Consider the following 461373-nt stretch of genomic DNA (forward strand, 5'->3'; position numbering starts at 1 on the left):
AAGCCAGTACTCCTTCCTTTCTCTGCAATGCCGTTTCAATTAATTTTGATACGGACAAGTTGTGATGTGCGTTGTTAGCATGCTGCTGTTGAACAGCCTTAAAGTCCAAGACCATACTGTAACTGCCTCCTTTGGTTCGCTTAAATATAGTGTACATCAATTAATGTATAGTACACAATATAAATTTATCTATTACACAATCTTTATATGTTTTTTACACAATTTCGTCAAATATAACACTCTATTCATGGTGGATTGGGAACGCAACGGCTGATATAGGATACCCTATAGAAGCAATCGGCCCGCTGCCTTCGTTCAAGTAAACAGAAAGAAGCCATTTGCCTGTCGGAGCTCTCCAGCGCTCCATCAGTCAAATGGCAACGTTAAAATCCGGTCTTTTGCATGTTTTCGGCCTTATTGCAGCCACCGGGGCGCCCACCAATTCCACCTGCCAAGCCATTTCATAAAAGAGGGGACCAGGATGAACCTGATCAGTGTCGCATCAATCCAGATTGCGGCGGCAATGCCAATCCCCAGCTGTTGGACCCCGACCACCTCCCCGAATGCAAAGGGTGCGGTAACCGCAATCATGATCGCGGCGGCCGAGGTGATGATTCTGCCGGTTGAGGTTAGTCCCGCCAGAATGGCGCGGTCGTTGTCCTGCGTTTGCCGGTACACCTCCGATATGCGCGACAGAAGAAACACCCCGTAATCCATGCTGATGCTAAAAGCCAGTCCGAAAATAAATACGGGAATCATGATGGCAATGCTGTACGGCTCCATCCCCAGGCGTCCTTCTTCAAATATCCATACCAGGATGCCGAACGATGCTCCCAGGCTTAGGAGATTCATCAGAATCGTTTTGAGCGGAATGAGAACCGAACGGAACGCGAAGAGCAGCACACCAAATTGAGTAATGAAAATAAACAGCAGTACGTGTTTGATATTGTCAAAGATTTCATCAAAAACCTCCTGCTGGTACTTTGCCTCTCCTCCCAACAGGAACCGGATTTCCCCTGACATTCCTTTCTGCTCCCAACGCCGGACCCAATCCATCGCTTCCTTCGACGACGGACCGCCCTGCAGGGTCACATGAATAAGCATTCGATGCTGTTTCACATACCGCTTCAGCACCGGCTCATATTTTTCTCTGATCATCGGTCTTTGAAACAGGGAGTATGCCTGTTCGGGCGGCATGCGCAGGCTGGAAAACACGGAATCCACCCGCAGCACGCCCGGATCGCTTTCCAAACTTTGAATCAGCGCATAGGTATTGAACCAGTCTTTTTTGGTCAGAGTATGCGTACTCCCTTGGGCTGCAATGTAAACATGCGAGGCTGACGTGAGTGCGAAGTGGGTTTGATAAGTCTCGGCGGCCGTGCGCGAATCATAGCTTTGAGGCAGCGAGGAGGCATCGGGAATGGCTAATTTCATTTGGGTTAAAGGCAGAAGACAGCCGATTAACACAAGCGAAGCCAAAAACGCCATCCGAAATGGCCTCTTCATGACAAAAAGCGATAAAGAATTCCAAAACATTATTTCCCCGGAAATGGATTTTGCCTTTTTTTCCGATCGGATGACAGGCCCCAGTATAGTTAGAAGCGCCGGAAGCAGAGTGATGGTTAACAGGACTGAAACCGCCACTACCACCATCGCTCCTAAAGCTACGGTAGTAAACATCGGGAGACGGATAAAGCATATCCCCATCAAGCCCAGAAAAACGCAGGCTGCCGAAAATAAAACGGCTCTGCCGGCGGTTTGCATGGTTGTGGCCAGCGCCTGCCCGGCAGAAGCTCTTTCCAGCTCCTCCCGGTATCGGCTGACCAGCATCAGCGCGAAATCGATGCTCAGCGCCAGACCCGCCATAGGGATGACGTTCAGCACAAAGTTGGAGAGCTCGATACGGGTCCCCAGCCAATACATGATCCCCATGGTGCCTGTAACTGCAAACATTCCTATGATAATGGGAATCATGGCGGAAACGATTCCGCCAAAAGCAAACCATAAAATCAGGAACGCCGCAGGAATTCCAATCAGCTCCGCCTTTTTCAAATCATGTTGGCTGGCCGCGTTGACGTCCGCCTGGACCACCGGTTTCCCCGTCATTTTCACCGTGACTCCGCTGTGGTCCGGCAGGCGTGCATGAATTTCCTCAAGCACCGGCTTCATTTCATAGGATTGTTGTTCAAAAACAAGCAGTGCGTAGGCAGCATTATTCTTGAGCATCCCTTCGTTCATCAGCGGGGAAATCACGCCGGTCAACCCGCGGATTCCCTGCAGCCGGTCCAGGGTATGCTGAATGAACTGGCGGAATCGCGCAGGGGATAAGGAATCCTGTTTCTCAAACACAAGCATGACGGGATCCTCAGGGATGTGGAAATCAGCGGATAGCATACGTTGAACCTTGACATAGGCTCCGTCCGGAAGCAAGCCGTGATCCTTCAAAACGGAAGGCAGCTTGGCAGCATACATTCCGAAAAAGACCGCGAACAAGAACCAAAACAGAATAACCGTTTTGGGATAACGATGAGACAGGACGGCAAGCATTCGGTACCCCATAACCAAGCTCCTCTGCGTATGGATCGGATGCTTTCTTTCTATACATCCGTTTCTTTTAACCGGGTCGCCCGAACCATCTCATACGCCAATTCCGGCGCAAGATGCGCTAACCCCAGCAGGAGGCGGGGTACTGCGGGGAACCCGAGCAGCGATTGGAGCAGACGTCCCCACCTGAGGGGACCCGTAAATTCCTTCCGGACCGATAGCATATACTCGCGTTCCCATTCAGAAAGGGACATCTCCCCGCGGAGATATCCGTCGGCAAGGGTTGCGCACAATCGGGCCGACCGTAGGCCCATCGACATGCCGTCGCCGCAAAGCGGCGGCACCATTAATGAAGCGTCCCCCACACGGGGAATCACATCCCAAGCGACCGGCCGGCGGTTGAGCTTGACCGGGGCAACGGCGGCCTGAGTGCCGGGAACCGGAACAGCTTGCGCCAGCTTGGCATCAAGCTTCGGATTTTTCCGGCCGGCGGCCTCTATGATCTCCGGTATCGATTTGCCCGTGACCCGAAAGGCTTCCCGCTTCAGGAGCGCCGCAGCATTAACGATTCCTCCTTCGACGGGGGCAAGTCCCAAGTATCCTCCGGGAAAAAAATAAAGCTCTACCGCCGCGTCCATGGCTATCCCCCGATAGTGCGATTTCACACCCATAAACGTATTTTTTGCGGATCGGTTCGAAGGATGACCCGGAAGTCCTGATCGGGGGTTGGCTCCCCACGCCGCAATCACGGCACGCGCTTCACAGACCGTTTTTTCCCCTTCCCTGCTGATTTCAATCGTATACCCTCCGCCGCTTTGGGACACGGATGTGACTGCGGCTGCAGTCTGCACATCCACGCCTGAACGGATGGCGGCGCTATGAAGCGCCTGATCCAATGCATACCGGCTTATCCCTAACGCCCGGTCAGGCAGCGGAATGTCCAGGACCGCCCCATGGCTCAGGATCAGGCGAACCCGGGTCATCATGCTTGGATGAAGCGATTCGACCAGCTCGCCCAAACCAAGAGCCTTCAACGTGCTTTGCGATTCCGGGGAAAGAAATTCTCCGCATACTTTATGACGCGGGAAGGAATGACGGTCGATCAGTACCGTATCCCAGCCCCTGTCAGCCATAGCCTTGGCCAGACTGCTGCCGGCGATTCCGGCCCCAAGCACCGCCACATCGCGGATTGTTTTCATCATCCTCAGCTCCGTCGGTTGAACTGGACCCTGTCTTTACGGATGACAGCCGCATACCGAAACAGCGGTCTCCAGGCATAATATAATTCAGATGCGCCTAACGCTTTACCGAGATGGTCCCAATCCGCCGGACGGAACCCTTTGGCCACGGACAAGGGACCATCGTTGACAATATACCGGTTGCGCGAAACAAGACGGGCCGTAATCCACACCGCCGCCCAAGGGAGCCAATGCCGGTGAATATCGTTGATGACGACTCCGATACGGGAGGCCTTCAGCATACTTCGGACAACCTCGGGCAGCTCATCCGAAGCAAAATGATGAACAAACTGCGTTCCCGTAACCAGATCCGCGCACGCTTCCGGGAGCTTGAACACATCGCCGTGCAGCACTTGAACCCGGGGTTCGCCGCGATAATACATCCTTGCTTCTTCGCAAGCTTCTTCCGTGATGTCCACTAACGTGATCTTCAGCTGGATCCGGTTCGTGTCCGCCCATCGCAGAACCTTCCGATTGATATCACCCGAGCCCGAGCCGATATCCAGGATAGACAAGCGTTCCGGCTTGTCCGCTTCCGTCCACAACCTCCGGATTCCATAGAGTGTGGGTGCCGAAGCGCCGAGGATTCGATTCAGCCTGCGCAAATGGCGCAAAGCTTCGCAAAGCTCAGGTCCCCCTTGAGAAAAGTCATCCATCAATTCCGGCTCGGTGGCCCGCTGTTTCAACCTTTTCATCAACGGGCATCACCTATGAGCTGTTCCTGCCCGACAACTGACGGCAAATAAGTGATTCGGGTCATTTCGGCCGTAAGGCCGGGACCGAACGCGACAGCCATCCCGCTTGCCAGCCCGGAGCGGCGATCCTGCAGCCGCCGCCTCATGTCGTCAAGCACGAAAAGCATCGTAGCGGAGGACAAATTGCCATAACGGCGAAGTACGGCACGGCTGGAATCGACCTGCTCATCCGTAAGCCCGTACACGTCCTGGACCGCATCGATAATCCCGCGCCCTCCAGGATGAATCGCCCACAGCTCGGGCCTGTTTTCCCCGGCGGTCAGATGTCCCGACACAGCGGGAAGCCATCTGCCAATCAGCCGGGGAATGTTAGGGGACAGGTAAAGGTGGAAGCCATAATTCCCCACCTCCCACACCATCTCATCAGCGGATTCGGGCATGAGTACGGAATAATCGCCGCCCAGCTGAAAAATGCCTTTATGGCCGGCTCCGGCGCAGCCTACAATGCAGGCGGAAGCTCCGTCACCGAAGAAAGAAGCGGCGAATAGAGCCTCCTTGTCGCCGGAGGGCTGAAAATGAAGCGTGCACAGCTCTACGCAGACGATGAGCACTTTGGCGGACGGCGTACCCGAGACGATCTGCCTCGATAGATTAATGGCCTTCAATCCGGCGGCACAGCCCAGAAATTGCAGCGGAAGCCGGTTAACCGTAGACGCCAGCCCCAGCTGTTGAACCAAAGCGGCATCCATGCCCGGCAGAAATTGACCGGTACAGCTGACCGTGATCAAATGGGTGATGCCGGACGCCGTCATACCGCTGTCCGATAGTGCTTTTCTTGCCGCCTCCAGGCCCAATGGAACAGACTCTTTCTTATACGTTGCCATACGCTCGGCAGTGGTAGGGACGCCTTCTATGGAAGCGCTGGAGAAATAACGGCACCCGGATGCGGGTTCGAGCAGGTTCGGCTCGCATGTGTAACGCGTTTCCACTCCGCACTGCCTGAATATTCTTTTGGCCCAGCGGGCGGAATGGGGTTGCTCCCTTAAGGCTTCGGCCAACCTTTGTGATACATCGGCCTGATCCATCCGGAAAGCGGGGACGGCCGTACCGATCCCCAAGATGGAAACGATTGGAGATATGTCTTCCATGGTCTGGTTCTTCCTCTCGCTTTAGTATCCAAATCGCGTAAAGGTCGGACAAGGATCATGCTTTACACATGTTTATTCGCATTTGCGTTTCAATATGACGTTCTTTCCGTGTATACCGGCGGATTGCCTTTACATAATTTTTTGTCCGCATGCACGATATCGGGGAGGAAAAAAATAGGACATGTCGAAATATTGCTAATTACAGTAAATAAGCTGATTATCGAAAATATGGAGGTAGTGTTTTTGTGGAATCGATACGTAAGATAGATTCTTCTTTTCCTATGGATTCACTTTTTATCCATTCTTTCGATGCTCTATGTATATTGGATAATAAGGGATTCGTGCTTAAAACCAATCCTTCCTTCACTAGGCTATTCGGATGGAACGAAGATGAATTGATAGGACATCCTCTGCCCTTTCAAAACCATTTGGATGTTTTGAAGGTACCTCCTGCCAACATTGTCGAGGTTGATCACTTATCGATACAGCGGAAAGACGGGAGCCTTGTCATCGTTCGGATGAAGGCTTTACCTCCTGAACATCATCATCCGGCAGTTCTCTTCATGAGAGAAGTCATCCCGCATGATTATTTGGAAAAGCTGGATTTGATTGAGCAAGAGCATAAACAAACAATACGGTATCAGCAAGGGATGAGCTTTAAATTCAAAAAAATCGATAGTCGGTTTATTCATACGCTATGCGACGGCGATCTCATTTACCGGTTGGGACTTTCTCCCGAGAAAATCGTCGGAAGGGAACTGAAAGAATTTTTGCCGCAGGAGACGGCAGTTTTCAAAGAACAATTTTACGAACGAGCCTGGCAGGGTGAAGAAAATGTCATATATGAAGGCGAGGAAAACGGCCTAACGTATCTGGCCTCCTTAAAACCGATCAAGAAAGACGGCGCCGTCATAGAAGTCATCGCCTCCTGTATCGATATCACCCAAAGAATCGATGCGGAAAAAGCCCTGCTGGAGGCCGAGGCGCTTTACCGGTGCCTGGTGGAAAACGCCTTAGTCGGTGTGTATTTGTACCAGGACGGGAAAATCGTATATGCCAACCCGGTGTTCTCCAATATTTTCGGATATACGCAGAGTGAAATGGCGACACTGGATTTGGTTGACTTATTCGTCCGTGAAGAGCGGGACTATATGATCAATAAATTAACGTATGGTCAAGAGCCTGACGCCAAGGATGTCATGAATCGGGATTATAAAGTTCGGGGGATAAGCAAGGCTGGCTCGATTGTGGAGTTGGAGGGAAATTCAACGTTAACGCTTTTTCGGGGCAAGCCCGCACTGATCGGGACGATTCTGGATATTACGGACAGAAAGGTAACGGAGCGGCAGTATCAGCGGCTGCTTAAGCTTTCTCCGGAGCCGATCATGCTTCACAAGGATGATACCATTATTTATGTGAATGATGCGGGACTCAAATTGTTCGCCACAAAGGACCCGTTGGATTTGATCGGACATTCGTTTATTGAACAGTTTCATCCGCATGACCAGGAACAAGTGCGCAGAAGACTGGATACCGTCCTGAACAACGATCACAGTACCGGATTTTTCGAATTCAAGTTAGTCCGGTTAGACGGAAATATTGTAGAAGTAGAGTCGTCGGCCATCCATATTTACAAATACATGGGGGAATCCATGATTCAAAGTGTATTTCGGGATGTCACGGAGAGAAAGAAAACGGAAGAATTCATGCGAAGATCCGAAAAGCTGTCCCTCGTAGGTCAAATGGCAGCAGGTGTAGCCCATGAAATCCGTAATCCGCTGACCTCGATTAAAGGATTCTCCCAGCTGTTAAAAGAAAAGAACGATTCTTACAAAGATTATTATGAAATTATGATCTCCGAGCTGGACCGCATCAATGAGATTGTCAACGAATTCATGTATTTAGCCAAACCGAATCCGATTGAATTCAAAAAAGTAAAATTGAGCACCATTCTCGAGCACGTCATTTCCTTAATGAATACGCAAGCCATTCTCAATAACGTTAATATCCGCGTGCTCTATGAGAATGAGCAGGTAGCCATCAATTGCGACGAAAACCAAATCAAACAGGTATTTATCAACATCTTGAAAAATGCCGTTGAATCCATGCCCCGCGGCGGGGACATCACCATAGAATGCAGCATCACTCAGGAGCAGAACGAAGTGTACATCAAATTCATCGACCAGGGAATCGGCATTTCTGAAGACCGGTTGAAAAAAATCGGGGAGCCATTTTATACTACCAAGGAGCAAGGCACAGGACTGGGTTTAATGCTCAGCTATAAAATTATCGAATCTCATAACGGAAAATTAAATATTCATAGTGAATTGAATAAAGGCACCCGAATCGACATTGTATTGCCTCATGGGTGACAACCTGGTTGGCGTTCTTTACACGATGGCTTATTTACGAACACACGTTTGTGTTTATTGGATACAAATGTGTGTTCGTATTTCGTTGTGGCGATGACAAGTTCAAACGGTAGAACGCTCAATCAATAGATACCCGAGCTCCCTGTTTTCGGGCTTTGTTCTTTTCTTCGTGATGTGATCATAAGCCATCTGAAATGCTGCACTCCCCATTTCAAACAGCTGATTATCTATCGTCGTCAGATCAAACACTTGGGCGATCGGCTGATTGTCAAATCCTATGACAGCAAGATCCTCCGGTATTCTGATCCCATTCTTTCGGGCCTCCGTAATAATCCCTGCCGCCACTTGGTCGCTTGTCACCAAAAGCGCCGTCGGCCGTTCTCTCATCCGAAGCCATTGGTGCACTACGGCCAAACCGTCTTCAATGCGTAAGCATTGATAAAACATCCATTCTTCCCGAACGGCCTCGTGAATCGCTGCCAACGCATCCTCATATGCTCTCCGGCGCTTCAGGCTGTTAGCGCTGTCGGCCCTGCCCAGGCAGAATCCGATCTGTCGGTGTCCTCTTTCTATTAAATAACGCATTCCCTGCCGGAAACAATCGTAATGATCCAGATAAACAGAGGAGATCGCTGACGTGCCCGCATCCTCACACGCTACAATGGGACCGTATTCGGTAAAGGGTTCGATTTGTTCCCACGCAAGTGTTTTCGAGCCTATAATAATGCCGTCCATCTGTTTCATTTTCAGCATGTCCAGAACTTTGCCTTCGCTGACGGGGTTATAATTGGTTTGGCAAACCATGAGCTGGTAATCTTTCATGAGGGCTTCGCTCGAGATGCCCTCCATCAATCTGGAAAAATACGCGTGATTTATACTCGGCACCATGACGCCTATAATATTCGTTGTTCCTTTGCTGAGATGAACGGCATTCAGATTGCGCGAATAGTTTAACTGCACGATCGCTTCCATGACAGCCCTGCGTTTGTCTTCGCTTACATACGCATGATGATTGATTACACGGGAAACCGTAGATACGGAAACCCCGGCGATTTTAGCAATTTGTTTAATATTCGGCATCAGCCACTTCCCTCCCCCAGATTCATTTTAACATTTTTAAAATTTTCCCCTTGACATGAAATGCGTTTCATACATTAACCTGACACTGCAAGAGCATTTCACAATGCAGCCCAAATGAAGGAGGATAACGCTATGAAAAAAGAAGAAGTGCTGAACAATATCCTTGAAATTACCATTCCATTGAATCAACGCGTGAATAACGAGCCTCTCAAAGTGCTCAGTGAAGAGGATTGGAAGTTCTGGAAAGAAAACGGTTACGTGATTGTTTCAGAAGCCGTCCCGAAAGAGCATATCGATCGTTTAGTCGATCTGATCTGGGAGTTTGAAGAAAAGGACCCTAAGGATCCTTCTACCTGGTACACCGCTCCCCGGCGGGAAATGCAAATGAAAGAACTGATGAATACCGGTATGGTGGAGCTCTATAATCATCAGTATTTGTGGGACAACCGCATGTATGAAAAAGTATACCACGCCTTTGTCGATATATGGGGTACGGAAAAATTATGGGTAAGCATTGACCGCTGCAACCTCAATCTCCCGATAAAACCGGGGCATGATTACAAAAGCTTCATTCACTGGGACGTCAACACTTCGTTGAACCCGATTCCCGTAAATGTGCAGGGGGTTCTATCCCTTGTCGACACGGACGCTGAAATGGGTGGTTTCCAGTGCATTCCCGAGCTGTACAGGGATTTTCATGAATGGGTAAAAACACAGCCTGCGGACCGGGATCCGTATAAACCGGATACAACCGGATACACCCCGACCAAAGTGGTGACCAAAGCCGGTGATCTGCTGATATTCAACAGCATGCAGCCGCATGGCATCCGTCCAAACCACTCCACCAAACCGCGTCTGGCCCAATACATTTCCATGTTCCCTGCACAGGAGCATAATGAAGCGTTGATTCAATCGAGAATCGCTTCCTGGAGCGAAAGACTGACGCCTGAAGGATATGCCTTCCCGGGAGATCCCCGCCATTGGGAGCGGATCAAATATGACCGGGCTGTACTTACACCATTAGGCGAAAAATTGCTGGGCAGCAGAAAATGGTAATCGGCAGGTAGCCTTCGAATCGCCGGATAACAACAAGAGAGCCAACTGAAAGTTACCGATCAGTGGCTCTCCAGATTTACCGGGAAAACAACATGCGATGAACGTCTATCCCATCATTGGACATCGACTACAACCTTGATATGGCCTCTTCCCGTTTCGACCTGCTCAATCGCCTTGCCGAAATCTTCAAGCTTGAACCGGTGAGTAATCAATCCGTCAGTCTTCACGATCCCGTTACGGATAAAGGCGATCGCACGGTCAAAGCAATGCGTTTGCGCAAAGGATCCGATGATTTTCAGTTCTTTCCTGAATACCTCGTAGGGACTAATCGTGATCTCATCGCTGACAGAAGCTACGCCGTAAATGACAATCTTGGCTCCCATTTTGGCGAACTTGGGCATTTGCTGAATCACTTCCTTTGCCCCTGTAGCGTCGATCACCATATCAAAGCCCTTGGGAAATTTCTCAAAAAGCTTGCTTTCATGCGCCGCATAGTCGCTGCGGTTCATCACAACCGTCTCATCAGCGCCCAGTTCCTTGACTACGGCCAATTTTCGTTCATCCGATGCCACCACAACGAGATTTGCCGCTCCCGCATGCTTTAATAGCTGCGCCAAAATGATGCCCGTCGGTCCCGTTCCGAACAGGAGGATATCATCCCCCGGTTTGACATCCATCATATCCAAACCGTGTACGGCGCATGCCGTCGGCTCGACCAGAACGCCCTGGTCATAAGACAAATCGCCTAAGTGAAATACTTTATCATGGTTGACCGCCACATACTCGGCAAACCCTCCGGGGCCGTTTACGCCTAACGAGTAAAAGTTCTCGCAGTAAAGCGGCTGGTTGCGCCTGCAGTAATAACAATGCCCGCACAGCTCCGTATTGTCCGCACAAACCCTGTCCCCGGGCTTAAAACCGGTCACATCCTTGCCCACCGCTGCAATTTCACCCACAAACTCATGACCGGGAATCAGGGGAAAGCCTGCCATAAATTCCCCATGATGGAGGTGAATATCTGTGCGGCAAACACCGCAGGAATGAACTTTAAGCAGAACCTGATGATCCTTCACCACAGGATCGGCTGTTTCACGAACGGAAAAATCCATAGCTTTATTATAATAAACGGCTTTCATCGGGCATCCCCTTTCGATATAAAACAATTATGGGCAAATGATGATCTTTAACGTGCTGTTTTTCTCTTTGATCGCTTTTTCAAAAGCCGCAGCCGTTTGCTCCAGAGTCATATAATCGGTGATGACCGGCCCCAGATCAATATCATCATCGGCCAGTAAGGCTACGCCGGTCGGATACGTATTGCAGTAACGGAAAACGCCGTAAATATCGATTTCATTATCAACAATATAAGGGATGCTCAGAGGCGTTTCGCTTTCCTGCGGAAGACCCACCAGAACGACCCGGCCGCCACGGCGGACGGAGCGCAGCGCAGCTTGTGCCGCTTTTCCGTTCCCCGCCGTTTCAATCGCCAGATCCGCTTTTTGTTCATGCGTGATCCGGTTGATCGCCTCGATCGCATCCTCTTTCCGAAGATGAACCACATCCGTCGCCCCCATCTGCAGCGCCCGTTCCAAACGAAACGGCTCCAGGTCCACGCCTATAATCCGTTTGGCGCCGGCGGCTTTGGCTGCTGCCAAAGCAAGAATGCCGATCGGTCCCATACCCATGATCACAACGGTTTCTCCGGGCTTTAAACGGCCTCTTCGTACAGCATGCAGGCCTACGGAGAAAGGCTCGATGAGGGCGGCCCTTTCATAACTCATGTGATCGGGTACCGGATACAGAAAGTCGGCACGGATCGCGATATATTCACAAAAAGCGCCGTCGTAAGGAGGTGTAGCTAAAAATTCGACCTTGGGACATAAATTATAATGGCCCGATTTGCAATGATGACAGCGTCCGCAGGTGACCCCCGGCTCTATCGTTACCCTCTGGCCTACCGTTAGATGACGGACGTCGCTGCCTAACGAAACGATTTCACCGGCCGCTTCATGTCCGAGGATCATTGGCTTTCCCACCACATAGGGACCGATTTTTCCATGTTCATAGTAATGGACATCCGACCCGCACAGGCCAACCGCTTTGATCCGAACCAGCGCCTCGTCTTTGGACGGAATGGGGATATCCCATTCCTGGATTTCAATCTTTCCGGGCTTTACCAATACAGCCGCTTTCATTTTCCCCTGCATTCTGCTCCACCCTCACTGGTTATCCCCTTATTTTTTGAATTCGCTTAAATTCTCTTTTGTCACCAATTGGAAAGGAATGTAGTTCATGTGTTCGACGGATTCGCCTTTAGCCGCCTGGATCGCCAGTTCTACCGCCTTACTGCCTTGACCGTGCGAATCCTGGAATACCGTAGCGGCCAGTTGCCCCGCTTCGACAGATTTGAGCGCATCCGGAATGGCATCGATCCCTACCACCAGAATATCGTCTGCTTTCTTGGCCGCCTCGATCGCTTTGTATGCGCCCAGAGCCATTTCGTCATTTTGTGCGACAACCGCATCGATGTCTTTATGCGTTTGCAGCCAGTTTTCCATCAGATTTAACGCTTGTGCGCGGTCCCAATTCGCTGTCTGCTCCGCAAGAACCTTAATATCCGGATATTGGGTCAGCACTTCTTTATTGCCTTCCGTCCGGCTGATCTCTGCAGAGTTGCCATTCGGTCCATGAATAATCACCACATTTCCCTTACCGCCTAATTGATCGGCGATAAACTGCATTTGAAGCTTACCTGCGACCACATCGTCCGATCCCGAAAAGGCTGTCGCTTTATCCAGATTGGATACTTGGGAGTTGACGACAATCACCGGAATTTTGGCGGCTACCGCAAGATCTACGGCAGGGGCGGCGCCATTCTTGTCATAAGGGTTAAGAATGATGGCGTCGACTTGTCTGTTGATAAAATTTTCAATTTGGGCAATCTGATTCTCGGATTTCCCCTGACCATCCGCTTCCAGAAGCTCTACTCCCTTCTCATTGGCTTTATCCCTCACTGCGTTTTGAATGTTGATGGCAAATTCGTTTTGCAGGTTTTGATAGGAAACGCCTATCGTCAATTTCTTTTCTCCGCTGTTTCCATCGGAGCCCGCTCCGCCTGATGCGGATCCGCCGCCCCCTCCGCATGCAGACAATACACCGGCCAGCAGAACCATCGGAAGGAATAAAGCTTTCATCTTGTTCATCGATATACCCCCATTATTCAGTAAAGTTTTATTTATACCGTCATGCGACGCGTATACACTTAATGGCTTTTCTTATCCAAAAGTACGGCCAGCACAATAATAACGCCCTTTACAATCTGCTGGTAATAGGAAGACACATTGAGCAGATCCAACCCATTGTTCATAATTCCGATAATCAGCACACCGATAACTGTCCCTATGATTGTTCCTCTTCCGCCGGCGAGACTGGTGCCTCCAATAACGACGGCGGCGATGGCATCCAATTCATAGCCTATTCCCAATACAGGCGAACCCGTCATGACCCTCGAGGAGAGAAGAATGCCGGCCAGCCCTGCAGCCAAACCCGAGATCGCATATACCGCAACTTGAACATAATTCACATTGACGCCGGACAATCTGGCTGCATGCTCGTTGCCCCCGGCCGCATACACATGGCGCCCGAACTTGGTAATATGCAGGATAAAAATGCCCAGCAGAATCACAAGAATAAAGATGAGTACCGGAATCGGAATCCCGGCCACATATCCTCCCCCCATCCGGTTATAGCTGTCATTAAGATTGATGATCGGTCGGCCGTCGGTATACACCATGGTCAGTCCCCTTGCAGCCGTCATCATCCCCAGGGTAACGATAAAAGGAGCGACATTCCAACGTGAAATGATGATTCCGTTAATCCCTCCAAGCAGCAGCCCGGCCAATAAACCTAAGGCAACAGGCACAATGAGAGGATAGGCATCGCCTTGTGCAAAGCTGCTGGCGACCACGGCCGAAAAGGCAAGAATCGAACCTACAGATAGATCGATCCCGCCTCGAATAATGACGAAGGTCATACCCACCGCTATAATTCCGCTAATGGATGCCTGCCTCAAAATATTGAAAATATTTTGCACGGTCAAAAAAGACGATGAAGTGATGGATAAGATGATAACCAACAATAAAAAGGCTGCATAAATACCGTATTTGGCCAGAAATCTGCCTATATACTCCCTGTTCAATACCATACCGGACTTCCCCCTAACGATAATCAAACGATGCTTCGCTCTTTTTCAAAGCCTGCGGCACAGGCCATGATCTTTTCCTGATCGAATTCCTCCCGCAGAAATTCTCCTGTTATTTTTCCTTCGTGAAGAACGATAATGCGGTCGCTCATCCCGAGCAATTCCGGCATTTCCGACGAAATCATGATAATGGCTTTTTGCTCATTGGCCAGTTGGCTGATGATTTTGTAAATCTCCGCCTTCGATCCTACATCAATTCCCCTTGTCGGTTCGTCCAGAATCAGAAGGTCCGGATTGCACAAAAGCCATTTCGCCAGCACTACTTTCTGTTGATTGCCTCCGCTTAACGTGTTGACCATGGTATTGCGATTTGAGGCTTTAATATTTAAATATTTCATCTGGTGATCAACCGTTTGCTTTTCTTCCTTGAAATTTATAATTTGCCTGAACCTTGTAAACTTTTTCAGATTCGCCAAGGTCGTGTTATCCTTGACGGAAAACTTGAGATTAAGCCCGAAAAGCTTCCGGTCCTCCGTTACCAGCGAGATACCGTTGGAGATGGCACTGCCGGGGTTAGACATATCGACTTTCTTTTGTTTGACATAAATTTCGCCTGCGTCGGCTTTATAAGCTCCAAAGATGGTTTCCACCAGTTCCGTTCTTCCCGCTCCCATTAATCCGGCGATGCCCAAGATTTCTCCCTGGCGTACATGAAGATGGATATTGCTAAACTTCCCTTTGCGGGTCAAGCCCTTCACTTCCAGGTACGTTTCGCCGATACGCGAAGACTGCTTGACATACATGTCCTTTAGATCTCTGCCGACCATCAGGGAGATCAACTGCTGCTGGTTTAATTCCTCCGTCGGGCGGGTCGCGATATACCGGCCATCCCTTAACACGGTAATCGCATCGCAAACCTTATAAATCTCGTTCATTTTATGGGAGATATAAATGATCGATTTGCCTTGGCCGGTCAGCTTCCTGATGATCTCATACAGCTTATCGACCTCGCGGTCTGTAATCGCCGATGTCGGCTCATCCATAATGATAATGTCTGCATTATATGATATCGCTTTCACAATTTCGACCATTTGCATTTCCGCTACACTCAGCTCGACCAGCTTCTTATCCGGATTGATATCCATACCCACGGACTGGAACAGCTCGCGCGTTCTGGCCTTCAGCTCTTGGGTATTGACAATGCCCAGCTTATAGCACGGTTCTCTCCCAATAAAAATATTTTCCGCTATAGTCATATCCAAAATGGAATTCAATTCCTGGTGAATCATGCTGATTCCGTGATTCATCGCATCCAACGGCCGGTTAAAAAACACTTTTCGGCCGTTCAGGATAATATCTCCGCTATCGGGCTGCTCCACGCCGGCCAGGATTTTCATCAAGGTGGATTTGCCCGCCCCGTTCTCCCCCATCAGAGCATGCACTTCGCCTTTTTTTATATGTAAAGAGACTTGGTCCAGCGCTACGATCCCCGGGAATGTCTTGCAAATATTTTTCATTTGCAGAACGTATTGATGTTCATCCATCGCTCTTCACTCCTTGTTTAAGGATATTTTGATTATATGTTCAATTCCGCGATATGGACATGTAGAAACTTCGGAAAAAACATTGAATTTTTTCGGTTGTTATATTTGGTCTGCATATTCCTTAAAGGAAAGTCCCGTCGACTTCTTGAATACGGTCGAAAAATAAACGGGATCCTTAAACCCGACCAATAAAGCCACATTCACCGCTTTCATTTTCTGTCCCGCCAGAAGCTCCTTAGCCTTATCGATCCTGACTTGAATCAAATATTTTTTGAACGAACAACCCGTCTCCTGTTTGAACAGTTCGCTAAAGTAGGTACGGTTCATATAAAATTTCTGGGCCATAAAATCGAGCGACAAATCTTCATAAAAGTAGTGATCAATATATTCCTTTGCCTGTTCAATCAGCTTTTTGGTTTGACCGTTTTTATTTTTCGGACTATCCGCATCATTCAGCAAGGCGATCAAACCGTACTTCAGATCGTCAATATTCGTATACTTAGACACCCATTCGTTAAAGGACGGATGATCCGGAGCAGCTTGGCCATGCGAACGAAGCGGCATCCGCTGCACTTTTTCCTCCATCATCCGGTAAATCCGTGCGGCCGCTTTCTTATACATCCGAAGATCGTCATTATACCGGGACTTCAATTGCAAAAAAAGATGATGAATCGCACGGATCAATCCTTTCCAATCCCTTTTCGCCATGAGTTCGTCCCATTCCAAAGCCGCTTCAGAGCTCCATAGGCTTGACTCCGCATCGGCTGCCTCCGGTTGAAGATCCTCATAAAAGAGAAGGCGCGATGCCTTACCGTCCTGTTGTTCATGCCATACGTACGAGAGTTGGTTATATATTTGATGAACCTCCGTGATTTCGCTGAACACTTGGCTGACCGAAATATGAATATGCCATTTATTGTACTTTTCAATATTCAAGATGGTATTCCGGAATATTTCCTGTACTTGATGGCGAATGTTTTCCTTTTCTTCGAATCCGAGCAGGCAAATATATTCGTTTTCTCTCAGCTCGCTCTTAAAGCCGATAAAGCGTTGAGCATATCCCGTACTTTCCGTCATCACGTTCTCCAGAGCGAAAAAAACAAGCGAAACGTCACTTCGATAATGCCGCTTGATTTGTTCGAAATCGATGATATTAATCATTGCAAGCACGTAATGAGGATATGGCAGCTTGACATGCAATAAAGCCAGTTTTTTAAGCAATTCCGAACAATCCATATAAACGCCCCGTACCAGTGTGTTTAACAAATTGCGTTTGAAATAGGGGATGCTTTGATTGAGCAGCAGATTTTGCTGCATCCTCTCCTGTTTTTTTTGCCTGTCAGCCTTGATGTTGTCCATGGCCTGGATCAGCGCTTTCTCCAGCTCTTCTTTTATGATCGGTTTTAATAAATAATCGGTTGCTCCGCACCTTAATGCCTGCTTCACATATTCGAAATCGGAATATCCGCTTAATACGATCACCTCGATCGCCGGAAACTGTCTTTTCAATATTTCCAGAAACGCCATACCGCCCATACCGGGCATCCGCATATCAAGCAGGATAATATCGGGTCTCTCCAGCTGGATGGCCTCATAGGCTTCTTCAGCATTTTGTGCCTGCCCCATCAGATTCATTCCCAAATAGCCCCATGGAATTTTACCGATTAAACTCCGTCTGACCGCAATTTCGTCCTCTACAATAAATACGTTGATATGCTGATTATTTTGTCCCGTCATCAAGTTTCCCCCCGTCATCGATGCGCTTCACCGCCGGAATGTTGATCGTGATCGTTGTTCCTTCTCCTTGTATGCTGTTAATATGAAAGGTAACCTCATCCCCAAAAACAATGCGCAGTCTCGTGTATACGTTCTTGAGTCCCAAATGTCTTGCCGAAGTAAAGTCAGCATAAGTGTTGGACGACTGGCGTTTATATTGTTCAAAATCTTTCAATTTATCGGCATCAAAACCGACGCCATTATCCGTTATTTCGATTTCGATCCGTTTCTCGTATTTTTTAGCGGACAGTTTGATAAACCCTTTTCCCAGCTTCTTCTCCACCCCGTGCTTAATCGAGTTTTCCAATAACGGCTGCAGGACCATTTTGACGATCATGTAGGAGCCTACCTCCGGATCTACATCCCAGTCCACGATCAATTGGTCTTCAAACCGGCTTTTTAAAATCAGAAAGAAATGCCGGCAATGTTCCAACTCGGCGGAAAGTTGAACATGCTCCCGATTCAAATCGATGTTATAGCGCAGCATTTTACTTAACGATTGGGTAATCTCAGAGATTTGCGTTACCCCTTCATAATCGGCAATCCCATTGATCACCTCCAACGTATTGTAGAGAAAATGGGGATTGATCTGCATCAGTAAAGCCTTAAGCTCCGCGTCCTTCTTATGAAGCTCCGTTTCGTATTGAATTTTAATCAAATGGTTGATGGTGTCTACCATGGTATGAAAGCTGTTGTTTAATTGATTGATTTCTTTACTGACGTTCACCATGTTTTCCGTACGGACATTAAAGTTTCCCCGCTCCACCCTGGACATTAAACTGTTCAGCTTCTTGATCGGTTTGATCATGTAAATGGAAAGGAAATAAGACAGGATCAGCACCAGAAGCATGGACAGACAGCTGACGATGATCGTCATATTGCGTAAATCCTTGATCGCCTCGGTCAGCGCAGAAAGCGGGACCGAACCTACCACGTACAAGCTGCCGCCCGCCGCTCTGTTAAAGGTGACGACAACATCCTGGCCCTTTATTTGTTCAATAAAGGTATCGGCGCTGATTCGATTAAAGCGTTCCAACAGGCTTCTGTCCGCCTTTTTGCCGATTAAAGCATTGTTCGAATGATACAGAAGGGTCCCATCCTTCTTGATGACCTGCGTTACGCCTCCGCTTCGGTATTCGATTTGTTTGAACATGGATGAGAAGGAGGATAACGTTTTATCATAGCTAATATAGCCGATCCTCCGGTTCGTATTGGGATCCATAATCGCCCTGGACGCGGTGAAGCTGTAGATCCCGTTAATATCCAGCTGATGCAAATCGAAAATAAGCTCATCGCTTGTGTTTTCCTTCATTCTTTGCTGCCATGCCAGCTCTGCCGGTGAACTATAGGCATGTGTGTATGTATTTTTATGGAGCGCCTTGTCAATAAGCCGGCCATTGTCCGAATAAACTCTTATACTGACATACTCATCGCCCGATGCCACGGTGGAGGTAACATACCTTCTGATCTTGAGCAGATTCTCCGGACTGAAAATATCACAGGAATTATCATATTTATCCATTAATATATAATTTTGTAATAAAGCAGAGGAAAATATCGTGGATTTATCCTCTATTTCTCTTATATAGAAGTTGATGTTTCTGTTTATCGCTTCTAATAAAAGATCGTTATTCCGTCTCGCTTCCTGAACGATCGCCAAAGAAGCAATTTGGTAAGAAAGCGCTCCCACGATAAGAAGAGGAAGCAGATTGATGCCTAAATAAGTGATGAAAAGCTGATACTGCATACTCCTCCTATGGAAAAAACGGCTCATCAAACGGCGCAATACGGTCATATATTCCCCCCTTTTCACTGCTTCAAACCGGAAACGCTAGTGCCAAAAACCATTATACCATTTTTGCCCCGCGGCGGGGACATAGGGGCGGCAAAAAGCCCCTCTTCTTGGCCTATGCCGTAAGAGGGGCTTTCCAACGGATTCATTGTACGATGCATTGGCAAATGCTTCCGGGCTATAATTCAAAGAAGCCTTCCAATCCATTATCAACTCGCGCTGCGGGTATGCTTTCATCCCAATCACATTGAACAATGTTACTGCATTTCACCCGATGTACATCCATGCCTTGCTTTTCGCTATAACAGGTTTCAAGAATACGGTACCTGATATTATACGGCGAGCACTTCGGGCAAAAGCCCTTTGCGATGGCTTGCAGTTCCTCATCCGAGTAACCGCTGGTCATTTCGGCAAGCAGAATCGTATCCAACATGACATTCACCTTTCTTTAAGATATGACATTGCTTAATACCCCGATTTTTTCAATTTCCACTTCTACCCGATCGCCCGGATTCAAAAATTTTGGCGGCTGAAAGCCAAGGCCCACGCCTTTCGGGGTTCCCGTGGCAATAATATCGCCCGGTTTTAACGTTATTCCGCTGGAGAGCGTTTTAATCATGGCAGGAATGTCAAAAATGAGATATTCGGTATTGGAATGTTGTCTTATTTCTCCGTTGACTCTGCATTGAATATCCAATTTGACGGGAGCCGGAATTTCGTCAGCGGTAACTAAATAAGGTCCCATAGGTCCGAAGGTATCGAGACTTTTTCCCAAAAACCATTGACTGTGTTTTTTTTGCAGGTCACGCGCCGTGACATCGTTAATGATCGTATAGCCGAAAATATAATCATAGGCGTCGGCTTCGGAAATATTCGTGCCCTCCTTTCCGATCACAATCGCAAGCTCGGCTTCATAGTCGATTTGTTTCGTCACATCCGAATGGCTTTTGATTGGCTTGTTCGGTCCAATGACGGTTGTCGTCGCTTTACTGAAAACAATCGGATGCTGAGGAATATGTTTCGCTTCCTCCATAGCGTCCGTATACTCAAGCGCATGCTCCCTATAATTTAGACCAAGGCAAATGATATCTCGTCTGGGGAAAGGAATAGGAGCTTCAAGCACAATGTCAGAGAGCGGTAAGGCATGGTCCCCGCCGTCTTGGAGCAGACGGTTGATTTCTTTCAGACGGGAATAGGCCTCCCCGGTTTCAATCACTTCAATTAAACTTCCGGGCAATAAAGTTTCCTCAAAAAGCCGCTTTTCCGCTTCTTGCGCATCCACGACGGATTGCCCGTTTTGCGTTAGAAAGCCATACTTTAATTGCCCGGCGTGAGTAAATGATGTTAAGTACATGCTAAATCCTCCCTGGTCTTTAATCATAGTCGAGCGGCCAATCGTACAATTGGCCTAACCAATAATGTATTCATATCTTAGAGCATTCCCCCGCTTTTAGTCAAGCGTCTTTTATATAAATTCAAATCGTTTGCTGCTTATAGCGAATTGACGATAGGATCATACTATAGATATAATTAATAATTATTTCAATAACCGGACTCATTTGAAAGCATCATTGGTAAGACCATGAGGGGAGACTATGTAATGGCGGAATTTGAACTTGCCTTTTTTCCTGTAGGTGAAAATAAAGCTTTTCTTGAAATTGCAAATCAAATCAGAGATCACATAGAAAAAGGCGCGCTAAAAGTGGGAAACCGCTTGCCTTCCGAACGGGAGCTGGCAGAGAAATTCCAAACCAGCCGGGCAACAGTCAGGGAAGCCCTGCGCGCACTTGAAATCATCGGTGTCATTGAAAGCCATGTCGGACAAGGAACCTTCGTTAAAAACGCCAATTTTTCAAGCATGGATGGCTTATTCGCCGAGATCTCGAAGCAGACGAGTCCTTCCGAGGTGTTTGAAGTCCGAATGGCCTTCGAACCCTATCTCGCACATTTGGCTGCACTTCGCGCCACGCAAGAAGATCTACAGCAATTAAAACAAAATATGGATCAGTTGAATCAAGCGATAGAAGATGCCGATATTCGCCAATTTGAACAATTGGACGGCCAATTTCATCATATGATCGCCGTCTCCTCCAAAAATTCATTTCTCCTTTACATTATGAACATCGTGAATAACGTTCGTTCGGAAAAGCTATGGGGAACATTGAAAGAAAAGAGCTTAAATCCGGAGCGAATGAAAACATACAGTGCACAGCATTTTGAAATTTATCAAGCGATAAGCGAACGTGATGCCCGCAGAGCGGAAATTGTCGCTTTGGAGCATTTAAAAACGGTAAGAAGCAATATGCTGGAACAATAGCTTTTCACTTAAACAAGCTGCCATGTCTCTGTCATGGAGCTTGTTTTTTATTTTTTTATTGACGGAAGGATAGGCGTCGTTTACTATAGGGGTAGATATTGGTTAAACCAATTTGTTGTTTTGGAATAACCAATTTTGAAAAATACGATTTCGGGGAGGTATGAGATGTTAGGCCAGGTCAATGATTTGAAAGTTAACTATGAAAGTAAAGGCGACGGTGACGTCATTGTCTTCGTCCACGGCCTGGGAGGCAGTCTCCATATCTGGAACAGCCAGACAACGGTTTGCTCCAGGTATTATAGAACGCTTTCCTACGATTTGCGCGGGTCCGGGCGAACCGGTCTTTCACAGTGCGAGTATTCGATCGAGCTGTGGGTTTCTGATCTAAAGGAATTGCTGCTGCGCGAAAACATTGAGGCGGCACATTTGGCAGGCCATTCGCTGGGAACCCTTGTTGTTCAGCATTTTGCGGTCTCCTATCCGCACATGGTCAAAAGTCTGACGCTCGTAGGAGGTTTTACCGAGCCCTCGGAGGCGGCCAGGAAAGGAATTTACGATCGCTCCGATGTGGTCCGTACCAATGGAATGGACGCTGTTGCCGATGCCATTATCGAAGGCGGTTTCTCTTCCTATTCCAAGCATACGAACAGCGCTTTAATCGGATTGGCCAAGGATCTGCTGCTGCGCAATCATCCGGAAGCGTACGCGGCTTCCTGCAGAGCGCTCGCCCAAGCGCAGGCGATCGACCACTCCAAAGTCGAGGCCCCCGTTCTGCTTATTGTCGGTGATGAGGATAAGGTGAGTCCTCTTTCGATGTCAAAGCTCATGAGCCGGCGTTTCCCCAGAGCGCAGCTGGAAATTATACCGAATTGCGGACATTGGGCTACGATCGAAATGCCGGATGCCGTCAACAAAAGCCTTCTCAATTTCCTGTCCACACTTTAATGCCGGTTTCCCTGATTGTAAGAATAAAATCTCATTCGCATGCTATTCCATTTCGTGAAAGGGGTTACAAATATGAAAGCTGTATTGCTCCGCAACGGTTTATTAATCGATGGTACGGGAAAAGATGCGCAGGCGGGAATGGATGTCCTGATTGAAGGCCATCAAATCACCTCGATAGGCACTCATCTTTCTCTTCCCGTCCATTACGATCCGGCCGATGTCGACGTGATTGAACTGGACGGCAAAACCATCATGCCCGGTATGACAGAAGCCCACACCCACTTCACATGGCAAAACTCCCTTTATATTCAAGATATCGATTTCAAACCTCTTGAGGAAACCATGCTTGGTTGTTATTTAAACGCTCAAACGATGATTAAAAGCGGTTTTACTTCTTGTGTAAGCGCTGCCGCGAGAGGACGGGTAGACATTGCCCTTCGGGATGCCATTAATCAGGGGCTGATTGTCGGGCCCCGGATGCTGGCCAATGGAGCCGAGATTTCCGCAACCGGAAGCTTTGTCGATCTGCATCCGAATCATGTCCATGTTTCCGGTCTCTCTATTTTTGCCGATGGCGAGGATGCGGTTCGGCGAACCGTAAGAAGCTTGCTCAAGGAAGGAGCCGATCTGGTTAAGCTGAATGTAAGCGGCGAGAGTCTGACTCCGCACGCCCGGAGTGAAATGACGCTCTATACGTTGAAGGAAGTACGGGCAGCGGTCGAAGAAGCGCACGCCAGAGGAAAACGGGTATATACTCATGCGCGTTCATCCGATTCCGTGAAGATTTGTGTAGAAGCCGGGGTAGACATTATCGGACATGCCGATTTCATCGATGATGAAGCGTTTGAAATGCTTGTTGAACATAAGAACCGTTTATTCGTAGTCCCCGCATTGAACTGGCTTGTCTCCACATTAGAGCATGGGGCCCAATATTTCGGCCAGGAAGCTATAGATGCAACCGGATACAAGGAAGGATTGGAAATTGCCTTGTCGAATATGAATCGCCTTTACAAAGCCGGAGTTCGAATATTGCCGGGCGGCGACTATGGATTTAAATGGTGCCCTCACGGCGGCTATGCCCGGGATCTCGAACACTTTGTCAAACTGGTCGGGATGACGCCCATGGATGCCATTGTCTCCGCCACGAAATACGGCGGCCAGGTTATGCTGATGGAGGATAAAATCGGAACGATTGAGGCGGGTAAGCTTGCCGATATTCTGGTCGTAGACGGTAACCCGCTCGATAATATCTCCATACTCCAGGATCATGACAAACTCCATGTGGTCATGAAGGACGGAGCCTATATAGTGAACAAGCTTCCAATCAGACAAGTTCAAGGCGCATAAAAAGAAAGGAAGAAGGGGCTGTCCCATAAGTCAACCTGATGGAGTAACTGGATGACCGAGGGACGGCTCTTATGTTCCATGAAAAAAACGACTATATGACAAGGGTTGGGAACCCTTGCCAAGGCCATCGCCGTCAGATCTCTGTTACGCTGATTTTCAGCGCACCGAAGGCGGCTTTTGTTTCCTGAACAAGGATGTGATCCGCTTGTGCAATCGATTATATTATTGTTACCGCAATGAAGTGAGACGGCATACAGATCAAATCAAGGCTTTACTGGAAGCAGATAAGCACGACTATAGTTTGCAAGCAACGAATTGCATGAAGCTGTGCATGATATGCGAACACCGGCATCTTCTTGCAGTAAATGATGCGTTGTGCGTTGCCAAAGATATGGACGAACTTATCGCGTGTATCCTGCAAAAAATAGAACATCCTTAAATCAGTATATCTCTTCACCGGCATGTGATGAAGAATGATAACGTTCGAATGCCCGCCGCACCTCTAGTATTTCAATAACGCGGACCCCCAGCCCAATCCTCCGCCGAAAGCGGCCATCGCCACCATATCGCCGCGTTTGATTTTGCCCGTTTTGACGGAATGATCCATAGCCAGCGGGACCGTAGCCGCCGAGTTATTTCCGTAATATCGGATCGTGCTGATCATCTTCTCGTGCGGAACGTCCAGGGTTCTTCCGACGGCGTCAATAATCCTCTGATTGGCTTGATGAGGAATCACCCAGTCCACCTGATCCAAAGTCAAGCCGCTGTGCTCCAGCGTCTCTTTAATGCTTTGGCTCATGAGTGTTACGGCAAGCCGGAAGATCCTGTTGCCGTTCATCAAAATCTTGTATTTGGTTTCCTCACTGTGCGGCTGAGGATGCCTGCTGCCCCCTCCCGGTACGATCGCCGCATCAAAATATTCTCCGTTCGAATGAATCGCGGAATGAATAATGCCATCCGGGGAGGCTTCATCACCGGCAGACAGCACAAAAGCTCCGGCGCCGTCGGAGAACAAAATACAAGTGGAGCGATCCGTGTAATCTGTAATTCTGGATAACGTATCGGCGCCGACCACCAGAGCATGCCTGCATGACCCGGATTTGATGAACTTCTCCGCAACATGCAAAGCGGCAATAAATCCGGTACAGGCGAGATGAACATCGAACGCTGCAATGCTGCGGCACCCTAACCGATGCTGAAGCTGACAAGCGACCGGCGGGAAAGGATGATCGGGAGTTTCCGTAGCCACAATGATCAGGTCGATGTCGGAGGCCTGCAGCCCGGCATCCCCGATCGCCTCCGCCGCCGCAAAAAAGGCCAGATCCGAAGTAGCCTGATCAGGCGATGCAATCCTTCTTTCGGAGATGCCGGTACGCTCCACTATCCAATCGTCTGAAGTATCTACGATCTTCTCCAGCTCACTATTCGTCAGTATGTTTTCCGGGACATAAGATCCCACTCCGCTAACCCTGGCTCTGGACATGATGGATACACCTCAATGCTTCTTGTATATTGAATTATTCACCGGTAAACCTGGGCTTTCTCTTCTCGCGGAACGCTTCCAGCGCCTCGATCCGGTCTTTGGTCGGGATGATGACCTCGTACGCTTTGGATTCCAGATCCAGACCGGTCTGCAGGTCAACGCCCAAGCCCCGGTCGATTGCATATTTAGCTTGATAAACGGCAAGAGGAGCATTGGCCAGCATTTCGTTTGCAAGCCGCTCGCACATCTCCAGAAGCTGCTCCCGATCCTCGGCGAGACCGTTTAAAATACCTAAATCCAGCGCCTCTTCGGAACTGATTTTGCGGGCGGTAAGGATGAGTTCTTTCGCTTTGGACGGTCCGATCAGCCTGGGCAAACGCTGCGTTCCTCCCGCTCCGGGAATGATCCCCAGGCTCACTTCGGTCAGTCCCATGAGCACGCCTTTGACAGCGAATCGAAAATCGCAGGCCAGCGCCAGTTCAAACCCGCCGCCGAAAGCAAAACCGTTGATGGCGGCAATGGTCGGCTGCGGCAATCGCCCCAACGCCGAAAAAACGTCGCGGATTTTTCTTACATTTCGCCGAACCTGCTGCTCATTTAAGGTTCGGCGCTCCTTCAAATCGGCTCCGGCACAGAAAGCGCGGCCCTCTCCCGAAACGATAACCGCACGTATATCCCGGGGATTTTGCTCGATTTCTTCAATGATCTCCCCCAGACTGACGAGCGCTTCATAATGAAATGTGTTTAATTCATCGGGCCTGTTCAGTTTGATGCAGCCGATATGTCCATGCTGCTCCCATACGATTGGCTTTGGGTTCATCCTTGATCCTCCTCTTTCCATATGCCGATTCCTTGGCTGTGATATTGCTTCGTCAAGTCCTTGTACACCTTCGACGCTTCCTGGACCCACCAGAGAGAAGAGCCTTCAATGTCTTTTTTCTTCCGGGCGGGATTGCCGGTAATCAATATACGCGGCGGAAATACGGTTCTAGGGGTCACAATGCTGCCCGCCGCGACAACGGATTCTTCCCCGATCTCCGCATCATCCAGGACGACCGAATTCATCCCGATAACGGATTTACGGCCAATACGGCAGTTGTGCAGTATAGCGCCGTGTCCGACGGTAACATCCTCCCCGATGAAGGTACCGCTATTGGTCATATGGATGACGCAATTATCCTGCACACTGGTTCCCGCCCCTACCACGATCGGCCCGCAATCCCCCCGGAGCACGGCGCCAAACCAGATGCTCGCTCCGTCTTCAATCGTAACATCGCCGATAATCGTTGCATTAGGAGCAATAAACGCAGTGCCCGCGATCTTCGGTTGTTTCCCGTTAAATGCCAGAATCAAAGTGGAACACCTGCCTTTAAAAAAATGGCGATATCGGCCATACGGCAGCCGATATCGCAATACAAGTTGAATTCGTTCTATGCACCAATCCAGTTGGCTTCCCGTTTTTCCAGAAAAGCACTCAAGCCTTCTTTGGCATCGTCGGAACGGAAGAGCAGATTTTGCAGCTCGCCTTCGTAACGAATCGCCACATTCAGCGGCATTTCCTTCCCATTCATGATGGAAAGCTTGATGTTGGCTGCAGCGTAGGATGCGCTGTTGACGATTTTTCCGGCATACTCAAACACTTTTTCGCGCGTTTGCTCCTGCGGGAATACGTCATTGACCAGCCCGATGTCAAGCGCCTCCTGCGGCGAGATCGTTTTGCCTGTGATATTCATGTCCAGCGCGCGGGAGAAGCCGATCAGACGCGCCAAGCGCTGCGTTCCGCCGGTTCCGGCGAGCACCCCGAGCGAGATTTCCGGCAGACCGATTTTACCTGCTTGATCCCCCATAAAGCGAAGGTCGCAGCCGAGCGCCATCTCCAGACCGCCGCCAACGGTATGCCCTTCAAGGCAAGCAATGAAAATTTGTGGAGAACGCGCCATTTTATCCAGTGTCTCGTTGCAGAATAAGCAGAACTGGGTTTTGTAACGGGGTTCAGCCGCCTTCAAGAAGTTAATATCCGCTCCCGCAGAGAAAAACTTCGGTACATCGCTCATGAGAATCGCAACTTTAATGGATGAATCGAAACGGATTTCGTCAATCGCGGCGTTCAGCTCTTTGTAGAACTCCAGGCCGTAAGAGTTCGTTTTATTGATATGAAGGTGAATTTCTGCAATTCCGTTTTCTTTTTTAAGCGTCAAATTGGACATTTGAATTCCTCCTAAAGGTTGGTTTGGATTATTGAATTCCGAATAGATTCAGCGGACGGCTTCCTACGTAAGAGACAACGCTTTTGGTTTCCGTATACAAATTCATCGTTTCGAGCGACAGCTCCCGGCCGAAGCCGGATTGTTTGTACCCGCCGAACGGAGTGCCCGGGAATGCGGAGATCGGAGAGTTGACCATGACAATGCCTGCACGCATAGCGGCGGCAACCCGATGGGCTCTTCCATGATCCTTGGTCCAAACCGCGGACCCCAGTCCGAAGATGGAATCATTCGCCTGCTTGATCACATCTTTTTCATCACTGAACTTCATCACGACGACGACCGGACCGAAGATTTCTTCCTGGGCGACTCTCATGTCATTTCGAACATTGCCTATAATCGTCGGCATATACCAATGTCCCTTGTCAAACTCGGGGCCTTCAGGGCGCTTACCGCCATAAAGCACTTCGGCTCCCTCTTCCACAGCCAGCTTCACATAGCCGTCAATGACCTTCTCATGGCTTGCGGAGATAACCGCACCCATATGCACGCCTTCGGCAAACGGGTCACCGACGCGGATTTTCTTTGCCTTTTCAATGAACTTCTCCATGAACTTGTCATAAATGGATTCATGAACGAACAACCGGGAACGGGCTTCACAGGATTGACCTGTATTGTAAAAAATCCCATACAGCGAGCCGTCCACAGCGCCGTCCATATCGCAATCTTCGAATACGATGTTCGGAGATTTGCCGCCCAATTCCAGCGTCACACGTTTCAACGTGACGGACGCGCGGGCCATAATATCTTTACCGGTCTCCGTCTCGCCTGTGAATGCGATCTTGTCGATCCCGGGATGCTCGGTCATGTAAGGCCCGATTTCCGAGCCGCTGCCGGTCAGGACATTCACGACACCCTCGGGAACTCCCGCTTCATGGCAAACCTCTGCCAGCACGTACGCGGTTATCGGAGTGAAGCTGGCCGGCTTGAGCACCACCGTACATCCTGCAGCCAGAGCAGGCGCCACTTTCCAGGCCGCCATCATGAACGGATAGTTCCACGGGATGATTTGTCCGCATACCCCGACCGGTTCTTTTACCGTATAGTTAAAAAATCCGTTAGGTACCTGGTTCACTTGACCGCTCTGCGTAATGGCGGCGGCGGCATAAAATTCAAAGTCTTCGATCGCCTGGTTAATCTGCCCTTTGGCGGCGTCTACCGTCTTGCCGCTGTTGAGCACCTCAAGCTGAACCAATTCATTAAATCTGCCGCGCAGAAGGTCGGCGATCTTATTCAGCACTCGTGCGCGTCTGGCCGCAGAAAATTTGGACCACTTGCCGTTCTCGAATGCCTCCCGGGCCGCCGCCACCGCTTTGTCCACATCGGCTTTGGTCGCTTTCGCCACTTTCGCCAGCACTTCTCCCGTCGCGGGATTATGCGTTTCAAATACCTCGCCATTGCTGCTGTCTTCCCACTTGCCGTTAATAAAGAGCGGATAGTATTCTTTCAACATCGTAATCCTCCTCAGAGTTTTTCGATCACCGTGGCGAGTCCTTGTCCTACCCCTATACACATGGTAGCCAAGCCATAGCGGCAATCGGTGCGGGTCATTTCATGCACCATGGTAGTCACGATCCGGGCGCCGCTGCATCCGAGCGGATGCCCTAGAGCGATCGCTCCCCCGTTCACATTGACTTTGCTCATGTCGAGGCCAAGCTCTTTGACACAAGCGACCGATTGGGATGCGAACGCTTCATTGATTTCGATCAGATCCAGCTGGCTCACCGTCAAATTCGCTTTTTTCAGCGCTTTGGTTACGGCGGGTATCGGGCCGATGCCCATGTAGGCCGGATCGACTCCGGATGCCGCCCAGGTCACAATTTTGGCGATTGGGGTCAGGCCCAAGCCTTCCGCGGTTTGCCTCTCCATGATCAGCAGAGCGCTTGCCCCGTCGTTGATGCCCGAAGAATTACCCGCGGTTACGCTTCCATTTACTTTAAAAGCAGGTTTGAGCTGAGCCAGCTTCTCCAGGGTCGTGTCCCCTCTGGGATGTTCATCCGTATCGAACATGACGGTTTGTTTGCCCTGCTTCACCTCGACCGGAACGATCTCGCTCTTAAACCGGCCGCTTTGGATGGCCGCCTGCGCCTTAAGCTGGCTGGATAATGCGAATTCGTCCTGTTCTTCCCGGGAAATGCCATAACGCTCGGCCACATTTTCCGCTGTCTCCCCCAGGCTGACCGGAGGATATTGTTCCGCCAGTTTAGAATTCACCATGCGCCAGCCCAGCGTGGTGTCATACATCGTCTGGTTGCCCCGTTCGCCGCTCAAATTCGGCTTCAGCATGACGTAAGGCGCACGGGACATGCTTTCCGTACCTCCCGCGATAAAGATATCGCCGATGTTCGAATGGATCGCAGCCGCCGCCTGGTTAATCGCTTCCAATCCTGAAGCACACAACCGGTTGACGGTAACGCCCGGCACGGATTCCGGCATCCCCGAGAGCAGGACGGCCATACGGGCTACGTTGCGGTTATCCTCCCCCGCCTGATTCGCACAGCCGAAGAATACATCCTCCACCAAAGAGGGGTCGAGCGGATTTCTCTTGAGCAATTCACGAATCACAATGGCGGCCAGGTCATCCGGACGCACATGTTGCAGCGAGCCGTTATATTTACCGATCGGGGTACGCAAAGCGTCAACAATGACGGCCTCCCTCATACGATCGACTCCTTTGCATCTTGATTGGCATAGACATAAAATCCTCTGCCTGTCTTTTTCCCCAGCCACCCGGCGTGAACGAGCTTACGCAGCAGGGGAGCAGGCCGGTACCGGTCTTCGCCCATATCGCGGTGGAGTCCGGACAACACGGCATAAATGTCATCCAATCCCAGTTCATCCGCCCAAGCCAGCGGCCCCATCGGATAATTCGTACCTTTACGCATTGCCGTATCAATCTCTTCTGCCGAGGAGATTTTCTCCATCAACGCAAACGCGGCTTCGTTCACAATCATCGACAATATGCGGGGGAACACTAATCCGACTTCGTCTTCCACCCACTCGGTTTCTTTACCGATGGCGGTAAAGAAGGCTTCCGCTTGTTTGGCGTACCCGGCATCCGTCTGAAGCGCCGCGCACAGCTCGATCAATTCTGTTTGTTCCAGGTTGGCAAACGCCGCAAACCCTACAAGCCGGGAAGGATGAGACAGCCATGATGCCGCTTGAGTCGCTGTAGCCCCCAGTACCGAGGACAAAATCAGCGTATCGCCGGCAATGTATTTTTCCAAGCTCTGAAGCCCGGCTTTTTTCTCCGCAAGCTCCAGGTTCGATGTTTCTATCACGATATGGAGCGGAATGGAGCGCGTCTTCGCCTCCTGAAGATCAAGGACCTCCACTCCGTTCACAGGACTAAGCTGCTTTCTCAGTGCATCGGCAAGTGAATTGGTGCCTACAACAGCGACGTACTGCCTATCTGTCATACTCGTAGTACCCTCCCCCCGACTTTCTGCCCAGCTGTCCCGACTGTACCATTCTTTGCTGGTAATAATGCGGGCGAAATCGGGCATCGCCGAAAAATCCCTGGTGTAAAGATTCCGTTGTGGCAAAATTAATATCCACGCCGATCATATCCTGCAATTCAAAAGGACCCATACGGAATTTCCCCGCTTTGGTCATAATCCGGTCGATCTGTGCCGGGGATGCCATCTGATCGCCCATAATCCGCAACGCTTCGTTATAGTAAGGGCGTGCAATCCGGTTAACAATGAATCCCGGGGTATCCTTACAGGTGACAGGGCTCTTGTTGATGCTCCGCGCAAAATCTGCAAGACGCTCCATCACGTCCTCTCCGGTCCGCAGTCCGCTGATCACCTCGACGAGCGGCATCAAGGGGGCAGGGTTGAAAAAATGCAATCCCGCAACCCGTTCCGGATGATCCGTGAACCCTGCAATTTCAGTGATGGAGAAGGATGACGTATTCGTAGCCAATATCGTTTCGTTCGGGCAGTGCCGGTCCAAATCCTGAAAAATAGTTTGTTTAATTTCCATGATTTCCGGAGCCGCTTCGATCACGATTTGGCACACCTGCAGATCGGCCAGCTGAACCGTTGTACGAATTCTTGTTTTTACATCATGTGACTCCGACTCGGTCAGCTTGCCTTTTTCGAATAATTTATCAATCTGGGAATAAATGCGTGTTAAGGACCGCGTAACAATCTCCTTGTTGATATCGTACAGCAGAACGCTAAAACCGTTTTGGCTGATGATTTGCGCAATACCGGCGCCCATCGTGCCTGAACCAACCACTCCGACCGTCTGTACCTTCATCGGGCTTTACACCTCGCGTCACCGGGCATCCTCATTTTGCCACCGGATATATTCAAAAGCGCTGCGGCAGTCGTTGCAGTAATATTGCCTGACCAGCTGCGCCGTCCCAAACCGGGATAACAGCACGACATTCGTCGAATTGCAAAAGGAACAATGGGGTTGTTTTTCATCTTTAGACGACATCGGATTCAGCCCTTTGCGCCTGCACACTCCCGATTTGCGACTGAAAGGGAGCCACAAGTCTGACTCCGGGCTTTAGATACCCCTCTTCAATCAAAGCACTGGAATCCTCCAGCCCCTTCAGCCAAGCCTGTACCTCCGGAAATACCTTTTTTATGCTTTCGTCCATTTTGCGCGGGACTGCGCCTTGATCCCTGAGAAGCTGTTCCACCCAGCCTCTGGAATACATAATATGCTCTTTTTGCTCCCTCAACAGCTTGTTGATGCGGTTAACCACATCGGTATGGCGTCCATTCAGCATGGCTTTAAGCACAAGCTCCAGCCCTACATTCACCACATATAAAGAACCGATTAAGTCAATCCAGTTGTCGACGGCAACCACGGATGTAAACGCTTTACCAGTTTGGCGTTCGATCTCCTGTTTCTTGATTCCTTTCAAATCGAACGCCCAGTTGTAAAGCAGTCTCGCATGTCCCAGCTCTCCTTGAGCCATGGCAATGGTAGATAGGGTCGCTTCAAGATCCGGGCCGCTGACTCCGATTTCGACCAACAGATCTCCCAGAATGTATTTATTATCCGCTATCGTTTCGATGGTTTCGATAAATGAGGCCAATCCGGCTGTTTTGTTACTCATATCGCACTGCTCCTTCTTTAACAAGTAGCCCCTCCGGCTGGATGACCCACTTGATGCTGTCTCTGCGAACGACGCACATCTCCACCCAGTCTTCCTCGTCGTAGATATAGCCCGCGTATACTTTGGCCAATTCATCCGTCGGAGCTTCAACCGTTCCAACATGGATCAGGTTGTCTCCTCTCTTGATCCGCGTAAACACTTCATATTCAAATCGGGTCCCTGTTTGGCTCATCGGGCGCTAACCCCCCATTTTTTCATTCTCTCGCGCGCTTCCGGGCTTAAACGGTCCACGGTCCACGGCGGATTCCACACGACATGGATTTGCACTTCCCGCACACCCGGTTCCTGCAGCAGTCTTTTTTTGATATCCGCTTCGATCCACTCCATACAGGCGCAGGAGACGGCCGTGTACGTCATGGTAACGGAGACGACCGCATCCGTTTCTTCTATTTCGTATATAAGCCCCATATCAACGACGCTAACGGGAAATTCGGGATCCATTACCTCTTTCAAAGCTTCCCAATAACGCTTGACCTCCTGCTTTACATCCTGCATGCTACCCCACCTCTTTACGGAGAGCCGCCATCTTGTGGGCGCCTTGCTGGATACGCGATACGAACTCCACATTCTGCGGGCCTCTCTTTTTAAATCGTGCGATGACGCCTTCCCATGTATCCGGTTGATCCAGCAGCCATGTTTTGTTCTCAACATCAAATTTACAGGGAAATGGCACGGTAATCTCGTACTTTTGCATTTGCTCATTCCAGCGGGCCGGTATCTTAACCCCTATCGATTCGCAAAATGGAACGGCGGTAGAAAGCCATTTTTGCCTGAGCTCATCGTTCGATCTGCCTTTGAGCCGATAATCCAGCTGAGCCGAACGGCTCTTCAATTCATCCGCTACACCGAAGAACTCCAGCCCCATCAGGAACATCCAATCCACGGCTTTCTGTACCTGCTTGGCGGTTTCCGGGTTATCCATCGCGGCTCTCATAATAATTTCCCCGTTGCGCAGATGGAACAATTCCTCTTTATCCACCTTGACCAGCGCCCGCTTCCACGGTCCATAGGATGTAAATTCGTACGCATCTCCAAGGAGCGTGTAGCCTGCGCGGTCGAACAACGCATTGAAGACTCCCAGTTCAATCCAGTTGGAAAGCTTGAAATCGAAAGCATAAGGATTCTTCCATTTATTCGCTGGCCGATCATAAAGCAGCTCGTTCACATCTACACCAAGGTCCTTTAATAAACGGTAAGCGATATGTGCGTGGCCGATTTCATCCTGCATTATAGCCAGCGCCGTAATTTTGTTATTCAGCGTAGGCGCTTGTTTGTAAACGGTTAACAAAGGAGGAACACTAAGCAGTTCCGTGTCGCCGACAATCACCAGCGTCTGCTTCAAAGCTTTGAGATATTCCTCATCCATATCTTCTATCCGTTCGACCATGAAGCCCGCATTGACCTTTTCTTTTAACAATGTAGCTTGCTGCATCGCTATCACCTCATTATGTTTTTTTATTTTTCGTTCGTTTAACGTAATAATATAATATACTCTTTTCGCTGTCAAGATCATTTTATCCCATAAAAAAACCCCTTAAATAAGGATTTATTCTTACTTAAGAGGTCTGAAGTTCATAATGCCACACGCCATTTTTCAATATCTTTTTAATACGGTCGTTCATTTCTAAATAATCCAATAAGCCAATGATTTCGGACATGACTGGAGCAAAGACGTGGATATACTTGGTTGGATAATAGCTTTGAGCAAGCTCGTAGGCCGTCGAACCGCCGCTTTGAATCATTTCCCGTATTTTCTCTGCTTTTTGCCCGATTCGCGTTAATCTTCTTTCAATCAGGTCCTTGGGATCGTCAATCAGCTCCCCATGTCCCGGAAATACGGTGTCCGCATGGAGAGACAAGCATCTGTTTAATGAACGGGTATATTCAACCAAGGTGAATTTCCGGTTTCCTTCCAGGTCCGGCTCAATGAAGGCGTTGCTGGAGATCGTCTTCAGCAGATGATCGCCGGCAAACAACCACTGCCTTTGGGCATCCCAAAAAGCAATGTGATCCGGAGCGTGTCCGGGAACTTCTATCACTTGAACATTTCCCAGATATTCTGAATCGGAAAGCGGAATGATTTCCGCATGGATTTTAAACTGTTCATTCCGCCGGACGGCCTCCTGCAGCTTGAGAATATGCTGATCTCCGGCCGCACCGCAGCCCATCGACCGATATAATTTTTCGAAAAAACGAATGCGCAGCGACAGAAATTCGGGGTCTCTCTTTAGCCGGGGAATCGATTCCCGGTGCGCGTAAACAGGGATTTCCCTCCGTGCGGTTATGCGATTGACCAATCCGATATGGTCCTGATGGTTATGGGTAATCCAAATTTGTGACAGATCGCTTAAGGAATAACCGTTTTGGGACAGCGTCAAATGGAACGCATTCCAGCATTCATCGGAATCCATACCTGCATCGATTAAGGTAAGATTACCTTTTTCTTCCATTAAATACATATTTACGTATCCCACGTCATACGGCGTTGAAACGGTGATCGGATATACTGTGCACCCGTTTTTTTCTGTTTTATCCACTGGTTACCTTCCCCCTTTACCGTGAAGCTGTGGAGAGCACAGCCCACATTAGTCGGCGGCAACAAATTCGGACAACCGGTGCAGTTTCTCGGCATGCTCCGCTAAATCGCTTGTCGTTCTGGCGATGTCTACAATTCCATCCAGCTGTTCGGATACAATCTTGTGGACCATCTGCATTCGGTCATTGATCATTTGTACGGCCGACGCAATTTCAGCAAGCATATGTGCAATCGATGTTGAAGATTCCTTCGTATCGGCGGACAGTTTGTTGATTTCTTGGGCTACTACGCCCATCGCCTTGCCCTTGTCGCCCAAGTGAGCGGTTTCAATCTTGGTATTGATGCTCAGCAGATGAGTCCGAACCGATACTTCCTTTAACAGGTTGGTGATGCTTTCAATGCCGTCAATATTTTGGCTTAAGCGTACGGTTTGGTCCGCGATTTGCGAAATAATCCGTTCCACTTCGGCAGAGGAGGCGCTGAACTGCTGCGAAGTGGCCGCTAAATGCTGCATGGACGACGACAATCGTTCAGCGGCATGAAATAACTGCTCCTGCTTTTCGCGTGTAATCGCCGTGGATATGCACCCGACAAGGCGGTCCCCGTCATAAACAGGCAGGCCGATCGCAATGGTGGGCACGCCAAACACTTCCCTGGGCACATACCCGATTTGCCGCGTCCCGCTGGTCAGGGTTCGATGGGTAATGCCTCCCGGCTTAATGGGGTCGCCGGCTTTAAGACCTAAAGTAAAGGTTCGGCCAGGAATATACTCCAGAAACTTTTCGGTATCCGATACGCCGATCGTCGTATCTTCCTGCGAAAGAGAATTCCAAAAAGGCGCTATGGCGCAGAAATGGGCTAACAGCTGATTCAAGTACATCCCTCCGATGATGGGCTAACCTATTTTATGGCTGCGGTAAAGCAGCGAAAGTCCTGATGAACACCATCTTCCCCATCGTTCCTCGTCCGGTTAACTGCTCATGCCTAAATATTTGTGCTTTACTGCGTCATTCCGCTTTAAATCATCGGGGGACCCATCGAATACGACTTCCCCTTTACACATCACATATACCCAATCGGCTACATGCAAAGCCATGGATATATTCTGCTCCACCATCAGCATGGAAAGGCCTTCCTGCTTCAAGGCGGAGATAATGTTCTCGACCTCCTGCACCATCAGCGGCGACAAGCCCTCCGACGGTTCATCCAGCAGCAATAGATCGGGATTGGTCATTAACGCACGGCCTATGGTCAGCATTTGCTGCTCGCCCCCGCTGAGGTTTCCTCCCATGGAGGACGCCCGTTCCTTCAGACGGGGAAACAGCTCATAAATCCTGTCTAATGTCCAGCCTCTTCTGGAGCTGTTCCGGGCGGCGATCGTCAGATTTTCCTTTACCGTAAGATTGGGAAACACGCCTCTTCCCTGCGGAACCAATCCGATTCCCAACTGCGCCACCCGGTACGAGGGCAGCTTCTGAATCTCGTTTCCCTGAAACCGGATTTTCCCTTGTCTTGGAGGGGTAAAACCGATAATAGAGCGGATGGTCGTCGTTTTTCCCATGCCGTTACGTCCCAGCAGCACGGAAAGCGAGCCTTTTTTCACGTTTACGGAAACGCCCTGCAGCACATGGCTGTCTCCGTAATAGGAATGAATATTATCCACCTGAAGCATCTTATGCCCCCTCCTTTCCAAAATAAATTTCATATACTCTGAGATCCGTCTTAATCATCTGAGGATCGCCTTCCAGGAAAATATTTCCGTTATATAGAACCGAAATGCGGTCAGCCAGCCCGAATACGACCTCCATATCATGCTCAATGATCAGCAGCGTCAGGTCTCTGGGCATATTTTGCAGCAGCTTCAGAATATGCTGGGTTTCCGTGTTGGACATGCCGGCGGTCGGTTCATCCAACAGCAGTACTTTGGGCTCCGTCGCAATGCCCAGCATAATCTCGACCTGCCTTTGCTCTCCGTAGGAAAGCTTTTTGACCACGGTGTCCTTCCGGTCCGCAAGCCCCCAAGTATCCAAGAGCTGCTCTGCCCGGCTGTACAGCTCCGGAAATTGTTGGGCGGTTCTTTTGCGAAACCAAACATGATGGAGCCCAAACTTCACCTGCAGCACCAGCAGCAGGTTATCCAGCACGGTCAGCTCTTGAAGCAGATTGCTTTTTTGAAAAGTCCTCACCATGCCTTTTCTGACCCGTTGATGGTTGGGTACCCGGGAAATATTCTCATTAAAATAGTAAATATCTCCGCTGGACGCCGCCAAATCTCCGGCAATCATGTTAAACAAGGTCGACTTCCCCGCTCCGTTCGGTCCGATGAAGGCTCGGCGTTCACCCGGTTGAACGGCAAAGGTAATGTCTTTTAATATCTCCAGACCGCCGAATCGCTTGCCGATCCCTTCTACACGCAGCGCATGATCCGCCACGATGGAATGCTCTTCATTTCTCATCCTGAATCACCCCGCTCATCCTGACCTTCAACTCTTTCTCGTTACCCTTCCCCTGATTAACGTTTTTCCGTTCATTCCACAATGACCCGATACTGACAATGCCTTTCGGAATAAAAATAACGAACAGGATGAACGTCATACCGACAATGAGCATCCACATATCCGTATAGGAGCTGACGAACGTTTCCAGGATGACGATAAAAGCCGCCCCCAGCACCGGACCGATCAACGTTCCGACGCCTCCGACCAGCACCATAATCAGTACTTCCCCGGACATCGTCCAATAAATATCTTTTGGAGATATAAATCCGTTGAAAAAGGCATACAGGCTGCCGGCCAACCCGCCTATTCCTCCCGCCAGAATAAAAGAAATGTTTTTATAGATCGTCGTATTGTAGCCCATGACTCTGACCCTGGTTTCGTTCTCCCGGATGCCGACGAAAATTTGGCCCAGTGGGGAATGCAGAATCACGCTCAGACCGATGAAAACGATCAAAAAGATGATCAGGATAAAGAAATAAAACGCGATCGGACTATCCAACAGCCCATTGACCCATAGCGTAGGCTTTGGAATTCCGGATAATCCGTTGTCCCCTTGGGTCAGACTGCCCCAACGATACACGAGCGCATAAAACATTTGTGAAAAAGCGAGGGTAAGCATCAGAAAATAAAATCCGTTGACCCGGTTGCAGAAAAATCCGATCATACCGGCCATCATCAGCGATAAAAGGATTCCCGCAATTAAAGTGACGAATACATTCGAGGTGTAATGGATCGCAATCAGACTGGAGGTATACGCCCCCACACCGAAAAATGCCGCATGTCCGAGCGATACCAGACCGGTATAACCTACCAGGATATTCAGGCTGAGAGCAAAAATGCCCAGAATTAAGATTTCAACCAGAATGCTGAGGAAATAATTGGACATGATAAAAGGGGCAATGCAAAGCGCAACCAAAAGGACTAAGAAGACCACCGGGTTCTTTTTCAATCCAGCCATCAATGCACCTGCTTTCCTAACATTCCGGTAGGTTTTACAACCAGAACGAGAGCCATCAGTCCGAAAATGATGAGCAAGCTCAGCTGCGGAAACAGCACCTTGCCGAAGGTTTCCACTACGCCGACAATCAAGCCGGCAAGCAATGTGCCGGTGATGGACCCCAGTCCCCCGACCACCAGGATCACCAGCGCAAGGATCAGCACTTCAAATTCCATTCCCAGATAGAGCCCCAGCACCGGACCTGCGGCCACACCGCCGAGTCCGGCCAGAAGTCCTCCGATGGCAAAGACGACGGAGAACACGATTTTGATGTTAATGCCCAGCCCGCTTACCATCTCGCGGTTGCTTAAGCCGGCACGAATAATGGCTCCCCATCTGGTTTTTTCCTGCAGGTACCACATGACGGCGGCAACCAGCAGACCAAAGCCCATAATCAGTATGCGGTATAGAGGAAAGGTTTGACCGAACAGCTCTACGGACCCGCTTAACCAAGGGGGAAGCGTCAAGGATTTGACATTGGCGCCCCAGATTAAACGAACCACATCGTGAAGAATGTAGGCTACTCCGAAGGTCAGAAGCACTTGCGACAAGTGCCCTAATTTATAAGTGGGGCGCAGCAGGCAAATTTCAAGCAGGAAACTGATAACGGCGACAAAAATGGGAGCCAGAAGCAGCGCATACATAAAGTTGGGAGCAATATGCTGAGTAATGCTAAGGGCCAGATAGGCCCCTATCATGTAAAGAGAACCATGGGCCAAATTCAAAACGCCCATTATTCCGAAGATTAACGACAAACCGATGGTTATCATAAAAAGGAGCAGACCATATGACAAACCGTTGACTAACTGTATAGCTATAATATCCAAGACCATCCCTCTCCTTCATGGTGCGGGGCTATCAAGGCCTTCCCGTCATTTCCCTGGATCTTTAATTTCCCCGATCTCTTCAACAACCTTGTTCTCTGTCTTGCCGTTTTGAATTTCTGTTTTGATCAGGTACAACTTTTGAATCACATGATGCGTCTCCGGATCGAATTGGATCGGTCCGCGAGGACTTGTAAATTGAACCTTGCCGATCGCTTGAGACAATTTTTGCTTATCGGACGTATCTCCGTTCAAGCTTTTCAAGGCTTCGACAATGACGCGTGCGGCGTCATAGCCTTCAACCGATTCGATGCTCGGACGCGCATTGTACTTCTTCTCATAGGCTGCAACGAACGCTTTGTTCTCCGGCGTATCCAGATGATAATCCCAGAACATGGTGCTGGTGATGCCTTCCGGGGAATTGCCTTGTTCAGGGCGAATGTCCTCCGCATTTAACCACCCGGAGCCGATCAGCGGAATTTGTCCTTTCAGGCCGTACTGCTCATACTGTTTGACAAATCGCACGGCGTCGGCGCCGGCGAAGAAAGCATACACGGCTTCCGGTTTTTTGCCTTTGATCTGCGTTAAGTAAGAAGCATAGTCATTCGAGCCCAGAGGCGGATACACTTCACCGACAATCTCGCCGCCGGCAGCCGTAAACGCTTCTTTGAAGGCGCCTGCCACCTCTTTGCCGAAGGCGTAGTCGGCAGCGGTTACATAAATCTTTTTGGCAATGTGATCATAGGCGTATTTCCCCATCGAGTTCCCGATTTGCCAGGAGCTGAACGATGAACGCCAAATGTAGTCGCTGCGTTTGGTTCTCGTCAAATCGTTGCCGCCGGCGTGAGATACGAGAAACGGCAGCTTTTTGCTGTCCACTTCATCGCGCAAGGCATAAGCGACAGCCGTACTTACAGGACCGGTCAAAATATCGATATTGTCTTTTTCCATCAGCTTGCGTAATTTACGAAGCGCCCCCTGAGGATCGTTCTCTTCATCTTCTTTAATGAGCGTGATTTTTCTGCCTGCAGCTTCCCAGTTCACGCTTTCAAAATAAAGCTCCATGCCTCGGGTCAAATTCTCACCCAGAGAAGCGTAGACACCGGAGTAAGGCAAAATGGCTCCTACTTTTACAGGGTCCTTACCATTTGCAGTGGGAGTTGAAGCGTCGCCTGTACCGGGACTGTTACTTGGGGTTGTTGTTCCCGCCGACTGGCCACAGGCCGTAACGAATACCAAACATAAAGCCAAAACGATCAATAAACTCCCTTTTACTCTTTTCATCCTTGATCACCCCTATATATTTTTATAACTATGGAACACGGAGGGAAAAAGATTTTTTTCGTTGGAATCCTTATAGAAACATTTCGTCGGGATTCGCTTGGGTGTAAATGTTGAGTTGACCGTCTTGACTTTTATTCAATCTTCCTTGAAACGCCAGACATTCCAGATGAGCAAGGGTCTCCGCCATAGCGAACCGCCATTGGTGCGGGGTCAGCTCCTTATGCCGGAATACATCCGAGGCCACTTCATAAGCGGTCCTCCCCTGCCTCACAAGCCCCCGCATTTGCTCTAACCGCTGCTGATGATGCTCCAATAATTGCGATACCCGTTGTGGAATGTTATCGATCAGCTTGCCGTGCGCCGGAAGCGCCAGCGAGATATCAAGCGCCGCCGTTTGCTGCAGCGATTGAACGTAGTCTTCCAGGGGATTGGACCGGCCTCCGGGCCACAAGCTGATATTCGGTGTAATTTTATCCAGAATATGATCTCCGGCGAGCAGCAACCGGTTCTCCGATTGATAGAAGCAACGATGTCCGTCGCTGTGACCCGGTGTCGGAATCACCTGCCAGAGTTCATCGCCCAGTCTTACTTCCGTCATCGTCATCGGCCTGAGCTCAGGCAGGGGAAGCACATGGTCATGGAGCTTTAGCATATGTTCAACAATTTGCTCGGCCAACGACTCGGGAACGCCATTCTCTTTGCCCATTTGCCCGACAAGCTTGGCTTGAACATCGCCGTTTCTCCATGCCCTGTCCACCATCGCCATGTCCGCTTCACTGATATAGACCAGGGCGCCGGTCCATTCCTGCATCCATCCCGACAAACCGAAATGATCCGGATGAAAATGGGTGAGGTAAATGACCTCGATATCTTTCGGCTGAATCTTCAGCTCGGTAAACGCCTGTTTCCATGCCTCTTGTGCGTCCTTATAGTTAAAACCCGCATCGATCATGACAATCCCTTGCTGTCCTATCGCCAGATAGCAATAGATGTACTTCATCGGGAACGGCACCGGAATGGGTATTCTAAATAGCCCTTTTCTAATCTGCTCCATCTTCAAGCGCGCCTCTCTATTTGTTATGCCAAACGGGCCGACGCTTCTCCAAAAACGCTTTCAAGCCTTCTTGAGCGTCTGCGGATTGAACCAGTTCCCTTAAATAGATGTTTTCCACGGGTTTGATCGCCGAAGCAAAGGATGGGGCCATGGATTCGCGGACCGTTTTTCGCGTTAAACGCAAAGCCAGGGCGCTTTTGGTGCGCAAGTGCGAGAGCAGCTGCTCCAGAGCGCCGTCCAGCTCGCTTGGAGGAACGACCCGGTTGACCAGCCCCCACTCATAAGCCTTGGCCGCACTGATGCTCTCACCCGTCAATAAAAGCTCCATCGTTCTGTTATAGCCGGTCATCCAGGGGAAGGTCACGATGGATACGGGTGGAAACAGCGCCAGATGAATCTCAGGCTGACCGAACTTCGCCCGTTCGCTGGAAAGCACGATATCGCAGAACGTAGCCAGCTCGCATCCGCCTCCAAGCGCTGCGCCGTCTACCACGGCAATCGTCGGGCAGGGAACGTCAGCAAGGCAGTGGAACATGCGGTGAAACAGATGAATCATCGGCTCCGTTTTATCACCCAGATGGTCTTCCACCGCAACCCCTGCGGAGAATACTTTTCCTTCCGCACGGATGACAAGCGCATTCAAATGTTCATTGCCATGGAGTGAACTAAATGCGTGAACCATTTCCTCCATCATTTCCATGTTCATGACATTGACTGGAGCTCTTCGTAATACAAGAGTGGCAACCTTGTCTTCGATCGAGAAGCCGATCCATTGATATTCGCTCACGGCTTACACCCTTTCTGTTTCTATCGCTGCGGCCGGTTTAATGACTCCGCCAGCCTTGACGTCATAAAGACCAAGAGGAATTAATCGAAGCCCGGGAAGGAAGTCGCATGTCAGGAACAGCAGCGTATACAGGATGTCATGGAAAGGAAATCCCCTTTTCTTCAGCTCGGATAACAGCACTTCCTGATACTCTACCGCCTTGTGAAACTCAGGGTCGGTGGTCATCATTCCGGCTAACGGAAGCGGAATCTCTACAATGATTTCTCCACGGTCTACGATGACAATACCGCCGCCCAGCTCATGGACACGCGCCGCCGCCTTCGCCATCGCCTCTGCATCCCTGCCGATGACAAGCAATTGTGTCGTCGTATTATAGGTGGAAGCCATCCCGTCTAAATCTACGGCAAAGCGTTCCATAATGCCTTTGGTAATCCATTGGCCATCCCTGTCGATCAGGTTGGCCATCACCAGCCCCGGATGCTTTGACAGGTCTGCATACCCGTTGTTTACAGGCAACTCCGTATCTTTTTTCTTTGTGATCACGTTGCTTTGAAAATAAATGACCGGTACGGGTTCGGCTGAAGAGGTATGCGGATAACGGTACAAATCCGGATGCTGCAGTAACGTCCGTTCCATGGTAAACGCCGGTTTGGCCACGTATTTCATCCAATCGATGACCGGTGGAGATACAAGCGTTTGGCCTTTCAATGCTACGATGGTACCGGCGGAAATGACCAGCTCCGGACGAAAATCAACCAGGTTCGGCAAAATCAGCACGTCGGCCCGCCGGGCGGGAGCGATTCCGCCGACTTCCTGATCCAGGCCGAGAAAGGTGGCCGGATTAATCGTCGCCATTTGAATAGCCTGCATCGGAGTCAATCCAAGCTCCACCGCTATTCTCAGCAGCCCGTCGACAGAGCCCTGTTCCTCGATAAAGGCAGGGTGAGGGCCATCGGTCGTCAGCAAAATACGATTCGTACTCACTTTATTTTCTGTGATCAGCTTCATAATCTCGGGAAAATCCGGACGCAGCGAGCTGTTGCGCAGCGTCGTCCACATGCCTAAACGCAGCCGGTCCAAAGCTTCTTGCGCGGTAATCGCTTCGTGACAGGCGCTAATGCCTGCAGCCACGATCGAATTCAGCTTTTCATAGGAGCAGCCGGCCGTATGTCCATCCGATATTTTCCCCAGACGCTTGGCATATTCGATCGTATCTATCACAAACGGATCGCCTTTATACAAGAGCGGCCAGCGGGTGATCTCCGCCGTACCGACGACCTCCTCAAGCTCAAGCAAAGAACGGACGTCCCCGGCGTTAAACTCATCCCGCTCACTCGGGTACTCCGCCTGCGAAACCAGGCGTACGAGCCATAAGTTATTTCCGGGCAATTCTCTAAGGTCCTGCAGCATGGCTTTAAACCCGCTAGCACCCATATGGAGATAAAAAAACAGATTATCGTTCACTAATGTAGTTGTTCCTGATGAAAGCGATTTCATCGTGAGGCTGACAGGGTTGTATACAACCCATGGATGTGCATGCGGTTCGATAAAGCCCGGCGAGACATACTTCCCTTCGGCATGAATCACCCGGGTATGTTCCCCTATTGCCGCTTCGCTATTCCCGATATAAGCGATGCGGTCTTTGTAGATAGCCACGTTCTGCGGCAGGAACTCGCCCGAGTACACGTTAATCACCGTACCGCCCTTGATGAACAGATCCGCGGGACGGCGACCTTGTGCAACTTCAATCAATTCAACTCTTGTTGCATGTGATTTCAAAGCAAGCTCCTCCTTACGCATTGACCTTCAAATATGGGTCAAATATATATTTCTGCGAACGGATTGATGGCCTTCTCCCTTTTGGCCTGAATTTCCCGGTCAGGGGCCTGCTCAAACAAGCTTTCAAAATATTTGACCGAAAGTGTGGAGAGAAGCTGGTGCATATTCCAAAACAAATCCCTCGCTTCGTTCCCGTTCCAATTGTGCGGCAGCAGATCCTGAGGAAAGCCGGGATCATTAAACAGGAATTTTCTATAATAATGAACAAGGTATGTTCGTTCTACAAAAGCTTCCAGACTGGTCAAGGAATCGTTCCAGACGCATTCTTTCAGCATCTCGTATTTGGGCCTGTAGGTCTCGATGAAGGTTTTGTAATCCTCTTGAATGCTTTGCAAATTCCAGCCTTTGTCAATGATGTACTGCTGGTCATGCGATAAGAGGGAACTGGAGCTGAACAGCATCGCATATTCCTTTAATTCATAGGTTTCGATCATTTCCAATATTTGTTTTTCCAAGGGGTTGGGGCTTACCCAGGTGCTGTTGGAAATCATCCCGAATCCGGTCCAGCTTAATTCCTTGCGAACCTGGTTTCTCAAGTCGCGTTTTTCCTCCGGCATGGAATACGTTAAAATTCGCCAGAAACCGTCCCACTTGTGGCTTTTGATCGAATATACCCTTCTGACGCCGTCCTCGATTCTGCGTTTTCCTTTTTCCGTCAAGCTGTAGTAGCTTTTATTCCCTACTCTTCTCACCTGCAGAAGATCCTGCTGAACCATACGGAGCGTTGCGCCGCGTACCGACGATTCGGAGATTCCGAATTCAGCCATCATTCGAATCAGACTTCCGATCCAGATTTCCCCACCGTAATATTGAATAAAGTCACCGTACAATGTAAACATCAGTGATCTGGGTTTCATTCTTGTTAAGTTCTCCTTCTTCATTGTAAATGGTAATCACTGATAATAGATTATGCCAGTTTTCAGAAAATTTCAAGATTACGGTGGCCGCGGTACGGACTCGTCCCCTAACTGATTCTCAGCTTGAAGCGTTGAATTTTACCGGAAGCCGTTTTGGGCAGTTCATCGATAAATTCAATGATTCGCGGATATTTATAGGGTGCCAGTTCCTTCTTCAAAAAGTCCTTCATATCATTCATTAAGCTATCCGACGGGGCTACCCCCTCCTTTAACACTACATAGGCCTTAGGCTGTACCAGGTTGCTGTCCAGTTTCGCGCCTACCACGGCGACTTCCAGCACGGCATCATGCCGGATTAAAGCGTTTTCAACTTCAATAGGAGAGACCCAGATGCCGCCGACTTTAATCATGTCATCGGAACGGCCGCAATACCAAAAGTAGCCTTCTTCATCCATATAATATTTATCGCCGGTTTGAAACCATTCGCCGTAAAACTTGTTTTTGTTTTCCTCATGAAGATTCCAGTAGGCGCTGGCGATGCTGTCTCCTTTAATTAACAGGTCGCCCGTTTCATTGGGAGGAAGAGCCTCTCCCATTTCATTCACGATTTTGGCCTCATAACCGGGAACAAGCTTGCCTGTGCTTCCTTCCCGTATATCTCCGACCCTGTTCGATATAAAAATGTGAAGCGCTTCCGTAGAACCGATTCCGTCCAGAATATCGACGCCGAACAGCAGCCTCCACTTCCTGATGAATTGAGCTGGCAGTGCTTCTCCTGCCGATACGCAAAGCCGGAGAGAAGAGAGATCGTACGTTTTGCCCGAACGCTCCACTAAATCAATCATCGAACCGTAAAGCGTCGGTACGCCGAAAAAGATCGTCGGCTTATATTTCTCAATGGTTTCAAGCACCGTCTCCGGTTTTGGACGCTCCCGCAATAATACGGTGGATGCTCCCGCACCTAACGGAAAATACATGCCATTGCCTAAGCCGTAGGCAAAAAAGAGCTTGGAGGCGGAAAACGTAATGTCGTCTCCCCTGATTTGCAAAATCTGTTTGGCGTAGGCGTTATAAGCCCATTCCATATCGTGCTGCAAATGGATCACGCCTTTGGGTTTGCCTGTACTTCCCGAGCTGTACAGCCAAAAGGCCGAATCGCCGGGATCCGTCAGAGCCACCTCCAACTGAGGCGAAGCCGCTTGGATCCATTCGTGATAATCAATCACGCCCGCCTCTTTGATAGCGCTATCATGAATCACTATGACATGCCTGAGATAAATAAACCGGTCACGCAAATGACGGATTTTATGCCAGATATCTTCATGGACGACAACCGCTTTCGCTCTGCTGTTATTTAAAAAATATTCATAATCGGCAGGCGCCATGATGGTATTGACCGGAATAGGAACCGCTCCGATCTTGACCGCACCATAGAATGCGGCGATCATTTCCGGTGTATCGTGGCATATCAGCAAAACGCGATTCTCCATTTCAACCGACAGTTCTTTAAGCCCATTTCCCGCTCTATTAACGAATTCTTGCAGTTGACTGTAGGTAATGCTCTGATCGTTATAATAAACAGCAGCTTTGTCGCCTAATCCATTACTCACATTGTCATCGATAAAACGGGTAGCCGCGTTATAGGAAGAACCGATTCCACGCAATTCCATCGTTATATCCACCTTCTTGTTCAGGATTACTCATTGCACGACTGCAGGAATAACGACAATATCTGCTGTAAGCTGCAGCGGATATCGTCGTTATGAGGTTTTCTTGCCTACTGTGGGTAACAACCGTTTTATTTGTTACAGACCTTTCCAGTTTGCCTGCCGTTTTTCCAGGAAAGCGCTTAAACCTTCTTTAGCATCTTCGGAACGGAAGAGCAGATTTTGCAGCTCGCCTTCGTAACGAATCGCCACATTCAGCGGCATTTCTTTGCCGTTCATGATGGAAAGCTTGATATTCGAAGCCGCATAGGATGCGCTGTTGACGATGTTTCTGGCGTATTCCAGCACTTTTTCGCGCGTTTGCTCCTGCGGGAACACATCGTTGACCAGGCCGATTTCGAGCGCCTCCTGCGGCGAGATCGTTTTGCCTGTGATATTCATGTCCAGTGCGCGGGAGAAACCGATCAAACGCGCCAACCGCTGCGTTCCGCCGGTTCCGGCGAGCACCCCGAGCGAGATTTCCGGCAGACCGATTTTACCTGCTTGATCCCCCATAAAGCGAAGGTCGCACCCGAGCGCCATCTCCAGACCGCCGCCGACCGTATGTCCCTCAAGACAGGCAATGAAAATTTGCGGGGAACGCGCCATTTTATCCAGTGTCTCGTTGCAGAACAAGCAGAATTGCGTTTTGAAACGGGGCTCAGCCGCCTTCAAGAAGTTAATATCCGCTCCGGCAGAGAAAAATTTCGGTACATCGCTCATGAGGATGGCAACTTTAATCGAGGAATCAAAGCGGATATCGTCAATCGCCGCATTCAACTCTTGATAGAAGTCCAGACTGTAGGAGTTCGTTTTGTTCACGTGCAGATGAATTTCTGCGATTCCATTTTCTTTTTTAAGTGTCAATGCGGTTTCCTTGTTCACAGATACGGATGACATGTTTAAAAACCTCCTATTACGTTTTTTTGACTTACGTATACAATACATAATTTACAAAATTGTTTGAATATTATCAAGAATAGATTTGGGTAGTTTTGGCTCAATTCCTGTGATAAATCTCACACATGCTTTAAAATGCTCGATTTTACATCCGTATTATGTTTTTTTATCGCAAGATTATATATCGTAATGTGATTGGAAAGGCAAGGGTCAATTGAAATCGCTTACATATTTTTTTATTATTCGCTTTAATTTAATCCATCTGGTGTATTTCGTATTTATGAGGACTATTAGAGCAAACTAACAAGCTATTTCGCAAATTTGTATTGCGTTTTATTAACAAACGTTATATTATCATAATATAAATTCCTTATCGGATCGATTCTGCTTTAACTTATAAGATCATCGAGAAATAGTTGAATAGTGTAATAGTTCCTCGTTCCCTCCGGTTTTCCCTCTTTTTTCAATACGGGAATTGCTGGATAAAAAAAAACCAAAGCGAATCTGATAGATGATCCTGGATTCACTTTGGCTTGGTTAGCCGGTCTTTTGATTAATAGCTTCCGACCCCTAAAGGAAAACCGTTTTTATACTCGCCTTGATCATACAGCTTTACCGGCATTTCTCCTTCATATATGATCGCTACATGACTATATCTTAATCCCTTTTTGGCCGCTTCTTCCGATGACGCAAGATCATCGAAACGGCCGATATGCAGGCATTCCGCCGATTGATTATACAGTTTCACTACAAACATGGTAACCCTCCGTCCGTTTTTATTTTTTATGCTCTTCACAATGTCAGAATACCATCTAAACATCTAAAGCAGGAAACAAAGGCACCACTTCTTCGCCCAGCTCATCTATGACTTCGGCTGCAGGACGGCTGCCGTATTTCAAATTGAATACGACATGATTCACTCCGGCAGCTTTTAAATTTTCAATGAATCGGATCAAGCGCCTGCGGCCGATTCGAAACCCCAAATGAATGGCGCTGGCCGCTTCATCCGGATCCTCCGCCAAATCGATATATAAAGACTGGGTAAAGGGCTTGAAGACCTCCAAATGAGAACGCCAGTCCCGAATCAGGCTCGTTTGATGAAAGAGATTGCGCGGGTAATACAGCCATCCGTCTGCGTTGGCCGCAATCCATTCCATCGACTGGCCGCTATGGCCGGTCACCAGAACCGGAATGTCGCGCAATTCCGGCTTCGGCACCAGATCTCCGCCGACCATGTGTACCCTGGGGGTTTGAATGACGGGAAATGATTGATTCCATACGTTTTTGATGACGGACAAGGCTTCCCGAAACCGTTCCCCTCTTTGATCAAAATCAACCGAAAAGCCGGGAAACTCCATAGGCCTATCGCCGGTAGCCACGCCAAGAATCAGCCGTCTGCCGGAAATAAGGTCGGTAGAAGCAGCCGCTTTCGCGACATGCAAAGGATGCCTTAGCGTGACTATAATACTTCCCGTACCCAGAGCGATCTTTTCCGTGTGAGCCGCTATATATCCGAGATAGACCCAGGGATCGTAGATTTGTCCGGTGTCTCCAAAGTTGGGATCGTATAATGGAACATCCCGTACAAATAAGGAAGCAAAATTCCATTGCTCCGCTTTTTTTGCCAGCTTGACTTGTTCCTCCACATTCATGACCGGAATACTTCCTTCATACGCTTCCAAAGGAAAGAACAGTCCCAGCGTCAAATGATTTTCTTTAAACATCCGTCTATAGCCTTGGTGCCGACTGAAGTCATTCATAGGCCGATCGTTTCCTTCCGCCGCAAATTGCCAAACGCAGGACAAAAGGTAAAATGCCCCGTCCTCTCTTCTTTTATGTAACCTCCTCCTTGAAAAAAGGATATCAATTCTATGATCCGAAGTAAATGGATACGGCTCCGCTGCGCCTTTTCTTATAAATTACAATATAGACATGATCTTTCATAGGGTGGGCCATGCTCATACGCTGGCCGTGGCTTGTGAATCGCCAAACCCGTATGAATCTGAAACATGCGGAAGCACGCGTCAAAACGTTTTTGGATGAGATTGTGCTTCCCCCCTTTACTCCTGCCCTATCGTCGTTTCTTTCATATAACAAGGGCCGTCCCTCAGTCAGGATGACTTATGGGACAGCCCCTTGATGTTTATGAAATACCGCAGGACTCCGCCAGCAGTTCAACGAGGTGAACCGTCCGAACCTTGGCCGACATGCCTTCTCTCTGCACGCCCAGCTTCATCTGCAGCAGACAGCCCGGGTTGGTGGTGACGATCGTCGTCGCCTGGGTCGTCTTTACCGTCTCCATCTTGACGTCGAGGATCTCCATGGATTCCTCGTAATTAACCACATTGTAAATCCCGGCCGACCCGCAGCACATATTCGGGTTGGCCATTTCCTTATACGTGATCCCCGGAATCCGCTTGATCAGCTCCAAAGGCTCCTTGACCACCTTCTGGACGTTGGTCATATGGCAGGAACGCTGGTAGGTGACGATCTCGTCGACCGGTTTGGCCAGCGGCAGCTCACATTGCGCCAGCACCTGGGTAATATCGCGGGTTTTGGCCACAAAGGCCTTCGCACGCGTTTCCCACTCCGGGTCACCATGGAACAGGTGATCGTATTCCACCAGCATCGCGCCGCAGCCGCCCGCATTGTTGATAATGAAATCGACATCCAGCCGCTCAAACGCCTCAATATTCTGCTTGGCCAGCATCACCGTATCGTCCTTGCGTCCGGCATGCGCGTGAAGCGCCCCGCAGCAGGTCTGCTCGGCGATCACCTGCACCTCGCAGCCTGCCAGCGCCAACAGCTCCATAGACAGCCGGTTGATCTTCTCGAACATCGCATCCATAATACAGCCGGTAAAAAAGGCCACTTTCCATTTGGGCCTGGTCCCCTGCGGCGGTTCGAAGAGACGCGGACGATGGCGCCGCGCTGCGGGAGAAGTCACCTGCGGCAGCACTTCCTCAAAGGCCCACAGGTTTTGGGGCAGAACCCGCGTCAGCTTTCCTTTGTGCGCCACCTTCTGCAGACCGCTCTTTTGGTACAGCCAGATCATATCGGCCGCAACCTTGAGCTTCTTCGAGTCGGGAAAGATGTTCCGGAACATGGCGTCCTGCATCTTGCGCAGCGGCTTGGAGGTGCGCCGGGCCTTATGCTCCGCCAGCACTTCCCGCGCACCTTCCAGAATTTTACCGTACTCTACGCCCGACGGACAGGCCGTTTCACAGGCGCGGCAGCCCAGACACAGATCGAGCGGCCCCTCCAGCTCATGAAGCGACAGATGTCCTTCCGCCGCCATCTTCACCAGATTGATCCGGCCGCGAGGCGAATGGGTCTCCCGTTCCATGGTCACATAGGTAGGGCAAGCTGGCAAACAGTAGCCGCACTGGACGCATTGGATCGTTTCGTCGTATGGCAATTCTTTGGTATGCTTCATCGGCCGCTACCCCTCCGTTAAGTTGAGCCGCTGCCCGGGAGCAGGAAAAATCTTTCCCGGATTCATAATATTTTTCGGATCCCAACTATCCTTGATCAGCTTCATCATCTGAAGCCCCGCTTTGCCCAGCTCCATCTCCATAAACGGCGCCTTCATGTTGCCGATGCCGTGCTCGCCGGACAGCGTGCCGCCCAACTCGATGGCCGCCTCAAAGATCTCCGTCACGGCCTGCTCGACACGCTTCATCTCTTCTTTGTCCCGCTTGTCGGCGACAATGTTCGGATGCAGATTGCCGTCTCCGGCATGGCCGAATACGACGAGGTTGACGTTGTATTTTTCGCGGATCGCCTTCAGCCGGGCAAACATCGCCGGAATCTGGCTGCGCGGAACGGTGGCATCCTCGGAAATCTTGGTCGGCTTGACCCGGGTGATCGCCGGAGACACCATTTTGCGCGCCTTCCACAAATTGGCCTCCTCCGCTGCCGTGCTGGCAATCTGTACCTTGCGGGCCCCGATGGCCTCGCAAATCCGGCCGGCTTCCCGGATTTCTTCCTCTACCGTGCGGGCATGACCGTCCACCTCAATCAGGATGATCGCCTCCGCATCGACAGGCAGTCCGCTCGGCTCGTAGTTTTCCACCGCGTGAATACAGGCCTGATCCATGATCTCCATCTTGGAGGGCAGGATGCCCGAGGTCAGCACCTTCGAGATCGCTTGCCCGGAGGTCACGATATCGTCAAAGATCGCCAGCAGCGTCGCCGTTTTCGGCGGCTTGGGAATCAGCTGCAGCGTCGCTTCCGTAATGACGCCAAGCGTACCTTCCGATCCGACAATCAGCTTGGTCAGATCGTAGCCGGTGACGTTCTTCACCGTACGGCCGCCCGTACGGATAATTTCGCCCTGCGGCGTGACGAATTCCAGCCCCAGCACATAGTCTTTGGTTACCCCGTACTTCAAGCCGCGCGGGCCCCCGGAATTCTCGGCCAGGTTGCCGCCGATGGTCGAAACGGCGGAGCTGCTCGGGTCGGGCGGGTACATCAGCCCCGCCTTTTCCGCCGCCGCATGGATACTTGAGGTCAATACGCCCGGGGAAACGACAGCGATTAAATCTTCGGGGTAAATCTCCAGCTTCTCATCCCACCGGGACAGGTCCAGCACAATGCCGCCTTCGACAGGAAGCGGTCCGCCGGAAAGCGAAGTCGACTGGCCGCGCGGATACACCGGAATGGTTTCTTCGTAGGCCAGCTTGACGATGGCCGCCACCTCGGCGGTGCTTTTGGGCTGCACGACCAGTTCCGGCATATAGGTGCCAAACGATCCGTCAAAGGAATAGCCGGCCAAATCCGGCTTTTCCGTCATCACACGCTTATGTTCAGGAATGATGGCACGTACTCTGCGTACGATGTCCGAATCTACTTTTCTGTAAGCCACAGCAATCATCCTTTTACAGGTCCAACTGGAGGGACAGGAATTTATACTCCAAATAATCTTCAATACCGTACTTGCCGCCCTCGCGTCCGACGCCGGATTCCTTGATCCCGCCGAACGGAGCCTGCGCCACGGTAGGCAGCGAGTCGTTGATGCCGACGATGCCGTACTCCAGCGCTTCGGCCACCCGGAACATGCGGGAGCCGTCTTTGGTATAAATGTAAGAGGCCAGTCCGTATTCGGTGTCGTTCGCATAGCGGATCGCTTCTTCCTCAGTTTCAAACGTGAAGATCGGCGCGACCGGACCGAACGTTTCTTCATAGGAAATCTTCATCTCATGCGTTGCATTCAGCAGTACGGTCGGCGCGAAGAAGCAGCCGTTGGCCAGTTCGCCCTCAGTCAGCTTGCTGCCGCCGATCAGGATGGTCGCACCTTTGGCTACCGCATCGTCGATATGCTCCTGCGCTTTTGCCACCGCCGCCTGGTCGATCAACGGACCGATATGGACGCCGTCGTTCAATCCGTTGCCGATGACCAGCTTCTTGACTTTCTCCGCCATGATGTTGGCAAAGGACTCGGCGACGGATTTCTGCACATAAATGCGGTTGGTGCAAACACACGTTTGGCCCGCGTTGCGGAACTTGCTGGCGATCGCGCCCTCTGCCGCTTTCTCCAGATCGGCATCCTCGAATACGAGAAGCGGAGCGTGTCCGCCAAGCTCCATCGATACCTTCTTCATCGTGTCGGCCGACTGGCGCACGAGCTCTTTACCGACTTCGGTGGAGCCGGTGAAGGTAATCTTGCGTACCACGGGGCTGGCCATCAACGTACCGACCACTTCGGAGGCGGAGCCGTTGACCAGGTTGGCCACACCCTTGGGCACACCGGCCTCATGCAGCGCTTTGAACACCTCGATGGCCGCAAGCGGCGTAGCCGATGCCGCCTTGAGAATGATCGTACAGCCTGCTGCCAGCGCCGGAGCGAGCTTGCGGGTGATCATCGCGATCGGGAAGTTCCACGGGGTGATCGCCCCGACCACACCTACCGGCTGACGCAAAACGAAGATGCGCTTGTTCGGGGCCGACGCCGGTATGGTATCTCCATAGATGCGTTTCCCTTCTTCGGCATACCAGTCCAGGTAGTCAATGGCCAGAGCGATCTCTCCTCTCGCCTCGGCCAGCGGTTTACCCATCTCGCGGGTGATCAGCTCCGCGATCGTTTCGGTACGGCTGCGAAGGATTCCCGCCGTCCGGGTCAAATACGCGTAGCGTTCCTTTGCCGTTAAACGGGACCAGGGCTGCAGTGCGGCCTGCGCTGCGTCAATAGCGGCTTGCGCGTCCTCCGCGCCCCCTTTGGCAACGCTTTCCACAATTTCACCCGTCGCCGGATTGATCACGTCAAAGGTTTGATTGGACTTGGCCTTACAAAATTCCCCATTGATATACAGCATGTCAACCGCCTCCTGTTCATTCCCTATTCGGAAGAATCATTCTTATTATATCATCTATCCCAACAGAAACATCGAAATTTTTGGAATAAAAGTAATTAAAATCAAATCGATCAATACGACAACCAATAAAGGTACGACCCTTCTTAAAATCATATTGAAACTGATATCACCCAGCGTTTTGGCCACAAATAAATTGACTCCGAGCGGCGGGGTTAACAAACCAATGGCCAGGTTTACGATCATGATTACTCCGAAATGGACGAGATTAATATCAAACTGGGCCAGTAACGGCAGCAGGATCGGAACCAGAATAATAATGGCCGCATTTAATTCCAGAAAAGTCCCAAGGATTAACAAAACAATATTAATAATAATCAGCAGCATGATGCCGTTCGTAGCATAAGGCCCTACAATTTCCGCCACTTTGTTAGGCACTTGCTCAGCCGTCAGAATCCAACTCATAATATTTGCCGCCGCCATAATCAGCAAAATCATAGCGGAAATGTAACCGGACTCTACAAATATTCCTTTTAAATCGGATAACTTTAATTCCTTATATACGAAAAAGGAAACGATCAAACCATAGACGCAAGCAATTGCTCCCGATTCCGTCGGAGTAAAGATTCCGCCGTAAATCCCGCCCAAAATAATCACCGGCATGAGAACGCCTAATATAGACACCTTCAATTGCTTGATAAATCTTGAAAAACTGGTTTTTTCTCCTCCACGGTATCCATGCTTCTTGGAATAAAAGTAACTGTAAATCATCAATGATATCCCGATCAATATTCCCGGGATGACGCCTGCGATAAACAGATCGCCAATACTGACGTTTGCCGTAATTCCATAAGTAATGAAAGGAATGCTCGGAGGAAGAATCACGCCTATGGTCCCAGCCGTCGCCATCAGCGCAATGGAAAAGCCCTTTTCATACCCTGCTTTCACCATGGCCGGAACCATAAGGCTCCCTATCGCAATCACCGTTGCCGGTGCGGACCCGGATATGGCGGCGAAAAACATACTGGCAAGAATCGCGATAATCGCCAGACCGCCTGTTGTCGAACCTACAATACTGGCCGCAAGTCCGATCAAACGTTGGGATATTCCTCCCTTTTCCATGATCTTCCCGGCGATGACAAAAAACGGGATGGCCATAATCGTAAACGAATCCAGACCTGTAAATATTCTTTGAACCGCAACAAACGAAGGTACATCCGACGCAAATAGAATAGCGATAATCGATGCAAATGCGATCACGATCGCCAGCGGAACATTTAATGCCAACAGCGTCAGCATCGAGACAAATAATGTAGCGCTCACCCTGCCAAAACCTCCTTGTCGGTTTTGACTTTTTCAACCGCCTGACGGTTGGATGTGCATTCATAAACCGTTAAGCAAAAATAACGGATGGCCATGAAGAAAATACCTACCGGAACAGAAGCATACGCAAAGTAAATCGGGATTCGCATGGCCGGAGAAAGCTGATTGGTTTCCATTAATCTCAACACGAACGGGATCCCGATGACCAACACGGTTATGCAAAAACTAAAAGAAATCAGATAGCTCAAAATGACGATGCCCCGCTGCAGTCGCGCAGGCAGAAAGTTTTTAACCGCATCGATGCTGATATGTACGGAATGCTTTACGCCCAAACTCGCGCCAATCAAGGCAGACCATATTAATAAATAACGGGAAAGCTCTTCCGCCCACGGCAATGATTCTTTAAGAATAAAACGATTCATGATCCCTGTAACCACGACGACAAGCATGGCAAGCATCAGAACAAAAATCAGATTCTCTTCAATTTTGGTCAAAATCTTATCTATCCTTGTTACCAAATTCCGCAAAAAATTCCGCCCCCAATCCGTTTCAACCATTCCAGGAAAAGCGCTCCCCGGACTGGCTTATTCCATTTACTTCGCTTCTTCGGCAGCCTGTAAGACTTTATCTATCAATCCGCTGCTCAGTTCATTACGATATTTGTCATAGACGGATTTCGTCGCATTCCGGAAGGCATCCTTCTCCGCATCCGTCAATTCAATAATGTTCATCCCTTTTTGCTTGAGGTTTTCCACTCCGGCATCCACTTGCTTTTTGTTCAAATCACGCTGTACCGTACTCCAGTTTTTGGCTGCATCCGCCAACACCTTTTGCAGATCCTGCGGAAGCATTTGATAGAAAGCGTCATTGATGATTAGCACATAAGGACTGTACACGTGACCGTTTAATGTAGCGTATTTATTCACTTCGTTAAAACGCATGCTTTCAATCAATGAGATAGGGTTCTCCTGGCCGTCGATCACTCCCTGCTGCAGCGCCGAGTACACTTCTCCAAATGCCATCGGTGTCGGGCTGGCGGCCAAAGCCTTCACCATATCCATATGAAGAGGATTTTCCTGCGTTCTGATCTTCAGGCCTTTCAAATCCTCCGGTTTTTGTACAGGTCTGATATTATTGGTAAAATGCCTGAACCCATTCTCGCCCCATGCCAGTCCGCGAATCCCCGTCTGTGCCGCCATATTTTGCAAAAGCTCCTGGCCTACCGGGCCATCCAATACGGCATAGGCCTGTTCTTCATTGTTAAACAGAAACGGCAGGTCAAACACCATGGAATCTTTAAAAATGCCAGGAAGCGGTCCTGTACTTACAGCAGCCATATGCAGCGAACCTAACTGAACGCCCTCGACCTGTTCTCTTTCTCCGCCAAGCTGACTCGCTGGAAAGGTGTTAATTTTGATGGCGCCGTTGCTTTTGGCTTCCACTTCTTTTTTAAATTCCTGCAAAGAGATTTCAAGCCGGTCATTCGTGGCGGGAGCAGCATGCGCAACCTTAATTTCATACGTTTTGCCCGAGCCGGCTCCCGTATCCCCTGAAGAACCTGCAGAAGAACATGCGGACAATGCAGCGCTTGCGGCAAGTACGAATACCATGGATAAGATCGATTTTTTCAATATCATGACCCCCTTTTTTATATAACGCCCTGATAAGCGTTTTCAATAATTTGCTTAATATCGTTATCACTGGTCAGCCTCGGATTCGCCAACACATTGCCGCTTCTCATAGAGTCCTTGATCATTTGCGGGAGGTAATCCAATGATACTCCCAAATCCTTGATATTGTTCGGAATGTTAAAGGCCTTGTTCATCTTTACGACCGCTTCAATCGCTTTCCCTCCTGCTTCCATCGCAGATAAACCATTCACATCTTCCCCTAAGGCTGCGGCAATATCCTTGAACTTCTCGGGACATGCAGGCAGGTTAAATGCGAGAACATACGGCAGCAAAGTAGCATTCGCGATACCGTGAGGAATATTAAAAACGCCTCCAAACGTATGTGAAATCGCGTGTACATTGCCGAGTCGCGAGTGCGCAAAAGCGATTCCGGCAATAAAAGAAGCCACCAGCATATTTTTCCTGCTTTCCATGTCCGTCCCTACGAAGTAAGCTTTGTGCAGGTTATCCCCGATCATTTTTACGGCGTGAATCGCAAAAGACTGACTTACAGGACTCGCTAGCTTGGAGGTATAAGATTCAATCGCGTGAGTAAGCGCATCCATTCCCGTTGCGGCAGTAATGGAAGGCGGCAGCTTTAAGGTAAGCTCAGGGTCTAATATCGCCAGCTTCGGATATAAATACGGACTTAGAATGGCCGTTTTAAATAAGGTCTGCGTGTTCGTAACCACCGTCGATGGCGTGGCCTCGCTCCCCGTTCCGGCTGTAGTAGGAATGGCAACCAACGGAAGAGAAGGATTGGGTATTTTGTTCACTCCCTCATAATCGAGAATGCTTCCACTGTTATTGGCCATTACAGCTATAGCCTTCGCCGTATCGATGCTGCTTCCTCCGCCAACGGCTAATATAAGGTCATAATTGCTCTTTTGTAAAAACGCAGTGGCTTTATCAACCACCTTGCTCGTTGGGTTCGGTTCCACTTCATCAAAAATATCATATGGGATGCTGTACTGCTTCAAAGACGCTTCGACCGGCTCCAGAATGTTCGCCTTTCTCACGCCCGGATCAGTAACAATCAAAACTTTATCTTTGGTATACGGTTTCAGAAACTCTCCTGTTTTCCTCGCAAGTCCCTGCCCACACTCCATATGCGTGGGCATAAAATATTGGTAGCTGTCCAAGTTGCGCCTGCCCCTTTCTATCTCCTTTGTGCGGTCATGCGGCGAACATGCGTCAACCCAAGCATGACCGTCTTCCATATATATAAAACGGTGTCCTTTCCAGATCGCTTGGAAAGAACCCGTAGATCAGATTTCTTCCATCGCGTTCAATTGATGCGAGATATTGCCGATATGATCCGCCATCGCTTTCCGGGCCATTTCAGGATCGGAAGCAAGAATCGCTTCGTAGACCAGTCTGTGCTCAATAAACACCTCTTCCGTTTTTCCCGGAATTTTAAGCGCATCGATCCTGGCCTGATACACCCCTCGAATAAACATATCCGAGATTAATTTAAACGTGTTGATCATCAGGGAGTTATGGCTGGCTTCAATAATGGCCGTATGAAAGGCAAAATCTTCTTCAACGGCAAGCTCGCCCCGCTTGATGGAGCTTTCCATTTGGTCAAGCGCGCTTTTGATTCGCTTCAGTTCCTCTTCGGTTCTTCGCTGGGCGGCAAAAAAGGCGGCATAGCTTTCGACACCAATACGCAATTCCAGCAATTCAAAAATATCGTGATCTCCATCGTTCAGAATGGAATCGAATAACGAAAACAAATCATCATTATGATTCAAAAAGATACCGCTTCCAGGCTTTACCGTAATAATTCCTTTCGAAGCCAGTACGCTGATCGCTTCACGAATAGGGCCTCTGGAGACGGAAAACATCGCCGCCAATTCTCTTTCTGCCGGAAGCTTGTCTCCAGGCTTCAACTTTCCCGATTCGATGGACTCTTTAATTCTGCCTATGATAATCTCATGTACTTTTTGTTTTTTTATCGGAGCATAATTCATGTTTATCACACCTTTAACTTTGATCGGGTCGTATAGTGGATAAGTGGTAGTACCACCTTACCCAAAAGTATTCTATCATTGCATTCGAGGAATTTCAACAATAATTTATTTATGTATTTATACTTTTTGCGGTCATGCGATGCATGCAGAAGCCGTTCTTTCAACAAAACAGCAAACGCCGGCTTCCTAAGACCCCGGCGTTCCCTTGCTATGCTGCTATTTCAAAACAAAACGGTTAATCGCCTTGTTCATTTCCTGCGTCGTCTCGTACAGCTGCTTAATAGAGCTGATCACCTGATCCATAGAATGGATCTGCTCGGCGGAAATGGCGGCAAACTCCTGACTCGATTGAGCGGTTTGAGAAGAGAATTGTTCGATCCCTTGAATGGATACATTGATCTGCTGACTCCCCGCTGCCAGTTCTTCAACGGAAGCCGATACATCCTGAATGTTATTGTTGATGTTAAGAATCCAGTTTTGAATTTCGGTAAAGGCAGCACCCGCTTCACCAACACTGGCTTGACCTTCGTCGATCTCACGAAGGGAGAGCTCGATCGACCGCATGGCATTCTCGCTGCTTTCCTGAATTCTGGAAATCATCGTCTGCACATGATTCGCCGCTTGGCTGCTATTGTCCGCGAGCTTTCTGACTTCATGCGCGACCACGGCAAATCCCCGTCCCGCTTCGCCGGCACGCGCCGCTTCAATAGAGGCATTCAAGGATAACAGGTTGGTCTCCTCGGCAATATTTCTGATCGTGTGCATGACCTGCCCAATCTCTTTGGACAGCTCCATTAATTCAGTCATGGTTTCAAATGAATGATGGACCTCTTTTTGCACATGGCTAATCTTTTCAACCGCTTTTTGAACGACAACGACTCCACTGGTAGACGACTGTTCCATTTCAATGGAATGAATTCCGATTTGATCGATACTGACAGCTACCTGCTGGAGACCATGGGCCATCTCTTTGATAATAACGGCATCGTTGGTGACTTGCTCGGATTGAACCCTCGACTTTTCGGCGCTTTCCTGCAAACCTTCATAGAACATGGTGGACGCTTTGCCGGTATTGTCGGCATGATCCCGAATTTCATTAAACAAGCCGGATAGTATGGCGGAGGAATGCTTCACGTTCTCAACGATCTCGATCAGATTGACTCTCATTTTTTCAAATGATCCCGCCAGTTCTCCGAATTCATCCTTCCGCTTGATGCTGATCGTCTGAGACAGATCTCCCCGGCCAATTCTCTCCGAAAGACTTAACAACTGGTTCAACGGCCTGCGGATCGAGTTCGTCATCAGATAACCCAGCAGTGCCGACAGGATAAAAGATACCACCATAAAAATCGCCGAGAACTGAATGACTCCCTGGTACACTTTATTGGATTCCACATAGGCCGTATGAGCATTTTCTTTGTTCATTTCAATGAAATTTTGGAAGCTTCTGTCTACCCCGCTCATTCGGTTTAATACTTGTCTCTGATAATGGGTTATCGCAAACTCCATCTGGTTATTGTTGATGTAACCATATACCTTGTCCACTTCAGGCAGATACTGCTTCCATAAGTTTTGAAACAAGTTCAATTCCTTGAGTTCCGCATCGGTGAGTCGGACAGTGGAGAGCCGTTGCAACGCCTCTTCGATCTGTTTGGAGCTTTCTTCAATCTTTGCTTTTTCCGCTTTACGGCTTTCCGGATCGGTGTTTAACATATAACTGCCGACACTGCTGTTGATTCTATGCAAATTTGAGGACACCGTCCCCAGTTCGGTAATGGCCACCAAACGGTTGGCATAGATATCTTCCAGATTATTATTGATCCTGTTGGCGTTAGTAATTCCGAATAACCCTATGGCTACCAAAATAAGCAGCACGATAGAGAAACTCAAAACAAACTTCATTGAAATTTTTAAATTATTAAACCAATTAAACGAATTTTTAAACCATTTCATGCGTTCTCCTCCATTATGTATAGTAACAAACCGCTCGATGCCGATGTCTTCCCCACCAAAGTAAGGATTGTTATTTTTTTATTTACACGGCTATATTTATATATCGACATGGTACTCCCTAACTTTTAGATTTTTTCAGGATTTTTTATGAAATTTCGACAAAAACAAGGACTTTTGACTCATACGGGCAATGTATGCGGTTACAACTGGATTTTTTCGGTATGGGCAAATCAGACCGTCCAAAAGCCGGACAGATCTGTTATGGAAGGAACCTGCATAAGCTTTAGTACATAGGCTGTAACATATCGGCGCACAAGCCGCTGCAATATTGGATGCAGGTTTCGCCCCCCCGACATCGAAGCTTTCCGCAGGAACAGGAAAGCATTCAGGAGAGATATAACGATGCGCAAGCCTTTCCCTTTGGTTACCTGGGTGAATCGGCAAGGCTCTGTTGTTTACGGTCCTTCCCGCTGCGCAACGCCATACACCGCATATGATTGGCGGAACCGCCATCCCGCCGTGCCGATTCAGCATGGCGGATTACGGGAGCCTGCGCCGGTGGAACCTCACATCGGGGGGCCCGAGAGACCGGAAGAACATGCCCCCCATATTGAACATCTCGATTGGTCGTCCAAATATCCGACCGAGGTCATCCTTCACGGTCCGCTGCGCAAAGAAGCGGCCTTGACGTTCGACGATGGTCCGGACGGCCTATGGACACCGATGGTTCTCGATGCGCTCGCCCGCTTTCATGTGAAGGCCACTTTTTTCGTCGTCGGCCGCCGATGCGAATCCAATCCCGATGTGCTGCGGCGTATCGCCAGAGAGGGACACGCAATCGGCAACCACAGCTGGAACCATCCCAATCTTGCGAAGCTGACAGCCGCCGAAGACGTCCGTTCCCAAATCCAACGAACAGACGAAGTGATCCGCAGACTGACGGGAATCACTCCTGTTCTCTTCCGGCCGCCTTACGGAGCGCTTAGCGATACGGTCGTAGAAGAAGCGGTCAAAGCGAAGAAAAAAGTCATTTTGTGGAATGTGGACAGCCTCGATTGGATGCAGTTGAGCGGCAGGCAGGTCGCAGCCAACATCCTCGCCCATACCCGTCCAGGATCGATTGTTCTTCAGCACAGCGCCGGTGGTGTCGGCGAAAGCCTGCAGGGATCGGTAGACGCGCTTCCCGTCGTCATCCAAACGCTGCGCGGCAGAAGCTATAAGCTGCTTACCGTTCCCCAGCTTTTGAATCTGAAGTGACGGGCTCCCGGCTCAACGCTTTGTTCATCCCAAACCAAAAGCATTGCCGCAGACGGGAGTTCCAGTATCCCATTTTCATTTATGGCCTGTTCAGGGTAAACTGAAGTTAACACTTCTATGTACACGGGGGACAACGTCATGGACGAACGCGACTGGACTATCCTGCACGTGCTCTACGAACAGAAAAACATTACAAAAACCGCCCAAATTTTATATATTACACAGCCTGCGCTAACCAAACGGCTGATGCATATCGAAGAGGAATTCGGGGTCAAAATCGTCAATCGGGGAATCCGGGGCGTCCATTTTACCCCGCAGGGAGAGTATTTGGCCAAACGGGCCGGGCAGCTGATCTCCACGTTCCGCGAAATCAAGGAAGCCGTGCTGAACATGAATCAGGACATTGCAGGAACGCTCCGCATCGGCGTCTCCCATTATTTTGGAAAATATGAGCTTCCCGCTTTATTAAAATGGTTTCGGGATCAGTATCCGCGTGTGGATTTTCAATTAGACACCGCATTCAGCAAAGATATTTTTCAGATGGCCTATCACCGTGATATTCACATCGGTTTCGTTCGCGGAGATTACAGCTGGCCGGGTGAGAAGCATCTTTTATTTGAGGAGAAGATATGGATCGTCTCCAAAGAAAAGATCGATCTGAACGATCTTCCCCAAGCGCCGAGAATCGACTATTATACCGATACCTTATTTAAATCCCTCATCGATCGTTGGTGGGCGGATCGTTATACCAGGGCGCCGCTTACCGCTATCAAGGTAGACCGGGCGGACACCTGCAAGGAAATGGTGAAAAACGGCCTCGGCTATGCCTTCCTGCCGTCGAGGTTTTTAAGGGATGTACAGGATATTTATAAAATCGAGCTGACGGATAAGGACAATATTCCTCTCAAGCGGGAAACATGGATGTTTTACTATGAGGAATCGCTGCAAAACAATGTCGTCAAAGCGTTTGTCGACTTTATTAAAACCACCGATCTGCAGGATATGAGCGAATCCGTTGATTTTGTCCATCCCTGATTCATCCCTGGTTACATCCCTACCCCTTCCTGATCCTGGTGGCCGGCTTTCGTTTTAGTCAGCAAAGCGCCTCCTATAAGAAATGCTCCGCTCACGTAAAATACGGAGACCAACCCGATCCAGCTGCCCACCAGCCCGAAGAAAAGGGGAGCAATGAGCTGCGACAGGCGGTTTGTTGCAAGCCGCAGTCCCAGCACTTCCCCCGTTTTATTTTTGGGGGACGCGCTATACGTTGTTGACATGGACAGCGGCTGTCCGCACCCTAGACCGATTCCCATGAATACACTTAACAGGAGCAGCAGGGATATATGTCCCGCATAGGGGATAAGAACAAAGGCAAAGCCGGCGATTTGTATGGAAAGAAGCAGGATACGCTCCCGGCCAAAGGCCGCAGTCAGTCTGGATAAAAATAACCGGACGGGTACCATGGACAGACCTTGAATCGCTATAATCCACCCGATACTTGAATCCGACATGCCTATCCTTTCGCCATACAGCGGGAAGTAAGCGACAAATATATCTCTGGAATACAGGACCAATGCGCTCGTCGCCAACGCATTCCGAAGGACAGGAAGCTTCAACAGACTGAGCAAAGTCGTCGAATCCGGTGCCGGGTCCGTCTCCTCTTTCTTTCTCAACATCACAGGAATGTAAAATGAAATAAGGATGGGAACCATGCCGATCAGCATGGCCGTCTGGAATACCGTCCGGTATGAATAATGCTCCGCCGTATAACCGCCCATCAGAGGTCCGACAAAATGGGCTATGGCGACCACCATGCTTAACATACTGAAATAGTGGTCCCGTTGTTCTTTGGACGCCGCCGCGTTTCCCAGCACATTTTGCAAACAAATCGCAATAAAAACATGCGATAACCCCACCAGGACCTGGGACACAAACAACGCCCACATGGCCGGAAAAACAAAAGGCAGCGCCATCCCCAGCGAACAGCCGATCCCCCCAGCCACGACCGGCAGCCGGTCACCGAACCGATCGGCTATTTTACCTGCGCGAATGGCAAACAGCAAGGGTAAGAAGGCAAAGGAAGCGGTAAGGAAGCCGATTTCGAGGGTGCTTGCACCGAGATTGGAAGCGAATAGAGTGATCACGGGTCTGGACATATTCAACATCAGCTGAGATCCCAGCATGATCAGCAGTACAATCTTAAGCACCGTGGCATTTCCGGACAATTTGTTCATCTGCACCTCCTCCACCGCAGCAGCGGATCATGCATCGCTGCGGCACAACTTCATCCCATTTGTTCATCCGGCTTGGATCTAGCGTATCACAAATGAGCAGAAGCATATCATTCATATTCCTCATTGTTTATCATAACCAAATAGAATAGCCAAACTTAAAAAAGCAGGGGAAGAACCCCCGGCTTGCACCGTTGTCGTTTCATACCGGATAACCGTTTTCACCGCTTGTTGCTTCAACCCGCACCGCCGGTTCCAACAATCCCGCTTCAATGCATGTAAGAATGGACAAGGCCTTGACGCCGGCTTGAAAGCGGATGTGGATTCGTTCCCCGTTGATTTTAATAATTTCTCCCCGGCCAAATACACGATGTTCTACGATGCTACCCAATTTCAATTCATTTTTATTTCGGATTGCCTTCGGGTTATGAGGCTTTGACGGTTCTTCTTTAGGCACTTGTGTTTGCATCGGCTTTGGAGGAGCTATAATGCTGCGGACATCCGAAACAAACAGGGACTCTTTTACCTTTTCGCCATCCCGTTTTTGGTACGTGATGAGCTTCAGTTCCATTTTCGCCCGGGTCATCCCCACATAGAATAAACGAACCGCTTCCTCCATGAACTCCTGCTTCCCTGCACCGTTTTTCTCCAAATCATCATTAGAAGGGATAATGCCGTCAATCAAATCGATCATATAAACCCGCTTAAACTCCAGGCCTTTTGCGCTGTGAAGCGTGGAGAAGGTTACCGCATTGCGGTTCTTATTGAACCTTGAGCTTTTCATCACCGATTCCAAATACTTTAACCGCTTCGCAAAATCCTCCATCGTTTCAAGACCGTCGGCAATCTCTTCCAGGGTGTTCAGGATCCCGAACACGTATTCCTTTCTGAAGCCCAGACGCTCGCTCATCTTTTCAACGGCTTTCTCGTACCCCAATTTTCTCCGAATTGAACGTATGGCGTCCAACGGCGGAATTCCTTTCATTTGTTGGAGGGTCTCTTTGCACTCCTGCAGCGGTTTACGCTGATAATCTTTGAGTTCGACGTAATTCAGCAAATTATCAAAGACCGATTCGTTATTGGTTATTTCCTTCAGTGCGGCCATTTGCCGTCTGGTAATATACCCGTTGATCTTGGTGTGAATCTCTTCCAAAATATCCGCACGCTTGTCCGTAAAGGTCATCCGCATAAAGTTTAAGATGTCCTTCACTACCCAATGGGAAAAAAATCGAATATCGCCATCCTTCATGTAAAAAGGAATCCCCGCCCGGTCAAATTCGTTCATTAATGGAATGGAAGAAGCATTGTTCCGGTACAGCACTGCCACATCACGCAGGCTTTCCACCTTTTGGATCTCCTGAACCAAGTATTTGGCCTGATCTTGATAATCGGCCAAGCTCCTGATTTTAATCGGCTGATGAGACGGGTTATGGGTAAACATGTTTTTGTCATACCGGCTTTTGTTTCGTTTAATGAACTGGTTGGCCGCACTTACAATGTCTTTGGACGACCTGTAGTTCTGCTCCATAAACAAAATAACGGCTTTCGGATACACTTGCTTGAAGTTAAGCAAATAGGAAGGCTCCGCACCTCTCCAGCCGTAGATGGATTGATCGTCGTCGGCTACGACGCAAAGATTGCCATGCCGGCGGACCAGCTTTTCTATGATGGCGTGCTGCACCAGTGAGGTGTCCTGGCTTTCATCCGTAAGCACATAATCGTATCGCTGCTGGTATTTGCGCAGCAGTACCTTATCCCGCTCCAGAATCTCATTTCCCAGAGTCAGCATATCATCGTAATCGATCAGCAGCTTATCCGAGCCCGACCGTTTAAACGCCTCATATTCCCGCAGAATCCGTTCAGCTTCCTTGACATCGCACTCCACGAGCGGCCATTCTTCCCTGGGGATCATTTTGTTTTTAATATAGCTGATATACGTAGTCAGCTCGTCCATTTGATCATCCGTGATGATTTCGCCAACGATCGTATTAAATAAATGTCTTAAAATATGCTTCTTATGCAGCGGCGGGTGCTCCGAATCAAAATCGACCCGCTCCTCCAACTCGATGTCCCCTTCAATCATTTGATAGGCTGTTCCCGTTTGACGAAAATGCTCCCGGACGATCTCAAAGGCCAGACTGTGTAGGGTAGAGAAATCGACAGGTGGAAGATCTGGGAAAAAGCGTGTGAACCGCTCCTTCATATCGGACGCCGATGCGCGGCTGAAGGTCACCGCCTTGATCCGCGACGGAGCCACTCCCTTCACTTCAATGAGATAGCCGATTCGCATAATCATCGTAGTCGTCTTCCCCGAACCCGGAGCCGCCAAAAGAAGCAAGGGCCCCTCCGTCTGCAGAACCGCCTGCTTCTGGACATGATTTAAGGCCACGCCGTGGTCTTTGTGCTTTCGATTGAAAAAATCTGAACTGGCTTCCATACCGAATTCCCTTTCCAAATCACTTCTATGCTATTATAGCACCTCCGTCAAATATTGGCTTTCTCTTGCAGTAGTACGGACTGCCCGTTCCCTAAGACATATTACAGCTTCTCGGTATGAAGCATACCTCTTACGGCTGTGACGTGCTAGCTCTGGCCGGTACTCCCAAAGATCCTCATTGGCAAGCAGAGTTGTTCCATATAATAAAAATGAAGCCCATTTATAGAGCCTCATTCAACCGCTATTCCTTACTGAATTGTTTTTCTATTTCTTTTTCTGCAAAGCCTCTTGCTTCAACTCCGCTAATTTTCGTGTCCATTCTTCCGAATCGCCGAATTTACCCTCTAATTGTTGCATCATTTTCAAAAGCTGGTCCGAAGACTGTTGGGAGGCTCCGAAACCTATCGCCGATCCCGCTTTGTTGGAAATGCTGTTCATGTTCCGCGTCACTTTATAAGGCTCGCGGTTTAATAACAAGCTTGCCACATCCGGACGGGAATAGTGTCCGGTTGCATCATGCCAATGAGCCATGTCGGCGATCATGTTCAAATCGACCTCAGCGTATAGAATTCCTTCTTCTCCTTTCAAAGGACCTGCCAGAATCGCCCCGCCGGGTGCGATGATGGCCGTCCAACCGCCGCCAGGTTTGATCCACTGCCCCTGATAATCGGTCTGCGACAATTTCTCAACGTTTTCTTTGTCGACCGTACTTTGGGAATTTAGGACAAAGCATTCTCCCACATGCGCATGATAGCGGGCGGAAAGTTCCGTGGACATGTCGAACAGGGTTTCCCATCCCGTAATGCTCGAGAATCCGACCCAAACGGCGCAATGAAGCTGAGCACGCTGGGCAATAAGAGAATGGCGCACCAAATCCATGGTATGTTCCCAACATACGAGTCCGCTCATCCGGCCCAGATCCGTATCATATACATTCAGGTAGCTTCCGTCTCCCATGCCCCAGTGTACGCGCTCCACATGGGTCGGCATCAATTTTCTGTGCTTGCCGAATATTTCCCCCCGGTTATCGATAAACAAAATCGTGTTGTAGCATGTATTCCCGTCGCGTTCGGATATGCCGATTACCACGTGGATATTATTTTTGTTAGCGCTTTCACATAAGGCATCAACGGTTTTGCTTGGAATTTCAACCGAGTTCAAAAACCATTCTTTAAACAGCCCATGGTACCACATGGGGGTTCCGAGCCAGATGTGATACGGGTACCCGGGGATGTACGATTCAGGCAACACGACCAGCTGTGCCCCTTGCTTGGCGGCTTCTTCTATAAGCGATATGGCTTTGTCCAAACACTTGTCCCGATCATACAAAATCGAAGATGCTTGCACCGCAGCTACCGTGAACTTCTCACCCGAATAGTTTTTCATACGACCCCTCCCAAAAAAATAATTATTTTGACAATTTAAATTATATCAAAGGAATAATTTTCCAGTCAATCTTTTTATTACGTTTTTAAAATGAAAATCAAATTTACATAATATTAAAATAATGCCATAAAAAAATGGCCGCTGACGTAGGCATGGCCATATTCGCGCAGCCGTTCAATTCTCCCTGCTATTGTCTTCTATCTCTTATCCTTGCCGTTAGCATCATACCGCGCTCCGTATCATCCTACCAGTCGGCCAGTATATCCCTAAGGGAAGCAAGGACATAATCCGGCTCGATCCCCGTTAACACGATGTCTTTGCGTGAATCCGCTCCTGTCAGGACGAGCGCAGAATACATGCCGTGATCATTGCCGAAGCGGATGTCGGTTTCAATCCGGTCGCCGACCATCAGGCACTCCTCCGGAGCGATATCCAGCTTCTGGAATACCTTTTCCGCATAATAAGCCGAAGGCTTGCCGATCACGGTAAACGTCTGCCGCAGGCTTGCCGTCTCCAACGCCCTTACCAACGACCACGTATCGGGTATCGCCCCGTCGTCCAGCGGACAGAACGGGTCCGGGTTGGCCGCGATGAGCAGCGCCCCGTTGCGAAGAGCCTTCATGCCTTGGGTGAGCCGGTCATACGTAAACTGCCTGTCCATTCCAACCAGTACATGCGTTGCACCGGACGCATCCTCGGTCGTTTCTACGTCAAAGCGCTCCAGCTCCCGCTTCATGGCCTGTTCACCGATCATCAGCACCCTAGCGCCCGGTTCATATTCCTGAAAATACATGCCTGCAGCACATGATGCTGTCATAATTTCAGACTCGCTGCAAGCGACCCCAAGCTGCTCCAGACGCATCCGCACCTCTTCTACCGTACGTATGGTCGTATTCGTCACGAACAGCAGCGATTTGTTTTGTTCGCGGAGACGATTCAACGTGGACAGCACACCCGGGAGTAAGGTATCACCGGAATACACGGTGCCGTCCAGATCAAACAAATAGCCATGAAATTCATTTAAACTTTTGGGACGTTTGGCATACTGCCCTTTGGTCTTTGCCTCTTCCCTTCGCCTAAAATCGTGCTTGCTTTTGCGATATGCCCAATATCCTGTCACCTTCGTGCCTCTTTTCCACAAAAAATAACCCTTGTCCGAAAATGAAAAAAGCGTCATCGAACCATCGGATAGATGCTCCGGCTTTTTTGGCATTTTACTGAACAAGGGTTTTCTCCTCTTCTCAACCCATATTCACCAGCAAATCTGTTCTACTTATAGGTAGATCATAAGATCGTTTTGTTAAGGGGCGATAAACGACATGTTGTTGTTTTGTAAATTTCTCCATGAAGGCCGCTGCCGCCACATGGACGGATCGCCGCTGGAAATAAAATCCGCACCGCTTTCCAGCGCTTCGATTATTTCCTCCTCATAACGGATCAGGCCGCCCACAATCAACGGCTGCTTAATCGTGTTCTTCAGCTCGCGAATGACCCTTGGCATCAAACCGGGCATCAGTTCGACCTCATCGGGCTGTGTGCTGGCGATCATTCGAATGGCCGTATGGACGGCCGCCGTATCAATGGCAAAGATGCGCTGAATGCTCTGGATTCCCGCTTGCCTGGCCGCAGCTACCGCATTAGACTTTGTCGTTACGATCCCGTCCACCTTAAATTGCTTCGCCAAGTAGTCCACGGTGTGCGAATCCCTGCCCAAGCCCGAGACCATCTCCAAATGGACGTAAACCTGTTTGCCGCTGTCATGGATTTGCTGAATGATCGTTTCCAGATTACCGATATGTCCTGCCATCAGATTCACCCGTTTGACGCCGCTGTCCAGCACGCTTTGTATTTGCTCCTCCTTAGTGACCGAAGCGATGATCGGATAATTTTTCATGAATTCCACCTCCACATGCCTTGTTACCACTATACCCTTCAAATGTTTGCGGAGTGTTAAATCCCCCGTTTCAAACCGGATTTTATGAAAAGTGATGAAAAACTCTGAAATTCGTTAAAATCCTGAGACCGGGTGGCATGATACCCGCTTTCATTGATTTTCATTGGAAATGATTGCCGTTTTCATAGAGGAATATCGGCTTTGTCAAAACCTGACGGAGATACGATAATAAAGCTATAGATCGGGAGGAGGTTGTTCAAATGTTAAAAAAATTGGTGGCTGCTTTGAACAAGTTTATCGATGCTCTGGAAGTCAAGGAAGACAAAACCAATTCGGTTTACAATCAGTATCGCAGCCGGATGTACGAATAAAAAAAGGGTGATTGGATGAAGCCGAATCATGAATAAGACCCTGTTCTCTCCGAAACCGGACGGAATAGGGTCTTTTTGCGCGGATGGAATCATTTAGAAATTTGGGTTTACGACATGGAGGAGATAATGGTAGTGTAATAGATATTGTCTTATTATTGTTTAAGCTGCAAGGAGGAGAACGACATCAAGATCAAAGGAGTTTTTATGGTTCTGTGCGCGGCTGTCTGCTGGGCGTTATCCGGGATCGCGGCTCAGCTGTTTTTTCAGCATTTTGCGGCAGCGCCCGGCATCCTTGTCTCTATTCGTCTGCTCTCTGCCGGTGTCATCATGATCCTGCTGCAAAGCCTGATTCAGGGAACCAAAAACGCTTTTTCCGTCTGGTCGCATAAAAAGGACCGGCTTACCTTACTTGTCTTTGGTTTAATAGGGATGTTAGGCGTTCAATACACCTTTTTTGCCGCGATTCACCATGGAAATGCGGCCACAGCCACCCTGCTGCAGTATTTGGGACCGATCTTCATCATCGTCTATGTTTCCCTGCAGTTCAGACGAATGCCCGGCAGCCGGGAGCTCATTGCGTTCCTGTTAGCTCTGACCGGCATTTTCTTCATGACGACGAGCGGCTCTGTCGATTCTTTAACGATAACATTGGAAGCGTTTATATGGGGAATCCTGTCCGCCATAGCCGCGGCATTCTATACCTTGTTCCCGGCAAAGCTGTTGAAAGCCTGGGGACCGGTTTCCGTCGTCGGCTGGAGCATGGTCATCGGCGGTGTCGGACTTAGTCTGTTTCACCCGCCATGGTTTTTCGATTGGAGCCAAGGCTCCCTGCTTCTGTTTGCCTTGCTTGCGTTTATTGTCATCGTAGGCACCATTACTCCATTCTATCTGTTCCTGGACAGCCTGCGGTTTGTCACGCCGGCCCAGGCCAGTATCCTCGGCAGCGCCGAACCGTTAACAGCCGTACTGGTTACCACCGTATTTTTACATACGCCTATGGACCCGGTCCAGCTCCTCGGCAGCCTTTGTATCATCGTGTCCGTCCTTGTCTTGGCGCTTCGATCGGCCCGCAAGGATGCCTCCGGCGCCGACAAGACCGCTTCTGGATAACCCATGGGTTAGTCCTGTAATTTTCTATGGTACGTCGGAAAAATGCATCGTAACCGGCCCCGTCAATACCTCAATGGCCTTTGAAGCCAATGCTTCGGGCAGCAGGTTTTCGGATATCCGGATTTCCTTTAATTCCAACGTATTTTTAATCCGGACGATTCTCACTTGATGAAAATCGGGCACATTACACGTTTTTATCGCCGCCTGTATCGCCAATTTTTCCGTCGGAAGAACCATGGGAACCTTGACAGGGGTTAGGACCGTGCTTGTAAAAGCATTCATATAGCCCTTTTCCCAATCCATTTCATCAAAAAGCTTACGCGTAATCACATCCGCCGAGCCGATGCCCAGCGCATTGCCCCGGGTTTTGGCCGTTAATCCGAGAACTGCAATACGGCTGATGGCGGGAGCCGTGCTTTTGACGTACGGTGTATGGAAGCGTCCGGTTATATTAGGGTCCATGCCGCTGCCGGATATATCCTTTCCGATCTCATCTACAATCAAGACATCGATAGGATCGAACAATAACCGGGGCATGAGGGACTTGGCTTCCAGCAGTAACCCGGGTTCGATGTCTTCCAGCCGTTCGGCAGGTACGGCAGCGATCCTGGCGGGCCGGTCATAAGCATTCTCAATAACAGCTACTCCAAAAATAACAGGGAGCTTGGAAAGAACGATTCGGGCCATCTCGGGGACATGCTCAGCCATGTATTTAAAACCGTAGGCATGAGCGGCATCAGCTCCCTTATGCTTCCCGAGGCCAATCGTGATCATTTTCATCAAACCGCTTTCGATCGGACCGCTGAAGGCGGTGTGCGGTTTAATCCGGTTAATCACGATAATCTTGTCGGCTTCATAAGCAATTTTATCGGTGTAGACAGGCAAACCCTTAGGTAATCTGCCCACCTCCACGACGTCCATGCTCGAATGTACGGGAGCCCCGACGGATTGTTCCGTAACCCCCAATTGCTCCAATACTTCGGCCTGGCCTTCAGCCGTCGCTCCGCCGTGGCTTCCCATAGCCGGTACAATAAAGGGATGGGCACCGGCAGACTTGACGGCGCGGACGACCTCTCTTACGATAATGGCAATATCGGCTATTCCCCGGCTGCCCACGGCTATAGCGACCCGATCTCCTTGAGAAACCCGCGGCAGAACGCCGGCTTCCTTCATCGCTTTGCGGACAGCCGATGCCGTATCGCCAATTTCGGGAGCAATGAAGTGTTGCTGTACTTTGATCATCCTGGGAATCGGAATATCGCGCAGTAATGCTATGATTTTATTCATCATCGTTCTCCTCATGTTTCAGGATCGGGCGCTGCGGCTACATTCCGTTTACGACATGCTCGGGTCTTTTTTTGTTCACAAGAACGTCCACGATATTCCGCACGCAAATCATGCCGATTTCATTGACAGCTCCGCTCGTATAACCTGCAATATGAGACGTGGCTATACAATTGGGCAAACCAAACAGCGGATGCTCCCGAACCGGTTCTTGTTCGAATACATCCAATGCGGCTCCGGCAATGGAGCCGTCTCTTAAAACCTCGTACAGGGCATCTTCGGATACAATCCCGCCCCGGGAAGCATTGATCAGATAGGCGCTTTTCTTCATCATGTCCATTTCTTTGCGCCCGATGAGATTTTCCGTTTGTTCCGTAAGCGCGATATGAAGAGTTACAAAATCGCTTTTACTCAAAAGCTCTTCAAGGGAAACGAATGTGACCTCATGCTTCTCCGCGAAGCTGTGATCGGGGTAAGGATCAAAGGCCAGAATATTCATATCAAAGCCTCTGGACCTGCGGGCTACTTCCTTGCCAATGTTGCCGAGCCCTATGATGCCAACCGTTTTCCCATAAACGTCGGAGCCAAATATTCTTGGCCACTCGCCCTTTTTGGTTAATTCGACGGCCGCCGGAATTTGACGGGCCAAGGAAAGCATTAAGGCAAAGGTAAAGTCAGCTACCGCATGCTTGTTGGTATTGGGAACGTTCGTCACCCAAACTTGACTTTTCCTGGCCGCTTCCAAATCGATGTTATCCACCCCTACGCCATGTTTGCAAATAATCTTTAAATTCGGCGTACGAGCCAGAACATTCGGCGTAATGGCATTAAAAGCAACAATGGCGGCATCCGCATCCTGGATTTCGGCAATAAATGATTCCTCTTGAATATCCGCCGGCAATTGAACCAACTGCATCCCATGTTTTTCTAGATATTTCACAGGCTCATTCGAATATTTGGCAAAGGATGGCGATGTGGATACGACTTTCATTACTGAATCTCCCCTTTAGAACCTTTTCTCGCGGTAAAGAAAACTTTCAGCTCCGCTGATAACTTAGATTTTCTTCTATCATCAAAAAACGTGCCGAGGCCGATCCACGTCCGGATCACACCCACGTTTACATTTCAACATCCGCCGAAAGACCATCCTTCTTTTTCATCAGCCCCGCAACAAAGCTTGCGATCAGAATCATAGCAGAAAGCACGAGCAATGTTGCGCTTAACGGACGCGTAAAGAAACCCATAAAATGGCCTTCGAACAAGGCAAGGGATTGCAATAATGAATTCTCCATCAGTTCCCCTAATACAAAAGTGAGCACGATGGGTGCGAGCGGAATATCCACTTTTTTGAATATATATCCCACAATGCCGAAAACGAACATAGCCGCTACATCCCACAAGCTGTTTTTGACGCTGTATGATCCGATGATCGATATAATCAATATGATTGGAAACAGTAATTTTGCCGGAACCAACGCAATTTTGGCCCAAATCCCGGCAAGCGGCAGGTTCATGATCAGAAGCAGCAGATTACCGATAAACATGCTGGCGATAATCGCCCATACAATATCCGGGTTTTTTACAAACAGTGTAGGCCCCGGGGTAAGACCATGCATGATGAACGCTCCCAACAAGACCGCAATCGTCGGCGAGCTAGGAAGTCCTAAGGTAAATAACGGAATAAGGGCTCCGCCGCAATAAGAATTGTTAGCCGTTTCGGGACCGGCCACGCCTTCAATGGCTCCTTTTCCGAATCTGGAAGGGTCTTTGGCCAATTTTTTCTCGAGCGAGTAAGACAAAATCGCCGGAATGACGGAGTTCGTCCCGGGAATTAACCCCATAAGAAAGCCGAGCAGGCTTCCTCTGCCAATGGATTTAAGCGACGGCTTCCATTCCTCCCGCTTAGGCAGAACGCCCTTCACCTTCGGAATTTTCTGCGCTTTCTCCTGATTTTCGAGTCCGCTTAAAATTTCGGATAAGCCGAATAGGCCCATCGCAATCATCACAAAATCAAGGCCGTCCATTAATTGATCCTGGCCAAAGGTAAGGCGCACCGTTCCCGTCATCGGGTCCATGCCAATCATAGCCAACACCAGTCCTATGACGGCTGCAACGAGACCGCGAATGAGGGATTTTCCCATCAAGCCAATGACCATGATCATGCCTAACACCATCAGCCCAAAAAACTCCGGCGGACCAAACTTCAGAGCATATTCGGCAACGGGAGGACCGATCAGAACAAGCCCGATAATGGAGATGGTCCCCCCGATAAACGAACCGATCCCTGCTATTCCAAGCGCGGCGCCCGCACGCCCTTGCTTGGCCAGCGGATGTCCGTCCAGGCATGTGATGACGGAAGCAGCTTCCCCGGGGGTGTTAATTAACACCGAAGTAATGGTGCCCCCATACATGGCGCCGTAATAAATCCCGGCAAGCATAATAATGGCGGATACAGGCTCCATACCGAAGCTGATCGGAAGCAGAATGGCGGTAGCGGTTGTCGGACCAAGCCCTGGCAGCACGCCCACAAGCATCCCTACGGTTACTCCGATCAAACAATACAACAAATTCCAAAAGGACAGCGCCGTTTCAAATCCGTGCAATAACATGTTGAAGGATTCCATCAGCCTCACCTACCATCCAAAAGAATTAACCGGCAACGGGATTTTTAGAAGAACCGCAAAAACGACAAAAAAGACCAGCGTGACTACCGTTGAAATGGCCATTCCCACATACCATTTGTAGGCTTGCATGAACATGAGGGAAAGCATCGCAATGCCTGCCACACAAAAACCGGTAAACGGGACAATCAGAAGAAAAAAAAGGAACGAACCAACAAAAAGCAGCACCCTTCGCAATGCTTTACCCTTGGGTAAGATGTCGCTTACCTCAACTTCTTTTTTAATAAAGGATTCGATAATATACAGCACGGACAGAAGGATCAGCAATCCGCTTAACCATAACGGGAACAATCCCGGTCCCGGCCCGATTGAACCGCGATATTCCAAAGATAAGGAGCTGAAAAACATCGTGCCTGAAAAAAGCAGCAGGACAAGGCCTACCCAAACCCCCGCATTTCTCACAAGGAAACACATCCTTTAATCATATTGCTCTTTACTGCCGTTAAAAAAGACTGCTTACCCTCCGTGAAGCACCATCTCATGATTGTTTATGGTAAGCAGCCCCAGTCGCTGCATGGAAGTATCTTATTTTCCAAAACCGATCTTATCGATCCATTCTTTGGTCACTTTCAATTCTGTACGGATTTTTTCTTCCACTTGATGCGGGCTGTCGTTATTGGCAATCAAGTTTGATTTCGTCAAAAAGTCATGAAACGCATCAGATGCGAAAGCCTTGGCGAATGCTTTGTTTAAAACCTGATATACATCCTCCGGCGTACCTTTGGGAACTGCGATAAATTTGTACACGCCCCATTTGACGTCAATGCCTTTTTCGCTCATCGTAGGCACGTCGGGCATTTCCGGTACACGCTTTTCATTGAATACGCCGATAAATCTGATTTTCCCGGACTTCACATACTCCATCAGTTCTCCCGGATGGGCTATACCGATATCCACTTGCTGGCCAAGTACGGCCGTGGCTACTTCCGCTCCCGACTTGTAAGGAACGTGCTGTCTTTTCATCCCCGCTGTTTCAAAGAAGGTTTCCGCAGCCAGATTAGATAATCCGCCGGCGCCCGATGTCGCATATTTAATCGCCTTACCGCTGCCTTTGGCATTCAGTACATCATCAAGTGTTTTATACGGGGAATCCACATGCGCTGCAAATACAAGATCTTCAAAGGTCGTAGCGTGCACGATTCTGAAATCATCAATGGAATATTCCAGTTGGTTCAGGAGCGGCTGCGTAGTGAAAGGGCTGTTCGAGCTAATGACCAAGGTATATCCGTCAGGCGCAGACTTGGAAACCTCCGTAACCGCCAAGGTTCCCCCTCCTCCGGCCTTATTGACCACCATGACCGGCTGGCCAAGCTCTTTCTCCACCTCTTTGGCCAATGTGCGGGCCATCAAATCGGTGCTTCCTCCGGCAGCCCAGGGAACGATTAAATTAATCGGTTTGGTCGGGAATTTGGCCTTTGCCGCTTCCGGCTGACCCGATTGGGCTTGCTCTCCTTGCTTAGGCGCCTGTGCGCAGCCGAACAGTAAAGTTAAAGTTAACAGCACAGCCAGCATAGTAATCACATTTTTCTTCATGTATAATGACCTCCCTAATAGAATATCAATCAACAACTTACACATATATAATAAAGCGCATTCATTTAAACCATTGCACTACCGTTCGATGCCTGGATAACGCCCTTCTGAATATAGGCATCCATAACCTTCATGAGCTGGTTGTATTTTGCCTCAGGCAGCGCGGCAACAGGAGCTCTGGCCGGCCCGACAGGCAAGCCCATGATGTTCATCGCTTCTTTTAAGACGGTTGGCAATGTCCCCAGTCCCATGGCCGATCGAATGGCCCTTAGCTGTTTTTGCCCCTCCTCGGCTTCCGCAAAGCGTCCCGCTTGCCAGTGAGTATAAATCGATACGACCGTCTCCGGTAAAATATTGGCTGTCGCCGCTATAGCTCCTTTACCTCCGGCCATCAGGGTCGGCAAGATGAGGGAATCCGTCCCGGCTAATACGGAAAATTCAGGTCCGACGGCATCAAGATATTGCAGCGTGTTATCAAAGCTTCCGCTGCTGTCTTTAATCCCGACGATATTAGGAATTTGAGATAATACCCCAACCGAGCCTGGCAGCAGGCTGTTCCCCGTTCGGGATGGGATGTTATACAAAACGACAGGAAGGCGGGTCGAATCGGCAATCCGTTTAAAGTGCTCCACGAGCTCGTCCTGTGTGAACGTCAGAAAATACGGCGTAATGACGGAAAGCGCATCGGCGCCGATTTCCTCCAGCTTTTTGGCCATACGAACGGTTTCGGAAGTTGTGATGCAGCCCGCACCCACATATACCGGTACTTTCCCTTTGACCTCATCTATAATGATTTCGGCAATTCTTATTTTTTCATCGAACGTTAGTGAAAAAAACTCTCCGTTCGTTCCTAAACAAAATAATCCATGAACACCGGCGTCCACATATCTTTTAACTAATTGGCGGAGTACGGGTTCATTTACTTCTTCCGATGATGTAAACGGTGTCACCATAGCCGGAATAATGCCTTCTGGTTTTAACATTCGATGGTTCCTCCTCTATGTACGAACGAACATAATCCGAATAATGAAATAGCATAAGAAGATCCAGAACGATACAGAGCTACAGTGTTGCCGCTATCATAAATGTAATGATGAAACGGCCACTGATTCTGATATTGAACACCAAGTATATTAAATGTTGTATACATGGTAGCTAGAGCCATCATACTTGAATTGGTTTTTACAGTCAATCCTTTCTGAATAAGATGAACTCCTGAAATTGGCATGGCGATCGCTGTCCGTTTCACCTTCTTTTTTTGTTTTATGTTGTATACAACATTAATCACATCATAATGGATGATCAATGATTTTGTCAACGTATTATATAACCGCTTCCAAATAAAATGGGAAAACCCTCTCTGCAATTGACGTCATTTGTTAATGGCTGTAATATAGAAAATGAAATATGATGTATATAACATATAGGCATCATAATCGTGAAGAATTAATGATAGTCTCTTAAGAAGAAAAATGGATCAAAAGGAGTTTATATATGGAACTGCCTAAAATCGATACTTCGAATTTATGGGATAAAACCTATAATATATTAAAGGAACGAATCATCCGCCGGGAATTTAGACCGAATCAAAAGCTCTTAATCCCCGAATTGGCCGAGCAGCTTGGCGTAAGCAGAACACCGATTCGGGACGCATTAAACCGTTTGGAGATGGATGGTTTGGTGACAACGGTATCCAAGGTCGGCACTTTTGTTAATGGCATCGAGATTCATGATGTATTAGACATTATGGATACTCGAATGATGCTGGAATTTTGGGTGGCGGAAAAGTTGGCTGATGTCCCCAAGGAGGAACTGGAAAAAGAATTAATGGTGATGGAGGCCATTATTCAAAGATCGCTTAAAGATATAAAAACATTGTCTTTAAAACAATATTTACAAAACGATTACAATATGGCGTTCCATCTGAAATTTATGGAGTTGGGCAGAAACAATAAAAATACTGAAATTTATAAAAATATTATGAATTACAGATTTTTGGCGGCCGAGACCTCTTTAATTTCAGAGGATATGATTACTACTGCCGCCAATCAGCATCTGGCGATTATTCAATCGTTAAGAGACGGGAATGTTCAACAGATCAAATCCGTTATCAAAATTCATTTAGACGATTCCAAAGAACGTCTAATCCTCAAGATCGATAAGAACGGCGGAATTATTTGATCATTCCGCCTTCTTTAAGTTTATTTTTGCACAGCGACAAGATAATGCTAATCCAACGATGATCATCCCGCTTACTTATCGGCTTTTTACTAGCAGGTCAACAGCTTCCTTCACAATCATGCCCGTATCCTTTCCTTTTTCCTTCTCTTCAATAATGCATTGCTCCAGATTGACGGCGACGATGTAGGCCATCGCTTTATCTGCGGCGCTGCGTACAGCGGAAAGCTGTGCCACGACCTCCTTGCAATCTTTGCCTTCCTCCATCATTTTCAAAATACCGCGAACTTGCCCTTCGATGCGTTTAACCCGACGAAGCACGCTTTCATCGTATTTTATCATTCGATTTTCCTCCATTCCGATCCCGTCCAGGTATATTAATAGCCGCTCACCCTGCGCAGTGCATACAAATGAGAGAAGCCTTTATTTTTGAGTACACGGGCGGCTTTTATGCTTTTACGGCGGCTATCGGCGAGGATCAGGACAGGCTCGTCCGGTGAAAGCTCATTCCGCCAGACGAACGGCAGACGACCTAACGATATATTAATTGAGCCGGGATAATGATTTTTCTGATAATCCGCCGCGTCCCGTACATCAACAATTTTCAACGTCGTCATTTCTTCCCGTGCCGCCTCCAATATCCTCGAATCTACGAAGGACAGCCCGCTTACAGGCCAGACACTTCTTATGAACCATATCAATCCGATGGCCAACAGCACCAATAAAATAAACACTTTCCTTCCTCCTCGCAAAAACCCGCAGCCGCTTCAAACCTCAAGTATCCGTTTGCGGCGGCTGCCCTGCATCCAGCTGAACACTGTATTTTCTATGATTGCTATTAAATAACCAGGTTGACTTTCCTTTTTAATATTACTTATACCCCTACAGGTAATATAACGTGTGCGGTATGGTTTTGCAATCCTGCAATCCTCGAATGGATTGCCAAATCTTATACATTTGCTTTGGCCTCAGGCCAGTTCGTGTTTATTCCTCCTTATTTATCGTGAATCGCACAACGGTTAGGACCCATTTCCATTTCACGCTGTTCTTCGTCCGTCGGTTGAATTTTGCCCATATTGGTTTGACGAATCGCCTGATAGGAATTAGGATGCTGCGGCAGATTATCGGTAACCGCGCGTCTGAATTCCGCTTCATCCGGGAAGTTTAGCCCGGGGTTGCTTTGGTACAGATCTCCCAAACGGGCGGCTGCTTTTCCGCCTTCACCCAGCTCGGATATTTTTCCGAAGTGGGCGGGAAGCACGATTAAATCGTCGGACAATTCTTTGTAGCGGGTGTACAGGGTATGACGCAAATCCCCGGCCCAATCCTCGGCTTTCCCCGCCAAGTCCGGCCGGCCGATCGATTCAATAAATAAAATGTCTCCGGTCAGCAAATACTGATCATCGACAATAAGCGATGTACTCCCGATCGTATGGCCCGGCGAGTATACAGGTTGAATCTTAATCTGTGTGTTTCCAACCGTAATCTCTTTGCCGTCCTCGAGCTTTTCGTAGGCAAACACGACCTCTGCCGCATCCTTTGGAGGCAGCCAGTAGGCTGCTCCTGTTTTCTCTGCCAGGATTCTTCCTCCGGAAATATGATCTGCGTGCAGGTGGGTATCGATCGCGTGTTTAATCGTCAGCCCGTTTTCTTTGGCAAAGCGCTCAATCACGTCAGTCATTCTAACCATGTCGACAACAGCTGCTTCGCCATCGGAAACAATCATATACGAAAGGCAGCCTTTGCCGATACGGACAAACTGGTAAATGGAGCCCCCGTCCTTCAAATCGCCGATCTTGACCGGCTCCAAATACTCGCTCCAGGACTTCATCCCGCCTTCAAGGTAATAAATAGGGCTCCGGCCGGCCTCTGCAAGCTGTTCGGCAACAAATTTGGACGATCCTTCTTTGGCGCAGACAACGAGAATCTGTTTGCCTTCCGGAATCCGACTCAGAACAGAGTCCACTCCCTCCAGCCATTCAAAATACGGGATATTGAGGATTTCGATGCTTTCCCCTTCCATTTTCCAGTCGTTAAAGTCACTTTCGTTGCGGACGTCCAGAATGAACAGTTCTTTCTTATCGAGAATAAATCTTGCCGCTTCTTCCGCCGTCATTCCCTGTTTATCGTCTGCCGCAGCCATATGCCCGATCCCCCTTTAATTAGAACGTTAAAGTGACGTTGGCATCCTTCGCAAAATCCAGGAAGGTCACGGCCCCGCCGACTTCGATGCCTTCAATGAAATCTTCTTTCTTCATGTTCATCACATCCATGGTCATTTGGCAGGCGATGATTTTGACCCCCATGTCTTGCGCCATATGAACCAGCTCGGGAATGGACGGTACGTTGGCTTTTTTAAATCCTTCTATAAAATTCTCTTTACCCGCAGGCAGCGGCAGCTGCCGATATCCCTGTTTATGAATGAGATTAAGTCCTTCAAAGGTGAAGAATATAGCGACTTCGGAATCGGTAGCGGCCGCGGCCGTGGCGATGTTGAATACCTTATAGGCATCGAACAATCCGCCGTTGCTGGCAATAATAGCGACTTTCGTTGACATCAGGAATGACCTCCGTTTATTTTATTGATTTTTCTCGGTCGGACCGGTCCAGCCGGACATACCGGGCAGGATGTTTTTTACGTTTTTAAAGCCATTGTCGGCGAGCAGCCGGCAGGCCAAATCGCTCCGGGTGCCCGTTTGGCAAACGACATGTATTTCCTGCTCCGGTTTCAGCTCGATCAGCCTGTTTTCCAACTGGCCCAATGGGATGGAAACGGCCCCGGGAATCCGATGAAAAGCATATTCCGCAGGTTCGCGCACATCCAACACCAACGGTTTTTCATTGGATTCCAGCTTGATTTGCAGCTCCTCGTTCGTCAATGTATGCGGAAATTTTGTTTCTTCCTTGACTTCATTCGGGTTGGCTTTACGCAGGTAATGCTTCAATACCTCTCCTTCGTGAATGGTTCCCAAATATTGATGCCCTGTGTTCTTTGCCCATCCCCGGATATCTGCCAATGAGCCTTTATCGGTAGCCTGCACTTCAATGACTTGACCGGGATTCAATTGGTCCATGGCTTTTTTCGTTTTGACAATGGGCATCGGACAAGCTAGTCCTTTACAATCCAATGCTAGATCTGCTTGAACCGCTGACGGCGTCGACATCTCATAACCTCCATTTTGGATTTATTATTTTATACTTATACTCCTATGTGTATCAAAAAAGCTTGAATTTTTTCTCTGCAGCCAATAGATTAGTACTCGACTTCTCCAGTCCATTCCATCATGCCTCCCGGCATATTCATGACCTTATAACCGAAAGACTCCAGCATTTCGCAGGCTAATCCACTCCGATTGCCGCTGCGGCATACGACGATGGTTTCTTTCTCAGGATCCAGCTCCGTATGCCGTTGACCAAGCAGCCCCAATGGAATATGCCTGGCGCCGGGGATATGCCCGGACTCCCATTCGTTATCTTCCCGAACATCCAGAATGGTCAATGCTTCCCCCCGTTCTAATCTTTGTTTTACTTCCTGAGGTTTCATCTCTTTTGAATATTTACCTGCCACTTTTATCACTCCTCCATATGTCAAAATATCGATGACTCCTTTTCGTTTTATACTTATACCCCTATAGGTATTATATTATGATGTTTATGTCTTTCTGTCAACCCCCCCCTGTCATCACCGGCATTATTTTTCCTGGAAGTCCCTCCTGAAGTTCCGGACAGTAAAAAGCTTCCCGGCTGTCCTAGGACCGCGGGAAGCTTGCTATCGCTGAATTCAAGCATTCATATTCACGTGCGGACAAACAACAAAAATATTCCGATGAAGAAAGCTATAAGCACAACCCAACTCACTATAGCAACCCAAATTCCCGAGCTTCCATCTTTAGTTTCCATCTTGTCCACTCCATACATTTGATTACCTATAACTTTCCCAATAACAGGACGAATATGCAATCAAAATGTAAATCCCCTCCATGCGCCATCCTCCGCTTAAACATAAGGTACAAGAAAAAGGGTGCCGATTCCTGCCGTAATAACGCCTGCGGGAATGCCGAGCGGTTGAAACAGCAACCTTCCCGCCAAATCCGCGGCTGCCATCTCCCTCCGGCCAGTCTAATATTTGATCAAGGCGGCTCCCCATACCAAGCCTGCACCGAATGCCGTCATTAAAATCGTATCCCCATGCCGGATTCTCCCGTCCCTTACCGCTTCGTGAAATGACACCGGTATGGTTGCCGAGCAGCTGTTTCCATAATTGTGAATGGTCTTGACCACTTTCTCTTCCGGAAAATGAAGATTCCGTGCCACAGCGTCTATGATGCGTTCATTGGCCTGGTGCGGAATGAACCAATCTACTTGATCGATGCGATACCCGCTCCTCTCCAATATTTCTTCGGCACCCGAGGTCATGGCTTTCACAGCCGCCTTGAATATTTTCCCTCCATCCATGACCATTTTGGATTTATATTCTTCCGAAGCCGGGTGCCTGCTTCCCCCGCCCGGAACATATAAAAACTCGAAAGCTTCCCCGTCGGCATGAAGCGATGTCGAAATGATTTTACCCTCATCGTTATCCTTCATTCGGGAGACGATAACCGCTCCCGCGCCATCGCCGAAAAGGATGCTCGTGTACGGATCGGAATAATCGGTTAGTTTGGATAATGTATCCGCACCAATCACAAGGATGCACCGGTGCATCCCCGCCTTGATATACTGGTCGGCAATTTGAAGCGCAGATAAGAATCCGACGCAGGTGGAATGAACATCCATGGCACCAATAGGACGACATCCCAATTGACGCTGAATTTGGCAAGCCACAGGCGGAAGAATATGATCAGGCGTTTCTGTAGCAACAAGAATCAAGTCAATTTCCGATGCCAGGATGCCGGCGTCATCCAACGCATCTAACGCGGCCAGATAAGCCAAATCCGACGTGGCTTCCGAGACGCCCGATATCCGCCTCTCCCGGATGCCCGTTCTGCTGACGATCCACTCATCTTCTAAAGAAATCAGTCGCTTTAAATCTTCGTTCGTCATACGTCCCGTCGGCAAATAAGCGCCGATCCCGCTTATCGCGGCTCTATACATCACTGTTCACCCCGCGGCTGTTCGGATTCCTTGCAGTGCTTTGGACATTTCAACGATTTGCCGGGCTAAACCTTTGATTCTTTGCAGCACGGACGCATCGACGACTTCATGCCTGTCGTTAAAATGATCCCGGTGCGCATACACATAATCCGGGGTCACATAAGCCCGGAAGTACCCGGCAATCGGCTTCAGTTGATTCTCGATAACCAGGAAGTGCTGATAGGTCCCGCCGGTGGCGATAAAACCGATGACCTTATCCCTAAAAGCATCCGGAGGCAGCAGGTCAAACACATTTTTAAGCGGGGCAGCCATAGACGCCTGAAAGACCGGTGTCCCGATCACAAAGCAGTCTGCTGATAAAACGGCTGCCATTACTTTTTGCGTATCAAGGTTATACGCCGCCGGATTGCGGCCGTCGCAAAACTGCACCTCATAATCTCTTAAATCCAGCATTTCCGTTTTCAGGTCCGGCTCCAGAAGCGCCGCATGTTTCACGACCTTTCTCACAACCGAGCTTGTTTTTTCTCCAATAATGGTCCCCGATATCCCGAGCATTTTCATTCCGATTCTCATCCTTTCAAGCTTTGTAGTTCAGCCATGACCAGCCGGTCATACAAATGCGTTTTCATCCGCCGCAGGAATGGCCTGCTTCCGGGTACAGCCATCATTTCAGGCTGGAAGGCCTGCACATAAGGTTCCGGAGGCTCTATTCCTTCCAAGGCCACCTGACGATGCAAAAACAGCATACTTCCGGAAGAGCCTGCAGGCACAGCGCATGCTAATATCGCATCGTTCTCGAACGCCCAAATGCGCTTCATCCAGATTTCGCTGTCATGCTGTCCCGAACCGCTGACTGCAATGATATCCGCCCCTTGCTTGGCCAACACGCGATAAGCTTCCGGATAATCGGCATCCCTCCCGGTCAGAAGACCCACCCTCCCGAAAGGAACTTCAAAGGTGCGGAATCCGGTGCATTCCCGATGGAGATTGTGACGAACCTGTTTATAGGAACCGACGAACCCTTCAGGACCGACTAAGTACATGGCACATTCTCCCGAATCAGATGCCAAGACGCTCAGGGCGATATAACCTCGGAATAACCCGGCCAACAGCTGAAGCTCGTGTAAAAGTTTTTCCGCCCGATCCGTTCCCAAGGCGCTCAAGGCGGCTGTATCGATCTCAGGAAGGACATATAAACGGTTGGAGGTCATTAAACGCGGCTGAACCGACTCCAGCGATTGCCTCAATTGATCGAGGGTTCCGGATCCATCCCCATTCATGTCCAGCGGAAGGACGACGACTTCAAATGGAGACGGTTCTCCGATTGGACGCGTTTCCCCTTCTTTCCAAAGATACGGGTGAAGCAAAATCTCCTGATACGCTTCCGGTCTCCGGCCTCTCAGGATTCCCTTTCTCTTGTCCGGATCAGCCCGAACCGTCCCGTAGACAATCCCTTCACCCGATATCAGCGACTCCTGAACGGACCCATCGGCATCGATAATTGCGCTTCCTCCCGTAAATCGGGCGCCTCGTTCCGTATCCGAGCGGTTCGCCGCAATCCAGCACAAACCATTCTCCTTCGCGCGCAAGCACCAAGTCTTGCTTGGTCCGCCATTCCCGCTGCCAACCCAGTTTGTCGGAAAAGCGATCACGTCCGCTTCTTCTAACGCCGCGATCCGGGCAGGCTCAAAGTACATCGCATCCATGCAGATCAGCATAGCTATGTTTCCTATGGGGGTGGAAAAGACAGGAAACCCGTCATTGCCTTCCCTGGCCCATCGCGGATCGGCTGCGAAGAGGTGTGTTTTCCGATAGCTCCCAACCACGCCCTCCGGCCCTATAAGAACGGCGGAGTTATAGTACGCGCCTGTGGAGGGATCGACTTCCGGCAAGCCAGCGACGGCATAGCAGCCATACTCCCGGGTTACAGAGCAAAGGGCTTCCGTAGTCGGACCCGGGATCGTTTCGACATAGGGGGCGATTTCCTCCCGGTTCTTCCACACATACCCGCTGGAGGACATTTCCGGAAATACGACGAGCCGGGCGCCGTTTGCAGCCGCTTCCCGGAGAAGACAGGCCATGCGCTCGCGGTTCAACGACGTGTCCCCAAGCGACGGATTGAATTGAATCGCCGCCGCTTTGAAACCTGACGGAATGCGCGCTTTCCTATCCATGCCGGGCCACCACCAGGGATTCATTCGCCCAATCGATCAACACCACTTCCTCCGCACCGTTCCCGACAAGCACCCGGGTATCCGAAGTCAATTCGCCAACGACGGCGGCGGTGATTCCCTCCCTGGCAAAAATCGATAGGATCTCCTCCGAATGCTCAGCATCCGCCGCCAGAATGAAACCATACCCGGGAAACATTTGCAGCCATCGTTCGAGCTCCACGGCCTCCGGTTTCGGCACACGGTCGATATGGACATAAGCACCGCAGCCGGCATTTTCCGCCAGCATCGCAATTGTTCCTAACAATCCTGCATTGCTGATGTCTCTGGCGGCGACGGCCAGCCCCTTCTCCGCAATGGCAGGAAGCAGCTCCAGTTTTTTCAACAATGCCCAAGGTTCTTTGGCGCTGGTGCAGTCCCACTGTAAATAATGTTTATAAGGGGTTCCATCCAAATCTACCGCAGCGATCAAAGCTTGCCCGGCCCTGCCGCTCGATGCCCGCAGAAGATGAGTGGCTCTGCCGATGATGGCCGTCGCCACCCCTTCGGTTTCCTCGGGCAAATAATGCCCTCCGACCATAGGCACCCCCAGCTTGCGGCACCCTTCCGCCATTCCCTCGGCGATCAAAGAAGCTGTTGCTTCATCCGAAGCGCTCAGCATATTCACCATAGCCACAGGCCGGCCGCCCATGGCGTAAATATCGCTTACGCTTACGAGCACTGCGCAGTAACCCGCCCAGAGCGGATCCTCCTTCACCAGCCCAGGAATGATACCGTCACACGACATCAACAAGTAACCCTCGGCACTTGGAAGCACGGCGGCATCATCGCCGATCGGGTCCAGCATAGCTTTTGGATCCCACTGGAACTTTTGCAGGGGAATCTGAATATCCTTCTTTCTGCGAAATCCGGAGGATTCCGCCAGGTGGCTCACAAGCCTGCTTAACTCATTCATTCGACAGCACCCTCCGATACAAGTTGATATGACCTCCGGCCGTTTGCGGCCAAGTATATTGACGGGCCGTCATTCCGGCATTTTTGCGCAAACGGTCGGCCAAGGCGGGGTCATGGGTTAAACGAAGCATATTGGCAGCGATAGCCCTTGAATCCATGGGATCTGAAAGCAGCGCGTTATGTTCATGCGTCATAAATTCTTGAAACACTTCAATATTGGAAGCAACAACAGGAGTTCCGCTGGCCATGGCTTCAAGAATGGACAGCCCCCAGCCTTCCTTGATCGAAGGCTGAAGATACACATGCGCTAACCGGTATAAATGCTTGACTGTCCGATCATCGGGAGAGGGGATGATGCGCACGTCCGACCTGATCTCAGCAGGCAGGCTTTCCAGCAAACGTTCGAACCCGGTACGATAAGGCCGGTAATCGAACAGCGTCGTACCCCCTGCGATGACAAGCACGGCTTGAGGAATACGCTGTTTTACTTCAACAAAAGCCCGAAGCGTTTCGATCGTGTTTTTGCGGGGTTCGATGCCCCCAATGGTTAAGTAAACGATCTTCCCCTTTAAGGGGGCCAACGTCTCCGTATCGATGGAGCTTTCATCGGAAGTGAAGAACCGCTCGTCCACGCCGTTGTGGATCACCGTCGATGAACGCGAATACAGGCTTTCCAGCTTTTCCTTCCAACTTTGGCTGACCGTGACGATGGCCCTCGGCTGAAGCACCGATTGATGCTGGCATTCCACCAAGGCCGGGGTAACGAAATCGTCCAAATGATGGACCGTACGAAGAAAGAAGGGAACGAGACCCTTCTTTCCAAGTCGTGTCAATGCATTGGCGCTGATACAATCCTGCGCATGATGAATGTCGAATGCCTCCAACCGCTCCTTCTCTAACGCGTCGGTATACGTATCGATGTAACGAAGGATGCGGTCTTCAAATCCCTCATGTTCCCTGGTTTCAAACGGGAACACAGTTGTTTCCGTACCCACCGGACGGTAAAACTGCTTTGTGCCGTTTAAGCCCAAAGCAAAGACCGTAACCGAACATCCCTGTTCCTTCAGTGCCTCGGCTAAGGCCAGCGTGTGTACCACCCCGCCTCTGGGCTTTGTGTTGTAGGTATATAGAGCGACATTCACCTGACGCCACACCCTTTCGTACATATCACCTATGCGCTGGCAGCCGCCGTGGAGCTTTGCAGCAGCCCCGCGTATTGAACGACCTTGTTCACGCTGTCTTCCGCCCCGCCGATCGGCCGGATATGGATGCCCCGGATGCCTTCGATCTGCCGAAGCTGCTTAATCAGTTCGGCGGCAATATGCAGGCCCTCTTCGCTCGAGTCTGAAGCGGCGAGTCTTGCATGCAGCGAATCGGGGATCACAACGCCGGGAATCCGAAGCGCCTTCCCTACATGATCGGCATTACGCAGAGGCAAGATGCTGGCCATGATAGTGACCCGCTCATGCAGTCCGCGCCGCCTTGCCTCTTCCATCCATTCTCCGATCAGGTCCATATCGAAAACCAACTGAGTGCGAACAAAGCTCGTTCCGCTGTCCGCCTTCGCCTCCAAACGGTCAATGAGTTCCTTAATCGGTTTGCCTGCAATATTTTCAACCGTACCGATCGAAAATTGGGGAGGCTCCTGCATCGGCGTTCCATCAAAAAGCTTCCCTTCATCGGAAAAAATTCTGGCGTAGCGCACGAGCTCCATCGTCTCCAGATCATAGACTTCTTTGGCGTTTGGCTCCGTACCTACCTTAGCCGGGTAACCTCCCAGGATCGTAATATTTTTCACTCCGATGGCGGCAAGCCCCATCAGATCGCTCTGAATTCCCATTCGATTCCGATCGCGGAGGTTGATTTGTACAATTGGCTCCACGCCGACCTGACGTACGAAAAAGGCGCCGACTACCGGCGAAAGCCTGGCGATCGCAAGCAAATTGTCGCTTAAATCGACTGCATCCACATATCCGCGGTAACGTACCGCTTGTTCAACGAGGGGGCGAGGGTTCCAATCCCTCGGCGGAACAAGCTCGGCGGTTACCGCGAAGTGATCGGGATTCAATCGCCCTTTTTCCAAAAGGATCGTCATCGTTACCCACCTGCTCTTTCTGACGGAATGATGATTAAATTTGGAACGTACTCAGAATAAACGCTCCAGCCCGGGAGTATTCAATGAGACAATCCTGAAGATCAAGCGGATGAACCGGGATCGTCCCCTCAATGAGGTCTTCTTCGCGCAAACCGTGCAAACCGAGACCGAACCGGCACACGTACACTTTTCCGCCTTCTTTAATAAAAGTCGCTAACGATTCATTGTAATTCAGCTGGCCTCCGAAAGCGGCGCTGCCGACCGTAGGGAAGCCCCGGGTAGCCATCGCATTCATCGCGCCGGTTCCATAAAAATAAATGGCGGTTTCGTACCCTTTGCGCTGGGCGCGGATGGCCTGCAGGATGGCTACATAAGACAGGGACGACTCATGGGCAATTCCGTGCACCAGCGCAAGAAACTTTTCGCCGGGATTGGCCTTATAATCCGGAAATACCTTGGTGCCGCCGTACAGCTTCGTCCCAACCGGCAAGGACGGGTGCGGAATTTCATTCATCGATTTCAATTCGTTCTCAGTAAAGTTGGCAGTCATAGATTCATCTTCCTCTCGATATTTTTTATATGGTTAAGGGCTGGGCCCTAAGCCAGCTTGCTGAAATATTGCTCTTGGGCGTTACCCCAGAAGATTCTCTCTTTGATTTCTTCAGAGATACGCGCTCCTTGAATCTTCCAAAACTCGCTTTCATAGTCGCTCCAAGGCTCGTCGCAACCGAACATAATGCGATCGGCGCCTATCCCTGTCCGATCGACCTCCTGAAGCAGCTTGCGGACAGCAAAGCCGATGGCCCAGCTCGTATCCAGATAGACCCGGTAGCCGCCTTCAATCAGCTCCGACCAGCGGGAGAGCAGCCGGATATGCCCGCTGACGCCGCCGCCCATGTGAACAAGATGTATTTTCAACTCCTTGCCCCACCGCTTGATGATTTCAAAAAATCCCAGTATATCCGAGCCCCCGCCCGGGCTGGTATGGAAATGAATCGGAATATCCTTTTCCATCGCCGCCCGAAAAATCGTTTCGTGCAGCTTCGTCGTCGCCTCATCCCACTTGCGGGGGTCGGCTGTCCCTCCAAGCAGATAGCTCATCTTCAAAGCGGCAATGCCCGGCTCCTCCAAAAGCGTAAGCGCGTTTTCAGTCAGCTCCCGATTTTGCGGAAGTCCCGAAACCCATAAGGCTCCGGCGACCTTGCCTCCTCCCTGCCGGCATAAGCGCACGACCAGTTCATTGTGGGAAAAGGGTTGAGCCTGAACGGGAATACCGTAGTTCGGAATAATCAGGGTCTTCTCCATACCGCGGCACTTCATGAAATGATCCAGCTCTTCCGCCGTTGCAGGGCCGGGATCGGCGGGCGAAACCGGCACCTCCGACTCATAGAACGGCCAAGGCTCCAGATGGCCGACATGATTATGCACGCTGAACACCTTTCGGCCAAATCCCATGGTCAGCGGAATTTCGTGTGCATACTCCTCCGGTACCCGGGCGATCGATTCAACCTTGGATAAACTGACGCCGCTTCCTGCCTGATGCATCATACACATGCAAATTCGCCTCCATGATGTGATGCGGGTGATCATGTATCCAAATCAGTCCGCCCACCGTTTTCCAACCTAGCTTTTCAAAAAGCTTCACATTTTGCTGCTGCACTTTTGCCAAAAAACGCCGTACGCCCCGAAGCCTCATTTCTTCTACAGCGGCTTCGATCAAATATACCCCAACCCCCCTCAACCGGAATTCCGGTTTGACGGCAAGTCGTCCTCCCCACCATAGGGTAGGGTCGTCGTTGTCTGCGTAGCAGCGAACGGTTCCCATTAACGTCTCTCCATTCTTCCAGGCGTTAATGTAGATCGATGCCGGATCGTGCTCATCGGCGTCGGTTCCATCGAATAAATGCTGTTCGTCAACAAATACCTGCCGCCGTAGGGACAATGCGGCTTCAAGCTCATGCTCCGTTTTGGCTATACGCACCTGACAGCTTTTCATAGGCCCACCCCGGATGTCCCCCATTTTTCGAAGGAGGAGAGGGCCGAGCATGCTCCGCATTTTGCGCAGCCTGCTTGATTGGCTTCAGACGATAGCCCCTCCTCTGCCAAAATGGCGGCCACATTGCGATAGGCCTCCTCCATGTATTCGCTGGTTGGCGGCAGGGCATCTTCCAGTAACGTTCCTTGCAGTGGCCTTAAAGGGACGACGAACGGATAAACCCCAAGCTGCGCCGCACGCCGGCAGCCTTCCAATATGTTCTCGATACGCTCCCCCATTCCGAGGATGACATACGTGCTAACCTGATTTCTGCCGAAGACGGATACGGCCTTTTCGAACGCTCTAAAGTAGGTTTCCAGAGTGATCGCAGACTTGGACGGCATCATCCTGCGGCGAACCTCTTCATCGAAAGACTCGACGTGAAGCCCTATCGTTGTGGCCCCCGCATCCTTCAGCACCTGATACAGCGCCTCGTCATCGGGAGGCTCGCATTGAACCTGTACCGGAAGCCGGCTGACCTTACGGATGGCTTTGACGCATTCAGCCAAGTATAATGCTCCCCGGTCCGTCTCGTTCGGCGTGCCGGTTGTCAGCGTAACCTGCTTGATGCCGTCCAATTCCTCAGCCGCCTGGACAACCTCCGCCAGCTGCTCGGGTGTTTTCATGGCAACGGTAGTTCCCGCTTCCAGAGAGTGGCCGATCGCGCAAAACTTGCATCTCTGACTCGGAGCCCACCGGATACAGCTTTGAATAACTGTGCTTGCCAGCACATCGGAGCTGTGAAGCACCGCTATCTTGTTGTACGGAATGCCGTCCTTCGTTGTCCGGTCATAAAATTTGGGACGAGCGACCGGATCTACATACATCAGCTTTTTGCCGTTATATTGCAAGGTCAGCCCCTTTTCCGTACGAACAAGGGAGTAGGGCGAGGAGACCGCCGGACCGTTGAAGGTCGGCACCATCACCGTCCGGTCTCCCAGCATAAACGCCCGGTCGTCCGACGGGCCCGCACCCCCGCGTCTGCCGCCTTCAATAAGTCCGTTCGTGCGCAAGCCCTTGTTCTGAATATCCACCAACCAGTTGGAGCGGGATTGGCTCAGTATTTCTTCCCTTTCATCAGCATGATCATCCGGAGTCATAGTACCCATCCCTTCTTTCATTGACGTCCAATTTATATTTGTTAACTTATATAACATATATTACTGAATAATTTGTAAAACCACCTCATCCAGTACGCGATTTTTTTACTCATCCACTCAAAAAACCATAAAATACTTTACATCCTTCGTAATTCAAAAAATAAAAACCAAATTTATGGAAGAATACATTACATTGATGTATAATGATGACGTGTAATGATTTTGATTCGAGCAACAATCCGATGGTTAGGACTGCATGCTCAACCGTATGGAGGATGCTATGGAATGGAAGCCAAACAAAGTAGAAAGCGTACCGATCTATAAGCAAATTGCCGATTATATGGAAACCCGGATTATGAACGGGGAATATCCGAGCGGAAGCTGTCTTCCTTCGGAGCGTTTTCTCGCGGCAGAACTAGGCGTGAATCGCGGAACCGTCATCGCGGCTTATGATGAGCTGCTTGCGAGCGGACTCGTCAAGAAGGTGAAGGGGATCGGCACGGTAGTGAGCCAAGCGTTATGGGGAGAAGGACCTCAAAAGCGAATTCCGAATTGGGGGCAATATGTAAAAAGCGGCTTTTTCCAGATCAATAACCCGATTAACCAGCAAATCTATCAGATTATCCAGTCCAGAGATCACGTCATCAATTTCGCTATCGGGGAATTGGCGCCCGATCTTCAGCCTGTCAAGCTCATGCAGGACATCCATCGTTCCATGGAAATCAACGACTACTTGGGTTATGAGCACATGCAGGGGAATATAAAGCTGCGGGAAACGATATCCGCCCACCTGCGGAAATACAGGCGCATTGAAACGACCCCTTCCTCCATCATTATTACTTCCGGCGCCCAGCAAGCGCTGCATCTGATTATTCAATGTCTGTTAAAGCCCGGGGATGCCATAGCCATCGAGGACCCGTCCTATGCCTACTCCCTTCCTATCTTTCATTCGGCGGGTTTAAAAACGTTCTTATTGTCTCCCGGCCGGGAAGGCATCGATCCGGATGAAATCATCTCGTTATATAAAAGAACCCGGGTCAAAATGGTGTTTTTGAACCCTACCTACCAGAATCCGACCGGGACCACCATGTCTGAAGAAAGAAGAAAGAAAATCATCGAAATCTCCACCCAATATGGCATTCCTATCGTCGAAGATGACCCTTACAGCATTACCGGTTTTCAAGAACAGGCCATTGCACCGCTGAAATCGTTGGATCGCGACGGCGCTATTCTGTATATCAGCTCGCTGTCCAAAATTGCGGCGTCCGGTTTAAGAATCGGATGGATCGTAGGACCGCAGCCTGTCATTGACCGTTTAGCCGATGCCAAACAACAAATCGATTTCGGTCATCCGAATTACCCGCAATGGATATCGGAACGGCTGCTTGCATCCGAAGGTTTTGATGTGCATATCAGTCAACTTCGCGCTGGATTGAGGGACAAACGGGATCGAGTTGTAGAGGCTTTGCGTAGCGAGATAGGTTCATACATAGAATTTATCGAGCCTCAAGGCGGCATTCATTTATGGTGCGGACTAAAAGGGGAATGCGATGAACATGCGCTTTTCAGGGAATCGATTCAAAACGGCGTTATTTTTGCCCCTGGCACCACACTCGGCTCCAAGAAAGGCTTCATGCGATTTACCTACAGCCGCACCGAGACCCAAGATATCCGGGAAGGCATCCGGCGGTTTGCCGATGCCCTTAAACGTGTAATGAAATAGCTTAACCGGCAGATGGCGGCAAAACTTTTGTGCGGCAAGGAGCTAAAAATGATGATCACAGAAGAGACAGACGATAAACCATATTCAATGATTTATCGTCCAGTCTCATGCTTTTTTCTATATCAGGTACCGCAAAAGGTCCGGTAAGGACGGGCTGATGGCGCAGGAGGTGTGGAGTACTCAGCCTGTTCGGGGGAGTGCGCGTAGGGGCTCGAAAGAGCATCAAGAAACCGCTCCATCACGCTGTAGTCTCCCTGGTTCACCGCGGCCTCCAGCGCTTCTTCTGCCCGGTGGTTGCGGGGAATCAGCGCGGGATTGCTGCTGCGCATCAATTGATGCGAGGAGGCTTTTGATTCCTGCTGCCTGCCTAGTCTCGCCTGCCACAGCTCATGCCACTGGGCAAAGCCCGCGGTGCCAAAAAGAACCGCATCCTCGGGCTTATCAAACGTCAATGCGCGGAAGGTATTGGTGTAGTCCGCACGATGCTCTTTCATCAAATTGAGCAGCTCTTCAATAAGGGATTCATCCTGCTGTTCTTCGTTAAAGATCCCCAGTTTTGCCCTCATTCCCGAGAGCCAATTGCGGCGATACAACTCGGTAAAATCTGAAATCGCATCCTGGGCCAGTTCTACAGCCTGCTCCTCGTTGGCATGCAGCAGCGGCAATAGGGTTTCAGCAAATCTCGCGAGATTCCACGCGGCAATATACGGCTGATTGCCATAGGCATAGCGGCCATGAATGTCAATGGAGCTGAATACCGTTGCCGGGTCATAGGCATCCATGAAGGCGCACGGACCATAATCAATGGTTTCCCCGCTGATGGCCATGTTGTCGGTGTTCATCACCCCGTGAATAAAGCCGACGAGCTGCCATTTGGCAATCAGCACGGCCTGACGCCTGATCACTTCTTTTAGCAGGGAAAGATAGCGGTTCTCATCAGCCTCAACTTCCGGAAAATGTCTTTGCAATGTGTAATCAGCCAGAGTCCGGAGCTCCTCCACAGTACCCCAATTTGAAACGTATTGAAAGGTGCCGACGCGCAGATGGCTGGCTGCCACGCGGGTCAGAATTGCACCAGGCTGCTCGGTTTCACGCCTTATGGACTCGCCGGTTGTCACCACAGCCAGGCTGCGGGTGGTTGGAATACCCAGCGCATGCATCGCTTCGCTGATGATGTATTCGCGCAGCATCGGCCCAAGCGCCGCCCGGCCATCGCCAAGGCGGGAGTATGGCGTTTTACCTGAACCCTTAAGCTGAATATCGACCCGCTGGCCCAGGGGTGTGATCTGTTCGCCAAGCAGCAGAGCCCGGCCGTCCCCCAGCATGGTAAAATGCCCAAATTGATGGCCTGCGTAAGCTTGAGCCAGAGGCTCGGCACCATCGGGAATCCGGTTGCCAGCAAGCGCCGCAACGCCGTCATTGCTTTGCAGCGCTTGGACGCTCAACCCCAGGGACGCTGCCAACTGATCATTAAGAATGATCAACCTCGGTGAGCGTACAGGGGTTGGGTTAAGCCTGGTAAAGAATGATTCCGGCAGGCAAGCATAACTGTTGTCGAAGTTCCATCCTGTTTCGGTTGCTGCTTTTTTCTCTGTCATCGTTTCTCCTTTTTCATTTGTCTTTTTGTATCCCCTCATTGAACTATACCATAAGTCGGGCATGTTTATCGTATGGAGGTATAGAGCACCGTTCAACAAAGAAAAACGCCCCTTGGCGGGACGTTTCGATTAAAACGTAATGTACAATTTTTAACGAACAAGTGCAGGAAAAGCTGCTGTATACATTCATTAATTTCGGATTAGATAATCAAATGCGCCCAGGGCTGCATTAGCACCCGATCCCATTGAAATAATGATCTGCTTATACGGACTGTTCGTGCAGTCGCCTGCAGCAAACACGCCAGGTACGTTCGTAGCGCCGTGGCTATTCACAACGATCTCCCCGATGCGATTGCGTTCGACCGTATCGCCTAACCAATCGGTATTGGGTACAAGACCGATCTGAACAAACACGCCATCCAGTTCAATATGCTGAACCGTTCCTGTATCGCGCTCAATATAGGATATACCGTTCACCTTGTCGGTACCGGTAATTTCTTTGGTTTGAACGTTCTTCAGAACAGTGACGTTAGGCAGACTGTAAAGACGATCTTGCAGTACAGCATCAGCTTTCAGCTCCGGCATAAACTCCAGAACGGTGACATGGCTCGCAATGCCTGCGAGATCAATGGCCGCCTCAATACCGGAATTACCGCCGCCGATCACCGCTACGTGTTTTCCTGCAAACAAAGGACCGTCACAATGAGGACAGTAAGCTACACCTTTGTTCTTGAACTCCTCTTCTCCGGGTACGCCTACATTGCGCCAACGGGCACCCGTTGAAAGAATTACGGTCTTGCTCTTTAGAACAGCGCCGTTTTCGAGCTCGACTTCGATGAAATCCCTTTTCTCCAAACGCTTGGCGCGCTGTGATTTCATCACATCGATACCGTACTCTTTCACGTGCTCTTCAAGACTCGCTGCGAGCTTAGCACCTTCGGTATATTTAACGCTGATAAAGTTCTCTATACCTACGGTATCCAAAACCTGACCACCAAAACGTTCAGCAACAATGCCTGTGCGAATGCCTTTGCGTGCCGCATAAATCGCCGCACTTGCACCAGCCGGGCCGCCCCCGACAACAAGCACATCGTATGGAGCCTTGTCGGCAAAATCCGAAGCATCCGGAGCACTGCCCAATTTGCCGAGAATATCCTCAATTGTCATGCGACCGCTGCTGAAGAATTCACCATTGAGGTAAACCGTTGGCACAGCCATGACGTTTTTGCTTTCTGCCTCCGCTTTATACGCCGCACCGTCAATCATGGTATGCGTAATGCCCGGATTGAGGATGCTCATCAAGTTCAGTGCCTGAACAACATCAGGGCAGTTGTGGCAGCTCAGGCTGATATAGGATTCAAAATGATATTCGCCGCTGATGTTTTTAATCTGGTCAATGACGTTCTGTTCAACCTTTGGAGCTCTACCGCTAACCTGCAGCAGAGCCAACACCAATGAAGTAAATTCGTGTCCCAGAGGGATACCGGCAAAGGTTACACCGGTATCTTCCCCCACACGATTTACACTAAAGCTCGGTGTTCTCGGTAATGTGGCTTGTTCAACCTTTATTCTGGAAGACATGGTGGCTAGTTCATCCACCAAGGCCAGCATGTCCTTAGACACCGCATCGGACCCTGCGCTGACTTTGATCAGCACGTCGCCTTCCAAGAGTTGAAGATATTGGTTAAGTTGTGCCTTAATGTCTGCGTCCAGTACCATTCGACCAGCCCCTTAAATCTTTCCTACAAGATCAAGGCTTGGCTTAAGCGTTTCAGCACCCTCCTGCCATTTTGCCGGGCAAACTTCACCTGGATGATTTCTTACATATTGTGCTGCCTTGACCTTGTTTACAACAATGCTTGCATCGCGGCCGATGCCGCCGGCGTTAATTTCAATGGCTTGGATAATACCGTCCGGGTCGATAATAAACGTACCGCGGTCAGCAAGACCTTCCGACTCGATCAGCACATCGAAGTTGCGGGAAATCGTATGTGAAGGATCTCCGATCATAATGTAAGTAATTTTGCCGATCGTTTCCGAGCTGTCGTGCCATGCTTTATGAGTAAAATGGGTATCGGTTGAAACGGAATACACTTCAACCCCGAGTGACTTCAAGGTTTCGTATTGGTTTTGAAGATCTTCCAGCTCGGTCGGGCAAACGAATGTGAAGTCTGCAGGATAGAAGCAAACTACACTCCATTTTCCTTTAAAATCGGCTTCTGTTACTTCGATAAATTTACCATTGTGATAAGCTTGAGCTTTAAACGGTTTTACTTCAGTTCCAATGAGAGACATAATTCATTCCTCCTAAATGTAGTTTGAAAATTATAAATAGCTGTTTATATTGATTTCGCTATTTATAATGATTCTTATTTAATTATATAGACATGATATCACTGACAGCCCATTTGTTCATGAAGGAACTATGAAGACAAAATGAAACTTTTATGAAGATTGAGGGATTCATCGGAAATACGATAACCCATTCCATAAAATAAGGTGCCCATTTGCTTATGATCTTATGTTATTTGTTTAAAGCGTTCCGTCTTATCCCATACCGGTTCAAGCTTAGAGCGTTTCAATTTGATTTGGCAGTAGATGCCTCTCAGAAATAAAAACAACCAGAACTGAGCGTAAGAAAAGTACATCAAGAACGAAAAAAGCAAGTCAATTGGGGTTATTTTTTGTCGGACATTTGCGCGGTCACCAGCTGCACAAAGTACATTAACCAGGCCTCGAACCAAAGGATGAGCAGCGGCACGGTCGAGCTCCCTTCCACATGTCCAAAAAGCCCAAGCACGAACCACAAATCCGAAACGAGCAGAAACACGACAAAAAGAATATACACGGTCAGTAATTGTACCGAATGAATAACATTTTTCCCCTTGAACAGCCGGGGATTCTTTAACGTTTTCTCGATCAAATAAAGGTTTCCCTGCATCCAACGCGTCCGCTGCCGCAGCCATATGCTGAAGCTCTCGGGCTCCTGTTCCCAAGTGCGGGCTTCCGGCACGATAGGCAACAGACCGCCCAAGTCCGTTAAAGTTAACGTTAAATCTGCATCTTCCGCTAACGCGTAGGGATCATAGCCGCCTGCTTGGGTCAATGCATCTCTTTTGGTTCCAGTTAAAGAGCCGAGCTTGAACATCCCCCATCGGCCTGATTGCATAAGAAGCTGAAAAGCTGAAAATTCCAAAGCAATCATACGAGTCAACGCATTCTTGGTCTCGTTGATCGTCTTCACGTAGCCAACTGCTCCGACTGCTTTAGGCGTTGTCTCTGCAGCCTCCACGAGCAATCGTAACGCTTGCGGCTCAGGCTGATTGTCAGCGTCATACACGGCGATATATTCGGATTCGCTGATCGATATGCCGTAGTTCAGCACCCGAGACTTGCCTTTTGGCGTGCCTGGCGGCACCTGGATATAATGGATATTCGGAAACGAGTCCGCGTAATACTGCGCAATCTCACCGGTTTCATCCTGTGAATTGTCGTTAAGCAAATAAATTTGGACGTCTCCCGGATACTCGATTTTGCTCATAGCATGCAGAGTATCCGCAATGACAATGCCCTCATTGTGAGCCGGGATCAATACAGCGACGCTGGGATAAGATTCTAACCTCACGAACTTTCGTTTCTTGGAACGGTATAACACCCCGGATATCGTGAGCGTCGAGTAATAAAGCAGCAGCAGCCAGAAACTGATTGATATCGTGGTGAGAACTATTGTCATCATACGGCTTTGCCCCCTCTTAGAGGGGAAATCACTTTTTCAAATTGCTCCCATTCGTCAATCGCCAGCTCGTTCACCGTGATGTCGAACAACTCCGGCTTCAAGCTGCGATCTTCTGCAATCTTTTTATAAAACCGGTCTAACACTACTTCTACGCCTGACTGATTCGTGTTCGTTAACAATATGATCGCCCGATGTCCGCCGTAATTACCGACGAGGTCATAATTTTTTCTTGTGGAATCCAGCAGCTTAGCCACCATCTTCTCATAAACGACACGCTTTTTGTATTGGGGGTCCTTGCTGTCCATATGTAGTTCGCAAATGATGTAATAGCCTGTTTCTTTGCGGCGCTTCATACCGGAGAACAGCAGCTTTGCTCTTTCCATAAACTCTGCAAATGTTAACACGCCTGTCACGGGCTCCAGCTTTCTTAATGATTCAACCTCTTTTTGAAGCGCCAATGAGCGTTCCCTTAATTGATTGATATGATGCCCCAAGCGAATAAATAAGCTGTACCACAAGCTTCTCCCATTGGAACCATACATCAACCGTTTTGCCCCAATTTGCTGCAATGTTATAAAATGCAAGCCCCAAAACATACGCAATCAATGCCGCAAAACCCGCCATCGGACGAAAAATAACATTAATCAAGCCGATAACCAGGAGCGAACCGGCCATAAAAATGAGCTCCGCTTTGTCAGGTAACTAGCCGCAAGCAAAAATGACAAAATGACGAAGGATAACATAAAACACAAGTTAAGTTAATTCATAGAGTGTCACCTTACAGCAGTAAATCGTTGTTTAAACTGTAGTATAAAATTAAACCGTGCATGAATCACTGCGATTCTAGACGGTTCTTTATATTCGATCTTATGAATTGGTAAACGTTCTTTGGATCAATGAGGTGAAAGTTGAGATATGTGCTTCCATCAGGGTACGCGCACCCGCCGCATCTTTTTCTGTGATTTTATCGATGATCAGCTGATGTTCAGCAATGCTCCTTGTCCGATACGGAGGAAACGAAGAAATATTGCATAAGAAAAAGTCGTTTAAATCCCATTGGCTTCGTGTCATGTTAAGCAATTTCTCCGAACGGGACATTTTGAGAAGCTCTCTGTAATGACCGGTCGTCTGGAAACCTCAAGGTCATCAGCGATTCATAAGTACGAACCGTTTTCGATAATGATATTTCCCTCATTGAGTCTGTAAAATAAAATGTGTAAACTCTCAAACCTGATAAAATGAAAGTAATAGAAAGGTTGGGGAGCACACATGGGATTATGGAGTAAAGAGCAGCTTAGGGCCTTCATTAAGGAGAACAAGCTAGTGACCGCACAGGACGCGCAGAATGCTTTGAAAGACTTATTTGCCGAGACGCTGCAAGAGATGCTGGAGGCCGAGATGGAAACGCATCTGGGCTATGAGAAGCATGACGTGAAGAACAAACAGACGACCAACAGCCGCAACGGAAAGAGCAAGAAGAAGATCACCAGCGAATACGGCGATCAGGAGATTGCCGTGCCCAGGGATCGTCTGGGCGAGTTCGAGCCGCTCGTGGTAAAGAAGCATCAATCCAACGTCACCGGCATCGAAGATCAGATTATCGCCTTATACGCCAAAGGCGTGAGCACGCGGGAAATCCAAGATCACCTGCAGAATCTGTACGGTATCGACGTTTCGCCGACGATGATCTCGAACGTCACGAACAAAATCGTTCCGCTCATCAAGGAGTGGCAAAACCGTCCGCTGCAAAGCGTGTATGCCGTCGTCTTCCTTGACGCCATTCACTTTAAGGTCAAGCAAGACGGCGCTATTGTGAACAAGGCCGCCTACATGGTCATCGGCATCGATCTGGATGGTAACAAGGATGTGCTGGGCATGTGGATCGGCGAGAACGAATCGGCCAAGTTCTGGCTCAGCGTCTTAAACGACCTAAAGAATCGCGGCGTACAGGATATTCTCATCACCTGTGTCGATAATCTTACCGGTTTCTCTCAGGCCATTGCCGCCTGCTATCCGAAGACGGAGATTCAAAAGTGTATCATTCACCAAATCCGCAACTCGACTCGCTACGTGTCCTATAAGGATCTGAAGAAGGTAACAGCTGATCTGAAGCCGATCTACAAAGCGGCGACGGAGGAGATGGCGCTTGTGGAGCTGGATCGTTTCGAGGAAACATGGGGCGCTAAATATCCGCTCATCATCCGTTCGTGGCGCAGCAATTGGGACGAGCTGGCTACCTTCTTCAAGCACCCTCCCGAACTGCGCAAGCTCATCTACACCACCAATATGATTGAGAGCTATCATCGCCAGCTTCGCAAGGTAACGAAGGGAAAGAGCATTTTCCCCAGCGACGAGGCTCTTCTGAAGATGCTTTATCTTGTAACCATGGATGTCACCCGTAAATGGACGGGGCGTGTCCAAAATTGGGGACAGATGCTGCTGCAGCTATCCGTTTTCATTCCGGATCGAATCGGGCAGCACTTGCCGTAAGGGGCCAATCTCCCCTAGGGCAGATTCCTTTATACATGAGTTTACACAAAATTATTGACAGACCCCCCTCATTACCACAATAACTCCCCACCTTTCTATCTATATTAATTATACATAATTTTTGGATATATACCTTAGTTTATATGAATGCGAAACCATCTTTTTATCGATTCCTTCGGTTAACCAGATAAATGCACACCGATCCCAATACCTGAGACTTCACCTTATGAAACCGCCGCGAGACTGATGACAACGACTCCAACAAAGCCCAGAACCAATCCTATTGATTTTTGAATGGTAAGAGGCTCGTTCCAAGAAATGACCAGGAAGCAGTTTCCCGCCATTTCGCAGGCGGCATTTCTGCAGACAATTCGAGCACATAATGAATGGATTCATGACGGTTAGGATGCCTAGTAGCCGAACCCCGCATCGTGTCAAGTGTTGGCGGATTCAGCGCAACCTTGCGATTGCGGTTATGAAGTGACTTCGCGTATTTCACAGGCCTCCCCAGATATGAACGTCATCTTTCCGCCCGCGCTTGCCCAAGTTTACGACTGCAGTCCTTGGCAGCTTTGGATTTCATCATGCTATGGTGATTCATCCGACTGCAACCGCCTCTAATTGGGTTCGTGTACCTCAAGCCGTGCGTTTGCCTCCAGCTTCCTTCAGATTCCGCCTCGCGACGGACATCCTTGCTCTTGGCTAATGGTAGGCGCTTGCCAGCCCCCATTCCGAACTTTCACCGTAGAGATGACGCCCATGCTGGGCGTACATACGACAAAAAAGCTTGATTCCGCAATCAAGCTTTTTTGATACCCAGAATATTTCTCGCCTCAGCCGGAGTTGCCGTTTCTCTTCCAAGCTCCAAAGCAAATTCGATAATTGCGCGTTACTCTTCACCAACTCTTTATACTTAAAATAAACAATAATAACTTCCATCGAGCTTCTTCCTGTCCGTCAAGGCCCCATTCGAGCAGCCGTTTCAGATCGCTGGCTTTTTATTTACATCTGCAAAGTTAGTATCACCGAGAACGTACGTAAGTCTACCGTCGAGCGCGTTTTCCGCCTGATGCTTATTAAGCAAGCCCTCCCAACGCGCAACGAAAAAGGCGGCGACAGCATACCCTATAATATTGACTGTTGTCCGATAATTTCCCATGAATCGGTCTGGCGCAAGCATCAGGGCGACTGCGGCCATCGGTATGGAACCTGTTGCCGCCGCAGTTGCTGACAGTGCAACAAATGCGGAGCCCGGTATTCCAGCCATCCCCTTGGACGTTAACAGCAGAACTCCCAGAAGCACAAGCTGTTCGGCAATGCTCAAATCGGTGCCGGTTGCTTGGGCGAGAAAAACCAGTGCCAGCGATAAATAGATTGAGGCCCCGTCCAGATTGAACGAATAACCTGTAGGCACCACAAGTCCGACAACAGCGCGATTGCAGCCGGCGCGTTCGAACTTATTCATCAGCTGCGGCATGACCGCTTCCGTTGAACCTGTTGCAAACGCGAGAAGAATCTCCTCCCGGACGTAGAGAATTAGTTTCCAGAGACTGAGACCAACGTATACCCGCATGATGATGGCTAATATAATGAGAAAGGCAAGACACGCGACGGTCATGGCAATAAACAGTTTACCGAATGAAAGGAGCGTGTTAATCCCGTACTGACTGACAGCGAAGGCCAATGCGCCAAATGTCGCTAGCGCCGTAAGCTTCATGATATAGCCCATAATTTGGAACATGACTTTGTTGGCATGTTCGAGGAAATCGACCAGAACCTCCGACGTCCGTCCGCCAATATGGATGATTGCAAAACCGCATAAACAAGATATGAGCAAAACTTGCAATATCGAATTGTTTGCGAACGCTCCGAGGGCGCTTTCCGGAATCATATTCAGGAAGAAATCCGTCGTGCTGGGAAGCTGCGAGCCCTTGGTCGCTTTAGTGACTGCATCCGTTGATAGGGTATCGGTATTGACATTCATTCCTGCACCGGGATTCATTAAGTTTGCAACGACCATGCCGATGATCAGCGCCAAGGTAGTTACGATTTCGAAGTAGAGGATCGTTTTTCCTCCCATTCTTCCGACGGCTTTTATGTCACCGACCTTGGCAATACCAACGACAACAACTCCAAAAACAAGTGGTGCAATAATCATTTTGATCAGTTTGATGAAGCCATCGCCTAGCGGCTTTAGTGCAACGCCGATGGTCGGCCAAAAATAGCCCACCAAAATACCCGCGACGATCGATGCAATAATCTGAAAAAACAGGCCTTTATAAAAGGGCTTCTTTATTTTCTCAGTTTGCGCATGCATAATTCTTTTTCCTCCTTCTAACTTTTTTACGTAATTTTTTATAACATTAATTGTTCGTTTATATAACTTATTATAATGAGTTTGTTTTACACATTCATCATGCGGAATGAACAAAATTAAAATTTCCTTTGTTTGCATTGCACAAAATCTGCTTTCTGAGATATTTTTTTGTTATTTTATATAACATTCAACGTAATGAATTAATGGACGGCAATCCCTCTATCCGATGGATCAAATGGAATCGGGTAAAAAAAACGAGTGGTATCAGGAATAATTTCCTGATACCAGCTCGCGACTAAAATGTCCAAATCGACTGTAATCTCTGTTAAATTTCGATATTTAAAAGCATCAAACCGCACTTTATCCATAGACCAAGTGAGAGGAGTCATCTGAATCAAGAATGGAGCATTGGCCAAGTCGCCTACAAGCCAAATCCGATTTTTATATCTCTTGGAAGCCATAATAATCCCTTCCTTGGAGATATCGAGCCCAACGCCTACCGGTGACCGACTCCTGCATCCGTCCAAAATCTTCTGCAGATGTGAGCCTTCCCCACAGCCTAAATCTGCAACCAGTAAAGAATCAGAAGAAACACCAGTATGTTCCCCGATCACTTTCGTAATCTTTTTGTGCACAGCATTGTATAAGTTGCTTTCCATAATGATGTGGCGCCTGGCTTCAAACAATTCCTTTTTGTAATGACTATTGGAAGGATGAGGCGTCAAGTTCAGATATCCATATTTTGTAATATCAAACGTATGCTGCTTGGAACATATCAGGCTCTTAAAATCAACAAATTCAGAGTAAAGGGAAGAAGACCCATCTATATTTGTATAGGGGTAAGCTAAAATAGCCGCCGCAAAATAAACCTCCCCTGTACAAGGGAAAGCAATCCACATAAATAAAGAAAGGCAGAACGATCCGCCTTTCTTCACAATACAGTTTTGTATTGAAATGAAGATTATTAAAAATGGGCAGACTAATCCCGTTTACTCTGTACGGACAAACAGAGTCTTTGAACGTATGAAATTACCGGTTCAAAGTCGGGATACGAGAGTCTGTAAAATAAAATGTGTAAACTCTCAAACCTGATAAAATGAAAGTAATAGAAAGGTTGGGGAGCACACATGGGATTATGGACAAAAGAGCAGCTTAGGGCCTTCATTAAGGAGAACAAGCTGGTGACCGCACAGGACGCGCAGAATGCTTTGAAAGACTTATTTGCCGAGACGCTGCAAGAGATTCTGGAGGCCGAGATGGAAACGCATCTGGGCTATGAGAAGCATGACGTGAAGAACAAACAGACGACCAACAGCCGCAACGGAAAGAGCAAGAAGAAGATCACCAGCGAATACGGCGATCAGGAGATTGCCGTGCCCAGGGTTCGTCTGGGGGAGTTCGAGCCGCTCGTGGTAAAGAAGCATCAATCCAACGTCACCGGCATCGAAGATCAGATTATCGCCTTATACGCCAAAGGCGTGAGCACGCGGGAAATCCAAGATCACCTGCAGAATCTGTACGGTATCGACGTTTCGCCGACGATGATCTCGAACGTCACGAACAAAATCGTTCCGCTCATCAAGGAGTGGCAGAACCGTCCGCTGCAAAGCGTGTATGCCGTCGTCTTCCTTGACGCCATTCACTTTAAGGTCAAGCAAGACGGCGCTATTGTGAACAAGGCCGCCTACATGGTCATCGGCATCGATCTGGATGGTAACAAGGATGTGCTGGGCATGTGGATCGGCGAGAACGAATCGGCCAAGTTCTGGCTCAGCGTCCTAAACGACCTAAAGAATCGCGGCGTACAGGATATTCTCATCACCTGTGTCGATAATCTTACCGGTTTCTCTCAGGCCATTGCCGCCTGCTATCCGAAGACGGAGATTCAAAAGTGTATCATTCACCAAATCCGCGACTCGACTCGCTACGTGTCCTATAAGGATCTGAAGAAGGTAACAGCTGATCTGAAGCCGATCTACAAAGCGGCGACGGAGGAGATGGCGCTTGTGGAGCTGGATCGTTTCGAGGAAACATGGGGCGCTAAATATCCGCTCATCATCCGTTCGTGGCGCAGCAATTGGGACGAGCTGGCTACCTTCTGTAACCGGTAAAATAAAATCAACAGAAAACGACAAATAAGAATGAACACTCTTTACCCCTCATACTCGACCTCGTATCATTTTGGTAGATAAAACATCAATAGGGTGAGGAAGAGTATGAGACGCTTAGAGAGGTGGCATATGTACTTCTCCATTCAACGGATGAAGCAAGAAGGATTAAAGATTACCCAAATTGCCAGAAGATTGGAGCTATCCAGAAATACGGTGTACAAGTTTATCGAGATGAATCCCGATCAGTTCAGTGAGTATCTGGAACAGCTAGAGAGCAGGAAAAAGAAGCTGGATGGTTATGAAAAAACCATTGTAGAGTGGTTGCGGGAGTACCCCGATCTCTCTGCTGCACAAGTACAAGATTGGCTTAAAGAACGGTATCAGGTGGGAAATATCTCTGAAGGTACGGTAAGGAATTATGTGCGAGAGCTTCGGAGCAAGCATGGCATTCCGAAAACGATGCAGATCAGGCAGTACGAAGCGGTAGAAGATCCTCCTATGGGCCACCAAACTCAGGTAGACTTTGGAGAGACGAAGCTTCGCAACCCGCAAGGAAATCTGGTTCGACTTTGGTTCATCGCCTTTGTGTTGTCTCATTCGAGATATAAATATGTTCAGTGGCAGGACCGCCCGTTCACCACGAAGGACGTCATTCAGATGCACGAAGATGCGTTTTCCTTCTTCGGTGGATTTCCGAAGGAACTTGTCTATGATCAGGATCATTTGCTTTTGACCAGTGAAAATCATGGAGATCTCCTGCTCACTCATGAATTTGCGGGGTATGTGAAGGAGCGAGGTTTCCAAATCCGGATGTGCCGGAAGCAAGATCCTGAAAGTAAGGGCCGGATTGAAAATGTCGTGAAGTATGTAAAAAGAAATTTCGCACGTCATCGCCTGTTCAGCCACGTAGATAAATTGAACGAAGACTGTGTTGCCTGGCTTCATCGCACAGGAAATGCCTCGATGCATTATACAACGAAAAAAATACCGGCCGAAGTGTTTGCTCTTGAAAGGGAGCACCTCCGCCCGGTCCACACAAAAATAAACCCGTTACCATCAAGTATAACAAGGACCGTTCGGAAGGACAACACCATTTGGTATGAAGGAAACCGCTACTCCGTCCCTTTGGGAACCTATGACGGTATAGATAAACGAGTGGGCATTCAGGTAACCGAAGCTAGCCAATTGAAAATTTACGACGTGGAGACTGGCCAGGTTCTGGCGGAACATCCGCTTGGGTCCGGCAGTGGAAAACTGATTCAAAACACGAACCACAAACGGGATCGAACCAAGGGAATAGCCGCTTACATCCAGACGGTAGCCGAAGCATTCCCTGTTCCAGAGACGGCCGTGCCCTTTCTCCATGAGATCTACAAACGAAAGCCAAGGTATATCCGTGACCAACTGCAGCTCATTGGGCGGGCATTGGAAGGGGCGGATTCCAAAGCGATGGAGAAGGCACTTCATTACTGCGTGAAGCATCGGTTATACCGGGCGACGGATTTTGCAGATGCCGTAGAACACTACAAACGGCCACAGCAGCAGACATCCGTTTCCCAGCCCCCTGTCAAACCGCTTATGGACACCGATACGAAGAAGCGGCAGGTAAAGCCTCGAGTTCGGGATTTTTCCGCCTACAAGGCAATTCTTTCAGGAGGACAGCGATGAGTGAAGCAACGTTTGAGCTTAGACAGGCCTTACGCAATCTAAACTTAACCGAGGCCGCGCAAGTCATTGAACAGACCCTGATGGACGCAGAATCCAAGGAGTGGACATGTCGTCAGTTTCTCGGGCAGCTTCTACGGCACGAACTGAACCGCCGCGAGGAGAAACAACTTGCCAAGCGATACCGATGGGCACTTTTGCCGGAGATCAAAACGTTGGAGGAGTTCCGACTCGAAGAACAGCAGTCGCTTAGCAAACGGCAACTCAGCCAACTGCGAGAATTACTCTGGTTGGAACAAAACTACAACCTCATCTTCCTTGGTCCACCAGGCGTCGGGAAGACACATCTTGCGATTGGCCTTGCCGTGGAGGCCCTAAAGAAGGGTTATATATAATGCTCCCATAGGTTGAGACACGGGAGAGTGATAAATAAGTTATAATGAAGCTATGGAAAAACGGAACCGATATACCTCAGAGTTTAAGACAAAAGTTGTGCTGGAGGTCCTCCGGGAGGAGCAGACCGTCAACGAGATTGCTGCCAAGTACGAAGTAAGCCCGGTTATGGTTAGCCGATGGAAAGCTGAATTTCTTGAGCGTGCTTCTGTCGTCTTTGAGAAGAAGACAAGTGAAGTCGACAAACTGAAGAAAGAGTACGAGAGCAAGCAAGAGCATCTAGAGAAGCTGGTTGGCCAACTCACGGTAGAGGTCGACTGGCTGAAAAAAAAATCTGGCCTCAAATGAACCGCTCGAAGCTCGAAAAGCCTTGGTGGAGCGTGATAACAATGAAATTACCATTAAGCGCCAGGCCGATCTGCTGAACGTGAACAGGACAAGCGTTTATCGCCCTAGTCAAGAGAAAAGTGAAAGCGAAGAGAATGTACAGATCATGCACCAGATCGATGAAATCTATATGAAACACCCTTACTTTGGTTATCGGCGGATGACCCGATTCCTTCGAGATCGAGGCTTTGAGGTGAATCGTAAGCGCGTACGGCGTCTCATGCAGCACATGGGGCTTGAAGCGATCTATCCGAAGCCGAACTTGAGCAAGCGATTCCACGCAAAATATGTTCGCCCCTACTTGCTTCGGGGCTTAACCATTAACCGGCCGAATCAGGTCTGGGGAATCGACATCACCTATCTCCGGATGGGGAAAGGCTTCATGTATCTGTTCAATATCATCGATTGGTATAGCCGCAAAGTGATCGACTACGAGCTATCCAGTACGCTTGAGAAAGGCTTTGTTTTGAGGTGTCTCAAGCGCGCATTTAGCCGCTGTAAGCCCGAGATCATGAACAGCGATCAGGGCTCCCACTTTACCAACGCTGAATACCTTGAGCTACTGGAGAAAGAAGGCGTCAAGGTATCGATGGATGGTAAGGGGCGTGCGACGGATAACAGCCGCACAGAGCGATATTTCCGCTCGCTCAAATACGAATGCATCTTCTTGAATGAATACGAAGACCCTCGCGCGCTGCGCAAAGGGATAGTTCGCTATGTCCAATTCTATAACCAAGAACGCCCTCATCAATCTCTCAAATGAAGCAAAGCCCGATCAATTTTACGCGCATTCTATTGAAAAAACCGCATCCTAATTTACTAGATTACGAGAATGGAGGACATAACTTAATCCTCAAAAAATCGTGTCTTGACAATGGGGAGCATTACACTAGACCGCATCCTACACAAGAGTGAAATTATTCAACTGCAAGGTGACAGCTATCGTCTTAAACATCGGCAAACGATTTTCAGCTAAAAGTGTTCAATCTTATTTATCGAAAAATGTTCAAATGGACTTGACGGTTACATTCCTGCGGGATCCCAACAGTAAACCTCAAACAACGCAGACAGGATACACTGTAGAACTGAACTTCTTGCGTGAAAATCTGGACAAGTTAAAAAAATTGACCGAAAACAATAAATTACCGCTTATATTAGACCAGAGAATTTATTCAAAAACTTCTCAGTTTTTCGTGAAGAGCGTTAAGATGAATGAAGACATTTACGGCATGTTCACTCAGTATTGTGATGAAAACTACCCGCACTTCAGGCTTCAGGATCTAATCGCTCAGTCATTGTTGGATTTCATTGAGAAATACTAATAAAAAAAGAGCCTCGGAAACCACTTATCGAGGCTCTATCACATATTTTTTCTTAACTGACACCTAAAGCCTTGAAAACTGCATCTGTTGGATCGGAATAAAAGACAGGCTGAACCTTAATCAGCAGATCTGGCGGTACGGTTTGAAAATCCATAACCGACGAAGCCGGAATCAACACACGCTTCGCCCCCGCATCTACACAAACCTGAAGGACGTTTGCGAATTCTTCGACTTTAGCAATTGTGCCGCCGACCGTCATGTTTCCAAGAACAACCATGCTCTCTTGAACCGGCTTTTCAAGTGCCCCTGAACATAATCCAATCAGTTCAGCAATAGCAAGTTCTTCTGTAAGACCTACCCCCTGCAAATCACTAATATGCATGAGATAATCCTTCGTTTTGGTACTAATCGAGCCACCAATACTTTTACAGTTAGCAGTGAAGTAACGGAAAGCTGTATCCAGGCTTTCTTTTGCTCCTCGATGAGAACCAACGCCAGACTTCTCAAATTTACCCGTCCCAGATACGACTTGATTTTCCAGTTTGTATACCCCAATCATGCCTGAATCGCCATGGCCAACGGTATAGACATGACCAGGCTTGCCCATACCTTCGGGAATCAGTTTCCCACCGCCCTGCTCTGGAACGGATACATATTCCTCGTTCAGCGTCTCCCTGTCGATATAGGAGAAGTGGACATCGTAAAATTCCATACCGCCGATCTTCTTGAGTTGTTCTTTTACCCTTCGTCGCCCTTCAAGGGCGTATTTCAGGATTTCCTCGACGTTATCTCTCGTATACTCTCCATTCGGATACAAGAGCTTGATCAGCCCAGAGACGGTTTTGCGGACAGCAATCACGTCACGTTGATTCAAGTTGTTGCCCAGTTTAAAATACCGATCAATAGCATCGGCAAATGAACGCTTCCGCATCTCCCTGAAGAATTCCGCCATATAATCGACAATGAAACCAAACTTGTCGGTAAAGAAATCTGGACGCATCTTAGGAATTTCCCAACCAGGAAGATAGTAGTGCATCCGATCAAAAAAGGCTGTATCGTTTGCCATGGCTTCAGGGAACGGTGCAAACAGATGGGAAGTCTTAATAAGCGAATCCAAGCTTTGATTGATATTCCCGACAAATACCATAGATGCGGAAGCCGCTTTCTCTTCTTTTCCCCTTGCAAATGAACCAGATGCCATGTAGTCCTTCATGATTTGGATGCCATCTTTATCTTTGAACTGGATCCCAGCCACCTCATCAAAAGCGACTGTATCCCATAAACCGACAAGACCAACCTTCTTCGTTGACATGTTGTAAAACAAATTCGCTACGGTTGATTGTCCACCCGAAATAAGAATTGAGTTTGGCGAGATTTCTTTATACACATGAGATTTCCCTGTTCCTCGTGGACCAAGCTCACACATGTTGTAGTTATTCTCAACGAGAGGAACGAGTCTGAGCAGAAGATGCCACTTAACCCTCTCCTCCAGATGTGTCGGCTCCATACCTGTTGAGCGAATGAGGACATCAATCCATTCCTCTTTGGTAAAGCTCTTTCTGCCCTCCAGGATCTCGTTCAAGTCCATGTTGGGCATTTGGATAGGCTTTAAACTGCTTATGCTGAAAGGGTTCATGTTTCTGACTTCTTCATCAAAGAAGTACTCCATCTTCAACATGCACCAAATCCCGCCTGCCAGCAGTTTGTCATACTCTTTCACATAGTTGGGCGAGATGGGAACGCCTTTTAATCCCAGATTTGAGAATTCAGCTACATATGAATCAATTTTCTCATTGAGCGTAACCGAGATCTTATCGATAACTGAATATTGACCGAGTTCTCTTATTCTCGATTTAACCTTTTCCGCTTCATCGGGTCTAACAAAGTTATCAGCGAGTATCTTCTTGACTCGCTCTATGCCTTCTCGAATGTTTTCCTCATCGTCAGTCGCCGCGTACATGCCAAGTAAATATTCAAGGACATAAACAGGGACATTTGCCCCTTCCTTCATCATTTTGGTTAAATCTTTCCGAACGACTCTGCCCGAAAACACTTCGTTCAACTTTCGGTCTAAGTCTAAAGAGTGATCTTCTCTAAGTTGCTCCATCTCCGTCCCCCTCTCTAAAAGTCAAAATCGCTGATAATCCCCAGATTAATCGTGAATGGAATCTTTTCAACAATCACATTTGTCTCAGTGTCCTTGATGATTAAATAGTAGTTTTTATTCTTATCGTAAGGAATGGACTTCAAGGCAAAACGAAGCTTGAATGTTCGTTCCTCTGGCTTATCAAAGGTTCGGTCACAAATCAGCGTCTCTTCATTGCTAATAACGGAATCACTATCATCGACCATGTAGATTTTTACAGTTCGAGGGATCCGCTTGTCCTCGACCTTTTCGGTTTGGAAGAAAGTCAGGTTGAACAAACTATTGGTAATTTTCCTGGTTGTGTTTGTGAGTTTTACGTCTACTTTTTCGATTTCCCGACTATTCTTCTGTCCGCTTCGGATGTTTTTGAATTGAATAAGTGGAACGACAATTTCCTGGAGGCTTGCTCCGCCGTGAACATAATTGACTCCTGAACCCTGCATCTTAAAACGGATCGTCGCTTTTGGAACGTATGCCGTAATACGGTGTTCGTTTTGTATCAATGAATCTAAGCTGATGTCGAGCAGACCACTTTTCTCACCCGATTCTTGGGACAGCAGATATCTTCTCTTAACTTCAAAAGCATGGATGCCTTCTTTCTCAATTTTATCGCTTTCTTCTAACGCTTCCCGCTGATACACGAACCCATGATCGGCTGTGACGAAAATGTTCGTACCGCTAAGGTCGTCTCGAATGATCTTGATGATGTTATAGATCTCATCAATCGCCTTTTCCGCCGCTGTAAACGTGTATATCTCGGTGGAGGCTTTATCCCCCATGGCATCAATACTGTCATGGTAAATGTAAATGAGCTTCTTACCCTTAAAATGTTCCCTTCTCCCTGCCTTGTTCATGGCTAACAAATCTTGAAAATGCACCGCTGTACTATCAGATACAGCCTCCTGCAAAATATCGATTCGATTCTCCAGACCGCTGGAGGATTTACTGTCTACCAGCACTCTCCCGTTCAAATCAATTTCCAGATTTTTATGCGGGAGCAGGGATGCCATCCCAAGTTTCGTCACGGATGGGATAACCCCTAACAACGGCTGAATCTCACAGGCTCCTGTTGTTTCCGAATTGAGCTTGTCCGAAAGCTCCGCCGCTATTTCAAAACGAAGGGCATCGGAAATGATGACGAATACCCGATCACCTTGGTGTATTTTTGGAGCAACGAAACTTCTGTAAAAATCCTTTTGATTTTGAATCCCTGGTATCATCCAGCTTGTTTTCATCTTATCATGCACCGCGGCGGACCAATGTGAGCTTAATTCGCCCATATACCAGTTGGTATACAAGTTTTCAACCATGACTTTAAGCTTTTTTAGGATTTCGCTGTTTGTTTCATTGTCATATGCCACATAGAACTTTCTGTAGTAAGTATCCATTTGATGATAATCGTTTACGTAAGCTCGGAACATGTCCAATGCCTGGGCTTTTGGGATACCAAAGCTGTGCTTTTTGTAGAACTCAAACATTTTTACGGTATAGTACAAAGCTTCGTAAATATATTGATACTTCTCATAATAATGCTTCGCTCTTCGTAAATTGATCAGCTTGATGTATTCTTCATAATCTTCAAGCCTTGCATCCAAACTGTTTGCTATATACATGATGATTGCCTTATCGAAATAAGGGAACGTATCTGCCGTCTTGAATTCCTCTACAGGAAGTTGATTCACGATATCAGCAAGCTTAATTTCTTTTTCTGCCATTCCAGCAAGCTGATCAAACACGAGATAATCCGTCTTATGATGCATCCAGTGATCGATAAATACGAATGCATTAGATTTATTACGAGTGGCGATATAGTTTTTGATTAGAGATAGATGCCGCTCTTCAATTGCGTGACTTAGTGCGGAGACAGTCAAGTGAAGGAACAACGCCTTCAACGATGGATTGCTTTGTTCGAACCCATACCGCTCGGAAACGTATTTCCAGAATACTTGGATGTCAAAAAACTTACCGATCAGATCCAGGTATTTGTTCTCGCTGTCGTCCAGATTATCCATGAGAATAACCTTTACAACATCCTCAAAATCAAGCGATTTCAGATTGCATAAAACCCCCATGATCGCCAACTCAATAGTTTCCTCTGAGAATGTAGGAATATCAAATGCCTTGAATTTTCGAAGGCGGTCTTTATTGCAAAAAAACTTCTCGTATTTCTTTACAACACTTCTCAGGGATGAATCGATCTTCAACTCATTCATAATGAGCGAGATCTTATCCGCATAAAAGCTTTTCGAATACAAGAGCGTATCCAAGAGCCAGTTGTCTTCCGCACCCATATTCTGAGTAGTATAGATCAGATAATGTGAGGCTGGATCCTCTTCTTCGAGAAGATACTTTGTATAGAAGCTGTTGCCCTCCGTCAATTTGTGCACCTTGACGTTCTCTATGGTGATCTCATCTATGTAATCAACAAACTCCTGGTCCTTATCAAACCAGAAAACAATCTTTCGTTGTTCCCCGTCATCAAGCGGTTGGTGAAAGGTTGTCTTCAGCGTATTAATAATCTCATCAATATTCATTACTTCTCAACACCTTTGTTATCAGCCTAATGGACAGGGATATACCAAAACAAAGTTGGTATATCCCCATTGTACCCGAAATCTATTCCAGTTTTGCAAGCAAACCATTAAATTTAGCATAATTCACTGCCACACCATCATCGAGGTCGATATCGATCTGCATGTCAGCCATATGGTGAAGCAGTTCATCGTAAGCTTTCAGTTCTTCAATCTTCAAATCCAATGCCTTCAATTCTTTCTTAGCACTGCTGATTTCCTTCGCAGTTTCATCACCTTCGATAATGCTGAGGAGAGATTTCTTTTCTGCTTCCAGTCGATTCTGAAGTTCATGCAAGTAGTCGGTCCTTATTCTCGACAAAGTGGATTTGTCATAACGATGCATGTAGATCAAGCAGTTAAATGCCTTCTGCTTACCAGAAGTGAAGAGCCAATAAATCGGTCTCTTCTTGTATGTTTGGACATGATCTTTGAAGAAGTCGTTTAAGAAGTATCTTCTAATTGCCTCTTTAGCTGTTTCTCCGTCTTTCTTTCCAAGAGCATCGGCAATATACTCAAGATTTTCTTCTAAAGTTTCTTCTCCAAAGGTCACTTTAACAAACTCGATGAATCTCGACACTATATCATCTTCAAAATATGCACCTGAGAGAATTGGAAGAATGTTGTCTTGATCTGGTGGTAACGTTTTGTAGCGTGAAATGTCAAACACTCCACCAGCGTGTATAAGCCCTTCTTCATCAAGAGAATATCTGCCAAAAAAACAACCAATCGCATTTGAAATGAAACTTTTTATCTCTTTTTCCAAATCCGCATTATGAAACGTAATTGCCTCATCCTCTATTTCGGGCGTTAATTGTCCTTTAAGACCATATAATTCAATAAAATAATTGTTTATATCCTCTGCATTTTTCTTTATTTGTTTAAAAAGTCTTTCTATAATTTCTTTTCGCCTATTAATTGCATTCTTAATCGTATCATTACTACTGTCGGTTGACATTAATAGAGGGTGTTTTCTAAAATCATATGATGTCTCGAAGGAGTCCCAATCCCATTTTGAGATTTCTATATTTTCCTTCACTTTATAAATAACTTGAGACTTATCCCCCCAAACTAAAGGCAAACTCTCAATATCTCGGACTTGATAGTTTAACGTAGGATTAATAAAATTCAAAATTACATTGGTTATTTTACTTGTTAATAAACCAAGTAAATAATGTCTTTCATCATCTCTTTCGACAAAGATTATAGGTCCAGCATCACCAAATAATGTCCCTGACTTATTTTCTCGGAAAGCAATGTTTGAAGATGTGACTCTTGACCAAGTAATGCCTTCTTTAAAATAATATTTTTTATCCCGTAGTCTATAATTATTTGATGTTGATTTAATTTTTTCTCCATCATTTTTCAAATTAATTACATAATCATTATTTCCATAATATACTCTATAATCCCCTCCTTTGTTTATTGGAAACCAAGTAAAGTCAGACATCTGACTCGAATCTTTACAGAAAAAATTAATTGATTCTTTATTAACTTCATACCATAACCTCAAATGAAGCGAATCATTTCCAGTCATAATCCCCGACTTTACTTCATAAAAATCAGAAATGCTTTTGTTGCTAAAATTGTCTATAAATGCATTGCTTACCCAATAGGCAATAGGACTACCAGGAATTTTATTGAAATCTTTTTGTCTCAATTTTGCATAAGTATGCTTAGGATTAAAGAATTGCTTTTCTTTTTCATATTTTTTCCCATCATAATAATCTACCAGCCTGATTCCAATTGGCTTATAATCACCGATATGATGGTTTCTCAATACAAAAGCTACAGTTTGAACAACCTTTCCAATTATTCCATCAAATGCCTCCATGCCTAAATGAAGTATCGATGTGATGGTGAAATGATTTATTATTTTCTTTCTTAATGCTTCAAATGAACTTAGGAAAAACCAAGAATGCATAGTTACGAGACTACAGTAACCATTTTTCTTTGTTTTCGACAATCCTGCTTCAATAAATACTGCACATAAATCTGCTTTACTATCTTCATAATTTGACTGTACAAAGTCTTTAAGATAATTGCCCATATTATTACTACCCATATAGGGAGGATTTGTACATACAATATCAAATTTTTTACTCAAAATTGTAGCTTGTGTTAATAATGACGGAAGTCTTTCTTCAATCCTCTGTTTATCAATGAGTCCTATAAGATCAACTGATTTTATTTTTAAGTTGTTAAGTAGACTTTCAATAAGATCAATATTCAACAGATCAACATTAATCATCGAACCAAATTCTTTTGCATTCCAAAAGCATTCCTTTAGATTATTAAGCATTTCGATTTGTTTCAATTGTTGATACTGTTCTTGCCTTTTATCTACTAACATATTTATTACATCTTCTGTTATCCAATTACTGTCTTGAATAGCACAAATATTAAGCTTAATATCTTGGTTAAATACTCTACGTGATTTCTCTCTCGCCTTCATCATAACAGCAAAGGAAGCTAATTGAACCGCACGATCGTCGATATCCAAACCATACAGATTTTTTTCCAGTATCAACTTAGGAATTTCGTGATTCATATAGCCTTTCTCAAGATACATTTCATATAAAACATCAAATGCGTAAACAAGAATATGCCCACTTCCACAACATGGATCGAGAAAAGTTATTTCTTCTGGATTTACATTTTTATAGCGAATTTCTTCGAGCTTCTGCTTTACTTCATCTTCCTGATATGATTCTTTCAAATAATATTTCCACTCAGACTTCAATGTACTATCAGGGTAACTTTCCATCCAGAGCCGCCCTAACGAGTTTTCAACCATATATCTTACAATCCAATTCGGAGTAAAAAGTTGGGTTGCGGCAGGAATATTTTCCTTGCTGATTTTTATATTTTTTTTTAGATCTGCAAATACCTGATCTTTCTTTTCGGAAATATAGAATTGATAAAGCCAACCGATTATTTCAACCTGTTCCCAATCTGATTCTGGAATTATGGTTACATCAGTCATTTCACGAAGGAAAGATTCTTTTGCTAATAGTCCTTCTGGAAACAAAATCTCTTTATAATCATCAATAGTTTCAAACATAAACGGGAGGTATTTATTCAAGCTATTACATTGCTTGATAATCAGATATTTAAAGAGTTCTTCTGTTTTATTGTTTACCTTCAGTTCATACACCTGTTCCTTGTCAATGTCTAAGTCAACCGATAATGCTTCTTTAATAATATCAGGTTCAGGGTTGTCGGAGTTGCTGGAAGATAACACCCTGACTTTTGTAGGGAGATAGTTGTTTACTTCCATAAATCGTAATGCTACAAAGCGGTTAAACCAAGTGTAGGCAACTTCCTCAATAACACGTTTAAATCCTATTTCATTAATACGCTGGATGAGCTTATCCCGCTGTTTCTTTTCCGTTAAAGATAGTTGTTTACCATCAATATAGATAGCATCGGAGCTTTCAATTTGAGCTTTTTTGATATTTTCTTCGGTAATCCCGATTTTATAAGCCTTGGCTTCAACCTTTTTCATTAGCTCATTTCGTGCATTAGTCGCAAAGTTTTTCAAAGCTGTTTTATTCATGTTTTCGGTTCACCAGCCCATATGTAAAATGAAATTTCATCATTTGATGTGCCGCGGCCAAAGCCGAGGCACACATGCTTACTCAATGAATTCAATTTGTTTGTTGTTTTTGATAATTTGTTTTAATTTCACCGATAGAGAATTAAGCAATTTGTCTACGTCTTCCTCAGTTTTCAGTGTCTTGTCGACGAGTAATTTGCTGATTCTTACTCTTTCCTTCTGAACAATAACTTTTTCGCCACCGTTAGATGATCCTTCATTATTATCAACTGGTCCCCTGTTGTTCCACTCGTTGATTTCACGACCAATCTTAATATCCATATTCTCTCTAAATGTGGAACTCTGGGTCACAGTTGCATCAACTTTAAAGATATCTGTAAAACCATCGACGCTCTGGAACAAGTTTTTATAAAAGGTCTGGATCTGATTTTTTGTTCCTTCCGATACTCCTTCATGGTTCGAACGTAACTCTAAATGGTCAACATCAAGCTGAATCGCATTTTTCGCCGCTGTTTTCTTGTCTTCAAGTACCTTCTGAATTGCTTCTTCAATCTTATTGACAAGCTCAGGAATCTCTTTAATTCTTTTGTACGGCTGGACTTCTGTAAGAATCTCCTGTAATTTTGCGGCGTGTTTTTCCGTTTCTTCGCTTGTTAAGTAAACGCTGTTGTCCTTGTACTTGTCATAAGCAAGAAGACCTTTATCAAATATTTCCTTTTGATTCTCAAAGAAGCTCTTCACATAAGAAACATCTTCTTCCCAATCCAGAAGGTTATCTTCCAGTTCTCGAAGCTTGGTAAAGAACGATACGTTGTCTAATCCCTTGGTGAACTCGTTGAAATACTCAAGCCCTTTGTCCAAGAGACTTTTTCCTGGGTATTTTCGACCTTCATAACGCTTTTTCAAATTCGTGATCTCCATGACTTGCCTATCCATGAGATCTCTAACGTCCTTGATAAGTCCATCCTCATCGTCAGCCACATCCGTTTTGTTGAACACTTGTTTGCAGATATTTTTGGCGATTTTTAGAAGGGACTCATCAACTTTCACACGCTTCGTCACGATGGCTTTGTCAGCATCGTTTGTTTTTGTGAGAACATTGATCAAATTGCCATCTTCAAGCTCCAAGTATTCTGCATTGAATCGAATTCTGATTCGCTGTTCTTTCATTAGCTCTGCGATCAGACCTGCGATATCAAGAGGCTTCCATCCGTAAGGTTTGTCACTAAAACGATCCAAGAGAATTTTGACCCGCACTTGTTTTTGAATGCTGTCTTGCAGGCTAATGAAATCAAATACTTCTTTAACAGCTAATTCATTGCCATTTTGTTTAGAGCCATCAATAGTGATTTGCTCGGCTTTATTTCGTAAAAGTGAATCCAGATCCTTCTCGGACTCCAAAAACGTCTTTACAAGCCCCAGCTTCGTATATACATTCTCAACCAAGGAATGAAAAGCGGCATTGATCTTTTCTTTGACCGAAGCACCTTTAATGTCCACTTTGTCGCCATTGATGAAGAAAACGCCGCTCTTAATCGCTTCCTCCAACATGTCTTTCACTCTTCGTCTCCGCTCTCTTGCCTCTGCTTGCTTGTTATTCAGGATGTTTTGAATACTTTCTGGGAGCTGAGACGGATTCTTTTTCTTCCGATACTCTTCGATTTTCAAAACTTCTTCCATCTCTTCAATGTACGCTTCATTTCCACCAAGCATTAAGATCATTTCACCATTCCCAGAGGACATCAGCATGAGTTCCTGCTCGGATTTCGCATAATGGTCAGACAATGGCGAAAGGATATTGATCCCGATACTTGATGTTTGATTCCCATAGTTTTTCTCGTCCATCTTCTGGTTGTACGAGAATTGGTATTGTTGCGAGTAACGATATTTCTTCTCATCATACAGGTCTTGAAAAATGTAGTTAGCAAGCTCTCTCTTAACCGCATCTTCCTCAATTTTCATTGCCTTGATTTCACGGTTGATATCTTGCTCATCATCGGTTAGGAAGATATAGAACTCACCGTTCTTTTGAATTAACGTTTGAGTAATCAACTTTCTTAGTGATGTCTGGATCTTCTCCTTCAACGCCAGCTTGTCTTCATCGATGCTTGTGACCATTAGGGTGGCGATATTATCGATGTTCGCTGGAAGCTCTTTAATATACTTAATCATAAAGAGCACCTTGAGAAGATCGATATTAAACTCGTCATCTTTTAACGCTGGGTTTTCATATGCACCTTCAATAACCCTCACGATAGATGGGGTCAAAAATTCCTTAATCGTATCGTAGAATGCGTAGAACGGAATCAGAGTCCCTTCTTTGGAATTCTTATATCGCAGTCCCGCCTCTTTAAATGCGGAGAGCATAGAGCGTTCGCCTTCAGACAGGTGTTTTCCTGAGCTTCCATGTTTACGGACTTGCTCAAAAACGTTCTGAAGGAGTTTAAACTGATATGGAAGAAACGGATATACATCCGCGAATTCTTTCTCGTCCTCATAGCCTCGGAGGTCAGCGGTGCTGTCTTTAAAGCTAATCAGGTTTTTCAGGATTGCACTTTTCTCATGATAAATAAGTTTCAGCATGTCAGATGCATGGTCTTTTTTCAACAGAATCCGCTTTTTAATTACCTCGTCAACCGAGATTGACGAAAGAGACAGACGAGTATCAAAACGCCCCTGAATCCGAGAGAAGTCATCGCCCTTTACCTTTACGATGCTATCGATGCTCTCTTGTGAAGTAACCATGATCCAGACTTTCCCTTTGCAATGCGTTCCCAGATCCTCAGCTACCGTCTGAAGGTTCAACATTAATTGACGACTATCACCTATGTATTGACCGATCTCATCGACCAAGAAGATCAGGTGGAAGTTGTCTCCCTTCTGGTCAACATACTCTTTCACGTCTTTGGCGAACTTTTCAATGCTGATCTCATAGTTGTTTACACCGTTCTCAAACCAGTTTCTTGCCGACTCCACGGACATTGAAGTGACCTTTGTCAGAGCTTCGATGACATAATCCGCATCAAAATAGAAGGTATTTCTGCGGTCTACCCACTCTTCGCCTGCCGCGGCTTTAAACTCACGCTTAAAGTCCTCATACACACCTTCTTTTGTCAGGTACTTCTCCATCTCCGCAACGCCTGGAATGTCTCCGTAGAAACCACGGTGTTCATAAAACACCTTCATAAATACACGGAGAATCGCATCCTCCTTAGACTTGTTATCCAGGGGACTTTTCGAGTCAATATTAAAAAGAATGACTTCAGTTTCAACGTTAGAAGCTCGTTTCATATTGGCCAGCACGATCGGATCCTGAATCTTGTCCGTAAAGAAATCGACTGCTCTTTTATCCTTTACCTTTTTGTTTTCCAGCAGATAGGCAAGAATCTTCAAGAAATGCGACTTACCTGATCCAAAGAATCCAGAGATCCAAACGCCCATTTTGTCGGTAGTTCCATCTATACCCTGCTGATAATTTTCATAAAATTTGGATAAGTGCTTATTGATTTCTCTGGTTACGACATATTCATCGAGTTCCTGATAAATGTTATCCTCATCGGTCTGAGCAACCTTAATGACACCCTTAATACTTCTCTCGATATCCTTCTGAAACATGTCTTTAATCAGCATAGACGGTTCCTCCTCATGATCAGTCAACTAATCGGAATGCTCTATAGTAATTATCATCTTTGAATCGATCAAACAGGCGTAGAGATAACCCATCGTATTTGCCTGGAAAGAACATGATGACTGGAATTCTATCGAGTACCTCTTGCAAATTGTTCAGGATATTATGGGAACGTACGAAGGGATACACTTTGCCTACACCCGTGATGAAAACCACATTATGATCCTGTATTTGTTCCTTTATCTTATGCAGGAAGATTTCAGGCTTGGCAAAATTGGTCATTGCCTTAAAAAGAGCATCCTTCCCCTGCTTTTCCTCCATCTGAAAGATCCGCTCGAAAATCCGCTTTTCTTTTGCAATCTCGATAAGCACCTTGAACAGATCAAACTCAATAATCTTACGATTTGACCCTTCGTGACTGAACTCTTTTTTGATATGTATGATGTAGTCCCGAACGATTAACTCATGTTCAGGCTCATAATCAAAAACATAAAAGCTGATCTCGTTTCCGAGACCTCTACCTTGGATAAACTTCTCTTCTTTTATCTTTGGTATGATCTTGTCGAGTCTTTTACGCAAATTTGCCATGCCGTAACCTCTCATTCACCCATTGCTTTTACATAAGCAATGTCGCCAATGTTAATGAAGTGCCTCTTCAATTGCTCGTCTATAAGCAATCGGTTTAGTTCCCCTGTTTTCTTATCCTTTAAAATCCCAGCTTCATAAAGGATCTTCACAAAAACCTGTTTTAGCTTGTTAACGGTTTGCTCTGTCCAGCCCGCTACTCCAGCATCTTGCTCCGCCTTCGACGTAAAGTACAAGTTGAGGTCCTTCTTTTCAAATAGGTAATTATCCGTTTCGAGCTTTTCTCGAATGACTTCATTCATAAATTCAAAAAAGAGCCTGTCCGTCTTCATGATGGCATAGAGGTTAATGATTTTCCCTGTCTCCATCGATTCCTCCAATACCATGCTTCTTAGGGTGTCGTCCAACACACCTACACGTCTTAAAACTGAAGGCAAACTTCTTGTCATGCTCGCTTTTACCGAGTATTGAAAGAGGTTCTCCGCAAGGACTCGCTCCCTAATTTCTGAATCCCCCAACCCCTGTATCTTGAGACTTACGACCTGCTTAAATTCATAAAACAGGAAAGAAGCTCCCGTCAAAGTGGCACTATATTCTAATTCTGTAGTCATGGCTCAGCTCCCTTCTTTCAAATCACTGATTTTATGTCTTTAGCCAATCCGTTCATATGCAATATCCTCTCAATAACCTCAAGCCTTCTCTTCCCGCACTGTTGCTTGAGAACGGTAGTAAAATCGTTTTCTTTGATAATTTTCTGAGGATTATTTATGTAAATATCCACAACTTTCTGTATTAGGGTCTCTTCGTTAATATTGCCTTCCCAGTACGCATCAATAATTGAGTTGTACATCATGGCAAGCTCTCTCTGAGTCCTATAAAACAATTTAACCTCCAAACAAAACCACCTCAATAGGCAATTGATTATTACACAACTCTTATTTTATTCTTACTCTCTTGACTGTGCAAGAAAAAACCGCTTTCTCAGCGGTTTTCCATTTGTTCCAGCTTATCGTTCTAAGCGTACTGGTTAAAAAGTCAATCGAGTGACGAGGATCAGTTGTTCCGTTTATGCCAAAATCGTATGTTGCCGATAATAGTGATCACCTTTCCGGTCTTTATCTCCTACATCATTACCTCCGTAAATATGCGGTCCAAAATACGAAAGCAATTGCTCCAAGATAGCGGCAAGTTTGGATATCGTCACATCCAGATTAGGGTCAGGAGTGAAACAAACACCGATTTTCCTATCGCTTGCCGACATGTGCGGATGAATGTCTTGTTTCAATTCGGGGAGCCTTTGTTTTAGTTGGTTATACAACCCCACTTGGATTTGATTAAAATACAGATGGACTGATGCGAATCCCTGTCGGTCTTTCGCACTTAATTTGAGGTATACTCCGTCTCTACCTGCCCCAAGTGTCAGAACTTTATAATGCTCCCATAGGTTGAGACACGGGAGAGTGATAAATAAGTTATAATGAAGCTATGGAAAAACGGAACCGATATACCTCAGAGTTTAAGACAAAAGTTGTGCTGGAGGTCCTCCGGGAGGAGCAGACCGTCAACGAGATTGCTGCCAAGTACGAAGTAAGCCCGGTTATGGTTAGCCGATGGAAAGCTGAATTTCTTGAGCGTGCTTCTGTCGTCTTTGAGAAGAAGACAAGTGAAGTCGACAAACTGAAGAAAGAGTACGAGAGCAAGCAAGAGCAGTTTGATCTTTCAAAAACGGATGCTTTTTAATGAGCTAACAATCATAGGACTAACTCCTAAATTCACTATCTGAACTGTAAAGAAGGAGAAGCTCGTCCTTTTTAAGTTGGTTGATAATCGAACGATCCAGTTTTTTATTGTGTTCATCATAAATATCGACAAGCCATTCCTGAATTTCCGAATCGTAGCGAGAAATATTATTCCTGTATTTTTCAAGCCGCTCATTATTCAGTACAGTCTGTTCATCCATTTGGGTAATGTCCAAATATTGATTATAATACTCAAATACATAGTTAATGCACGTCTTTATGTTCTCCATCCGGTCATTCAAGTTATATTCATTCAACCGGTCTTCTTTTTTTCTTTTGGCGATGTAATCTTCAATCGTTAACATGAAATCACCTCCTGGTTTTTACGTATGTAGGGTTAAATCTGTGGAAACTCGTCCCAGGTCCTGCCGTCTAAAACACGTCCAGTCCGGTGTTTTTGAACTCCACCCCACTGTTTAAAAAAGAAGGCTACATGCTGTTGTAAACACTGATCCCGAATTCCTGTGACCCATTCTTCCCGCATTGGGCGTGCTCCATGTCCACTTTCGCCGCCGACAATGACCCAATGTATACCATCCAAATCTAAATTATTTAAAGGTCCGATAAGAGGCTCTATAGATAAAAAACGCACATGTGCTGGTACTTGGCGTAAATCATTAATTCTGTTTGTCACGCGACTATCTTCAACGCTTACACCCTGCCATATGTTTTGCGGCCAAGGTAAGGAACGGGATAATTCAAGGAGCCGATCAGACCTTTTGGTCAATATCTGAAAAGTATGCCAGTGTGCCATCTCCATCGTTTTAAAAACAGACTGGATAAATTCAAACGGAACGTCTTTATGAAAGAGATCCGACATTGAATTAACAAAAATACGCCGAGGACGCTTCCATTTAAGGGGCAATTGGAGTAGATCTTCATGCAACGTTACGTTAAATCCATTGATATAACGTGGGTTCCGCATGGCGTGAAGGCGTTTAGCCATGGTTGCGGCGTAGCAGTTACGGCAACCCTCGGATATTTTAGTGCATCCTGTTACGGGGTTCCAGGTTGCTTCTGTCCATTCAATTGAAGAAGTTGTCGCCAAGGATAATCCCCCCACTAAAAAATCATTGTTAAAACAGCGTAAGTTGATCAGACTGTCTTTCAAATACTTTATCCATAATCTTTTTGCCGACCGGATGCTTCCCGACCCAGATCATGTAATACAGTTTCTGCCCAGAATCGCTTTTGAAGACGTCGGAAATGTTTACATGCTCATAACCAAGTGATCTTAACCTATTTGTATAAAGCGTTAGTAGTTCGCTTTTTAGGCGGCTTCGCGGTGTATTTTGAAAAAGGTGTTCCCACTCGGCCGTACCGAACACACTATTAAGGCGTACACGAGCCCATTCGGTTATTTTGCCGTTTTTCGGCAAGTACCGGATAAGTGTCATATTTAGGGGAAACAAGATGAAAAGTTCTGTTTTCCAGTTAGATAACATTTCAATTGTCTTCCACTGGAGTTGATCCGATGATGGATCGAGAAAAACAAAACTTGGAGCTGAAGGGTGAATCCTTTTAACGACTTCACTTAAAAGCAAATTGCAATCTCCAACAAAAACAGTTGCCTTATGACTTGCATTATGAATCCGAATTAATTCGCGGAGGTGTTCAGCACGTTCTTCATCAAACTCAACGAAAAATAAGTGCGTGAACTGTTGGGCATATTGCAGAGCAATAGCGGCGGATCCAGCAACTTTTTGACCTGTTCGCTTATTGACCCATTCTCCACGTCCTGCGAAACCGTCGATATAGTATTTATGTAGTGCGGATTTCGTTGCTCTCAAATATGCGGGAAGGTAACGTTCAAGGAAGGCCAGTTTATCCAGCGACCACTGTCCGATCTTTGCTTCTTCTCCGTAAGCCATAAATCCATCCTGACGATTTCCTCATCGGTTGAGGGATTTGCTTTTGTGGGAAGTACCTACTAATTCGACATTTCCTGACCTAAACCTGCTTTAATTAATGGATAACGGGACGTTTTGTATGGGTTTAAGCCGGATTCAAAGCTTGAGAAAGACCCTTATCCCTGTTCCCACGAGAACCTCCAAACCCTTTCCACACCTAAACTTAATGCGATTAATCCATTAGATATAACATTCGAGAAGAGCCCTCCATTTTCTTACAAGCAGCAGATCGGTAACATACAAAAAGCCGAGCAAACATCAGGACAAAACCCTGGTTCTACTCGGCTTAAATACGACTTTATTTTGCTCCTATATGAGTTTATTCGCGGGATACTCTCCTACATGCTCTACATAAATTCTCGACAGTTTTTTAAAAACTAAATTAATATATGGGTCCGTTAATAAATACCGCTTTAAAGTGTATATAATACCTTCTACATTTGACTGCACCAGTTTCTTTTTAATTTCATATAGGAATTTGTATATTTCTCGACCATTCATCATTTCATTCTTCAATTCAATCTTTATGCGTTCGATGATCTGAGTTGGAAATTGTTCAAGCTCAACTGAAACAGAGTATGTATTCAAAGGATCAAAATAGTATTTGAATGGCTTCGCAATCCAGGTTAAATCCTCATAATGCAATGAAATGCTCACTTCAAAGTAATCATTCTTCATCGAATTGTCTCCAATTCTCTTGGATTCTTAAACCCTATCTCCCTATCCCCAAAATCCTATTACTTTGTAAGAAAATAAAAATTCCCGTCCTCCCCCACCTTTTTCCCCCAATCACCGCAACTCCTTGCCCCACCAGGCACGAGAGGCATTTTCGAGTCAAAATCGAGATAAAAATTAAACGGCAATCGGAGCAAAATAACGGGTTAATAAAATGGGATTATCTGGTTCAATTGTGAACGAAACGAGATAAAAATTGGTGTCCGCAAAGCAGGGGAAAAGACAGAGAAATGACTGGGCGTGAAGGCTTAAAAATCGAGTTAGAGCGGGAGTCGAAACTTGAAAAAATGCTTACCTCTTTCCGTCTCAAACCCTTGCCACGCTTGAGTTTTAGCTGAAATATGCTTGAGAAATTATTCGAGAATATCCCTGCTTTTTCCTGCATTGTTTCCGCCGCGGCATAAGAAAAAGACTGGAGTTTGATCGAGAAAAGAATCGATCCGTTTCCAGTCATTGGTGAGTTTGCGGACAGTTGTTTTTATTCCTGGATAGTTATTTGGTGGGAAACTCAGGAATTATTGTTTGGTTTAAATCCCCGCTGCCGCATCGCTTCAAAGAGCACGACCGTTGCCGCCATGGCGGCGTTAAGCGACTCCGCGCGGCCCTGCATCGGAATGCGCACGTGGCACTGTACAAGCTGCTGCACCTCTGCGGATACGCCCTGGCCTTCGTTGCCGATCACAAACCATGTGGGGCGACGGAAGTCATAGTCGTATAAACTGACCGCATCCTCAAGCCGGGTGGCCGCCACCTGGATACCGCGGGAGGCTGCTTCCGGCAGCCATTGCGCCAAGTCTCCCTGTACAATAGGCAGATGGAACAGCGATCCCATGGTGGAGCGCACCGTCTTCGGGTTGTATAGATCGACCGTGCCCTTGCCGAGCAGCACGCCGGAGGCGCCGACCGCATCGGCGCTGCGGATGATCGTACCCAGGTTGCCGGGGTCCTGAATGCCGTCAATAACAACAACCAGTCCGTCCTGTTCGCTGGCCGAAATCAAATCCGCCGCCCGCCACGGCAGCTTCGGAACAACCGCGAAAACCGGCTGGGGTGTTTGGGTATCCGTGCATTTGGCCAAGACCGCCTCCGTCACCTGAACCAGCTCCATCCCTCGCTCTGCCGCCTCCTGCAGCAGATCGGCACAGGCTTCGGCCCGCTCATCCGAATAAGCCACTACCTCGGGAATCAGATCGGAGCGCAGCGCCTCCTGCACCAAATGAATACCCTCAATCAGAAAGCGGCCCTGCTTTTCCCTTCCCTTACGGCTTTGCAGCTCGGTCCACTGCTTGATCCTTGGATTTTGCACTGAGCTGATGATCGTGTCCGCTCCGCGATTCACTAACGGGTCCTTGATATCCACTACCTGTTCACCTATTCCTCAAAAGTCTTCTCAAATCGCTGCAAATCCGTATTACTTCCCACTACGATAAGAATATCATGGGCTTTAATCGTATCCTCGGCTTTCGGGGCAATATTGATTTTTTCTCCCGTTTTGATACCTATAACGTTGCAGCCGTACCGGGCCCGGATATCCAGCTGTCTCAGATTTTGTCCGATCATCTGCCGGCTGGCCTGAATCTCGGCAATGCTGTAATCCTCGGAAAGCTCGATGTAATCCAGAATATTGGCTGAAATCAAATGATGCGCGACCCGTTGGCCCATGTCCCTCTCGGGATAAATCACCTTGTCCGCTCCGATTTTCTTCAGCACTTTACCCTGCAGCTCGGTCTGCGCCTTCACAACGACCATAGGTACGCCGATTTCTTTCAAAATAATGGTTGTCAGAATACTCGACTGTATGTCTTGTCCGATAGCCACCACCACGACGTCGAAATTCCGCAAGCCGAGCGCGCGGACCGCCTCTTCATCCGTTGAATCCGCCTGTACGACGTGGGTAACGATATTGGAAACTTCCTGAACCCTCTGCTCACTCTGGTCAATGGCAAGTACTTCATACCCGAGACTCGATAAAGTTTTGGCAACGCTGGAGCCGAACCGCCCCATGCCGATCACGGCGAATTGCTTTTTCATTGCCATGAGGACGCATCTCCCTTCGCTTTGTTTTATTATATCAAAACGAAGCAGCCTCCATCAAAACTGCGGCGGCCCAAGCATGATTTGAAGCACGGGTGTACATATTAATAAATGGAAAAAGACGAAAAGCGAGGAACATCCGATGAACTTGAGTTTGAGACAAGCCATTATTCAGCGTGTGCATGGCAAAAATGACGATGACCTGAAGGGTGTCATTGAGGATTCGATTGACGGCGAGGAGCGTGTGCTGCCCGGGCTTGGCGTGCTGTTCGAAATGATCTGGAAAAACAGCAGCGCCGATGAACAAAACCAGATGGTCCATACGTTAAAAGAACATCTAAGCCATGCTTCTCCCACCGCATAAAGGAACACAAAAGCGTGCAGAATGACTTCACTCTGCACGCTTTGTCATGAGTTAGTCCAATATCCCGTGAACGGGACCGAGCGGCATCGGGACCGGCCGTTCACAACGGCTCTGCATGATATAATGCTTGCCTTCATCAGCCGCATCATGGAACCCGTGCATGGCTTCGAGCACATGATACGCGAGCTCGCCGCCGGCGCGGTTCGCACGGCCGTTGATCACGGCATATGCCATGTCCAGCACACCCAGACCGCGGCTGTTCTCCGTATAGCCGTGCATGAGCGGAATCTCGCTCCAGTCCCTATGATCGTGGCGTTTTATACGAATGGGGCCGCCGAAGGTGTTCGGATCGGGAACGCTGAGCGTACCCTGGCTTCCATAGATTTCAATCCGCGGAACCTGCGCTCCGCCGAACGCGTCGAACGAGGTGGTGATCGTTCCGATCACGCCGCTGTGAAAATCCATCACCCCGGCCACATGCGTCGGCGTCTCCACCTTTACCGTTTGGCCGAATTTGGGTTGGCTTGTGATCGTCCGCTCAGGATAGGAGATTCGCGTAGAGCCCGTCACTCTGCGGATCGGCCCCAGCATGGCGACCAACGCCGTCAAGTAGTAGGGCCCCATATCAAACATCGGTCCGCCGCCCTTGGCATAGTAAAACTCCGGATCGGGATGCCAATGCTCATGGCCGCGGCCGATCATAAACGCCGAGGCCGCTACGGGCGTGCCGATCCATCCGTCATCAAGCAGCTTGATGCAGGTTTGAATGCCGCCTCCAAGGAAGGTATCCGGCGCACTGCCGATCAGCCTGCACTTCTCCTTGGCTTTGGCCAGAATCGCTTGGCCCTCCTCCCGCGTAACGGCGAGCGGTTTCTCCACATACACATGCTTTCCGGCGTCCAGTGCCTGAAGGCACACTTCCGCATGCGCGGCGGGGATCGTCAAATTAATCACGATATCGATTTCCGCATCTGCCAGCAGCTCGGACACCGAACACGCCTTGGGTACGCCGTGTTCTTCAGCGCTTGCCCGGGCGCGCGCCACATTCAAATCCGCGCAGGCGGCTACCTCCAGGACGGGATACGCTTTGCAATTTTGAAAATAAATGCTGCTAATTTTACCGCAGCCGATCATGCCCACTTTCAGCTTTTGCATAGGAAATGTCCCTCCAGAGACGCGATGCTAGAATAAATTCTCCCCGGCCACGCCCGTTTGATAGGCGGCCAGCCCTTTGCCTTCCAAAGAAGTCCCCTGCGCATCATTTCTTTCACAGGAGGCATCTCCACGATATCGGCTTGATGTCCAAGAGAGCAGTAGAATACCCGGCCTACCCCCCAGCGTTTCGTCCAAACCACAGGCATATCGACCGCTTTGTTCAGCGAATGAGGCCCCGGCACCACCGGAAAACGTGTCGTAGCCAGCACTTCCACCGCCGGATCGACGTGGAGGTAGTACTGCTCGCTCTTGACCGTAAAATCGTCGATCCCTTCGAGCAGCGGGCTCGAACTGTTTTTGATGTTGACCGTATATTCCACGCCGTCGCCGCCCGGATGAGAAACCCAATTGCCTCCGGTCATAAATTGCCAGTGCACGCTCTTACGGAATGAATCGTACATGCCGCCATGGCATCCGGCGATCCCTACGCCGCTTTGAACCGCCGCCGAAACGTTCTTAACCAGCTCTTCGCCGATTTCGCCCATCGTCCATACGGGCACGATCAGGTCCAGCGCCATGAGCTTTTGCGCATCGGCGAAAGCTTCCAGCTTATCGGATACTTCGACCTCATAGCCGCTGCCCTCCAGGATGCCCCGAAAAATAGCCGCCACCTGCTCCGGCTGATGACCGGGCCATCCGCCCCATACGATCAACGCTTGTTTCATGGCCGTCACTCCTTCGTCATACTTCGTCTACTTGAACCCACCGGCGCTCTGCAATGGATAAATCGACCGCTTCGAGCACCTGCTGGCATTTGACGCCGTCATGAAAATTCGGAACCGGCTGGCGGTCCTCCGCAAGCGCCTGCATCAGCTCAACCGTTTCATGAATGAACGTGTGCTCGTAACCGATCGTATGGCCCGGCGGCCACCAGGCTTCGGAGTAGGCGTGGGAAGGATCGGTCGCCAGCACCCGCCGGAAGCCCTGAACATCCTCCGCGTCTTTGGTAAAATAGACCAGCAGTTCATTCATCCGTTCGAAATCAAACTTAACGCTGCCCTTGCTGCCGTTGATCTCAAACGCGTTGGTGCAGCGGTGCCCCGGGGCAAAGCGCGTTGCCTCGAAGCTTGCGAGCGCGCCGCCGGCGAAACGGGCAAGGAACAGCGTCGCATCATCCACCGTTACCGGACCGCGGGGAGCATCCCTGCCGCCCTTGGCGCTGAGCCCGGTCATCATGCTCGGCAGCGGACGTTCCCGGATGAAGGTCTCGCTCATGCCGATCACTTCCTTCATTTCACCGACAAGAAAATGCGCCAAATCAATCAAATGCGCACCCAAATCGCCGTGTGAGCCGGAACCGGCAACCTCCTTTTGCAGCCTCCATACGAGCGGGAAATCGGGATCTACGATCCAATCCTGCAAAAACCAGGCGCGGAAATGATAAATATGCCCGAGCCGCCCTTCCTGAATCAGCTTTTTGGCCAGCAGCACCGCCGGAGTGAATCGATAGTTGAAGCCGATCATATGCTTCACGCCCGCCGCCTCGACCGCCTGCAGCATTTCGCGGGAATCCTTGAGCGTCAGCGCCAGCGGCTTCTCGCAGAACACATGCTTGCCGCCGGCCGCGGCGGCAAGCGCAATGGCTTTGTGCGCATCGCTGGGTGCGTTGATATCGATCAAGTCGATATCGTCCCGCTTTACGAGCTCCCGCCAATCGGTCGTATAGCTCTCCCAGCCAAACTGCTCCGCCGCCTGCGCTACCCCGTCAGCGTCACGGCCGCAGATCGCCTTCATCACCGGTTTAGCCGTCTTCGGAAAAAACATCGGCAAATCACGATAGGCATGGCTGTGTGCCTTGCCCATAAATTTGTAACCGACCATCCCCACTCGAACCTGCTCCATTCTAAATTCCGCCTCCTCCATAAGTGCTGATTCTCTTCTTGGCAGCTTAAGATTTTTTCCTGCAGGATTGACGAATAATGAGCTTCGTCTCCAGCTTCAGCTGAAAGGCATCCAAGCCGGCATCTGCCTCCGGTCCCCCTGCCGAGCGAAGCAGCAGGTTTTTCGCCGCAAGCCGTCCCATCTCATAGAACGGTACGGCTACGCTGGTGAGCGGCGGATCCGTCATACGGGCAGCATCGGAATCGTCATAGCCAATGACGGCAAGATCTTTGCCCGGTATGCATCCCAACTCCCGCAACCCCTGCATGAGGCCTACCGCCATCCGGTCGTTCGAAACGAATACCGCATCGATCCGGCCGAGATGACGATATATTTCTGCCGCCGCCTTATACCCGCTGGTGCGGCTGTAATTGCCCTCATAATACCAATGCGGCGGAATGCCGTCGCGGACCCCCGCTTCTGTGCCGGGCTCCAGAAGCCCCGCTTCCCGCAGCGCTCTGGCATACCCGCGCAGCCGGTCGCCGCTGTTGGAGAAGGGCGGCGGCCCGTTGAGCATAGCAATCCCGCGGTACCCCGAATCCAGCAGATGACGAACGGCGAGATAGCTCCCCGTCTCGTGATCGGCATCGACCTCATTATAACGTTCCCCGGCATAATGCTGGTTGACCAGGCAGAACGGGAACCCGCCCTCTTCCAATTTCTTGAGCTCCGCCCGTTCGCCAGGCGTATCCATGGCCCCCAGAATGATGCAGGCATCCACTTTCTGCGAACGGAACATTCGGGTGTAATCGCTTTCTTCTCCCGGCGACCGGAACATCAACAGCATGTCATACCCAGACTCCTTGACCTGCGCTCCGATCCCGCTTAAAACTTCGGAGAAATAATAGGTAGAAAAAATATGGACCTTCGGTACATAAGGAAGGACCACACCCAGATTCCCGCTTCGGCGGCGGGCAAAGCTCTGGGCAATCGCGTTCGGATGGTAGTTAAGCTCCCTGGCCGCCAGGAGCACCCTCTGCTTCGTTTCCTCCTTCATCGGGCCAACGCCGTTAAGCACACGGGAAACCGTCGCTTCGGATACTCCCGCCAACGCCGCGACTTCCTTTCGGGTTACGATTCCAGCCACCTCCTCCAGCCTATACCATATATAAAATGTACACGCGTTCATTATCTCTTGGTATAAACTTCCTGTCAACCCTCTGTGACTCCGCCCGCCTGAAAAACAAAAAAAAGACGACCCTTTAGAGCCGTCCGTATGCTTTCGAGTAGTGATATATTCTTCTGTATATACGTTTGTCCTTGAGCTTCTTGAAAATGAACGGATCCGGGGCCGTATTTACCTCCAGAATCCAGGGATAAAGCTTCCGATCCAACGCCACGTCGAGCCCCAGCTCCTTAATCCCCGCATATCTCGTCTTCATTTGCTCGGCCACTGAGAGACCGAGCCGCTTCAAGCCCTGAAATAACCCCCTGCGCCTCGCAGCTCCCGTATGCCCCTTCAGGAGCGTTTCGAATGGCAGAAGCGTGCCTCCGTTATGCACATTGGTCACCACCTTGCGCTTAGCCGCTACCCGGCCGATGATTCCCGTTGTCACCCAGCGTTTGGATGGACTTTGCTGAACCATGACCCGCAGGTCGAAGCGCCGGTTGTTGTATTTCAGCAGATGAATCCCTTTTTGAATCAGATATTTCCGTTTTCCTATCAGCTTTTTGATGGAATTGTACATTGCCTCGTAGCTGTTAAACGTTCTGACCCTCGTTCCCGCTTGATAACGGTACCGGATTCCCCCCGGACCCGAATCTCGTTCTACGCGCATGACGCCGTTTCCATAAGTCCCGTTGTCCGGTTTAACATACACCATTCCGTATTGATACAGCATATCCTGAAGAGAGTTTCGCGTTATCACTCTCGTATCGGGAATATGCTTAGCAATGGAACGATTAGGCAGCAGCGCCTTGGTTTTGGCCCATTTGCTTACAATGTATCTCTGGTTATTCCGTTTGCCCATGTCATCCACCTTTCTTTTCCTTAGCCGAAGAGCCCGGTCGGCCCGACGGAAGCAGACTCCTAAACCCAACATATTGTATGCCCTCAGGCATCCATTGGATAAAGGCAGCAGCCTAACCAAAGTAAAGATCAGCTCACAGCGCCTGACGGAAAACGGCAAGCCCCTCTTCCGGTCTAACCGACCGAAAAAGGGGCTTATGGATTGAAGCGTTAGGGGGCCATCTCCAAAAACTTGAGATTCGGGTTTTTCTCCATCGCCGTGCGCAGCGCATATTCGTTCTCGAACAAGGCCACGTAGTTCTCCTTCTTGTCTTTCACCAGCTGCGAATTGATCCGGAATTTCCCGGGGTCGATCTCGTCTCCGACAAGCCAGCGGGCAAACTGATAGCTCATCCGCGAAAGCTGCACCTCAACCCCGTACTCCGCCTTCATGCGGTACTCGAACACTTCAAACTGAAGCTGACCGACGACACCCAGAATCATGTCCTCGAATCCGATCGTTTTGAACACCTGGATCGTGCCTTCCTCCGTCAGCTGATCGACGCCTTTCTGAAACTGCTTATGCTTGAGCGCATTTTTTACCGTCACCTTGGAGAACAGCTCCGGCGAGAAGGTCGGCAGCTCGTCAAACTCCAGCCCCCCGCCTTGACATAGGGTATCTCCGATGCGGAAGATGCCCGGGTCAAACAGTCCGATAATGTCCCCAGGATAGGCGTCTTCCACAATATCGCGGTCCTGCGCCAAAAACTGCTGCGGCTGCGCCAGCTTGATATCTTTACCTACACGCACGTGCTTCACCGACATGCCGCGTTCGAATTTGCCGGAGCAAATCCGCAGGAAAGCGATTCGGTCACGGTGTGCCGGGTTCATATTGGCCTGAATTTTAAAAATATATCCGGAAAATTTCTCATTAAGCGGATCAACCAAGCCTGCCGTGCTTTTGCGCGGTGTTGGCGAAGGCGCGAGCTGCAGGAAGTTCTCAAGGAAGGTTTGCACGCCGAAATTGTTGATCGCGCTGCCGAAGAACACAGGCGTCAGCTCGCCCGCACGGATTTTTTCGTAATCGAATTCGTCACCGGCCACATCGAGCAGCTCCAAATCCTGTACGAGCTGATCATAGAAATACTCTCCCGCAATTTCTTTTACGACCGGGTCATCATATCCGCTTACCTTGCGCACGCTGATTTCTTTATGGTCGTCGCCCTGAAACAGCTCCACCTGGGTCAGCTTCCGGTCATACACGCCGCAAAACTGCTTGCCCATGCCGATCGGCCAGTTCATCGGATACGAGCGGATGCCGAGCACCTGCTCCAGCTCTTCAAGCAAGTCGAACGGATTTTGTCCCTCGCGGTCCAATTTGTTGATAAAGGTAAAAATCGGAATGCCCCGCTGGCGGCACACCTGGAACAGCTTCTTCGTCTGGGCCTCGACCCCTTTGGCCGAGTCAATCAGCATGACTGCGCTATCGGCCGCGGTTAAGGTGCGGTACGTATCCTCGCTAAAATCCTGGTGACCAGGCGTATCGAGAATATTCACCCGATGGCCGTTATAATCGAACTGCATGACACTGGAGGTAACCGAAATTCCTCTCTGTTTCTCGATTTCCATCCAGTCGCTTGTCGCGTGACGGTTCGCTTTTCGCCCTTTTACCGTACCGGCCAGCCGGATGGCTCCTCCGAACAGCAGCAGCTTTTCGGTCAGCGTCGTTTTCCCCGCGTCAGGGTGAGATATAATGGCGAACGTGCGGCGTTTTTGTACCTCTTCTTGCAATTTACCGGTTGTGCCGATACTCATGATCTATTCCAGTTCCTTCCTTGTCATTTCGTCAGTTTCAACCTGCCCTTTTAAACCAGCTTCACCGTCCAGTCCGCTTCCTTGATCCAGGTGCGGTTGCTGAACTCCCTGCCGCGCAGTCTCACTCGGTCTTTATACACCTGCACGTACAGTCCTTGCGACTTCTCCTTGTCGACATGCTGATAGCTTTTATTCAGCACACGGCCGACGGAGGAATTATGAAAGTAGTGAAAGCCTTCTTGAACGTAATGCTCCCCCGTACCTTGAAAATCGTGATGGCGATGTCCGCAAAAAACGAACACGTTCTTGTAGGGCTTCACCAGCTCGCGGAATTTGTTCGCACGAATCAATTGATGCGAACGGCCGTCCTGGCCTGCCGGCGGCAGCGGCTGATGAGTCATGATGAAGACCGGCTTGCCGTCCTTATGCTCAGCCAGCCGCTGCTCCAGCCAGGCCAGCTGCTCGTCGGAGTACCACGCTCCTTCGCCGACCTCCGGTTTTTCCTGAACATAGGTTTCCTGCGAAAGCAAGATCAGATGGTGACCCTTTACCCAATCGTCGTGGTACGGCTTCTGCAAGCCGAAAAACTTCTGAAACCGCTCGCGGGATTGCCAATCCGTCTTGCCGTTAGGCATCGTAGCCGGATTGAACGCCCCTTTGCGGTCAATCCAAATGTCGTAGTAATCATGGTTGCCCATGTTCGCATACACCGTAGGCAGCGGATAGGCCGACAGAATCTTGCGCAGCTCCTGATATTCCTTTTCCATACCATATTCCGTCAAATCACCTGTGATTACAACAGCCTCCACAGGCATGCCGAACTGCTTCATATCCTCTATCGCGTCTTTCAGCTTCTTTATGGTGCTTGGGACCTCCGGTGAAATGTGCAGATCGCTCAAAATCATATAAGAAAACTGCGCAGCGTTAGGATCGCTTTCCGGAAGCATAGCATCGGGCTCCAATACACTCGCCGCCTTTTGCAGCGTAATGGGCTGAGTCGGAGGGCGCTGCGAATCAATCGCTTTCTGGAGCAGCTTCACGAGTGCCGTAGTCGCCGCACCGATCATAAAGAGCAAAGCGATCATCCAACGTATAAAACTGCGTCTTGACATGGCAAGAATCCCCCTGTGTTGCGCAACAGCTTACTCTCCATCATAACATATTTCCCGGTCCAAAAAAAAGAAGTCGAATCCTGTCCACCCATAAAAATAACAAGAGCAAAACCAGGCTCGCCCGGTTTTGCTCTTCATTTTTATCAACCTGCAGCTTAACGCTGCGTCGTTACCCATTCGACTTCGCCCTCATCCTGTCCGTTCACCGGCCACCAGCGGAAGCCATCCTCCGCCACGAGCTGTTGTCCGCGCTCGGGACCCCACGTTCCGGCCGGATACAAGTGCAGGTCTTCCGTACGTTCTCCCCAAGCCGAAGCGATCTTATCCACGTACTTCCAGGCAAGCGCCACTTCGTCCCACCGTGTGAAATAGGTCGAATCTCCGCGCGCCGCATCGTACAGAAGCCGCTCATAAGCCTCGGGCGTATTCAGGCCCACCTCGCAGCTCTGGCAGAAATCCATGGCTACAGGAATAATCGCACCTTCCGAACCCGGCTGCTTCGCATTCACTTTGAAATAGATGCCTTCAAGCGGATTTACGCGGAACACCAGCAGATTGGGTTCCAGCTTGTGCTTACGGGACAAGTATACGCTGTTCGGCACATTCTTGAACTCGACAACCACTTCCGTCGTTTTGACTGGAAGTCTCTTGCCTGTACGGATGTAGAAGGGAACGCCCGCCCAGCGGAAATTATCGACGAACACCCGGGCTGCAAAATAAGTCTCGGTCGTCGATTCCGGATTAACCGAATCCTCTTCGCGGTAGCCGGGCACCTGCCGCCCTTTGACCGTGCCCGCCACATATTGTCCGCGAACCGTGTTCGCGCGCACCTCCGCCGCCGATTGGAAGCCGCGCAGGCTGCGGAATACCTTCACCTTCTCATCCCGGATATCCTCGGGATGCATCCGGCTTGGCGGTTCCATCGCCATAATGGCCAGCATCTGAAGCATATGATTTTGCCCCATATCCCGGAGCGCGCCGGAACGATCGTAGTACCCTCCGCGCTCTTCCACGCCAACGGTTTCGCTCAACGTAATTTGAATATTGGAGATGTACTTATTGTTCCACAGCGGCTCAAAAAAAGTGTTCGCAAAGCGCACCACGTTGATGTTCTGCACCATTTCCTTGCCAAGGTAATGGTCGATCCGGTAGATATCCTTTTCCTCGAACACCTGGCGGATCTCTGCGTTCAGCTTCTCCGCCGACGACAGGTCGTAGCCGAAAGGCTTCTCGATGACAAGGCGGTGCCAGCCGCCCGATTCCAGCAATCCGCCTGCCTGTAAATGATGCGAGACGCTGCCGAACAGCTCAGGCGCCAATGCCAGATAGAACAGGCGGTTGCCCCCGATGCCGAACTTGTCGTCTAAACGGTCGGTCAACTCACGAAGACGGCGAAAACCTTCCACATCATTGATATCCAATGACATATATTCAAAATGATCGGCGAACGAATCCCACTGCTCGTCCTTGGTTACGTTGTAACGGGCGAACTCTTTAATGGATTCATGCACATCGTCCCGGAACTGCTCGTTTGAACGCGAACGGCGCGCCAATCCAATGACGGCAAAATCATCGCCCAGCTTCCGTTCGCGGTATAAGCTGTAAAACGCCGGAAATAACTTGCGGCGGGCCAAATCCCCGGTCGCGCCAAAAATGATAAACACAGCACTCGTCATGGTTCCCTCATTCTTTCTATATGTAGTGTTTTGAAATATCTGTTACTCAATATCCTATAGCATAACCAAAACCGGAGTGAGATTCAACATAGGCTTTTTTCCTGAAATTGGGCGGATTCCATAAGGCATTCGTCTAGGACGGCGCCACAAACGCCCGCATAGTCTGAAGTATAGGCATGCATCGACGGAGGTGATTTCGCGTGACACCGATCCATCCTATTTCTGAAAAAGTCTGCAAAGCTTTTTACGGCAAACCCGTGTGCGTGATTCTGAAGAACGGCGCGCAGTTTATCGGAACATTGAGCCGATGGGAGAAAGGAAAGCTGATTTTAAACGACGAGCCGGCGGTAAAGCTGCAGAGCAAAACAAAAAAGAGCAGAGCCGGGAAAGGGAGAACAGGCTCCAAAGCCAGTAAGGCTGCCGGTGTACGGACGGCTGCAGTCCCTGCGCCCCTGCCCCAGGTTCCCCCTTTCGGCGGCAGTCGAATGGAGTTCATCCCCTCCAGGATCGCGTGGCTGCTTGCTCTCATCTGAGAGCAAGCCGGCAGTAACAAAAAAACGTCCGGTGAGGACGTTTTTTTGTTACACGGACTTCATCAACAAATAACACCGCAACCGATGATCGTAATATACCGCCTCATAGCCATGCTTTATATAGAAGCGCTGCGCTTGCACATTGGCTTCGTCAACCCAGAGTACGACTTCCCGCAGCCCGTGTTCCCTCGCCGTTCGCTCAGCCTGGCGCATCAACCGCGTACCGATACCGCGACCCTGATAGTTGGGGTCGACCGCCAGCATATCAATCGCCAGCCGGTCTCTCTCAAGCTTCAGAGCAATAAACCCCGCAGTCTTGTTTCCCGCAGCGGCATACACAAAGGTTATGCACGATTTGAGCCGATTCCTGATCGTGTTCCGGCTCAGACGAAGCCCAGGCAGCGTCTGCCGGGCGAATGGCAGCAGGAGCCTTTCCACCAGCCCGAAGATCGCAGCGTCATCCCGCTTTGGAACACGCTTTCGAAGCATGAGATGCCCGCCTTTCCTACGCATAAAGTAAGTACTTTATCGTATGAAACGCAGCAGCGGAAGGTTAATCCATTTCACACAAAAACCGATATAAAGGTTATATTACTTCATATATTTTTTGGCGACGAACGCCATAAAGCCCGCGCAAATGATCAAAACACCCGCAATAACGATCCATTGAATCCAGTTCATGATTCGGAACAAGCTCCTATGTGTAAGTTAAGGTTGATAAACCATCATACTGTAGAAGCTGTCGAGGTGTCAAGAAAAACCATTTTACGGAAAAAGTGAAGTGCAATTATAATGATCCTAAGCATCTGAAGCGAATGTGAGGCGAACGGCAATGACCGATCCCATTCAACGTATGTCCCGTTCTTACCGAATCCATACCCAGTGGTATGATTGGGAGCATAACCCGGATAGGCAAACGGGAGGTTTGCCTTCCCCCAAACCTATTCCCGCCATACCTGCGGCGGACGAGCTTAACGTGCAGTATGAGTTTGACCGGTTTGCCCAAATGGTCGCAGAACAACTGGCTGCCGTTTTATCGGCCGCCGAAACCTTGAAGCCGACGGCCGAGACGCTAAAGGATGCATCGGCCGGTTCCGTATTAAGCAGGCGAACGGCAGAATGGGCGCCTGGGCCGGCATTAAGCGCCAAGGTGACCGATAACGCCCGGATATACAGCTATCTGATCCGGCTGGACAGCGTGGCGCGAATGCAAAGAAACATCGGATTCGCACAGAAACGCACGGAAATTTCCCCCTTGGCCGGAAGCCTGTGCGAATTTGAGTTGAGCTCCTGCACCGGTCACACCCGGCGGTTGTCTGTTGCTTTCGGACCCACTGATACCAACGAACAGGCGCTCCGAAGAATCCGCCGTGCCGTGAACGATGCTGAAGCAGGGGTAACCGTACTGCTTATCCGTGACCGCCGGGAAAATAAGCTGACGCTGGAACTGAGAGCGGAGCACACTGGGGCAAGCGGCGCTTTCAGCTTAACGGACGTCCGGGGCGAGGCTGTCGCCCTCACAGGTATTGACCGTATGGTGCAGGCCGCGGAGAATGCCGTCTATACCATTAATGAGGGTACATTGGTCAGCTCCACCTCCAATGAGGTGAAGCTGGATGAAGGGCGTCTGACGCTGATGCTGAAAGAGGCCTCGGCCGAATCTGTTATCCTCTCCGTGTATCCGGATGCAGCGGCCATCAAGAAGCGGTTTGCCGAAGTCATTGCCCGTTACAATCAGTTGATTGCCGCGCTGCAAGAGGCTGCAGAGGTGCTGAATCCCGACATAAGCCGCGACCTGCTTGAAGGTATGCCTCAGCATGTTCTTGAAGAGCTTGGCATCCTGAAGCAAGCGGATGACACATTGCAGCTGGATGAAGAGAAGCTGGTTGCGCAAATCCGCTTCCGGTTCGATATGGTGGCGGCACGGTTGACGGAAAGCAGCGGGCTCATCGATCATATATGCCATGCCGCAAACCAACTGACCACATCTTCACCGGAAACCTTGTTGAATAAACAAAACGGCGCCTACCGCGCCTTGATGAATTACGCTTATGGTCCCGACAAAAGGCTTCGCTCTTATCTGCCCGTTCCCATTACCGGATATCTGTTGAATTTTTATTCCTAGACAGCCGGTTGGCTATGGCCTATTCAGTCCGGAAGCCGGTTCCGCCACGGAGGGCAGCTCTCCGACAATCCGGTCCACTGCCTGAAGCACCTTATCCGCCGGACTGCCCTGGCTCAAGGCGTCGTGCAGACCGATCTGCAGAACCGATGAAATATCGGCATAATGGGCGGCTTTGGGCCGGAAATGCGAATTGGCCAAGACGGCCGGTATATCCCGGTAAAAGGGATTGAAGGCGAGCACTTCAGGGTCCTCAAAGGTTCGTTTCATAACCGGTATCCTCGAGTGCTCGAGGGCGATCTGCTTTTGCGCTTCTTCGCCGATCAGAAATTTGAGAAAGGCAACCGCCGCCGCCTTACGGGATTCGGAGATGCGGGCGTTCATTCCCAGGCTCGAGCCGCCGATGCTTGAGCCTTCTGTCGTCCCGTGCGGGCCGACAGGCAGAGGGGCAATTCCGATCCGGCCCTTGACTTTCGAGTCCTCCCGGTTGGATAGCCCCCATACGATCGGGCCGCTTCGCAGGAATGCGGCTCTCCCATCAAGGAACCAGTCTCTGGAATCCCCTTCTTTAAAATCCAATACCTCTTTAGGAGCAATGCCTTCCCGAATCAGCCGCTGCATATACTGCAAAGCTTCCACCGATTCCCGGCTGTACAGCTGAGGGCGGTCGCTTCGCTCGCCAAGCCGGCCGCCGTTATTCCATACGCTTTCCAGAAAATTTACGGTTAAGCCCTCATAGGCATTGGCTTGGAACACATATCCGTGTTCCACAAGCCCTGTGCGCTTCAGCATTTCCGCTTGCGCGATTAAGTCGTCCCAGGTAGCCGGGGGGCGCCGGTCCAACGATTCCAGCAGGTCCTTGCGGTAAAACAGCAGACCTGTATCGGCATACCAGGGCAGCGCATACATCCGGCCGCGGGAATAAACGCCCTCCAAAGGCTTAGGGAGCATGCCCTTCAATTCATTAGCCGGGAAATATTCGTCCAAGGGGGCCAGCCAGCCGGCGGAAGCGAACTCTTCAATCCATATGACATCCAGTGCGAACAAATCGGTATCCGTGGATCCGCTAACCAATTGATTGACGTATTCATTGTGCATCACATCGGAAATAGGCGGAAGAATAACCGTTTTGACTCGGATATCCGGGCGCTGCTTCATAAACGCCTCCGCCATTTTTTGCGCCGTCCCTGTTCCTGTTTCCAGAGAAGAGAACGTGATGGTCACCGGTTCCCTCGGAACAGGCTGAGGCTCGGGCGCATCCTTCGATTGGCAGGCTGCTGCAAACACCAGCGGCAATGCCATCAGCAGGAGAATATGCCTATTTCGCCTGACGCTCCGCCGCCATCCGGTCATAGGGCCTGTTCCTCCCTGATCGGGAGGACGGCATACTCGGACTTGTGCACATGCTGCTCCCGCCAATCCTTCGGCGTCATCCCGCTGTATTCTTTAAAGCAGCGGGTAAAATATTTATAGTCCGAAAAGCCGATCTCGCTTGCGATCTCATATATTTTTTTATGCGTATGCTTCAGCTGCTCCTTGGTCCATTCCATTTTCTGCTCCATCATGTATTCCAAGAATGTTTTTCCGACAGCCTGCTTGAACAAAGCGCTGAAGTGGCTTCGGCTCAGATGCACATGGTCGGCGACGTCGCTCATTTTCACTTCATCATGCAGATGCTGCTGTATATAGGCAAGCGCCTTTTGAATTTCAGGACGCAGGGAGTTCAAGCCGGAGGAACCCTCCGCCTCCTGCTCCCACACAGCCAGCTCGCTTGAGACTAACTGTTTCACCTGCGACAGCTTCCCCATCTGCTGCAGCTCTTGAACGGCGGTTGCAGGCAGGGAAGGCTGATGCTTATGCCTTGCGAACCGGATCATCCCGATCATGGAAGACGCCATTTCCTTTACGGCGGCCGAGGAAACCCCCGGCCTCCACCTTTTCGTCAGCTGTTCGAACAGAGCTCGGGCCTCCGGCACCGCATTCCTGACCAGCGCCTCAACCCAAAGCTGCTTATCCTCTCCGGTAAACAAGACGCCCGATGCCTCCTGCAAAGCCGCAGAACCTTCAATCATATAGAAGGTCTTCACGCCTTCATCGTAAAAATAAGCTTCCTGTCCCCGCTTGGCCTGTTCAAAAGCCGGTTTGGCCTGACTGATGGAACTGAAGGGCGGAGCTGCCCCGATAAACAGCTCCTCTCTCCTGCAGCCGAACAGCTGAAGCAGGCGGCCGGACCAAATCTGCACCTTATGCTGCACCTCCAAGGCGGAAAGCGCCGATGGAAACCAAAGCAAAACGACCATATACGGCTCCGCGTCCAGCGTGCAGAACAGCTCCGTTTCCTCCGGGAACCGTTCCTCCAGCCGAAGGCAGTTCGTATATAGAGGCTGGGTATGTGCGGGAGCCCATGGGCGTGCGGCCAGCAGCAGGAAGCACTCGTTTTCCGTTCGATGAGCTTCTTTCACCGCGACGGACGGCTCCTTCGCCCCCACATTCTCTCCTCCGGCCAGAATCATCCGAAGCTCGGCCTGCCTCTCCAGCCGCTTGCTTTGCTCGATCTGTCTGAGCAGCTCATCCACACTTTTGCGTTCCGCGAGTTTGGCTTGCACCTTGCTTAACGTCCGATCCACCTCTTGATCATCCATCGTCGTTTTCACCAAGTAATCGACCGCACCGAGGCTGATCGCCTCCTTGGCATATTCAAAATCATTATGACAACTCAAGATAACCGGAATGGTCTCCGGATACTGCTTCCGGAGCTCCTTAAGCAGCGTCAGCCCGTCCATTTGCGGCATCCGGATATCCGTGATAACAACGTCAGGCCGCAGAAGCTCCATCGCCTCAAGCGCTTTCATGCCGTTAGAAAAATCCCCTGCCACCTGCATGCCGTATTGCGCCCACGGAATAGTTGAAGCAAGCCCGCGACGCACCAATACTTCATCATCGACAATGATCACTTTCCACATCCGTTATCCCTCCCGAATCGGCAGACTGAGAAGCACTTTCGTTCCCTGGCCTACCTCGCTCATGATGCTGATGCCATAAGGACTTCCGTATAAGCGCTTGATTTTCTCCGCTACGTTAGGAATGCCGATTCCGCTGAACTTCCCTGCAAAATCACTTTCGCTGTGCAGCAGCTGCTCCACCTCTTCCGGCGTCATGCCGATCCCATCGTCCGTCACCGAGAGCAGAAGCGTGGTTCCGGACATTTTCGCTTCGATCCAGATATGCCCGGTTCCATCCTCCAGGCCATGGAAAATACTGTTTTCGACCAACGGCTGCAGGATCAGCCGCGGTACGATACATCTTCCCGCTTCCGGATCAATTTGATAATCGACGGCAAGCCCCTGGCCGAAACGGTACTGCTGAATCAGAATGTAATTGTGCAAATCCTCCAGTTCCTCGGTCAGCGTCACAAACGGGCCCTTCTTGCCGAGACTGGATTGGAGCAGCTTGATCAGCGCGGCAAGCAGTTCCTTGATCTGCGGAACGCCGTGCATGACGGCAAGCCATTGGACCGAATTCAGCGTATTGTATAAAAAGTGGGGATTGATCTGGTACTGCAACGCTTTCAGCTCGGCGTCCTTCTTGGCGCCTTCCTCTTCCTTCACCCGGTTTAACAGCGCGCAGATCGTGTCCAGCATTTCATTATAAGAGCTGCTCAACTCCCCGATTTCGTCATTGCCAAGCACTTGCACCCGGTTTTGAAACGAACCCGTTTTCGTGTTCCGGATCGCATTGCGCAGCAGACGCAGCGGCTTGAGCACGTGCTTGGAAAAAGCCAGCGCGAGCAGCAGACCCAAGAGCCCTGCCGCCGCCGTGATGGTAAGCGTGACGCCCCTGGCTTCCCTCGATGATGAGAATAGCTGCTCATAGGGAATACTGGCTGCGATCGTCCAGCCGGTTACCGGGGAGACACGGCGAATGGCCAGCTCGTCGGAAGTAGGGTTCAGCACATCCTCGTGACCGAGAACGGCTTTTCCGGCCAGATCGATTAAACCGACCTTTTGCCCCGCATACCCTATTCCCGTTTCGAATTCTCCAAGCAGCACGTCTGCGGACATGTGAACGAAAACCCATTCATGGTTCGCCCCCTGAGACGGGATCGGATAGAACAGATTGATGCTTTTGGGACCTTGCATCCGCAGCTTGTAATAATTGGCCGTATGCGGCGCTACAAAAACGCCGGGCTTGCTTTGAAGCACCTCCGGCCACCAGGGCTGATCTGCCAAACGGTCCGGCAGCAGGTCCGTATCCGTACCTGAGCGAACCTTGATCTTCCGGTCTGCGTCGGCAGACAGCAAATAAATACCGCGAATATAGGGCCGGCTTCCCTTTTGCGCATTCAAGAAGTAACGGATATCCAGTTCCTCTTTATACCGCTTTTGCAATTGGTCCACGCTGCTGCTCGCGCCCGTATCCTGGGGCTTTTGCAGCCATTGGACGATGGAACGGTCGAGCACGATCACCTTGGCTATGGAGATCAAATCGAGCATGTACGTGTCTACATTGCTGCTGATTTGCTGCAATGAGGCTTGGGCGGAAGCCGTCGTTTGCCGCTCGATGCTGCTTTCGAATTTATGGTAAGCGAAAATATTGACGATCGTCAGCGGAACAACCGCCAGCACCAAAAAAGAAAGGACCAATCGCGCGCGGATTTTTAAATGAAAGGTCCACCGCATTGATCTCACCACGTTTCCGGTAGGTTCATCTTGTCTGTTTAGCCGAAGAATGATTCAGATACCCACAGATTATCCCTTGACGGCACCTGACGTCAACCCCGAAATAATTCTTCTTTGGAATATTAATACCAGAATGACCAACGGGAAGGTAGATATAAAAGAAGCGGCCGAGATTTGCCCCCAGGGCACATCGTAATCCGACGGCAGGCCGACGATCGCAACCGGCATCGTTTTGAGCGCATCCTTGGAAATGAATGTAACGGCATACAAAAATTCGTTCCAGGCAAAAATGAAGACCAGGATCGCCGTAGTAAACATCCCCGGAGCCACAAGCGGCAACAGTATTTTATAGAACGTTTGAAAGGGTGTCGCTCCGTCCACATCTGCCGATTCGTCCAGTTCCTTCGGCAGCTTGCGGAAAAAGGTGGTCAGGTTCCACAGCGAAAACGGCAGCGTAAAGGCGATATAAGGGAAAATCAGCGCCATGTACGTATTCATCAGATCCAGCTTCTGAATCATAAAATATAAAGGTGAAATGATGACCATCGCCGGGAACATGGAAATGCCGAGCACGAAATAAAGAATCACTTTGGAGCCCGGAAATTTGAGCCGAGCTAGTGCGTATGCGGCAATGGAAGAAACCATTAACGCAATCAGCATGCTGAGTGAAGCCACAAAAAAGCTGTTGACCAAATATTTAAGGAAAGCTTTCTTTTGGAAAACGTCGATATAGTTGTTCCAATACGTTAAGTCCGGTAACCAGCGAATATCATTAATGTTATACAGCATCCGTTCGTCCTGGAAGGAGGCGTTGGTGATCCAGTAAAACGGAAACACCGTAAACAGCACCGCACCGATGACGATCAATACTAAAGCGGCTTTTTCCCATGAAGCGGTTTTGGTTTTCATGCACGTTCCTCCTTCTCCGACAGAGTCCAAATGTAGATGGCGCTGATCGCCGCAATCACAACCAGGATGGATACAGCCAGCGTTGAGCCGTAACCGAAATCCAAATCTTTAAACAACGTTTTGTAGGCGTACAGGCTTGTCACTTCCGTCGCGTTGCCCGGTCCGCCCATGGTCATAACATAGACCAGATCGAAGACGCGGAAGCTGTCCAGCGTACGGAACAGAACAGCTACCAGAATGGTCGATTTGATCATCGGCAGCGTGATGGAGAAAAATTGGCGGAGACGCGTTGCGCCGTCTACCGAAGCCGATTCATACATATCTTTGGGAATCATCTGCAGGCCGGCCAAAATCAGCAGGGCCATAAACGGTGTCGTTTTCCATACGTCGGAAACAATGACCGCCGCAAGCGCGCTTGCCGGTTCGGACAACCAGGCGTGATATTGGTCGATCATGCCAAGCTTGCCAAGCAAAATATTGACGAAGCCCCACTGGTCGTTATACAGCCACAGCCACATGGTGGCCGAAACGACGGTTGGAATGGCCCACGGCACCAAAGCGGCAGCTCTTACAATACCGATCATCCGCAGAGGCAAATTCATAACGAGAGCCAATAGTAATCCCAGCACCAGCTCGAAGAATACGCTGACGACGGTGAAAATCATGGTATTCGCCAGCGAATTCCAGAATCTCGCGTCGTGAATCAATTTTTTGTAGTTCTCCATACCGATAAACTGCTGATCCTGAGGAGCCAGAAGCGAATATTCATAAAAGCTGAGCTTGACCGTCTGAAACAGCGGATAGATCGCTACCAACAGAATAAGCAGGATTGCCGGCGCTACAAAAATGTAACCCCATACCGCCTTTCTTTTCTCCAAATAGGTCATTTGAGTTTTCATTGCTTGTGCAGCTCCTTACTTGCATCATAATCCCCTCCGCCGTTTGGCAGAGGGGTGCCGGTCATGAAAATCGACATTATTTTGCAACGTCCTCAAGCTTCTTCTGAAGATCCGACAGCGCCTGCTCAACCGGTTTTTGACCGTTGAAGGCAAGCGATACCTCCTGTTGGATCGCTTCGGTGACTTTGCCGTAACGCGGAGACTTCGGACGGGAAACACCGTTTTTCAGTACTTCATAGAAGCTTTTGAATGAATCGTTCTTGGTCAGCACTTCTTGATCTTCGTACAAAGATACATCCGACGGCAAGCGTCCGCCCTCGATCGCCTTCACCTTTTGCTGCTTCGCTTCGGTCATCCATTGGATGAATTCAAAAGCTTCTTTCGGATGCTTGGACGTTTGGGATACAGCCAGGTTCCAACCGCCGAGTGTGGAGGCATGCTTACCGTTCTCGCCTTTAGGCAGCGGCACTACGCCAACCTTGCCCTTGACTGCGCTGCCTTCTTTTTCGGCAAGAGGCCATGCGGAGTTCCAATGTCTCATGAACACGGCGTTGCCGTTGAGGAATGTCTCTTGGCTTTCTTTTTCCATATAGGTGTTCACGCCGTTTGGCATAACCTCCTTCAGCTTTACCATCGTCTGAAGCGCTTTTACGTTTTCGGGCGAATTCACAACCGGCTTGCCGGAATCATCCAAAATTTTGCCGTTATACGATTCCATGATCTCCAGCACATTGGTGACCAAGCCTTCATACTGCTTGTATTGGCCGACAAAGCCGTTCATGTTGTATTTTTGGCCAAGCTCTTTGGAAAGCGTCAAAAGCTCATCCCAGGTTTGAGGCGGCTGGACGCCTTCTTTCTCCAGAATGTCTTTGCGGTAGTACAGCATGCCCGCCGTAGAGTTCCACGGAACCGCATACATTTTGCCATCTACCGTCACCGCGTCAACCGGCGCTTTCAAGAATCCGGTTTTCACCTTTTCCTTCATGGCCGCATCCATCAAATCGTCAACCGGGCTGATCCAGCCGGCCTTCGCAAATTCGCTGATCCATACGATATCAAGGCCGAGGACATCCAATGAATCGTCCTTAGCCGCCAGCCATGTCGTCAATCGGTCTCTCAGCTCTCCGGATGGCAGCGGTTTATACGTTACTTTAATATCGGGATGAGACTGGTTAAACGTCTCTACCAGCTTCTTATCTACACCCACACCGTCATCAAAGATGGTAAACGTCAGTTCAACCGGCTTTTTAGCTGCCTCATCCTTGCCCGCACCCGCTTCCTGGTTTTCTCCTGACGGAGAGCAGCCGGTTACAGCCAAGCTCAACAGCAGTAAACTCGCAGCCCATTTTTTCATTTCTTTGTTCCTCCCTTTTTTGCTTGCTTTGTTTTGTAAATGGTTACACCGGTCATTATAGAGGATGAAATGAAAACGGTAACATGGGTCAATCATCTGTTTACGGGGGTCAATCGTCCGTTGAAACCCCTTACAACAATCCCGAATTTCCCATTTGGGGTAGATTGTCTGATTCATGGTGGTCATTCGTCCTGACCTTTGCCGGAGCACTAGCCGCCCGGGAGCGGGGATGATACGCTTTCATCAATAATCCATCTTATTTACCATGGTTTTTGGAAAGGAGTCATATACGTTCATGATTCGCGATATGATTGGAGCCTCCGCCGCTATCCGGCAGATTCCTTCACACGGCCAAGACAAGCCGCTGGACACAGGAGGCGCGGGAATCACCGCCAGCATCGGAAACGACGGCAAGCTGCGTTCTTTCAATGACAAGCACAGCGTTCACGGCTATGTCACCCTGACCGGCATAGAACCGTTTCCTAACTCGGAGTGGTATCACTCCGATTATGTTCGCAGCTACCGTACTCTCCTTGTGGAATCGGACGTTACCGGCTTCGGCTGCGTGCCGGAGCAGGCTGAAGATACCGGCCTTTTCCTCATCGATCACCGCTACCCGGCATGGGAATCCGCCGGCGGTTCCTGGGAAGCGGCGGCAATTTATCTCGTTGATGAATCGGCGACCGGTTCACCCAGACTCGTGCAGTGGGTCCGCTGCAGGAATACAAGCGGAGAGCCGATCGATATGCGCTGGAATTTCGGGGGGCGCTTTAGCCTGCACCGCTGCAGCTATGGACAGCTGACCGAGGGCGGACCTATACCGCTTCCGGAGACGAAGCTCGAACTATCGGCCGATCAGCGGGGCTTATATATCCAGAGCCCTTCGTATGCCGCTGAGGCCGCAATTCTTTTATTCGGCTGGGATCATGCCCTGGAGGAGGAGCCCCGCAGCATCAGCAAAAACACCGATAAACCGGTCGATTATTCCAAACCTCTGACCGTACGGCTTATGCCCGGCGAAACCAGGGATCTGTTCGTCACCTATCAGATCAGGGATTTGAACGATACGGCGGGCGCGAATTCGTTTCATTACGGAGCGCCGAACGCCGACGATTTGACTGCCGCCATCGGCTCCAACGACCTGAAGCTTCTGCCTTCTGCCGAAGCTCTGCCTGGCATCCATATTTGGGCCAGGAATGTGGATTATATTCTTTCGTGCTGCGCCGTTCCCGTCAGGCCGGATTACTGCTGCATTTTGACCGATCACCAGCTTCTTCCTTTATCGTGGAACCGCGATTCATTCTACATGATGATGCTGCTCGTACAGGCCTACGAACAGGCGGAGCATCTATTCCGTAATCCGGAAAAAATCAGACGGCGGATTCTGCATGTATTGCGGGGGCATCTGTTATGGATGTTCGAGCGGGCGGATTGTCCGGAGCAATATTGGGGCCGGGCCTATCTGACGAACGGGTACTGCAAGGATTTGATCTACCAGCTTGATCAGCAGTGTTATCCGCTCTGGGAGCTGGCCGTCTATTATCAGCTGACGGAAGACAGAGCGGTGCTGGAGCGCTGCAAGGACCGATTCGTACAGGCGGTTCAAGGGCTGTTCCATGTGAAAGATCCCGATTATTGGCTGTTCCGCACCGCCGAAACGCCGGCGGACGATAAAGTGGAGCTGCCGTATCATCTGTCCAGTCATATTCTGCTGTGGAAAACCTTACAAGCGGTCGAACAGCTAAATCAAACTACAGGTTGGCTTCAGGAAAATATCGGAGCCTGGGCGGAGGGCGTCAAACAAGCGGTAGCCGAACATTTCAGCGGAAGCTGGAAAGGCAGCCCGGTTTGGGCTTACTTAACCGATGGGCGCGGGCGGCACTCCTACTATCACGATGCCAATGATCTGCCGACCGTGCTGGCGCCAGAATGGGGATTTGTCGAGCCCGGGACGCAAGCGTGGGAGCAGTGGAACGCGACGATGGCCTTCGCTTTTACGGAGGAAAACAAGGGAGGATTTTACCCTGGACCGTTCGGGGGCCTCGGGTCCGTTCATACGCCGCACCCATGGCCGCTTGGCGATGCTCAGGAGCTGGCTTGGCACAGGTTAAACGGCAGGCCGGAGGATTGGGCCCGGGTGTGGAGCAAGCTTCAGGCGACCGGCCAGCGGGACGGCCTGTTCTCCGAAGCTGTAGACGAGCAAACCGGCCGCGTCCGGTCCCGTTATTGGTTTTCCTGGCCCGGTGCGGCCATCGCGATGGAATGGCTTAAGCACAGCCGTTGATCATTGAAGGTTTAAGCAACAGCGGCAGAACCGCCCCGCAAGCGAGTGAAACGGCTTGCGGGGCGGTCCGTCTATTATTCCACCAAACCTTGCTTATAAGCGTAAATGGCCGCCTGCGTCCGGTCTTCCACACCGAGCTTGGCGAGAATGTTCGTGACGTGAAACTTCACCGTCTTCACGCCGATGAACAACTCGTCGGCCACATCCTGATTGGACTTGCCCGAGGCAATCAAACGCAGCACTTCCATCTCGCGCTCGGTCAGCTCCTCGTGGGGCAGCGATGCCTGCTTCGGCTGGCGCAGGCGGTTCATCAGCTTGGAAGCAACCTGCGGCTCGAGCACCGACTGCCCCTTCACCGCAGAGCGGATCGCCTGGGCGATTTCACCGGCGCGCGACGTTTTCAGAAGATAGCTGAATGCGCCCGCCTCGATAACGGGATATATTTTCTCGTCATCGATAAAGCTGGTCAGCACGATAACCTTGCAGTCCGGGTGCTGCTGCAGCAGCCGGCGCGTCGTCTCGATGCCGTCCATGCCGTCCATGACCAAATCCATCAGCACGACATCCGGCTTATACTCAAGCGCCATACGGATGCCCTCCTGACCGCTGCTCGCTTCGCCCACCACCTCTATACCGTCCTCCGTGCCAAGCACGGCCGCCAGACCAATGCGAACCATCTCATGATCGTCCACCAGCAGTACTTTAATCGTCGCTTCTTCCATTCTGATGTCCTCCTTCCGCCATAATCGGAATCCGAATATCAATACGCGTCCCCTTACCGGGAGCGGTAACTAAATTCATTGATCCGCCGATCTCGATGACGCGCTCCTTCATGGTGACAATCCCGTAAGAAGCCTGTTTTTTCATATCCAAATCAAAGCCGACGCCGTCATCCCAAATCAACAGCCGGACGGCATCCGCCGACGGCCTCGTAAGGCGAACCTCCAGCTTGGAAGCCTTGGAATGCCGAAGCGCATTGGACATCGCCTCCTGCACAATGCGGAACAGGTGGTCCTCAATGCCCCGCGGCAGCTTGATATCCTCGGTCAGCTCCCAATTGATCTGCATCGGCACCTTGGCGGACAATTCCTGCATCAGCTCGACAAGCCCTTCGGACAGCCGTTTGCCCTCCAGATGAACGGGCCGCAGGTGCAACAGCAGCGCTCTCATCTCCGACTGCGCTACGGAAGCCATCTCCTCGATCAAATAAATCTGCCGCTGCGCCTTGTCGAAATCTTTATCCAGCGTCCGCAGAGCGGCCGTCGCCGTCATCGAAATGGCGAACAGCTGCTGGCTGACGGCATCGTGCAGCTCCCTGGCCAGACGCTGCCGCTCCTCCACAATGGCCGAATACTTGGCCTTTTGCGCAAGCTGCGCGTTGTTGTTGGACAGCCGCTGAAGCGAGGTAACCTGCTCCTCCCACTTTTTCGTGATCGCATTTAGCTGCTCCCCCAGACGGCCGATCTCGTCTTCGCCCAACGGAGGTACCGAGCGGCTAAGGTTTCCTTTTTCCAGGGAGAGCATTACTTCACGCAGAAGCTCCAGCCTCCGCTTCATACGGCTGCTGTACCAAAGCCCGTAACAGCCGCCGATGACGACAACGATGGTGATGAGGGTAAGACTAACCCATACGCCTTGCTGCCATGATTCGAACGCTTTTATATATCCCTTGGATTGCAGGAAATAGACTATAACGGCAAACAAAACAAGGCTGAGCCCGATCGACTCTGCCATGCTTCGCCATATCATGTTGGTCAGACGTTTGTCATGTCCATCCATTTCCTAAGCGCCTCCAACGGTTTTAAACGATTTTAATATCAATGTCGGCCACGATATACGAAATTTCCAGGTTCACCTGATGAACCGCAGTCCGATAATTGGGCGACTGCCAGACCATTTTATTGAGTACCCCGGCCTCTTTATCATAGCCGATGCTCGTCTGTCCGAACAATACCGACGCCGATACAGACAAGCCTACATCTTCGGGTACGATCAAATCGATATCGGCGATCACGCCCTGCAGGATGATCGTCGTTTCTTTCTGCTCGGGAATGGCATACGTTAAATCCATCTGCAGCTCCCCAAGCACGTTCCAGATTGACATGCTGCGTAAAATCCACGGTTCCCTGCCCCACCGGATGCTTTCGATCAGGCTTTGCTTGCGAACGTGACGGCCATCCTGATGCATTTTACGCATTTTATTGTAAAAAAAGCCGAGCGAAATCAGAATAATCGCCACAATCATGGGCAAATTGCCGCCTACCAGAAGCAGCAGCCCGATGATCATCAGCCCGTAACCTTTTCTCTCGTCTCCCGAATGAAATTTATGGACACCGATCAGAAGTAAAAAGAGGGCTACCACGGTAAAAAAACTGAGATGATTGTCCGCCAGCAAAAACAATCCTGCGCCAATAAGTATAAGCGCAATGTTGTGATTGCGTTTGCGATGCATCCGTGCCGCCCCCTTTCGCCTAGTCTCCGGTGATTTAAGTAAAAGCCATAGCGGCTTGGAACGGCCCTCTATGGCTTTTGCCTTTCATAGCATATCACAATTGTCCACTTTGCTCCAAGCGCATTTTTCCTTGCGTTTACTGCCCTTGTTCGGAGGATATTTTTTCTTTCAGAAGCTGCAGCTGATCATCTATTTTTTGCTGTTTTGCCGGATCTGCGGCTATTGTGCTGCCGTAAAGGGAGCCTGCGTAGGCAGAGCCTGCATAGGGCTTGCGCGCCAATTCCGCTTCCACTTCCAGCGTCATGATTTTCTCTTCCATGCGGCGGAAGCCTTTCACGGCGCTGCCTCCATCAATCACGTTCTGATTTGTGACCTCGGCCATTTGCTTTTTCGCTTTCGCGAGCTGCGCTCTGGAAACCAGTTCGCTGCGTTTATTACGCATTTGGTAATAGGCATCCTTCATTTCGTGCAGCTGCTGCAGCAGCTCCGCTGCTTGAGCCTTCGCCTGCTCGTGCATTTCCGCATATTCCGTGATTTTTCCGTCATAGTACAATTTTTGCTCTAAAGCTTGCCGCGCCGTCGCCTCTTGACCGTTCTTCAGTGCTTCTCTGGCCTGTTCTTCGTATTGCGCACTGAGGCGGACCGCTTCTTCCCCGCGCTCTTTCAGCTTGCGCTCGCTGGAGATTTGACGGGCTACCGTCACTTCAGCCTGTGCGATTTCCTCTTCCATATCCCGAAGATATTGGTTCAGCATGACGATCGGATCTTCCACCTTATCCAACAATTCATGCATCGATGCTTTTGTCATATCCTTAATTCTTTTAAATACTCCCATGGCTACACATCTCCTTTAGGTTGATTTTGTTGTTTTTCATATTGCGCGACTTTGGCGCGAAGCTCTTCGATTTCTTTTCTCAAGGCTTTCTTTTCAATGTCTTTCATCATATCGTCCAGGTTGCTTCTGGCCGGTTCTCCGTATCCGGAAGCGGGCTGTGCGTACTCTCTTTCATAAGCAGGGTTGTCATGCTGCGGAGCCCAGCCGTACTTTTGCGCCTTGCGATAGTGCTTCTCCGCGCGCTTCCAATCCTTACAGCTGCCCCACTTGTGGCCGAAGCCGCCTTCCGAAGCGTACCCTGGACCTCCGCCGTAGGGTCCCCCTGTATAAGGCTCGTTCGGAATGACCAGTGCAGCCAGGAAATAGAGCGGGACAACGACCCCCACCGAAAAGAACGCCGCGATCACGACCAGAAGGCGCAGCAGCGTGGCGTCGATGCCGAACAGCTCGGCAAGACCTCCGCACAGGCCGGTAATTTGGCGGTCGGTACGTGAACGGTAAATTTTAGTCATAGTTAATTCCAGCCCTCCTGCTTCAGTTTATTGCGCAGCTTCGCAAGCTCCTGCTCCACCGCTTGTGTTGCGGTCCCGCTGACATTCGTCCAAGCCTCGCGCATCCCGCTTCTCACTTCCCTGAGTGTACGGGCCGACAGTTCCATATCGGACACCCGCTCCTCCAGCCGGTCGAACATCCGTGGTGTCGGACCGCCTCCCGAATGACGCAGCCTCTCGTTCATGCGCTGCTGCAGCTTGATGGATTCGAGCCTTGCGATGTAATAACTGCGTTTGGAAACGACCTCGTCAAAATCCGCCTTGAGCTGCTGAAGCTGGTCCTCCAACTCAACGATGCCCACCTTGCTTTGATCGTACAGCGCTTTATACTGTGCCGCCTTCTCCTCCTGCTGCATTTTTTCCTGCAGCGCGATGCGCGCGATTTCATCCTCGCCGGCTTTGAGCGCCAAGAGCGCTTGCTGCTCCCTGCGTTCCTTCATCTTCTCGGCCGAGGTGTACTGCTGACGGAGCGATGCCGCATGCGTCAAACACTGATGCAAAAGCCGTTCGGACTCTCGGATTTGCTCCGATTGGTTCGCCAGATATTTGTCAATCAAGCGTACCGGATCTTCCGCATTCTCCAGCATTTCGTTAAAATGCGCTACCGTTATGTCCCGGAATCGTTTGCCTAAACTCATGCTTTGGTCAACCACCTTTTCTCCTGAATTTCGTTAATGTTGTCTAGTAAGCTTTCTTGCCCCGGAGCATGGACACTCCGTACCAGATCAATCCGACAGCAATCAGAATTCCGATCAAGCCCGACAGCTTGCCGAGAAGAATCATTCCGCCCAAGACGATCAAAATCCAGCCGATGATGCTCTTTCCGTTTTTCAGCCCCAGAAATCCGAGACCCACCATCGCTGCCGGGAACAGGAATCCCATCAAATGATGCCCGAAGTGAAAGCCCATTTTGTTCAACAGGATCAAGGATCCGAAGGTGATCAACAGCAGCGCCAATCCGACATGTTTGTTCACTTTCATTTACTTCGCTCACCGCCTTTCGTTTCGTTGTCGGTCGTTTATGTCTTTATTTTAGGGGAATAGGGCTCCCTTCAAAACGGACCTACGGCGGTTTTTGAAACTGGACCTAAGTCCAGTAACCAACCCTCCTGCGGACAAGCAAGCTCCGGGACCGGCAGACCGCATGATAACGCGAACCACGGGCATAATAGACTTAACCAATTCAAGAACAGGATGGTAAACAAGATGAAATTCACAAAATACACAACCACGCTTTGGGCGGTCATCGCTCTTTTGCTGATGCTGCCGATGTTGGGAGCCGCCGTCGCCCCGAATTCGAATGCCGGTTCACAGCAGGAATCCGTCCCTGCTCCGGTACTCATCTATGACGTTAAGCAGGATAAAGTAGTCCAAGCGATTCCTAATACAGCCGAACTCCGCCAAGAGGCGTCGGACTGGTTTCAGCGAGTCGGAGGCTTATCCGGAAGATTCAGTGTCGGAGCGAACAGCGGTATTGTCATCCGGGTGCCGTTCCAGCCCCCGCTGCCCGTGACCAAGGCCGGTTTATCTTTTCAGTGCAAAGAACTGTTCGTCATCCTTCCCAGCCACGAAGAAAAAGAAAGCCCCCAGCTGCTGGCGTTCAGCACGGAGGACAAAACGTTCGTATTCGAATGTTCTTACCAAGTATTCGAGCCGTTTCTCAAAAAGTATAATATCGCTTTTGAAAGCTTATGACAGGGTTCGCCCGCTTCACTTAAGGAGAGATGCACGAATAAAATCGGAACCCCTCACCCCTGTATATGGGGTTTTCAACTCTTATGGGCACTATCCCTAAGGCTCAGATAATCGCAAACGTACAAGCGGTCCTTTTTAAAAAAACAACTAAAATAAATACTTGAAATCAGAGCGTATGTTCGATATAATTTGATTAGGAACATTTGTTCGGATGTCCATGATAGAACAATGAACTGAGCTATGGGGATAATGGCCATAAGGACTTTGAAGCACAATATATCATGGGATGAGCAGCGTCGAATTTCATTTCAGTTCACGCCACATCTCGAGACTTCAGCCACAGCAGCACCCGATTAGAAAAAATCAGGCAAATAGGTTTGACGCACGGGAATAAGCCGCTCCAACCTTTCGACCATTTCCGGCTTGCAATGCAACCTGCCTATTTCCCTCAAAAAACCCGGCCGCTGATAGCCCATGAGCATCGTAGACAATGTTTGAATGTCGCACTGTACTAATGGCCAATCCACCGTCGTTCCTGAATCATCAGCCACCCGCGCCGTTCCGGACTCATCTATCTTCACTTCGAACATCCGGTTGTTCCACTCTGCATGGGCATCCGACACGTCCAAAAGCAGCGTACTCTCTGTCCCTGAAGCGAAAGGATATTTCTCCAGAAAGCTTGCCGCATCTACGATCCGAGCCATAAAGTAAGGCACCAGCTCTTGCTTCACCCTGGGGTTGTCCAACAGGAAGGGCAGCCGATCATCCGAAGGTGCATTCACGATCAGCTTATCGATCATTGAATCGTGATCCGCCAAAAAACGCCACATTCCCATACGGGCCTCATGGTGCAGACTGACGAACTCATGAACTCTTAATACCCTTTCCTTTACCTGATAAAAAACGTATCCTGCCGGCTGGCCTTCCGTATCGTAATACACTGCGACTGTGCCCTGCTTATTTGCAAAAATGCGTTCCCGCCACCATGATTCATCTCTGACCAAAGCGCCGTTATACCGGGAGGCATATTTTTCGTAGATACTTCCCAGTAAAGGAAAATCCTGTACGATGCGCAGGATGCGTCCAGGTTGTGGACCTACTTTTGGCAGCAGTCCCGAAGGAATCTCATAAATTTTGTAATCCGTATAGGTCTCCCAACCATATTTACGGTAAAACGCAAACTGAAAGGGATGCAAAAACGATATGGTTTGTCCTTTATCCCGCATGACGCGTAATGCATTGGTCAGCAATTGTGCTACAAGACCGCCGCGCCGGTACTCCGGCCACGTCGCCACTCCGGCGATGCCGCCCATAGCAAATGTTTTGCCCTGAATACGAGTCTCCAGGTTGAGAATCGTCATTTTGGAAGCCAGCCGTCCATCCACATATGCCCCCCACAATTCATCGGAGTGAAGGTTGGCTTTACGTCTCTCCCGCTCTCCCGGCGTAAGTACGTTTTGAAAAGCAAATTCGGACAGCTCCAGACTCTCTGCAAAATGCTCTCTTGGAATATTGCGAATCTCTACTTTTCTATTCATGCACTATCCCTTTCCTTCCCCTTACGATCATTTTCACGATTCGATCGATTTACAATTCGCCACCATTTCATTGTGCAGCAAACGCCGCTTTTAAACAACCTATTTCACCGGATCCGGCAGCGTACTCCTTAGAGGGACAGGTGTTTTTCCCCAATTCCCCCCAATTCGGGTATACGTCCAATCAGCAGACATTACTTCCTCATATCTTATATCAGATTTTCTGAAAGGGGGATATCACATGAGCTTTGCTGGAGGCTTCTTTACGACCACTGGTGTTATTTTGGTACTCTTTATCCTTCTAGTTATTGTATCCCGTGCATGGTTTATCTAATGGCCAAAAGCCCAAAACCCCCGGCCGGGTTTTCGCCCTCCGGGGGTTTTCAATTTTGTCTTAATTCTCAGATAACCACATAATACGAACCTTCTCCCCCTGTGCTGCCCCCCTACCGCCCGAGGGAATGCAGATCAGGCAGTCGGCATCTTTAATCGACACCATGATACTTGATTTGTCGAGTCCAGCCGGCCGGACCTTTACCATACCGCCTTCGATACGCGAAGTTCCGCGCACATAACGGGGATACGCAGAGCCTTTGCTATAATCCACATCCAAAAAAGCCTCGGCTTCCGGCAGCAGTGGATGGTTCGCACCGAGAGACGCCTTCATAAACGGTCGAACGAGCAGCTCAAAGCCTACATAAGAGGCTCCGGGATTACCCGACAGCGCGAAAAGCGGCTTACCGTGCCACATACCGCATGATGTCGGGCTTCCCGGACGCATGGAAACCTTATTAAACAACAGGGTTCCGTCCCACCGTTCGAACAAATCGACCAGCACATCCTTATCGCCAACCGAGACGCCCCCGGTTGTAATCACGATATCAGCCCATTCGAGCGCAGCGAGCAGCTGTTTTTCTACAACCTCTGCCTCGTCAGGCAAAATCGGCATCATTTGTGGAAGCCCGCCTGCTCCCTTGACTTGGCAGGCCAGCATATAACTGTTGCTTCCGCGAATTTTACCGGGAGCAAGCGGTGAGTCCACAGGCAGCAGCTCGGAGCCGGTAGAAAAAATCGCCACCTTAGGCTGCTGAAAGACCGGTACGCGGTGGAATCCAAAGGTAGCCAGTATGGCAGCCTCACCCGGTCCGATGATACAGCCCCGTTCCAACAGCGGGGCGCCCGGCGACACTTCCTGGCCTATCGGCGTGATGTTCTCGCCTGCTTTCATCGCTTTACGTATCCCTACAGTTCCATCCTTTGCATCCTCAGCCCTGTCAGTCATCTCCAGCATAATCACCGCGTCAGCGCCTTCCGGCACGACAGCTCCGGTCATGATCCGTGACGCTTGTCCCGGTTCGATCGCTTTGGTCGGTACCGAGCCGCAGGGGATCATTTCCGTGACCTCCATCCTAATAGGAGCGTCAGCTGCAGCCGACGTCGTATCTACTGCTCTCACCGCATACCCGTCTACTCCCGACCTGCGAAAATGCGGCACCGGCTCGTGTGCGGTCATGTCCTGTGCCAGTCTTCTCCCAAATGCTTCCTCCAGCGGAACCTCTTCTGTCTTCATCAGCTGTGCTTGCTGAAGCACTTGCCGCTGCGCTTCCTCTAAAGTCACTGCCCTCCGGCCAAATCTTAAACTGCCCACGTGTTACCCTCCAATTCGCGAAGTACGTCTGACTGTCGGTGTATGGTTCTGCTCTTCGCTCTGAAGCCTATTCATCATCTCATGAAATAACCGCTTCCAAGGCCCAAAAGCTTATTATACTCATCCGGATTGTTAATGTTTCCTGTAAAATCAGTCGGAATCCCCAGTTCTGCAAAGAATGAGGCATCCGCTTCCTGCACACGAAGCTCACGGAGCAAACGCATCATCCGGTAATCTTCTTCGGCGAGCAGGCGCTCCACGATTTGAAGGCATCGACGGTGGTACAAGCCATGCAGCGGATGCAAACGTTCATGCAGCCGCGCAATCACCGCATCGCTATCGGTATCTTTTCGCAACCCGCTCATCGCTTCCGCGGCTCGGGCATTGACCAAGGGCATATCGCAGCCGACAACCCACAATTCGTCGTTACGTACGGCGGTCATGGCTGCCTGCAGCCCGGCAAGCGGTCCTTTCCCCGGCTGCAAATCGGGAATGACGCGAACGGCTCCGGCGAATGGCTTCAGTTCATCCTCATACCGCTCTGGCTCTTGGGTTACTAGAATCAGCTCACTGCAGACCCTGCCAAGCTCCGTCAGCTGCCTAGCCAAAAACGTCCGGCCTTCGTACTTTAGCAGCGCCTTGCTGTCACCGCCCATGCGCCGGTTCAATCCGCCGGCCAAGATGATGCCCGACCTTTCCGTTTCCTTTGGGCTTCTGTCTTGCATCGGACAAACCCCCGCCTTTATGCTCGTTCTTATTTCATTCCTTACTATAGGACAAAAAAGATGGAATGTCTATGGTTGATAGCTCTCAATAACGCAAGGGTCATTCTCGCTGCCTCGCGGCTTCCATGCCCGCTGCCTGAAATGAAAAAAACCTGAACCATTCTCCGGTCCAAGCTTTTTCCTAGCGGATTCATATATTATTGTAAATAACCCATTATAATGCCAGCCGTTTCTTCAATCGCTTTGTCCGTTACATTAATGACCAAGCAGCCCACCTGCTTCATCAAGTCTTGGGCGTATCGAAGCTCTTCGTCGATTCGTTCCATGGTTGCATACTTTGCTCCAAAAGGGAGCCCTACGGCCTTCAACCGTTCCGTACGAATTTTGTACAGCTTCTCGGCATCCATCGTTAGGCCGACGATCCGGTTACTCGGCACGAGGAACAACTCCTTAGGCGCCTTTACCTCCGGTACCAGCGGAAGATTGGATACCTTGATCCCCTTGTGAGCCAAAAAAATGCTCAGCGGCGTCTTGGAGGTTCGCGATACGCCGATCAGAACCAGTTGGGCCTTCAGCAGCGCACTCGTGTCGCGTCCGTCATCACATTTGACGGCAAATTCAATGGCTTCCACCCGGCGGAAATAATCTTCATCCATCAGATGGAGAAGACCCGGCTTACGTTTGGGCGCATCGTTAAATGTGTCGACAAACGCCTCCATCATCGGTCCCATGATATCCACGGCTCTGACACCCAGCCGGATCGCTTCTTCCTTCATGGTCTCTCTCAGTTCTGGCTGTACCAGCGTATATGCGACAAAACCGCCCCTTTGGGCAGCCTCCTCCAATATTGTACGGATCTCATCCTCACTCTTGATATGACCGATTCGTTTCGTTCTCACCTGATGTGCGTCAAACTGTCGAATCGTCGCTCTCACGACCGCCTCGGCCGTTTCTCCGACGGAATCCGAACAGATTGTAATTTCATACGACTGATCTTCACTCATCCGGTTCCTTCTCCTTTTATCCGCAAAATCCTTAATGGCCAACAGCCATATCCAGCAAAATTTTTGTCATAATGGTTTTGGTTATTCTGCCGACCACATCCCAACGGGGGATACCTCCCGTCTGCTCGAGCTTCGACGGTACGACTACCGGCAAGCTGTCCACCTGGTGATTAATCATTTTCTTAGCCGCATCGACCACCGATTCATCAGGCGACACGTGAATGACGTTGGGCTCGCGCGTCATCACCATACTGACGGGCATGGTGGCAGCATTCGTATTGCCGAATGTAAACTTGAGCAGGTCCTTGCGTGATATGATACCGGACAAGCACCCCTGATCATCCACGACGATCAAGCTGCCCACATTTTCCATAAAGAGTGAAACAACAGCATCGCCTACGGACGCATTTTCCTTCACGATAACAGGAAGCGCCTGCACTTCTTTAACTTTCGTATTCAACAGCTTCCTGGATGCATGGAGACCCGGAGACATAGCCGAGCCCGGTGTATACCCTACCTTTGGCTTGGCGTCTATGAGGCCCAGCATCACAAGCAGCGCCAGGTCCGATCGTAACGTCGGGCGGCTAAGCCCAAGCATTTCCGCTATTTGTTCGCCTGTAATTGGCGCATTTGCTTTTACCAGTTCTACGATCTGTAATTGGCGTGCAGTCAGTTCGATGACCGGTCCCTCCTCATTTCAAAGCAGCCACTGCTGTCTGCCTTTTGATTCCTATCCAATTGTACCAAAAATGCTCTCAAACTCATAGAACTGTAACTCAGTTTATTCTACCGATGAATTATGGTGTACTTTTATCGCAATATTGCTTTATTTATTGCGTATTATTTAATATTTAATTATACTATATATAATTGTAAATGAACACCATTATTGTTGGGAGGCACGAATGGGATGGAAAGGGAATTGGCGCTCGAGATAGTACGAGTCACAGAACTCGCCGCATTATCGGCTGCAAAATGGATGGGCCGGGGCGATAAAAATCAGGCAGATGGAGCTGCAACCGCAGCGATGCGCGCCATGTTCGATTCTGTATCCATTCGGGGAACCGTAGTGATTGGTGAAGGCGAAATGGATGAAGCTCCTATGCTTTATATTGGGGAGCAAGTCGGCAACGGACAAGGACCAGAGGTTGACGTAGCCGTCGATCCGCTTGAGGGTACCGAGCTTGTAGCCAAAGGGCTTAACAATGCCCTAGCCGTTATCGCCATCGCAGGTAAAGGAAATTTACTGCATGCCCCGGATATGTATATGGAGAAAATAGCGGTAGGACCTGCGCTTGCCGGACAATTAAGTTTGACCGAACCGCTGGAAAAGACGCTGAAGCGTGCTGCTGAAGTGCTCGATAAACCACTAAGCAACTTGACGATCATGATTCTTGACCGGGAACGGCATCGCGAACGAATCGAGACCTTGCGCCGAGTAGGCGTACGGATTAAGTTCTTGAGCGACGGCGATGTAGCCGGGGCCATAGCGCCTGCCTTATCCGAATCCGGAATCGACATGTACGTAGGCTCCGGCGGAGCCCCTGAAGGGGTACTGGCGGCCGCGGCACTGCGATGCTTGGGCGGAGAACTGTTAGGCCGACTACTGCCGGCGAACGATGAAGAATATGACCGCTGTATTGCTATGGGTATCAAGGATCCGCACAAAATATTGACAATGAACGATATGGTTGGAACGGATGATGTTATCTTTGCGGCTACCGGCATTACCCCGGGAGAAATTTTGAACGGCGTCCGGTATATGCCTAACTTGAGGGCGGAGACGCATTCGATCGTCATGCGCGCAAAAACCCGTACGATCCGTTTTATCCAATCGAGCCATTATTTACCTAATAAACAATTACTTCAAGAAACCTATATTTAATTTAGGGCGGTTGATTTCTTCCTTTCCTGTGTTACTATTTACTTAGAATAAATGGATATGGGAGAAGGAATAACGCATGGATATCCTGTTTTATACCGTCGTCGGTCTGATTGCCGCCACGTTCGGAAGCTTGGTCGGCCTCGGCGGCGGTATTATTATTGTCCCCGCGCTTGTTTACTTGGGGCCTTATTTTATTGGCGAATCCATTCCGATTTCAACCGCCGTTGGAACATCGTTAGCCGTTCTTATTTTCACAGCTTTATCTTCTACAGTAACCTTTTTTAAACAAAAACGAGTCGATTTTAAAAGCGGGTGGCTCCTTTTCATCACCTGCGGTCCCGGAGCCATGCTTGGTTCCTACACTACGCAATACGTCAATGCCAAGTCGTTTCAGCTGGGCTTCGGAATATTCATGCTGTTTATGGCCGTCCTGCTTATACTTCGGGATTACCTCAAGCCGTTGGATATCAAGTGGAGCATTGAGCGAACGTATACGGACGGGAAAGGGCAAACCTTTCAATACGGGTACAGCGTTCTACCGGTGCTGGTCATCGGGCTCGCCGTCGGATTCATTGCCGGGTTGTTTGGCGTCGGCGGGGGAGCCCTGCTCGTACCGGTTATGGTTATTTTATTTCGTTATCCTCCCCATGTGGCTACTGCAACATCCATGTTTGTTATTTTACTCTCCGCTCTGATGGGAAGCACCACTCATTTTGCACTGGGTGAAGTGAATTTATGGATGGTGCTTGGATTAGCGCCAACCGCCATCGTTGGAGGGTGGCTGGGTGCAGTCATTGCAAGCCGGCTCGGCAGTAAAAAGCTGCTTTGGGTGCTTCGTGTCACCTTCTTGCTTGTAGCGTTGAAGATGATATGGGAAGGCGCATTTTTAAGCTGAAGACAAATATTCATATGTAAGTCAATTATAGCCGCACGGACAGAAGGCTCATAAGGGATAATTCCCTCCTCCTTATCCAAAACTAAAAGAACTGTATGTTTAGTGATAAGGGGGAGCCTTTTATGTATCGACAACCGTTCGCGGCTTTTTTCTATGCTTTAATGTTGGGTATGCTCTTATCTTCCTGTACCGGGACTACGAATGATGATTCAGATATGCCCAATCCTGAGCCGCAATCATTCCAACAGGCCAATCGTATTTCCAAGCTGGAACCACCGATTCCCGATCAAATCATTCCGATCCCGGAACGTAAGCCAGACCATCAACAATCAACTCAGGAGTCTCCTCCCCCGGCGGCGGCTACGGTAGAAAAACCAGTGGCTCAGCCGGAAGCTAAGCCCAAATCCACTCCAATCCAAAAGGCAAACAAGAAGAGGTCACCTTCTTCGGAAAAACCCGCCAGGGAGGTGGCTACTCGGAACAAAACGTTAACCTTATCCCAGTTAGTTAAAAAGTATCCTGATCTATTGCTGCTCAAAGGTCCTGAAGCATCGAGACAAGTGGCTCTCACTTTCGATGACGCACCGGATAAGCAGTATACTCCTCAAGTGCTAAATGTATTAAAACAATACAATGTCCGAGCTACATTCTTTATTCTGGGGTCCCAAGCAGAACAACATCCTGAGATCGTCAAGCGCATTGCGCGAGAAGGGCATGTGATCGGAAACCATTCCTATAATCATAAGCTGTTCACTAAACTATCTGACGAGAGCTTTAAATCTCAGGTGCTGCTTACACAAGCATCTTTGAAGTCTCTGATCGGCTATTCCCCCAGATTGATTCGGCCTCCTTTCGGAGAGATTAATGAAAATCAACTGTTGTGGGCTTCCATGCAAGGTTACCGCATCGTCAATTGGAATGTCGATTCGGAGGATTGGAAACAGCTCAATCGGGAACAAGTCACAAACAATATTTTAAACCATGTAAAAAAGGGATCGATCGTTCTTCAACACTCCGGCGGCGGACCTGGACAAAACTTAAGCGGAACCGTCGAAGCTCTACCCACCGTCATCCAAACCTTGCAGTCGCGCGGTTACCAGCTTGTCACTTTACCCGAGCTGCTTCAAGTGTCCAAACAGTTAAAGTAGCAGCATTTTCGTATTCAGGCACAAATCTTCATCCGCTCAATGAGCTGACTTACGGCGAGCCTGCCTTTAGGCCTGGTTACTGCGTACCAACTAATCTGATGGTCATTATGTCTAACTTGGCAGCCGCATTACGCAAAAGAGCTCTTAGGATTTATTATCCTAAGAGCTCTTTTCCATGTTGAATACCGGCGAGAGGACTCGAACCTCCACCCTTTCGGACTCGATTTTGAGTCGAGCGCGTCTGCCATTCCGCCACGCCGGCAAATAAAATTTACTCCGTGCCCTGAGAGATTCGAACTCCCGACCTTTTGATTCGTAGTCAAACGCTCTATCCAGCTGAGCTAAGGGCACATGCTTATTTAATTAATTGTTGGAGTGGTGCCGAAGACCAGACTTGAACTGGTACGGTAGTCACCTACCGCAGGATTTTAAGTCCTGTGCGTCTGCCGATTCCGCCACTCCGGCAAAAGAATGGAGGCGCCACCCAGATTCGAACTGGGGGTAAAGCTTTTGCAGAGCTCTGCCTTACCACTTGGCTATGGCGCCGTATAATGGAGCGGAAGACGGGATTCGAACCCGCGACCCTCGCCTTGGCAAGGCGATGCTCTACCCCTGAGCCACTTCCGCATATTGAATATCGGACCCAAGTTGAATAGTTTTCTCCAAGAGTCCGTTACTGGGGATCTAGGATTCGAACCTAGGCATGACGGAGTCAAAGTCCGTTGCCTTACCGCTTGGCTAATCCCCAATGCTGATAAGAATAAAGGGCGATCGAAGGGAATTGAACCCTCGAATGTCGGAGCCACAATCCGATGCGTTAGCCACTTCGCCACGACCGCCATATTGGAGAGTTATTGGCAGGGGCAGCAGGAATCGAACCCACACCAAAGGTTTTGGAGACCTTTGTTCTACCTTTAAACTATGCCCCTATAATAAACTGGTGGAGGCTGATGGATTCGAACCACCGAACTCGTCAGAGAACAGATTTACAGTCTGCTGCGTTTGGCCACTTCGCTAAGCCTCCATATAAAGTTGTTGCTGGTGCCGTCGAGAGGACTTGAACCCCCAACCTACTGATTACAAGTCAGTTGCTCTACCAATTGAGCTACAACGGCAAATTGATGGTGGCTCGGGACGGAATCGAACCGCCGACACGAGGATTTTCAGTCCTCTGCTCTACCGACTGAGCTACCGAGCCATAATTATAATACATTTTATACTTCTTGTAAACCACTCAATGGGTTCTCACATCCCATACAGGATGTAAATTTCATGGCGGAGCCGACGGGATTCGAACCCGCGGTCTCCTGCGTGACAGGCAGGCATGTTAGGCCTCTACACCACGGCTCCACATATTTTTCGAATGCTTGGCTTCGAAATTGGTTGCGGGGGCAGGATTTGAACCTGCGGCCTTCGGGTTATGAGCCCGACGAGCTACCGGGCTGCTCCACCCCGCGTCAGTATAAGTAATCTATGGTGGAGGCTGACGGGATCGAACCGCCGACCCTCTGCTTGTAAGGCAGATGCTCTCCCAGCTGAGCTAAGCCTCCATGGGAAAGTAAAGCAAGTGGTGACCCGTAGGGGATTCGAACCCCTGTTACCTCCGTGAAAGGGAGGTGTCTTAACCCCTTGACCAACGGGCCTTGCTATAATGTACTACGGAGAGAGAGGGATTCGAACCCTCGAGACGCTTGTGACGCCTACACGATTTCCAATCGTGCTCCTTCGGCCAACTCGGACACCTCTCCAAAATGGCTCCCCGAACAGGACTCGAACCTGTGACAACTCGATTAACAGTCGAGTGCTCTACCAACTGAGCTATCGGGGAATATCGCTTGGCGACGTTCTACTCTCCCAGGACCCTGCGGTCCAAGTACCATCGACGCTGGAAGGCTTAACGGTCGTGTTCGGTATGGGTACGCGTGGTTCCCTTCCGCCATCATCACCAAACGTATTGATGTTTCTTCCAGGAAACATCGCATTTTCACTTTCAAGGCGGCTTGCGCCCTGAAAACTGGATCGAAACCAAGCTGCTGATCATCTTCATGTGCTTTTTGGATAAGCCCTCGACCGATTAGTATTCGTCAGCTCCACACGTTGCCGTGCTTCCACCCCGAACCTATCTACCTCGTCGTCTACAAGGGGTCTTACGTACTGGGAAATCTCATCTTGAGGGGGGCTTCACGCTTAGATGCTTTCAGCGCTTATCCCTTCCGTACTTGGCTATCCAGCCGTGCCTCTGGCGAGACAACTGGTACACCAGCGGTACGTCCATCCCGGTCCTCTCGTACTAAGGACAGCTCCTCTCAAATTTCCTGCGCCCGCGACAGATAGGGACCGAACTGTCTCACGACGTTCTGAACCCAGCTCGCGTACCGCTTTAATGGGCGAACAGCCCAACCCTTGGGACCTACTTCAGCCCCAGGATGCGATGAGCCGACATCGAGGTGCCAAACCTCCCCGTCGATGTGGACTCTTGGGGGAGATAAGCCTGTTATCCCCAGGGTAGCTTTTATCCGTTGAGCGATGGCCCTTCCATTCGGTACCACCGGATCACTAAGCCCGACTTTCGTCCCTGCTCGACCTGTTTGTCTCGCAGTCAAGCTCCCTTTTGCCTTTGCACTCTGCGAATGATTTCCAACCATTCTGAGGGAACCTTGGGGCGCCTCCGTTACGCTTTAGGAGGCGACCGCCCCAGTCAAACTGCCCACCTGACACTGTCCCCATACCCGCTTAGGGCACCAGGTTAGAACTCCGATACGATCAGGGTGGTATCCCAACGTCGCCTCCACACAAGCTGGCGCTCATGCTTCTCTGGCTCCCACCTATCCTGTACAGATCGTACCAAAGTCCAATATCAAGCTGCAGTAAAGCTCCATGGGGTCTTTCCGTCTTGTCGCGGGTAACCTGCATCTTCACAGGTATTAAAATTTCACCGGATCTCTCGTCGAGACAGCGCCCAAGTCGTTACGCCATTCGTGCGGGTCAGAATTTACCTGACAAGGAATTTCGCTACCTTAGGACCGTTATAGTTACGGCCGCCGTTTACTGGGGCTTCGGTTCACAGCTTCGGGTTGCCCCTAACCGCTCCCCTTAACCTTCCAGCACCGGGCAGGCGTCAGCCCGTATACTTCGCCTTGCGGCTTCGCACAGACCTGTGTTTTTGCTAAACAGTCGCTTGGGCCTTTTCACTGCGGCCCCCTCGGGCTATTCACCCTACCGGGGCACCCCTTCTCCCGAAGTTACGGGGTCATTTTGCCGAGTTCCTTAACGAGAGTTCTTCCGCGCGCCTTAGCATCCTCTGCTCGCCTACCTGTGTCGGTTTGCGGTACGGGCACCTTCTCCCTGGCTAGAGGCTTTTCTTGGCAGCCTGAACTCATGACCTTCGGTACTCCAATTTTCCCTCCCCATCACAGCCCAGCCTTTCGATGTGCGGATTTGCCTGCACACCAGCCTCACTGCTTGGACGAGCATCCATCAGCTCGCGTCACTATCCTTCTGCGTCACCCCATCGCTCATAACGGTTCACGGTGGTACAGGAATTTCAACCTGTTGTCCTTCGACTACGCCTTTCGGCCTCGCCTTAGGTCCCGACTTACCCTGAGCGGACGAACCTTCCTCAGGAACCCTTAGGCTTTCGGCGGATCAGATTCTCACTGATCTTTTCGTTACTCATACCGGCATTCTCACTTGTAACCGCTCCAGCTGTCCTCACGATCAACCTTCAACGCTGTTACAACGCTCCCCTACTGCCCATTACTGGACCCATAGCTTCGGTGGTGTGTTTAGCCCCGTTACATTTTCGGCGCAGAGTCACTCGACCAGTGAGCTATTACGCACTCTTTGAATGGTGGCTGCTTCTAAGCCAACATCCTGGTTGTCTGCGCAACTCCACATCCTTTCCCACTTAACACACACTTGGGGACCTTAGCTGATGATCTGGGCTGTTTCCCTCTTGACAATGGATCTTAGCACTCACTGTCTGACTCCCGGGTTAACGTCTGTGGCATTCAGAGTTTGACTGGACTTGGTAACCCTTGGCGGGCCCCGCACCCAATCAGTGCTTTACCTCCACGACGCATCTCCCGAGGCTAGCCCTAAAGCTATTTCGGGGAGAACCAGCTATCTCCGAGTTCGATTGGAATTTCTCCGCTACCCCCACCTCATCCCCGAATTTTTCAACATTCGTGGGTTCGGGCCTCCAGTGCGTGTTACCGCACCTTCACCCTGGACAGGGGTAGATCACACGGTTTCGGGTCTACGCCTGCAAACTCATTCGCCCTGTTCAGACTCGCTTTCGCTGCGGCTTCGGCTTCTCACCTTAACCTTGCTTGCAAACGTAACTCGCCGGTTCATTCTACAAAAGGCACGCCATCACCCTTTAACGGGCTCTGACTTCTTGTAAGCACACGGTTTCAGGTTCTCTTTCACTCCGCTCCCGCGGTTCTTTTCACCTTTCCCTCACGGTACTGCTTCACTATCGGTCGCCAGGGAGTATTTAGCCTTGGCAGATGGTCCTGCCGGATTCCCACGAGGTTTCACGTGTCTCGCGGTACTCGGGATCCGTCTAGGGTTTTCGCAGAATTTTGGCTACAGGGCTGTTACCTTCTCCGGCCGGCCTTTCCAGACCGCTTCACCTACTCTGCTCAACCCACGTTGACGTCCCACAACCCCAGGGGGCAAGCCCCCTGGTTTGGGCTAATCCGCTTTCGCTCGCCGCTACTGACGGAATCACTTTTGTTTTCTTTTCCTGAGGGTACTTAGATGTTTCAGTTCCCCTCGTCTGCCTCCAATGCAGCTATGTATTCACTGCATGGTACGTATCTATTACGATACGCAGGTTTCCCCATTCGGACATCCCCGGATCAAAGCCTGCTTACGGCTCCCCGAGGCATTTCGTCGTTCGCCACGTCCTTCATCGGCTCCTGGCGCCTAGGCATCCTCCGTGTGCTCTTATTAGCTTAACCAATTTGGTTATTCGGTACCGACACACTTACGTATCGGCTGCTGACGATTTTCTTACGAAAATCGCAGCGGGATGATTCAGCATTTTGCTTCGTTTCGATATCCAGTTTTCAAGGAACAAACATTGAATGGTGGAGCCAAGCGGGATCGAACCGCTGACCTCCTGCTTGCAAGGCAGGCGCTCTCCCAGCTGAGCTATGGCCCCATGACCACCATTATGAAGTTTAATGGTGGGCCCTAGTGGACTCGAACCACCGACCTCACCCTTATCAGGGGTGCGCTCTAACCAGCTGAGCTAAGGGCCCTCACTACTCTATAGGATTAAAAACCCACTTAAAGTGGATTCGCTTGGCGACGTTCTACTCTCCCGGGACCCTGCGGTCCAAGTACCATCGACGCTGGAAGGCTTAACGGTCGTGTTCGGTATGGGTACGTGTGGTTCCCTTCCGCCATCATCACCAAACGATCGAAAGGCATTGCACCTTTCAAAACTGAACACGAGTGAGTGCTTCTTGCTTATTGTCCGTTACCCCGCAGGTAACATGGACTCCATAGAAAGGAGGTGATCCAGCCGCACCTTCCGATACGGCTACCTTGTTACGACTTCACCCCAATCATCTACCCCACCTTCGGCGGCTGGCTCCTTGCGGTTACCCCACCGACTTCGGGTGTTGTAAACTCTCGTGGTGTGACGGGCGGTGTGTACAAGACCCGGGAACGTATTCACCGCGGCATGCTGATCCGCGATTACTAGCAATTCCGACTTCATGCAGGCGAGTTGCAGCCTGCAATCCGAACTGAGACCGGCTTATAAGGATTCGCTCCGGATCGCTCCTTCGCTTCCCGTTGTACCGGCCATTGTAGTACGTGTGTAGCCCAGGTCATAAGGGGCATGATGATTTGACGTCATCCCCACCTTCCTCCGGTTTGTCACCGGCAGTCAACTTAGAGTGCCCAACTTAATGCTGGCAACTAAGCTCAAGGGTTGCGCTCGTTGCGGGACTTAACCCAACATCTCACGACACGAGCTGACGACAACCATGCACCACCTGTCTCCTCTGTCCCGAAGGAAAGGTACATCTCTGTACCGGTCAAAGGGATGTCAAGACCTGGTAAGGTTCTTCGCGTTGCTTCGAATTAAACCACATACTCCACTGCTTGTGCGGGTCCCCGTCAATTCCTTTGAGTTTCACTCTTGCGAGCGTACTCCCCAGGCGGAGTGCTTATTGTGTTGACTTCGGCACCAAGGGTATCGAAACCCCTAACACCTAGCACTCATCGTTTACGGCGTGGACTACCAGGGTATCTAATCCTGTTTGCTCCCCACGCTTTCGCGCCTCAGCGTCAGTTACAGTCCAGAAAGCCGCCTTCGCCACTGGTGTTCCTCCACATCTCTACGCATTTCACCGCTACACGTGGAATTCCGCTTTCCTCTCCTGCACTCAAGCCACCCAGTTTTCGGTGCGATCCGGGGTTGAGCCCCGGGCTTATACACCAAACTTAAGCGGCCGCCTGCGCGCGCTTTACGCCCAATAATTCCGGACAACGCTTGCCCCCTACGTATTACCGCGGCTGCTGGCACGTAGTTAGCCGGGGCTTTCTTCTCAAGTACCGTCACCCTCAGGGCAGTGACTCCCCAAGGCGTTCTTCCTTGGCAACAGAGCTTTACGATCCGAAAACCTTCTTCACTCACGCGGCGTTGCTCCGTCAGACTTGCGTCCATTGCGGAAGATTCCCTACTGCTGCCTCCCGTAGGAGTCTGGGCCGTGTCTCAGTCCCAGTGTGGCCGATCACCCTCTCAGGTCGGCTACGCATCGTCGCCTTGGTGAGCCGTTACCCCACCAACTAGCTAATGCGCCGCAGGCCCATCTGTAAGCCACAGCTTGCACCGTGTTTCTTGATCCCTCCATGCGGAGAAACCACCTATCCGGTCTTAGCTACCGTTTCCGGTAGTTATCCCGGTCTTACAGGCAGGTTGCCTACGTGTTACTCACCCGTCCGCCGCTCCAGGAGGTCTCCCCTAAGGGAGAACCCCCAGCGCTCGACTTGCATGTATTAGGCACGCCGCCAGCGTTCGTCCTGAGCCAGGATCAAACTCTCCATCAAAGAAAATCTGATTAGCTCATACATCTACTACTGGCGAGAATCTCTCGATTCTCTATCTTTACACTCACTCGTTGTTCAGTTTTCAAAGGGCAATTTCACTGCTAAAACCTTGCTGTACAAGGATTTTTCAACTTTGTCGCTTGTTGTCACCTGGTTTAGCGGCGACTTTTATAATATACCATATTCGCCTATCTCAATGCAAGCATTTTTTTTAAAACATTTATTTCTATTCTTCATCGAGAGGCTTCATCACGGTAAGCCGTTTGAAGCGGCGAAAATTAATTTAACATATCCCCAATTTGAAAGTCAAGCGTCCGGAACAAAAAAATAAAGGAGCTCTGCTGTACCTTAGGGCCAAAGAGCTCCTGCTTTCCATTATTCAATCATACCTTCAACCGGACTGCTCGCGGAGGCATACCGTTTTTTAGGGATCCGGCCGGCAATAAAGCCCTTGCGTCCCGCCTCGACAGCCAGTTTAAACGCTTCAGCCATCAGAACCGGATCACCCGCTCCGGCTACTGCCGTATTCAGTAGAACGCCGTCTGCTCCAAGCTCCATTGCCAAAGCGGCATCGGCAGGTCCGCCAATTCCAGCATCAACGATAATCGGCACCTTCGCTTCTTCCAAAATAAATCGCAAATTATTCGGGTTTACGATACCTTGACCGGAGCCGATCGGCGAAGCGCCCGGCATCACCGCCGCAGCTCCCGCTTCCTGCAGCTTGCGCGCAAGTATCGGATCGTCTGAAGTATAAGGAAGTACAATAAAGCCTTCATCCACCAATATTTTGGTCGCTTCAAGGGTGCCGACCGGATCCGGCAGCAGGGTTCTTGGATCACCGATCACTTCAACTTTGATCATATCGCACAATCCGGAGGCTTTCGCGAGACGGGCAATCCGCACCGCTTCTTCTACCGTATAGGCACCGGCTGTATTAGGCAGTAGGGTAAACTTTTTCAAATCCAAGGTTTCAAGAAAGTTAGGTGCATCCGGGTTATCGATCGGCAATCTGCGAATGGCAAACGTCAGTACCTCCGCCTCCGAGACACGAACAGCTTGTTCTTGAATTTTCAGATCCGTAAATTTCCCCGTACCCAAAAGCAACCGGGATTTAAATTCATAAGGACCAATTTTCAACGTTTCACTCATGTTCATTATCTCCTTCATTGTACAAAAATATGTTAACCTCCGCCGACAAAATGGACGATCTCCACCCGGTCGCCATCATTCAGACGCGTCTCGTTATATGTGCTGCGTTCAATTATTTCCTTGTTCAATTCCACTACCAATATTTTGTTCTCCAGTTTGAACGCCGCCAGCATTTCCGCTACCGTAGAAACGTTGTCCATTTCTCTTGGCTCCCCGTTCACGATGAGTCTCATCCGTTCACCTCCTCTAAATCCGTACATAAAAAAAGCCAACCCAGAGCAGGTCGACTTGATGAGCAAATGCCTTACAACAAATCCGTAAACATTCGTCCACTTCCCTACGCTGGTATGATCCAGTTGCCGTCCGCGTTCTGCGGACTGCCGTAATCAGGTTCCAAGGGTCAAAGAATTCGCTTCTTTATCTCAGCCCCGCTTGCATGAAGGCTCCCCTAGTGGCTATTCAATTGTTGACATTATATCACAAACTTTGGTTCTTGACACCTTTATAACGAAGCTCAAGCACGGAGAATTCAGAGTCGATCGTAAAGATCACCTCTTTGGCCAGCGATTTTTTGACCAGCTTGCTCACCAGCAGCGGAAGCTCCGCTTTCACATCTGCCAGCTTCGGAACCTGCTGCAGTTCCTGCAGGCTCCAGGCTTCCTCTCTGCTCGCAAGCAAATCGATAAGCAGCTTGCAGCAGTTCTCCATCTTCGACATCACGGAAAATTCACAAGCCAGCAAAACCAGCTGCACTCGCTGTTTTAACGTTTCCCTGCTTAAGGTGAGCTCCTCGTACAATTTATAAATCCCGGGATTAATCGTTTTCACTTGACGCCATACGGTAACCTCGGGATGGCTTCCCGATTCAATAATGACAATCCGCGCCCAGTGGCGCAGCGCTTCAAGAATATTGTTGTAAGCGTCCAGAAAATGCTCGTTTAATATATATTCTTTACTCTGCAGGTAGCACCGCAAAAACTTGGAGAATTCAATAAGAAGCTTGCGCTCCCGCAGCTCAACCGGGAATTCAAGTATCTTATGACGCAAGCTCTCCATATACGTATTCCGATCCAAAAGTATCTCCCCTTTTAAGATCCAATAAATCAAGTTGCTGTGTTCTGCATGCAGGATCCACTGCTCCAACGCATCAGGACTGATCCACCTTTCTTGTATACGTAGGTTGTCTTTTATATAATGAATTTGTTGATAAGTTCGTTTATTGTCATGACTGACGACAAGAAGCAGAATATCGAATCCGTCCGTCACGGAAGAGAACATCGAAGGGCTATCGACTGCCGACACACTGATGACAGCTTCATCCTGCCGGAGTTTTTCAACCCAATATTGTTTTACTGATTCCATCAAGGAAGCCTCCTGACTTTGAGCGCAAGAATCAAATAATGCAATATTTATGATTATTTCTACATTCAAATTCAGTTTCCTGCCAAGGTTTTGTGTCAAAATTCACATAATTATTCCTATGAAAGAAGTGACGTTAATGAGGTTCAAGTCAAGTAAAGTAAATGAATTCCGGTTATGGGGGCTCCTTCTGACGATGGGCGGGATGCTGCTCATGATTACCGGACTTGCGGGTATCGTCTTTGAATGGGGAAAAATAGGGCGCATCCTAGCGGCGACGTGCATGGTGCTTGGCGGAATTTCCATGCTGGTCAGTATGGCCGTTTATTTTACAGCAGGCATGATGTCAACAAGCGCCACGGTACTGGTATGTCCTGAATGCGGAAAGCATACCAAAATGCTGGGCAAAACCGACCGCTGTATGTACTGCAAAACCATTTTAACATTCGACCCCAAATACGCTCCGAGCGAAAATCCGGAGGAAACTGCCGGTACTTCGGTCAGCCGAAGCGAAACGACATCCTCTACTTGATCGGGAGTTTGCCGGCCTCATCCCGGTAGCCGACACAAAAAACTGGCTTCGCCGCGTTACGGCAAAGCCAGTTTTTTATTGCTTTGATTCGAGCGTCGAATGAATCCAGTTCCACGCCTGCGGGTTCTCAAAGCCTCTGCGCCAGGAAGCGACTCCGGCAAGATGATATTTATTCACCAGTGCAATTCTCGCTTTAACCGAGGTCTCATCCTCGATCCAGATTTTTTTGCGCTTGCCGTCTTCCTCGTATTCGATATAGTTTTGACCGGTTTCTGCAGAAAAAACAGGAGTCAGGTTCTTCTCCTTGATGATCCGCTGCGGCCTATCCATGAACACGGCCCTTGAGCTCACGTTGGTTTTGCCGTCCTTCACTTCCTCCGTCCATTCCCTGGTATAAAAAGGAATTCCCAAAATCAGCTTTGACGGGGGGATATCCTCCTCAAGGAGCGCAACAATGGACTGTTCCACCCAAGGCAGCGATGCCACTGACCCTGCCTTTGGACTGCTTGCCCAATGCTCGTCATAAGCCATCAGCATCATGTAATCGACCGACTCCACAAGCGCTTTACGGTCGTAAAAGAGAGACCACGTCTCGCTGCTGGATATCGGCGTTACATCTATCGAGACAATAAGCCCCTGTTCATGCATAAGCGGCGTCATTTCACGGACGAATTGAACCAGGTTTTGTTTATCTTTGAGATACACGTTTTCAAAATCAATATTAATGCCATCAAGCGAGTACATCTGCGTGAAAGCGAGCAGCTGCTTGATCATGGTCATCCGTTTATCGTAAGTGGATAAGGCATCGGTCGTCCTTTTCGGGTCAAACCCATTGCTGAAGAGTGCCCAAACCCGGTATCCCCTCTCGTGGGCCCATTTGACATAGGCCGGATCGGCCAGGTTATTCAAATTGCCTTCCCCGTCTTCCAAATGAAACCAGGTGGGACTGACCACATTGACTCCCGGCATCGGAGGAATGCTGGAGGTATCCGGATTTTTGGTGACCACATGCTCCCAGGTTAAATTCACTTTTCCGCTGACCGGCTGCTTGGGAACGAATTCGGCGACAGGCTTCTTTTGGGGAATGGTCTCCTCCTGATCGGCAACCAGCTGCTCCTTGCGAATATACCCCATATAACCGCTGGTTAGCTGAACACGCAGCCACTGTTCATGCTCATCCCATACCATCACCTTCTCTCCCTGCTTCACGTCGGCTAAAATGATCGCTTTAATCGAGGGATCCCGACGCATGGGAATCGTTCGGTCCGGCTTGCCGGGATATGAAACTGCCTGATACCAACGCACGGTATCGCCTGCTTTGAACATCAGCACCGCACCGGTCTCTTCGGACTCGCGCAGTTCGATCTCATACAGGTCTTTTAGCGGATCAATGGGAAGGTACACCTTGTCGTCCTTTTTTTCCAGCGGAAAACGGAGTTTGAACGGTTTCTCATTCATCATTCCCGTCAGTTCGCTTGTCCGCAGTCGAACTACCTTATCTTTAGTGGTTATAATAGTCGATTCCGATGATTCCTCGTAAATCAGAGACGGATCGATGTGTTCTTTCACAATGTCCAAAGGGAGTTTTAAACTTTCTTTAGACCCGATGGCCGGATCATTAAGCATGGTCCCTTGATAAAACACCGGTTTCGGATTCCCTTCAAAGCCCGGTTCTTCATGCTTGGAGCTCGGCACATAGACCGACCAATAATAAAGTCCGAAAACCATGCCGCACATAACGGCAATCGTCATAAGCAGCAGGGGCTTTCTACGTTTTTTCCCACGACGCATGGCTTCACTCCCGTACCCACAATGTTGAGATAAAAAGAAAAGACGTATTCGAGCGCCAACAGGCGGAACGAACACGTCCATTATACCTTAAATCTATCAATCTATCATGTGGATTGCATCGCGCAATCGGAACATATGCCGTACACTTCAACACGGTGACTCTTCACGTGAAAACCCGTCAATTCTCCCGCCGCCTGTTCCAAATCGTTCAAAGGCTTATAAGCAAAATCAACCAGTTTGCCGCACCGCTCGCAGAGCGCATGGTAATGATCGGACAAATTCGCATCAAACCGGCTGGAATGATCGCCGTACGTCAACTCCCGAACCAATCCGGCCTCAATAAACACTTTAAGGTTATTGTATACGGTGGCAACGCTCATGCTGGGAAAACGCGGCGACAGCGCCTTATAAATTTCATCCGCCGTTGGGTGAATTATCGTATCAAGCAAATAGGATAAAATGGCATGCCGCTGCGGAGTCATTCGAACGCCCATCGTCTTGAGTTTGTTTAACGCTTGTTCTAAAGCAAGGTTCATGGTGTGCACCGCCCGCTCAAAGAAAATACATCACTTTATTCTACTCGCATGCCGAGTAAATTGTCAATTCATCATTTGGATAGACAGAGAGTCATTCGTCTCCAGCCGGATCCGATGCTGCCCTCCGCCGATGGTTCCGGTAACCGTATCTCTTTGTACTATCAGCGGAAGATTGGTCTGAATACCATCTTCGCTGCCTTTTCCTTCAACCCGATAGTCCCCGGCAGACGGAAGCTTCACGTCAATCTTCCCATTCGATGTCTTGACATCCCAATCTCCATCCACCGTTCGGCTTGAAATGTCGACGGATCCGTTGCTTGTATGTGCCTTAACTTCTTTTAGCACACCATCAATCACAATGGCTCCATTGGAGGTCTCCGTTTGAATCGTCCCCGATGCATTCATCGCACGAATTTCTCCGTTGGTAGACTCTATCACTGCATCACCTTGATGGTTGTTGACTTCAACCCGTCCGTTTGAGGTTTTCAGATTCAAGCTGCCTTGTGTGTGCGCTGCCAGAATCCGGCCGTTAGACGTGGTGAAGCGCAAATCGCCATTCAATTCAGATACCTGAATTTCTCCGTTTGTAGTTTTCCCGGTAAACCGTTCTTTTATTGGAAGTCTTGCAGCATTGATTTTACCATTCTCCAGCTTCATATCCAGATTGACCTTCTGTTTCTCCGGCAGGGTGACCACCAGATCCATCCGCGGCTTCCGGCTGCCTAAAAAGGATCCCGGATACTCCTTGGCAACTGCCTGAATATCAAGCGTGCCGTCGCTTTCATCAAATTCCAGCCTGGACTCATCTGCAATCGGCTTGGCTTCGTTTTCATTGTCTGCCTTCACGATGACAGTAAGCTCCACCTGCACTTGATCAACCTGACCCGATTGTACGACAACGTTACCCGACAGGTTACCGATTCGTATGGTTTCCGTATCAGAAGAAAGCGGAATCAACGTCACGTCTTTATCAAACCGGTACCCTTCGGAAGTTATGGATTCAATGGCTTGCGAAAAATGGAATCCGTCGAACTTTTTTAAAAAATCCGTTGTCTGTGTGCTCACAATCACCACCGCTGAGATCATGACGGCAAAGATGATGCCCCCCAAATCCAGCTTCAGTTGGCGTTCGCTGTTCCCGTATTTCATATTGAACAAAATATATTCCATGCCCAAAAAGATGAACAGCAGCGGCCACCAATCTATAAGCACCGTCGTGAAGTTCGTATTCATCCTCCTGTCCGCAATCACGGCTCCGCCGACCAGCACGAGCAGAACCGCCGCAGTAAAGCGACCTGCTTTATGCATATGTGTCTCTCCTTATTTTTTCGTCGATTCCTTAATGAACATATAGAGCCCTACGGCAATCAGGATCACTGCTCCGGTTGACGATCCCAAAAAATCAAACACATGATCAAGCCAAGCCGGTTTACCGTTCACAAGTATAAGGAGCGCCCCTGCAGCAATCAATACATAGCCGAATCCGTTCCCCCGAAGCTTTGGCTTTCTCGGCTCCTCCCCCGGGAAGAACATCCCCTCTTCGTCCCGCGCACTATGGCCAACGCCATAAGAAGAACCGGCATAGTTGACTTTGTCCGTCTGCTGCAGCGCATCAAAGATATTATAGAAATAAATGACAGGCACAAGCAGAGAGAATAAAACAATGAGCGGGATGCTTGTCGCTTTGCTTGTGGCAAAGAATACAATGGCAAAAATATCGATAATCATCAGCAGCATGATGCCCATGCCCCGCCGCATGAGACCCAAGTAGAGCTGACCCGTACCGGGGATCAAAAAGGAAAGAATTCCGGCGATCCATTTGTTTTTACGGGGCAACCGCTGATCAAAGACCGGATCATAAGGCTGCCGCCTGCGGGCCTGCCCGTAGCGTTCCATTCTCTCCCGTAAAAAAGCTTCTTCTTGGTCGTCTTTATGGATATTCGGATCTTTCGATTGATCCTGACCTTGCATTGGTGACTCCTCCTTAGAACAGCAAATGGCGCGAAACCTCTCCGACGGCCTGAAGGAACTGGATTGCACCGGAGCGTAGACCGGCCTCAAGCTCGCCCGCATCGAGGTTGATCAGTTTCCCTACAATGCCGGTACTAATAAATAAATAAGTTGCCGCGGTGGCGACCAGCCCGTTGATCAGTTCGGAACGCCAATACGCGCGCCGCTTCCCGCTTACAGCAGTTCGACCCGAGTCCCGTCCGGAATGAACCAATGAAGCTTCGACTTCGATCGAAGACATCACCCGGTCTGCCAGATCACTTGGAGCCTGCAGAACAGGAAGCTCCTCTAAAGCCATCTCCATGTCCAGTAAAACGGAGATTCTCCTGCGGCAGCCGGAGCACGCTTTGATATGATAACCGATTCGTCGGTCTTCCTTCGCGGAGCACCTTCTATTCAGATATCGTTGCAGCTCTTGATCGTTCGGATGCATGACAGCCATGATCCCGCACCTCCAGCCATTTTTCTTTCAACAGTGCTTTACCCCGATATAATCTCGTCTCAATGGTCTTGAGCGGCAGCCCGGTAGTCTCCGATATTTCCTGATAGGTTAACTGCTTGTAATGGTACAAATACATGATGAGCCTGTATTTCTCAGGCAGTTCTGCGAGCAGCGTCAGTACGGTTTGCTGTTCTTCCTTTTGCAGCGCGCGGGTTTCCGGTTCTTGCTTTCGGTCGCCGAACCAGCTTTTGACTTTGTCCAACACCGCCTCGTGCGGCCTTCTGCGCCGGGAGCGCAGATAATCCGTCACCATATTGACAGTAAGGCGGTAAATCCAGGTCTTCAGTTGTGACTCCCCGCGAAAGCGATCCAATGAACGGTAAAGCTTGATAAATACTTCCTGCGTCAAATCCTCGGCGGTTTCGCGATGCTCAATCATGCGGTAGATCAGCGTATAAATATAGTCCTTATGGCGTTCAATCAGCTCCCGATAAGCTTCATGATCACCCTGACGGACCTGGTCGGCCAGCTGTTCATCCGTCATGATTTCCATCATTTCACCGCCTTGCTGTTTCTTATTTCACTCTCTTAGACGCGGCGCATTCCAAAATCCCTTCACTTTGCGCCAAAAATTAATCGCATGAAACCGAGTTCACTCCATCCAAGCTCATCAGTTCCTCCACCGTTTGGGCAACCTTTACATTCTTGGCTAAGCGAAGCATTAAAGTAATCTGAAGCCGATTCCCATTCTCCATGGGAATTTCTTCCACCGAAAGCTTTTGAATGACGTTGCCTTGCTTGCTCAGCATAGTAACAACTCGGCCGAGAAGACTTGGACTATCGGTAGCCTCCAGCTTAAAAAAAAGCGTTTTTTTCGTGTGAAAATATTTTTGCTCGACGAGGTTTAGTAAAAAAAGACTGACCAAAGCCAGCGCACAAGTCAGAACCGAAGCATAATAAAATCCTGCGCCGACGGCAAGGCCAATGGCCGCGACAACCCACAAGGAAGCCGCCGTTGTAAGCCCCGTGATAGACTTACCGGTGAAAAGAATCGTTCCCGCTCCTAAAAATCCGATGCCGCTGATCACCTGTGCCGCGAGCCGGGCAGGATCCAACCGGACATTATCCAGCTTGGCGAATTCAGCAAACCCATACATCGACAACAGCATGATCAGCGTAGACCCAAGGCATACAAGAATATGAGTGCGCAGCCCGGCTGCACGATTATTTTGCTCCCGTTCGAATCCGATGACTCCACCTAACAATAAGGCCAGCAGTAAACGAAGCGTAATATGCAGCGTGTCAATTGTCCACGGATCATTCATAAACCGTCGCCTCCCGATCAATGATAAAGATTAATGAAGATTATTGTAACACGGAAAGGTTCGTTACTGGAGACTTTGCAAAAAAAATGCCGGGTGCCTCTATATGCTATATTTCCCTATAAAAAGCAAAAAAAGGCCGAAACAGGCCTTATCTGTTGGTTTCCCTATCGGGCGGCACGAACGGATCGTGAAAAACCGTAAACTGCCGCGATTATAACACTTTCTGGAATTTCGTTAATGTAATCCCCGGTGCCACCAACTGCATCTGAAGCGGCTGGTATCCATGTTTATCATACAATTGAACGGCAGGAATATTGTTCGTCCCCGTATATACGATAATCCTCATCCCCGGCAGCGCAAATTGCTCAAGGTGCTTCAGCAGTTTGCTTGCAATTCCGCGGCGAAAACAATCCGGATACACCATTATGCGGCTGATCGTCAATTCTCTGGCGCTCTGCTTGCATGCCGCGGCACCTCTGAGCTTTCCTTCTTCATAATAACCGAAGAACGATTCCCCGGATTCTTTTAAGCTGAGCGGGGAATCAAACAACGGAGGAATTTCCTCAAAACCGATCAGCTCCGCCTCCACCCGATAAGCGGTTTGCTGCAGGGTGAGGAACTCCAGCACTTCCTGCGTATCGTTCAGATCGATTGCACGAATCATGGATTTCGCCCCCTTTGTGCATAAAGAAAGCGGTAATGACCTCCAAAGTCCGGCATTCCCAATTGCCACGCCGGACAGAGGCGCATACCACTTTGGATTTACATTATGCGTTAAGACGTTCGATAATCAGCTTGTTTACCAGACCCGGATTGGCTTTGCCTTTGGTTTCCTTCATGACTTGTCCGACCAGGAAGCCGACCGCTTTTTCTTTGCCCGCCTTATAATCGGCAACCGATTGCGGATTGTTATTCACAATCTGATCGACAACGGCTTTAATCGCCCCTTCATCACTGATCTGCACCAGACCTTGCTCTTCAACAATGGTCTGAGGGTCTTTGCCCGTTTCCAGCATAGACTTGAATACGGTTTTGGCGATTTTGCTGCTGATCGTTCCTTTTTCGATAAGCCCGATCATTTCTCCCAGACCTTTACCCGTAATTTTCACGTCGGCAAGCTCCAGGCTGTTGGCGTTCAAATATCCGAGCAGGTCGCCCATAATCCAGTTGGAAACCGCCTTGGCGTCTTTCGTGAAGTTCAAGCTCTCCTCGAAGAAATCAGCAAGCTTGATGGAAGAGGTAATGACCTCCGCGTCGTAGCTCGGCAAACCATATTCGCTGACGTAGCGTTTCTTGCGCGCATCCGGCAGTTCAGGAATCGATGCGCGGACGCGAGCCTTCCATTCCTCATCAATATACAGAGAGACCAGGTCCGGATCGGGGAAATAGCGATAGTCGTGAGCCTCCTCCTTGCTGCGCATCGTCAGCGTCTTGCCTTGGGCCTCATCCCAGCGGCGCGTCTCCTGCACGATATGGCCCCCGCTATCCAGCACGTCTGCTTGCCGCCATTCCTCGTATTCCAGACCGCGTTGAACGCCGCGGAACGAGTTCATGTTTTTGAGCTCGGTTTTCGTACCGAATTCCTTTTGCCCGAAAGGACGCAAGCTGATGTTTGCGTCGCAGCGCAGGGAACCTTCCTCCATCTTCACGTCGGAAACGTCGCAATACTGCATGATGGCCTTGATCTTCTCCAGATATGCGCGCGCTTCCTCTGGAGAACGGAGATCCGGTTCGGATACGATCTCAATCAACGGAGTGCCGACGCGGTTGTAGTCGGCAAGCGTAGCATATCCTCCGTCCACGTGCGTAAGCTTGCCCGCATCCTCCTCCAGATGGACGCGCGTAATGCCGATGCGCTTCGTCTCGCCGTTCACTTCGATCTCAATCCAGCCATGCTCGCCTATCGGCTTGTCATACTGCGAAATTTGGTAAGCTTTAGGGGAGTCAGGGTAAAAATAGTTTTTCCGGTCGAATTTACTTTCCGTTGCGATCCGGCAATTGAGCGCCATTGCTGCCTTCATGGCATATTCCACCGCCTGCTTGTTCAGCACGGGAAGCACGCCGGGATGTCCTAAACAAACCGGACAGGTATGCGTGTTCGGCGGAGCTCCAAATGAGGTGGAGCAGCCGCAGAAAATCTTGGATTTCGTGTGCAATTCCACGTGCACCTCGAGTCCGATGACGGTTTCGTATTTCTTATCGGTTGCTGCTGTCACTTAAGGTTGCTCCTTTCTATTACAGCTGCGGACGCTGCTTGTGGAAGTCGGTGTGCTGCTCGTAAGCATGGGCTACGCGGAGAATCGTCGATTCATCGAGCGCTTTGCCGATAATTTGCAGACCTACCGGCAGTCCGTCCGAGAATCCGCAAGGAACGCTGATCGCTGGTATGCCGGCCAGATTGACAGGGATCGTCAGAATATCGTTCAAATACATGGTGAGCGGGTCCTCTGTCTGCGAACCGATGCGGAAAGCCGTTGTCGGCGCAGTCGGCCCGATGACCACGTCATATTTTTCAAACACTTGTTCGAAGTCGCGTTTAATCAAAGTGCGCACTTTTTGCGCCTTCAAATAGTAAGCATCGTAATAGCCGGAGCTTAATGCGTAAGTGCCGAGCATAATCCGGCGCTTTACTTCATTACCGAAGCCTTCACTGCGGGATTTCAGATATACGTCCAGCAAATTCTTTGGATTGTCGGCGCGTACGCCATACCGCACTCCGTCGAAACGAGCCAGATTGGAGGACGCCTCCGAGGACGCCAAAAGATAATAGGCGGCAACGGCATACTCCGAATGCGGAAGGGATACTTCTTCCACGACGGCTCCCAACCCTTCTAGCACTTTCAATGCCGTCAGCACAGCATCCTTCACCTTCGGATCGATTCCCTGACCAAGGTATTCCTTCGGTACAGCAATACGCAATCCCCGGACGTCACCTGTCAATGCGCTGATATAGTCGGGAATTTCCGTATTCAAGGATGTCGAATCCTTCGGATCGTGGCCTGCAATCGCTTGAAGCAGGTAAGCACTGTCCTCCACGTTTTTGGTCAGCGGCCCGATTTGGTCGAGTGAGGAGGCAAAAGCCACCAAACCATAACGGGACACCAGGCCGTATGTCGGCTTCATACCTACAATGCCGCAGTACGCCGCCGGCTGCCGAATCGACCCGCCGGTATCCGAGCCAAGCGAGAAATACACTTCGCCGGCCGCTACCGCCGCGGCGGAACCACTGCTGGAGCCGCCCGGAACATATTCAAGATTCCAGGGGTTGTGTGTTGGATAAAAACTGGAATTCTCGCCCGAGCCTCCCATGGCAAACTCATCCATGTTCAGCTTGCCCACGGAGATTGCCTCAGCTTCCTTCAGCTTGCTCACGACGGTGGCATCATAGATCGGATTGTAATTGCTGAGAAATTGACTCGCGCAGGTCGTCGTCACGCCTTCGGTGACGATGTTATCTTTCACGCCGATAGGCAGACCGAAAAGCAGTCCGCGGGGATGCCCCTCTCCGGAATGCTCGTCCAAAGCTTTGGCCGCCTTTCGCGCGTTTTCTTCATCCAGCTTGAGAAAAGCTCTCACCTTATGATCTACTGCAGCAATTCGTTTATACGATTCGTCCACCAGATCGGTGACCGTGATTTCTTTGGCATGAAGCTTGTTATGTAATTCTTGCAGACGCAAATTAAGCAAAGACAAGCGAAAATCCTCCCTTCGTAGTCTTACGTTATTCCAATACTGCCGGCACCTTGATCTGTCCGTCTTCTTCATCCGGCGCATTCAGCAGAACCTTCTCGATCGGCAAAGAGGGCTTAACGACATCTTCGCGCATGACATTCACGAGCGGCATCGCGTGGCTTGTCGGCTCAACGCCGTCCGTATCCAGCTGATTCAACTGCTCGGCATATTTCAATATGGCATTCAATTGCTCGGTGAACCGCTCCTTTTCCTGATCCCCAAGTTCAAGTCTGGCCAATGCGGCTACGTGCTCCACATCCTTGATCGTAATACTCATTTCCTGCACCTCACTCTTTAAGCAATCATTCTTTTCATTATAGCCTAGATGGAATTTGAACTCAATTGTCATCGTATAGGACAGGCGTGTAATAGACAATATAATAGGAGATGAACGAATACGTCGTTCCGGATTCACCGGTCACTGTGAGAATGAACACAAAAACGGCCAAAAAATCACCTTCCAGCCGGTGTTTTCTTGACCGTATGTTAGTGCAGTATTTGACGTTAAATCCACGCTTTCAAGTGGATTTGTTTAATAAAATCTTCGCGTGTCTGAACATCCTTGTTCGTATCGGCGACCGGCTCCTCTGAATCTCCGTTCATGATGCGGCGAAACAGTTCTTCATTCTTCGTGGCAAGCGCATAATCGATCAGCGCCTCCCGCTCCACCCGGTCAACCTCCTGCTGCAGCAGCACTTCCTCAAGCTCAACATCGGCCCCGGGTACAAAATAATGCTTATTCACCTTCGGTACGCGTACCACATAATCAAATACATTATCCGCATTACGGTCATACGCAATGATATATCCATATTCGCCGATCGGCAAATTTTGTTCAAAACTGTCGCCGACAATAATAACTTTTTGCCCTAAACGCAGCATGGACGCTCCCCCTCTTGGTCCTACCGGCCCTTGCCTCTTGATTCATGTCAAAAATCATATATGATCAATTGTTCTGATAGATTAGTAACTGCAAGATAATTCATGAATCGTTGTTTGCACTGGTGCCAGAAGCATTAATATGAATTCTATTAATTTTATCATTATTTCGTTGGCCAAGCAATTCTTGAGTTGCCTGCCTTTGATTTAATCATATCATCATCTTTTTTTGAAGAGAAGAGGTTATCTTTGCATAATTCCTTAAGCGTTAAAAAAAGGCGGAGAATTCGTAGCGAATCCTCCGCTTATTCGACCAGTTAGTGCCGGATTTGGTTCACGATGACATCATACATGCTTCCTATGATACGAACGGGTACATCCGTCGTTTGCTCCAAGCCGTTCGTCCAACGGACTTTGAACCGGAATGTGTACTCCTCTCCGTTTTGCAGCATACGAACGTGATCCGTATTCAGCAGCTGCCCTGTGAAGCGAGTATCATTGCTGCCGGTAAGAGGGACGGTCTCTCCCGTTTCGATTAGCGTCGCATCCACATCGTCGGGCTTCGTTGCGCTTACCCCCGTATCCGTCACCTGAGCGGCCAGCTCGAACGCTTCTCCGGCCCAAAAATCCCTCTCGCCCCTTTGCCGCTGCGGGTATTTCGCATTCCAGGCCTGACGGTAACTTTCCCACTCCGGTGTGTGGTTTACCCATCCCGTAATATCCAACGGAAGGACCACAAAGGAATACGTTTGTTGAAACATTCCTCCCCAACCATCATGAATCGTAAGTCGGAACACATAGTTACCTTCGGGTATAGGGCCATAAGTAAACACGCTTTGCTGTCCCGAAGGAACGTTATGCCACTGCCGGATGGTTGAGAATTCGCCTCCGTTAAAGCTGCTTTCAACGGTTATGGACAAAGCGTCTCCGTCAGGATCGGATGAAATAACCGTAAACGCAGGCGTATCGTGTTCATAAATTGGGCTTGCAAAAGTAAGCGTGCCGCTTGGCGCGCGGTTAATATAAAGCCATGCTTGCGGAGACCAGTCGGATGCAGCTCCGTATTGGTCCCACACCATCACGCGCACCCTGAGTTTTTGCCCTGCCGGCAGATCGCTCGTTACAGTCCAGGATGCGCTTGTGCTTGCGGTGTTTTGAACAATTTTTCCGCTATCCAGCACCATGGCCGTATTTGCCTCATTAGTAATTTGAATCTGGAAATGAGTGAATAGGGTTCCCGGGTCCGGGTCTGTCTGCGACCAAGCAAGCGTAGGCCGCAGCGTATTGGCTATCGTCGGATTCGCCTGTGTTCCATAAGGATAACTCATATAAGCCTCAGGAGGACGGTTTGTCGTCATCCATCCGATATTACTCCACCCCGACCAGGCTTCCCCATCGCTGACCTGAACCTGCGCCGAATACTTCTGACCCATAAGCAAACGATTTTCCATGGTCCAGGCCCAGGAGGCTGCCGTTGTGTCCATAACCTGGTGATTCAAGCATTCGACGCAAAAACCGGCTTCATCCTTTATCATGAGGTTGAATACGGTAAAAATCGTTCCTGGATTAGCATCCGCCTGATTCCATCGTATGGTCGGCTGCAAGCTGACAGGTGTCGGATTGGCTTGGGTACCTGTAGGGAACGTAAGCGTCACTGTCGGCGGTACATTTGGCGGCGGTATGACGGTAACCGTAATGGTTTGCTCATACCAATCGCTCCATGCCCCGTATTCATCCTGAACCGCCATATATACGGTGTAAACTCCCGACTCCGTAGGTCTAACCAGTTTGGAAGCGACCGTCGTGTTGCCGCTAGGTGTCACGTAATAAAACTTTTTGGCGTAAATCCCACTGTTGTCGGCATAAGGAGCTTGGCAGTTGCCTTTTGCATAACACCGGTCCGGATCGAAGCTGTGATCGGTCCAAGCAATGGTATTATCAGCTGCTAGGCTTAGCGTGAATTTAGATATTGGAGCCCGATGAACAATAAGCTGCTGAGTGTACCAATCTGAGTATTTTGAGTAATCCTGGAATGCTTGAGATCCGTCCGCCAGCCTGTGATTAGGGTGCGGATCATCCGGCGCCCTGTACTCGATCTTATACACTCCAACCTTATCAAAATTCAGGATAGGCGTTGTTACGGTTTGTCCGTGACGGCTGGACAATCCGCTCTTCCCGTCCCCGGTGTCCAAGAATATGGTGGTGTCCACATGGGCGTATTTCCATTGGGTCCCGTTATCATATCTTGGATCGTTTTCTGGGTCAGAAAAAGTATGCTCGTATTTAACCTCCTTGTCCACTAGAGCGTATCCATTAAGATACTTGGATGTTTGCGGTGGATAAATGGCATAGCGTATGCCCTTGAACTCAGAGTATTCCTGTAGGGAATAAGGTCCAAATGTTCCGGAAGAAAAAGTGGAATCTGTTTTATCTATAACAAGAGTCCCATTTTCGTATATCCTAAATCTGTTACCGTTCATTTTTATTTGATAATTATACCAAGCATTATTAAATGAACTTCTAGCAATTTCGGAGATCGTTGTTTTTCTTCCGTTAACAATTTTTACTAATCTCAATCTGTCTTTCATAGACTCTAGACGATACATATTTTTCGAGTCTTGAATTCTGAAAGACATTCCGTAAGGAATGTAATCCAAGTACGTGGCATTAGCTTTTTGTTCCCACTGAATAGTCGCATCAAATAAAGGAGACATGGATGGCTTCATTATTTGACCGAAACTAAAATGTTCGTTAGTGTTCTGAGTTTGTGAACTACTAGGAGTGAAACTATAGACTTGCCCACACATTATATAAAGACTCTCAGATATAACAGTAAGTTGATTGTATGCATAAGTGTTACAAGATGTGTCAAAAAGAAAATTACCGGTCCTGGTTTCTTTTACTCTGCTGTATTCCAGTGATCTGCCGTTTATGTCGCCGTCGAACCCCAAATCAGTGTCTAAGTCAAAGTTTGTATTGAATCCAGCAGGTATGGTTGCCCAGTGAGATTGACCAGTTGCGACATCAAGGTATCTGTACTGTTGGCCTCCAGAAACACTACTATCGTAGGTTAGGTTATACCTAACTAAAGTTTCATCCTCATTAACACCACTTATGGTTGCACGTTCAGACCAACTCCCTGCTTGACCAATTCTGGTAATCTTTCCTGTATCACCGTCAAACTTATACATATAGTATTGTGCAGTGAAATAGATGTTTCCGCTAGGGGCCCTGAAGCTAACGCTTCCCATCGTACCGGGATGTACTTTTGGCCCACCAAAGTCCCCCGTTTCTGATGGAACGTCCGTGTAGGTCTCTACCTTGTATGGAGTTGTTAGGTTGTCAAAGGTGTAGGACTTTATTATACGATTAGTCAAGTCTATAGATTTATAGTCATAGTTGAATTTCATCAAAACTTGTAAATCAAATGGACTTGATCCATCACTGTATGTCGGGAATACCCCTGATTTATTCGTTGGTCCAAACCAACCACTAGAATTTTGCATTCTATAAGATCCAGAAGCATCTATAGATATATTTCCACCCCGCAAGGAGGCTATTTTATACCTTTTCCACTGAGTTGTAATATCGTAAGGACTTCCTTGGACCGCGAACTGATTTGAATGAAGTACTATTACCTCTCCCACATCTTCTTTTACGTGAACAGTATAGCTGGAGTCGAAAGGGAATTCTATTAACTGTATCGGTTGAGGAAGGTGGAACCCTGTTATATAAAGTCTCTGCCTTTCATACCATGACTGGTAACCACCAACCAAAAACATATTATTTCCCAAATAATAGTCGGGGGTAGAAAAGAAAGTAATACCCGGCAGACTACCATACCCTCCTGCTAGTGTTCCCGGAGCATCTGGTAATGCAAGTGATGGCATTTTATATTGTCCCGGAGATATGCTGCTTATGTTGTCGGTCCTAACTCCAGTAGATAAAGTTCCCGCAGGTGAAATCCTCCATGCGAATTTAGGAATAACATTCTTATCCAAAGTGGTGTTTATCCAGCTGTCAGTTAGGAAATCTCCGTTAGGAATCCCATTCCAGATCGCCGGTTCCGGTTCAGTAGTTTCACCACTTACCGTGAAGGATACTTCTGGACTGTCATTAATAGATTCGACAACATAATCTTTGTAAGCATCTTTTCCATAATCCTCTTTGGCATAAACACGGAAGCAATACTTCCCTACCTTATCTGGCTTAAAATCAAAAACTTCATTATTAGAAGATATAAGAGTGCTGGTCGGAGTGCAATTTCCATTGTTGTTAGCATCATAGCCATAAGTAACCCTGTACTGAACTATCGTATCCCCATCTGGGCTGTAAGAGGCATTTCGAAATTTTGCTGTTCCTACTCTGGACACTGTGGCGCTGTACTGAAAATCAATCACGGGCGGTTGGTCCGGAATGACCGTTAAATCCCATGTATCAGGCTCCAACGATTTTAGGCCGGTATTGTCATAGACATGCAATTGAATTTTTTCAGTACCGACTACAGAATAACTCTGCTTGGCGTTTATCCATTCATCCTTTGTATGGTCAATCATGCGACCTTTTACCGGTGAATAGCTTTCGCTTGAATCCCAAGGAATGGTTAATGGACGACCTACTTTAATTACCTGCTGTCCCTTTATTTTAGGTATTGGGTTTGGGGGGACTACATCCAGGTTAGCACAAGCATTAGTAGAACTAACACCATCGGCAGCGTATGCGCAAACCACTTGCATACCCAATACATCCGCGGTCATGCCTGAATAACTTTGTCTAGTGTAAGGCTTACTCCAGCTGTGTTTCCCTGGCAGCCCGCGCACCCACTCGGTGGTGTTCATAGGGTCCTCAAAATCCCAATAGAACGTAATCGGGTCGCCGTCAGGATCTTTCAGCTCCGTTACTTTTAACCCTACCGTATCTCCGACAATCACCGTGCTGATCGGTTCACCCGCTGTATCTACGAATGTAACTCTAAGCTGCGGAGGGTTATTAGGCGGCGGCGGTCCGATTTCAAACGTCTTCGGCCCAATGGTTCTTTCGACTCCGCAGCTGTCTAATGCAATGAAGGTTACCGTAACCGTACCGCTTTTCATATTGGCCGGATACTGCTTAGTAGCATGATCAAAAGCGAACACCCAGGAGTTCGTGTTACCACTTGTGTTCGGATACCAACCATGATCTGCTGCTCCAGGAGGCGGCATGGTCAACTCCCCGCCGTTACCGGACATGTGCCATTTAAACTTACTCAGCTCACACCCTTGCGGTCTGGTTTCAACCGTAAAAACGTTATTTTCCTTCCAAGGCAGAAAACCTTTTTGGATCGTTAATTCCCCCGTTAAAGTTCCTGGTTCTTGTGTAGGAGGAGGCGTTGTTTCACAAGTCGCTTGGGGGGTAAACGTTTCATTAGTGGTGTTATTCGATCGATTCGTATCTCCAACGGTATTACCGGAGTCTACGACCAATGAGAAGATTTTAGGCGCAGCTGTACTGAATGTATAAGAATAAGTTCCTCCCAGCAGCACACCATTGTTGGCCCCGCCTGACGCATTCTCTGTTTTGACGACCACACCATCTACTTTTAGCTGCACCGTGAACGCCGTGGAGGTGCTTACGCCAATGTTCTTGTACGAATACCTGATGGTTTGTGTGCTACCTACCGGAATACAAGCATTATCGACTTTGATTTCCTGAGCGGCGAGGTCGGGGGTGGCTGGTATTTCATAAGTAATCTCAACCTTCCCCATGCTGTAAATGTAGGTCTTTGCTTGCCAATCTGTATTGACTTCCATTACATAGTTATTGAGTTGGCCGTATCCTGTATTTTTGCTTTCAATTATACAATCTTTTGGATCGCCTACAGGTACAGGGTCTTTCGGATCGAATGTACAAACCGTATCTAATATCCGTCGAACGGCAATTTGATTTGATCCGTTAATATATCCCCATGAATATGGTTCGGTACCAATCTTCATCTCTGATGCACCTGTTAATCGAATGCTGCTTGGATCAACAAGTGGAACCGGATCATTAGGTCTTGGGTTACCTTGAGTTGGTTGAGTTTTATAAAATACAGATGGTGGAGGGACATTGTAAGCCCTTGTCACGGCAGCTCCATTCATATTCCAGTTTGGTGCAATATCCACCATATCTTTAGGTGGATTACCAAACAGATACCTTAGATCGTTACCTTCCTTATTCGTTCCATTATATGCCGTTGGCGTTGAACTAGCCGTCGAGGAACTTGAGGGCCTGATATAACCCTCACCAGGAATAATCCCCGGCTTTTGTGTAATGCCTCCAGAGGCTGCATCGTTCGGAACAAATTGATAAATACTTGTGTTTGCTCCCTTGTGTTCCCACCGTTTTCCATCAGGTAAACGATAAATTTGATGGCCCGGATTTGTAAATGCCCTACCATAAACCGTTAGCTCATTACCATTTACATGAATTGTAACGCTATTGCCGTTTAAGGATCGAGTTGCAGTTTGTCCAGGGCCTACGGTCACCGTCACATCTTTTACCGTGCCATCAATATAAGGAGAAAGATCAATGTTTTTTGACCATGTATTGTTGGCAGAATAATGTTCACCGCTGACCGGCTGATCCCTTAACGTGCCCGATTGGAAATCGATATACATCGTTTTCGATTCGGCTGCGAATGCAACGCGGTAATCAATGAAGGGTAGTATGAATTGTGCCAAAAAAACGGCTAGCATGAGCAATGAAAAACGCTTTTTTTTCATGAAAAACCTCTTTATTCTTTGATAAATAATGGAAACCGGTTTTGTCCCACATAGTATCCGCTATTTCTTAATGCTTCACGTTGATATTCGGTCCCATTTTTGGTGAGAGCAAAAATCACGTAACCTTCTCTCGACCCTACTAGATTTGAACCAATAACCGAAACGCCACGGCTGCTATCTGACGTCACGGATAGCCACCCTACCATTTGAAAATTATCTTTGACACGCAAGTTATAATCTCTTTCCGATTCTGTAGTAAATTCAATCTTGTATGCAAAGTAGTAACTGTTATCCAGATTGTCTTGTCGTTCACTATTGGCCAGAAGATCCCAATAAGGCGAATCCTTATCCGAAGAATCAAAGAAAATGATTTCCTTAATCTTCATCTTGATATCTTTATTTAAATCATGCTCTATCGGGAGAGTAACCGCTTGTCTTAGCCCGTATGCCGTTTCAAAGTTCGTGCCGCGTAAAGCGATTTCGGCGTTACCCAAGGCTATTTTATCTACGGGAAGGGTATCCCCTTTGTTTAATTTAAGTATGCGCTCGATGATGGTTACGGATTGCGCTCTTGTCGTTGGCTTATCCGGTCCTAGTTCCCCTCTGGACAATCCTTGAATCAAACCCGTCTTCGTGGCATTGAACATCACGGAATCGTTGTCCATCAAGACCCCTTCCTGCTGCATATCCTCCCGTGTTGCACGCAAGGATATAAGCGACATTTCAAGCCTGGATATTGGAGTGTTTAGATCCCCGCTCGTAAAGTCTTCCGTATGGTAGATATTTTTTTCTTTAGCGGCTGTGACATAAGGTGTGTACCAATCTTCCCCATCCTTTGCTTCAGGAAGACTAAGCTTCACGGCTGAAACGACTAATTTAATAAACTCGGCGCGGCTTACATTTTGCTCAGGTTTAAAGCTGCCGTCCTCATATCCGTCAACGTAACCGTTTGTGACGGCCGCGTTAATAGCTGCTTCGGCCCAATGATCTTTTGTATCATAAAAGGCCACGTTCGCAGACGCGTATTGATTGCAGCCGGTCATGAGTAATGACATCATTGTGGTAATAAGAACAACTTTTTTCATGCAATTCACTCCTAATGGATGTTATTTAACTCGAAATCTAAAAGCAGCCATGTAAACTGTATAACAGCGGTCGATTCGCTTGCCGCATGGCAACGCATATTAATCATAGGAAAAAATCGTCAAAGACCAGCTTCCCAAGCTAGTTCAACTTAGGCTCCGCAAAGCGCGTTACGCGCTGCCGGAGTAGTTGAACTAATGATGTCTTACAGGAAAACCCTTAACATCATTGTATCCCCAACTATGGCTTGTCCAATTTCTTCCCCGGAGGCGTTGGTAAAACTGACTCGCAGCTCGGGAGGATTATTCGGGGGTAGAGAGCCTATTTCAAAATCTTTCGGGCCTATGACGCTCTCCGTACCGCAGCTGTCCAGTGCCGTGAAAGTAACTGTCACCTTCCCGCTTTGGATGCTGCCCGGATATTGCTTGAGGGCATTATTGAATGTAAATAAATACCCGTTCGTGTTACCGCTTGTGTTTTTGTACCAGCCGTTGTCCGCTGCTCCGGCTGGAGGCATCGTTATAGATCCGCCATTACCCGACATGGTCCACTTGAACTTATCCAGCGTACATCCTTTAGGCTCTACAACGACCGTAAAGGTATTATTCTCTTTCCAATCAATATACGGCTTCTGGATAGTTAAAGTGCCTGTCATGGTTCCCGGATCCTTCTCGGAATCGCACGTAGCTTGCGGAGTGATAGTTTCGTTTATGGTGTTATTAGAAACGATTCGTGTCACCTACGGTATTGCCCGAGTCCACGACCAATGAGAACGTTTTGGAAGCACTTGTGCTAAATTTATAAGATAAAGTCCCGCCTAACAACACGTTGTTATTTGCCCCGCCCGATGCATTTTCTGTTTTGACCACTACGCCGTCAACCTTCAGCTGCACGGTGAATGCAGTGGAGGTACTTACGCCGACATTCTTGTACGAATACCGGATAGTTTGCGTGCTGCCAGTTTGTATGCAGGCGTTGTCGGCTTTGATTTCCAGCGCTGCCAGGTCTGGCGTAGCTGGAATTTCGTAAGTAATCTCAACCTTCCCCATGCTGTAAATGTAGGTCTTGACTTGCCAATCCGTATTGACTTCCATTACATAGTTATTGAGCTGGCCGGAGCCTGTATTTTTGCTTTCAATTCGACAATCTCTTGGGTCGCCTACGGGTACAGGATCGTTCACGTAGTATGTACAAACGGTATTTAATATCCGTCGAACCGCAATTTGATTTGATCCATTAATGTATCCCCAAGAGTATGGTTCGATACCAATATGCTTTTCCGAAGCACCTGTTAATCGAATGCTGTTTGGATCAACAAGTGGGACCGGATCTTTGGGTTCAGGATTAATATTGGTTGGTTGAGTTTTATAGAATACAGATGGTGGAGGGACATTGTAAGCCCTTGTCACGGCAGCTCCATTCATATTCCAGTTTGGTCCAATATCCACCATATCTTTGGGCGGATTACCAAACAGATACCTTAGATCGTTACCTTCCTTATTCGTTCCATTATATGTGGTAGGCGTCGAACTGGCCGTCGAGGAGCTTGCCGGCCTGATATAGCCCTCATCAGGAATAATCCCCGGCTTTTGTGTAATGCCTCCAGAGGCTGCATCGTTCGGAACAAATTGATAAATACTTGTGTTTGCTCCCTTGTGTTCCCACCGTTTTCCATCAGGTAAACGATAAATTTGATGGCCCGGATTTGTTTCTGCCATGCCATAAACCGTTAGCTCATTTCCATTTACATTAATAGTAACGGTATTGCCGCTTATGGATCGATTTGCAGTTTGACCAGGTCCTACGGTGATTTTTACATCTTTTACTGTCCCGTCAATATAAGGTGTAAGATCAATGTTTTTTGACCATGTATTGTTGGCAGAATAATGTTCACCGCTGACCGGCTGATTCCTTAACGTGCCCGATTGGAAATCGATATACATCGTTTTCGATTCGGCTGCGAATGCAACGCGGTAATCAATGAAGGGTAGTATTAATTGTGCCAAAAAGACAACTACCATTAGCCATGAAAAGTGCTTTTTATTCATCGAAAAGCCCCTTTATTCATTTAAGAATAACAGAACGTCCTTTTGATTTATGGTATAAGCACTATTTCTTAACGCTGTACGTTGATATTCTGTACCGTTTTTGGTGAGAGCGAAAATCAAGTAACCTTCTTTCGATCCTACTTGGTTTGAACCAACGACTAAAGCGCGACGGCTGCTATCTGACGTCACGGATGGCCACCCTACCATTTGAAAATTATCCGTAACGAGCAAGTGATAATCTCTTTCCGATTCTGTAGTGAATTCAACCTTGTATGCAAAGTAATAACTGTTATCCAGACTTTTTTGATCATACCGAACACCATTGGCCAGAAGATCCCAATAAGGAGACTCCTTATCCGAAGAATCAAAGAAAATAATCTCCTTAATCTTCATCTTGATATCTTTATTCAAATCATGCTCAATCGGAAGAGTAACCGCTTGCCTTAGCCCGTATGCCGTTTCGAAGTTCGTGCCGCGTAAAGCGATTTCGGCGTTACCCAAGGCAGTTTTATCTACCGGAAGGGCTTCCCCTTTGTTTAATTTAAGTATGCGCTCGATGATGGTTACGGATTGCGCTCTTGTCGTTGGCTTATCCGGTCCTAGTTCCCCTCTGGACAATCCTTGAATCAAACCCGTCTTCGTGGCATTGAACATCACGGAATCGTTGTCCATCAAGACCCCTTCCTGCTGCATATCCTCCCGTGTTGCACGCAAGGATATAAGCGACATTTCAAGCCTGGATATTTGAGTGTTTAGATCGCCGCTTGTAAAATCTTCCGCTCGATGTATATTTTTTTCTTTTGCGGCCGTGACATAGGGCGTGTACCAATCTTCCCCATCCTTTGCTTGAGGAACAGTCAGCTTCATGGCTGTAACGACTAATTTAATAAATTCAGCGCGACTTACATTTTGATCAGGTTTAAAGCTGCCGTCCTCGTAGCCGTCGACGTAATCGCTTGTGACTGCCGCGTTAATAGCAGCTTCGGCCCAATGGCCTGCTACATCATTAAAACTCGCTTTAGCCGTTGGGATAAAAGCATTTGAAGTCCCCAATAAAGCAGCCGCAATGAGTGCGGCCGTGAATGTTGTTCTTAGTCTCTTCATTATTTTTCCCCTTTTCCTTGTACAGGGCATGCTGTTGCTGCCCTTGATTTCCGGTTCCTCGGCGCCTCGTCAACCCCCCGGGAATACAGGACTTTTCTCCCTCAAGCCGCCTCCGGCCATAGGTATATTGTAGCTTGTAATCCGTTTTTTTACAGGTAATTATATCCAATTGATACGGATTAGCGAAATCTTACACTGGCTACGCTGCTTAATACGACCGGTTCGCTGTGCGACTGGCCCAGAAGGGATCGGTTCACCTCTATGATGGCGACAATGGACGGGCCGTAGATGGTTACGTTCACGCTGCGTGTCGTTTGCCGGTCTGTAGAGCTGTGGACGGTGATGGTCCGATTCAGCACATAAGGATACGTTGGATTGGTAACATATTCCAAGGGGACTACATCCAGGTTAGCACAAGCATTAGTAGAACTAACACCATCGGCAGCGTATGCGCAAACCACTTGCATACCCAATACATCCGCGGTCATGCCTGAATAACTTTGTCTAGTGTTGGTTGAGTTTTATAAAATACAGATGGTGGAGGGACATTGTAAGCCCTTGTCACGGCAGCTCCATTCATATTCCAGTTTGGTGCAATATCCACCATATCTTTAGGTGGATTACCAAACAGATACCTTAGATCGTTACCTTCCTTATTCGTTCCATTATATGCCGTTGGCGTTGAACTAGCCGTCGAGGAACTTGAGGGCCTTATATAACCCTCACTAGGAATAATCCCCGGCTTTTGTGTAATGCCTCCAGAGGCTGCATCGTTCGGAACAAATTGATAAATACTTGTGTTTGCTCCCTTGTGTTCCCACCGTTTTCCATCAGGTAAACGATAAATTTGATGGCCCGGATTTGTTTCTGCCATGCCATAAACCGTTAGCTCATTTCCATTTACATTAATAGTAACGGTATTGCCGCTTATGGATCGATTTGCAGTTTGACCAGGTCCTACGGTGATTTTACTGTCCCGTCAATATAAGGTGTAAGATCAATGTTTTTTGACCATGTATTGTTGGCAGAATAATGTTCACCGCTGACCGGCTGATTCCTTAACGTGCCCGATTGGAAATCGATATACATCGTTTTCGATTCGGCTGCGAATGCAACGCGGTAATCAATGAAGGGTAGTATTAATTGTGCCAAAAAGACAACTACCATTAGCCATGAAAAGTGCTTTTTATTCATCGAAAAGCCCCTTTATTCATTTGAGAATAACAGAACGTCCTTTTGATTTATGGTATAAGCGCTATTTCTTAACGCTGTACGTTGATAGTCGGTACCATCTTTGGTGAGAGCGAAAATCACGTAACCTTCTCTCGACCCTACTAGATTTGAACCAATAACCGAAACGCCACGGCTGCTATCTGACGTCACGGATAGCCACCCTACCATTTGAAAATTATCTTTGACACGCAAGTTATAATCTCTTTCCGATTCTGTAGTAAATTCAATCTTGTATGCAAAGTAGTAACTGTTATCCAGATTGTCTTGTCGTTCACTATTGGCCAGAAGATCCCAATAAGGCGAATCCTTATCCGAAGAATCAAAGAAAATGATTTCCTTAATCTTCATCTTGATATCTTTATTTAAATCATGCTCTATCGGGAGAGTAACCGCTTGTCTTAGCCCGTATGCCGTTTCAAAGTTTGTGCCGCGTAAAGCGATTTCGGCGTTACTCAAGGCAGTTTTATCTACCGGAAGGGCTTCCCCTTTGTTTAATTTAAGTATTCGTTCGATGATGGTTACGGATTGAGCTCTTGTCGTTGGTTTATCCTGTCCTAGTTCTCCTTTGGACAGCCCTTGAATCAAACCGGTTTTCGTGGCATTGAACATCACGGAATCGTTGTCCATCAAGATTCCTTCCTGCCGCATATCCTCTCGTGTTGCACGCAAGGATATAAGCGACATTTCAAGCCTGGATATTTGAGTGTTTAGATCGCCGCTTGTAAAATCTTCCGCTCGATGTATATTTTTTTCTTTTGCGGCCGTGACATAGGGCGTGTACCAATCTTCCCCATCCTTTGCTTGAGGAACAGTCAGCTTCATGGCTGTAACGACTAATTTAATAAATTCAGCGCGACTTACATTTTGATCAGGTTTAAAGCTGCCGTCCTCGTAGCCGTCGACGTAATCGATTGTGACTGCCGCGTTAATAGCAGCTTCGGCCCAATGGCCTGCTACATCATTAAAACTCGCTTTAGCCGTTGGGATAAAAGCATTTGAAGTCCCCAATAAAGCAGCCGCAATGAGTGCGGCCGTGAATGTTGTTCTTAGTCTCTTCATTATTTTTCCCCTTTTCCTTGTACAGGGCATGCTGTTGCTGCCCCTGATTTCAGGTTCCTCGGCGCCTCGTCAACCCCCGGGAATACAGGACTTTTCTCCCTCAAGCGCCTCCGGCCATAGGTATATTGTAGCTTGTAATCCGTTTTTTTACAGGTAATTATATCCAATTGATACGGATTAGCGAAATCTTACACTGGCTACGCTGCTTAATACGACCGGTTCGCTATGCGGCTGGCCCAGAAGGGATCGGTTCACCTCTATGATGGCGACAATGGACGGGCCGTAGATGGTTACGTTCACGCTGCGTGTCGTTTGCCGGTCTGTAGAGCTGTGGACGGTGATGGTCCGATTCAGCACATAAGGATACGTTGGGTTGGTAACATATTCCAAATGGTGGACAATAGGGGCTTCCTTCAAATGGCTTCTGGACAAAGGAGTCAATTCCGGACCAAGCTTTAAATTGAGCCGCAAATACTTGTAAAAATCATCCGTTCCCCTTGCGCTGTCCCAGACCAAACGGCCAAGCGCGGCTTCCCTCTTGTCTATATTCAAGGAAGCCGCGTGGGTTGCCCGATCAAGCAGCGGTTTTGTTTTGGTCAGGCTGTGCGTTTGCATCATCCAGTTGAAGGCCGTAACCCAGAGGAAGGCGGCCGCTATGATCCCAAAAAGAGCGAACAGCAGCAGGTGTGCGCTGCCTTCCTCCCTTCTTAGCAGCTTTTTCAAGGGGCGGTCGCCGTTACGGCACCGCTCACCTGGTTGACTGTGGCGGTCGAGATGCTCGTGTGAAGATTTGTGCCTTTGGCACCGACGGCCGGCCCCACCTGCGTTCCCGCAATAAACATAGCGGCGCCCCCCAATAACACGGTAAGAAGACAAGCAATAACTAATTTACCCATTTAAAATCATCCTTCCTTATATAATAGTGGTTATCCCTGAAAACTCGTCATCAGCTGCTCGGAGATCGTGATGACCCACGGATACAAAAAAAGGAGTACAATCATGCCGAAAGGAATCATGATGTAAAAGCTGATCCAGACAGGCGCATTCTCGATTTTCCGGTTGATCTCGGCCGCCAGTGTCGTTTCGATGCCCGCCGTTTGCTCCTTAAGCACCTGGGCCACTTCCCTGGCATCGGCTTGACTGATCGCTTCCAGTGCATTAACCAGCGGAAATACCTCGGAAATGCCTACGGATTCCTTGAATCTCCAAATGGCGGCGCGCCGATCTCTGCCCCACATGACCGTCAGCTCCTGAAGGTGCGGGCTCAACAGCTTTAGCGGCCTTCCGGCGCGAATCAGCATGTCGCGAATATCCGCCTTGTCGCTCACACAGACCGACAGACGCTCGGCCAGCTTCGCGATTTCCATTAAATACTCGCCCCTCCTCCTGCTTGCCGAAGCAAGCACGAACAGCATCGGCATCCACCATCCGACCGCAATGCAGGCGCCCCCCTTCAGCAGCAGCCATATCCATGATCCGGTTGACTGGCCGTATATCCCTTCCGGATTCGTAAGTTGCGCTGCAAGGCCCAACGATAAGAGCGACAAAGCCATTCCTGCGCGCAAAACCAGAAACCGGTTGTAGCTCCAATCGGACGGAAGACCTGCCAGACGAGCCTTCTCCGCAAAATCACGCGCTCGCGGATTCTCGATCTCTTTTTCCATAGCGAGGACGTCCCGCTCTCTTCTCTTCGCCCGCTCCAGCATAAGGGCTAACCGGTTCGCACGTCCCAACCCCATCCTCAGGCGTCCGAGCAGCGTAAACCAAAGCAAGGCGCTGCCGCCCGTAAATAGACCTATAAATACAGCTTTATGAGATACGATCCATATGTTCCAAAACAAACCCAGCATGTCGTCGCCTCCGTTAAAAAGCCTTCCGTCCCGACCGGACCACAAGCAGCATAGATACGAACATGACGGCAAAAGAGACGACCAGCAGCATTTTACCGCCAGGATTAAGAAAATAGTGGCTGTAGTTCGCTGCGTCTGCATAAATGTTGAACCCCACCACGAAAAAGGCGAATCCGATCATAAATGAAGTCCCGAGCCGGTACACAGTAATCATGGCCAGACGGTTTTCCTCATTGCGCTTGGCCGTTTGCATCCGGCTGACCAGATGATGCAGCGACTCCGTCATGTCCGTTCCGTAATGGGCCCCGATCAACAAAAGATCGGCCAGATCGTCCGCCCATTCACTTTGCACACGCCGTGCGAATTCATAAAGAGCCTCATCGACCGGCTTCATATGCAGCGCAAGTTCGAGCCGCCTCCACTCGCTTTTCACCTCATCGGGCATGGTACGCGAGGACTTGACGATGATGTCCGCAAGCGTAAGACTGGGCCGGTAGTGTCCGATCAGGTTCTGTACGAGCATGATCATGCGGAGCGCAATCCGGTGCCGCTTGTGCTGCACCCGAAACCGGACATAGAAATACGGCAGAGATCCGAGCAGGATGGCGACCGCCCCGCTCAGCGTCCAAACATGGTAGCCGGGTGCACTGATGACCCCATAGGCATATCGCTGCTGCAGCAGTCCCATAGCGGCATCCGACCCGAAAAAGCCGGTAAGTCCGATCAACAGCATGAAAGCCATAACGACCTCTACGCCGATTTTCATGTCCGCCACTTCCATTTCCTCAGCCAAATGCTTTACCGGTTTCAGCTGAGTGATGGAAGCCCATGTGCCCCTTCGGGGACTGCTGCGTATGCCAAAGGAACGGAATCTTTTTCTTTGTCTCACCATGGAGTTGATTCCCTGAAATAGAAGAATAAGCAGGAGATACGAACCGGCGGCCCAGCCCCCCAACAATAAGCCTTTCAGACTGCCGTGCATAAGCTCGGCGGATACGCTCACGATCCCCACACTCCCAGCTCGCGAAATTCGTGCGGTTGCGCACCGTTTGCGATCAAATGCTCCATCAGCGGTTTGCTGAGCTGCTCCCCGGTGAAGCGCCAGTGATGCCGCTGATAATCCCACTCGACCAGCGGCCGGATACATACCTCCTGACGCTCGTCAACGGACAGTTCCGTGATTTCCGTAACTACACGGACATACTTGCCGTTTAACCGGATCAGGCGCAGGAAGACCACCACGTTAAAGGCTCTGGCCACGCGGCGAATGGCGTCTTTGTGATCGTGCTGCCGTCCGTCCTGCTTGATCATATCCACTACATCGCTGATAAACGATTCACGGTATTTGGTGTGCATCGTTCCCATCATGTCGTGGCCGCGCAAAGCCCCCTGCACCATCTGGGAAACCTCGGAGCCTTTGGCCTCGCCGACAATAACCCAATGGGGGCTCATGACGAGCAGCGGCTTAAACGACTCTTCCATCGTAAGCCCGATTTCCTCCACTTCCCGTACGGCCAGAATGTTCCGCGTACCGCGCAGACGCTCACGCAAAGCCACCTCAAATTCCTTTTCCAGTGTCCGGATTCGTTCGTTTTGGGGAATTTCCTGAGCCAGCGCAAACAGAAATGTCGTCTTGCCCGTCGCCGTTCCTCCGCCAATGAGAAAGCTCGCATGGTAGCGGATCAGAAGCTGCAGCAGCCGCGCCATCCGGTGATCGATCGTTTGAAGCTCTACCAGATGACCAAGCGTCACGTCCTTTACAATGAAGTTGCGGATATGAATGCTTGGAACGTCGGAATACGGCGGACGGGTCATCACTAGACGAGAGCGATTCCACATATAGGACTGGATGAACGGCTGCCTTTGGTTGATCGGCTTTTTACCGCAGAGCGACAAACGGTCCTGGAGCAAAAGCACATCCGCCAAGGAGGCGAATTTCCTGTGGTGCCGGATCATCTCTCCGCCGCGGAGCAGATATATATCGCAGCCGATCACCTGCACTTCTTCCACATCAGGCAGCCGGTACAGATCTTCAATAAGTCCTGCGCCGCAGGTTTCGGCAAACACGCATTCCGTCGGGGACAGCGGGGAAATCAACGTATCCGGATCGATATCCATCCGATATTCCATCAAGAGGGTATCAATGACCGCTTTCATTCGCGCCCCGGCTGCCGGATCGCCAAGTCCAGCCTGTAAAATGTCTTCGTACAGCGCCTGATCCTTTTTCGATCGTTCACTTAAATGCTCGTACACCAATTTAGAGGCTTCCCGCAGCGTCATTCGCCGTTCCGGCCGGGATGGCAGGACCGCCAGCCGGTTTTGGGTCTGCCGCGCTTGCATGATGTCTTTCAAATATTGACCCGCATCAAAACGAATTCTTGGCTGCATGCGGGAAGATAACCGTTCGCCCGGTGTCATTCGTTTCTCCTCCTTATCCGAAAAGCGCGGTCCACCGCTGCAGTAAACCGATTTTGCGGCGAACGGTTCCTCCTGCCAGTGCTGCTCCTCCCTGTTCGTTCGTTGGAGCAAGCCTCGCGGCCAGGCGGTCGATTTGCGTTGTGAAGCTTTCCGTCCCCGAGCTCAAATAAAGGGGATTTCCTTCATGGACCGCTTTGCGGCCAAGTCCTCCCCCGAGATTCGGAACGGCAGCGGCAAGCGGCATACGCAAAAGCTCCGCGATTCGTTCGGGCTTGTCATCAGCCGTAGTCCGATTCAGGATAAAAGAAACATCCCCAGGAACGAGTCCGGCATATTTCCAATAGCATTCGTACCATTCTCCCCAGCTCATTTGAAATGATGCGTAATGATTCTGCGCTACAAGCCAGCGGTGGTCTGCCTCGCGCACGGTGCAGATGGTCGCGGCATTGTCCGGGTAAGAGTTCAAATCGACGATCGTAATGTCAAAAGCCGCCCGGGCGGTTCGAAGCAGATGGGCCATCATTTCCGGCGTCACATCCAGCGCCGTGTCACGCCTGCGGGAACCGGTCAGAATGTGAAGGTTCGGGATTTTGCGGTACGATACGCACGCATCGATCAAATCGCCGGGGGTAAGCGTCTGGGTCTGCAGCTTCGGCCGAAGCTTGAATCCGCTAGGATCAGGATCGGTCAAATTCAAGAAGGAGCGAATCTCGGGATTATGCAGATTGCCGTCGATGAGACCAATGGTCATCCTGCCGGAAGCGGCCAAAGAGAGCGCAGTGCTCACGGCAATGGTCGTAGCGCCATCTTTGCTGGCAGCAGACCATACAGCCGTCAGTGATCCTTCCCGGTGACCCGGACTACCCGGACTGTCCTTGCGGTCTCCGTTCACTATAGAGGCAAACGCTTCAAGCATGCCGTCACCGGTAAGACCGATCGGTATAATGGTATAATGATGCTGATCGGCCATCCGGCTGATCGCCTCCAGCAAAAACGAATCATAGACCGATGCGTCCAGCGCAATTGCTGCCTGTGCCTGCGGCTGTCTTCGGCTCAGTTCCTGCACCCACTCCCACGGGTACACATCATAAAATACTCCGGCATGCACCATCACAAGATCAAACGGCTCTTCAAGCCGGGAGAAAAACGATTCCCTGCCGCGAATATGACGGATATCGAGTCCGCGAACGCTTCCCAACAGGGCGCTCAGCCGGTCTGCGGCATCCGCCTCCGGATGAATCAGCAATAATTTGGTCATGACGTAGGCTGCACCTCCTTGGTGTTCGAGCTTGTTCCTGTATTTTCATTACCGCTGACCTGGCTTTGATCAAGCTCCCCCTCCACTTGTATTTGCCCTTTCGTTTGGGTAAACGCATCGGCTGCTTTCAGCTCGCGAAACAGTGCCGTAACGGTTCCGGAGTCTGAACCAGGCTTGGTCAGATCGGGTAAAGCCAGCTTAATCCTGCCGGCAATACTTCCCAACACATAAGCCTCGTACACGTCGTCGTTCATCAGGTAGGTGTTCAGCTCCGGCTTTCCGTTCGGTTTGGAGCGGGCATTCTGAAGCTGTTGGCGGTTCGATTGCACGACCGCTTCCACTGCCGTGGCATCGGTCACCTCCGGTCCTTCAGGCGTTTTCACGCCGGTAACCGGAAGCTGCTCGATGACTTTAACTGCTCCGACGCTCCATGTGGCTCCCGAGGCGGTCTTAATCAGCTTCGGGTTATCAAACTCTACCCAAACGTCCACCCGATCGCCCTTCCGTACCATATTGCCCACATTCGCCGCCGCATCCGTTTTGAAGCTGAAATACCGCTCTCCTTCCCTCGGCACAAGCCGTTGGTCCGATAGCTTCCACAAGACCAATTCCTCATTATCCGCAATGGGAACCAGCACTGTTTGACCGATCAGCGCATGGACATCCGTCACGGCCTCCGGGTGGTGCGCCGCAACCGGAATCACCGCTTTGCGCAGCATGGAGGCTTCAATCACCTCGCCGCTGTGCAGCATGCGCACCGGTTTAACGGTATCCATGGTTTCGACCTGAAACTCCGTATGCTTCATGAACTGCCAATACCCTGCGACAGATCCCGCCATCAACAGACAGCCCAGCAGGGCGACGATCCACGTTCTTTGCATCTGTGCTATCCTCCCTTAATGACTCCTTTGAAAAAGCCGCAGCAGCTTGCCGCTTCCATTGCCGGACGGACGCGCTTCAACCGGCAGCAGGCGGTTTAGCCATGGCTGCATCGCATCCCGAAGCGCCCTTCGAACCGGTGGCGCATCGTGCGGGAGACGCCCGTTCCATTCGGCCGCCGCCAGGACGGCGATGTCCAAAGCAGGCAGCAGGCACGCCGGACGTTGCGGCAATAAGCGAAGCCAGGCCTCGGCTTTGGCCGTGCGCGGGCATTTATTCACGATGCAGTGCAGCCGTCGGCCGGGTCCGATCCAGCTTTGCAGCTGCCGCTGCACGCGCGAAACGGCGGGAAGCTCCAGCTTGTGTACGAACGGATCGACGGTGTAGACAACATCCGTCGCCGTATCGAGCAGCTGCTGAACAGCGGGCTGCTCCCACTGCGCGCCGATGTCTGCAATCAGCACCGGGCGGCGGACGGCGTGAAACAGCTTGAACCAGTAGCTCGGGTCTTCCATCGGCGATCCCGCTTCTTCCACGGGCTCTGCGGGAAGCCACAGCGTATGGCCGTCCGTCCACGGATGCTCCGCAGGATGCCCGGAGCCTCCACCCGGCGCGTTGTAGCAGCGGTACCCCGGCGGCGCATGCTTGTCCGCCAGCAGCAGCGCGTGCAGCTCCGCACGCGGCGTGGGCGGCTCGATCAAGGCATGCGGCACGCCTTGATCGTGCAGCAGCCGCGCGAGTGCGAGCGCGGCGAAGGTGGCTCCGGCGCCGGGGTACAGCGCGCCGACCGCCACCACGAGCGGCGGTGTCCACGCCGCTCCCCCCGCCGCCGCGGATGCCGCCGGCATCCGCTGTGCCGCAAGCCAGCGCCGCAGCACAGCCCCCGCCTCGCGGGCGCTCGCGTAGCGGTCCTCGGGGCTTGCGCGCAGCAGGCGCAGCACGAACGGCGCAATCCCCGGGGGCAGCGCCGTCCCCTCGCCGGGCAGGCTCCGGGTGCTGTAGTACGCGCCTCCGCTCAGCAGAAAATACATCAGCGCCCCAAGCCCGTACAGGTCGGTGCGCGGGTCGCTCTGCCGTCCCTCCAGCTGCTCGGGAGCGGCAAAACCGACGGTACCGATGCAGACCGTATCTGCCTTCCGGTCCGGTTTAAAGCTGCGCGCCGTACCAAAATCGATGAGACGCAGCTGCCCGCCGGCGTCCAGCATCAAATTGGACGGCTTCAAATCACGGTGAATGATCGGCTCCGGACGGATCGAGTGCAGATAATCGAGAAGATCGCATAGCTGCAGCGCCAGCTCGGCCGCCTGCTTCTCCGTCATCCGCTTCCCCTGCCTTTCGAAACGCTGCAGCAGCGTCTCCCCCTCGATATAATCCATCACCAGATAAAGGAAGCCCTGCCGGGTGAGCGGCACATAATCCACGATATCCGGAAGATTCGGATGGCTGAGCCGGCTCATGGTCTCCGCTTCCGCCAGCAGAATATGCCTCCGCTTGGCCGTTTCCGCTTCCTCTTCGCCAAAAGCCGACCCGTCGCCCACATACGTTTCCTTCACCGCCCAGCGTTTACCCTTCAGCTTCAAATCATCCGCCAAAAATACGCTGCTCATCCCGCCTTTTCCAAGCTGCGCCGCAATCCGGTAACGTCCTGCCAGTACATCACCGGGTTTCAATCCCATGGTGTGCCTTGCCATGATCCACCTGCCCTTTCTTTTGCGTATCCTTTCCCGGAACGGCAAAAAACCGCCTTACGCATGCCGATTCGGCATGACATAAGGCGGTTCTTCCGCACGTCATATGGATTTTTTAAACGATCAAAGAATGTTTAAGCTCACTAAAGCGTTGAAGTAATCCAAGAAATGCTGCACCAAGGAAAACTACCATTAAAAACAATCTGGCATCTTCGACAAGACTCCGTTAGGAGTTTTTTATAAAATAGCATAGTTTTCCAAAATATTCAAGCCTTTTTTTATTTCACAAGGGCCTGATTCACACATGGCCAATACGCGGGAACGGCCCGGTACTGAACGAGAAGAATCCCGGTACTGCACGGGACCCGGCATCCCATTCACCGATATCGGAGGCAACCATCCGCTAGCGCATGCTGAAGATATCCATTCTTAACACTTTGTAAATTCCCCGCAGACATCCACAAACAATTTACATTCAATTAACCTTGAGAAAACATGGACCCGCTACAATGAGTCATGGATTAGAAGTAAACCATCCCGGAAAGGAGTTCCTTCATGTCCACGCTGGAAAACAATGCCCTGGCACGCGGGACCATGAAAAAAAAGAAACTTGCCTTCTCCAAAGGTCTCAAGCTTCAATCGCTGCGGTCCGTCCGCTTCAAGGAACAGGCGCTGGCTTATGTCTTCCTGGCTCCGTCCCTGCTGCTGTTCGGCGTGTTTCTGTTCTATCCGCTGCTGAAATCGGTGTATCTCAGCCTTCACTTGACCGATCCCCGCGGAAGGATAGCGGCATTCGCCGGTCTCGACAACTTCAAAGAGCTGTTCGCTTCGGACGCCTTTATGAAGAGCCTGCAGGTGACGCTCTCATTTACGCTCCTGACCGTGCCCACCTGCATTATCCTGGCGCTCCTCCTGGCCGCTCTTACGCACAACAAGCTGGGCGGGATGCGTTGGTTCCGGTTCGTCTTCTCGCTTCCCGTAGCCATTTCCGTCGGAACCGGCTCCGTCATCTGGATGATGCTGTACCATCCGAGCCTCGGGACGCTCAATTACTTTCTTACCCTGATAGGCTTGAATCCCGTAAATTGGCTGACCGATCCGGCCTGGGCCCTGGTTTCGGTCGCCATCATGACGATTTGGATGAATCTGGGCTTCAACTATATCGTCCTGCTCAGCGGGCTCCAAGGCGTGCCGGAGGACATCTACGACAGCGCCAGGATCGACGGCTCCGGGCCGCTGCGCACCTTTGCCCGCATCACCCTCCCGCTCGTTTCCCCCACCCTCTTTTTTGTGGGAATCGTTTCGGTGATCGGGGCTTTTCAATCGTTCGGGCAAATTCACATCTTAACTAAGGGAGGACCGATGAACAGCACCGATGTCATCGTATTTAACATCTATCAGGATGCGTTCGTCAATTTCCGCTTTGGCATCGGCAGCGCGCAGGCGCTTGTTCTGTTTGCGATCATTCTGATTCTGACGGCGGTGCAGTTCCGCTTTCTGGAAAAGAAGGTGCATTACCAATGACGTCCCGTCTGCAGAATACGCTGATCTATGCCGTTCTGACGATCGCCGCCGTCATCATGCTCTATCCGATCGCTTACACGCTGTCGGCCGCCATGATGACGAATGCCGAGTCGGCCACCTATCCGCCCAGGCTGCTTCCCGGAAGTCTGAATTTTGAAAACTATTTGTCCGTGCTGCAGCTGATTCCGGTCGGGCGGTTCATTGCGAACAGCTTTTTCGTTTCCGGCGTCATTATGATCGGACAGCTCATTACGGCCAGCATGGCCGCATATGCCTTCGCCTTCCTGCGGTTTAAGGGCAAATCGGCATGGTTTGCCCTCTTTATGTCCACGATGATGATTCCGTGGGAAGTTACGATCATTCCCAATTACTTGACCGTCAAAAGCTGGGGCTGGCTCGATACGTATCAGGGCTTGATCGTTCCGTTCCTCGCTACGGCGTTCGGAACGTTCCTGCTCCGCCAGTTTTTCCTGCAGCTTCCGGGGGAGCTGTTCGAAGCCGCCAAAATCGACGGCTGCGGCCATCTGCGAAGTTTCTTCCGGCTTGTGCTGCCATTGTCCAGACCTGCACTGGCCACGCTCGGCGTGTATTCGTTTCTGACGCATTGGAACATGTACCTGTGGCCGCTGCTCATCACCAACGGTGAAGCGATGCGTACGGTACAAATCGGCATCAGCATGCTTCAGTTTGAAGAAATGACCTCGTGGAACCTGGTGCTCGCCGGCGTCGTCATGGTCATGCTTCCCACGCTTGTCCTCCTCGCGCTCGGTCTTAAGCAGCTGGTGCAGGGGATGACCGCCGGAGCGGTCAAAGGGTAACCAACCGCGCCATGGGCCTACTAACGGGTCCGGCGCCCGATATAAATCTATTCCAAAGGAGAGATCAACCGTGATAAAACCACTCAAGCTGAACCAAAAATCCTCTTTAACGCTCCTGCTTGCTTTTGTCATGCTGGTTTTGGCGGCATGCGGGGGAACGACTGCCGGCGGGGGCGACAGCAAGCCTGAGGCAGGCGAAGCCAATGGAACGGAAGCGCCGAAGGCCTCCGAGCCGGTCAAAGTCGTGTGGTGGCACTCGATGAGCGGAGAGCTCGGCAAAGCGGCGGACAAGCTGGTAGCCGACTTTAACGCCTCGCAAAAGAATGTCGTGGTGGAGGCCGTATTTCAAGGCACCTATGATGAGAGCCTGAACAAAATGAAGGCGTCCATGGATTCCAAGAGTGGCCCGGCGCTGATCCAGGTATATGAAATCGGCAGCCGCTTCATGATCGATTCCAAAGCGATCACCCCGATACAGCAGTTTATCGATGAGGAGAAATTCGATATATCCGCATTGGAAGAAAATATTTTGAACTATTACACCTTCGACGGCAAGCTGTATTCGATGCCTTTTAACACGTCCAACCCGATCCTGTACTACAACAAGGATATGTTTAAAGCGGCCGGCCTCGACCCGGAAAAGCCGCCGGCCACGTATGAAGAAGTAGCCGAAGCCGCCAAGAAACTGACCAAGGACGGACAAACGGGCGCCTCCTTCGCCATTTACGGCTGGTTCATGGAGCAGTTCTTCGCTAACCAGGGCGCCGAGCTCGTCAATAACGGCAACGGGCGTACAAGTCCCGCAACGGACTCGCTGCTGGGAAGCGAGGCGGGCGTCAAAACGATGACTTGGTGGAAGCAAATGATCGATGACAAAACGATGCTCAACCTCGGACGTAAAACGGACGATACGAAAAAAGCGTTCGCCGCCGGACAAATCGCCATGACGCTGGATTCCACGGCAGCTTTGCGCGGCATCGTGAACGCAGCGGAAGGCAAATTCGAAGTCGGCACCGCCTTTCTGCCGAAGCCCAAGGACGCTCAAGACGGCGGCGTTATCGTTGGCGGCGCGAGCTTATATATCCTGAACAACCGATCCGAAGCCGAGCAGAAGGGCGCCTGGGAATTCATCAAATTCCTGACCGAACCGAAGCAGCAGGCCTTCTGGTCCGTCAACACGGGATACTTCCCGATTACGAAAAAGGCATACGACGAACAGCTTGTTAAGGATAATATGGCGAAATATCCGCAGTTTAAAACGGCGGTAGACCAGCTGCACCAAACCAAAGCGAACAAAGCGACGCAGGGCGCAGTCATGGGCGTTTTCCCTGAAGCGCGTCAGCTCACCGAAGGGGCGATCGAGGAAATTCTGAACGGCAAAAAATCGCCGAAAGAAGCTCTCGACGGCGCAGCAAAGGAAATTTCCGCCCGAATCCAACAGTACAACAAAACCGTAAGCAAGTAAGCAAAAGCATACGACAAAGCCGAGGGGAATTACACCGCCCTCGGCTTTGTTTGGCTTCTATATTTTTTCGATCATGCTGCGGGCGACCCATACGCCTGCCGCGCCCGCTTGCGCCAGCCCCCGAGTCACGCCTGCGCCGTCCCCTCCGCAGTACAAGCCCTCGATCTCCGTCTCCAGACGCTCGGTAAGCTTGGGCCTTGCCGAGTAAAACTTGGCTTCTACACCGTAGAACAATGTATGCTCGGACGCAATGCCCGGAGTCACCTTGTCGAGCGCCTCCACCATCTCAATCAGGCTCTTCATCGTATTGTAAGGAAGCACCAACCCCAGATCGCCCGGCACCGCTTCTTTGAGCGTCGGCTCCAAAAAGCCCTCCTTGATTCTCGTTTCCGTGGAACGTCTGCCCCGGATAATATCGCCGTATTTCTGTACGATGACCCCGCCGCCGGATAAATCGTTGGCCCGCTTGCATATTTCCCGCGCATACTCATTCGGCTTATCGAACGGCTCCGTAAACCGGTGCGACACCAGCAGTGCGAAGTTCGTATTGGTTGAGCCAAGCGCAGGGTCTTTATAGGCATGGCCGTTAGCGGCCATCACGCCGGAATGATTTTCAACGACCACATGGCCGGACGGATTGCTGCAGAAGGTGCGTACGCGCGTACCGACCGACGTATTGAAGATGAATTTTCCTTCGTATAAATGCTCGTTGATTTCATGCATCACCACATCGGACGTTTCCACGCGCACACCTACGTCCACCTGATTGTTATACATTTTGAGACGGCGCTTGCGCAGCACCTCGGTGAGCCAGGCCGATCCGTCCCGGCCGGGAGCGACCAGCACCTTGTCGGCTTCAACTTCTTCACCGTTTTTGAGGACGATACCTTGGATACGGTGCCCGTCCTCCGTCTTTGCCGTCAACAGATCGGCTACCTCCGTCTTGAACTGCATATCGATTTTGGTTTTCAAGTAGGCGTTGATGGAGCGCAGGATTTCCAGGTTTTGCTCGGTGCCCAGATGCCTTACCTGGGCCCTCAGCAGCTTCAGCCCGGCCGCATAACCCCGCTGTTCTATGGAGCGGACCACTGGAGTGGTCGGATCGGTTACGTTCTCCGTCGCCCCGTGTTTGAGATTGATGGCGTCCACATAGCGGATCAAATCGAGCACGCGCGATGGAGGGAGATAATCCGTCAGCCAGCCGCCGAATTCGGTCGTAATGTTGAACTTGCCGTCGCTGTACGCCCCGGCTCCGCCGAAACCGGCGGTAATCGAACAGGCAGGTAAACAGCCGGCGTACTCCTTTTTGCCTGCAGGCGGCGGACACAGCTGAATCTTCTCCTCTAGGATGGGACATCTTCTGCTGTCAATATCGTGCCCTTTATCAATCAGCAGCACCTTGAGCTGAGGCGCTTTCAATGTCAGCTCGTACGCTGCGAAAATTCCGGCCGGTCCGGCTCCGACAATAATAACATCGTATCGTTTTTTCATGAGTGAGTGTGCCTCCTTAGCATAATGAACGCAAACCAAAAAATCCCGGCTTCGAAAGGGTGCGGCAAGGCGCCCTGTTCGTAGCCAGGAATTTGCGGTTCCTTGGTAGAAACTCTTGACCCATATTGTCAAGGATATACGATCGGTAGAGTAAATATTAGGTTTTGAACACAACAGAATCATAAGTCAATTCTTGAATATTGTCAATGGCATATCGTAAAAATGTTCGTGTTCATCTTGCATTATTCGGATCGATTCCGTTTTCCGATATAACATTTAACCCGAAAGCCGAATGTTTTTGTCATCACACGAAAGAAGGAAAGTGATCTGTCGTCACTTTCCTTCCCGTTTACATCCACCTTTTCGTTTTCGGTCTGCGGCTTGTTTGGCGCTTTCTTTTCCTTCCTGCGGAGACAGAGCTTCTCCCGTTTCTCGTACCGTTCAGCTTCAGCGGCTTTCCGGCTGCCGCTTGTGATTCGTTAATCAGCCGGGCTATTTTTTTTAAGACCGGAGACATTTGCTCCGCCGACTGGTAGATAGAACTCATTTTATCCAGCGCGCTGATGACTTCATCGAGACCTTCGTTCACGTTGCGGATGACCGCAGGGAACCTGTTCAACATATTCAATCACCCTCTAATCGTTCCTCCGAATCTCAATTTATTGTATGCAGCAATAAGCCCGGACGGTTTAGGCGGATGACCCGGATGCCCCGAGGGCCCGCAAAATAAATTCCCAGCTCTGCTTTGCAGTCGAACACGGATCGTGGTGTGTATTTGAAAGAAGCGGTTGAAACGAATCATATTTCTTGTGAACCAGAATCATTCCGATGACCGTCATGAGGGCATGATCAAGCGAATCAAATTGAAACCGGCCTTCCTCCCGCCCTTTTTCCAACAGCTCCCGAACCTTGAACCAAACGGGATAAGTAAACGAGGTAACGATCGGCTTGCGCGGAGAATTCATCATAATTTCCTGCTGTACAATGGTGCTGAGCTCCATGTCCGTCATGCTGAAGTGGATGATCTCATGAACGAGCAGCTTCAGCCCCTCCACCGGATCTTTGAAAACGCCCTCAAACTGGGCCAACCGGTGACCGGGAAAGAAGGATTCGAAAATCGCCCGAAACACCTTTTCTTTGCCCCCGAAATAATAGGAGATGAGAGCAACATTAGCGCCCGCTTCCTCACAGATTTGCCGTACACTGGTACCGTCAAAGCCTTGTTGTGCAAATAGCTTCTTGGCCGAAAGCAGTATGCGGATCTTCATATCGGACTCGGTCTGTATCATAATGCATCTCCTTACCGGATTCTTTTAATTTCATTATGTAACTTTCCCCCATAGAGTGCAAGCCAAAGGCCGGCAGGATGACTGCCTGCCGGCCCCGTCATATTTCAGGCCCCCGTTGCAGCGGTATTCGCTGTCTTCGAATGTTCCGCTGCGGCCGGAATCGTTCCGGTTTCCTTACGCAGGCCTGTCGCCAGAAGCCCGACCGCCGCGCAGACGGTCATGATGAGAGCCAGTGCACCGATATCACGCGCCGTTCCCGGACCTCCGAATAACAGGTTCATAGCACCCTCTACCGCATAAGTAGCCGGCAGGTATTGGCTGATGGTAAAGTAAAAGCCGCCCAGGAGCTCACGCGGAACCATAGCGCCGGAAGACACCAGTTGAATCGATAGCATGGAGATATTAAAGAGCATACCCGCCATGCCGAAAACGATCAAAAACATTTGCGAGAAAAACATGAATGTCATCAGGAACAAGGCCTGGAACAGCCAGAAGGCCAGGAAACCGGAACCCATTTGTCCACCCAAAGCAACCACCAGCGAGGAACCGACCAGTGCAATCATGACGGCGGACACCGCATTGATGAAGACGCGGGCGCCGAATTTGCTCCATTTGGAATAACCCGCTCCGAGCATCCCCGTTGCCTGCTGCAGATTCATACCCATAATCATTGCGCCGACGAATGAAGCAAGCACCATCATCATCGGGATCATTTGGTTGTGCATCCCCTGAACCGGATTTGTAAATTCGAGATTCGCGGCCACCTTATCGGTCAATCCCCGGGCCATAGCCGCTGCTTCTTGCGCAGGAATATGGGCTTGTACCAGAATAGCTTGAGCGCCCGCTATCGCCGCTTCTTTGCCCACCGAGGCCGTCACGCCGCCGGCAACACTCTGCATCATGCTCTTGATCAGGGCCGGATTGGACTCGTTGATGGTATAGTTGATCTTCGCTTGCTGACCAGGGGTCTGCAGCTGCTTGGTAAATTCCGCAGGAATATGCAGCACCATCTGTACCTCACGCCCGTTCAGCATTTCCTTGGCTTTGTCCGCAGAGCGTTCGCTGATCAATTGAAAGGGCAGTGATTTTGTCAACTGCTCTTCCACTTTTCGTCCGAAACCGGGGTCATCGTTCACGACGGCGATTTTCAGTTGCTTCGTATTATCGTTCACGCCTTCATATCCGGTCATCCAAATCAGGCTGAATATAATTTGAAACATCATCGCCGTCATGATTCCTATCTTCGTAGCCGGCTTTTTCAAATACGCTTGTAAAGCTTGAAGCATGGTCTTTCTCTCCTCTTATGTATATATGTTAAATGCTTATTTTAATTAAACGTTTGTTTGAATCATATGAAATATCTTCCCTATTGTCAATACCTTACTACAGGGATTTGTTCGGGTATCCGATCCACCCTCGCAAGGCTCCCTGTTCTCCTGTAAATGACCGAATGCCATTTATAGTAGCCGCGGAGTCAACACCGACATAAACTGTATTGACTTTTTCGCTGCCGCAGGGAGCCTTGACGCAGTGGCGGTGGAGCCGGTATTCGTTACCGCGCGTTACCGCCTGCGCTTAAGAAGCGTCAATGACAATGCCTGTGCTTGCTGCGCAGAATAATGACCAGCAGGATGAAGAGCACCAAAATGAGAGCCGCTGAAGTATAGCCGTGTCCATGCCAATGATGATGGTGATGTTTTTTCGGTGTATAGATGTTGATCTCCTCGTAGCTGGCATGCACGTTGATCGGCGCGGGATATACAGGCTGCGGCAGCGATACGGGCGATACGTACGTCGGCATCGGACCTATGTTCGGGCCTACATTCGATAGCGGAGCATAGGCCGTCGGACCGACATGCGTTTTTGGTACAGCGGTAGGTTGATACTTTTCCATAAGGCGAACACCTCCATAAGATTTGACGAAAGCACAAGAAGCCAGCTTCATTTCTTGTGTTTTTGCGCATTCAAGCGTTCCCGGGAACTCGTTACTTGCCTTACTTGAACACACCATTAGTCTATGGAGAGATACCCAACGGGAGCACGGTGTTCACCTATGCCCGGGAGAAAAATAGACATTTACCGCCATCGGTCAAGGCAGGAAAAAAGCGTCCCATTCTGCTGTTTCCGGCAGAATGAAAGACGCCTTGGATTAGACATACGGATTATGCTCCCGTTCATAGCCAATGCTGGTCCTCGGGCCGTGGCCCGGGTATACAATGGTATCGTCCGGCAGTTCGAACAGCTTGCCGTGGATCGAATCCAGCAGCTCCTGATGACTCCCGCCCGGCAAGTCCGTACGTCCCACGGACAGCTTGAACAAGACGTCACCGCCGAACAAATGCTTGCCGTAGAGAAAGCTGACGCTTCCCGGGGAATGGCCTGGGGTATGGAACACCTTGAAGCTGAGGCCCAGTACCGATAAATTTTGCCCGTCGGCCAGCGAGTACTCGGCAGGAGCGGTAGTGATCGGTCCGGTAACATCAGGCCACCTGGCCGATCCGTTTTTCTTCGGATCCACCAGCCAATCCGCCTCGTCGTCATGCAAATAGACAGGGCAGCCCTTTAAACGGCGCAGCTCTTCTACCCCGCCTATATGATCAAAATGGGCATGTGTAAGCAGAATCGCTTCAATCTCCATGTCGGCCACGCGTTTGAGCAGCGGATTGGGATTCATGCCGGGATCGATGACAACCGCTTTGTTCTCGCCGGGGAGCGAGATCAAATACGCATTCGTCTGCAGAGGACCCAGAGAGAACGACTCAATGACAAGTTCCTTCGTTTCCATCGTCATCGGCTCAGAAGGAGGACAGCAGCTCGCGCAGTTCTTTTACGATGACGGTCTGGTAACCGGTCCCCTCACCATACTGACGGCCCATTTCCTCACGCGCAATTTTGATTTTATCTTGATAATCCGCAGCTTCACGGTCCGGATTCTCTTGTTTGAATTTGATCATAACCTCCTGCACATGCTTCGGACGCGGTCCCCACTGTCCCAGCACAAATCCGCTGAAATCCGTGAAAATGACGATCGGAATCGCCTCTCCGCCCATGGTCAGAAATTGCTCCATCACATCGGGATGCTCCTCTTTGATCAGAACTTCCGTCGGGATGCCGGAAATCTCCAAAGCGCGGAATACGACCGGCACATTGCGCACCACATCGCCGCACCAATCAGCAGCCAGAATAAGGCAGCGGAGGTCATCGCGGTTGTTCAGCGATTCAAAAAACGCCTTATCCTCTTCATCCTCCCACTTGAACAGATCGTACCACTCTTTGAATTTATCCTGATTCTTGGTCATCCCGTCGATAAACTGCTGCGGGGACAGCCCTTTGCGAAGCTTGCTGCTTAAGTTTTTGCTCATCGGAATCCATTCCTCCTTCAAATGTGCTGCTATGGGTTATTGTACCAAAAAAAAGTCCCCGCTCCAACCGGAACGGGGACCAAACAAGCATGATCATTTCCTTATCTTGGCACAGCTTTGCTGCGCTTTATCCATTTGATGATAATATACACCGCCGCCACAACGATAGCTGCAAAAATCAAGGGCTTCACATACGGGCCGGCCACCTGATTGATCTGCTCCCAATTATCCCCCAGAGAGCGTCCGAGATAAACAAAAATGATGACCCATGGGATCGTCCCGAGCGTAGTATAGAACATAAACTTGGCCAACGGCATACGCGCCATGCCCGCAGGGATGGAAATCGCCTGCCTCAGCACCGGGATGAAACGGGCCAGAAACACCATGACCGGACCGTAGCGATTGAACCAGTCCTCCGCGATATCCAGATGCTTTTTTTTCAGGTGCAAAAATTTGCCGAACTTGTCCAATGCCGGCCGGCCGCCGTAGCGTCCGATCCAGTACAGAATGATCTGCTGGAACAAACACCCGAGGAGTCCGAACACGATGGCTCCGATCAATGAGATCTCCCCGCGCGAGATCAGATAACCGGCATAGGCCAGCACAATCTCACTCGGAATGACTTCCAGCATCAGGCCGATCAAAATCCCCCAAACGCCCAATCCCTCAACAAACCTTAACGCCGAAAGCACCAGTTCATGGAGCAGCTCACTCATTTCTCCAGCCTCTTTCTTTTCTTCACAAATTTCTGTTCTTGTCTATTATTAGCCTATTTTATTCTAGCACACTCTTATGCATGCCGCATCCTCCAATGCTCCTGCAATAACAGTGCCGCCGCTTCATCTGTCCGGAAGCTCCGGAATTCGGCCGTGTCATGATCAGACAAGTTCCCGCATACATTGGTACAAACGATCCTAATTCCTACAGGTGATGCTCATGACCAAAATATTCGTGGTAAGCAAAAAAAGAATAAAAGCACTCAAAATCGGAGCCGCCGCCTTGCTGCTGGCCTCTGCCGCACTGCTCTTCTGGGAGCAGGACGAGATCCGCACCGTCATGAGTCCCGACGCTCCGGAACGAACCGTCAATCTGGTGACAGGTGAATTCAAATCGACGGGACCGGACGGCAAGACGATTGAAGCGTATCGGTGGGACCCCGGTACCATTTACGTGAAAAAGGGGGAACGCATCCGCCTGAGCATTTACGGCGTAAACGGAGCGAGCCATCCCTTTATCATTGACGGAATGAACATTAAAGGCGAAGTGAAAAAAGGTCAGGAAACCGTTGTTTCCTTCCGTGCCGATAAACCCGGCATCTACAGGATCATATGCCTGACACACCCCGATATCGCTCATAACGGCCCGATGATCGGATATTTGGTGGTGGACGAATAACTTGGGAAACGGCAACAGCGGGGGCCGCTCCGTGAGTACCCGTACCGCCTCCTTGCGCATAGCATAAAGCAAGGAAGGAGGTGCCGGACTCATGAATCAAGGAAACAAAATGAAGCACAACCAACAACTTCCATCCGCACGGCTCATCCGCCGCACGTGCAGCCGGGAGCTGTACCGGGCACGAAAAAAAATGGGGGGATATATAACCCCCCATCTGATCAAGCAGGCGGATGAACTGTATTATAAAAAGGTGCTGCTGAACCTCCCTTATATTGTCGAGAACGGCAGCAACCGCAAAGTACTGGCGGATTGGTTCGATGAAAACGTATGCGGCGAAATCGCCGCCTTATGGAACGTGGAGCCGGGGGTGCTCAGCAGAGCGTTCCGGGAATCCTTCGGGGGCTGACGCAACAGCGCGTCGGTCTTTTCTTTCGCCCTGAAGGACGCCTTACTGCCCTTCCGTGCTTGCAAAGGGGGCCTTGCTTCTGTCATTCCATCAGGAGTAATATCCGCTTTTCGGAAATTCGTCATTTAATACCCAGTTGCCGATATTCCTAAGCTTATACTCAGCAGGATTATGCAGGGTATGGGTGCGGATATTTCGCCAGAACCGGTCAAAGCCGTATTTGGACGCAGTTGAGCGCGATCCCATCACTTCGAAAATGCGATTGCTGATGTCCAGCCCGGCTTTTCCGGCAGCCACATTGGCCGCCGCCACGAGTACAGCACATTCCCCACGTTCCTCTTCGGTTAAACTGAATTCTTTGGCCCACACTTCATCTACTTTATTCGCCGCCTTCTCAACCTGGACGAACCGCTCGCTAGGTTGATTCCCGCTCTTCCGCTGCTGATATGATCCAACGTTGAAAGGGCTTTTGCCACCACACCGGGGTGCCACAGGCCTGACAAAACTTGCGTGACTAATCGTATGTTTCTGGTAACCGGAGCAAGCGAAGCCGCCAAAGCCAAAGCTTCCAGCTGGTTCTCGCCCCCATCTTCGGAAAAAAAGCGAGACAGGAAGAATGCATACTTGAATCCCGCGTTTTCAGCCGCTTGTATATACCTTTTGTTTGCCTCAAATGACCAGTCCGCTTTCCTCGAACCGTTCGATTTCACGATTCCTCCGCTAACACTAGGTACCCAGTAGGCAAATTGTAATGTCATACGATTCCTCCTCTCCATATTAACCCAACTAAATCAGTAGGTATTATATGAATAATGTACACTCAGTATAGGCAGACGCAAGCTTTAATTCAACGAACAATATTCGTCCGAATGAAGTCTATGCAACATTTTGTCGATATTTGTTGTACATTTCGTAAATAAACTACTTTAGGAAATACCTTTGTTTATCCAGCCAACTTTCATTGGGAGACGCTTCAATTGAGTAAGCATACCCTAGACGTGGGGCTGTCAGATCGTTGAGAAAATGATTTTTTGCTTCCCGATTCGAAATAGGCGTGACGAGATGACGTATATGATTCATCAAATTACCGCGGTGTCGTAATAAATTGCCGTTGCAAATAAAAATACTGTTGAGACAGTCTCAGCAGTAAAACAGAAATGGATTTTGTGTTGTTTAAACATCATTTTTTTAGTTTTGTCTTCCGTTATCCTCCATGCCGATGGCTTTATAAATACCGAGCGAAGCAAGCCGCGTCAGCTGCAGAGCCATGTGATGCGGTGAATAAATGATATCTTTTTTGACCCAATTTTCCGCTACTCCCATCACGGACGAGCTTGCGTAGTCGAGGACGATATCAAGCGGAACCGAGAGCTTCTGCTCCATTCTCAACCTGGAAATCCGGTCGTAAAGCGCTTCCCGGATCACCTCTTGCATTTTCAGCTTAAACCTCTCCTGCTCCAGGAAAGTAAACATCACCTTGTAGAACCTTGCACTATCGGCCATGTAATTAAATAATACGACAAAATAAGGATCCGGCTCATCGAACTTCAACAAGCGAGACTCGACCTGCGGGCCGGTTTCTTTAAACAGCTTGGACAGCAGAGCCAGTTTTTCCTCAATGATGGTATCTAACAAATCGAATTTATCCTGATAATGGGCATAAAAGGTCGATCGGTTGACATTCGCATGATCGGCAATATCTTTAACCGATATTCTCTCAAAGCCTTTTTCCAAAATAAGCGAAATCAACGATTCCTGAATCATCAGCCGAGTTCGGTAAATACGACGGTCCAGACTGGTAAAGTCGGTTCGCATGCTTCATCCCTCCATCAAATGGTTTCTGCTCAATTCATCCCTATTTGTGGTTTAAATGTTCTTTTACCAACACTTCTTTATATTTAGTTGTTTATCAAACATATGTGCATCAACTGTCGATTGCTGGAATTTACAATACAGCTATAATAAAAACATATTAACCCTAGTTTATCAATAGGTTTTGTTTACATTTTTTTTTATAAGGAGTTGTGTAAGCTTTTGCGAGGAGAACAATTTGTCAAAAGTTTAAATGATGGCCGCAAGATTTGGCTGGATGGAGCACTGGTCAGCAATTTGCCAAAGCATCAGGCATTCAAAGGTACGCTGGAAACACTCCAACGATTATTTAATATGCTCGATGTGCCAGGCGTCAGGGAAACGATCGGATTTGTTCCGCCCGGCGGCAGCAAGTTTGCTCACGCCTCCTTTCTTGTGCCTTATACCCCCCAGGATTTATTGAAGCGCAGAACCAGTTTTGATTGCTGGGCCAGAGAAACCAACGGAATGATGAGCCGGATATCCGATTATGGCCGGTCTATGATCACGGGCTGGTATGCGGCCAGAAAGCAGCTTGGACTGCTTGATCCGCATTTCGAGTCCAAAATAACCAACTATTACAAAGAAGCACGGGACCGGGATTTGTTCCTGACAACGGCTATATTAGATCCTCAAATCGACCGTTCCAACGGTTTGGATGACAGCCGTATAAACGAACGGTTTCTCCATATTATAAAGGAAACGAGCGATGGCATTGTCGTTCGCGGTGCCAAAATGATTGCAACCGGTGCGCCATACACACACGATTTCATTATTTTTTCGTTCTTGAATTTCGAGGCAAAAGACAGCAAGCATGCGCATATTTTACTGGTTCCGGCTCATTCCGATGGACTGCATATTATTTGCCGGGAGTCGTTTGCCAGTCAGAGACCGCAAGATCATATATTGAGTTCGCGTTATGAGGAAATGGACGCCGTATTGTTTTTTGACGACGTGTTTATTCCTTGGGAACGGGTGCTGCTGTATGGAAATCCCGACAATGTCCTGAAGCTTCGGGGCAACAAGACGGCAAATTCGCTCGCCTTCCATCAGACGGTTGTCCGGTTTGTATCCAAGCTCGAATTTGTTACCGGGGTTGCCTTTGCCATTGCGGAATCGATTGGCGTTCAGGGTTTTTTGCATATTCAGGAGAAATTGGGCGAATTAATAACGCAAATTGATGTGATGAAGGCGCTGGTCATCGCCTCCGAAACGATGGCGAGGCCGGATGAATCCGGAGTTCTGGTGCCTGAGATATCATTCATTGATACGGCAAGGAATATTGGAACGAAATATTACCCGAGAGCCATTGAGATTTTACAGCAAGTAGGCGGCGGCGGGTTTGTCCAAGTGCCGTCCAGCATGGAAGATTTCTATGGACCGATCTCCAATCTGATGCATTTGTACTTTGAAGGGACTTCTGTCAGTGCGGAGAAAAAAGTGCAGCTGTTTAAATTAGCCTGGGATTTGATAGGAAGTCCGCTCGGCTCCCGTCATGAGCTGTATGAGCGATTTTATGCCGGCGATCCGGTACGTGCCTATGCTAGCCAATATGTGAAGTTCGAAAAAGAGCTGTTAGTCGATCCGGTTTGGAAATTATTGAAAGAATCGAGCAAAGAAGGAGGGTAATACCGAAATACCGGTCGATTCCCACTCACGTCGACGGCCGTTATTCAGGCAAAGCGAAGGAGAGAAAGCAGTCAGCTTTGCTTAGGGCAAGCAAATAACGCAGACCGCCGACGATGAGGGGAACGCTAGATTTCATACGGCCGGCCAAATTTAAATGATAGTTGCCCAAAGCTTTTATTTAAGGTAAGATATTAGCATATAAGATATTAGTCTTTTGCCCTATAGGCCGACATCCGAATGTGTTGAGACCATCCCGCATTATGAAAGCCTTCTCAACGAATCGGTGAACTTTTCATTTGGAGGATCGAATACCTTGGAAGATGTCAATTTGTCCAAAACGAATCATGCTTATGAATATATAAAGAAAAGCTTAAAGAATGGCCGATGGAAATTCGGGGAAGAAATCTCCGTCATTGAAACCGCAAAGGAACTGGGATATTCGAGAAGACCGATTATTGATGCATTAAAAAAGTTGGAGCTTGAAAATTTTGTGGAAATTGTGCCTCAAACCGGTTGTCGGGTCGTTAATTACACCAAAGAACAAATGCACGACCATTTCTTGTTCGTCATGGTTCTCGAAGGCATGGCCGCCCAGTTAGCGGCAGAGCGCCGTCTGGATTCGGAAGTCGAACAGTTATATCAAATCAATAACGAATTGCATCAGTTGGTTACGAAAGAAAACTTTGCAAAAGATGAGTACTTCGTAATTAACAGAAAGCTTCATCATGCCATACTTAAAATGGCCCGTTCCGAAAAAATATACAATCTGACCAAAAATCAATGGGATCTGAACGATTTTTATTTAATTAATGTGTCTTTGTTTGAACATGACGCAACGCAAACGATTGAAGAGCATAAAAATATCATCGATAAAATAAAAATGCGCGATCCTAAAGGGGCCCGCGCCATTATGGAAAGCCATATTATGAAATTTGCCACGATCGTAGGCAACTCAAAAATTTTAAATTAACTATGTCTTGATTCAAATAAGGGCAAAGACTTTTCAGTCTATGCCCTAACCTGCAGGCCCTGCTAATTTCAAATCTGCTTAAGCGAGGTGCCATTAAATCCATTGATTATTGACCGGAGAGACCTCCAGGAATCGTTCCGGATAAGACGGGCCCCACCACAGTCTTCCTCTTTTGTCGTATTCCTCCCAAGTCCATTTTACCGGCGGCAAATCGATATCTCTTGAATAATCTCCCGTATAAATTTCGGTTCGATTGCCGTCAAAATCGCGGATATATAAGAAGAAGGCATTACTCAATCCGTGTCGTCCGGGGCCAAACTCAATCGCATCCTGGTAGCCGGCATCCGCCAGAAGATCCGCCGTCCGGATAATTTCAGCCGGTCCCTGAACCGTATAAGCCACATGATGCAAGCCGGCTCCTGAAGCGGATTGAACCAGCGCCACATCATGGGTGCCCTGACAGCGTCTTGTCCAAGCGGCAAAGGTACCATTATCCTTCTCCACATATTCCGATACGCTGAAGGACAGCTCATCTCTCCAATATTTCAGGGCTTGATCCACGTTGGCCACGCGAATATTCATATGATCGATTCGCAACGGCGGAATTCCTCTATCGCGGTGCGTTGCACGCATAGGCAGATGGTTCAGTCCACCCTGTGGATTGTAAACGTTGACCTGCTGCATAGCATGGTAAAACTCGATCGGATGGCCATTCGGCTCAACAATACGCAGAGCTCGGCCTTGCCCGGGCTCCGTACCTTCCGGAACCATCAGGGTTGGAACCCCAAGACGTTTATGATGATCCTCCAGTCGGTCCAAATCTTCCGGATCGGAGACCCGAAGCGCAAAGTGACCCAAGCCACCGGTTTTGCTTTTGGTCAAGGTCAGGGTATGAAGGTCGAATTCATCTACTCCGCGTAGATAAATATGATCTTTGTCGGAATCGTGCTCTCTAAAGCCAAGAATATCAATGTAAAATTCCCGCGCTCTTTGCATATCGGTTACAAACAATTCGCAATGTCCCAGTCTTAGAATCAATGTCTACACCTCCAGCTTAGTTAACGAACGATATTTTCCCCCATAAAAAATCAACGGTTCTTCCTCTCGATACGAAATCCAGTTCACTCGACCTATATACAGGGTATGATCCCCTGCCGGATGCTCATCCACCACATCGCAAACGATATAAGCCAACGAATCTTGTATCAATGGAATGTCATTATGCCAGAAAAATTCAGGCGTGCTTTCCTGCGGGCGGCCGGCAAAATGCTGTGATACCTGCTGCTGATCGTGCATCAAAATGCTAATTCCGTACGTTTTCGTTTGAGGCAGTATCTGGTGCATCCTGGTTTTATGATCAATGGAAACGAGCACAAGCGGAGGATCCAGGGAGACCGAAACGAAGCCATTCGCCGTCATCCCATGCACTTCACCTTCCTGAACCGTGCTCACAATAGTAATTCCGGAAGCAAATCTTCCGAGCGTATTTCTAAACTCCCTGGGGTCGATCATGCCCATTCTCCTTTGTTCTATCGATTCGCCAATTCTGCAGCAACATCCAAAATCCAATCTTCTTGTCCGGCAACAGCCTTGCGTCGGGACAACTCCAGCAGGATCTCCCTCGGATCGATATTGAATTTTTCCCCAGCCTTTTTGGCATGCATTAAAAAAGTGGAATATAATCCCGTATAGCCGATGGTCAAGGCATCACGGTTAATCGTCATCGGATACTCCATCATGGGTTGAACTATATATTCTGCAGCATCCATGATCTTAAATAAATCAATTCCGGTTTCGCAGCCTACCTTGGAGAGCGCGGCCACAAGCACCTCCGTCTGTGTATTGCCGGAGCCGGCCCCCAGGCCGCTTGTGCTTGCATCAATGCAGGCGGCGCCGGCTTCCACTGCAGCCAAGCTGTTCCCTATAGCCAATCCGATGTTATTGTGGGCGTGATAGCCGATCGGGACTTTTAATTCGCCGGTTAACGCTTTCACTCTTGCCGTAACATCTTGCGGCATCATCGTTCCCGCGGAATCTACAATATAAACGATATCGGCTCCATAGGATTCCATTAGTTTAGCTTGTTTGGCCAAATCCTCCGGCGATAGCATATGGGCCATCATGAGAAAGCCTACGGTTTCGAGGCCAAGCTCCTTAGCCAAACCAAAATGCTGCTCGGAAATATCCGCTTCCGAACACTGCGTCGCAATTCGGACCATGCTGATTCCGCAATCTTTAGCCTGCTTCAGTTCTTTTCTCGTGCCGATCCCCGGAAGCAGCAAAGAAGCTATTTTGGCGTTCTTGCTGGTCTTTGCCGCTTCCTCGATGAGTTCAAATTCATCAACCAGGGACATGCCGTACTGCATGGAAGAACCGGCCAACCCGTCGCCGTGACTGATTTCAATCACAGGAACGCCTGCTTCATCGAGAGCTTTCACGATGTTATGGACCTGTTCTTTCGTAAATCGATGACGAATGGCATGGGAGCCGTCACGAAGCGTCGTATCCATGACCCTTACCTTTGTTGGAGTCATTATCGTTTCATCCCTTCCTCCTTATTGGATATCCCCGGTTAGCTTAGGACTTGTTTCAATAAATACTTTGCCTTAACCTCTGCCACACGCTTAGCGGAGGAGGTCATTATATCCAGATTGCCGGCCGTGCTTGGCAAATAATCCCCGGCCCCTTCGATTTCCAGCAATAAGATGACGACTGGCCATTTGCCCTCCGGCGTGTCTCTCACATCAAAAATGGGCTTCCGCGTTAAACGGTATCCGGGCACGTACTCCTGCACTTCAGCGATGACCTGCTCAATCGAAGCGGCAATTTCGTCTTCATGACCATGCTCATAGGCGGCATATACGGTATTTCTCATCAGGATCGGAGGCTCCGCAGGATTTAAAATGATAATCGCCTTTCCCTTTTCGGCTCCGCCGATCGCTTCCAGACCACGGGCTGTTGTAAAGGTAAATTCATCGATATTTTGCCGCGTACCGGGCCCTGCCGAGCTGCTGGCAACGGTCGATACCATTTCTGCATATTTGACCTTGCATACCCGACTCACCGCATGAACGAGCGGAATCGTCGCTTGCCCTCCGCAGGTGATCAAATTCACATTATCCGCATCCATGTGATCGTTCAGGTTAGCAGGCGGCACGACATAAGGCCCCACAGCAGCCGGTGTAAGATCAATCGCTATTTTTCCCGCTTCCTTCAACAGCTTCGCATGCCGGATATGAGCCTTTGCGCTCGTGGCGTCAAATACGATTTGAATATCGGGATCTTGTAGAATCCCGTTAATCCCCTCAATGCTGATATCCAAGCCATACGACTTCGCTCTGGCTAATCCTTCGGATTCCGGATCGATCCCGGACATTAACGATAGCTGCAACGAACCAGGATTTTTCAATATTTTATACATTAAGTCGGTTCCGATATTTCCTGAGCCCAGGATAGCTGCTTTAACTTGTTTTTCCATTATTTTATATTCACCTCCACACTTGACAACCCTTCGCCAAACGAAGCCTTATAATGTCCGGGAAGCAAATCAAAAGCCGGTGTAAGAGAACCCGAGAGCACAATGCTTCCCGCTTTCAAGGCTTCGCCCCATCCCGACAGTTTATTGGCCAGCCATGCGACCGAGCGGGCAGGATGGCCGAGTACAGCAGCCCCGGCTGCTGTACCCAATATCTTTCCATCTCTTTCCAGAACAAGCCCCACATGACGGAAATCCAACCGCTCAACGGTAGAAATTTGACTTCCTATGACCATCCCCCAATGGGACCCGTTGTCAGCAATCGTATCGGAAATCTTAATTTTCCAATCCTTTATCCGGCTGTCAATGATCTCAAAAGAGGGAACAACCGCTTTAGTAGCTGCCAATACATCCGCAGCCGTCACATTCGGTCCCCTCAGGTCCTTATCCAGAAGAAATGCGATTTCCGCCTCAATACGGGGATAAATCATCCGCTTTGAATCGATTTCCGCACCATGTTCAAATGCAAAATCCGAATACATGACGCCAAAATCGGGCTCATATACATGGAGCTGCTTTTGAATCCCTTCGCTGGTCAAACCGATTTTATTCCCGATGACCTGCCTGCCCTGCTGCTGATGGAGCTTGGTTAATTCCCTTTGAATTTGATAAGCGTCCTCCGCCGTTAATGACGGATAAGTTTCCGTGATCGGGGAGATGGCCTGTTTATTTTCAAAGGCGTCGTATAAGGATTGCGCAATGGTTTGAATATTCGGTTTCTCGTTCATATTAAGACCCCTTGGCGAAGGACTCCGGCGGGAAGGCTCCCCATGCGCTGAAGGCTGTCGGGAAATCGTTCCAGCTGATGAGCTCGCGCGATTTATCCGCACGTGGCATTTCGGCCGACAATTCGATGCGGTTGCCGCTTGGATCCAGGAAATACGTGTACAGGTTTCCGCCTACGGAGTGGCGTCCCGGACCGGCCTCCACTTTGTAGCCGTACTGCCCCAACACGTCACAAGCCCGTTTCATCTCGTCAATCCCCGCCACCAAAAACGCATAATGGTGCAATGTCGTGTTATCCGGCGTGCCTACGATCGCTATATCATGGTGGAAATCGCTTCCATGCGTCCACGCGGCGCCCCACACTCCCGCAACCGGCTCGAACACGTCGGCGACTGAAAATTCCAGCGTATCCCGCAAAAATCCCGCCAGCCCTTTGACATCATTTGCATTCAGCGTGATATGATCCGCATCCAGCGGCGCAATGCCCCGGCTCGGTTTACGGCCTACAACCGGATGCAGATAGTGCGGGCGATCCTCCGCCAATACCAGTTCAATCTGGTGGCCGCTTGGCGATTGGAACTGCAGCGCTGCCTTCTCTCCCGGCTCCGCATCGGTTACCCGGTTCGTCCTCACGCCGAGCTCCGTCAATTTTTTCTCAAAGTAAGCCAAGTCATCTTCCTGATGCACCTGCAGTGCAAAATGGCTGATGCCGCTGCCGCCTTCTGTTAACGCCAAATCATAGTTGTTGTCTGCACCGCAGCCCAAATAGACGATGCCGTTTTGTTTACCGATTTCATGCAGGCCTACGACTTCACGATAAAACTCCAGACTTTGCGGCAGATCGTTGACCTTTAAAACCCCATGCGCCAATTTCAAAACTCCCATGCTTGTTCCGCCTCCTTAGGTTTTGGTTTACTCAAAATATTCTTTGAATGCTTCCCTAAAGCTGATATTTCCCAGACTGTCCCGGCGATTTCCCTGCAGGCCGTCCATCAGACGGGAGTTTTCAACCAGAAGCATCTCTACTGCCTCAGCGCCATCGTTATAGTGTCTATGCCAGATCCAGGGCGGCGTATATATAAAATCTCCTTTGCTCCATTGCACCGTTTGATTACCGATTTCCGAGTAGCCGCTGCCATGCAGCACATAATGGATCGATTCGTGGACATGCCTTTGTAAATCGCTGCTTCCGCCAGGCGGTATTTTTTGCAGATAAAATTCCATCGATTTGGTCGGAATATTGAGTAAAAGGCCAATTTCAGCAGGATTGCCGGTTACTTTACTGTCCAGCCAAATGGCCTCCTCCGAATGAACCACCAGGCCCTCCTCCGAAATGTTCTGATCGTCGCGGTTTTTCAATTTCTTTAAATTCGCCATATAATCATCGAACTTTTTTTCCGTTGAAGGCTTTATTTTGGGCTCCATCATTTTTCCTCCGTTCATGTCGATTAAAGGGGACCGATTTTGGTAAAGCCGCCGTCTACCAGATGCGTTAATCCCGTCATGAAGGAGGATTCCTCAGAAGCCAGGAAACCTACCAAAGCCGCAATATCCTCCGGCTTCCCGTATCTGCCTACCGGGATGCCCTTTAGATCCTCTTTTACAACCTCTTCAAACGATTTGCCGGCCTGTTCGGCTCTGTAGACGGCCAGCTGTCTCGTTCTTGCCGTATCGATATGGGCCGGGGCGACGACATGCGTTGTGATCCCATGGGCACCGACCTCCACGCTTAACGATTCGGCAAGCGCTTGAACGGCAGCCCTCATCACATTCGATAAGTGAAGCTTCGGCAAGGGCCGGACAACCGATGACGAAGTCATATAAATCAATCTTCCCCACTGATTGTGCTGCATCTGCGGCAATACCATTCTCGTGAGTCTAATCGCCGCGTCCAAAATGAGATGATAGGCAAAGCTCCAATCCTTGTCGGTTAATTCAAGAAATGCACCCGGTCTGGGACCGCCTGTATTATAGACCAGAATGTCGACAGAGCCCATCGACTCCACCGCCTTACGCCCTAATTCCTCAATGGAGTCCGGGTTCGAAAAATCAGAGATCAGATAATGAACCTTGGCTCCGGTGGATTTGGCAATGTCATCTGCGGTTTGCGGAAGCAGATCTTTCTCAATACCGCTTAAAAAGACCGTTGCTCCCTCTTGTGCCAGCTTGGCTGCGATTCCTTTTCCGATCCCTGAACTGGATGCTGTAATTAATGCTGTTTTCCCATATAAAGGCATGTCGCATTTTCCCCTCAAATTCGTTTTATACTTTTTCGCTGATCCCGTATTTGGAGAGCAGTTTGTCTACCAGGGCCAGACACTGACTTTTATCATAAGCCGAATACTGGGTTTGGATTCTAAGGAACATCGGATCACCGGCATAAAAGCGCTCATACAGCTCGTGACGGGAACCAAAGTCGGAAACGGCAATGTCGGCGGCCAATTTAAACAGCTTCACTTTATCATCTGCCGACACCTCGGCGCCTCTGTAATACTTTCGAATGTCGGCCGCAATCGGGCTGTTAAATACATCTGCATTGGACGGCTGATACATTAAGCCCCCGGCAAGGATCAGTTGAACAATTTCCCGCACGCGGGGATACCAACGGTTGCCTGAGTTTCGGATAGCATAGAGTGGGGTAACATTCGGCATGTAGATCCCGTCTTGATTAGGCTCGGAAGTCATTTCCGATGCCAGCACCGCCGCCCGGATCAGCTCAATGTAAGTCGTAATCTCGCCCATCATATCTTGAACATGCGGGAATTGATTCGTATTGACCATTTCCGTCGCTTTTATGACCGTCCCGGCAATCAGCTGCAATTTCGTCTGCAGTCTGATGGAGGTTTGGTGGCCCGTAAACGCATTGGAGTTTAATTTCCAAACCGTATTGACCCTTTCGACATCCTGATAGATGAACACTCTTTCCCAAGGAACCAGCACATCGTCGAAAACAACGACACCATCGAGCTCATCGAATTGCGAAGCCAAAGGATGATCGTATACCGAGTCGCGGGTAAACGGCTCGCGCGCAATTAATCGAACCCCCGGCGTGTTCATTGGTAAGGCGAAGGAAATGGCGTATTTGTAGTCCTTTTCCGTAGGTTTTCTCAGATGGAAAGGCCATACCAGCATCTCATCGGCGTAGGGACCCGCCGTTGCCAGCATTTTGGCTCCGCGTACAATAATCCCTTTATCCGTTTCTCTTACGACCCCGAGATAAGTAAATTCATCCGGCTGCTCTGACGGGGCTTTACCCCGGTTCACCTGCGGGTCAATCAAGACGTGGGTCAAATATAAGTCATTTTCCCTAATATATTCAAAATAATTTCGCACATGATCCGCATATTTGCCGAAAAAATCGGAATTAATGTACCAGGCGGTCATCATGGCACTCATAAAATCCGTAGAGCGGCCCATCATGCCATAGGTTTCCTCCGCCCATACTTGATGCATTTTTCTGCGTTTGGCCAAATCGTCTTTGGATTTCGGAACCAGGAATGATGATCCGACTAGATCTCCCGTTTTCGGAGATTTAAAAAGCATATGCTCCTTTTTATCTGTTTCCCACTGGGAATCATATAAACGGGCAATCGATTTAACAGCCGGTGCAACCAACGGATGTGTCGTAGGATCTGTTATTTTTTCATTGCCGATCCATGTTTCCGGGGGATAATTTTTGAGTCTTTCAATATAATCTCTACCTTTGCGTGCTCCCATGATCTAAAAGCCCCCCTCTTTTACAAACGCTGTATGAACGCGATTAAATTCCTCCATACTTTCCCACTGCGGCCAATGACCGGAGTCGTTAATGACATATAATAAGCTGCCGGGAATCCATTCCTTCAGAATGAAAGCTTCGTCCACCGTCCCGGTGGGATCATTGTCCGTCCATAAAAGTAAGGTCGGACAGGTAATTCGGTTACACCATTCCGGGCTCCATACGTAATTCTTTCTTATTTCCCAATCCTGAACAGCTACGATATGATAGACAGCTCTTTTAAATTCCGGCTGTTTGTATATTTTATAGCGGATACTCACCAGTTCATCGGTTACAAAGCTTTTATCGTAGAATAACCATTCCAGGCGGGCACGCACATTATCGTAAGTGGCTTCTTCCACCGCCTTGATGGTTGAATTTTTCACCTGCTCCATGACCTGCGGTTTATTCGTAATGTTACCAGGCGTGTTGAGGATTAATTTATCGATAAGCTCAGGATGATAAGCCGCCGTCCAGGCAGCGACCCATCCGCCGAGCGATTCACCCGACAAGCTCACCTTTTGCAAATGCAGGGCTTTTACCAATCCGACCAGATGATCGCTTAAATAATCAATCGTATAAGGACGGTCCGGTTTATCACTGAAGCCATGACCTACCATATCGTAAGCGATGACTCTAAATTCGTCTGCAAGTCCTGCAAAGTTCCGCGAATACGCTTCCAAATGGCCCCCCGTACCATGAACGAAAATTAGCGTTTGTTCTCCTTCGCCGGCTTCCATGACCCTTGTCCGGATTCCATCCACATCCAGATAGTACTGCTTCAACGGCAGTCCTGCCAATTGTGTCCATATCGCAACTTTTTCCCCCATTGCCTTCACCTCATTTCATTATTTAGATACTAGTATCTTAGTTCAATGGTATCACATAAGGTAAAAAATGTCACCTCATTTTATAAAAAATGTGCGGTTATAGTCCGAAGCCGAAATGAAGAAAGCCCGGAGGGGTTTACATGGAGGGGCGGCTAAGCAGGCCGTTTGGCCAAGGTGTCCGCCTTCAAAGTGGCTTCGGAGCCTTCTCACTCAGCGCTAAAGGCTCCCTGTCACCCCATCGCATCATATCATAAAAGTGATATTTTCACTGAACAATAGGCCTCTTAATCCCAATATTTTCACCGATGGTGTACTACTTCTTTCATCAAAAAACATTATTTGCCGAATGGCTTGGATAAAAATTCCGTAAATACTTCAGGTTCCTGCCAGGTCAAACTTTCAAGGGCCAGAGGATCCAGTTGAATCGAATGATGTAACTTTGGTGAAGTAATTTCCAGCCTCTCCCCGTTTCTTGTATATACCTTTTTAACAATCACTTGGGTAAACTCATTGCCGACGATGATTTGTGGTTCCGATGACATTTTCCCCCTCCTTACTTTCGTTCTATGATTGAATTTTTGCTGATAAAGCAGCATTCCAATCCTTATAATCATAGTCAACAACGTCATGGATAACCAAGGGATCGGCTTGGATAATGGACATAAATTCCTCTTGTGAACAGTTATAAACAATACATCCACCGCTTCCATCGACAAACGGACCGCTTGCCAGGATGACTCCCTTTGCGCGTAATTGTTGATTGCGGTTTTCATGTTCTTCAAACCATTTTGGATTGATTTGATCCATTGGTTTTTTTATGCCTAATTGAACCAGCCACATAGAAACACTCCCCTTCATAACTGTGTTCTAAACGATCGTCAATCCTCCGTCGGCGACAATCACTGAGCCTGTGACAAACGAAGATTCGTCAGACGCCAAAAAGAGAGCAATATTCGCAATCTCTTCCGGCTGCGCTCCTCGACCAAGGGGCGTTGCTTCGGAAGCCACTTTATCTAACTCAGGTAACACTTCTTCCATGGCCTTTGTCATCGGCGTAATCACATACCCTGGAGCAATGGCATTGACACGGATTCCTTTTTTCGCATACGATGCAGCGACTTGACGAGTAAACGAGATAATGGCCCCCTTTGAAGCGGAATAGGAAGGACCGCCTGGGCTGTTGATTAAGGCAGCAGTCGATGCTTTATTGATAATCGTTCCACCGTTGGCTCGTAAAAGTTCAGGAATACTATGCTTCACCACAAGGAACATACCTTTTGTGTTTATATTCTGGATTTTATCCCATTCTTCCGCACTTATTTCTTCTACAGCAATCATAAAGTTCTTATGAGCAATCCCTGCATTATTATAAACCGTAGTTAGCTTCCCAAAAGTATCGATCGTTTTTTGAATCGCTTGCTTCACTTGCTCTTCATCGGTAACGTCGCATTGAATTGCGATGGCTTCGCCGCCTGCTTCAGTCACTAGACCGGCGGTTTTTTCGATTTCTTTTGCATCCAGATCGATGACTGCCACTTTCGCTCCTTCACGGGCAAAAACAACGGCAGCTGCTCTCCCCATGCCTCCTGCTGCCCCAGTAATAAACGCAACTTTGTTTGCTAAGCGCTTTGTCAACTTCGGATTCCTCCCGGTAGGTTATTTAATTTTAATTTCAGAAACCCTGCTGAACAATGAATCCTTAGAAAAAGACCCCTAAATTGTCCATACCCAGTGTCGTCTGATCGATCAATATTTCTCTTGTTTTTAATTTACATTCCTGCCCTGTCCGCGTCAGGATATCGTTACGAACGCAGGTAATAAGATTGTAATCCGATTCATTGCCACGACTACGGGTTAGAAGAAGGTAGCTTTTTACCTTAAATTCATCTTCAGCCGACTGCTCGATCCGTACATTAGTGATAAACCTTCTTGTACGAGAAGGCGGATCTTCTGCCCAAGCAAATTCCGTCTCAACTCGCTCAACCCGTTTTTTTAAGGAAGCATAGTTTTCCTCAAAGTGATTCATATTTCCTATAAATCCTTCCCCGTGTATTCGCTCGCGAGTCGTCCTTACAGGCATTACGTACTTGATCTCTTGATCCAGCATGTCTAACCATTTTCTAAATTCCCCACTATCCAATACCTCTGCTTCAGCTTGCAAAAATTCCAGGATTTCAAAATAAACAGGATTTCCAATTTTGATGCTTGTCGAAAGCATGTACTCTCCTCCTCTGCATGTTTTGGCTGTGCTTATTCATTGTTCTCGGTTAATAATTTATGCCATTGGCGCCAAATGTTTAATTGGTTCGCCTCGCTGTAATCTCCCTGATAAACCGTTCCAGGACCCGGCCAATCCCCTTGTTCGGGTTTGCGATCAATCCCCATACGATAAATAAATTTTAATTTCGATGAGGCAATATATCCTTTCGTAGCCCGAGTAATGTTTTTCCACATTTCTGTGTCATCTTGTTCCAGCATGCCACTCGAACCAAATGTTCGGACATACGTCTCTCTTGCAAGCTCTTTCCACCAATCCGGCGCTTCTTTTTCGACAAGGACCCATGAAAAGACCTCCATCTCATGCGGTCCTTTCGGCACCCACTGTCTTAATGTCAAATATGAACCTGGATTCTTTCCTGCTTCTGTTGCCCAAGAGAAATATCCAAACGACATGTTCGGGTAAATGTTCCCATGGATATAAGCAAGCCGGCTAAACGCTTTTTGATGTTCGGGTGTTAATTTCTGTTCAATCTGTTCGACGATATTTTGGGGAACACCGTAAAAAGGCGGAAGTTCATATTCGGGCGGTGCACCAATCAGTCCAAGACCATTTCCATTCTCACAAGATACATGAACCCCGTAAAACGCGAACTTCGGATCCCCACTCGGAACAAGTTTTAATTGGACAGCCGATTGATGGGTCATGAAGGTATGGTAAGCATCCCCAACAAAGTTGTCGGCCCCCAGCTTCCAGTTCGATTTTACGGTCCAACGCTGCGGTACTCCGATGACTTCCATTCCCCCATGGGTATGGCTTAACATCATATCCAGGTACCATTTCAGGCTTCCTAGCTGCTCCTCTAACGGAGGAGCCGAATCATTAAAGGTGCCAAAGATAAGCCCTGCATATGTGGCAGCTCTCGCCTTTACCAGACTGTATTGGGTTTTATCAAAGGCATCACCGAAGGCCTCCTTATATGCAGGAACTCCGATGAGATCTCCATTCTGTTTAAAAGTAAAGCCATGGTATGGACATCTAAAATGGGAAGAGTTCCCCATTTCTGAACGGCATACAGGTGATCCTCTGTGAGTACATGCGTTCAGTACGACGTTGATAACACCGCCCTCTGAACGTGAGACAATCACCTCTTCGTTCCCAATATACCTTAATACATAGTCGCCTTTATTCGGTATCTCAGATTCATGAGCAATCGGAACCCATACTTTAGAAAAAATCCTTTCGATTTCCATCTGATGAATTTCAGGATCACCGATCACTCGTGATGAAATATACCCTTCCTCCAGATCCAGCAATTCTCTTATCTTTGTCCCGTCCGATAAACAAACATCTTCGCCTACATTTTTTTGAATCGCCATTTGATTAATCGCTCCCTTCTCTTGATAATGCTGTTTCAGTGCGCCCACCAAAGAAGCCACGTTGGTCAAGGAACCAACAAACTGCTGATCTGACCTGCGAATTTTAAATGATAAGGTTCTCTATGATGAAGGAAACACTTTATTACCACCCCTTTCAAAAAAGCAATGAAATTCTAGAATATTAGTTTGGATGCGCTTACAAAATGTGCTATGGCATTATTATACATTTACGAAAATAGATCGTCAATATAAAAAAATTTTGCCAATGCCAGAAAAGCGGTCTGCTTTGCTTATGGCAAGCAAATCACGCAGACCGCCGGCGAATGAGGGGAACGATATGTTTCATACAAGGAGAAAAGTTATTTTTAAACCAGCCTGAGCTTACGTTTGATCACAGCGTAAATAAGTATTCCCGCCAAGACCGCAAGGGCAATGGGCGTCAAGTACTGCTTGGCCAATGGAGCTACGTGCTCCCACTGCGGGCCCAGCTTGTATCCCAGGTACACATACAGGGAAGTAATCGGGAGCATGGCCAAAAAGGTATATGCCGAAAATTTAAGCACATTCATTTTGGCTATACCGCAGGGGATTGAAATGAACGTTCGTACCCCCGGCAAAAATCGTCCGAAGAAAGCCACTCCGCCGCCATACTTTTCAAAAAAACGATCCGAGGCCTGCAGCTGCCGGGAACGGATAAAGAAATACTTTCCATATTTTTCAATAAACGGCCTACCGCCATATCTCCCCAGCAGATATAAGGTGAGAGGTCCGGTGGTTCCGCCAATCGTTCCGGCCAGGATCGTCGGAAGCAATTGAAAGTCCCCTTGAAAGACCCAGTAGCCTGCTAAAGGAAGCACGAGCTCAGCCGGCACAAATTCAAAGGTAAGGGCGATAACGAGACCGGAATAAGACAGCCTCTTCAGGAAATGAATGAATTCAAGGATTAACCGTTCCATTGAAAACTCCTTTATATAAATTGGAAATCTATCCTACTTATTATAGAAAATAGTATCCGCCTGTTTCAAGTGATCCCGGAATCCAACCAGGGACCTGCCGCGGCCGATCCCTGTGTTGATTCTAACATTACAAGATTTTAATTTGATCGGAACGATAGATTCGCATTCCTTTACTTCCCTTCTTAGCCGCTTGTATCATTCCTTGTGCCACCGCGGTCCCGGTAATAGGTTTATATTGTCGCAAGCCTCCGATCATTAGGAATGAAAACAAGCCGCCGAGGATCTCCGCCATTTTTTCACCGAATCGAAACTCATCCCGCTGCCCCAGCAAAAGCGAGGGTCTGAAGATATGTAATGAAGGTAAATCCAGGTCCTTGAGGCTTTCTTCCACTTCTCCCTTCACCTGGCTGTAGAAGAACAGGGAATCCTTGGAGGCTCCCATGGCGGAGACGATCAAAAACGACGAAGCACCGTACTTTTTGGCCAGTCGTCCAAGCCGTACAGGATAATCGAAATCTACTTTACGGAATTGCTCTTTGGTTTTGGCCTTCCGTATGGTTGTGCCCAAAGCGCAAAATACATGAGAACCGTTCAGATCATCCTTTATAGCCTGCTCAAGCGGTCCCTCTTCCCAATCGGTCATTCGCTGGATCAGCTTTTCATGATTCAGCTCGATCGGACGTCTGACCAAAGCGATGACCTTGTCATACTCAAGGTCCGACAAAAGAAGTCTGACCAGCTCGCGGCCGACCAATCCCGTCGCTCCGGCTACTATCGCTGTGTTTTTCATCACGGCCTCCCCGTTATCTCTTTTTTATGTACAGCTGCCCTCGTTATATTTATAGTAATGGGACGCCATTATAAACTCAACCTTTAGCAGATAAACCACAAAAAGCCCTCTACAGTTTATCGTCTAGGGCCTGCGCGTGTAAATGGAAGAAGCTTCTCACCGGTGCTTTTCCATTCTATATTCGGCTGTCTTTATTATAATATTTGCATGCTTTCGATATGCTTCTTGGTTTCGGGGGTACCTAATTCATAGATCAATGAATAAATATCGTGCATGCCCATGTCATACGCATCATTCGATGCATCGTGATGATAAGGAACACCGGCCGCATGGGTCCGAAGAAAATTGTCATTTTCTATGTAATATTGATCCTCGAACAGTTCTTGAAGTTTGACAATTTCCTCCGGTGTGGCTTCTATTTCGAATTCGTAAGCCGCATCGCCTTGGTTGGCCATGATTGTCCCCGCCTGCACCGATACATAATACTTGTTTTTGTCCATACCTATCCTCCATTTACCGAGTTAAATACATGACTAATATTGCTCCCAATGCAAGTATGATTGGAAATAATATATTCGCAATTAATATCGGGTTTGCCAGAATCGGATGTTTGATCGTCGTTTCATTCATGCCTTTGTCTAATTCTTTATGTTGTTGATTGCGTATGGCTATCAATGACCAGATGAGGGCCACTACACAAACGATAAGCGCGGCTATAAGTAAAAAAGTAAGCACCTTAAATCTCCTTCTTTTTAGTTAAATTTGATTTGTATGTTTACTTTTCCACGAACAGTAAATTTATATTCAAATGACCATATTTTTCAAAACATCGATAAACTTGCCGCGAGTCGGCTGCCCGCAAAAACAACAAAACCCGGCTCCCTATGCAGGGGCCGGTTCCGTTTGCGCATTTAATAATCTGCCGATCGGTCTGTTCGGATCTATGATGTCCATGATGTCATGAAAAGGGATTTCGAACGTAGGAAAGCCGTAGACATAAGGGGTATATTCGTACAATTGAAAATAAATCACGACCGCCTGATCGGTCAAATAAAAGGACTGATTCCTGTCTATGGCCTTAAACTCCGTAAGCATCGGGATGTCACGGGACTTAAACTCGCGCCTGATGATATCAGACAAACGGTCGACGTAATTGCTTCCAGGCTTAAACAAATCCTCCAGCCGGTATTCGCTGCCGTCTTCCAAATTAAATGTCTGCGAGCTTTGATAGGTCATTCCGTGAGCCGCTCCCTGCGCATAACCGTAATTATCGTACAGCAGGCTGAGCAATCCGTTTCGGTGCAGCTTGACCTGATATCCGCCCGTCATAGTCTTGGCCGGGTCCTTTACGTAGCCCTGCAGCCGGATGAGATCGTACACCGCATCCAAAATCGAGTTGTTGATCATGCGGCGCACCAACCCGTTCTTCAGCCCCACCACCTGAGGATAATGAACGTTCAGCCGCGGTTTTATCAGCCTTCTGGTAATAATCCTTTCTCTTCCTTCACGCTTCTCCGTATCGATTTGTTCCATCGTCTCACACTCCCGGCGTATCGTAAGATTATGCCCAGTATATGCGGACAAATACCCGGTGGTGTGAAGAGCCGGTACAAATAGAACTGTCTTTTTATGTGTCCAATCTATTGACAGAGGTCCATTAAAGGTCTGGCATCTTTGAAAGGACACCAATATAGGCGTTTTTATCCGGCAAAAGCGGCGCATGTGGACAGGTAATCGGTATTCCCGATTTGCTTCTTTTGGTTGCTGAGCAGCTCCGCTCCCGGATTATTCACCACGTAAGGATCGCTCACGGGGCGCATGTCCCCCCAGACGCATTCCACACCCTGTCCTCCCGCATCTCCCGCATACATTCGGCAGCTTGCGCAAAACCCTTTCTTTTGATCTTCATCGAGCTTAACGATTTTATTGCGCAAGCAGCAGTAGACGCGGCTGTTTTCATCGGCCAAGTTGATATGTCTGATTTGACGCATAAGCATGCGCTCCTTTCCATGTGCATTGGGCTATTCACACAACAAGCTGAATTAAAGAGTAATACCCATTATATATGCGGACGAACCCGTTTATGTGAACTTTTTCAAGGAGCGGCTTTCAAGCAGCGGCTTGCTTTTTCAGGCAAAAGAATTTATAATCAGCAGTGCCTAATTATCGTTAGTTAGGAAAAGGAGGGAAGAAAGCGTGTCAGTGCAAAAAATCAAATCGGCCGCCCTTCGTCTTTTTGCCAGGAATGGGTACGATGCCGTTCCCTTGTCGGAAATCGCCAAGGAAGTCGGAATCAAAACGCCGTCGCTCTATGCTCATTTCAGAAGCAAAGAAGATTTATTCCTTGCCGTATTCGAGGATTGTCTGGCTGAACACACCGCCCGAATGGCGGCTCTAATCGAGAGCCTGAAGGGGCGAACCATAGAAGAACAGCTGTATAGAGTCATCCATGACGCTTGCCGGTCGTATTTGCTAAGCGAAGAGCACATGACCTTCCTCAAAAGAGTGATGCTGTTCCCGCCGGCAGCTTTGCAGGAAACGCTGCGCGAGCGGTTTTCTGCTTCAGAAGATCAGCTCAACGGATTATTGACGGCTCTTTTTAATGAAGGCATGGATTCCGGCCTGCTGCGGCGTGAACGTCCCGAGGATTTAATCGCCTCCTATTACTGCTTGCTTGACGGTTCGTTCATTCAACAGTTTTATTACAAAAGCGAGGATTGGGAGCATCGGCTCGATACGGTTTGGAGAATCTATTGGAAGGGCATTACCACTTCATAGCTTATTCACTCAAAGAAAGGACAGGATAGACCATGGCATGGATTTATTTGTTTATCGCCGGATTAATGGAGATCGTATGGGCAATGGGACTAAAATCAACTAACGGATGGACGAGGCTTTGGCCCAGCGTCATAACCGTCACTGCCATGATCGTAAGCTTTTACTTTCTGTCGATGGCTCTCAAGACCCTGCCGATCGGAACGGCTTACGCGGTATGGACAGGAATCGGCGCAGTGGGCACCGTAGTCTTCGGCATGCTGTTTCTCGGGGAGCCCCGCGACTTGCTTCGGCTTGGATTCGTTCTTGCAATCGTCGTCGGCATTGTCGGTTTGAAGGCTACGGCTTAATGCCGGCCGCCGGCGGCGTCAAGCCCATAGCACGCTTAGAGTAATGAACGCCGCCTGCTGCCGCAGGCGCTGCGGATTTGGCATCACCAGGACGTCTTACGCCATCCCTCATTCGCTGCCTTCTTTCTCTGCTCTTGCTGTTTCGGGGTCCAGCGGAAATACGCTGCAAATGGCCGATACAATTTCCCTCGCCATCGTCATCACCCTATATAATGAAGTGCTTTGTAATACGGCATATTTTTGCCCTTGATCCACATTGACAATAGCCGCAATGGAATAATCGCCGACACGGGGCAGCTGTTTGCCCACCGATTTGCCCGGCTCGATCGGACGATTGGACACCTGATACCACCCTAATGACACCGTCTGGCCCAGACAGGCATCGATGGCGATAATTTTGAGGCCGGGAGGTATTTCCCGCAGCCGTTCACGCATATTGCTCGCATCGAACGGAAACGCCAGCGTTCCGACCTCATGCGGATAGCCCGCTTCCTGCAGCATGGTCCCGACCAGCGGACCAAGCGCATCTCCGGTCGAGCGATCCGTACCGATACACAGTAACAATAAATTGTGTACCCCTACTCCCTCGCCGCGGATGCGATCCAAAAAATTAGGAAGCTCAGCCGCTTTCAGTTTTTTGCGATAAATCGGCCCGGCTTGATCACTAGTCATCCTTTTTCCCCTTCCGTCTGCATCATGATCGTTGAGATAAGCGCCAAGCTGATGGTACGATACACTTGTAGCATACCGTATGGCTATCGTCCGTTCAAGAATCCGTTTCAAGATCAGAAGATTTGTTGTCCGTCTGAAGCACGTGGTATAATTTGAAATAACTGTTGTGTTTTGATCCAGATTCGGCAGAAAGCGCAGGTGTTGGTCGATGCGGATCATGGAAGTCTGGGCGCTGGTTGCGCTGGGTTACTGGTTGTTCATGCTGTGGGATACGGTTCGATCCCGAAAATGGATGTTCAGCCTTCCCCGTTCCGCTGGGGATGCCGGGTTTAACATAGAGAAATCGAACGGGCGTGAAAACAGGAAAATCTCGGCTGCTCCCGGGCTGATGGGCTCCCGGCCTTCCGTGCCGGATACACCGCTGGTTTCCGTCATTATCGCTGCCAAAGAGGAGGAAGCCTCTATCGCGGATACGGTCAGGCATCTGCTCGGCCAAACGTATCCGAAGCTTGAAATCATCGCCGTCAACGATCGCTCCCGGGATGCAACCGGCCGCCGGTTGGACGAGCTTCGCCGCTGGTCCGAAAGCCGGGAAGGCATCACCGTCCCGCTGCGGGTCATCCATATCACCTCGCTGCCGTCCGGATGGCTGGGCAAAAATCACGCTTTATACCAGGGCTATTTGCAGGCCCGGGGCAAGTACCTGCTGTTTACCGATGCGGACGTGCAGTTCGATCCGCATACCGTTGCGGATGCGGTGCGTTATATGCAGGAGCAGCATGCGGATCACTTAACGCTCGCCCCGCGGATGCTCGCACGCGGGTTTTGGCTCAAGGCGTTTGTACACTATTTCTTTTTTGCCTTGTCTTTATTTATTCGTCCGTGGCGGGTGAACGATGATTTACAGCACAGGCACGGTATGGGCGTCGGCGCCTTCAACCTGATTACAAGAAGGGCATATGAAAGAATCGGTACGCACGAGGCGATCGCGATGCGGCCGGACGATGACCTCCAGCTCGGGCGGCAGGTGAAACGGGCCCGACTGCGCCAAAGGCTTGCCTCCGGCGTTCGCCACATCTCGGTGGAGTGGTACCCCGGCTTGAGCGAGGCTGTTCGCGGGCTGGAGAAAAATATATTTTCCGGCTTCGGCTATCGGATCAGCTTCGCAGTGCTTGGGGTCATCGGGCAGCTGGCGTTGTTTTTATTTCCGATTGCAGGTATCGTGTTGGCATCCGGCTGGGCAGCTGCAGCGTTTGCTTTATCCGTCTTTCTGATGCTCACCGTGTACTTTTTGCTGATCCGGTCGATCGTAGGCGGAGGCGGGATCGAGGTGCTTGCGCTTCCCGTCACCGTCAGTTTGCTTTGTTATGTCGTGAGCCGTTCGGTATGGCTGACGCTGCGGCAGGGCGGCATTTATTGGAGGGGCACATTTTATTCACTGAAGGAACTCCGACAGATGAAGGATCCAAATTCATAATCATGAGCATTCGGAGGGGGGGCAATTATGAATTTCAATCGAACCAGATCAGTACGGGACAACAAACAAAACATCGCGAACTCCTCGTTAAAGCAATGGAAGTATGCCCTGGTCAGCGTACTGCTCACGTTCGCGCTGATTGTGCTTTATCAGCACGTGCAGCAGTATTGATGAACAAGCTGTAAAACGACAGGTTCCACAGATTGGGCGGACACGGCGGCGTGTCCGCCTTTTTATTTATCGGCCGCTACATCCGCCAAAGCTCACGGCGCCAAGCCAGCACGCCCACGGTGATCGCGACGCAGCCGGTTCCCATCAGAAGGCCTGCGGTCAGGACTCCGGCCATATCGGCGACCAAGCCGATCAGCAGTGCGCCCAGCGGGATGAAGCCGCGGTCCATGAGCGCGATGCTCATGATGCGCCCGCGCAGCCGGTCAGGCACCTGCTGCTGCATGGCGATGCGGCTCATCGTGCGGTAGGCTTGTCCGAACAAGCCTGCCGCAAACATGGCCGCGGCCGCCCACCCGAAGGCGGGAGCCGCCATGAATCCGCAGAGCGAGACGCCGAAGCCAAGCAGGGACAAGACCAGCCAGCGGCCGGGCCAGCGGGCTTCACGGCCGAGCGAGAGCCAAAGCGAGCAGAGAAGCGACCCAGCTCCGGTTACGGACAGCAGCTGGCCCAGCTTGTCCGTACCGAAGCCTAACAACTCCTGCGTGAAGAGCGGCAGCATGGATGTATAAGGGAAGCCGAAAACCATCGGCGCAACCGCGAGCAGCAGGAGCGATTGCACTGCCGACTCCGAGCGGATATAGCGCCATGCTTCACGGGCGCCATGCTGGCCTGAATCCTGCACGATGGCGGCCCTGCCCGGCTCCTCCGCAGAAGGGAGCGGCTTCACCGCCGTCACGACAAGGATCATGGCCAGCGTGCTCGCGGCATTGATCCAGAGAATGATCGACGGCGCCATCGTCGTCAGCATCACGCCGGCGACCGCCGGACCGATGATGCGCGACAAATTCAGCACCGCGCTGTTCCAGGCGATCGCGCTCCCCCGCTCCTGTTCCCGCACCAGATTGGGCAGCAGGGCATGCGTCACCGGCGTCTCCATCGCTGAAAACACAGAGCGCGCCGCAATCAGGGCCAAAAACAACCAGAGCGGTCCGTCCATCGCCATCCACAGGCTAAGCCCCAAGGTCAGAACAAGACTGCCGGCTTGGGCATAGATCAGCAGCATCCGCCTGTCGTACCGGTCCGCCAGCGTTCCTGCCGGCAGGCTGACTAGAAAAATCGGCAGCAGCCTGCAAAGATTGACCAGTCCGAGGAAAGTCCCAGACCCGCCGGCCTGCAGCGCAATCCAGTTGATCGCGACAAAATCCATCCAGTCTCCGGTGCGATACAGCGTGCTGCCGCCGATAAACACACGAAACATCCCGTTCCGAAATGCGGAACGGGATGGGTTTAGCAACACATTCATAACATCCTTCTCTCCCAAACTTCCTGTTTATTTCGGAAACGGGAAATACAATCCCAAGGATAGGCATCCGAAAGAGACGTCCCGCCCTTTTTCTTCCCCAACCTCTTCAGCGTATCTGTCTTGGCTGCTCCGTGTTCGAAGCGACCTCGTCCAGGCTTTGCAGCGCTTGCTCCAACTGATGCTGAACCTGCGCGAGCTCCTGATGATGGTGTCCATGATCCTGCGCATCGATCTGGCTTTGCGCTTGCTCCAAAAGATGCTGAGCCGCTTTCATCTCTCCAATGGCGAAGGACAGCTTATGCGGATCGGATTGCAGTTGGGCGTGGCGCACAGCCATCTCTGCGTCTTTGGCATTCTGCATGGCTTTCTCCGCATTGTCGATGACGTGGCGGATCGGCATTTGATGTTGGTTGACCTGTGTCATGTTCGGAATCTTCCTCTCGGGTAAACTGGATGTGCACATGATTCACCCTTTAAGATGCGCATAAACGGCCCGCTTCATTCCACTTGTTGGAGTTCCGTATCTGCTTGTCCGCTAACCCGTTCATAGAGGACAAATTCATAATCATACGGGTTTTTCTCATCCCGTATGCCTTTTTCCCGCGACACGACCCGCCACTGCGTACGGTCAATCTCGGGAAAAAACGTGTCCGCTTCAAAGCGATGGGCAATTTCGGTAATATACATCCGGTCCGCATGCGGCAGCAGCAGGCCGAACAGCTCCGCGCCTCCGATGACAAAAAGCTCTTCGGACGCCTTGTCCCCTCCGCGGCCATAAGGTTTAACGGCTTCCTTCGCCGAATGCACGATTTCACAGCTCTCAGCCTTAAATTCAGGGTCCCTCGTCAGAATCACGTTACGGCGTCCCGGTAAAGGCTTGCCGATCGAATCATACGTTTTGCGGCCCATCAGTATCGTATGCCCCAAGGTCGTTTTCTTGAAGAACGCCAGATCCGCCGGCAGCCTCCATGGCAGTTTATTGTCTATGCCGATTCCGCGGGCTTCATCCATCGCAAATATTAACGATATCGTCATTCGAACCTTCCTCCTGATACCACACCACAAATCCCGACAAATCGGGGCTGATCACGCGATTAGACCGCTATGGGCGCTTTAATCCCGGGATGCGGGTGATAGTCGATAAACTCAAAGTCTTCAAATCGGTAATCAAAAATGGACTCCGGCTTGCGCAGAATGTTCAGCTTCGGCAGCGGACGCGGCTCCCTGGTTAATTGGAGCTTTACTTGTTCCAGGTGATTCAGGTAAATATGAACGTCGCCGCCTGTCCACACCAAATCGCCGACTTCCAGATCGCATTGCTGAGCCACCATGTGGGTTAACAGAGCATAAGACGCCAGATTAAACGGCAGTCCCAGGAAGGTATCCACGGATCTCATCTGAAACATGCACGACAGTTTGCCATCGGCAACATAAAATTGAAATGCATAATGACACGGCGGCAAAGCCATCTGATCGATTTCTGCCACATTCCATGCACTCACCAGATGTCTTCTGGAATCCGGATTATGCCGAATCTGTTCAATCACTTTGGTAATTTGATCAATCGTCTGCCCTCCCGGCGCCGGCCATGTACGCCACTGCGCACCGTAGACACGACCAAGATTGCCCTCCTCATCGGCCCATTCATCCCAGATCGTGACGCCATTCTCACGCAGATAATTGACATTCGTACTGCCGCTTAAGAACCACAGGAGTTCATGAACGATGGATTTAATATGCAGTTTTTTGGTTGTCAGCAGCGGAAATCCTTCAGCTAAATTGATTCTCATTTGTCTTCCAAAAACGGAAATGGTGCCTGTGCCGGTTCGATCATCCTTACGGACACCTTGTTCCAGTATATCACTTAGCAGGTCCAAATACGCTCTCATTGCTTCACCTCTTAAGATACTTTCTTCGCCGGCCGCGAGGAATGAATACATCTCATTATATAACGAGTTGAGGTTTTTAACTATATTTTCATTACCATACATGAATCCTGAAATTTCCTCATGATATGCGGAAGCATGATAGACAACCCGCCGGCCAAGATGATCTATGTGTTCTTCGAGGAAAGAAATGTACGTATTGTAATATGTTGTTAGGAACCATGGAATCCGCTCGAACGAAATATAAGTCCCCCTTTTGATCACGACTTAAGAAATTGCAGTATATGTTGACAAACGTCTGCCGAACCATATTCGTCGCTTTTATCAGTACAGGTATCCCCTTCCTTGGAACAATTCGTCCTGCATAAACAATCGCCAATGAATTACCGATACGATATTGTTTTCTAACTCTAAAGCTTAGCGGAAGTGTTCCATCGGGGATACTATTTTTGGAGCTGTTTTGCCGCCTTCGTCCAAACCCGGCGGCAGCAGCACAAATCCCAAGAAGGACGGATACATTCTTTTCTGCGCGCTGTGATATAATCATGGGGAATAAACGATCAAGGCCAGGTGATCCGATTGGAGTGGCAGCAGCTTGAATATTTTCAAACCGTAGCCCGAATGGAGCATATGACGCGCGCAGCCCAATTCCTGTCCGTCTCGCAATCCGCACTCAGCCGCTCCATCTCCCGGATGGAGGAAGAACTGGGCGTTCCGCTGTTTGACCGGGTGGGCCGTTCCATCAAGCTGAACCGCTACGGAGAGCTGTTTTTAAGGCGGGTTCACCGCATCATGAAAGAATACGAGGAAGGAAAGCATGAAATTCGGAACATGCTGGATGAAGAAGCCGGGGAAGTCATGCTGGGATTTCTCCATACGCTCGGATCCCATCTCATTCCCGACCTCATCGTTACGTTTCGCGCCAGCTACCCGAATATTCGCTTTCAGCTGAATCAAAGCAATACCGCTTCCTTGCTACAGCAGCTCATTCAAGGCTCGATCGACCTTTGTCTGCTTTCTTCTCCGGATGAAGCCAATCCTTCGGTGGAATGGAAAAAATTATGGAGCGAGGAGCTGTTTATTTTCGTCCCCGCCCATCACCCGCTGGCAAACCGCGGAGCCGTTTCATTGGAAGAAATTGCCGACGAGCCAATGGTTTCCTTTAAGAAAGGCTACGGACTCCGGAACGTCATTGACCGTCTGTGCATGGAAGCCGGCTTCGCCCCCAAAATCGCTTTTGAGGGAGAAGAGGTTCCCACCGTGGCGGGCCTGGTTGCCGCCGGACTGGGTGTAGCCCTTATTCCTGATGTGAAAGGATTGACCGACCGGAAACTGGTCAAGTTAAGCGTAAGCTCGCCCGAATGCTACCGGATCATCGGCGCAGCCTGGATGAAGGAGCGGTATCTGTCTCCCCCGGCCCAACGGTTTCTGCAATTTGTCATGCATTACTTTGAGAATGCAGATTAGATTTCTCGGGCAAAACAGCGGTTAATACAAAGGAAACCAGCATGGCGCAGCCAATCATAACGGTAATCATGCCGACAATCCCCGCCCATTCAAACCGGCTCCAGAACAAACCGCCGATGGATCCGCCCAGACTCGACCCTACATAATAAAACAGCAGGTACAAAGAAGAGGCCTGCGCTTTTCCTATGGAAGCCCTGCTTCCGACCCAGGAGCTGGCTGTGGAGTGCGCGCCAAAAAATCCGAAGGTGAACACGGCCACGCCGATGATCAGCACAGCCAAATGCGCCGAGAGTGTCAGCAGGATTCCCGTCAGCATCAATAGGACATTAATCCACAAAACAATGCGCAGCCCAATGCGGTCGCTGGCCCTTCCCATCCACGAAGAACTGAATGTCCCCACCAGGTATAGAAGGAAGATCCATCCGACCAGCGTTTGCGACAGACGAAAAGGCGGTTCGAGCAGCCGGAACCCCAAGTAATTGTACAGCGTGACAAAGCTCCCCATCAAAATCGCGCCTAACACAAAAAGAAGGATTAGTGCGGGGTCGCGGAACTGTACGGCAAAAAGACGGAGGTTGGCTTTGGGTTCTGTCCGCTGCGGTTTAAAGTGCCGGGAAGGCGGCAGGTTGCGCCAAAAATACAGACTCGCCAACAGACTGATGACCGCCAACACACCTATGCCCATTCTCCATGTATATACATCGGTTACCATGCTGACTGCGACCCGCCCGAACAGTCCGCCTATCGTATTCCCGCTGATATATAATCCCATAGCGAACCCGAGGCTTTTGGCCTCCATTTCCTCGGCCAGATAAGTCATCGCCACGGCAGGAAGACCGGCAAGGGCAATCCCCTGAATCGCGCGGACGATAAGCAGGCTTGTAAAATTGGGCACGAAAGCCGTGCACAAGCAGCAAAACGAAGACACAAAGAGTGAAGCCGCCATAAGTGATTTTCTCCCGATACGATCGGACAAAAAGCCTGCCAACGGCAGCGAGACGGCAAGCAGCACCGTACTGACGGATAAAGACAAGCTGACAGCCGCCGGCGATAAACCGAATTCCCTGGAGTAAACCGGAAACAACGGTTGAACACAGTACAACACCGCATAAGTGGCCACCCCCGCAGCGAATAAAGCCAGACTGCCCTGCTGATACTCCTTGCTTCCGCGCTTCAGGTATTCCCGGCTCCTCGTGTCCAATATCCCCGCACGATGTTCTAAACCAACATCGGCTTGCATCTTTGATGTCATCCCCACTTGAGTTCATATCCTTCCAGATTCATTTTTTCTATTTAGAATACACCCGAATAATTGATGTGTAAAATTGATCTTTTGCAATGTTTTAATGCATATATGTAATTAAAAAGCCACATTTCGCATTCAAAACGAAGCAGCCAGTCACCGATTCCATTTCGACGACTGGCTGCTTAAATTGACATTTATTTTGTTATTGGGGGTCAGTGCCTCTGACCTTATTCGCTGTCATGCCCTTTTTTTGATCCTGACGGGTGAAATACCACTGCACCGCGGGAATCACCACAAAAAAGATAAAGAACAAGCGAAACAGCTGATATGCGCTGACGACTGACAAATCGGCTCGCGTGACAGCCGCGGTGACTCCCATTTCCGCGATTCCCCCGGGAGATGTGCTTAGAAAGGCTGTCGTCAGATCGATGGGAGTGACCCACCACAGCAGCAAAGCGCAGCCCAAACAGCATAAAACGACGATCACATTACTGGCCGCCGTATATATGCCCAGCCGGCGCATGTCTTTTAGAAAGTCCGGCTTCATCTGCAGCCCAAGGTGGATGCCGATGCTGAGCTGGGTAAGCAGCACCGCCGTATCCGGCACCCGGGGAGGCGTGGCGCCGCACAGCACAACAATGGAGGTGGCGAGCAAGGGCCCGGTCAATGAGCTTCCCGGGAGCCTGATCCTCTTGCCGACAAAGAAACCTGCGGCCGCCACCACGGCAAATAATAAAAACGAAAAAAGAGAAGCCGATCCCTCACCGGGAAAACTGTAATGGTTTCCGGATCCGCCTGAGCCGGTCAACGTATGCAGCGCAATAAACGGCACAATAAACGTTACGGTAAGAACACGGATCGTCTGCATCAGCACAACAGTGGTCAGGTCGATTTGCTTGGATTCGCCGCTGAGGGCGATAATATGGTTCAATCCGCCGGGCATGCAGCCAAATACCGCGTTCATCGGGCTTAAATTCAACTTGCGGTAGAGCAAATAGCCTGTCACAAAAGCAACCGATAAGATGAATACCGTTGAAGCGGCCATATAAGGGAGTTGGGCCGCCATTTGGCGCAAATTTACACTGTAAAATGAAGATCCCAGCATAAAACCGAGTATGGCGAGCGCAATGTGGCGAAAGGATGAAGGCCAGGCCAAAGTCCGGCGAATTCCAAGCCGCGAAACCATCACAGACGTAAGTGCACCGAGCATCCAAGGCAGAGGCATATGCAGCAAAGAAAACGATACCGCGCCAATGGCGCCAATCAGTCCGGTTTCCAAGACAGATATAAGGCCCTTTTGCATCTTTCTCATCGCAGTACCCTTTCGCCTTAGCAGTTTAGTCTATTAGTAGTTGATCAGGTAATCTTTTTGGCAGAAATCAATAATTCCGTGATCGGCCGAAGATCCTCAATGTCCTCCAAATGGTTAACCGCAGCGACGATGCCGTCAATTTGCGATGGCGGCAGAACGCCGTCCGCGCAGCCTCTGAATTTGCCGACCCGCTCAACATCACTGAGCGGAGACAGCGGATCTCCTTTGGCAATATCGACGCGGTGCTTGTAGATTTCGCCCGCTGCGGTTTCCACCTCTACCTCGCAAGGCCACAATTTTGGAAACAGCGCGTCCATTTCTTCAGACCGTTCAACGGTCACCTTGCGGTGCAGCTCCAGTATTTCCGTGTCGCGAAACACTTGTTCGGAAAAATCAGCGGATACAATCGGCCGTTTCGACCGTAAAGCGACTGCAACAACATAAGCGAAGCTGAAAGCAGCCAGCCGCGGATTGAGCGGTTCGGAAAAACCGCATTGTTTGACGGCAACATCATACGTGCGTATCACAACGCGCTTGATTTGCTCAACAGGGACATTCTGTTTCTGTTGAATATGAAGCGCGGCTTCAATCGCTCCATGTGTCGTGCGGCAGCATGGGTACGGCTTGTAGGCAACGTTCAGGATTTCATAAGCATCGGGAGATTCCAAACCGTGCAGAAGTTCTTGCTGCCAATCTGACGTTTTGTAAGGAGCAAAAGCTTTGAAAAATCCGCCGTCCTCCGCCTCCAGAATGTAGCGCGAGCCGGTAAAGCCGGTTTGCGCCAATACAGCGGAAATGAGCCCTCCCTGCGCGGCTTTTCCGGCATGGAGCGGTTTGCTCATCGACCCGTCCGATGTGAATGCCCATATTCCGGCAGCTTGGGTTCCCGCCGAACCGAGGGCGCTCATGATCCGTTCCGCATCCAGACCCAGAATCGAGGCTGCCGCCGCTGCGGCGCCAAAGATGCCGCATGTGGCTGTCGCATGCCATCCCTTAAGCCTGTGCTCGCCCGCCCCGAGCGCTTTCCCCAGCCGAAGGGTAACCTCATACCCGGCCGCAATGGAAGCGATAAGCTGTTTTCCGCTGATTTTTCCGTGAAGCCATGCGGCCCCAAGAGCAGCAGGAATAATCACTGCTCCGGGGTGGGTTTTGGACTGCTTGTGCGAATCGTCAAATTCCGTGGCATGAGCCATCAGGGCGTGCAGCAGCACACTGTTCTGCAGGGAAGTCCGCTCATCTGTTCCGAAAATCCTGGAGCTGCCTTCGCCAAGCAGGTTCATGGCCGTAAAAGCCTTTTGGAATTCTTCGCCCTTGCTTCCCTCCAGAATACAGCCGAGCGTATCCTGAAAACATTCTTTTACCTTCTTGACCACATCGTCGGAAAGCTCTTCATAACGGGTATTCCCGACGAACGCAGCCAGTCGTCCAGTGGGATGGTTCATGTAAAAATCCCTCCGGTCACAGGCCTAGTTCCCCGCCAGTTTTTTGCCGATCTCGGCAAATTCTTTTTCCACGAACGGATGACTTTCGCTGCTGGGCCGAAAATCGTTGGTCAATCCGTTGGCATCGAGGTAATTCACCCACTCTTTATCTTGCGATAAGGCCTTGAACAATTCATCATATTTGGCAATGATCTCTTTCGGCGTGCCCTTTTTCACATAGAAGCCGCGCCAATGAGACGATTCCAGTTCGGGAAATCCTAATTCGGTGAACGTAGGCGTGTCCGGAATTTCATCCATCTTTTCTGCGCTAGAAACAGCGATAATCTTCAATTGGCCGGCTTTTACATATTCGAGTACTTGGCCGACATTCGTAAGGGCTGCCTGGATATGTCCGCCGAGAAGCTGTGTCACCGCTTCAGAACCTCCGGCATAAGGTATCCATTCAAAGGAGTAGCCTGCGGCTTTCGCCAGATCCGAGGCAAAAATCTGGTGGGCTGAGTTGGCGCCGAATCCGCCAATGGCGAATTTTTCGCTGTTTTTAGCGGATTGGACGAAATTTTCAAACGTATCGAGACCGGTACCCGGACGGACGACCAAGGCGTAAGGATCCCCTTGGTTTATGGAAATGAAGTGGAAGTCATTCAGGTTAAAATCGTTTTTCAAGTCGGTGTTCAAACTGATCATTTGGCTCCGCGTGTTGACGCCGATCGTATATCCGTCAGCTGGTTTGGAAAGGATGGTCTGCATGGCGGAAGCTCCGTCGCCGCCCGTGATATTCTCAACGACAACCGATTTTCCCAGTTGATTTCCCAGGAATTTGGCGGCCTGACGCCCCATCACATCCACGCCGGAACCGGCTTTGGACCAGACGATAATCGAAATCGGCTTTTCCGGCCATTTATCCGCTTTTTCACCGGCACCTGCGGCTCCCCCCTGAGTTGTATTACTGCTTCCCGCATCACTTGTGTTATTACCGCCGCCGGCGCAAGCTGCCGTAAACAGCGCAATGATTACAAAAATGAATGACCATTTTAACCACTTTGTCTTCATAGTATAGAAACTCCTTCCGTCGAAAAGTGAGTATTTTTGGGTTTTTCCATCGTCCGTATGCTGTGATTACCGAGCAGTCCAAAAACCTCCGATACAGCGGACAGCCCGATGAGCGGAGGGATAAATGGAATGCCGTTGAAAAGGGCTGCATGCTGTAGGTCATCCGCTGCATCCCAGGCAGTCAAATACTAAACGACCGGATTGGGGCGCTCAAGGCCGAAGTGATCCCGCAGGGTGACGCCGGTATACTCCTTACGGAAGATACCTCTTCTTTGCAATTCCGGCACGACCAATTCAACAAACTCGTTTAAACCGCCCGGCAAATAGGGGCACATGATGTTAAACCCGTCGCACGCTTCTTTTTCCAACCATTCTTCAAAGTTGTCGGCGATTTGTGCAGGCGTTCCGACGAGCACACGGTGTGAGCGGCTTGCTCCGAAGCGTTTACCCAGCTGCGCCAGCGTCAGCCCTTCTTCTTTTGCCAGCTGCGCAACAATTTTCTGGCGGCTTTGGTTACCCCGCATCGTATCCAGTTCCGGAAGCGGCTTGTCCAAATCAAATTGCGACAAGTCCTGATTCATACTGTCGGAAAGCAGGGAAAGCCCGGCAAGCGGATGAACCAATTCTCTCAGCAGCTCTTCTTTTCTTTTCGCTTCCGCCTCGGTTTCACCTATGATCGGCATAACGCCCGGCATGATTTTAACCGATCCCGGCTCCCGGTTGAATTTGGCCAGCCTCCCGTTAATGTCTTTATAAAATTCGCGCGCTCCTTCCAGCGCAGGCTGCGCCGTAAAGATAACTTCGGCCCAGCGGGCGGCAAAATCCCTGCCGCGTTCGGAAGAACCGGCCTGCACCAAAACCGGACGGCCTTGCGGAGCGCGAGGCACATTCAACGGACCTTTTACCTGGAAAAATTCCCCTTTATGATTCACATAACGCACTTTCTCCGGATTACCATAGACGCCCTCTTCCCTGTTGATCACCAAGGCGCCGTCTTCCCAGCTGTCCCACAGCTTGGTCACGACTTCGATAAATTCCTGGGCGCGTTCGTACCGGGTGGCATGGTCAAAATGAGCATCTCTTCCGAAATTCCTCGCTTCACCGTCATTGGTGGAGGTCACAACATTCCATGCCGCTCTTCCTTTGCTTAAATGATCAATCGTGGCATAAGCTCTGGCGACGGCAAACGGCTCGTTATAGCTGGTCGATGCCGTGGCGACGAGGCCGATGCGGCTGGTAACCGCAGAAAGCGCAGTGATCAGCGCAACAGGATCGAGCCGGAAAGAGGCAAAATAACGGATCGAATTATTGAAATTATTGCCGAAACGGTCAGGAATGGCCAATCTGTCCGCAAAAAAAATAAGATCAAATTTTCCTTTCTCGGCGATCCCGGCCACTTTTTTGTAATACTCCAAATCCAGCAGACTGCTAATTTCGTTGTCAGGGTACCGCCATCCTCCGGCATGATGGCCTACCGCATACAAAAACGCTCCCAAATGCAACGTTTTGTCACTTTTCTTCATCAATTTTCCACCTCTTTAGTTGTTGCCATATCTTTCGTTGTTTTGGGAAGAAAAAATGGATCAATGAGCTTCCCGTTGTCGAGTCAGCATTCTGAAAATATATATTAAACTCATTAATCCAATGTGTCAAGTTGGATTAATAGGAATAGTAGGAACATGCTTCGTGTCCAACCCAAAGCCCTTTTTCCAAGAGTGAAGTATGAAATACCCATTAAAAAAATGCAAAAAGGGCTTCTTTTTAACTTTTTGGCTATGTTTAATTTTAATGTTGATTTTTCGACCAAAGGAAAACCGCCCCACTAAAAGGGCGGTAAATGACTGTATGAAATCGAGTGAAAATACGCCTCTATTTATCACTGACGAATTCTTTTCCGTTCCACACGAAGCTTTGTTTCACGTCTTTTCCGATGCTGTTGTCATAATACGAGCATGAGAAACCCAATTTGGTTTTCGTTAACTTTGTGGAGTAACGCCCAGTACCGCTCACGAATATGTCGGGATACCCTTTGATCGGCAAATCTTTTATTCGTCCAGTCTGATCAAGGGTAAACAGTTTAAATACATCTCCGTTACTCGAAGCATATTGACCAATCGTAAAATCGATATTCCCATCCCCATTGTAATCATCAAATTCGATGTTAAAGAATGAGTTAAACACAATATCGCCATTGCTAAAGCCGTTTAAATCGAAGGCACTTGTCACTTCGCCGCTTTCATTTGAAAGTTGAATTTGAAATTCACCCACCCAATTCCGACCCATAAACGGACTTGGAGTCCAATCTTCAAAATACTTTCCGCTTATAAGTACCACACTCAAGTATTCATGCTTATTTGTATACTGAAAAAGGTCGTTCCTGGATAATGTGAGTGGTCCCGTTATCTGAATTGTGTTAGATGTGGGTGTAGGCGAGGACAATTCAACTGTTGATTTATCTGTTGTGGTTGATCCTGTGGATTCGGTGATTATAGGAGTCGGGGGCTTCATACTGGTTGTTGACGCCTCTGAGCACGCACTCAATAGGAACATGGATACCATTGCAATAAATAACTTCTTCATATTACAGTACGCTCCCTTAAACGAGTAATCTCTGAAATTTCTCAATAATTCAAGTACATATGAGTTAGACGTAAAAAAAAGAAATTTGTTCTTCTATCCTACAAGTTCAACAAGAAAAAGCTGTACGTCGAAGTTTGGTGTTGGTTTCCATCACAGTAAACAGGCAAGAATTGACCAACATTTGTTTTTTGTTTGACGCTGTATTTTCATATTCCTTACTGTCAAGGTAACGAAACCAAGCCAAATAATTCTGCAAATACTTTGTTGCAACGCCATTAAAGCGATCCATCCATCTTTTTAGACGGCTGTGGTAGCTGTTAACGTTTTGGATATGGTACACGCCTTTAACACGTTGTTTTCCATCCGACTTGAAACAGTAATGATCCAACCCTTTTGAATTCGCATAAGAGCTAAATGCCCTCCACGAGTCGGTACAAAGTACGTTTGAATCAGATAAGTAATCACCAATTGCCTCATCCAACTTGGTTGTCCGAATCCGCCCTCGCCCAAGAACCCCAGAATAAGTCATTTTCTGACGATCACGGGCAACCAGTACACAAATTTGGTCGTTACTGATGCCACGATATTTGGCTTTGCCACCACGTTTACGTGGCTTGCGTTCGGCGATGTTCCGTTTACCTTTTTCAGAGAACAAGAAATAAGTCTCGTCCATTTCGACGATACCCTGGAAAGCCTCGGTTGGAATTTGCTTCAAAGCGGAAAGGATTTTATGTCGCCAGTAGAACAAGGTAACATGCGTAACCTCTTCGTGCAGTATTTCAGCACACTTACGAAGGGAAAAGCCTTCAATCATGCATTCAATGAATCGAACCCAAAGATGAGGTCTGCGTGTGCGTTTAAGAGGTGTGTTCGTAAGGTCGTTAAAAGTTTGACGACAGGACTTACAACGGTAACGTTGACGTTTAACCTCTCCAGTGTGTTTTCACAACGTACTTCCCGAACCGCACTACAGAGTGATTTTTACAATGCGGACAAACAAGCCCATCTTTATGCTTCTGCTCTTGAATTTCGTCTATCGCCCGTATAGGAGTCGCTATCCTTTTGGTTCGGGACTGCAAAAAGTAGATAAGCTCTCGCTTTCCGCTATCGTCCAAGGCATCGGCAAGCCTTTTTAGTTCTTTCAAATCCATTTGGTAAATCATCTCCGAGACAATGATATTACCTTAATTATAGAACAAATGTTCGCAATTATCAAATATCAACAACATGATTTAACATAGCCAATTTTTTAAAAAAACACTTGAGAATTTGAAGATCCCAAGTGTTTTTCTCACATCAAAGGAGTAATTAACGGTCTATAAAGATTTAATCATGCCTCCGTCTTCCGCTTTTATCCGATCCAGCTCGGCTGTTCGATCCGTCATAATGCGTCCGGGAGCCACCGTATTGACTAAGATCCCATCCCCGGCAAGCTCTGTGGCCAAGCTTTTGGCAAAAGCATGGACCCCTGCACGAATCGTATGGACAGAATCATATTTGGAAGTACCAAAACCGATTTTTCCTTTTAATCCGAGATCCATAAGATCAACGTCCTCTCCTCTTCGTTTTAACCGATGATAAAACCTGCATCCTCTTGGCGCAATCCGGCTGCATGTCACCTCCCCGATTCCGAAAATGTGCCCGACAGCTGAGCTTCTTTATAATATTTCTCCGCGCCGGGGTGAACCGGAATCGGGAGGTTTTGCCTCGCCTTCCCAATATCAATGGAATGGGCCGCCTGATGAGCCCTTTGTAAATAAGTCAAGCTTTCAAACAACTCTCTGGTCAGCTTATACACGAGCTCTTCATCCAGCTCTTTTCTTACGAGCATCACATTCAGCGTGGCCGCCGTAGGAATGGAGACGTCGTTCCGGTATGTGCCCGCAGGAATTTCCGTCATCTGAAAGAACGGGTACGTTTCCTTCAGTTTCCTTACTTCCTCCATCGGGATAGGAACGATCGTGACCGGTTTCGATTTGGCCAGCTCGGTGACCGACGGATTAGGCAGCCCGGAAGTAAAGAAGGCGGCATCAATGGTTTGATTTTTTAATTGCTCCACCGCTTCGGTATAGGACAAATATTCGGGCTGAATATCCTGATACGTAATGCCGAGGGCCTCAAGCAGCATGCGCGCATTCACCTCCACCCCGCTCTCGGGAGCGCCCACGCCGACCCGTTTGCCTTTTAAATCGGAGACGGTATGAATGGGACTGCCATGCAGCGTAATGATTTGCACACAATTCAAATACAGCCCTGCCATGGCCTGTAAATCTTTCATTTCTTTGATTCCCCCGGTTCCGCTGTAAGCGAAAGTAACCGCGTCCGACATGGCAAAAGCCATATCCGCCTTTCCCGCTTCCATCAGTCCCATGTTCTCCACCGAGCCGCCCGTCGTTATGACAGACGCATTGATCCCGAGCTTCTCTTCATACCTTTTGGCTAAAGCGCTCCCAATCGTAAAGTAAGGGCCGGAAGCATTGCCTGTCGCAATGGTCACGATGGTTTCGTCAGAATGGCTCCGATCCGGTTGATTGCCCGAAGACTGAATCGTATGATAGACAAATAGAGAAAGCCCCGTAACCATAAGCGCAAGAACCCATAAAAATCTTTGCCGCATAATGAATTCCCCGCTTTCTCCGGCTAATCCTTGGAGGGCAAAAACTTGGATAATTTATCCCTGAGCCCTCTTTCGCTGATATCCAAAGATTCAGCCGTTTTTTTGCGATGCCCGTTGCAAATTTGCAGCTTATGCAAAATAAACTCCCGTTCGGCCTGCTCTAACGTCAGTCTTGAGGGAATGAAGATCCCATCCCCTCCCTGCTGGCCGCCGTCTTTTCTCTCATAAGCCTTCTCCTGCAAATAAACAGGAAGATCGTGAATTTTAAGCAAGCTGTCATTGGCCAAGGCGACTGCATATTCAATGATATTGGACAGCTCCCTCACATTTCCCGGAAAAGAATGGCGGTACAGCACATCCATGGCCGAGGAATGAAAGCGGACATCGGTTTTGCCCATTTTCACACCGTAGATTTGAAGAAAATGATGGATCAGCAGCGGCAAATCTTCCATTCTTTCGCGCAGCGGCGGCACATGGACAGGGATGACATTCAAACGGTAATACAAGTCCTCGCGGAAGGCGCCTTTGCTGACCTCCTCGGCCAAGTTCCGATTGGTCGCCGCAATGATTCGGACATCAACGGGCTTGCGCCGGTGGGAACCGATCGGGACGACTTCCCGCTCCTGAATGACTCTGAGCAATTTGGCCTGCAGGTGAAGGGGCAGCTCTCCGATTTCATCGAGAAAAATCGTACCGCCATGCGTTTGCTCGAACACCCCCTCCTTTCGTTGAAACGCCCCTGTGAAGGCTCCCTTCTCATGCCCGAACAGTTCGCTTTCGAGCAGGGTTTCCGGTATAGCCGCGCAGTTCAAAGCGGAGAAAGGATATTTATGCCGCGCTCCTTCTGAATGGCATACTTTGGCCACCATCTCTTTGCCCGTCCCGCTTTCTCCTGTGATCAGCAGGTTCGAGTCAATGTTTTTCACTTTAGCGATGAGTTGAAACAAGCTTCTCATTGCGGAGCTTTTGCCGATAATGCCGCAATAGCTGTATTCCGGCCGCAATACCTCGCGAAGGCGCCTAACTTCTTGTTTCAAATCGTTGATGTGCAGCGATTTTTCAATTAAAATGCGGACCTCATCCAAATTAATCGGCTTGGTCAAATAATGGTAAGCGCCCAGCTTCATCGCTTTCACCGACGTTTCGATCGTTCCGAACGCCGTCATGACAATAATGGAAGTTTTCGGGGAAATTTCGAGCAGCTTAGGAATCAGCGACAAGCCGTCAACCCCTTCGATCCGCATATCGAGCAGCACGACATCGATATTTTCTTTTCCTATCATAACCAGGCCTTCATCGGGTGAAGTCGTCGTAAACACTTGATACTGGTCTTCCAACGCAAACATCAGGGAGGTACAAATGGCTGGTTCATCATCAATGATCAAGACGGAATTCATTAAAATTCACCCCCGGGAAATTTTAATGTAAAGGTCGTCCCCTTGCCGGGAACGGATTGAACATCGATATCACCGCCATGCTCGGACAAGATATTGTAGCAAATATATAAACCCAGACCTACTCCGTTCCTTTTGGTTGTATGAAAGGGCTGGAACAGCCTGGACATTTCATCGTCCGGGATCCCCGCTCCCGTATCGATAATCCGAATGCTCGTACAGCCATCCTCCGTTTCGGCTTCGAACGTAATCGCTTTCACATTGCTCTCCGATATGGCGTCGATGGCATTCGTAATCAGATTAATGAACACTTGCTTCATCTGCTGCTTATCAAAATAAAGCGATATGCCCGGAACCACTGCGTTGATCCATTGAATCGGCTGAGAGGCGTATTGAATTTCAAACGGCTTCATAACGGAAGACAGAAACTCATGCAAATCCACCCGCTCTTTCACGGGAACCTTACTTCGCGTATAATCCAGCAGATCCTCCACCACATGGTTCAACCGGCGGAGTTCGGCCGGTACATGCTTCATAAACTCCTGCCTGTAGCGAAGATCATCGATTTTATAAGGAAGCAGCTCGATAAACACCTTCATGGACGTCAAAGGATTTCGCAGCTCGTGAGCGATTCCGGCAATAAGTTGACCTAAAGACCGGAGCTTTTCCTGAAGGACCAGTTTATTTTGCAGGTTTTTTTCCTGCGTTCGATCCTGCATGCTGATGATCCATCCAAGCTTTCCGTCCAAATCGTTGCGGAGCACGGCCGCGTAATAATGGACCAGCTTCTCGTCCGAACCCTCCTGAATCAACACGAATTCCCCCTCGTGGCCCTTTTCGTCCAGAGGCAGATCGAGAATCCGCTCGATTTCCCTGAATAAAGAAGAACCGGAAATGCAGGTATTCACAGGATCGGTCTTCAAATTCCATATTTCCATCGCACGCTTGTTGGCCAGCCGGATGATTTTATCCTTATTGATGGAGAAAATGCCGTTATCGATGGTATCGAGAATTTGCTGTTGAAAGGTCAAATAGTTTCTGAGCCTTTTGGTATGTCGTCCGATTTCCCTTTTTAACCTTTTGTTCATCATATAAATAAACAACATGAACATGGATACCGCAATCGAAACCGATCCCAGGAGCCAGGCGATTTGTCTCCAAAGGGTATCCTGCGGGAATAAGGGCGGAAACCAATGATTATACATCCGGCGGTATTCCCCGTTTTGCTGCACCAGCTTGATTCCTTCATTTAACCGGCGGACCAGCTCGTAATTTCCTTTGCGTACGGCGAAAGCGTATTCATAAGAATGAATCGAATTGACTCTCACATCATAATCCGAATAGAGGTCATGCTTGGTAAAATAATGCCGAATCACTTCATAATTTCCGACAAACGCATCGGCCCTTTGATGTTTTAAAATTTCCAGCGCTTTCGTTTGACTGGAGGCGATATTCATTCTGACGTTGCGGATGTCCTCCAATATGTCATAGGCGCTGCTCCCGCGCTGGACGGCAACTGTTTTCCCTTTGAGTCCCGACAAATTGTAGATTTCCTTATTTTCTTTGGGCACGACCAACGCGTCGGATAACGAAAGGTAGGATTCTGAAAAATCGACTAACTCGTTATGAGCGGCGCTGTATTTCATGCCCAATACCAGATCGATGTTTCCCTGATCGAGCGGTTCGGGATTGCTCGTTTCGATGGCGACATATCTCAGTCCCAGGCCCGCATGCCTAGCAATTGTCCCTATTAGCTCAACACTAAATCCGGAAGGCCTTCCATTCTCGTCCAGGTAGGAGAACGGCGGATGATCACGCTCGAATCCGACCCTCAATACATGTTGCTGGAAAGGCAGATCCGTTTGCGCCGCCCATCCTGAAATCACAGGAAACCATACCAGAATCAGTGTACAAAGTATAATCTTTCTCATTTTCGGGCACCTTTTCCAAGAATACAACTCTTATATAAAAAGATAGCATTTTAAAAAGGCGCGGAAAAGAGCCATCTTTTCCCTTCAAATCAGAGGCTTCACTCCATTATAGGCAGAAACTGCCGCTTCTCGATAGGAAATACGGCAAAAAATGCCGCCCCCCCTGTGGGTAAACGGTGAATTCAGCAGAAAAATCATTGGCATGAAATTTGCTCATTTACCTTACTGAAAGAAGAAAAAAATTTTTTATAAAGCTTTGTAAGGAGGGTCGGTCAAGATTTGCGAAAGCGCTTTTACAAGTGTCAAATCCAGAAAGTCATGTACCCAAATTGAAAAACCGGGAGGAACGTGTTATGAAAAAATGGCTTGGCATTGGACTCATTTTTGTTTTGACAGCGCTTGCAGGATGTGGTGTTCCTACTCCGAATTCCTCAAAAGATGCAAACCAGGCAAATCCGCCATCAGCGGCTCCTGCACCAGCTTCCAATAAAGAAATTACGGTTGCGGCCAACGGAGGAAAAATTGAAAAAGCGATCCGCGACGTCATTGCACCGAAATTCAGAGAAGAGACCGGTATTAAAGTCAATTTCCTCTCCGCCTTGTCGGGCGAGATTCTGTCCAAAGTGGAGCTGCAAAAAAATGCGCCGCAATTGGATGTGGCGGTGTATGTCCCCCTTGACGTGCAGCGTGCCGTAGAGAAAGATTTGGTCGAGACGCTTGACGAAGCGACCGTTCCCAACATGAAGCTGCTCGATTCCCGGTTCGTCGCGGTAGACAACAAGGGCGTCCCGGCTTTCGGCCTGGTGATTGCGCCCGCATACAATACGAAGACGTTCGAGCAAAACGGCATTGCTCCGATCACCTCCTGGAACGATTTAATACGCGCCGAATACAAGGGAAAAACCGCTTATTCCGATATCGCCAACGATTGGAGCTTCACCACACTGTATAATCTGGCCTTCGCCAACGGCGGCAGCCTGGATAATATGGAGCCGGGACTGGAAAAGGCGAAAGAACTGGCTCGCTATTCGGATACATTCTATAAAAACTCGACGCAGATGATGCCTGCCATGCAGCAGGGGGCTGCCGATGTCACCGTGATGGGCAGCTATGCCATTGCTGATCTAGCCGAATCCGGCGTGCCGTTAAAAATGGTCATTCCTAAAGAGGGGGCGCCTCTTCAGGCATTTAACGCGACGGTTGTCAAAAACGCGCCGCACAAGGCGGAAGCCATTCAATTTTTGAATTATCTGATATCCGAAGAATCGCAAAAGCTTATTTCCGAAAGCGGCTTTTACCCGGTATTGCAAGGAATGGAGATTCCTGAAAAATTCCAGGCATCGATCGGCATCAAAGGCACGGACAAAGTGTATCGTCCGGATGTCAAAAAGCTTTCCGAAATCCGCGCTGCCTGGATGGACAGATGGACGAAGGAAGTCACTCCCGAGCTCGGGAAAAGCGTAAAAAAATAAGCAATAACGGAGGTAAACTATGCAGCAAGTGATGAACGACGTTGAAATTCGCGGTGCCTATAAAAAATTCGGCACCAATGTGGTATTGGGCGGCGTCGATCTCGATGTCAAGCAGGGTGAATTGCTCACCCTGCTTGGCCCCTCGGGCTGCGGCAAAACAACAACGCTCAATTTGATCGCCGGCTTCATCGATGCCGATCAGGGCGAACTGTATATTAAAGGAAAGCGGATGAACGGCGTTCCGCCTTATAAGCGTGACCTGGGCATGGTGTTCCAGGGGTACTCCCTGTTTCCGCATATGACGGTTTACGAAAATTTGGAGTTTGGTCTGAAGCTGCATAAAGTAGACAAAACGGAAAGCGGCAGCCGCATTAAGAACGCACTGGAGATTGTGAAAATGACGGGGCTCGAGCAGCGTTATCCGAGGGAGCTTTCCGGAGGCCAGCGGCAGCGCGTAGCGATCGCGCGGGCGCTGGTTGTCCAGCCTAAGCTGCTGCTGCTTGACGAGCCGTTAAGCAATCTGGACGCGAAATTACGCCAGGAGCTGCGGATGGAAATCAAGCGTCTGCAGAAGGAGGTAGGCGTAACAACGATTTTCGTCACGCACGATCAGGAAGAAGCCTTGTCGATGTCGGACCGGATCGTCATCATGGATCGGGGAAAAGTCGAACAGGTGGGAACGCCCACTGAAATTTACGCGAACCCCAGAAGCGAATTCGTGTTCAATTTTATTGGTAAATCCAATAGTATGCACGGTTCTATTGTCCATATCGATGCGAATAACATTACGGTACAGCGGGAAAATGGAGAACAAATGCTTGTGGAAGCCGGGAATGTGATGGGAGCAGACCGTTTATGCTCCATCGGGGATCAAGTCAAGCTCTATATCCGGCCGGAGAAAGTAGCCATCGGTCCGGTCTCCGATGCCGATTACGATCTGCATACCGTGCGTATCACGCAAATGAATTATTTGGGGTCTTCCTGGGAAATATTCACATCATTTCAAGGAGATTCTTTACAGGTGCAATGCAGCGATATTGATCCCGCCTGGACGATTGGAAGCGAGGTGAAGATCGGATGGAAACCATCGGACGTCATGCTAATCAAGCAGTAGACGCCGGCGCTCAGCCTTCTTCCCCGCCCGATCTGCCGAAAAGACGCAGAAGACATGCAAGACTGGTGTCCGGATGGCTGATGCTGGCTCCGCTCTTGCTCTTCATCATTGGATTTTTCGTCGTACCTATGCTTTATATCTTTTATTTAAGTTTTATTGAGGTGGACGAAGCGTCAGGTCATGCAGCGTACGGCATTCAAAATTATATTAAATTTTTCACCGACCCGTATTATATGAATTCGCTTTGGCTTACGATCAAAGTCAGCGTATACACGGTGATCGTCTCGCTTGTTCTCGGTTATCCGGTAGCCTTAACGATGTCCAAATGCTCGCCGGGCGTAAGAGGATTGCTGGCTTTGCTCGTAGCCTCGCCGCTGCTAGTCAGTATTGTGGTGAGAAATTTCGGCTGGTTTTTGCTGCTTATGCCTAACGGAACGATAAACCAAATCCTGACCTCCCTGCGTATCGTTGATTCCCCTCTGAAGCTGTTGTTTTCAGAGATTGGGGTCGTCATCGGGATGTCCAACGCCTATTTGCCGTTCATGATTCTGGCCATTGCGACCAGCTTGTACAATATCGATCCGTCGCTGGAAAAAGCGAGCTCCATTCTGGGCGCCAATCCATTTCGCACCTTTCTGTCGGTCACGCTGCCGCTCAGCCTCCCGGGCATCGTTTCCGGAGTAGCGCTTGTATTCAGCATGTCGATGAGCTCTTATGTGACGCCGGCCCTCATGGGGGGGCCCAACGTGCCGATGATGCCTGTGGTGGTCTATGATCAGATTCTACATTTGCTGCGCTGGACTTACGGATCAGCCATCTCCTACGTGCTGCTTGGCATCACGCTGATCATGGTGACCGTGTTTACGCGGATGTTTGAAAAAGGACGATTCAGGGAGGCGTTCCGTTGATGAAAATAACCGGAAAAGTCCGTATGCTGATTACTGTGCTGGTCATCGTCTATATCCTTCTCCCGCTTCTGGTCATCATTCCGGCCTCCTTCACCCGCGCAAGCTTCCCAAGCTTTCCGCCGCAAGGATTTTCATTCCAGTGGTACGTGATGCTGCTCGACCGGCCCGAATTTATTGAGGCGTTCCTGAACAGCACCAAGTTCGCGCTCTTGGCCTCGCTGATCTCGGTCATGCTCGGTACGCTGGCCGCTCTCGCATTGGCGAAGTATGATATGCCCGGCAAAACGTATCTGGTATCGCTGCTGACGGCTCCTCTGACGGTCCCGCAGCTTGTTTTAGGCGTCGCGTTGTTAATTTATTTTACCCCGATGCTTCTCGCGGGTACGTCAACCGGCTTTTTGATCGCACACATCATTATTTGCGTGCCTTATGTCGTCCGCTTCGTCATCACCGGGCTGAGCGGATTCGACTATACACTGGAAAGAGCGGCCATGATCCTGGGCGCCAAGCCCATCACCGTATTCTGGAAGGTCACCCTGCCTTTGATTCGGCCGGCCATTTTATCGGGAGCGCTATTTTCTTTTCTCACTTCTTTTGATAATGTTACAGTATCCCTGTTTATGGTATCGCCGGGTATGCGAACACTTCCGCTGGAAGTCTTCTCCCAGATGCAGGATGCTTACAGCCCGCTTATCGCATCCGTGTCCGGTATTGTTATTTTTATCTCGGCAGCGCTGATCCTCGTCCTGGAGAAAATCCATGGGGTAGGGAGAATGATCGGAAAATCCCATTCATGAGGCGGAGGGGACTCATTCATGATTCCGATAAACACTTTGTTTATCGCAGGACACGCCAAGCTGCCCACAGGCATGGCCGCCAAAAATGTATATGACTCGCTCACCATCACAGCGGAGATCGACAAAAAATACGGCGTTATTCTGGAAGCCTCCTGCACGTTGGCCACAGAGCATGGACGAGATTATGTCAGTAGCCTGTTAAGAGGCTTCAGTCTTCAAGACGGCATAGAAGAACCGATCAGAGTCCTTCAGCATCATTATCGCGGCAGGGCCGCCAACGCTCTGGCCGCCGCCTTGAAAGACCTGCATTTGCAGTACGAACATCTCAAGGGAAAAACCTAGCATGCTTCGTGTCCAACCCAAAGCCCTTTCTCCAATGGTGAAGTAAAGGAATTACCCATTGGAAAAAGGGCTTCTTTTAAGAATTATACTTCCGAGAAAATTCCGCGCTGACGCATCAGCTCCCGGTACAGCTCAGGATGCTTCTCGAAAGGCGCCCTTCCATGCATCCAAAATCCATTGTTCAGCATAATGAGCTGTCCTACAGGCAGAGGCATGGCAATGGTAGCGGGACTATTCTCCAAAGAGTCGGAAAACTCCTGCAGATAGACGGCTTGATCAATCGTTTCGGGATAAACGAATTGATCGATAAAGCAGACACAAATGCCGTTGTTTTGTTTGAAGAAGGTTTTTCGCTTCACCGTTATACTGGTATTTTTGCTTGGCGGCGATTTATAAGTGAAAGGATAAGACCCCAGCGGATGGCTGCTGAACTTCTCCAGCTCTTCCCAATCGTCCAGGTGCAGAATTCTGGATTCTCCTCCCACCGCATTGCGCTCCTCAAATTTCATCATCAGCAGCCAATCGGTGGCTTCTTCCACAAACGTCCCGTCGGTATGAAGAGTGAACAGACGGTAAGCCTGACGCAAATATGAATCGCTGTTGTCCGTATCCTTGACGGTGAACCGGGCGTAATAGGTGCCGGTCATGGCGTCAAAATTGGGGGTTCCAACCAAGTGGCTGACAGCGGTGCCGAATTTAACATAATCTTCCGGATCGACGGTTTGCCCCTGAACGCCGATGGTGAACCCGCCGGACTGGCGGTCATGCAGAATATGGCGTATAGCCTGCCCGAGCGATGCGCCGAACAATTCCTCCAGCCTTGCGGCCAATATAAACCGCTTATACGGCACGTACTCCAGCGCTTGCGTGCCCACATCCCGAAACGAGGAGAAAAACGTTTGCAAAAGTCCGTTATCCAATTCAATATGATACAGCCGCGAATGATCCGGATGGGGTACGATTTCAAACCCCGGATGTTTCTGTACAAAAGTCCTGTCCCGATGGCTTACCCACATACTCATAAAACCAAATCCCTCCTGTAGGTTTGATATGATGCGGGCACCGCCTTATCGATGTGCTAAAAAACGCAAAAAGCCAGCAGATCATTCAACGACGAATGATCGTGCTGGCTTAAACCTGCTTCCATTCTCTGTGGATCAGAGTTCAACAAGTTTCTCAGCGTTTATATTCCATGATAAGGGTGGTGCTGCCGCTTTTCATTCACGGATCTTGCAAGGGCTGGCAAGCAAGACGCGAATGATCACATGTGATTATATTCATCATATGCTACAATGGCTTCCCGTGTCAATTCCTGGATTCAAAATAGATGCCGCCGCAAGCATGAGGGCTGTGGAATTCCCTCTTTTACCTGACCGCAGCGCTCATTTTTCTTCTTCCCCAGCTTAAAGACATGGCCAAGCTGATGATCAGAATGACTGCCCCGAACAAATAAGGGAAATTGACATGAACATCAAACAGGATGCCGGCCACGGCCGGACCGAAAATATTGCCGATGCTCATATACGCATTGTTCATGCCCGCAACATATCCCTGTTCGTCCCCCGCCATTTTGGAAAGCAGCGTATTGATCGCAGGACGCAGGATGGACGTGAAGGAAAAAAACAAAGTCGTAAGCACAAGGATGTACCAGAAGTTCCCGGACAGCAGCATCAGCACCATAGTCAACGCGGACAAAAAGAACGTCAAGTTGATCAATGTCTTTTCGCCGAAACGGTTAATCAGCCTTCCGATGAGCACCGCCTGCACCACTGCGCCGATCAAGGCTCCTACGGTAATGAGTACCGCGATATCGCGGGAGGTGTAGCTGTACTTATGATCCACGAACAGCGGGAAGACCGCTTCAAAATTGGCAAGGCCGAACGTCAGCGTGAAAATAAGCACCAGCAGGATCAAATACGGCGCTTTGAACGATTTGCCGAACTGCCGCCAGATGTTCTCTTTCCTTTCCGTCGAGAGTCTGGCCGCCTGCCGCTGCTCGACCGACCGGGTCTCCTTAAGCAGGCTCAAGGAAAGCAGCATCGCGAAGCCGCCTACCGCCGCAGATACATAGAATGGTGCGCGAATGCCAAGCTCGGCAAGAAAACCGCCGATCCCGGGACCGATGACAAAGCCCAGCGACATCGCGGCGCCCAGCATCCCAAGACCTTTGCCCCGGCTCTCTTCGCTGGTAATGTCGGCTACATACGCCAGCATAGCGGGAATCATGGCCGCGGCCCCAATGCCTCCGATCAAACGCGAAACGTACAGCTGCCACATCTCGTGAGCAACAGCGAATAAAAAATTGGAAAAACTGAAAAGCGCGAGTCCCGACACAATCATCAGCTTTCGGCCATACTTATCCGACCATTCCCCCGCAATGGGTGAAAACAAAAACTGGGTCAATCCCATGGCGGCAACCAGATAGCCCGCCGCCTTGCCTCCGGCGTCAAAGGCCTTCAAAAAATCCGGCAATACGGGAATGATTAATCCTATCCCAAGCATAGCGATAAACATGTTGATCATCAGCATGATCAAAGCTGCGTTATTATTTTGTTTCATTTTTACTCTCCTTACTACCTATCCAAATAACTGTAACAGCAGGTACGAATTCCATCCCATCCTACAGAATAATTGACGGATTAACTAAAAGTCAATTTGTAAGATTAAACATCTCCTGAACGCTTCGCCGCATGAAGCTGCCTTGACAGTTCAGCAAAGCTCCATCTATGATATAGAAAATTTCATGCGGCGCAAGGTCCGGCATTCTTTATACTGATAATAAAGGAGATACAACTCATGGCTCAACGAAGATTACTGACCGATCAAGACTTCCAGGAGGCGATGGATCGGCAGGTCGCTGTACGTGTTTTTCAGAATGACCATATTGTAGATTCGGGCGGAATCATCATTCGTTTTACCGATACGTCCATTGTGACCCAGTCCGGCGTCAGCGATGTAACCTATCATCAGCGGAATGCATGTGAATTTTTTGAGATGAAAAAGCGGTAAATAAAAAGCAGGTCACCCATGTCAGACGAACGGTGACCTGTTTTTGTTGCAATCTTTTGTAATTTGTTTTAATGATTATCCTTGCAAAGCTTGTTTCACGGTTTCTTTCAGAGGAGTCTCCGATCCGATCAGCTTCCGGAGATCGTCAGACGTTCTGGACGTTTCGCCCTGGGAAACCGCATGATAGATACCGGCAAACAGTGCGGCAACGGGTTCAGGAAAACCGGCACCCTGGAGTATATTTTTCTCCTCCTCAAAGGATACGGACTGATGCACGATTTTCTTACCGGCCACTTCGGAGACGATTTGAGCCAGCTCATCATAGCTCCACGTTTGATTCGACACCAGATTATACGTTTTGTTCTCATGACCTTCCCCTGCAAGAACCTCCGCCGCAGCCAGGGCCAAATCACCGCGGGTTACCGTATTCAGTCTTCCGCTTCCCGTATTCGTAACGATGGCCCCTTGCTCCAGGGATGCGCCCAAGCCCGGGTTCACGAACACTTCCGTATATAAAGAGTTGCGCAGGAATGTATAAGGAATTTTCGTCGTACGAATCATATACTCTGTAGCCAGGTGTACATGAGCCAGAGGGATATTGGATTCCTCGGCAAAAGCAAAACCGGTATAGGCGATATATTTTACGCCTGCATCTCTGGCCGCTTTTACGACATTCGCATGCTGAACGATGCGCAGCGTGTCATCCGAATCGGGGCTGGAAATAAAGAGCAGCTTATCGGCGCCGGCAAACGCTTTTTGAAGAGATTCCGGTTGCGAATAATCCCCATGGCGAACTTCTACTCCCAGATTAGCGAGAGCGGAGGCTTTCTCCACATTACGGACAACAGCAACAATTTGATTGGCAGGTACCTTTTTGAGCAGGTGCTGAATCACCAGACCTCCAAGCTCACCTGTAGCGCCGGTAATAAAAATAGACATGAGACATTCCTTCCCTTCTTTGGATTATAGTTTAAGGGTGAATTTATTATAACCGATTTGGTTACAACGAATGCAAAAAAATAGAGAACAAGATCGGTTACAGCATATATTAAAAACCCTCACATCGAGTCCTTTCAGACAGACCGTTAACGGCGGCAGTTGACCATTGAACTTGTCAAAAGCCTTTTTTCTCGCTAAGTTCCGTCACCAGCTGCTTTAACGTCACTTGAGCCAATCGCTGTTCCATGGCATTCTGGGCCTCTATCATATTCTTTCGCAGAACCGATTCGATATTGGCTCCAACCGGACAAACCGGGTTAGGATGCTCGTGGAAATTGAACAGACCGCCCTTCTCGGCGACTTCAACCGCTTTATAGACATCAAGTAAAGTGATTTCATCCAGCTCTTTGCGCAGATAAGTTCCGCCGGTTCCGGCCTTTACGTAAACCAAGCCAGCATTCTTGAGCTGTCCGATGATTCTTCGGATAATGACCGGATTCGTATTTACGCTTGCGGCGATGAATTCCGACGTGCACGGCGATGAGCTCAGCGATACGAGCGACAAGATGTGGACCGCGATCGAAAAGCGGCTGCTGATTTTTTTCATATGTTTCACCCTCTTGTTGTAACCATTATAGTTCCATCGCAAAAGAATGTCAACAGCCTACACCCTGCGCTTGCTTGTGTTCTACATTTTACGCCGCTCTTAGTTTAATTCCATTTCCATTTTGTCCGATAAATCATCGGGATTTATGCTTAATGGAGCATGCCGGTCTTCAAGGTTCAGCATGACTCTAACCTGGATGGTATAGCGTCCTTTGGGAACACGTTTCCCTTGGTTGTCTTTGAGATCCCATACTTCTGTGAATGAGAGCGTATCGGCTTTCTTCAATGAACTGACGATCAGCGCTTGAGTGAAGGCTTTATTGACGGACCATCTGTATATTTCCTCATTGGCCTCGTTATATACATAAATATCATACTTTTGGCCGGAGCTGTAAGATATTTGCAGGTCCTTACCGGAGGTGTTGCGGACAGAAAAGCTGAACTTCATGCGATCGCCTTCCTGTTTTGCTTCCAGTGTCGTATCAAAATAGCCTGTAACGGACTTGGCAGGTTCTTTTTCCTGTTTTTCCTCTTTTTCCAACTCCTCCGTTCTTCCCGGATGCACCTCTGCCGTTTTGGAGGGACTGGATTCAGCGGAAAAGTTGTTTTGCTGCCCATCATGGGAACAAGCCATAAGTACGGCCGGTATGACGATGAAACACAGTACAGATTTCATTCTGCCTTTTCGCATAAACCGTTCACCTCCATGTTTAGACGTAATGAGATTTATAATTGTTGCAATGGGGCGGAATCGAACGGGTTGAAATTGTAATCGAATTGAAATCTTATTATCATCATTCTTTAATATAAGTAGCCTATACTTATTAGTGACCCCCCTTTTTTTATATATAACCCTTAGACCCGTGGCCCGTAGCTTGCGGGTCTCTTTTTTTTGACCCCGGTGATCCGCTGTGCTTGATCCCTTTGTTATGCCCAGCTTCCCATATTCCACCGGCTTTTCTCCACCAGCATCTTGTTGTCCGAGACAATCTCTTTTAAATTCTTACCTTCGTTTATACAGGCCGTTCAAGCGAAAAAATGTCTCCCAGCTTGCTGTAGCTGCTGCCGGCAAGCCGGCTTACCGGTTTAAGCCCTTCCGGATCGATCTGCCCGTTCCGAACCAGCTCATCGGCAATGTGAAAAAATACGACGCGGCCAATCAACAAATCGCAGGCGGGCCTCTCTTCGGATCCGCCGAGAGGAATGGACCGTTCAAGCACGCACTCCATGCGGATTTTCGCTTCAGCTACACCAGGCACCGCTATTTTCTCGCTTGGGACAGGTGAAAGCCCGGCTAATTGAACTTCACTCTCCTCCGGCCCCAAACTGGCGGCGGTTTGATTAATTTTTTCGATATAGGATTCGTCGCTGATATGAACGACAAAAGCGCCCGTATCCTGCGCATTCCTGGCCGTATCTTTAAGCAGACCCTGATTGCGCTGCACCGATACGGATACCATCGGAGGATTCGATGTAACGATATTAAAATAACTGAACGGGGCAGCGTTCAACACCCCCTTCTTGGAAAGGGTGGTCACAAACGCAACGGGTCTGGGTATAATGCTCCCGATCATTAACTTATAGTTATCCCTATCGCTCTGGCTGAGCGGATCGATCGATATCACGTTCATTCTCCTTTCGGCATCATGGTCCCGTTCATTATTGCTTTACTAAATATGGACTGAACCAATCCGCGGCCGCTTGCACTTCCGAGCCCGTCAGCTGATGGCCCCGGTTTTCCCAATGTACGGTAACGCTTGCACCGGCTCCTTCCAGCAGGTGCTGCAGCTCTTCGGTTTCCTGCGGAGCACAGATCGGATCGTTCCTGCCTGCCCCGATAAAGACCGGTGTGCCCGTCAGATCCGGCAGCTCTGCGCCGCGGCGCGGCACCATCGGATGATGCAGAACGGCTCCTTTTAAGGAATCCTTGTGATGAAACAAGAGGCTTCCCGCGATATTGGCCCCATTGGAATATCCGACGGCCACCATATTGTGGCGATCCAGCCCGTATTCATCCGCAGCCTGGTCCAGAAAATCATTCAGCTCCTTCGTCCTGAACAACAGATCCTCCTCGTCAAATACGCCCTCCGCAAGTCGTCTGAAAAACCTCGGCATGCCGTTTTCAAGCACATTGCCTCTTACGCTCAGTACGGATGCAGCCGGTGCAATGATCTGAGCCAGCGGCAGCAAATCGTTTTCGGTTCCGCCCGTTCCGTGTAAAAGGACAAGCGTCGGCAATGAGGGGTCCGTTCCTTTTTGAAAAATATGCTTCATGGTTTATCCTCCCCCAAAACACGAATTTGAATAGGCGGCAGCCCCTGTTCGATGGCGGCGCGATGCGGTTCATACCATTCGGGAAGCATCAGCTTTTCGCCTAAGGCGTCAACCGGCTCATCCAGCGCAAACCCTGGCGGATCCGTAGCGATTTCAAAGAGAATTCCCCCTTCTTCGCGGAAATAAATCGCATTGAAATACTGCCGGTCTACAACAGGAGTCGGCTGAAACCCGTTCTGAAGAAGCCGGTTTCTCCACAATTGGTGATCCTCATCATCCTTCGCACGCCATGCAATATGATGAACGGTACCGGCCCCGCCAATACCTGAACCTACGGGCGCAGCATTGATGTCGATCACGTTGCCCAGATCGCCTATGGCTTTAAAGCGGACAAAGCCGTTTTCTTGACCTATCTTTTCAAGGCCCATCACCTGCTGCAGCACATTCATGGTTTTATCAGGCGCGTTACTGTAAAGCACGGCGCCTCCGAAGCCTTTGATGGCTTTGTCCGGCGTTACGCCTCCGAACGCCCACTGACTCCGGGGACCCTCCTCCCGCTCGACGATCTCCAGTTGCAGGCCGTCTTTATCCTTAAATTGGAGGTACTCTTCAGAAAACCTCTCTGTCCGGGTAAACGGGATGTTGAATTGCTGCAGTCGCTCTTCCCAGAAGGCGAGCGCGCCCTGCGGCACGACAAACGTGGTGAATCCGACCTGACCTCCTCCAATCCTCCCTCGCCGTGCACCAGCCCACGGGAAGAACGTGATCGCGGTACCCGGACTGCCTACCTCGTTGCCGAAATACAAATGATATACTTCCGGTGCGTCAAAGTTGATCGTCTTTTTGACGAGCCTAAGGCCAAGCACCCCGGCATAAAAGTCAACGTTGTCCTGTGCGTCTGTAACAAAAGCGGTAATGTGATGGATCCCCATGGTTTGTTGAAGCATGTGATTTCACTCCTGTTTGGTTAATGGTGACTCTGTAAAACAAAAACGGCTATTCTATCTTCTGGGCTTCCAACCCCAGTTTTTTTAACAGCACAATGGCGTCTGCTTTTTCCTCCGGTGTGAGTCCCCCCATAATGGACTCGATCACGTCGGCATGGTCCGGAAAAATCGCACGAATAAAATCGGTTCCCGCATCGGTGATAACGGCATACGTCACTCTGCGATCCTCGGAACAAGGAACCCTTTTCAGGTATCCTTTCTTTTCCAGCTTATCGATATTGTAGGTAATGCTTCCGCTGGTCACCAAAATTTTATCACCGATCTGCTGAAGCGGGATTTTCCCCTTGTGATACAGCAGTTCCAGCACGGTAAATTCCGTCGCGGAGAGACCGTATTTTTTCATATCTCTCATTGCGCGATCCATAATCACTTTATACGCTTTTGAAAGCACAACCAGCAATTTTAGCGAAAGCTCCCGGTTATTCGCCGGTTTGGACTCGTTCCCATTTGTCATCTTTCTTCATCCTCAAAATATTAAATTTAAAAGTCTTTAATTTAAGATAAATATACGCTTCATTTAAAGTATTGTCAACATGCATGGATTAAAAACGACAGCATTGCCTCACAGCGGAGGTTGTTCCATGGCAAGGGATCATGTGAACATAGGCTGTAAACCTCTTTCGGACCATTTTCATCCTTCCCGGCTTAGGATATAATGAGGGAATTAGAGAAAACAGGGGTGGAGAATCCATGTACAAAATGCTTGCCATTGATATCGACGATACGCTGATTAATGATAAGAAACAAATTACGGAGGGAACCAAACAAGCACTGTCCGCCGCTGTATCCCAAGGGGTGATCGTCACGCTGGCCACCGGCCGCATGTATGCTTCCGCCAAGCAGCTGGCAGCTGAGCTCTCGCTGAATGTGCCGCTGATTACCTATATGGGATCGTTGGTCAAGAACGCGCTCGACGGCCAGGTATTGTACGAACGTACCGTGCCTTTGGACGCCGCCAGGGCCATCTTTGAGTTCTGCCGTGACCGCGGCCTGCACCTGCAAACTTATGTGGATGATGTGTTATACGTGCAAGAAAGCAACGAGAAAGCCGAGGCGTACGCGGCACTATCGAAAATTCCGTATACGGTATACCCTGATTTCGAAAAGCTTGTCCTCATGCCGTCGGCCAAACTTCTGATTATCGACGACTCGGAGGTACTGGACCGGATTGCCCCTTCATTGCGCGAGCTTGCAGGCGGCAGCGTGCACATGACGAAGTCAAAGCCGCATTTTCTGGAAATCGTCCATGCCGAAGGGACCAAGGGGCACGCGTTATCTCATTTGGCGCAGCATTTCGGCCTGGAGCTATCCCAGGTCATCGCGATCGGGGACAGCTGGAACGACCGCGAGATGCTGGAGGTAGCCGGGCTCGGCGTAGCGATGGGGAATGCCGTCGATGCTCTGAAGGAAATTGCCGATTACGTCACATTGAGCAATAATGATGACGGAATCAAGCATGTTGTGGAGAAGTTCATCCTGCAAACCGCGTAAAGGATAAACAGGGTATCCATATAGATTGCCATACCGCCGCAAAACGAGACGAAGCTCTTATGGAGGCGGAACGCCTATCCCATCACACGCTTCCCCCAGCCTGCAGAAATCACCGTGCCATTATCGGCCGCATGTTCAATAAGCGCATGTGCTTCCTGCATATGGCTTTGGCTTTTAGCGGCATAAACAAGGAAGGCCCGTATTTAAAAACAAGAAGCAGTTGTCATTGCGGCAATCTGCTTTTTTTTGTATTTAGGGTTGTTTGAAACCGAACCGAACCATTTCATGTAATGGCCAGAGCCATCTCTACCCTGCTCTCCCGCGTCCGGCAGCGGTACTGTCACGCTGGACGCGCTCGGGCAAATTGCAGCGATCCAAGTTGGCGGTGACACGCTGATCCCGAGGACTCTGATCCCGTACGCCGAAATTCGCGGTATCCGTCCGTTCAAGTAATCCAGGCGCAGCCTGAAGCCGGTTGTACCGGAACTGCCGTTATGACGGCCGCGGCTAAGTCCATCCTGCGCCTCCTACAACACGGGAGCCTACCGGTATAGGCCCGAGCGGATAAAAAGGTGCAAGCATCTCCCTTTTTCTTAGTCACCTTTAAGTAACAATAACATATATTGGTACTGTCAATAGGCATTCGTACATAACGTCTGCCTACTTCACTGAAAAGGAGATGTACAGATGGTTTATTTCGGTGCTTATTATGATCCGTATCGGAGCGCAACTCCCGGCGGGTTCCCGGGCGGACAGCCGGGCGGATTCCCCGGGGGACAGCCGGGTGGGTTCCCGGGCGGACAGCCGGGTGGATTCCCGGGCGGATTCCCAGGCGGACAGCCGGGCGGATTCCCGGGTGGATTCCCGGGCGGATTCCCAGGCGGGTTCCCGGGCGGACAGCCGGGTGGATTCCCGGGCGGATTCCCAGGCGGGTTCCCAGGCGGGTTCCCGGGCGGGGTCTCGCCTTACGGAGTCGGCCAACCGGGGGCCCCTCAAACGGGCGCGCCTCAAACGCCTCCGCCACCCTTCACTCCGCAAAAGCAGTCGGCACAATTGTTTGCCGTTGATCCGGGCGGTATCCGGAATTGCCTATTCCGGTTTGTGTATATCTGGCAAACCAACGGAGATCAGTACTGGATCTACCTTACGTTTGTCGGACGCAACTCCATAGCCGGATTCCGTTGGTTCGGCCGGGGAAATTTCGGACACTGGGTTTACTTCGGTCTCGATTTGCGCCGCATCGAATCATTCTTTTGCCACAGATAATCAGCATGCCCTGTGTCGTACACGGGGCTCTTTTTTTGCAAAACTAGCCTCCCGTTTGCTCTGCCAAAGCTGCAATAATAAACAGAAACACCGACCGCAGCGATGACGCCGAACTGGGAAAGCAGGTTGCTGTATATCCAAGCGCCGGAATTTAAGCGGAATTAAGGGAAAACTAAACATTTGTTCGTCCAGTTCACGCGCCACGACAGCTATCCCGACGGCTCCGGAGATCATACCCACTAGATTGAATAGTCCCATGCCCGAGATTTCGCTGCTAATCAGAAGCGATTGTTAAATAAAGAAGAAGCCATTTAAAAGTTTATCTGCAAATCCAAGCGATAGTGAAAAGCATCGACAAGTTCTAATGTATCTCTACAAAAATCATAGGGGCGGACAGCAGATGCTTCGATTTTCATTTCATAATTCGCGCGTCCGTCAAATCGAATGGACATATTTCTTCACCGGATATATGCATCTGGAAGTTGGTAGTCGATTGTCTGAACTTGTGTGTAGAAGACTGGAACAAATTTTGCTGTAGAAGAATGCTCCAGAAGAAGGACTGTTTTTAGTACGAGGTATTTCCCCAAGTGCTATCCCAAAAGCCATGATTGTCCACTCTCCGCTTTGGCCGTTCGTTCGATCTTTAAGAAAAAAAACTGCCAGCTCCACTTTAACAGTGGTTCTGGAAGCTTTTTCGCATAAAATCCGGCTTATTCCACTTTACTCTTTCGGACCGCCCCGGACATTCCAGTCGGCTAACCGCTTGATTCATCGACGCTGTAATCAAACCGGTCCGCTGCAAGCAAGACCGCCGTTTTTCCCGGAACACAAAATCCAAAGCCGGCGAGGGATCCCCCCGAGCAAGATAAGCCCGAATAACGCCTCCAACAGTCCTAACGGAAAGTCAACCGTTACCCCAAGTCAGCGCCCAGCCCAAGATCCGGATTATTTCTTTCTGCACATGAAATAAATGTCAGGCAGCGGAGCATGGGATCAGCGGGCAGCGATATAATCCGGACGAGGCTTTTGACCGGAGAACGGATCGACGATCCGGTTCTCCGTGCTGTTGTACACCAGAAACACGTTGCTGCGCGGCATCGGTGAGATGTTGCTGCTTGAGCCATGCATCAGGTTGCAATCGAACAGCAGAATCGAACCTGCTTTGCCGACCGGAGCCTCAATGCCGCCTTGGCGGACAAGCTCAGTCAGGCTGGTCTGGTCGGGCACGCCGTATTCCTGGCGCCGGAGAGAGCTTCGGTAATGGTCTTCCGGCGTCTCGCCCACGCAGGTCACGAACGTACGATGAGAACCGGGAACGATCATCAGCGGACCGTTAAAGTAGCTGTTGTCTTCAAGCGCTATCGAGCAGCTTAGCGCCCGCATTCTCGGCATACCGTCTTCGACGTGCCATGTCTCGAAGTCCGAATGCCAGTAAAATTCCTTCCCGTTAAAGCCGGGTTTGAAATTAATACGCGACTGATGCACGTAAACATCGCTCCCCAGCAAATAACGAACGATGCCAAGAAGCTTGGAATGCTCGGACAGCTTGCGGAATACCGGGTTATCGCGATGCACCGCAAACACCGATCGTACTTCCCTGCTCTCCGGTTCGCGAATCACCTCGTCTTTATTCGAATGCCGCCCGGCTTCCTGGAGCCTCTTCAGCTCTTTACGCCAGACGTCAACCTCCTCATCCGTAAAAAAGTCCTCAAGGAACAAATACCCGTTCTTCTCGTAAAAATCGGATTGCTCCCTGGCAATCGGGCTCTCCTGCGTCCACTTTGAATATACGACAGGATCCTTACGGCTAATAAATTCGGCCACAGGCTTGATTCTGGAAGGATAAGCGTCCTCTGCATTTTCGTAAGAACGGGGATGTACCGCCGCTATTCCATCTTTTGTACGAGCATTCGATCCATCAAAAGCCACCGTTACCAGCTCCTTTTCTAATCTGTAGTACTCGTCTTTATCCGCGTGCTTCAGCTGCTTCCACAGATGCCGGATACACCCCGTCTTTGTCATGAACCTCGCGTCCCGTTAAAGGAGGATTAAATACACACACCATCCGCATATCCGTCTTCCCCCGAAGGTAGTGTTTTTCATGCCCGTCGAGCGCATAAAGCGTTCCCGGACGGATCGGATACGTTTGGCCGCCAATGACCTCGATTTCTCCTTCGCCTTCAATGCAGTACACGGCTTCCACATGATTTTTATACCAGATCAGCGTTTCCGTTCCCGCCTTAATGATCGTGTCATGCATGGAAAACCCCATGCCGTCCTTTTCAAGCAGCAGCCTGCGGGAATTCCAGGTCGGTGTGTCGACGTCGTCTTGGGTATGCACAACCTGCTCCAAATGTTTTACAATCATATATTTACGCTCCCTTCTCTTGAGACGAAATGCTTGCCGCCAGCTCTTTCATGCTGTCGGAGACCCGCTGCAGCCCTAGATCCAATACTTCATGATCTATCGTCAATGGAGGCATCAGCTTCGCCACTTCGCTGTCCGGTCCGGAGGTTTCCATGATGACTCTGCGCTTGAAAGCCGCTTCGCAGAGCAATCCGGCCTTCTTGGCGTCCGCAAAGGCAATGCCTTGAATGAAGCCTTTGCCCCGCACTTCCCCCTGCAGCTGAGGGTACAGCTTCACCTGTTCTTCCAAAAACGTACGCACCCGTTTCGCCTTGCGTATCACTTCTACCGAAAATGCATCGGTTTCCCAATACGACAAAGCCTCCGTGGCGGCGATAAAGGCCAAATTGTTCCCGCGGAATGTGCCGTTATGCTCTCCCGGAGCCCATACATCCAGCTCAGGCTTGATAAGTGTCAAGGCCATCGGAAGGCCATAGCCGCCGATCGATTTGGATAAACAAACGATATCCGGGCGAATCCCCGCCTCATCGAAACTGAAGAACGTCCCCGTCCGGCCGCAGCCCATCTGAACGTCGTCGATAATGAGCAAAATACCCCGTTGATCACAAAGCTTCTCCAGCCGTTTCAACCATGGAACCGAAGCCACGTTCAGTCCGCCCTCGCCTTGTACCGTCTCCACGATAACGGCCGCCGGAAGAGGAACGCCGCTGCCCGGATCATCCAGCAGCTTCTCCATATAAGCCACTGTATCAGTGTCAACGCCGAAATAGCCGTCGTACGGCATAAATACTGAATGATTTAAAGCCACGCCGGCCCCCTTGCGCTTAAACTTGTTGCCGGTCACAGACAGCGATCCCAGCGACATGCCGTGGAACGCATTCGTAAAGCAAAGCACCGTTTCACGGCCCGTGACTTTACGGGCGATTTTCATCGCGCTTTCCACTGCATTGGTTCCCGTAGGTCCCGGAAACATGACTTTATATTGCAGGCCTCTCGGCTTCAATATCACTTCTTGAAACCGGATAAGAAAGTCCTCTTTCGCTTTCGTAGCCATGTCCAGACTGTGGGTAATGCCGTCCTCCAGCAAATATTGAACCAGCTTTTGTCGAATTCGCTCGTTGTTATGCCCATAATTCAATGCCCCTGCACCGGCGAAAAAATCAATATATTCCCGTCCGGCCACATCCCACAGCTTATCATTGCTCGCTTTCGAAAAAACCGTACGGAAGCTCCTGCAATAGCTCCGCACCTCCGATTCCAGCTCCTCAAAAACGTGCAGGGATGTCATTTCCGCGGTTTCTTTCATCGTTTGCGTCATTCGTCATCCTCCTCCTTTTCGGGTTTAAACGGATACGGGTTTAGGTTGAAGCGGTCCAATGCGATACAAGCTTTCTTCTTCATGAGAACCATGGCCCGGGAAAATCTCGGCCGGATAGCCCTTCCTCGCTATGAAAGCGATATTATACCGTCTTGCCAAACTGCCAAACAACTGCCGGGAAGCCTGATTGGAAGGGCTTATCGTCGCTTCCACGTAATGAACAGGGCGTTCTCCACATTGGGCCAACAGCTTTTCAAGAAGCGTTTTGCCGATTCCCCGGCCGCGATATTCCGAGGCGACCGCAATTTGCCAGACAAATAGCGTATCCTCACGACCAGAGGGACGAAAAGCGGATACGAAGCCCGCCAGCCTCCCGCCCTGCTCCGCCACAAGACAGGTGTCGCGGAAATAATCGCACAGCATGATATAGCAGTAAGCCGAATTGAGGTCCAACGCACCTGCCGAGCGTATCAACTCCCATACCTTGCCCCCGTCCTCTTTGCGGGGCTTTCGGTATCGAATAATTTTCGTATCGGTATGAGACATCCGATCCCTCCTTTGTCATACACTGACCGTTGAACGAAACCTCCTGAGAAAAGCTTGAAGACGTTCACTTTGCGGATGTTCAAACACCTCTTTGGGTGTTCCTTCCTCCACGATCCGGCCGTCGGCGGCAAATACGACGCGGTCGGCCACATCGCGGGCAAACTCCATCTCATGGGTGATGAGGAGCATCGCCATTTCGCCCTCGCTTGCAATTTCTTTGATGACTTCAAGCACCTCGCCTACCAGCTCAGGGTCGAGCGCGGAGGTTACCTCATCAAATACCATCACCTTCGGACGCATAACCAAAGCCCGCGCGATCGCCACACGCTGCTTCTGTCCTCCGGAAAGCTGCGCGGGGTAGGCGTCCAGCTTTTCCTCCAGCCCCACCTTTCGCAGCATGAGCACCGCACGCTCCCGCGCCTCTTCCTTGGCAAGTCCCAGTACACGAATCGGGGCTTCCGTTACATTGCGAAGTACGGTCATATGAGGAAACAGGTTGAAATGCTGAAACACCATCCCGATGCTGCTGCGCATCTGATGCAGATGCTTCTCATTCGCGCGCACTTGCCTGCCGCCCGACTTCATATGCCAAAGCGACTCGCCGTTGACTTCAATCGTGCCGGAGGTTGGCTCCTCCAACGTCATCAGCAGGCGGCCGAGTGTCGTTTTGCCCGAACCGCTGGGGCCGATGAGGGCGACCTTCTCGCCAGGGGCGATATCCAAATCAATTCCTTTAAGCACCTCGATATCGCCGAAGCTTTTCCGAATGTTCAAGTATCTTACTACAGGATAATCCGTCATTTTGTTTCATCTCCTGTTCCTCGCCTCACGTCAAAGTCCTCTTTGACGATTCAGCCTGATTTCCAGTCTTCTGACCAGCAGAGAGGCCGGAAAACTGATCAGCAGAAACAGTATGCCGACCAGCGTATACGGCTCGAACACGCGGTACGAAACCGAAGCGATATTTTTGGCCGTAAGCAAGAGCTCCACAAGCGTAATCGCAGAAAGGACTGGCGTTTCTTTGAACATCACGATCAAATAATTGCCCATGATCGGCACGATCGGCGGTATGGCTTGGGGCAATACGATGGAAAACCACGTTCTCGGTTTAGAAAAATTCAGCGCAGTCGCCGCTTCCCATTGCCCCTTGGGGACGGCTTCGATGCCGGAACGGTACACTTCGGATAAATAGGTGCTGTAATGAAGTCCCAAGCCAATGATCCCGACGGCAAAAGCCGAAAGCGAAATATTCGCTATCAAGGGCAAGCTGTAATACAGGAAAAACACTTGTACCAGCAATGGCGTATTTCGCACGAATGCCGTCAGGGCCTTTGCCGCCAAAGCCAACGGTTTCCGGCGCGATCTGGCAGCCAGGGCCAGAACCAGGCCGCCTGCGCAGGCTAAGGCAAATCCCCCTGCCGTTGCCATAACCGTCATCTTTAATGCCCTGAGCAGCTCCGGCAGGATTTGCAGCGTATATTCCCAATTCCACATCGGCTACATCCTCCCCGACGCCGCTTTTCGTTCAGCCCACCGGGTGCATAAGGACACAATATAGGCCAAAACAAAGTAAAACAGAAGCAGCAGCGCAAAAATGTACGGCGTCATCGGGTAGTATTGGTTTCGGAGCAGCATCGCCTGATACGTCATATCGGCGAGCGTAATGAAATATACAAGAGAGGTCGATTTCAGCAGTTCGATCATTAAATTGCCGAATGGGGGCAGCATACGAACAAAAGCTTGGGGAAAAATAATTCTCGTCATCCGATCATAAGATGTCATATTCAGTGCAGTCGCCGCCTCCCACTGCCCTTTGGGAACAGCCAGAATCGCGCTGCGGACGATCTCCGACCCGTATGCGCCGAAATTGAGCCCGACGGCAAGCACGGCCGACGGCAGCTTCGGAAGCTCCACCCCCAGGAACGGCAGTGCAAAGTAAAGCCAGAATAACTGCACCAAGAGCGAGGTTCCGCGGAACAGCTCAACGTAAACCGCTGCGGCCGTCCGTACGGTCCGCCATCCGGACAGCCTGCAGAGTCCCGCCGTCACGGCGGCTCCAAAAGCAAGACATCCGGCAAGCACAGCTACCAAGACCGTTACTTTAGCTCCTTCCAGAAGCTGCGGCAGCATACTCATTACGGAAACATCCATGTTATTGACCGCACAGCTTCGCGGCCGTCATGTCGCCCGGAAGCTCATCCTCCGTGAATCCGAATTTCTGCAGGATCGTCAGAAGCTCGCCCGACTCCTTCAGCTTCTTCAATTCTGCATTGAATGCGTCTTTAAACTCCTGGTCATCCTGCCGGAAAGCGGTAGCTCCATATCCTCTGACACTTTTGCCGTCCACGATCGGCTGCTGGAAGTCGGACACCCGTTCCAAATTGCTGTCATTCGCCGTATCCAGCATGGACTGCAGCGATGGCCCCGTCATCGTAATCGCTTCCGCGCGTCCTGCTTGCAGGGCGCTGATGGCGGTTGCCTGATCGGGGACGACCAGTATGCGATCCCTGGGCACGCCGGATGCTTCCAAATACCCGATTTCCACCGCACCGGCCATAACCGCCACACGGGCACTCTTATTCCCGGCAATATCCTTGTAGCTGTATAAAGCCAAAGGATTCCCTTTTTTGACGGCAATCGCTTCTCCGATGCTGTACTCCGGATCGGCAAAAGCGACAGCCGAGCAGCGGTCCGGATGAATGAACATACCCGCAGTAATCAGATCAAACCGTTTGGCCTGCAAGCCGGCGATCAGAGAACCGAATTCGGTGAATTCACCGCGCATTTCGTTAATACCCAAATTTTTCAATACGGTCCGTGCAATCTCTACCGCTTCACCGGTCAGTTCCCCGTCCGCCGTTTGGTAGGCGTAAGGTTTTTCGTTGGCGAATCCTACTGTGACATAACCTTGTTCTTGCGCTCTGGCTAATGTGCCCTCTTTATTGCCTCCGGCGGCAGCCGGTCTGTCTCCCTCAGGAGCTCCGGCATCATTTACAGTTCCGCATCCTGCCACTGCCGCAAACAATAAAAGAATGAGCGGAATGTTCAACCATTGCCTCAAGCTGTCCCACATCCCTCCAAATGTTTTTGATCGCGATCACTTTAAATGCTAACATGATCTCATCTGTGGGTCATGTCGGATATCCCAGCATTATTCCAGATTATCCCTCTTCTCCTAGGGTAAGGAAAGCTCACCTGCCCTATACTCCTTATTCCCGGCATATCCTCCCGGATTATACCCAATTCTCCGGTTTACGTCGAAAGTCTTGCTATGTTATGGCATTACCATAATCCGTCCCTTATGTCAAATGACAAAATCCTACAAATAGCACATGAAAAAAGATCCTTAAGACCTATACCATTTTTTAAGAAAAGCTCGTAGCTGTGTATGTGACAGAAACAATTTGCCAGGGAGCATCGCCAGAAGCTTTGTTCAGCACAAAGGTAAATGTCTGTTTTTCCGGGCGCTTTCCTGCCGCGTGCACCGTCACCTCTACCGGAAGCTCGAAGCGGGTTTGTCCGCTGACGTCTTTTTCATTGAAATCGCTTATCTTCCGGATGGACTTGATTTGACCTATGGTTTGGATGAAATAGTGCAGCGCCGGATTCTCCCGGTCTGCAAACGATCTACGAAGCAGCTCGGGATCCTGTTGATTAAGGGCTACAAAGAAACTGTCGATCACCCCGTACGGAGATGCTTGCTTGAACGCTTCATCCAAACGGCCCGCCGCTTTGTAGACCATCCACTGATGGTCAGGGTCCACGTTCGCCGATCGATGCGTAGAGCTGCCGAGAAAATGGATGCAGAAGTGGCCGGAAAAGGCGTTATCCGGGATCCCGTCACCCCCGTGGGGCATTCCATGCATGGATGCGGCAAGCGACATCCCGTCGATTTGCACCAGTATGGCTCTTCGTCTCCAGCTCCACTCTCCGCTGTAGATTCGCTTCATTACCCCGGTATCCGCTTTGGTGAGCGGCTGCATGTCCGCATGGCTGCTCCCCGCCCGCCGCTGCGCCCGAAAACGCAAACCCGTTTCGAGATCCACGACCTGAACGACAGATTTCATATAGACCGTTCTCTTGGCGTCTTTCCAGGGAACCAGCCTTCCGTAATGAGCGGTCCGTGCAGCATGAATATAGTCTTTCATCTGCTCCTTTAAGGCAGGCTTCAACAGTAAGGTCTCCTTACGGCTTGTATCATACCAGTCCCCCTGTTCGTCAACCGCATACAAAACATCGCCTTCCGGGCTTTGCAGCCAAATATAGGTATCCGTCGGTGTCCGGCGCTGCGGCGTACCAGCTTTCAAGTTCCGAAGCTGTTTCATGAGAGACCTCGAGTGTACGGACAATTCCGTTATCATCTCCGATTCCGGAGATGCCTTGACGATAACCTTGATATGATCTTGCGGACGGGCGGCCGCAGCAGGGGGAACCGGCCGGATCATACCCAAGCTGATCAAAGCCGCAAGACAGACATGCATCAGGTTGCTCATCGCTTCTCCTCCGTTTCTTTGATCAAAAATACAAGCTTTAGCATTTTCCGCTTTCCACCGTTATATTCCTGAGTTCCCAATGAAAAAGTGAAGAGACGGGGCGTCTGTCCATATCCCTTTTCCTTTTTTGTCATAAAATAGAACCATATCTGAGATGGGTAGGTGATGAGCGGGTGCAATATTTGGATATGTTAACCCTTTTGGGTGCAGGAAGCGCGCACCCCGGCGGCTTTGCGGCCACACTGGAACAGCTGCGCCGTTTTCCTCTTCCACCGAAAAGCCGGGTACTCGAAGTCGGCTGCGGCACCGGCAGAACATCTTGCCACTTGGTTAAGCAGGGACACACCGTGACAGGGCTCGACATTCGGCCGGAAATGCTGGCAAAAGCAAGGGTTCGAGCCGAAAATGAAGGCCTGCAGCTTGATTTTGTCGAGGGCAGCATTACGGCTCTTCCGTTTGACGATGATACCTTCGATATCGTGCTGGCGGAATCCGTGACCAATTTTGCCGATATTCCCTCCGCTATCAAAGAATATCACCGCGTGCTGAAGCCCGGCGGCATGCTCTATGATCGCGAGGTTATCATTTCGGAATCTATCCCTGCGGATGTGTTCACGAAACTGACCGCCTTTTTCGGCTTTGGCGGACTGCTTACCGAAGAGGCATGGATCGCTTTGCTTCGGGATCATTTCTCGGATAGCCAGGTGCAGGACCGGTCGGCATTTCAAGAGCATATGGCCGCCGACCAGTCGATTCATCCCGATCTTCATCAAATCATCGATCAGCAGGCCATCCTCGACGCCGCCATCTGGCGTACTTCGCTGGAGCACGATGAGTTGATTCTGGATAATCGGGACTATATAAGCTACGCGCTGTTAATCGCACGCAAATAGGCTAAAGATCGAAAACTATTCAGTCAGGCGGGACCAAGATGAAGAAAATATCTTATATGGAAGCAGCGGAGCGGTTTGTTGCAAACCAATTTCCGTCTTGTGAGGCGGCCATTCTGGCCGGAAGTGTCGTGCAGGGGGGGGCGACCGAAACGTCGGATCTGGATATCGTCATATTGGACGAATCCGGTCCAGGTCCGTTTCGCCGGACATACAAAGCATTCGGTTGGGTGATTGAGGCGTTCGTTCTTACAAAAGAGACATATCGTTATTTCTTCGATCAAGGCATCGAGTGTGCCATTCCGTCGCTGCTTCGAATGTGCGCGGAAGGCGTGCCGATCCGCGGACACGAAACCGTCCTCAGCCTGGCTGAGGAGGCGAGGCGGGACCTGCTCGCCGGTCCTCCCGCCTGGTCCAGACAGGAGTTGGACCAGGCGCGGTACGAAATTGGCGAAGCGCTGCACGATTTGCTCGGCACAGATCATCGCGGCGAGGGCTTGTTTATCGCAGCCAAGCTGGCTGAGGGATTGGCCGCCTTCGCCCTTCGTACCGGAGGACAATGGCTCGGCGACGGAAAATGGATGTACCGCAGCCTGGAACGGTTTAATCCCGATCTGGGCAAGGAACTACTGGAAGCGCTCAACGCATATTACAAGCTCGACCGGAAGGAGCCGCTTGCCGTCCATGCCCTTTCGCTTCTGGAGCCTTACGGCGGGATATTGACGGAGGGCTACAGCGAGGGGGAGATGGAAGGGTTTGGGATCGAGTAGGAGAGGGCGGCTAACCCCCGTCCTCTCACCTATGAAAACATGCAATGGATTTGGTATAGATTAGCTTGGAGCAGACAGTATTTTCGCTAAGTCCTAGATGGAGAGCCATGACTTGCTGATTAACAGCAAACCACTCGGTTATTTGCCGTTTACGCCCTCTGTTCAACATCCCCCATGATACGAGTTCTAGGAGTACGTTAACCGCGTTGCCATCCAAGAAAAAGCATCGGCCGATTTCTTGCGGAACTTTGGCGTAAAACGTGGTATTGACTTCATAGAGATGCGTGGGTTCTTGTTCAGCACAGGTACTTCTAAACAAGCTAGATTGTAATTCTTCCCAATTCGTTAATTACACTTTTCATAGTCGGGACACCATACTGATTAGTTGCGATAGGATGTCTATATGATCGATTATGTCCTTTCCCACACTATCAATCGTCCTATGTATGTACATAGTTGCAGTCATATCTGAAAAAAAACGCAAGAATACGAAGATAACAAAAAACAGGTCAATCATGGTGGTATCTGACCATAATCGACCTGTTCAATGTAACGCTATGGCGTTAAATAGGGTATACTTTTTCAGCTATTCTGTGCGTACATCTCAATTCATGCAAACTTCCTACAGGTAGAACAAAGGTTATGTTGGTAATCATGAGGTAAAGTGGTTCATTCGTTTGTGGGTAACCCTCCGTTTTGTCATGTAACTACAATCAAATAACGGAAGGTCTATTCAAATCCAAAATGTCAACGTCTGACTCTTCCAATAAATCTTCTAACGCTTCGCTCCCATGTTTTTGGGCGTATACAAACTCTGTATCAGAAATTGGAATTGCCTGTAACCAAGCTACTTTTTTATCTTCAAAATGTAGGGTTTCAAGGTCCTTATCCCATAAAAATGGACTCACGAACAAAATATGTTTTGTGTTTAATTCTGGGTAATACATTTTTACAATGTTAGGGTAAATTGTTCCCGGTGAACATGAATAATCGGAATTGATAACATTAAAAGCACAAGTACTAATAATATTGCCGAATTGTTCATATTCAGCAGGACTAGCACCAACAAACTCAATTCTTAATGGCTTATCTTCAACACTTAATCCGATATCGTAACTTGATAAACCGATAGTTGAGTAAGATACTTCACCACCGCAAGGGGAGTCAACAGACTGAAGTATAGCTATCTTACTTATGTTATTATCATCCCCATAATTAAACACAGAAGCCTTGCCTCCAAATATATCAGCTATATATTTGGCAATTTGTTTTTTTTCGGGCGTTACACTCATCCCTCGTCATCCTCTCTTAATGGACCTAAATAGCTATCCGTGTCATCCTCTAGTTTATGACTTCTATTTGAACTTGGCAATTCGGGGACATAATGGTCAGGATTATTATGTTCATCTAAAAACTGTTTCCTAGAAATTCCTCTCTCAGCCGCACTAATTTAATGTTTTCTAAACTCGTATCCCGGTTTATGACCCATACCCCACGGTTCTTCTTTGTTCATTACTTTTCTAGTGAGTGGTTCTCTTACTTTACCATCACTATCTTTGGCATTATCCCAAACTTTGCCCTAAAGATGACGCCCATGCTGGGCGTACAAATATAAACAGCGGATCGGGAACCCCGATCCGCTGTTTGCACTTCTATTACAAACTGTTATTGGCGAATACAGGCAATACGATTTCGACCGTTGTTCCTTTTCCTACCTCGCTCGAAATAGATACATGACCGCCGTGTCTTTCAATGATTTGAAAGCTGACCATCATCCCAAGGCCTGTGCCGTGCTCCTTGGTCGTAAAAAACGGATGGCCGATCCGCTCCAATTGATCGGCAGGTATGCCGCTGCCTTGATCAATCACACGCACGACAATCCGGTCCTCTTCCAGCTTGTTCGCCCGAACCGTAATGATACCGCCATGCGGCATCGCCTCTACCGCATTTTTCATCACGTTGATGAATACCTGTTTAAGCTGATTCTCATCGCCGTCAATGAAGGGAAGGCTCTGTTCGCATTCCTTGACGATTTCGATACTGTTCATAATCGCTTGAGACTCGACCAATGTCGTGACGTGCTCCAGCAAACGGTGAATGTCTACCGGCAGGTATTGAACCGCCCGAGGCTTGGCCAGAATCAGCATTTCACCCAATATCTGTTCAATCCGGTTGATTTCCGATGAGATGATGTCGTAGTACTGCTGCTTATCCGCCGCTCCCGATTTCAGAAGCTGGATAAAGCCTTTGACGGCGGTCAGCGGATTACGAAGTTCGTGGGCAATTCCCGCGGCCAGCTGTCCGACGAGCGATAGCTTCTCCGAATTTTGCAGCAATTCCTGCGCCTTGCGGGCTTCGCTAATATCTTTTGCAATAATGCGCACGGCATAATGCCCTTCATACCAGGTAGGAACCGCCGAAAACTCCACCTCAACCGGCTCTCCCTGCACGGTAATAAACTTGCCTTTAAACGTGGTAACGAAATCATCGTTACTTAACGTTTCGGTCAGACTGGATGCCGCCTGAAGCACGTCCGGATCAATGAAATCGTGGACCGGTTTGTTCAGCAGCTCGCCCCTGTTGGCGGCTCCCAACAGCCGGACAGCCATTTCGTTCACACAGACCCACTTGCCGTCCTGCTGAATAAGGAGCGCTTCCGGCATCTCTTCAATAAGCCTCCTGTATTTCTCCTCGCTTTTCAGCAGCTCTTCCTCAGCCTGTTTTCTAGTAGTAATATCCCGTCCGACCGTCATAATATTACTGATCTGTCCATTTTCATCCTTGATTAATTTAACCGAATTTTCCATCCATATGTAATTTCCTTTTTTATGTAAGACTCGGCATATATGTATACAATCATCTGTATAACCATCCATGTGCTTACTCTGTATCTGCTGAAAATCCTCTGGATGAATCAATTCGGCAGAATTTCTCCCGATCAATTCCTCCTCATGGTATCCCAGCAGGCGGTGTATAGCCGGAGAGGTATAAAGAATGATACCTTCCGGATCACAATACGAAATAATATCATGCGAATGGACCGCGATCAGCTCGTAAAGCTGCGGACATTTTTGTTCCTGCACCGGAATAATCGGACTTGTCCCCAGTGCTGTATCATTCCCCTGCCGTTCATCATGATTCCGGGAATCCCCCCCGGGCTGGGTCAGGTATAAAATGAACCAGGCCTCCGTACCCGTTTCCTCGCTTACGTATTTGGAAGCCGTTATTCTTAAAGGCACCGCATAGCCTTCCCGGTGGCGCCAGTCGAATTCCATCTGACGGGAGGTGCTTTCACTTGAAAGCAGGTTCAGTTCATCCCAAAACTTCCTCTTGTTTTCCAAGCTGTCGGGGTGGCACAAATCATCAATCATTTGTCCGACAAATTCCGACTCCGAATAACCCAAAATCTGGCATAACGCCTTGTTAGCTGCCAATAAACGGCCGGAAGCGGCTGCCAAAGCCATACCTGCCGGGGAATGATGGAAACTAAGGAGAAACAAGGGGTGATTAATAAGATTGTCTATAGCCATTCCATGCCTCCTGCAATTTTTCCAGCCACTGGTATTATTAAAGAAAACATTCTATGTACAGGCCGGTTTATCCTTCTATTCTAATGCAAAAAATTCATCTTTTGGCTGACAATGAGTGAGCCCTTTCGTTGAAAAACAACGGCGGCGCACAAGCAAGAAGGTAACGGCAGGTTCTTCAAGACGCATGCGCATAAGGTAAAGACTACCCGTGTGCAATGATCGCCAAAAAGGTCCTTCGCGCGAAGCAAAGGACCTTTTTGAGGTGATGAGGTTCTTATATCAATAAAGTGAGAGCGCCAATGTGTCTCTCTCGTTAATCGAATGAAGGATCGCTTCACAGCCTACCACTTCAATACTAATCAACGTTTGAAGACATTTCTTCAGTGCATGTCTTCCCGTCTCTAACTTATTGTCCAACGCCGTCTTCAGCAGCTTTAACGTTTTCTTATTCAAGTTGTCGGCGAAAACGGGGATTTGTTTGTTTTCGATCGTGACGAACACTTTCATCCCTAACACCGTCCCTACATATCAGATTTGCTTATTTATTGATAGGATAAATTACGATTATTAAAATAAGCTTAAAATATTATTACAAATTGTCAACATCTTTTTGCATTTTTTTTAAGAAATGATGCTGACTTGAAAAATCGAATATGATTCTCGTGAAGGACAAACCATATATTCGACAAAGTGTGAGGGAAGCCGGAAGAGTGTCCATTTCCCGGGAAATTCGTCGAGTCATTATTTCGGGCTAATGGAATCAGTTATAGGAAAGCTCCCATTCGCGGCTTACAAGGAATTTTCTGCTGCTAAGCCATATATATCCATGTGGCCACCCCTTGGTGCTTATTGCTTTTAGTTGTTATTATATTATAATAATTATAATTTTCAATAGATACAAACAAATTAAATAACCCTCCTCTTTGCGGCTGGTGAACATTTCTCCACGGCCCATATAGGGGGGATTTGAACATCACATTACACTCCGTCTTCCCATTTTCTCTTCATCCTCGAAAAATGAATGCTGAATATCCCCTTCAAACGCCAGCGATCGTTGCCGATCATGCGCTCCCTGCCTTTTCACCTCCGGCAACTATGGGATTTCCCTCCCATCCGCAACCGGGATCTGATCATGAATAACGCTTGAACATCAGATTAGCTTCATCCATTCTTCATCAAACCTTCATATAATGATCATGACCGTTTTGCATAACACTGATATTATTGAATATAATTAGATTAAGTCTAATTTTAATTTTAAAGGAGGACGCTATGCAAATCACGATCAACGATGCCATTCGTCATTTACAGGCGGCTAATATTCGTATAACAAAACAAAGAGAGCTCATTTTGGAGCATTTATATTTGAAATTATCTCACCCTACGGCTGAAGAATTGTTCGAGTCGATTTATGCCGCTTATCCGAAGTACGTGAGCATGACGACTATTTACAAAAATCTCCGCACGTTAAAGGGGCTGGGGCTGCTGAAGGATTTTCATACTCATCATGGCGATATTCTGCGGTATGATACGAATACCGAGCCTCATCATCATTTGTATTGCGTTCATTGCAGCAAAATCCAGGACTTTACGGCGGCCCTGCCGGAATTAGCCGAATTCGGAAACGGCTTCCGGCCGGAGAACGCCTATCTTGAAGTATCCGGTATATGCGATTCCTGTGAGCGGCTTCAGCTTCAAGGCCAAAGCTTCAAAGTCGCCATTTGAAGGGGAACGTAATCACGAAACTGAAAAAAGCACTCACCGAAAGGAAAACCTTCCGGCGGGTGCTTTTTGAACGTTCACTTGCTTATTCCGATTATTTCCAAGGCAGCAGTTTGCGTTCAAGCCACTGAAGTCCCCGATTGAAGAGAAGGCCTAACAAAGACAGGAGCAGAACCCCAACCATCAGCTTCGTCGTAATCATCAAATTCCCGTAATGCAGAATCATCGATCCGATTCCTTGTTGAGCCGCGATCATTTCCGCCGATACCAGAAGCAGTAAGGAGGTACCGGCCGCGAGCTTAAGCCCGGCGAAGATCATCGGCAGGGCCCCGGGAAGAATGACCTTCCGAATGACGTTCAGATGGCTGGAGCCGAACGTAACCGCTGCTTTGATCCATATGGGATCCACGTTCTTGACGCCCGAGAATGTATTGATCACCACGGGAAAAAATACACCAAGGGCAATCATTGTAAACTTGGGCGCTTCCCCGATCCCGAGCCATAGAATAATCAAAGGCAGCAAAGCAATTTTCGGAATCGGATAAATGGAATACACCACAGGCGAAAGTACAGCGTCTGCCCAGCGCGAAAAGCCCAGAATGAGCCCGATCAGAATGCCGCTGACCGCGCCAATGCCATACCCGACGATAATCCGGGACAAGCTGGCCAGGATGTTCTCATGCAGCTCACCGCTGGACAGCATCTCCCAGCCGTCCGATAAAATCAGCGTCGGAGCAGGCAGGAACAATGGCGGCACAAGCCCCAGCCGGCAAATGATCTCCCACAGAAGCAGGAGACCGACAATACCGAGCACGGACGCATAAGCCGGTATTTTCTGCTCCAGGAAGGATACGCGGTTGCGAATCACATGCCGCTGCAGTCCTTGTGCCGAAGCATGGGCAGTCCTTTCCGGTATCGATTCATTTGATGCTTGACTCATGCCCTAACCCTCCTTCAGCGCTTCCTGTGCATCATGCCGGATCAGCTGCCAGATTTCATTTGCGTACCGCTCGAAGGCCGCGCGATGCTCTTCCCGGTCTCTTCCCGTCTTGGGAAGATCGATATGAATCACTTCCTTGATTTGTCCCGGATGACGGGAAAGCACGATCACCCGGTCAGCCAAATAGACCGCCTCTTGAATATTGTGCGTGACATATAAAGTGCTTAATCGGGTACGGTTCCAGATGGAAAGCAGCTCCTCCTGCATCAGCGTACGCGTCTGCGCATCCAACGCGGAGAACGGTTCGTCCATCAGCAGCAAATCCGGTTCGACGGCAAGCGCCCTGGCAATGCCCGCGCGTTGACGCATCCCGCCCGACAGCTGTTTGGGATAAGCCGATTCAAATCCCGTGAGCCCGACCATATCGATATAATATTTGCCTTTTTCCTGCTGCTCCTGCTTGCTCGCACCCTGCTCTTCCAGACCGAACACCACATTCTCGTAAACCGTCCTCCAGGGAAAAAGCGCAATTTCCTGAAAAACGATGCCGAGCCGGGGAGGTTTGTCCGAAGATAAACCCTCAAAATATACCTCTCCTCCCGAAGGAGACAGCAACCCGCCGACAATATTGAGAAGTGTAGACTTCCCGCATCCGCTGGGACCGACCAATACCACAAACTCTTGCTCTTCAATCGTAAAGTTGATATTTCTAAGAGCGGTAACCTCTCGCTTCTTCGAGTCGATAAACCGTTTCTCCACGTTGTCCACTACGATTCTCATGGCATTATTTCTCCAGCTTGCTGAGCGCTTCGTCCAGCAGAGCAGTATTAACAATCTCTTGGGTGTCGATGGCTTTGTCGATCAGCTTCTCTTTGGCATACCATTCTACCTGCGTTTTGATGTCTTCGGCCAAAAGCTTCCCGTCACGATCGATATAAGGAAGTCCTTGCTTCACGACTTCTTCGGGTTGGTCCGTGTATTTGGCAACGATCTTAACCACTTCGTCATAATTGGCTCCCGGTACGAGCTTGCCGTCTTTTTTGGTCAGCACTGCATCGTAGTAATAGCGTGTAGCTTTGGCATACGCCTTCAAAAAGCGTACGGCCGCATCCTGGTTGCCCGCCAGCTTGGGTGAGAAGAAGATACCGGAGGTTTGATACTCGATTTCGTCTCCTACCTGAGCGATGACTTTACCGTAACCTTCCTTCACTACAGCGGTGATGTTCGGCTCATTCAGCATAACCGCATCCACCTGCTTGCTCTTGAGCGACTCCATCAAGCCTTTAATACTGTTCAAAGGCACCAATTGAACATCCTTTAGCGTCAGTCCGTGCTTTTCAAGCAGGCGTCCGGCCATGTAATGATAGGTTGATCCGGTTTGTGTAATACCGATTTTCTTTCCTTTCAATTCCTCAATCGCTTTGACCGGAGAATCGGATGGAACCATCAGGGCTGTAGAAGAATAGCCTTCCTGCTCTCTGCCTTTGTCGGCAACAATCACGAGCTTTTGCCCGCCGGCTACCATGTTGTACAAGCTTGCCGTAATTCCGGTTGCCCCCACATCCACGCTTCCTCCTGCAGTGGCTACAGCAATCGGCTGCGCCGCATCGAACCATTTGGCTTTCGCGTCGATATTTTCCTCTTGAAAGAATCCTTTCTCAAGCCCGATAAATAATGGCGCGGAACTGGCCAGCTTGAGCATGCCGATTTCTACCGATACCGCTTCCGTTTGCGTTTTGGGGGATTCTGTTGAGTTCCCCGGTGCTGCTTCCTTATTCCCGCAGCCTGCAAGAGCAGTGGTGATGAACAGCACTGCAGTCAATGCGAAGAGTGATGCTTTTTTCATTCTGTTAACCCTCCAGTTTTTCTAGTTGATTTTGGGGCAAATCTTATACGCATTCGACACGTATTTGCAATATTCCTTCAAAGCTTCTAAATTTATGGCATGACCGGGTCGAATGGTATGTGCTAATGTAAATCAAAGTCATGAAATCAACAGCCGGCTTTTCCTCCTTCAAGTCTTATGCTGCGGCATGTCAATACCTCCGCATAAGAAATAGACCGCTCCGCCCAAGGACCCGGTCTACGGTCTGCAGCTCTTATGATAACACTGCACAGTCTGGTACTTCAAGCCAGATCGCAATCCTCCTTCATTTTTTGTCGATAACCCGGAACGACGCGGTTGCCATCGAGCACAAAATGTTATTTTCGTTCTTTAGCGTTGCCTGGGTGGTAATCGTTCTGGCTGACATATGAACGATTTCCGCCACCGCCGTCACTTTGCCCTTGCCTGCCGGCGCGGTAAAATGCATATTCAAGCCCGAAGTGACGACATCGCTGTCCGGACGGGCGGTCATCGCTGTAAGACCCATCGCGGTATCGAGCAGCGACGTATGCACGCCTCCGTGAAGAATGCCGATGAAATTCAGATGGTGCTCTTTCACATCCAGCGTGACGATGGCCCTATGTTCGTTCCATTCCACCAATTCACAGCCCAGATAGCCCCAAAAGGTATGCTGAGCCTCCTCCAGCATGCGTTCGATTTTTTTTTGAATTTGTTCAGTATTCACAGTATCTCTCCATTCGGCGGCCAGACGTTCCTGCCCCAGTGTTCGAGCTCCTTTGCTTTCAAGGACTCTTCTTCCTTCCGGACAATATAAGTTTACACCGTTTCACCGCGGAAGGGGATCGGCACGCCCAAGGCGGCGGCTTCTTCCCTATCCGATGCATAAACGGCGCCTCCTCGATTTCCCGGGGAACCTATTGAAGCCTCCGGCAATTGTTCTATCTCTCATACGGTCCTTGATATCATAATACCCTTTCTCGTCCATTCGCGCCATATCCGCCGCATATATACAACCATCTTCCGGCATACGGCACGCGGCCGGGATCCTTCAGATGGTTCCATCGGATTAGCGCACGAATTTCTCCGACTCCAACACTCTGGCGGCGATTTGCCGCTTTAGCCCTACCGTATTGACCGGCGTACGGCGGGCCAGCTTCTTTAATACGGAAAGCTGAGTGCGCAGCACGTCTCCGGTCTCTACAGCCGACAGTGTCTCTTTGGCAAGCGACTCTATCCTTTCGAACGCCTCATGCACGAAGACCCTTGTCATATCGATGGCGCATGCCGTTTTGTCTTCGCCCTGTTTTGCGATCCGTTGTCGGGTACGAAGGAGTGAGCTTTCCATAGCATAGATCTGAATCATCATATCCGCCAGATGGCTGAGCGCTTCCTGTTCCTGCTCAAGCCGCGTCTGATATTTCTGGACGGCGGCTCCGCCCGTCATCAGAAATATCTTTTTGGCCATGGAAACCAGGTGCGTTTCTTCCTCTAATATGCCCTCAAACTGCTGCCCCGAAACGAGCTGAAGCAGCTCCGACTGAAGCGCCTGCACTTTCTGGATGAGCGGCAGCTCGCCCTTCATGGCGCGTCTCATCAGCGTGCCGGGGATGAGCAAACGATTGATTTCATTCGTCCCTTCAAAGATGCGGTTGATCCGCGAATCACGGTATATGCGCTCGATTTTGTATTCCTGGATAAAACCGTAGCCGCCGTGAATCTGCACGCCTTCATCCGCTACGAACTGGAGGGTTTCCGAACCAAACACCTTATTGATGGAGTACTCCAGCGCATACTCGGCTATCGCCTTGGCGGACTGGACTCCCGCTTCCGGACTGCCGTGATCGATATCGCTGAGCCCCGCATCCATCAAGCCCGCCGTGCGGTAGACCATGCTTTCAAGCGCATAAGTACGAACATTCATTTCGGCCAGCTTCTTGCCGATGAGCGGAAAGGAGGAGATTGGTTTGCCGAATTGCTTGCGTGCATTGGCATATTTGGCGGATATTTCGATTGCATCCTTCGAGGCGCCGAGACAGCCCGCGGCCAGCTTGAAACGGCCGATGTTCAGTATATTGAAGGCGATTAAATGGCCTTTGCCCGCCTCCCACAGCAGGTTTTCCACGGGAACCTTTACATCTTCAAGGATGAGCGCGCAGGTGGAGGACCCTTTGATGCCCATCTTCTTTTCCTCCGGACCGATGCTCACGCCTTCCATCTTCCGCTCCACTATGAAGGTGCTGAAGTCCTTTCCGTCCACCTTCGCATAAACGATGAAAATATCCGCGAAGCCCGCGTTGGTGATAAATTGCTTCATCCCGTTAAGGACGTAATAGCGGCCGTCCTCCGATAGACGCGCCGTCGTTTTCGCGCCAAGCGCATCCGAGCCCGATGAAGGCTCGGTCAGGCAGTAGGCCGCGATGAGCCTGCCGCTGGCCAGATCGGGCAAATATTTCTTTTTCTGCTCCGGCGTGCCGAAATAAACGATCGGGAGAGTGCCGATGCCGACATGGGCACCGACGGACAGTGCGAAAGAAGAGGCTTTGGACAACCGCTCACTGATCAGTGTCGTGCTGACTTTGTCGAGTCCGAGTCCGCCCAGCGCTTCCGGCACATCCGCGCCCAGAAGTCCGAGCTCGCCGCTCTTTTTCAGCAGCTTCAAGGTCAACTCGTAGTTCAGCTTCTCGATTTCCTCATCGACCGGAAGCACTTCGCCTTCCACGAAATCTGCCGTCGTCCCCGCAATCAAACGCTGCTCCGCCGTCAGTTCATCCGGTGTAACGATGGCTTGACAGTCCAGGTCTTCCAAGACAAAACTGCCGCCTATCACTTTGTCCGCCATATCCATCTCTCCTCCATCGTATGATATTTCAACCCGCTATTTCGGGTACACTTCAAACACACCGGCCGCCCCCATGCCGCCGCCGATGCACATCGACACCACACCATAACCTCCGCCGCGGCGACGCAGCTCGTAGATCAGGCCTGCTGTCAGCTTCGTACCCGTGCAGCCGAGCGGATGACCGAGAGCAATCGCGCCTCCGTTGACATTCACCAGGCTCTCATCCAGCTGAAGCTCCCGGATAATATGCACGCATTGAGAAGCGAACGCTTCATTGATTTCAAAGAGCCGGATATCCTCCAGGCCGAGACCCGCGCGCTCAAGTGCCATTGGGATCGCCTCTACCGGTCCGACGCCCATGATTTCAGGGTTTACCCCCGTCAGGGCGAACGAGCGAAAGGCAGCGAGCGGCGAAAGTCCCAGCTTCTCCGCTTTCTCCCGGCTCATCACGAGTACGGCAGCTGCACCGTCGCTCATCTGCGAGGCGTTGCCCGCGGTAACGGAGCCGCCCGCTTTGAACGCCGGCTTCAGCTTGGCCAGTCCCTCCAGCGTCGTATCCGGACGAATCCCTTCGTCCATATCCAGTACAACCGGCTTCTCCCAAGGCTTGCCGTTATCGCCAAAGCCTCTGAGCGACGTGTGAACCGGAACGATCTCTTCCTTGAAGGCTCCGGACCGGACGGCCGCTGCCGCTTTGCGGTGGCTCGACATCGCGAACCGGTCCTGATCCTCGCGGGAAATGCCGAAGCGGTCTGCCACATTCTCCGCCGTGTGGCCCATGCCGATATAGGCCTGCGGCATCTCCTGCACGAGCTTCGGATGCGGCGACAGCTTGAAGCCGGTCATCGGCACGCGGCTCATGCTTTCCACGCCGCCTGCGATGATGATATCGGCGCCGCCCGCGATAATGCGCTCGGCTGCAAAAGCGATCGACTGCAGGCCCGACGAACAGAACCGGTTGATCGTCAAGGCCGGCACCGTCGAAGGGAATCCGGCGTACAGCGACATGATACGGGCGAAATTCAAGCCCTGCTCCCCTTCGGGCATCGCGCATCCGATGATGATGTCCTCCACGTCCTCTTTCTTCACGCCCGGCACCCGGTCAACGACAGCCTGAAGCACCGTTCTCCCCAAATCCTCCGCCCGGGTATGGGCCAAGCTGCCTTTTTTCGCCCGGCCTACCGGGGTGCGGACAGCGGAAACAATGACGGCTTCTCTCATGAGCGTTCACCTCTTTTCGATTCGCTTAATTGCGCAACGGCTTGCCTTTGGAAAGCATATGCTGCATACGCTGCTGCGTTTTCGGTTCGCCGCAAAGGCTGAGGAACGCTTCGCGCTCCAGATCCAGCATGTATTGTTCGGTCACCATGGTTCCCGCAGGAACGTCCCCGCCGGCAAGCACATGAGCCAGCTTGCCGGCAATCAGCAGATCGTGGTCGCTGATATACCCGCTTTGCCGCATGGTATATGCTCCGAGCTGCATAACCGCCTTTCCGTCTGCGCCGACCACCCGGATTTTTTCTTTCGGCGGCAGTACATACCCCTCATGCACGAGCCGAAGTGCCGATTGCTTGGCTTCATGGATCAAGCGCTCCTGATTTGCGACGATCCTGTCTGAGGCACGAAGGTAACCGATTTTCCGGGCATCGTGGGCGCTTGTCGACACCTTGGCCGTGCCGATATTCATGAACAGCTCGTTGATGTGCGGCTGCAAATCCGCCTCCGGATTTGGATTCGCCCGGCTTAGCCGCAGCGCCAGCTCCTTGCAGCCCCCTCCCGCGGGAATCAATCCAACCCCTGTTTCCACCAGACCGTAATAGGTCTCCGCGTATGCGCACACCTCGTCAGCCGGCAGACAAGCCTCGACGCCGCCTCCCAAGGTCATGTGGTAAGGAGCGGCAACAACAGGTTTTTCAAAACCTTTGAGCTGCATCATCGTATTCTGGAAAATTCGGATAATGCTGTCGATCTCCTCCCACTCTTCGTTCTGCGCTTCCATCAGCAGCAGCATAATATTGGCGCCGACGCAGAAATTGCGGCCTTGGTTTGCGATGATCAGCGCGTCGTAATTTTGGCGCACCTCTTCCACACTTTGCTGAATCATAAACAGAATATCGGCGCCGATCGCGTTGTTGGGCGAATGGAATTCCAGGCACGCCACGCCGTCGCCCACATCAATCAAGCTGGCGCCGCTATTGGCGCGGATGATCTTGTTCTGCTCCTTCAAGCTGCGCAGCGAAATGTTCTCGGCAGGCTGATCGGCCGCTTTATATTCCCCTTTGTATACGTAAAATGATTTCCCGTTGGCATGCTGATAGAACGATTCCTTCCCGGATGCAATCCATTCCTTGACCCATACCGGTATGCGCTCCCCCTCCTTCTCCATTCGTTCGACGGATTTTACGAGCCCGATCGCATCCCACGTTTCAAACGGCCCCAGCTCCCAATGAAAGCCCCATTTCATCGCCTTGTCGATATCCGCAATCGAATCGGCGATTTCCCCGACTTTGTCCGCCGAATAAAGCAGCGTTTTCTTCAAAATGTCCCAGGCAAGCCCGGAATAGCGATCCTTGGCGCCGAGCAGCGCCTTCGTCTTTTCCTTGGCTCCTTTGGCCGTTTTGGCCGCCTCAAGCGAGGGGGATGCCGGCTTCCTGCTCTTGCCGTAAGCCATCGCGCCCAAATCGAGGGACAAAATTTCACTGCCCTGCTCTCCCTTGACCTTCTTATAAAAGCCCTGACCGGCCTTCTCGCCGATCCACCCGAAAGACACCATGTCCTTTAGCACCTGCGGCACTTGAAAAGCCTGTTTTTCCGGACCGCCGTCCAATTTTTCATAGACATTATTCGCTACATGCACAAAGGTGTCCAATCCCACAAGATCCAGCGTCCGAAAGGTGGCGCTTTTCGGCCGGCCCATGGCCGGGCCTGTGACGGCGTCTACTTCGTCAACGGTATAGCCTTTGTCGATCATCGTTTGCAGCGTGACCAATAAACCGTAGGTTCCGATTCGATTGGCGATAAAATTCGGCGTATCTTTGGCTACCACCACGCCTTTGCCAAGTCTTTTCCCGCAAAATTCCGTCAATCGGGCCACAATATCCGGATCGGTCGTTTCACCCGGAATGATTTCCAGCAGCTTCATATAGCGCGGAGGATTGAAGAAGTGCGTGCCGAGAACGTGCCGTTTAAACGCTTCGCTCCGGCCTGCTGTCATCCCGTCGATGGAAATGCCCGACGTATTGGAACTCACAATGATTCCCTGCTTCCAATGATTTTCGATTTTGGCCAGCAGCTCCCGCTTTATATGCAGGTTTTCCACGACCGCTTCGATGACCCAATCGACGTCCCGAATTTTACCGAGATCGTCCTCCAGGTTCCCCGGCGTAATCCGGCTGAGGAAGGCGTCGTCATACAGCGGCGACGGTTTGAGTCTGGTCAGTCCGGAAAGCGCGTTTGCCGCCAGGCGGTTGCGGACGGCCGGATGCTCCAGCGTCCATCCTTTGGCTTCTTCATCCGGCGTCAATGCTGTCGGAACGATGTCCAGCAGCAGGCTGGGAATGCCCGCATTGGCGAGATGGGCGGCAATGCCCGCTCCCATGACGCCTGAGCCGATCACGGCAGCTCTATTGATGTTTGTTGCCATGCGCCTCTTACCTCCTGTACCTGTTATTGTTCTTGGACTTTGGCATGACCGAATACCGCTCTGTAACCCCTTACATCTATTGTTATTCCATTTATACAAGAACCATTGACAACGGTTAGCGGATTTCATAAGATGGAATCAGAAAATGAATGAGTATTCATTCACAATGTATTTCAATCTTATCACCGGGGTGCGAAGATGACAAGTAAAAAAATAAACAATAAATTCCATTTGATCCTGGACGCTGCTGTCAAAATCTTCGCCGAAAACGGCTATCATGGATCGCAAGTATCGAAAATTGCCCGCGAAGCCGGCGTCGCTGACGGAACCATTTATTTATATTTCAAAAACAAGGAAGATATTCTCGTGTCGCTTTTTCGGGAACGGCTGGGAGAGTTGGTGGGCAAGTTCAAGGAAAACGTCGAAGCGTCGTCCACGGCCGATGAAGCGCTCCGCAAAATATGCGAAATTCATTACACCGAGCTGGAGCAAAACACGGACCTCGCTTACGTTACCCAAATTGAATTGCGGCAAAGTTCATTGGAGCTGCGCAAAGCCATAGGTCAAGCAGTCAAACCATATATTCAATTAATAGAAGCCGTACTGGTCAAAGGCATGGAAGAAGGAACCTTCCGTCAAGGGCTGGATGTCAAATTAACGCGGCTGCTGATCTTCGGAGCCATGGATGAAGCCGTCACCTCCTGGCTGATCTCAGGACGCAAATATTCGCTGAGCAAGCAGATCGAACCGACCGTCGAGTTTTTCCTTAAGGCCCTTAAGCCTTGACCTTCTTCTGCCATTTACCTTGGAAAGGGGAAATCCGGATGAATGTGTATGTGATGCTGAAGCAGACGTTTGATACGGAGGAAAAGATCGTCATTGCCAATGGAAAGATCTCGGAAGAAGGCGTCAAATTCGTCATGAATCCTTACGACGAATATGCTGTGGAAGAGGCAATCCGCATAAAGGAGCGGTTCGGGGGACGCATTGTTGTCGTTTCCGTCGGGCCCCAACGCGCTTCCGAGGCGCTGAGGACCGCGCTTGCCATGGGCGCGGACGAAGCCGTCCTGATTTCGGACGACCGCATTTCCCAGGACGAATATGTGGTATCGGAAGTTCTCGCCGCATATTTCGCGGATAAGACGTATGATGTGATTCTCGGCGGCCATTTTTCCATCGATAACGGCGCAGGTCAGGTGGCCGTGCGTTTGGCGGAGCTGCTGCATCTTCCTCACGTATCCTCCGTTATCAAGCTGGAGCTTTCCGCCGGAACAGCCAAAGCAGAGCGCGATGCCGAAGGCAATGTGGAACTGCTGGAGGTATCTCTTCCGGCCCTGTTCACCGCCCAGCAGGGGCTCAACGAACCACGATACCCGTCCCTGCCCGGCATCATGAAGGCAAAGAGGAAGCCGTTTCAACAGCTGACGCTTGATGATCTGTCCGTAACATCAGAGGCTCTTATACCCAAAACGTCGTTAATCGGGCTGTTTCTTCCTCCGGCAAGACAGGCCGGACAAATATTGCAGGGCGAAATGCCTGAACAGGCAGCCAGGCTTGTCGAACTGCTTCGCACACAATCCAAGGTCATTTAGACGGCCTGTGAAGGAGGAAATATCCATGAGCAGAACGTATGCGATCATTGCCGAGCATCGTGACGGAAAGCTGCGTCAGGTCACTCTGGAAGCACTTCAAGCAGCGCAAATCGCGTTACCGGAAGGGGGCCGTATTACGGCCATTATCATGGGAAGCCAAGTGGATTCTCTGGCCGATGAGCTCGCCGCCTATCCCTTTGCAGACATTCATCTGATCGAGCATGACAGCCTTCGGCATTACCATCCGGAGGCTTATCTTGCTGCGCTTGCCGGCGTTCTTGATACGATTCGTCCGGACGCCGTGTTCATAGGACATACGGCTGTCGGGCGCGACCTTGCCCCTGCCATTGCTGCGAAGCTGAAAGCCGGCCAGCTGTCGGATGTCATTGCGGCCGAGTCGTCCGGCGAAGGGATCCTATTCACCCGGCCCGTATATGCAGGGAAAGCCTTTGAGAAAAAAAGGTTTACCGATTTCCCATGGGCCGTCACCATAAGGCCTAACAATTTTCCCGCAGTCCGGACAGCCGGCGGAGCGAAAGCCCCCATCGTGAAAATCGCTTACTCCCCTCCCCCGACCCTTCGATCTGTGGTGAAAGACGTTGTCCTCAAGACGTCAGGCAAGGTAGATCTGACAGAGGCGAAAATTGTCGTATCCGGCGGCCGCGGGGTCAAGAGCGCGGATGGCTTCAAGCCTCTCGAAGAGCTGGCGGAGGTATTAAATGGGGCCGTCGGCGCATCGCGTGGCGCATGCGACGCCGGATATTGCGATTACGCCTTGCAAATCGGCCAAACCGGCAAAGTCGTGACGCCGGAAATTTACATCGCCTGCGGCATCAGCGGCGCCATCCAGCATCTGGCCGGCATGAGCCAATCGCGCATCATCATCGCCATCAATAAGGATCCGGAAGCCCCTATTTTTAAAATGGCCGATTACGGCATTGTCGGAGATTTGTTCGAGGTTGTTCCCCTGCTCACCCGGGAATTCAGGAAAGTACTGGAATAACGAACACAAAGCCCGTCAGGCGTTTAGCCGGCGGGCTTCTCGTTTCGGACATTAAGGACCCAGCAGTTTTTGAAGTCCTAAAGTCGTCCAAGGGATATAGGTGATAATCATAAGAATAAGACATGAAATAATTAAGAACGGAATCAAGCTTCGTGTAAGCCTCTCGACTGAAACGTTCGCAACCGCCGAGGTCACAAACAGGACGGATCCGACCGGAGGGCTGATCAGCCCTAAAGTTAAGTTAATGACCATGATCACACCCAGGTGGATAGGATCAACCCCATAATGAACGGCTATAGGTACAAGAATTGGAGTTAACAGGATCAAAGCCGGCACTCCCTCCAGAACGGTACCTATGAGCAGCAGCAGCAGATTGACCAATAACAAAAAGACGAACTGGTTATCCGCTACGGCCAGGAAAGCATCGGTAATCAGTTGGGGAATTTGATTGAAATTCAAGACCCAACCGAAAATATCGGACATCGCCAATAAAAAGGTGACAGTCGAGGTGGTGATAATGGTTCGCACCAGAATGCCCGGCAAATGCTTCCATTTCAACTCCCTATAAACAAAACCGCCGACCAGTAATGCAACCAGAACCGCAACGGCCGCCGATTCCGTTGCTGTAAAGATCCCCGTAGTAATCCCAACCATAATGAGCACCGGAATGCTCAAGGCAGGCAGCACATAAACGGTACCTTTCAGCACCTGGGACCAACTGGATCGATCGGATCTCGGAAAATTTCGTTTTTTGGCAATCGTGTAAATATATAATCCAAAGCCCAGACCAAAAATAATACCGGGCAGAATCCCTGCCAAAAACAAGCTGCCGATCGATACGCCCGCCGTTACTCCGTATATAATGAACGGCATGCTGGGGGGAATGAGCGGAGCTACAACCGATGCGGATGCGGTAAGTGCACTGCTGAAATCCCGGCTGTACCCTTCCTTTTCCATTACCGGAACCACCGTTTTGCTCATCACCGCCGTTTGTGCGGTGGATGATCCGATAATCGTGGCGAGAAACATGTTTGCTACGACATTAACATAAGCAAGCCCACCGCGAAAATGTCCGAATATGACTTTGGCAAATTCAAGCAAACGGTTGGTAATCCCGCCTTGATTCATAAATTCGCCCAATAGAATAAACATCGGGATCGCTACAAGGCCGAAATTTTGCAATCCGTTAAACAGCTTGGACGGCATAGACTGTAAAATAGTGAGATTGCCCGTCGTTAACACGTAGATCAGTGTCGTAAGACCCAGCACGATCGCAATCGGCACCCCAATAAACATTAATGCAAAAAAACCGATCGCTGTAGTCATTTAGCATCCCCCCCTTGCCCTAAAAATATATGCCGACACTAATTTGTTGATATGATCGATAGTAAATACAATAATGCACAGCATAGATATAGGGACGACGGAATACAAAATCCACAAATTGATGGGAATCGTGGCTGAAAGTTGATTGACCACACTTGGACTCTTAACCCACAGGATAGAGTAGTAGCCAATCACCGCTGCAAACAGTAAGGTGCATAAATGAATAAAGATGTCCGTAATCAGCCTGAACTTGGGGGAAAGACGGTCAATGAGGAAGGTGACCGCCGCCATATCGGCACGTTTAATCCCTAAGCTCGCGCCTAAAAATGTAATCCAACAAAATAGGTACAATGATAACTCATCGGCCCAGAAAATCGGATGGTTTAACACATATCGAAACATAACCGCAACGATCATGTTAAACGTTAATACGACTCCTATGGCTACACTGACCCAAATCAGTAACCTGTCAATGATGTTAGCTATAGTAGAGATGATATTTGGTTTGGGTTGAATTTGTTGGATTTCTTCCATAGAACAGATACCTACTCTTTCGAAATCTCTTTAGCTTTTTCTAGGAACTTGCCGATTTCCGGAGCCTTTGCAATCCACTTATCCTGAACCGCCTTGATGTATGGTTCAAATTCCGCTTTGTTGGTTAATTGATGCGTAGTCAGTCCAAATTTTGTGCTGGCGTTTGCGAGCAAATCTGCCTCATTTTTTTCCACATATTCAACATTGTATTTCATGGCTACATCAACCGCATCTTCTATCAGCTTTTTATCTTCATCGGACAATCCGTTCCATCTGTCTTTGTTGATCAGAATGCCGCCTGCCCAATACATATGTTTGCTCGGCGTCATGTTCTTGGCAATCTCCGTCAATTTCTCGGAAATGACCGACTCCGTATCGATATCCACACCGCCGATTACGCCGGTTTGCAGTGCCGTATACACTTCGGTTAGCGGCATTGGGGTCGGGCTGACTTTGAGCGAAGTCAAGAAGTCAAGAATGGTTGGGCTCGGGGTCGTTCTCAGCTTAAAGTTCTCCAGATCCTTAATTCCTGTCACCGGCTTCGTAGCCAAGAAGTATCGGAAACCGGAGCTTGCATAGCCTAAGCCTTTGACATTGTCATTCGTTAATGTATCAAATAAGGCCATGGATTCCGGGCTTGTCCACAATTCGTAAGCTTGCTTGTGGTCTTTCACCAGGAAAGGCATTAACCATGCGCCAAAGGCAGGGGAAGAACTGCTCAATTGAGCTGTGGTGATGATCGCCATATCCAGAGATCCGGTATTTAACTGCTGCATCATATCGGTTTCGTTACCCAATTGCCCTCCCGGGAACAATTGAACGGTAATCCGGCCGTTGGTTTTGGCCTTAAGCTCTTCACCTATTTTCCATGCCGTTTGGGCGAGTCCGCTGTTCTCCTTCGTAATGTTGGCGAATTTCAATACCAGCTTTTGTTGATTCTTCCCGTCATCACCGCTGCTTGTCCCCCCGGCGCTCTCGCCTCCGCCACCGCATGCGGCAAGCAAGGACGCAATCATGATCCCGATTGCCGCGGTTTTAAACACTTTTTTTGTTTTTCTCATTCTGTAAGCCTCCTAACTTAATGTGCACACATGATACAAGAGTAAAAATAGTTCTATATACAGGGCTGGTTTAACCAGTCTGAATAGAATCCAAATCGCAGCTACCCTTCATGGAAAGGGTGTAAAAGCCAGGGTGTAAAAGCCCATGAGCGGAGGCAACCTGCAGCCATTAGCGGCACTCATCGGGCTTCTTCCCTTTGTCACGTTGCAATCGCAAATCTTTGCCAGGCACGCCGTACTTCAATCCGTCATTTTCACAATAAGACCTTCTATATACCTATATCGGCATTCCTGCTGCCTTTTTTTCTATCATTTTGACCATTTTTTGCAAATGGTTTTATCACGCATGAATTTTATTGGCCTTTGGAATAATAACGTACCTCAAACGTCTTACAGCCATTTGGAGATATCCAAGGGCCGTGCTTCATACCCGGAGGTCGGCAAGCTACCATTCCCGCTGTAAATTCCTGATTGAGCGTCAGGTCAATCAAGGAGCCTTCGATCACGTAAAGCTCTTCCCAAAAATCATGAATTTGCACACCGTTCGGAGTGGTGTCCGTGCCCGGTTCGAAGATAAGAATCCGTGTAGCCACTCCCGTTTCCGGGTCCTTCGCAATCACTCGTTCACTTAGACCCTTTACGTTGGTAAAAGGCTTTTGTTCAAATTTCGTATAATCGGTAAATTCCAGTTCCGGTTTTGCCATTGTTAATCCACCTCTGAGTCCTTTAAAATTTTGGTTTCATAATTTATGGTAAGTTTTCTATTGTTTATCTTATCATGAAGTTCCGCCTTGAAAATACCTCCAAAGTAAAATTTTTCAGTTTTCAAGGGAAGCGTTCCGCAATACAGTGCAATACCAGGGCTGTCATACCCGCGCTGCTTTACCAATTCAAGCAAATCCATCGGATTCAAAAAGGCGCTAAGCGTACCTGATTGATACAGCACTTCTTCTCCGTCAACTTGAACCCAGCTGTTCAGCTCAATCTCGTCCCAGTGTTCGGAAATCGACTCAAACGTCCACAATTGCTTGGAAATGATTTTGGCGCACACCTGTTTTGACTTCTGAATCGATACGGCCTCAAGCACACGATCGGTATGGTCACTGCCCAAACCGATATACCAGGTGCCGTCGATATCCAGCAGTACGACCTCCGCCTCGCCGCTGCTGTCATTGCCGACAACGCTGATCACGTCAGTATTGCTTAATAATTCCGGCGCCAGGTCGTACATCATCGGAACCTGCCGGGGAGCCGGTATCCCCAATTCTTTTAATTCTTCAATATGGTGTTTGACCGCTTCCTGGTCTTTATTGGTATATCCCGCTATAACCAATCTTTGTGGTACAAAATTTAATATTTTTCTTTCGTGCTGAAATTCCATGTCTGTATCTATCCTCCCGGGTTTATCATTATAAAACGCGATGTTTTAGAGAAGGGAAGACTTCACGAATTTGGTCCACTTGCTCAGGATGGATTTCAGTTTTCACAATCGTTTCGTGTTCCCCGCCGGATGCGACAACCGTTCCCCATGGATCCACAACTCGGCTGTGGCCCCCCATGAAGACGTTTCTTGTCGTTCCGACGCAATTGCAAGAGATGAGGAAGCATTGATTCTCCAATGCTCTGGCTGAATTAAACAGCTGCCAATGCGCCAAGCGGGAATGCGGCCATGCCGATGTAACGAGCAGCAGCTTGGCGCCTGCATCCACCTGCTTACGGTATAATTCAGGAAAGCGCAGATCATAGCAGGTGGTGAGTCCGACGCGTCCGAATTCGGTATCGTAGACTCCAATGTCTTCTCCCCGCGTCAACAATTCGCCTTCCAATGAACCATAGCGGAACAAATGGATTTTGCGGTACGTACCCACGATGGCTCCCGTCCGGTCAAATAACACGCTCGTGTTATAATACTTATCCCCGTCTTTCTCCACAAAGCTTCCGGCAAACAAGTACGCGTTCAGTTCTTTGGCTTTTGCGGAAAACCGCTTTACGAACGGGCCGTCCATAGGTTCGGCTTCCGCCTTGTAGCGGTCAAACGAGAAATACCCGGTAGCCCAAATCTCAGGCAGCACGATCAAATCGCTGCCCTTGGCCTGATCCAGCAGACCATCCGCCCGTTCGATTCTTTGTTCTTTCGTTTCGCTGTCCTTGATTTCTAATTGAATGGATGCTACTTTCATGCCCTCAGTTCCTTTCTGTTAAGCAGATACGGAATTATCCTACCTCGATTTCTTTTTCCGTTTTTGCCGTTTCATTCCCAGGCAGCCCGTAGCTTGCCAGGAAGCGGTCAACGATAGCAACCGGCTCTCCGTATCCGTAATTGCGGAACGAGTACCCTTTAACCACAAACGGAGCTCCGTTGTAGAACATTTCGTACTGCTGGTGGCGTCCGCCGAACTCAGATCCGATAATGTCCCAGGCCAATTTGAACAGTTTTACTTTTTCCTCCCCTTTGGCCCCTGTGGAGGAACGGATATATTTTCTCATGTCGTCTTTCGTTTCAGGGTTTATCATTTCCTTATAGGAGGAAGGCACCTGCAGTACGCCGCCGCCTACCAATTCTCTCAAGATGCGGATAACAGACGAATAAATGGTATCCTGCATCCCTACGACGCCATACAGATAACGCGCATTCGGGCGGGCTACGCCGTTCTTATCGATGCTGCACTGATATTCCGAGGCCATCAGCATGCCTTCCACCATGGCCGCTTGCGACGCCAGCTCCCCAAGCCGCTCCTGAACCTGCGGGAATTTATCGGTACCGTTCATTTCCGTTACTTTCCTTGCCACGCCGATCACGAACTTCAGCTTGGCGGACAAGCGGGTTTGCGCCTGGTTGTTGCCCAGGACGTGAGCAGGCGTTCCGTGGAACTGCGCGCGGGTTGCTTCGATGTCTTTGTACACGAATACGTGCTCCCAAGGGATAAACACATCCTCAAATACAACAAGCGAATCGCTCTCATCATACTGCGTCGACAACGGATAATCGAAAGTGCTCGGCTTGTCGGCTGCGAAGCTGGGACGGGCATAAAGCTTCAGTCCCGGTGCATCCATCGGCACGACGAACGAAATCGCATAATCCTCGTCTCCCGGACGCAGCGGTGTAATGCAGCTGCAGAACAAATAGTTGCTGACGGCCGAGCTTGTGCCGAGCATTTGCGAGCCGCGCACGACAATACCGTCTTCTCTTTCCTCGTATACACCTACCGGCAGGAACTTCTCTTCCTGTTCGTTGGCTGCTTTGCTGCGGTCAATTTGCGGTGGAATGATGACGTAAGTGACGAACAGATCGTTGTCCCTTGCATATTTGTAAAAATCAATCACATACTTGGCACGGTCGCCGAATACCTCGGGATGGCTCGCGAACCCTGCCAGGAAACTGGCCACATGATCCGGGCTGCGTCCGGCAAAACCGCAGGTGGCTTCCGCCCATTTATACATTGCCTCACGGCGTGCAGCCAAATCCTCTCTGCTTCTTGGAATCATAAACATCTTGTTGGCAACCGTACCGTCTTCCGTTGTGTACGTCATGCCGTTAGCCGGATCGGCGGACATATCGTACATCTTGGAGAAGGTGTTCACGATTCCTGCGAATGCCGGGTGGGTCGTCACATCTTTCACACGCTCTCCCCCGATATAAATGGTTCTGTTATCCTTCAGAGATTCTACATATTGTTTGCCGTTTCTCATGCTTTTGATCTTCCTTTCCGAAGGTAAATATATATTTTTTGAATTTTGTACACTGTGTGATGTATACACTGACAACGATAATTAAGCGTTATAGATGGCCTCTTTGACCTCAGTATCGAGTTTTTTGACCAGGTCAGCATTATACGTTTTAACAAATTCAAGCTTCGTAGTGATTTTCCCGCCGTAGAAAATAATATCTCTGATTCCTTCTACCTGTACTTCAATCAAGGCAAGCTTCAAGGTCAGCCCTTCGGTTTTGGCTACTTTGACAGAAGCTTTTCCCGTTAAGGAGAATACGGACTCTTGAGCAGTAAAATTCAAAAGCACCGCAGGATCTTGTTCAATGATTTTGATGAAATCGGACTTAGCGTCGATCGCAAAACGAATCGTTGTTGCGTTTACGGCATACACCCAAGACAAAGCCGTCGAATAAATAGCACCGCTTTCCTTCTCAACCACATTAAGCAGCACGATGTTGTTTCCCTGCAGCGCATCCACCATTTCGGGAGTCAATTCCGTTAAAACTTTTGACATGGCATTCCTCTCCTTTTTGGAATATCAGATCTATAGGCATTTTATAAATCAACAGTGTAATAAAACAGCGGGCTTTGGAGCAAAATAGGAAAGGATTTCGTCCACTGTATGATGTATACACAAAAATTTTGTCATTTTTAATCTTAACTTAGTGACTTATGTTATGGGATAAATAGTAATATAGTTCGATTTTGTTGTCAATATTTTTTTCGCTTGAATGTTATGTTATATCACATGTACTCGTTTTTTTGGATTTTTTGTCGAATAACGTCAAATATTTTTCCATATTGACGGCGCTTACAAAATAGGATATTAAAATTTTTCCATTTTCACTATTTTAATAAAATACAGAATTTTCAAGCTCACTAAAGCGTTAGTTGAACTGAGAAATTCTGTATCAGGTTTGAAGAGACTCCGACAGAAAAAAGCTTTCAGCGGATCTCCAGTTTTTCTTAATCTACTTTTTCCAGGATTCCTTGGTCTTACTCAAATGATGGATCATGGCTTTAGCTGCCAAATCGGAATTTTTCTTTTCCATACAAAGAATAATATATTCGTGTTCCGATAAAACCTCCCTCATCCGATTTCTTTTTTTAATCGCTCTCAGACCAATCAATTGAGATAAATTGTGCAAGTTCAATAATACCTGCTCAATCAAGTGGTAATCTGCAAATCGGGTTAAAGTGATATGGAAGGTTTGATCCAGGCTGATAAATGAAATTTCATCATCCTTCTCCATGGCTTCCTGCTGATTTTGATAAATTTGTCTTAGCTGCTCCAATTGCTCAGGTGTGATCGTTTCGGTTAATTTCTTAATGACCTCACCCTCAATGGTGGTTCTAAGCAAAAAGATTTGTTCGGCTTCGCTTTCCGTTACGTTCCGCACAGCCATCCCTTTTCTGGGAATCGTAACAATTAAGCCTTCTTTTAATAAATCTTGAAGCGCTTCCCGAACCGGAGTGCGAGAAGTATTCAGCAGCTCAGCCAGCTTCACCTCCGTGAATATTTCTTCTGAAGAAATATACCCATTTAAAATGACATCCTTAATTTCGTTATATGCTCTCTCTTTGGTTGTAATTTGTTTATCGATGGGTTTCAGATTAAAACTAGGCATCATTAACCACACTTTCTTTTCTTTGTGTATACATTGTACATTATACAGTGCACGTCTTATGTTAGTCAATCGTTTTCAAAAGCCGCCTTAAATTCTTTTTTTCGTATGTTCAATCTACACCCTGCCGTTTCGGGATCCTATCGAAATCTTAACATACGACGCGTCGAGGCACCGTTTCCGGGCACCTCGACGCGTCGTATTTCATCTTTGCTTTTGAGCTATATTACATCGAATGAATTCCTAACCCCAGCGCATTTTCGGCTGCCTCCATGATCATTTCCCCAAGCGTTGGATGAGCATGAATCGTCAAAGCTACATCTTCAAGCGTCGCTCCCATTTCAATAGCCAATCCCACCTCGGCTATCAAATTTGATGCTTCAGGACCTACAATTTGAGCGCCGATCACTACGCCCTCCTTCTTATCGGCAATCAGGGTCACCGATCCTTCCGCTGCATGCAGGGACAAAGCTCTGCCGTTGGCTGCATAAGAAAATTTCCCTACCCTGGTTTCAATCCCTTGGTCGTTGGCTTCTTTTTCCAATACGCCCACCACAGCGATTTCAGGATCCGAGAACACAACCGCAGGAATACAACGGTAATCGACCACACTTCCCCTGCCGGCAATCACTTCCGCTGCTGCCTTTCCTTCATAAGAAGCTTTGTGTGCCAAAGCAGGGCCGGGAACAATATCGCCTATGGCATAAATATGGGATACGTTTGTTCTGCACTGGCGATCCACAGCGATCAATTTTTTGTCATTTACTTGTATGCCCGCCGCTTCCAAACCTAATTGATCCGTGTTGGGCTTGCGTCCAACCGTAACCAATACATAATCGGCTGTGAGTTGTTTTTCCTCCCCCGCTGCTTCAAAAGTGACGGTGACCTCATGATTCTTTTCCGAGCAATGTCTAGCAAACGCCTTGGTATATACATCCACGTTCGCCTTTTTCAAATTTCGGTTCACTGTGCTTACTAAACGTTTGTCAAAGCCGGGCAGGATGGAGGCTCCGCCCTCAAGAATGGTAACCTTTGTGCCGAATTTGGCAAAAGCTTGACCCAGTTCAATTCCTATGTATCCGCCGCCGACCACGGCCAGCCGTTTAGGCACTTCTTCCAAATTCAATGCAGCTGTTGATGAAAGAACTCTTTGACTGAACGGCAAATCGGGCAGTTCCATCGGCCGGGAGCCCGCTGCAAGAATACAATCCTGAAAATGGTAATGGTCGGAGCCGTTTGCATGGGTAACGACAATTTCGTTCTTGCTGACGAAGCGGGCTTCGCCTTGGATGACTTCAATCTGATGTCCTTTCAGTAAACTGCTTACGCCGCCGGTCAGTCTGTCAATCACGCTCCGCTTCCACTTCTGCACTTTGGCATAATTCAGTTTGACATGATCGGCATCGATTTCAATGCCCATTTCCTGATAGCGTGACACATTTTGATAGGCTTCAGCCGCCGAGATTAGCGCTTTGGAAGGAATACAGCCTACGTTCAGGCAGACTCCCCCCAGATTCTCTTTCTCAATCACCGTCACTTTTTTACCTAATTGGGCCGCGCGGATGGCTGCCGTATATCCTCCGGGACCCGCACCGATCACCACGACATCAAGCTCAAGAGCCATCTTTCACTCCTCCGTTCCTATTTAAATATTTTTCCAATTTTTGAAATGAAATAGAAGACAGCACAGATACAACCAACTTGTTCCCGATAATGTTGCCTGCCATAGGATGGAGCTGCCTGCAGCATCATAAATATCCCGAGAGAGCTCTGTTTTTTGTACCAGTGCCATCGATTGAATGCTGACCACGATATGGGTTAACATAATCGAACCTGTTGAAGCGAAGCCGCACCAACCATGAAGAAGGTATTGCTCAAAAAAACGGAAGTGTCCGATGCATTGAGGTTAAACAAATGCGCAATGGATAACACCCCTTTAATCCGCAAATGGCCAGAAACCAGGCAAGTCTTTAACTGCCTGGTTTCATCCTATGCCGTATGGTGGTTACAACATCAATCCCGGGGTCTCCAGATAGTCGGCAATCGATTTCAGCAGCTGCGCAGCCGGGGCTCCATCTGCGGCCTGATGGTCCCAAGTCAGTGATAACGATAGAATAGAACGGATCTCGATCCGGTCTTCTACTACCCAAGGACGCTTCAGGATTCTTCCCAGGCCCAAAATGCCGGTTTGGCCGGGATACAATATAGGAGTAAACGTATCGACTCCACTCGCTCCCAGATTGGTGATCGTAAAATTGCCGTTCTCCACATCGCGGGACTCGAGTTTCGAGTTTCTGGCTTTCGTCACGATATCGTTCAGCTCCCTGGCGACCGCTGCCAGCGATTTGCTTTGTACATCCCTGATGATCGGCACCACGAGCCCTTTGTCGGTAGCCACAGCCACATTCAAATCGACGCTTGCGGGGATGACGATCTTCCCGTTCTCCAGCTTCCCGTTGAAGCGCCGATGTATCTGCAGCGATTTGGCCACAGCCAAAACGATGAATGCTGTAAAGGTGATCTTATCCTTTTGGACCTTTTTTACCGATTCCAGCAGAGCCACGGCATCGGTAACATCGACATCCCTGGTCATCGTAAGCTGTGCCGTCGACTGAAGACTGTGCAGCATTCGTTCTCCGCTGATCGCTTCAATGCGGTTCAACTGATAAATTTCCATGTTCTGCGGCTGCGGCGGGCTGTGATCCTCTGCCTGCGGTTGTTGAATCTCTTCACAGTCCTCAACAACCGTATTCGCCGCTTCTGCATAATTTTGTATATCCTGATGGACAATGCGCCCGTTGGGACCTGTCCCCTTCACCTTGGATATATCTACCCCCAAGGTATGGGCCAGCCTGCGGGCCGATGGGGATATTTTGATGAAGGAATTATTCGGTTGGATATCTTTCCGCTCTTCTTGCTGAGGCGCGTCCGCCTTCGCCGCTGCGGCTCCAATCTCCGCAATCGCAGCGCCTACAGGCACATCATCGTCTTCTTTAAAAAATTGTTTGATCAGAATGCCCTTTTCGGGGGCTTCAATCTCCATATTCACTTTATCAGTGGACACTTCCGCTATCACTTCATTGGCTTCCACGGGATCCCCTTCCGCTTTAAACCATCGGGTAAGGACGGCACTATCCATATTTGCGCCGAGTTTGGGTAAGATGATTTGCATGGAAATCCCTCCTTTCACATCGCTTTGTCCATGGCCTCTGCTTAAACAAGGGACAAGACCGCATTCTCAATTTTTTCGGGAGACGGAAGTGCAGCATCCTCGAGCGGCTTGCTGTGAGGAATCGGAACATTCTCCGTCCCTATTAATTTCGGTGGGGCATCCAAATAATCAAACACCTGCTCCATTACTTCATAGATAATGGATGTTCCGATCGAGCCCCATTTGTGCGATTCTTCCACAACGATAAGCCGTCCCGTTTTCTGAACCGATTGCTTCACGGTTTCCAAATCAAACGGTACCAGCGTACGGGGATCGATAATTTCGCAGGAGATTCCTCTTTCCTGCAACCGATGGGCGGCCTCTTTGGCAAGCTGTACCATCCTTGATACCGCTACAATGGTCACATCGCTGCCACTTTGGATCACGTTGGCTTTGCCGAATGGAATCGGATCCCCGCCCACTTCTACCTCATCCCTTATCCCGTAAAGCAATTTATGTTCGAGAAAGATGACCGGTTTGTTATTGCGCACTGCGGTTTTAAATAACCCGTAAGCATCATTGGGGCTGGATGGGAGCACGACCTCTATACCGGGCATATTACAAAATAACGATTCAAAGCTTTGCGAGTGCTGCGCACCGTTGCCTCTTCCCGCGCCCTGCTGACCGCGAAACACGACCGGAACCGGAAACTGGCCGCCCGACATATATGTCAATTTGTTCGCCTGATTAATCAGCTGATCCATGGCAACCGCACAAAAATCCATATATAAAATCTCCACAACCGGCCTTAACCCGGTCAGCGCGGCTCCGATCGCCATTCCGAAAAATCCCGTTTCCGAGATGGGGGTATCCAATACCCGGTCTGATCCAAACTGTTCCCACAGCCCCTTCGTAACTTGGAAGGCACCTCCCGGTTTGCCGATATCCTCCCCGAACAAAACGATCCGGTCATCACGTTCCATTTCTTCCTTGATCGCCAAATTGAGCGCTTGAGTATAGGTCATCTTCTGAGCCATATGTCATTTTCCTCCTATTCTGCGTAATATAACCCGTCAAATAAATGCTTCGGATCCGGCCAAGGGCTTTCTTTGGCAAATTTGACCGCATCTTCGATTTCCTGTTCTATGGACGCATCCAGCTTTTTCACATCGACCTGCAGTTGGGACAGCTTCTCCGCTGCCGTCTTCAGCGCATCTCTGGCCGCCCAGGACGCAACTTCTTCCCTGCTGCGATAAACTTCCTGATCCCCGCACATATGGCCGACAAGCCTATACGTTTTCATTTCCAGAAATATCGGACCTTTTCCGGCACGAATGTCTTCAATCGCTCTTTTGGCCACTTCGTAGACTTCCTCTACATTGTAGGCATCGACCATATGCGCGGGAATTTTATACGCCTCCGCGCGTTCGGCCATATGCTCGACCGGTACGATTTCTTCAATCGGAGTCATTTCCGAATACAGGTTGTTCTCACAAACAAATAATACGGGAAGCTTATATACGGCGGCCAAATTCAACGCCTCATGAAACGCTCCCTGGTTCGTCGCTCCATCGCCGAAGATCGTCACCGTCACATAATCTTCTTTGAGATATTTGGCGCTGTACGCCGCACCAACGGCGTGAGGAAGTCCTGCGGCCACAATCGCATTCGCTCCAAGCACGCCCCGGCTTACGTCAGTAAAGTGCATCGAGCCTCCGCGTCCTTTATTGATCCCGGTCTCCCTTCCCAGCATTTCTGCCATCAGCAGTTTCACCGGTGTTTTTCTTGCAATGACATGTCCATGTCCGCGGTATGTCGTGGTCATTTTATCCTGCGGCGCCATCGCTAAACCAACGCCTGCAGCTACCGCCTCTTGACCGATCGACAAGTGAATGGAACCTCTGATGAAATTCTCGGCGAATAATACGCTTAACGTCTCTTCGAATCTTCTGATGGTCTTCATTATGGTATAAGCTTCTGTCAGCAAATCTTTATCCATGGGAACCTCCTGTAAAGTTTGATAAAATGGGGGCTACACGATCAGTTGGCCCCCATTGACATCGAGACATACACCTGTGATGTGGATAGCCTCTTCACTGGTTAAAAATACAATGGCCTGAGCAATTTCTTCTGGAGAAGCCAACGTTCCACGGGGAATCTCTTTCCCCCACAGGTCCATGACCTCTTCTCCTCTTACGGCGATAGCGCGATCCGTCTTCGTTGTGCCTGGAGCTACGGCATTCACCCGGATCCCATAGGGTCCCAGTTCCGCTGCGAGAACTTTTGTCATGGATTCAACCGCAGCCTTGGCGCAGGAATAATGAATCGGCGTGTTTTTCAGGGCGGTGCGGGCTGCTATGGAGCTCACGTTAACGAACGAACCCTTTCTTGAATACATCATCCGCTTGGCGAACTCCCTGGAGCTGTAGAATATACTGTGCATATTGAGCCGAATGACTTTATCCCATTCCTCATCGGTTAAATGGATCGTGGGTGTATAGCCCGTAAACCCGCCTGTACAATGGATAACGGCGTATAAATCCGTGCTATCCCCTGCAATTTCGGCGAACCTGCGAACCTGCTCCGGTTTGGTCGCATCGGTTTTAACATACGTGATCCGTCCGCCCCGTTCTTTGATTTCCCGGCATAGCTTCATGCTCTTTTCTTCGTTAATATCCGCCAAATAAATGTCAGCCTGCTGTTGTGCATATAGAAAGGCGCACGACTTTCCAATTCCTTCTGCGCCTCCCAAAATAGCAACTGCTTTGTTCCGGAAACATGTATAATGCGCCAAATAAATTCATTTCCTCTCTCTTAACGTTAATTTAACGTTAATTCCTTGCGAAAAGCCTCTTCCTGACGACTTACCATATAATTCAAAATTTGGAATTCTGAAATTTCATCTCCTTCCAGATTCGCCTTCAGCTCTCCTTGATGCATGACAAGCACTCTGTGGGATATCCCCACAATCTCCGGAACATCCGAGGAAATCACGATAATGGATTGGCCGTTTCTGGAAAGATCGGCAATCAGATCATATATTTCAGATCTGGCTCCTACATCAACCCCTAGTGTCGGCTCGACAAAAATCAAAATTTTGGCTTGAGCAAACACCCCTCTGGCAATCAGGACTTTTTGACGGTTCCCTCCGCTTAACGTATCCACATGATAATCCACATTCACGGCGCGTACCTTCAATCTTCCCGCAAGCTCCTCAACGTCTTCGATTTCCTTTTTCCGGTTGATCCTCACGCCGTTGGAATAGTTCCGAATCGCAGGCAGGCTGACATTTTCACAAATCGATTTGGATAAATACAGAGCTTCATTCCGGTTGTCGGGAATCAAAAATATGCCTTTATCAATGGCGGCTTTCGTATTGTGAACACGGGTTTCCTCGCCGTTTATTTTAATCAACCCTCTATCCGGCTCCATTCGTCCGAACAATGCCTGGGCCAGCTCGGTTTTCCCGCATCCCATCAATCCGGCGATGCCAAGGATTTCTCCCTCATGCAGTTGAAAACCGACATCTGAAAAATGTGGTAACAAGGATAGCCCTTTCACTTCGTAAACGACCTTGCCTTTCCTCACTTCCTTGGCAGGGTAAATATCCCCGATTTCTTTGCCGACCATCCAATGAACGATTTGTTTTTCGTTGATTCCTTCCGCAGGTGTCGTCGTAACTTTCCTGCCGTCTTTAAGAACGGTGATGCGGTCGCTGATGCTTAATGCTTCCTTCAAATGATGCGAAACGAAAACAATTCCCGCGCCCTGATCCTTGAATTTTTGTACGACCTGAAACAATTTTTCCCGTTCATGCGGGGTTAGTGCGGTAGCCGGTTCATCCAAAATAAGAACCCGTGCGTTATTCAGAAAGGCCCGCGCCAGCTGGACCAGCTGTCTTGTGGCAATATTGAGATGCTTAACCGGAATGTCGGGATGAACGGTGTCCAGACCTACCTGCTTCAGCAAATCCGCCGATCGTTCAATCATGAGGGATTTATTGATTTTCCCCATATGGCTTGGAATCTGGCCCATGAAAATATTCTCTGCGACGGAGAGTTCGTGGAACAGCGCCTCTTCCTGAAACGCTGTACTGATCCCCGACCGGATGGCATCCAACGGACTGTCAAAATGGACCTCCTCATTTTGAACAAATATTTTACCGTAATTTGGGGTGATAATCCCGGCTATGACTTTGATCAATGTAGATTTGCCTGCACCGTTTTCCCCGAGAAGGGTATGGACTTCTCCCGATTGAACATCAAATGATACATCGTCCAAAGCCAGAACCCCGGGATATTGCTTCGTGATTTGTTCCACTCTTAATACTTCAGCCATTTCCCGCCCTCCTCCGTGAGAATCCATATGCTGCTTCCGGTTTTATTGAGCGACCGAAGGTTTGTAATGATCAGGCGCCAAATACTTGTTCACATCAAAACGATCGATATTCTCCTTTGTGATCGTTTCCACAGGAACTCCGATCCGTTTCGGGAGATTTCTCTCGCCGTTCAAATAGCGCACCATTATGTTGACCAGCATTCTCCCCTGCTCCACAGCCTGATAAGGCAGGGACATCGTAATTTCGCCATTTTTAATGAGCATCTGCGTATCCTTACCGATTCCCGACATGGTCACCACTTTGATTTGGCCTGTCTTGCCTACCGCTTTAATCGCATCCGCCACCCCTGCCGCAATCAGATCGGCCCCCGCATAAAAGGCATCGATATCGGGGTTCGCCTGCAGCGCATCCTGGGCGGCGTTGAGTCCCTCGGCCCTGTCGTTTTTACCGTAGTGTTTACCTACAATCTCGATATCCGGATGGTTTTTTTGCATGTATTCTATAAATCCCTTTTCTCTGCCGAGCGCCCAGGAAGAGCCCGCTACCCCGGACAGCATATATACTTTACCTTTACCGTTCAATTCCTTGCCCAGGTATTCAGCCGTCATTGCGCCCAGCATTTCTTGCGTCGCCTGAATATCCGTAACAATTTTGTCGGTATTGATTCCTACGGCAAAATTGACGACGGGGACTTTTGCTCTTTCAGCCACCTCTACCGCAGTCACCAATGCATCAGGATTGGCAGGCCCTAGCAGCAGGCCGTCGATACCGCGAGAGAGTAAATCTTCCACTTGCGCAATTTGCTCCATGTGCTTATGATAACCGCCTGCGGCCGTAACGTAAGGCTTGGGCAAGCCCAGCTTTTCCAACTGCTGCTCTATCCCATATTGGAAGCCAACCCAAAGCGGATCGGATAGATAGACAAGCGATGCCCCGATTTGATATTTCTCTTTAGGCACGGGGTCCGGCTGCTGCAGATACCATTTCAGAGCCTCTTCCGGTTCAAGATCGACTACACTGGGTTCATTGGATGCCGTGCCGGCGGGCGTAGTGGCGGGAGCCGAACCTCCTTCGGCGGTTTCGCCGCCTTGGCTGCAACCCGCTGCTATAGCAGCCAGCGCAAAAACAATGGCCATTAGCAATAAGGTCTTCTTCTTGTTCTGTCCGATCATTCTCCGTTCCCCCTTAGCCCGGTTTATGTTTTGTGACGTTTTTTCCTTCTGCGAATTTGATCGAGGCTGACTGCCAATACCAAAACGACGCCGAGTGCAATGTCCTGTACATAAGAAGAAATACCGATCAAGTTCATGACATTATTTAAAAGAGCCAGCAAAAGGACGCCGAAGGCAACGTTGATAATGCTTCCCGCTCCCCCCGATAGTGACACCGCGCCGATCGCTACAGCAGCGATGGCCTCCAGCTCCAGTCCCTCGGCAATCGTCGGCTGCCCGGAATTTACCCTTGATGCAAGCAGAATTCCGCCGATTGCCGCAGCCAATCCGCTGATGACGAAAACCGAAATATCAATTTTGCGAACATTGATTCCGGTAAGCTTCGCCGCCTCTTCATTTCCGCCCTTGGCATAAATGTGCCGGCCAAACACGGTTTGGGTTAAAACATAATACGAAACGGCAAGCAAAACGCAAACAATCAGCACGACTTGCGGAATGGGGCCAATAAAGCTGACAACGATTTCTCTGAAAGCAGGAGGAAGCCCGGTAACCGGCTCTCCGTTCGTAATGAGAAGACCAAGTCCTCTAAGAATCGTCATCATACCCAAGGTGACGATCAGAGAGGGAACCATGGAATAAGCAACCAATAGTCCATTGATCAAGCCGATGACTACCCCGAGCAGCAGACCGGCAAGGATGCCAATCGCCATTCCGTATTGATTTATCGTCATCGCGGTGACCACACCGACAATAGCCGCATTGGCAGCTACGGACAGATCAAAATTTCTGGTCAGCATGACAAAGGTTTGCCCAAAAGCCAAAATAGCCAGAAAGGAAGCCTGAATCAACAGGTTTTGAAAATTGAACAAAGTGAAAAATCGGGGTTGAATGATCGTCGTCAACAGCGCTACCACAACAATAATCAAGGGCAGCATAAGGTTAGGCGTGACCTTCATAGCGGACTTTGTCTTTTTCGGTAGTTTGGTTGGTTCTATCGTATTGTTCATAGGCTCCCCCTCTTTTTACATTTTCAGAACCTTTTCAATGAAATAAGGAACGATCGCCCCCCAATCCCGGTCGCCCCAACCGTCCGCAACCGCTGTCGTATAGGAAAGAAGCGTTATACTGGCGGCCGGAGTCGGAACTCCATAGAATTGACCGGCCGATATCATATTGGCCAGATCCTTTTTGACCCCCTTGATATCGAAGGATACTTCTTCCGTCGCTTGAAGTATCGCCGGAATCTTAACGGGAAGGACCTTGATTCCCGCAGGACTTTCCGCAATGAACTCGAGCATGGATTTCAAATCAATACCCGCCTTTACGCCTATGGCCAAGGCCTCCGATAAGGCGTAGGAGTATATATTCATCGGCATATTCAAAACGAGCTTCATTACCATGCCTGTTCCCGCAGGGCCGATATGTTTCATGCTTTTACAAAAAGTCCCCAAAACAGGCTTCGCCCGGGAAATGCTCTCTTCATCTCCGCCCATCAAAGCAATCAGGCTGCCTTCGCGGGCATGCACCACTGTTCCTGATACCGGCGAATCGATCAAACTCCCGCCTTTTTGGCAGATCATTTCCGCTAATTCACGGATGGTGGCCGGATGAACCGTGCTCATTTCAATAAAGAGCTTACCGTTAAGGCCGCCTTGCAGCAGGCCGGCTTCGCTTGTATACATCTCTTTAACCGCTTGATCATCTGCAACCATCGAAAATAAGATTTCGCAATTTTCAGTTAATTCTAGCGGAGTTTCCGCCCACTTCGCACCTTGATCCAACAAATCTTGGGCCTTGGACTTGGTCCTGTTCCAGACGGTCAGATCAACACCTGCCTGCAATAATCTTTGTGCCATAGCAAAGCCCATTCTACCCAGTCCTGCGAAACCGATTTTCATGTTATCCCTCTTTTGTTTCATAAATTGAAACACTTATGCAGGCCGGTTTAAAAATGGGTTACCCGCCAATCAGATGACGGGTAACACCCGGTTCATTTTAGTTTTTATAGTTCGTTTCCGTTACGTTAGTGAGATCTTCCTTGGCCACAAAAGCGGCTCCCTCGGCATTTGCGCTCGTATTCAATACCAGCAGGCGCCCGGTTCCCCCGCCGACATTATTAAAGCCTCTTAATACCCCTGGCGGAACCGAAATCACGTCCAATGGACCTAATGTTGCTCTCTCTTCGCCGTTAGGACCCCAAAAGAATTCCCATAGTCCATCGAGAGGCATAAAAATTTCTTCGACTTCATGGTCATGCAATCTGGCTTGGGGACCAGGTCCCGCTTCAATAATGCCCAACGAAATTGCGCTGTCCATCAGCACCGGCGGAATGGTGGTTTCCGTAGCCGCCAATGTGCCGATATATCTGTAAGTCGCTTTCTTAAAATCCGGAAATGCATCCCAATTGGCTTTTACATCCTGTCTGCGAATTACACGTTTGTGAACATCCTTTAGATTACTCATTGGTATTCCTCCTCAAAAAATTTTTTTATGTGGAAAATCAAAATTGATTTTCACTACCTCTGTCGTTTTTTTAATATAAAATGATGGCCGCAAACGCTTTCAGAAAGCGCAGGAGAAGCAGCCTGATCCACTTGATCATCCCGGACTGCAAAGATATTGAACGGATGTTGGGGCTTGCCGGGTTGAATTTCACCTCTGATAAACCTGATAATCACCTCCTTCAAAATCATAATAGCCTAAAGATTGCGAGGCTTGTTTGGCAATCATACAAACCTTCTGGATATACTCGTCTTTATGATGTCTGTATCGTTCGACCGGCATCGTCACGGAGTAGGCTGCTATCGGTTTTTTATTCGCTCCAAAAACCGGAGCTGCGATGCAGCAGATCCCTTTCATAAAATCTTCATCGTCCAAACAATAGCCACGCTTTTTGATTTCAGCCAACTCCGTTTTTAATTCATCCAGGTTGGATGGGGTCGATTCCGTTAATTGCTCGAACGGATTGTCTTTAAAATAATTCACGATTTTGGATTCAGGCCAAAACGCAATGACCGATTTAGGCAGAGCACGGGCATGGGGATATTCCTTATACCCGATATAAAGCGTTTTCACTTTTACGGCTTGAGGACAATCGATAATGCCCGTAAGAATCACGGAATCATCAATCTCTTTGCCTAAATAGGCCGTTTCCTGCGTAATGTTGGAAAGCTCCTGCAAATACATGTTCAGTGTGGCATCAGGGGTCATCGATTGCAAAAAAGCATTGTTTAAAAACGGGATCTGATAACCTACCGAGTAGACATCATCCTTGGTTTTGATGACATACCCGTAATCGAGCAGCGTATTGATTAAATGGTAAGTCGTGCTTAAGTTTAAGCGGAGGTCAATACTGATTTCCTTGATGAGCAATCCTCTCGGGTTTTTCCCGAGCAGATTTAAAATTTGAAGTGCCTTGGAAACCGACCTTATCCTAGTTTTCTCCTTTTCCATAGCATCACCCTAATGAAAATATAACAGTGAATATCGTTTAATTCAATGAAAATAAATTCATAATATGAAATATTTCAATAATTCAAAAATATCTGATCATATACGACAAAAAAACCCCTGAAGTTTCAAGGATTTTCGAGTAAAAACGCTAATTTGCATCAAATCAACAGGCTTATTTTATAAGCATTGGGGCTGCACTAAAAAAAGCAAATCGATTGATCAGGGGCAAACGCTTTCCCCCAGCGTTCCTATCAGATCCATTTCAACCCGTTCGCCGGCGGCATACCCTTTTTCCCCGGGCACTCTAACCAGGCAATTGCTTTCCAGAAAGCTGGACAGGATACCGGAAGCCTGCTTGCGGGCAATCTTCACCCGCAATTCACCCGAGGAAGAAATATAAGCGAACCCGCGTAAAAAACGGGTATGAGGCATCGGCATCATGGCAATCGGTTCGTCGCATATCCCGGTTAACCGTTGAGGCAGCGGATTCCTCCGCCCGCACATCCTGCGAATCGCCGGCAACAAATAAAGCCAAGCGTTTACGTAAGACGAGGCCGGATTTCCCGCTAAGGCAAAAATGGGCTTATCCTGCCAGGTTCCAAACAGCGCAGGCATCCCTGGACGGATTAATGTTTTCCAGAACACCACTTTTGCGCCGATTTTCTCAAATGTATTTCCGAGGAAATCATAGTCCCCCATAGAAACGCCTCCGCTGGTGACCAGAACATCCACCTGCTGAAGCGCTTCGGTTATGCGTTTTTCCAGCTCTTCCGGGTGATCCTGCACAATCCCCAAATAAACCGGGTCGCCTCCGGCCGCTCTCACCTGTCCTGCCAGCATGACACCGTTGCTGTCACGGTGTTTCCCGGGGGAGATCTGTTGATCGACAGGCAGCAGCTCGCTTCCCGTCGAGAGAATCCCGACCTTAGGTTTATCGTAAACCGGAACAACCCCGACTCCAAAAGTGGACAGAAGACCCGCCTCAACAGGTCCGATAAAGGTCCCTTCCGGGAGGATGATTGTGCCCTCCTCTACATCCGCTCCCTTCCTTAGAATCGATTCGCCGGCCGTAACCGAACGGTAAATCCATACGCTTGATCGCCCCTCATCTTCCCCAATCTCCGTCTCCTCCACTTTGACAACCGCATCCGCGCCTTTGGGGATAGGCGCTCCCGTCATAATGCGGCTGGCCATGCCCGGGGCAATCTGCTTCTCCGGTATATGTCCGGCGGGAATTTCTTCAATAGTGTTCAGCTTCACAGGGGTTGAACGGCTGGCCCATTTCACGTCCTCCGCCCTCAGGGCATACCCGTCTACCGTAGAACGGTCATACATCGGGACGTTATGATCGGACAGCACAGGGTCCGCAAGACAATACCCGTACGCTCGGGATAAAGGAATAGAAGCGAGCGGAAGGGGACGAACTGTGGCGAGAACAAGACGCTGCGCCTCCTCCAAGGGAATGGGCGAAGCATTAGGTATATATAACGCCATATCGGTTTCAGCCTCCAATGTAGGACATCTCGATTTTCTTTTTCTCCGGGTTCTTGGTGTGGAGAAGCCGCTCGTCGGAGTAACGGTCCCGGCGGCTGCCCCATACCCCCATAATCAACCGGCGTATTTCTTCATCCTCCGCTCCGGAATGGATCAGCGAACGCAGATCTGTTCCTTGAGAAGCAAACAGACAGGTGTACAGGAAACCGTCCGCCGACAGGCGAGCCCTTGTACAGGTCGAACAAAAGGAATCGGTTACGGAAGAAATAACGCCGATTTCTTCGTCCGTTCCCTCATAGCGGTAGCGGTCGGCCACTTCCCCCAAATACTCGGAACGCATTCGTTCCAAAGGCATCTCGGCATGAATGCGTTCGATGATTTCTTGCTTGGACACCACATGCTTGAGATTCCAGCCGTTGCTGTTTCCGACATCCATAAACTCAATATAACGTAAAATATGCCCCGTCCCGCGGAAAAATCGGGCCATAGGCACGATATCCTGATCATTGATCCCTCGAATGACGACCATGTTCACTTTGACTTTCATCCCGGCTTTCGATGCGGCATCGATGCCTTCCATTACCGTTCGGACATCGCATCGCCCGCCGTTCATTTGGCCAAACCGGTTCTCGTCTATGCTGTCCAAACTGACATTGATCCGCTGAAGACCTGCATTCTTCAGCTCCTCTGCATATTTTGCCAGCAGTGAACCATTGGTGGTTAAGGTGACGTCATTCACACCTTCGATCGACCGCAGCATCCGGATTAGATTCGGCAGTTCCTTGCGCAGCAGCGGCTCTCCGCCAGTGATGCGGATTTTTTCAACGCCGAGGGATGCGAAGATGCGGGCTAAACGGGCGATTTCCTCAAAACCGAGCAGCTGATCTTTTGGAAGGAACAGATGGTCTGGACCAAACAACTCTTTCGGCATACAATAACGGCAGCGGAAATTGCAGCGATCGGTTACGGAAATCCGCAAATCACGTAGAGGGCGCTTTAATGCGTCTGTCATTTTGCTGTTCTGATCCATCTTCTCTCCCCCTCATGTTACTTTTTATTTTTGATTTTCAACAGCTCGGCCATAATGCTGACACTGATCTCCTCAGGCCCTTCCGCACCGATACTTAAACCTATAGGTGAATGCACCCAATCAGGCAAAGCATCGGGCGCCATGAGGCGCGTGGTTCTCAATCGGGGTCCCAATACCCCCAGATACTGAGGCGGCGATGCAATCAAATCGCGTAAAATCGTTTGGTCCCGCTGGAAGCTGTGCGTCATAATGAGTACATAGCTTGTTTGGGGAATGTTATTTTTTTGCAGATAAGTCTCCGGATGCTCAGGGATCAATTGATCCGCCGTTGGAAAAATTTCTGCGTTACAGCGACTGGTTTTGGGGTCGATAATGGTAACAAAGAAATCCAAATGAGAGGCCAGTCTGGCTATCGGTTCCACATCCGGCCCTGCCCCGAAAATGTATAGCTGCTCTCTGGGTTCGTACAGCTCAAGTAAGAATTCGCCTTCAACGTCTGCTAAACGGATTAATTCAATCTTCCTGCCGCTGATTAAAAACCGCTTTAACTCCGGTATGATCTTCTCCTTCAAGCCTGTTTCCGCGTCCCCAAGGACCGCCCCGTTGTCCGTATAAAATAAATGCACCCTTTGCGCGTCATCGTCACTTACACGTTTTGCGCTTGCAACCTTGCTGCCGTTATTCAGAACCGATTCCACTTCAGGCCATATGGGCTGATGGTGATCAGGAGGGATATATTCCCATTCATTAGGCTCCACATAAACCCTGATGCTCCCGTTGCAGCCGGCTCCCTGCCCCCAGGACAAATCGTCCTCCGACCTTAAGTCATAAATGACTGTCTTGGGCTGCCGATGGTTAATGATCTCACGGGCATGGTAAGCTAAATCTTCTTCCAAACAGCCGGCGCTAATCGTTCCATATTGGCTGTCGTCTTCCCCGATTAACATTTTTGCTCCCGGGTGGCGGTATGTGGAACCATCTACGGCAATGATCGTCGCCATGGCGAATCGTTGTTGTTTCTTTTCTTTCATTTTCTTTAGAATCCGGTAAGAATCATTCATAGCCATTACTCCTCCGACATGAATATATTTTTCATACGCTGCTTTTCTCTTCAACTATTCATTGGATTAGCTCAGAGCCGAGTGTCAACAAGCACTTTCGGGTATTTGGAGGCAATATCCGAGTGGCATATGAATTATTTCTTAAATACATAAAAGGATTGGGAGACTTGATTCCATCCATGCCCAAATGGCGGATAGCGCCTTCCGTCACATCCTGAATCAACGTGTCGGAAGCTGCCTTTGCGCGTCTCAACCAAACGCCGGAATTGCCCTCGGACATGGGTCGGGAATCAATGGATTTATCCAATAATAATTGTGCGCTGTGTGAAAGCACATCGATTTGGCCTAGCCATCTCACGATCTCCATGTCTTCATTTGGTTTGACACAGCGCTGTCTTTCTTTCTCTATAAAAAGCTCTATTCCTAAATCGGCCATGCCGATGTTGATAGCGCATATTCCAAGGGGGAGAATGTCGGGATGGGTTAAACCCGTAATCGCTCCAGGCTGTCCGACCAACTCAGCCGGAGATAATGGATAGGATTTGAAACGGACGCTGTAGGTAGAAGAAGCGACCATGGCATCCAGACCATTGGATTTGATCACTTCAACGGCCGGATGCTTCCCGTTAACCAGGCAAAGCTGTAAAGAGTCCATCGATGGCTGACTCCACTCGGGCTGTGCAAAAACAACATAATAATCAGCCAGACCTGCAAGAGTGCAGAAATCCTTTTGGCCGTTGAGAATCATCGAAGCATGGTTTTGCGAGATTCGGGTAGAAAAATCATACCTGTAGTCTCTTCCGTCCTCTGACCGGGCAAGCGCAAACAGGCTTGCATCATCCAGCCATGTTTTCAGGCGGCTCCGAAACGTTTTCTTTCCCAGCTCATACACCATGTACACAGCAACATTATGAACATGAACCGCCAGGGTCAATGCTCCGTCCCCGTAAGCCAATTGCCTTATCACCTGCAGGTAACTTCTCAGATCCAGCCCCAGTCCTCCGAAACGGGAGTCCACCAGCATACGGTGAAACCCGGCTTGTATGAGCTGCGGCCAAACTTTTAACAGCACCCGTTCCTTATCCGCCTCTTGATCCATATGATTTCGAATGACTTCGGCAAGGTCTTTAGCAGTATCCAATAAGTCTTTCCATACCATAGGTTGCTGTCCCACCATCCTCCCCACCTTCCCCTATTGAAAAATCACACCAAAACCGCTATAAACCACAGACTTGTCTTCCAGCGATTTTGGTGCTCGTGAAATGAAGTTCGAATATTGTCAGCCGTCATGCAGCGTCGCTGCGTGTCATTCAGCTTGCTTCTTTCTTCATCGCGCTAAAAAATTGCCCCATTAATAAACTGGCTACACCCGACATCATCCGCTGTCCGATCCCGGCAATCACTCCCCCGACCGTAGCCTCGCCTTCGCATATGACGTTGGTTCGGTTGTCGGCCACCTGCTCGAGTTTGATCAGCATTTCCTGCTGTACAAATCCTAACGGCCCCTGGCCGTCCATACTCAACCGGAATTGTTCGCCTTCCACCGCATCAAACAGCTTTACCGTCCCTTTGTAACGCCCTTTCACCATCTTGATTCCAACCTCCAGCTCTGCACTGTAAGTATTGTCATCAATGGCTTGCAGTGATTTCAGCCCTGGCATGGTTCGGATCAAAACATCAGGATCCGTAAGCAATTGATATGCCGTAGCCGAATTGGTCGGAAGTTCATAAGTACCGGACACCTTCATTCATTCCACTCTCCTTGAGCATTGTTTATTGAAGAAAAACTTCCCGGGAGAGAACTCCCGAGAATCGTATCTTTACTTTTGATTTAACGTTCTCCATATCGATTCCGCAGTCAAAGGCAGATTCAGAAGCTTAAACCCCGGACGGTCGATCGCATCTGTGATCGCACTGGCTAAGGTAGCGGGGACCGGTCCCGGAATTCCCTCTCCCTTGCCCTTTGTGCCCAAAGGTGTATAAGGAGTGGGAACGTTGTACTCGATCATTTCAATATCGGGAACATCGGCAGCCGATGGCATATGATACTCCATTAAGGTCGTGGATAAAGGCTGGCCCGTTTCATCGAAGTAATATTTCTCATACCGGGTGTTGCCTATTCCCAAAACTACACCGCCGTGAACTTGCCCGCGAACGATCATGGGATTAATCGGAACTCCGCAATCGTCTACGACGACATAACGTAAAATCTTGTAATCTCCCGTTTCCGGATTCACTTCAACCACCGCACCGTGTACACCAATACTCAGCATCCCGGCAATATCCGCTTCAAAGTAAGCGGTCGCTTCCAAACCGGCTTCCATTCCGGCCGGAAGTTTGGTTGGCCCCAGTATCGCTACATCGGCGATATCCCTAAGCTTTATTCTTTTGCTCGGTTCTTTATTCCAAATGACTTCTCCATTGGCAAAAGTAAAATCTTCCGGTTCGGCGTCTACTCCCAGGATGTGGGCGGCGATTTTTTGGATTTTCGGCTTCAGCTTCCGGCAAGCCAGAACAGCGGCACTAACCGTATAGGACGCTCCCCGGTTCCCCAAGGTTCCCGAAGCGAATGGAGTACCGAACGTATCGCCATAACTGATATATACATCGTCAATCGTAATCCCAAGCTCGTCCGCTACGGCTTGCGCAATGGTCGTTTCATGGCCCTGCCCTTGCGGGGAGTCCCCTTCAAATACCTGAACCATGCCATGAGCATCAATCTTAATGGTAGCCGCCCCATAACCCGGTTGATTTTCCATCGGCACAAAGATTTGCGAGCCCAGACCGGACATTTCACAGCCCATAGCAAAGCCGACACCGATCAAACGCCCGTTCTTTCGCGCTTCTTTTTGCTCCTCTTTCACCCGGTCATAATCGAGGTGTTCGAGAAGCTTTTGGAAAGCGCCTTCATAATCTCCGCTATCATGCGTGATTCCTGTAGCTGTAACATGGGGGAACTGCTTGATGATATTCGTTTCAAACACTTGACGGGGATCCAGTTTCAGCTCCCTCGCTACCAAATGCATCGCATAATCCATTGCAAACCGGCCGGGGAATTCTCCGAACGCCCTGCTGGGTGTAGATGAAGGCTTGTTGGTTACTACGCAAGACAAATCGATATGGACACTTGGAACATCGTAAGCGTTCGTTAAGTACGCCGCACCTAACCATGACATGACAAATCCCAGGTAAACTCCGATTCTGCCATCCCCGACATCGGCAATCATACGGTTTCTAAGGCCGAGAATTTTGCCATCCTTGCGAACGGCAAGCTCCAGATTATGAATTTGGTCACGTTCATGACCGATCGTCATCAGGCTTTCCATTCGGTTTTCGACCCATTTGACAGGTCTTTTCAGCTTTAACGCCAAATAACTGATGAGAAGTTCTTCACGATAGACAGGAGCCTTGGTTCCAAAGGCGCCGCCGACGTCCTTGGGAGCGATGACCCGCACCTTATGATGAGGAATATTCATGATTTGCGATATCGCCATCCTCAAAATATGCGGCCGTTGTGAATTGACATGAACGGTCAAACCCTCAAATCCGTCATAGGTGGCAAGCGCCCCCCGCGTTTCCATCGGAGCCGCCCCCGTACGATGACCGTAAAACCGTTCGGAAAGGATAAAATCCGCTTCCTCAAAAGCTTTATCCACATCTCCGTTGGCGAGTACGCCATGCCAAAGCACATTATTTTTCCAATCCTCATAGATCTTCGGAGCTTCGGGCTTGAGCGCTTCCTCCGGATTGATAAGAGCAGGCAAAGGTTCATATTCAATCTCGACCAGCTGCGCCGCATCCTCGGCAATATATTTGCTTTCCGCTATCACAGCCACGACCGGATCGCCTACCCATAGGACTTTATCGATCGCCAGCGGATAAACGGTCGGGAGCTGCAGTTCCCCGCCCAAATTAGGGATAATGGATGGAACGAGCATCGGCTTCATGGCTGCGGCCACTTCCGCACCGGTCACAACCGCTACCACACCAGGGTAGTTCTCCGCCTTGCTGATATCGATATGGCGAATTCGCGCATGCGCATGAACACTTCGTACCACATGAAGATATGTTGTTCCGGGTAAGGTGTAATCGGCAATATATTTTCCCTCTCCCACTAATAACCGGGGGTCTTCACGACGACGAATAGGCCGTCCCACCCATTTCGTCTCAGATGCAGTTGTAGTAGTCATACACCGAATCCTCTCCTTAATAGAGAATAGTTATTTATCCTAGTTAGCCAATAATTTATCCCGCTGCTCCTTAGGCATAGAGGCTAAACGATCTGCGGCATATTGTACCGCTTCGATAATGTGCTGATAACCGGTACATCTGCATAAGTTGCCGACCAGCGCTTCTCTGATTTCGGTATCGGATGGATGCGGATTGACCTTTAATAAATTATATGCGGACATCATCATTCCGGGGGTGCAAAAACCGCATTGCAGGCCGTGTTTTTCCCAGAAGCCTTCCTGAATGGGATGAAGATTATCGGCCTCTCCCAGTCCTTCTACGGTCATAATGTTGGAGCCTTCGGCCTGAACCGCCAACATCAAACAAGATTTGATCGCCTCTCCGTTCAGCACCACGGTACATGCTCCGCATCTTCCTTCCACCGAACATCCCACGTGAGTCCCCGTAAAACCCAGCTCTTCCCGCAAGAAATCCACCAGCAGCATACGGATCGGAACCTGCTTCTCTACGATCCGGCCATTGACGCGCACCTGAATCGTTTTTGTTCCATCTACACCGGCCGTTTGAACGCCCTGTACTGAATTCGCCATTAGAGAATTTCCCCCTTTGCTCTTCGGACTGCTTTGGATAACACATTAACCCCGTATTCCTTGAGAAGAACCTTGCGGTAGGAAGCTGTCGCGCGCATATCGGATTCCACTTCGATTTCCTGGGCCAGGACATCCGCTGCTTCCTGCAGAAGCTCCGTTGTAACCGTTTTCCCGACAAGGAACTTTTCGGTGTCTACAGCTCGCTGCGGACGGGGGTTCACTCCGCCGACGTAAATTCGGGAAGATTGACAAATATCGTCCGCCAGAGTAACCCGGGCTCCAACGCTAATCACCGAAAAATCGCCAAACACGACGGCGTGCTTACTGTAGGCAGATCCCGATCCCGGCTCCGGGGATGGAATGTCAATATATACAAGAAGTTCGTTATCCTCGACAACCGTCGTCATCAAACCAAGGAAAAAGTCTTCTGCAGAATAAATGCTCTCGCCTTCCTTCGAACGAATCCGGAAGGTGCCGTCCAAGACCAGGATCGGTACCGGAAGATCGGCTGCCGGATCCGCATGAACCAAACTGCCCCCAATGGTTCCTCTATTTCTGATCTGTACATCTCCTATATATTTTGCCGCATCAGAAATAATAGGATATTTGGATAACACCAAAGGATGGGTGGCCAGCGTTTTGTGTCGGGTCAATGCACCGATTCTGAGAATCCGATTTCCCGGTTCCCGGAATCTTTCGCCAAATTCCTGAATTTCCATCACCTTGTTAATGTCAATGACGGCTGATGTTTCCATCATTCTCAGCTTCAATATAGGCAGCACGCTTTGACCGCCGGCGACAATCTTCGCCTGGCTTCCGTACTGATCTAGCAGCTCTAAGCACTCCTCTAATGATGACGGAGCATAATATTCAGATATCGGTGCCGGATACATAAACTTTTCACCTCTTAATTTTAAAGTTATGCTTATGTCTACTGACCCTGTGGAGCAGCTACCATATCCATCTTGCTTTTTTAAGTCATATTCATCACCCCTTCATATTTTATAAGTGATCGGGCATTCAACATTTTGCTGCTTGTCATAGCAGAATGTTCTGTATAATATTTCCGGAATTAAGAGTAGTATAACAATTCAGGAAAGCGTTATCAATGAAACTGTTTTCATATTATGAAAAAAAAGATTTTCCTAGTTTTATGTTAAAAAGGCTGTTGATTTACCATCAACAGCCCCGGAAAAAAACAAACTATAACCAGCATATGCTGTGATAAAAAAAGTGTACAGCACCGCTGCAAATGTATACCTTCGATCCTGGAAAATGCGCGGGAGCATCCGCAATACTAAGAAAACGGATACTGCCGAGGTTCCTGCTGGACGGAAATCCATTTCACCGTTGTGAATTCCTCCAAAGCTGATTCTCCGCAATACCGGCCCAGTCCGGACGATTTTTCCCCGCCGAACGGGATATGGGATTCCACGTTTACGGTCTGATCATTGACGTGAATCATGCCCGTTACAATTTGCTGCGCCACTTTAATCCCCCGCTCGATCGATCCGGAGTGTACCGCGCCGCTTAATCCAAAATCGCAATCATTCGCGATCCGGATCGCTTCTTCCTCGCCGTCTACAGGAATAATAACCGCCACAGGGCCGAAGATCTCCGTCCTGGCGGCAGCCATATCGTTCGTTACATCCGTAAGAATATAAGGCTCGATGACGTTTCCTGCGACTTTGCCTTCAAGCTCAAGCTTGGCCCCTTCACTCAGGCTTTGTGTGATCAGGCTTTGAACCTTTTCGATTTGTTTTTGGTTGATCATCGGACCGATAATCGTATCGGGCTCGGCCGGGTTTCCGGCTTTCACTTTTAAAGTCGCTTCTTTAAATTTCTCAACAAATTCCGGATAGATTTTGCGATCTACGATAAAACGGTTGGTTGCAATACATATTTGACCCTGATGCAAATACTTGCCGAAGGCTGCGGAAGCGACGGCTTGATCCACATTCGCATCGTCAAGAATAATAAATGCGTTGTTGCCGCCAAGCTCTAAGGCCACCTTCTTCAAATGCCTGCCCGCAATTTCGGCAACTCTTTTCCCTGCCGCTGTAGAGCCCGTAAATGAAATCACTCTTGGAATCGGATGCTCCACAAAATCGTCGCCGACTTCTTCCAGGTCGTACACCACTACGCTGAACAATCCCTTCGGTATTCCCGCTTCTTCAAAGATTTGGGCTACGATCAGGCCTCCTGTGATCGGGGTCTGGGAATCCGCCTTTAATACAATCCCGTTACCGGTCGCAATCGCCGGCGCCACCACCCGGATACTCAAATAGAACGGCCAGTTCCAAGGTGTAATCGCTCCGACGACACCGACCGGATTACGATAAATACGGTTCTCCTTTCCCGGTATAAAGGAAGGAAGAATCTCGCCGTTCATCCGGAAGCAATACTTGGCCGCTTCCTTGACATCCCCGATGGCAGCGCCCACTTCAATCGATGCCTTTAATTGCGAGCTTCCGCTTTCTTCCACAAGCCATTTGACAATCTCCTCTTGACGTTCGGCTATAAGTGCTGCAGCCTTTTCCATCAGTGCGGCTTTCTCATGCGGGGGTACCTGCGCCCATTCCGCTTGAGCCTTCCTTGCCGCTTCATAGGCATCATGGATGTCCTGCTTATTGGCGAGCCTAATTTCAGTGATCACTTCATCGCTGAATTTGTTGGTAACCGCTGCGGTCCGCTGACTGGATCCTTCTTTCCATTCGCCGCCGATAAAAATTTTATTCCATAACGTAGCAGGAGACACCGTAGACATGCCGCTTCACTCCTCATTAAGTTTATTATCGATCCTTGACAACCATCATCATCCGGTTCAGTTGTGAATTTACGGCCTTAGCGTGTGTAAGGAACAGACATCACCTCCCCTAAGAAATGCCAACCTGCCTGTCACTACGTTCTTTAACACCTCCTTTTATCGAAATCGAATAGCGCCGCTCCGCTGATGCAACCAATGTCTTCCCCTGTTCATCCGGTCCGTGGTCTCATCTCAACGGGCGGGAAGGAATTAAAATTTCTCCGTTATTGATGTTAATCACCCCTTGGGAAGTCAGCCTTACCTTAGGCAAATGAGTGGAAGATAAAAATTCAAGCGAATAAATCGGGTCGGCAAAACCAAAGCCCGATTCGCGCAGGAGCTCAAGCAATCGTGACGTTTCCGCAATTAAGGCGTCCATATCCAGCAGACTCATCGTACCCAATAAGGGCAGGGACAAATCGAAACGCATGTCCCCTTGATGAACCACGCAAATCCCGCCTTGACCCGCAAGGACATGATTGGCCGCCCGGGCCATCTGAACCGGATCTCTTCCCAGAACGATCAAATCGCCTGTAAGAGAATAAGTAGAGGCCAAAGCATCCACTTCGCCAAAACCCTTCATCACGCCCACCGTGATCCATTCCCCTCTGCGGTCAAGAAGCGAGACGTACACATAACCCGGTGAATCGGTCAGCCGCACTTTTCCGTCGATGACGGTCAGCCGCTCCAATCGATTATGAGTAATCACGGCATTGACCAGTTCGATCACCGGTATTTTATCCTCCGCGCAATATACCTCGAACCATTCCGGCTGTACGCATGGATCCATGACGGCAAGGGGCCCGATACCATACCTGCTCCATTCCACCTCAGGAAAGGAGGCGGTCAGCATCCCCCTCTCAGCAGCGATCCGCCCATTGGCCATCACTTTCACAGGAGTGGGATTCCTCAGATCTTCCAGAAAGACAATATCCGCGATCCGTCCCGGACTGATTCCTCCCAAATCCTGATCAAGACCGTAATAGACGGCAGGATTAAGCGATGCCATCCGGTAGGCGTCTACCGGGTCCAATCCTGCGTCGATGGCGATCCGTATACAGGCATCCGTAAATCCCTCGGCAAGGAAGAAGGGCGGTGAGCCGTCGGTTGTCAGCATCATCCGGTCCCAGTAGCGGCAGCCGGTATTGAGCAAGCCTTTGATCAATTCACCCAAATCAGGCCGGATCGAAGAATGACGAAGGGTGGCATAGTAGCCTAAACGAAGCCTTCTCATCACTTCTTCCGCCGTAATACTTTCATGGCAGCCGGTCGCGCCCGCAGCCGCTACAGCATTCAAGGTTTCTACGGATGCGCCGGGGTTGTGGGTTTCGATCCTTTTGCCGGCGAGACGCGCTTCCCGCATGCGGGCGATCATAGACGGATCGCCGTTAATGGCTTCCTTCCAATAGGTAAGCTCCCCCGCTTGCAGCACAGACGGATTCCGCAGCATGCGCCGAACGCGGTCAACTGTAAACTGCCGCTGCATCTCCTTTTCCCTTACGTTCGGGTCCAGGCGCGCCCACCAAAAATTTTTGACCGGCATCCCCTCTAAAGCCTCGATCAATCCTTCGAATTCATGCTGCTGCAGCTGAAGAAAGAAGGATATATTATCATGCAGGATCGTTGTTGTTCCCCGGGCTAACGCATATTCGCCCAGCGACCGCGGATTGTACATATGAAACGAATGGGCGTGAGGTTCGATGTAGCCCGGCACAAGGGTATACCCTTGTGCCTCGATGATTTGGGTATTCGCATCGGTCAAAGGCTCTTTTTCACCCACGTAGGCGATGCGGTCTTCAAAAAGGACGACATTTTGTTTACTCCATTCGCCGGTATATAGGTTAAGTATGTGGGCTTCCTTGATCCAAGCGGTTGCCGGTGCTCTGAACCGGGAGACAGAAATCAACTCGCTTAATTTTTCCTCTGTAAAATGACGTAAAGTGCTGTTCATGATTTCTACCCCCTTCTCATGATGAGTGACCGCCAGAAACCTCGAATCCGGCTCTGTTCATGCCGCTACCTGCTTTTTCCTTCCAGGTGAATTGAACGGACTCCCGCTTCGGAATTCACATAATCCTCCAATTCGATCTTTTCGAATCCCGGAATCCGAACCCGCAAGTACCGCATGGGCTCGCTTTGCAGAGGAATCGTGCAGTCGAGCCCCATTTTTGCCCCCGTCCCCTCGTCCGTAGAGGGATCGAGCTTGGAGCCCTGTGCTCCATGGACGACCACCAAATCCCTATCCGCCTGAAAACGCGTGGCGATCGCCCATTCCACTTCCTCCATATTGAAGATGTCCACGTCTTCATCCACAACGACGACATGCTTGATGTCAAAGCTGTTTGCAAAGGCGGCGAATATCGCGTTTTTGGCTTCCCCTTCGTTTCTTTTTTTGATGGAAACGACAGCATGGTAGCGGCAAGTCCCTCCGGCGCTCATATGGACTGCCCGGACCGTCGGTACGGTTTGACGAATCGTTTGGAACAGGCTCGCTTCCCGGGGAATGCCCCCAAGCAGCAGATGTTCATAGCCTGCGGGAACGATGGTGTAAAACATCGGATGATTGCGGTGTGTCACTGCGGTAATTTGGACGACTTCTTTATCGCTGCGGGGACCATAGTACTTGGGAAATTCACCGAAGGGCCCTTCCGGCTCGCGTACGTGAGGCAGGATTTGGCCCTCCAGCACGATCTCCGCATACGCCGGGACGTCAATATCGACCGTTTCGCAGCGGACTACCTCCAGGGGCTCTCCGCGCAGGGCTCCTGCGATTTCCAGCTCATCTACCCCAAACGGAGTGCTGGCTTGAGAAGCCAGCAGCGTGACCGGATCAACGCCGATGACAATAGCGCATTCCAGCGGCCTGCCGGCCTCCTCGGCCTGTTTAAATAAGTGGTGCGTATGGCGGGGCAGCAGCAGGGCTCCCAGTTTGTCTTTTCCCGAAACCTGCAAACGATGAATCGAAACGTTCTGTTTGCGCGTGACCGGATCGCGCACGATAAATAACCCTGCGGTGATGTAATTTCCCGAATCCTTCTCATGGTGAACCGGAATCGGCAGCATCTTCATCAAATCGATATGCTCCCGAATGATATTTTCTTTGACAGGCGCTTCCGCGCGATCAACCGGTTTGCAAGGAAGCGGAGAGGAGACGGCCTGGGTAAACCTCGGAATGACTCCGTTTAGATCGGTTTCCAATGCTTCCGCAAAATCTTCCCGCGTAGAGCATATTCCCGACACAACCGGAATCGGATAGTCCTCCACGTGTGAGAAATATACGGCTTTCACACCGTCAAGCTTTTTGGCGACAGCCGCCGCTTCGTACTGCAAGCTGACCTTTTTGTCAACGACCGCCAAACGGTCTTTGGAGTGAAGGTACTCTATCCATGTGCGAAATGTCTTGGCCTTCATAAAGAATAGCCTCCCCGCATGATTGTTTCCTGCTTGCTTACACTGCGGCAGGCTTACCGAATATATCCTTAAGCCGCCGTTCGAACATTTTGGTTAAACGTTCACGCCCGCGAACTTCAGGAGGCGTCGGATACTCCTTCCCGTTCACGACGACCGGCTGGTCATAACGGATCAGAATGTACGGAAGATAATCGTCGTACACTGCGCGAATACGCTTGGCATGGACAGGATTGCGTGCAAACAGCTTCAACATGCGCAGTCCGAAGCCGACATGGCGGCCCTCGTCTTCCTTAATGCGGGCGAATCCTTCCGCCAGTCCCGGGAGCAGCCCTTTGCTTCCGTATACCGCTTCAAATACTTCGTACCCGGTCATGGCCTGAACGCCTTCAATGATCCCTTGGTAATGGGTCAGCCCTTCTACCAGTGCGGCCTCACGGTCCCCGGGTCCTTGCTCAAGAGCCGCCAGCATCTTTTTCACCCGATCATCGAGCTTCTGCTGAACGATATTTTTCACACCGGGAATGCGTTCCTTACCGAAAACCTCCTTGAAATAACGCATGAAAAACTCCGTATGCTTAAATTCCTCAAGCAGCTGAGTGCTTAAAAAAGCCTGCTGCTCCGTAGAAGAACCGAGCATAATCCACGGACAGAACTTTAGGGCCACGTTTTCTTCCGCATCCAGGAAGCCTGTGCAAAAATGAATGAGATAGCCTTGAAGATCCGGATCAAGAGACTCAAAATCAGCTTTGTCCTGACTCAGATCAATGGCGGCCGGGTCCCAGGTGCCGAAGCGGATCGCTTTGCGGTACAAGTCCCACGCCACTTCATCCGTAGACCGGTCAAGGCTTGGGATCAGATCCCCGGATTCAACTTGCTTCTCGTTTAGACTCATCATCAATTACCTCCCCAATATAATATACATTCTTTGTAAAACTAGAAAATTCCTTCTAATAACTCCAATACTTCATGTTCCGTCGGCGTACGCGGATTAAACTTCATCATACCGCTTTTGAATGAATCCCTGGCGATATCCGTCAGCTTCTCTTCCGGTACGCCGACATCCCGAAGCCGGGTTGGAAGCCCGATATCGCGCACCATCTGGTCAACAGCCGATGCGGCTCCTTCCGCTTTGGTTCCCGCACCATTGGCTATGGCAACCATCAGCTGGGCAATCGTCGCCGCCTTTTCCGGACGGACGGAGGCGTTGAATTCGACGACGGAAGGAAGCAGCAGCCCGATCGCGACCCCGTGCGGAACGTGGCAATGTCCTGACAGAGCGCTGCCTATCGCATGGGCCAAGCCTAAAAATCCGTTATTGAAAGCCATGCCGGCGAGCAAGCTTCCATGGGACATTCCGATGCGGGCCTCGATATCGGACCCGTCATGAACGGCACGGCGTAAGTTGGCGCTGACGGCGGCAATGGCCCGCATGGCCAGGGCATCGGATGCCGGGCGGGATCTTACGGAGAAGAACGTTTCGATCCCGTGCGCCAAGGCATCAATACCTGAAGCCGCCGTCATCCTTGCCGGCAGATTCATCGTGAGCTCCGGATCAACCAAAGCGATCGTCGGAGCCATGTGCTGGCTTGTTACGGTTACTTTCACTTGATTATGCCAATCCGAGTAAACGCCGAATATTGTTACCTCGCTTCCCGTACCGGAAGTCGTCGGGATGGCAATAAGGGGAACGGGATTGGCCGCAGGAATTCGATTGACACCGGCATAATCTCCGATACTTCCCCCGTTGGCCGCTACTGCGCGAATGCCTTTGGCGGCATCGATCGAGCTGCCCCCGCCGACGGCAACGATGCCGTCGTAAGGTTGGGTCCTGAATGCGGCAGCTCCGCGATCGATCGTCTCCAGGCCGGGATCGGGCTCCACATCCGTATAGAGATCGAACGTGATCCCGGATGACCGCAGCGATTCCGTCATCGCGGTAAGCAAGCCCGCTGACGCTACCCCTTTGTCGCTGACTATGAATACTTTTCTTACATCAAGCTGCAGCAATCTTTCTCCAAGACGAGCCGCCTTGCCGTATCCGAACTCAATTAACGTAGGAAGATGGAAGGAAAACTCAAATTCCTTCGGTTCGACCGCCAGCTTTCCGATCATCGTTGTCCTGCCTCCTCTCGCAATCCGTTGGTTAATCCATTTCAAAATGGATATGCTTGGTTTCGCAGTATTCCATCAGGCCGTCCACACCTCTGGTCCGTCCCAGACCGCTCTGCTTGTAGCCCCCGAATTCGGCCTCCGGAAAGTTCTTATTATAGGTGTTGATCCAGACAGTCCCGGCCTGAATTCCGCGGGACATCCGCATCGCACGGTTCAAGCTGGACGTCCACACCCCCGCCGACAAGCCAAAGTCGGTATCGTTGGCCAGCGCAAGCGCTTCTTCGTCACTGGAAAAGGATTGCACCGCAAGCACCGGGCCGAAAATTTCTTCCCGGACGACACGGCAGTCCGATGAAAGATCGTCAATGATCGTTGGCGCAAAGAAATAGCCTTGATCGTACGCTCCGCCAGTCAGACGGTAACCGCCTGTAATGATGTTCCCTTCCCGGCGGCCGATTTCACAATATTCGTTCACTAAATCAAGCTGACTTTGCGAAACCAGCGGGCCCATATCCGTAGATTCCAGCAGTCCGTTGCCGACTGAAAGCTTCTCGGTATATTGTTTCAAGCGGAAGAGTACCTCCTCCTTGACGGACTCGTGAACCAATAGTCTGGAACCGGCCATACAGATCTGTCCGGCGGAAATAAAAATGGAACGTCCGATCAGAGGTATCGCTTTATCCAACGGGGCATCCTCAAACACGACATTCGGCGACTTGCCGCCCAGCTCCAAAGCCAGTTTTTTGATGTTGCTTGCGGCAAGCGCCATGATCGTTTTCCCGGTGGATGTATCTCCCGTAAAGCTGATCATATCTATTTTTTTACTCGATCCCATGACGGCGCCGATCGATTGTCCGGGACCGGTCACAATACTGACAATGCCTTTGGGAAAATGCGGGACCTGATCAATCAGTTTAAACAGCTCTACGGAAATGATCGGCGTAAGACTCGCCGGTTTGACAATGACTCCGTTGCCTGCCGCCAAAGCGGGGGCCAGCTCCCGAATCATCAGCAGCGCCGGCCAGTTCCAGGGCGAGATAATCCCTACGACGCCGATGGGCTCTTTGGCTATAACGCCGAAATTCCCCGGCTCCAGCTGTACCGAGCGGCCGAATACGGTCCGGGCGGCGCCCGCAAAATATTTCAAGGTATCCACACACCCCGCAAGCTCCACACGGGATTCACGGATCGGCTTACCTTGCTCCATCGTCATCAGCCGGGCCAAATGTTCGATATTGTTCTCGATTTGCCGGGCCAATTCCAATAAAGCTTCATAACGCCGCTTCGGATTCACTCCCCAGTCACTGGTGCGATAGGCTTCGTATACAGAATCGATGGATTGCAGAATATCCGTCTCCGTTGATTTCTGCGCATAGCCGACCAATTCCCCGGTAGCCGGATTTCGCGATTCCAGCCTTTCCCGCGATGCGGACTCCGTCCATTCGCCGCCGACGTAATTGTAATAAACAGCCGGTTTCTGTTCGGTTAAAGAAGACATGTTTATCATCTCCCGCAGCATGATAATTTTGCAGTGCAGACGCGATTACTTGAACTCTCCCTTGGTTTCCGGTATGATGACGCTTCCAATCAGATAGATAACAAAAATCCCTATGGTAAAATAGCCGAGCATCGCAGGAATGTTTTGCGTCGTTCCGCTGGCTAATTGAACAAATGTCGGCATGATGCCTCCAACCGCAAACCCCATATTCCAGGAAAGTCCGGTACCGGTGGACCGTATGGCTGTAGGGAAACGTTCGTTGAGGAAAATGAGAACCGGGGCGTATGCGGCATTGCCCAAAAAAGCCAGCCCCCAGACATAAGCTGTGATGGAAGCAATTCCGGTTGCGCCTCCCAATTGGTTATAACAGATGGGAAGCATGACAAGATTGATCGTTCCGATGATCAAAAACGTTTTTTTGCGCCCGATAAAATCGCTGAGGGTACCAAACAACACGGAGGATATAATCGCGATCACACTGGCGCCCATGAGAATCATCGATGCGGTTTCCGCAGGGATCTGGTTGATGATTTTAAGAAAAGTGGGGAGATACCCGCTGGTCAGGTAATATGCCGTCCCGCCGCCGGCCACAATCATTACATTCACAATCAGAATGGAGCGGTAATTCCGCGAAAATACGACACGGGCAGGCGCTTTTTGGGGTTTGGAATCGTCTTGGGCCTGCTTAAGCTGCGCCCAGTAGGGGGACTCCTCCAGCGACTTGAAAACAAAAAGGCCAAGGATGGAACTGAGAATCCCAGTAAAGAACATAAACCGCCAGCCCCACTCGCCGAAGGCCTCTCCCGGAAAGATGGCCGATACGATAAAGTAAACAATGGAGGCAAGCAGTGCACCCAGTCCGGCTCCGCCGCCGCCGATCAGCCCTGACATGAATCCGCGATACTTGGGCGGAACCGATTCGGTGCCGATCGTATGTGTGGAGGCAACGACACCGCCGACGAATATACCCTGCACCAAACGCAGAATGATAAACAGGACCGATGCAAAAATCCCGATCTGCATAACGGTAGGCAGCGCTCCGAACAGGGCGGTAGAAATACCTACGCCGGTAACGGCGATGGTCATCGCCCGCTTTCTGCCGGTTCTGTCCGCCAGGTTGCCGAAAATCGCCGAGCCGAGCGGTCTCATAATCAGAGTGATGGCAAACGAAGCATAGACGGCAGCCAAAGAAAGTGTCGGTATACTCGTTGGGAAGAAGAGCCTTCCGATCTCAGGCGCCACAAAAAGCAGGATAAACAAATCAAACAAATCCAACGACCAGCCCAAAAGTGAAGCAATTGAAGCATTAATCATTTGTCTGCGGCTTACCGTAACATTCGGCACATTGATATTGGTATTTTCCTGAGTAGCGAGTGACATCTTCTTTCCCTCCGATATTGGGTATGTGATGCATGTGATCGCTTTGCCCCCGGGTTGAAACAATCAACCCGGGGCGGATGAATAACCATTTACTTGCCGGTAAAATTGGGCTTCCTTTTGCTGTAGAAGGCATCCACGCCTTCCTTGAAATCATCTGTGCTTCTAAGCATTCCGTATGCATATCCCTCGATCTCCAGACCGCTGCTGAGCGGACCCTCCTGAGAGGCGTTAAGCACCTGCTTCAAGGTCCTGAGCGCCAAAGGCGAGAATTCCAGCAGCTCATCCACCAGGCTTTGTACCGCAGCCTCCAGTTCATCCTGCGGCGTTACCAGGGTCAGAAGTCCCCATTGATAAGCCTCCGCTGCAGGAATTCGCCGTGCGCGCATGATCATGTCTTTGGCACGGCCCAGTCCTGCGATTCTTGCGACTCTCTGGGTGCCGCCGCTTCCCGGAATCATTCCCAATTTCAGCTCCGGCAGGGCAAGTAAAGTCGTGTCCGATGCGACCCGGAAATCGCAAGCCAGGGCGATCTCCAGCCCGACTCCGAACGTATAGCCCTGCAGCTGGGCGATGACCGGCTTAGGAGAACGTTCCGGAGCGGCTACGTTCTTGTGCAGTACGGAAAGCTCTTCCGGGGACCGCTCCAAAAATTCGCCGATGTTGCCTCCGGAAGTAAACGCCTTATCCCCCTCCCCTTTGATAATAATGACACGCACTTCGTCATCCTTGTTTAACTGTTCGAATATTTGATTTAGATGAGATCGCGCAATGTAGCTGAGCGTATTCATTTTTTCGGGACGATCCAGAATAATGGTCGCCGTCTTGCGTTCCGGTCTTTTTTCCACGCGGATATGATCCCATTCGATTTGTCCTAGTTTTTGTTCCATTTACGAAGCACTCTCCTTTTTCAGATATAATTCTTCATATTCTCCGCTGCGCAGCTTCCGGCGCAATATTTTCCCGACGGGACTCTTCGGTATGGCGGCAACCAATACATACTTCCTCGGTCGCTTAAAGTTGGATAATTCATTGCTCTCCTTGCAAAATTCGTCCAGCTCCTCTACCGTCAGAGAAGAATCCTTAGGGACTATAAAGGCGGTGACCACCTCTCCGAAACGCGGATCGGGCAAGCCTGCTACAGCCACCTCGGCTACCTTCGGATGCTTCGCAATTACATCCTCAACCTCCAGCGGATGGATATTCTCCCCGCCGGATATAATCGTATCGTCCAGACGTCCGAGGACAAACAGGTCGCCGTCTTCGTCGAGCATCCCCATATCGCCCGTGAAGTACCATCCGTCCCGGATCGACTTCTTGGTGGCGTCAGGACGGTTCCAATATCCCTGGAACGCTTCACTCGACCTTAGATCGACGATAATTTCACCCGGCTCACCGTAAGGCACGATGTCATCGGGAGTGGAGTTGCCTTCCGGATCGGGAATGACTACGCGAAGATGCTGATGAAATCCGGCTTTTCCCGCACATCCCGCTTTTTTGTTCAAATAATTGCAATAGGAGAACGTATACACCTCGGAGGAGCCGTAATGATTAACAAAAACCTCAGGCTTCAGCTTGTTGAAAATTTCCTGTGTCAGGACTTCCGTCATCGCCGCCCCGGCATATCCGACCTTCTTTAATGAAGAAAGATTATAATTTGCAAACTCGGTATGGTATACTACATCATGGAATATGGTTGGCACCAGATACACGCAGCTGATTTTTTCCTTTTCGATCAGCTCAAGAACAGCTAGCGGGCTGTAATCGGGTATCATCGCCATCTTTCCGTTCAGGAAAGCCATCGATAGGAGGGAACGCATGCCCATGGTATGATACAAGGGCATGACGCCTATGGTGCTTTCCTGAACTTCATATTGGTTTTGGATAATATGGGCGATCGCCGCCGTGTACTCATTTTTGTGGCTTCGCGGTACGCCTTTGGGACGTCCGGTCGTGCCTGACGTATATAGCATGAGACAAATGTCATCATCGTGAATTTTCGGCTGAACCGGTTTTCCCGATCCCTTTTCCCGCAATTGTTCGTACGTCACATCGGCACCCTGCGCGCCCTGCACGCTGATTTTCAAAACTTGCAGGTCTTTGACCGCTTCCAGCACCGTTTTTTCGCTTATCGGTTCATAAACGATGGCTTTAGCTGCCGCATCCTGCACACAATACTTGATCTCCTCCTGGGACAGCCGAAAATTGATCGGAGTAAAAACGGCTCCAAGCTTTTGGACCGCCCAATACAGCGTCACCATTTCGAGGCGGTTTTTCAGTACCGGCACTACCCGGTCGCCCTGTTCCACCCCCATGGCTTGCAGAGCGGAGGCCACCTTATTAATTTCAACGTTGATCTCTCTATAAGTGAACCGGGTGTTCCCCTGAATGAGAGCTTCGAACTGAGGATGCCTCTCGACCGCAAATTCAAACAGTGTCCCCAGATTCATTGACGTTCTCACCGTCCTTTCGTCTGATCGCCTCTTTCTCAATCGCTTCAATAATCCCCTTGTAACCGGTACATCGGCATAAATGGCCTGACAGCATTTCCTTAATCTCATCTGTCGTCGGGTCGGCATAAGTACCCAGGAATTCGACAGACGACATGAGGATACCAGGGGTACAGAAGCCGCACTGCAAAGCGTGGCACTCGTTGAATGCCTCCTGCAGGGGATCCGGCCTGTCGTCTTTGGCCAAGCCTTCCACAGTTGTGATCTCCATGCCCTCCGCCTGGACGGCGAACATCAGACAGCTTCGGACCGCCGATCCGTTCACCAGTACGGTACACGCTCCGCAGACTCCATGCTCGCAGCCGATATGCGTACCAGTTAATCCGCAATCCTCGCGCAGAAAGTCGCTCAGCAGCTTTCGAGGCTCCACGCGTTCGGCGTACACCTTGCCGTTAATGTTCACACGAACCTCTATCGTTTCGTTAGCGGACACTTGAATCATGCGTCCCCCTCCTTTCCGGTCGCTCTGTGGTAAGCGGCTTTTATTGCCTTCTTGGCGAATACGCCCGCCAAATGAAGCCTGTATTCCCGGGACGCATGGAGATCCCCTTCCGGATCGACATGAGCGGAAGCCAGCGTTCCCGCTTCTTCCAATATTGACTCCGTCAGTTTCTCTCCTAGAAGGAGGTCCGCCGCCTCTTCCGCCAGCAGCGGAACGGCATCCACTCCGCCCAATGCGAGCCGTGCGGTTGTAATTCGTCCCTCTGCATCGGTATCGATCACACAGGCGGCCGCCACCAAGGCAAAGTCGCCATGCCGCCGGCTGTATTCGTGAAACGAGTACCCCTTGGGCATCCCCTTCAGCGGGATTTTCAATTCCGTAAGCAGCTCGCCGGGCATAATGTCAGTGGTCAGATACGTGATGAAAAACTCGCGCAGCTCTACCTCCCTGGTTTCGTCGGCGCTTTGAATGACGGCTCTTCCATTTAGCGCCAGTAGCGACAAAGGAAGCTCTGCCGTAGGATCCGCATGGACCACGCTGCCGCCTACGGTCCCCCGGTTGCGGGTTTGCATATGCCCGATGAACGGAACCGCCTCCGACAGAAGCGGGCTTAGCTCCCGAATCAGTCCCGAGCGCTCCACATCCCGCTGCCGGGTTGTGGAGCCGATTCGGATCCATTCGTCCTCCCGGCGGATATAGTTCATATCCTGCAACCCGCTGATATCAATCAAGCACCCCGGAGCAGAGAGCCGCATATTCAAAATCGGTATAAGACTTTGTCCTCCGGCGATAAGCTTTCCCTCGTCCCCGGACTGAGACAGCAATTGAAACGCTTCTTCCACCGTCGAGGGACGGAAGTAATCAAAGGATGCCGGTTTCATGCCCTTCCCTTCCTCTCGTAGCTAGGCTTGTGTTCTATGCTTTAGAACCGTTCCTACGCCGATTGTTTGTCATTTTCAATTTCTTTTTTTATTTTTTTGAAAAAATCGCCGATAATCAGCTTCGCCACTCCACCCAGCATTCTTTGCCCGATCGCTGCCACTTTCCCGCCGACCTCCGCGTTATAGCTGTAAAAGAGCGCCGTTTTTCCATCGTCCAGCGAGGTCAGCCGAAGCTGCCCTTCCGCATCCAGAAAGCCCGGCCCTCCTTCCCCATGCACAATTAACTTGTAACTGGCCGGGGCCTGCACATCCGCCAGCGTGATCGTCGCGTCATATTTTCCCTTTACCGCCGCAATACCGACCGTAAGATCCGCACGGTATTTTCCTTCCTCCACCAGCTCCAGCTTCTTGCATCCCATGATGCACTCTGCCAGCACATCGGGATCCATTAATTTGTTCCATACCTGATCGATAGGCGCATTCAAGCTGATTTCACCACTGCCGTTCATATAACCGGTTCCTCCTTTAACAGCTTCGTTCTATTTCGGGCTTCCTGCATTAAAGTCCATATTCGATTCGGCGACAAAGGCAAGCTGTCAATCGAGATACCCAAAGGCGAGAGAGCGTCGGCAACCGCATTCGCGATCACAACCGGGGCGCTCATGGTGTTCCCCTCGCCCAGGCCTTTGGCGCCCAACGGCGTCAGCGGGGAAGCCGTTTCGCAATGCTTGATCGTCACCCTCGGCATTTCGGTCGCCGTCGGGCACAAGTAGTCCATGAAGCTTCCGGTAAGAAAGTGACCGTTTTGATCATATACCAACTCTTCGTATAACGCTCCGCCGAGCCCGTGAGCCAATCCTCCCATAATTTGACCGTCAACGATAAGCGGATTGAGCAGTTTGCCGGCATCATGAATCGTGATATAGTCGAGGATCTTTACTTCTCCCGTATCCGCATCGACCTCGACCGTGACCGCATCAGCCACAAAGCCGTAGGTGGCCGAACCGTTAACAAAGTCGTTCTCATCCGGCGGAAGCGCAGTCGGAATGGAATAAAAAGCGGTTTCATGGATGCCGGGCTCCACCCCCGCCGGCAGGCCCTGCGGGTTCCAGTGCGCCGAGCCGATGAGTCTTTTCAATGAAATTTGCTGCTGCGGATCGTCCAAGGCCACCACTTTACCGTTCTGAATGTCCAGACTCTCTGTCGGCTTGTTCATTTGACCAGAAGCAATATTCAGTAATTTTTGTTTAATTTTTCCAGCCGCTTGATAAACGGCGCTTGACCCGATCGGGGCAAACCGGCTGGAATAGCTCCCCGATGCCACCGACCAGGGACTCGTCAGGGTATCCATCTCGGCAATCACCCGGACTGACCGCGGATCTACGCCCAGCACTTCCCCTACGATTTGAGCCGCAACCGTTTCATGGCCTTGACCGGTTGGCGTCGTGCTGATGCGGACGGAAATCCCGCCTGAGGGATCGATCGATACGGTGGCCCCTTCGGCGCATCCCGATTTGGGCAGTGACTTCGCCCGTTGCTCCGGAGTGAGGGCAATAGTGATATACCCCATATTCGATCCGGAAGGTTCTACGATACACGCCAACCCGATTCCCAGATATTTGCCTTCCTTCCGGGCCTGCGCCTGACGCTCCCGGAACCGCCTATAATCGACGCTCTCCAGAGCTTTCTCAAAGGCAGCGTGATAATCTCCGCTGTCGTATATCCCTCCGGAAGCGGTATGATAAGGAAATTCCTCCGCCCGAATCAGATTTCGTCTGATGACATCCGCCGGATCCATTCCAAGCTTGTCGGCGACCATTTGCATGATCCGTTCGAGCGGAAAATACAGCTGCTGACCGCCATATCCCCGAATCAGACCCGTAGGGCACTTGTTTGTCATGACGGCGATGGTTTCCATAAACAGATTTTGAATCCGGTACGCTCCGGTACTGTTGGAGTGCGTTCGATACAGGCAGGCCGGCTCAGGAGCCCGGATGTAGCCGCCGACGTTATCGACCATTTTCATCTTCAACCCTGTTACGGTTCCGTCCTTTCGCACCGCCGCCTCGATCCAGGTCACCCTGTCGGTTCCGCTGGAGCTGGCCATCAGGTGCTCCTGACGGTCCTCGATCCATTTGACCGGCAGTCCGAGCTTTTTGGAGACCACTCCCATCAGGACCATGTAAGGGAATAGGCCCGATTTGATGCCGTAGCTGCCGCCCACATCCTTGGGGATGATGATCCGCAGATGATTGCTCGGCATTTGCAGCGCGGCCGCCATCACCGACTGCAGCGTGAAGGGCCCGTGAAAATTCGACCAGATTGTCAAATGGTTGCCGCTGGACTCGTAATGGGCAATCACCCCATAGGTCTCTACCGGGGTGGCGCTGTATTTTGGATACAGAAACTTATGCTTTAATACGATATCCGCTTCAGCAAAAGCTTGATTCACATTCCCGTAATCAAAAGTACGATGATTGGCGACATTGGAGCCGACCTCCTCATGGAGCAGCGGAGCATCCGCTTCCAGCGCTTCTTCAATGTCAACCACGGCAGGCAGCGGTTCGTATTCCACTTCAATCGCCTCAAGCGCATCCTCCGCCAAATACCGGTTTTTCGCTACGACCACAGCGACAGGCTCGCCTACAAATCGCACTTTCCCGACGGCCAGCGAATAATATTTTACCGGCGCGGTAACTCCTACGGGGAACGGCGCTGTCATCCCCGCAATGTCCTGTCCGGTAACAATCCCCTTTATCCCCGGCATTTGCGCCGCCCTGTCCGTTCGAATCGCTTTGATTTTTGCGTGGGGATACGGGCTGCGCAGGATCGCCGCATGATGAATATTGGGAAGCGGATTCATGTCCTCAATGTAGGTGCCCTGTCCCGAAGTCAGTCTGGCATCTTCCACCCGGGACATCGGCCGGCCAATTCGATTCGGATTCATCGATGGAAGCCTCCCTTCTCCTTCAGTCTTTCATAGTCTTCATAGACATCAATATCTTCCGGCTCGGCTGCCGGCACATGGACCAGCCGCCGCGCCTCCGCGTATTTCTTGATCAGCTCCCGCCCGCCTTGATCGCCGGTGACCTGCTGCAATTCATCGAATACCGTCCGGCTAAACAATACGGGGTGACCCGGCTTGCCCTGATACGCGGCCTGGACTATCGGCGCCCCGCTGTTCTCGTAATCCGCCAGCACTTGCTCGATGACGGACGGATCCATTCCCGGCTGATCCGCCAGCAGCATGCATCCCGCATCCGCCGATACGCGGGCGAGGTAATCCACCGCTAAACGGAGAGAGGAGCTCATCCCAAGATGGGACTCGGAGTTGGACAAGACGACCAGAGGCAAATCGTGAATGGCGGCGGCCAGTTCGGGAAATTCGGCATTAACGACAACGACGACGCCGGCGGCTTTTACACGCAGGGCTTTTTGGGCCACATAGCGGAGCATCGGCTCCTCCCCAATCGGCAGAAGCTGCTTCCGCATGCCCATGCGTCTGGAATAACCGGCGGCAAGGATGACTAACCATACCGATGGTTTCATAGGTTCACCACAAGAAGCCCGCCGCTATACTGCCGTTCATGCAGGAGCCCCTTGCGCAACCGGAGGGATTGGCCGCTGCGCGCGTTTTTGCGGCAAACCAGTTCGGATAGAATGCTTAAAGCGATCTCCTCCGGCGAATCCGCTCCGATATCCAGACCGACAGGGGAGTGAAGCTTTTCCAATGACTCCTCGTTCAGCTCTCCACAGTCCGCCTGAATCTCATCGAGCATACGCTGAATCCGATTGTGGGATCCCAGCACCCCCAAATACGAGATCGAACCGGGGAGCAGCGATTGAACCAGCATGCGGTCCAGCTCGTAGTTGTGCGTCATCACGACAACATAAGCTTCATTCATAACGGACATATGCGAATATTGATGTCGGGACATCAGCACACGCTCATCCGCTGCCGCAAAATGATCCCGATCGAGGTAATCCTGGCGATGGTCCGCTACGGTCACATGCCAGTGAAGCCTCTTGGCTCCCTCCACCAGCGGAACGGCATCTGCACCGGCCCCGAATATCATCAATCTGGGCCTGGGCTTCACCGTTTCTACAAACAGCTTAACGGAAACGCCGTGTACCGTATTGTTCGCAAGTCCGCACGTTACACCGGCACTGGCAGGATCCCCGAATTCCGTTTCCCCGCGGTTTAAAATCAAATATGAGCCCGCCGGAACCCGGGCCGGATCTTTCGATTCCAGCACCAGGCCCGATGTGTATTCATTAAGAGCGGACACCCTTTGTTCAAACGCTTGCAGCTGCCGCTGCGCTTGTTCGGGTCGATGCACGGGGTCAAAAGGCTGAAGCCAAATCGTCAGGGCGCCATTGCAGCCCACTCCCAATCCCCAGAACAGGTCACCTTCCGACCTGAAATCATAGCGAATCTCCCGGGGGATGCCCGTGTCTATCACCTGCCGCGCATGCTCGAGCAAATCCCCCTCCACACAGCCGCCGCTGAGCGTTCCGATGACGCTCCCGTTTTCCAGGACCAGACACCTTGCTCCTTCCCGCCGGTATGCCGCACCATCCACATCCACAATCGTCGCCAATGCGGCTCGTTCCTTGTTCGTCCAACATTGCTGCAGCGCTTTCGCGATCTCAAGCATGTGTCATTCACCTCACTCGTCGTCTCTGCGAGTCCGTATTTTTATTGTAAAAAAGATTCGTCAGGAACGGTTTTGTTATTGCTTCAATCTCATTTTAACAATTATGCTAATTATTCATTAAATTGGAAAACAAGCTTCGGTACTCTGTAGGCGTCTTCCCTTCCAGCCGCTTAAAGGTTGTGGCAAAATAGCCGGCATTCGCAAATCCGGTATTATTCGCAATGACTTCAATCGGCAGCGAGGTCATTTTGATAAGCCGCTTCGATTGTTCCACCCTGTATTTCGTCAAGTATTCGATAAACGTAACGCCCATCTCCGCTTTAAATAAACGGCTGAAATGAGAAGCGCTAAGATACACCCAATCGGCCACTTCGTTCAAGGTAATCGGTTCGTAGAAATGGTTGTGAATATACCGGATTACGCTTTGAATCGGATTTCCGAGATCCATCTCGACCGGTTTGGAGGGGGATGGCGGGGTCCCCAAATAATTGGTTTCCATCATTAACCCCGGAAGCAGAAGGCCGTCCAAGGCCGTAAGCAGCTCCATGTCGGTAAGCGGTTTCAGAAAATATTTGGAAAATCCTGCGTTCATGGCCATTTGTACGGTTTCGAACATTTTCAAATACGTCGCTACGATGATCGAAACCTTCGGGTTCATTTCCATCATCTTTTTCCCCAGCTTGATCCCGTCCAAATCAGGCAAAGACAAATCCAGGATGACGATGTTCGGCTGATTTTGCTTTAACAGAAACAACCCCCGCTCGGCAGAAGCCGCTTCATAAACGGAGAGGTAGTTGTACTGGCTTTCTTCAATGATTAAACGAATGGCTTGGCGACTTTCCGCTTCATCGTCTACAATCAGTAGTCCAGTCAAGACCGTCCCTCCTGCCTTATAATTCCGTGATCGTTAAATGTTCTTTCCGCAATTCGCGGCGCAGCGTTTTTCCCGAAGGGCTTTTTGGAATCTCGTTGACAAAAACGTATTTCCGCGGCCGTTTGAAATTGGACAGCTTGGGATGCTGCTTACAGAACTGATCGAGCTCCTGGGCCGTGAGACTGCTGTCTTTGGGTACGATGAATGCGGCAACAATCTGTCCCCAGCGTTCATCCTCCTCACCCATAACTACGACTTCCCATACCTTAGGGTGCTGAAGCAAAACCTCCTCCACTTCCGTAGGAGCAATGTTTTCTCCCGCCGAAATCACCATTTCATCCACTCGGCCGACCACATACAGATCTCCGTCTTCATCAAAGTATCCCAAATCGCCCGTATGATACCAATGATTCCGGATCGCTTTTCTAGTTGCGTCCGGCCGGTTCCAATACCCTTTAAAGGCTTCTATCGATTCGGCCTGGACCGTGATTTCCCCGATTTCTCCCGGGCGGATGATGGTATCGGAAGAAGAGGCTTGGGAGCCGTCGGTTGGAACCAGCCGGATTTTTTGATGAATCCCGGGCCTTCCGGCGCATCCCGGCTTTTTATCCAGGTTCGAACAGGTGGTGAAGGTATAGATTTCCGTACTCCCATAATGATTGATAAAGTGAGCCGGTTTTAACATCTCAAAACACTTTTTGGTTAGCGCCGCAGACATCGGTGCACCTGCATAGCCGATTTTCTGAAGAGAGGACAGATCAAAATCTGAAAAACGGGGATCCTTCAACAATTCCAGGTACATGCTCGGATACATATAGAGGCAGGTGATCTTTTCTTCAGCCAGAAGCGCAAGGGCTTTTCGAACGTCGAAGTCCGGGGATAGCACATATTTGCCGTTCAATACGCACATGGAAAGAAGCGAGCGGATCCCCATCGTGTGATATAAAGGCATGGCCCCCAGCGTGCTGTCGAATATTTCATAGCGGTTTTGGATAATGTGCGCCATCGTGGAGGCATATTCATTTTTGTGATATCTCGGGACCCCCTTGGGCACCCCGGTCGTGCCTGAAGTGTACAGCATGACGGCTATATCGTCGCTATCATTATGGGAAAAACTGGAAAAATCGCCGATCCCTCTGGAAATCAACTCCTGATAAGAAAGGTCGCCTTCATCCGGATCGAGACTGATAAGAATGGGACGCTCATTAAATTTGGCGCATTGAACGGAGCGCTGACTGAATTTCTCGTATACAACGATTTTGGGTTCCGCATCATTGATGCAGTACTGCGTATCCTCGGGAGAAAGGCGAAGGTTAATCGGCGTAAAGATCGCGCCCAGTTTTTGTACGGCCCAAAACAAACAAACCGTCTCCAGCCGGTTTTTGAGCAGCGCCATAACCCGGTCCCTCTTGACGATTCCCAGTTTTTGAAGAGAAAAGGCCAGCCGGTTTACTTCTTCATTCAATTGCTGAAAGGTCAACACTTTATGGTCCTGCACAAGAGCGATTTTGTTCGGGTATCTCTCAATGGCATAATCAAACGCTGTTCCCAAATCCATTGTGACCGACTCCTCAAACGTTTGTTATTTCTATTGTACAATGATGGCGGCACTACAGTTTTTGTAATTTTGATATTCGGTCTTTTAGAAACCGATCACATTTTTTTCCTTTCTGTAATAAACATTCGTTAATGACCGGCAAAAACCCTCTTGCCTTGAGGCTAATATCGCTTTCACATTCGGCCGATCGAAAGAAAAGAGCTTCTGAAGCGAAGCCCTTTCGAGGAAGAACCATTCGTGGTTTAGATGAAGCTTTTGATGGAGTCTGTCTGACCACCCGCCGTACAGTCCCAACGCGCGCCTCTCCCGGCGCTCGTTGCAGTGGTCGCGATAAAGCGGGGAAAATGTTCAATTTATTTTCAGCTTTACAGCAGTCTCCGATGACATACCGGTAATGCTAAGCTTGCCTCAAAGCAGCCGCCCAGCCCTCCAAATTGTTCGTGCAGACCAGCAGGTCGGAATAAGCGGTCAAAGAGCTTAGCGTCTTCTCGTCGTCCGGTGTCCAGACGATCAATTGAACGTTCTCGGCCCGGCACATTTCCATATAGGCCTGTGTCAAAAAAACGTACTTCATCGACAAGTAACGGATGTTCCATTCCTTCATATACGGGAAAACCGCCGGAGCTGCACCATAAATAATCAGCCCCAAATCAAGCCCGTTATGCAGCTTGCGCGTCCGTTCGACGGCATAGTGGTCAAAAGAAGTCACAATAACCTGCTTCTCCATCCCGGTGCGCCGGATCACATCCACTGCCGCTTCTTCCAAGCCCGGATAAAAATCGCCGGTTTGCTTCAGCTCTATATCAACAATCATTCTGTCCTTGGCGAACAGCAACGCTTCTTCCAATGTCGGAATGCGCTCGCCATCCCCCGCATCCAGCTCGCGAAGCTCCTGAAGCGTATAAGACTTGACGAGTCCTTGCCCATTCGTTGTCCGATTGACGCTGGGGTCATGAATGACGACGGGAACCCCGTCGCGTGTCAGATGCACGTCAAGCTCCACGTGGGTAAAACCAAGCTCCAAAGCGGCTCGGAAGCCGCGTATTGTGTTTTCCGGGAATTTTAGAGGATATCCTCGATGGGCTAAGCCTCTGATTTCCATCCATCACTACCTCCATATTATGAACTATTCCATGATTCCGAAGCAGCCTTCCCCTGCCAGCCTACTACTACCTGTTACCATATCTCCCGAATTTGTGCCGCGGTATATTTATTTAAAGGTTGAATTGGCCATAGCGGCCACAATATGCTTTTGCATAAGCGAAAAGATAATCACAATAGGGATGATCGCCATCACACTCGCCGCCATGATGATATGAAACTCCATGGCTTCGTTGCCGGCGATGGAATCGCGCAGCATGGCAATCCCGACGGTCAATACACGCATCTCGTTGGAATTGGTCATGATTAACGGCCAGAAGTAGGAATTCCAGCCGGATATAAAAATGAGAACGCCCAGCGTCACAACGGTCGGAAGCGCCATAGGAAGCAGAATGCGGTACAGCAACCCGAACCGGCCGGCACCGTCGACGCGGGCCGCTTCCAATACATCGTTATTGAGGGACTTCAGCGCCTGACGAAGCAGAAAGATGCCGAATGCCGATGCGCCGTGCGGGACGATGAGCGCCCAATAGGTGTCCAGCCAGCCCAGCTTGGACATCATGACATATACGGGCACGAAGGTGACCTGATCCGGAACAATCATAGCTGCGAGCACGAGGAAAAACAAAGGCTCCCTTCCCGGAAAACGCCCCTTGGCAAAGGCGTACGCCGCCATGAGCGATACGTTCAATTGCAGCACCACCATCCCGAGGGACATGATGAGCGTGTTGCCGAAAAAACGCGCATAGGGAATCACCTGAAAGGCTGCCATATAATTTTCCCATGCGAACGATTGGGGCCATAATGTCGGAATGGCCGACCTCATTTCAAACTGGGTCTTCAAGGAGCTTACCAGCATCCAAAACACAGGAAAGAACATGAGCAAGGTCACGATGACCGCAGCTGCGGCTCTTACCGCGGCCGCGGCCGTCAGACGGTTTCGGCTACCCCTCATAATGCACCTTCTTTCGGCTGATCATCCATTGTACAAGAGTAAGCGCCAGAATCATCACAAACAAAATGATGACCAAGGCCATAGCCCGCCCTGTCTTGAATTCGTCGAACGCCATGGTGTAAATCCAGTAGACCAATGCGTTGGACGCCTTCAGCGGCCCTCCGTTCGTCATAATGTCTACCGATTGGAATACCTGCATGGATGAGATGAATGTCGTGATCACCAGAAATAATGTCATAGGCGACAGCAAAGGCAGCGTAATATGACGGAATAAATGGTACCGGCCGGCACCGTCGATGGACGCCGCCTCATAATATTCTGACGGTATGCCGCGCATACCGGCGATAAATAAAATCATCGCAAAGCCCGCGCCTTTCCACACGGAAACGGCCACAAGCGCGGGAAGCACCGTCTTTTGATCCACCAGCCAATTGACCGGCTCGAATCCAAGCATGCCTATGAGATAATTAAGCAAACCGTATTGATTGTTATAAATCCAAATAAATACCATCGCGGCTACGACCATCGATACATAATAGGGCAGAAAGATCACGCCGCGCATAAAAGCGTAAAAGCGGGAATTGGCCACATTAAACAGCAGCGCCAGCAGCAATCCGGCGCCCAGCGTGAACACGACGTCCATCCCGGTATAGATCATGGTGACCTTCAAAGATTGGTAAAAATCCTCACTGGTTAACAATCGGACATAATTGTCCGCCCCGACAAATTTTTTGATGGGACGGGTCATGTTCCAGTTTGTGAAGCTGATATAAATGGAATAGAAGAGCGGATAGTACAAAAAGAGACCTAAAAATCCCAATGCCGGCAAAGCAAACGAAAAATCCTTCAGGGCTTCTTGCCGTAGGGGACCGGATCGGCGGCGAGAGGAAGCGGCTTCCGTAACGGACGCCGCCTTCCCGCTGTGATGAGCATGCCATTCCTTCTTCATGTTCATTTACTCGAAATCCGCCAAGATATCGTTTATTTTGTTAGCGGCTTCCTTCATCAGGGGGACCGGGTCTTCATTGTTTAACGCCATTTTCCCCATCACTTCCAAATACTGCTTGCTGAATTCCGGATAAGCCGGATGCTGAAGGCGAGGGGTCACGCTGTCGAAATTATCGAATACCGCTTTATACTGCGGCCATCTTTTGAAATATTCGCTGCCCTCGTTCGAGGAAATCGCCGATTTGCGCGTCGGCAAATAGCCTACCGATTCAGCCCACTTAATATTGTGTTCGGAAGACGTCATAAACTCGATGAATTTCCAGGCGGCTTCCTTCTTTTTCGCATCCTCCTGCTCCATCATGACGATACCCGCTCCCCCGATATTGGAGGTGCGCTGTTTGTCACCCGGCAGGAACGATACGCCCACTTCAAACCCGGCATTTTCCCGATACATTTTCAGCATGGCGGACGTGTGCTGAACCATGGCGATCTGACCGTTCAGGAACATTTGCCGCATGTTGTCGGATGCCCCTTTTCCATATCCGATATGCATGTGCCCTTCATTTTTCCACTTATAGAATTTTTCGATATAGCGTAGTGACTCCGGTGTCTCCACAGCCGATTTTTTCATATCGGAGGTGAGGATCGTTCCTCCGCCGTTCACCAGCCACGGATCGTAGTACCAGGTATCCCAGCCCGGCACGGAGAAGGCATAGCGAACCGTCTTTCCATTCTCCTTCTGCGTCACCTTCTCGTTGAAGGCGTCAATGTCGCTCCACGTTTGCGGAGGCTGCACGCCCAGCTGATCCAGCAAGGTTTTGTTATACACGAATACGCTTGTGCTGACAATCAGAGGGAAGCCGTACTGCTTGTTGTTATATGCGTAAGCCTGCAGCATCCCTTTGGAGAAGTCATCCAACTGCACCTTGTCTCTTTGAATCCATGGCGTTAAATCGGCGAATACACCGCTGTTGGCAAAGTTCGGCAGGGAGGATACTTCCACGTTGGTAACGGCCGGCACGTCTCCCGCCGCAACGGCTGCCTGCAGCTTTTTATGGAGTTCGGCGTAAGCGCCTTGGAAAACGGGTTCTACCGTAATATGGGGATATTTCTTGCTAAACTCGGCGACCATGTAGTTCAAGCCTTCCATTTGGGCCTCGGCATGGGAGTGCCAGTATTGAATGGTTACCGGAGTAGTATCATCCTTCAACCCGTCATCCGCCTGAGCCGTTCCTTCCGTCGTTGTTCCGCCGGAGCAGGCAGCCAAGCTCGCCGCCAGTGTACCGGCTGCCATCGCTGTCATCCATTTTTTCATTTTCATGCCGCATTTCGGCTCCCTTCACTAGTAAAAATCATTGAAAATTAAAAAAGAGACTTCAAGAAACCCGACCAAAAGACAGACCACCCCCTACAAAATACATCGTAAGCAGCGCGCTTTTGGGTTTTCTCATCGTCTCCACCCGTCCGCTTCATTATGAAATTGTTTCCATATCCCGCTTGTAAGCATCAGGCATGGAGCTTTAAGCAGAATCTTGTGCTACCAACGGAATCAAGATTAATCCCAGTCTACTACCCGATTGTTATGAGAATGTTATGGTATTGTTATGGTTTTGTAATGTTTTGACGAGTTTGCTCGGGATACACGGTCACCTTTTCACCGTCGGACACAAACAAGACGTTTCCATTCAATCCGGTGCTGTATACCGTCGCGTTTTCCTTCTCATAGCGTTTAAGAATATCCAGGCTTTGCAAAACATTCGCGCTGATCATTACAATCTCCGGCCGAACGCTTCTAATAAACGGGCCGGACGAAGAGGTCATGTCTCCGTGATGCGGGGCGTGCAGCAGCTTGGCCTGCAGACGATCTCCATACTTCTCGACGAGAGCGTATTCCTGGTTTTTGTACAAGTCGCCTGTCAAAAGAATGCGGTTGCTCCCATGGGTAATCAGCAGCACCAGCGAATGATTATTCAGCTCCTCGGTTCCCCATTTTTCGAAAGACCCGGGCGTTGTGCCGACCGGAGGATTCAACACCTCGACCGTTACATCCGATGCCCACGAAAGCCGGTCTCCTTCAAGGAGCTTCGTCTGCGGAATGCGCTTATCCTCCAGCAGCTTCTGCACCTTCCTGTACGTTTCCGTATCGTGAGGAATTCCGTTGTGATAGTATGCCCCTACCGGTTTCGTCAGAAGAAGCGTGGTTAACCCGCCGATATGATCGATATGCGGATGGGTGCTGAGAACCGCATCAAGCTTATGGATGCCAAGCTTGTTAAGCCTCTCCTCGATTTGCGGTCCGGCGGATGGAATACCGGCATCGACAAGCAGCTGCCTGCCGTCAGGAGCCGTAAGCAGGATGGCGTCACCCGATTTTTCCCCGGCTTCCAGGTCAAAGTATCGGATGGCCAGTTTGTCTTGATGCAGTGACGTGTCATAAAACGCCGCTTTCTTTACCGGATTCGAAAACGATTCGCCTTCAGCCGCCCCCCCGCTTGTGCTCGGTTCGCCCGTACAGGACACGAACAGCAGCAAAGCCGTCACAGCCGCGATACCTGTCAGCTTCAATCGCCGGAACCGATTCTTTTTGTGCTCCATCATTCATCACCTCCTGCAACCAAATGAATATCCAAGCCTTGCACAGTACAAGCGGATAACGTTCTAAGGTTAACCTTCGATTGTTAGGACAGTGTTAATGGAGTGTAAAACATATCTTGGACCGCATGCGGAACCTTCCCGCATGAACGGACCGCTATAGAACGATAGGTAGCCAGGCATCTCTCGGGATTTCCCGCATCGGTTTCGAAGCGAATTCATTGAGCAGGCCGTATCTAATCCCTATTTTATATATAGGAATTATACGAATTTTGTATTGACGACTGTACCGTCCGGACAGTATAGTAAATTATGGAGGTGAGCCATGAACCGAAATTCGAAACGCACCACGATTTTGCAGGTAGCCTGCCGGCTGGTCAGAAAGTTGGGGGCTTCCCATCTGACGCTGGATGCCGTTGCCAAAGAGGCGGGCGTTAGCAAAGGCGGTCTGCTCTATCACTTTCCCACGAAAGAAGCGTTGATTCAGGCTGCCCTGGATGACTTTCTGGACCGGTTCGATTCGGACACGGATGAAGAAGCCGCCCGCAACACCGCGCTTAACAACCGGTGGGCGCAGGCGTATCTGATCAAGACGTTCGAGATCAGCAAGGAGGATCTGGAGATGAGTTTCGGTATTCTGGCGGCCGCCGCGAATCAACCCAATCTGCTTGAACCCATGCGGCAGCGGTACCTGCTCTGGCAAAGCCGGATGACGGAGGAATGCAAAGACCCGGTTGAAGCGACGGTTGCCCGGCTGGCGGCGGACGGATTATTCTTTTGCGAGCTGTTCGGGTTCGCTCCGCTCGACGATCAGCTTCGTTCCGAAGTGCTGGCCTACCTGCTGACCAAGGTGGAGAGCCGTGAACCGCAACCGTAGGGGGCGGCCGTACGTGTACTTTGGCGGGCTCGGGCGCCCGGACTGAAAGCTCCCACGGCTTTCCGGCGACGGTACCGGGGGGCCTCCCGCCGGTTTGCGCTGCAGGGAGCTGCGCCTTTACGCCAATCAGGCCTGTCTCCTCCCGATCGGTACGGCTTGCGCCGTATTCACAGGAATCGGCTCAGCCGGTTCCGTGGCGGCAGGCATCCTGCTGTTCCATGAAACATACAGCAAACGGAAGCTGTTCTAAACTAAGCGCCATCGCTGCGGGCATGATCGGACTGCGCCTTATTTCGTCATTTCGCCGTAAAAACCTACTATTTCAATCCGATTAATAAGATTCGAACGAAAGGATGTGATCGTGTGGCCATCAAAATCCGCCAATCCAACGGCCGCCGGTCGTCCCCGGGAAATGGCTTTTATCTCGCCATTTCCGCCTGCTCGGTCATCGCCGTCCTGCTGTTATGGTGGATAGCCAGCCGCCATGCGTGGGTGAACCCGCTGTTCCTTCCCTCCCCTTCGGAGGTATGGTCGGCATTCGCCGATATCGTCCATGAGGGTTACAAAGGATCGACCCTGCTTGCCCATATCGGCGCAAGCTTCCGGCGGATTTTCCTCGCCTTGATCCTGGTCTTCCTTACAGCGGTGCCGCTTGGGATTGTCTGCGGGAGAAATCGTCTGCTCCGCGCCATCTTCGATCCGTTCATCGAGTTTTACCGGCCGCTTCCGCCGCTTGCCTACTACTCGCTGCTGGTGCTCTGGTTCGGGATTCAGGACACGTCCAAAATTGTTCTGCTGTTCCTCGGCGGCTTCGCCCCGATGTTCATTGCCGCCGTGTACAGCACCCGCCGCATTCCCGTCGACCGGATCAACGGAGCCCGCTCGTTAGGCGCGAACGGACTCCGCCTGTACCTCTTTGTCATCTTCCCTTCCTGTCTGCCCGATCTGTTAACCGGCCTGCGGACGGCGGTCGGAGTAACCTACGCCACCCTCGTGGCGGCGGAAATGGTCGCAGCCGTTTCGGGCATCGGCTGGATGGTGCTGGATGCCAGCAAATATTTGCGAAGCGATATTATTTATGCCGTGATCATCATTATGGGCATCATTGCGATTCTCATCGATTCGGCGATAAGGCTGCTGATTCGGCGGGTATCCCCCTGGATTGAACAATAACAATGGATTAGGAGCGATTAACCATGAACCGATTCGTCAAAATATCTTCCCGTTTGTTCGCCGTTTCCCTCATTGCATCGCTGCTGCTGCTTATTGCCGCCTGCGGCGGCGGCACAAAGGAAACGACCGGTACCGGCGCCGCATCTGCCGGCGAACCCAACGCAGAGCTGCCCAAAGAAATCCGTATCGGCTACCAGGTATCCCCGAACGGCGAACTGATGGCCAAGGCTCTCGGACTCGCAGAGAAGAAATTTCCCGGCGTAAAAATTTCTTGGCTGAAGTTCGATTCCGGACGGGACGTCAATACCGCCATCGCCAGCGGAAGCATCGACTTTGGCCTGGTCGGTACACCGCCGGGCGCTTCGGGCATCGCCCAAGGGCTGCCGAACCAAATCTACTATATACATGACGTCATCGGAGAGAGCGAAGCGCTTGTCGTGCAGGAGAAATCCGGTATCCGGTCGCTGCAGGATTTGACAGGCAAAACCATCGCCACGACCTTCGGCTCCACCTCCCACTTCAGCCTGCTGTCGGCGCTGAAACAAGCCAATATCGATCCGGGGACGATCAAAATCATCGACATGCAGGCGCCGGATCTTCTTGCAGCCTGGCAGCGGGGAGACATCGACGGCGCTTATACCTGGCAGCCTGTTCAATCGAAGCTGCTGGCCGCAAGCGGCAAGGTCATCATCAACTCGAAAGAGGTTGCCGATCAAGGCGCACCGACCGGCGAATTCGGCGTCGTCCACAACGACTTTATCGCCAAATACCCGAACGTCGTCAAACAGTATATCGAAGTGCTTGACGAAGGAACAAAGTATTACCGCGACCACCCGAAGGAAGCGGCCGAGTCGCTGTCCAAAGAGCTTGGCCTGACGCCGGAGGAAACGCTCAAGGCGATGAACGAGATTACCGTGCTCGACGCCTCCCAGCAGACGGACGCCAAATATATGGGAACGCCGGAACAGCCGGGCGCATTCGGTGCGCTGCTGAAAGCAACGGCCGACTTCCTCGTTGAGCAGAAATCCATTAAAAGCGCGCCGGATGCCGATGTCTTCCAAAAGGCCATCCGCAGCGATCTGTATACCAAGTAACGCAACAATCCTATCTCGGAAAGGTGGCATGATCATGTGCGCATATGTTGAATCGCTAGCCGTTCCCGGCCTGACGGAACCCGGTCGACCGGCGTTATCCGCTTCTCCTCCAAAACCGGCGGACACGGCGGGGATCCGACTGACGGACATTGCGTTAACGTACCGTCAAGGCTCCACACCGCTGCATGTGCTTCAGGACATCAACCTTGCTCTGGAACCCGATGAGTTCGTTTGCGTGCTGGGGCCTTCGGGCTGCGGCAAGTCCTCCTTGCTGAACATTATCGCGGGCTATTTGGAACCGACCGACGGCTCGGTGCGCATCAACGGCGCGCTTCATACGAAGCCCGATCCGCAGGTTGGCGTCGTCTTTCAACACGCCAACCTCTTCCCGTGGCTGACCATTGCCGGAAACGTCGCATTCGGCCTGCGGATGGCCGGCGTCCGCCGGAAAGAGCGCAGGCGCATAGCCGCCGACTATCTGGCCCTGGTCGGATTGGAAGCGGCGGCCGACCTGCTGCCGCATCAGCTTTCCGGCGGTATGAAGCAGCGCGCCGCATTGGCGAGGACGCTGGCCGCGAAGCCCAGCATTGTACTGATGGATGAACCGTTCAGCGCGCTGGACGCCCTCACCCGGGAATCGATGCAGCTGCATTTACGCGACATTTGGCGGCGGACGCTTACATGCATGTTTTTCATTACCCACGATGTGGACGAAGCGCTTCTGCTGGGCCGTCGTATTTTGGTCATGCAGCCGGACCCCGGGCGGATCGTGCAGGACTTTGTCAATCCGCTGTTCCGGCGGGAAGGCGGCTTGTCGTTCAATGAACTGCGCGCCGACAAGGAATTTGCCGCATTACGGCAGCATTTGGTGTCCCTGATCGCAGGAGGCCGCACAGCACAATACTAGGAGGAATCGACGTGGAAATGTTTTGGTATTTGCCCACGATGGGCGATGGGAGGTATCTGGGCACCACGAAAGGCGCCAAAATCACGAATATGCACTATTTCCGCCAGATCGCGCAGGCGGTGGACCAGCTCGGTTATTCCGGAATGCTTGTTCCCACGGGACACGCCTGCGAAGACGGATGGGTCGTGGCTTCGGCGCTGATGCAGGCGACGGAGAAGCTGAAGTTTCTCGTTGCGGTCCGTCCAGGCGGTATTTCGGTAAGCATCGCCGCCCGGATGGCGGCGTCGTTCGAAAGGCTGTCGTCCGGACGGCTGCTGATCAATGTGGTGACCGGCGGCGATCCCGCCGAAATGAAGGGCGACGGCATCTTCCTCTCACACGGAGAGCGTTACGAAGCGACCGACGAATTCCTGACCGTATGGAAACGGCTGATGAGGGGCGAAACCGTTACCTTCCACGGAAAACATATCCGGGTGGAAGGGGCGAAACTGCAATACGTCCCTTTCAGCCGGCAGTCTCCGCCGCTCTTTATAGGCGCCTCTTCGGAGGCGGGCCATGCCGTGGCTGCCAAGCATATCGATACGTACCTGACGTGGGCCGAGACGCCCGCCATGGTAGCGGAAAAAATCGCCGATGTGAGAAGCCGCGCCCAAGCCCTCGGCCGCCGGATCAAATTCGGACTTCGCGTCCAGATTATTGTCCGCGAAACGGCGGAAGAAGCATGGGCGGCAGCCCGGAAGCTGATACAGTATGTGTCTGAAGAGGACGTTCGCGAGGCGCAGGCGATGCTCGACCGGTTCGATTCCGTCGGCCAGCGCCGCATGACCCAGCTCGTACGCGACAATCGGCACAAGCCGGAAGTCAGCCCGAATCTTTGGGCCGGAATCGGTCAGGTGAGAGGCGGCGTTGGAACCGCACTGGTCGGCAGCCCCGACGAAGTGGCGGAACGGCTGAAGGAATATGCGGCTCTTGGAATCGATACGTTTATCCTTTCCGGTTATCCGCATCTCGAAGAAGCGTACAGAATTTCGGAGCTGCTGTTCCCGAGATTGCCCGTCACGTATCCCCAACGGCCGAAGGAAACGGAATGGACGCCGATGGGCGAGCTGCTGGCGGAAAACATAAAGCCCAAATCATCTTGAACAAACAAAAGCCCCTCCCAACAAGAGGGGCTTTCCCGACATTTTCGGACAGCTTTCGCACCGCCTGATCATCAGACCCCTGAATACGCCATGAATCCGCCGTCTACCGGAATCGTAATTCCGGTTACGAAGCCCGACATCTGCTCATCGGCCAACCAGATCATCGTTCCCAGAAGATCTTCGGGAGATCCGAATCTCCGCATCGGGGTATGGGCCAAAATTTTATTCGATCTTTCCGTTAAAGACCCGTCTTCGTTGGTTAACAGCTTCCGGTTTTGTTCGGTCAGGAAAAAACCCGGAGCAATGGCATTGACGCGAATGCCCACATTCGCCATATGCACCGCCAACCATTGAGTCAGGTTGTCAATCGCGGCTTTGGCCGCACTGTAGGCAGGAACCTTGGTCATCGGGGACGGCGCGCTCATAGAGGACATATTAATGACCACCGCGCCTTTGCGGTTTATCATTTTCCTGGTGAAGATTTGTGTCGGAATGAGCGTACCCATTAAATTCAAATCAAAAACATATTCGAACCCTTCTTTGCTCAAATCAAAAAAAGTCGTGATTTCATGATTATCAATATCTTCCAATTTTAAGATTTCATTCGTCGTCGTTCCTTTGGGATGATTACCTCCCGCTCCGTTGATCAGGATGTCGCAAATGCCCAGCTCTTTCGAAATGATTTCCTCAGCCTTCTTTACGCTCTCCACATCCAATACGTTGCAGGGGACAGCTATGGCCGTACCGCCTGAATTTCTGATTTCCTGAGCCACCTTTCGGCCCTTTTCTTCATTCAGATTCAAAATGGCCACTTTGACGCCTTGTCGTCCAAGCTCTTTGGCCATGGCCCCGCACAGGACTCCGCTTCCACCGGTAACGACCGCGACTTTCCCTTGCAAATTGCTGTTCAACTGCAGCATTACGCTCTCTCCTTTTGCAGTCTGTCTAGTGTATCCCAGATTCCCCACAGGTACATGATGCCGAGAGCCCTGTCATAAAGCCCGTAGCCGGGACGGCACTCTTCATTCCAGATATGTCTGCCGTGGTCGGGTCTGGCATACCCGGTAAACCCGTTTTCATGATAAGCTTTGACGATATCATATATGTCTACCGAACCGTCCCGGGTTCGATGGGAAGTCTCAATAAAATCGCCGTTATCGTACACCCTTACATTGCGGATATGGGCGAATGGAATCCGGTCCGCGAACTCCCGAACCATCTCCGCTATATTATTGTTTGGATTCGCGCCCAAAGAACCGCTGCAAAGCGTGACGCCATGGTATGGATTATCGACAAGCTTTAACAGCCTTCTGATGTTCTCCCGATTGGTGATAATTCTCGGCAGTCCAAATACGGACCACGGCGGGTCGTCGGGGTGAATCGCCATACGGATGTAGTTCGCCTCGGCTACGGGAATAATCTGCTCCAGGAAATAGTGCAGGTTATTCCATAAATCTTCCTCCGTTACATGCTTATAGGCTTCGAATAATTGGGAAAGATAAGCTAATCTCTCCGGCTCCCAGCCCGGTATCGTAAACTTTGGATTGTCCGCAATTTGATGCACCAATTCCATCGGGTCTATCTGATCCAGCTTCGCCTTTTCATAGAAGAGGGCGGTGGAGCCATCCTCCAGCTCCTTGTACAAGTCGGTTCGTATCCAATCAAAAACCGGCATGAAATTATAGCAAATCACCTTTACACCAACGGACGCCAGCTTCTCTATCGTTTTTTTATAGTTTTCAATATACTGATCCCGGGTCGGAAGACCCAGCTTAATATCCTCATGAACATTCACGCTTTCCACGACATCGATGTTGAACCCATAGTGTTCGGCATGGTTTTTAACTTCAATGATTTTGTCCATGGGCCACTCTTCCCCGACGGGAACGTCATGAAGCGCCCATACGATACCCTCTACGCCGGGGATTTGTTTAATTTGGTCAAGAGAAACATGATCGTTTCCCTCGCCAAACCATCTGAATACCATTCTCACGCTTGCTCCTGCCTTTCAGTCATTATCGGGATTCCACACAGTAAACATGCACATCAGCTTTCCAACGGCCTCCAATCGGGCAGCAGCCCACATCTTATTCGGGAGGATAGCAAAGAATCACTTTCATCGGCTCCTTACCGGTATTGATCCAGTTCACTTGCTCAAGAACGGCAGGAAAAAAGATCTCGTCCGCTTGGCTGACGTCCTGGGCTTGCCCCCGGCAAACGATGGTTCCCGTGCCGGAAATCACAATAGCGATAGAAAATGTGCCGTTCCCTTCGACCTGCAGCTCGTCTAGAATCTCCAGCAAATGCATGCGGAACCGGTCTGTAGAGCTTTGATCTATGAGTGCGTACTCGCTTCCGCCGGCCAGCTGTCTGACTAAAGCCGGTTCTTTCTTCCATCGGCTCAATGTTTCCTGTTCGTCATAGGCTTCATAATGGAAGCATTCCAGCATCCGCTCAAAGCCTAACCCTTGATGGCAGGCGAAATCCGGCAGCGAATGGCCTCTGGGCGTCGTTCTTTCCACCCGCAAGGTGTAATCCGTAGGCTCTTGAATTTCGATTAAAAAGCATCCGCTCCCGATGGCATGCGGAACCCCGCCTTCCACAAGAAAGACATCGCCCGGCTGCACAGGAATTTTATGCAGCGCGCCGATCATGCCCGGAATATCCTGATCTTCAAAAAGCTGCTTCCATTTGGCCTGCGTCATTCCCGGTTTGAACCCGAGCAGCACATACGGATCTTCCCCGCCGATGGTGCGGCCTCCGAGAATATACCAGGCCTCCGTTTTGCCGAATACGGATTGGAAGGCGGATTGCGCGAATTCACGGTCCGGATGAACCTGAATCGTCAGCCTCTCCCCGGCGTCCAGAACTTTCACCAGCACCGCCGTTTCGGAACCATATTTCGCCGTATGCCGACGGCCTAAGATATCTTCCGGATTGGAACGGATGAGATCCTTTAAAGTGATGGACTTTCCATTCTCCAGTACAATCTCGCTTAATCCTTCCACCACTTCTTCTCTTCCTGCATTCGAAGCGATCACCGTCGAGGCTACCCATTCCTCGGGAAAAGAGCTGTCCGATGGATGGGAGCCGCCCTGCCACCGCTCCAGGCATTCCCCTCCGGCATATGTTCGCCAAACCCGGTTTCTCGATAATTTAAACGGCTTTAATTCGATCTGATTCGCAGCCACGCTTTTCACCACCTGCAAAGTCTAAAGGATTCTACTTCAGTCCGGTCATACTCACGCTTTCGATAATATATCTGCGCAAGAAGATAAACACTATGAAAATCGGCAAAACGGAAATCACTGCACCGGCTGAGATAATATTGAGCTCTATTCCGAATGAAGATTGCAGCATGGCCAGCCCAAGCTCCATCGTATAGTAGGTTTTCTTCCCCATGACAAGAAGCGGCCAAACGAAAGCATTCCATGCCTCGATGTAGGCAAAAATGGCCAGTGCGCTCATCGGAGATTTGCAAAGCGGAACAATAATTCTAACAAAAATTCCCCACTCCGACGCACCTTCCACTCTTGCGGATTCAATGATTTCATCGGGAATTTGTTGAATGATGTTTTGCCTCATGAAGAAGATCCCGAAGCTCATAATCAAATAAGGGATAAACAAGCTTTGGAAGGTATTGATTAAATCCAATTCCTTCATTTGCAAATAGAGCGGGATCATATAAATCTCAAAAGGGACGATCGCCGTTGCCAGAACGAGCGCAAACAAGAAGTTCTTGCCTTTGAACCGGAACTTGGCGAATATATATCCCGATAACGTCGAAGTAAAAACGATCGACGCCGCTGAGATCAAGGCCATGCCCAAGCTGTTTCTCAAGTACAGTGGAATTTCCACTTTACTAAACACCTCTGCAAAATTGTGCAGGTTCCATTGCTGCGGCCACATACTGGGCGGCCATTGGTTCAGTTCCGGAGCTGTTTTGAATGCCGTCAGAATCATCCAGATAAAAGGGATCAGCATGACGATCGAGCCCAGCATCAGAACGCTTCCCGCCAGTATGTTTTGTAAACGTACAGTACGAATCATCAGCTCAGCCCCTTCTTCGAGGACGTTCTTTCTTTAGCCAATCCCAATTGAATCAACGTTAAAGCGAGTACGATCAAGAATAAAATAACGGCTTCGGCAGAAGCATATCCCATTTTAAAGAAGCGGAATCCGTTCTCGATCATGTCGTACACAAGCACCCTTACCACATAACCCGGAGCGCCTTGCACGTCGGATGCCAGAATATAGATTTGACTAAATACATTGTAGCTGTGGATTAAGGTGATGACCGAGACAAACACCGTGATGGGCTTGAGAATCGGCACCGTAATGTGCCAAAACGCCTTAATCCCCGTCGCTCCGTCAATGGCAGCCGCTTCGTAGTATTCTTTGGAAATCCCTTTAAGCCCTACCATGAAAATGACCATATTGTACCCGAGCGTTTTCCATACGGTCAGCATAATGACCGAAACAATAGCCAGCTTGGGATCCAGCAGCCACGCTTTGGAGGAAATGCCGAAGAATGAAATAAAGTAGTTCATTAATCCATTGTTCGCATCCAGAATCCATTTCCAAATCACCGTCACCGGAACCATGGGTGCAATAAAGGGCAGGAAGTAGATGGCCTCATACCATGACTTGAACCGAACCTGGTTTAATATAAGCACGGCTAACATTAAAGCGAACGGTACGCTGAATAGAAAGACATTAAAAGCGATAATCGTCGTGTTTTTCAACGAGATCAGAAAGTTTTCATTCTGGAACAAGGTGATGTAGTTTTGCAAGCCGATAAACGGCTTCTTAGGAGAAACCATGTCCCATTGAAACAGACTCATATAGAACGTTTTGACAATAGGAATGAGACGGATATAAGTAAATAAGGCAAGGATCGGCAGCAATCCCAGGAAACAAAACCAAGTCGCTGATCTTGTCAGTTTATTGGAACGCTTCACACGTTTAGCCGGCGAACCTTCCGGTTTAATCGTTGTTGATGACAAGAGAACGATTCCCCTTCCATTAGGATATTGACAGATCCGGCCATACAATGACCGAATCTGCCAATTTGTCATTGATTATGGAGCCAGATGTCCGTATTGTTTCAAGATGTCATTCGTTTCCTTGGCAGCCTCGGCCAACAACGCTCTGATTTTGTCCGGATTGTCCACTAAGCTGGCATCGGTAAATATTTTATTGGCAAGCCTGTCTGCAAACTTGGTCATAATTTCATCAAACTCCGGCAGTGGCGGATACGTTTCCAATTCACGTTTTTCAAAGAAGCTCTTGTATTGAGGGACTTCCTTGAACAGGCTCTCCAAATCCAAATCCTCCCTTGCGGGCTGCCAGCCGGTCATGCGCATCAGCTCCACTTGATTTTCAGGCTTCATCATAAAGCGAATGAAGTCCCAAGCGGCCGCCGCAACATTGCCTTCCGCCGACTTGCTGACATGGAAGTTAAAAGGAACAACCAAAGTCGCCTTCGGCATGGGGGCCGTATCATACTGCAGATTTGGAGCTTTCTTCTGAATATCGCCGACCACCCAGGACTCCCGTGAGAAGAAGGCCGCCGCTTCCATTTCAAAAGCTTCTGCATCGTGCTTCAATGTCGGATCATCGGTTTTATATTTGTGAACCATGTCCACATACATTTGAACCGTCTTCAAACCCGCATCGTTGTCATAATTCGCTTTATATTGCCCGTCGCTTATTTTCTTCACGACGCTGCCGCCGTTTTGCATGAGCAAAACCCAGAATTTCTCGGCAACGCCGCTGCCGCCGCCGCTCAAGCGGAGAGATTGTCCGGCTCGAATCAGCTTTCCGGACGCGTCTCGTTTTGCTGTTTTTTGCGCATACTCCAAATATTGATCCATCGTGGTCGGAGGACCGCTAAGACCCGCTTCTTCAAACATTTTTTTGTTATAGAATAAAACGGCTTTCGATATATGAAGCGGAATGCCGTATACATTGCCGTTATAATTTGCGGTCTCCGAAATGATCTTAGGGAAGCTGCTCTCCGTGTTGACCAATTTGGCCAGATCTTCCGGGGCCTTATGCAGCATATCGCCTTCAATATATCGCAAAGCCACGACAGGATTGATCGTTACAATTTCCGCAGCGCTTTGGGAAGGCAGGGCCGCTGCAATTTTCTTTTCAAAGTCACGCAGAGGAAACGATGAAATCGTCACGTTTACATTGGGCTTCTCTTTTTTATATTCTTCAGCCATTTTCTTATACCAGGGATCGATTTCCGGATGGCCTCCCCAAAGATTCAATTCAACCGGGTCCGTAGAAGCGCTGCCGGGTGAAGCTGGCGCCTCTTCGTTACTTGAACATCCTGCAAGCAGCGTTGTTGCTGTAAGAACAGCAAGCGGAATGGAAATGAGTGCTTTCTTCATGTTTTTGACCTCCTAATGATCATATGATTTAAAGCGTTTACAAAAAGAACCTTCATCCGTTGCCCCTTATCACCACCTTATGTTAATTCAGAATATGTATCCGCTTTCAAATCCGATCCGCTCCTTGTTTGCAAGGAAGCGCTTTATCTATTTGAAAAAGGCGGGATATTTCATTTTCAACGCATCCCGATCGTGAATAACCAGATTCAGATGCTGCCGTATGATGGTTTCAGCCCGATCGGACTGCCGTTCTTTGATCACTTGTACGATCTCTTGATGCTGCATCAGAATGTCGGTCCAATTGTAATCCGTAGCCAATCTCAGCATACGAATCCGGTCCAGGTCCATCTTCATGGATTGAATCGTCTGCCATGAGCGCTTTTTATTGCAGCCTTCAAAGATCGTTTGATGGAATTGCTCGTCCAGTTCAAACAATTTGGTATAGTCGTGCTCCTGAGTGCAAAGCTCCTGCATTCTCAGATTTTTTTCAAGCTCAAAGAGATATTCCTTTGGAAAATGGTCACAAGCCAAAAGAATGACGGCTTTTTCTACCTGCTCGCGCATAAATCTGGCTTCTTCCACCCGTTCCAGATCAATCAAAGAAACAACGGTACCTTTTTGTGGATATATTTCCAGCAGGCCCTCTTGAGCCAAGCGAAGAAAAGCTTCCCTTATCGGGGTTCGGCTCACTGTGAATTTTTCAGAAATCTCATTCTCCGAAATGTTGGTTCCGGGTTCCAACTGCATGTTTAAAATGTTTTCTCTTAGTAATTGATACACATGATCCCGGGTAGATCTGGCCATCATCTTTCTTCCCCATTCCAATCTGGATCAACTCCTCCCACACTAGTATACAACCACACTACCATTCTTGTATATAAGTTTTTTAAAAAAATCAACAAAAAAACGATCGTAAGCAAGGTTGTTTTTCAACCGTTCCCGCGATCGTCCTATCTATTTCGTTATCGCACTTATTTTTGGTCGTTTTGATCATGCAGCAATTCATATCTATTGACGGGACGGCCTATCGTGCCGTAATGTACCTCGAGACGCACGATCCCGCGTTTCTCAAGAAATTCCAGGTATCGTCTTGCCGTCACGCGGGAGATGCCTACTCCTGCAGCCGTTTCCTCCGCGGACAGGCGGCCGCCCTGATGCTCCATGACGCTGAGCACCTGTTTAAGCGTCGCCGCATTAAGCCCTTTAGGCAGATCGTCAGACGAAATTTGCCAATAATCCACCGGCGTTTTCTTCATTTCCGCTTCACCTGCGGATTCGCCGCTAATCAGAATGTTATCCAACTGATCCTGGGTTACCGATGCTCCGGGCTTAAGCGTCATGTGCCGTTCACGGTACCGCTCCAACGTCTTGTGAACCCGTTCGATCTTGAACGGTTTAATGATATAATCAAACGCGCCGTTGCGCATCATCGAACGCACGGTCTCGGCATCTTTGGCAGCCGTCACGACGATCACGTCGACAGGCATCGTTGCAGAGCGGATGCGCTGCAGGGTGGCAATTCCGTCAAGCGAGGGCATGAAGATGTCAAGAAAGACCAGATCCGGCTTCAACTGCTCAATCAGCTTCAGTCCCTCTAAACCGTTGGTTGCCATGCCTACAACATGAAAACCTTCCACCTGCTCCACAAACTGGCGGTTCACTTCCTGGACCATAGGATCATCCTCAATCAACAGCACCCGAAAATACGGCTTCTCTGTGTTATTCATCACGTGTACCTGTCCCGCCTTTCATCGGAAATATGATTTCCATCGTTGTGCCCAAACCGACCGACGATTCACATGTTAACTTGCCGTTGCCTTTGGTTACAATATCGTTCAGCAAATACAGGCCCATCCCCCGATTCTCCCCCTCCTTGGTGGAAAAACCGCGTTCTAGCATGCGGTCAATCGTCTCTTGCGACATGCCGCACCCGTTGTCTTCGACCGCGATGGACAGCAGTTCCTCATTCTGCTCAATGCTGACATATACTTCTTTATGCTCGGCTTCCACATCGGCAAGGGCATCGAAGGCATTTTCGATCAGGTTACCGAGCAGCAGTACGAAGTCATGGCGGTCAAGAAGCTCCGGAAAGCGTTTCAATCTGCTGTTCGGGTTAATGCGGAGCTCAATGCCAAGCTCCTTGCCGCGGCTGATCTTGCCCAGAAGCAGTCCGGCCACGCCGTCATCGTCAAAATGCTGCTGCAGAAACCGCGTAATCTCTTCCTGCTGATCTGCGATTTCGAACAGGTAATTGAGCGCCTCCTGCTGTTTTCCAAGCTGAATCAATCCCGCCGCGGTGTGTATCTTGTTCATATGCTCATGATTTTGCGCCCGTAGAGCATGGACAAATTCACGTACGCCGGTCAATTCCTCGGCCATCCTCGTCACTTCCGTCCGATCCTGGAAGATCCCGATGGCTCCGACCGTATCCCCCGCCTCGCGGATCGGAATCAGGTTGCTCCACAGGATCGTCCCTCCGAATTTCAGTTCCTTGCCCAGCGCCGGCTGTCCCGAATCGAGCACTTCCATCAGCCGGGTTTCCGGAATGACATCGCCGATGGCCCGTCCCGTCGCATCATGTTTTATGCCGAAAATTTGTTTGGCGCGTTCATTGAATATCGTAATGACTCCGCTCCGGTCGATGGCAATAATCCCCTCCTGCATCGCCTGGAACGCCGCCGTACGTTCTCTGAACATTCTGGCGATTTCCTGGGGCTCCAGATTAAACATCTGCCGCTTGATATGGCGGGCCAGCAGTACGGAGCCGAAGATGCCGAACAGAAGCGATATCAGGGAAGTAACGGCGAGCGGACGTTTTTCCTCGCGGATCAGCTCATCTATACCCGGGAGCAGGCCGCCCGCCACGACCACCCCGACCTGCTCATGCGCGGCGTTCATGACCGGTACAAAAGCCCGAAGGCCGACGCCCGCTTCGTTTCGCACCTTTGAGACATACGTGTGCTCGGCGAATGCCGTCTCGTTCTCTTCTGCGGCGAACGTTCCGCCGATGCGCTCCGATAACGGATGGGACAATCGTCTCCGGTTCATGTCAAGCACGCTGATATAGGAGACACGATTTAAAATCCGGATCTTGTCCGCAACCGGAGCAATATGAGCCGCGGCATCGGGATCATCGATGGTTTCGATGACATTCGGCAGATTGGCAACGGTTTGCGCCGTTATCGTAAGCCGGTTTCTCAGTTCATCCTCCTTGAGCCGGGTAAGGCTGCCGATCAGTACAATGCCGCCAATCAGGAGGGAGAAAAGGACCAATCCGAACGAAAGAAGCATGATTTTCCAATAGATGCGCAGCCGGTTCACCGTTTCCCCTTCCTTTCGTGCGGTTTATTTTTCTACCTTATTGTGAAATAATAGGGCTGAAATAGCAATAACCCGGAGGTGAGTTCATATCAAAACGGTTGCGGGAATCGGCATCTTTCTTGTGCTTGGCTTGCTTGCCGCATATGTCATCGGTTTTCAACCTGATATCAAAGGCGAACTGCCTTACGATGAGGAGTTTACCGGCCTCAAAGACCGGATTATCATCAAATTCAGCCACGTCGTCGCCGAGAATACGCCCAAAGGACTCGCCGCGGCTCATTTTGCCCAGCTCGTCAAAGAGAAGTCGCAGGACCGTGTCGAAGTCCAGGTGTTCCCGAACGGCATGCTGTACACGGAAGACACCGAAATCGCCGCCCTGCAGCATGACGACGTTCAAATGATCGCTCCCTCATTTTCTAATATGAACAAAATCGATCCCATGTGGCTTGTCATGGATCTCCCGTTCCTTTTTCAGAATCAGGAGGAAGTCGACCGATCCCTTCAAGGAGCTTTGGGTCAGCGCCTGCTCGCGACGCTGGAGGCTAAAGGTTTGAAAGGAGCCGCCTTCTGGCATAACGGCTTCCGGCAGGTCACCAATAACGTCCGTCCGCTGCGGACGCCTGAAGACTTTCAAGGCCTGAAATTCCGGATTCAGCCAAGCACGGTGTTGGAGCGGCAGTTTAAAGCGCTGAACGCATCGACGATCAGCACGCCTTTTAATGAACTTTACCGGACGCTGGAGACTGGCAGAGCGGATGGGCAGGAGAATACCATCTCCAATATTCTAAGCAAACGGCTGTACCAGGTTCAGCGTTTTATGACGATAAGCAACCACGGTTATCTTGGCTATGTCGTCACATTCAACAAGCGGTTTTGGGAGAATCTCCCTCCCGACGTACAGCAGCTTCTCCAGGAAGCGTTAAGGGAAACGTCGGATTGGAACAACCGTGAATCGTTATTGCACCAGAATCAGCTGCAATCCCTTCTTCAAAATCAGTCTCTGCAAATCATCACGCTCTCCGATGAGGAAAAGGCCCTCTGGAAAAAACGCTTTGAGCCGTTATACGAGGAATTCACCGTCATCATCGGGAAAAACTTGATGAATGAGATCCGTTGACCAAAAGATACTAAACAAACAATATGACCGTATTATTGTTTTGATCCGCTTTCTTTAATACACTTGGGACACGAAAAAACGTTTTCAAAAAAGTGAAAGTGAGGCTGTCCCATGAAATTCCGGATCAATTTGAGAAACTTAACCGTTCAAGTCGTTATTGCCATCATACTAGGCATCCTCCTTGGACATTTCTTTCCCGCAACGGGCGAAAAATTGAAAGTCCTTGGAGATGTCTTTATCAAGTTAATCAAAATGGTTATTGCGCCTATCGTGTTCTTTACCGTTGTGCACGGGATCGCAAACATGGGCGATATGAAAAAAGTTGGCCGCATCGGCGGGAAAGCGCTTTTATATTTCGAAATCGTTACCACGATCGCGCTGGCGATCGGTCTTGTGGTTGTCAACTTGGTTAAACCGGGTGCAGGGATCGACGCTTCCAAAGCAACCGGAGACATTTCCAAGTACACGGAGAAAGCGGCGGAACAATCCAATCACGGCTTTGTCGACTTTCTTGTAGGCATCGTACCCGATAATGTCGTCGCCGCCATGGCCGGCGGAGATCTGCTGCCGATTCTGTTCTTTGCGATCCTGTTCGGTTTGTCTTTGACCGCTATGGGCGACAAGGCCAAGCCGGTCATTGATCTGTTCGATAAGCTTTCGCACGCCTTTTTCGGTGTCGTAAACATGGTCATGAAAGTGTCTCCGATTGCCGCCTTCGGCGCCATGTCGTATACGATCGGCAAATTCGGGATTGAGTCCCTTACTTCTTTAGGAAAGCTGATGGGTTCGGTTTATATTACGATGGCTTTGTTTATCATTGTCGTTCTCGGAATGATCACCAAAGCATACGGCTTCAGCATATTTAAATTTATCGCTTACATTAAAGAGGAAATCATGCTGGTGTTGGGCACTTCTTCCTCCGAGTCGGCACTGCCGCGCATGATGGATAAGCTCGAAAAATACGGCTGTTCCAAGTCGGTCGTCGGTTTGGTCGTCCCTACCGGCTACTCGTTCAATCTGGACGGCACGGCCATCTACCTGTCGATGGCCGCCATGTTTGTCGCCCAGGCATCCGGGGTGGAAATGACCATCTGGCAGCAGCTTACGCTGCTTGGCATACTGATGGTAACCTCAAAAGGCGCGGCGGGCGTCACTGGTTCGGGATTCATCACGCTTGCCGCCACTTTGGCCGCCTTTCCTTCCATCCCTCTGGCGGGTATGGCTCTGCTCCTCGGCGTCGACCGGTTCATGTCGGAAGCGCGCGCCATTACGAATCTGATCGGCAACGGCGTAGCCACCGTCATCGTCGCCAAATCGGAAAACGAATTTCATCCTGGCGGGCAGCTTGAATCCGCAGCAGGACAAACGGCGGAAGAAACTCAACCGATCAAAAACAGTGTTCCCAAATCGGTCTAACCTTATAAAGAACATTCATCCTTAATTGAAAAAGGGCCGTTCCAATAGTCATGAAAATGACGGAGGGACGACCCTGTTCTTCATGGCGCTCTTAACAAGATGGGTACATAAAATCGGGGCCGACTCAACCGCAGTCGTTTTAACTGCAGTTGGTCGGCCCATTTTCGGTGCAGCCGGCCTTCCGGATCGTTCTCAGGCGCCGGCCGGATGTACCGGTTCGCAGCACCATGGACATGCCGTCAGGCGAAATTATTTCATCGCTGTGCTTTCGGCATAGCGGATTCTCGCCGGTCTTTTTATAGCAAATTCGATCGCCTCGCTCGTATGACCGAATACGTGATCACGACCTACACGTTGGAGCAGCCCTGTCCTTTCCAGAATGGATAAGGGCTGCTGCCCTATTTCCGATAACAGCACCACACCGCCCGATTTCACCACATGCCCGATCAGCCGGTCCAGATGGGCCGCCCCTGTCGTATCGATATACGGAACCTTCCCCATCTGAAGCAGCAGTATCTTTGACTTATGATGCAGATTGCCGAGAATACTCTCTTCCAAAGGAAGAGCTGTCCCGAAAAAAAGAGGCCCTTCAATCGTATAAATGTTCATATGGTGCAATTCCCGGCTGTCGGCGTCCATAAGCGCTTTCACCTTCACTTGCTTGGCCGAATGGTTCGACGGCATTTCGTAAACGGTATTCAAGTCACTCATTCGCTTGACAAACCATAATACGGATAAAATTAAACCTATCCCTACTGCGATGGTCAGCGTTGTAAATACGGTTAATAAAAATGTGACCAAGAGAATGATGGAATCATTGGTTTTCGTCTTTAGGATACGTACGAATTCTTTGCGCTCGCTCATATTCCAGGCGACCATCATTAAAATCGGAGCCATGCTTGCAAGCGGAATAAGGGATGCGTACGGTGCCAGTAGAAGCAGCACCAATAGTACAATAAAGCCGTGAATAATACCCGACATGGGGGAAACGGCGCCATTTTTAATATTGGTTGCCGTCCGTGCAATGGCCCCGGTAGCCGGTATGCCTCCGAATAACGGAGTCACCATATTGGCAATGCCTTGACCGATTAATTCCCGGTTGCTGTTGTGACGGGTTCCTGTCATTTCATCGGCAACCAGCGCGGACAAAAGCGATTCAACTCCGCCTAACATGGCAATAATACAAGCCGGGATCAGCATCATTTCGATTTTCTCCCAGGTCAGAGACGGCCATTGGAAGTGCGGCAGGGTGTTTGGAATAGGCCCGAAGGTCGAAGCGATCGTAGCCACTTCCCCGTTAAACAACAAAGTAGCAACCACACTGGAAACGATAAGCCCTATTAATGCCCCCGGAATTTTAGGCGTAAACCGGGAACACAATAAAAGAATCACCAAACAAATACACGCCGTCAGAATGCTGTAGCCGTTAAACGTCGGTAGGTGGATGGCGATTTCTTTCATATTGGAAAAGAAATCTTCATGTTTGGCGATATCGCGCAAGCCCAAAAAATTGGCGATCTGGCCGCTGAATATGATAATGGCGATGCCGGCGGTAAAGCCAATCGTGACAGGCTTCGGAATAAACCGGATCAGAGTCCCTAATCTAAATATTCCCATCAGGACGAGAAGTATCCCGGCCAAAAATCCGGCAATCAGCAGGTTTTCATATCCATACTGCAATACGATGGCAAGCAGGACCGGAATAAATGCGCCGGTCGGCCCGCCGATTTGAAATTTAGAGCCCCCCAGTAAGGAAATTAAAATTCCGGCTACGATGGTTGTGTAAATCCCATACTCCGGCTTGACGCCGGATGCAATGGCAAAAGCCATTCCAAGCGGAATGGCAATAACCCCCACAATCAGTCCGGAAACCAGATCTTTGCGAAAAGCAATCATGGTATAACCTTTAAATCTGCCAGTGGGTTTCATTCGGACTAACCTTCTTTTCTTTAAATATTTGATTATTTGAATATATAAAGGATGATACGTCCCTGTTCCACCTTTGTCAAATGCCAAGAATGATCATCTCTTTAAAGTACAATCATCAAATCGATTTAAAGCGAAACCACGCTTCATTTCCTGCCCTTTTCCTTGTTCGGAACTAATCTTTACGGATATCTTCCAGCAGCGTAATCGCATCGACCAGGTGATTATCGAAAATTTGTTTGGCCACAGCCAACAGATCCTTAATTAATGGATCGCGTAAAGAATAAATGACGGAAGTCCCCTCTTTTCGGCCATAAACCACATTCTTATTCCGCAGCACGGCCAGCTGCTGCGAAACGGCCGAACCTTCAGAGCCTAATATATTTTGCAGTTCGTTGACATTCTTATCTCCTTCGCTTAACACTTCAAGAATCCGGATTCTCATCGGATGAGCCAACGCTTTGAAAAATTCCGATTTAAATTGTTGAATATTTTGCATAAGACTTCCCCTTTGTCCATTCCAGTATACAAGTATCATAACACAGTTCCAAGGGAAGATGCATTGAAAGGGATTCCTGCTTAACGCGGTCTCCCTTCTCCATTCGTATGTTCTTGCAACCGTCCGGAAAAGTCTATATCTTTAAATAAGTAAAAAACGCCCGTCATAAACCATCGGGCGTTTCCAATAAATGAGGTGTTTGGGATGCTGCTGCATAAGGGTGAGACACTGTTTCGCCAAGGGGAAACCGGCCCCCTCTATCACGTAAAAAGCGGACTGCTCAAAATCGTACGCTTACACGAAAACGGAAATCCGGTTTTAATCAATATCATCGTACCCGGGGAAATCATTCCTCATCATTCCTTGATCAGTCCAATGCCTTATCACGCAACGGCTATTGCACTTACAACAAGCGAAATCGAAACGCTTCCCCCGCAGCAGTGGTACGGCAGCTTGAAACAGGAGCCCGAGAAATGCCTTGAGATCGCCCGGCTCCTGCAGGACAAGCTTCGCATGATGCAGCAAAGAATAGACCAATTGAGCCAAATCGCTCCTGCGGACAAACTGCGAAAGCTGCAGCAATGGTTTGCAACCTATATCGGACCCAAACCTTTGACGGATGTGCTCACACAAGACGAAATCGGCCAACTGATCGGGCTCCGTCGCGAGACGGTCAACAGGCTGCTGCGGGCCCAATCGAATAAAGCCGACGTTTAAATTCAGATCGGGTTAGCCGCCTGCTCCCGCCGGCTCGGCGACATCGTCCAGACTCACCGCCGGTCCGAAAAATTCATAATGCATATCGGCTGCGGGAATACCCCAGGTTTTCAATGCCCGGTATACCGTCTTCATCAACGAAACCGGACCGCAAAAATAGAATTGGGCATCCGTGGTCGGAATCACCGTTTTCATCCACGGCAGGTTCAAGTATCCCTCATGATGGTGCACACGGGCCGTTTTATCGGAATCCGTCGGTCTTGTATAACAGAAGTAAACCGATAAATGAGGAAGCTTGGGCAGCAGCGATTTAACTTCCTCCCTCATGGCATGCATGTTTCCGTTCACAGCCGTGTGTATGAAGATCACCGGACGCTGCGGATCCGTATCTGCCAGTGTATTCAGCATGCTCATCATCGGTGTTATTCCGACTCCGCCGCTGATCAAAACAACCGGACGCGGGTCCTCGCGGTTTAACGTGAAGGCACCGCCGGGAGCCGATAACCGGAGGATATCGCCTTCCTTCACCTGCCGGTGCAAATATACGGACACCTTGCCTGCCGGGCGATCCGGATGCCCCTCTTCGCGTTTGACGGAGATGCGGTAGTACGGTTTCCCGGGAGCATCGGAAAGGCTGTATTGCCGAATTTGAGTATATTCTTCCCCGGGAATTTCCAGCTTGACGCTTACGTATTGCCCTGGTTCAAAACCGGCCAACGGCCCGCCATCCCGGGGAACAAGGTAAAACGACGAGATCACGTCACTCTCTTTCACTTTGCGCTTCACCACAAAGTCCCGATACCCTTCCCAGCCGCCGGCCTGCCGCGCGGACTGCTCATACATGCCGGCTTCCATGCCAATAAAAACATCAGCAATGACTTTATAGGCTTCAGCCCATGCCGCTATAATCTCCTCCGTTGCGGCCTCGCCCAGCACATCCTGGATGGCGACAAGCAAATATTTCCCGACGATCGGGTAATGCTCCGCCTGAATGCCAATGCTGCGGTGCTTATGTGCAATCTGCTTTACAGCGGGGAGAATAGCCGGCAAATGATCGATATGCATGGCCGCGGCGTAGACGGCATTCGCAAGAGCGGTCTGCTGCCGTTCCTGCTTCTGATTCGCATGATTAAAAATATGCAATAGTTCCGGATGATTCAAAAATAACAGCTGATAAAAACGTTTGGTAATGTTCACTCCGTGGATTTCCAATACCGGCACGGTTGACTTGATGATCCGAATCGTTTCTTTGCTTAGCATAACCATTCCCTCCATTGTCACAAGCTGTTTGCTTTCCATGAGCCAAGTATAATAGCTGAAACCGCCCGGCTGTGTGATTGCAATCACAGCAAATCGCAATGATCTGTGACATACCTGGAGAGAGTTTATATGGCAAAGAACCATTCTGGCCATCCTTATTTTCAATAAGTCCTGACGTCAGCCCTTAAGCGAACCCGCGGTAAGTCCTGCAACGAAATAGCGCTGGAGGAACAGAAACAGCAGAACCATCGGCACCGAGGTGACCACAACTCCCGTTAAAAGCATAGGATAATTGGTGACATACTCTCCGCGAAACTGCAGCATGGCCAGCGGCAGCGTCAGCTTTGACTTGCCGTTAATCATCAGCATTGGAATCAATAGGTCATTCCATACCATCACGAACAGGAACGAGGCCGCAGCTGCGATCGAGGGGGCGGACAACGGCAGGGCAAATCGGGTAAACAGCGTCCACTCTCCCGCTCCGTCGATGCTCCCCGCTTCTAGAATTTCCTTGCTGAGCAGCTGCATAAAGCCCGCCAGCATAAAGACCGTCACCGGCAGCAATAAGGCGACGGTGACCAGCACGAGTCCGTACAGCTGATCAGACCAGCCCAGCTTGTGCGCAAGCGAGTAGATCGGCAGCATGTTCACCTGCGAAGGAACGATCAGACCCGCTGCGAACAACGCGAAGATCCCTTTGCCCATTTTGCCTCCGAGGCGAAAAATCGCATAAGCGATCATGCTGCCAAGCAAGAGCTCCAACAGTACGGAACCCAAGGTTACGATGATGCTGTTCAGAAAATAGCTCCAGATCGGCTGCTCCTTGAACATGGACACAAAATTAGTCAACGTGAACGGCTTGGGCCAGTTCAGCGGGTTGGCAAAAAACGTCTGCGGCGACTTGAACGCGGAAATCAATACGACATACAGAGGCAGCGCGATCAGCAGCGCATACAGAAACAGTATCAGTCGGCCAGTCCATTTCATCAGCATGACGCTTCAACCTCTCTTTAATACGATACACGGTCTGCCCGCAGGGCTTTAAACTGCAGTACCGTCAGAACAGACAATAAAATGAGAAACAATACCGAAACGGCCGAAGCCTCTCCGAAGGAATAGCTGGCAAAGGCCAGGTGATAAATATAAGTCGTTAAAATTTCAGTCGAATAGTTTGGCCCCCCATCGGTCATCGTAAAAATGAGATCGAACGCTTTGAACGACTGAATCGTGGTATAAGCCACTACAATCGTTGCCGACGGAGCCAGCAGCGGCCAGGTGACCATACGAAAAACCTGCCATCGTCCGCCGCCGTCTATTTTCGCCGCCTCATACAGCTCCACAGGGATGGAGTGCAGCCCGGCGACGAATACGATCATCATCTGTCCGGCATGCGCCCAAACCTGAACGGCCGCAATCGAATACAATGCGATCTTCACATCTCCGATCCAGCTCTGCGTCCAGGCTTGAAGCCCCGCCTGTTGCAATCCCGTATTCAACAGGCCGATGGAAGGGTCGTAAATAAATGCCCAGATCAGTCCCACGGAAACCGAGGACAAAATGGTTGGAAAGAAATAAAGGGCGCGCAGAAATACGTTGATTTTTGTATTTTTGACCAAAAGCAACGCCAAGGATAACGAAATGAGCGTTTGAAAAAGAACGACAACCAACATAAACTTTACATTATTGGCCAACGCTTTTTGGAACACAATGTTTTGTACCGTATGGATGTAATTGTCCAAGCCAATGAACCGATAGGACGGCGAAACGCCGTCCCAGTTGGTGAAGGAATAGAATAAACCCGATATCGTCGGATACAGAAACAAAAAACCATAGAGCAAGGTGCCGGGCAGAATAAAAAGCCATAGAGCCTTACGATTTCTCATCGCTTATTTCTTTAGCTGCTGATCGACAATCGCCTGCGCTTCCTTCGCAGCATCCTCTGGCGATTTGCCGCTCAACACGGCTTGAATGGAATTGGTGACCGCCTTTTGATTCTCGGCATTTGTAATCGTAAATCGCGGCTGGAACAAGGTTTTCTTATTCGCCCATTCTGCCGCTGCTTTCAGCTCATCGGTGGTGTATTGCACATCCTTAACGGTCACATTCTGCCCTGTCTCGTTTGCATATTGGCCCGCGATATCCTTGCGGCTTAAGAACTCAATAAATTTCTTAGCTTCTTCCGGATGCTTGGACTTGTTATTTACCGCCAACAGGAAGGTGCTTGTATGAACGCCTTCATAGACGGCTTTGTCGGCGGTGACAGTGATCGGAGCGAGCAGCTTTTGCACCAGATTCGGATTCTGCTGCTTGTTCTGCGCCAGCTGATAAGAACCGCTGGCCAGAATGGCCGCCTTCTCCTGGATGAACAGTGCGCCTGCTGCGGCATCCTTCGTGCCAAGTGCGTTCGGCTGGAAATAGCCTTTATCGTTTAACTCTTTGAACTGCGTTAACGTCTTTACCCAAAATTCATCGGTCAGCTTCGCTTCTCCTGCTTCGACCTTCGTAAAGATATCGGCCGGTCCGTTGTTCATGACCATCGTGTTCATCAACTGTCCCGGACCGATATCGGCCCCCGCGAACGCAATCGGAATAATGCCGTTCGACTTCAGCTTCTCGCAAAGCGCCAGAAAGCCTTCCCAGTCCTTCGGCGGGGTCAGATTGTATTTCTCAAACAGCTTCACGTTATAGATGGGATCGTTATATACGAGCTGATAAGGGATGGCAAGCTGCTTCCCGTCTTTCTTCCCGACCTGAATTAAAGGCTCGTTGAAATTCTCCAGAAATTTCTCTCCAGTGAGATCCTTAAAAATGCCTGCCTTCGATAACGCCTGAAACTGGGCTCCCGGGAAGGAGGTAAAAACGTCGCCTACGGATCCGTCGGCAAGCTTCGCCTGCGCTGTGGATTGATACTGATCGGAAGGCATCGTTTGCATCTCTACTTTAATGTTCGGATATTCCTTCTGGAACTGCTCAATGATGCCGTTAAAGGACTTTACGTCCTCACCCCGCCAATGAAGGAAGCTGATCGTGACCGGCTTGTCGGAAGCCTGCGGAGACGCGGCATCCGAAGCCGGAGCCGATGGAGACGCTGTTCCTCCGCTTGTTCCGCCGCAAGCAGATAATAGGGAAATTGAGGATACGGCGCCAGCCAATAAGATCGATCTAACTTGATTCCATTTCACCATGAAGACCTCCTGTACTCCATATTTGGATTATGATTGCTGCTTTTGTGCCCATTTTTTGCGGAAAAGCGGCAGTGCTTCCCGTCCGAAAATTTCCGCTTCCTCCAGGTGGGGATAGCCTGACAGGATGAAGGTCGATACGCCGAGTTCAGCGTATTCCAGCAGCCGGTCAGTCACCTGCTCAGCGGTGCCGACGATGAGAATCGCTCCCCCGGACCGCACCAGCGACAGTCCCGTCCACAGATTAGGGCCGACTACGAAGCGATCGTTCCTGGATTGCTCCCTCAATTCATTCTGCCTGCGTTGGTTCGTTGCGTCCGTTTGGGCAAACTGCCGCTGCGCCTGTTCTATGGCCTCCGGAGATACCTTGCTGATCAGTTCCCATGCCGCAGCCCAAGCTTCCTCTTCCGTGTCGCGCACAAGAACCTGGGCTCGAAGGCCATAGCGCAGAGGACGGTCAATGCCCTTTTCCGCACGGTACTCCGCTCGTATGCTCTCGATTTCCTTGATTTGCTCTTGAATCCAGGCATGCGGCTCGCCCCACATGAGGAATGTATCTGCATATTCAACAGCCACTCTCTTGGCAATCGGAGAGCTGCCCCCGAGATAGAAGGGCGGATACGGTTTTTGGACCGTCAGCGGTGTACTTACCGGCCGCTGAAATTGATAGTACTTGCCGACAAAAGGCTGCTGCCGTTCCGGATCCGACCCGATGTTACTCCTTGTAAATTCCGAAGCGGATAAGCCGCCCGATTGTGTCCAGGCCCGGGTCATGACCTCGAGATATTCCCGTGCTCTTTCGTACCTTTCGTCATGAGCATGGGCCAGCGGGTCTCCCAGCTCCTCCAAGTCTTGAACCGAGCTGCCCGTCACCACATTGATCATCGCGCGGCCTTCCGACAGGATGTCCAGCGCCGCAGCCATCCGGGCCGCCAGGACGGGAGCCGTCAAACCGGGACGAACCGCTACCAACGGCCGCAGCGTCTTCGTATGGCTCATCACGGCGGACCCGACGACCCAGGCATCCATACAAGCTCCCCCTGTCGGAATGAGTACGAACCCGAATCCGGCATGTTCCGCCGCCTGAGCCACCTGGATCAAATAATCGAGTGTCGGTTTTCTTTCCGGTGCCACCCCCACATACTTTCCGTCACCCGCTGTAGGCAAAAACCACCCAAACTGAATTTCCTTCTGCTGATTACTCATCTTGTAGTCTCCTTTTTTGAACATTCTCCAGTGAACCGGTCGATATCCAACAAAACTGCTTGGAATAGTTTGTGATTAAACTATAGCAAGCGCCCCGGGTGGGGTCAATGTCATTATGAGGTGATTTTAATTTGTCATTTTGTGGCGTTATGATACAATAATGAACAAAATCAACCGGAGAAACATAGCAAAATGAGGTGAAACCCATGACTGGCAATATGCGCGAGGACCATCATGAATACCTGGAGATTTACTTTTTCACCCCCTCCGAATTCGAGAAATCCGGGGCGGCCTGGCCGATCCGCTTGGGACATAATATAGCAAAGCCTAACTACCATATCGGCCCTCGAACGTCTCCATACTATTACCTGCTGTTTGTACTGGAGGGTCAGGGAACATTCATTCAAAACCATCAAACCTTCAGGCTGAAGAAAAATGATATGTTTTGCCTGTTTCCTCAGGTGATACATGAATATTACACGGACCCGGATGCCCCTTTGCGCAAAATATTTTTTGCGTTTGACGGCAAGCAAGCCCTCCATTTGCTGGACCGCATCGGTCTCCGGCCGCACACTCCCCATGCGGCGGACGCCCTCACCCCCCAATCTATTCAACTGATGTGGGAATTTTACCGTCTGGTCAGCTCTCACGAGCATACGGATTTAGCGAGGCTCCGGATGTTCTACAGCATCTTCGAAGAGCTTTCCGGCGCGAATATCCAGCCCAGTGCGCAGGACAACCGGACGGTCTCCTGGCTTCAGAAAGGAAAGGAATATTTGGAAATTCATTATGTGGAAGGGATTACTGTAGAGCGTGCAGCAGAGTTTGTCGGCGTGGACCGAACCCATTATACGAAACAATTTCGCAAAGCTTACGGGGTTACGCCCATCCAATACATTCAACAGCTGCGGATGAAGGAGGCGAAGCAGCTGATAGAGCAGACCAATTATACGATGACGGAAATTGCGCAATCGGTCGGATACCCCGATCTGTTTACCTTTTCCAAAGCGTTTAAGAAAATGGTCGGCGTCTCACCAAAGGAGTATCGGATAAAACAAAGCAGCAGGCGCGAGGAAAATGAAGATGTTTTAAACTTTTCCATATAAATCGAAAATCCCCCCGTACCGACAGTCTCGTGCTGTCTTCCGAGGGGATCCTCTTCTCCAACGTTTATTACTGCGTGACGGCCTTTCGTTTCTGCGCGTAGCGGTTCTCAGGCACCGGCAAGCCGAGATGGCCCCGCAGCGTATCCGATTCGTACTCCTTGCGGAATAACCCGCGCTGCTGCAAAATCGGCACGACAAGATCAACGAATTCCTCCAGTCCCCTTGGCACGGCTGAACTGACAATGAAGCCGTCGGCCGCTCCCGCCTCAAACCAGGCTTGAAGCTTATCGGCAACGGCTTCCGGCGTACCGATAAACGTCGGCTTCGGTGTCGCAACCCGCAGCGCCACCTGACGGAGGGTGAGACCCTCCTGCTTGGCCCAGGCTTTCATCTTGTCCGTTGCGCTCTGGAAGCTGTTGCTTCCAAGATCCCCGATATCGGGAAACGGTGCGTCAAGCGGATACTGCGAGAAGTCGTGATGTTCGTAGAAGCGTCCCAGAAAGTCCAAAGCTTTATCAATCGATACCAGACCTGCTATTTCTTCATATTTACGCTCCGCTTCCTCCTGCGTCCGGCCGATAATCGGACCGATACCGGGCATAATGACAATTTCATCGGGGTTGCGCCCCAGTGCTTTAGCCCGGCCCTTGACGTCGTCGTAGTACTGTTTTGCCTCCTCCGTCGTCTCTTGGCCGGTGAAGATGGCATTTGCCCATTTGGCCGCGAAATTTTTTCCGGACTCCGACGCCCCCGCCTGGAAGATGACGGGCTGCCCCTGCTTGGATCGGGCGATATTCAGCGGTCCTTTGACCGAGAAATACTCACCCTTATGATTTAGCGTGTGCATTTTGGACGGGTCGAAGAAAACGCCGGACTCCTTGTCGCGAACGAACGCGTCATCTTCCCAGGAGTCCCACAGCCCCGTCGCCACTTCCAGATATTCGTCGGCTATCTTGTAACGCTCCGGGTGCGACGGATGCTGCTGCTTCGTCTTGCCATAGTTTAGCGCAGAGCCTTCCAACGGCGAAGTCACCACATTCCAGCCTGCCCTTCCGTGACTGATCATGTCCAAGGAGGCGAATTGACGCGCAACCGTAAAGGGCTCGCTATAGGAGGTAGACAGCGTGCCGACCAAACCGATCTTCGAACTGATTCCGGCCAGAGCGCTCAGGATCGTGACAGGCTCGAAACGATTTAAGAAATGAGGGATTGATTTTTCGGTAATATAGAGGCCATCGGCAATAAAGACGAAGTCAAATTTGCCCTCCTCCGCTTTCTGCGTCCATTTCTTATACAGCTCAAAATTGACGCTGGCGTCTGTGATCGCATCCGGATGCCGCCATCCGGAAATATTGCCGCCGACGCCGTGCAGAATGGCGCCAAGCTTAATGTTTTTCTTTGCTCCCATAGTTTTCCCTCCTGCCAGATATGGTGGTAAAACGCGACAATGAAAACATCCCCGGCTCCACGGCCGGCTTCTTCCCTTCCAGAAGATCGGCCGGTACCGCTCCGACAAGCGCCCCTCCCCGGCATTACAGCTCCGAAGCGAACCGTTTCAGCTCCGCAGACGCCAATTCGGCGAAATAAGAAGCGCTGATGAACAAGGCCCGTTCATCGACGTCAAAGGCAGGATGGTGCCACTCCTTCGGCCCGGACGTCCCTATAAAGGCGAAAAAGCCCGGTATTCGTTTCTGGTAAAAGGCGAAATCCTCTCCTGCCGGAGACGGCTTCGGCGTAACGACGGCGATGCCGAGCCGTTCCGCTGTCCTCCTGGCCGCCTCCGCCAGGTCCGCATCATTGTTGACGGGAGGCGGGCCTTGAATCCAACGCAAGTTGGCCTTCGTCCCGTATGCGGCGGCAACCCCGTTGACGACCTCGCCGAATCGTTCAACCACCCTTGTGCGCACCTCCTCGTCGAAGGTTCGCACGGTACCGTCGAGCACCGCCGTCTCCGGTATCACGTTCCAAGTCGTTCCGGTGTTCAAACGCGTTACACTGATCACAGCGCTCTCCAACGGACTTACATTGCGGCTGACGATCGACTGAAGCGCCGTGACCAAATGAGCCGCAGCCACAACGGGGTCAACGCTTGCCTCCGGTACGGCCGCATGCGACCCAATTCCCTCCAGCTCGACAAGAAAGCCGTCGGCGGCGGCCATTAGCGGCCCGGGTCTGATGCCGATCGTGCCCACAGGCAGATCCGGCTTGTTATGCATGCCGTAGATTGCCCGTACCCCTTCCAGCGCGCCGCTCCGCAGCACCTTTTCAGCTCCGGCGGCCTTCTCCTCCGCCGGCTGGAACACAAGCCGGACGGTACCTGGCAGCTCGTGCTCCTTCTCCTTTAACAGAAAGGCTGCGCCTAGAATGACAGCCGTATGGAAATCGTGACCGCACGCATGCATCTTCCCCGGAATCCTGGAAGCAAAGGGCAGCCCCGTATCCTCCTGTATCGGAAGCGCGTCGATATCGGCCCGTAATGCAATGACGGGTCCCCCTTGCAATCCCCCGACTTCGGCGATAAGCCCGGTCTTTAAAGTGTACTGCGCCGCAATCCGTATCCCCGCATCCTCAAGGAGTTTACGGATATAAGCGGTCGTCTCGAATTCTTCATGGGACAGCTCCGGATACTGGTGCAGGTGGCGCCGGATGTCCACGATTTTCCGCTCTATTTGTTCGGCATTTACGATCGTTCCGCTGCCGTTTGCTTCCATGCTGCCGCCTCCTCCTCAGCGAATGCCTCCTTCAGTAACGTGTAGGAGCGCATGCGCTGTTCAGCATTTTTCAAGTGGTTAGAAACAACGATACATTCTTGAATGCCGTAAACACGCTGGAGCTCAAGGAGCTGGGTGCGCACCGATTCCTTCGTCCCTTTTATGATTTGCGCCTGCTGCGTCTCGATCGTATATTCCTCGTTGGACTGCCGACCGTATTCCTCCGCCTGCTCAATCGTTGCGACAGTCAGGGTCCTGCCGCCGGCCAGCTTGATTTTGACCAGCGTACAATCTCTTGCCAGCTCCTGCGCTTCCTTCTCGGTATCTGCAACGATAACCGACAAAGCCAGAATCGGCTGCGGATTACGGCCGTGCTTCGGCTGGAATCGTTCCAAGTACGTCTTGAACGCTTCTTGGGCCGTCTGCTCGCAGTTGTTGATAAACAACGCATAGACATAAGGCAGGCCTGAAGCCGCCGCGATTTCCGCGCTGGCCGCACTGGTGCCGAGCACATAAATTTCGGCCGGTTGTTCGGCAACCGGCCCGGCAATAATGCCCGCAAACGGATGATCGTCCGGGACCCGGTTCGTAACATAATGCTGAAGCTCGGTCAGTTTCTCCGATAACGACGCCGCTTCCGTGACTCCCTGCTGCAGCGCCCTGGTCGAACGGGGCAGCCCACCCGGTGCGCGGCCTACGCCCAGGTCGACCCGTCCCGGCGCGAGCGATGCGAGCACATTGAAATTTTCCGCAACCTTGTAAGGGCTGTAATGCTGCAGCATGACGCCTCCGGAGCCAATGCGGAGACGCTCCGTCTTCGCCAGCAGATAGGAAATGAGCACCTCGGGTGAAGTACCTGCGACCCGCACGGAATCATGATGCTCCGATACCCAGAAGCGGTAATAGCCCAGCTGCTCCGCCAAACGAGCTAACTCGACCGTATGCCGAAAAGCCTGCGAAGGCGTTTCCTCCGGCATGAGGGGGGTTTGGTCCAAAATACTGAGCCTGATTCCCATGACGTTCAACTCCCGTTCATTGTCCTCAATCAAATCGATTAGAAATTAAAAACTGTACAATCTCCGACGGGTCTTCGTTTAGCGTGATGATGTTCGTCTGCAGGGCAATCCCCGCCACTTCGACTACATCCATCGGAAACAGAAGCTGTTCCCGGACTTCCTTGCGCGCGCACAGTCCCGGCAGAAAGCAGATGCCGGCCTTGTTCAACACCAGCTTCTTTGCCGTTTCCGCATTATCGGTATGGATCTCGATCGCCGGAGGCTTGTTTAAGCTCTGAAACACCCGGTGAATCTGAAGCCAGTCCAGAGATCCGCATTCGAAGAAGACAAACGGCTGATCAACGATCCATTCCACCGGTACCTCCGTATGGCCCGCAAGAGGATGGTCCGCATAGGTGTATAAACGAATCGGATCCTCATAATACTTCACCGATTGCAGATTCGGGTGGCTTACATTGCGGACAAAGCCGATATCCAGCTCCCGATTCAGCACCTTGTTTACGATGTCTTCGGTAACGGACGTCGTCACCTTGATCTGCAGGCCAGGGTATTGTGCCTTCAGCTTCGGCAGCAGCTCCGGTATCATGTAGTTGGAAACCGATACCGTACAGCCGATCCGCAGCTCATGGGGGATCGCCCGCTGCCGCTGGATGTGCTGCTTGCCCTTGCGGTAAATTTGCAGCAATTGCTGCGCGTACGGAAGAAATTGCCGTCCTTTCTCAGTCAGCTGCACCTGCTTGCCCAAACGATCGAACAGCCGGCAGTCCAGCTCCCGCTCCAACGATTGAATCCGTGCAGTTACCGATGGCTGTGAAAGAAAGAGCACCTCTGCCGCCTTATTGAAGCTGCCATAATGAAACACATATACAAATGCTTCAATGTTCTCGATATTCATACGCATTTCTCCAAATTGACATAGAATAGGAAAATCAGGTGTGTAAAACAAAAAAGACCCTTGAAGCGCATCAAACTCAAATTCAGGATGAAGGCTTGGCAGGTCTCCGGCCGCCCGGTTGACAGCTATAGATTTATCCTATACTTTACCTATTATTACCAAGTATGTCAATTGGATTTAAGAAATTGAAACGAGACTTTCGATGGCTGCTTGGAAGCTCGGCATATTGTCCGCCTTATATCACAGGATCATGACAAGCCGCATAATGGCCGTGCCCAACCTCTTTGAACAAGGGCTGCTCGATAGCGCATCTCGCCGTAGCAGCCGGACAGCGCGTACGGAAGCGGCAGCCCGAAGGGGGGCTTGCCGGCGACGGTATTTCTCCTTCGATAGCGGCAAATGTGCGCTGACGGCGCGGATCCGGTACCGGAATGGAGGATACGAGGGCCTTCGTGTAATGATGCGCCGGATGACGGAACAGCTGCTCGCTTGGGGCAATTTCAACCAGCTTGCCCAAGTACATGACGCCGATCCGATCCGATACGTACCGGACGATATTGAGCCCATGACCGATAAACATCAAAGTTAAATCCAACTGTTGGCGCAGATCCTGCAGCAGATTGACGATCTGCGCCTGAACGGAAACGTCGAGCGCCGATACCGGCTCATCGGCCAACACGAACTTCGGACGCAGGGCAATCGCTCTCGCGATGCCGATACGCTGCCGCTGTCCGCCGGAAAATTCGTGCGGATAACGATCGTAAGCGGCAGGGTTCAGACCAACGAGCTGCAGCAGTTCCCCGACAGCCTCCCTCTTCTCCCTGGCGTTTAAAGCACCGTGAACGGAGAACGGCTCCCCGATGATATCCCCAACCTTCCATCGCGGGTCGACGGAACCGTACGGATCCTGGAAAATCATCTGCATATGCTTGCGCTCCTCCCGCAAGCGGGCGCCGGACAATAAAGCCAGATCCCGGCCCTCGAGCAGAATAGTTCCGGAGGTAGGCTTTTCCAGATGAAGAAGAACTCTGCCGAGCGTCGATTTCCCGCTTCCGGATTCGCCGACCAGGCCGAACGTTTCACCCTTGCGAATCGAGAAAGAGACGTCATCGACCGCCCGGATCGCTTTCTTCTCTTTTGAGAAGACCGATCGTCCATAGGGATAATGTTTTGTCACATGGACAAGCTCGAACAGCGAATCCGTATGCGGCTTTGCTTGCTCGGCCGCCGGCTGCAGAGAAGCGGAGGCGATTTCGGCATGGGGCGCTGTAGGCGCAGCAGGGATGTCCGAATCGCCGCCAATAAGCTGCTCCACGTTCCAGCAGGCCGATTGCCTGCCGCCTCTGTCCTGCAGAGCCGGCGCCTCCCGGACACACTGCTCCGATGCATAGGGACAGCGGGGATGGAAGCGGCATCCGCCTGGCAGGTCGGCAAGACTGGGAATCGAGCCCGGAATCGCATACAGACGCTTTGCGCGGTCGCTGTCCATCGTCGTTATCGACCGCAGAAGACCCTGTGTATAGGGATGATGAGGCTGCTCAAACAATTCCGACTTCGACGCCTTCTCGACCACCTGCCCGGCGTACATCACGATGATGCGATCGGCGATTTCCGCAGCGATGCCAAGATCATGGGTGATGAGCAAAATCGACATGTTGTATTCCGTTTTCAAATCCTGCAGCAGCTGCAGAATTTGCGCTTGAATCGTGACATCGAGCGCCGTCGTCGGTTCATCTGCGATCAGCAGCTCCGGTTCGCAGCTTAAGGCCATGGCGATCATCGCCCTTTGCAGCATCCCGCCGGAAAGCTCGTTCGGATACTGCTTCATTCGCAGCTCCGGCTCCGGTATGCCGACGCGGCGCAGCAGTTCCACGGCTCGGTGCCATGCCTGGCTAGAGGTTTCCTTCCGGTTATGGCGCCGAATGGTCTCGACAATCTGGCTCCCGATCGTAAATACGGGGTCAAACGCCGCCATCGGCTCCTGGAACACCATCGCCATCTTCTTTCCGCGCAGCGACCGGAGCGCGTGCCGCGAAAGCCCCGCCACGTCAACGCCGTCCAGTTTGATCGCGCCCGCAGCAATGGACCCGTTCTCATCATCGATCAGCCGCATGATGGCTTTGGAGGTCACCGTCTTCCCGCTCCCTGATTCGCCTACCAAACATACGATCTCGCCGGCTTTCATCGAGAAGCTTACGTCGCTGACCGCCTGCAGCCTCCCCCGGCCCGTATCGAATTCGACACTCAGCCGTTCTATGTCCAGTAAAGGATTCATCTGCAGCTCCTCCTATGAACGGCGCTTCTTCGGATCGAGGGCGTCGCGGAGCGCGTCACCGATCACATTAACGGACAAAACGAACAGCGTAATCGCCAATCCGGGAAACGTGCAAATCCACCATGCAACCGTCAGATACCCTCTTCCTTGCGACAGCAGTGAGCCCCAGTCGGGTATTTCCTTCAACTCGCCGAGACCCAGGAAGCTTAGGCCCGAACCGGTCAGAATGGAGGTGCCTACGCCGATGGCGGCCATGACCAATAGCGGAGACAACGAATTGGGCAGAACGTGCCGGATGAATACCGGGAATTCGGCAGCGCCGATCGAACGCGATGCCATGATGAACGGGCGGTTCTTGATGCTGAGAATTTGCCCTCTCATGATCCTGGCATAATTCGGCACGGTCGATAAGGCAACGGCTAAAATAATATTCCACAATCCCGGACCCAGCGCAGCGGCGACCGCCAGTGCAAGCATTACGCTGGGAATCGTCATGAGAACGTCAATTACCCGCATCAGCGCGTTGTCCACCCGGCCGCCAAAGTAGCCTGACAAAGCCCCGATGGCTCCTCCGGAAAGACCGCCGACAATCACCGAAGCGAAGCCGATGAACAGCGACTCACGGGCTCCATAAACAATGACGCTGAAAACGTCCCTGCCGAAATAATCCGTGCCCATCCAGTGCGCCGCCCCGGGGGGCAACAGGATTTGATCCGCCTGCATATCCGTAGGGGAGTAACGGGCAATCCACTGCGGAGCAAGCGCACAGACGATAAGGAAAAGAACGATAAGCGCAGCGGCATACACAAGCAATCTCGAAACGGTTGGTTTCGGGAGGGCGCGATGATACGCCGCAGCTGTCCTTTTCACCCGCCATATCGGTTTCATGGTTGCGGCTTCTCTCATCTTCATTCATCCTCCTTCTAGCTTTGCGGGCGTCTAACCCGCGGGTCAATGTACAAATACGAAATGTCGACCAATACGTTCACAATGACATACACCATGGCCGAAAACAAAATGACTCCCTGCACAACCGGTAAGTCCTTGGCCATAATGGCGTCCGCTATAATCCGGCCGATGCCTTGCCTTGAGAAGACCGTTTCGATGACGACCGTGCCCGCCAGCATCTCGCCGATCAGGATCCCCAGCATGGTGACGGCCGGTATGAGGGCGTTGCGCAGCGCGTGGCGGTACATGACCGCCCGTTCCGGCAAGCCTTTGGCGCGAAGCGTCGTGATGAATGGTTCCCCGAGCACCTCCAGCATCGAGTTGCGTACAATCCGGACAATGAACCCTGCGCCGAGCATGCCGAGCGTTAACGCCGGAAGAACCAGTGTTTCCAGTCCGTCCGAGCCCATCGCGGGAAACCAGCCCAAGTACACTGAGAAAATGAGAATCAGCAGAATACCTGACCAGAAGGTGGGCATCGAAATCCCGAATAAACCGACGACCCGGGCAACGATATCAATGACCGTATTGCGATGGATGGCCGACAGCACACCCAGCACGACTCCGACGATCACAGAGACAACTGAAGCTGCGGCCGTAAGCGCCAGAGTGGCCGGGAAATGCGTGATGATTTTGGGCAGAACCGGCTCCGAATTCACCAGCGAGGTCCCGAAATCGCCCTGCAGGACACGGCCGAAATAGCTGAGAAATTGTTCATGGAACGGCCGGTCTACCCCCAGCTGGCGCCGCAAATTGGCAATGGCCTCAGGGCTCATCGAGCTTGGATCGATCATGTTCATTACGACATCGCCGGGAAGCACGTACAGAATGCAGAACACGAGAATGGAGGAGCCCGCAACGACACCCAGCGAGCTTAATAATCGAAATGCTATCGCCTTGCCCATCTCCGCGGCCTCCTACTTTTGGACTAGAGAGACGTCGTTGAAAATCGGATAGCCAAGCGAATCGAATTTTAAGCCCGTAACGTTCTTTGAGGCCGCCACCGTATAAGGGAAAACATAGATCGGAAGAATGACGGCATTGTCGATAATATAATGCTGCACCTTCTTGTAAATCTCTTTGCGCTTTGCCTCGTCATGCTCTACGACGCCTTGATCAAGCAGCTTGTCGAGCTCGGGATCAGACAGACGGGACAGCGATGGGCGCGCATTTGGAGCGGTTGTACGATAGAACGAATTCAGCGCGGCAGGATCCGAATTCACCTGGCTGTTGCCATATAGGTCATATGCCTGTTTGGTATAGATGACGGTTTGTACGTCCTTTGTAATTTCCACCTCGACGGCGATGCCGACTTTTTTCAACTCCTGCTGTACGATCGCGGCGATATCATTGCGCTTCTCCCGGTTCGGCGAACCGTCGACATAATGCAGCGTAAGCCTCTTGCCGTCCTTCTGGCGTATACCGTCTGCCCCCTTGACCCAGCCCAGCTCGTCGAGCAAGCGGTTCGCTTTGTCGAGGTCGGGCTTGATCGAATGTTCTAAAGAAGGGTCATACCCAAAAATATCGGGTGTCAGCGGCGACCAGGCCCGCTGGTATGTCCCCAGATACAACGTCTTGACAATAGCGTCGACATCAACGGCATACTGTACGGCCTGCCGCGCCTTTACGTCATTCCATGGCTCACGCTTCTGGTTAAAGAACAGCGTATACGGAAGCCCCCTTGTGTTGACCTGCAGCACCTGCAGCTTGGCATCTTTGTTCAATGCCACCACATGTTGGGGAGGAACGGTCTCGGCCGCCGTCACCTGCCCGCTCTGGACGCTGCCGATGCGCGTCCCCTCTTCCGGAATAATTTTGAATGTGATGGCACCCAGATAAGCTTTGCCTTTGTTGCCGACCAGTTCCGGCGCCCAGTTGTAGTCAGGGTTGCGTTCGACCTTAATCTCCAGATTATCGTTCCATTTCACGAATTTGAACGGTCCGGTGCCCACCGGATTTTTACCGAATTGATCGCCGTACTTCTTCGCTGCGGTCGGAGATACGATTCCCAGCATCGCTTGGCTTAAATTTCCAAGAAAGGCGACGGACGGCGTCTCCAGGTTCAGCTTGATCGTATACTCGTCGATAACCTCGGATGATTTGTAGGGCTTCAGCAGAGCCGACGCGTTCGCGGCCTTGGTGGCCGGATCAAGGATCCGGTCATAGCTGTATTTCACCGCCTCGGCATTAAACGGAGTGCCGTCATGGAACTTGACATCCTTGCGCAGCTTGAACGTATAGCTTTTACCGTCCGGAGATATCGTCCACTCGGTGGCCAGCCATGGCTTGATCGTGTTGTCGGGCAGCTGCACGACAAGATTGTCATAGATCGTGCGGAACACCCTTACGGCTACGGCCAGACCGCTGCGGTGCGGATCGAGGGAATCGGGCGAAGTGGCCAAAGCGTACGAAAATTCTCCGCCAGGCAAGGCTTCCGATTTATCTTCCGTGCTTCCGTCATTGCCGGGCAGGCTTGTTTCCGCTTTCGGATGAATACCTCCGCATGCCGACAAAACCATGATGACAGACATAAGAGCGATTAAATTGACCCATCGGGATCTTTTCACACAGTCCACTCTCCCAAAACGGATTTCATCATATCATTCCAAACCATTGCGTATGAATGATTTCAAATCCAGCTATTTTATAAAAAAGAAAACCGGATAACATCGGCCTGACTGACAACGGTCATGACGATTCTTCTATGGTGTGCGGCTGCTTGGCGCGCGCTCCACTCCATACCGTACTTGGAATTTCCCGCCGCAGCACAGGGGCTACTTCGGCGGCAAAGCGCTCCATCTGCTCCCGCTGCTCCGCCTCGGTCAAGCCGTCTACGCTAATGGAAAGCACCTGGTGACCGAAGGCCTTATGGTACCTCAAAATCTTCTCTATCACGCTGTCGGGACTTCCAACAAGAATCGGGCCGTTCTCCAAATTGTCCTCAAGACTCTTGAACGGCGACTGATTGTGCTTTGCCGAATCGGTCGCATGAAATGCATCGTAATAAGGGCGGTAGCGCTTGATGGCCTCCTCGGTCGAATCGGCTAAATACAGGCTCCCCGCCCCTGCTCCTACGATCGCGTCCCTGGGATCGCGCCCGTAATATTCCCAACGCTCGCGGTAGTGGTCGATGAGCGCTTTATACTTGGCGAGCGGGTGAAACGTATTGGATGAGAAAATCGGCTCGCCGTATTTGGCCGCCAGCTCGGTGGACAGAGGGCTGGATGCGCTGCCGTGCCAGACTGGAATGGACTGCTGGTAAGGCCTCGGCAGAACGGTGACTTCATGAAGAGGCGGACGATACTTGCCCTGCCAACTGACACTTTCTTCACTCCACAGCTGTTTAAGCAGCGCGTATCTCTCGGCAAGCGAATCCCACTGCTCCTCCTCCGTAATTCCGAAAAGAGGATAATGCCGAGGATCGTTGCCTTTGCCGATGATCATCTCCAGACGTCCCCCCGAGAGATGGTCGAGGGTAGCATAATCCTCTGCTACTCGTACCGGGTCCAGCACACTTAGCACCGCAACCGTCGTTAACAAACGAATCCGGGACGTTCTGGCAGCAATAGCCGTCAAGAGCACCGGAGGCGAAGAGGAAAGAAAGGGCGGACCGTGTCTTTCTCCTATGCCATACGCATCAAAGCCCAGCTTCTCGGCAAGGATGGCTTGCTTCAGGATATTGCGGAACTTCTGCTGCGCTGTCAGCGTTTCTCCGGTTACCGCATTGCGGATATTCATGACCAAACTGAATAATGCGAATTTCATAGGCGCCCCCTGAATGAATAGGATTTACGCTGAAACTCCGCAAAATGTCCGGCGGATTGCCTGCGGTTGACCCGAAATCGCGTATACCCGCTTCCCGAATACCGACGCATCCGGGAGCCGGGGCTTTAGCCCGCAGCATTACGCCGAACCCGTCAGGCTGATGCTCAGACCTTTGGCTTGCGCTTGAATAAGGCGGTTCTCTTTTGCAAGGTCGTTCTATGTAGTTACTTGAGAGGAGCGAAGCTGTGCCTCATACAATGCTGGGTTTACAATTTTCCGCAGGAGATGCATCGTACCGTCTTCGTTGCCCCAGTCTATCGACTCTATGCGTTGATATCCCTTTCGTTCATACATAGCCAACAGCCACGGGTGCTTCTCGGCTGTTGCCAGCGTAAGGGCGGATGCTCCCAGCTTGTCACGGATAATCGTTTCTTCCACCCAGTCAAGCAGCCTGCTGCCGATTCGACGCCCTTGATATTCGGGATCTACCGCAAACCATTTGACAAAAGGAAGATCCGAGTTCCAACGGATCGGCTTATCCTTCGACAATGTCAGCGTGGCCACGATCTTTCCGTCCAGCTCCAGGACATAGCATTCGTTAAGTTTGATATTATCTTGGATCAGGGCAAGATCGGCATGAGCCGCAGGCCATTGAAGCTCCAACTCCCGAATCGTCACGTAAGCCTCATAAATGACGTCCAACAGTCTTTCTGCATCTTCCTGGGTGGCAAGACGGTAAACTTCACTCATCTAAGCCCTCCTCTTCCACAGGCAACATTTGCTGCTTGTTCACCCATGACAAATCCTTCTGATAAGCAAGCACTTGATCCCACGTTCCGCTGAATACCGGAGCAGCACAGCTGCTTTCGGGTACCGGCTTTTCCGGACGGGCAGACCCAAATGCCATGCACCGTCTCGCTGTCGGCGCCTTATATGGCGATGGAAGCCTGCTTGATTCGTTCGATTTGGCCCAAATGGGTGTTCACATGATTCGTGAAGCCTTTGACGATATCGGCGATCCGAACGGTTTCGCCCTGGGCATTCACCCCCGCCTTCTCCAAATCCTCATCGGTCAGGCGATGGAATAACAAGCTATTGTAATGAAGCAATTGCCCGAACAGCGACAGAAAGTCGGCCGCATCGCCATCATTCGCTTTTTGTCCTGCGACCCATGCATCCTGATTGAACGCAGGCAGCCGGGCCGTCGTGCCTGCCAGTATATCGCGAATCCGAAAGGATATAACGATGCTGTGATCGGCAAGATGGGCAAGCACTTCAGTCACGCTCCATGAGTCCGGCGCCGCCTTCCACGTTAACCGCTGCTGATCCAATCCCTTCACAGCCTGAACTAACTGACGATGCGTATCAAGGTATGCTTGAATATCGACTTGACTCATCCGATTTCCTCCTCAAATATGGTGTGGTCACGCCGGCCAGTGCGGACAGAATGGGTTAACGGCTCAAACCGGTTCAGAAAATGCGGATTGGACATCTCGTTGATATGTTTCCGACTCCGTTCAAATGGCCCCCGGCTTTAAGCGTCGTTGTGTCATTTGCACCTCCTGCATTTATCATTAAATACACATCGGTATTATCGGATTAACGCCGCACATCTATAATGTACACCAATCATCCGCCATACCGTATAAAGCTTTCTTCTATTGATCCATTCAAAACTTCTATATCTGCAGATGTAAAATAAACCGGCGGCAGCGATGTCATTTGCTCTTCATCCAGCCGCTGATGCATTCATTTTCCGCAACCACTTTTAGAGCTTATCCGGTCAGCGTCCGGTCGGGCTGCTTAGAGAAGATCGCCTTAATGGTCCAGGCGGCACCAATCAACGTTAATCCCGTAAGCAGAAAAATGAATTGAATACCGATCCATCCGCCGAGAATACCGCCGGCAAGCGGACCTATCACGATTCCGAACTGGCTTGCAGTTTGGCTCAAGCTGACGGCCCTTCCCCGGAATTCATCGTCGGCATAATTGATGATGAGCGCATTCAAAGCTGGATAAACGGCTGCAAAAAACAATCCGTAACTGAAACGCAGAATGCCGAAGCCCACAAGGTGATGAACACCGAGCTGAAGAATATTGCCGATGCCTCCGCCCAACAAACCGATAAAAAGTGTTTTTTCATAACCGATTCGCCCCCCGATCCTTCCCCAACGTGGTCCCATGATGACCGTAGCAATACCTACTGCTGAAAAAACAATACCTGAACTGAGCAAAGCATGGTTTATGCTTCCGCCGAGTTCCACCACATAGATCGCCAATAACGGTTCCAAAATCATAGCCGAGGTCGAGACCAGCAAGATCAGCCCATATATCCTCATCAATCGGGTATTGACGGCAGCCTGCTTAAGATCGTCGAGAACACTGGGACGGGTCCCTGCCTGTCTCTCACGAACCTCTATAACCCCAACCATGACGATCATAGCGGAAAATAACGTAATCAGTCCGGATGCTATGAAGCATCCCCTCAATCCAATCCACTGGCTCATCAAGCCTCCTGCCAGCGGTCCAAGAATCCCTCCCGCAGCTGTGGACGTCGATATGACGCCCAGGGCATATCCCACATGCTTCTCCGGTGTATTCGTGCCAACCAAAGCGATGGAAGCGGGACTAAAGCCTGCCATAAGTCCCTGAAATACCCGGACAAGAAGGAAGGTACAGAGATCATAGACGAAATAGTTTGCCAGATGTGCCAAGCCTAAACCAATTCCCGAACGAATCAGCATCGGCTTTTTGCCGAATTTATCGGCGAGCGAGCCCCAAAACGGTGCACACAAACCGCTGATCAGAAAACTGATCGAAATCGAAAAACCGGACCAGGCTTCCAGACCGCTTTGAACGCCCAGATCGTTGTGCAGAAATAGAGGAAAAAATGGAACTGAAAGAGTAAATGCCATGTGATTAAAAAATAAACCCAGCCATAACATATAAAGATTGCGTTTCCAGTACCGTTCCATGCTCTCCCCCCATTGGTTCGTACATCGTCTCATCCGCCTGCTGTTTTCCTTTCGGTATGCGGCCGTTGTATTGGATTTGACATTGTCGAATTTACTTTATCACCCCCGTCAACCATCGGCTAATAGAGAAAATCTATTTTCTTATTCAATAGTCCGATTTCTGCATGGACAGAGCGTCCGAACGGAATCGCAAATGCCTGCCGCAAGAAGCGTTATTTCCCATCCCTTACCGATTTAAAGCTAACGTGGTTGGTTTTTGTTTCAGAAAGTTTGTTCAGAAATATTGAACGTTAGAAAACCTGACGTTATACTTTACTTAGGAGGGGAGATTCCACTGTATTTTACTTGATCGAATTCTAATCCCCCTCTTTCGGCACCACTTTTGTGCCTTTTGAGCTTATACCAAAGCAATTAATGGCAATTAATCTAACAAACCAATTGAAACTTAAGGAAGGTATAAATTGTATTTATATAGAATATCAAACTTATACAAATATATTGATGAATAACGCGACTCAACGACATTGGAGAAAGGAAGTGTTCTTATGGATGTGCAGTACGTTATTGATGAAGCTTTTCATCCTCGCCATTTCGGGCCGCTGCCGCCTGAGGTCAGTGAAGCAGCCGCACAAAGATTTTTCCCACGGGGGAGTAACATCATCTTTCAAGGAGAGCCGGCAGAGCATTTCTTCTATGTACACACAGGACAGGTGCGGGCAACGATTATCCGGCCGGATGGAATCGAAAAAGCATTTGCCTTCGCGGAACGCGGCCAGTTTTTTGCCGATGTTCCTTTCTTCCAGCAGTCTAATCACTGGTATACGGTCGTAGCCGTGGAGTCGACCCAAGTTAGCGAGTTCTCCAGAGAAAGCATGGAGACCATCACCCGCGTTCGTCCGGATTTCGTGTTCTCGTTAATGCAATCGATAGCCCATAAAGTTTGGATGTTGAGCAATCAAATGATGACCCTTACCTTCGACCCCACCGAAGTCCGCTTAGCCCGTATTGTTGTTGAAATCCTCAACCGCAAGCCCGAAGGGTTTCGTTCGCTGGCTATTACTCATCAGGAGCTTTCCGCTTTGACGGGTACCTCGAGGGTGATGGTTACGCGGGTGCTGAATGACTGGCGGGCACGCGGAATAGTTGAGCTGCGGAAGAGAACCCTTTGTGTAATGGATCTGCCGGCTCTTGAGCGCATTGCCGCTTTTGGTATGGAGTAATCAAATCATATCCGAAATCATGTTACCATTCACAAACCCCGATAGCTGTAAGCTTGAAATCCATTTGTCATGTTACCTGATGAACTGGATATACAAGCTTATTTTTTTCTTCTTATCATTTTCGTGGTACGTAACTAATGAACCGATCGGGAGGCCGGTGCTGTGTTACACTAGGTCCGGAAACATCACGGCGGAACCCACACCGATGGCGCCATCCGATCCGGAAATCAGAACCAGAACGTCGGGTAATTACGCTTTTTGTCCTGATTATTAACGAGAAGAGCTACTAATACAATCATGACCGCCCCAATTAGAACGGGAGCTACCAAGAAACTCCAGCCGCTTCCAGACATCATGACAACTAATGGATCAGCTCCGGCCGGCGGATGGGTTGTTTTCGTCAAAACCATTAGGCTGATGGCCAAGCCAACCCCAATAGCCATCGCAACAGGACCATTGCCTGCAGCATGATATACCGCTAAGCCTGCCAGCGTTGAAATGAAATGCCCTCCTATAATATTTCTGGGTTGTGAGAAGGGCGCATCCCAAACCGCAAAAGCCAATACACAACTCGCGCCGAACGGAGCCATAATCCATAAATCGGAAGTAACATTTGTCAAGAAAGCTAATAAGCCTATGGCCAGAAACCCGCCGATAAACCCCATAAAGGCATTCCACGGATTGGCTTTCAGGGGGCTCCTGGCCTTCCCCCTCATCTTCATGAGAAAACCAATAAAATGCGAATTCACACTCTTCACTCCATTCATAAATACATAGTTATTTAGTAATTAATGATAATAAGCTAACTACGGAGTGTCAATAGTCCTGTTCAAGATTTCATTAGAAATTACCCTGTTCTGCCGGCTGCCGATCCATTGTCCGGTCGGGTTGAATCTCAACCGCAACACCGTGCAATGGGTCTGCACCTTTCGCCGGTTTGAATATATTGCGCATAGGTGTATAATGATGATAAAAACTAGTATACTATGCAAGGGGTAATATTTAATGGATAATGATATCCTCTTGAAAGTCGACCCTAACTTAACTTTTTGTATAAATACCCAAATCAAAGAACAATTGAAGTGGCTGATCGGCATCGAAAAAATCAAAACAGGCGAGATGCTTCCTCCCGCAAACCAGATGGCGGACTTATTAGGCATTAATCGAAACACGGTTAACTTGGTTTATAACCAGTTACGTGACGAAGGTTATGTTTCCATACAAAAAGGCCGAGGCACACAAGTCATCGACAGCGCCAAAATCAAAGAATTACAAAAAATGCGGCAACCTATGCATGAGCTTGTCACAAAGACAATCGCAGAAGCCGAAGCGCAAGGTATTCCCTTAACCGAATTTTTCAAAGCCAGCCTCGCATATATTCTCTTGCATCATCAAACACCGACGGATCAATTGCGGCTCCTGTTCGTTGAATGCAAAGGACATGATCATACGTTCTATCGCGATGAAATTAAACGGGTAACGGGCGCCGAAATCAAAACGGTTTTTTTAGAGGATCTGTTGACGACCGAAAGCGTCACGATCGAAGCGCTTGACTATTCGAACGTCGTTGTCACCACTTTGAATCATTCTGATGAGGTAAAAAAATTATTCGCCCGCTATCAAAAAAATGTATTAACCATAGGAGCGACAATCGAAATGCCGCTGCTCCTCCAAATCGCGCAGCTCAAACCAGGCAGTCAGGTCAGCTTCGTTTGCCTTGGAAAAGCAGGCGGCCAATGGATGGCCAGCCGGGTGCAGGATGCCAATATTACACACATTCAATCCCATGCCATTGGCATAGATGATGAGGCACTCTTGAAAGAAAACATCGAGAAGTCTGATAAGGTGTATGCTTCCGCGGCCGTCTATTCTGAATTAAAAGCATTAGCTCCGGATAAGGTCGAATTGTATCCGATGGTTCTTGAAAAGAGCAGTGAAAATCTTCTTCAAGAGTTTGCAAAATCAGCCAACTAAACACTGATCACCGAATGCCGCTTTCCCGTGAGGAGAGTGGTATTTTTTCTTGACAACACATAAAACAGCAGCCGGTTTGGCTGCTGTTGGTCTTGTGCTCTATTTGCAAGGCAATTATTATCGCAGATCCCCTGTTTCATTAGCGCGGCTTTTATCATGCTCGTTGCCGGGTTTCATGATTTGCAGCTGAGAATCCTTGATCAGCCGCGTGCAAAAGCCGTTCTGCACGTCAATCAAAATCGTAGCGTTGCTCCTTGAAGGGATCGCCATGGTGATCTAAAAGTTACTGTTATAAAAAAGATTTTATGAATTTCTTTTCCACGTTGTTATCAGTTCCGGGGTAATTTTGTTTCTTGCATCAACTGCATCTAACAATTCATCATGGGGGATAGAATTGTCGGCATAAAATAAAGTCGTATGTACACCTTCTGACTGGGCTATTTCTACCGCCGGAATAAAATCACTATCCCCTGTTACAATTACCGCATGTGTTATTAATCTCTTCGTACTATGCATGACAAGATCAGTAGCCAAATATACATCGACTCTTTTTTGTTCGAAAATAGCATTTCCTTTATCGTCAATACCTCTGTACGCTAATTTGCCTCTGCGAACAGTAAAACTGTTTAACCTACTCAGGGTCCTTTGAAATTTGACGGCATTAGAAAATTCTCTACTCTCATCGTCAGTGGGATTTGAAGACTGATGAGGTAAACAATGGTAATAATACGCTCTTAGTAGCGGGATATTTCCTGCTAGATGATTAACCATTTTCTCGTAATCAATTCTAGCTTTTGAAAACTTTAATAATACATTATCAAGGTATCCTCCATCAATAAATACTGCTACTCTTCCTGTCATAACAGTCTCAACTCCCCAAATAAGAAAACAGCGGGGGAATATTTTCTCCGCTGTTTTCTGTAAAACTCTTGACCTACCGTCCTTAAAGAACAGTAGCGGTTATCTCTGATGATATTATATGCAACAAATAATAAAAAAGCAACACATCGCCCCAATGCGGCGAGGCTGGATTGTCAACAGTAAATCAGACAATTTTTTTTAAGGGCTTCTTGGCGATACTGAACAGGCGTCATATAGCCTAAGGTTCCATGAATGCGATACTTGTTAAACCAGTTTACGTAATCGTATAATTCCAACTCCAGATGACGAAGACTTTGGAAATTCATCTGATTCACAAACTCTGTTTTCATGATCTTGTAGGTGGCTTCAGCGACAGCGTTGTCGTACGGACAGCCTTTCATACTCAGCGACCGGCCAATTTCAAACGTCTTCAAAAGCTCGTCCATCTTTTGATTTTTGAATTCGCTACCACGGTCGGTATGAAACCATTGAAGCTGGCGTAAATCGCCTTGTACCGTGGCAAAAGCGCGGGAAATCAGAGCAGCGTCCTTGTTTGGACCTGCACTATGCCCAATGATCTCTCGATTGAACAAATCGACCAGCACACAAATGTAATGCCATCGGTTCTTGACCTTCACATAAGTGAGATCGCTGACGACGAAGCGTTTGACTTCCTCCTGCTCGAACTCTCGGTTCAGAACATTCTCCGTCATGGCTTCATTACAAGCGGTTTTGCGGGGCCTATATTGAGCCACGGTGTAGGTAGAAACGAGTCCTTGCTCTTTCATGATTCGACCAATTCTACGTCTGGAGACGACGAATCCGCGATCCTGGAGTTTGACTTTGATCTTTCGTGTACCGTAAGCTTTTCGATTCTTATGGAAAATATCCACAATTGCTTCAGTTACATTGTCTTCGTTCGGTTGTTCTTTCGTTTCATAGTAAAACGTACTTCTTGCGATTTGCAGGACGTCGCACATTGCTGATACCGAGTATTTATCAAGGTTGTTCTGGATGATAGCTACTTTCGTCCCATGATCAGCGCGGCTTGCTTTTAAATGTCCACCTCCATTTTCAGACGCTGGTTCTCTTTTCGTAAAGCGATCAGTTCTTTTTCTTCTGATGAGCGATTGTTCTTCTCCTTGAAGGAGCCCGTTGTCTGAGCTTGCTTGATCCAGCGGTCTAAAGCGGAGGCAGTGAGGTCATATTCCTCCACAATCGCTGCTCTGGATTTCCCGTTTTCATAGAGTTCCACCATTTGTTTTTTAAATTCTGAGGTAAAGGTACGTCGTTGGTGTTTTGGCATTGTAGAGATCCGCTCCTTAGGATGATAGGTTTATTCTACATGCCCTTATTTTTTCTGTCCAACTTAGTGTAGCCGATCCAAGGCCCATGATTATCATAATTAAGGACGAATTTGGATTCGGGTCTTTGGTTGGAGAGGAATAAGCTGGTTCATATAAGTTCTAACAACTCTGTCGTATAGATTACTTACTTTCGGTGCCCTAATACTGATCACTAAAGCGTAGGGTATCGGCTTAGGGTCATCTTGAGGCATTCCCTCGTACCTATTATGATAGTATATATCAAAACAAGGGTCTTTTAATGTACTTGCTTGAAATCGTTGAGATGCCTTGAGACAAGGCTCCCATTTATGCCCTTCTTCCCTCAATTCGAATTCGCTTATTTTCATGTTTTTTGCATTGAAAAATGACTTGGTAGCAGCATGGGCAGATACCTTCCCGTTATCGTAAGTGTTAAATTTGTCCGAGTTAGGTCTGAATGCGATTTCCAACCCGGCTCTTGTATAAGCATTCGGAAAACTAGGATCAACTTCAGGAGAAATTACCAAAGTCGCATCAATTGTGACGAACCCCGTTAGATTACCATCTGGAAGGGGGACTGGCGCCCTTAAATGTTCTTTAACAGGTAATTGACCTTGAAATATTACTAATGCCTCATCATCATCACATGTTATCAGGCGATCGTAATCTGTTTCGAGTCTCCCCCAACCTACTTCAACCGGGCTATGGATGCCTCTATCTGCACGATGTAATAACAATGCCCGCAAAGCCATTGCTCCAAAATCGTTCCCCAATTGTGCTTTTACAGCAACAGCAGTACGAAGCGCGTATGGGGCAGCAAAGCTTGTCCCAGCCACTCCTGCGGCATTAATTCCACCTGTGCGAGATGTCAGAACAAAGAACGGATTATTATTGTCTCCACCAAACACAACGCCATCCGGTTTCACAACACCTGGTCGACGACCCGGACCAACACAGCTATACGCTGTCCTCTTCCAAACTGGAAGTCTATCGTTGTCACACGCACCAATACAAAGGACATTTACTGCATCCGACGGAGGTTGAACTCGATTCAAGCCACTAAGTGGGTCCCTTTGTCCAGCATTACCAGCGGCTACCGTGGCAAATGTGTTCCCTCCTGCCAGACGAGTATCAAGGTCAGAAGTCCATCTAGTCACGTCGTCGTCATCCACGGGAATGTCCGGCCCTAAGCTTATATTCATAAAATCGTATGGCTGATTTGCTTTCTTTGCATCATCTAAAACTTCAAGTATGCGATCTAACACATCGTAGTATTCAAAATCGCCCCCTGTACCAGTCCGATCATCTAATACACGAACATGATCAATATGACATAATGGGCGTGAAGCTGGACTTTGAAGATTCAATGGGCCGAACAAAAGCGCCGAAGTAACATTTAATCCGTGTTCCGAGAGCTCCGGTACAGGATTTGCAAGAGAAGCAGGCTCAATATAGTTAACCCAGGGCGTAACTGGATTGTTTTGTGGTAACCCCCCATCAAATATAACAACACGCAATGATGGGTCTAAGGCCACTTCAGTTGGTAAATTCACTTGGTAATATTGATTACTCCGTGTAGGCCCAGGATGTAAAGGACGCATAGTGGGCATCGCTCGAACAACTCTGATAAAAGAAAACATAGCCAGCTTCTTCGCAATATTTTTATCTGCGTATACGGGAATGAAGGTAAGTCCCTTTGTTTGTTTCGCTCTTTGAACAACCGCTTGGGCTCCTAGTTTCGTAGCAAAATCCATAAACTGTTCAATTACTACAGGATTCTCAGTATCATGCAGCACAACCTCTAGTACTATATCGTTTGTTGTATCTGGTAATGCCTTTATCTTTTGCTCCGACGAAAAAGCCGTTAGTTCCTCAAAATGCGTTAAATGTTTAGAAACGTTCGAGAGAACCCAACCATTTAAATTTTCGGACCATGAAGAAAATGCTTTTCGAGACCCCATTACTAATAGCTCATCTGTTATTGCTTCCTCAGGATGCTTCGTTATCCCCCACTCACGTGGTTTAATTTTTTTTGTTCTTCCGCCGACAGCTCTAAGTCCCACACTATTGAGTAAGTCGGATGGAAATTCGCTCTTTGAAACATACCTCGGATGCAATGTTATAATGGCGGTAACTTGATCGTTAGGACAAGCTTCCGAAGGTAAGGTTTGAAACTGATTGTTTGCAGTTCTCAACCAAGTTGCCACTTGCCATTTTGCTGTATCAAAATCATACGGCGGATTTTTGTCTCCCCCACCTGACTTAATTGTTACAGGAGCCGTAAGCCGCTCCCCGTATCCAAGAAGGAAATTATTCTCTCTAGCCACCAATTTCACCTTACCTTTCGAATTTATGTCTTAATTTTTTCTGCTCAAGTATTTTCTCAACGTATCTCTCGACACGCCAGTTATATCGGAAACACGCCGCTGTGACAAACCGGTGTCTAACAATTTCATCGCGATCGCTAACTTTTGCTCCCGTTCAGCGTTTAAAATTAGTCTTGCTAAAAGTTCTTCCATCATAATCTCTAACGGCTTCTTTTGGACGACACTCTCTCTCCTTATCGAATTAATCTGTCTAACCACCTCAGCATACGAATTGCCCTCCAATACGGTCGATAGCACTTCAACCAAAGTCTCTCCTTGCTTTGTAAGATCAGCCATTAAAGATTTTATTGTCGTATTTATTTCGTTCGATGACGGGTGTGGAAAACGTACCACCCGCTCAAAACGCCTCCACACAGCTGGATCAAGTAAATCAGGGTGATTAGTGGCAGCAATTAATACCCCATTTGCAGGCCAATCATCAATTGCTTGCAACAGGACTGTTACCAACCTTTTTAGTTCTCCGACTTCTGAATCGTCATTCCTCCGTTTGGCAATTGCATCGAATTCATCTAAAAGTAATACAGAAGGCGTTTTTTGAGCATAATTCAACACCGCCCTTATGTTGTTTCCGGTCTTACCTAAAAAACTACTCATTACAGCAGCAAGATCCAACGTAAGCAATTGTCTTTCAAGGTGTGAAGAGAGCCAACGCGCTGCTAATGTTTTACCTACCCCTGGAGGGCCGACAAATAATATTGACCTCGTGGGTGCTAAACCCATCTCCATTAGTTCGTTTTCATGTTTGCGCTCTTCAATCACTGATATAAGTTCCCTATTTACAGTTTCAGGCCAAACAGGCTCTTGATCAAACACAATTGATTCTCGTCTAAGTAGCTCTAACTTACTATCTACATCTATTGGAACCGGTTGTTGCTTAGCGTCTCTAACTGCAATACCGCTCTTCTCCTCATATTGAGACAGTAACTTTTTTATTGCCTCTGCGCTTTCTGGATTGGCTTTCATAAGACTTCGAAGATTTTTCCGAGCTAATGCCACAACTTCTTGTGGTCGCCCTTCTAAAGCCAACCTCAACAGATGGACGTACTCACCTATAAATGAACTCAATTTAGTCCACCTTCCATCCCTTATTTTAATTATGTTATATTACCATATGGACTAAATTATAATACATAATCAATAATTAGTCCACAATTTTGTTCGCAATTTTGTTCGCACTAATTTTTCAGTTACCAGACGAAGTGTTGAAAAGTACAAATTGTATTATTTCACCTGGGTATACGTGATACTCGCAAAAGCATAACGAGGTTCGCCTTCCTCCTGTCCGTTTGGAACTTCCGCCATTCAATCTACTTTAACATTGAATTCAAGCCTTGAAGGACAGATAATCCTACATGGACCTGCAAGTTTTTATAAAATCACTCATTACGCATCCATCCATAACCACACTGCAACACGCACTATTATCTGAAGATAATTGGTTACAACTGCGATTAATCAGCGTAAAATGAATAAATAGTACTTTAGTAGCATACGCGGAGACAAGGGGGGGCTGGTGTGCAAGCCATAGAAGATATTCATCGTATAGGCAATTATTTCACGAAAGGGAGTACCGTCTTCTACTTCAATAAAGCGGCCTTGCCGGGTAAAAATCTTCGGGTATTTATTTATATCCGGGTATCGACAAAGTTGCAGGAATATAGATTCTCGCTTAAAGCACAAATACAGGAATTAGTACAGTACGCCCATTCAATGGGCTGGATTATCGTCGGCATTTACCGCGACGTAGATAGCGGCGGCAAACTGGATAAGGCAGGCCTTACGCAGATGCTGGACGATGTAGACGATGACAAAGGCGACGTAGTTTTGTGTATTGACCAGGATAGACTTTCCCGCCTGGATACGGTTAGCTGGGAATACCTTAAAAGCCAGCTGCGCGAAAACAGCGTAAAGATAGCCGAACCAGGGAAGATAACCGATCTGGCCGACGAAGACGACGAATTCTTTAGCGACTTAAAAAACTTATTCGCCAAACGGGAAAAGAAGAAAATCGTTAAACGCATGATGAGGGGTAAGCGGCAGCGTACCCGCGAAGGTAAGGGCTGGGGTAAGCCGCCTTTCGAATACCTGTACGACAAAAATACCGGGAAGCATACTGTTAACGAAGCCTACAGCTGGGTTATCCCGACTATTGACGATCTGTACTTAAAACAGGGTTTAAGCGACGAAAAAATAGCGGAAGTGCTTAACGGTATCAAAAAGCCGCCGTCCGGGAAGCCCTGGAATAGCCAGCATATCAGTAAGCGCCTTACCAGTAAGGCCTATCATGGCGTTATGGAAAAGTCCTTTTCAAACGGCGAAACGATTGTAACCCCAGGCGTATACCCGCCTCTACGTTCAAAAGAAACCTGGCATAGAATCCAACTGAAACGAAAAGAGAAGTACCAGAGGCGTAACCCGATCTACCCAGCGCTTACGCGGAATATCGCGGTAACATGCGGCGATTGTGGTCGTAAGCTTTCGCTTAAACAAAGCGGCAGCATAAAATACGGCATACACTTTTATTACAAGCATGGACGCGAACATAAGCCCGACTACAGCCCAGACTGCGGAATGTCCATAAATTCGATTCGCATTGACTTTAATTTAATCCGGGCGGTTAAGGAAATACTGGACAACGAAGAAACAGCCCGACGCTATATTCAGTTCGAATACAACCCCCAGGACATAGAACAGCTTAACGCGGAAATAGAAGGCGTAAACAAGCAGCTAAACGAAGTACAGCAAATGTACGACAATCTGCTGGATTTAGTGCTTAAAGGCGGCGGGGGATTTTCCGGGGGCCTGCTGGAATCGAAGCAGGCAGAACTAGAAAGCCAGCGCCAGGTTCATACTGCCCGGAAGCGCCAGCTGGAAAACAAGAAAGAAGCCGTAATGCAGCAAATGTTTAACTACGTAGCTGTAAGCCAGTATTTCGAAGCGCTGCTATATCTTGACGAAGAAATGACGCCCCAGGAACAAATGGAGCTAATCGGGCGGCTGTTTCCATCCGGGGTCCTATACGAAGATAAGCTGGTCCTAAAGGCGTACCTTAACGGCGAAACGCCTTTCCCGGTTGTCGTACCTGTCGCACCTAACCCATTCGGCTACATGAACAACGGCGGCCCTAGGAAGAAACGCAGCACGAAGGCCAGCCTGGGATTAAAAAAGATCACAGAGGAAGTAAAAAAACAGTTTCTTTAAAATGCTGTTGCTATTCTGCCGAATATTTTATGGGGGTATCTTATTTATGGCTGAGATAAACGAAACACCGCTGCCGATAGACCGGGAATACATTTACAAGCGGGCAACGCTGCATAAAAAGATTAGCGAACTATCCTACCGCGACGCGGAAGCCGCCCTGGCATTCCTGCGGGAGTGGGCCGAAGGGAAAAAGCCTGTTTCGCAGCTGTGGGAAGAAGTCGCGGCAGCCCTGGGGGCCGGGGTATGAACGCCTACACTTACGCCGGATTGATTGAAAACCTGAAAATGCGCATGTAGCGCAGCAGATTATTTCCGACTTCGTTGAAGGTGACGTAAGAATGCCGGGTATTACCCAGCATTACCAGTGGCGACTTCGTCAACTGGAAGGCATGGGCGAAAAGGTACTAGCTGAAACGCTGCGGCGCGACTATGCCTACAAATTGAGGGGGCCGGGGTATGAAATTCACAGCGAAAGTTAGGATAGGCGGCGAAACGGCAGAAATTACGTACGATAATGGGAAGCTGTCAGGAAGCCCCGAAGCAGTACGCCGCGTAGAATTCCTGGCGCTGTCGCTGGAAGGTACACCTGTAGGGCCAGTTCCATCTGTGACGTTCACGAATCATTTAGCCTGCCCGCTGTCTACCAGGGTCATTATAGAAATGGCATATAACGGCCAGGTTAAATTTAGCGGAAAAGTGCCGCGCGTACCGCGAACGCCGAAGGGCGCAGTAAATTAATCGAGAAAAGGTGAATAAAAATGAGCACATATTTCAAGAAACTAGATGATTTATCTATTAAAGACTTATTTACACTTGCTGAGAATGACGTTAAAGAAGATCAACACCATGAATATAAAAGCGATATTTCCCATCCAGATGCATTTTGCGCCGCTTCACTTCTCTTGCTAATACATATGGTGGTGATTTTCTACTAGGAATTGACGCACCTGAAAATGGGCCGATTAAACTATCGGGCATTTCTACGGAAGATACGGATAAAGAACTTTTAAAGTACATTAATATCTTACAAAATGGAGTAGAGCCTAAGTTACCCCAAGTACAAACAAAAATATTTGAAGTCGGAGAAAATCGATATGTATTCTTATTTAGAGTAGGTCGTAGCTGGCTTCGTCCGCATAGAGTAAAAGGGTCGTCGAAGTTTTATTCTCGGAAATCCAACGGTAAATTCCCATTAGACGTTTTTGAACTTCGAAATATGTTTTCTGAGACTACAGAGTTCTCCAAGAAGGTCAAAGAATTTAGAGAAGAAAGAGCATTAGAATATATGCTTGAATACAACAATTCTTCTCCATTTACTTTAATCCATCTTATTCCCATTACATGTTTCGAAAATAGGTATTCCCTAGATTTATCTTTAATTGAGAAACTACGCCTAGCACCAATTGCGAGTGCAGGTTGGAACCCAAGGATAAACTTTGATGGCATTTACTCCAACACATCAGATAATGCTTCAAGCATGCAAATTTTCAAAAACGGAATTATAGAAGGTGCTACGATACGCCTTACAAGAGAAGGTAGAATACCGTCAACTTATTTTGTTGAAAAAATAACTGAGTTTATAGGTCAAAGTATATCAAACTTTGAAATAATGGATATGAAGGAACCGTTTTATGTGTCAATATCAATGTTCGGAGTTGCCGGTTATGAATTTGCTGTTGATCCAATGAAATATTTCTTTTTTGAACAACGTAAACTAAAACAAGATAAGCTAATATTTCCCGAAATTTTAATCGAAGATAGAACAAAAAATTTAAAAGAACAGCTTCGCCCTATCTTCGATTCGCTATGGAATGCTTTTGGTCAGATGCGCTATAAAGAATAGTAAGCATAAATGTACCACGATCAACTTAAAAACCCGCGCAGGGGCTTCACAGCCTGCTACGCGGGTTTTCTTTTATTCCGCAATGTATGTCTTCTGTTCCGATTCTCTGCGCGTTACCGTTAGGACGTTCGGCATTTGGTACGCCGGGGGCAGCTTTACTTCGGGGCTTGTTTCTTCCAGGGCAGCCTTACGAATCGCTGCCAGGTCGTTATTGTACTGGTAATGATCTACCCAGGCCCATTCCTTGAAGTCAGATTCTTTAATCAGTTCCGGCCCCATTAAGCCAAAGCGTTCTTCTTTACCAGTGTACCGCAATACGGCGCTGGCTGTGCTGTGCTGGATATGCGCCAGGCTTTTGTTTACCTGGTGCATTTTGACGAATACAGTGGCCAGCGTGTCCGTATACCCCTGCATATGCTCTTTCAATTTGTCCAGCAGGGGCTGAAATTCTTCACGAAGCAGGCTGCCGTCGGCAATTCTGCGGCGAATTTCGGCCTGGACGTTCCTAAAGGCTACCGCCATGCCGTCCGGGTACGGCTTCTTCACAGCGTCCAGATTCGCCCGTAGGCGCTGTAATTTCGTTTCGGCGATATCTGCGGCCAGTTCCGGGTCCTCCAGGGCCTTTTCCAGCAGGGCGTTATACCGCTGGCGGGCCTGCTCTGCTTCCGCTTCTGCGGCTTCCAGCTGCCCGTTATCCGCTTCCTGGGCGGCTTCGAACGCTTTGATATTCTCCAGCATGTCTTCGTACGCTTTAATCATGGTTACATTCCTCCATTTTAATAGGTAAAGTTATCTTTACTTCTTTACTTCTTATTGCTGGGCGCTCTGGCCAGGCCATTAGGGAATGTTTTACCTTTGAATACACACTGAAATCAAAGAGGTGCATTTATGCGTGGATTCCAATACATTCGGGTTTCCGATGAGGAACAGGCTGTTGAAGGCTATTCGATCACAGCGCAAAAGGCCCTGCTAGACCGCAAATTTGCAGAGTGGGGCGCGACGGTCGCAGGGGTCTACATAGACGACGGGTATTCAGCTAAAGACATTCGCCGCCCCGATCTACAACGGTTGATGAACGACATTGCAACTCTTAAACCGGACTTTATTGCTTTCTGGAAGCTCGACCGCTGGACGCGGGCCGGGCGCGATTGGCACGCTCTTAATGATAAGCTCAAGCCCTACGGTGTTACCCTCCGCAGCGCAATAGGCGAAAATTTGAGCGAAGGGACAGCGTTTGAACGCTTCAACGTCGGGCTAAACGTGCTTTTAGGACAGTTCGAGAGGGAACAAATATCAGAGCGTGTCCATTTCGTCATGATGGAGCGACATAACAAAGGGCTGCGTAACGGCGCTAAACCTCCCTATGGGTATGACCTAAAAAACGGCCAGTTGATCGTGAACGAGGAACAAGCGGAAGTCGTACGGAAAATATTTAACTGGTACGCCTACGGTGACGAGAACGGACCATGTGGCTTTAGAGAAATCGCTGTCAAGTTGAATCGAGGTAATGGGCGGGAATGGACGTATTCAAGCGTCCGATATGCCTTAATGAACCCAGTCTATTGTGGTAAACTTCGCTGGAACTACCGTAAAGCTTCTGGCAAACCTACGGGGAAAGAAATAATTGTGGACAGCGATCACGCGCCAATCATTCCAGTTGAATTGTTCGAAAAAGTGTACGGTGAAATTGTGTCACGAAAAAGAGGCGGGAAAGCTGCAACAAGTGAATATGCTTTTTCTGGCGTCCTCAGATGCGGAAGATGCGGTAAGGCGATGGTTGGGTTTAGCCGCGGTGCGAGATTCTACCGATGCACAGGCCGGGCGAACGCCGGTACATGCGATATGCCAGCTATTCATTCGGGGAGGTTAGAGCAGGCTTTTCTCGCGTCGCTGGATTACGATTCCGACCAAGTGCGTAACCTAATCGACGTTCCAGACCGGTCCGACGAAGTAAAGAGCAGACGGGAAGCTCTCGAAGCAGAGATAGAGCAAATTCGAAAGCGTAAGAAAAAATGGCAAATGGCTTATGCGGACGACGTTATATCCCTAGAAGATTTACGGGAGCGTACCAGGGAAGACGCTGAACGGGAAAAGGAGATTTCGCAGGAACTAGCTACACTACCACAGGGGACTTCAAACGTTTGGTCAAAGGAAATGATTGCGGACATCCTTGTCGACGCCAAAGAGGCAATGCAGAGCGCGGATGAAGCCGAGAAGAAGGCATTTATTAGAGAGTTGTTCGAGAGGGTTACCGTTGATGCCGAGAAGCCAGAAGGAAAACCGGCACCTGGTCGCTACAGTATGCCGGTCATTATAGAGCTTGTTCCCCGTCAATCAAAATCGTATCTTTGAGATTGCCACGGATCGCCATACATGTGGTATCCGTTGCGCTCCCAGAATCCCGGCTTATCCTTCTCCATAAACTCGATGCCGCGGAGCCATTTGGCACTTTTCCAGAAGTACAGGTGCGGGACGACCATGCGAACCGGATAGCCGTGCTCAGGAGTCAACAGTTCGCCGCCGTGCTTGATGCCGAAGAAGCTGGTTTCTCGGGTAAAGTCCTCGATCGGCAGGTTCGTCGTCCAGCCCTGTTCCGCGTGCAGCATCACATAGCGCGCCTCCGGCTTCAGCTTTACGCGCTCCATAACGGTGGATACGGCAACGCCTTCCCAGACGTTATCCAGCTTCGACCAGGTGGTCACGCAATGGATATCGTTCTTATATTCCTGCCGCGGCAAGCTCATAAACTCATTATAGCTGAGGGTGACCTCTTCCTCCACCAAACCGAAAATGCGCAAATTCCATTTACTCATATCCCTGTAATAAGGCACGTCGCCGTAATGCAGCACCGGAAAACCGGTGGTCAGCGTCTGCCCGGGAGGGATGCGGTCCGCCAACGAAGCTTTGCTTTCCGATCGTTGTTCGAAGTTCATTCATTCTCACTCCTCTTCGTTAATTGACGCCTTATCTTATGACGCAGCGGGTAAAGTCACTTCCAATGCCTTTCCTGCATGGATGCCGCTTTCCATAACCATTGCGCCTCCGTGATGCCCGATCATAAAAGCAATGATTACCTGTTTAATTTGTCCCGGATCGCAGAGAATCATTAACTTCCCGGCCGTCTTAACCGGTATTCATCGCTTGAGGCCCCGGAGGAAGCGCCGCACCGTATCATTACAATATGTTTACTATTTTCCATCCATCCAACCGGTACAACGACTATACGTCATTATGATAAGATAAATACATTCACCGCTGCAACACACAAGCTTAACATCTGGGGGAATTCACTTTGAAATGGAAGTCCAAAGCGTTATGGCTCAGTCTCTCCATTATTGTGTTCATCACTTTACTGGGCCTTGCCGTTTATTTTGAATCTGCCGTCTATTTGTACGCAGCAAGCGCGCTTCCGGTTGTGATTGTGCCGCTGCTGCCCGATATGGCCAAGCATCGGTATGCGGATGCAGCCAAGAATAAAAACGTACGATTCGCCAAGCTCACGATCGGCGGCGATCCCATGCTCGCCATATCGTTTTCCCCGGGGTATATCCGTTGGAAACGGGCGACCGGCAAGCTGTATTTTCAATGGAGTCAAATCAGCGGGAATCCGGAGCTTGACGAAACTCCCGGCCAGGGGCACAAAGAAGCCTCTTTAACCGTGCTTCCCTTTGATTTGTCCGTTCATCCGCGTAAGCAGGGCTGGGTCGGCATCGATCTCGGCCAGCTCGCACAGCGCGCCGGCACCCTGCCCTATACGGCAGGCGAGGTAACGCGGCTGCTGATTCGCATGAGCGATTTGGAAGCTGTGGTCATGCCCGTTGCGCCCCAAACCGGGTTGCCCTCCGGCACCGGGAAACAGCTGCAGGTGTGATTCAAACATTCCTGCAAGTCAAATATCCCCTTCAGCCGCCGGCGATCCGCACAAGTAATGCCCCAATGTCCGCACCATTGCTCCCGTACCGCCTTGCGGCTCCGTCCCCCGTTCATTCCACAGCCATGCCGTGCCGCCGGTATCCAGATGCACCCAGGGAGCGTCTCCCGCAAAAAAGCCGATGAACAGCCCGGCGGTTATGCTGCCCGCCCAGCGGTCCCGCGACGCGGCGTTCTTAATATCGGCCACCCGGCTTTTCAGCATGTCGTGGTATTCGGGATAATTGGGAAACGGCCAAACCTTCTCCCCCGCCTGCCGCGCATACGACAGCAGCTCCTGCAGGAACGGCTCGTCGTTGCTTACTGCGCCGGTCGCTACGTCGGCAAAGCTTACGAGCACCGCGCCGGTCAGGGTAGCCACGTCAATGAGCCGGGTAGCGCCCAGCGCTTTGGCGTACAGCACGCCGTCCGCAAGCACGACGCGCCCTTCCGCGTCCGTATTCAGGATTTCAACTGTCTGCCCGTTCATGACGCTGATGACATCCCCCGGCTTGAAGGCGGAGCCGGACGGCATGTTCTCTGCGGCAGGGATGACGATCACCGCGTGAACTTGCGGCCGCAGCCGCCCCAAAACATGAATGAGACCGAGCAGCACCGCAGCGCCGCCCATATCGCTGATCATCTCTTCCATACCCTCCGGTTTTTTCAGGGAGATCCCGCCCGTATCGAACGTAATCCCTTTACCGACGAGGCCGATCACATCGGCGTTCTCCTCCTCCGTCCCGCGGTAACGGATGGCGATCATGCGCGGCGGGTTGGCGCTTCCCCCGCCGACAGCGGCCAGGCCGCCCATGCCCTGCTCGCGAATGCCGTGCTCGTCGAGCACCGTGCATTCCAGCCCGTAACGGGCGGCCAGGGTTTGCGCCTCGCGGGCGAGCGTCTCCGGCACCAGATAGTTGCCGGGCAGGTTCGTGAGGTCGCGCGCGTAATGCGTCGCCAGGGCCATGGCGTACGCCGCTTCCAGCGAGCGCTGCAGCCCGGCGCGCTCGTCCGCTGTCGCCCTGCCGCACAGCAGGGCGACTTCTTTCAGCGCGGGCGGCCGGGTCCCGCGCGAAGCGGCGAAGCTCGGCATGCGGTAGCAGCCGAGCCAGAGCCCTTCCGCGAGCGCGTACACGAGCTCGCGGACAGCCGCGCGCCCGGCGCGCGGCAGCGGCGCCGCCAGGCGCTCGAGCCCTTGGCCGAGCGCCGCACGCGCCGCGTAGACGCCGGCATCGCGCCAGGCGTCTGTGCCTTCAGCGCGGGCGGCCTCGCCCAGCCCGCACAAGAGCAGGGCCTGATAGCCCGGCATCAGGCCGAGCGTGGGCAGCGCCTCGGTCTCCCCGAGGCGGCCCGAGAACCGCCCGCGCGCCGCAAGCTCGCGGACCGCGCCGACGATGGCTGCCGGCACCTCCGTACCGGCAGCCATCGTCCATGCGCCCGACTCCAGCTCCTCCCGCGTGATAAACACCGCGAGCGCCTGCGAAGCGTCCTCCTCCGCTTCGTTGTCTTCCCGCGGCTCATCCCAAACCGGACGAATCTTCATGCTGAGTTCTTGCGTCACCAACCGGTCAAGCGGTTCCACTTCATTCATCCCTCCGTCCCTGCGGGCACGTGTCTCGCCGGCCCGGGTTCATCGTGTCGTTAGTTGTTTATCGTAAGCATTCGCCGCCTCCATGACCATCTGCCGCATCGGCAGGTGGTATGGGCACTGCTGCTCGCACAGCGGCTTGTCCTTACAGGGCTCATAATCCGCACAGGATAATATCTTATCCTTGTTGATTTGGTAAAATTCGTCGCCCTTCGGCAATAATCCCAATGTCTTGCGGATCTGGCTGGAGATCATCACATCGGGAATTTTAATCTCAAGAGGACAGGTACAGTAGTTGCAGCGCCGGCAGTTATGATTCCCCAGCTCCGCCGCCAAGGCTTCCAGCTCCCGTCGTTCGTCGTCGCCCACTTCCTCGCGGATGGCGGCCAGGTTCTCCTTGACTTCCTCAACGCTCACCATACCCGACAGCACGACGTGCACGTCCTGGCTATAGGGATAACGCATCGCCTTGGATACAGGCTGAATAAATCCTCCCGACAGCGGCTTCATCGCGGTTTTGCCCATATTTAGCCGTGTCGCCTCGGGGATCAGCTCATCCAGAGAAAAAGGCTGCGCCAGATTCAAATGAAACAACACTTGATCGAACTGTCTTTTCGCTATCCACTTCGCGAGCAGCTCAGGCCGGTGTCCGGTAATGCCGATAAACCGTATGTACCCCTTCCGTTTCATTTCCAGCGCGGCCTCATAAGCGCCGCCTTCATTCATCGCCGCTTTAAACTCCTGAACCGTATTGACGTAATGAATCTGCACCAGATCGATGACATCCGTCTTCATTCGCTTCAGGCTGCGTTCCATATCTTCCATCGCACTGGCATAATCCCGATTCTTCGTTTTCGTCGCCAGAAAAAATTCCGAGCGGCGGTGTGAAATGCTTTCCCCGATAATCTCCTCACTGTTTCGGTAGCCCGCCGCCGTATCGATATAATTAATGCCTTCATCCAGCGCGTAATTCAGGGCTGCCTTGGCCTGCTCAAAAGGGACTCCCGGCAGATTCATCGCCCCAAACCCCAGCGAGGATACGCGGTGCCCTGTATGGCCGAACATGGTATACCGCATCGCAGATTTCCCTCCCCATTCGTCAACCTTGCGCTTGCCCGATAAGCTGAATCTAACCTTTATGCCATTATATTACGATCTCCGGCAAAAAAACAGCAGAACTGTGGCGACCCCCGATCCTTAATCTCAATGCTGTCCGCCAAATTTTCCAGCGCTTCCGGCGCCTGATCCCCGCTGACGGAACATATCTTTCAAAAAAACAGCCGACGCTGATGGCGTCGGCTGCTGCGGGGACTTGGGTCCGGCGGCAAATGATTTTTCTATGGATGCGGATTAAAGATCGGAAAAGTGAACGACCCGTTCCAAACCTTCTCCGGCTCCCTGTCGGCGTTCTGCAGCGATTGGCCTCCGGAAGCCGGCTCTTTTTTCGAGTCGGAGTCATCGTCATCCTTCTTCTTACGCTGGTTTTCGTCTCTGTTCCCCTGCTCTTTACGCTTCTCCTCGTCCTTACCCCGCTGTTCCTCAGCCTTTTTCCTTTCTTCTTCCAACCGTTTGCGATACTCTTCGGCCTGTTTTTTCTTCAGCTCTTCAGCCTTCTCGCGAAGCTCTTCCAGCTTCTTGCGCGCTTCTTCCTCCCGCTTCTTCTGCTCTTCCAGGCGCTTTGCCGCTTCCTCGCGGAGGCGTTTCTCTACGCTATTCCTGTTATCCCAGATGCTGCGTGAGTTCCGGTCGTCATCGTCGTCGCGATTGTTGCCTCTCCTCCGGTCGTCCCTGTCATCCCGGTCGTCCTTTTTATCGGCCTGACGTACTACACCCGGAATCGTGACGACGGACGAATGGGGTGAGCCCGGCCTGGCATTGACGGTTCTGGAGTTCCCTGAATCCTTGTCATCCTTATTATTGTCATTTTTCCCGCTGCCGGACGGAACAGTCGAGCTCTTCTGTTCGTTAGCAGGGGCAGTATTGTCCGGGAGGCTTATCGTACTTCCCTTATTCGTATCGGCCTTTTCCCTATTGATCAGCCGCTCCTGAAGCCTCTTATCCAGCTCGCCGGACTTTTCTTCCTCCATCAGCTGCTTGATGGCCGCCTTCGTCGGAAGACGGTCGGGCGCCATCATCTGAGCCATTTCCGGGCTTTCCTTGAAGATGCTCAATACCGAACGCGTCTTCAGCTCATCGAGCGTAATGGCGGCGCCGCTGCTTTTGGCATTCAGATATACGGTATATTTCCCCATAGACACACCGTTCTGGCTGGCGACCTCACGAACTTCCTGGGGAGCGGCGAAGGAGGCTATATGATATGAATCTACTTGCGTCGGGTGCGATGTTTGTATGTATTCCTTCACCTGCAGGCGCAGCTTTTCCGCAATCAGTGTGTCACTGATCTTGCTGTCCGGCTGAATGACCGTGCTGGCAATGACGATTTCGGCCTCTCCTTTGGAGAACGCCATGGATTCAGCCCTGTTCAAAATGCCCGCCGTTACGGTTTCCAGAGGCTTTTTCTTATAATCGACCTGTTGAATCAGCGCCTCGCCGTCTTCATTCAGACCGTGAAGCTCAACAACCCGCTCCCGGATGTCGATGCCCATCTCCACGCTCGGGTTAATGTCGATAGAGATATATGCCACAACCTCCTGGCTTCCGAGCTTGCCTTGAAAGCTCGCGAACAGCACCAGACAGAACACCACCGCCGCCACGATGGCCGAACGCCCGGCGACAGACAAATTCCTCCAGTTGATGCCTTCGTCGGCATAAGTGATTTCTTCCCCGACCTCGCAGTTTCTTTTTTTGCGGGCCAACCGCTGAAACCGGCCATCGGGCCGCATGACAATGACGCTTTTCTCCGTGATTTCCATCACGATCCCTTTGTTCAATTCACGTCCCCCCCTTCTTCCGAATCGCTTCTGATATGAAGGTAATCTCTAAGATACGGATAGGGTCCTTTATATATCAGAGCGACAGCGATAATAAACTTACGGTTTCGTTCCAGCGTCTTGCGCGACACCTCCACTTGATCCAGCAATTCCTTGATGGGCAGCATTCTCTTTGACATCATCGTCTGCATCAGCCCGGCATCCTCGGACAGCTTTTTCGCAATTGCGAAGAGCGCCTGGCGCGAATCGTCGTGCTTGGGCGAAGCGTCGACCAGATCGGCAAAACCAATCCCGAAATCGGTCAGTGAACGGTTCAGCTCCATAATTTCACTACGTCGCTCCTGGTTGCCTTTTTGCTTCTCATACTGTTCGATCGCCTGATGGATCTCGATGGGATTAACAATGTTATCCTCCTCGTCCTCCACCTCGAACGTACTGTAAGGGATCTGCTGCGAGAACCGCTGCTCCTTTCGAATATAATCAATAAGCCGACGGCGGATCACCTGTTCGGCAAAACCAAGAAACGAACGTCCTGCCTGAGGAGAAAATTGATTGATCGCCTCATTAAAAGCTCCGAGCGCGATGCTGAACTCATCGTCCCGGGTAGGATCTATATATCTTTTACAAAATCTGCTCGTCACCTTGGCTACGTACGGCTGATAATCCGTAATAAATTGATTGCGAAGGCGCAAATCACCCTCTTGAATGCGAATTACGATTTGTTCCGGCGATTGCGAATCCGCGTTATCCGGGTGGGGAGACTGGCGTTTTCCTAAAAACTTCTTAAATAAAACGAGCAGCAATCGTTCCACCTCACACTACAAATTTTTCGCTGGTTCCCTAACGATTACGGGGGTAAGCTTAGGGTCTTCCCTCTCTAAATTTTCACAATATTTTGGATGGCCAGGTTATCGTTTCCATATCGTCCGACAACAAAAAAACATCCCCTCCCGAGCCGCAATTCCTGCGGATCGGTCCCGCTGGCCTGGGCTGCATGCTATGCGGCCGAAAGCGCGGCTCCCGGCTGTATGCACAGGCCGACAAGCGGTCTTATGCACCAGCCGGGAAGAAGCGGGCTAATGAAGGGACGTTATGGTTTAGACGGCCTAGGACAGGCCTCGCATGGTTTTTTTGCTCTTTAACTTATGCCGCCGCTGGCTAAGTACGTTCAGCCGCTTCTTCAGCTGCCGCTCCCATTCGGCGTCCCCGATTTCTTTGGCCACCATGAGGAGATCCAGCGCCATATCGATCTGGCTGCGGACAACCTCAAGCGGCTCCTCGTCCTCATGGTTTACGCAATTCTCAAACAGCTTCGACGAATCGTGGCCGTCAACATAATCTCCAAAATCTACTTCAGGGGCACCGTCTCCGTGTGCATATTCGGCCAGGATTTCATACTCGTTCTCGACCAGATGGTGCACTTCCACTCGGTGGCACACTGGGCAGAATAACAGAGGTACATTGTGTATATACGTTCTGATATGTTTTAACGTCCCTTTCGTTCCCAACATGCTGGCACCGCAGCAAAAGCTCATCCTTTTCGCCTCCAAATCCCGGTTTAAAATCCTCTCAACCTATATTCATTCAACTTATATTCAATCCGAGCCAAAAAAACACATGCCGATATCCTAGACTTATATTCGACCTAAGGATACAAAAATCCTCTTTTTTCATCTTTTGAAGGCCAGTTAAATCTTTCCTGACCCCGTTCAAAAAGCGCCTTGCGCCTAGGATTTGGACAAACTTGAAATGAAATACAGCGTTATTTCAACTGTATGAAATAAGGTCGTCCTTTTATGTTATATCATATGCGGACGAGGTCTTTTTGCATATACGGCTGGAGCATACTTTTCAAACTTGCGACTCCTCAGCTAAACGATTCTAAATGTTCCGCCTTCGGCATAAGGTAAGGTATCCATCCAAAACAAAAAACTCCGCCGCAGGTACTTCCTCACGCAGACGGATTGTTCATGATCAGCCTCTAAAAGGAGAGATGAGTTTATGAAGCTGCTTCCGATCGGTTCGAAGCAGATCGCATTTGTGAGCTATGACGATCAATCCTCGCAAATGCATATTCAGTATCATACGGGCCAAACGCTCACCTGCAGCGGCATAAAACCGGAGCAATACCAGTCGCTGCTGCAATCCCCCAACCGGTACGATATGATCATGAAGCTGACAACCGAGCAAAGTTTTTTGCCCCCTCGCATCCAATAAACGCATAAGCACAGGATAACGAATAACGAATAAAGCTTCACCCCAATCTCCACTTGGCTGGCGGCGGACATCGAAGAAGATGCACCCGGACCGCAGCTTCGGGTTGGAGATTTTATTATTTCCGTATACGCCCTGGAAAACCGGAAATAATAGTTTCATAGGATCGAAGCGCGATTTCACCCTTGAGCTTTCGCCGAAAGTGCGCCGGTCTCCGTTTTCATTCCATTTTCATGGATTGACCGGATTGTCATAAAAAGGTACTCTGAAAACTAGATTGCATTCTGGATAGAGAAGGATGTGGGTGGATTGCCAAGGCATTTAGTCATCGGGAACGGCAAATTTTTGATCAATTTGGATCGTCAAACGTATATCCGCGATTTGTATTATCCTTATGTAGGCCAATTAAACCATGTCGGCGGCTATCAGTGCAGAATCGGCCTGTGGGTTGACGGCGCGTTCAGCTGGCTCTCCGATCCGGACTGGAATATTGAGCTTTCCTATGCAGAGGATTCGTTGGTCACCGAGGTCAAGGCCTCCCACTATCATCTTGGAATTACCCTGCTCATTAACGACGGCGTCCACCAGCGTGAAAATATATATTTGAAGCGGGTGCAAGTTCACAATCATTGGGACAAAGTACGCGAAGTGAGGATGTTCTTCAATCAGGATCTGGTCATTAACGAGACCGAAGTCGGAGATACGGCGGCCTACTACCCGCAGAACAACACGGTATTTCATTATAAAAAAGACCGCTACTTTATGTTCAACGGGCAGACCGGCAGCGAGGGTCTGTTTCAATATACAACCGGGGTCAAGCGTTTCTACAACGCCGAAGGCACCTGGCGCGATGCGGAGGACGGCCATCTGATGGGCAACGCCATCGCCCAGGGGTCTGTCGACAGCACCATCAGCTTCCGGCTTCATGTGCCCCCGAATTCGGATGAATGGCTTTACTATTGGATGACGGCGGGCAAAAACCTCGAAGAGGTCAAGAAGCTCGACGCCTATGTCAAAGAAAGCCATCCCGGCAAGCTTCTGGACAGGGTTAAAATTTACTGGCAGCGCTGGGTGAATAAATCGGAACGCGATTACGGCAACCTGAGCAAGGACTGTATTCGTCTTTACAAGCAGAGCCTTCTGATCGTCCGTACCCAGACGGATGTGAACGGCGCCATTATCGCCGCGAACGATTCCGATATCATGCAGTCCAACCGCGATCATTACAGCTATATGTGGCCGCGCGACGGCGCTCTGATCGCCTATGCGATGACCATGGCGGGATATCAGGGAATGATTACGCCTTTCTTTCATTTTTGCGCGAACAGCCTGTCGCCGGAAGGCTACCTGCATCATAAATACAACCCGGACGGAACGGTCGGTTCCAGCTGGCATCCTTATCTGAACGGCGGAAAAATGCAGCTCCCCATTCAAGAGGACGAAACGGCGCTTGTCCTGTTCGCGCTCTGGCAGGACTATGTCAGACACGGCGATATCGAGCTCCCGCAATCGTTGTACCGAACGCTGATCCGCCCCGCCGCACGGTTCATGTCGAGCTACATCGAGCACGACCTGAACCTGCCGAAGCCCAGCTACGACTTATGGGAGGAGCGGTACGGCATCTTCACCTTCACCTCATCGGCGGTGTATGGCGGACTCATCGCCGCGTCCAACTTCTGCAGCTTGTTCGGCGACGAAGAACGGGCCAGCCGTTACCGCCATACGGCGGAGAAGATCAAGTCCGGTATCCTGAAGCATTTGTACAATGAGGAGGAAGGCCGTTTTGTGCGCGGTTTGGTTCTGGATAACGGCGTTTGGATCCAGGACAAAACGCTCGAAAGCAGCGTCTACGGCATCTTCGAGTTCGGAGTTCTGCCCGCCGATGATCCCCGCGTGGTCAAGACGATCGAAGCCAACCGCGCCGGGCTTACAATCAAAACCGATGTCGGCGGCGTTGCCCGCTACCATCACGATTATTACTTTCAGCGCTCGTCCGACATTAAGAACATCCCGGGCAATCCCTGGATCATCTGCACTTTGTGGATCGCTGAATGGGAAATTGAATGTGCCAAGACGGTGGAGGATTTGGAGGCTCCAAGACGCACGCTGGAGTGGGTCGTCCAGCATGCGATGGAAAGCGGCATTCTGCCGGAGCAGCTCGATCCGTTCGACGGCGGGCCGGTATCCGTCGCCCCGCTCTCCTGGTCCCACGCAACCTACGTGCTGGCCGTGGTGAAATACATCGAGAAATACCAAAAGCTGAAGCCCCCGGCCAAGGCCTGACGATATACAAGCCGGATTCAACCGGGCAGTTCTTTGAATCCGGCCTTCATGGCTCAGCTCCGCTGAAACCTTTTTTTAGTAAAAAAAAGCAACCCGACCTTCGTCAGGCTGCTTCTTATTCATGAACGTAGGTTGCTTCGTATTTGTCCGCGTCCCATAACCGTTCCAGATCGGAGGGGTCGGTCAGCTCGACTACGATCATCCATCCCTCTCCGTATGGCGACAGGTTGATCAATCCGGGGTTGTCCGCCAGCTTGCGGTTTACCTCGATCACTTTACCGGATACCGGCGCGTAAAGCTCCGTTACCGTTTTTACCGATTCCATACTGCCGAACGGCTCTCCCGCCTGCAGTTCATCTCCTGCTTCGGGCAGCTCCACGAAGACGATCATGCCAAATTCCTCTTGGGCAAAATCCGTCAATCCGATGATCGCACGCTTGCCTTCCAAGCGCACCCATTCATGGTTCTCACTATATTTGAGCCCTTGTAAAATTTCCATTCCTGCTCCCCTTTGCTTATGTAGTAAAAAACCTCAGACCCGCCGGGGAGGCGGGTTGAGGAATCTATTTTTAAAGACGATTACTTCGCAACCAGGTGCTTGTCGCCTTTTTTCCAGCCTACAGGGCACAAACCGCCGGATTGCAGCGCTTCAAGCACACGGTAGGTTTCCTCCACGCTGCGGCCAACGTTGTTGTGATGTACCACTTGATATACCAGTTCGCCTTCTGGATTGATGATGAACAGGCCGCGCAGCGCAATACCTTCTTCTTCGATCAATACACCGTAGTCACGGGCAACTTGCTTCGTAATGTCGGAAGCCAATGGGAAGTTCAGCTTGCCAAGACCGTTTTGGTCAACCGGAGTGTTGATCCATGCACGGTGGGAGTGAATGCTATCCGTCGATACGCCGAGGATTTCAGCATTAATAGCATTGAATTGACCGGCTGCTTCGCTAAGCGCCGTAATTTCAGTCGGGCATACGAATGTGAAGTCGAGCGGATAGAAGAACAGTACGAGCCATTTGCCTTTGTAATCAGACAAAGAAACTTTACCGAACTCTTGGCCGTCTCCGGTTGCCGTTGCCATGGTGAAATCCGGTGCCGGTTTGCCTACCAATCTTTCCGTCATATCTGAAAATCCTCCTTAATTGATAATGGTTATCATGGTATAGATGGTAACATTTTGACCTATAGAAAGTCAATAATTGGAATCCTTATCTTATTATAAATATTATAATCTGTTATATTTCTGACATTTGTTTCTTTGTGTGCAGAAAAACTCTTAAGAAGTCCTATTTCTCAAGAGTTTTCCGATTGCTTTATATTTTATTTTCGGATGGCGTTTACAATCAATTCACCCATAGCGCTCGTTCCGATCGCTTTGCTCTTGTCTACGGCGATGTCTCCCGTACGGTGGCCGGCGTCCAGCACTTCTTTCACGGCCCGCTCAATCGCTTCCGCAGCATCATGATATCCGAATGTCAGTCTGTACATCAATGCTACAGAGAGGATCGTCGCAACCGGGTTGGCAATGCCTTGACCTGCGATATCCGGCGCGGAACCGTGTACAGGCTCGTACAAACCGAAGGCTCCTTCACCCAGCGAAGCGGAGGACAGCATACCGATGGAGCCTGTCAGCATAGCCGCTTCATCGCTCAAAATGTCACCGAACATGTTCTCCGTCACGATAACGTCGAAGCTCGACGGCCGGCGCAGAAGCTGCATCGCGCAGTTGTCTACAAGCACATGCTCAAGCTCTACATCCGGGTAGTCCGGCGCGATGCGGTTGACCGTTTCTCTCCACAGGCGGGACGTTTCGAGTACATTCGCTTTATCGACGGACGCAAGTTTCTTTCTGCGGGTCCGGGCAATGTCGAAGGCCTGGCGAACGATGCGCTCCACTTCCGCTACATTGTAAACGCAGGTGTCCACTGCTTCCTGGCCGTTCTCTCCCTCGCGGCGGAACTTCTCGCCGAAATAGATGCCGCCGGTCAGCTCGCGGACAACGATCAGATCCGTCCCTTCCAGAACCTCAGGCTTCAACGTGGAAGCATCCTTCAGGCAGTCGAAGATGACCGCGGGACGAATGTTGGAGAACAATCCAAGCGCTTTGCGGATACCCAGAAGCCCTGTTTCCGGACGCAGCTCCTTCGGATTGTTGTCCCATTTGGGCCCGCCGACAGCCCCCAACAGAACGGCATCGGACTTTTTGCATATCTCCAGCGTTTCTTCCGGCAGCGGCGTTCCTTTCTCATCAATGGCGATTCCGCCAAACAGGCCGTGTTCAAACTCAAAACGGTAGCCGAACACTTCCTCTGTTTTCTTCATAACCTTAATTGCTTCCGCCACAACCTCGGGACCGATACCGTCTCCGGCGATTACGGCAATTTTTTTCACGTCTGCCATGAGTTGCATTCACTCCTAATCTAGTTCATTATATCTTTTGTAGCATATTTCCCTCTGTTTTACAAAGATATAAAATCTATCATCTTGATAGGCAAAAGCTATAGATATAATCCTTATGAAAATGAAAAACATATGCAAATCAAAGGTTCTTCCTGTCACCAACTTCGTTAGCCGATAGTATTGGGAATGGATAACCTTTCTTTCTTTTTGGATTTGCCTCTTGTCTGCACGTTGCCGACGATATATTTACCGAATGGAAATCTGTTCAAGATCGCCGCCAGCAGGATGGACCCCGCAATCGCTGTAACAAATAAGTAAATGATATAAGCTATTGCGCCCATTATGGGCAGTGGACGCAATACCAAAATAAAAGCCAGATGTAATAAGTAAATACTGAATGAATAGTTACTTATTAAATAAATAAAGCGGGGGACATTTTTAAGCTTTGATGTAATGTACATCAGTAAAAAAATCATGGAAGTCGAAAATAATATATTGTCAAACCGCTTCGACGACAGGTCAATTCCCGTATAGTTGAGAATGGAGACGGACAACAAAAAAGTTAATATCGGCGCAAGCAGAACGATAACTCTGTATTTGTGAAGGTTTGACTTTAAGATGTCATAATGAGCGCCGCAATAGTATCCCAGGGCAAAGTAGAAAATCCATCCCGGGAATAACATAAAGTAACCGCGATTCCATATATACCCGCTAAATGGAACACCCGATACCGGGTCTGTCAGGTTAAACGCTGCGAGATATACAAAATTAATGAGGAATGCGACGGTCAAAATCATCCTCGGCGACGCCATACTTAACATGTTGGCAAACAGCACATGCAGAATATGAAATTGCAATATAATCAAAATAAAATACGCAATGAAATCTCCGAATATGATATTTTTAGCGGATTCAATGATATATGTCTTCACTCCTGTCAGTTGAACATTGCTCAAAAAGGGATATACCATCCCTAAAATAATATAAGGGAAAAGGAGGATTTTCGCTCTTTTCAACAAGAATCCTCTTGGCGTTCCGTCTCTATAGGCTTTTGCGTTTAAAAACTCGGATATAAAAACAAAAGTAGGCGTCGCAAACAAAAGAAAAGCTTTTAACATCTCCGCAGCCGGGACAACCGCGCTATCCGGATAATTGTTCAAACCGAAATTAATGGAATGAATCAAGACAATCGAAAGACAAGAAAGGGCCCTCAACCAAAAAATTTCGCTCACGACATTAGCATTCATTCAATCTCCTCCATGATACAATCTGTATCAAATAAGTATACATATTGTATCATATTGCGGCAAGAACTTATGATCAACTGCCCACAATACCGCAGCCGCGACGATGCTGCGACGCCTTCTCGGGCCGCCGGCTGCGTCCTCTACCCGACTTTTGAATCGCCATGGCATGACGCAATGAATGGACCGGCAAACGATCAGTTCATTTTCACAGTTGTCACAGGGCTTGGAAAGGATTAAAATGAAATTTATACAATGACTTTACTTCTTTTTAATAAAAAGGAGCCTTGCGCTTATGAACTATCATTTCTCAGATACGATTAATAGCTTTGAATCCTCAGCCGTTCGCGAAATTCTCAAGCTGACGCAGGGCCGTTCGATCATTTCACTGGCCGGAGGACTTCCCAACGAGCAGTATTTTCCCCATGAAGCGGTGCGCGACGCCTTCGCGCGCGTTTTTGAGCGGGGGAGCAAATCCGTTTTGCAGTACGGGCTTACGGAAGGCTATACGCCGCTTCGGGAAAGCCTGTCGAAGCATCTGGCTCGCAAGGGAATCAAAGCAGGCATAGAAAACATGCTGCTGACCACCGGCTCTCAGCAGGCAATCGATTTGCTGACTCGCATATATATCGACCCGGGTGACGTCATTCTGGTCGAAAAACCGACTTATCTCGCTGCCATTCAAGTTTTTCAATCCTATAAAGCCAAGCTCGTTTCCGTAGATTGCGATGAAAACGGAATGAATCTGGAAGATCTGGAACGCAAAATCAAGCAGCATCGTCCTAAAATGATTTATGTCATTCCTACGTTCGCAAATCCGACTGGCAAAGCATGGAGCCTGGAGCGCCGGCAGGGCACGCTGAACCTGTGCAAATCCAATAGCGTGCTTATTCTGGAGGACGACCCTTATGGAGAACTGCGTTTCAACGACACCGAAACCTTCCCGTCCATTTATTCGTTGGACGACGGTCCGAACGGAGGAGCGGTCGTATACACGAGCACCTTCTCCAAAATCGTCGCCCCGGCGCTGCGTACCGGCTGGGTTGTCGGCGACAAGAACGTGATCCTTCATATGACCCGCGCCAAGCAAGCTGCGGATCTGCACTCCAGCACCATGGACCAGCAGGCGCTGCACGAGCTGTTCCAGCAGTTTGACTTGTACTCGCATATCGATCTGATCCGGACGCAATACGAATCGCGGATGCGCGAGATGGTCAGATTGCTGCAGGCCAAAAACTGGGAAGGGGTCCGCTGGAACGAGCCGAAGGGTGGCATGTTCATCTGGGTGGAGATGCCGCAAGGGATCGATACGCAGGAGCTGTTCAAGCTGGCCGTCGAGGAAGGCGTCGCCTTCGTTCCAGGAATCAGCTTTTTTGCGGACGAGCCTCAAAGGAACTCGATGCGCCTGAACTTTACGCATACGGACAGCGAGGAGATGGTCCTTGCTTTTGACCGGCTGGAACGAGCGCTGCAGCGCATGAAAACCGCCGCTCACTGATAGTAGATCAGCCCAAAGCCCGTCCGGAAACGCCTGAATCCGGACGGGCTTTTGCGCTTCCGCTGCGGGCCGGTCCCGGCCGCTTGCACAAAACAACAAAGGGTCCGTCCCATAAGTAGTTTTTAACTACGCAGGGACGGATCTGTTTTCTTAACTTCTCGTTTCCATACAGAAAAAAAGGTCGAGTAGAGGGCTATACGTACTCTCTTACCCGACCTTTTTGGTTCATCGCCGCCCACTTTAATAAATTATGGGCAAGGGAAAGCCAAAAACCCAAAATGGCCGTAAAAACCGTTTCAAGGACATCTTTCATCCGCTCGGAGCGGATGAGCGGTTAATGGTGCGGAAATCCGGCCGCTGTCTGGCCGCAAGCCACATGAACATGATATTTTCGCGGACGGCTCTGGCGATTTGACGAGAGGAATATTCGCTGGGTATAAGCGTACACGATGACTCTCGTAAGCATTTTCGGATGGCAGCTATCCCGCCCCCCACCCGGGTAAGCAGCTGCAAAGATGTTGTCGTCTAACCGAATAACCGCATCATTGACAATGCGGACCAGATGCCCCGCCGGAATATCCTCCTCTAAATCCATTGGCAGACAAAGTTGATCCATGTTATATTGAATGTACAAAAGAAGCCCTCCTTTGAATGGTTGCTCGTCACTTCCATTTTACCAAGGTTTGGCTTCTTTATTGTTTTACAAAATTAAAAAAGGGGGTATCCCCGTCACCTCGGTGACTTTGGGACACCCCTTATTCATGAACATAGCTAGATCAACGATACATTATCACGGCTGCGAGCCGGGGACTTCCGCTTCTCTATCAGCCGGTTGATCGCATCCACATAGGCCCGCGCGCTTGCTTCGAGAATATCGGTGCTTACGCCGCGGCCCTGTACGGAATAATCGCCCTGGTTCAGTACGACATGCACCTCACCAAGCGCATCCTTGCCTTGCGTGACCGATTGGATCGAGTAATCTTCGAGCTCGACCTCTTCCTTCGTCGCTTTATCGATCGCATTGAGGATCGCGTCGACGGAACCGTTGCCCAGCGCTACTTCTTCCAGCGTTTCGCCTTCGATCGTCTTCAAGCGAATCGTTGCGGTCGGTGTCGATTGGTTGCCGTAAGAAACTTGAATCGTTTCGAGAGAGAACACTTCCGGCGTCTCGATCAGCTTCTCCTCGATCAAGGCCAGGATATCGTCGTCCGTCACGTTTTTCTTCTTATCGGCCAAATCCTTAAATTTGGCGAAGGCCGCATTAAGCTGCTCATCGTTCAGGTTATAGCCGAGATCGACCAGCTTCTCACGGAATGCATGGCGGCCGGACAGCTTGCCGAGCGTCAGCTTGCTTTCCTTCAGACCGATTGTCTCCGGAGACATGATTTCGTAAGTCGTTTTTTCCTTGAGCATGCCGTCCTGGTGAATGCCCGATTCATGGGCAAACGCGTTAGCCCCGACAATCGCTTTATTGCCCGGCACGACCATGCCTGTCAGCTTGCTCACCAAACGGCTCGTGCGGGCGATCTCGGACAACGTAAGCGATGTCTTCGCCTGGTAGAACTCCTGACGTGTCTCCAGCGCCAGCGCTACTTCCTCGATTGCCGTGTTGCCCGCGCGCTCGCCGATCCCGTTAATCGTTCCTTCGATTTGATCGGCACCGTTCAGAATGGCCGCAAGCGCATTGGCCGTCGCCATGCCAAGGTCATCGTGACAGTGCGCGCTGAGCTGAATTTTCTCGATGCCCGGCACATTTTCCTTCAGCGTCTTGAAGATATTGCCGAACTCGTAAGGCGTCATATAGCCAACCGTGTCGGGAATATTCACGACGGTTGCTCCTGCCCGAATGGCCATCTCCGTCACTTCGCACAAGAAATCCAGCTCGGTACGTCCGGCATCCTCGGGCGAAAACTCAATTTTATCGAAATATTTTTTGGCATACCGGATAGCCGCTTCCGCCGTTTCCAGCACCTGATGCTTCTCCATCTTCAGCTTATACTTCCGGTGAATAGGCGAGCTGGCAAGGAACAAATGCAAGCACGGATCCTGCGCATCCTTGAGCGCTTCGCGCGCCGCATCAATGTCCTGCACACGGGAGCGCGAGAGACCCACGATTGTGGCATTCTTCACAGTCCGGGCTACGGCGCTCACGCTGGCCAAATCGCCTGGGGAGGCCGCCGGAAAACCGGCTTCGATCCGGTCTACGCCCAGCTTCTCCAGCTGAAGGGCGATTTCCACCTTTTCTTGCATGTTCAAATTCACGCCCGGCGATTGCTCGCCGTCGCGCAGCGTCGTATCGAAAATATAAATTTTTCTCATGCCGTCTCACCTGCGCTTTATCAAAATTTAACCACTTTATTAAAGCAGAAAAAGGTACAGCCCGGGAAACGTCCGGGAACGAACTTGCCCTGCCGTCCGTTCCCCACAGTTTCCCAAGCTGACCTTATGCCGCTAATCATTCATTGTCAGTTCGATTACTTCTTGATCCAGTGCATCAGTTCACGCAACTGGGTACCGACTTGCTCCAGCGGATGCTCGGATTCCATACGGCGGGTAGCCGTGAGGAACGCACGACCGGATTGGTTCTCAAGAATAAAGTCGCGAGCAAATTTGCCTTGTTGGATATCGGACAGAACGCGCTTCATTTCCTGCTTCGTTTCGTCTGTGATGATGCGAGGTCCGGTTACATAGTCGCCGTACTCTGCCGTGTTGGAGATGGAATGTCTCATGCCTGCCAGACCGCCTTCATACATCAAATCGACGATCAGCTTCAACTCGTGCAAGCACTCGAAATAAGCCATTTCAGGAGCATAGCCTGCTTCTACCAGCGTTTCAAAGCCGGCTTTTACCAGTGCGGATGCGCCGCCGCAAAGAACGGCCTGCTCACCGAACAGATCGGTTTCCGTTTCTTCACGGAAAGAGGTTTCAATAACTCCTGCACGTGTACAACCAATACCTTTGGCATAAGCCAAACCGATGGCTTGGGCTTGACCCGTAGCATTCTGATGAACTGCGATCAGACCAGGCACGCCGAAGCCTTCCACGAATACACGGCGTACCATGTGACCCGGGGATTTTGGCGCGACAAGCAGAACGTCTTTATCCGCAGATGGATTGATTTGACCGAAATGGACGTTAAAGCCGTGAGAGAACATGATCGTTGCACCATGCTTCAGGTTCGGCTCGATTTCATTCTTGTAAACGCTCGCTTGCGTTTCATCCGGCATCAAAATTTGAACGACGTCAGCAAGCTTGGTCGCTTCCGCAACGGAATATACTTCAAATCCGTCGTTTTTCGCTTGATCGAAGGAACGACCTTGGCGAAGGCCGATAATCACTTTCAGACCGCTGTCACGCAGGTTTTGCGCTTGGGCGTGTCCTTGACTGCCGTAGCCGATGATGGCAATCGTCTTACCCTTTAATACGTTCAAATCAGCATCTTTCTCATAATACATAGTGACTGCCATGATATAATAGCTCCTCCTTTAATATAAACCCTGTGAGCGGGTGCTCAAGCGGACCACGAGCGTCTTCCAGTTATGTCATCCGATTGAGCCCCCGCTCACAGAACATTGTACTACGATTTCCGGAAAATCTTCAAACGCTTATTTCACCATGCCTCGAATCATTGCGGTGACGCCGGTTCGGGACAATTCCTTGATCCCGTAAGGCTTGAGCAGCTCGGTCATCGCATCGATTTTTTCCGAATCGCCTACCACCTGCACGACCAGCGTGTTCGGACCGATGTCAACGACAGCTGCACGGAACGTCTCGACCACGCCGAGAATCTCGGGACGGACGTTCGGCTCCGCATTGACCTTGATCAGCGCGAGCTCGCGAGCTACCATCGGATTCGAGCTCAAATCGACCACTTTGATGACATCGACCAGCTTGTAGAGCTGTTTGGATACCTGCTCCAGCGTATGATCATCACCCGTGGTAACGATGACCATACGGGACAAGCCTTGCTCCTCGGATTCGCCGACAGTAATGCTCTCGATATTGAAGCCCCGGCGGCCGAACAGGCCGGATACGCGCTGCAGCACACCGGGCTGATTGTTCACTAGAACGGATATGGTGTGTTTGCGAGTCATTTACGAATCCCCCATTATCATTTGGTCTATCGTCGAGCCCTGTGTTACCATCGGGAAGACGTTCTCCCCTTTAGGCACGATGAATTCGACAAGCACCGGACCCGGGGTGTCCAACGCTTCCTGCCATACGCGGCGGGCATCTTCTTTGTTGGCAGCTCTCAGTCCCTTCACGCCGTAAGCTTCGGCCAATTTCACAAAGTCCGGACTGCCGGCAAGATCGATATGGCTGTATCGGTTATCGTAGATAATCTCCTGCCACTGGCGGACCATCCCCAACACCTGATTGTTGATGACGACAATCTTCACCGGAATCTGGTTGATGGCGCAAATCGCCAGCTCCTGCGAGCACATCTGCATGCCGCCGTCGCCATTGATCGATATGACCAGCCGATCCGGATGGGCTACCTGCGCGCCGATCGCCGACGGGAAGCCGAAGCCCATGGTGCCGAGACCGCCGGAAGTGATCCAGGAACGCGGATGGTTGAACTTGTAGTACTGCGCCGTCCACATCTGGTGCTGGCCTACATCCGTTGTTATAATGGCCTCTCCCTTGGTCGTCTCATTGATCATCTCGATGACATACTGCGGCTTCAGCTCCGTATCCGAATCCTGGTAGGTCAGCGGGAAGTTCTTCTTGTTTTCCTGGTTCCAGGCGATCCAGTCTTTGGACTGGGACGGCTTCGCTTTGAGGTTGGCCAGCTGCAGCACCTTTTTCACGTCCCCAACCACCGGAATCGCCGTTTCAACGATTTTGCCGATTTCCGCCGGATCCACGTCGATGTGGACGATTTTCTTCGCTTTGGGGGCAAAGCCGTTCACCTTCATCGTCACGCGATCGTCAAAACGCGCGCCAATGCCGATCAGCAGATCGCAATTCTGCAGCGCATGGTTGGCCGCATACGTTCCGTGCATCCCCGGCATCCCGAGCCACAGCTCATGCGCGCTTGGAAAGCCTCCCAGGCCAAGCAACGTCGTGGCGACGGGAATGCGGGTTTTCTCCACGAACTCGATCAGCTCTTTGGACGCATCCGCGTAAACGACGCCGCCGCCTGCGATAATGACCGGGCGCTCGCTTTCCGCAATCGCCTCCAGCATACGGTCCACTTGAAGCTTATGGGGCTGTACCGTCGGGTGATAGCCGCGGATGTCCACTTTTTCCGGATAGTAGAACGGCGCGGTATCGTTCGATACGTCCTTCGGTATATCAATCAGCACCGGTCCTTTGCGGCCGGTCGAAGCAATATGGAACGCTTCTTTAATGATCCGCGGCAGATCCTTCACATCCCGCACCAGGTAACTGTGCTTCGTGATCGGCATCGTAATGCCGGTAATATCCGCCTCCTGGAACGCGTCCGTACCGATCACCGTCGTCGCCACATTTCCCGTGATGACCACCAGCGGCACCGAATCCATATAAGCTGTAGCGATACCGGTGACAAGGTTGGTCGCTCCCGGTCCGGAAGTGGCGATACATACGCCGACCTTGCCGGTCGAACGGGCATAGCCATCCGCCGCATGAATGGCGCCCTGCTCGTGCCTTGTCAGCAAATGGCGGAAATCCGGATTGCCGTGCATGGCATCGTAAATATATAAAACCGCTCCGCCAGGATAGCCGAAGACGCAATCTACATCCTCCAGCAGCAAGCTGCGCAGCAGCATTTCCGATCCTGTTATCACATCCGGCTTCAGCAGCTCTTCACGCAGCTGCTCTTTCGACTTTTGTTTGGTTTGAACGATCATGTGTAGCCCTCCTCTCAAAAAGTCCGATAACAACTAAAAACCCCTTTCGCCCCAAACGCAATGGTTGCGTCTGACGGGACGAAAGGGGTTGATCTTCCGTGGTACCACCCAGATTTGTTAAATGCCTCACGGCAAATAACCTTAGCAGGTAATGCACGCCGCTAGCAGGCATGTCGCTTACCCTCGGCACGGTAACGTGTGCCACTCCGATTCTCCCTAATAACCGCGATGCTTTAAAGGCGCCGCGCTTTTCAGGAAAACAGCTCCGAGGTGAGCTCGTACATAAGGGATTAATGGCATTGGTTTCAGCATCTCCGCCGCTCTCTGAACATAAGAGCCCTTATCACTTCGTCCTCTTCATAGCCGATAACACTGTTGTACTTTTTTGTTTATTATATGCCGAACCTTTGCTTTAGTCAAGCGGTATTAAAGCCATCCCTCCGCCCGGTTGACATGCCTTACGGGGAGCTGTTTTGCAGGCGGGCATTCTTTCATGGTTCAAAAAAACAGGTCTCAGGGGCAGCGGGCTCCGCGCCGACCTTGCCCATCATGGGGCATCGCGCCTAAAAAAATTGTTGATATCCAATTGAAGGAAATTACACTCCGATAGCGAATCCTAATTGTGATAACAATCACATTTACACAGGCAGAGGGGAGCAACATGAACAAACTATCCGAGACACGAAAACAACAACTGGATTACATCGGCATCACCAACGAAGATTTATTTCTCTTAAAAAGCAAGGCCAACGAATTTAAGGCAATCGTCCGGGATTTGGTTGACGAGCTTTATGAACGAATCATGCAGCATCCGGAACTCAAACAAATCATAGAAAGACACAGCACGGTAGACCGGTTAAAAGAAACGCAGCACTGGTATTTTCTTTCGCTCACGGAAGGTACGATTGACGAGGCGTTTATTGAAAAAAGAATTTACATAGGCCAGGTGCACTCCCGGATCGGGTTGACGACCCAATGGTATCTGGGAACCTATATGCTGTATCTCGAATTGGCGACAAACCACTTCCAAAGGATGCTGCCGGACGCATGGCTCCCGGTCATTCACGCTCTTACCAAAATGTTCAATTTCGACTCGCAGCTGGTTCTGGAAGCCTATGAGTACCATGAAAAGAAAAAGGTTCAGGAGCTTGTGGATGAACAAGGGCGTTTACTGCAGGGGATCAACTCCGCAGTACAGGAGCTGGTTTCGATGATGGTCCAATTGAGCAGCAGCAGCCAGTCGGTAGCGGAATCGGCCATTCATTCGGCGGAATCGCAGGAGAAATCCCACTACTTGATACAGGAACTGACTGCGGAAGTAAAACAAATTCAAAATATGGGAACGCTTATTCAGGAGATATCCGATCAAACTCACTTGCTTGGCCTCAATGCAGCCATCGAGGCAGCCCGTGCGGGGGAACAAGGACGCGGTTTTGAGGTTGTCGCTAACGAGGTCCGCAAATTAGCCGGCGGATCCAAACAGGCCCTGGAACAAATACAGGAAAAGCTCGGAACCATCTCCCGCTTGCTGAAAGAAGTAGAGCAGGAGTCAAAACACACCACCACCCAGGCGCAGACGCAGGCCGCCAGCGCAGAAGAATTATCCTCGTTCGTTCAGATGATCGAAAAAGTAACGGCGGATCTTCAGCAGCTGCAATCCGCTTAAATCCGGTCAAGGACCGCAGTAGCTTTCTTCCATATCCATCGTTTGGCTGACAAAAAAAGCACCGGCTGTCCAAGATGCGCTCTCACGTATCTTGTGCAGCAGGTGCTTTTATATTCATGCATTTGCATTACGCGTTGACTTTTTGCTTTGCCGTTTCAGCCAGGGAGTTAAACGCGTTGATATCGTTAACGGCGAGATCCGCCAACATTTTGCGGTTAACTTCTACGCCGGCCAGCTTCAGACCATGCATCAGCTTGCTGTAGGACAAACCGTTTTGACGGGCAGCCGCGTTAATACGCACGATCCACAGCTTGCGGAAATCGCGTTTCTTTTGACGGCGGTCACGGTATGCGTACAGCAGGGATTTCATAACCTGCTCTTTTGCTGTTTTAAATAATCTATGTTTCGAACCGAAGTACCCTTTAGCAAGCTTCAAAATTTTCTTGCGACGACGAGTACGGATAAATCCGCCTTTCACTCTTGCCATGACGATCTACCTCCAAGAATTGTTGAGTATATTAACGAAATTACTTGATGTTAGCCAGCTGCTGCTTCAGGCGTCTTACATCGCCGGGAGCCATAACCGGGTTCGTGCCGAGCACGCGCTTTTGGCGGGCCGACTTGCCGGACAGCAGGTGGTTCTTATACGCTTTGTAGCGCGTTACTTTACCGGTACCTGTAATTTTAAAACGGCCTTTCAGGCTGCTGTGTGTTTTCATTTTTGGCATGGGGTGTTCCTCCTTAAAGAGTAAAATTATTGCTGTTGCTTCGGCGACAAGATCATGATCATACTCCGGCCTTCCAGCTTCGGCCTGCGCTCCACAACGCACAGATCCTCCACCTCGGCGGCCATCCGCTCCAGTACGCGCTGCCCGATTTCGGCATGTGCGATCTCCCGGCCGCGGAAACGAACCGACAACTTTACTTTATCGCCGTCGTTGAGAAATTTCGATACATTGCGAAGCTTCGTTTGAAAGTCGTGCTCGTCAATTGTCGCGCTCAGACGAATTTCTTTCAGCTCAACGATCTTCTGGTTCTTACGGGCTTCCTTCTCTTTCTTTTGCATCTCATAGCGGTACTTCCCGTAATCCATGATCCGGCAAACCGGCGGTTTCGCCGTCGGAGCCACATTGACCAGATCCAAATTCTGATCCATTGCAATCTGCAGCGCTTCACGAATCGGCTTGATACCAAGCTGCTCTCCGTCCGCACCAATCAAACGCACTTCTCTTGCTCGAATTTCATCATTAATCATGTGCTCTGTACTGATAACCTGCCACCTCCAAAGGTTATTAAAAAAAATACGCGGGCGTTAAAAACGCCCACGCAGTTTGTTTCAAGTGATCGATCTATCCGATAAAGCATCAGATATTCAAGTAAGCTCACTATCATTCATAACCAGCCAACCTTCGTCGGACAGGTGAGAAGCGGGCGCTTCTTCTTTTGCACTCAAATAATATACCACAATCTGTTTGTAAAAGTCAACGGATATATCGGTTTGTCCGACAGATTCAACCTGCCTGTTTACTGTGCATGTCCTCAAGACGAATCACGCGGGTATGCTCCGTATGGCTCCACTGCTTGTTGTTTTGAGTGAAGAACGCATAAATCGTGATCGGCCACCAGGAAAACATAAAGACAGGATACAATATCAAATACTTATAGGTTTTCAGAGATGCCTTATCCATGATCATAGAGATCGGCAGCAGGACGTAAATCGAGATCGTCACCACGTTAAACAGCGTAGGCGATACTTCATACAGCTTGGTGAGATGCGAGCCGCCCAGCACGATATTATCAAACCAAACCGCCATCGTGACAATCGAACCAAGGAAAAAGTTATATACATTGGCCGAGTAAATCGCGGCATCAATTTTCGTCCAGTTCCGTTCTTTAATCCCCTGCCAAAGCAGAACGAAGAAATAACGGCGGCAAACGTCAAAATGCCCCTGCATCCAACGCAGCCTTTGCCTTGCCGATGCCCTAAACGTAAGAGGCTTCTCATCGTATACCTTCGCATCCGGATTGAAGGTGGGCTTTACGCCAAGTTTGACGCATCGCATGGAAAATTCCAGGTCCTCGACAAGACTTGTCGCCCCCCAGCCGATCTGCTTGAGCAGTCCTGTTTCAAAGCACATGCCCGTGCCGCCCAGAAAGTTCGCCAGCTTCAGATTGGTTCGGGGCAGCTGCCAGAACCGGTTGCTGAAAAAATAAGATATGGCATACGAAGCGGTAATCCAGGAATCGTTAGGATTTTTGGTATCCAGATAAGCCTGAATAACTTTCGAGCCTTCACACAAATCGTTATTCATGTGTCTCAGATAATCGGGACTCGCCAGGTTATCCGCATCGAACATGACGACGGCGTCGTATTGGCGAGGCATCTTCCACAGCTCCTTGAGCATCCATTCAATCGCATAACCTTTACCTCTTAGGTTCGGATTATGGCGCTCGCAGGCATATACGCCCATATCGCGGGCGATTTGCGCAGTCTTGTCCGTACAGTTGTCAGCAATTACGAATATATCGTACAACTCTTTCGGGTAATCCAGATTTTTCAGGTTTTCAATTAACGCTCCGATAACTTGCTCCTCATTGTGAGCCGCCACCAAGACGGCGAACGTTTTTTGCGGCGCGTGCTGGGCCTTGTTCTTACGGCGATACCAGCCAAAAAACGTCAGGCCCAGTTGATAGGCCCCGACGACAATTAGCGTAAACTGAAGGCCTAGCATAATACTGTCCAGCATGATTCATCCCCCTTTTTTTGTATGTACCCCTATGTCTTTTTTCTCTTTAGCAGTTTAATAACGGATTCGATAATGCCTCTTCAATTGCGAGGGTAGCCGAATATGATTTTCCTCTCTTTACTGTCATTTGTCAAAAGCTTCACACCGCTTGATTAAGTCGGTTCTTTGTCATTTTTGGGAAAAACAGCAGCGGTATCGGTCGGACTCTCTGCTATCCAGCTTTTTACGTCTTATTTTCATCGTTTTTCAATTTTTTTATAAGCGCCGTCTGGAAAAACTTTCTTTGCCAATTTGTAGAGGCGACGATTGTACAACCCTCATCCCGGAATCCGCATCGCGGCTCCGTAAACCAAATCGCCCCGGCTGCCATTTTCTATACCGGCGGATGCTCCCCTGTATGGGCAGTCATTTGCCACCGACAACTTTACTGACGAACTTGTCTGCAAAAATGTTGCTGCCACGCGAAACTATTCCTACATGAACTCGCCGGAAATTGGACAAAGCTGTACATATGATTCATAATTTATGGTAAATGAACCATGATAACCCATTGTCAAATATAATATAGGGCCATGAACTCCTCGTCAATATAAGATTCTTTCATATCCTGTTGATACTCCAATAACAATTCCGTCTTACAATTCATATGAGAACCGAACAAAAGCTTATTTTACTGCAGGGAGGCATATCCTATGATGAACAGATTGGTCACACGGCTTCAGTATCATGAGCACCGGATGTTCTGTTTTGTCAATCAACAGATTCGGCATCAAGCGCTGGATTTCTTTTTCAACATCATCACCCATCTGGGGGGCGCTGCAGCGTCCATCGCCACGGCGCTTTGCATCGCCCTGTTTGCCGAGGGAGTATGGAAATCGGCCGGAATGCTGAGCTGTGTCGCGTTGGGACTCAGTCATGTTCCTGTCGCCATCATAAAAAAGAAATATCCGCGGCTGCGTCCTTATCTTGTACTTGAAGGCACCCACACATGCAAAAAACCGCTGAAAGACCACTCGTTCCCTTCCGGGCATACGACGGCCATTTTTTCAGTAACTGTACCCATGATGCTCATTACTCCCTGGGTCACGGCAATTTTGCTTCCCGTGGCTTCGCTCGTTGGCATGTCGCGGATCTATTTGGGACTGCACTACCCGTCCGACGTGCTGGCCGGCTTGCTGATCGGAACGACGACCGCCCTGACCACCGTTGCATTTTTAGGGTAAAAGCAGTAATGTTAATTCGGTATAAGTTCAAAAGAAACAAGGGTATGGTGAAGAGTTATGCGTAATAAGAGGGTCTTATTATTATCCGAGGGCTTCGGAGCAGGCCACACGCAAGCGGCCTATGCGCTGTCAGACAGTCTTCGCATGCTCTCGCCCGACATCCAGACGCATGTACTTGAGCTCGGTACGTTTTTACATCCAACCTTAGCTCCATGGATTTTGACCGCCTACCGCAAAACCGTATCGAAACAGCCGAAGCTTTACGGGCTCGTCTATCGGTCACAATATAAAAAGTCGCTGAACCGCATCTCGCAGCTTGCACTTCACCGGATTTTTTATGCACAAGCCGCAGAAGTGATACGCCAGCTGAAGCCGGATGCGATCGTATGCACCCATCCGTTCCCGAACGTTGTAATTTCCAGGCTGAAGCGTTTCGGATTGACCGTTCCGCTGTGTACCGTTATTACCGATTACGATGCTCACGGGACTTGGGTCAGTAAAGAAGTAAGCACCTACCTGGTTTCCACTCCCGACGTGAAGCGGAAGCTTCTGATCCGCGGCATCCCATCGGAGCGCATTCAAGTCACAGGAATTCCCATTCATCCGAACTTCTGGGAGCGACACAACAGAGAAGAGCTCCGCTCGCATTTCGGACTGAAACGGCTGCCCACCGTTCTCGTCATGGGCGGAGGCTGGGGTCTTGTCAAAAACGAGGATTTCTTAACCGATTTGATCCGCTGGCGGGACCGGATACAGCTTGTCGTCTGTCTCGGCAGCAACGAGAAGGCTCTTGCCGAGCTGAAAAAAGACGAACGGTTCCAGCATCCCCATATCCGGCTTTTGGGTTTTACGAAAGAAATCGACAAATGGATGGAGGTTTCCGATCTGCTGATCACCAAGCCCGGAGGTATGACCTGTACCGAAGGGCTGGCCAAGGGAATTCCGATGCTGTTCTATAAGCCGATACCGGGACAAGAGGAAGAGAATCTGCAGTATTTTACTCAGCACGGGTTTGGAGAACCCATCAAATCGGCGGAAACGGTCGCCCATTGGTTCCGGTTTCTGGTTGAGCATTATCCAGATCTGGAGAAGCGCCGCGGAAGCTTGAGACGCAGAACGGATGCATACCATCCGGCGGATTGCTCCCGCGCCATTATAAATATGCTGCAAGGATAAACCACCCCGCACAAACGGACGTTAAACAACCTGCCGGGACTCTCCCGCCAGGTTGTTTACGTTCATATAGGAATTATTCCTGCCCGCTCTCGCCAGCTTCAAGCTGCCGAAGGTGCTCGGCAAGGGCTTTTTCCCCTATGACGACCTCGAGCCGGTGAATGGGCATGCCCTTCTCGTAGAATTTCGTCTCGTATTCCGTCATGATAAGGTCCGTACGCGGTCCCTCCGCATGCAGGTCAAGTGAGATATTGCGCATCCGAAGCCCCAGATCGGAGAACGAATTCAGCGAAAACTCGAACAAAGAGCGGGAATCCGTCTTAAAATGAATTTCTCCCCGTTCATTTAATACGGTTCTATATTTTTTTACAAAATTCGCATGGGTGAGCCGTCGGCGGGCATGCCTTTTTTTGGGCCACGGATCGCTAAAATTCAAATAAATACGTTCGATTTCGCCAGCTTCAAACACGTTCTCGATCGATTCTATGTTCATTCGCACCAGCCGCAGGTTAGACAGATCGCCCCCTTGCTCTTCACGTGATTCCCGTGCTTTCTCGCTTGCACGGCGAATCAGCTCGTCGTACATATCGACGCCTATGTAGTTAATATGCTGGTTTAAAGCGCTAAGCTGGCTGATAAAACGGCCTTTGCCCATCCCAAGCTCCACATGAATCGGCCGGTCATTGCCGAATACTTCAGCCCATTTCCCTTTATACGGCTCCGGATTCAGCACTACCAGCTCCGGCTGTGCCTCGATCGCTTCCCTGATTCCCTTACGTCCTCTTAAACGCATAGTACCGTCCTCCAACTGCTTGCATTTTCTTTCGGCAGTTTGCCGCAAGCCTGCGTAATGTCATTGAACGATTATACTCTGAAACGATAGGAATGAAAAGACCGGTCAGCCCGTGTTAAAGCGGTCTGAACCGGTCAATGGGAACTTTCCGGGATCGGGATGGAACCGAAAGGATCGGTTATTTCTCCCGGCCCTCTTCACGATTGCGTCCGCGCAGGCCGGCTAACCCGAGAAGACCCAACAGACCTAACCAGCCCCAATCCATACCTCTTCCGGCTGTCGCCGCATTCGTCCGGTAGGTTGTCGTGTCGTAATTCCCCCCATAACCGTATCCAGTACGCGTATTGTTGGTGTTCATCCGGTCCAGCATATTATCATTGTAATTATTCGTACGGGTTCCGGTAACGGGATCGTTATAAGTGGCAGTTCCCCTGCCGGCGGTACCCGCGGTGCCGGTTGTGCCCGTGTAGGTTGCCGTACCGGTTCCTGTCGTTGTCGTACTGCCGGGTGCAGTGGCTGTGCTGGTCCCTTGGGTGGAGGACAATCCTGTTCCGGTGGAGGATACCTCAGCAAAGGCTTGGCCGCCAAATCCCAACGAAGCAGTCAACGCAAGAGCAAGAACCGTTTTACCAAGCTTGTTCATGATATAGGAGTTCTCCCTTCTAAAGCTGAGTTGTTTTGCAGCCTTGCAAATATAGCATGGATCAAGCGGACTTTTTTTATCCTGTCGCAAGACAGGAGTGTTTTGTAAAGGAAGAAATTGATACAGTTCGCTTTTCCATCCGGTTTTGATAAAATATAATTAAAGAAGCTTTACTAGAAAAGGAGTACGCCTTATGAATCCATCCTTAACGATCGAACCGCTGACATGGGGAGATAAACGTTTCCATACATGGAATTACGAGATGCGGAAGCAATTCGGAACCAAGGTGTTTAAAGTCATGCTTGACGCCGGTTTCACCTGTCCGAACCGCGACGGTACGATCGCCACAGGCGGATGCACCTTTTGCAGCGCCCGGGGATCGGGCGATTTTGCGGGCAGCCGGCGCGACGACCTGGTGACACAATTCGGCAAAATCCGTGATCTCCAGCACCAAAAATGGCCGGAAGCGCATTATATCGGTTATTTTCAAGCTTACACAAACACTTATGCTCCCGTAGAGGTGCTGAAAGAATATTATGAAGCGATCCTGCAGCAGCCGGGCGTAGTCGGCTTATCCATCGCTACGCGTCCGGATTGCCTGCCCGACGATGTGATCGATTACTTGGCCGAACTGAACGAACGCACTTACTTATGGATTGAAATGGGTTTGCAAACGATCCATGAATCCACATCGAGGCTGATTAACCGCGCACACGACACGCAGTGCTATCTGGATGCGGTCGCCAAACTCCGGGCAAGGGGGATTCGCGTTTGCGCACATATTATTTACGGTCTCCCTCAGGAAACGCATGAGATGATGCTGGAGACAGGACGCGCGGTCGCCGACATGGACGTGCAAGGGATCAAAATCCACCTGCTTCACCTGATGCGCAAAACACCGATGGTCAAGCAGTATGAAGCCGGTTTGCTGAGATTTTTGGAGAAAGACGAGTATGTGAGCCTGGTCGTCGATACGCTTGAAATTCTGCCTCCGGAGATGATCGTGCACCGCCTGACAGGCGATGCTCCGCGCGATCTGCTCATCGGGCCGATGTGGAGTCTCAAAAAATGGGAGGTGCTCAACGCTTTCGACGAGGAGCTTCGACGCCGTGATACCTGGCAGGGCAAAAAAAGGCTGAAAAGCTTGAAGACTGCGGAGGTTAATGCATAGATTACGTGTTATAATACGGTAAAGGCCATTGAAAGGAGTGGTTCGCTATGCAGCGGGGCACAAAGGAATTCCTATATTCGACGTTAGGCGCTGTGCTGCTGATTGCGGCGGGCTGTGCGAACGAGCCGCCTTCTCCTCCGGCACCGGCCGGAACGATACCTGCGCCCGCTGCGGAAAGGGACACTCCGAAGGCCGATCCGAACGCTCCGCCAGCTGCGACCAATCCTCCCAAGACAGCGGATTCGGCTGAAGATAGCGAAACCGGCCGGCCGGAGTCGCCGCAGAAAGCGGCAAAACCTGCATCTTCGGCGCCTATAGCTCCCAAGCCCCCTGCTGTTCCTGAGCTTCCCGCCTCCACGGTGCTGCAGGAAAACGGAAAAGCCTTTGCGCCATCGACGGAGTCTGTCAACAAGCCCACGGATCCGGTGACGAGAATAGTGGATCCGCCCACGGTGGGAGCCGATCCGGCCAAGCCTGACGGAGAGCGGGCGGCCCCCATGCTGCCGGATCCCATTGCACCCCCGACCATAAGCGCTGAACCGGCTGAAGAGACGCAATCTTCCGCCGTTCCCGGGAAGAGGATGGAGAGCAGCTTGGGGATTCCGTCCGGCATAAGTGAATCGCTTCGCATCCAGGAATAAGGCGCTCAAGAATAGTAACGAAGGCAGGCATCATATTGTCTGCCTTCTATTAGTATGGTTCTCTTTGATAAAACTAATTCATCTGCAGGGAGGTCTGACCTTCGTGGGATTCGTTTCGATTCTCGGCTTTACCCACAAACTCATTGAAGAACGCGTTAAATCCGGGGAAACGGCAATTGACGCTACAGCGGGCAATGGAGTGGACACCGCCTTCCTGGCCCGTATAGTCGGGCCGGAAGGTACGGTGCATGCATTCGATATTCAGCAGCAGGCATTGGATCATACGGCGGCGCGCATAGCTAAGGAACAGCCGGATACGAACGTGATGCTGCATCGATGCAGCCATGCCGAACTGCTGCGGGTCATTCCTCAGGATCAGCATGGCCTTGTGGCCGCGGTCATGTTCAACCTGGGGTATCTGCCCGGGGCCGATCACGCTACGATAACACAGCCCGATTCAACGGTCACCGCCTTGGAAGCGGCCGCCAGGCTGATCCGCCGCGGAGGCATCATAACCGCAGTTCTGTATACCGGGCACCCCGGCGGGGAGGAAGAAGCGGCCGCCGTCGAACAGTGGGCCTCTGAGCTTCCGCAGAAGCAGTTTCAAGTGCTGCAATATCGTTTCATGAATCAAATCAACCGTCCTCCTTATTTGATTGCGGTCGAGAAACGTTTATGAGCACAACCCATCCGATTCATTCCATTTTTCCTAATCCTTCCCTCCTTCTCCAAACCTATAGCCAATGATGCATCCGGATTGATATAATTCTATTTAAAATAGAAAAAATAGGAGAGTCATACGATGAAACCATATCCGCTGCAATGCAAACCTGAATTTAAAGAAAGAGTTTGGGGGGGACGGGCTCTTGAGCGGTTCGGACTCGAACTGCCGGAAGGGCGCATCGGAGAAGGCTGGATGATCGGAGATCACCCCAACGGAACAACCACCGTTGTAAACGGGGAACTGGCCGGAATGGGACTGGATCAGATCAGGGAGAAATACGGTAAGGTCTTATACGGCAGTAAAGGCTTCTCCGAGAAAAACGGCCGCTTTCCGCTGCTGATCAAGCTGCTGGATTGCCAGGACGACCTTTCCGTCCAGGTGCATCCGAACGATCATTATGAACGTCTTCCGCAAGGAGAGCTCGGGAAAACCGAGATGTGGTATATTCTGGATGCCAAGCCCGGCGCCAAAATCATCTACGGACTGAAAGACGGCGTAAACCGCGAACAGCTTGCGGCCGCCATCAATGAAAACCGCATCATGGACTGCCTGAATGAAGTTACAGTGCAGGCCGGCGACTCTTTCTATATCCCATCCGGTACGGTGCACGCTCTGGGGGCGGGCATCCTGGTGGCGGAAATCCAGCAAAATTCCGACAGCACGTATCGTTTGTACGATTATGACCGTCTGGGTCTGGACGGCAAGCCCAGAGAGCTGCACATCGAAGATTCCCTGAATGTGATCGCCTATGAAGGCTCTGGCGCTACTTATATGAAAACTGATCTGTCCGCCTCTAATGAATGGTTAACACTGGCCCGGTCTCCTTTCTTCGTAACGGACAAAGGGCAGGTCGAAGGCATTTGGAGCCTGCAAACGACACCGGACAGCTTCGTGATCCATATCATCTGCGACGGAGCCGGTACCATCCGCTGGGCGGACGGTGAGCTCCCCGTGAAACCGGGCGAATGCTACCTGCTCCCGGCCAATCTCGGCAGCTATTCGCTTACCGGCAGCATGACCGTGCTTCGCAGCTATCTGCCATAAACCAAATAACACCGCCTCTAAGACTAAAGTTTTAGTCCTTGCGAGGCGGTGTTATTTTTACTTGCTTTGAAGATTACACAGCGGACTTCTTTACATTCATGGTGAAATATTGCGCGCGGGCGGCCGCATCCGGCGGGTAATGAACAATCAGCAGCTGCTCGGCGGAACGGTCGATGTCGCCTGTTTTCAGGTAGTGGTCAAGCCGGAACGGAAGCACCTCGATCATCGTATGCTTGTGCAGTTCTTTCTCTCCAATCGCCAGCGCCGCGAAAGCGTCCGATACGGCATGGGGGCGATCCGCGAGCAGCCGCATATAATCTGACTGCCGGGGCTTATCCAGCGTGAAGTCCCACCAAATTTTCCGGGGCCTGTACTTGTGACCCAGAAAATAATCGAGCTTCATGAAGCCGTCGATCACTTCAAGCTCCTCCGTCCCGCGATGCTTCAAGAAAGCGTGCAGCCGGGTAAACAAATCCTCCAGCTGATGGCCGATTTTCTGCCAGCCCCGCTCCTCCCAGTAATCTCCGAATTCTTGGAAAAAGTCAAACGCCGACGGGAACTCATGCTTGATCAAATACTTTACGGTATGGTCCATCCGGTGGGCATTCCAATATTTTTCGAGCACATCCTCGACCCTCTTGATCCTGACCAGATCGCTGAACGGGAGAATGTTGTTGCCAAGAATTTCATACGGGGCATGATCCATATAAATGTAGCCGTATTTTTCCGCATCGTGGCGCATCCCGGTACCGCGCAACATTTTCAGGAATCCGAGCTGAAGCTCCTCGGGTTCCAGCTCGAACACATCGTTGAACGTGCGGCGGAAGGAACTGTAATCCTCCTCCGGCAATCCGGCGATCAAGTCGAGATGCTGGTCAATCTTGCCGCTCTCTTTGATCTTCGTCACCGTACGAGTCAGCTTGGCAAAATTTTGCCGCCGCTTCACCAGCGTGTTGGTCAGATCGTTGGTCGACTGTACGCCGATCTCAAAGCGGAATATCCCCGGCGGCGCGTGCTCCGCCAAGTAATCCAGCACCTCGGGACGCATGATGTCTGCAGTGATCTCGAATTGGAACACGCAGCCGCGATGATTCCGGATGAGAAATTCGAAAATCTCCATGGCATAGTCGCGCTTGATGTTGAATGTCCGATCTACAAACTTGATCAGCTTGGCGCCGGATTCGATCAAATACAACAAGTCGCTTTTCGTACGCTCCATATCAAAATACCGGACGCCCACTTCTATAGAAGAAAGACAAAATTGGCAGCTGAAAGGACAACCGCGGCTGGTTTCAAAATAAACGACCCGGTTGGCAAGACTCGGCACGTCCTCCGCAAAACGATGCGGCGACGGTATATCATCCAGCGCCAGCTTCGGACGCGGCGGGTTGATGACGACACGGCCATCCTTGCGGTAAGCGGCGCCGAACACGCTGTAGAAGGCGCGGTCCCCCCGCAGCTCCGACAGCAAATGGTGGAACGTTTCTTCCCCTTCGCCCATGACAATGAAGTCAACCTCCGGAAGACGGTTCATCCAATAGTCCGTGTCGTAAGACACCTCCGGTCCGCCGAGCACCACAACCAAGTCGGGCATAATTTTTTTGAGCATGCCGATGACGACGATGGTTTCTTCGATATTCCATATATAGCAGGAGAATCCGACCACATCCGGCTTTCGCTGATACAAATCCGATACGATGTTCATCGCGGGGTCCTTGATCGTGTATTCGGCAATCTGGATGTCGGGAAAATCCTTTTGACTATATGCCTTCAAATACCGGAGAGCCAGAGAGGTATGAATATATTTGGCATTAAGTGTGGATAAAACAATGCTTTTCATCTTGGGTTTAAACCTTCTTTGTTTACAATTGGCCTTACTCGATTTGTACCTATTGTACACGCAAACCGGAGGGAAGACAAAATCACCGGCCTCCCCTGCCGCGTTCCCTTCATGAATGAAACACCATGCGCAGTACCATGGCGCAAGCGGTACCCGCAATCACCGTCCATAACAGGCTCCGGGTCTTGATGGCCACGATAAAGGTGAGCAGGCCGGCCGCCAGATCGACATTCTTCCACAATACAAGTTTGCTGTCCGATACGAACAGCTCTTGCCCGACCAAGGCGGCCATGACGGCAATCGGGACATGCTTTAACCATTGCAGGGCCCAATCGGGCAGTGGAATACGGCTTAAAACCATCAGGGGGACGACCCGGGGAATGAACGTGACCAGCGATGCCCCGATAATAATCAATAAAATATCCCATCTTACTTCCATCGTTCGATCACCATCCCCAAGGTCGCTCCTGCCACCGTAGCCACGATGATCGCGATGCTTCCCGACCACATCCAGCCGATGCCTACCACCACAATAACCGCAAATACCGCCACGCTAATATCTATCGCAATGGTGCCGCGGCTTAACATCTGCAATACCAGAAGGCCTATAAACATGGCAGGCAGAGCAAAATCCAACCCGAATTGCTCCGGCCGCGCAATCCATTGGCCCAGGATCGCCCCGGCTACATTGGCTGCAAACCAGTTACTGTAAGCGGCCAAGTTGAGGCCGTGCATCCACTTTTCGCCGAGAGCCTTTCGATTCGCCGTCTGCCCTATCGCCACGCCAAAGGTTTCATCCGTGAGCAGGGAACCGATCAGCATGTTTCTGAACGGGGTGAGATGGCGGAAATAAGGCGATAAGGCCGCACTAAGCAAAAAATGGCGAAGATTTACAAAGAAAACGGTAATAATAATGGCGGTAGCCGAATGGCCCGCGGCGACCATTCCAGCCAAAATGAATTGAGCCGAACCGGCATACAGCAGCAAGGACATCAATGCGACTTCAGCTGTGCTTAAGCCCGCCGTTTTTCCAATAATGCCTGCGGCAAATCCGATGCTTAAATATCCCAGCAGGGTAGGGATACAATCTTTAATCCCCTGAACGAAATCCCCTTTTGCCTCGATAACCGACACATGGGTAGGCATGATCTCCAGCCCCTATCACGTACAAAAGTATGGCAGCGACTCATGATGATATGGTCTGCATATCAATTGTACCTACAAAACAAAAAAAATGGAACCGTCAGGATCCATTGTTTCCGTTATTGCATATGGGAGTTCGACTGCATCCATTCCGTCTCCGGACTCAACACGGTCAGCCTGAATTCATCTTCCCCTTCTTCCGACCATACGCTGGCTTGCGATATTAGTTGGGCTTCGACCTGCTCCTTTAGCGTCGTGAGATCGGCGACATCGCCTTCCGTCCGATTGTTGATCGTCTGCTGCAGCCGGTTTCTCTCTTCCAGCCTTTTGGCCATTTGGTACAGGATCATGCTAAACATCGTCCCTTCGCTTTTGGTGTTCTTGCTTTCATGGTACTCTGCCAACATGAGGACAAGATTAACGGAACATCAACGCACTGTTAAAAAATGTTCCCCCATTACCATATGCGTCTTTACGAATTTAGTATTTCCCATTTTGAGCAAAAAGATGTGTCCGTCTCACTCCCATTTGAAAGTCAGGCTGGCGGCGATAAACGCAAGCACTAACCATGCACCCAGAAATACCGCTTCCACCCACATCGTTCCCATCGTCGCGCCGACGTTCATCACCTGCCGCAGTGCGGTGGTGAGATGGCTGATCGGGATGAGCTTCACCAACGGCTGGAGAAACTCGGGCATATTTTTGATCGGAAAAAAGACACCGCCCACAAACAGCATCGGAAACGAGATGAAACCGGCAATCGGTCCCGCGCTTTCCGGCGTCTTGGCCAGACCGGCCACGATAAACCCTGTCGCCATGAACGCCAGCGTGCCGAGGATGATGAAGAACAGTAGGGTCAGCCAGGACCCGTTCACCTGCGTACCGAAGAACAAGTAACCCACAAGCAGAACAATGACGGCCTGAAGCCCGTTCAATATAAGTCTCGCCGTAATTTGCGCCGCAATGAAGGTGGAAGCGTGCAGTGTTGTACTCTGCATGCGGCGCAAAACTCCCCGCTCCCTCCACGATGATATTTGCGCGGCGACGCCGTTCAAATTGTTGGACATGATCATCATCGCCAGAATGCCCGGTACGAGGAAATCAATATAACGGAGCTTCAACGACTGCACGCCTTCCGGCTCAATCTTGATGGCCGGTACATAGCCGGACAGCTGTTTGTCGATGCCGTCCACAATGGGCGTGATCAGCTGCAGACCGATCTGCGATGCGGCGGCGTTCGTCTCGTCATAATATACCTTAATGGCTGTAGAAGTCCGGCTTTCCGGGTTCGGCGTCCCTGCGGCGGGTCCCGTCCTCGCCTCCAAGTGCTTGGCAAAGCCTTGGGGAATGACGATCACAAGCTGATGATCCCCGCGCTTGAGCACCTCCACTTCCGCATCCAGATCCTGAGCGGCCTTAAGCTGCAGGACCGGATGATCCTCCAAGGCTTGGATCAAAGCCTGCGAAGACGCCGTCCGGTCCTGGTCGATGACCGCTCCCGACACCGTGACCGGGGTATCTTTGCCGAGGAATGCCCCAAGCATGACCATGAAAAATACCGGGAATAACAGCGTCCAAAACAAAACCTGTTTGTTGCGCCCGAACAGCCTAAGCTGAGCCAGCGTTAATTGAATATAGGCCTTCACTGCTCTCTCAAGCCCCTTCCGGTCATATGAATGAAAACATCCTCCAAGGTCGCCGTACGCGTTTGCAAATCCTGCACCTTCCACTGCTCCCGGGAAGCCAAACCGATCAGTTCGACTAAAGATGTCTGCAAATCGTCGGTATACAGGACGAACAGCTCATTGCGGTAATCCGCCTGCTTCACTTCACTCACCCTGCCCAACAACACGAGGGCCAGGTTCAGGCGCTCCCGTTCCCACTCCTCCGTTCCTTCCAAACGGAATTCGATGGCGCTTTCCGACTGCAGGCTTCGCACGAGATTTCTCGGCGCATCGAGCGCAATAACTTGGCCGCTGTCCATTAAACATATTCGATCGCAAAGGACGTGCGCCTCATCCATATAATGCGTGGACAAGACGATGGTCTTTCCCCGTTCCTTGAGCCTGAGCACAATGTCCCACAGTGTCCGGCGTGCTTGCGGATCAAGTCCGGTTGTCGGCTCATCCAGAAAGATCACCTGAGGATCGTTCACCAGCGCGAGCGCTATCGCCAGCCGCTGCTTTTGGCCTCCGGACAAGTTCCTGACGCGGTCGTTCCGTTTCTCCTGAAGAAGCATATCTTCCAGCAGCGGGTCGATCGGTACGGATTCCGGATAAAAGCTCGCGTACATTTTTACAATTTCATGCACCTTGAGCAGATCGAACAAAGAGGTGGATTGCAGTTGAACGCCGATCACCTCTTTCACTTTTTTCAGATCCTTACGGGTATCATAGCCTGCGACTACAGCGTAGCCGTCGTCAGGACGGCGGAGCCCTTCAATCATCTCCATCGTCGTCGTCTTGCCTGCGCCGTTGGGACCCAACAGTCCGAACACCTCGCCTTTATAAACTTCGAAATTCACGCCTTTCACCGCTGTAAAGTCGCCGTATCTTTTGACCAGGCCGCTGGCTTTGATCATCGTTTCCATCTGCGCCACCCTATTCAGCTCCTTTGGGCTCAGTCATTCTCTCTGAGTATATCACCAGCGGTACAAGGTTGCTAATCCTGAAGAATCTTCTAAGGGATACCGCAATTCCGCTTGGAAGCATTCCCCATGTAAACCTCCTTGTTATCGTCAATTAAACCATCGATATGATCGAACTGCTCCACTGCTGTGCTTACCGCTTGATAATACTCCATACCATTAGATGTCAGATCCGCAACTTTGGCTTCCAGATTACTTAAAATTTCTTCCTTAAGCTCTCTAATTTGGCTGATCCTTGTGCCCGGAAAATAACCGATCAACATGTTGTTTTAAACGGTCCATGAAGATACCTCCTGCTATTCGATAAGCTAATCAATTAACGTTTTGGCGGTTTTCCAGGCGGCAAGATTATGTTTATAGGCCCGGATCCCCGATTCTGTCACTTTATAATACTTGCGCCTGCCCTCCGCATATTACTATGTGTATCAAAATAATACTTAATAAATGGCTAATTCGACGCAATGATGCAAATGCTTCTTTGCACGCCAAAAGGGCGCCTGCACACTGCAGACGCCCTATGGAGAACATATTAATATTTTAATTCCTTAACCAAACGCTTGGCCGGCCCATTCGCCGTCTCGATGACTTCATAGATTTTCACTCGGATACCGTTGGTACCCTGCTCATCCTTTAAGCCGGTGAAGGATATTTTTTGTTTGCCGTTTATGAGCCTGTCGGTTCCCGTGAAGGTCATCGTCTGTGTACCGACGACTCGATCCATCCCATCGACCAAATCAAACTGCATTTTGGAGAAATTTGAATCCACAATGACCGGATCCGGATGCTCTATCGCCATGGAAAGATTCAAAGTATACGTATAAGACCCGCTGCTGTAAGACCAGCCCAGCGTGTAATTTTGGAACTGAACCAGGAACGGGTAGAAAGATATCGTATCGCTGTCCGATTCCTCCTGGATTCCGACCTGATAGGCGCCCAGTGAAACTTTTCCCTGCGAAACGGATTGATCATCGTACACATTCAAAGCAAACGTCTTATCCTCCACCGAGTTCGGCAGCAAGTAAGAATAACTGATCACATAGGAGGTGCCCGGCATGATGAGCTCCGGAACCGAGCTTTGTCTGCTGCCTGTGTATGTCTTTCCTTGTTTGTCAATCAGCTCGTTTTGAAGCTTCGGAAGCACAATGGAACTCGTACCCTTATTCGTAATTTTATATTTGCCGATGGCTGTCTTGTAGCCGAAATCATCGTTTTCATGAACATGAAGCTCTACTAAAGATACATCCAGATTTTTGTCGACAACGCCGTTATCTTTAAAAATCAATTTTTCCCCCAGCTTGTAGGCGGGAGCCGATGAGATCATGCTGCTTGCCTGACTGGCCCCTTCCCAAAGGTACACCGCAACCGGAACATGCGCTGCCGAAGCGGATGCGGCTTGAGATGAAGTGCTTGCCGCCCCGGTGGACGCCGGCGCATCGGATGCATCGCTTGATGTGTTATTTGATGCATTGCCGGATCCACTGCCCGATGTACCGTTCGATGAAGAGCTTGCTGCAGCCGTATTGGCAGACGAACCGGTCTTACTCTTCTCCCAGATCACGAGCCGGACGGCATTCGGGTCAATCCCTTCGGGAAGCACCGCATTAAAGTAAAAGGACGCGGTTTCTTTGGGAGACAGGTAAGAAATACGCGATGTATTATCGGTTGATGTAATGGACGCTCCGGCCCCCCCAAACTGATATGTAGCCAGTAAGGAAGGCACGGAAGCAATCGAATCCCCTTCATTGCTTACAGTAACTACCGTTTGGACATGTATTCCGTCCGCTTGCTTGGAATAGGTCGCTTTCTCCGCTTTGACGGTCAAATGCTCCCCTTCAAGCTGCCTTGCATAATCCAACGTATCGCCCAACCGGGCCGTTCGCAGCGAGGAGCTGATGTCCATGGTGCTAAGCAATACTTCTTCGCTCTGATTCATATAATAAAACTCCAACCCAAGGCCCTTTTCCGACAGGTCCTTCGATACCGCCGTTTTTAATGTTACGATGCCCGATTGGTTCGGAAAAAAGGTTTGATCCCTGCCATCGGCGAACGAAGCAGAGTATTTCAACCCGTCGGCGCCTTTAAGTCGTACTTGAAGCGAGGCGGGAAGCTTCACACTGGCGGACCCTATATTTTTTACGGACAACTGCGTGTACAAGTACCACTTGCCGTCCTCCACCACGTGAACACTTTGCCCCAATCGATAGGCGACCGCGGCATCATTGGCCAGGGCGCTGTCCACTGTATGCAAATTCATGATCTCCTCCGGAACAGCCGCCTGACCCTCCTGTACAACAGAAGCTACGGACAGCCTCCCCAAATGCTTCATAAAATCAGATTGGCTGCTGTCCCAGCGGAAGATCTCCACCTTGAGCTGCGCCGCAGTCATACCCGGAATGATATCCGAATAAAAACGGAAACGCTGATCCTGTCCCGGAAGCACGACAGCGCTCTTCTTTTCGCTTAGACGGGCTGTGTAACTGCGTCCGGAATCGTCCGTTACTCGAACCCCGTATGCGTTGAAATCGATAGCCCGGCTTTCTCTATTGTGCAGGACAACCGAAAACTGCAGGGTGGAAGTAGAAAGAGCAGCTTGGTCCAGCGTAAAGTACGATTGGCCTGCAATGTATACCCCTTCCGTTGCTGCAAGGGATACCGGCGTTAGCGGCGACACGATGGTTAGAGAACCCGACAATAAGAGGGCCATGCTTGTATGTTTCCACGAAACAGACGGTAATTT

The 461373-nt window shown here is 50.0% G+C and carries 427 protein-coding genes, 19 tRNA genes, 4 rRNA genes, 8 pseudogenes, 1 riboswitch and 1 other annotated feature (2 of these 460 running past the window's edge); of the genes and pseudogenes, 82 read left to right on the top strand and 376 right to left on the bottom strand.

Annotated features, from left to right (window positions below; genetic code table 11):
• From pckA to IJ22_RS16075, 5 genes are all read right to left on the bottom strand, one after another.
• Positions 1–115 carry the 5' portion of a phosphoenolpyruvate carboxykinase (ATP) gene (gene pckA / locus IJ22_RS16055; RefSeq protein ID WP_062409540.1) on the bottom strand. 1460 nt of this gene lie to the left of the window's left edge, so only the first 115 of its 1575 coding nucleotides appear in the window; it begins with the start codon at positions 113–115; its stop codon lies off the left edge, out of view.
• Between the two features lie 299 nt (positions 116–414).
• Positions 415–2559 (bottom strand): MMPL family transporter, encoded by a 2145-nt coding sequence (locus IJ22_RS16060; RefSeq protein WP_082660846.1) that lies wholly within the window; start codon positions 2557–2559, stop codon positions 415–417.
• Between the two features lie 38 nt (positions 2560–2597).
• Positions 2598–3746 carry an NAD(P)/FAD-dependent oxidoreductase gene (locus IJ22_RS16065; protein WP_235594149.1) on the bottom strand — a complete coding sequence of 383 codons (1149 nt, stop codon included), beginning with the start codon at positions 3744–3746 and terminating at the stop codon, positions 2598–2600.
• 2 nt (positions 3747–3748) lie between these two features.
• Positions 3749–4477 carry a methyltransferase domain-containing protein gene (locus tag IJ22_RS16070; protein ID WP_062409541.1) on the bottom strand — a complete coding sequence of 243 codons (729 nt, stop codon included), beginning with the start codon at positions 4475–4477 and terminating at the stop codon, positions 3749–3751.
• Entirely contained in the window at positions 4477–5625 is a 1149-nt protein-coding gene (locus IJ22_RS16075) for a type III polyketide synthase (RefSeq protein ID WP_062409542.1), read from the bottom strand. The genes IJ22_RS16070 and IJ22_RS16075 overlap by 1 nt, the downstream gene beginning before the upstream one ends.
• A gap of 281 nt (positions 5626–5906) precedes the next feature.
• Between IJ22_RS16075 and IJ22_RS27220 the strand changes: the two are divergent.
• Positions 5907–6146 (top strand): annotated as a pseudogene (locus tag IJ22_RS27220) (PAS domain S-box protein); the annotation flags it as partial.
• 42 nt (positions 6147–6188) lie between these two features.
• Positions 6189–7997, top strand: coding sequence for a PAS domain-containing sensor histidine kinase (locus IJ22_RS16080; RefSeq protein WP_235594150.1), 1809 nt, complete (start codon positions 6189–6191; stop codon positions 7995–7997).
• Between the two features lie 102 nt (positions 7998–8099).
• Here the strand turns inward: IJ22_RS16080 and IJ22_RS16085 are convergent, their stop codons facing one another.
• Complete coding sequence (locus IJ22_RS16085) at positions 8100–9077, bottom strand: LacI family DNA-binding transcriptional regulator (protein ID WP_062409544.1); 978 nt, start codon at positions 9075–9077, stop codon at positions 8100–8102.
• 132 nt (positions 9078–9209) lie between these two features.
• Between IJ22_RS16085 and IJ22_RS16090 the strand changes: the two genes are divergently transcribed.
• Complete coding sequence (locus IJ22_RS16090; RefSeq protein WP_062409545.1) at positions 9210–10133, top strand: phytanoyl-CoA dioxygenase family protein; 924 nt, start codon at positions 9210–9212, stop codon at positions 10131–10133.
• Positions 10134–10246: 113 nt separating this feature from the next.
• On the opposite strand, the gene IJ22_RS16095 is transcribed toward IJ22_RS16090, so the two are convergent.
• From IJ22_RS16095 to IJ22_RS16135, 9 genes are all read right to left on the bottom strand, one after another.
• Positions 10247–11269, bottom strand: coding sequence for a zinc-dependent alcohol dehydrogenase family protein (locus tag IJ22_RS16095; RefSeq protein ID WP_054817439.1), 1023 nt, complete (start codon positions 11267–11269; stop codon positions 10247–10249).
• Between the two features lie 27 nt (positions 11270–11296).
• Entirely contained in the window at positions 11297–12340 is a 1044-nt protein-coding gene (locus tag IJ22_RS16100) for an NAD(P)-dependent alcohol dehydrogenase (protein WP_062409546.1), read from the bottom strand.
• A 27-nt stretch (positions 12341–12367) separates the two neighbouring features.
• A complete protein-coding gene (locus IJ22_RS16105) occupies positions 12368–13336 on the bottom strand; it encodes a sugar ABC transporter substrate-binding protein (protein ID WP_054817438.1) in 969 nt (322 codons plus the stop codon).
• A 59-nt stretch (positions 13337–13395) separates the two neighbouring features.
• A complete protein-coding gene (locus tag IJ22_RS16110) occupies positions 13396–14337 on the bottom strand; it encodes an ABC transporter permease (RefSeq protein ID WP_062409547.1) in 942 nt (313 codons plus the stop codon).
• Positions 14338–14360: 23 nt separating this feature from the next.
• Positions 14361–15878, bottom strand: a complete 1518-nt coding sequence (locus tag IJ22_RS16115) for a sugar ABC transporter ATP-binding protein (RefSeq protein WP_062409548.1) — start codon at positions 15876–15878, stop codon at positions 14361–14363.
• Positions 15879–15977: 99 nt separating this feature from the next.
• Positions 15978–17615 (bottom strand): response regulator transcription factor, encoded by a 1638-nt coding sequence (locus tag IJ22_RS16120; protein WP_062409549.1) that lies wholly within the window; start codon positions 17613–17615, stop codon positions 15978–15980.
• Entirely contained in the window at positions 17599–19401 is a 1803-nt protein-coding gene (locus tag IJ22_RS16125; protein ID WP_062409550.1) for a sensor histidine kinase, read from the bottom strand. Before IJ22_RS16125 ends, IJ22_RS16120 begins: the two co-directional genes overlap by 17 nt.
• 223 nt (positions 19402–19624) lie before the next feature.
• Positions 19625–19879: a hypothetical protein gene (locus IJ22_RS16130; RefSeq protein ID WP_062409551.1), complete on the bottom strand. Its 255-nt coding sequence runs from the start codon at positions 19877–19879 to the stop codon at positions 19625–19627.
• A gap of 15 nt (positions 19880–19894) precedes the next feature.
• Positions 19895–20800, bottom strand: a complete 906-nt coding sequence (locus IJ22_RS16135) for a fumarylacetoacetate hydrolase family protein (protein WP_062409552.1) — start codon at positions 20798–20800, stop codon at positions 19895–19897.
• 246 nt (positions 20801–21046) lie between these two features.
• Here IJ22_RS16135 and IJ22_RS16140 point away from each other — a divergent pair, with 246 nt between their 5' ends.
• The 3 genes from IJ22_RS16140 (at position 21047) to IJ22_RS16150 (ending at position 24055) form a co-directional block, all read left to right on the top strand.
• On the top strand, positions 21047–21763 hold the full coding sequence (locus IJ22_RS16140; RefSeq protein WP_054817433.1) for a FadR/GntR family transcriptional regulator: 717 nt from the start codon (positions 21047–21049) through the stop codon (positions 21761–21763).
• A gap of 165 nt (positions 21764–21928) precedes the next feature.
• The gene (locus tag IJ22_RS16145) at positions 21929–22708 is read left to right on the top strand and encodes an alpha/beta fold hydrolase (RefSeq protein WP_062409553.1); all 780 of its coding nucleotides are present in this window, start codon (positions 21929–21931) and stop codon (positions 22706–22708) included.
• Positions 22709–22780: 72 nt separating this feature from the next.
• Positions 22781–24055 (top strand): metal-dependent hydrolase family protein, encoded by a 1275-nt coding sequence (locus IJ22_RS16150; protein WP_062409554.1) that lies wholly within the window; start codon positions 22781–22783, stop codon positions 24053–24055.
• A 502-nt stretch (positions 24056–24557) separates the two neighbouring features.
• On the opposite strand, the gene IJ22_RS16160 is transcribed toward IJ22_RS16150, so the two are convergent.
• The 37 genes from IJ22_RS16160 to IJ22_RS16335 all read right to left on the bottom strand — a co-directional run bounded on the left by IJ22_RS16160 (position 24558) and on the right by IJ22_RS16335 (position 61454).
• A complete protein-coding gene (locus tag IJ22_RS16160) occupies positions 24558–25538 on the bottom strand; it encodes a beta-ketoacyl-ACP synthase III (RefSeq protein ID WP_054817431.1) in 981 nt (326 codons plus the stop codon).
• A gap of 34 nt (positions 25539–25572) precedes the next feature.
• On the bottom strand, positions 25573–26358 hold the full coding sequence (locus IJ22_RS16165; RefSeq protein ID WP_062409556.1) for an enoyl-CoA hydratase-related protein: 786 nt from the start codon (positions 26356–26358) through the stop codon (positions 25573–25575).
• On the bottom strand, positions 26355–26891 hold the full coding sequence (locus tag IJ22_RS16170; protein WP_062409557.1) for a gamma carbonic anhydrase family protein: 537 nt from the start codon (positions 26889–26891) through the stop codon (positions 26355–26357). The genes IJ22_RS16165 and IJ22_RS16170 overlap by 4 nt, the downstream gene beginning before the upstream one ends.
• A 77-nt stretch (positions 26892–26968) precedes the next feature.
• Positions 26969–27745 carry an enoyl-CoA hydratase/isomerase family protein gene (locus IJ22_RS16175; RefSeq protein WP_062409558.1) on the bottom strand — a complete coding sequence of 259 codons (777 nt, stop codon included), beginning with the start codon at positions 27743–27745 and terminating at the stop codon, positions 26969–26971.
• A gap of 28 nt (positions 27746–27773) precedes the next feature.
• Positions 27774–29255, bottom strand: coding sequence for an aldehyde dehydrogenase family protein (locus tag IJ22_RS16180; RefSeq protein WP_062409559.1), 1482 nt, complete (start codon positions 29253–29255; stop codon positions 27774–27776).
• An 11-nt stretch (positions 29256–29266) separates the two neighbouring features.
• Positions 29267–30463 carry a thiolase family protein gene (locus IJ22_RS16185; protein ID WP_062409560.1) on the bottom strand — a complete coding sequence of 399 codons (1197 nt, stop codon included), beginning with the start codon at positions 30461–30463 and terminating at the stop codon, positions 29267–29269.
• On the bottom strand, positions 30460–31221 hold the full coding sequence (locus tag IJ22_RS16190; RefSeq protein WP_062409561.1) for a 3-hydroxyacyl-CoA dehydrogenase family protein: 762 nt from the start codon (positions 31219–31221) through the stop codon (positions 30460–30462). Before IJ22_RS16190 ends, IJ22_RS16185 begins: the two co-directional genes overlap by 4 nt.
• Positions 31211–32068 (bottom strand): 3-hydroxyacyl-CoA dehydrogenase NAD-binding domain-containing protein, encoded by an 858-nt coding sequence (locus tag IJ22_RS16195; RefSeq protein ID WP_062409562.1) that lies wholly within the window; start codon positions 32066–32068, stop codon positions 31211–31213. Before IJ22_RS16195 ends, IJ22_RS16190 begins: the two co-directional genes overlap by 11 nt.
• Positions 32069–32086: 18 nt before the next feature.
• On the bottom strand, positions 32087–32251 hold the full coding sequence (locus IJ22_RS26565) for a PaaD-like zinc ribbon domain-containing protein (protein WP_171005986.1): 165 nt from the start codon (positions 32249–32251) through the stop codon (positions 32087–32089).
• Positions 32241–32882 carry a Phenylacetic acid catabolic protein gene (locus IJ22_RS16200; protein WP_054817429.1) on the bottom strand — a complete coding sequence of 214 codons (642 nt, stop codon included), beginning with the start codon at positions 32880–32882 and terminating at the stop codon, positions 32241–32243. Before IJ22_RS16200 ends, IJ22_RS26565 begins: the two co-directional genes overlap by 11 nt.
• Positions 32875–33114 (bottom strand): hypothetical protein, encoded by a 240-nt coding sequence (locus IJ22_RS16205; protein WP_054817428.1) that lies wholly within the window; start codon positions 33112–33114, stop codon positions 32875–32877. The genes IJ22_RS16200 and IJ22_RS16205 overlap by 8 nt, the downstream gene beginning before the upstream one ends.
• The gene (locus IJ22_RS16210; RefSeq protein WP_062409563.1) at positions 33111–33437 is read right to left on the bottom strand and encodes a metal-sulfur cluster assembly factor; all 327 of its coding nucleotides are present in this window, start codon (positions 33435–33437) and stop codon (positions 33111–33113) included. The genes IJ22_RS16205 and IJ22_RS16210 overlap by 4 nt, the downstream gene beginning before the upstream one ends.
• Before the next feature lies 1 nt (position 33438).
• A complete protein-coding gene (locus tag IJ22_RS16215) occupies positions 33439–34374 on the bottom strand; it encodes a Phenylacetic acid catabolic protein (RefSeq protein ID WP_054817427.1) in 936 nt (311 codons plus the stop codon).
• 124 nt (positions 34375–34498) lie between these two features.
• The gene (locus IJ22_RS16220) at positions 34499–35479 is read right to left on the bottom strand and encodes an MBL fold metallo-hydrolase (protein WP_062409564.1); all 981 of its coding nucleotides are present in this window, start codon (positions 35477–35479) and stop codon (positions 34499–34501) included.
• A gap of 48 nt (positions 35480–35527) precedes the next feature.
• Positions 35528–36352 carry a methyl-accepting chemotaxis protein gene (locus IJ22_RS16225; RefSeq protein WP_062409565.1) on the bottom strand — a complete coding sequence of 275 codons (825 nt, stop codon included), beginning with the start codon at positions 36350–36352 and terminating at the stop codon, positions 35528–35530.
• 96 nt (positions 36353–36448) lie between these two features.
• A complete protein-coding gene (locus IJ22_RS16230) occupies positions 36449–37150 on the bottom strand; it encodes an ABC transporter ATP-binding protein (protein ID WP_062409566.1) in 702 nt (233 codons plus the stop codon).
• Position 37151: 1 nt separating this feature from the next.
• Complete coding sequence (locus tag IJ22_RS16235) at positions 37152–37934, bottom strand: ABC transporter ATP-binding protein (protein WP_062409567.1); 783 nt, start codon at positions 37932–37934, stop codon at positions 37152–37154.
• Complete coding sequence (locus tag IJ22_RS16240; protein ID WP_062409568.1) at positions 37924–38934, bottom strand: branched-chain amino acid ABC transporter permease; 1011 nt, start codon at positions 38932–38934, stop codon at positions 37924–37926. Before IJ22_RS16240 ends, IJ22_RS16235 begins: the two co-directional genes overlap by 11 nt.
• Complete coding sequence (locus IJ22_RS16245) at positions 38934–39800, bottom strand: branched-chain amino acid ABC transporter permease (RefSeq protein WP_054817466.1); 867 nt, start codon at positions 39798–39800, stop codon at positions 38934–38936. The genes IJ22_RS16240 and IJ22_RS16245 overlap by 1 nt, the downstream gene beginning before the upstream one ends.
• A gap of 45 nt (positions 39801–39845) precedes the next feature.
• A complete protein-coding gene (locus IJ22_RS16250; protein WP_054817423.1) occupies positions 39846–41081 on the bottom strand; it encodes an ABC transporter substrate-binding protein in 1236 nt (411 codons plus the stop codon).
• 70 nt (positions 41082–41151) lie between these two features.
• The gene (locus tag IJ22_RS16255; RefSeq protein ID WP_062409569.1) at positions 41152–42135 is read right to left on the bottom strand and encodes an MBL fold metallo-hydrolase; all 984 of its coding nucleotides are present in this window, start codon (positions 42133–42135) and stop codon (positions 41152–41154) included.
• A 16-nt stretch (positions 42136–42151) separates the two neighbouring features.
• The gene (locus IJ22_RS16260; RefSeq protein WP_054817421.1) at positions 42152–42922 is read right to left on the bottom strand and encodes an enoyl-CoA hydratase/isomerase family protein; all 771 of its coding nucleotides are present in this window, start codon (positions 42920–42922) and stop codon (positions 42152–42154) included.
• A gap of 3 nt (positions 42923–42925) precedes the next feature.
• Entirely contained in the window at positions 42926–44722 is a 1797-nt protein-coding gene (locus IJ22_RS16265) for an adenine deaminase C-terminal domain-containing protein (RefSeq protein WP_062409570.1), read from the bottom strand.
• 17 nt (positions 44723–44739) lie between these two features.
• Entirely contained in the window at positions 44740–45618 is an 879-nt protein-coding gene (gene paaX, locus IJ22_RS16270) for a phenylacetic acid degradation operon negative regulatory protein PaaX (RefSeq protein ID WP_062409571.1), read from the bottom strand.
• A gap of 107 nt (positions 45619–45725) precedes the next feature.
• Positions 45726–47288: a benzoate-CoA ligase family protein gene (locus IJ22_RS16275; protein ID WP_062409572.1), complete on the bottom strand. Its 1563-nt coding sequence runs from the start codon at positions 47286–47288 to the stop codon at positions 45726–45728.
• 135 nt (positions 47289–47423) lie between these two features.
• On the bottom strand, positions 47424–48224 hold the full coding sequence (locus tag IJ22_RS16280; protein WP_062409573.1) for an enoyl-CoA hydratase/isomerase family protein: 801 nt from the start codon (positions 48222–48224) through the stop codon (positions 47424–47426).
• A 553-nt stretch (positions 48225–48777) separates the two neighbouring features.
• Positions 48778–48981, bottom strand: a complete 204-nt coding sequence (locus IJ22_RS16285; protein WP_054817419.1) for a hypothetical protein — start codon at positions 48979–48981, stop codon at positions 48778–48780.
• A 55-nt stretch (positions 48982–49036) separates the two neighbouring features.
• Positions 49037–49984 (bottom strand): LLM class oxidoreductase, encoded by a 948-nt coding sequence (locus IJ22_RS16290; protein WP_062409574.1) that lies wholly within the window; start codon positions 49982–49984, stop codon positions 49037–49039.
• Between the two features lie 383 nt (positions 49985–50367).
• On the bottom strand, positions 50368–51660 hold the full coding sequence (locus IJ22_RS16295; RefSeq protein WP_062409575.1) for a (Fe-S)-binding protein: 1293 nt from the start codon (positions 51658–51660) through the stop codon (positions 50368–50370).
• A gap of 6 nt (positions 51661–51666) precedes the next feature.
• The gene (locus IJ22_RS16300; RefSeq protein WP_235594358.1) at positions 51667–53019 is read right to left on the bottom strand and encodes an FAD-binding oxidoreductase; all 1353 of its coding nucleotides are present in this window, start codon (positions 53017–53019) and stop codon (positions 51667–51669) included.
• 85 nt (positions 53020–53104) lie between these two features.
• On the bottom strand, positions 53105–54538 hold the full coding sequence (locus IJ22_RS16305) for an NAD-dependent succinate-semialdehyde dehydrogenase (RefSeq protein ID WP_062409577.1): 1434 nt from the start codon (positions 54536–54538) through the stop codon (positions 53105–53107).
• Positions 54539–54592: 54 nt separating this feature from the next.
• Entirely contained in the window at positions 54593–55858 is a 1266-nt protein-coding gene (locus tag IJ22_RS16310) for a TRAP transporter large permease (RefSeq protein ID WP_062409578.1), read from the bottom strand.
• A complete protein-coding gene (locus IJ22_RS16315) occupies positions 55855–56352 on the bottom strand; it encodes a TRAP transporter small permease (protein ID WP_160327389.1) in 498 nt (165 codons plus the stop codon). Before IJ22_RS16315 ends, IJ22_RS16310 begins: the two co-directional genes overlap by 4 nt.
• 99 nt (positions 56353–56451) lie before the next feature.
• Positions 56452–57489 carry a TRAP transporter substrate-binding protein gene (locus IJ22_RS16320; protein ID WP_201023561.1) on the bottom strand — a complete coding sequence of 346 codons (1038 nt, stop codon included), beginning with the start codon at positions 57487–57489 and terminating at the stop codon, positions 56452–56454.
• 17 nt (positions 57490–57506) lie between these two features.
• Positions 57507–58670 carry an iron-containing alcohol dehydrogenase gene (locus IJ22_RS16325; protein ID WP_054817465.1) on the bottom strand — a complete coding sequence of 388 codons (1164 nt, stop codon included), beginning with the start codon at positions 58668–58670 and terminating at the stop codon, positions 57507–57509.
• Positions 58671–58796: 126 nt separating this feature from the next.
• Positions 58797–59501, bottom strand: a complete 705-nt coding sequence (locus IJ22_RS16330) for a FadR/GntR family transcriptional regulator (protein ID WP_062409580.1) — start codon at positions 59499–59501, stop codon at positions 58797–58799.
• Positions 59502–59717: 216 nt separating this feature from the next.
• Positions 59718–61454 carry a methyl-accepting chemotaxis protein gene (locus tag IJ22_RS16335; protein ID WP_054817414.1) on the bottom strand — a complete coding sequence of 579 codons (1737 nt, stop codon included), beginning with the start codon at positions 61452–61454 and terminating at the stop codon, positions 59718–59720.
• A 402-nt stretch (positions 61455–61856) separates the two neighbouring features.
• On the opposite strand from IJ22_RS16335, the gene IJ22_RS16340 reads away from it, so the two are divergent.
• The gene (locus IJ22_RS16340) at positions 61857–62711 is read left to right on the top strand and encodes a polysaccharide deacetylase family protein (RefSeq protein ID WP_082660853.1); all 855 of its coding nucleotides are present in this window, start codon (positions 61857–61859) and stop codon (positions 62709–62711) included.
• Between the two features lie 138 nt (positions 62712–62849).
• Positions 62850–63746: a LysR family transcriptional regulator gene (locus IJ22_RS16345; RefSeq protein WP_062409581.1), complete on the top strand. Its 897-nt coding sequence runs from the start codon at positions 62850–62852 to the stop codon at positions 63744–63746.
• A gap of 11 nt (positions 63747–63757) precedes the next feature.
• Here the strand turns inward: IJ22_RS16345 and IJ22_RS16350 are convergent, their stop codons facing one another.
• The 5 genes from IJ22_RS16350 to IJ22_RS16370 all read right to left on the bottom strand — a co-directional run bounded on the left by IJ22_RS16350 (position 63758) and on the right by IJ22_RS16370 (position 70659).
• Positions 63758–64945 (bottom strand): MFS transporter, encoded by a 1188-nt coding sequence (locus IJ22_RS16350; protein ID WP_062409582.1) that lies wholly within the window; start codon positions 64943–64945, stop codon positions 63758–63760.
• A gap of 199 nt (positions 64946–65144) precedes the next feature.
• Complete coding sequence (locus IJ22_RS16355; RefSeq protein WP_062411024.1) at positions 65145–67379, bottom strand: ATP-dependent helicase; 2235 nt, start codon at positions 67377–67379, stop codon at positions 65145–65147.
• Between the two features lie 264 nt (positions 67380–67643).
• Positions 67644–68765 carry a carbon-nitrogen hydrolase family protein gene (locus IJ22_RS16360; protein ID WP_062409583.1) on the bottom strand — a complete coding sequence of 374 codons (1122 nt, stop codon included), beginning with the start codon at positions 68763–68765 and terminating at the stop codon, positions 67644–67646.
• A 244-nt stretch (positions 68766–69009) separates the two neighbouring features.
• A complete protein-coding gene (locus IJ22_RS16365) occupies positions 69010–69885 on the bottom strand; it encodes an HAD-IIA family hydrolase (protein ID WP_235594151.1) in 876 nt (291 codons plus the stop codon).
• 180 nt (positions 69886–70065) lie between these two features.
• Positions 70066–70659 carry a glycerol-3-phosphate responsive antiterminator gene (locus IJ22_RS16370; RefSeq protein ID WP_054817412.1) on the bottom strand — a complete coding sequence of 198 codons (594 nt, stop codon included), beginning with the start codon at positions 70657–70659 and terminating at the stop codon, positions 70066–70068.
• A gap of 575 nt (positions 70660–71234) precedes the next feature.
• Here IJ22_RS16370 and IJ22_RS16375 point away from each other — a divergent pair.
• A complete protein-coding gene (locus IJ22_RS16375) occupies positions 71235–72140 on the top strand; it encodes an EamA family transporter (RefSeq protein ID WP_217437411.1) in 906 nt (301 codons plus the stop codon).
• Positions 72141–72164: 24 nt separating this feature from the next.
• Here IJ22_RS16375 and IJ22_RS16380 read toward each other — a convergent pair whose 3' ends face one another.
• The 6 genes from IJ22_RS16380 to dapA form a co-directional block, all read right to left on the bottom strand.
• Positions 72165–73427, bottom strand: coding sequence for a nickel pincer cofactor-dependent isomerase, group 22 (locus tag IJ22_RS16380; protein WP_062409584.1), 1263 nt, complete (start codon positions 73425–73427; stop codon positions 72165–72167).
• A gap of 37 nt (positions 73428–73464) precedes the next feature.
• On the bottom strand, positions 73465–74415 hold the full coding sequence (locus tag IJ22_RS16385) for a phosphoglycerate dehydrogenase (RefSeq protein ID WP_062409585.1): 951 nt from the start codon (positions 74413–74415) through the stop codon (positions 73465–73467).
• 127 nt (positions 74416–74542) lie between these two features.
• On the bottom strand, positions 74543–76048 hold the full coding sequence (locus tag IJ22_RS16390; RefSeq protein WP_062409586.1) for a tripartite tricarboxylate transporter permease: 1506 nt from the start codon (positions 76046–76048) through the stop codon (positions 74543–74545).
• Between the two features lie 9 nt (positions 76049–76057).
• Positions 76058–76507 carry a tripartite tricarboxylate transporter TctB family protein gene (locus IJ22_RS16395; protein WP_062409587.1) on the bottom strand — a complete coding sequence of 150 codons (450 nt, stop codon included), beginning with the start codon at positions 76505–76507 and terminating at the stop codon, positions 76058–76060.
• 123 nt (positions 76508–76630) lie between these two features.
• A complete protein-coding gene (locus tag IJ22_RS16400; RefSeq protein WP_062409588.1) occupies positions 76631–77638 on the bottom strand; it encodes a tripartite tricarboxylate transporter substrate binding protein in 1008 nt (335 codons plus the stop codon).
• A 65-nt stretch (positions 77639–77703) separates the two neighbouring features.
• Positions 77704–78621 (bottom strand): 4-hydroxy-tetrahydrodipicolinate synthase, encoded by a 918-nt coding sequence (gene dapA, locus IJ22_RS16405; RefSeq protein ID WP_062409589.1) that lies wholly within the window; start codon positions 78619–78621, stop codon positions 77704–77706.
• A 511-nt stretch (positions 78622–79132) separates the two neighbouring features.
• Between dapA and IJ22_RS16410 the strand changes: the two genes are divergently transcribed.
• Positions 79133–79819 (top strand): GntR family transcriptional regulator, encoded by a 687-nt coding sequence (locus IJ22_RS16410; RefSeq protein ID WP_062409590.1) that lies wholly within the window; start codon positions 79133–79135, stop codon positions 79817–79819.
• A gap of 75 nt (positions 79820–79894) precedes the next feature.
• Here the strand turns inward: IJ22_RS16410 and IJ22_RS16415 are convergent, their stop codons facing one another.
• The 17 genes and pseudogenes from IJ22_RS16415 to IJ22_RS16490 all read right to left on the bottom strand — a co-directional run bounded on the left by IJ22_RS16415 (position 79895) and on the right by IJ22_RS16490 (position 93265).
• Positions 79895–80158, bottom strand: coding sequence for a metal-sensitive transcriptional regulator (locus IJ22_RS16415; protein WP_054817406.1), 264 nt, complete (start codon positions 80156–80158; stop codon positions 79895–79897).
• 35 nt (positions 80159–80193) lie between these two features.
• A complete protein-coding gene (locus IJ22_RS16420; protein WP_062409591.1) occupies positions 80194–80550 on the bottom strand; it encodes a rhodanese-like domain-containing protein in 357 nt (118 codons plus the stop codon).
• Between the two features lie 260 nt (positions 80551–80810).
• Positions 80811–81959: an MBL fold metallo-hydrolase gene (locus tag IJ22_RS16425; RefSeq protein WP_062409592.1), complete on the bottom strand. Its 1149-nt coding sequence runs from the start codon at positions 81957–81959 to the stop codon at positions 80811–80813.
• A gap of 19 nt (positions 81960–81978) precedes the next feature.
• Positions 81979–82374, bottom strand: coding sequence for a DsrE/DsrF/DrsH-like family protein (locus tag IJ22_RS16430; protein WP_062409593.1), 396 nt, complete (start codon positions 82372–82374; stop codon positions 81979–81981).
• 21 nt (positions 82375–82395) lie between these two features.
• Positions 82396–82980, bottom strand: a complete 585-nt coding sequence (locus IJ22_RS16435; protein ID WP_062409594.1) for a sulfurtransferase TusA family protein — start codon at positions 82978–82980, stop codon at positions 82396–82398.
• Positions 82981–83069: 89 nt separating this feature from the next.
• Positions 83070–83360 carry a rhodanese-like domain-containing protein gene (locus IJ22_RS16440; protein ID WP_062411026.1) on the bottom strand — a complete coding sequence of 97 codons (291 nt, stop codon included), beginning with the start codon at positions 83358–83360 and terminating at the stop codon, positions 83070–83072.
• Between the two features lie 382 nt (positions 83361–83742).
• Positions 83743–83914: pseudogene (locus IJ22_RS27225) on the bottom strand (iron chelate uptake ABC transporter family permease subunit); the annotation flags it as partial.
• Between the two features lie 21 nt (positions 83915–83935).
• Positions 83936–84910, bottom strand: coding sequence for a beta-ketoacyl-ACP synthase III (locus IJ22_RS16445; protein WP_062409595.1), 975 nt, complete (start codon positions 84908–84910; stop codon positions 83936–83938).
• A 6-nt stretch (positions 84911–84916) separates the two neighbouring features.
• Positions 84917–85471: an NADPH-dependent FMN reductase gene (locus IJ22_RS16450; RefSeq protein WP_062409596.1), complete on the bottom strand. Its 555-nt coding sequence runs from the start codon at positions 85469–85471 to the stop codon at positions 84917–84919.
• A gap of 8 nt (positions 85472–85479) precedes the next feature.
• Positions 85480–87084 carry a nitrilase-related carbon-nitrogen hydrolase gene (locus tag IJ22_RS16455; RefSeq protein WP_062409597.1) on the bottom strand — a complete coding sequence of 535 codons (1605 nt, stop codon included), beginning with the start codon at positions 87082–87084 and terminating at the stop codon, positions 85480–85482.
• The gene (locus tag IJ22_RS16460) at positions 87077–88036 is read right to left on the bottom strand and encodes a sll0787 family AIR synthase-like protein (protein WP_062409598.1); all 960 of its coding nucleotides are present in this window, start codon (positions 88034–88036) and stop codon (positions 87077–87079) included. Before IJ22_RS16460 ends, IJ22_RS16455 begins: the two co-directional genes overlap by 8 nt.
• On the bottom strand, positions 88029–89177 hold the full coding sequence (locus IJ22_RS16465; protein ID WP_062411027.1) for an MSMEG_0565 family glycosyltransferase: 1149 nt from the start codon (positions 89175–89177) through the stop codon (positions 88029–88031). Before IJ22_RS16465 ends, IJ22_RS16460 begins: the two co-directional genes overlap by 8 nt.
• Positions 89178–89206: 29 nt before the next feature.
• A complete protein-coding gene (locus IJ22_RS16470) occupies positions 89207–90130 on the bottom strand; it encodes a methylenetetrahydrofolate reductase (RefSeq protein ID WP_062409599.1) in 924 nt (307 codons plus the stop codon).
• A 34-nt stretch (positions 90131–90164) separates the two neighbouring features.
• Complete coding sequence (locus IJ22_RS16475; RefSeq protein ID WP_054817402.1) at positions 90165–90680, bottom strand: MSMEG_0572/Sll0783 family nitrogen starvation response protein; 516 nt, start codon at positions 90678–90680, stop codon at positions 90165–90167.
• A gap of 47 nt (positions 90681–90727) precedes the next feature.
• Positions 90728–91684 carry an amidohydrolase family protein gene (locus IJ22_RS16480; RefSeq protein ID WP_082660855.1) on the bottom strand — a complete coding sequence of 319 codons (957 nt, stop codon included), beginning with the start codon at positions 91682–91684 and terminating at the stop codon, positions 90728–90730.
• On the bottom strand, positions 91635–92126 hold the full coding sequence (locus tag IJ22_RS16485) for an MSMEG_0567/Sll0786 family nitrogen starvation N-acetyltransferase (protein WP_062409600.1): 492 nt from the start codon (positions 92124–92126) through the stop codon (positions 91635–91637). Before IJ22_RS16485 ends, IJ22_RS16480 begins: the two co-directional genes overlap by 50 nt.
• On the bottom strand, positions 92123–93265 hold the full coding sequence (locus tag IJ22_RS16490) for an MSMEG_0568 family radical SAM protein (protein ID WP_062409601.1): 1143 nt from the start codon (positions 93263–93265) through the stop codon (positions 92123–92125). Before IJ22_RS16490 ends, IJ22_RS16485 begins: the two co-directional genes overlap by 4 nt.
• A gap of 280 nt (positions 93266–93545) precedes the next feature.
• Here IJ22_RS16490 and pdxR point away from each other — a divergent pair, with 280 nt between their 5' ends.
• Positions 93546–94988, top strand: coding sequence for a MocR-like pyridoxine biosynthesis transcription factor PdxR (gene pdxR / locus IJ22_RS16495; RefSeq protein WP_062409602.1), 1443 nt, complete (start codon positions 93546–93548; stop codon positions 94986–94988).
• A gap of 122 nt (positions 94989–95110) precedes the next feature.
• Here the strand turns inward: pdxR and IJ22_RS16500 are convergent, their stop codons facing one another.
• The 7 genes and pseudogenes from IJ22_RS16500 to IJ22_RS27230 form a co-directional block, all read right to left on the bottom strand.
• Entirely contained in the window at positions 95111–96586 is a 1476-nt protein-coding gene (locus tag IJ22_RS16500) for a protein adenylyltransferase SelO (protein WP_062409603.1), read from the bottom strand.
• A 189-nt stretch (positions 96587–96775) separates the two neighbouring features.
• Complete coding sequence (ahpF, locus tag IJ22_RS16505; protein WP_062409604.1) at positions 96776–98305, bottom strand: alkyl hydroperoxide reductase subunit F; 1530 nt, start codon at positions 98303–98305, stop codon at positions 96776–96778.
• A gap of 12 nt (positions 98306–98317) precedes the next feature.
• The gene (ahpC, locus tag IJ22_RS16510; protein ID WP_062409605.1) at positions 98318–98881 is read right to left on the bottom strand and encodes an alkyl hydroperoxide reductase subunit C; all 564 of its coding nucleotides are present in this window, start codon (positions 98879–98881) and stop codon (positions 98318–98320) included.
• Between the two features lie 382 nt (positions 98882–99263).
• The gene (locus IJ22_RS16515; RefSeq protein WP_235594153.1) at positions 99264–100322 is read right to left on the bottom strand and encodes a glycosyltransferase family 2 protein; all 1059 of its coding nucleotides are present in this window, start codon (positions 100320–100322) and stop codon (positions 99264–99266) included.
• Positions 100319–100780 carry a nucleotidyl cyclase domain-containing protein gene (locus tag IJ22_RS16520; RefSeq protein WP_062409606.1) on the bottom strand — a complete coding sequence of 154 codons (462 nt, stop codon included), beginning with the start codon at positions 100778–100780 and terminating at the stop codon, positions 100319–100321. Before IJ22_RS16520 ends, IJ22_RS16515 begins: the two co-directional genes overlap by 4 nt.
• Positions 100758–100997 carry a hypothetical protein gene (locus tag IJ22_RS16525; RefSeq protein WP_062409607.1) on the bottom strand — a complete coding sequence of 80 codons (240 nt, stop codon included), beginning with the start codon at positions 100995–100997 and terminating at the stop codon, positions 100758–100760. Before IJ22_RS16525 ends, IJ22_RS16520 begins: the two co-directional genes overlap by 23 nt.
• Positions 100998–101189: 192 nt before the next feature.
• Positions 101190–101423, bottom strand: a pseudogene (locus tag IJ22_RS27230) (FCD domain-containing protein); the annotation flags it as partial.
• Between the two features lie 168 nt (positions 101424–101591).
• On the opposite strand from IJ22_RS27230, the gene IJ22_RS16535 reads away from it, so the two are divergent.
• Positions 101592–102812, top strand: a complete 1221-nt coding sequence (locus IJ22_RS16535; RefSeq protein WP_062409609.1) for an IS256 family transposase — start codon at positions 101592–101594, stop codon at positions 102810–102812.
• Between the two features lie 702 nt (positions 102813–103514).
• On the opposite strand, the gene IJ22_RS16540 is transcribed toward IJ22_RS16535, so the two are convergent.
• The 3 genes from IJ22_RS16540 to IJ22_RS16550 form a co-directional block, all read right to left on the bottom strand.
• Positions 103515–103751, bottom strand: coding sequence for a hypothetical protein (locus IJ22_RS16540; protein ID WP_062409610.1), 237 nt, complete (start codon positions 103749–103751; stop codon positions 103515–103517).
• 43 nt (positions 103752–103794) lie between these two features.
• The gene (locus IJ22_RS16545) at positions 103795–105267 is read right to left on the bottom strand and encodes a cation:dicarboxylate symporter family transporter (RefSeq protein WP_235594154.1); all 1473 of its coding nucleotides are present in this window, start codon (positions 105265–105267) and stop codon (positions 103795–103797) included.
• Between the two features lie 62 nt (positions 105268–105329).
• Entirely contained in the window at positions 105330–106064 is a 735-nt protein-coding gene (locus IJ22_RS16550) for a class I SAM-dependent methyltransferase (RefSeq protein ID WP_137671314.1), read from the bottom strand.
• A gap of 192 nt (positions 106065–106256) precedes the next feature.
• On the opposite strand from IJ22_RS16550, the pseudogene IJ22_RS16555 reads away from it, so the two are divergent.
• The 5 genes and pseudogenes from IJ22_RS16555 to IJ22_RS26805 form a co-directional block, all read left to right on the top strand.
• Positions 106257–107228 (top strand): annotated as a pseudogene (locus IJ22_RS16555) (IS256 family transposase); the annotation flags it as partial.
• A 117-nt stretch (positions 107229–107345) separates the two neighbouring features.
• Positions 107346–108908 carry an IS21 family transposase gene (gene istA, locus IJ22_RS16560; protein WP_145862542.1) on the top strand — a complete coding sequence of 521 codons (1563 nt, stop codon included), beginning with the start codon at positions 107346–107348 and terminating at the stop codon, positions 108906–108908.
• A pseudogene (locus tag IJ22_RS16565) lies at positions 108905–109294 on the top strand (ATP-binding protein); the annotation flags it as partial. The gene istA and the pseudogene IJ22_RS16565, both read left to right, overlap by 4 nt.
• 58 nt (positions 109295–109352) lie before the next feature.
• Positions 109353–110448, top strand: a protein-coding gene (locus IJ22_RS16575) for an IS3 family transposase (protein ID WP_235594155.1) whose coding sequence is annotated in 2 segments (ribosomal slippage) — positions 109353–109624 and positions 109623–110448 — 1098 coding nt in all. Because the reading frame shifts where the segments join, the coding sequence is not laid out codon by codon here.
• 105 nt (positions 110449–110553) lie between these two features.
• Positions 110554–110661, top strand: coding sequence for an ATP-binding protein (locus IJ22_RS26805; RefSeq protein ID WP_444980872.1), 108 nt, complete (start codon positions 110554–110556; stop codon positions 110659–110661).
• Positions 110662–111059: 398 nt separating this feature from the next.
• On the opposite strand, the gene brxL is transcribed toward IJ22_RS26805, so the two are convergent.
• The 7 genes from brxL to IJ22_RS16615 form a co-directional block, all read right to left on the bottom strand.
• Complete coding sequence (brxL, locus tag IJ22_RS16585; RefSeq protein WP_062409616.1) at positions 111060–113114, bottom strand: protease Lon-related BREX system protein BrxL; 2055 nt, start codon at positions 113112–113114, stop codon at positions 111060–111062.
• Positions 113115–113128: 14 nt separating this feature from the next.
• Positions 113129–115687, bottom strand: a complete 2559-nt coding sequence (gene pglZ, locus IJ22_RS16590; RefSeq protein ID WP_062409617.1) for a BREX-1 system phosphatase PglZ type A — start codon at positions 115685–115687, stop codon at positions 113129–113131.
• Positions 115688–115769: 82 nt separating this feature from the next.
• Complete coding sequence (pglX, locus tag IJ22_RS16595) at positions 115770–119282, bottom strand: BREX-1 system adenine-specific DNA-methyltransferase PglX (protein ID WP_062409618.1); 3513 nt, start codon at positions 119280–119282, stop codon at positions 115770–115772.
• 78 nt (positions 119283–119360) lie between these two features.
• Positions 119361–122912 (bottom strand): BREX system P-loop protein BrxC, encoded by a 3552-nt coding sequence (gene brxC, locus IJ22_RS16600; RefSeq protein WP_062409619.1) that lies wholly within the window; start codon positions 122910–122912, stop codon positions 119361–119363.
• 19 nt (positions 122913–122931) lie between these two features.
• The gene (locus tag IJ22_RS16605; RefSeq protein ID WP_027093446.1) at positions 122932–123498 is read right to left on the bottom strand and encodes a DUF1788 domain-containing protein; all 567 of its coding nucleotides are present in this window, start codon (positions 123496–123498) and stop codon (positions 122932–122934) included.
• Between the two features lie 11 nt (positions 123499–123509).
• Positions 123510–124106, bottom strand: a complete 597-nt coding sequence (locus IJ22_RS16610; RefSeq protein ID WP_062409620.1) for a DUF1819 family protein — start codon at positions 124104–124106, stop codon at positions 123510–123512.
• Positions 124107–124123: 17 nt separating this feature from the next.
• Entirely contained in the window at positions 124124–124390 is a 267-nt protein-coding gene (locus tag IJ22_RS16615; protein ID WP_035156766.1) for a TIGR04540 family protein, read from the bottom strand.
• 590 nt (positions 124391–124980) lie between these two features.
• Here IJ22_RS16615 and IJ22_RS16620 point away from each other — a divergent pair.
• On the top strand, positions 124981–125235 hold the full coding sequence (locus IJ22_RS16620) for a transposase (RefSeq protein ID WP_062409621.1): 255 nt from the start codon (positions 124981–124983) through the stop codon (positions 125233–125235).
• Positions 125236–125254: 19 nt separating this feature from the next.
• Here IJ22_RS16620 and IJ22_RS16625 read toward each other — a convergent pair whose 3' ends face one another.
• The 6 genes from IJ22_RS16625 to IJ22_RS16650 form a co-directional block, all read right to left on the bottom strand.
• Positions 125255–125599 (bottom strand): hypothetical protein, encoded by a 345-nt coding sequence (locus tag IJ22_RS16625; protein ID WP_062409622.1) that lies wholly within the window; start codon positions 125597–125599, stop codon positions 125255–125257.
• 32 nt (positions 125600–125631) lie between these two features.
• A complete protein-coding gene (locus tag IJ22_RS16630; RefSeq protein ID WP_062409623.1) occupies positions 125632–126342 on the bottom strand; it encodes a DUF5131 family protein in 711 nt (236 codons plus the stop codon).
• A 28-nt stretch (positions 126343–126370) separates the two neighbouring features.
• Positions 126371–127165: a three-Cys-motif partner protein TcmP gene (gene tcmP / locus IJ22_RS16635; protein WP_027093252.1), complete on the bottom strand. Its 795-nt coding sequence runs from the start codon at positions 127163–127165 to the stop codon at positions 126371–126373.
• 348 nt (positions 127166–127513) lie between these two features.
• Entirely contained in the window at positions 127514–127882 is a 369-nt protein-coding gene (locus IJ22_RS16640) for a hypothetical protein (protein WP_062409624.1), read from the bottom strand.
• A gap of 565 nt (positions 127883–128447) precedes the next feature.
• Positions 128448–129299 (bottom strand): TrmH family RNA methyltransferase, encoded by an 852-nt coding sequence (locus IJ22_RS16645; RefSeq protein WP_235594156.1) that lies wholly within the window; start codon positions 129297–129299, stop codon positions 128448–128450.
• 11 nt (positions 129300–129310) lie between these two features.
• Complete coding sequence (locus tag IJ22_RS16650) at positions 129311–129970, bottom strand: potassium channel family protein (RefSeq protein ID WP_062411031.1); 660 nt, start codon at positions 129968–129970, stop codon at positions 129311–129313.
• A gap of 145 nt (positions 129971–130115) precedes the next feature.
• Here IJ22_RS16650 and sspI point away from each other — a divergent pair, with 145 nt between their 5' ends.
• Positions 130116–130337, top strand: coding sequence for a small acid-soluble spore protein SspI (sspI, locus tag IJ22_RS16655; RefSeq protein WP_054818864.1), 222 nt, complete (start codon positions 130116–130118; stop codon positions 130335–130337).
• 51 nt (positions 130338–130388) lie between these two features.
• Here sspI and IJ22_RS16660 read toward each other — a convergent pair whose 3' ends face one another.
• The 8 genes from IJ22_RS16660 to zwf form a co-directional block, all read right to left on the bottom strand.
• Positions 130389–131492: a Gfo/Idh/MocA family protein gene (locus IJ22_RS16660; RefSeq protein WP_062409625.1), complete on the bottom strand. Its 1104-nt coding sequence runs from the start codon at positions 131490–131492 to the stop codon at positions 130389–130391.
• Positions 131480–132217, bottom strand: a complete 738-nt coding sequence (locus IJ22_RS16665; RefSeq protein WP_062409626.1) for a ThuA domain-containing protein — start codon at positions 132215–132217, stop codon at positions 131480–131482. Before IJ22_RS16665 ends, IJ22_RS16660 begins: the two co-directional genes overlap by 13 nt.
• A gap of 16 nt (positions 132218–132233) precedes the next feature.
• Positions 132234–133394 (bottom strand): Gfo/Idh/MocA family protein, encoded by a 1161-nt coding sequence (locus IJ22_RS16670; RefSeq protein WP_062409627.1) that lies wholly within the window; start codon positions 133392–133394, stop codon positions 132234–132236.
• 46 nt (positions 133395–133440) lie between these two features.
• Positions 133441–134511 carry a LacI family DNA-binding transcriptional regulator gene (locus IJ22_RS16675; protein ID WP_062411032.1) on the bottom strand — a complete coding sequence of 357 codons (1071 nt, stop codon included), beginning with the start codon at positions 134509–134511 and terminating at the stop codon, positions 133441–133443.
• Between the two features lie 124 nt (positions 134512–134635).
• Complete coding sequence (locus IJ22_RS16680; RefSeq protein WP_062409628.1) at positions 134636–135403, bottom strand: YheC/YheD family protein; 768 nt, start codon at positions 135401–135403, stop codon at positions 134636–134638.
• A 209-nt stretch (positions 135404–135612) separates the two neighbouring features.
• The gene (locus tag IJ22_RS16685) at positions 135613–137196 is read right to left on the bottom strand and encodes a peptide chain release factor 3 (protein ID WP_062409629.1); all 1584 of its coding nucleotides are present in this window, start codon (positions 137194–137196) and stop codon (positions 135613–135615) included.
• A gap of 50 nt (positions 137197–137246) precedes the next feature.
• Entirely contained in the window at positions 137247–138308 is a 1062-nt protein-coding gene (locus IJ22_RS16690) for a metallophosphoesterase family protein (protein WP_062409630.1), read from the bottom strand.
• A 155-nt stretch (positions 138309–138463) separates the two neighbouring features.
• Positions 138464–139984, bottom strand: a complete 1521-nt coding sequence (zwf, locus tag IJ22_RS16695) for a glucose-6-phosphate dehydrogenase (RefSeq protein WP_062409631.1) — start codon at positions 139982–139984, stop codon at positions 138464–138466.
• Between the two features lie 200 nt (positions 139985–140184).
• Here zwf and IJ22_RS16700 point away from each other — a divergent pair, with 200 nt between their 5' ends.
• Positions 140185–140517, top strand: a complete 333-nt coding sequence (locus tag IJ22_RS16700) for a hypothetical protein (RefSeq protein WP_062409632.1) — start codon at positions 140185–140187, stop codon at positions 140515–140517.
• A 48-nt stretch (positions 140518–140565) separates the two neighbouring features.
• On the opposite strand, the gene IJ22_RS16705 is transcribed toward IJ22_RS16700, so the two are convergent.
• The gene (locus IJ22_RS16705) at positions 140566–141006 is read right to left on the bottom strand and encodes a GNAT family N-acetyltransferase (RefSeq protein WP_054818861.1); all 441 of its coding nucleotides are present in this window, start codon (positions 141004–141006) and stop codon (positions 140566–140568) included.
• A 343-nt stretch (positions 141007–141349) separates the two neighbouring features.
• On the opposite strand from IJ22_RS16705, the gene fliD reads away from it, so the two are divergent.
• Complete coding sequence (gene fliD / locus IJ22_RS16710; protein ID WP_062409633.1) at positions 141350–142642, top strand: flagellar filament capping protein FliD; 1293 nt, start codon at positions 141350–141352, stop codon at positions 142640–142642.
• Positions 142643–142654: 12 nt separating this feature from the next.
• On the opposite strand, the gene IJ22_RS16715 is transcribed toward fliD, so the two are convergent.
• From IJ22_RS16715 to IJ22_RS16740, 6 genes are all read right to left on the bottom strand, one after another.
• A complete protein-coding gene (locus IJ22_RS16715) occupies positions 142655–143992 on the bottom strand; it encodes an ABC transporter substrate-binding protein (protein WP_062409634.1) in 1338 nt (445 codons plus the stop codon).
• Complete coding sequence (locus IJ22_RS16720) at positions 143989–145602, bottom strand: response regulator (RefSeq protein WP_062409635.1); 1614 nt, start codon at positions 145600–145602, stop codon at positions 143989–143991. The genes IJ22_RS16715 and IJ22_RS16720 overlap by 4 nt, the downstream gene beginning before the upstream one ends.
• A 3-nt stretch (positions 145603–145605) precedes the next feature.
• On the bottom strand, positions 145606–147318 hold the full coding sequence (locus IJ22_RS16725; RefSeq protein WP_062409636.1) for a cache domain-containing sensor histidine kinase: 1713 nt from the start codon (positions 147316–147318) through the stop codon (positions 145606–145608).
• Between the two features lie 69 nt (positions 147319–147387).
• The gene (locus IJ22_RS16730) at positions 147388–148227 is read right to left on the bottom strand and encodes a carbohydrate ABC transporter permease (RefSeq protein WP_062409637.1); all 840 of its coding nucleotides are present in this window, start codon (positions 148225–148227) and stop codon (positions 147388–147390) included.
• On the bottom strand, positions 148224–149126 hold the full coding sequence (locus IJ22_RS16735) for a carbohydrate ABC transporter permease (RefSeq protein WP_062409638.1): 903 nt from the start codon (positions 149124–149126) through the stop codon (positions 148224–148226). Before IJ22_RS16735 ends, IJ22_RS16730 begins: the two co-directional genes overlap by 4 nt.
• 76 nt (positions 149127–149202) lie before the next feature.
• Complete coding sequence (locus IJ22_RS16740) at positions 149203–150480, bottom strand: ABC transporter substrate-binding protein (protein WP_062409639.1); 1278 nt, start codon at positions 150478–150480, stop codon at positions 149203–149205.
• 295 nt (positions 150481–150775) lie between these two features.
• Between IJ22_RS16740 and IJ22_RS16745 the strand changes: the two genes are divergently transcribed.
• Positions 150776–152764, top strand: a complete 1989-nt coding sequence (locus IJ22_RS16745; protein WP_062409640.1) for a glycoside hydrolase family 125 protein — start codon at positions 150776–150778, stop codon at positions 152762–152764.
• Positions 152765–152838: 74 nt separating this feature from the next.
• On the opposite strand, the gene IJ22_RS16750 is transcribed toward IJ22_RS16745, so the two are convergent.
• The 7 genes from IJ22_RS16750 to IJ22_RS16780 all read right to left on the bottom strand — a co-directional run bounded on the left by IJ22_RS16750 (position 152839) and on the right by IJ22_RS16780 (position 157583).
• Entirely contained in the window at positions 152839–153486 is a 648-nt protein-coding gene (locus tag IJ22_RS16750) for a response regulator (protein ID WP_062409641.1), read from the bottom strand.
• Positions 153467–154543 carry a sensor histidine kinase gene (locus IJ22_RS16755; protein ID WP_054818849.1) on the bottom strand — a complete coding sequence of 359 codons (1077 nt, stop codon included), beginning with the start codon at positions 154541–154543 and terminating at the stop codon, positions 153467–153469. Before IJ22_RS16755 ends, IJ22_RS16750 begins: the two co-directional genes overlap by 20 nt.
• Before the next feature lie 22 nt (positions 154544–154565).
• A complete protein-coding gene (liaF, locus tag IJ22_RS16760) occupies positions 154566–155216 on the bottom strand; it encodes a cell wall-active antibiotics response protein LiaF (protein ID WP_062409642.1) in 651 nt (216 codons plus the stop codon).
• A gap of 136 nt (positions 155217–155352) precedes the next feature.
• Positions 155353–156051, bottom strand: a complete 699-nt coding sequence (locus IJ22_RS16765; RefSeq protein ID WP_062409643.1) for a PspA/IM30 family protein — start codon at positions 156049–156051, stop codon at positions 155353–155355.
• A 2-nt stretch (positions 156052–156053) separates the two neighbouring features.
• A complete protein-coding gene (locus IJ22_RS16770) occupies positions 156054–156563 on the bottom strand; it encodes a PspC domain-containing protein (RefSeq protein WP_054818847.1) in 510 nt (169 codons plus the stop codon).
• 2 nt (positions 156564–156565) lie between these two features.
• Positions 156566–157240 (bottom strand): PspA/IM30 family protein, encoded by a 675-nt coding sequence (locus IJ22_RS16775; RefSeq protein ID WP_062409644.1) that lies wholly within the window; start codon positions 157238–157240, stop codon positions 156566–156568.
• 43 nt (positions 157241–157283) lie between these two features.
• Complete coding sequence (locus IJ22_RS16780; protein ID WP_054818846.1) at positions 157284–157583, bottom strand: LiaF transmembrane domain-containing protein; 300 nt, start codon at positions 157581–157583, stop codon at positions 157284–157286.
• A 225-nt stretch (positions 157584–157808) separates the two neighbouring features.
• Here IJ22_RS16780 and IJ22_RS16785 point away from each other — a divergent pair, with 225 nt between their 5' ends.
• A complete protein-coding gene (locus tag IJ22_RS16785; RefSeq protein ID WP_054818845.1) occupies positions 157809–158297 on the top strand; it encodes a hypothetical protein in 489 nt (162 codons plus the stop codon).
• A gap of 353 nt (positions 158298–158650) precedes the next feature.
• Here IJ22_RS16785 and IJ22_RS16790 read toward each other — a convergent pair whose 3' ends face one another.
• Entirely contained in the window at positions 158651–159835 is a 1185-nt protein-coding gene (locus IJ22_RS16790; RefSeq protein ID WP_062409645.1) for a GNAT family N-acetyltransferase, read from the bottom strand.
• 238 nt (positions 159836–160073) lie between these two features.
• On the opposite strand from IJ22_RS16790, the gene IJ22_RS26810 reads away from it, so the two are divergent.
• The gene (locus IJ22_RS26810; RefSeq protein WP_083351381.1) at positions 160074–160166 is read left to right on the top strand and encodes a sporulation protein YjcZ; all 93 of its coding nucleotides are present in this window, start codon (positions 160074–160076) and stop codon (positions 160164–160166) included.
• 60 nt (positions 160167–160226) lie between these two features.
• Here IJ22_RS26810 and IJ22_RS16795 read toward each other — a convergent pair whose 3' ends face one another.
• From IJ22_RS16795 to IJ22_RS16810, 4 genes are all read right to left on the bottom strand, one after another.
• Entirely contained in the window at positions 160227–161480 is a 1254-nt protein-coding gene (locus IJ22_RS16795) for a molybdopterin molybdotransferase MoeA (protein ID WP_062409646.1), read from the bottom strand.
• 74 nt (positions 161481–161554) lie between these two features.
• The gene (gene mobA / locus IJ22_RS16800) at positions 161555–162205 is read right to left on the bottom strand and encodes a molybdenum cofactor guanylyltransferase (RefSeq protein WP_062409647.1); all 651 of its coding nucleotides are present in this window, start codon (positions 162203–162205) and stop codon (positions 161555–161557) included.
• Between the two features lie 197 nt (positions 162206–162402).
• Positions 162403–163209: a pyruvate, water dikinase regulatory protein gene (locus IJ22_RS16805; protein ID WP_062409648.1), complete on the bottom strand. Its 807-nt coding sequence runs from the start codon at positions 163207–163209 to the stop codon at positions 162403–162405.
• Positions 163210–163240: 31 nt separating this feature from the next.
• Positions 163241–163888 (bottom strand): helix-turn-helix transcriptional regulator, encoded by a 648-nt coding sequence (locus IJ22_RS16810; RefSeq protein ID WP_082660858.1) that lies wholly within the window; start codon positions 163886–163888, stop codon positions 163241–163243.
• A gap of 231 nt (positions 163889–164119) precedes the next feature.
• Here IJ22_RS16810 and glpX point away from each other — a divergent pair, with 231 nt between their 5' ends.
• From glpX to IJ22_RS16825, 3 genes are all read left to right on the top strand, one after another.
• Positions 164120–165094, top strand: a complete 975-nt coding sequence (gene glpX / locus IJ22_RS16815) for a class II fructose-bisphosphatase (RefSeq protein WP_062409649.1) — start codon at positions 164120–164122, stop codon at positions 165092–165094.
• A gap of 76 nt (positions 165095–165170) precedes the next feature.
• Positions 165171–165989: a sulfite exporter TauE/SafE family protein gene (locus IJ22_RS16820; protein ID WP_062409650.1), complete on the top strand. Its 819-nt coding sequence runs from the start codon at positions 165171–165173 to the stop codon at positions 165987–165989.
• 122 nt (positions 165990–166111) lie between these two features.
• Positions 166112–167137, top strand: a complete 1026-nt coding sequence (locus tag IJ22_RS16825) for a polysaccharide deacetylase family protein (protein WP_082660859.1) — start codon at positions 166112–166114, stop codon at positions 167135–167137.
• Between the two features lie 183 nt (positions 167138–167320).
• On the opposite strand, the gene IJ22_RS16830 is transcribed toward IJ22_RS16825, so the two are convergent.
• From IJ22_RS16830 to IJ22_RS16955, 26 genes are all read right to left on the bottom strand, one after another.
• Positions 167321–167399, bottom strand: a tRNA-Leu gene (locus IJ22_RS16830).
• 15 nt (positions 167400–167414) lie between these two features.
• A tRNA-Arg gene (locus IJ22_RS16835) sits at positions 167415–167488 on the bottom strand.
• A gap of 25 nt (positions 167489–167513) precedes the next feature.
• Positions 167514–167602: transfer RNA gene (locus tag IJ22_RS16840), tRNA-Leu, on the bottom strand.
• A gap of 7 nt (positions 167603–167609) precedes the next feature.
• Positions 167610–167683: transfer RNA gene (locus tag IJ22_RS16845), tRNA-Cys, on the bottom strand.
• Positions 167684–167689: 6 nt separating this feature from the next.
• Positions 167690–167764, bottom strand: a tRNA-Gly gene (locus tag IJ22_RS16850).
• Positions 167765–167813: 49 nt separating this feature from the next.
• Positions 167814–167885 (bottom strand) — tRNA-Gln (locus IJ22_RS16855).
• A gap of 18 nt (positions 167886–167903) precedes the next feature.
• A tRNA-His gene (locus tag IJ22_RS16860) sits at positions 167904–167976 on the bottom strand.
• Between the two features lie 16 nt (positions 167977–167992).
• Positions 167993–168066: transfer RNA gene (locus tag IJ22_RS16865), tRNA-Trp, on the bottom strand.
• A 9-nt stretch (positions 168067–168075) separates the two neighbouring features.
• Positions 168076–168161 (bottom strand) — tRNA-Tyr (locus tag IJ22_RS16870).
• A 15-nt stretch (positions 168162–168176) separates the two neighbouring features.
• Positions 168177–168252, bottom strand: a tRNA-Thr gene (locus IJ22_RS16875).
• Positions 168253–168259: 7 nt separating this feature from the next.
• Positions 168260–168335: transfer RNA gene (locus IJ22_RS16880), tRNA-Phe, on the bottom strand.
• A gap of 75 nt (positions 168336–168410) precedes the next feature.
• A tRNA-Asp gene (locus IJ22_RS16885) sits at positions 168411–168487 on the bottom strand.
• 30 nt (positions 168488–168517) lie between these two features.
• Positions 168518–168594: transfer RNA gene (locus IJ22_RS16890), tRNA-Met, on the bottom strand.
• Between the two features lie 17 nt (positions 168595–168611).
• Positions 168612–168687, bottom strand: a tRNA-Val gene (locus tag IJ22_RS16895).
• 18 nt (positions 168688–168705) lie between these two features.
• Positions 168706–168780: transfer RNA gene (locus IJ22_RS16900), tRNA-Glu, on the bottom strand.
• A gap of 16 nt (positions 168781–168796) precedes the next feature.
• Positions 168797–168885: transfer RNA gene (locus IJ22_RS16905), tRNA-Ser, on the bottom strand.
• Between the two features lie 4 nt (positions 168886–168889).
• Positions 168890–168965 (bottom strand) — tRNA-Asn (locus tag IJ22_RS16910).
• A 5-nt stretch (positions 168966–168970) separates the two neighbouring features.
• A 5S ribosomal RNA gene (rrf, locus tag IJ22_RS16915) occupies positions 168971–169087 on the bottom strand.
• Positions 169088–169191: 104 nt separating this feature from the next.
• Positions 169192–172104, bottom strand: a 23S ribosomal RNA gene (locus IJ22_RS16920).
• A gap of 127 nt (positions 172105–172231) precedes the next feature.
• Positions 172232–172307 (bottom strand) — tRNA-Ala (locus tag IJ22_RS16925).
• Between the two features lie 23 nt (positions 172308–172330).
• Positions 172331–172407 (bottom strand) — tRNA-Ile (locus IJ22_RS16930).
• Between the two features lie 41 nt (positions 172408–172448).
• Positions 172449–172565: ribosomal RNA gene (rrf, locus tag IJ22_RS16935) — 5S ribosomal RNA — on the bottom strand.
• Between the two features lie 92 nt (positions 172566–172657).
• A 16S ribosomal RNA gene (locus IJ22_RS16940) occupies positions 172658–174208 on the bottom strand.
• Together the 16S, 23S and 5S rRNA genes with 19 tRNA genes alongside form the textbook arrangement of a ribosomal RNA operon.
• Before the next feature lie 375 nt (positions 174209–174583).
• Complete coding sequence (locus IJ22_RS16945) at positions 174584–175357, bottom strand: thiazole synthase (protein ID WP_054819591.1); 774 nt, start codon at positions 175355–175357, stop codon at positions 174584–174586.
• Positions 175358–175389: 32 nt separating this feature from the next.
• Entirely contained in the window at positions 175390–175590 is a 201-nt protein-coding gene (thiS, locus tag IJ22_RS16950; RefSeq protein WP_062409651.1) for a sulfur carrier protein ThiS, read from the bottom strand.
• 244 nt (positions 175591–175834) lie between these two features.
• Complete coding sequence (locus IJ22_RS16955) at positions 175835–176719, bottom strand: nucleotidyltransferase-like protein (RefSeq protein ID WP_062409652.1); 885 nt, start codon at positions 176717–176719, stop codon at positions 175835–175837.
• A 136-nt stretch (positions 176720–176855) separates the two neighbouring features.
• Between IJ22_RS16955 and IJ22_RS16960 the strand changes: the two genes are divergently transcribed.
• Entirely contained in the window at positions 176856–177248 is a 393-nt protein-coding gene (locus tag IJ22_RS16960; RefSeq protein WP_062409653.1) for a DUF2614 family zinc ribbon-containing protein, read from the top strand.
• Positions 177249–177323: 75 nt separating this feature from the next.
• Here IJ22_RS16960 and IJ22_RS16965 read toward each other — a convergent pair whose 3' ends face one another.
• The 29 genes from IJ22_RS16965 to IJ22_RS17095 all read right to left on the bottom strand — a co-directional run bounded on the left by IJ22_RS16965 (position 177324) and on the right by IJ22_RS17095 (position 209329).
• Positions 177324–179039 (bottom strand): glycosyl hydrolase family 18 protein, encoded by a 1716-nt coding sequence (locus IJ22_RS16965; protein ID WP_062409654.1) that lies wholly within the window; start codon positions 179037–179039, stop codon positions 177324–177326.
• 104 nt (positions 179040–179143) lie between these two features.
• Positions 179144–179575 (bottom strand): Fur family transcriptional regulator, encoded by a 432-nt coding sequence (locus IJ22_RS16970; RefSeq protein ID WP_062409655.1) that lies wholly within the window; start codon positions 179573–179575, stop codon positions 179144–179146.
• Between the two features lie 63 nt (positions 179576–179638).
• Entirely contained in the window at positions 179639–180883 is a 1245-nt protein-coding gene (locus IJ22_RS16975; RefSeq protein WP_062409656.1) for a DUF4097 family beta strand repeat-containing protein, read from the bottom strand.
• 12 nt (positions 180884–180895) lie between these two features.
• Entirely contained in the window at positions 180896–181546 is a 651-nt protein-coding gene (locus IJ22_RS16980) for a hypothetical protein (protein ID WP_054819586.1), read from the bottom strand.
• Positions 181547–181559: 13 nt separating this feature from the next.
• Positions 181560–182027 (bottom strand): anti-sigma factor, encoded by a 468-nt coding sequence (locus tag IJ22_RS16985; protein ID WP_062409657.1) that lies wholly within the window; start codon positions 182025–182027, stop codon positions 181560–181562.
• A complete protein-coding gene (locus IJ22_RS16990; RefSeq protein WP_235594158.1) occupies positions 181978–182583 on the bottom strand; it encodes an RNA polymerase sigma factor in 606 nt (201 codons plus the stop codon). Before IJ22_RS16990 ends, IJ22_RS16985 begins: the two co-directional genes overlap by 50 nt.
• Positions 182584–182659: 76 nt before the next feature.
• Complete coding sequence (locus IJ22_RS16995; RefSeq protein WP_062409659.1) at positions 182660–183352, bottom strand: MgtC/SapB family protein; 693 nt, start codon at positions 183350–183352, stop codon at positions 182660–182662.
• 211 nt (positions 183353–183563) lie between these two features.
• Positions 183564–184016 (bottom strand): GNAT family N-acetyltransferase, encoded by a 453-nt coding sequence (locus IJ22_RS17000; protein WP_062409660.1) that lies wholly within the window; start codon positions 184014–184016, stop codon positions 183564–183566.
• A 103-nt stretch (positions 184017–184119) separates the two neighbouring features.
• Positions 184120–185568: an Asp-tRNA(Asn)/Glu-tRNA(Gln) amidotransferase subunit GatB gene (gene gatB, locus IJ22_RS17005; protein ID WP_062409661.1), complete on the bottom strand. Its 1449-nt coding sequence runs from the start codon at positions 185566–185568 to the stop codon at positions 184120–184122.
• Positions 185569–185587: 19 nt separating this feature from the next.
• Positions 185588–187045 (bottom strand): Asp-tRNA(Asn)/Glu-tRNA(Gln) amidotransferase subunit GatA, encoded by a 1458-nt coding sequence (gene gatA, locus IJ22_RS17010; protein ID WP_062409662.1) that lies wholly within the window; start codon positions 187043–187045, stop codon positions 185588–185590.
• A 28-nt stretch (positions 187046–187073) separates the two neighbouring features.
• Positions 187074–187361, bottom strand: a complete 288-nt coding sequence (gatC, locus tag IJ22_RS17015; RefSeq protein WP_062409663.1) for an Asp-tRNA(Asn)/Glu-tRNA(Gln) amidotransferase subunit GatC — start codon at positions 187359–187361, stop codon at positions 187074–187076.
• Positions 187362–187588: 227 nt separating this feature from the next.
• On the bottom strand, positions 187589–187966 hold the full coding sequence (locus IJ22_RS17020; protein WP_062409664.1) for a hypothetical protein: 378 nt from the start codon (positions 187964–187966) through the stop codon (positions 187589–187591).
• A gap of 314 nt (positions 187967–188280) precedes the next feature.
• The gene (locus IJ22_RS17025) at positions 188281–194706 is read right to left on the bottom strand and encodes a glycoside hydrolase family 78 protein (RefSeq protein WP_062409665.1); all 6426 of its coding nucleotides are present in this window, start codon (positions 194704–194706) and stop codon (positions 188281–188283) included.
• Positions 194707–194717: 11 nt separating this feature from the next.
• A complete protein-coding gene (locus IJ22_RS17030) occupies positions 194718–195791 on the bottom strand; it encodes an S-layer homology domain-containing protein (protein WP_062409666.1) in 1074 nt (357 codons plus the stop codon).
• A gap of 203 nt (positions 195792–195994) precedes the next feature.
• Positions 195995–196444 (bottom strand): hypothetical protein, encoded by a 450-nt coding sequence (locus tag IJ22_RS17035; RefSeq protein ID WP_062409667.1) that lies wholly within the window; start codon positions 196442–196444, stop codon positions 195995–195997.
• A gap of 64 nt (positions 196445–196508) precedes the next feature.
• Positions 196509–197837: a CARDB domain-containing protein gene (locus tag IJ22_RS17040; protein WP_062409668.1), complete on the bottom strand. Its 1329-nt coding sequence runs from the start codon at positions 197835–197837 to the stop codon at positions 196509–196511.
• Between the two features lie 12 nt (positions 197838–197849).
• Positions 197850–198941: an S-layer homology domain-containing protein gene (locus IJ22_RS17045; RefSeq protein WP_062409669.1), complete on the bottom strand. Its 1092-nt coding sequence runs from the start codon at positions 198939–198941 to the stop codon at positions 197850–197852.
• 179 nt (positions 198942–199120) lie between these two features.
• Complete coding sequence (locus IJ22_RS17050) at positions 199121–199333, bottom strand: hypothetical protein (protein ID WP_201023563.1); 213 nt, start codon at positions 199331–199333, stop codon at positions 199121–199123.
• A 92-nt stretch (positions 199334–199425) separates the two neighbouring features.
• Positions 199426–199815: a hypothetical protein gene (locus tag IJ22_RS26110; protein WP_145862544.1), complete on the bottom strand. Its 390-nt coding sequence runs from the start codon at positions 199813–199815 to the stop codon at positions 199426–199428.
• Between the two features lie 83 nt (positions 199816–199898).
• Complete coding sequence (locus tag IJ22_RS17055; RefSeq protein ID WP_062409670.1) at positions 199899–200135, bottom strand: hypothetical protein; 237 nt, start codon at positions 200133–200135, stop codon at positions 199899–199901.
• A gap of 12 nt (positions 200136–200147) precedes the next feature.
• Positions 200148–201233 carry an S-layer homology domain-containing protein gene (locus IJ22_RS17060; RefSeq protein WP_062409671.1) on the bottom strand — a complete coding sequence of 362 codons (1086 nt, stop codon included), beginning with the start codon at positions 201231–201233 and terminating at the stop codon, positions 200148–200150.
• A gap of 177 nt (positions 201234–201410) precedes the next feature.
• Complete coding sequence (locus IJ22_RS17065) at positions 201411–201956, bottom strand: hypothetical protein (RefSeq protein ID WP_062409672.1); 546 nt, start codon at positions 201954–201956, stop codon at positions 201411–201413.
• Positions 201953–202129 carry a hypothetical protein gene (locus tag IJ22_RS26570; RefSeq protein ID WP_171005906.1) on the bottom strand — a complete coding sequence of 59 codons (177 nt, stop codon included), beginning with the start codon at positions 202127–202129 and terminating at the stop codon, positions 201953–201955. Before IJ22_RS26570 ends, IJ22_RS17065 begins: the two co-directional genes overlap by 4 nt.
• A 30-nt stretch (positions 202130–202159) precedes the next feature.
• Positions 202160–203083 carry a hypothetical protein gene (locus tag IJ22_RS17070; RefSeq protein ID WP_062409673.1) on the bottom strand — a complete coding sequence of 308 codons (924 nt, stop codon included), beginning with the start codon at positions 203081–203083 and terminating at the stop codon, positions 202160–202162.
• A gap of 13 nt (positions 203084–203096) precedes the next feature.
• A complete protein-coding gene (locus IJ22_RS17075) occupies positions 203097–204086 on the bottom strand; it encodes a type II secretion system F family protein (protein WP_235594159.1) in 990 nt (329 codons plus the stop codon).
• The gene (locus IJ22_RS17080) at positions 204083–205501 is read right to left on the bottom strand and encodes an ATPase, T2SS/T4P/T4SS family (protein WP_062409675.1); all 1419 of its coding nucleotides are present in this window, start codon (positions 205499–205501) and stop codon (positions 204083–204085) included. The genes IJ22_RS17075 and IJ22_RS17080 overlap by 4 nt, the downstream gene beginning before the upstream one ends.
• Before the next feature lie 13 nt (positions 205502–205514).
• Positions 205515–206759 carry a CpaE/TadZ family protein gene (locus IJ22_RS17085; RefSeq protein WP_062409676.1) on the bottom strand — a complete coding sequence of 415 codons (1245 nt, stop codon included), beginning with the start codon at positions 206757–206759 and terminating at the stop codon, positions 205515–205517.
• Positions 206756–207640 (bottom strand): CpaB family protein, encoded by an 885-nt coding sequence (locus IJ22_RS17090; RefSeq protein WP_062409677.1) that lies wholly within the window; start codon positions 207638–207640, stop codon positions 206756–206758. The genes IJ22_RS17085 and IJ22_RS17090 overlap by 4 nt, the downstream gene beginning before the upstream one ends.
• Before the next feature lie 15 nt (positions 207641–207655).
• The gene (locus IJ22_RS17095; protein WP_082660862.1) at positions 207656–209329 is read right to left on the bottom strand and encodes a serine/threonine-protein kinase; all 1674 of its coding nucleotides are present in this window, start codon (positions 209327–209329) and stop codon (positions 207656–207658) included.
• A gap of 591 nt (positions 209330–209920) precedes the next feature.
• Here IJ22_RS17095 and IJ22_RS17100 point away from each other — a divergent pair.
• The 3 genes from IJ22_RS17100 (at position 209921) to IJ22_RS17110 (ending at position 213133) form a co-directional block, all read left to right on the top strand.
• Positions 209921–210850 (top strand): carbohydrate ABC transporter permease, encoded by a 930-nt coding sequence (locus tag IJ22_RS17100; protein ID WP_375162512.1) that lies wholly within the window; start codon positions 209921–209923, stop codon positions 210848–210850.
• Positions 210847–211668, top strand: coding sequence for a carbohydrate ABC transporter permease (locus IJ22_RS17105; RefSeq protein WP_062409680.1), 822 nt, complete (start codon positions 210847–210849; stop codon positions 211666–211668). Before IJ22_RS17100 ends, IJ22_RS17105 begins: the two co-directional genes overlap by 4 nt.
• Positions 211669–211798: 130 nt before the next feature.
• Positions 211799–213133, top strand: a complete 1335-nt coding sequence (locus tag IJ22_RS17110) for an ABC transporter substrate-binding protein (protein ID WP_062411034.1) — start codon at positions 211799–211801, stop codon at positions 213131–213133.
• Positions 213134–213190: 57 nt separating this feature from the next.
• On the opposite strand, the gene IJ22_RS17115 is transcribed toward IJ22_RS17110, so the two are convergent.
• The 8 genes from IJ22_RS17115 to uptA form a co-directional block, all read right to left on the bottom strand.
• Positions 213191–214624: an NAD(P)/FAD-dependent oxidoreductase gene (locus IJ22_RS17115; RefSeq protein ID WP_062409681.1), complete on the bottom strand. Its 1434-nt coding sequence runs from the start codon at positions 214622–214624 to the stop codon at positions 213191–213193.
• Between the two features lie 61 nt (positions 214625–214685).
• Positions 214686–214786, bottom strand: a riboswitch (purine riboswitch).
• Between the two features lie 187 nt (positions 214787–214973).
• Entirely contained in the window at positions 214974–215246 is a 273-nt protein-coding gene (locus IJ22_RS17120; RefSeq protein WP_054818520.1) for a hypothetical protein, read from the bottom strand.
• Between the two features lie 67 nt (positions 215247–215313).
• Positions 215314–215913 carry a TetR family transcriptional regulator gene (locus IJ22_RS17125; RefSeq protein ID WP_054818519.1) on the bottom strand — a complete coding sequence of 200 codons (600 nt, stop codon included), beginning with the start codon at positions 215911–215913 and terminating at the stop codon, positions 215314–215316.
• Between the two features lie 104 nt (positions 215914–216017).
• A complete protein-coding gene (locus IJ22_RS17130; protein ID WP_062409682.1) occupies positions 216018–217199 on the bottom strand; it encodes a YhgE/Pip domain-containing protein in 1182 nt (393 codons plus the stop codon).
• A gap of 299 nt (positions 217200–217498) precedes the next feature.
• Positions 217499–217807, bottom strand: coding sequence for a YjcZ family sporulation protein (locus IJ22_RS17135; RefSeq protein WP_074728703.1), 309 nt, complete (start codon positions 217805–217807; stop codon positions 217499–217501).
• Between the two features lie 255 nt (positions 217808–218062).
• On the bottom strand, positions 218063–218698 hold the full coding sequence (locus IJ22_RS17140) for an MBL fold metallo-hydrolase (RefSeq protein WP_062409683.1): 636 nt from the start codon (positions 218696–218698) through the stop codon (positions 218063–218065).
• Positions 218699–218708: 10 nt separating this feature from the next.
• On the bottom strand, positions 218709–219275 hold the full coding sequence (locus IJ22_RS17145) for a thioredoxin family protein (protein WP_054818517.1): 567 nt from the start codon (positions 219273–219275) through the stop codon (positions 218709–218711).
• A 101-nt stretch (positions 219276–219376) separates the two neighbouring features.
• Positions 219377–219991, bottom strand: a complete 615-nt coding sequence (gene uptA / locus IJ22_RS17150) for an undecaprenyl phosphate transporter UptA (protein ID WP_054818516.1) — start codon at positions 219989–219991, stop codon at positions 219377–219379.
• A gap of 220 nt (positions 219992–220211) precedes the next feature.
• Between uptA and IJ22_RS17155 the strand changes: the two genes are divergently transcribed.
• Together IJ22_RS17155 and IJ22_RS17160 are read left to right on the top strand one after the other, a co-directional pair.
• Positions 220212–220670 (top strand): cupredoxin domain-containing protein, encoded by a 459-nt coding sequence (locus IJ22_RS17155; protein WP_062409684.1) that lies wholly within the window; start codon positions 220212–220214, stop codon positions 220668–220670.
• A gap of 91 nt (positions 220671–220761) precedes the next feature.
• Complete coding sequence (locus tag IJ22_RS17160; protein ID WP_054818515.1) at positions 220762–221076, top strand: hypothetical protein; 315 nt, start codon at positions 220762–220764, stop codon at positions 221074–221076.
• Between the two features lie 90 nt (positions 221077–221166).
• On the opposite strand, the gene IJ22_RS17165 is transcribed toward IJ22_RS17160, so the two are convergent.
• The 3 genes from IJ22_RS17165 to IJ22_RS17175 all read right to left on the bottom strand — a co-directional run bounded on the left by IJ22_RS17165 (position 221167) and on the right by IJ22_RS17175 (position 222891).
• On the bottom strand, positions 221167–221445 hold the full coding sequence (locus tag IJ22_RS17165) for an acyl-CoA dehydrogenase family protein (protein ID WP_054818514.1): 279 nt from the start codon (positions 221443–221445) through the stop codon (positions 221167–221169).
• A 5-nt stretch (positions 221446–221450) separates the two neighbouring features.
• A complete protein-coding gene (locus tag IJ22_RS17170) occupies positions 221451–221834 on the bottom strand; it encodes an LLM class flavin-dependent oxidoreductase (RefSeq protein WP_062409685.1) in 384 nt (127 codons plus the stop codon).
• Between the two features lie 430 nt (positions 221835–222264).
• Positions 222265–222891 (bottom strand): TetR/AcrR family transcriptional regulator, encoded by a 627-nt coding sequence (locus tag IJ22_RS17175; protein WP_062409686.1) that lies wholly within the window; start codon positions 222889–222891, stop codon positions 222265–222267.
• A gap of 219 nt (positions 222892–223110) precedes the next feature.
• Between IJ22_RS17175 and IJ22_RS17180 the strand changes: the two genes are divergently transcribed.
• Entirely contained in the window at positions 223111–224556 is a 1446-nt protein-coding gene (locus IJ22_RS17180; RefSeq protein WP_062409687.1) for a 4-hydroxyphenylacetate 3-hydroxylase family protein, read from the top strand.
• Positions 224557–224869: 313 nt separating this feature from the next.
• Positions 224870–225526, top strand: a complete 657-nt coding sequence (locus IJ22_RS17185; RefSeq protein ID WP_062409688.1) for a GntR family transcriptional regulator — start codon at positions 224870–224872, stop codon at positions 225524–225526.
• 93 nt (positions 225527–225619) lie between these two features.
• On the opposite strand, the gene hpaD is transcribed toward IJ22_RS17185, so the two are convergent.
• The 20 genes from hpaD to IJ22_RS17290 all read right to left on the bottom strand — a co-directional run bounded on the left by hpaD (position 225620) and on the right by IJ22_RS17290 (position 241708).
• Positions 225620–226564 (bottom strand): 3,4-dihydroxyphenylacetate 2,3-dioxygenase, encoded by a 945-nt coding sequence (gene hpaD / locus IJ22_RS17190; protein WP_062409689.1) that lies wholly within the window; start codon positions 226562–226564, stop codon positions 225620–225622.
• A gap of 3 nt (positions 226565–226567) precedes the next feature.
• Entirely contained in the window at positions 226568–227038 is a 471-nt protein-coding gene (locus IJ22_RS17195; RefSeq protein ID WP_054818510.1) for a flavin reductase family protein, read from the bottom strand.
• A 17-nt stretch (positions 227039–227055) separates the two neighbouring features.
• Positions 227056–228060: a 4-hydroxy-2-oxovalerate aldolase gene (dmpG, locus tag IJ22_RS17200; RefSeq protein WP_062409690.1), complete on the bottom strand. Its 1005-nt coding sequence runs from the start codon at positions 228058–228060 to the stop codon at positions 227056–227058.
• Positions 228061–228098: 38 nt separating this feature from the next.
• Positions 228099–229004, bottom strand: coding sequence for an acetaldehyde dehydrogenase (acetylating) (locus IJ22_RS17205; RefSeq protein ID WP_062409691.1), 906 nt, complete (start codon positions 229002–229004; stop codon positions 228099–228101).
• The gene (locus IJ22_RS17210) at positions 229004–229789 is read right to left on the bottom strand and encodes a 2-keto-4-pentenoate hydratase (RefSeq protein ID WP_062409692.1); all 786 of its coding nucleotides are present in this window, start codon (positions 229787–229789) and stop codon (positions 229004–229006) included. Before IJ22_RS17210 ends, IJ22_RS17205 begins: the two co-directional genes overlap by 1 nt.
• A 1-nt stretch (position 229790) precedes the next feature.
• Positions 229791–230672: a VOC family protein gene (locus IJ22_RS17215; protein WP_062409693.1), complete on the bottom strand. Its 882-nt coding sequence runs from the start codon at positions 230670–230672 to the stop codon at positions 229791–229793.
• 27 nt (positions 230673–230699) lie between these two features.
• On the bottom strand, positions 230700–231215 hold the full coding sequence (locus IJ22_RS17220; protein ID WP_201023566.1) for a cupin domain-containing protein: 516 nt from the start codon (positions 231213–231215) through the stop codon (positions 230700–230702).
• Between the two features lie 20 nt (positions 231216–231235).
• Entirely contained in the window at positions 231236–232024 is a 789-nt protein-coding gene (locus IJ22_RS17225; protein WP_062409694.1) for an SDR family oxidoreductase, read from the bottom strand.
• A 25-nt stretch (positions 232025–232049) separates the two neighbouring features.
• Positions 232050–233504 carry a 4-hydroxyphenylacetate 3-hydroxylase family protein gene (locus tag IJ22_RS17230; protein WP_062409695.1) on the bottom strand — a complete coding sequence of 485 codons (1455 nt, stop codon included), beginning with the start codon at positions 233502–233504 and terminating at the stop codon, positions 232050–232052.
• Positions 233505–233507: 3 nt separating this feature from the next.
• Positions 233508–234374 carry an alpha/beta fold hydrolase gene (locus tag IJ22_RS17235; protein ID WP_062409696.1) on the bottom strand — a complete coding sequence of 289 codons (867 nt, stop codon included), beginning with the start codon at positions 234372–234374 and terminating at the stop codon, positions 233508–233510.
• Positions 234375–234709: 335 nt separating this feature from the next.
• Positions 234710–234916 (bottom strand): hypothetical protein, encoded by a 207-nt coding sequence (locus tag IJ22_RS17240; RefSeq protein ID WP_054818523.1) that lies wholly within the window; start codon positions 234914–234916, stop codon positions 234710–234712.
• Positions 234917–234938: 22 nt separating this feature from the next.
• Entirely contained in the window at positions 234939–235214 is a 276-nt protein-coding gene (locus IJ22_RS17245; protein ID WP_062409697.1) for a YciI family protein, read from the bottom strand.
• A gap of 27 nt (positions 235215–235241) precedes the next feature.
• A complete protein-coding gene (locus IJ22_RS17250; RefSeq protein WP_062409698.1) occupies positions 235242–236009 on the bottom strand; it encodes an SDR family NAD(P)-dependent oxidoreductase in 768 nt (255 codons plus the stop codon).
• Between the two features lie 64 nt (positions 236010–236073).
• A complete protein-coding gene (locus IJ22_RS17255) occupies positions 236074–236592 on the bottom strand; it encodes an aromatic-ring-hydroxylating dioxygenase subunit beta (RefSeq protein ID WP_062409699.1) in 519 nt (172 codons plus the stop codon).
• A 32-nt stretch (positions 236593–236624) separates the two neighbouring features.
• The gene (locus IJ22_RS17260) at positions 236625–238031 is read right to left on the bottom strand and encodes an aromatic ring-hydroxylating oxygenase subunit alpha (RefSeq protein WP_235594360.1); all 1407 of its coding nucleotides are present in this window, start codon (positions 238029–238031) and stop codon (positions 236625–236627) included.
• A 305-nt stretch (positions 238032–238336) separates the two neighbouring features.
• A complete protein-coding gene (locus tag IJ22_RS17265; protein WP_062409700.1) occupies positions 238337–238927 on the bottom strand; it encodes a DedA family protein in 591 nt (196 codons plus the stop codon).
• Between the two features lie 127 nt (positions 238928–239054).
• Entirely contained in the window at positions 239055–239717 is a 663-nt protein-coding gene (locus IJ22_RS17270; protein WP_054818502.1) for an NAD(P)H-binding protein, read from the bottom strand.
• A gap of 194 nt (positions 239718–239911) precedes the next feature.
• Entirely contained in the window at positions 239912–240217 is a 306-nt protein-coding gene (locus IJ22_RS17275; RefSeq protein WP_062409701.1) for a hypothetical protein, read from the bottom strand.
• Between the two features lie 382 nt (positions 240218–240599).
• Positions 240600–241250, bottom strand: coding sequence for a DUF3298 and DUF4163 domain-containing protein (locus IJ22_RS17285; RefSeq protein ID WP_062409702.1), 651 nt, complete (start codon positions 241248–241250; stop codon positions 240600–240602).
• 167 nt (positions 241251–241417) lie between these two features.
• The gene (locus tag IJ22_RS17290) at positions 241418–241708 is read right to left on the bottom strand and encodes a hypothetical protein (protein ID WP_062409703.1); all 291 of its coding nucleotides are present in this window, start codon (positions 241706–241708) and stop codon (positions 241418–241420) included.
• 205 nt (positions 241709–241913) lie between these two features.
• Here IJ22_RS17290 and IJ22_RS17295 point away from each other — a divergent pair, with 205 nt between their 5' ends.
• Both IJ22_RS17295 and sugE read left to right on the top strand, forming a co-directional pair.
• A complete protein-coding gene (locus tag IJ22_RS17295; protein WP_054818498.1) occupies positions 241914–242495 on the top strand; it encodes a TetR/AcrR family transcriptional regulator in 582 nt (193 codons plus the stop codon).
• A 32-nt stretch (positions 242496–242527) separates the two neighbouring features.
• Positions 242528–242842 (top strand): quaternary ammonium compound efflux SMR transporter SugE, encoded by a 315-nt coding sequence (gene sugE, locus IJ22_RS17300; RefSeq protein WP_054818497.1) that lies wholly within the window; start codon positions 242528–242530, stop codon positions 242840–242842.
• On the opposite strand, the gene IJ22_RS27025 is transcribed toward sugE, so the two are convergent.
• The gene (locus IJ22_RS27025; RefSeq protein ID WP_256380568.1) at positions 242832–242954 is read right to left on the bottom strand and encodes a hypothetical protein; all 123 of its coding nucleotides are present in this window, start codon (positions 242952–242954) and stop codon (positions 242832–242834) included. The two genes, sugE and IJ22_RS27025, sit on opposite strands and share 11 nt — an antisense overlap.
• A complete protein-coding gene (gene yyaC / locus IJ22_RS17305; protein WP_062409704.1) occupies positions 242951–243514 on the bottom strand; it encodes a spore protease YyaC in 564 nt (187 codons plus the stop codon). Before yyaC ends, IJ22_RS27025 begins: the two co-directional genes overlap by 4 nt.
• Before the next feature lie 208 nt (positions 243515–243722).
• Here yyaC and IJ22_RS17310 point away from each other — a divergent pair, with 208 nt between their 5' ends.
• Both IJ22_RS17310 and IJ22_RS26575 read left to right on the top strand, forming a co-directional pair.
• Positions 243723–244991, top strand: a complete 1269-nt coding sequence (locus IJ22_RS17310; RefSeq protein ID WP_062409705.1) for a glycosyltransferase family 2 protein — start codon at positions 243723–243725, stop codon at positions 244989–244991.
• 27 nt (positions 244992–245018) lie between these two features.
• Positions 245019–245162, top strand: coding sequence for a hypothetical protein (locus IJ22_RS26575; RefSeq protein ID WP_171005907.1), 144 nt, complete (start codon positions 245019–245021; stop codon positions 245160–245162).
• Between the two features lie 76 nt (positions 245163–245238).
• Here the strand turns inward: IJ22_RS26575 and IJ22_RS17315 are convergent, their stop codons facing one another.
• The 4 genes from IJ22_RS17315 to thyA form a co-directional block, all read right to left on the bottom strand.
• Positions 245239–246465 (bottom strand): MFS transporter, encoded by a 1227-nt coding sequence (locus IJ22_RS17315; protein ID WP_062409706.1) that lies wholly within the window; start codon positions 246463–246465, stop codon positions 245239–245241.
• Between the two features lie 106 nt (positions 246466–246571).
• Positions 246572–246889: a hypothetical protein gene (locus IJ22_RS17320; protein WP_054818494.1), complete on the bottom strand. Its 318-nt coding sequence runs from the start codon at positions 246887–246889 to the stop codon at positions 246572–246574.
• 74 nt (positions 246890–246963) lie between these two features.
• Positions 246964–247500 carry a dihydrofolate reductase gene (locus IJ22_RS17325; protein WP_062409707.1) on the bottom strand — a complete coding sequence of 179 codons (537 nt, stop codon included), beginning with the start codon at positions 247498–247500 and terminating at the stop codon, positions 246964–246966.
• 59 nt (positions 247501–247559) lie between these two features.
• Positions 247560–248354 carry a thymidylate synthase gene (thyA, locus tag IJ22_RS17330; RefSeq protein ID WP_062409708.1) on the bottom strand — a complete coding sequence of 265 codons (795 nt, stop codon included), beginning with the start codon at positions 248352–248354 and terminating at the stop codon, positions 247560–247562.
• Positions 248355–248930: 576 nt separating this feature from the next.
• Between thyA and IJ22_RS17335 the strand changes: the two genes are divergently transcribed.
• Positions 248931–249818, top strand: a complete 888-nt coding sequence (locus IJ22_RS17335; RefSeq protein ID WP_062409709.1) for a LysR family transcriptional regulator — start codon at positions 248931–248933, stop codon at positions 249816–249818.
• On the opposite strand, the gene IJ22_RS17340 is transcribed toward IJ22_RS17335, so the two are convergent.
• The 11 genes and pseudogenes from IJ22_RS17340 to IJ22_RS17395 form a co-directional block, all read right to left on the bottom strand.
• A complete protein-coding gene (locus IJ22_RS17340; RefSeq protein ID WP_062409710.1) occupies positions 249790–251058 on the bottom strand; it encodes an MFS transporter in 1269 nt (422 codons plus the stop codon). The genes IJ22_RS17335 and IJ22_RS17340 overlap by 29 nt on opposite strands.
• Before the next feature lie 208 nt (positions 251059–251266).
• Positions 251267–252376: an AbrB family transcriptional regulator gene (locus IJ22_RS17345; RefSeq protein WP_062409711.1), complete on the bottom strand. Its 1110-nt coding sequence runs from the start codon at positions 252374–252376 to the stop codon at positions 251267–251269.
• A 44-nt stretch (positions 252377–252420) separates the two neighbouring features.
• Complete coding sequence (locus IJ22_RS17350) at positions 252421–253818, bottom strand: MmgE/PrpD family protein (protein ID WP_062409712.1); 1398 nt, start codon at positions 253816–253818, stop codon at positions 252421–252423.
• A 24-nt stretch (positions 253819–253842) separates the two neighbouring features.
• On the bottom strand, positions 253843–254868 hold the full coding sequence (locus IJ22_RS17355) for a tripartite tricarboxylate transporter substrate binding protein (RefSeq protein ID WP_062409713.1): 1026 nt from the start codon (positions 254866–254868) through the stop codon (positions 253843–253845).
• A 188-nt stretch (positions 254869–255056) separates the two neighbouring features.
• Positions 255057–256391, bottom strand: coding sequence for an LLM class flavin-dependent oxidoreductase (locus IJ22_RS17360; RefSeq protein WP_062409714.1), 1335 nt, complete (start codon positions 256389–256391; stop codon positions 255057–255059).
• Positions 256392–256737: 346 nt separating this feature from the next.
• Positions 256738–257448 carry a membrane lipoprotein lipid attachment site-containing protein gene (locus IJ22_RS17365; protein WP_062409715.1) on the bottom strand — a complete coding sequence of 237 codons (711 nt, stop codon included), beginning with the start codon at positions 257446–257448 and terminating at the stop codon, positions 256738–256740.
• 106 nt (positions 257449–257554) lie between these two features.
• Positions 257555–258599: pseudogene (locus IJ22_RS17370) on the bottom strand (IS1595 family transposase).
• A gap of 165 nt (positions 258600–258764) precedes the next feature.
• Positions 258765–258989: an SDR family oxidoreductase gene (locus IJ22_RS27030; RefSeq protein WP_062409716.1), complete on the bottom strand. Its 225-nt coding sequence runs from the start codon at positions 258987–258989 to the stop codon at positions 258765–258767.
• Positions 258990–259063: 74 nt separating this feature from the next.
• The gene (locus IJ22_RS17385; RefSeq protein ID WP_062409717.1) at positions 259064–260065 is read right to left on the bottom strand and encodes a TAXI family TRAP transporter solute-binding subunit; all 1002 of its coding nucleotides are present in this window, start codon (positions 260063–260065) and stop codon (positions 259064–259066) included.
• A gap of 23 nt (positions 260066–260088) precedes the next feature.
• Positions 260089–261462, bottom strand: a complete 1374-nt coding sequence (locus IJ22_RS17390; protein WP_062409718.1) for a sigma-54-dependent transcriptional regulator — start codon at positions 261460–261462, stop codon at positions 260089–260091.
• Positions 261462–263390: a transporter substrate-binding domain-containing protein gene (locus tag IJ22_RS17395; RefSeq protein WP_062409719.1), complete on the bottom strand. Its 1929-nt coding sequence runs from the start codon at positions 263388–263390 to the stop codon at positions 261462–261464. Before IJ22_RS17395 ends, IJ22_RS17390 begins: the two co-directional genes overlap by 1 nt.
• A 353-nt stretch (positions 263391–263743) precedes the next feature.
• Here IJ22_RS17395 and IJ22_RS17400 point away from each other — a divergent pair, with 353 nt between their 5' ends.
• The 5 genes from IJ22_RS17400 (at position 263744) to IJ22_RS17420 (ending at position 268023) form a co-directional block, all read left to right on the top strand.
• Complete coding sequence (locus IJ22_RS17400; RefSeq protein WP_062409720.1) at positions 263744–264862, top strand: ABC transporter substrate-binding protein; 1119 nt, start codon at positions 263744–263746, stop codon at positions 264860–264862.
• A gap of 19 nt (positions 264863–264881) precedes the next feature.
• Positions 264882–265976 (top strand): ABC transporter ATP-binding protein, encoded by a 1095-nt coding sequence (locus tag IJ22_RS17405; RefSeq protein WP_054818479.1) that lies wholly within the window; start codon positions 264882–264884, stop codon positions 265974–265976.
• A gap of 80 nt (positions 265977–266056) precedes the next feature.
• Positions 266057–266884 (top strand): ABC transporter permease, encoded by an 828-nt coding sequence (locus tag IJ22_RS17410; RefSeq protein WP_235594361.1) that lies wholly within the window; start codon positions 266057–266059, stop codon positions 266882–266884.
• The gene (locus IJ22_RS17415; protein ID WP_062409721.1) at positions 266884–267681 is read left to right on the top strand and encodes an ABC transporter permease; all 798 of its coding nucleotides are present in this window, start codon (positions 266884–266886) and stop codon (positions 267679–267681) included. The genes IJ22_RS17410 and IJ22_RS17415 overlap by 1 nt, the downstream gene beginning before the upstream one ends.
• 18 nt (positions 267682–267699) lie before the next feature.
• Complete coding sequence (locus IJ22_RS17420) at positions 267700–268023, top strand: DUF3870 domain-containing protein (RefSeq protein ID WP_171005908.1); 324 nt, start codon at positions 267700–267702, stop codon at positions 268021–268023.
• A gap of 83 nt (positions 268024–268106) precedes the next feature.
• On the opposite strand, the gene glaH is transcribed toward IJ22_RS17420, so the two are convergent.
• Entirely contained in the window at positions 268107–269045 is a 939-nt protein-coding gene (gene glaH / locus IJ22_RS17425; RefSeq protein ID WP_062409722.1) for a glutarate dioxygenase GlaH, read from the bottom strand.
• A gap of 343 nt (positions 269046–269388) precedes the next feature.
• Entirely contained in the window at positions 269389–270582 is a 1194-nt protein-coding gene (locus tag IJ22_RS17430) for an MFS transporter (protein WP_062409723.1), read from the bottom strand.
• 237 nt (positions 270583–270819) lie between these two features.
• Here IJ22_RS17430 and IJ22_RS17435 point away from each other — a divergent pair, with 237 nt between their 5' ends.
• Positions 270820–271032, top strand: coding sequence for a hypothetical protein (locus tag IJ22_RS17435; RefSeq protein ID WP_062409724.1), 213 nt, complete (start codon positions 270820–270822; stop codon positions 271030–271032).
• 75 nt (positions 271033–271107) lie between these two features.
• On the opposite strand, the gene IJ22_RS17440 is transcribed toward IJ22_RS17435, so the two are convergent.
• The 7 genes from IJ22_RS17440 to IJ22_RS17470 all read right to left on the bottom strand — a co-directional run bounded on the left by IJ22_RS17440 (position 271108) and on the right by IJ22_RS17470 (position 276312).
• Complete coding sequence (locus tag IJ22_RS17440; protein ID WP_054818477.1) at positions 271108–271971, bottom strand: SDR family oxidoreductase; 864 nt, start codon at positions 271969–271971, stop codon at positions 271108–271110.
• Between the two features lie 175 nt (positions 271972–272146).
• Positions 272147–272578, bottom strand: coding sequence for an Rrf2 family transcriptional regulator (locus IJ22_RS17445; RefSeq protein WP_062409725.1), 432 nt, complete (start codon positions 272576–272578; stop codon positions 272147–272149).
• 99 nt (positions 272579–272677) lie between these two features.
• Positions 272678–273268, bottom strand: coding sequence for a BsuPI-related putative proteinase inhibitor (locus IJ22_RS17450; RefSeq protein WP_062409726.1), 591 nt, complete (start codon positions 273266–273268; stop codon positions 272678–272680).
• A 322-nt stretch (positions 273269–273590) separates the two neighbouring features.
• Complete coding sequence (locus tag IJ22_RS17455) at positions 273591–274202, bottom strand: flavin reductase family protein (RefSeq protein ID WP_062409727.1); 612 nt, start codon at positions 274200–274202, stop codon at positions 273591–273593.
• Positions 274203–274236: 34 nt separating this feature from the next.
• Positions 274237–274851, bottom strand: a complete 615-nt coding sequence (locus tag IJ22_RS17460) for an alpha/beta hydrolase (RefSeq protein ID WP_062409728.1) — start codon at positions 274849–274851, stop codon at positions 274237–274239.
• Positions 274848–275798: a ring-cleaving dioxygenase gene (locus IJ22_RS17465; RefSeq protein ID WP_062409729.1), complete on the bottom strand. Its 951-nt coding sequence runs from the start codon at positions 275796–275798 to the stop codon at positions 274848–274850. The genes IJ22_RS17460 and IJ22_RS17465 overlap by 4 nt, the downstream gene beginning before the upstream one ends.
• A 49-nt stretch (positions 275799–275847) precedes the next feature.
• Positions 275848–276312 (bottom strand): MarR family winged helix-turn-helix transcriptional regulator, encoded by a 465-nt coding sequence (locus tag IJ22_RS17470; RefSeq protein WP_062409730.1) that lies wholly within the window; start codon positions 276310–276312, stop codon positions 275848–275850.
• A gap of 236 nt (positions 276313–276548) precedes the next feature.
• Between IJ22_RS17470 and IJ22_RS17475 the strand changes: the two genes are divergently transcribed.
• Together IJ22_RS17475 and IJ22_RS17480 are read left to right on the top strand one after the other, a co-directional pair.
• On the top strand, positions 276549–277349 hold the full coding sequence (locus tag IJ22_RS17475; protein WP_062409731.1) for a Cof-type HAD-IIB family hydrolase: 801 nt from the start codon (positions 276549–276551) through the stop codon (positions 277347–277349).
• A 687-nt stretch (positions 277350–278036) separates the two neighbouring features.
• Positions 278037–278615 carry a hypothetical protein gene (locus IJ22_RS17480; RefSeq protein ID WP_062409732.1) on the top strand — a complete coding sequence of 193 codons (579 nt, stop codon included), beginning with the start codon at positions 278037–278039 and terminating at the stop codon, positions 278613–278615.
• 993 nt (positions 278616–279608) lie between these two features.
• On the opposite strand, the gene thpD is transcribed toward IJ22_RS17480, so the two are convergent.
• The 9 genes from thpD to IJ22_RS17525 form a co-directional block, all read right to left on the bottom strand.
• Positions 279609–280637: an ectoine hydroxylase gene (gene thpD, locus IJ22_RS17485; protein WP_082660868.1), complete on the bottom strand. Its 1029-nt coding sequence runs from the start codon at positions 280635–280637 to the stop codon at positions 279609–279611.
• Positions 280582–280983 (bottom strand): ectoine synthase, encoded by a 402-nt coding sequence (locus tag IJ22_RS17490; protein ID WP_054817566.1) that lies wholly within the window; start codon positions 280981–280983, stop codon positions 280582–280584. The genes thpD and IJ22_RS17490 overlap by 56 nt, the downstream gene beginning before the upstream one ends.
• Positions 280984–280987: 4 nt before the next feature.
• Positions 280988–282301, bottom strand: coding sequence for a diaminobutyrate--2-oxoglutarate transaminase (ectB, locus tag IJ22_RS17495; protein ID WP_235594160.1), 1314 nt, complete (start codon positions 282299–282301; stop codon positions 280988–280990).
• Between the two features lie 24 nt (positions 282302–282325).
• The gene (gene ectA, locus IJ22_RS17500) at positions 282326–282847 is read right to left on the bottom strand and encodes a diaminobutyrate acetyltransferase (RefSeq protein ID WP_062409733.1); all 522 of its coding nucleotides are present in this window, start codon (positions 282845–282847) and stop codon (positions 282326–282328) included.
• Positions 282848–282862: 15 nt separating this feature from the next.
• Complete coding sequence (gene ehuA, locus IJ22_RS17505; RefSeq protein WP_062409734.1) at positions 282863–283648, bottom strand: ectoine/hydroxyectoine ABC transporter ATP-binding protein EhuA; 786 nt, start codon at positions 283646–283648, stop codon at positions 282863–282865.
• 30 nt (positions 283649–283678) lie between these two features.
• Positions 283679–284341, bottom strand: a complete 663-nt coding sequence (gene ehuD, locus IJ22_RS17510; protein WP_062409735.1) for an ectoine/hydroxyectoine ABC transporter permease subunit EhuD — start codon at positions 284339–284341, stop codon at positions 283679–283681.
• Between the two features lie 3 nt (positions 284342–284344).
• Entirely contained in the window at positions 284345–284998 is a 654-nt protein-coding gene (ehuC, locus tag IJ22_RS17515) for an ectoine/hydroxyectoine ABC transporter permease subunit EhuC (RefSeq protein ID WP_062409736.1), read from the bottom strand.
• A gap of 1 nt (position 284999) precedes the next feature.
• Positions 285000–285860, bottom strand: a complete 861-nt coding sequence (gene ehuB / locus IJ22_RS17520) for an ectoine/hydroxyectoine ABC transporter substrate-binding protein EhuB (protein WP_375256471.1) — start codon at positions 285858–285860, stop codon at positions 285000–285002.
• A 352-nt stretch (positions 285861–286212) separates the two neighbouring features.
• A complete protein-coding gene (locus IJ22_RS17525) occupies positions 286213–287340 on the bottom strand; it encodes a hypothetical protein (RefSeq protein WP_062409738.1) in 1128 nt (375 codons plus the stop codon).
• Positions 287341–287513: 173 nt separating this feature from the next.
• Here IJ22_RS17525 and IJ22_RS17530 point away from each other — a divergent pair, with 173 nt between their 5' ends.
• Both IJ22_RS17530 and IJ22_RS17535 read left to right on the top strand, forming a co-directional pair.
• Positions 287514–288233 carry a class I SAM-dependent methyltransferase gene (locus IJ22_RS17530; protein WP_054817563.1) on the top strand — a complete coding sequence of 240 codons (720 nt, stop codon included), beginning with the start codon at positions 287514–287516 and terminating at the stop codon, positions 288231–288233.
• A 38-nt stretch (positions 288234–288271) separates the two neighbouring features.
• Positions 288272–289000, top strand: coding sequence for a nucleotidyltransferase domain-containing protein (locus tag IJ22_RS17535; RefSeq protein WP_062409739.1), 729 nt, complete (start codon positions 288272–288274; stop codon positions 288998–289000).
• A gap of 713 nt (positions 289001–289713) precedes the next feature.
• Here the strand turns inward: IJ22_RS17535 and IJ22_RS17540 are convergent.
• From IJ22_RS17540 to IJ22_RS17550, 4 genes and pseudogenes are all read right to left on the bottom strand, one after another.
• On the bottom strand, positions 289714–290292 hold the full coding sequence (locus IJ22_RS17540) for a suppressor of fused domain protein (RefSeq protein ID WP_054817562.1): 579 nt from the start codon (positions 290290–290292) through the stop codon (positions 289714–289716).
• Positions 290289–290576 (bottom strand): annotated as a pseudogene (locus IJ22_RS25805) (HNH/ENDO VII family nuclease); the annotation flags it as partial. The pseudogene IJ22_RS25805 and the gene IJ22_RS17540, both read right to left, overlap by 4 nt.
• Positions 290577–290655: 79 nt before the next feature.
• A complete protein-coding gene (locus IJ22_RS17545) occupies positions 290656–292530 on the bottom strand; it encodes a PAS domain S-box protein (protein ID WP_062409740.1) in 1875 nt (624 codons plus the stop codon).
• A 279-nt stretch (positions 292531–292809) separates the two neighbouring features.
• Positions 292810–293037: a hypothetical protein gene (locus IJ22_RS17550; RefSeq protein ID WP_054817559.1), complete on the bottom strand. Its 228-nt coding sequence runs from the start codon at positions 293035–293037 to the stop codon at positions 292810–292812.
• Positions 293038–293802: 765 nt separating this feature from the next.
• Between IJ22_RS17550 and IJ22_RS17555 the strand changes: the two genes are divergently transcribed.
• Complete coding sequence (locus IJ22_RS17555; RefSeq protein WP_054817558.1) at positions 293803–294255, top strand: Fur family transcriptional regulator; 453 nt, start codon at positions 293803–293805, stop codon at positions 294253–294255.
• A 91-nt stretch (positions 294256–294346) separates the two neighbouring features.
• Here the strand turns inward: IJ22_RS17555 and IJ22_RS17560 are convergent, their stop codons facing one another.
• From IJ22_RS17560 to IJ22_RS17590, 7 genes are all read right to left on the bottom strand, one after another.
• Positions 294347–295192 (bottom strand): ABC transporter permease, encoded by an 846-nt coding sequence (locus IJ22_RS17560; protein WP_082660869.1) that lies wholly within the window; start codon positions 295190–295192, stop codon positions 294347–294349.
• 3 nt (positions 295193–295195) lie between these two features.
• Positions 295196–295972 carry an ABC transporter ATP-binding protein gene (locus tag IJ22_RS17565; RefSeq protein WP_054817557.1) on the bottom strand — a complete coding sequence of 259 codons (777 nt, stop codon included), beginning with the start codon at positions 295970–295972 and terminating at the stop codon, positions 295196–295198.
• A 4-nt stretch (positions 295973–295976) separates the two neighbouring features.
• Positions 295977–297038, bottom strand: a complete 1062-nt coding sequence (locus tag IJ22_RS17570; protein ID WP_062409741.1) for an ABC transporter substrate-binding protein — start codon at positions 297036–297038, stop codon at positions 295977–295979.
• Between the two features lie 304 nt (positions 297039–297342).
• The gene (locus IJ22_RS17575) at positions 297343–297762 is read right to left on the bottom strand and encodes a PaaI family thioesterase (protein WP_235594162.1); all 420 of its coding nucleotides are present in this window, start codon (positions 297760–297762) and stop codon (positions 297343–297345) included.
• 342 nt (positions 297763–298104) lie between these two features.
• Positions 298105–299877, bottom strand: coding sequence for an acyl-CoA dehydrogenase family protein (locus tag IJ22_RS17580; RefSeq protein WP_062409743.1), 1773 nt, complete (start codon positions 299875–299877; stop codon positions 298105–298107).
• Positions 299878–299913: 36 nt separating this feature from the next.
• Positions 299914–301098: an acetyl-CoA C-acyltransferase gene (locus IJ22_RS17585; RefSeq protein WP_062409744.1), complete on the bottom strand. Its 1185-nt coding sequence runs from the start codon at positions 301096–301098 to the stop codon at positions 299914–299916.
• Positions 301099–301123: 25 nt separating this feature from the next.
• The gene (locus IJ22_RS17590) at positions 301124–303520 is read right to left on the bottom strand and encodes a 3-hydroxyacyl-CoA dehydrogenase/enoyl-CoA hydratase family protein (RefSeq protein ID WP_062409745.1); all 2397 of its coding nucleotides are present in this window, start codon (positions 303518–303520) and stop codon (positions 301124–301126) included.
• Between the two features lie 198 nt (positions 303521–303718).
• Between IJ22_RS17590 and IJ22_RS17595 the strand changes: the two genes are divergently transcribed.
• The 3 genes from IJ22_RS17595 to IJ22_RS17605 are packed head-to-tail and all read left to right on the top strand — an operon-like array spanning position 303719 to position 306115.
• Positions 303719–304306, top strand: a complete 588-nt coding sequence (locus tag IJ22_RS17595; protein ID WP_062409746.1) for a fatty acid metabolism transcriptional regulator FadR — start codon at positions 303719–303721, stop codon at positions 304304–304306.
• Positions 304307–304344: 38 nt separating this feature from the next.
• The gene (locus IJ22_RS17600) at positions 304345–305112 is read left to right on the top strand and encodes an electron transfer flavoprotein subunit beta/FixA family protein (protein WP_062409747.1); all 768 of its coding nucleotides are present in this window, start codon (positions 304345–304347) and stop codon (positions 305110–305112) included.
• 25 nt (positions 305113–305137) lie between these two features.
• Positions 305138–306115 (top strand): electron transfer flavoprotein subunit alpha/FixB family protein, encoded by a 978-nt coding sequence (locus IJ22_RS17605; RefSeq protein WP_062409748.1) that lies wholly within the window; start codon positions 305138–305140, stop codon positions 306113–306115.
• Positions 306116–306166: 51 nt separating this feature from the next.
• On the opposite strand, the gene IJ22_RS17610 is transcribed toward IJ22_RS17605, so the two are convergent.
• The 50 genes from IJ22_RS17610 to IJ22_RS17860 all read right to left on the bottom strand — a co-directional run bounded on the left by IJ22_RS17610 (position 306167) and on the right by IJ22_RS17860 (position 362581).
• On the bottom strand, positions 306167–307441 hold the full coding sequence (locus IJ22_RS17610) for a TRAP transporter large permease (RefSeq protein WP_062409749.1): 1275 nt from the start codon (positions 307439–307441) through the stop codon (positions 306167–306169).
• The gene (locus tag IJ22_RS17615; protein ID WP_062409750.1) at positions 307442–307975 is read right to left on the bottom strand and encodes a TRAP transporter small permease; all 534 of its coding nucleotides are present in this window, start codon (positions 307973–307975) and stop codon (positions 307442–307444) included. It lies immediately after the preceding gene.
• A gap of 11 nt (positions 307976–307986) precedes the next feature.
• Positions 307987–309036: a TRAP transporter substrate-binding protein gene (locus tag IJ22_RS17620; protein ID WP_062409751.1), complete on the bottom strand. Its 1050-nt coding sequence runs from the start codon at positions 309034–309036 to the stop codon at positions 307987–307989.
• 353 nt (positions 309037–309389) lie between these two features.
• A complete protein-coding gene (locus IJ22_RS17625) occupies positions 309390–309740 on the bottom strand; it encodes a cupin domain-containing protein (protein ID WP_062409752.1) in 351 nt (116 codons plus the stop codon).
• 2 nt (positions 309741–309742) lie between these two features.
• Positions 309743–310417: a DUF2848 family protein gene (locus tag IJ22_RS17630; RefSeq protein ID WP_054817547.1), complete on the bottom strand. Its 675-nt coding sequence runs from the start codon at positions 310415–310417 to the stop codon at positions 309743–309745.
• 28 nt (positions 310418–310445) lie between these two features.
• The gene (locus IJ22_RS17635; protein ID WP_062409753.1) at positions 310446–311216 is read right to left on the bottom strand and encodes a carbon-nitrogen family hydrolase; all 771 of its coding nucleotides are present in this window, start codon (positions 311214–311216) and stop codon (positions 310446–310448) included.
• Positions 311217–311250: 34 nt separating this feature from the next.
• Complete coding sequence (locus IJ22_RS17640) at positions 311251–312726, bottom strand: 4-hydroxyphenylacetate 3-hydroxylase family protein (protein ID WP_054817545.1); 1476 nt, start codon at positions 312724–312726, stop codon at positions 311251–311253.
• 81 nt (positions 312727–312807) lie between these two features.
• Positions 312808–313260: a PNPOx family protein gene (locus tag IJ22_RS17645; RefSeq protein WP_062409754.1), complete on the bottom strand. Its 453-nt coding sequence runs from the start codon at positions 313258–313260 to the stop codon at positions 312808–312810.
• A gap of 457 nt (positions 313261–313717) precedes the next feature.
• Positions 313718–314377, bottom strand: a complete 660-nt coding sequence (locus IJ22_RS17650; RefSeq protein WP_054817543.1) for a GntR family transcriptional regulator — start codon at positions 314375–314377, stop codon at positions 313718–313720.
• A 220-nt stretch (positions 314378–314597) separates the two neighbouring features.
• A complete protein-coding gene (gene lpdA / locus IJ22_RS17655) occupies positions 314598–315995 on the bottom strand; it encodes a dihydrolipoyl dehydrogenase (protein ID WP_062409755.1) in 1398 nt (465 codons plus the stop codon).
• Between the two features lie 381 nt (positions 315996–316376).
• Positions 316377–317543: a dihydrolipoamide acetyltransferase family protein gene (locus IJ22_RS17660; RefSeq protein ID WP_062409756.1), complete on the bottom strand. Its 1167-nt coding sequence runs from the start codon at positions 317541–317543 to the stop codon at positions 316377–316379.
• A gap of 41 nt (positions 317544–317584) precedes the next feature.
• Entirely contained in the window at positions 317585–318559 is a 975-nt protein-coding gene (locus tag IJ22_RS17665) for an alpha-ketoacid dehydrogenase subunit beta (protein ID WP_062409757.1), read from the bottom strand.
• A gap of 14 nt (positions 318560–318573) precedes the next feature.
• Entirely contained in the window at positions 318574–319521 is a 948-nt protein-coding gene (locus tag IJ22_RS17670) for a thiamine pyrophosphate-dependent dehydrogenase E1 component subunit alpha (RefSeq protein WP_062409758.1), read from the bottom strand.
• Between the two features lie 33 nt (positions 319522–319554).
• Positions 319555–320316 (bottom strand): SDR family NAD(P)-dependent oxidoreductase, encoded by a 762-nt coding sequence (locus IJ22_RS17675; RefSeq protein ID WP_054817535.1) that lies wholly within the window; start codon positions 320314–320316, stop codon positions 319555–319557.
• Between the two features lie 26 nt (positions 320317–320342).
• On the bottom strand, positions 320343–321860 hold the full coding sequence (locus tag IJ22_RS17680; RefSeq protein WP_062409759.1) for a sugar ABC transporter ATP-binding protein: 1518 nt from the start codon (positions 321858–321860) through the stop codon (positions 320343–320345).
• 42 nt (positions 321861–321902) lie between these two features.
• On the bottom strand, positions 321903–323033 hold the full coding sequence (locus IJ22_RS17685) for a TMAO reductase system protein TorT (RefSeq protein ID WP_062409760.1): 1131 nt from the start codon (positions 323031–323033) through the stop codon (positions 321903–321905).
• Between the two features lie 23 nt (positions 323034–323056).
• Complete coding sequence (locus IJ22_RS17690) at positions 323057–324040, bottom strand: ABC transporter permease (RefSeq protein ID WP_062409761.1); 984 nt, start codon at positions 324038–324040, stop codon at positions 323057–323059.
• A 15-nt stretch (positions 324041–324055) separates the two neighbouring features.
• Positions 324056–324952 carry an NAD(P)-dependent oxidoreductase gene (locus tag IJ22_RS17695; protein ID WP_074728535.1) on the bottom strand — a complete coding sequence of 299 codons (897 nt, stop codon included), beginning with the start codon at positions 324950–324952 and terminating at the stop codon, positions 324056–324058.
• A 76-nt stretch (positions 324953–325028) separates the two neighbouring features.
• Positions 325029–325496: a cupin domain-containing protein gene (locus IJ22_RS17700; protein WP_054817529.1), complete on the bottom strand. Its 468-nt coding sequence runs from the start codon at positions 325494–325496 to the stop codon at positions 325029–325031.
• Between the two features lie 189 nt (positions 325497–325685).
• Positions 325686–326486: an IclR family transcriptional regulator gene (locus IJ22_RS17705; protein WP_062409763.1), complete on the bottom strand. Its 801-nt coding sequence runs from the start codon at positions 326484–326486 to the stop codon at positions 325686–325688.
• A gap of 219 nt (positions 326487–326705) precedes the next feature.
• Positions 326706–327980: a molybdopterin molybdotransferase MoeA gene (locus IJ22_RS17710; RefSeq protein ID WP_062409764.1), complete on the bottom strand. Its 1275-nt coding sequence runs from the start codon at positions 327978–327980 to the stop codon at positions 326706–326708.
• A gap of 7 nt (positions 327981–327987) precedes the next feature.
• On the bottom strand, positions 327988–329010 hold the full coding sequence (moaA, locus tag IJ22_RS17715) for a GTP 3',8-cyclase MoaA (RefSeq protein ID WP_062409765.1): 1023 nt from the start codon (positions 329008–329010) through the stop codon (positions 327988–327990).
• 17 nt (positions 329011–329027) lie between these two features.
• Positions 329028–330071, bottom strand: coding sequence for an XdhC family protein (locus IJ22_RS17720; protein WP_062409766.1), 1044 nt, complete (start codon positions 330069–330071; stop codon positions 329028–329030).
• Between the two features lie 58 nt (positions 330072–330129).
• A complete protein-coding gene (locus IJ22_RS17725; protein WP_062409767.1) occupies positions 330130–331248 on the bottom strand; it encodes an acyl-CoA dehydrogenase family protein in 1119 nt (372 codons plus the stop codon).
• A gap of 133 nt (positions 331249–331381) precedes the next feature.
• On the bottom strand, positions 331382–331819 hold the full coding sequence (locus IJ22_RS17730) for an SRPBCC family protein (protein WP_062409768.1): 438 nt from the start codon (positions 331817–331819) through the stop codon (positions 331382–331384).
• A gap of 72 nt (positions 331820–331891) precedes the next feature.
• Entirely contained in the window at positions 331892–334261 is a 2370-nt protein-coding gene (locus IJ22_RS17735) for a xanthine dehydrogenase family protein molybdopterin-binding subunit (RefSeq protein WP_062409769.1), read from the bottom strand.
• A 39-nt stretch (positions 334262–334300) separates the two neighbouring features.
• On the bottom strand, positions 334301–334852 hold the full coding sequence (locus tag IJ22_RS17740) for a (2Fe-2S)-binding protein (RefSeq protein ID WP_062409770.1): 552 nt from the start codon (positions 334850–334852) through the stop codon (positions 334301–334303).
• Positions 334852–335745 carry an FAD binding domain-containing protein gene (locus IJ22_RS17745; protein WP_062409771.1) on the bottom strand — a complete coding sequence of 298 codons (894 nt, stop codon included), beginning with the start codon at positions 335743–335745 and terminating at the stop codon, positions 334852–334854. The genes IJ22_RS17740 and IJ22_RS17745 overlap by 1 nt, the downstream gene beginning before the upstream one ends.
• Before the next feature lie 404 nt (positions 335746–336149).
• Positions 336150–337619 (bottom strand): aldehyde dehydrogenase family protein, encoded by a 1470-nt coding sequence (locus IJ22_RS17750; protein ID WP_062409772.1) that lies wholly within the window; start codon positions 337617–337619, stop codon positions 336150–336152.
• Between the two features lie 226 nt (positions 337620–337845).
• Positions 337846–339609: an adenine deaminase C-terminal domain-containing protein gene (locus IJ22_RS17755; protein WP_062409773.1), complete on the bottom strand. Its 1764-nt coding sequence runs from the start codon at positions 339607–339609 to the stop codon at positions 337846–337848.
• Positions 339610–339674: 65 nt separating this feature from the next.
• Complete coding sequence (locus IJ22_RS17760) at positions 339675–341069, bottom strand: UbiD family decarboxylase (protein WP_062409774.1); 1395 nt, start codon at positions 341067–341069, stop codon at positions 339675–339677.
• A 37-nt stretch (positions 341070–341106) separates the two neighbouring features.
• Positions 341107–341964, bottom strand: a complete 858-nt coding sequence (locus tag IJ22_RS17765) for a R2-like ligand-binding oxidase (protein WP_137670371.1) — start codon at positions 341962–341964, stop codon at positions 341107–341109.
• A 38-nt stretch (positions 341965–342002) separates the two neighbouring features.
• Complete coding sequence (locus tag IJ22_RS17770; RefSeq protein ID WP_054817508.1) at positions 342003–343181, bottom strand: iron-containing alcohol dehydrogenase family protein; 1179 nt, start codon at positions 343179–343181, stop codon at positions 342003–342005.
• A gap of 31 nt (positions 343182–343212) precedes the next feature.
• Positions 343213–344679: an aldehyde dehydrogenase family protein gene (locus IJ22_RS17775; RefSeq protein ID WP_062409776.1), complete on the bottom strand. Its 1467-nt coding sequence runs from the start codon at positions 344677–344679 to the stop codon at positions 343213–343215.
• Positions 344680–344724: 45 nt separating this feature from the next.
• Positions 344725–346059 (bottom strand): MFS transporter, encoded by a 1335-nt coding sequence (locus IJ22_RS17780; RefSeq protein ID WP_062409777.1) that lies wholly within the window; start codon positions 346057–346059, stop codon positions 344725–344727.
• An 89-nt stretch (positions 346060–346148) separates the two neighbouring features.
• The gene (locus IJ22_RS17785; RefSeq protein ID WP_062409778.1) at positions 346149–346946 is read right to left on the bottom strand and encodes an enoyl-CoA hydratase/isomerase family protein; all 798 of its coding nucleotides are present in this window, start codon (positions 346944–346946) and stop codon (positions 346149–346151) included.
• Positions 346947–348506 (bottom strand): AMP-binding protein, encoded by a 1560-nt coding sequence (locus IJ22_RS17790; RefSeq protein WP_062409779.1) that lies wholly within the window; start codon positions 348504–348506, stop codon positions 346947–346949.
• Positions 348484–349008, bottom strand: a complete 525-nt coding sequence (locus IJ22_RS17795) for a (2Fe-2S)-binding protein (RefSeq protein ID WP_054817503.1) — start codon at positions 349006–349008, stop codon at positions 348484–348486. The genes IJ22_RS17790 and IJ22_RS17795 overlap by 23 nt, the downstream gene beginning before the upstream one ends.
• Positions 349005–349889: an FAD binding domain-containing protein gene (locus tag IJ22_RS17800; protein WP_062409780.1), complete on the bottom strand. Its 885-nt coding sequence runs from the start codon at positions 349887–349889 to the stop codon at positions 349005–349007. Before IJ22_RS17800 ends, IJ22_RS17795 begins: the two co-directional genes overlap by 4 nt.
• A gap of 53 nt (positions 349890–349942) precedes the next feature.
• Positions 349943–350398: an SRPBCC family protein gene (locus IJ22_RS17805; RefSeq protein WP_062409781.1), complete on the bottom strand. Its 456-nt coding sequence runs from the start codon at positions 350396–350398 to the stop codon at positions 349943–349945.
• Complete coding sequence (locus tag IJ22_RS17810) at positions 350395–352836, bottom strand: xanthine dehydrogenase family protein molybdopterin-binding subunit (RefSeq protein ID WP_062409782.1); 2442 nt, start codon at positions 352834–352836, stop codon at positions 350395–350397. The genes IJ22_RS17805 and IJ22_RS17810 overlap by 4 nt, the downstream gene beginning before the upstream one ends.
• Positions 352833–353438: a nucleotidyltransferase family protein gene (locus IJ22_RS17815; RefSeq protein ID WP_062409783.1), complete on the bottom strand. Its 606-nt coding sequence runs from the start codon at positions 353436–353438 to the stop codon at positions 352833–352835. Before IJ22_RS17815 ends, IJ22_RS17810 begins: the two co-directional genes overlap by 4 nt.
• Positions 353435–354547 carry an XdhC family protein gene (locus IJ22_RS17820; RefSeq protein WP_062409784.1) on the bottom strand — a complete coding sequence of 371 codons (1113 nt, stop codon included), beginning with the start codon at positions 354545–354547 and terminating at the stop codon, positions 353435–353437. Before IJ22_RS17820 ends, IJ22_RS17815 begins: the two co-directional genes overlap by 4 nt.
• Before the next feature lie 106 nt (positions 354548–354653).
• On the bottom strand, positions 354654–355421 hold the full coding sequence (locus tag IJ22_RS17825) for a helix-turn-helix domain-containing protein (RefSeq protein WP_062409785.1): 768 nt from the start codon (positions 355419–355421) through the stop codon (positions 354654–354656).
• Positions 355422–355437: 16 nt separating this feature from the next.
• Complete coding sequence (locus tag IJ22_RS17830; RefSeq protein ID WP_062409786.1) at positions 355438–356979, bottom strand: class I adenylate-forming enzyme family protein; 1542 nt, start codon at positions 356977–356979, stop codon at positions 355438–355440.
• A gap of 397 nt (positions 356980–357376) precedes the next feature.
• Complete coding sequence (locus IJ22_RS17840) at positions 357377–358081, bottom strand: glycerophosphodiester phosphodiesterase (protein ID WP_062409788.1); 705 nt, start codon at positions 358079–358081, stop codon at positions 357377–357379.
• Between the two features lie 108 nt (positions 358082–358189).
• Positions 358190–359035, bottom strand: a complete 846-nt coding sequence (locus tag IJ22_RS17845) for a carbohydrate ABC transporter permease (protein WP_062409789.1) — start codon at positions 359033–359035, stop codon at positions 358190–358192.
• On the bottom strand, positions 359025–359990 hold the full coding sequence (locus IJ22_RS17850; protein ID WP_235594163.1) for a carbohydrate ABC transporter permease: 966 nt from the start codon (positions 359988–359990) through the stop codon (positions 359025–359027). Before IJ22_RS17850 ends, IJ22_RS17845 begins: the two co-directional genes overlap by 11 nt.
• Complete coding sequence (locus IJ22_RS17855) at positions 359991–361304, bottom strand: ABC transporter substrate-binding protein (protein WP_062409790.1); 1314 nt, start codon at positions 361302–361304, stop codon at positions 359991–359993. It abuts the gene before it with no gap.
• 281 nt (positions 361305–361585) lie between these two features.
• Positions 361586–362581 (bottom strand): ComEC/Rec2 family competence protein, encoded by a 996-nt coding sequence (locus IJ22_RS17860; protein ID WP_062409791.1) that lies wholly within the window; start codon positions 362579–362581, stop codon positions 361586–361588.
• A 319-nt stretch (positions 362582–362900) separates the two neighbouring features.
• Between IJ22_RS17860 and IJ22_RS17865 the strand changes: the two genes are divergently transcribed.
• The 6 genes from IJ22_RS17865 to ssuD all read left to right on the top strand — a co-directional run bounded on the left by IJ22_RS17865 (position 362901) and on the right by ssuD (position 367768).
• Positions 362901–363452: a TetR/AcrR family transcriptional regulator gene (locus IJ22_RS17865; protein WP_054817497.1), complete on the top strand. Its 552-nt coding sequence runs from the start codon at positions 362901–362903 to the stop codon at positions 363450–363452.
• 94 nt (positions 363453–363546) lie between these two features.
• On the top strand, positions 363547–363702 hold the full coding sequence (locus IJ22_RS25810; RefSeq protein WP_082660873.1) for an SMR family transporter: 156 nt from the start codon (positions 363547–363549) through the stop codon (positions 363700–363702).
• 119 nt (positions 363703–363821) lie between these two features.
• Positions 363822–364625 (top strand): ABC transporter permease subunit, encoded by an 804-nt coding sequence (locus IJ22_RS17870; RefSeq protein WP_062411044.1) that lies wholly within the window; start codon positions 363822–363824, stop codon positions 364623–364625.
• Between the two features lie 23 nt (positions 364626–364648).
• Positions 364649–365719, top strand: coding sequence for a taurine ABC transporter substrate-binding protein (locus IJ22_RS17875; RefSeq protein ID WP_054817496.1), 1071 nt, complete (start codon positions 364649–364651; stop codon positions 365717–365719).
• A gap of 34 nt (positions 365720–365753) precedes the next feature.
• Positions 365754–366626 (top strand): ABC transporter ATP-binding protein, encoded by an 873-nt coding sequence (locus tag IJ22_RS17880; protein ID WP_082660875.1) that lies wholly within the window; start codon positions 365754–365756, stop codon positions 366624–366626.
• An 11-nt stretch (positions 366627–366637) separates the two neighbouring features.
• Positions 366638–367768: an FMNH2-dependent alkanesulfonate monooxygenase gene (gene ssuD / locus IJ22_RS17885; protein WP_062409792.1), complete on the top strand. Its 1131-nt coding sequence runs from the start codon at positions 366638–366640 to the stop codon at positions 367766–367768.
• Between the two features lie 71 nt (positions 367769–367839).
• Here the strand turns inward: ssuD and IJ22_RS17890 are convergent, their stop codons facing one another.
• The 9 genes from IJ22_RS17890 to IJ22_RS17930 form a co-directional block, all read right to left on the bottom strand.
• The gene (locus IJ22_RS17890) at positions 367840–368688 is read right to left on the bottom strand and encodes an SDR family oxidoreductase (protein ID WP_062409793.1); all 849 of its coding nucleotides are present in this window, start codon (positions 368686–368688) and stop codon (positions 367840–367842) included.
• Positions 368688–369761 (bottom strand): mannonate dehydratase, encoded by a 1074-nt coding sequence (gene uxuA / locus IJ22_RS17895; RefSeq protein ID WP_054817495.1) that lies wholly within the window; start codon positions 369759–369761, stop codon positions 368688–368690. The genes IJ22_RS17890 and uxuA overlap by 1 nt, the downstream gene beginning before the upstream one ends.
• A 94-nt stretch (positions 369762–369855) precedes the next feature.
• Entirely contained in the window at positions 369856–370959 is a 1104-nt protein-coding gene (locus tag IJ22_RS17900; protein WP_062409794.1) for a type I phosphomannose isomerase catalytic subunit, read from the bottom strand.
• A gap of 31 nt (positions 370960–370990) precedes the next feature.
• Entirely contained in the window at positions 370991–371818 is an 828-nt protein-coding gene (locus tag IJ22_RS17905) for a carbohydrate ABC transporter permease (RefSeq protein ID WP_062409795.1), read from the bottom strand.
• Entirely contained in the window at positions 371818–372774 is a 957-nt protein-coding gene (locus IJ22_RS17910; protein ID WP_054817492.1) for a carbohydrate ABC transporter permease, read from the bottom strand. The genes IJ22_RS17905 and IJ22_RS17910 overlap by 1 nt, the downstream gene beginning before the upstream one ends.
• A 75-nt stretch (positions 372775–372849) precedes the next feature.
• Positions 372850–374169 (bottom strand): extracellular solute-binding protein, encoded by a 1320-nt coding sequence (locus tag IJ22_RS17915; protein ID WP_062409796.1) that lies wholly within the window; start codon positions 374167–374169, stop codon positions 372850–372852.
• Positions 374170–374316: 147 nt separating this feature from the next.
• Positions 374317–374976 (bottom strand): GntR family transcriptional regulator, encoded by a 660-nt coding sequence (locus IJ22_RS17920; RefSeq protein WP_062411046.1) that lies wholly within the window; start codon positions 374974–374976, stop codon positions 374317–374319.
• Positions 374977–375140: 164 nt separating this feature from the next.
• Positions 375141–375896 (bottom strand): response regulator, encoded by a 756-nt coding sequence (locus IJ22_RS17925; protein WP_062409797.1) that lies wholly within the window; start codon positions 375894–375896, stop codon positions 375141–375143.
• Positions 375889–377490, bottom strand: a complete 1602-nt coding sequence (locus tag IJ22_RS17930) for an ATP-binding protein (RefSeq protein ID WP_082660877.1) — start codon at positions 377488–377490, stop codon at positions 375889–375891. Before IJ22_RS17930 ends, IJ22_RS17925 begins: the two co-directional genes overlap by 8 nt.
• A gap of 88 nt (positions 377491–377578) precedes the next feature.
• Between IJ22_RS17930 and IJ22_RS17935 the strand changes: the two genes are divergently transcribed.
• Together IJ22_RS17935 and IJ22_RS17940 are read left to right on the top strand one after the other, a co-directional pair.
• On the top strand, positions 377579–378607 hold the full coding sequence (locus tag IJ22_RS17935) for a DctP family TRAP transporter solute-binding subunit (RefSeq protein WP_062409798.1): 1029 nt from the start codon (positions 377579–377581) through the stop codon (positions 378605–378607).
• 111 nt (positions 378608–378718) lie between these two features.
• Positions 378719–380023, top strand: coding sequence for a dicarboxylate/amino acid:cation symporter (locus tag IJ22_RS17940; protein WP_054817488.1), 1305 nt, complete (start codon positions 378719–378721; stop codon positions 380021–380023).
• Between the two features lie 249 nt (positions 380024–380272).
• Here IJ22_RS17940 and IJ22_RS17945 read toward each other — a convergent pair whose 3' ends face one another.
• Together IJ22_RS17945 and IJ22_RS17950 are read right to left on the bottom strand one after the other, a co-directional pair.
• Complete coding sequence (locus tag IJ22_RS17945; RefSeq protein WP_062409799.1) at positions 380273–381952, bottom strand: SulP family inorganic anion transporter; 1680 nt, start codon at positions 381950–381952, stop codon at positions 380273–380275.
• A 172-nt stretch (positions 381953–382124) separates the two neighbouring features.
• Positions 382125–382448, bottom strand: a complete 324-nt coding sequence (locus tag IJ22_RS17950) for an ArsR/SmtB family transcription factor (protein ID WP_235594164.1) — start codon at positions 382446–382448, stop codon at positions 382125–382127.
• 204 nt (positions 382449–382652) lie between these two features.
• Here IJ22_RS17950 and IJ22_RS17955 point away from each other — a divergent pair, with 204 nt between their 5' ends.
• Complete coding sequence (locus IJ22_RS17955; RefSeq protein ID WP_054817483.1) at positions 382653–383165, top strand: Crp/Fnr family transcriptional regulator; 513 nt, start codon at positions 382653–382655, stop codon at positions 383163–383165.
• 12 nt (positions 383166–383177) lie between these two features.
• Here the strand turns inward: IJ22_RS17955 and hmpA are convergent, their stop codons facing one another.
• The 5 genes from hmpA to IJ22_RS17980 all read right to left on the bottom strand — a co-directional run bounded on the left by hmpA (position 383178) and on the right by IJ22_RS17980 (position 388813).
• Positions 383178–384425, bottom strand: coding sequence for an NO-inducible flavohemoprotein (gene hmpA, locus IJ22_RS17960; RefSeq protein ID WP_062411048.1), 1248 nt, complete (start codon positions 384423–384425; stop codon positions 383178–383180).
• Positions 384426–384602: 177 nt separating this feature from the next.
• On the bottom strand, positions 384603–385418 hold the full coding sequence (locus tag IJ22_RS17965) for a carbohydrate ABC transporter permease (RefSeq protein WP_062409800.1): 816 nt from the start codon (positions 385416–385418) through the stop codon (positions 384603–384605).
• A gap of 17 nt (positions 385419–385435) precedes the next feature.
• On the bottom strand, positions 385436–386308 hold the full coding sequence (locus tag IJ22_RS17970) for a carbohydrate ABC transporter permease (protein ID WP_062409801.1): 873 nt from the start codon (positions 386306–386308) through the stop codon (positions 385436–385438).
• A 3-nt stretch (positions 386309–386311) separates the two neighbouring features.
• Positions 386312–387610: an ABC transporter substrate-binding protein gene (locus IJ22_RS17975; protein WP_054817482.1), complete on the bottom strand. Its 1299-nt coding sequence runs from the start codon at positions 387608–387610 to the stop codon at positions 386312–386314.
• A gap of 27 nt (positions 387611–387637) precedes the next feature.
• Positions 387638–388813 (bottom strand): LLM class flavin-dependent oxidoreductase, encoded by a 1176-nt coding sequence (locus IJ22_RS17980; protein ID WP_062409802.1) that lies wholly within the window; start codon positions 388811–388813, stop codon positions 387638–387640.
• Between the two features lie 206 nt (positions 388814–389019).
• Here IJ22_RS17980 and IJ22_RS17985 point away from each other — a divergent pair, with 206 nt between their 5' ends.
• Positions 389020–389919: a helix-turn-helix transcriptional regulator gene (locus tag IJ22_RS17985; RefSeq protein ID WP_062409803.1), complete on the top strand. Its 900-nt coding sequence runs from the start codon at positions 389020–389022 to the stop codon at positions 389917–389919.
• Positions 389920–389986: 67 nt separating this feature from the next.
• On the opposite strand, the gene IJ22_RS17990 is transcribed toward IJ22_RS17985, so the two are convergent.
• The 13 genes from IJ22_RS17990 to IJ22_RS18045 all read right to left on the bottom strand — a co-directional run bounded on the left by IJ22_RS17990 (position 389987) and on the right by IJ22_RS18045 (position 404504).
• The gene (locus IJ22_RS17990) at positions 389987–391327 is read right to left on the bottom strand and encodes an LLM class flavin-dependent oxidoreductase (RefSeq protein ID WP_062409804.1); all 1341 of its coding nucleotides are present in this window, start codon (positions 391325–391327) and stop codon (positions 389987–389989) included.
• A 124-nt stretch (positions 391328–391451) separates the two neighbouring features.
• A complete protein-coding gene (locus IJ22_RS17995; RefSeq protein ID WP_062409805.1) occupies positions 391452–392630 on the bottom strand; it encodes an amidohydrolase in 1179 nt (392 codons plus the stop codon).
• Complete coding sequence (locus IJ22_RS18000; RefSeq protein WP_062409806.1) at positions 392600–393646, bottom strand: LLM class flavin-dependent oxidoreductase; 1047 nt, start codon at positions 393644–393646, stop codon at positions 392600–392602. The genes IJ22_RS17995 and IJ22_RS18000 overlap by 31 nt, the downstream gene beginning before the upstream one ends.
• 25 nt (positions 393647–393671) lie before the next feature.
• Positions 393672–394541 (bottom strand): LysR family transcriptional regulator, encoded by an 870-nt coding sequence (locus IJ22_RS18005; protein ID WP_054817481.1) that lies wholly within the window; start codon positions 394539–394541, stop codon positions 393672–393674.
• 235 nt (positions 394542–394776) lie between these two features.
• The gene (locus IJ22_RS18010) at positions 394777–396816 is read right to left on the bottom strand and encodes an ABC transporter ATP-binding protein (RefSeq protein ID WP_062409807.1); all 2040 of its coding nucleotides are present in this window, start codon (positions 396814–396816) and stop codon (positions 394777–394779) included.
• 12 nt (positions 396817–396828) lie between these two features.
• On the bottom strand, positions 396829–397722 hold the full coding sequence (locus IJ22_RS18015) for an ABC transporter permease (RefSeq protein ID WP_062409808.1): 894 nt from the start codon (positions 397720–397722) through the stop codon (positions 396829–396831).
• Positions 397723–397739: 17 nt separating this feature from the next.
• The gene (locus tag IJ22_RS18020) at positions 397740–398669 is read right to left on the bottom strand and encodes an ABC transporter permease (protein ID WP_062409809.1); all 930 of its coding nucleotides are present in this window, start codon (positions 398667–398669) and stop codon (positions 397740–397742) included.
• A gap of 12 nt (positions 398670–398681) precedes the next feature.
• On the bottom strand, positions 398682–400295 hold the full coding sequence (locus IJ22_RS18025; RefSeq protein WP_062411049.1) for an ABC transporter substrate-binding protein: 1614 nt from the start codon (positions 400293–400295) through the stop codon (positions 398682–398684).
• A gap of 157 nt (positions 400296–400452) precedes the next feature.
• Positions 400453–401529: an LLM class flavin-dependent oxidoreductase gene (locus tag IJ22_RS18030; protein WP_054817478.1), complete on the bottom strand. Its 1077-nt coding sequence runs from the start codon at positions 401527–401529 to the stop codon at positions 400453–400455.
• A gap of 216 nt (positions 401530–401745) precedes the next feature.
• Positions 401746–402279: a GNAT family N-acetyltransferase gene (locus IJ22_RS18035; protein WP_062409810.1), complete on the bottom strand. Its 534-nt coding sequence runs from the start codon at positions 402277–402279 to the stop codon at positions 401746–401748.
• Positions 402272–402436 carry a hypothetical protein gene (locus IJ22_RS26375; protein ID WP_160327391.1) on the bottom strand — a complete coding sequence of 55 codons (165 nt, stop codon included), beginning with the start codon at positions 402434–402436 and terminating at the stop codon, positions 402272–402274. The genes IJ22_RS18035 and IJ22_RS26375 overlap by 8 nt, the downstream gene beginning before the upstream one ends.
• A 22-nt stretch (positions 402437–402458) precedes the next feature.
• Complete coding sequence (locus IJ22_RS18040) at positions 402459–402926, bottom strand: DinB family protein (protein ID WP_062409811.1); 468 nt, start codon at positions 402924–402926, stop codon at positions 402459–402461.
• Between the two features lie 378 nt (positions 402927–403304).
• Positions 403305–404504 carry an MFS transporter gene (locus IJ22_RS18045; protein ID WP_062409812.1) on the bottom strand — a complete coding sequence of 400 codons (1200 nt, stop codon included), beginning with the start codon at positions 404502–404504 and terminating at the stop codon, positions 403305–403307.
• A gap of 545 nt (positions 404505–405049) precedes the next feature.
• Here IJ22_RS18045 and IJ22_RS18050 point away from each other — a divergent pair.
• Positions 405050–405724, top strand: a complete 675-nt coding sequence (locus IJ22_RS18050; RefSeq protein ID WP_062409813.1) for a Crp/Fnr family transcriptional regulator — start codon at positions 405050–405052, stop codon at positions 405722–405724.
• 227 nt (positions 405725–405951) lie between these two features.
• On the opposite strand, the gene IJ22_RS18055 is transcribed toward IJ22_RS18050, so the two are convergent.
• On the bottom strand, positions 405952–406446 hold the full coding sequence (locus tag IJ22_RS18055) for an HPP family protein (RefSeq protein WP_235594362.1): 495 nt from the start codon (positions 406444–406446) through the stop codon (positions 405952–405954).
• Positions 406447–406729: 283 nt separating this feature from the next.
• Between IJ22_RS18055 and IJ22_RS18060 the strand changes: the two genes are divergently transcribed.
• The gene (locus IJ22_RS18060) at positions 406730–407698 is read left to right on the top strand and encodes a GntR family transcriptional regulator (protein ID WP_062409814.1); all 969 of its coding nucleotides are present in this window, start codon (positions 406730–406732) and stop codon (positions 407696–407698) included.
• A 303-nt stretch (positions 407699–408001) separates the two neighbouring features.
• Here IJ22_RS18060 and IJ22_RS18065 read toward each other — a convergent pair whose 3' ends face one another.
• The 4 genes from IJ22_RS18065 to IJ22_RS18085 all read right to left on the bottom strand — a co-directional run bounded on the left by IJ22_RS18065 (position 408002) and on the right by IJ22_RS18085 (position 413336).
• Positions 408002–408559 carry an NYN domain-containing protein gene (locus IJ22_RS18065; RefSeq protein WP_062409815.1) on the bottom strand — a complete coding sequence of 186 codons (558 nt, stop codon included), beginning with the start codon at positions 408557–408559 and terminating at the stop codon, positions 408002–408004.
• 173 nt (positions 408560–408732) lie between these two features.
• Positions 408733–409865, bottom strand: a protein-coding gene (locus IJ22_RS18070) for an IS3 family transposase (protein WP_145862546.1) whose coding sequence is annotated in 2 segments (ribosomal slippage) — positions 408733–409619 and positions 409619–409865 — 1134 coding nt in all. Because the reading frame shifts where the segments join, the coding sequence is not laid out codon by codon here.
• 99 nt (positions 409866–409964) lie between these two features.
• The gene (locus IJ22_RS18080) at positions 409965–412211 is read right to left on the bottom strand and encodes a S8 family peptidase (RefSeq protein WP_062409818.1); all 2247 of its coding nucleotides are present in this window, start codon (positions 412209–412211) and stop codon (positions 409965–409967) included.
• 30 nt (positions 412212–412241) lie between these two features.
• Positions 412242–413336, bottom strand: coding sequence for an AAA family ATPase (locus tag IJ22_RS18085; RefSeq protein WP_062409819.1), 1095 nt, complete (start codon positions 413334–413336; stop codon positions 412242–412244).
• A gap of 450 nt (positions 413337–413786) precedes the next feature.
• On the opposite strand from IJ22_RS18085, the gene IJ22_RS18090 reads away from it, so the two are divergent.
• The 4 genes from IJ22_RS18090 to IJ22_RS18105 all read left to right on the top strand — a co-directional run bounded on the left by IJ22_RS18090 (position 413787) and on the right by IJ22_RS18105 (position 417315).
• Entirely contained in the window at positions 413787–415472 is a 1686-nt protein-coding gene (locus tag IJ22_RS18090; protein WP_062409820.1) for a recombinase family protein, read from the top strand.
• A 46-nt stretch (positions 415473–415518) separates the two neighbouring features.
• On the top strand, positions 415519–415719 hold the full coding sequence (locus IJ22_RS18095; RefSeq protein WP_062409821.1) for a hypothetical protein: 201 nt from the start codon (positions 415519–415521) through the stop codon (positions 415717–415719).
• A 209-nt stretch (positions 415720–415928) separates the two neighbouring features.
• Positions 415929–416210: a hypothetical protein gene (locus IJ22_RS18100; protein ID WP_062409822.1), complete on the top strand. Its 282-nt coding sequence runs from the start codon at positions 415929–415931 to the stop codon at positions 416208–416210.
• A gap of 145 nt (positions 416211–416355) precedes the next feature.
• Positions 416356–417315 carry an AlbA family DNA-binding domain-containing protein gene (locus IJ22_RS18105; protein ID WP_062409823.1) on the top strand — a complete coding sequence of 320 codons (960 nt, stop codon included), beginning with the start codon at positions 416356–416358 and terminating at the stop codon, positions 417313–417315.
• Positions 417316–417387: 72 nt separating this feature from the next.
• On the opposite strand, the gene IJ22_RS18110 is transcribed toward IJ22_RS18105, so the two are convergent.
• Complete coding sequence (locus tag IJ22_RS18110) at positions 417388–418074, bottom strand: hypothetical protein (protein WP_062409824.1); 687 nt, start codon at positions 418072–418074, stop codon at positions 417388–417390.
• A 129-nt stretch (positions 418075–418203) separates the two neighbouring features.
• On the opposite strand from IJ22_RS18110, the gene IJ22_RS18115 reads away from it, so the two are divergent.
• Positions 418204–419667 carry a recombinase family protein gene (locus IJ22_RS18115; protein WP_062409825.1) on the top strand — a complete coding sequence of 488 codons (1464 nt, stop codon included), beginning with the start codon at positions 418204–418206 and terminating at the stop codon, positions 419665–419667.
• Here the strand turns inward: IJ22_RS18115 and IJ22_RS18120 are convergent.
• Entirely contained in the window at positions 419646–420248 is a 603-nt protein-coding gene (locus tag IJ22_RS18120; RefSeq protein ID WP_062409826.1) for a sulfite oxidase-like oxidoreductase, read from the bottom strand. The two genes, IJ22_RS18115 and IJ22_RS18120, sit on opposite strands and share 22 nt — an antisense overlap.
• A 359-nt stretch (positions 420249–420607) precedes the next feature.
• Between IJ22_RS18120 and IJ22_RS18125 the strand changes: the two genes are divergently transcribed.
• A complete protein-coding gene (locus IJ22_RS18125; protein WP_062409827.1) occupies positions 420608–421186 on the top strand; it encodes a hypothetical protein in 579 nt (192 codons plus the stop codon).
• An 18-nt stretch (positions 421187–421204) separates the two neighbouring features.
• On the opposite strand, the gene IJ22_RS18130 is transcribed toward IJ22_RS18125, so the two are convergent.
• The 5 genes from IJ22_RS18130 to IJ22_RS18150 form a co-directional block, all read right to left on the bottom strand.
• Positions 421205–422815 carry a leucyl aminopeptidase gene (locus IJ22_RS18130; RefSeq protein ID WP_062409828.1) on the bottom strand — a complete coding sequence of 537 codons (1611 nt, stop codon included), beginning with the start codon at positions 422813–422815 and terminating at the stop codon, positions 421205–421207.
• Between the two features lie 39 nt (positions 422816–422854).
• On the bottom strand, positions 422855–423889 hold the full coding sequence (locus IJ22_RS18135) for an aldo/keto reductase (RefSeq protein WP_062409829.1): 1035 nt from the start codon (positions 423887–423889) through the stop codon (positions 422855–422857).
• A gap of 260 nt (positions 423890–424149) precedes the next feature.
• The gene (locus IJ22_RS18140; protein WP_062409830.1) at positions 424150–425703 is read right to left on the bottom strand and encodes an anti-sigma factor domain-containing protein; all 1554 of its coding nucleotides are present in this window, start codon (positions 425701–425703) and stop codon (positions 424150–424152) included.
• Positions 425700–426506, bottom strand: coding sequence for an RNA polymerase sigma factor SigI (gene sigI / locus IJ22_RS18145; protein WP_062409831.1), 807 nt, complete (start codon positions 426504–426506; stop codon positions 425700–425702). The genes IJ22_RS18140 and sigI overlap by 4 nt, the downstream gene beginning before the upstream one ends.
• A 303-nt stretch (positions 426507–426809) precedes the next feature.
• Entirely contained in the window at positions 426810–427238 is a 429-nt protein-coding gene (locus IJ22_RS18150; RefSeq protein ID WP_062409832.1) for a hypothetical protein, read from the bottom strand.
• Positions 427239–427704: 466 nt separating this feature from the next.
• Here IJ22_RS18150 and IJ22_RS18155 point away from each other — a divergent pair, with 466 nt between their 5' ends.
• Both IJ22_RS18155 and IJ22_RS18160 read left to right on the top strand, forming a co-directional pair.
• Positions 427705–427920: a KTSC domain-containing protein gene (locus IJ22_RS18155; RefSeq protein WP_054820132.1), complete on the top strand. Its 216-nt coding sequence runs from the start codon at positions 427705–427707 to the stop codon at positions 427918–427920.
• A gap of 306 nt (positions 427921–428226) precedes the next feature.
• Positions 428227–430200 carry a glycoside hydrolase family 15 protein gene (locus IJ22_RS18160; protein ID WP_062409833.1) on the top strand — a complete coding sequence of 658 codons (1974 nt, stop codon included), beginning with the start codon at positions 428227–428229 and terminating at the stop codon, positions 430198–430200.
• 115 nt (positions 430201–430315) lie between these two features.
• Here IJ22_RS18160 and gcvH read toward each other — a convergent pair whose 3' ends face one another.
• The 4 genes from gcvH to IJ22_RS18180 form a co-directional block, all read right to left on the bottom strand.
• Positions 430316–430699 (bottom strand): glycine cleavage system protein GcvH, encoded by a 384-nt coding sequence (gene gcvH / locus IJ22_RS18165; RefSeq protein WP_062409834.1) that lies wholly within the window; start codon positions 430697–430699, stop codon positions 430316–430318.
• Between the two features lie 80 nt (positions 430700–430779).
• Entirely contained in the window at positions 430780–431328 is a 549-nt protein-coding gene (locus IJ22_RS18170) for a peroxiredoxin (RefSeq protein ID WP_062409835.1), read from the bottom strand.
• Between the two features lie 197 nt (positions 431329–431525).
• Positions 431526–432605, bottom strand: a complete 1080-nt coding sequence (gene leuB / locus IJ22_RS18175) for a 3-isopropylmalate dehydrogenase (protein WP_062409836.1) — start codon at positions 432603–432605, stop codon at positions 431526–431528.
• Positions 432606–432772: 167 nt separating this feature from the next.
• Entirely contained in the window at positions 432773–433852 is a 1080-nt protein-coding gene (locus IJ22_RS18180; protein WP_062409837.1) for an acyltransferase family protein, read from the bottom strand.
• Between the two features lie 292 nt (positions 433853–434144).
• On the opposite strand from IJ22_RS18180, the gene IJ22_RS18185 reads away from it, so the two are divergent.
• Positions 434145–435347, top strand: coding sequence for an aminotransferase-like domain-containing protein (locus IJ22_RS18185; RefSeq protein ID WP_062409838.1), 1203 nt, complete (start codon positions 434145–434147; stop codon positions 435345–435347).
• A gap of 268 nt (positions 435348–435615) precedes the next feature.
• On the opposite strand, the pseudogene IJ22_RS27285 reads toward IJ22_RS18185, so the two are convergent.
• The 5 genes and pseudogenes from IJ22_RS27285 to ilvB form a co-directional block, all read right to left on the bottom strand.
• Positions 435616–435981 (bottom strand): annotated as a pseudogene (locus tag IJ22_RS27285) (transposase); the annotation flags it as partial.
• A gap of 137 nt (positions 435982–436118) precedes the next feature.
• Positions 436119–437666 (bottom strand): 2-isopropylmalate synthase, encoded by a 1548-nt coding sequence (locus IJ22_RS18195; RefSeq protein WP_062409840.1) that lies wholly within the window; start codon positions 437664–437666, stop codon positions 436119–436121.
• Between the two features lie 155 nt (positions 437667–437821).
• Positions 437822–438814, bottom strand: coding sequence for a ketol-acid reductoisomerase (gene ilvC / locus IJ22_RS18200; protein WP_054818195.1), 993 nt, complete (start codon positions 438812–438814; stop codon positions 437822–437824).
• A gap of 138 nt (positions 438815–438952) precedes the next feature.
• Entirely contained in the window at positions 438953–439441 is a 489-nt protein-coding gene (ilvN, locus tag IJ22_RS18205; RefSeq protein WP_054818194.1) for an acetolactate synthase small subunit, read from the bottom strand.
• On the bottom strand, positions 439442–441181 hold the full coding sequence (ilvB, locus tag IJ22_RS18210; RefSeq protein ID WP_062409841.1) for a biosynthetic-type acetolactate synthase large subunit: 1740 nt from the start codon (positions 441179–441181) through the stop codon (positions 439442–439444). It lies immediately after the preceding gene.
• 661 nt (positions 441182–441842) lie between these two features.
• Between ilvB and IJ22_RS18215 the strand changes: the two genes are divergently transcribed.
• Positions 441843–442847: a globin-coupled sensor protein gene (locus IJ22_RS18215; protein ID WP_062409842.1), complete on the top strand. Its 1005-nt coding sequence runs from the start codon at positions 441843–441845 to the stop codon at positions 442845–442847.
• A 127-nt stretch (positions 442848–442974) separates the two neighbouring features.
• On the opposite strand, the gene rplT is transcribed toward IJ22_RS18215, so the two are convergent.
• The 4 genes from rplT to IJ22_RS18235 form a co-directional block, all read right to left on the bottom strand.
• Complete coding sequence (rplT, locus tag IJ22_RS18220; protein ID WP_025849278.1) at positions 442975–443334, bottom strand: 50S ribosomal protein L20; 360 nt, start codon at positions 443332–443334, stop codon at positions 442975–442977.
• A gap of 40 nt (positions 443335–443374) precedes the next feature.
• Positions 443375–443575, bottom strand: coding sequence for a 50S ribosomal protein L35 (rpmI, locus tag IJ22_RS18225; protein WP_062409843.1), 201 nt, complete (start codon positions 443573–443575; stop codon positions 443375–443377).
• Between the two features lie 26 nt (positions 443576–443601).
• A complete protein-coding gene (infC, locus tag IJ22_RS18230; protein WP_062409844.1) occupies positions 443602–444102 on the bottom strand; it encodes a translation initiation factor IF-3 in 501 nt (166 codons plus the stop codon).
• 36 nt (positions 444103–444138) lie between these two features.
• Positions 444139–444296 (bottom strand) — a sequence feature (ribosomal protein L20 leader region).
• A 62-nt stretch (positions 444297–444358) separates the two neighbouring features.
• Positions 444359–445594 (bottom strand): glycosyltransferase family 2 protein, encoded by a 1236-nt coding sequence (locus IJ22_RS18235; protein WP_062409845.1) that lies wholly within the window; start codon positions 445592–445594, stop codon positions 444359–444361.
• A 695-nt stretch (positions 445595–446289) separates the two neighbouring features.
• Between IJ22_RS18235 and IJ22_RS18240 the strand changes: the two genes are divergently transcribed.
• Together IJ22_RS18240 and IJ22_RS18245 are read left to right on the top strand one after the other, a co-directional pair.
• Positions 446290–446817 carry a phosphatase PAP2 family protein gene (locus IJ22_RS18240; protein WP_062411050.1) on the top strand — a complete coding sequence of 176 codons (528 nt, stop codon included), beginning with the start codon at positions 446290–446292 and terminating at the stop codon, positions 446815–446817.
• 57 nt (positions 446818–446874) lie between these two features.
• Positions 446875–447993 (top strand): MGDG synthase family glycosyltransferase, encoded by a 1119-nt coding sequence (locus tag IJ22_RS18245; protein WP_062409846.1) that lies wholly within the window; start codon positions 446875–446877, stop codon positions 447991–447993.
• Between the two features lie 73 nt (positions 447994–448066).
• Here IJ22_RS18245 and trmB read toward each other — a convergent pair whose 3' ends face one another.
• Both trmB and IJ22_RS18255 read right to left on the bottom strand, forming a co-directional pair.
• A complete protein-coding gene (trmB, locus tag IJ22_RS18250; protein WP_062409847.1) occupies positions 448067–448783 on the bottom strand; it encodes a tRNA (guanosine(46)-N7)-methyltransferase TrmB in 717 nt (238 codons plus the stop codon).
• Positions 448784–448961: 178 nt separating this feature from the next.
• Positions 448962–449426: a WGxxGxxG family protein gene (locus IJ22_RS18255; RefSeq protein WP_062409848.1), complete on the bottom strand. Its 465-nt coding sequence runs from the start codon at positions 449424–449426 to the stop codon at positions 448962–448964.
• Positions 449427–449619: 193 nt separating this feature from the next.
• Here IJ22_RS18255 and mnmL point away from each other — a divergent pair, with 193 nt between their 5' ends.
• The 4 genes from mnmL (at position 449620) to IJ22_RS18275 (ending at position 453006) form a co-directional block, all read left to right on the top strand.
• The gene (gene mnmL / locus IJ22_RS18260) at positions 449620–450597 is read left to right on the top strand and encodes a tRNA modification radical SAM protein MnmL/YtqA (protein WP_062409849.1); all 978 of its coding nucleotides are present in this window, start codon (positions 449620–449622) and stop codon (positions 450595–450597) included.
• 47 nt (positions 450598–450644) lie between these two features.
• Positions 450645–451238: a hypothetical protein gene (locus tag IJ22_RS18265; RefSeq protein WP_062409850.1), complete on the top strand. Its 594-nt coding sequence runs from the start codon at positions 450645–450647 to the stop codon at positions 451236–451238.
• 103 nt (positions 451239–451341) lie between these two features.
• The gene (gene mnmM / locus IJ22_RS18270; protein WP_062409851.1) at positions 451342–451917 is read left to right on the top strand and encodes a tRNA 5-(aminomethyl)-2-thiouridylate-methyltransferase MnmM; all 576 of its coding nucleotides are present in this window, start codon (positions 451342–451344) and stop codon (positions 451915–451917) included.
• Between the two features lie 123 nt (positions 451918–452040).
• Positions 452041–453006, top strand: coding sequence for a type I phosphomannose isomerase catalytic subunit (locus tag IJ22_RS18275; protein WP_062409852.1), 966 nt, complete (start codon positions 452041–452043; stop codon positions 453004–453006).
• A gap of 73 nt (positions 453007–453079) precedes the next feature.
• Here the strand turns inward: IJ22_RS18275 and IJ22_RS18280 are convergent, their stop codons facing one another.
• From IJ22_RS18280 to IJ22_RS18315, 8 genes are all read right to left on the bottom strand, one after another.
• Positions 453080–454846 (bottom strand): B12-binding domain-containing radical SAM protein, encoded by a 1767-nt coding sequence (locus IJ22_RS18280; protein ID WP_062409853.1) that lies wholly within the window; start codon positions 454844–454846, stop codon positions 453080–453082.
• A 109-nt stretch (positions 454847–454955) separates the two neighbouring features.
• Positions 454956–455285: an AzlD domain-containing protein gene (locus IJ22_RS18285; RefSeq protein ID WP_054818190.1), complete on the bottom strand. Its 330-nt coding sequence runs from the start codon at positions 455283–455285 to the stop codon at positions 454956–454958.
• Positions 455276–455992 carry an AzlC family ABC transporter permease gene (locus tag IJ22_RS18290; RefSeq protein ID WP_062409854.1) on the bottom strand — a complete coding sequence of 239 codons (717 nt, stop codon included), beginning with the start codon at positions 455990–455992 and terminating at the stop codon, positions 455276–455278. Before IJ22_RS18290 ends, IJ22_RS18285 begins: the two co-directional genes overlap by 10 nt.
• A gap of 116 nt (positions 455993–456108) precedes the next feature.
• Positions 456109–456348 (bottom strand): hypothetical protein, encoded by a 240-nt coding sequence (locus IJ22_RS18295; protein ID WP_235594166.1) that lies wholly within the window; start codon positions 456346–456348, stop codon positions 456109–456111.
• Positions 456349–456507: 159 nt separating this feature from the next.
• Entirely contained in the window at positions 456508–457635 is a 1128-nt protein-coding gene (locus IJ22_RS18300; protein ID WP_062409855.1) for an ABC transporter permease, read from the bottom strand.
• The gene (locus tag IJ22_RS18305; RefSeq protein ID WP_062411051.1) at positions 457632–458579 is read right to left on the bottom strand and encodes an ABC transporter ATP-binding protein; all 948 of its coding nucleotides are present in this window, start codon (positions 458577–458579) and stop codon (positions 457632–457634) included. The genes IJ22_RS18300 and IJ22_RS18305 overlap by 4 nt, the downstream gene beginning before the upstream one ends.
• A gap of 89 nt (positions 458580–458668) precedes the next feature.
• Positions 458669–458899: a permease prefix domain 1-containing protein gene (locus IJ22_RS18310; protein WP_062409856.1), complete on the bottom strand. Its 231-nt coding sequence runs from the start codon at positions 458897–458899 to the stop codon at positions 458669–458671.
• Between the two features lie 266 nt (positions 458900–459165).
• Positions 459166–461373 carry the 3' portion of a hypothetical protein gene (locus IJ22_RS18315; protein WP_062409857.1) on the bottom strand. 9 nt of this gene lie beyond the right edge of the window, so 2208 of the gene's 2217 nt are visible here — the last part of the coding sequence; the start codon falls outside the window, past its right edge — the gene reads right to left on this strand; its stop codon occupies positions 459166–459168.

Origin of the sequence: Paenibacillus naphthalenovorans (assembly GCF_001465255.1) — a bacterium.
GTDB classification, from domain to species: Bacteria; Bacillota; Bacilli; order Paenibacillales; family NBRC-103111; genus Paenibacillus_G; species Paenibacillus_G naphthalenovorans.

Excerpts from the sequence above, each read along its gene's own strand:
- IJ22_RS16060 (WP_082660846.1), bottom strand. The coding sequence starts at position 2,559 with ATGGGGTACCGAATGCTTGCCGTCCTGTCTCATCGTTATCCCAAAACG.
- IJ22_RS16065 (WP_235594149.1), bottom strand. The coding sequence starts at position 3,746 with ATGATGAAAACAATCCGCGATGTGGCGGTGCTTGGGGCCGGAATCGCC.
- IJ22_RS16070 (WP_062409541.1), bottom strand. The coding sequence starts at position 4,477 with ATGAAAAGGTTGAAACAGCGGGCCACCGAGCCGGAATTGATGGATGAC.
- IJ22_RS16075 (WP_062409542.1), bottom strand. The coding sequence starts at position 5,625 with ATGGAAGACATATCTCCAATCGTTTCCATCTTGGGGATCGGTACGGCC.
- IJ22_RS16080 (WP_235594150.1), top strand. The coding sequence starts at position 6,189 with ATGAGAGAAGTCATCCCGCATGATTATTTGGAAAAGCTGGATTTGATT.
- IJ22_RS16085 (WP_062409544.1), bottom strand. The coding sequence starts at position 9,077 with ATGCCGAATATTAAACAAATTGCTAAAATCGCCGGGGTTTCCGTATCT.
- IJ22_RS16090 (WP_062409545.1), top strand. The coding sequence starts at position 9,210 with ATGAAAAAAGAAGAAGTGCTGAACAATATCCTTGAAATTACCATTCCA.
- IJ22_RS16095 (WP_054817439.1), bottom strand. The coding sequence starts at position 11,269 with ATGAAAGCCGTTTATTATAATAAAGCTATGGATTTTTCCGTTCGTGAA.
- IJ22_RS16100 (WP_062409546.1), bottom strand. The coding sequence starts at position 12,340 with ATGCAGGGGAAAATGAAAGCGGCTGTATTGGTAAAGCCCGGAAAGATT.
- IJ22_RS16105 (WP_054817438.1), bottom strand. The coding sequence starts at position 13,336 with ATGAACAAGATGAAAGCTTTATTCCTTCCGATGGTTCTGCTGGCCGGT.
- IJ22_RS16110 (WP_062409547.1), bottom strand. The coding sequence starts at position 14,337 with ATGGTATTGAACAGGGAGTATATAGGCAGATTTCTGGCCAAATACGGT.
- IJ22_RS16115 (WP_062409548.1), bottom strand. The coding sequence starts at position 15,878 with ATGGATGAACATCAATACGTTCTGCAAATGAAAAATATTTGCAAGACA.
- IJ22_RS16120 (WP_062409549.1), bottom strand. The coding sequence starts at position 17,615 with ATGACGGGACAAAATAATCAGCATATCAACGTATTTATTGTAGAGGAC.
- IJ22_RS16125 (WP_062409550.1), bottom strand. The coding sequence starts at position 19,401 with ATGCAGTATCAGCTTTTCATCACTTATTTAGGCATCAATCTGCTTCCT.
- IJ22_RS16130 (WP_062409551.1), bottom strand. The coding sequence starts at position 19,879 with ATGTTGGATACGATTCTGCTTGCCGAAATGACCAGCGGTTACTCGGAT.
- IJ22_RS16135 (WP_062409552.1), bottom strand. The coding sequence starts at position 20,800 with ATGTACTTAACATCATTTACTCACGCCGGGCAATTAAAGTATGGCTTT.
- IJ22_RS16140 (WP_054817433.1), top strand. The coding sequence starts at position 21,047 with ATGGCGGAATTTGAACTTGCCTTTTTTCCTGTAGGTGAAAATAAAGCT.
- IJ22_RS16145 (WP_062409553.1), top strand. The coding sequence starts at position 21,929 with ATGTTAGGCCAGGTCAATGATTTGAAAGTTAACTATGAAAGTAAAGGC.
- IJ22_RS16150 (WP_062409554.1), top strand. The coding sequence starts at position 22,781 with ATGAAAGCTGTATTGCTCCGCAACGGTTTATTAATCGATGGTACGGGA.
- IJ22_RS16160 (WP_054817431.1), bottom strand. The coding sequence starts at position 25,538 with ATGTCCAGAGCCAGGGTTAGCGGAGTGGGATCTTATGTCCCGGAAAAC.
- IJ22_RS16165 (WP_062409556.1), bottom strand. The coding sequence starts at position 26,358 with ATGAACCCAAAGCCAATCGTATGGGAGCAGCATGGACATATCGGCTGC.
- IJ22_RS16175 (WP_062409558.1), bottom strand. The coding sequence starts at position 27,745 with ATGTCCAATTTGACGCTTAAAAAAGAAAACGGAATTGCAGAAATTCAC.
- IJ22_RS16180 (WP_062409559.1), bottom strand. The coding sequence starts at position 29,255 with ATGTTGAAAGAATACTATCCGCTCTTTATTAACGGCAAGTGGGAAGAC.
- IJ22_RS16185 (WP_062409560.1), bottom strand. The coding sequence starts at position 30,463 with ATGAGGGAGGCCGTCATTGTTGACGCTTTGCGTACCCCGATCGGTAAA.
- IJ22_RS16190 (WP_062409561.1), bottom strand. The coding sequence starts at position 31,221 with ATGACAGATAGGCAGTACGTCGCTGTTGTAGGCACCAATTCACTTGCC.
- IJ22_RS16195 (WP_062409562.1), bottom strand. The coding sequence starts at position 32,068 with ATGAAGGTACAGACGGTCGGAGTGGTTGGTTCAGGCACGATGGGCGCC.
- IJ22_RS26565 (WP_171005986.1), bottom strand. The coding sequence starts at position 32,251 with ATGTCGTCTAAAGATGAAAAACAACCCCATTGTTCCTTTTGCAATTCG.
- IJ22_RS16200 (WP_054817429.1), bottom strand. The coding sequence starts at position 32,882 with ATGAGTAACAAAACAGCCGGATTGGCCTCATTTATCGAAACCATCGAA.
- IJ22_RS16205 (WP_054817428.1), bottom strand. The coding sequence starts at position 33,114 with ATGAGCCAAACAGGGACCCGATTTGAATATGAAGTGTTTACGCGGATC.
- IJ22_RS16210 (WP_062409563.1), bottom strand. The coding sequence starts at position 33,437 with ATGCAGGATGTAAAGCAGGAGGTCAAGCGTTATTGGGAAGCTTTGAAA.
- IJ22_RS16215 (WP_054817427.1), bottom strand. The coding sequence starts at position 34,374 with ATGCAGCAAGCTACATTGTTAAAAGAAAAGGTCAATGCGGGCTTCATG.
- IJ22_RS16230 (WP_062409566.1), bottom strand. The coding sequence starts at position 37,150 with ATGCTTCAGGTGGATAATATTCATTCCTATTACGGAGACAGCCATGTG.
- IJ22_RS16235 (WP_062409567.1), bottom strand. The coding sequence starts at position 37,934 with ATGAGAAATGAAGAGCATTCCATCGTGGCGGATCATGCGCTGCGTGTA.
- IJ22_RS16240 (WP_062409568.1), bottom strand. The coding sequence starts at position 38,934 with ATGGCTGGATTGAAAAAGAACCCGGTGGTCTTCTTAGTCCTTTTGGTT.
- IJ22_RS16250 (WP_054817423.1), bottom strand. The coding sequence starts at position 41,081 with ATGAAAAGAGTAAAAGGGAGTTTATTGATCGTTTTGGCTTTATGTTTG.
- IJ22_RS16255 (WP_062409569.1), bottom strand. The coding sequence starts at position 42,135 with ATGGAGCAGATTAGAAAAGGGCTATTTAGAATACCCATTCCGGTGCCG.
- IJ22_RS16265 (WP_062409570.1), bottom strand. The coding sequence starts at position 44,722 with ATGCGTAAGGAGGAGCTTGCTTTGAAATCACATGCAACAAGAGTTGAA.
- paaX (WP_062409571.1), bottom strand. The coding sequence starts at position 45,618 with ATGAAACCCAGATCACTGATGTTTACATTGTACGGTGACTTTATTCAA.
- IJ22_RS16275 (WP_062409572.1), bottom strand. The coding sequence starts at position 47,288 with ATGGAATTGCGTGGAATCGGTTCTTCCTATAACGCGGCTACCCGTTTT.
- IJ22_RS16280 (WP_062409573.1), bottom strand. The coding sequence starts at position 48,224 with ATGTCATCCGTATCTGTGAACAAGGAAACCGCATTGACACTTAAAAAA.
- IJ22_RS16285 (WP_054817419.1), bottom strand. The coding sequence starts at position 48,981 with ATGTTTGTAGTGAAACTGTATAATCAATCGGCGGAATGCCTGCATATC.
- IJ22_RS16290 (WP_062409574.1), bottom strand. The coding sequence starts at position 49,984 with ATGAATGACTTCAGTCGGCACCAAGGCTATAGACGGATGTTTAAAGAA.
- IJ22_RS16295 (WP_062409575.1), bottom strand. The coding sequence starts at position 51,660 with ATGAAGCATACCAAAGAATTGCCATACGACGAAACGATCCAATGCGTC.
- IJ22_RS16300 (WP_235594358.1), bottom strand. The coding sequence starts at position 53,019 with ATGACGGAAAAGCCGGATTTGGCCGGCTATTCCTTTGACGGATCGTTT.
- IJ22_RS16305 (WP_062409577.1), bottom strand. The coding sequence starts at position 54,538 with ATGCTGTATATCAATGGGGAATTTTGTAAGGCCAAGTCCAATCAAACC.
- IJ22_RS16330 (WP_062409580.1), bottom strand. The coding sequence starts at position 59,501 with ATGAATTATGCTCCGATAAAAAAACAAAAAGTACATGAGATTATCATA.
- IJ22_RS16335 (WP_054817414.1), bottom strand. The coding sequence starts at position 61,454 with ATGAAATGGTTTAAAAATTCGTTTAATTGGTTTAATAATTTAAAAATT.
- IJ22_RS16340 (WP_082660853.1), top strand. The coding sequence starts at position 61,857 with ATGCGCAAGCCTTTCCCTTTGGTTACCTGGGTGAATCGGCAAGGCTCT.
- IJ22_RS16345 (WP_062409581.1), top strand. The coding sequence starts at position 62,850 with ATGGACGAACGCGACTGGACTATCCTGCACGTGCTCTACGAACAGAAA.
- IJ22_RS16350 (WP_062409582.1), bottom strand. The coding sequence starts at position 64,945 with ATGAACAAATTGTCCGGAAATGCCACGGTGCTTAAGATTGTACTGCTG.
- IJ22_RS16355 (WP_062411024.1), bottom strand. The coding sequence starts at position 67,379 with ATGGAAGCCAGTTCAGATTTTTTCAATCGAAAGCACAAAGACCACGGC.
- IJ22_RS16360 (WP_062409583.1), bottom strand. The coding sequence starts at position 68,765 with ATGAAAAACTATTCGGGTGAGAAGTTCACGGTAGCTGCGGTGCAAGCA.
- IJ22_RS16370 (WP_054817412.1), bottom strand. The coding sequence starts at position 70,659 with ATGAAAAATTATCCGATCATCGCTTCGGTCACTAAGGAGGAGCAAATA.
- IJ22_RS16375 (WP_217437411.1), top strand. The coding sequence starts at position 71,235 with ATGGTTCTGTGCGCGGCTGTCTGCTGGGCGTTATCCGGGATCGCGGCT.
- IJ22_RS16380 (WP_062409584.1), bottom strand. The coding sequence starts at position 73,427 with ATGAATAAAATCATAGCATTACTGCGCGATATTCCGATTCCCAGGATG.
- IJ22_RS16385 (WP_062409585.1), bottom strand. The coding sequence starts at position 74,415 with ATGAAAGTCGTATCCACATCGCCATCCTTTGCCAAATATTCGAATGAG.
- IJ22_RS16390 (WP_062409586.1), bottom strand. The coding sequence starts at position 76,048 with ATGGAATCCTTCAACATGTTATTGCACGGATTTGAAACGGCGCTGTCC.
- IJ22_RS16400 (WP_062409588.1), bottom strand. The coding sequence starts at position 77,638 with ATGAAGAAAAATGTGATTACTATGCTGGCTGTGCTGTTAACTTTAACT.
- dapA (WP_062409589.1), bottom strand. The coding sequence starts at position 78,621 with ATGTTAAAACCAGAAGGCATTATTCCGGCTATGGTGACACCGTTTACA.
- IJ22_RS16410 (WP_062409590.1), top strand. The coding sequence starts at position 79,133 with ATGGAACTGCCTAAAATCGATACTTCGAATTTATGGGATAAAACCTAT.
- IJ22_RS16415 (WP_054817406.1), bottom strand. The coding sequence starts at position 80,158 with ATGATAAAATACGATGAAAGCGTGCTTCGTCGGGTTAAACGCATCGAA.
- IJ22_RS16425 (WP_062409592.1), bottom strand. The coding sequence starts at position 81,959 with ATGGCTGCGGCAGACGATAAACAGGGAATGACGGCGGAAGAAGCGGCA.
- IJ22_RS16430 (WP_062409593.1), bottom strand. The coding sequence starts at position 82,374 with ATGTCAACGAAAGTCGCTATTATTGCCAGCAACGGCGGATTGTTCGAT.
- IJ22_RS16435 (WP_062409594.1), bottom strand. The coding sequence starts at position 82,980 with ATGTCGACGCCGTCAGCGGTTCAAGCAGATCTAGCATTGGATTGTAAA.
- IJ22_RS16440 (WP_062411026.1), bottom strand. The coding sequence starts at position 83,360 with ATGAAACCTCAGGAAGTAAAACAAAGATTAGAACGGGGGGAAGCATTG.
- IJ22_RS16445 (WP_062409595.1), bottom strand. The coding sequence starts at position 84,910 with ATGTATAGAGCCGCGATAAGCGGGATCGGCGCTTATTTGCCGACGGGA.
- IJ22_RS16450 (WP_062409596.1), bottom strand. The coding sequence starts at position 85,471 with ATGAAAATGCTCGGGATATCGGGGACCATTATTGGAGAAAAAACAAGC.
- IJ22_RS16455 (WP_062409597.1), bottom strand. The coding sequence starts at position 87,084 with ATGGATAGGAAAGCGCGCATTCCGTCAGGTTTCAAAGCGGCGGCGATT.
- IJ22_RS16460 (WP_062409598.1), bottom strand. The coding sequence starts at position 88,036 with ATGAATGAGTTAAGCAGGCTTGTGAGCCACCTGGCGGAATCCTCCGGA.
- IJ22_RS16470 (WP_062409599.1), bottom strand. The coding sequence starts at position 90,130 with ATGACGATCCTTTTGGAAAAAGGGCGATTGAATCCCGATCACTTCGCG.
- IJ22_RS16475 (WP_054817402.1), bottom strand. The coding sequence starts at position 90,680 with ATGACTGCCAACTTTACTGAGAACGAATTGAAATCGATGAATGAAATT.
- IJ22_RS16480 (WP_082660855.1), bottom strand. The coding sequence starts at position 91,684 with ATGTGTATGATGCATCAGGCAGGAAGCGGCGTCAGTTTATCCAAGGTT.
- IJ22_RS16485 (WP_062409600.1), bottom strand. The coding sequence starts at position 92,126 with ATGAAAAGCTGTCAGGTGCGTATAGCCAAAACGGAGCATGAGCTTGAA.
- IJ22_RS16490 (WP_062409601.1), bottom strand. The coding sequence starts at position 93,265 with ATGACTCCGGATGATCATGCTGATGAAAGGGAAGAAATACTGAGCCAA.
- pdxR (WP_062409602.1), top strand. The coding sequence starts at position 93,546 with ATGGAATGGAAGCCAAACAAAGTAGAAAGCGTACCGATCTATAAGCAA.
- IJ22_RS16500 (WP_062409603.1), bottom strand. The coding sequence starts at position 96,586 with ATGACAGAGAAAAAAGCAGCAACCGAAACAGGATGGAACTTCGACAAC.
- ahpF (WP_062409604.1), bottom strand. The coding sequence starts at position 98,305 with ATGGTACTGGACGCAGACATTAAGGCACAACTTAACCAATATCTTCAA.
- ahpC (WP_062409605.1), bottom strand. The coding sequence starts at position 98,881 with ATGTCTCTCATTGGAACTGAAGTAAAACCGTTTAAAGCTCAAGCTTAT.
- IJ22_RS16515 (WP_235594153.1), bottom strand. The coding sequence starts at position 100,322 with ATGATGACAATAGTTCTCACCACGATATCAATCAGTTTCTGGCTGCTG.
- IJ22_RS16525 (WP_062409607.1), bottom strand. The coding sequence starts at position 100,997 with ATGGCCGGTTCGCTCCTGGTTATCGGCTTGATTAATGTTATTTTTCGT.
- IJ22_RS16535 (WP_062409609.1), top strand. The coding sequence starts at position 101,592 with ATGGGATTATGGAGTAAAGAGCAGCTTAGGGCCTTCATTAAGGAGAAC.
- IJ22_RS16540 (WP_062409610.1), bottom strand. The coding sequence starts at position 103,751 with ATGGAAGTTATTATTGTTTATTTTAAGTATAAAGAGTTGGTGAAGAGT.
- IJ22_RS16545 (WP_235594154.1), bottom strand. The coding sequence starts at position 105,267 with ATGCAAACAAAGGAAATTTTAATTTTGTTCATTCCGCATGATGAATGT.
- istA (WP_145862542.1), top strand. The coding sequence starts at position 107,346 with ATGAGACGCTTAGAGAGGTGGCATATGTACTTCTCCATTCAACGGATG.
- brxL (WP_062409616.1), bottom strand. The coding sequence starts at position 113,114 with ATGGAGCAACTTAGAGAAGATCACTCTTTAGACTTAGACCGAAAGTTG.
- pglZ (WP_062409617.1), bottom strand. The coding sequence starts at position 115,687 with ATGAATATTGATGAGATTATTAATACGCTGAAGACAACCTTTCACCAA.
- pglX (WP_062409618.1), bottom strand. The coding sequence starts at position 119,282 with ATGAATAAAACAGCTTTGAAAAACTTTGCGACTAATGCACGAAATGAG.
- brxC (WP_062409619.1), bottom strand. The coding sequence starts at position 122,912 with ATGCTGATTAAAGACATGTTTCAGAAGGATATCGAGAGAAGTATTAAG.
- IJ22_RS16605 (WP_027093446.1), bottom strand. The coding sequence starts at position 123,498 with ATGGCAAATTTGCGTAAAAGACTCGACAAGATCATACCAAAGATAAAA.
- IJ22_RS16610 (WP_062409620.1), bottom strand. The coding sequence starts at position 124,106 with ATGACTACAGAATTAGAATATAGTGCCACTTTGACGGGAGCTTCTTTC.
- IJ22_RS16620 (WP_062409621.1), top strand. The coding sequence starts at position 124,981 with ATGGAAAAACGGAACCGATATACCTCAGAGTTTAAGACAAAAGTTGTG.
- IJ22_RS16625 (WP_062409622.1), bottom strand. The coding sequence starts at position 125,599 with ATGTTAACGATTGAAGATTACATCGCCAAAAGAAAAAAAGAAGACCGG.
- tcmP (WP_027093252.1), bottom strand. The coding sequence starts at position 127,165 with ATGGCTTACGGAGAAGAAGCAAAGATCGGACAGTGGTCGCTGGATAAA.
- IJ22_RS16640 (WP_062409624.1), bottom strand. The coding sequence starts at position 127,882 with ATGAAGAATGATTACTTTGAAGTGAGCATTTCATTGCATTATGAGGAT.
- IJ22_RS16650 (WP_062411031.1), bottom strand. The coding sequence starts at position 129,970 with ATGAAAAAGCAATTCGCCGTGATCGGCATGGGGCGGTTCGGCTCCAGC.
- sspI (WP_054818864.1), top strand. The coding sequence starts at position 130,116 with ATGAACTTGAGTTTGAGACAAGCCATTATTCAGCGTGTGCATGGCAAA.
- IJ22_RS16660 (WP_062409625.1), bottom strand. The coding sequence starts at position 131,492 with ATGCAAAAGCTGAAAGTGGGCATGATCGGCTGCGGTAAAATTAGCAGC.
- IJ22_RS16665 (WP_062409626.1), bottom strand. The coding sequence starts at position 132,217 with ATGAAACAAGCGTTGATCGTATGGGGCGGATGGCCCGGTCATCAGCCG.
- IJ22_RS16670 (WP_062409627.1), bottom strand. The coding sequence starts at position 133,394 with ATGGAGCAGGTTCGAGTGGGGATGGTCGGTTACAAATTTATGGGCAAG.
- IJ22_RS16680 (WP_062409628.1), bottom strand. The coding sequence starts at position 135,403 with ATGGGCAAACGGAATAACCAGAGATACATTGTAAGCAAATGGGCCAAA.
- IJ22_RS16685 (WP_062409629.1), bottom strand. The coding sequence starts at position 137,196 with ATGAGTATCGGCACAACCGGTAAATTGCAAGAAGAGGTACAAAAACGC.
- IJ22_RS16690 (WP_062409630.1), bottom strand. The coding sequence starts at position 138,308 with ATGTCAAGACGCAGTTTTATACGTTGGATGATCGCTTTGCTCTTTATG.
- zwf (WP_062409631.1), bottom strand. The coding sequence starts at position 139,984 with ATGACGAGTGCTGTGTTTATCATTTTTGGCGCGACCGGGGATTTGGCC.
- IJ22_RS16705 (WP_054818861.1), bottom strand. The coding sequence starts at position 141,006 with ATGCTTCGAAAGCGTGTTCCAAAGCGGGATGACGCTGCGATCTTCGGG.
- fliD (WP_062409633.1), top strand. The coding sequence starts at position 141,350 with ATGACCGATCCCATTCAACGTATGTCCCGTTCTTACCGAATCCATACC.
- IJ22_RS16715 (WP_062409634.1), bottom strand. The coding sequence starts at position 143,992 with ATGACCGGATGGCGGCGGAGCGTCAGGCGAAATAGGCATATTCTCCTG.
- IJ22_RS16720 (WP_062409635.1), bottom strand. The coding sequence starts at position 145,602 with ATGTGGAAAGTGATCATTGTCGATGATGAAGTATTGGTGCGTCGCGGG.
- IJ22_RS16725 (WP_062409636.1), bottom strand. The coding sequence starts at position 147,318 with ATGCGGTGGACCTTTCATTTAAAAATCCGCGCGCGATTGGTCCTTTCT.
- IJ22_RS16730 (WP_062409637.1), bottom strand. The coding sequence starts at position 148,227 with ATGAAAACCAAAACCGCTTCATGGGAAAAAGCCGCTTTAGTATTGATC.
- IJ22_RS16735 (WP_062409638.1), bottom strand. The coding sequence starts at position 149,126 with ATGAAAACTCAAATGACCTATTTGGAGAAAAGAAAGGCGGTATGGGGT.
- IJ22_RS16740 (WP_062409639.1), bottom strand. The coding sequence starts at position 150,480 with ATGAAAAAATGGGCTGCGAGTTTACTGCTGTTGAGCTTGGCTGTAACC.
- IJ22_RS16745 (WP_062409640.1), top strand. The coding sequence starts at position 150,776 with ATGATTCGCGATATGATTGGAGCCTCCGCCGCTATCCGGCAGATTCCT.
- IJ22_RS16750 (WP_062409641.1), bottom strand. The coding sequence starts at position 153,486 with ATGGAAGAAGCGACGATTAAAGTACTGCTGGTGGACGATCATGAGATG.
- IJ22_RS16755 (WP_054818849.1), bottom strand. The coding sequence starts at position 154,543 with ATGGATGGACATGACAAACGTCTGACCAACATGATATGGCGAAGCATG.
- liaF (WP_062409642.1), bottom strand. The coding sequence starts at position 155,216 with ATGCATCGCAAACGCAATCACAACATTGCGCTTATACTTATTGGCGCA.
- IJ22_RS16765 (WP_062409643.1), bottom strand. The coding sequence starts at position 156,051 with ATGGGAGTATTTAAAAGAATTAAGGATATGACAAAAGCATCGATGCAT.
- IJ22_RS16770 (WP_054818847.1), bottom strand. The coding sequence starts at position 156,563 with ATGACTAAAATTTACCGTTCACGTACCGACCGCCAAATTACCGGCCTG.
- IJ22_RS16775 (WP_062409644.1), bottom strand. The coding sequence starts at position 157,240 with ATGAGTTTAGGCAAACGATTCCGGGACATAACGGTAGCGCATTTTAAC.
- IJ22_RS16780 (WP_054818846.1), bottom strand. The coding sequence starts at position 157,583 with ATGAAAGTGAACAAACATGTCGGATTGGCGCTGCTGTTGATCACCTTC.
- IJ22_RS16785 (WP_054818845.1), top strand. The coding sequence starts at position 157,809 with ATGAAATTCACAAAATACACAACCACGCTTTGGGCGGTCATCGCTCTT.
- IJ22_RS16790 (WP_062409645.1), bottom strand. The coding sequence starts at position 159,835 with ATGAATAGAAAAGTAGAGATTCGCAATATTCCAAGAGAGCATTTTGCA.
- IJ22_RS26810 (WP_083351381.1), top strand. The coding sequence starts at position 160,074 with ATGAGCTTTGCTGGAGGCTTCTTTACGACCACTGGTGTTATTTTGGTA.
- mobA (WP_062409647.1), bottom strand. The coding sequence starts at position 162,205 with ATGCAAGACAGAAGCCCAAAGGAAACGGAAAGGTCGGGCATCATCTTG.
- IJ22_RS16805 (WP_062409648.1), bottom strand. The coding sequence starts at position 163,209 with ATGAGTGAAGATCAGTCGTATGAAATTACAATCTGTTCGGATTCCGTC.
- glpX (WP_062409649.1), top strand. The coding sequence starts at position 164,120 with ATGGAAAGGGAATTGGCGCTCGAGATAGTACGAGTCACAGAACTCGCC.
- IJ22_RS16820 (WP_062409650.1), top strand. The coding sequence starts at position 165,171 with ATGGATATCCTGTTTTATACCGTCGTCGGTCTGATTGCCGCCACGTTC.
- IJ22_RS16825 (WP_082660859.1), top strand. The coding sequence starts at position 166,112 with ATGTATCGACAACCGTTCGCGGCTTTTTTCTATGCTTTAATGTTGGGT.
- IJ22_RS16945 (WP_054819591.1), bottom strand. The coding sequence starts at position 175,357 with ATGAGTGAAACGTTGAAAATTGGTCCTTATGAATTTAAATCCCGGTTG.
- thiS (WP_062409651.1), bottom strand. The coding sequence starts at position 175,590 with ATGAGACTCATCGTGAACGGGGAGCCAAGAGAAATGGACAACGTTTCT.
- IJ22_RS16955 (WP_062409652.1), bottom strand. The coding sequence starts at position 176,719 with ATGGAATCAGTAAAACAATATTGGGTTGAAAAACTCCGGCAGGATGAA.
- IJ22_RS16960 (WP_062409653.1), top strand. The coding sequence starts at position 176,856 with ATGAGGTTCAAGTCAAGTAAAGTAAATGAATTCCGGTTATGGGGGCTC.
- IJ22_RS16965 (WP_062409654.1), bottom strand. The coding sequence starts at position 179,039 with ATGCGTCGTGGGAAAAAACGTAGAAAGCCCCTGCTGCTTATGACGATT.
- IJ22_RS16970 (WP_062409655.1), bottom strand. The coding sequence starts at position 179,575 with ATGAACCTTGCTTTAGAACAAGCGTTAAACAAACTCAAGACGATGGGC.
- IJ22_RS16975 (WP_062409656.1), bottom strand. The coding sequence starts at position 180,883 with ATGCATAAAGCAGGTCGCTTTACTGCGGCGGTTCTGCTCGTGCTGGTC.
- IJ22_RS16980 (WP_054819586.1), bottom strand. The coding sequence starts at position 181,546 with ATGCAAGGTCAGGATCAATCGAAAGATCCGAATATCCATAAAGACGAC.
- IJ22_RS16985 (WP_062409657.1), bottom strand. The coding sequence starts at position 182,027 with ATGGCTGTCATGCATCCGAACGATCAAGAGCTGCAACGATATCTGAAT.
- IJ22_RS16990 (WP_235594158.1), bottom strand. The coding sequence starts at position 182,583 with ATGATGGAAATCATGACGGATGAACAGCTGGCCGACCAGGTCCGTCAG.
- IJ22_RS16995 (WP_062409659.1), bottom strand. The coding sequence starts at position 183,352 with ATGAATGATCCGTGGACAATTGACACGCTGCATATTACGCTTCGTTTA.
- IJ22_RS17000 (WP_062409660.1), bottom strand. The coding sequence starts at position 184,016 with ATGATTCGTGCAATCGATCTGAACGATACGCAGGAAGTGCTGGAGTTC.
- gatC (WP_062409663.1), bottom strand. The coding sequence starts at position 187,361 with ATGAGTATTACGATCAAGGATGTGGAGCACGTAGCCGCATTGGCCAGA.
- IJ22_RS17020 (WP_062409664.1), bottom strand. The coding sequence starts at position 187,966 with ATGCTGCGTTTAGGGCAAAAAGTTATTATTGTCGGCGACAGTTTTGAA.
- IJ22_RS17025 (WP_062409665.1), bottom strand. The coding sequence starts at position 194,706 with ATGAAAAAAAAGCGTTTTTCATTGCTCATGCTAGCCGTTTTTTTGGCA.
- IJ22_RS17030 (WP_062409666.1), bottom strand. The coding sequence starts at position 195,791 with ATGAAAAAAGTTGTTCTTATTACCACAATGATGTCATTACTCATGACC.
- IJ22_RS17035 (WP_062409667.1), bottom strand. The coding sequence starts at position 196,444 with ATGACAGGCACTTTAACTATCCAGAAGCCGTATATTGATTGGAAAGAG.
- IJ22_RS17040 (WP_062409668.1), bottom strand. The coding sequence starts at position 197,837 with ATGAATAAAAAGCACTTTTCATGGCTAATGGTAGTTGTCTTTTTGGCA.
- IJ22_RS17045 (WP_062409669.1), bottom strand. The coding sequence starts at position 198,941 with ATGAAGAGACTAAGAACAACATTCACGGCCGCACTCATTGCGGCTGCT.
- IJ22_RS26110 (WP_145862544.1), bottom strand. The coding sequence starts at position 199,815 with ATGGCAGAAACAAATCCGGGCCATCAAATTTATCGTTTACCTGATGGA.
- IJ22_RS17055 (WP_062409670.1), bottom strand. The coding sequence starts at position 200,135 with ATGAATAAAAAGCACTTTTCATGGCTAATGGTAGTTGTCTTTTTGGCA.
- IJ22_RS17060 (WP_062409671.1), bottom strand. The coding sequence starts at position 201,233 with ATGAAGAGACTAAGAACAACATTCACGGCCGCACTCATTGCGGCTGCT.
- IJ22_RS26570 (WP_171005906.1), bottom strand. The coding sequence starts at position 202,129 with ATGGGTAAATTAGTTATTGCTTGTCTTCTTACCGTGTTATTGGGGGGC.
- IJ22_RS17070 (WP_062409673.1), bottom strand. The coding sequence starts at position 203,083 with ATGCTGGGTTTGTTTTGGAACATATGGATCGTATCTCATAAAGCTGTA.
- IJ22_RS17080 (WP_062409675.1), bottom strand. The coding sequence starts at position 205,501 with ATGACACCGGGCGAACGGTTATCTTCCCGCATGCAGCCAAGAATTCGT.
- IJ22_RS17085 (WP_062409676.1), bottom strand. The coding sequence starts at position 206,759 with ATGACCAAATTATTGCTGATTCATCCGGAGGCGGATGCCGCAGACCGG.
- IJ22_RS17090 (WP_062409677.1), bottom strand. The coding sequence starts at position 207,640 with ATGCAAAGAACGTGGATCGTCGCCCTGCTGGGCTGTCTGTTGATGGCG.
- IJ22_RS17095 (WP_082660862.1), bottom strand. The coding sequence starts at position 209,329 with ATGGCAAGGCACACCATGGGATTGAAACCCGGTGATGTACTGGCAGGA.
- IJ22_RS17100 (WP_375162512.1), top strand. The coding sequence starts at position 209,921 with ATGAAAAAAAAGAAACTTGCCTTCTCCAAAGGTCTCAAGCTTCAATCG.
- IJ22_RS17105 (WP_062409680.1), top strand. The coding sequence starts at position 210,847 with ATGACGTCCCGTCTGCAGAATACGCTGATCTATGCCGTTCTGACGATC.
- IJ22_RS17110 (WP_062411034.1), top strand. The coding sequence starts at position 211,799 with ATGCTGGTTTTGGCGGCATGCGGGGGAACGACTGCCGGCGGGGGCGAC.
- IJ22_RS17115 (WP_062409681.1), bottom strand. The coding sequence starts at position 214,624 with ATGAAAAAACGATACGATGTTATTATTGTCGGAGCCGGACCGGCCGGA.
- IJ22_RS17120 (WP_054818520.1), bottom strand. The coding sequence starts at position 215,246 with ATGTTGAACAGGTTCCCTGCGGTCATCCGCAACGTGAACGAAGGTCTC.
- IJ22_RS17125 (WP_054818519.1), bottom strand. The coding sequence starts at position 215,913 with ATGATACAGACCGAGTCCGATATGAAGATCCGCATACTGCTTTCGGCC.
- IJ22_RS17130 (WP_062409682.1), bottom strand. The coding sequence starts at position 217,199 with ATGCTTCAAGCTTTACAAGCGTATTTGAAAAAGCCGGCTACGAAGATA.
- IJ22_RS17135 (WP_074728703.1), bottom strand. The coding sequence starts at position 217,807 with ATGGAAAAGTATCAACCTACCGCTGTACCAAAAACGCATGTCGGTCCG.
- IJ22_RS17140 (WP_062409683.1), bottom strand. The coding sequence starts at position 218,698 with ATGGAAACGAAGGAACTTGTCATTGAGTCGTTCTCTCTGGGTCCTCTG.
- IJ22_RS17145 (WP_054818517.1), bottom strand. The coding sequence starts at position 219,275 with ATGAGCAAAAACTTAAGCAGCAAGCTTCGCAAAGGGCTGTCCCCGCAG.
- uptA (WP_054818516.1), bottom strand. The coding sequence starts at position 219,991 with ATGAGTGAGCTGCTCCATGAACTGGTGCTTTCGGCGTTAAGGTTTGTT.
- IJ22_RS17155 (WP_062409684.1), top strand. The coding sequence starts at position 220,212 with ATGACCAAAATATTCGTGGTAAGCAAAAAAAGAATAAAAGCACTCAAA.
- IJ22_RS17160 (WP_054818515.1), top strand. The coding sequence starts at position 220,762 with ATGAATCAAGGAAACAAAATGAAGCACAACCAACAACTTCCATCCGCA.
- IJ22_RS17170 (WP_062409685.1), bottom strand. The coding sequence starts at position 221,834 with ATGACATTACAATTTGCCTACTGGGTACCTAGTGTTAGCGGAGGAATC.
- IJ22_RS17175 (WP_062409686.1), bottom strand. The coding sequence starts at position 222,891 with ATGCGAACCGACTTTACCAGTCTGGACCGTCGTATTTACCGAACTCGG.
- IJ22_RS17195 (WP_054818510.1), bottom strand. The coding sequence starts at position 227,038 with ATGATCGACCCCAGGGAGTTTAGAAATACGCTCGGAAGATTTGCTTCC.
- dmpG (WP_062409690.1), bottom strand. The coding sequence starts at position 228,060 with ATGACTCCAACAAAGGTAAGGGTCATGGATACGACGCTTCGTGACGGC.
- IJ22_RS17205 (WP_062409691.1), bottom strand. The coding sequence starts at position 229,004 with ATGGAAAAACAAGTTAAAGCAGCTATCCTGGGCTCAGGAAATATCGGA.
- IJ22_RS17210 (WP_062409692.1), bottom strand. The coding sequence starts at position 229,789 with ATGAACGAGAAACCGAATATTCAAACCATTGCGCAATCCTTATACGAC.
- IJ22_RS17215 (WP_062409693.1), bottom strand. The coding sequence starts at position 230,672 with ATGGGAGTTTTGAAATTGGCGCATGGGGTTTTAAAGGTCAACGATCTG.
- IJ22_RS17220 (WP_201023566.1), bottom strand. The coding sequence starts at position 231,215 with ATGATGGAGCCCAAAATAAAGCCTTCAACGGAAAAAAAGTTCGATGAT.
- IJ22_RS17225 (WP_062409694.1), bottom strand. The coding sequence starts at position 232,024 with ATGCCTTTATATGGGAAAACAGCATTAATTACAGCATCCAGTTCAGGG.
- IJ22_RS17230 (WP_062409695.1), bottom strand. The coding sequence starts at position 233,504 with ATGGGAGCACGCAAAGGTAGAGATTATATTGAAAGACTCAAAAATTAT.
- IJ22_RS17235 (WP_062409696.1), bottom strand. The coding sequence starts at position 234,374 with ATGGGGGAAAAAGTTGCGATATGGACACAATTGGCAGGACTGCCGTTG.
- IJ22_RS17240 (WP_054818523.1), bottom strand. The coding sequence starts at position 234,916 with ATGTCATCGGAACCACAAATCATCGTCGGCAATGAGTTTACCCAAGTG.
- IJ22_RS17245 (WP_062409697.1), bottom strand. The coding sequence starts at position 235,214 with ATGTGGCTGGTTCAATTAGGCATAAAAAAACCAATGGATCAAATCAAT.
- IJ22_RS17255 (WP_062409699.1), bottom strand. The coding sequence starts at position 236,592 with ATGCTTTCGACAAGCATCAAAATTGGAAATCCTGTTTATTTTGAAATC.
- IJ22_RS17265 (WP_062409700.1), bottom strand. The coding sequence starts at position 238,927 with ATGGAACGGTTAATCCTTGAATTCATTCATTTCCTGAAGAGGCTGTCT.
- IJ22_RS17270 (WP_054818502.1), bottom strand. The coding sequence starts at position 239,717 with ATGAAAAACACAGCGATAGTAGCCGGAGCGACGGGATTGGTCGGCCGC.
- IJ22_RS17275 (WP_062409701.1), bottom strand. The coding sequence starts at position 240,217 with ATGGACAAAAACAAGTATTATGTATCGGTGCAGGCGGGGACAATCATG.
- IJ22_RS17285 (WP_062409702.1), bottom strand. The coding sequence starts at position 241,250 with ATGGAACAAATCGATACGGAGAAGCGTGAAGGAAGAGAAAGGATTATT.
- IJ22_RS17290 (WP_062409703.1), bottom strand. The coding sequence starts at position 241,708 with ATGCGTCAAATCAGACATATCAACTTGGCCGATGAAAACAGCCGCGTC.
- sugE (WP_054818497.1), top strand. The coding sequence starts at position 242,528 with ATGGCATGGATTTATTTGTTTATCGCCGGATTAATGGAGATCGTATGG.
- IJ22_RS27025 (WP_256380568.1), bottom strand. The coding sequence starts at position 242,954 with ATGAGGGATGGCGTAAGACGTCCTGGTGATGCCAAATCCGCAGCGCCT.
- yyaC (WP_062409704.1), bottom strand. The coding sequence starts at position 243,514 with ATGACTAGTGATCAAGCCGGGCCGATTTATCGCAAAAAACTGAAAGCG.
- IJ22_RS17310 (WP_062409705.1), top strand. The coding sequence starts at position 243,723 with ATGCGGATCATGGAAGTCTGGGCGCTGGTTGCGCTGGGTTACTGGTTG.
- IJ22_RS26575 (WP_171005907.1), top strand. The coding sequence starts at position 245,019 with ATGAATTTCAATCGAACCAGATCAGTACGGGACAACAAACAAAACATC.
- IJ22_RS17315 (WP_062409706.1), bottom strand. The coding sequence starts at position 246,465 with ATGAATGTGTTGCTAAACCCATCCCGTTCCGCATTTCGGAACGGGATG.
- IJ22_RS17320 (WP_054818494.1), bottom strand. The coding sequence starts at position 246,889 with ATGACACAGGTCAACCAACATCAAATGCCGATCCGCCACGTCATCGAC.
- IJ22_RS17325 (WP_062409707.1), bottom strand. The coding sequence starts at position 247,500 with ATGACGATATCGTTAATATTTGCGATGGATGAAGCCCGCGGAATCGGC.
- thyA (WP_062409708.1), bottom strand. The coding sequence starts at position 248,354 with ATGAGAGCGTATTTGGACCTGCTAAGTGATATACTGGAACAAGGTGTC.
- IJ22_RS17340 (WP_062409710.1), bottom strand. The coding sequence starts at position 251,058 with ATGCAAGCCGATGTTGGTTTAGAACATCGTGCGGGGATATTGGACACG.
- IJ22_RS17345 (WP_062409711.1), bottom strand. The coding sequence starts at position 252,376 with ATGAGAAAGATGCAAAAGGGCCTTATATCTGTCTTGGAAACCGGACTG.
- IJ22_RS17350 (WP_062409712.1), bottom strand. The coding sequence starts at position 253,818 with ATGAACCATCCCACTGGACGACTGGCTGCGTTCGTCGGGAATACCCGT.
- IJ22_RS17355 (WP_062409713.1), bottom strand. The coding sequence starts at position 254,868 with ATGAAGACAAAGTGGTTAAAATGGTCATTCATTTTTGTAATCATTGCG.
- IJ22_RS17360 (WP_062409714.1), bottom strand. The coding sequence starts at position 256,391 with ATGAAGAAAAGTGACAAAACGTTGCATTTGGGAGCGTTTTTGTATGCG.
- IJ22_RS17365 (WP_062409715.1), bottom strand. The coding sequence starts at position 257,448 with ATGAAGAAGTTATTTATTGCAATGGTATCCATGTTCCTATTGAGTGCG.
- IJ22_RS27030 (WP_062409716.1), bottom strand. The coding sequence starts at position 258,989 with ATGGATCTCGGATTAAAAGGAAAAATCGGTTTTGGTACTTCCAAATAT.
- IJ22_RS17385 (WP_062409717.1), bottom strand. The coding sequence starts at position 260,065 with ATGCGGCAAAGATTTTTATGGGTTCTTGCGCTTATGGTTACGGGGCTT.
- IJ22_RS17390 (WP_062409718.1), bottom strand. The coding sequence starts at position 261,462 with ATGAATTCCGTCTTGATCATTGATGATGAACCAGCCATTTGTACCTCC.
- IJ22_RS17395 (WP_062409719.1), bottom strand. The coding sequence starts at position 263,390 with ATGAGAAAGATTATACTTTGTACACTGATTCTGGTATGGTTTCCTGTG.
- IJ22_RS17400 (WP_062409720.1), top strand. The coding sequence starts at position 263,744 with ATGAAAAAATGGCTTGGCATTGGACTCATTTTTGTTTTGACAGCGCTT.
- IJ22_RS17405 (WP_054818479.1), top strand. The coding sequence starts at position 264,882 with ATGCAGCAAGTGATGAACGACGTTGAAATTCGCGGTGCCTATAAAAAA.
- IJ22_RS17410 (WP_235594361.1), top strand. The coding sequence starts at position 266,057 with ATGCTGGCTCCGCTCTTGCTCTTCATCATTGGATTTTTCGTCGTACCT.
- IJ22_RS17415 (WP_062409721.1), top strand. The coding sequence starts at position 266,884 with ATGAAAATAACCGGAAAAGTCCGTATGCTGATTACTGTGCTGGTCATC.
- IJ22_RS17420 (WP_171005908.1), top strand. The coding sequence starts at position 267,700 with ATGATTCCGATAAACACTTTGTTTATCGCAGGACACGCCAAGCTGCCC.
- glaH (WP_062409722.1), bottom strand. The coding sequence starts at position 269,045 with ATGAGTATGTGGGTAAGCCATCGGGACAGGACTTTTGTACAGAAACAT.
- IJ22_RS17430 (WP_062409723.1), bottom strand. The coding sequence starts at position 270,582 with ATGAAACAAAATAATAACGCAGCTTTGATCATGCTGATGATCAACATG.
- IJ22_RS17435 (WP_062409724.1), top strand. The coding sequence starts at position 270,820 with ATGGCTCAACGAAGATTACTGACCGATCAAGACTTCCAGGAGGCGATG.
- IJ22_RS17440 (WP_054818477.1), bottom strand. The coding sequence starts at position 271,971 with ATGTCTATTTTTATTACCGGCGCTACAGGTGAGCTTGGAGGTCTGGTG.
- IJ22_RS17445 (WP_062409725.1), bottom strand. The coding sequence starts at position 272,578 with ATGAAAAAAATCAGCAGCCGCTTTTCGATCGCGGTCCACATCTTGTCG.
- IJ22_RS17450 (WP_062409726.1), bottom strand. The coding sequence starts at position 273,268 with ATGCGAAAAGGCAGAATGAAATCTGTACTGTGTTTCATCGTCATACCG.
- IJ22_RS17460 (WP_062409728.1), bottom strand. The coding sequence starts at position 274,851 with ATGAAGCATATTTTTCAAAAAGGAACGGACCCCTCATTGCCGACGCTT.
- IJ22_RS17465 (WP_062409729.1), bottom strand. The coding sequence starts at position 275,798 with ATGCTTCAACAAACCATGGGGATCCATCACATTACCGCTTTTGTTACA.
- IJ22_RS17470 (WP_062409730.1), bottom strand. The coding sequence starts at position 276,312 with ATGACAAATGGGAACGAGTCCAAACCGGCGAATAACCGGGAGCTTTCG.
- IJ22_RS17475 (WP_062409731.1), top strand. The coding sequence starts at position 276,549 with ATGTACAAAATGCTTGCCATTGATATCGACGATACGCTGATTAATGAT.
- IJ22_RS17480 (WP_062409732.1), top strand. The coding sequence starts at position 278,037 with ATGGTTTATTTCGGTGCTTATTATGATCCGTATCGGAGCGCAACTCCC.
- thpD (WP_082660868.1), bottom strand. The coding sequence starts at position 280,637 with ATGACAAAGACGGGGTGTATCCGGCATCTGTGGAAGCAGCTGAAGCAC.
- IJ22_RS17490 (WP_054817566.1), bottom strand. The coding sequence starts at position 280,983 with ATGATTGTAAAACATTTGGAGCAGGTTGTGCATACCCAAGACGACGTC.
- ectB (WP_235594160.1), bottom strand. The coding sequence starts at position 282,301 with ATGACGCAAACGATGAAAGAAACCGCGGAAATGACATCCCTGCACGTT.
- ectA (WP_062409733.1), bottom strand. The coding sequence starts at position 282,847 with ATGTCTCATACCGATACGAAAATTATTCGATACCGAAAGCCCCGCAAA.
- ehuA (WP_062409734.1), bottom strand. The coding sequence starts at position 283,648 with ATGACGGATTATCCTGTAGTAAGATACTTGAACATTCGGAAAAGCTTC.
- ehuD (WP_062409735.1), bottom strand. The coding sequence starts at position 284,341 with ATGTGGAATTGGGAATATACGCTGCAAATCCTGCCGGAGCTGCTCAGG.
- ehuC (WP_062409736.1), bottom strand. The coding sequence starts at position 284,998 with ATGGATGTTTCCGTAATGAGTATGCTGCCGCAGCTTCTGGAAGGAGCT.
- IJ22_RS17525 (WP_062409738.1), bottom strand. The coding sequence starts at position 287,340 with ATGAGCAACCTGATGCATGTCTGTCTTGCGGCTTTGATCAGCTTGGGT.
- IJ22_RS17535 (WP_062409739.1), top strand. The coding sequence starts at position 288,272 with ATGAAGAAAATATCTTATATGGAAGCAGCGGAGCGGTTTGTTGCAAAC.
- IJ22_RS17540 (WP_054817562.1), bottom strand. The coding sequence starts at position 290,292 with ATGAGTGTAACGCCCGAAAAAAAACAAATTGCCAAATATATAGCTGAT.
- IJ22_RS17545 (WP_062409740.1), bottom strand. The coding sequence starts at position 292,530 with ATGGCTATAGACAATCTTATTAATCACCCCTTGTTTCTCCTTAGTTTC.
- IJ22_RS17550 (WP_054817559.1), bottom strand. The coding sequence starts at position 293,037 with ATGAAAGTGTTCGTCACGATCGAAAACAAACAAATCCCCGTTTTCGCC.
- IJ22_RS17555 (WP_054817558.1), top strand. The coding sequence starts at position 293,803 with ATGCAAATCACGATCAACGATGCCATTCGTCATTTACAGGCGGCTAAT.
- IJ22_RS17560 (WP_082660869.1), bottom strand. The coding sequence starts at position 295,192 with ATGAGTCAAGCATCAAATGAATCGATACCGGAAAGGACTGCCCATGCT.
- IJ22_RS17565 (WP_054817557.1), bottom strand. The coding sequence starts at position 295,972 with ATGAGAATCGTAGTGGACAACGTGGAGAAACGGTTTATCGACTCGAAG.
- IJ22_RS17570 (WP_062409741.1), bottom strand. The coding sequence starts at position 297,038 with ATGAAAAAAGCATCACTCTTCGCATTGACTGCAGTGCTGTTCATCACC.
- IJ22_RS17580 (WP_062409743.1), bottom strand. The coding sequence starts at position 299,877 with ATGGCGGACAAAGTGATAGGCGGCAGTTTTGTCTTGGAAGACCTGGAC.
- IJ22_RS17585 (WP_062409744.1), bottom strand. The coding sequence starts at position 301,098 with ATGAGAGAAGCCGTCATTGTTTCCGCTGTCCGCACCCCGGTAGGCCGG.
- IJ22_RS17590 (WP_062409745.1), bottom strand. The coding sequence starts at position 303,520 with ATGGCAACAAACATCAATAGAGCTGCCGTGATCGGCTCAGGCGTCATG.
- IJ22_RS17595 (WP_062409746.1), top strand. The coding sequence starts at position 303,719 with ATGACAAGTAAAAAAATAAACAATAAATTCCATTTGATCCTGGACGCT.
- IJ22_RS17600 (WP_062409747.1), top strand. The coding sequence starts at position 304,345 with ATGAATGTGTATGTGATGCTGAAGCAGACGTTTGATACGGAGGAAAAG.
- IJ22_RS17605 (WP_062409748.1), top strand. The coding sequence starts at position 305,138 with ATGAGCAGAACGTATGCGATCATTGCCGAGCATCGTGACGGAAAGCTG.
- IJ22_RS17610 (WP_062409749.1), bottom strand. The coding sequence starts at position 307,441 with ATGACTACAGCGATCGGTTTTTTTGCATTAATGTTTATTGGGGTGCCG.
- IJ22_RS17615 (WP_062409750.1), bottom strand. The coding sequence starts at position 307,975 with ATGGAAGAAATCCAACAAATTCAACCCAAACCAAATATCATCTCTACT.
- IJ22_RS17620 (WP_062409751.1), bottom strand. The coding sequence starts at position 309,036 with ATGAGAAAAACAAAAAAAGTGTTTAAAACCGCGGCAATCGGGATCATG.
- IJ22_RS17625 (WP_062409752.1), bottom strand. The coding sequence starts at position 309,740 with ATGGCAAAACCGGAACTGGAATTTACCGATTATACGAAATTTGAACAA.
- IJ22_RS17630 (WP_054817547.1), bottom strand. The coding sequence starts at position 310,417 with ATGGAATTTCAGCACGAAAGAAAAATATTAAATTTTGTACCACAAAGA.
- IJ22_RS17635 (WP_062409753.1), bottom strand. The coding sequence starts at position 311,216 with ATGAAAGTAGCATCCATTCAATTAGAAATCAAGGACAGCGAAACGAAA.
- IJ22_RS17640 (WP_054817545.1), bottom strand. The coding sequence starts at position 312,726 with ATGAGAAACGGCAAACAATATGTAGAATCTCTGAAGGATAACAGAACC.
- IJ22_RS17645 (WP_062409754.1), bottom strand. The coding sequence starts at position 313,260 with ATGTCAAAAGTTTTAACGGAATTGACTCCCGAAATGGTGGATGCGCTG.
- IJ22_RS17650 (WP_054817543.1), bottom strand. The coding sequence starts at position 314,377 with ATGATGCCTAGTTTTAATCTGAAACCCATCGATAAACAAATTACAACC.
- lpdA (WP_062409755.1), bottom strand. The coding sequence starts at position 315,995 with ATGGCTCTTGAGCTTGATGTCGTGGTGATCGGTGCGGGTCCCGGAGGA.
- IJ22_RS17660 (WP_062409756.1), bottom strand. The coding sequence starts at position 317,543 with ATGCAAATCATCTTACCCAAACTCGGCGCAAATATGGATAGTGCCGTC.
- IJ22_RS17665 (WP_062409757.1), bottom strand. The coding sequence starts at position 318,559 with ATGGCTCAGAAGATGACCTATACTCAAGCGCTCAATTTGGCGATCAAG.
- IJ22_RS17670 (WP_062409758.1), bottom strand. The coding sequence starts at position 319,521 with ATGGATAAAGATTTGCTGACAGAAGCTTATACCATAATGAAGACCATC.
- IJ22_RS17680 (WP_062409759.1), bottom strand. The coding sequence starts at position 321,860 with ATGGCTGAAGTATTAAGAGTGGAACAAATCACGAAGCAATATCCCGGG.
- IJ22_RS17685 (WP_062409760.1), bottom strand. The coding sequence starts at position 323,033 with ATGATCGGACAGAACAAGAAGAAGACCTTATTGCTAATGGCCATTGTT.
- IJ22_RS17690 (WP_062409761.1), bottom strand. The coding sequence starts at position 324,040 with ATGAACAATACGATAGAACCAACCAAACTACCGAAAAAGACAAAGTCC.
- IJ22_RS17695 (WP_074728535.1), bottom strand. The coding sequence starts at position 324,952 with ATGAAACAAAAGAGGGATAACATGAAAATCGGTTTCGCAGGACTGGGT.
- IJ22_RS17700 (WP_054817529.1), bottom strand. The coding sequence starts at position 325,496 with ATGAGTAATCTAAAGGATGTTCACAAACGTGTAATTCGCAGACAGGAT.
- IJ22_RS17705 (WP_062409763.1), bottom strand. The coding sequence starts at position 326,486 with ATGGAAAAGGAGAAAACTAGGATAAGGTCGGTTTCCAAGGCACTTCAA.
- IJ22_RS17710 (WP_062409764.1), bottom strand. The coding sequence starts at position 327,980 with ATGGCGTTATATATACCTAATGCTTCGCCCATTCCCTTGGAGGAGGCG.
- moaA (WP_062409765.1), bottom strand. The coding sequence starts at position 329,010 with ATGGATCAGAACAGCAAAATGACAGACGCATTAAAGCGCCCTCTACGT.
- IJ22_RS17720 (WP_062409766.1), bottom strand. The coding sequence starts at position 330,071 with ATGAATGATTCTTACCGGATTCTAAAGAAAATGAAAGAAAAGAAACAA.
- IJ22_RS17725 (WP_062409767.1), bottom strand. The coding sequence starts at position 331,248 with ATGGTGGGACAGCAACCTATGGTATGGAAAGACTTATTGGATACTGCT.
- IJ22_RS17730 (WP_062409768.1), bottom strand. The coding sequence starts at position 331,819 with ATGAAGGTGTCCGGTACTTATGAACTTCCGACCAATTCGGCTACGGCA.
- IJ22_RS17735 (WP_062409769.1), bottom strand. The coding sequence starts at position 334,261 with ATGACTACTACAACTGCATCTGAGACGAAATGGGTGGGACGGCCTATT.
- IJ22_RS17740 (WP_062409770.1), bottom strand. The coding sequence starts at position 334,852 with ATGGCGAATTCAGTACAGGGCGTTCAAACGGCCGGTGTAGATGGAACA.
- IJ22_RS17745 (WP_062409771.1), bottom strand. The coding sequence starts at position 335,745 with ATGTATCCGGCACCGATATCTGAATATTATGCTCCGTCATCATTAGAG.
- IJ22_RS17750 (WP_062409772.1), bottom strand. The coding sequence starts at position 337,619 with ATGTCTACGGTGTCTCCTGCTACGTTATGGAATAAAATTTTTATCGGC.
- IJ22_RS17755 (WP_062409773.1), bottom strand. The coding sequence starts at position 339,609 with ATGAACAGCACTTTACGTCATTTTACAGAGGAAAAATTAAGCGAGTTG.
- IJ22_RS17760 (WP_062409774.1), bottom strand. The coding sequence starts at position 341,069 with ATGAAGGCCAAGACATTTCGCACATGGATAGAGTACCTTCACTCCAAA.
- IJ22_RS17765 (WP_137670371.1), bottom strand. The coding sequence starts at position 341,964 with ATGATGAGTCTAAACGAGAAGCAAGTTGAATCCGGGGATCTGATCCCA.
- IJ22_RS17770 (WP_054817508.1), bottom strand. The coding sequence starts at position 343,181 with ATGATCGGAAAGCTGGCGGTCGAACCGAAGGAATTTGAGTTTTCCTTC.
- IJ22_RS17775 (WP_062409776.1), bottom strand. The coding sequence starts at position 344,679 with ATGTCTTCTTTAACCGAACAGAAACCGGCTGTTTATTACAATTACGTC.
- IJ22_RS17780 (WP_062409777.1), bottom strand. The coding sequence starts at position 346,059 with ATGTCACTCGCTACTCAGGAAAATACCAATATCAATGTGCCGAATGTT.
- IJ22_RS17785 (WP_062409778.1), bottom strand. The coding sequence starts at position 346,946 with ATGGAACAAAAACTAGGACAAATCGAATGGGATCATATCCGCGTGGAA.
- IJ22_RS17790 (WP_062409779.1), bottom strand. The coding sequence starts at position 348,506 with ATGAATCTGGGGACACTGTTTGAATTTGCGGTCGAGAGGCATCCTCAG.
- IJ22_RS17795 (WP_054817503.1), bottom strand. The coding sequence starts at position 349,008 with ATGATTCAAGTGTCCGCTAACGAAACGATAGAGGTTCGTGTGAACATT.
- IJ22_RS17800 (WP_062409780.1), bottom strand. The coding sequence starts at position 349,889 with ATGAAACCGGCATCCTTTGATTACTTCCGTCCCTCGACGGTGGAAGAA.
- IJ22_RS17805 (WP_062409781.1), bottom strand. The coding sequence starts at position 350,398 with ATGAACGGCAGTGGTGAAATCAGCTTGAATGCGCCTATCGATCAGGTA.
- IJ22_RS17810 (WP_062409782.1), bottom strand. The coding sequence starts at position 352,836 with ATGAATCCGAATCGAATTGGCCGGCCGATGTCCCGGGTGGAAGATGCC.
- IJ22_RS17815 (WP_062409783.1), bottom strand. The coding sequence starts at position 353,438 with ATGAAACCATCGGTATGGTTAGTCATCCTTGCCGCCGGTTATTCCAGA.
- IJ22_RS17820 (WP_062409784.1), bottom strand. The coding sequence starts at position 354,547 with ATGCTTGAGATCGCGAAAGCGCTGCAGCAATGTTGGACGAACAAGGAA.
- IJ22_RS17830 (WP_062409786.1), bottom strand. The coding sequence starts at position 356,979 with ATGGATTTGGGAACAGCGTTTGATTATGCCATTGAGAGATACCCGAAC.
- IJ22_RS17840 (WP_062409788.1), bottom strand. The coding sequence starts at position 358,081 with ATGGAAATCAGAGGCTTAGCCCATCGAGGATATCCTCTAAAATTCCCG.
- IJ22_RS17845 (WP_062409789.1), bottom strand. The coding sequence starts at position 359,035 with ATGAGGGGTAGCCGAAACCGTCTGACGGCCGCGGCCGCGGTAAGAGCC.
- IJ22_RS17850 (WP_235594163.1), bottom strand. The coding sequence starts at position 359,990 with ATGAACATGAAGAAGGAATGGCATGCTCATCACAGCGGGAAGGCGGCG.
- IJ22_RS17855 (WP_062409790.1), bottom strand. The coding sequence starts at position 361,304 with ATGAAAATGAAAAAATGGATGACAGCGATGGCAGCCGGTACACTGGCG.
- IJ22_RS17860 (WP_062409791.1), bottom strand. The coding sequence starts at position 362,581 with ATGATGGAGCACAAAAAGAATCGGTTCCGGCGATTGAAGCTGACAGGT.
- IJ22_RS17865 (WP_054817497.1), top strand. The coding sequence starts at position 362,901 with ATGAACCGAAATTCGAAACGCACCACGATTTTGCAGGTAGCCTGCCGG.
- IJ22_RS17875 (WP_054817496.1), top strand. The coding sequence starts at position 364,649 with ATGAACCGATTCGTCAAAATATCTTCCCGTTTGTTCGCCGTTTCCCTC.
- IJ22_RS17880 (WP_082660875.1), top strand. The coding sequence starts at position 365,754 with ATGTGCGCATATGTTGAATCGCTAGCCGTTCCCGGCCTGACGGAACCC.
- IJ22_RS17890 (WP_062409793.1), bottom strand. The coding sequence starts at position 368,688 with ATGCTGCAGTTGAACAGCAATTTGCAAGGGAAAGTCGCGGTCGTTACC.
- IJ22_RS17905 (WP_062409795.1), bottom strand. The coding sequence starts at position 371,818 with ATGATTCGTACTGTACGTTTACAAAACATACTGGCGGGAAGCGTTCTG.
- IJ22_RS17915 (WP_062409796.1), bottom strand. The coding sequence starts at position 374,169 with ATGAAGAAAGCACTCATTTCCATTCCGCTTGCTGTTCTTACAGCAACA.
- IJ22_RS17920 (WP_062411046.1), bottom strand. The coding sequence starts at position 374,976 with ATGATGGCCAGATCTACCCGGGATCATGTGTATCAATTACTAAGAGAA.
- IJ22_RS17925 (WP_062409797.1), bottom strand. The coding sequence starts at position 375,896 with ATGAATAACACAGAGAAGCCGTATTTTCGGGTGCTGTTGATTGAGGAT.
- IJ22_RS17940 (WP_054817488.1), top strand. The coding sequence starts at position 378,719 with ATGAAATTCCGGATCAATTTGAGAAACTTAACCGTTCAAGTCGTTATT.
- IJ22_RS17945 (WP_062409799.1), bottom strand. The coding sequence starts at position 381,952 with ATGAAACCCACTGGCAGATTTAAAGGTTATACCATGATTGCTTTTCGC.
- IJ22_RS17950 (WP_235594164.1), bottom strand. The coding sequence starts at position 382,448 with ATGCAAAATATTCAACAATTTAAATCGGAATTTTTCAAAGCGTTGGCT.
- IJ22_RS17955 (WP_054817483.1), top strand. The coding sequence starts at position 382,653 with ATGCTGCTGCATAAGGGTGAGACACTGTTTCGCCAAGGGGAAACCGGC.
- hmpA (WP_062411048.1), bottom strand. The coding sequence starts at position 384,425 with ATGCTAAGCAAAGAAACGATTCGGATCATCAAGTCAACCGTGCCGGTA.
- IJ22_RS17965 (WP_062409800.1), bottom strand. The coding sequence starts at position 385,418 with ATGCTGATGAAATGGACTGGCCGACTGATACTGTTTCTGTATGCGCTG.
- IJ22_RS17970 (WP_062409801.1), bottom strand. The coding sequence starts at position 386,308 with ATGAGAAATCGTAAGGCTCTATGGCTTTTTATTCTGCCCGGCACCTTG.
- IJ22_RS17975 (WP_054817482.1), bottom strand. The coding sequence starts at position 387,610 with ATGGTGAAATGGAATCAAGTTAGATCGATCTTATTGGCTGGCGCCGTA.
- IJ22_RS17980 (WP_062409802.1), bottom strand. The coding sequence starts at position 388,813 with ATGAGTAATCAGCAGAAGGAAATTCAGTTTGGGTGGTTTTTGCCTACA.
- IJ22_RS17985 (WP_062409803.1), top strand. The coding sequence starts at position 389,020 with ATGACTGGCAATATGCGCGAGGACCATCATGAATACCTGGAGATTTAC.
- IJ22_RS17990 (WP_062409804.1), bottom strand. The coding sequence starts at position 391,327 with ATGGGAGCAAAGAAAAACATTAAGCTTGGCGCCATTCTGCACGGCGTC.
- IJ22_RS17995 (WP_062409805.1), bottom strand. The coding sequence starts at position 392,630 with ATGGAAGCAAACGGCAGCGGAACGATCGTAAATGCCGAACAAATAGAG.
- IJ22_RS18000 (WP_062409806.1), bottom strand. The coding sequence starts at position 393,646 with ATGGGAATCAGGCTCAGTATTTTGGACCAAACCCCCCTCATGCCGGAG.
- IJ22_RS18005 (WP_054817481.1), bottom strand. The coding sequence starts at position 394,541 with ATGAATATCGAGAACATTGAAGCATTTGTATATGTGTTTCATTATGGC.
- IJ22_RS18010 (WP_062409807.1), bottom strand. The coding sequence starts at position 396,816 with ATGAATCCTTTACTGGACATAGAACGGCTGAGTGTCGAATTCGATACG.
- IJ22_RS18015 (WP_062409808.1), bottom strand. The coding sequence starts at position 397,722 with ATGAGAGAAGCCGCAACCATGAAACCGATATGGCGGGTGAAAAGGACA.
- IJ22_RS18020 (WP_062409809.1), bottom strand. The coding sequence starts at position 398,669 with ATGGGCAAGGCGATAGCATTTCGATTATTAAGCTCGCTGGGTGTCGTT.
- IJ22_RS18025 (WP_062411049.1), bottom strand. The coding sequence starts at position 400,295 with ATGTCTGTCATCATGGTTTTGTCGGCATGCGGAGGTATTCATCCGAAA.
- IJ22_RS18030 (WP_054817478.1), bottom strand. The coding sequence starts at position 401,529 with ATGAAATTCGCATTATTCAGTTTGGTCATGAATATCCGCAATGCGGTA.
- IJ22_RS18035 (WP_062409810.1), bottom strand. The coding sequence starts at position 402,279 with ATGAGTGAAGTTTACCGTCTTGCCACCCAGGAAGATGCAGAAAGACTG.
- IJ22_RS26375 (WP_160327391.1), bottom strand. The coding sequence starts at position 402,436 with ATGGCATTTGGGTCTGCCCGTCCGGAAAAGCCGGTACCCGAAAGCAGC.
- IJ22_RS18040 (WP_062409811.1), bottom strand. The coding sequence starts at position 402,926 with ATGAGTCAAGTCGATATTCAAGCATACCTTGATACGCATCGTCAGTTA.
- IJ22_RS18045 (WP_062409812.1), bottom strand. The coding sequence starts at position 404,504 with ATGGAACGGTACTGGAAACGCAATCTTTATATGTTATGGCTGGGTTTA.
- IJ22_RS18050 (WP_062409813.1), top strand. The coding sequence starts at position 405,050 with ATGGATGTGCAGTACGTTATTGATGAAGCTTTTCATCCTCGCCATTTC.
- IJ22_RS18055 (WP_235594362.1), bottom strand. The coding sequence starts at position 406,446 with ATGAAGATGAGGGGGAAGGCCAGGAGCCCCCTGAAAGCCAATCCGTGG.
- IJ22_RS18060 (WP_062409814.1), top strand. The coding sequence starts at position 406,730 with ATGGATAATGATATCCTCTTGAAAGTCGACCCTAACTTAACTTTTTGT.
- IJ22_RS18065 (WP_062409815.1), bottom strand. The coding sequence starts at position 408,559 with ATGACAGGAAGAGTAGCAGTATTTATTGATGGAGGATACCTTGATAAT.
- IJ22_RS18095 (WP_062409821.1), top strand. The coding sequence starts at position 415,519 with ATGGCTGAGATAAACGAAACACCGCTGCCGATAGACCGGGAATACATT.
- IJ22_RS18100 (WP_062409822.1), top strand. The coding sequence starts at position 415,929 with ATGAAATTCACAGCGAAAGTTAGGATAGGCGGCGAAACGGCAGAAATT.
- IJ22_RS18110 (WP_062409824.1), bottom strand. The coding sequence starts at position 418,074 with ATGATTAAAGCGTACGAAGACATGCTGGAGAATATCAAAGCGTTCGAA.
- IJ22_RS18115 (WP_062409825.1), top strand. The coding sequence starts at position 418,204 with ATGCGTGGATTCCAATACATTCGGGTTTCCGATGAGGAACAGGCTGTT.
- IJ22_RS18120 (WP_062409826.1), bottom strand. The coding sequence starts at position 420,248 with ATGAACTTCGAACAACGATCGGAAAGCAAAGCTTCGTTGGCGGACCGC.
- IJ22_RS18130 (WP_062409828.1), bottom strand. The coding sequence starts at position 422,815 with ATGAATGAAGTGGAACCGCTTGACCGGTTGGTGACGCAAGAACTCAGC.
- IJ22_RS18135 (WP_062409829.1), bottom strand. The coding sequence starts at position 423,889 with ATGCGGTATACCATGTTCGGCCATACAGGGCACCGCGTATCCTCGCTG.
- IJ22_RS18150 (WP_062409832.1), bottom strand. The coding sequence starts at position 427,238 with ATGAGCTTTTGCTGCGGTGCCAGCATGTTGGGAACGAAAGGGACGTTA.
- IJ22_RS18155 (WP_054820132.1), top strand. The coding sequence starts at position 427,705 with ATGAAGCTGCTTCCGATCGGTTCGAAGCAGATCGCATTTGTGAGCTAT.
- gcvH (WP_062409834.1), bottom strand. The coding sequence starts at position 430,699 with ATGGAAATTTTACAAGGGCTCAAATATAGTGAGAACCATGAATGGGTG.
- IJ22_RS18170 (WP_062409835.1), bottom strand. The coding sequence starts at position 431,328 with ATGACGGAAAGATTGGTAGGCAAACCGGCACCGGATTTCACCATGGCA.
- leuB (WP_062409836.1), bottom strand. The coding sequence starts at position 432,605 with ATGGCAGACGTGAAAAAAATTGCCGTAATCGCCGGAGACGGTATCGGT.
- IJ22_RS18180 (WP_062409837.1), bottom strand. The coding sequence starts at position 433,852 with ATGAATGCTAATGTCGTGAGCGAAATTTTTTGGTTGAGGGCCCTTTCT.
- IJ22_RS18185 (WP_062409838.1), top strand. The coding sequence starts at position 434,145 with ATGAACTATCATTTCTCAGATACGATTAATAGCTTTGAATCCTCAGCC.
- IJ22_RS18195 (WP_062409840.1), bottom strand. The coding sequence starts at position 437,666 with ATGAGAAAAATTTATATTTTCGATACGACGCTGCGCGACGGCGAGCAA.
- ilvC (WP_054818195.1), bottom strand. The coding sequence starts at position 438,814 with ATGGCAGTCACTATGTATTATGAGAAAGATGCTGATTTGAACGTATTA.
- ilvN (WP_054818194.1), bottom strand. The coding sequence starts at position 439,441 with ATGACTCGCAAACACACCATATCCGTTCTAGTGAACAATCAGCCCGGT.
- ilvB (WP_062409841.1), bottom strand. The coding sequence starts at position 441,181 with ATGATCGTTCAAACCAAACAAAAGTCGAAAGAGCAGCTGCGTGAAGAG.
- IJ22_RS18215 (WP_062409842.1), top strand. The coding sequence starts at position 441,843 with ATGAACAAACTATCCGAGACACGAAAACAACAACTGGATTACATCGGC.
- rplT (WP_025849278.1), bottom strand. The coding sequence starts at position 443,334 with ATGGCAAGAGTGAAAGGCGGATTTATCCGTACTCGTCGTCGCAAGAAA.
- rpmI (WP_062409843.1), bottom strand. The coding sequence starts at position 443,575 with ATGCCAAAAATGAAAACACACAGCAGCCTGAAAGGCCGTTTTAAAATT.
- infC (WP_062409844.1), bottom strand. The coding sequence starts at position 444,102 with ATGATTAATGATGAAATTCGAGCAAGAGAAGTGCGTTTGATTGGTGCG.
- IJ22_RS18235 (WP_062409845.1), bottom strand. The coding sequence starts at position 445,594 with ATGCTGGACAGTATTATGCTAGGCCTTCAGTTTACGCTAATTGTCGTC.
- IJ22_RS18240 (WP_062411050.1), top strand. The coding sequence starts at position 446,290 with ATGAACAGATTGGTCACACGGCTTCAGTATCATGAGCACCGGATGTTC.
- IJ22_RS18245 (WP_062409846.1), top strand. The coding sequence starts at position 446,875 with ATGCGTAATAAGAGGGTCTTATTATTATCCGAGGGCTTCGGAGCAGGC.
- trmB (WP_062409847.1), bottom strand. The coding sequence starts at position 448,783 with ATGCGTTTAAGAGGACGTAAGGGAATCAGGGAAGCGATCGAGGCACAG.
- IJ22_RS18255 (WP_062409848.1), bottom strand. The coding sequence starts at position 449,426 with ATGAACAAGCTTGGTAAAACGGTTCTTGCTCTTGCGTTGACTGCTTCG.
- mnmL (WP_062409849.1), top strand. The coding sequence starts at position 449,620 with ATGAATCCATCCTTAACGATCGAACCGCTGACATGGGGAGATAAACGT.
- IJ22_RS18265 (WP_062409850.1), top strand. The coding sequence starts at position 450,645 with ATGCAGCGGGGCACAAAGGAATTCCTATATTCGACGTTAGGCGCTGTG.
- IJ22_RS18275 (WP_062409852.1), top strand. The coding sequence starts at position 452,041 with ATGAAACCATATCCGCTGCAATGCAAACCTGAATTTAAAGAAAGAGTT.
- IJ22_RS18280 (WP_062409853.1), bottom strand. The coding sequence starts at position 454,846 with ATGAAAAGCATTGTTTTATCCACACTTAATGCCAAATATATTCATACC.
- IJ22_RS18285 (WP_054818190.1), bottom strand. The coding sequence starts at position 455,285 with ATGGAAGTAAGATGGGATATTTTATTGATTATTATCGGGGCATCGCTG.
- IJ22_RS18290 (WP_062409854.1), bottom strand. The coding sequence starts at position 455,992 with ATGCCTACCCATGTGTCGGTTATCGAGGCAAAAGGGGATTTCGTTCAG.
- IJ22_RS18295 (WP_235594166.1), bottom strand. The coding sequence starts at position 456,348 with ATGTTTAGCATGATCCTGTACCAAATGGCCAAAAGGCTGGAAGAGAGA.
- IJ22_RS18305 (WP_062411051.1), bottom strand. The coding sequence starts at position 458,579 with ATGGAAACGATGATCAAAGCCAGCGGCCTGGTCAAAAGATACGGCGAC.
- IJ22_RS18310 (WP_062409856.1), bottom strand. The coding sequence starts at position 458,899 with ATGTTGATCGGTTATTTTCCGGGCACAAGGATCAGCCAAATTAGAGAG.